Genomic DNA, 461373 nt, shown 5'->3' with positions numbered 1-461373 from the left:
AAACTCAAATTGAAATAAACTGCTTATCATACGTGCTGCCCTCCATGATGATGATCATGGGTTAACACATGAACATTATGACCATAAAACATAGATACATCATGTTCACAAAGCTGTTCGAATTCTTTGGCATTCCCATGAAAGTGTAGAAATTTATTTAAACAAGCAACGTGGGTTACTTTTTCTGAGACAGTGCCAATATCGTGAGTAACAAGCACAAGCGTAATGCCTTTTTCTTTATTTAACTTTTCAAGAAGCTCATAAAAAGTGTACACATTTTGTGCATCCACTCCGACTGTTGGCTCATCTAAAATTAACAGCTCGGGTTCGCTTACCAGCGCGCGCGCAATAAAAATTCGCTGCTGCTGGCCACCGGATAGTTCTCCTATGTTTCGATTTAAAAATTCGCTCATCCCCACTGCTTCTACCGCTTCTTTCACTTTTTGTTTATGAGAAGCATTCATAAAGCGAAACAAACCTAATTTTGAAGTAAGACCCGTGGAAACCACTTCAAAAACGGTAGCAGGAAAGCCGCTGTTGAAACTATTCGCTTTTTGCGATACATATCCAATTTTACTTCGTTCTTTAAACCTTCTCTGATCTTTTCCAAATAAACGAATTGCACCTTGAGATGGTTTTTGCAAACCAAGCAAACATTTGATTAGCGTTGATTTCCCAGAGCCATTTGGACCAACGAGACCCAAAAAAGCTCCTTTTGGAATTGAAAAACTTATATCTTCTAATACATTCACTCCATCATATTGAAATGATAAATGATCAATTTCAATGATATCAGGTGTATTCATATGCGCCTCACCATTCTTTTTTTATATTTCTCCATACAAAAGAGGGCACGGTTTCTATCGTATACTCCGTTACCCATTTACTTTCTCAGAATCATTACGATTTAGTCATTAATGTAGTATACAGGATTGTCTTTTATTTGTAAACTAAGCCGTTTCACTCCTTCGCTTTCTTGCCTCCGTAAGTTCATCCGGCTCGAAATGTTGTTTTATTACACAATATAGTCACATCTTTCTTTTTTATTCATAAACTGTATATGACGAGGAGGTAATCATATGAAAATTGTACAGCAGATTGTCAATAAGAAAGTAAACAACATTACCCCGAAAGAGCTTTTAAAGTATAGCAAACAATACAACATCCCCATTACAGATCAGCAGGCACACACACTTGTATCCGTCATTAGACAGCAGCCCGTAAATATTTATAACCTTGAAGAGCGCCGAAATTTAATCAAACAAATTGCTCAAGTTACAGATCGTGAAACTGCCAGACGAGTGAACGAATTATTTCAGCAGTTGATGTAAAAGAAGAGGTCATGTCTATAGACATGACCTCTTTCAATCACATATGAAATTACATAAGCTTTTGTTTTAGCTCTGAATCAAAGCTTTGTGCACGAATCATATCAATTTCCAACTGATATGGTGCTTTTTTATTCTTCTTATCTTCTCCTACATAAGGAGTTTCTAGAATTTTAGGAACTTCTTTAAACGCTGGGTGATGAACAATATAATTCAGTGCACCAAATCCAATTTCACCAAACCCAATGTTTTCATGGCGGTCTTTTCGAGCACCGCGTACATTTTTACTATCATTGATGTGAAGCACTTTAATTCGCTGTATTCCTACGGTTTTGTCAAATTCATTTAATACACCGTCAAAGTCTTGAACGATATCATAACCAGCGTCATGAACGTGACATGTGTCAAAACAAACAGAGAGCTTTTCATTGTGCGTCACGCCATCAATAATTTGGGCAATTTCTTCAAAGCTTCTTCCACACTCTGTTCCTTTTCCAGCCATTGTCTCAAGCGCAATTTGAACTTCTTGATCAGCTGTCAACACTTCGTTTAGACCTTTGATAATTTGCTGAATACCGGCATCTGCTCCAGCGCCCACGTGAGCTCCTGGGTGAAGAACAATTTGCTTTGCGCCAAGAGCATGGGTGCGCTGAATTTCAGACGTTAAGAAATCTACTCCAAGCTCAAATGTTTCGGGCTTTGTTGTATTTCCTAGATTAATGATATAGGGAGCATGTACAACAATATCTGTCATTCCATGCTCTTTCATATGCAAAAGACCAGCTTCAATATTAAGCTCTTCAATCTTTTTGCGACGAGTATTTTGTGGAGCGCCTGTATAGATCATAAACGTATTTGCTCCGTAAGAAGCTGCCTCTTCACTTGCTCCTAAAAGCATCTTTTTGCCGCTCATTGATACGTGAGAACCAATTTTCAACATTACTTTTTACACCTCTAACCTATTGCGATTAACGATTGTTGCGTCTTTCACTACGCTTTTTCTTTTGCACATACTTTGTAATTTCACGAGCACGTTTTTTCTTGTAGCCAGGCTTTACTTTCTTCGGCTTTTGAATAAAGCGATGTGCCTCTTCTCCCACTTCATCCGCTTTCTTCACACGCTTTTTACGGCGGTTACGGTCATCGATGGAAACCCATTCTTGCTTTTGAAGATCTTTGTTTACAAACTCGATTCCCATTTTCTCTAGCTTATTTACTGCATCTTCATCTTCCACATCGAAGATTGTAGCAGCAATTCCAGAATGACCGGCACGAGCTGTACGTCCTACGCGGTGAATGTAGAAATCTAGATCTGAAGGAAGCTCAAAGTTAATGACGTGTGAAATTCCTTCAATATCAATACCGCGAGCTGCTAAATCTGTCGCTACTACGTATTGAAATTCTAAATTATTAATTTGCTTCATCATTTTCTTACGGTCACGAGGAGATAAGTCTCCGTGAATCCTTCCTACTTTTAATCCTTTAGACAGTAGGTCATCTGCTACTTCGTCCGCCATTTTCTTTGTATTTGTAAAGACGATAGCTAAATAAGGATTATACGAAATAAGCATATCATGCAGCAGCTTAAACTTGTTACGATGACGCAGTGGAACTAATACATGCTCTAATTTAGCTGCTGCTGCTTGCTTCGGCGAAACATGCGTAAATTTTGGATTTTCCATGTATTTTTTTAAGAATGGCTTTAATTTTTCAGGAATAGTTGCTGAAAAAACAAGCATCTGTAATTTTTCAGGCATATTGCTTGCCAAACGGTCCACATCTTCTAAAAATCCCATATCAAGCATTAAATCAGCTTCGTCTACTACTAACGCCTTTGTTGTATACACAACTAACGCTTTTTCATTTACTAAATCAAACAAACGAGCCGGTGTTCCTACAACAACTTGAGGCTGCTTCTTTAATTTGTCGATTGTACGCTGCTTATCTGTACCGCCGATAAAACATTTTGCTGAAATTTCTTCTCCTTCAGCACTGTGTTTTGTTAGCTTTAATACTTCTTGATAAATTTGAGAAGCAAGCTCACGAGTTGGAGCGGTGATTACAACTTGTACTTCTTCTTTTTTAGGGTCTACCTTTTCAAGTAAAGGCAATAAATAAGCGTGTGTTTTGCCGGTCCCTGTTTGCGACTGACCAATTACGCTTTCCCCTTTCAAAACGGAAGGAATTAAGCGCTCCTGAATCTCTGTAGGCTGATAAAAACCTAATTGTTTAATTGCTTCTATTAAAAATGGTTGAAACTCAAAACGTTCAAAGTTTGTTTTTTCCATAATAGTCTCCTTTTTTACATTCACGTTCATCTTTTAAGGCACAATATATGATTATAATCGATTTTTCCTTCTGTGACTACTTATCATTCATATTACTAAAACTTATTACCTGTTTCAAAAACATTTTATCGCGAGTTGCATACGATAGTAAAAGAAAATCTACTTTATTAAAGGAGGTGCGTCCTTTGCTACAGCGAAGACCACCATTTCCACCCGGTATGCAAAGAAGAATGATGCCAGGAATGCCACCACAAAACGGCTTTGGGCAACAACCTGGTAACTTTGGCCAATTTAATCCATTACAGCAGTTTCGTAACTTTGCCCAGCAAACAAATGCTCAACAATCATTTTACCCGAATCAGCAAGGCCTGAACCGTGGAGGAGGTAACTTCTTAACTCGCCTATTCCGAAGAGGCGGAAATAGAAACATACCATTTCAACAAGCGGCTGCAGCTGCTCCTCGAGGTTCTTTGTTTTCTGGCCTTTCAGGAGCCCAAGGTGCTGCAGGAGCGACTAACTCTTCTTCCCTGCTTGGAGGTTTGCAAGGATTAACGAACCCTGCTAACTTGAGCTCCATGATGGGGAATGTTCAGCGAGTACTAAAAGCAGCGGAAACGATGGGACCTATGATTCAACAATACGGACCTCTTGTCAAAAATGCTCCTTCTCTGTGGAAAATCTATCAGGCCTTGCGCTCAAGTGATGACACAGATGAAGTACTCGAAGCAGAAGGAACAGAGGTTTCTGAAACTGATGAAAGCAAAGACAGTAAGGTTTTATCGGCAGGCGCAGAAAGCACGGATTCATCCGATGATGAGCTGGATTTCTTTGAAGAAGAAATTGAACATTCATCCAGAGATCGGGTGTCTAAACCAAAACTTTATATTTGATAAATCTGCTGATTCCTTAAGGAAATACCGTGAGCAAAAAAAGAATATCTTTGTATTCTTCCTTCCTCTTTTATATAATAGAAGCGAGTTGAATTGCTCGTCAGGATTATGATGAGGAGGAAATTGAAATGAAAGTTATTAAAATTGCACCGCGCGGCTATTGTTATGGTGTAGTAGACGCAATGGTCATTGCACGAAACGCCGCTTTAGATAAATCATTGCCTCGACCAATCTATATCTTAGGAATGATTGTTCATAATAAACACGTTACAGATGCGTTTGAAGAGGACGGCATTATCACACTGGACGGTGCTAATCGCCTAGAAATCTTAGACCAAATAAATGAAGGAACCGTTATTTTTACTGCGCACGGAGTATCTCCAGAAGTAAAAGAACGAGCAAAAGAAAAAGGCTTAACAACAATCGATGCTACATGTCCGGATGTTACAAAAACCCATGACCTTATTCGCCAAAAAGAAAAAGAAGGTTATGACGTTATTTATATCGGAAAACGAAATCATCCTGAGCCAGAAGGTGCACTTGGTATCGCGCCAGATATCGTTCATTTAATTGAAAAAGCAGAAGACGTAGCCCATTTAAATATTCAACGTGAGAAAATCATTGTAACAAATCAAACAACAATGAGTCAGTGGGACGTTGCGGAAGTAATGGAAAAGGTAAAAGAAAAATATCCGCACGCTGAAGTTCACAAAGAAATTTGTTTAGCTACACAAGTTCGCCAAGAAGCTGTAGCCGAGCAAGCAGGTGAAGCAGATGTTACAATTGTTGTAGGAGATCCTAAAAGTAACAATTCAAACCGTTTAGCTCAAGTATCAATGGAGATTGCCGGCACTGAGGCATATCGTATCGGTGACATCTCAGAGCTGCAGATTGAATGGTTGATGAATGCGAAAACCGTAGCTGTTACGGCAGGCGCATCTACCCCTACTCCAATCACAAAAGAGGTCATCAATTTTCTAGATCAGTTCGATCCAGAAGATGAAACAACGTGGACACGTGAAAAAAGCGTGCCTCTTTCAAAGATTTTACCAAAAGTTCGAACAAAAAAATCGTCTTAATAGACACAAAAGAAGGTGTTGACATTTTTCAACACCTTCTTTCTTTGTTACATAAACGTAAATGGGTTTGTGTCTACTTTTGAATCAAATACTTCACACTCAAAGTTTTTTGCATCAAAAAGATTGTTTAATACACGCGTTACACCTTGTCTCATGACTTTTTCAACATGATGACCAGGATCTACAACGTTTAATCCCATTGCCATTGCATCATGCGCCACGTGGAAATACAAATCCCCTGTTACATAGGCATCTGCTCCGCTAAATTTTGCGTTTGTAATATATTTGTTTCCATCTCCGCCAAGAACAGCTACTTTTTTCACCGTGGCATCCATAGACCCTACTACTCTAACACCATCCACATCCAATGCTTGTTTAACATGAGCGGCAAACTGTTTTAACGTCATCTCTTCTTTTAACTTACCAATTCGTCCAAGTCCAAGCGTCTCGCCCGTTTGTTCCACTGGATAAATGTCATAGGCTACTTCTTCGTAAGGATGAGCACTGAGCATGGCGCGAATAATTTTATTTTGCTGAACCGCTTCAAAAATAGTTTCAACTTTTGTTTCATTGACACATTCTAACTCTTCTTTTGAACCAATGTATGGATTGGCTTCTGAAGAAGGTTTAAATGTGCCTTCCCCTTCAGTTGAAAACGTACAGTCGCTGTAAAGACCCACATGTCCAGCTCCCGCATCACAAATAGCTGTGCGCACTGCTTCAGCATGATTTGAAGGAACAAATACAGCAAGCTTTTTCAGCTGAATAGACGTTGTTGGAACCAGCACTTTTGTCTCTTGTAGCCCCAATGCTTCGGCCAACAAGTCATTTACTCCGCCTTTAGCTATATCTAAGTTTGTATGAGCAGCATATACAGCAATATCATGTTTGATGCATTTCTCTAAAATACGCCCTTCAGGACGATCTGTAACCACTTGTTTTAGAGGTCTAAAAATAGGAGGATGATGAGCAATAATCAAATCCACTTGTTTTTCAATCGCTTCGTCTACGACCGTTTCAAGAACATCTAACGTTACCATTACTTTTTTTACAGGCTTGTTTAACGTTCCAATCTGTAAACCAATTTTATCTCCTTCAACCGCTAAATGCTTGGGAGAAAATGATTCAAATGCTTCAATTACTTGAAATCCGTTAGGGATTTTACTCATTTTAACGCCTCCTCAATTAATGAGATGTCTTGGGTAAGCTTTTGAAGTTTTGCTTTGCTTTCCTCGGACTGAGCCTGCTCCATTTGGCTGACAATTTGTTTAAGATGATTTAGTTCATGCGTCCACTTTGTTATAAAAGCAAAAGAGCGCTTTTCTTTTAAAATAGGGCCCATTAACACACCGGCTTCCACTTCACCGTTATAAGGAGCTAAGGCGTTTCCAGGTTCAGCGACGATGACTTCATACATACGACCGTCTTCTTCGATGATTTTTTCATCAATGATTTCCCAGTTGTGTTCAATCAGCCAGCTGCGAATATGATGTGAACCAATATTCGGCTGAAGTACAAGCCTTTTTACTCCTTCTAACTTTTCTTTTCCTTCTTCTAAAATCATCGTAATAAGCGTTCCGCCCATTCCGCAGATTGTAATACAGTCTACTTCATTCGGTGATATTACTTCTAGGCCGTTTCCTTTTCGAACGTCAATAACGTCCGTTAAGCTTGTTTTTTTCACCTGCTGAATAGCAGATTGAAGAGGCCCTTCTGTAATTTCTCCTGCTACGGCACCGCTAATATATCCATTTAAATAAGCAAAACACGGCAAGTATGCATGATCTGAGCCAATGTCTGCTATCTTTGCTCCCAAAGGAATCGATTTTACTACTTCTTCAAGTCTTGTTGATAAGTTTAATTCATTCATTTTGTCACCTATTCTCTATGTGATTACTGTTCATTATTTTAACATAGATAGCTGCATGATTCCTATTTCTCTTCATGTTTTCCTTTTAGCTGAATGCTTATAAAAAATCACAAAAAAAAAGCCTGCTTTATAAATGAGCGGCTTTCCAGAAAATCATGTTTCTGAACTCTATTTAATTTCTGATACCCATTTAGCCATTTCCTTCGCTTTTTCCGGAGGAACCAGTCCAGGCGGCATGTTTCCTTTACCGTTTACAACAATATCTGCAATTTCGTCTTGAGAAACTTTTTTCCCAATTCCTTTTAACGAAGGACCTACTCCACCTTGATACTGATCACCGTGACAACCAATACAAGTTTTTTGATAAATTTCTTCTGGTTTAGCTGAAGCCTGCTGTTCCGCGCCACCGCCTTCTTTTTCAGCCGCGATTTCTTTTGCATTATTCAATCCGTTGAACGAAAGCGTTAACATTAAAGCAATCCCAATTACCGCAATTAATAAAAATGGTATTAGCGGATTTCGCTTCACTCACTATACCCCCTTTATGTATTCCCATCCCTAGAAATAACAAAATAGTATAAGCACTTTTATTTTACTTGAAAATGCTCATAAGTGAAAGGGTTTTATTTACATAATTAACTAATTTCTTATTGCGTATCTTAACAGCCAATTTGCCTTGCAATAACCGAGCGCTGAATTTCTGAAGTTCCTTCTCCAATTTCTAAAAGCTTGGCATCTCGTAAATACCGCTCCACGTGATACTCTTTCATGTAGCCATATCCTCCATGAATTTGAACAGCTTGACTGGCTACTTCCATACAAATTTCAGAAGCATACAGTTTACACATAGCAGCTTCTTTCGTAAATGGCTTTCCTTGGTCTTTTAACCACGCTGCTTTATACACCATATTTCTTGCTAACTCAATTTTCATCGCCATATCAGCTAATTTAAACTGAATCGCTTGAAACGATGAAATAGCTTTTCCAAATTGCTTTCTTTCCTGCGCATATGACAGTGCTTTTTCATAAGCCGCTTGAGCGATTCCAACGGCCATTGCGCCAATTCCAATTCTTCCCCCGTCAAGCGTCATTAGAAATTGTTTAAAGCCTTCTCCTCTTACACCGAGTAAATTCTCTTCAGGCACTTCAACATCCTCTAAAACGAGTTCAGTTGTATTTGAAGCATGTAGACCCATTTTCTCGTAATTGTCTATTACAGTAAAACCTCGAGCTTCTGTAGGCACGATAATAGCTGAAATTTCTTTTTTACCTTCTGTACGATTTGTAACAGCTGTTAAAGCTAAAAACTTTGCATAGCTGGCATTCGTAATATAGCATTTACTTCCATTAATCCTAAATGTTCCATCCTTCAACACTGCTTCTGTCTCTGTTCCCCCCGCGTCACTTCCTGCGTTCGGTTCGGTTAAACCAAACGCTCCAAAAGATTCCCCGGAGCATAAAGCAGGTAGGTACTGTTCTTTTTGCTCCTTTGTTCCGAATAAATAAATAGGTGCGCCCCCGAGCGAAACATGAGCTGAGTATGTAATTCCTGTAGAGCCACAAGCTTTACTTAATTCCTCTACGACGATAGCAAAACTAACCGTATCTGCTCCTCCGCCTCCATACTCTTCAGGAAAAGGAAGACCCATTATCCCAAGCTCACTTAACTTTTTAAAAACATCAAGCGGAAATTGCTTACTTCGATCGCGCTCTAATGCATTCGGTGCTACTTCCGCCTCTGAAAACTCTCTCAGCGTCCGTTGAATCATCTTTTGTTCATTGGTTAATTCAAAATTCATTTTTATTCCCCCTAAAAAAATGTATACGCTTACATTATTTAATTATAATTCATTTTTGTAAATTTTCTCAACTTTTAAAACGTTTTAATTTTTTCATGTTATAATAGAGAAGTACCAATCAAAGCAAGAATAAAATGATAGCGATTCCATTTTTCGGATGTTTAAAAGGAATTTGAACAGCTTATGCTCTGTAACAAAAGAATATAAAGGAGCATTTGCAAAACGAAGGACAATTCAGTAAAATATATAAAAGAAGAAAAGTTGGTAAAAAAATCAATATACTTCTTCAAAATGCGTTTTTATGAAATTTATTCCATAAAAAATAGATAGCCCCTTTCCTCTAGGAAAGAAGCTATCTCATAAGCGTTATTTACGCTTTTATCTATTCTAAGAAATCTTTTAAACGTTTGCTTCGGCTAGGGTGACGAAGCTTACGAAGCGCTTTAGCTTCAATTTGACGAATACGCTCACGCGTTACGCCAAATACTTTTCCTACTTCTTCAAGCGTACGCGTACGTCCATCGTCCAGACCAAAGCGGAGTCTAAGAACATTTTCTTCGCGATCTGTTAACGTATCAAGGACGTCTTCTAACTGCTCTTTTAATAATTCATATGCAGCATGTTCAGAAGGTGATGTTGCATCCTGGTCTTCAATAAAGTCACCTAAATGCGAATCATCTTCCTCACCAATTGGTGTTTCAAGGGAAACCGGTTCTTGAGCAATTTTTAAGATTTCACGAACTTTTTCTGGTGTTAAGTCCATATCTTCTGCAATTTCTTCAGGAGATGGTTCGCGACCTAAATCTTGTAAAAGCTGACGTTGAACACGAATTAGCTTGTTAATCGTTTCAACCATATGGACGGGAATACGAATCGTTCTTGCTTGGTCAGCAATTGCACGAGTAATAGCTTGACGAATCCACCATGTCGCATACGTACTGAATTTATAACCTTTGCGATAATCAAATTTTTCTACCGCTTTAATAAGACCCATGTTTCCTTCTTGAATTAAATCAAGAAACAGCATACCGCGCCCGACATAGCGTTTAGCGATACTTACAACAAGACGTAAGTTTGCTTCAGCAAGACGACGTTTCGCTTCTTCATCGCCTTCTTCAATACGTTTTGCTAAATTGATTTCTTCCTCTGCTGACAATAAGTCAACGCGTCCGATTTCTTTTAAGTACATACGAACTGGATCATTAATTTTTACACCAGGAGGTACACTTAAATCATTTAAATCAAACTCTTCTTCTTTTGACAGTTCTTGAATATCGGGATCGGCATCGTCATCATTTGCTTCAGATTCACTCATTACTTCAACACCTTGTTCTCCAAGGTATTCATAATATTCATCCATTTGATCGGATTCAATTTCGAAGTTTGCCATACGCTCTGCAATTTCTTCGTATGTGAGCACACCACGTTTTTTTCCGATTTCGGTCAATTGATCTTTTACTTGTTCAATTGTTAAATCTGAATCAAGTTGTTTTGATTGAGCTGATTTTTCAGCCATCAGATCCCCTCCTTCCAAAATTTTAAGGAAAACCTTCTAAAAGTGGGACTAATACGCAATATCGTTTATTTTAACGTTTTTTTCAACTGTAAAATTTCCATTGCTATTGTCGCAGCTTTTAAATAATCTTTTTGACGCTCTGCTTCTTGCTTTTCTGCTTCTTTTTTTTCTATCGCTAACCTTTGTGGGTAAATCAATATCGTTTGGACATAATCATTCAAAGCTTGCTCCGACAATTCATCATTGATTGACATCATCGCCAATTCTGAAGCTAGACTAGACAACGAAGACTCGGGCAACCGTTCGATAAATCCGCTCGGATTAGGCTCGTGTCCTTCCTCGTAATAAGCATACAAATATAGAACAAGCGCACGATGTTCCTCAACATTGAACTGACCTTGAAGTCGGTCTTGAATTCTAAATGCTACATCCTTATCTTTCAACATATGAGCGATCAAAAAACGTTCTGCATTTTGATAAGCCGGTAATAAGCTTCTCTTTACGACTGGTTGTCTATTTATATTATTTCGATTTGGAGAATCATTATCCTTTTTCTTTTTTTCAGTTCGATACACTTGATACTGCTGTTCTTTAAGCGCATCTAATGAAATGGAAAACTCTTGTGCCAATTGGCGTAAATAATGATCTCGCTCTACAGCTTTCGTAAGGAGGCTTATTTCTTTCAAAACGTCTTCAATGTATTGCATACGTTCAGATTCATTTTGTAGATTTCGTTTTCGGCGGAGATACCTCATTTGAAATGCCATAAAGGTCAAGCTGCTATTAATAACATCATTTTGAAACTTCTCTGCCCCGTATTCTTTAATATAATCATCCGGGTCATAACCATCCGGCATCACAGCAATCTTAACGGTACAACCTACATTTGTTAAGATAGCAGTTGCTTTGTGCGCTGCTTCAATTCCGGCAGAATCTGCATCATAGCAAATGATAACGGACTCTACATTTCGGCGAATAATCTTGGCTTGTTCTTCTGTTAAGGCAGTTCCCATTGTTGCGATTGCGTTCGGGCACCCCGCTTTAACAGCCGAAATAACATCTGCAAATCCTTCAAATAAAATAACCTGCTGATTTTTGCGTATATGTTTTTTAGCGCGGTGAAAGTTGTAGAGTGTGCGACTTTTGTTAAAAATAGAAGTTTCGGGACTATTTAAATATTTAGGCTGCCCTTTTATCTCTTTTAGCAGGCGCCCTGAAAATGCAATTGTTTTGCCTTGCAAGTCAGCAATAGGAAACATAATTCGATCACGAAAACGATCAAAGTACGTTTCATCTTGGTTGCGTTTAATGATTAAACCTGCATGTTCCATCTCTTGCGGATTAAACCCACGTTTTGTTAAGAACTTACTTACAAATTCCCACGAATCTAAAGCAAAACCTATCTCAAATTCATCGATAATTTCTCGTGAAAACCCTCGATTTATTAAATAATCATAAGCATCTTGGCCTTCTTTTGTATTTACCAATAAATGATGGTAAAATTTCTTTAAAAGCTCGTGTGCTTCAATCATTTTATTGCTAGGCTTTTGATTATCTTCTTCATGAGGATGTATCTCATGTTCGAAAGGAATATCCCCTTTTTCAGCAAGCTGCTGAGCTGCTTCCGTGAAGGACAGTCCTTCTAATTCCATTATGAATGAAAATGAATTCCCTCCTGCACCACATCCAAAGCAATGATAAATTTGTTTATCAGGCGATACTGAAAAAGACGGTGTGCTTTCCCCATGAAACGGACAGAGTCCAAAATAATTGCGCCCTTGTTTTTTTAGTTGTACATAATCGCTTATGACGTCGACAATATCTACTGAATGCCGAATACGGTCGATTACTTCATCAGGAATTCGATTTGCCATAGTAACAGCTCCGTATTTCATATAATATTCTTCACTAAGTGCTAAATTCCTGCAAGTTTCGACAACATTTTTTCAAAAGCTTGAATGAAATGCTGGCGATCTTCTTCACTAAATGCCTTTGGGCCTTTAGTATGACGGCCTGACCGTCGCTCTTTTGCAGAAACATAACGAAAGAAAAGCACCGTATTCATTTCGTCGTCATTATAGTACTTTCCACGAGGAGACAGTGCGTAAACCCCTCGACTTACTAACATGCTTGCTAAGCCAGTATCTTGAGTTACTACAATATCCTGCTTGACTGCGTGATTTAAAATATATAAATCTGCGGCTTCCTTTTCTGCATCCACATAGACCCATTTTCCTGGTGTAGGATTTGTTTGCATGTGAGCATAGGAAGCAACAAACACAAGATCGATGTCATATGTATGTGTAAGTTCAACGATTTCTGCTTTAACAGGGCATGCATCAGCATCGACAAAAACTTTACTTTTTCTTTTGCTATAACTCTGTATTCTACATCCCTCCAGAGATTCCTTCTAACAATTTGTTATTTCCTGTAGATGGCATTTGTCGAATACTTTTTTCGATTTTGACTTGACTTTTATATAAATAGTTTATTCGTTCTTAACAAAGTCTAAACCTAAAACTATTCTTTTTTATCACAATTTTTTATTATAATATAAACAACCTATATTTTCTATACCAAAGTCACTTGTTTTTAAAAGTTCTGTCATATTCATCTTTGGGATATTTTCTTAGGCTTACAGCACACAAACATAAGAAAGCAATCTCCTTTATGTCACGCACAGAGGAGATCTATCGTTTATTTATTTCTTTTTGATGGTATTAAGAATGATACCAGCTGTTTCTTCTACGGCTCTGTTGGATACGTCCACCACTTCACAGCCAATCTTATCTACAATCCCTTGGAAAAATTCAAGTTCTTCTTTAATACGGCCAATATTAGCATAAATTGCTTTATCGTTTAGCCCAAGAGACTTTAAACGCTCTTTACGAATATCGTTTAACTTTTCAGGACTAATAGTAAGTCCTATACATTTCTCAGGTGATACGTGAAACAGCTCTTCTGGTGGATCTACCTCAGGTACAATTGGAACATTGGCTACTTTCAAACGCTTGTGTGCTAAAAATTGAGAAAGAGGTGTTTTAGATGTTCTTGATACACCGATTAATACAATATCCGCTCTAAGAATGCCTCTCGGGTCACGCCCATCATCATATTTCACTGCAAATTCAATTGCTTCTACTTTCTTAAAATAATCTTCGTCTAATTTTCTAGCCATTCCAGGCTCATAGCGAGGAGAAAGTTGATAAGAAGATTGAATTTTATCAATTAAAGGTCCAATAATATCAAATACCTCTACCCCGTTCTTGGACGCTTCTTGAATTAAAAATTCTCTCATTTCAGGCTTTACTAGCGTAAAGCCAATAATAGCGTTGTTCATCTTCGCTACTGAAACCACTTCTGAAAGTGTTGCGATGTCCTCTACGTAAGGTACTCTTTTAATTACAAAGTCCGTCATATTGAACTGACTTGATGCAGCCTTTACAACTAGTTCAGCCGTCTCACCTACAGAATCCGAAATGACATAAAGACATGGGTTGTTCATATTTTGTGCATCCCCTTTTTAATCCTTTTTCACTTATAATACTTCATCATTTGCTAATGCTACTAGTAATTTTGTAATATTTGTTTTGGTAATGCGTCCCACCACTTCAAAATTGCCGTCCCCCTCTTTAATAACGGGCATAGCATCAATCTGTTTTTCAATTAAGATCTTAGCAATATCAATTAACAAATCTTCGCGATAGCAATATGTAATGTTGGGCATTCTCGTCATGATAATATGAACAGGAATAGATGTGAGCTCTTGCTTTCCGATACTCGCGCGCAATAAATCTTTACGCGACAGTACTCCCACCAGCTGGGATTTCTCATCCACTACAAAAAGGGTCCCCACGTCTTCTAGAAACATTGTACAAATAGCATCATATACCGACACATTTTCGTTCACAACCACCGGGATAGACTGATATTCTTGCACCTGTATTTTTTTTATTTTATCTGTAAGAAGCTGTGCTCCTGTTTTACCTGTGTAAAAGTAACCTACGCGCGGTCGCGCTTCTAAATAACCAGCCATTGTTAAAATAGCCAAGTCCGGTCTTAGCGTTGCCCGCGTAAGGCTAAGCTGATCTGCAATATGCTCGCCTGTAATAGGGCCTTCGTCTTTGACAATTTGCAAAATTTGTTCTTGTCGTTTGTTCAGTTCGATTGTACTCACCACCTAATCATTAAATGTGACATACTATTTATAAAACATTATATACTTTTTAAGCAAAAGTAAAAGCTATAACTTATTAATTTTAGCATTTTATCTTTTTAGAATGCCGTTTATTTTACCACGGCTTCTCAAAAAAAGCAGGCATTACGCTTATAATAAGTGAAGCTACCTCTTCGCTCCACAGTAAAAAGGGTGTCCTCTACACACTACGAGGCACCCTAGCGACAGCAATTCCTTGCATATCACTGATTATCTTTTCTATTTCTCATCAGAGAGCGATTGTTTTAAAGACTCCATCTGATTCAAAAAACGCTTTGTTTTTAAAAACAATCCTGAATATTCTTCGTAATATTGATCAATTACAAACTTTAATTGTTTTTTTGTTTCAGGCTTAACAGAAATAGAACCTAACCGCTTTAAATCAATATAATAAAATAGCCTTAATAGTTTAACCGTCATCGGACTAATTTTCAAATGATAAGGATCTTTTTCTAAGCATCGATGACAAATAAACCCGCCTTCTCGAATGGAAAAATGAAATGTTCCTTCACCTTGGTGGCAGACTGCACATTCATTTAATGTAGGATGAAGACCTAGAACGTTTAACATTTTCATTTCATAAATAAAAGTTAAGATCTCTGCATCATACTCTTCGTTCATATAATGAATGGTTTGGTGCAGCAGCTCAAAAAGAAATGGATTTGGTTTATTGTTCTCAGTAGCTTTATCCGTTAATTCAAGAATATAAGAAGCATACGCTGTTGTGAAGATATCTTCGCGTATGCTTCTCATAGATGAGATAACTTCTCCTTGATGGAGAGTGCCCATTCCTGAACCTGCTTGTATAAAAAAGTATCCATACGTAAATAATTGTGTGACAGAAGCCAAGCGACTACTAGGCTTTTTTGCCCCTCTTGCCATGAGACCCACTTTTCCGAGTTCACGTGAATAAATGGTGACAATTTTATTTGATTCACCGTAATCATTCGTTCGAATGACAATTCCTTCACACTTTTTAAACAATCATCATCACCGCCATCTTACAGAAGGCTAAGACAAGGGAGAATTGAGACTTTCGCTGTTGTCCTCATATGTTTCGGGTCTTTCTTTCACTTCATTTTCAAGTTCCTTAAAAATGAGATAAGTATCAATGCTACCTGTTTGTGAAAAAATGTTCCAAGTAAAATTCAACATAGAACTCCCACCTTTCTAACCATAAAGATCAGATACATATTTCAATTCCTTATGTTTAGAATAGCCTTCCGACGTAAAATCATGTAACACAATTTTTTACAAATTACCTTCTTTTATGAAGGGATATAAATCAATGCAAACAAGAACTCAAATGATTAATATTCGTCTTCTCTAAATCCAAAGTCACGGAGATGCGACGCTCGGTTTCGCCAATCTTTTTGCACTTTTACCCATAGTTCTAAAAATACTTTTGAACCTAAAAGGGCTTCAATGTCTGCTCTTGCTTTTCTTCCTACCTCTTTTAACATCTTTCCTTGCTTTCCAATTACGATGCCTTTTTGTGAATCTCTTTCGACGATAATTGTAGCGCCCACGTAAACAGCACCATTATCTCGTCTTTGCATAGAATCCATCACAACGGCAATAGAATGAGGTATTTCTTCCCTCGTTGCATGCAGTACTTTTTCACGAATTAATTCCGTAATAATAAAGCGCTCTGGGTGATCAGTTACTTGATCTGCCGGATAATATTGCGGACCTTCCGGCAATCGCTGCTTAATTTGATCAAGCAAACGCTCCACGTTATTTCCTTGTAAAGCTGAAATTGGCACAATTTCAGCAAAAGGATATAAGTCTTTATAATTCGTGATAATTGAAAACAATTCGTCTGGATGAATTTCATCAATTTTATTAATCACAAGGAAAACAGGCGTTTTTGTGTCCTTTAAACGCTCGATAATAAATTCATCGCCTCGACCTAAGCCTTCTGTTGCGTTAATCATAAATAAAATTAAATCTACTTCTTTAAGCGTATTTTGCGCTACCTTCATCATAAAGTCGCCTAATTTATGCTTTGGTTTATGAATTCCTGGTGTATCAATAAACACAATCTGCGCCTGATCTTCCGTGTACACACCCTGAATTTTATTTCTAGTTGTTTGCGGTTTGTCACTCATAATCGCAATCTTTTGACCAATTACTCGGTTCAAAAAAGTTGATTTCCCTACGTTTGGTCTTCCAATAATTGAAACAAAACCTGACTTAAATTCATTATTACTCATGTAAATCCTCCGATGAAAATGCTCCTGGAAGTAATTCTTCCACAGTTAATTCTTGTATGTCATTTTTAAAATTGGTTAATATAACTTTCATTTCTTTTGGACAAAGCTCAGAGATTACTTGTCTGCATGCTCCACACGGAGAAACAGGACGATCAGTATCAGCTACTACAGCAAGTGCTGCATACTCTTTATCACCTTCTGAATAGGCTTTAAATAAAGCCGTACGCTCAGCGCAATTGCACATGCTATAAGCTGCATTTTCAATATTGCAGCCGCGATAAACCTTTCCATCTTTCGTCAATAAAGCTGCACCAACTTTAAATTTTGAATACGGTACATAAGCCATTTCACGAGCTTTTTTCGCCTCATCAATCAGTCCGGTCTTATCCATTTATCCGCTCTCCTTTTGCCCTTCTACATGTCTTTTAACTTGTCCTTTTTTATTATACCACGGGGGTGTAAAGAACCAAAAAGAATCCTTTTTAAAACAAATACTTTAAGAAAATAATTCCTCCTATAAGGACAGCAAAACACGCATAGACCAACACCGCGGCTGCGGCTGCATCTTTTGCGTGTTTTGCTAGTATGTGATATTCAGGAGAAACTAAATCGACAACTTTTTCAACCGCTGTATTCATTAACTCCAAGCTGAACATGCCTGCAATCAGAAGCAGCACAACCACCCATTCACCAGCTGTAATTGACAGCACGGCTCCTAAGAAAAGGACGATGAAAGAAGCTGCTACGTGAATTTGCATATTTCTCTGTGTTTTACAAACATAGATAAACCCTTCTATTGCATAACCAAAGCTACTGACAACTTTAGCTATCCCCTTTTTATCGCGAGAGTCCATATTGTTCTAAAATATCTTTTTGACGTGTAAACATCTCTTTTTCATCTTCTGATGTTTCATGGTCATATCCAAGCAAGTGCAAGAAACCGTGAACTGTTAAGAATCCTAGCTCCCTCATAAACGAGTGATTGTATTCTTCTGCTTGCTCATGAGCTTTTGGAATCGAAATGACAATGTCCCCTAGGACTCTTGGCATCTCATCTCCGATAATTTGCATTTCATCTTCGCCCATTTCTTCTAGCGCAAACGATATTACATCCGTTGGCTGATTTTTATGGCGGTATTGATGATTGATTTCTTGAATTCGATCATTATCCACAAATGTAACGGATACTTCTGCATCCTCTTGCAGATTTTCATATATAGCAGCGGCTTCAAGCAGCTTTTCAAGCTCTTTTTGCTGTTCTTCACTTACTTCGTTTGTTTCATCAATAAAATCAATAACTAAACTCATACCTTCACCTTCTCTTTTTTTATCTCTGGATATTCGATTCGGGAATGAAAAATCCCATTTAAAGTTTCACATAGTGCTTGGCGAATTAACTCTAGCTCTTTGAGCGTTACGTTACACTCGCTAAGCTGCTCGTCCTGCAAGCGATCTTTAATAATATTTCGCACCAAGTTCTCAATTTTTTCCGGAGTCGGATTGGACATTGACCTTACGGCTGCTTCTACACTATCAGCTATGCAAATAACCGCTGCTTCTTTCGACTGAGGCTTTGGTCCAGGATAGCGATATTCTTTTTCATCAATTTTTTCTTCTGTTTGTTCGAGTGCCTTATGATAGAAAAACTTAAGCAGAGTGGTTCCGTGATGCTGCTCTGCAATATCTACAATCTCTTTTGGAAACTTGTGATTCCGCAAAATGGTCGCTCCATCTGTAGCATGTGCGATTATAATATTTTTACTAGTCTTAGGACTTAGTTTATCATGCGGATTAGTAATATTCATTTGATTTTCAATAAAATACTGCGGTCGCTTCGTTTTACCAATATCGTGGTAATAAGCCCCGACTCTCGCTAATAAACCGTTAGCTCCTATCGTTTCGCACGCCGCTTCAGATAAGTTTGCCACCATTACGCTGTGATGGTATGTTCCAGGTGTTTCGGTTAAGATTTTGCGTAATAGCGGATGAGTAGGACTCGATAATTCAATCAGCTTCATCGTAGATAAAATGCCAAATCCACTTTCAAAAAACGGTAGCAAACCTATAGCTAAAACGGAAGCGATAACACCAGATGCAATTGACATCATGCTGTAATAGCCAAGCTCTACAGTGCCGATATGACCATTTTTAATAAAAATAATCGCAAAGCTGATAATTACGTTTACCATAGCCACAAATAGACCTGCCTGCAAAATCCGTGAACGTCTGTGCTGCCTGCTTAAAAATAAAATAGCAGCAATATTGCTAATTAAAAAGTAGATCCCAATGTTCATATTAAACGAGGTTGTTAATTCACCATTAAAAATAATACTTCCACAAATAGCAAATACAATGCTTGATAAAATAGCAATGCGTTCATCCATTAAAATTCGAATCAGCAAACCTCCCACCGCAACAGGAGCTAAGAAACCAATTTCTGATAAATCAATTTGCTGAAACAAGCTTAAGATTTTCATGAGGCCAATCGTAATGGTTGCTACTAATACATACAACAGCAAGGGCTGATATGTCTTGGTGTGAAATTCACGCAAATAGTAAATGAGGCCCGCTATCATCATTACAATCAGCAAAGCTAACCCCGCAAAAGGCTGAATAGATCCTTTATTATTCAACAATCCCGCGAGCTGGAGCTGACGATATATATCAGGATTAATAAGCTGATTTTCTTCTACGATAATCTGGCCTTGTTTGATTCGGACAGGCTCCACTTTTTCCACAGCTGCTTGACGGTTTTCAGCTGTTTTTTGTGGATCATAAATCACGTTTGGAATGATAGCGAATTTAGCAATTGCATTCATTGAATCCTTTAGAGAATTGCTGACATTGGTGTAAACAAGCTGACTTTCTACTTGATCTTTTTTCTCTTCTACATCGCTAATCTTCACTTGATCTTTCATCACATGATGAACGGCCGTGACTACAGCATCTTTCGCAATCGATAAATCACTGTTAGAAGACTGAAGCAGCTGCTTAATGGTATCCTTTGGCAAGTTTTTTTGAATGTCTTCAGGAAGCTTGTCCTCTAGCATTTTTTGTTTGGTTTTTAATACGGCATCGATACTGTCATCTTCATGATCTTCTTTTTCATATTCTGTATTAACTTCCATCATCGCATCAAAAATAGATGCAACAAGATCGACTTGGTTCTGTGCGTATTCTGTTTTTTGTGTATACACATCTTCAACGGCTTGTTCTGCCTCTGCCCGTTTTTTCTCTGTGCTCTCTTTATCTTCAATGGTAACGGGTGAGTAAATGGTTTGCGGAGAAATAGATAGTAATCTGAGATCTAATTCTTGCGGCTTTACATTGCTATACATAGACGCAAACATCATTACACCTAACAAGGCATATAACCCAATTTGAATTAACCGTAATCGCTCGATCTGTGCCATTGTTTGCTTGATTATCCGAAACGTTGACACAAACGTACCCCCTTTTACAAAAAATAGACCCTATTAAGAAAGGGTCTTTTGGTCAGCTTGTTCGTACGCTTGAACGATGCGTCCCACAAGTGGATGGCGCACAACATCTGACTGTTCTAGATGAACAAACGAAATACCTTTAACATTGGTCAGGATTTTCGAGACAGCCGCTAGACCAGACTGAGCTCCTTTTGGTAAATCAATTTGTGAAATATCTCCTGTAATCACCATTTTAGACCCAAATCCTAGTCGTGTTAAAAACATCTTCATTTGCGCCATCGTGGTGTTTTGCGCTTCGTCTAAGATAACAAACGCATCATCTAGTGTACGACCTCGCATATAAGCAAGAGGTGCTATTTCAATAACTCCGCGTTCGATTAGGCGTTGCGTATGTTCTGTTCCTAATACATCATGTAATGCATCATACAGAGGCCGCAAGTACGGATCTACTTTTTCTTTCAAATCTCCTGGCAAGAAGCCAAGACTTTCACCTGCTTCAACAGCAGGACGTGTTAAAATAATACGCTGCACGTGACCATTTTTAAGAGCATTAACGGCCATGACAACGGCTAAATACGTTTTACCAGTACCAGCAGGCCCAATTCCAAATACCAAATCATTTTTCTTAATAGCCGAAATGTATTGACTTTGTCCTAATGTCTTAACACGAATAGTCTTACCTTTTACATTTTTACCAATCTCTTCTTCATATACATCTTCAAAAAACTCGAGAGAATTTTTCTTAGCTAATTGAATCGCATACACAACATCTCGTTCAGATATGGAAATATTTTTCCGGATAATGTTCAGTAACTTTTTAAGCATTTCTTCCACTAGCTGAACATTTTCTGTACTTCCGGAGACTACAACAGTCTCACCTCTTGATATGATAGAGACCTGCATTTCTTCTTCAATTCGCTTTAAATTCGCATCTTGTACGCCAAATAATGAAATGGCTTCATTTGAATCATCAAGTTGTACGTTAATTGTTACTAGCTGTTCTGACATTCATCAATCTCCTTGAATAATTGGTTGAGTGTTCGCAATATTTTCTATAACTTGGTAATGTATTGATAATCTAACTTTACCATTGTCCTGTTCTTGGTGCAAAACTTTTTCACCTTTTATTTTAGCATCCTCACCTAAAGTTGATAGTAATTTTTTTCGACCGATTTCCAAAGCTTTTTCCACCGCCTCTTGTTTAGAATAGACGCGCTGCGAGTTCTGTTCTTCTCGTACAGCAACTTTCTCATACGACAGAGGTAATTTCCATTTAAAAAAATAGAGTGGATGCTCCACTTTTTCTGTCACCTTTGAGGCGTATTTTTCTTTGTTAAAAGCCCAAAGAGGCATTTTAAAAGCTTGAAAATCTAAATAGTGCTTCGTATATCCATTACCCGTTAATACCTGAAAATCAGTTTTTAAAGGCACTTCCACCTCAGACTTATACCATGTTTCACCGTAGACTTTCCCTTTAGCAGCTACTACTTTTTTATTTTTTTCGTTTCCAATAATACCGGAAACTAGGACCTCGCCTTCGTTGACAAAATCATTAACCTTGACTAAAGGTTGTCCTTTTTCGACAAACAAATTCGTAATAATGGCTTTCTTTTTAGCAATTAAATGTTGGTAAGGTGTTTTTTGCTGAGGCTTGGGCTCATTTTTTTCAACCACTTGGAAGTGATAAGAAGTGCCGCGCACTTCTACTCCCACCCAGGTAATATTGTTCATATTATCTGTTAAATAGCGCTGAATTTTTTCAGGACTTTCTAACAGAAATTGAAACTCTCCTCTTTTCACACCTATTTTGGCAAGCTGCTTAGTCATTTGATGTTCCGTTTGTGGTTCTGCACCGCTAATTTCCACTTTCCACACCATGTTGGAAAGCAAACCAAGAATAATAAAAAAAGAAAGAAAACCTAAAGCAAATCCACTATTTTTGATCACTCGTTTTGTTAAAAAAGGAAAACCTCTGCCTCTTATAAAATAAATTTTACAATCTGCGTTGCGAATTAGTATACGAATTTTTTTTACATCTTTCAATAATATCGTTGCTGTCGCTAGCTGACCGTCAACTTTATGGACATTCGAAATCATAATCTGTTGTCTCACACAATTATTTAAAAAACGTTCAATTCCTTTTCCAACAATTCGAATACGTACGGTACCAATAACAAAGTTTGTCCATCCATTCTTCATTTTTTTCCTCCTTGTGTTATTGTTCTAAATAAAGAACTTGATTGATTTTACCTTCTAAAACCAGTTCTTCTGGCAGTATTACTTTAATGACCAGTCCTTCACCTCGAATTAACATTTGTCCCTGTTTTAGTAACACGCGTATTTCAGTATCAGAAAAGGCTAATAAACCTTTATGATTTTCAATATAAATGTGTATTTGTCCAACTAACGTAATACGGGGAAGATCCATTAATACATCAGCGGGTAGTTCCATTGTTTTTGTCATCCATCTTTTCATTTGGTGTCTCCACTTTTTGCTCATAAAAAGAACCCCCTTTCATCTCATGTTTATGAGAAAGGGGGTTAATGTATCACATCTATTTATCGTTTATATTTACGTTGTTTCGATTTTGGCGGCCCTAGAATTTCGGACCATATCACTCCTTGAACAGCTTCTTTACGAGAAATGGGCTTAAAAACGTTTTTCTCACCCGTGATTTTTGGTTTGTCAACTGTGATTTTCTTTTGAATAGATGGTTCATGATACGGACGATTTTTTAGCTCTTCCAATTTTTCTTGCAAAGGATTTGTTTCTGCTGAAGAAACAGTTTCCGGCTCCATACGAGCTGTTTTTGGCTCTTCTTTGACAGGTCGATATCTAGGTCTTTCCCGCCTTGAAGGATTGTTTACAGGAGGCATAGGAGCTCTTTTAGAACGCTGCTGTTCTTCCTCTTTTGACTGAGCCATAAAACGCTGCACAACGTTAAAAATAATTCCTCCAATGATGACAAAAATGAAAGCATTATTAATAATTAGTTTAATAAGCGTTTCAACGATATTCATTAGGAGAAAACCTCCTTGTTAAGCTGATTCATTATTTCTCATCGTCTTCTTTAGACATTTTCCCGATTGAATCACGCATATCCGTATCAGCAGTCAAGTTTTGAATATTCATATAATCCATGACGCCAATATTGCCAGAGCGCAGTGCTTCTGCCATCGCTAACGGTACTTCTGCTTCTGCTTCTACTACTTTTGCACGCATTTCTTCTACTTTTGCACGCATTTCTTGTTCTTGAGCAACGGCCATAGCACGACGTTCTTCGGCTTTTGCTTGTGCAATATTTTTATCTGCTTCCGCTTGGTCTGTTTGAAGAACTGCCCCAATATTTTTACCAATATCGATGTCAGCAATATCAATGGATAAGATTTCAAACGCTGTTCCTGAATCCAGTCCTTTTCCTAACACCGTTTGAGAAATCATATCGGGATTTTCCAATACTTTTTTGTGATCTTTTTGCGAACCGATTGTAGAAACAATCCCCTCGCCAACACGGGCAATAATCGTTTCTTCTCCAGCTCCCCCTACTAGTCGATCAATGTTTGCACGAACAGTAATTCGAGCTTTTGCTTTGACTTCGATTCCATCCATAGCCACCCCTGCAATAAAAGGTGTTTCAATAACTTTTGGATTAACGCTCATTTGTACAGCTTCTAGCACATCACGGCCCGCTAAGTCGATAGCTGCTCCGCGCTCAAATGTTAACTCAATATTTGCTCGGTGCGCTGCAATCAGCGCATTTACCACACGGTCAACGTTACCGCCTGCTAAATAGTGGCTTTCTAATTGATTAATGGTAATACCTAAACCTGCTTTACTTGCTTTAATTAACGGGTTCACAACGCGAGATGGTATCACTCGACGAAGTCTCATTCCGACCAGTGTGAAAATACTAATACGAACACCTGCTGCTAATGCTGAAATCCATAGCATAATCGGTACAAAAGTGAAAAAAACAGCTAAAGCAATAATTGCTAGACCAATAACTACAAAAAACAATACGCTACCTACTTCCATTAATTAAGGTCCTCCTTTTTCAAAGGCTCTGTAAGCTTCCGCACCACAACCCTTGATCCCTCTACTTTTATAATATTTACTAACACATCTTTGTCTAAATATCCGCCTTCAGTGACTACATCCACATACTCTTCATCGATGAGCACGGTACCTGAAGGACGAAGCGGTGTTGTTGTTTTACCTTGTTTTCCTATTAATTCATAACGATTTTGATTCGACACGTAGCCAGATTCAGTATTAAGTGAATCATTAAGCACCATTTTTTTGAAAGGTGTAAGCTTCCTTTTAAAAAATTTCATCATCACCAACGCACCTCCCAGTGCCACCACTATTGCAATTACAAGAGAAATTCCCATTTGGACATTATTATCTGTTGACATAAAAAAACTTAAAATGATAGCTCCAAGTCCTAGTAGTCCTAAAACTCCGCCTGGTACTACAATCTCTAACAGAAGCAATATAATTCCTGCTATAAATAAAACGAGCGCTTCCATGCCAGCTAATCCTGCTACCATATGACCATAGAAAAATAAAAGAAGTGAAGCTATTCCAATAGAGCCCGCAATACCAAATGAAGGCGTAAACAATTCAATTACAATTCCTAAAGCACCAATGGATAATAAAATGGGAACAACAAGCGGATGGGTAAGAAAACGAGCAATTTGTTCACTTACACTCATTTTCGCATACGTCAGTTTAGCATCTTCATAGCCAAGTACGCTTAGGAGACCGTCTAAATTTTTTACAGTCCCTTCTGAATAACCAACTTGCTCGGCTTGCTTAGGAGTGAGCGTCAGCAATTCATTTCCTTTTAAGTTGAGCTCAGGTATTACCATCTTGGTATTTGCCATCGCTTCTGCATATTTAGGGTTTCGGTTATTTTGTTCTGCTGCGCTCTTCATAGCCGATAACCAGTAGGACTGAGCTTTTTTTCCTGCGGCATTTCCCTGTTGGTCAATCACTGCTGCCGATCCCATTGTAGAACCGGGTGTCATATAAATTTGATCGGCGTTAAGTGCAATATACGCTCCGGCTGATAATGCTTTTTTATCGACAAAAGCAGCGGTAGGAATAGGTGTTGAGGTTAAGCTTTTAGCTATTTCAGAAGCTGCATCTACAGCTCCTCCAGGAGTATCTATGTCCAATATAATCAAATCTGCACCGTCATTTTCCGCATCTTTAATGGATCTGTTTAGAAAAGAAAGCAGTCCATTTTCTACCGTTTTATTTACAGGAATAACGTGTACACGCTTCACGTCAGCGGTGCTAATAGTGGGGAATAACCCAGTGGCTAAGATAAGAAAGCACACGAAAGAAAATAAGGTTTTCACCGAATACACTTCCCTCCTTCCATAGATAGTATGAGCATGTATCTGTATATACGAATAACTTTAACAATAGTTTCAAATTTTTTAAAATTTATCTATTTTATTCTTTGCACAAGAAAAATAAAACATACGTTCGATTATTATCCATATAAAAAACACCTTACACAAGGTAAGGTGTTTTTTATGATAAGTGTTGAAGGACAAGCTTATTAACAAGAGAGCCATCCGCTTTGCCTTTTACTTTCGGCATAAGCGCTCCCATAACTTTCCCCATATCAGCTTTAGAGGAAGACTGCGTTTCTTCAATCGTCGTTTTAATAATTTCAGATAACTCTTCTTCAGTTAGCTGTTTAGGAGCGTAAACTTCTAAAACCGCTAATTCAGAATGAATTTTATCAACAAGATCTTGACGACCTGCTTTCTCAAATTCATGGAGGGAGTCTTTACGTTGTTTGAATTCGCGAGAAATAACCGTCAACTCGTCTGCTTCAGTTAGGTCGGTTCCTAACTTAATGGCTTCGTTTTGAAGAGATGCTTTGACCATACGAATGACCCCAAGCTTCTCTTTCTCTTTGTTTTTCATCGCTTGTTTCATATCACTATTTAAACGCTCGAGAAGACTCATAAATCCACCCTCTTATTAGAACTTGCGTTTTCTAGCAGCTTCAGATTTCTTCTTACGCTTTACGCTAGGCTTTTCATAGAATTCGCGCTTTCTTGCTTCTTGTAACGTACCAGTTTTTGAAACTGAACGTTTGAAGCGACGAAGAGCATCTTCAAGCGATTCGTTTTTACGAACAACTGTTCTTGACATTCTAATTCCCTCCCTCCGAACAAAACCACTAACATCATAATGAAATGACATGTTAGACATGTCTTTTGCAATTATAATATAATGATTCCTTAAGGTCAACCGCTTTACATAAAGTAATGCAGTTATTCCCCCTTTATTTTATGAACTTTCTTGATAAAACATTACTCGTTCAGCTTTTTTACACGTATGAAAAAAGCTGCGTATACACGCAGCTTTTCAATAAGTGTTATGAGCTCATTTTCACCTGATCTTGAAGATGAACCTCATCTAGCACGCGAACAAACTCACCTTCATTATAAGGATATCCAGCTTTTGAAATTTTCACTTTTACAAGCTTTCCAACCATTTCTTCAGACGCTTTAAACACAACCTTTAAGTAGTTATCAGTATATCCTACATATAAACCACTTTCAGGATCTTCTTTATATTTTTCTTCCGGAATTACTTCTAGTACTTCTCCTTCAAACGTTGAAGCATATTCTTTTGCCAATTGATTTGAAAGTTCGATTAAACGATGCACACGTTGATTTTTTACTTCTTCATCAATTTGGTCGGTCATACGAGCCGCTGGCGTACCTGTACGTTTAGAATACGGGAATACATGAAGCTCTGAAAAACCGTGCTCTTTAATAAAGTTATACGTCTCCATAAACTCTTCTTCTGTTTCACCTGGGAAGCCAACAATAACATCTGATGTAATCGCTAATCCAGGAAGAGCTTCTTTCAGACGGTTTAAGCGCTCACCAAAGAACTCCATTGTATACTTACGACGCATGCGCTTCAATACCGTATTTGAACCTGATTGAAGAGGAATATGCAAATGACGTACAACCATTTCTGATTGATCTAGTACCTCAATCACTTCGTCCGTAATTTGACTTGCTTCAATTGATGAAATACGAATGCGTTTTAATCCTTTTACTTGAGACTCTAAATCACGAAGAAGCTGGGCAAGATTGTAATCTTTCATGTCTTCTCCGTATCCGCCAGTGTGAATACCTGTTAACACGATTTCTTTATAGCCCGCATCCACTAGCTGCTGTGCTTGTGCTACTACTTCTTTAGGATCACGAGATCGCATTAAACCGCGCGCCCATGGAATAATACAGAATGTACAGAAGTTGTTACAGCCTTCTTGAATCTTTAACGAAGCACGCGTACGGTCTGTAAAAGCCGGTACATCTAGCTCTTCATATACGCGTGTTTTCATAATGTTTCCTACGCCGTTAATCGGCTGACGCTCTTTTTTAAATTGTTCAATATAATCAAGCATCTTAACGCGGTCTTGTGTACCTACTACGATATCAACACCAGGAATGGCCATAATTTCAGCTGGCGAAGTTTGAGCATAACACCCAGTTACACAAATAACCGCATCTGGATTTTTCCGCACAGCTCTACGAATAACTTGACGGCTTTTTTTATCTCCTGTATTTGTTACCGTACATGTATTAATTACATATACATCGGCAGTTTGTTCATATTCAACACGCTCATAGCCTTGGCCTTTGAACAATTGCCAAATTGCTTCTGTTTCATAGTGATTTACTTTACACCCTAGCGTGTGAAAAGCAACTGTTGACATAATCGTCACCTCATTAACTCAGTTTGATAAGATATAGCAGACAGCGCATATAAAGGAGCTGTTTCTGCTCGTAAAATCCGCGGACCAAATCCGCTTATTGTAAATTCATTTTCTTCTAATACTTCTACTTCCTGCTCGGTCAAACCACCCTCGGGGCCTACAACCACAAGCACGGAATGGCCCGGTTTTAAAGCCGAAAGAACAGCGTGCAGATGAGATGTTTCTCCTTGCTTTGCTCTTTCTTCATAGGCTACAACTTTATGAGTATAGTCACCGCTAATTTCTACTAGCTTTTTAAAAGAAATTGGGGCTTCTACTGCTGGTACAATCGTACGATGAGATTGTTCTGCAGCCTCTTTAGCAATCTTGTTCCAGCGATCTACTTTTTTTTGACTCTTTTTATCATCCCATTTAACAACTGAACGAGCCGCAATAAAAGGGATAAACTTATACGCCCCAAGTTCTGTCCCTTTTTGGATAATAAGCTCGAGCTTATCCCCTTTAGGCAGACCGTTCACAATTGTAACATGGACTGGAAGCTCTTTTTCTTCGCTTATCCATTCTATAATAGATGCTTTCACTTCGTTAGCGGAAATATTTTCAATTTCACACAAAGCAGCTTGCCCCTGTTCATTACAGGCAATAAACTGTGACCCTTCATTCATTCTCATGACGCGTGAGATATGATGGGCATCATCCTGTGTCACTATGACACTTTGCTCTTGAAATTGATCATTTGGCAGAAAATAACGTTGCATCTTGACACCTTCTCACTTGTTAAGCTTGTTTTTGCGCAATAATTGCTACCCAGTCTTCCATAAGCGTTACTTCTTGAATAACAAAGCCCGCTCCCGTTAGCGCTTTTTTGACATCTTCTTTTTTCGCACTAATAATACCTGATGTAATGAACATGCCTCCTGGCTTTAATACCTTTGCAGCATCGTCTACAAAACGAACGATTACTTCAGCTAGAATATTCGCCACAACAATGTCAACAGGTCCTTCTATACCTTGCAATAAGTTGTTTTGACCTACTGTTACGACGTTCCCAACTTGATTCAGTTCAATATTTTCGCGAGCAGAACGGACGGCTACTTCATCAAGGTCTAGAGCTTGTACATTACTTGCTCCTAACAGAGCTGCGCCAATGCTTAGCACTCCTGAACCTGTACCCACGTCAATAACAGTATCTCCTGCTTTCACTGTTCTTTCCAATGCTTGAAGAGACATAACCGTTGTTGGATGCGTACCTGTCCCAAAAGCCATTCCGGGATCAAGCTCGATAATCAATTCATCTGTGCTGACTTTTTCATAGTTTTCCCAAGTTGGTACAATCGTAAAACGCTCTGAAATTTTCACGGGATGGTAATATTTTTTCCAAGCAGTGGCCCACTCTTCCTCGTTCACTTCACTGATCGTAACTTTGTTAGCTCCTAAATCAAAGTCGTAAACAAGCAGTCCATTAATTTCTTTTTTGATACCATCCACAGTTTCTGCTAAAAAGCTGTTAACTGGAAGATATGCTTTAATCACTACACCTTCTTCTGGGTAGTCTTCTACGTTTAAATCGTAGATTTCACCAAAAGTTGTATCTCTTTCTTTCACTAAATCAGCAGGATCTTCAATGACTACCCCGCTAGCTCCTGATTCATGTAAAATATGAGAGATGGGTTCAATTGCTTCTTGCGCTGTATGAATACAAATTTCAGACCATTTCATTGCTACCAACTTCATCCTTTCTGCCTTCAGTAATATAGGATTTTAAATATGAACATGACAGATGACAGGTTGGCAAAGTACCTTTACCAACCTGTCTCTGTTTACTATGAAAGACAATTATTCTCCTTTAATTGCTCGTTTTACTTTTGCAAAAAAGGAATCATGCTGCTCATCAACGGCTTCTTGACCGCTCAGTTCAGCGAACTCACGCAATAATTGTTTTTGTTTTTCTGATATTTTTGTGGGAGTTACAACTCGAACGTGAATATGCTGATCTCCTTGACCATATCCTCGTACGTTTGCCACACCTTTTCCTTTTAAACGGAATTTCGTTCCCGTTTGTGTACCAGCAGGAATCTTCAACTTCACCTTGCCGTGTAGAGTTGGTACTTCTACTTCATCACCTAGCGCTGCCTGAGCAAACGTTAAAGGCATTTCGCAGTAGATATCGTCTCCATCACGTTCAAAGAATTCATGAGTGCGCACGTGGAACACTACGTATAAATCTCCCGGAGGACCACCATTTACCCCTGGTTCTCCTTGAGCACTTACGCGCAGCTGTTGACCATCATCTACACCAGCTGGAATTTTAACATTAATTTTACGTCGTTTTGTTACTTTACCGTCACCGTGGCACGTTGCACATTTGTCTTTAATGATTTTTCCTGTACCATTACAATGATGACACGCACGTCGATTTACCACGCGGCCAAACGGCGTGTTTTGTTCAACGTTTAACTGACCTGAACCATTACAGTGCGAACATGTATCGACTTTTGTTCCAGGTTTTGCACCTGAACCGTGACATGTTTCACACGTTTCTTCACGTGGAATTTCAATTGTTGTTTCTTTTCCGAAAACAGCTTCTTCAAAAGAAAGTGTCATCGTGTATTGTAAATCGGCACCTTGTCTCGGAGCATTAGGGTCACGTCTGCGACCACCACCACCAAAGATCGAGCTGAAAATATCTTCAAAGCCGAAGCCGCCAAAGTCTGAGCCGCCTCCACCAAAGCCGCCAAAGCCTTGATTTGGATCAGTATGACCAAATTGATCGTATTGTGCTTTTTTTTGGTCATCACTCAATACTTCATATGCTTCTTTTACTTCTTTAAATTTGTCAGCAGCATCTTCCGCTTTGTTAATATCTGGATGATATTGTTTAGAAAGCTTGCGGTATGCTTTTTTTATTTCATCTTTTGTAGCGCTCTTACTGATACCGAGTACTTCATAGTAATCTCGCTTACTCATCAATACTCACTCCCGAATCGTTTCACATAAACGTAATTGTATCATTATTAATAATTCCATAGCAACATAAAAGTTACTTTCTATTGCTCCCGTGCGCGCAGAGAGCCAAGTGAAAAACTTTCCCTTTCGCTTTTCCACGTTAAAAAAGTCAAAGCCAAGAAATAAGCTTGACTTTGACTTTTTAAAAAGATGTGAATCGCACCATGGCGTCATTCACGTTAGTCGTCAAGATGCATTATTTTTTGTCGTCGTTTACTTCTTCAAACTCTGCATCTACAACATCATCATTTTGAGCGCCTTGTTCACCTGCTTGCTGAGCTTGTTGAGCTTGCTCATACAATTTTACAGTTAACGCTTGAACGATTTCTTGAAGTTCATCTTTTTTCGCTTTGATTTCTTCAAGGTCATTCTTTTCAATCGCTGCTTTTAAAGCATCTTTTGCTTCGTTAGCTTTTGTTACTTCAGCTTCTTCTACTTTTCCTTCAAGATCTTTTAGTGTTTTTTCAGTTGTAAACACTAATTGATCTGCTTCATTGCGTAGTTCCACTTCTTCTTTACGTTGCTTATCAGCATCTGCGTTTTCTTCCGCTTCTTTTACCATGCGGTCGATTTCGTCATCTGATAAACCTGTTGAAGATTTAATTGTAATAGCTTGCTCTTTGTTTGTACCTAAATCTTTTGCACGAACGTTTACGATACCGTTTTTGTCAATATCGAATGATACTTCGATTTGAGGTACTCCGCGTGGTGCAGGTGGAATATCAGTTAACTGGAAACGACCTAGCGTTTTGTTGTCTGCAGACATTGGACGCTCACCTTGAAGAACATGAATATCTACAGCCGTTTGGCTATCTGCAGCCGTTGAGAATACTTGTGATTTACTTGTTGGAATCGTCGTATTACGCTCAATTAGCTTTGTAAATACGCCACCCATTGTTTCGATACCTAGTGATAAAGGCGTTACGTCTAGTAATACAACGTCTTTTACATCACCAGTTAATACGCCACCTTGAATTGCTGCACCAAGTGCAACTACTTCATCAGGGTTTACACCTTTGTGAGGATCTTGACCAGTTTCTTTTTTGATTGCATCTTGTACCGCTGGGATACGAGTTGAACCACCAACTAAGATTACTTTATCAAGTTCGCTTGCAGAAAGGCCTGCATCTTTTAAAGCTTGACGCACAGGAGCCATTGTACGCTCTACAAGGCCTGCTGATAACTCGTCAAATTTAGCACGTGATAAAGATACCTCTAAGTGAAGAGGGCCAGCTTCTCCAGCAGTGATAAATGGTAAAGAAATTTGTGTAGATGTTACGCCTGATAAATCTTTTTTCGCTTTTTCAGCCGCATCTTTTAAACGTTGAAGCGCCATTTTATCTTTGCTTAAATCAACGCCGTTTTCTTTTTTGAATTCAGCGACTAAATAGTCGATGATTACTTGGTCAAAGTCGTCACCACCAAGGCGGTTGTCACCTGCAGTTGCGCGAACTTCAAATACGCCGTCGCCAAGTTCTAGAATAGATACGTCAAACGTACCGCCACCAAGGTCATAAACTAAAACTGTTTGATCTTCATCTGTTTTTTCTAATCCGTATGCAAGTGCTGCTGCAGTAGGCTCGTTAATAATACGCTCTACTTCTAAACCAGCAATTTTACCAGCATCTTTTGTTGCTTGACGCTCAGCATCATTAAAGTAAGCAGGAACTGTGATAACAGCTTTTGTTACAGGCTCACCTAAATACTCTTCAGCATACCCTTTTAAATGTTGAAGAATGATAGCTGACATTTCTTGAGGCGTGTATTGCTTGCCTTCTGCTTCAACCTTATGGTCTGTACCCATATGACGTTTAACTGAAATAATTGTGTTAGGGTTTGTAATAGCTTGACGTTTCGCTACTTCCCCAACTTGACGCTCACCGTTTTTGAATGCCACAACTGATGGCGTTGTACGGTTTCCTTCTGGATTTGGAATTACTTTTGGTTCGCCGCCTTCTAATACAGCGACACAAGAGTTAGTTGTACCTAAATCGATACCAATGATCTTACTCATTGACAATGACCTCCTTCATAATATGTAGTGTTATTGATTCACTTTAACCATCGCAGGGCGGATGATTTTATCTTTTAATTTGTAACCTTTTTGAAGCTCTTCTACTACTGTGTTCGGTTCGTATTCATCGTCTTCTACTTGCATCACTGCTTGATGCTCGTATGGATCGAATGTTTTCCCGACTGATTCAATTGCTTCAACACCTTCTTTTTGAAGTGCCTCTACTAATTGACGGTATACCATTTCTACACCTTGCAGCACGGATTTAGTTTGTTCATCCGCTGTGTTAACTTGTAATGCACGTTCAAAGTTATCAAGTGCTGGTAAAATATCCGAAACTAATGATTGAGCACGGTATTTTTGAGCAGCTTCTGCATCGAGACGTGAACGACGACGGAAATTATCGAAATCAGCTTGTAGACGTAAGTAGCGATTCTCTTCTTCTTCAAGCTGTTGCTTTAATTGATCATTTTCTTGTTGAAGAGGGTTTACTTCCTCAGACACTTCAGCTTCAGTTGCTTCAGCAGAGTCTGTTTGAACTTCTTCAACCACTTCTTCGTTTTGTTCTTCTACTTGCTTTTCGTTTGACAATTCATTCACCTCCCTTAAATGTTTACACACATTTTCACATTTTAAACAACGTTTTTTATTTTATCACAGGGAAAGGATGGAAGTAATATATTCCACCCGATTCCTTTATTCTTTATACAAGTTTGTTAACACTTGAGACATATCTGATGACAGCAGCGTAAGCAAACTAATCACACGCGCATATTCCATGCGGGTCGGTCCCAGTATAGCAATTGTACCAAGCTGTTCGTGACCAAAGGAATAACTAGCTGTAATTAAGCTGCACCCTACCATTTCATTCAATTTATTTTCATGACCGATTTTCACATGTATGCCAGCCTCATTTGGGCTTAACAGCTTATAAAACTGCTGTTCATGTTCAATAATGTTAAACAGCCCGCGAATTTTATTAAGATCATGAAATTCCGGCTGAGCAAACATATTCGTTTTGCCGCCAACTACTAATTTGCCATTCATGTTGAGCTTTAATGCATCATTGAGTATATCCATCGTCTGCTCATATCCTTGAATGTGGCTTTTTAAGAGCGTCGCTACTTCTTTGTACATTTTATCATGTAAATCAGTAATGCGAACGCCGATGAGCTTTTCGTTTAAAATGTTAACCATTTTTTCAATATCGGAAGGTTGAATACTGCTCGGCAGCGTAATCGTCCGACTTTCAACGTGTCCTGTATCGGTCACAATAATGGCAACAGCTGACTGAGCCGTTAAAGGTAAAATCTGCAGCTGTTTTAACTTATGGCTGACCGCTTTTGGTCCTAGCACAATAGACGTTAAACTCGTTAAATCAGATAAAATTTGCGCTGACTTTTGAACGAGCTGCTCCAGTTCTACAATGCGTTCAGCGAATACCGAACGTACCGTGGAAACGTCGCTTGCTTTCAAGTGCTCCGGGGACACTAGATGATCAACATAATAACGATAACCTTTCTCAGACGGAACGCGCCCTGAAGAAGTATGAGTTTTTTCAATAAATCCAAGTTCTTCTAGGTCTGACATCTCATTACGAATCGTAGCCGAACTAAAATTAAACTCTTCTTTCTTAGATAATGTTCGAGAGCCTACCGGCTGCGCAGATCGAATGAAATCATCAATAATGACTTGTAAAATTAATAACTGTCGATCAGTAAGCACGCTTCATCACCTCTGTTAGCACTCTAAAACTCTGAGTGCTAAATCTAATAATAAATTACCAAATCACTATAGCGATGTCAACGATTTGATATTAGATTATCCCAATAAAGGCTTGAAAAACTTCATTCCCCAAAAATCGACCATTGTGTGTTAAAAAGACTGAGCTGTTGTCTTCACCCAAAAGTCCTTTCTCTTTGTATTCTTGAATAGGTTCTCCAAATACATCTTTTAATTCTCGATTGAATTTTTTCTTAAACTCCTCTTTTGAGACTCCCTTCGTTTTACGAAGGCCCAAAAACATTTCTTCTTCCATTTTTTCAGCCTCGGTCACGCTCACTTCATTGAGATATGCATTTCCGTTTTGCTCAACCGAATCAATGTACTTTTTTAATGGTCCAATATTTGCTCGTCTTATTCCGTCTATATAGCTATGTGCGCCTGCGCCAATTCCGTAATAATCGTCGTTGTTCCAATATGTTAAATTATGAATACTCTCGTAGCCTGGCTTTGCGAAATTACTGATTTCATATTGATGAAAACCTTGTTTGTCCATTTCTTTCATGAGCAGCTCATACATAGCTGCTTCTTCTTCTTGAGCAGGCAGAGGCAGCTTCCCTTTGTTCATTAAATTATAAAACACCGTTTTAGGTTCAATAATCAACGAATAGGCAGACATATGCTCCACCTCTAATGAAAAAGCCGTTTGAAGCGTCGAAGAGAAATCAGCTACCGTTTGCTCCGGCAGGCTATAAATTAAGTCTAAGCTTATATTCGACATTCCAATCCTTCTCGCTTGCTCAACACAATCAAATACCTGTCTGTTTGAATGCACACGTCCAATTTTCTCCAATAATCTTTCATTAAACGTTTGTACACCAATGCTTAAACGATTCACACCATAATCATGGAGAAGCTGAAGCTTTTCTTTTGTCAATTCATTCGGATTCGCTTCAAATGTAAACTCACCTTTTTCGTCATAAGGGAGGTACATACGAATCGATTCTAAAAAATACTCCAGCTGCTGTTCATCTAAGGCTGTGGGCGTTCCGCCCCCAACGAATATCGTGTTTAAATTGGTCGTTGGATAACGTTCGACTGTTTGTTTCATTTCTTCTCGCATGCTTTCCAAATACGGCATAACGGGCTGATTTTTGAAAAACACTTTATTAAAGTCACAATAATGACAAATATGATGACAAAACGGGATATGCAGATATGCTGCCTTCACCATGGACTTCCACCTCAATCACATTTATAAATGATAAAAATACCGCAGAGTCTCTCTGCGGTATTTTTATCTATGTTTGTTCACACTTATTTACAGCGCTCAAAACTCTTTACTATCGTATCAGATTAGCTTGATTTTCAAAACTAATTTGACATGTTAAATAATAGAATTTCAGCTATTAATCTTCGTCCATGCGAAGCACAGCCATGAATGCTTCCTGCGGTACTTCAACAGAACCGACCTGCTTCATACGTTTTTTACCTTCTTTTTGTTTTTCAAGAAGTTTACGTTTACGAGAGATATCTCCTCCGTAACATTTTGCTAAAACGTTTTTACGAATGGCTTTAATTGTTGAGCGCGCGACGATTTTTTGACCGATTGCCGCTTGAATAGGCACTTCGAACTGTTGACGTGGAATAAGCTCTTTAAGCTTTTCTACAATGACTTTACCACGATCGTACGCCGAATCTCTGTGTACGATAAAGGACAGTGCATCGACCGTTTCGCCGTTTAAGAGAATATCCATCTTCACAAGCTTCGAAGGCTGATATCCAATAAGCTCGTAATCAAACGAAGCATAGCCTTTTGTATTTGATTTTAATTGATCAAAGAAATCATATACAATTTCAGCCAGTGGAATTTCATATACAATACTCACGCGATTAGCGTCCAAGTACTGCATATCAATAAAGTTGCCTCGCTTCTTCTGACAAAGCTCCATCACAGCACCTACATAATCGTTTGGTACCATCATCGTTGCCTTTACATACGGTTCTTCCACACGTTCAATCTTTTGTGGGTCCGGCATATTAGACGGATTATCTACAGACAGATGAGTCTCGTCTGTTAAATACACGTCATAAATAACGCTTGGAGCTGTTGTAATTAAATCAATTTTAAATTCGCGTTCAATACGCTCTTGGATAATTTCCATGTGAAGCAACCCTAAGAATCCACAGCGGAAACCAAACCCTAAGGCCTGAGACGTCTCTGGTTCAAACTGAAGTGCAGAGTCATTTAGCTCTAACTTTTCTAGTGCTTCACGAAGATCGTTATACTTTGCTGTATCAATTGGATACAGTCCGCAGTATACCATTGGATTCAGACGACGATAACCAGGAAGAGGTTCACTTGCTCCATTTTTAGCAAGTGTAATCGTGTCCCCTACTCGCGTATCTCCAACGTTTTTAATAGCTGCTGTTAAAAACCCTACGTCGCCAACAGAAAGTTCATCTTTAGCAACGGCTTTTGGCGTTAACACACCTAGCTCCGTTACCTCAAACTCTTTTCCTGTTGCCATCATTTTAATTTTGTCGCCTACTTTTACTCGTCCCTGTACGATACGAATAGATGCAACTACACCTCTGTATGCATCATAAAATGAATCAAAGATCAGCGCTTGAAGCGGTGCATCTGGATCCCCTTCAGGAGCAGGAACTTTTTCAACAATTTGTTCTAAAATTTCTTCGATACCAATTCCTGCTTTAGCTGAAGCTAATACAGCTTCCGACGCATCTAATCCAATTACGTCTTCAACTTCTTGACGCACTCGCTCTGGCTCTGCACTCGGCAGGTCAATCTTATTAATAACAGGTAAAATTTCAAGGTTGTTATCAAGTGCTAAATACACGTTTGCTAGTGTTTGAGCTTCAATACCTTGAGCTGCATCTACTACTAGAATTGCACCTTCACACGCGGCTAAACTTCGCGACACTTCATATGTAAAATCGACGTGTCCCGGTGTATCAATTAGATGAAAAGTATACTCTTCTCCATCTTTTGCTTTGTATTGAAGCTGCACAGCATTTAATTTAATGGTAATTCCACGTTCACGTTCCAAATCCATCGAATCTAAAAGCTGAGCTTTCATTTCTCGCTGTGTTAACGCATTTGTTTTTTCTAAAATACGGTCTGCTAATGTTGACTTACCGTGGTCTATATGAGCAATAATCGAAAAGTTTCTGATTTTCGATTGTCGTTTCAATCTTGCTTCTCTATCCATATTTTTTTCACTCCTACTGAAAATCGGCAAAATACACTAAACTAAATTATAACAACACATTCGTCAACATTCAATAAGCATTCCATTGGGGATTTTTCCATACAAAAAAGCAGAAAGAGATTCTGCTTTTAATTAAGAAGATGATGGATAGCCTTAAAAGCTTTTCCTATTGTACTTTTCACGCCTTCCGCTAAACTTTGACCTAGCGAGGAGAAAAAGTTAAAAGCCTTTCGTTTTTCTAGAAACTGCTGTTTTTCGTCAATATTCACGACTTTTTTTGAACCTAAAACAGCCGCTTCCACCTGACCATCTGACGTTTTAGAAACATTAATAACATGTTCAATCGAAGGATCATTATATCCCTTCATTTTAATCAACCCTTGCTGAGCCGTCTGCATCCCTAAAAATACAATGCACAGTAAAAAAATGGTTAGCACTACTGATTTTAAAGTAAATTTAATCATATTATTAGGCCCCTTACTTCTTTATCTTCTGTAGTACTAACCATTATGACTATATTGTGAAGAACTCATTCATCTAAAAGCGTATTAATGAGTATAGGCTCCAAAGTTCTCTTGATCCACTTCATGATGCAAAGCAGCGTTAAGTCCTCCTGCAACTACATTAGCCATATCTTCAATAAACATATCCACTTCTTTTGGCGTAACCATCAAATTATGGCCTAAAGGTGCAAGCACTTCATGAATAAGACGTCTTTTTTCTTCATCGGGAAGGGTGCCAATCATACCGAGATACGTTTGACGCTGCTCTTCATTAGGTAAATCATCCTCCGTGAGCTTCTTTTTTTCTCCAAACGTCATACCAGACGGAAGCAGCGACTTAGACGGCTTTCCCTGCTCTTTCATTTCTCGGCCAAAATGTTTTAAGATAAAGTCAATTGTATCGCTTGTAATGGAAACAGCATCCACCACCGTTGGAATACCTATTGCAATAACTGGAATGCCAAGTGTTTCATAACTGATTTCTTTGCGTTTGTTTCCAACCCCAGACCCCGGATGAATACCTGAATCTGAAATTTGAATGGTCGCATTTACCCGTTCAATCGAACGAGCGGCCAGCGCGTCGATTGCAATGATAAAATTTGGATTCACTTTCTTTACAACGCCAAAGATAATATCACTTGTCTCAATACCCGTCATTCCCATTACTCCCGGGACAATGGCGCTAACGGGTCTAAAGCCATCTTGCACGCTTTCAGGCTGTAGCTCAAACAGATGTCTTGTAATCAACAAATTATCTACTGCCTTTGGTCCAAGCGCATCTGGTGTAACACTTAAGTTTCCAAGACCCACTACAAGACAGCTAGCATCATCTGGAATGTTGAGGCTTTTAATAAAAAAATTCAGCTCTTTAGCAAATACTTCTTCCATGGCCTCTTGCTTTTCAGTATCCTGCTCGCGAATGCCTACCGATTCAAGGGTTACATATCGGCCTTTTTTCTTACCGATTGCTTCTGCGCCTTCTTCCGTAATTTCTACCATTGAAATTTTGACACCTTGTTCTTCTTTTTCTTTTACAATTACGCCTTTGATTTCTGACTGATTATTCGGTTTAGGCTGATTTTCTAACGCTATGTCTTTTGCTTCGACAGCTAAATCCGTGCGCACGCTATATTGACTTAAATCAAGTTCTTTTTCCATTTCTTAACCTCCTAGACAATCTTTGTTGAAATTATTGTCACCGAGGACTGGCAGATTCATGCATTTAAGAAATGAAAAGTGGAAGGAAGGGCGCAATATCAGCTACAAGCTTTTAAAGAGAGCTCTGTCATATAAAATTCCTTGTCAAGGCTATTGCATTCTGTCCTTGTGTTTGATAAAATATCTTTTGTTCTTATTGTGAAGAATGTCGAGTTCTATATAATCTCGATTGTTATCATTTCGGGAGGTGAAACGGATGCCAAACATTAAATCAGCTATCAAACGTGTAAAAACTACTGAAGCTCGCCGTGCTCATAACATTCAAGCTAAATCAGCTATGCGTACTGCAATCAAAAACTTTGAAGCTTTAGTTGAAAACAACGATGTAGATAACGCAAAAGCAGCATTTGCTGTTGCTTCTAAAAAATTAGACAAAGCTGCACAATCTGGTATTATCCACAAAAATGCTGCAGCTCGTCAAAAATCTCGCTTAGCAGTAAAACTTAACGGTTTATCTGCATAATTGAGACAAAAACGATCCCATTAGGATCGTTTTTTTATTGCGCTCTTTTTAATAAAAACAGCTGTAAAATAAGCGCTTTATCCATTTTCCCCGTCTTCATTTCATAATCTGCCTCTGCTAAATCCTTTAAAATTTCTTTAAGCTGCTGTTCCTCAAAACTTCTGCTCTGCTGCAAAGCAATTTTCACACGAAACGGATGAACCTTAATCGTTTGAGCAATTTGCTGCTGACCGTACCCTTGACTAGACAGCTGCTTCGTATGATAAATCAAACGAAACTGCGTCGCTAACAAAGATAAAATTTTAATAGGCTCTTCGTTATTACGCAGTAAATCCTGATACATATTTAAAGCAGTAGAAACCTTTCGCTGAATAACAGCGTCAATAAGTGTAAATACATTTTGTTCAAGCGTTTTTGCCACAAGCTTAAGCACAACTTCTTTTGTAATGACTCCGTCTTGTCCAACGTATAACACCATTTTTTCAATTTCATTTGTCACAAGCGTTACATTAAGACCCACAAGCTGAATAAGCAGCGTCACAGCATCTTCATCCATATTCACTCCATCTTTTGAAAGTAAATTATGAATCCACTGCTTCATTTCTTTTTCACCAAATTCGTTCGCTTCGATGTAAGCTGCTTGTTTTTTTAATAATTTTGTTATTTTTTTTCTTTCATCCAGCTTTTCATAAGGGGCTAGTAGAATTAACGTTGAAAAAGACGGGGGCTGCTCCACATATTGCTGCAGTTTTGCTAGATCATGCTCTACTTTATCTTTCGATTTTTCAGCCGTTAAAAATGCTGCATTTTTCGCAACCACTACACGCTTGTCTCCTAAAAAAGGAAGCGTTTCAGCATCTTCTAGAACTTGATCAATCGATGTTTCTTCTAAATCGTATAGTGACAAGTTAAATTCTTTATCTTCTTCATTTAACGTATAGCCGACGATTTTATCTCTAATCTTTTTACTCATAAATGCATTGACCCCGTGTATTAAGTAAACGGGGGCTATATTATTTTTGGTAATACTTTTTAAGCTATCAACTGCCAACGTATATACGCTCCTCTTTTTTATTCATCTATATTGATTATGTATAGTTACTGATAAACAAAATACAATTTCTATCGTAAAGGTGTTATGAGTTTTTGGCAACAATACAAAAGGAATTGCCTTAAAACGACAATTCCTCAGTTTATGATAAACATTAACAATATAAGCCCTAGGTTACTTATTTGTTAATGATTAAACCCTTATCTCTATTTTCTCCTCATGTCCATAAAGTATAGTTGTTAACTGTTGTCAGTTTGTGAAAACGCTTTTAAATTGTCTAGATTTTTAAAAAAAGTTAGATTATACTGTAAACAGGAGGGGTGTTAATGAACCAATTTGAAGAAAGTGTCCAAAGTAAACGCAACGACGCTGTCGATTCTGCCGTAGGATTTGGTGTTTCATTTGGCTTTTTCACTGCCTTATTTGTTATTGCAACTGTGATTCACTACTTGGGTTCGTAAAATTGCTTCAAGGCTGCTTCTTAGCAGTCTTTTTTAGTTCGTTTTTCTTACTATAGACTATGGAAGTTGCTGCGAAAACGTTCCTGACTTTTTTGTAAATTCATACATTACCCCACCATCTTCATCCGTTCGATAAATATACACTCCGTAGCTTTTCAGAAGCTCTAATATTTCTTGATGAGGATGACCATAACGATTTTTTTGTCCCGCTGAAACAAGCGCTACTTTAGGATTTAAATGTTGAACAAACTCTTCTGAAGTTGAAGTTTTACTGCCATGATGCCCAACTTTTAATACATCTGCTTTAAGGTTTGGAAAGTCTTTCAATATTCTTTGTTCTCCTTCCCTTTCTAAATCTCCGGTGAATAGCCATCTTAAATTTCCTAACTTAGCGTCTATTACAATTGAGCCGTTGTTGCTCGTTTCTTCGAAACCTGTCGGAGAAATAATCTGAAATAACACACCTCCTTCTTGCCAGCTATCTCCTTGTTGAACAATTTGAACAGGCACGCTTTGTTTTTGAGCAGCGATCACCAAGCCAGTCTCTACATCATTTAATTCAGCTTTTTTCCCAAGCACCAGCTCTCCGACAGCCACTTGTGAAAATAAATGCTGTGCCGCCCCTGCGTGATCATAATCGCCGTGTGTAATAATCATTTTATCTACCCTTGTTATTCCTTTTGAATGCAAAAAGGGAACAAGTACATCTTCTCCCACATCAAAAGAAGAACGCCGTTTTTGCCATGGTTCTTTTGGAAATGAAACGGTTCCTCCGGTATCGATCATATACACACCTTTTCGATAAGGAAGCTCAATGATAAAGCAGTCTCCTTGTCCTACATCGACCATTGTGACCGTTCCTTTTGGATTCAAATAAGGATACATACATTGTGCGGCTAACAATGCCACGAGAATAAACATATAGCGAACGAAAAATTCTCCTTCTTCGACCGCCACAAATAAAGCATAAATGCATAAGTACATGCCCAAAAACAGCACAATGTGGGGTTTTCCCGTTACAAAATCAGCGGGAATCCACTCAAAAAAGCCAAGCAATTTTTCACAAAAAAGTAAAAGAATATGAAGAATCTGCTCCAGCAGTTCACTCACTCCCGGCAAGAGGATACGAACAAAAAGAATGAGCAAACAAAGAGGTAATATAACAAGAGAAAACAGCGGTACAAAAACCATATTTAATGGCAAACTGAGAAGAGATACTCCATAAAAATAGTACAACAATAAAGGAAGTGAACTGACTTGTGCAATCGCTGAAACAACCATGAGCTGGCTGAAAGAAGAATGAAAACGAGGTAAAATCGTCTGACTCGATAAAATCAATGCAAAACTAACGGCAAAAGAAAGCTGAAATCCTACATCAAATAAATAGTACGGCTTAAAAAGCAGCATGGCTATAAAAGCAAGGCTGATGCTATCAACCAAAAGAATTTTTCTTTGTATCTTTATCGATATAAGCATCAGCATACTCATAAAAACAGCTCGGACAACTGAAGCGCTGCCACCAGCCAAAACCATGTATACAGGAAGAAGCACAAGTAAAAGCGTAATGGCTCGCTCGCGCGTTATTCCAATCCGAATGAGCAAATAAAAACACATTGCTGTCAGCAGTCCAACATGAAGACCTGATATGGCAAGCAAGTGTATTAAACCAAATTGCTGATAGCGCTTGATACTCTCTTCTTCGATGCCGGTGCGCTCGCCGTAAATTAGTGCCTGCATAAACCCAGCGCCTGGATCCGACATATTTTGTTGAATATAATTAATTCCTTTTTGACGAATAAAGGTAAGGTACGTAAGTGGAGTTAGAGTGGGGAGCTGGCATTTTACCAAATCAAGTCTCTTGACGTTAAGCTGCCAATGAATAGACTGATGGTACAAATATTGCTGATAATCAAATGCATGGAGGTTGCGAGCAGGTGAAGGAGAAGTTAATTGCCCCGCTAGTTGACAAACTTGATGAATCGTTAGCTTTTCGAGCTGCTGTTTCTCTTCCAACGTTTTTAGTTTATAAAAAGCCATGACCTCTTCATTTTGAACCGTAAACTTAAAAGTAAGCTTGTCGCCGTCACTATGCGGCACAGATGAAATTTCGCCTGTAAAAGAAGAAGATTCAGTTAAAAGAACCGTTTTGTTATGCTTATTTGTCTCAGCTAATAGGCAGACGCACAAAACACTCAACAGTGCAGAAGTAATAACCACTTTCCTCGGACATTGTAGCCATTGAAAAATGAAAAGCACGATTAGCAAAAACAGGCTTACAGCGGAATGATTATCATATACATATAAAGCTATCATCATGCTAAAAGCACAGTAAATATAATATCCTTTCACTTTTAGCTCCTTTCTTCTTAAAAGAAAGAGGCTTCTTACTGTTACTAAGTAAAAAACCTCTTTTACCTTTAATTTGCAGTAAACAAAGCGAGAGCTTCACGCTGTAAATTCATCACTTCTGCTTCGTCCGCTCCGCTTTTTTCTAAACGAGCGAGAACATCCGTCACAAATTGAAGCTTCTCTTTACTTTTTAAGTCAATGATTGCTTCATCAAGTTCAACTTTTGCTGTTTTCACTCCCGCCTGTTGAAATAACTCAACAGCATACGGATGATTTTTGTAATCATTAGCGTAATATACTGTTTTAATTCCCGCTTGAATAAGGGCTTTACAGCAGTTTAAACACGGAAAATGCGTGACGTATACTTCCGCATCTTCTGTTTTCACACCAAACTTAGCACACTGCAAAAGTGCATTCACTTCTGCATGAACAGTTCTTACACAGTGTCCATCAATCACATAACAGCCTTCGTCAGCACAATGCACGCCTCCGCTGATCGAGCCGTTGTATCCTCCAGCTATAATACGTTTATCACGCACCACTGTAGCCCCAACAGCCAGACGTTCACAAGTGCTTCTTAAGGCTAGCAAATGGCTTTGTGCCATAAAATATTGATCCCATGAAATCCGGTTCATCTCATTCCCTACCTTTTTATTTAAAACTGAATAATTATAATTATACTTGTCTCTTTCATAGTGTAGCGTTTCTTTTCCTTCTTCGTCAATAAGTCTCTACTGTACCGTAATTTGAGCTTTAATTTTTTCTAGCGACTTCTCGCCAATACCTGATACTTGCCCCAAATCCTCTACTGTTTGAAACAAGCCATTTTCCTCTCGATATGAAACGATGGCACTCGCTTTTGAAGGTCCAATGCCATTTAGTGTTTGCAGTTCATCAGTGTTCGCTGTATTGATATTAACAAGGGGCTGATCATTTGAGGTTCCTGAGGAAGAGATTGAAGAAACTGGAGATGAAGGCGGGATTTCTTCTCCAGCAGCTGGGATGTAAACAGCCATTTCATCTTGTAGCTTGCTAGCTAAGTTGAGCTGTCTTAAGTCCGCTTCTTTTGTAGCGCCTCCGGCTTGTGCTAGAGCATCTTTTACCCTTGCATCTTTCGGAAGCTGGTATACACCGGGCTTCTGAACAGCTCCTTTAATATCCACCATAACAAACGGAGAATCTTGGCTCGAAATTACTTGATCAGACGACTCTCCTTCTTTTTTTACAGCAGAAGATTCTGCCTTTATCATATCTGAGGTTTGAAGAGAACTTTCCGGTTTCTCTCCGCCTGTGCGATAGATATAAAAAGCCAAGCCAACTGCTAAGCAAATACACCCAATTAGCCATTGTTTTTTTGAAAAAGTCAAATTGTACACTCCTTTGAATTTTGAAGTAACGTCATAAATTCCATTACGTCTTCATAGTGTTTAGAAGAAAAGGCTTTTGAAGGAGGGAATGAATCAGTGAACATAGGGTTTATCGGAACAGGAAACATGGGGAAAATATTAATTGATGCGTTTATTGAATCAAAAGCCGTACGTCCTTCTAAAATTACTATTATGAATCGCACAAAAAAAAGAGCCAAAGAGATTCAACAGCAGCATAAAAAAATTCATGTTGCTGATACAGCTGAAGAAGTTGTTCACGCATCCAAAGTCATTTTTATTTGTGTTAAGCCATTGGATATTCACCCCCTTTTAATAAAATTAGAACCACTGCTGACGAAAGATCATTGCATTGTATCCATTACCAGTCCAATTAGCGTAGAACAAATCGAACGCCTCATTCCGAGTCAAGCAGCTAGAATTATCCCCAGCATTACGAATCGGGCATTAGCAGGTGTTTCTCTTTTCACGTTTGGAGAAAGGTGTACGCCTTTTTACCAAAATTATTTGCATGAATTATTTTCATCTATGTCAAAGCCTGTGGCTATTGATCAAACGATTACGCGCGTATCATCCGATATCGTAAGCTGCGGTCCTGCATTCTTCAGCTTTTTGCTTCAACGCTTTATTGATGCAGCAGTTCAAGAAACAAATATTTCTGAAGAAGAAGCTACCGTCATGGCCAGTGATATGATTATTGGAATGGGAAAACTGTTGGAAAAAGAAATATTTACGCTTCCTACCTTGCAGGATAAAGTATGCGTAAAAGGCGGTGTAACCGGAGAAGGTATTAAAGTTTTAGAAGCTGAACTCGGAGAGATGTTTGTGCACGTATTTCAAAAAACACATGAAAAATTTGACGAAGACATTGAGCTTGTTCACAATCAGTTTGATAGTCTTATTCCATAATTTCTGTAGAAATCCTGCTTTGAAACAAAAAAAGAAGCCTCTACTCGGCTTCTTTTTTTTGCGCAGAGAAAAAGATGCGCTCACTGTTTGAAGTAGGCTCACTCATTTTGAAATCTGCACTTACTTCTATATTTATAAAACCAGCTTCGCTCAGCCATGATTGATAATGGTCAATCGACCAAGTGCGCTGAGCATGCACCTCATCAAAGCGATGATATGCATCCATTTCTTCATCATAAGCAAAAAACGTAATATCATGCTCTACGCGCGTGTCTGTATCGTCATAGGTGCAGTTCCAAATGTATGACACGTCTTCATCTACGTAAGAAAAAGATTGATTTCCAAATACGTCTTTCATCTTGTGCACTGAATGAACATCAAATATAAAGAGCCCACCTGGTTTTAAGTGCTTATATACACGTTGAATGGTTTCTTGAACTTCTTTATCACTTTGCAAATAGTTCAAAGAATCACAAAAGATTACTACACAGTCGAACTCTTTCAATAACTCAAGTTCCGCCATGTTTTGCTGAAAAAGAGATAGCGTTAACCCTGCTTCTGCCGCCTTTTCCTGGGCTACCATAAGCATATCATCAGACAAATCAACGCCTACTACGGAGAAACCTTCTTGTGCAAATCGAACGGAGAGTTCTCCCGTGCCGCAGGCAAGGTCTAATATACTGTCAGGCTTTGTTTTCGCTTTTGCCACCTGCTGATTAAAAAATTCAGCCCAATCGTCATACGGAACGTCTGCCATTAGCTGATCATATACGTAGGCAAATTCTCCGTACCTGCTCATAGCTGTAGCTCTTCTGAACTTACAAATGGTGCATCTCCCCATAAGCGTTCTAAGTTATAATATCCGCGCTCATCTTTATGGAAAATGTGAACCACAACATCTCCAAGATCAACAAGAACCCACTTAGCCTGCTCAAATCCTTCTAAACGCTTCACAGAAATGCCTTGTTCGTGTGCTTTTTCTTTAATTTCACGAGCGATTGCCTGCACTTGTTTATCTGAGTTACCGTGACAAATAACAAAATAATCTGCCACAAGTGAGATTCCTTCCATATTTAACGCTACGATATCGATTGCTTTTTTATCGTCTGCTGCTTCTACAACAAGAGATAGCAATTCACGTTCAGTCATGTGTTTGACCTCCTAAGATTAAATCATTATATGTCATCATCGTATCGGGATAAACGGCCTGATGTTTAGTCATTAAAAAAGAAATGGTGTTTTTCAGTGATTGAATAAGTGCTGCATTTAAGTCCGTTTTAGCTAACTCCCGCACTTCATCAACACCTGGAAATCTCCTTCCGGGTTCAATGTAATCAGCAACGTACACAATTTTTTCAAGTAACGTCATGCCAGGTCTTCCAGATGTATGGTAAGCAATCGCATCCAATACTTCCTTATCCGTAATCCCTACTTCATTTCTCACTAAAAACGCGCCTACTGGAGCATGCCATAATTCTGTATTGTATTCCAATAAAGAAGGGCTCATGTTTTGATCAATAATAATTTGCTTCATCTCTTCCTTTGGACGAAACTTGGCGTAGTCATGAAAAATAGCAGCCAATTCTGCTTTTTTTTCGTCTGCTTCAAAACGCTTAGCTAATTCAATTGCTGTTTCCATTACCCCGACAGTATGAATATAACGGCGTTCTGTTAACTGTTTCTTTACGATTTCTAATGCCTCAGTTCGATTCATATAATTGATTCTCCTCGATATATTGTTTAACACCAGCAGGTATAAAATAACGAATGGTTTCTTTCTTTACTACTCGTTCGCGAATAAAGGAAGAGGAGACATCAAACTGCGGAACTTCTACTTCTTTTATCGGGTAAGGGGACGTAATGGTATACCCCGGGCGTTTTACACCTACAAATGTAACCAAATTGACTAATTCATCAATTTCATACCACTTCGGCAAATATTCTACCATATCAGCACCAACGATGAAATAAAACTGACATGTTGGATATTTCTCCGTTAGTATTCTCATCGTATCATATGTATATGAAGGCTCTTTGCGCTCAAATTCGATGGGCTGCAGGGTAAATTGATCATGTTCTTCAATAGCTAGCTTTAGCATGTGTAAACGATGATATGGCTCAATAGGCTCTTTGATTGTTTTATGAGGTGGAATATACGACGGCATGAACCATATCTCATCTAATTTCAAGGCATGCAAAACCTCATTTGCCATCATTAAATGCCCCAAATGAGGCGGATTGAATGTTCCACCTAAAATTCCAATACTCTTCAACAATCCCCGACTCCTTTAATTTACTTCATTTTTAAATAGAGCGGGTTTCCCCGCTCTATTTCATTTCACTTTTGGAAGCATTAACTGCTTATTTTCGCGTGATTCTTTATATAATACAATCGTATTTCCAATCACTTGTACAAGCTCTGCTTTTGCTCCTTTTGTTAATCGAGCAGCAACCGTGTCACGATCTTCGTCACAGTTTTGCAGAATGCTTACTTTTAATAATTCTCTTGCTTCTAATGCATCAGCAATTTGACCAATCATATTTTCATTGACTCCACCTTTTCCTACTTGGAAAATTGGATTTAAATGATGTGCTTTTGAACGTAAAAAACGTTTTTGTTTACCTGTTAACATAAAAACCTCCGTTGTATCTTATCTCTTAGTTAGTGTTGAAAGAACAATGTGTTCCATTGCCTCTTCGTCAGGACGGACGTTCGTCCACTTTTCAAATGCAAGTGCACCTTGCAGTACAAACATACCGACACCGTTATGAGTGCCTGCCCCTTTTGCTTCAGCCTCTTTTAAAAGCTTTGTTTTTAAAGGGTTGTAAATAATATCGCTGACTACGGCTTCTTTTTGCAATAAAGTAAGTGCTAATGGCAGCTCATCCACGTTAGGGTACATTCCCACTGAAGTGGTATTAATAATAATATCGAATGTATCTAATTGTTTTTCTGCATCAGAAATAGACATCGCCGCTGTTTTCGTCGAAAAAGGCAGCTCGTTAGCTAATACAGCTGCTTTTTCGGCGGTACGATTGCATATCGCAATTACCTCAGGAGCATGCTGAGCTGCAATTGTATAAAAAATAGCTTTTGCAGCTCCTCCAGCTCCAATAATTAAAATTCTTTTTTGGGATAAGCTTCCTTCTACTGCTTTGAGCAAAGACGTCACATACCCCTCACCGTCGGTATTGTATCCAATATAACGGCCATCTTGATTAACAACTGTATTTACAGCGCCAATTGCCTTTGCTAATGGATCGACTTCATCCAAATGCTTCATAATATCAACTTTATAAGGAATCGTGACATTAAATCCTTGAATGTTTTTATCTTTTAGCTCTCCAATGGCTGACTCAAAATGAACAGGTTCAATTGGAAAAGCTTCATAATGAGCATCCATATTCAGACGTTTAAAGGCATCATTTTGCATCAATGGCGATAGTGAATGCCCAAGCGGATAACCAACTAGCCCATATAATGTACTCAAGATTTTTTCCCCTTTTTGTTTAAATTAAAGAATCGCGCACAAATACGCCGACTCCTTTTGGTGCATGCGCCACAACTTTTGAACCTGACTCATTAACCGTCACCCAGCCCAGCCCTGAAAAAACAATATCCGTTTTTTCATTTTTTATTGTAAATTCATGTGCAACCAGTTCAGGAAACTCATCCATTTGCTCTGGGCGCGGCGGCTGAAGCAGTTCACCTGCTTGCTTTTCATACAACTCATCTGCTTTTTCAAGCTTCGTACGATGGATATGCAAATCGTTCGATACATAACATGTTAATGACTTGCGGCCCCCCTGTACATAATCTAAGCGCGCCAGTCCTCCGAAGTATAACGTTTGCCCTTCATTTAGCTGATAAACCTTCGGCTTTATTTCTTTTTTAGGAGAAATCAGCTTTAAGTCTCGTTTATCTACATAGTGAGCCATTTGATGGTGATTAATAATACCAGGCGTATCATATAGAGATGCGCCGTTATCAAGCGGGATATCAATCATATCCAGCGTTGTGCCCGGATATTGAGATGTAGTAATAATATCTTTTTCTCCCGTTACTTCTTTAATAATGGCATTAATAAATGTTGATTTACCAACGTTTGTACATCCCACAACATATACATCTTTACCTTCGCGATAATGTTCAATGGCTTCGGCAATTTCTCGAATTCCTTGTCCTTTTTGCGCACTCATGAGGAACACATCCACTGATTTTAGCCCAAGCTCTTTCGCTTCTCGCTTCATCCAATGAATTAGTTTATTTTTCTTTATAGACTTTGGCAGTAAATCTGCCTTATTTCCCACTAAAAGGACCTTGTTATTTCCAACAAATCGATGCAAACCAGGTAACCAGCTGCCGTTAAAGTCAAAGATATCTACAACTTTTACAACTAAACCGTCCGTTTGACCAATTCCATTTAAGATTTTTAAAAAATCATCATCTGTTAAGGAAACATCTTGTACTTCATTATAATGCTTCAAGCGAAAGCATCGCTGGCAAATAATAGCTTCTTTTTCTAGTGCTGATTTTGGAGCATAACCAAGTTCATTTGGTCGTTCTGTTTGAATCTCCACTCCGCATCCTACGCACTGTAATTTTTCTTCACTCACGTTTTAATCCTCCCAGTTAATCATACCTTTTCGTTTCATCCAGCCTAGAATTCTTCGTTCCATTTTACGGTTAAATTTCGTTACAAATCCATCTGTTTGCGCAACTGGTACAACCAAAACCGTATATACGCCGAGACGATTTCCTCCTAATACATCCGTTAAAAGCTGGTCACCAATCACTACAACCTCATCTTTTTGCAGCTCCATATCACGAAGAGCTCTTCTAAATGCTTTACGCATCGGTTTGCGTGCTTTATATACAAATGGAAGTCCAACTGGATCTGAAAACAGCTTGACTCGTTTCTCCACATTATTCGATACAATCGTAATTTTAATTCCACTATCTTTCATTAACTGAAACCACTCAATTAATTCCGGAGTGGCATCAGGGCGATCCCATTCCACCAACGTGTTATCTAAGTCGGTAATAATTCCTTTTATTCCGCGCTCTTTCAAATCGTCTGGCTTAATTTGAAACACGTTTTTCACATGTTCATTTGGTAAAAAAAGTTTCAACACGTATCATGCACCTCGAATATATAGTTACATACTAAAATTAACGCCGTCTATCATTATAACGACTTCTTGTTATTTTCCAACCTAAAATTTTATTCTCTTCAAAAACAGGTCTTTTCTTAGTATAAAGGATATGCCTTGTGAATGCTTTAACTTTATACAGAAAGTTATTGACAAAAGGTAGCAAACCTCTATTTGTTCGTAGGCTTACGATATATTCACCCTCTGCAAACTTAAAATAAAAAATAGTGCAGAAAACGTTTATTACTGATCAAATAGGGTAAGTGGTAAACAAATTCTGTTAAAAGTTTTCGACAAAAAATGATAAGCCTAATTATGTGGATAAGTTTATACACATTATCCTCTGTTATAGTTCAGCAATTAATGGTAATTATAAACAACATACCCACATTTTATCCACCGAAAGCTGTGGATAACAGAACGATTGTTCCTTTATTTGATTCATGTTAGATTATAAATAAGGAATTTATTAGCATTTAAATATAACTTTTTAGGATATTTATTTTAGTAGGAGGTGGCGGCAATCTTATGAGAAAATTATCAGATGAGCTGCTTATTGAATCATACAGCAAAGCAACCGAACTGCAATTAAGCCCTGATTTTATAAAATTAATTGAAGAGGAAATTGAAAGAAGATCATTAAAGATTAGCATACAAATTCCTTCTTAACGAATAAAAGAGCCTTCTTAATAAAAGAAAGCTGCATCTTCATTTATCTATCTACTCTTTTATTATATAGGCTCTATTTTTTCAAATGAGCAATTGGTTCTCCATACTTTACATAAGAACCTGAGTGGACGTTAGAATCAAAAGTGATTGAGTTCTTCTCAAATAATAAAATGACAGTCGAACCAAACGTGAAGTAAGCCATTTCTTCCCCTTTTTCGACTACTTCTTTTTTAGAAACCGCTTCAATGCTGTTGATAAACATGGCTCCTACTTTTACCATCAGCATGTGACCATTTTCAAATGTTAACTCCGTGAGCTTCCGGAAATTTTTCACCAGCGGTTCTTTTCCGTACTTGATTCCTAATGAATTTACTGGATAAGACTTTTGTCCAACGGTCCACGTATTCCCCACTTGGGCTTTAAGAGGACTGTGAATACGATGATAGTCTTTCGGACTAAGATAGAGAATAATAAACTGTCCCTCTATATATTTTTCAAGAATGAGATCATTTGAAACCATTTCCTGTATAGAATAAGGTTTGTTTTTTACAATCATTTCTTTTTGAGGCGTAATGACTCCATATGCTTCTATCTTTGCATCTACAGGACTGACAACGCTGTCTTTCTGCTGGTCGACCGGACGGGCAGAAGGATTCAAACGGCGAATAAATAGCTCGTGTAAGTTTTGATAGTGATGCAGAGGCTTGTCCATTTCTTCTTTATTTACTTTAAAAACTTTTGTATAGGAGGGTATAACAAACCGACTCCATTTAGAAAAAGTGAATTTCCGAATGAGCTTCGATGATCCTTGATGATTCGTAAGCTCAATAAACGTTCGATACAGGTGCTGCAACAATAATTTTACCTCCACATACTGAATAGTTCTTTACTAGAATAAGGTTTGCGTCTACAATGAAATTACCATTATTTTTACCTTTAGTTCATTCCATCCTTTAAAGGAGTGAGGAAATTGTTTTTATTAGACTATCTAGATCATACAATTAAAAAGCTGAGATCCCAAGCGGCAAACTCCTTAACGATTGTTAATTTAAGTTTAGGAAGCTTTGCTATTTTATTTGTCATGAAAAATGAATTGAACTTAAGTTTATTACTGATTTTTTTAGCAGCGTTAGCAGACCGATTCGACGGCATGGTAGCCAGAAAGCTGCAAATTGAATCTGAACTTGGAAAACAACTGGACTCCATGTGCGATATTATATCATTTGGCATCGCTCCAGCTCTACTACTTTATCAAAGTATTTTGTCTCACTTTGGTGCTGCAGGTTCAATTGTTACCATCTGTTACATTGCTTGCGGAGCACTTCGTCTTGCTCGCTTTAACATCACAGAAAATACTGGGTATTTTACAGGGCTCCCTATTACCGCAGCAGGTTGTTTATTAACTCTTAGCTACTTGGGCGTCCCTTATTTGCCTTCACACTTTTATATGTTTTTAATTATCGTACTCGCTTGCTTGATGATTAGTACTTTCAAGCTAAAAAAAGTGTAGAGCTCCATTTACTTTTGCAGAGGAATATTATCGTCTTGCTTCTTTTCTTAATTATAGAATAAATCATCTTCTTTAAGAAACAAAGCGAAAATTCCTTAAGAATTCTTAAGAATGAATGGTTCTATTCGGTAGGATATGTCATCTAAAAAAACTCATGCACATGCATGAGTTTTTTTTAACACCAGCAGCTAAAAAACCAATAGAAGCTTCCGAAAATTAATAACAGGACAAACAGAACAATCAACAATCCAAGTCCCCAGCCGAAGCCTCCTCCACATGGGTAAGCTGGATAATTAGGATAACAGCAGCCTCCGTAACCGTACATATTTTCCCTCCTTACACTATGAACTACTACTAGCGTATGTACATACTTTTTCTCTGTATAGGCTGGTAACTATCTATAAAGAAAAATCTGTGGACTTTTTCAAACTCTCTTGTCCCCGGGGGGAATTTTAAACGTACAGGCAAAGACATCCTTCTTTTTACATATAGTGTAATGTTAGTCTCTCACAAGTTGATATCCCCTTATGGAGGTGAAGAGATGTCTGCATTATTTACCGCACTAGGCTATTTCTTTAAAGAATTGGTTTTCCTTGTTTCCTACGTAAAAAACAATGCCTTTCCTCAACCCTTGTCTGCTGCTGAAGAAAAGAGATATTTATCTTTAATGGAACAAGGAGATCAAGAAGCGCGAAACCTTCTTATCGAACACAATCTCCGGCTCGTTGCGCATATTGTTAAAAAGTTTGAAAACACGGGAGAGGATGCGGAAGATTTAATTTCAATTGGGACAATCGGTTTAATTAAAGCAATCGAAAGTTATTCGCAAGGAAAAGGAACAAAATTAGCTACTTATGCCGCACGATGTATTGAAAATGAAATATTGATGCACTTGCGAGCGCTCAAAAAAACAAAAAAAGATGTGTCTCTGCATGATCCAATTGGCCAGGATAAAGAAGGAAATGAAACCAGTTTGATTGATGTATTAAAATCAGAATCAGACGATGTAATTGATATGATTCAACTAAATATGGAATTAGAAAAAATAAAAGAATACATCGATATTCTCGATGATCGGGAAAAGGAAGTAATTGTTGGTCGCTTCGGTTTGGATCTGCAGGATGAAAAAACCCAGCGAGAAATTGCAAAAGAATTAAATATTTCAAGAAGTTATGTTTCGCGAATTGAAAAGCGAGCGCTGATGAAAATGTTTCACGAATTTTACAGAGCCGAAAAAGAGAAAAAAAAGAGCGGAAAGAAGGAGAATTAATCCTTCTTTCCGCTCTTTTTTTAAAATAATTTCCAAATAATAATCCGTAGCAAACACATCATTACTCCCCCTACTAATCATTTAGGTGGAATCTTTCTCCACAAGCAGCCATACAACGATATATCCTTTTTGATTAATCATCATTCATCCACTCCTTTCCACTGTTCAAATTAGAAATGACGGTAAAACTCATACTTGCGGTCTTTTATTTCTTCTTCTAATTGTCTTACATACTGTTCATGCTTAATTTCTGCCTCAGAGTATTGACGAGACTTTATGGTAATAGTTAAAAAGAAAATGTTCAGTGTCATTACAATCACCTCCTTATACACAAAAAAGCCACAGTAATGCATAAGCATCCTGTGGCTGAAAAATAATAAAAACCACAGGGCTACTATTCGCACCTGTGGTGAATTAACGTGTTTTAATGATCAAAGTAAGAAAGTTACTTGATACAGGAACACGGCCGAATAGTATACGTATATAGACGATTTTTGAACATAGTTGAAACTGGATGACCCATAACTGATAAACGTCTTAACATATGACTCGACCTCCTTTTAATAAAGTATTTTCCTTACAATGGTAATTATATCCACGGACTCATAAAAAGTAAACTGTTTTTTTGAAAAATAGGGAATTTTTTTATTTTTTTCAACCCTCATAAAAAAAAGACGATGTATGATCGTCTTTTTATATCTATTATTCTTTTTCTTTCATTAGTTCTTTTTTCAGTTTTTTAGTTTGATAACTAAAATAAAAGGCAAGGGCGGCAAAAAGAATAACGATGGCTTCCATTATTCCAAGCTGCATATCACTTTTTTCACCTTGGCCAATCATAACACCAATGTACAAGAATGTACTTACGGCTAGAAGGACGTAAATAAAGCGGCTGTAATCTTCAATTTTTGCTTTGATGCTTTGAGCTTTCATACAATCACCTTCTCAGTAGAATGTTATAACTCTACTCTATCATAGATCTATATGTCTATAAAAATCCTATTTTTACCACCCTCATTTCAATGCCTCTTCTAAGTCTTCAATTAAATCTTCTACATCTTCAAGGCCTACAGAAATACGAATTAATCCATCTGTAATTCCTAGCTCTTTACGTCGGTCGCTCGGTATAGAAGCATGAGTCATTTTAGAAGGAATGGAAATAAGGCTTTCAATGGCTCCTAAACTTTCTGCTAATGTAAAATACTTCACTTTGCTCAGTACTTGTTCCGCTTTCTCTTCGCTTCCCACATCAAAAGAAACCATTCCTCCAAAACCTCTTGCCTGCTTTTTAGCAATGAGGTGGTTTGGATGGGTTTTTAATCCTGGATAATATACTTTTGTAACAGCAGGATGAGCAAGTAAAAATTCTACTATTTTCCCAGTGTTGAATTCATGTTCTTCCATTCGTATTCCTAATGTTTTAATCCCCCTCATCAAAAGCCAAGAATCTTGGGGCCCTAAAACGCCTCCAGTCGCATTTTGAATAAAATGAAGGTCTTCTGCCAATTTAGACGAATTCACAACGGCTAGCCCTGCTACAACGTCACTGTGGCCGCCTAGATACTTAGTTGCACTGTGCAGAACGATATCCGCACCTTTTTCGATAGGGTTTTGCCAATACGGGGTACTGAATGTGTTATCAACGATGGTAAGTAAATGATGCTGTTTAGCTACTGAAGAAGCCTGCTGCAAGTCAGTAATTTTTAGGAGAGGATTCGTGGGAGTCTCGATATAAATAGCTTTTGTGTTGGGGCGAATTTCTTTCTTAATATTTTCGATGTCGCTTGTATCAATAAAAGTAGCTTCAATGCCAATACGGCTCAGCACTTTTGTAATCACTCGGTACGTTCCTCCGTAAACGTCATCTGTAATTAGCACATGATCTCCGCTGTTAAACAGCATGAATACAGCAGTAGTAGCTGCCATACCAGATCCAAACGCAAACCCAGCATATCCTCCTTCAATTTCTTTGATAAGTTCTTCTAAGGCGTGTCGTGTAGGGTTACCGGTTCTAGAATATTCGTATCCCGTATGTTTCCCAGCTCCCTCTTGTTTATAAGTGCTCACTTGATAAATAGGAACAGAGACAGCACCCGTCTGTTCATCGCCAACAATTCCACCATGAATTAACTGTGTTTTACGTTTCATCTTATCTTCCTCCACTGTAAATATTTTTACTTAAGTACCGTTCGCTGCTATCGGGAAAAATAGTGACAATATGAGCGCCTTTTTCTGCATTTTTTGCTTCGAGCAGGGCTGCTTCGAAGGCTGCTCCTGAAGAGCTCCCTACTAGTAACCCTTCTTTTAAAGCCAGCTCTTTCACTCTTTGAAAAGCATAAACATCTTCAACAGTATGAATAGCATTAAAATAAGACCGCTCCATATAATCAGGGATGAACTCCATTCCAATTCCTTCAGTTAAGTGAGGGCCGGATTTCCCTCCGTTTAAAATCGAACCTTCTGGCTCAACAATGACTGTTTTTAGAGAAGGATTTTTTTCTTTCAAAAATTTTGCTGTACCCATAAATGTTCCACCTGTACCTGCTCCAGCTACAAACACGTCGATTTTTCCATCAAGCTGTTCATATATTTCTGGCCCTAAGGTTTTGTAATAAGTCATAGGATTAGCCGGATTAGCAAACTGCTGAGGACAATAAGAACCAGGTATTTCACGCAGCAGCTCTTGAGCCTTGTTTATAGCACCTTTCATACCAGCTTCAGTAGGTGTTTGAACCACCGTTGCCCCCAAAGCCTTCATAAGCTGCTGTTTTTCAATACTGAATTTTTCTGGAACACATAGTATAACGTTTATTTCGTGCTGAAGAGCAGCTAAAGCCAGCCCAATCCCCGTATTTCCAGCAGTAGGCTCAACCACCGTTCCGCCTCGATTCAGTCTTCCAGAGCTAAGAGCTTCTTTCAGCAGTTCTTTTCCTAAACGATCTTTTACACTTCCTCCTGGATTAACATATTCCAGTTTAGCAAATATCCTGATTTCTCTGGGTAAATCAAATTGTGTAATCTCAATCATAGGTGTGTTTCCAATCAATTCATGAACGTTTTTGGCTACCTTCATAAGCTTGAACACCTCGCTATCGAATAATATAACTTAACCTATAAATAAAGTCGGAATTAAGGTAAAAATATAGTCTACACCCCATGTTATGATAAACGATGCAGAGTGTAGACGAAAACAAACTCTATATTTTACGAACAGCTTATTTTAATTTTGTAATAAAATTCAATACTAATTTCGTTGAATTAACAGCTGCTTTTTCTAAAAATTGCTCAAAAGAAACATTTGATTCTTTGCCGGCGATGTCAGAAAGAGCACGAAGAATAACAAACGGTACGCCAAATTGATAGCATACTTGAGCAACAGCCGCCGCTTCCATTTCAGCTGCATACAGGTCTGGAAACTTAGAGCGAACAAACTCTACGCGCACAGGATCGTTCATGAACGAATCACCTGTAGCAATTAGCCCTTTTACAATTTTCATATCCGTTACTTCAAGAGCGCTTTCTTCAGCAAGACGAACTAGTTTTTCATCTGCTTTAAAAGCTGCAGGCAAGTTTGGTACTTGACCGTATTCATAGTTGAATACCGTTACATCTACATCATGATGACGAACTTCTGTTGAAATAACCGCATCTCCTACGTTTAACTCCGGATGGAAGCCGCCTGCTGATCCTGTATTAATAACGTAATCAGGTTTGAACTTCTCTAGTAAGATGGCTGTAGATAACGCAGCATTTACTTTTCCAATACCTGATTTTAATAATACAACCTCCACACCGCTGATTGTTCCTGTCGAGTATTCACATCCTGCGATTACTGTTTCTTGACGATTTTCAATTTTATCGCGTAAAATCGTCACTTCTTCTTCCATTGCTCCAATGATTGCTACTTTCATTTTAAAACCTCTTTCTACTATTGTTTCGTTGCCTCCAATACCCACACAAAGTGATTAAATTGTGTAAAGGTTATGTGAAAACCATTGCTTTCAAAGATTTGCTTTAAGACGGGAATCGTTGTATAGTATTCCCTCTCTAGATCTTCTGCTAGTTGCGTATACCCTTTTTGTTTTGCCTGAACAATGGTATCAGCAAATGAATCTGCTGTTTCAAACATTGTATCAGCAAACACTATTTTACCACCGGTTTGAAGTAACTTTCCATAGTTTATCACAGCTTCTTCTTTTTCTTTATCTGTTAAATGATGAAAAGCATACGTACTAACTAAGCTCTCTGCTGGAAACAATGATGTATCAAATTGTAAAAAGTCTCCTGGTGTGACTAAAACATCTGCCCCTAATTTCTGGTGTGCCAATTGTCTCATTGGTACTGAAGGTTCAATTCCTACTACAGTCAGTTCTTTTTCTAACAGTTTTTTTGTTAAGTTTCCAGTCCCTGTTCCAAATTCTATCACATGCCCTATTGAACGGTCTGCTACATACTCTAAGATTTCATTATAATTGCGAAACACTTCTCTATACTGTTCATCTTTCCCGCTTACCGATGCATCATACTCATTCGCCCACTTTTCAAAGATATCTAAAAACTCTAACCCCATAAAAAACGCCTCCTTATAACTAATAATTCTTATGGATATAGTATGTTTTTAGCTATCGTTTGTTCTTCATTTACAAATTATTTTAAGCTTTTAACTTTCTATTTGCTATACTATATGAGGTAAGGAGGTCGTAAGATGAATTTTGAATTTGAAATGATTGAAGATAAAATAGAATTTTTTGAAGCGCCTGATGTTAAAATGCTTGAGAAACAAATTGCGGAAAAAATTGATCAAAATAAAGCGATTTTGCTTGAGGTTCATAGCGTATCTCATCAAATGTCTGTGGACTATGAACAAGGTAAAAAACTGTACTCTGCGGTTGTTCATTTCAAATTAAAAAAGCAGCGCTAGCGCGCTGCTTTTCTTATTGAAGCTTATCCACTACTGCGGGCTTCCAGCCTTCTCCATCTACCCATTCAATTTGAACGCGGTATTTTGTTGATGAGTTGCCTTTAGGACTAACCGTAGCTACCGCTTTACCTACGCCACCGTTATTCCCTAAACGCCATACGGTCATATTGCTTGGGCTAATGCCTGACCCTTCGCCTACAGCTTTTAGCATTTCGTTCCAATCCGTTGATCCTTTTTTATAAGTTGCTGCAGGTGCATCTTGTGACGTACCTACTGAATCCCATGAAGGATCTACCTTGCGTTCTGCCACGCCAGGCTCTGGATTTTTCTCTACTTCAGCCTGTGAATCTGAGTCATTTGATTCTTCATCTGTTGCTTGATCATCTTCAGAGCTTTGGTCATCTTCAGAACTTTGATCGTCCGTTGCTTGATCATCTGTTGCTTGATCATCTTTCGAAGAATCATCGTCTTTTTTAGCCGTCTTGTCCGTTTTTTGGTCATTTGTTTGCGGATTGTTTTGAGTTGTTTCCGCTTGGTTATCCGATTTATCCTTGTTTCCAAGAATCATCGTACCACCGACAAATACAATTAAAACTGCTACGACAGCAATTAACAGATTATATAATCGGTTTACTTTTTTTTCTTTGTTTTCGTGTCTTGAAGAACGATTGTTATTCATTGCTACAATTTCCTCCAACTTTTATAATGCTTTATTCTAACATGTGTTTTCTTATACATGAAGCATCAAAATTTATTTGAAGTATATTTGTAATATTTTTTACAAATTCTTCTTGTTTTAACGTGTATTTAAGTCATACATCCCTTTAACAATATCATAAAATACGCTGTTTGTGGGAGATATCGCACTTTTTGTATTTAAATCCACTACTACCATTGCATATTTTGGATCATCTGCAGGAAAGTAACCCGCAAACCATTTATTGACGATATCTTCTTTCACATTGATTTCAGCAGTTCCTGACTTTCCTGCCACTTCATAAGGAAGCGTTTGAAATCTTCTTCCTGTTCCTTTTTCGCTCTGTACGACACCTTTTAAAAGCTGTTGCATAGAAGCAGCTGTGGCTTTATTAATGGTATCTCCTTTTAGCTCGTGCTCTTTAAACGTATACAATGACGTGTTGTTTTTATACTCTAGTGCATCTACAGCTTTTACCTGTTTCTTTTCTCCTCCGCGTGCAATTGTCGCCATCATATTTGCTACTGCAAGCGGGGTCACTTTTACATCAAGCTGTCCAATTGCCGTTTGAGCTACAGCATTTGGTACTTTCTTTTCTCTTTCATTTGTCCAAACTCTTCCCGATTTTTCTCCTAAAAACTGCTTAAAATGTTCAAAGTGAAACACATCACCCGTCCATCCTACAGGCTGAATAAGCCCTAACTTATCGGCATATTGTTCAAGGATATTCGGATTAGATATTATCATTTCTTTTGCTAGCTGTGCAAACGTTGCATTACAACTTTGCGCGAAGCTTTCTTCAAACGTCAGCTGCCCTTTTTGATGATCTTCTTCTACATTATTGCCATAAATACTTTTATCACAGTTATAGGTAAAAGAAGGCTGAATTTTATTTTGTTCAAGCGCTGCAGCTGCTGTTATGGTTTTAAATATAGATCCAGGAGTTTGTGGCGTCAGCAAACGATTTTCTACGCTGTCTGAACCATTTTGCTTTTTAAATGGATCTTTCTTATTAATCGAAGGCCTGCTGGCCATCGCAATTACTTTATTGTTTTTTATATCAATTAAGACGGCTCCTCCGTCTTTTAACTTATAATGATTTAATGTATTCTCTACTAGCTCCTGAGCAGACAAATCAAGCGTCGTACGCACACTGACTGGATAATACGGGTTAGCTGTGCCCGTGTATTTTACATCGATGCCAAACATAGGCCCACCTAGGCGATCAACATGATAAAGGAGCTTAGACTCCTGTTCCGGCAGCAAAAACTCGTCAAAAGCCCTCTGCATCCCTGAGATACCTACAGGCGTAGTTGATTTAATTGCTCCATTTTTTAATTTGTCACTATACTTCTCTTCAATTATTTGTTTGCTTTGTGCCTCTAGTCCGATTAAATGTTCAGCAAGAGGAACTGGACGCTCATCTTTTAGAGGAATTCCAAATACGCCAGGTACCTTTAATGCATTTATTTTTTCGACTTGTGCATGGGATAATTCTTTTGTAATAACAACCGGTGTTTTAGCATTCGCTAGTCTGTTCGTTAGTTCCTTTGGTTGCATTCCCACGATTTCACTTACTTGCTGAACAGGCCACTTCATTTTTTCTAAAAATGGAAACAGGACTAAGCGATTATGGGTGATAGATGTTAAAGACTGTCCATTTTTATCTTCAAATTTTCCTCGACCGTCATCTACCACCATTTCCTGAGTACGCTGTTTTACGCTTCCTTCAATTAAGTTAATCTTTTTGTCAGTAAAAGATTCTGTGCTGACAAGCTGAAGTTGAACAAGCCGTGCTCCCAGTCCACTAATTAATAATAAAATAAAAATAAGAGTAATATAAATTCGCTTGTGAATTATTTTCATGACTACACCTCACTCTTTACAAGTGTCGACGTTGCCATTACTTTTAAAACCATTATCTTAAGAAATATTCATTCTTTTTTTCGTTTCACAAAAAAACTTGCTGATTCAGCAAGTTTTTATTATTAATTTTCTGTTAAAAATTGTTGAGTTGTTCTTAGCTTTCCTATTTTCGGAAAGATGTAAGAAAGAGTTGCTTCATGCTCTTCTTTTGTAAATGTCGCCATGGCATCCGTGATAAAAATTTGGTTATACCCATACTGAAATGCTTCACGAGCTGTGCTTTCCACACCAATATTTGTTGCAATTCCGCAAAGGACAATTGTATCAATTCCTCTTCGGCGAAGCTGAAGGTCTAAATCTGTCCCAAAAAAGGCTCCCCACTGACGTTTTGTCACAATATAATCATTCTCTTGAACATTAAGTCTTGGATCGAATTCCGCCCAGTCTGCAGGTCTTTCTTGAGGAGCAGATGGCTTTTGATCCGTTTCTGGCGTCAACGCATCTTTTCCATCTTGAAAATCTACTCGTACAAAACTAATAAATCCATTTTGTTCGCGGAAACGATTCACAAGCTGAACAGATTTCTCCACAATTTCGTCTCCTCCAATTGGAACAATCCCTTTTTGTAAATCAATTAAAACAAGCGCTGTTTTAGCAAAATCGATATCTTTCATTTTCATCTTTCCTTTCTTACATATCTTTTCTATTCTCTCCGCTTTTTAAAATCATATAAAAAAAGCTGACGCGTGTCAGCTTTTTTACTTACGAGCATTCAGTAGAACGCTTCCAACCAAATGTTTTACTTAACAGATACAATTTTCACTGACATATCTCCACCAGGAGTTTGAACAGTTACTTGATCTCCAATTTGTTTGCCCATTAGACTTTTAGCAATTGGCGAATCATTTGAAATTTTCCCTTCAAACGGATCTGCTTCTGCACTACCTACAATTGTATACGTTTCTTCGTCACCATCTGGCAGCTCTACAAATGTTACAGATTTACCTAATGATACAATAGAAGAGTTTTCTACATCTTCTTCAATAATTTTCGCATTGCGAATCATATTTTCAAGCGTCGTAATACGGCCTTCTACGAAAGCCTGCTCGTCTTTTGCAGAATCGTACTCAGAGTTCTCCGATAAATCTCCAAAACTGCGGGCGATTTTGATACGCTCTACAACTTCTTTACGTTTTACTGTTTTTAAATATTCTAGCTCTTGCTCTAGCTTTAGCTTTCCTTCTTCTGTCATTGGAAATACTTTTTCTTGTGCCATAATCCCTTCACTCCTTCTTGAACTCAAAATCTCTAGTGTATACAGTCCATTTCTGTATGTACAAAAAATTTTCCACTCTGTGGAAAAATCAGTTAATAGAGAAATGACAGCTTCAAAACAGAAGCTGCTCGTTTCTCTATTCTTTATAATGTTTGTGTTTAGTTAGCAGAATATGTCTGCATTGTCTTCAAAAAAATTCCTGCATCTATGCTATGTTATTATAAAATGGCATTTTGTTCAAGAATTGTTTGAATTTTAGTGACCATCAAGTCAATCGCTACGTGGTTTTGACCGCCTTCAGGAATGATAATATCTGCATAACGTTTTGTTGGTTCAACAAACTGATTATGCATCGGGCGAACGACAGATACGTATTGATCAACAACTGACTCAAGCGTACGCTCTCGTTCTTTAATATCACGAAGCATACGACGAATGATACGAAGATCCGCATCTGTATCTACGTATAGCTTGATATCCATTAAATTACGCAAGCGCTGATCTTCTAGTACAAGAATACCTTCTAAGATAATAACATCTTTTGGTTCTTCTCTAATTACCTTTTCAGAGCGCGTATGAATTGCGTAATCATATACCGGTTTGTCAATGCTCTCATAATTTAATAAGTTTTGCAAGTGTTCAATCAGCAAATCATTATCAAATGCTAAAGGATGATCGTAGTTTGTTTGCAAACGCTGTTCAAACGGTACATCGCTTTGATCTTTATAATAATAGTCTTGCTCAAGAAGCATAATAGAATGCCCTTTAAAATATTCATAAATAGCTTTGGTTACAGTTGTTTTACCAGAACCGGATCCACCAGCGATACCGATTACAACGGGCTTTTTCCCCATTTTATATTTAAATCCCCTTTCGCATCATGTTATATGAAAATAGAGGTTGGTCCACTTTAAATTTCACAATTTGCAGCGGATGACGCGCAGCATCTAGTTCATTGCCATCTTCGTCCCAAATTTTATCTATTTTTTGCGTAAAGTTTTTAATTTCCGGACCGAAAAATTCCACTTCTTCTCCCGGTTTAAAATAGTTACGCTGTTGCAATGTCACGATGCTTGTTTCTTCATCATAATTCAATACTAAACCAGCAAAATCAAATTTTGTTTTCTTGCCGTGTACGCCAAACATTTGCTCATCTACTCCAGGAACTCCTTCAAAAAAGGCAGGAGCCGTATCGCGGTTTGCACATTTGTCTAGCTCATCAAGCCATTCTTTTTGAATCACAAAATTCTCAGGATCTGCACAGTATGCGTCAATCACCTTGCGATACACGCTCACCACTGTTGCGATATAGTGAATCGACTTCATACGTCCTTCAATTTTTAAGCTATCAATACCCAGCTCAATCATTTGAGGGATAGATTGAATTAAATTTAAGTCTTTTGGACTCATTGCAAACGGATCGTCTTGCTCATCAAATAAAGCCGTTTCCGTTTTACCGTCTTCTACTTTAAATAAATCATAGTCCCAACGGCATGATTGACAGCAGCCTCCGCGGTTTGAATCACGCGCTGTCATATGGTTACTTAGCACGCAGCGGCCTGAATAGGCAATACACATCGCTCCGTGAATAAAAGCTTCAATTTCAATATCCACTTTTTCTTTCATTTCGCGCATTTCTTCAGCACCCGTTTCACGAGCAAGTACAACACGTTCTAATCCTTCTTCTTTCCAGAACTGAACGGCTTTCCAGTTTGAAAGTGATTGCTGCGTACTTAAATGTACTTCAAGCTTAGGTGCAACGCGTCGACAGGTTTCGATAATTAACGGATCAGCGACGATGATTCCAGAAACACCAGCGCGCTCTAATCCCATTAAATAATCTTCAAGTCCGTCCATATTTTCATTATGAGCAAAAATGTTTGTTGTAACATAAATACGTGCGCCGTATTTGTTTGCAAACTGAACACCTTCTGCCATTTCTTCAAATGTAAAGTTATCTGCATTTGAACGAAGGCCAAACTCTTTTCCTCCGATAAACACAGCATCTGCTCCATAGTGTACGGCAACTTTTAATTTTTCAAGGTTACCGGCTGGAGCTAACAACTCAGGCTTCTTAGTAATCACTCGTTTACCTTCTACTACAGTATCGATTTGAACAGCCATCGTTTGTACCTCCTTTGTTTATCTTTCTTTGCATGCTTTTTAATATACCGTTTCTTTAAAGAAAAACCCTGTGTCTAACGGACGGTTAATCGGCTGCAAGCTTTCAATTTCTTCTAACAAATCGTCTTTAACGTTTTCGTATTCTTCACGGTCATCTACACATAAATCAATCGCTTGACGATATTTTTTTGTTACTTCTAAAATATATTGCGGTGACTTTAATACGCCGTCAATTTTGAATACATCTACTTCAGCATCAATCATTTCGGAAAGCTCATCGATAATGCACATATCATTTGGACTCATAATGTGCGTTCCATTTTCATCTTCGAAAATTGGATACTTATTGTTTCGCTCATTATCAAGTAAAAACATATCTTTTTCCACTTTACGATTTTCAATTTCCATGACTTTTCCTTGATACTCAAAGTAGTTGCCAAGAAGTGAACGTTTTGATTGGAACATGCACGTCATGCCATGCACCTGAACTTCAATTTCTACTTCGGCTTTTTCTTTGATATCAATGATGCTATCCATGCTTAGCTCACGAGCAAGAACTGCGCGCTTAGCTCCTTTACGCCCCCAGTAGTTACATGAATACCAGTTTGTGCCCGTTGTTTCAGTACTCCAGTGCATCTTCATTTCTGGAGCTGTTTCACGCACTGCCATCAATACAGCAGGATCTCCAAATACAATCGCATCCACGCTTGCTTCTTTTAAGAATAAAATATATTCATTTAGTTCGGCGATTTTATCATTGTGAAATAATCCGTTCATCGCTACGTAGACTTTTGCATTATGCTGATGAGAAATATTTACAGCTTCTACGATATCTTCACGTTTGAATTCACCTGCTAAACGCAAACCGTAGCGCTGTTCACCAACCATAATAGCTGTTGCTCCAGCTTGTAGTAATGATTCGATTTCTGAAACTGCAGTTGGTGTCACTAATAGTTCTGGTTTTTTCATTCTTGGTCACCTCTTTTAATACTAATCGCGATTCCGTCTCCAATAGGGAGAATAGTTGTATAATAATCGGGATGATTCATCAGCCACGTATTGTATGCCTGAATTTTTTTAATTAAGCTGCGGCGTCGACGTGTTTCTACTTCGGCCAAATCGGTCGCTACGTGACCTTTAAATAGTACGTTATCCGAAATAATCATTCCTTTAGAAGACAGCATCGGCTCATAATGTTCAAAAAAACGCTGATACTGACCTTTAGCTGCATCAATAAACACTGCATCATAAGGACCATGACGTTCAATCTCATCTCTAAGCTCTAGTGCATCTCCAAACAACGACACAATTTTATCTTGTTTTCCCGCCCGTTCAATAAATTCTTGCGCTTTTTGGTAACGCTCTTCATTTCGTTCTACCGTAACCACTCGTGCCTCTGGAAGCGCATGGGTCATTCGAATAGACGAATATGCAATCGCTGTTCCAATTTCTAATATATGTTTTGGCTGATGAAGACGAAGAATTTGCAATAGCGTTTCAACACCAATCAATTCCATAATCGGAACGTGATGTTCTTTTGCATAAGCTTCCATTTCTTCAATAAGCTCCTGGCGCTTAGGAATAAGCTTTTCCACATACTGCTCTACGTTTTGTAAAAGCAAAACACTTCCTCCGTTCTCAGAAGTACATTTTACATTATGTTTTCATAACGTTTTATTACTGCAAAATAGTAAGACAACTAGTCTATTATAAGTTTTTTTCGTTTTTACGTAAACCCGATATATTTTAACATAAAAGATGGGGAATGCGAAGTATCGCGATTCCCCAATTTTAAATTTCCACTTATTTTTCGGTATTTTGCTTTTCTTTACCTGTAATATGCTTGGCTTTTTCTTTGTTATGTTCTTCTAACGTTTTGGTAAAAATAACTTTTCCTTCAGGTGTGGCCAAGAAGTATAAATAATCTGTATTGGCTGGATGTAACGCAGCTTTGATTGACATCAAACCAGAGCTGGCAATTGGTCCTGGAGGCAACCCTTTCACTTTATAAGTATTGTAAGGGGAGTCCACTTCTAAATGCTTATAGAACACGCGGTCTTTATGCTCTCCTAAGGCATATAAGACGGTTGGATCCGTTTGAAGAGGCATATTTTTTTCAAGGCGATTATAAAAGACGCTGGCAATTTTTTCTCGGTCGACTTTTGCAGTTGCTTCCTCTTCAATCAGAGAAGACATGGTTAACAATTTATGTGCACTGAATTTTTTCTTCTCCATTTGCCCACTGTACTGACCTAATACATTATTTGTTTTCCCTACCATTTTATCCAATATTTCATCTAACGACACATTTTTATCATAAAAATCATACGTAACGGGATATAAATAACCTTCTAGCGGATGTTTAATATCTTTTTGCATCACTTCATCCGTTACTAAATCTGGATATTTTTCTTTCATTTTATTGACGAATGCCTTATCGTCTAGCTTTTTCATGACTTCGTCTTTTGTAAACTTTGTATTTTTAGCAATGATATCAGCAATTTCGACAAGCTGACGTCCTTCTGGAATGGTGACACGAATATCCGGTTGTTTTGAAACCTCGCCTTTTTCCATTTTTTCAACCATTTCCCCTAAGCTCATGGAAGGAGAAAATAAATACGTTCCAGCTTGAAATCCAGACACATGGGTTAATTTTACGTAATAGCGAAATGCACTTTTACTTTTAATTAAATCTTCTTTTTGCAATACCGTACCAATCGATTGGACGGAAGAACCTTGTGGAATGGTCACATTTACTTTTTTATTGCTGTTTCGATCCACGGGCGTTAAGCGGGATTGAGCATAGAAAAATGCACCGCCAACTAGTAAAAGAAGTACGATAATTGTAATAAAAATAACTCGTTTTTTTCTTGAACGATTAGGTGGTAAAAATGTTTGTTGCGACAAGCAGCTTCCTGGTTAAATCTACTTCTGTAAAAGAAGATACAACCAGTTTCACCTCTTTTCTTCTTGATTTTTTATAAGTATGAACAGAGAGGAGACATGAGATTGCGATTCATTCGTATCGCCTATAGGTGTGAGATGGTATCGCTTCCTTAAACTCTCGCCTCTTCTAAAATTTTTCCATGATTTATGTTATTGTCTGCCCAAAGTCTAGTTTCATCCGTTCAAACAATGAATTCTTTTATTAAAATGCACTCTCACACGCAGGAATTATTATACTACAATTTATCTTATTTTTCGTCATTATCATACAATCTGCCCTAAGAATGCAAGGAAAAACCTTTTTATATCTAAAAAGAACAGCCGCTATGTAAAAAAAAGCTGATAACGATTGTCATCAGCTTTTTCACTATAATTATTCGCCTTCTTCGTCAAGGAATGTATTAACCATTTCCTCAACCATGTCCCACTCTTCTTCTGTTTCAATCGGTTGAAGCTCACCGTCTTGACCATCTTCACTTGGTGTGAAAGCAGATGCATGAATTTCAATTTCCTCTTCATCATCTTGGTCTGCTCCGATTGGATAGTAAATTACATATGATTTGTTATATTGATCAGAATCAAATGTGAATAAAATTTCGCATAGCTGCTCATTTCCATTCTCATCGACGATTGTAATTTTATTTTCTTCTACGCTCATGTTTGCACCTCATTTTATATTGTAAGCTCTTAGCTTAACTTTTTCTTCAGCGAAAAGCAAGCCGTTCAGTTATTTCACTTCCCTTTTACGTACAAAAGAATATGCAAAAGGGAAATTCATAACTTTTCAGCTGAGGCAAAGCCTGCTGCTTTTCTTACTGCTTGCTGTCTAAGTATCCTTGAAGAATCATAACAGCTGCCATTTTATCGATTACTTTTTTGCGTTTCTTGCGGCTTACATCGGCAGACAGCAGTACTCGCTCTGCTGCCATCGTCGACAAGCGCTCGTCCCACATCATCGTTTCAATGTTAAGTTTTTCTTTGACGTTGTCAGCAAACTCAATGCACGCTTCGCCTCGAGGGCCAATCGTACCATTCATATTTTTAGGAAGACCCACTACGATTTTCTCTACGGAATATTCGTCAATTAGTTGCTGTAAACGAGGATATGATTGCTCCATCTGCTCATCTGCAATTTTAATTGTTTCAATTCCTTGCGCTGTCCATCCCATTTCATCACTAACTGCCACACCAATTGTTTTGGTTCCTACATCTAATCCTAATACGCGCATTTATGAATCCTTTCGATGCTGTTGTAAATAAGATTTAACAAGTTCTTCAATGAGCTCGTCTCGCTCTAACTGGCGAATTGTGTTTCTCGCATCGTTATGACGAGGAATGTAAGCAGGGTCTCCTGATAACAAATACCCAACGATTTGGTTGATCGGGTTGTAGCCTTTTTCTTGCAGTGCGTCATAAACCGTAAACAATACTTCATGTACGTTTGTTTCAGCTGGCTCATCTTGAAAATTAAATTGCATGGTTTTATCAAATGAACTCACGGTCCCACCTCACTCTCTTAATTTGTGAACACATTGTGCACTATGCTAAGTCTTATTTATATTGTACACCAAGAAAGAGGAGAATTAAACGGATTTAACCCATTCTTCTACAGTGCCAAGTGCTTTTTCAATTTGGCTAGCGTCTTTTCCTCCAGCTTGCGCCATGTCAGGACGTCCGCCTCCGCCTCCGCCGCAAATCGTCGCTACTTCTTTAACAAGTTTGCCTGCATGATGGCCCTTAGCAATTAAATCTTTTGTTACACCTGCAATAATATTTACCTTTTCACCTTGTGGAGAAGCTAATACGATCACAGCGGATTCTAATTTTTGTTTTAAATCGTCAACCATTGCGCGAAGGTTATTCATATCCGTTGCATTCACTTTCGCTGCTAGTACATTCACACCATTAATGTTTTGCACGCGTTCAACGAGATTGCCAGCTTCAATATTGCCAAGCTTTGTAGATAGTGAATCATTTTCACGCTGAAGGTTACGAATTTCTTCTAGTAATCCTTCAACTCGCCCTACTAAATCACGCGGGTTGGATTTTACTTTTGCCGCAGCTTCTTTTAGTAAGCCTACTTGATCGTTCATTAACTGATAGGCAGCTTTTCCAGTTACAGCTTCAATGCGTCGAGTACCTGCACCGATTCCCGATTCTGATACAATTTTAAATAAACCGATAACAGACGTATTTGGCACGTGACATCCACCACATAATTCTAAGCTGTAGTCGCCTACTTGTACTACGCGCACGATATCTCCGTATTTCTCACCAAATAGCGCCATTGCACCCATCGCTTTTGCTTCGTCAATTGCTTTGTTTTCAATTTGTACAGAGATGCTGTCCCAAATCTTTTCATTAACGATTTGTTCAATTTTCTCGAGCTCTTCTTGTGTCACTTGACCAAAGTGAGAGAAGTCAAAGCGCAAGCGATCCGCTGTTACTAAAGAACCCGCTTGATTAACATGCGTTCCTAACGTATCTTTTAATGCTTGATGCAATAAATGCGTTGCCGTATGGTTTTTCACAATCGCACTGCGGTTTTCTTCATCAAGCGTCGCCGTATATGTTTCACCTTTTACAAGCTCACCGTTTGTTACAGCTACCGTTTGGACATTTTGGCCGTTTGGCGCTTTTTGAACGTCTTTTACTTGCGCTGTTCCTGCAGCACTTTGGATCGTACCTTGGTCCGCAATTTGACCGCCGCTTTCTGCATAGAATGGCGTGTGGCTTAAGATGACTTGCGCTTCTGTTCCAGCTTCAGCGCGGTCAACAAGCTCACCGTCTACAATAATTGCTTCAACAACTGTTTCTACTTCATTTTTATCATAGCCAACAAACTCACTTGCAACGGTTACTTCACCAAGTACGCCGCCTTGAACTTGCATAGAACTAGAATCTTGACGAGCAGCACGCGCACGCTCACGCTGTGCTTCCATTTCACGTTCAAAACCTGCATGATCAATTTTCATGTTCTCATCTTCTGCATATTCTTCCGTTAATTCAACAGGGAATCCATACGTGTCATATAAACGGAAAACATCTTCGCCTTGTACCGTATCACTGTTTTGCCCTTTTTCTTTTTTAATAACGGTTGCCAAAATAGCTAGTCCGTCATTTAACGTTTCGTGAAAACGCTCTTCTTCATTTTTTACTACGCGCTGGATAAAATCCGTTTTTCCCTTTACTTCCGGATAGAAATCAACCATGATTTCACCTACTACCGGCACTAGCTCGTACATGAACGGACGATTAATGTTTAACTTTTTAGCATAGCGAACTGCTCGGCGTAACAAACGGCGCAGCACATACCCACGGCCTTCATTTGAAGGAAGCGCACCATCACCTACAGCAAATGTTACCGTACGAATATGGTCAGCAATGACTTTAAATGCCGTATCTTGCTCATCATTTGTACGATATTTAGCGCCTGAAATGTTTTCTGTTGCTTCAATAATTGGCATAAACAAATCTGTATCAAAGTTTGTTTGCACGTCTTGAATAACAGAAACCATACGCTCTAAGCCCATTCCCGTATCGATGTTTTTCTTTGGAAGCGGCGTGTACGTGCCATCAGGATTGTGATTAAATTGAGAAAATACAAGGTTCCAAATTTCTAAATAGCGCTCATTTTCTCCACCTGGATATAATTCGGGATCAGTTAGGTCATTTCCATATGCTTCTCCGCGATCATAAAAGATCTCTGTATTTGGACCACTCGGACCTTCTCCGATATCCCAGAAATTACCTTCTAAACGAATGATGCGCTCTTTAGGCACGCCCATTTTTTCATTCCAAATCTTAAATGCTTCTTCATCTTCAGGGTGAACTGTTACAGATAGCTTATCTGCGTCGAATCCAATCCATTTATCGCTCGTTAAGAATTCCCATGCCCATTGGATGGCTTCTTCTTTGAAATAATCACCGATAGAGAAATTGCCAAGCATTTCAAAAAACGTATGATGGCGAGCCGTCTTACCTACGTTTTCGATATCGTTTGTACGAATGGATTTTTGTGCGTTACAAATACGCGGATTTTGAGGAATAACACGACCATCAAAATATTTTTTTAATGTAGCTACTCCACTGTTAATCCATAATAAAGATGGATCTTCATGCGGAACTAAAGATGCGCTTGGTTCTACATCATGGCCTTTTTCTTTAAAGAAATCTAAATACATTTGACGAACTTGTGCTGACGTCAGTTTTTTCATGATTGGTCCTCCTTTAATACTCTTCTTATTTATAGACAAAAAAATGATGACATAAAAGCATCTATTTTCTCCGTGTACAAAAGCAATTGCTAGTTATTTGCACACAAAAAAACTCTCATCCCTGTAGCAGGGACGAGAGTTGAACTCGCGGTACCACCCTGATTATAAATGCCAAAAGCATTTATCACCTTCATAGCTTTAACGTTGCTGACACGGCAGGTTTTAGCCTGCACTCTGGACTAGCGTTCAGCTGCTCTTTGTTTAGCGCTTCTTTCAGCCAAGGAAGCCCTTCTCTAAAAACCAGTGTGCAACGTACTCGATCCATCATTGTGTTTAAAATATGTAGCGTTTTCTTATGGCGATATTATGACAAATTAACCGCTCTTTGTCAATGTTTGAGCGTATAAGAGCGGATATGCAAAATAGATATTTTAATGACTGCTAAAATTGGCACAGCCAAAATGAGACCCAATACTCCTCCAAATTCTCCTCCTAAAAGGAGCGCAAGCATGATAAACAAAGGATGAATATGAAGACTCTTTCCTACGATAAGCGGAGACAGCACATTTCCCTCTAGAAACTGCAGCACAAAGATTATAATGACAATGGTAATAACCAACTTTATCGAGATTGTGGCTGCAATAATAGCCGCTGGAACTGCACCAATAATCGGGCCAAAATAAGGAATGATATTCGTTACACCAATAATGAAGCCTAAAAGAAGTGCATAAGGTACATGAAAGAACCACAGTGCTGCCGTGGCAATCACACCAATAATGAGACAAACAAAAAACTGCCCTCTAATATAATTGCCGAGCGATTCATTCACATCCGATAAAAAACGTTCGCCTGGTTTGTGCCACTTTTTAGGCGTGACATAAGCCGTTGCTTTCTTAATAGAGGAAAAATCCTTCAGCATATAAAAAACAATAAATGGAATAATGATTAAAATTAAAAAAGAGGTAATCAATGACTTTAATCCTTCGGCCACTTTTGTAAGCCACACGTTGAGCGTAGCCTCTACATCATCAATGCTGCCTTCAATTTTCTCATGTACACCGTTTGGAAGTGAAGTTGTACGATCATGAATCGATTCTACCCAATGTCTATATGTATTCGTAAAATGAGGCAGCTGTTCGTTTAAATCTTTTACTTGTTCCACAAAAATAGGATACGACTTATAGGCTCCAAACCCAATTCCTCCAAAAAAGATGATGTAGATCAGTAAAATAGCTAGAGGACGAGGCACGCCTTTATCATGCGTTTTTTCAATAAGCGGATGAAGTAAATATGTAATGAATGCTGCAATAAAAAAAGGCAGCAGTGCTTTTAAAAACATGTAAATAACAGGAAGCCATAAAAACTGGACTTTAAAAAAGACTAATATGCACAGCAGCGCTAATAACAGCAGTCCGAATCTATAGAACCATTTGAATGAACTATCTTTCAACGTAAACTCCTCCTCTCTTCTATTTTTTGATAAAGAAAGGAGTTTATACATGCTGTTGTCTCTTCTGCCTGCAAAAAAGCACTATTGCAGCTCAGTGCAATAGTGCTTTTTTTATTAGTGAATAGCTTTCATCATACGTTTACGCATTTTTTTCATATTTCTTTTTGTAAACATCTCTCGATCATCTGCCATTTTAAATGCATAAGCTCCAAGACCGAAAGCGACTACTGACGGAATAATTCTGCCCATTGCTCTTCCTCCCGGTAAAAAAGAATTAGAAATTAATTGTGCGCTCGTCGTCTGAGAACAAATCATCAAGCGAGCTCAATGTTCCATCTTCTTCTACTTGGTGAGTATTAATTTGTCCTTTTGAAATAGTCATTTCAATAAAACAATTCCAACAGTAATACTGATTTACACCAATTTTGCCAACGTCAATACTTTTACAGTTTGGACATTTAAACAAAGTCGACACCTCTTTATACGTTCTACTTATATAAACGCATTATGTCCACTTCTTTCCATGTCCATACTTTATTTTCTGACAATTAGCAAAGAAGGATGGCAACAAAGGAGTTTATTTAACTCTTTGTTAGCATACGAAAGGTTACATGAAATCATACGGCGTAACGTTTTCCATCCCAATATTTGCATCTTTCATAAATGGAATTTCGGGATCTTCTATGTCGTTATCCAAGCTTTCTCGAAGCAACGGCTGTAAATTCGTTTGGCGAACGCTGTCTTCATTTCGGCTAACTCCCAGCTGAAACGCTTCGTCTTCTCCGCATAAAATTAAAAACTGTTTGCTTCGCGTAACGGCGGTATAAAGTAAATTACGTCGCAGCATCCGGTAATAGCTTTTAACAATTGGAAGCACAACAATTGGAAATTCACTTCCCTGTGATTTATGAATGGAACAGCAGTATGCATGAGTTATTTGATTAAAGTCTTGCTTTGTGTAAGTTACTTCATTTCCTTCATATGAAATAACCAGCATATCCTGTTTTTCCGTATTTTCTTTGGCAAAGAAAACCGAGACGATTTCTCCCATATCTCCGTTAAATACGTTGCTATCCGGCTGATTTACAAGCTGCAGCACTTTATCTCCGACTCGGTACGTAATATCTCCGTGCTTAAGCTCTCTTCTTTGTTCAGAAGCCGGGTTGAATAATTCCTGAAGAACTTCATTCAGCTTATCAATACCTGCAGGACCTTTATACATAGGAGCTAAAACTTGAATATCTTTAGCCGTATAGCCTTTTTTTAACGCATTCCCGCAAACTTGTTGCACGACGTTCGTGATGTGCTGTCCTTGACAACGAATAAAAGAACGATCTCCTTGCTGCCTTGATAAGTCTTCCGGAAGCTTTCCTTTTTTTATTTCATGAGCCAAATCAATAATTGACGATCCTTCCGCTTGCCGGTATACATCTGTCAGCCGGACGGTAGGAACTACTTCTGAACTCAGTAAATCTTTTAACACCTGTCCCGGCCCTACTGAAGGAAGCTGGTCTTCGTCTCCAACTAAAATAACCTGTAAATTAGCAGGAAGAGATTTAAACAGCTGATGAGCAAGCCACAAATCTACCATTGATACTTCATCCACAATCAGTAATTTTCCGTCAATTGGATTTTCCTCATTATGATCAAATCCTTCTTGTCCGTTCCATTTTAATAATCTGTGAATGGTAACTGCCGGAAGTCCCGTCGCTTCGCTCATTCGTTTAGCAGCGCGTCCAGTAGGTGCCACAAGTAAAACAGGAAAAGCTTCATCTTTTTTATAATCCCCTGGATTTAACGAACATCCGTGAAGTTCTGCATAGAGTTCGACTATTCCTTTAATAACCGTTGTTTTCCCTGTACCTGGTCCACCTGTTAAGAGAAGCATCGGAGACATTAAAGCGGTTTGTATGCCCTTGCGCTGAGAAGGTGCATATTGCACGTCTAATCGCTCTTCTAGTTCACCCAGTGCCAATAAGAATTCTGATTCTGGAAACTGCTCTTCGTACTGTGTTTGAGCCATAATTTTTTGAATAGCTTTAACCAGCCCTTTTTCAGCATAGAAAAGGGGAGGAAAATAAATTTTTTCGTCTTGAATGATAAGCTTTTTGTCTGCTTTTAATGCGTCCACTTCTCTTGTAAGATCCATTTCAGACAGGTTCTCATGCCTGCTTTTTCGAAGAAGCTCTGCTGTTTTTCCATACAGTTGATCTGCCGTGACGTATACATGTCCCATTTGATTGCATTCTTGCTCAATGACATATAAAATACCTGCACGCAAACGATCAGGATGATTGGTTGCCATACCAAGCCTCTTTCCAAGTTCATCGGCCCTGCTAAAGCCAATACCTTGAATATCTTCTACGAGCTGATAAGGATTATTTTGAACAATTTCAAGCGCTTCTTGTTTGTACGCTTGGAAAATCTTCATCGAAAGCTGCGGTCCAAACCCAAGGTCTGTCAGCTTTACCATTACTTCTTCTAACCCTTGATGTTCACGAAGCTGCGTGACTAAAGCTTCTGCCTTGTCGGCTGAAAGCCTCGGAACCTCTTTTAGCACAGACTCATTTTGCAAAATACGAAAAATAGCGCGTTCTCCTAGAGCGTCCACAATGTTTTCAGCAGTTTTTTTACCGATTCCGTGAAATAAATCGCTAGACAGGTACTGAACAACCCCTTGCCTTGATTGCGGAAGTTCTTTTTTAAACTGTTCAACATGAAACTGCAGACCAAACTTTGGATGCTCTTTGAAGTCTCCGTAAAACGTGTATACTTCATCTTCATTCAGCTTAGGAAAATAGCCTGTAACGACCGTTTCTTTATCTTCAATCTCTAAATTTGTTTTTTTGATCCGTATCCGCGTAACGTTATATAAGTTTTCTTCGTTATGAAAGACCGTTACAATCGACGTGCCGCTTATATAATGACGTTCTGGCTGTGAAGGGTTCACTTGTTCTTCGTTCATGTTATCCTTCCTTTACCCGCTTTCTTAATGTTCTAATGTAGACAGAACTTGTTTGGCATTTGCTGCCATTACGTGATCTGGCTGCACGTTTAAAGCTTCATCTAACATCTCAATCGCCTTGTCTTTGTCATCTTTCATAGCATACGCTACGCCTAAATTATAAAAAGCATCGGCGTGTTCTGGCTCTTGATTGACTACCTTAAGAAATTCAGCAATCGCTTCATCTACCATTTCGAGCTGTGCTAAACAAAGACCGTACTGAAATTTTGCTTCTACATCATGTTCGTTTAGTTCTACCGCCCGCTGAAGATAAGGCATCGCAAAACGAATTTCTTCCATATGAAACAGCGTTAAACCAAGCATAAAGTACGCATCGGATGAATCTAAGCCTTTTTTGATTGCTAAATCAAAGTAGTGCTTTGCCTGCTCAAGCTGCTCTGCATTAAAATAAATATTTCCTGCTCCGTAATACGCTGTTGCCGTTTCTTCATCTAATTCAATCGCACGTTCATAAAATTTCAAAGCACGATCCATCTCACTAACAGCCGCTAACAAATTGCCAAAATTCACATACACAATTGGATCTTTTGGATTATCTTCAATTGCTTCTGAAAATGTTTTAGCAGCCTCTTCAAATTTCCCTTCCTGCATATACTGAATTCCTAGCTGATTTTTATCTGTCATTTTTTCGTTCACTCCACTGTTTTAGTTATGATTTAAGAGATTTTCACATCATGAAAATCTACAATATGTAAGTTATTAGTTTACCCAGTAAGTAAAGTATATCATAGAAAAACCTCAGCTATATACGGCCGAGGTTTTTCGTTCTTGCTTATATGAATTATACGTACCAGATTTGCTCTTCTTCTTGAAATACTTTGTCAATTGTTGCTCCGCCAAGACATTCATCGTCTTTGTAAAACACAACTGCTTGACCTGGCGTAATTGCGCGAACAGGTTCAGCAAAAATAACCTTAATTGTATCATCATCGACTTTTTCAACGGTTACTGCTGAATCAGTTTGACGATAGCGGAATTTTGCTGTGCACGTCATTGGTGACGACCAGTCACGTTCGCTTACCCAGCTGACATTGGTTGCTGTAAGAGATGTAGAATAAAGAAGCTCATTGTGAAAGCCTTGATCGACGTATAAAACATTTTTTTCTAAATCTTTTCCGACTACAAACCAAGGTTCACCGCTGCCTCCAATACCTAAACCGTGGCGTTGACCAATCGTGTAGTACATAAGACCGTCGTGCTTGCCTTTTACTTCGCCGTCAAGCGTTTGCATTACACCTGGCTGAGCAGGAAGATACTGACTTAAAAATTCTTTGAAGTTGCGTTCACCGATAAAGCAAATACCTGTGCTGTCTTTTTTCGTTGCTGTAGCAAGGCCTGCTTCTTTCGCAATTTCACGCACTTTTGATTTCTCAATTTCACCAATCGGGAACATTACTTTTGAAAGCTGATCTTGTCCTAATTGATTTAAGAAATACGTTTGATCTTTATTTCCATCTACGCCTCTAAGCATTTTATACTCCCCGTCGCGGTACGCAACGCGTGCATAATGTCCTGTCGCTAGATAATCTGCTCCTAGCGTCATTGCATGCTCTAAAAAGGCTTTGAATTTAATTTCTTTATTACACATTACATCAGGATTCGGTGTACGACCTGCTTTATATTCCTCTAAAAAGTAGGTAAATACTTTATCCCAATATTGTTTTTCAAAGTTGACTGCATAGTAGGGAATACCAATTTGATTACATACGCGAATAACATCGTTATAATCTTCAGTCGCAGTACAAACGCCGTTTTCATCCGTATCGTCCCAGTTCTTCATAAAGATTCCGATCACATCGTATCCTTGTTGTTTTAATAAAAGAGCTGCTACGGATGAATCAACGCCTCCGCTCATTCCGACTACTACACGTGTATCTTTAGGTGATTTTGTCAACTTCGCCACCTCCGTTTTCTTCATTTTAATTAAATTGTTCGCTAAAAAGCGAAAGAAACGACACAAACCATCAGTGAGGGATGAAGACCCTACTGATGGCTGCTATTTACATCGTTAGTCGCTTAACGATGTTTGCTGTTTGACGTGCGGTTTTTTCAATTTGCTCAGCTGAGTTTCCTAAGCCAAAGCTAAATCGAATAGAAGTTGTTAAACGTTCAGAACCTTTTCCAAACATAGCAACAAGCACATGAGAAGGATCGATTGCTCCCGCTGTGCAAGCTGAACCGCTCGATGCCGCAATTCCTGCTAAGTCTAAATTCACGAGCATCGATTCAACATTTGTTTTTGGAAATGATAAATTTAACACATGTGGCAGAGAATTTTCAAGATGTCCGTTAATTTCAAATGAAATACCTTCTTCTTTCAACACAGCTACCATTATTTCTTTGTATCTTCTATATTCATCTGCACGTGTTTGCAGCGTTTGTTGCGAAATTTTCACAGCTTCTTCAAACCCGACAATACTTGTCATGTTCTCAGTTCCAGCTCGTCGTTTGCGCTCTTGTTCTCCTCCAAATAGCAAAGGAGACAGTGAAACATGAGCAGCTGCATATAAAAAGCCCATCCCTTTTGGTCCGTTAATTTTATGAGCAGAAACGGATAAAAGATCGACACCTAATTGTTGCACATTTAACGGAATTAATCCATAAGCTTGCACTGCATCCGTGTGGAAATATGCTCCATGCTCTTTTAATAGAACTCCAATTTCTCCAATTGGCTGAATAGCACCTACTTCATTATTTCCAAACATCACCGACACAAGAATTGTTTGATCGGTTAGGGCTGATTTTATTTCATCCACAGATACTTGTCCGTACTCATTAACTGGTAAGTAAGTCACTTCAAAGCCCTGTGTTTCTAAATATTCACACGTATGAAGCACAGCGTGGTGTTCAATTTGCGTGGTAATAATATGATTTCCTTTATGGCGGTTTGCAAGAGCTACTCCGATCAGTGCCATATTATCTGCTTCTGTCCCACCACTTGTAAAAATCAGTTCATTTTCGTGTGCTCCAATACTTGCTGCAATCGTTTGGCGAGCTTCGTCTAAATAGCGTCGACTTTCCCGCCCGTAGTGATGAATACTAGACGGATTTCCAAAGTACTCATGCATAAAAGTCGTCATTTTCTCAACGACTGCTGGATGTATTGGAGACGTTGCTGCATGATCAACATAAATACGTTCCAAAATAAACGCCTCCTAGCTCATTATTAAATATAAAACATATAAGACGCTTGATCATCATCAGAATGATTTGCTAAATCTTCAAGCGTTGTACTATCTAGCACTTCTTTAACCGCATCTCGAATACGAATCCACAGCTCGCGTTTTGCAGGCTCTTCATCTTCAATTCCTTCTACAGGACTAATAGGACCTTCTAAAACAGAAATAATATCACCAGAAGTAATGTTAGCAGGTTCATGTGCTAAGATGTAACCTCCATAAGCTCCGCGCACGCTTTTTACAAGCCCAGCGTTACGCAGCGGTGAAATAAGCTGCTCTAAATAATGTTCAGATAAGTCATGCGTTTGAGCAATAGTTTTAAGCGAGATAGGACCTTCGCCAAAGCGCTTCGCAAGCTCAATCATAATCGTTAAACCGTAGCGTCCTTTTGTTGAAATTTTCATACGATACACTCCTTCAATACACTTTTTTTATTTATGAAAAAAATAAGACCCTCACGTTGTCACTGAATGCTGTGATGAGTCGTTTTTTACTAAGCTATATGAACTTCTCTATATGCATTTCTTGCAAATGTAACTGTTGATATTATAACATACTATGCCTATAAGATAAATTTCCACCACCTATTCACCGCTTGTGATACAGTGAAACAAAAGAAAGGAGAAAAACATGGCTACAAAACCTCTCGCATTTCGAATGCGTCCGACTCATTTAGATGACGTTATCGGACAGCAGCATTTAGTTGGCAAAGATAAAATGATTTATCGAATGGTAAAAGCAAATCACTTAAGCTCGATGATTTTATATGGACCTCCAGGCGTTGGAAAAACAACAATTGCCACGGCTATTGCAAAAACAACCAACACGGCGTTTCGTCAGTTGAATGCCGTTGTAAACAATAAAAAGGATATGGAAATTGTCGCCGAAGAAGCCAAAATGTCAGGCAAAGTAATTCTCCTGTTAGATGAAGTTCATCGCCTTGACAAAGCTAAGCAAGACTTTTTGCTTCCTTACTTAGAAAACGGCATGATCATTCTAATCGGAGCGACAACAAGCAATCCTTATCACGCAATTAATCCTGCTATTCGAAGCAGATGCCAAATCTTCGAATTAAAATCTCTTACGCCAGATGATATCAAAATGGCGCTAACAAGGGCGCTCAACGACTCATCAAACGGATTTGGGGATAGAAAAATTATCGTAGAAGATGACGCCATGAACCACTTTGCCAACAGCTGTAACGGTGACGTGCGCTCGGCTTTGAATGCTCTGGAACTGGCTGTTTTATCAACAGGTGACAGCGATGGTAAAATCGTTATTACCTTACAAACGGCAGAAGAATGTCTGCAGCAAAAATATTTTTCACATGATAAAAATGGTGACGCTCACTATGATGTATTATCGGCTTTTCAAAAATCGATTCGCGGCAGCGACGTAAATGCCGCTCTTCATTATTTGGGACGGCTAATTGAAGCAGGAGACTTGATCAGCATCAATCGTCGCCTTTTAGTCATTGCCTATGAAGACATTGGACTAGCTGATCCGGATGCCGGCATGAGAACTCTCGCAGCTATTCAAGCAACTGAGCGATTAGGACTCCCAGAAGCACGTATCCCGCTTGCAAACGCCGTTATTGAGCTTTGTCTATCACCGAAGTCCAACGCTGCTTACAAAGCATTAGATGAAGCGATAAGCGATATTAAAAAAGGGCTTTCCGGCGACGTTCCCCCTCATTTGAAGGATGCTCATTACAAAGGAGCAGAGAACCTTGGCCGAGGCGTTGAATATCAATACCCGCATGATTTTGATAACGGATGGGTCCTTCAACAGTATTTACCGGATCGCATCAAAAACAAACAATATTTTCATCCTAAACAAAATGGACAAGAAAAATACTTTTCAAAAGTTTTCAATCGTTTAGAGACATTAAAAAAAGAAAATGGCTGAAACTGTTGCTCAGTTTCAAAGCCATTTTCTTTTTTGTCTTTATCTATTAAGCTGCACTTTTAACGTCTTTGCGTTTTTTCGTTTTTGTTGAACCTTTAAAGTAGCTGTCTAAAAGTTTAGCGACTAAACGAGCAATTATGTTAAACAACAGAACCATAATGATTAAAATAGCAGCTGACTTTGTTGCAATCAATCTTGCATCAGGTACGATTCCTTCAGAGTTTAATTTCCAAATGTGAACGGCAAGCGTCTCTGCTGGTCGAAAAATATTAAACGGGTTTACAGTACTCGTTAAGTCAGCATTTGAATTTAACATCGGCGTCGTTAAGCCAGCCGTATAAATCAACGCAGCTGCCTCTCCAAAGATTCGGCCCGCTGTTAAAATAACGCCTGTGATAATTTGTTGAATCGCTGATGGAATGACGACTTTGACAATTGTTTGCCATTTAGTCGCACCCAACCCTAAACTCGCTTCTTTTACACTCGCAGGAACAGATGCAATCGCACTTTCACATACGCGTGTTAAACCCGGTAAATTTAAAATTGTAATCACAAGTGCTCCGCCGATAAGCGTATAGCCCCAGCCTGAAAATGTGACAAAAATTAATAATCCAAATAAACCAACTACAATGGACGGTAATGACGCCATTGTTTCGATACATAAGCGGACGAAATTTAAGAAACGACCTTGCTTCGCGTACTCCGCTAAGTAAATTCCGGCTCCTAAACCAAGAGGAATAGAAATGATCAGCGTTAAAACAAGCATGTAGAACGAGTTAAACAGTTGGGGTCCGATACCGCCTCCTGCCATCGTATTGCTTGGCTTTCCAAATAAAAAGTTCGGATCCCAAAATCCCCAACCTTTAGCGATAATTTCAACAACTAAATACACTAATAGCAACACAACTAGAGCGGCAATGCCATAAAAAATACCTGTCCATATATTATTTACTGTGCGTGCATTTTTGTTTCTCATTGATGAGCACCTCGTTTCCCAATTGCTCGGATAATTAAAATGAACACGAAAGAAATAAGCAGTAAAATCATGGCTAACGTCCACAGTGCGTTATTCCATGCCGTTCCGTTTAACGTATTAGACATATCCATTGTTAAAATACCTGTTAATGTTGCCGTTGGGCTATATAAGCTTTCAGGAATCTTAACCGTGTTTCCGATAACCATTTGAACAGCTAGCGCTTCTCCGAATGCGCGGGCAAGCCCTAACACGATACCTGTTAAAATACCTGTTTTAGCAGATGGAATAATGACTCGGCTAATTGCCTGCCATCTTGTTGAACCTAGTCCATAAGAAGCTTCTAAATATTCAGGTGCTACGCTTCGAATTGCATCGTCAGCAATACTTGCAATTGTCGGAAGAATCATGACGCTTAAGACAATAATTCCGGCAATCAAACTAAAGCCCACTCCGCCGAAGTTATCGCGAAGAAGCGGCACTAAAATTGTAACCCCTAAAAGACCGTATACCACTGAAGGAACTCCTACTAAGAGTTCTAAAACGGGTCGTAAAACCGTTGAACCAAATTTAGGCGAAATATAGTTGTTAAAAATGGCGATAGCAATTCCAATTGGAGCACTTATAATAACGGCTCCGATTGATACAAGCATGGAACCTAGAATAAACACAAGTGCACCGTATTCTTTATTGTTTGGACTCCATTTTGTTGAAGTCAACATTTCACCGATTGATATATTACTCTGTAAAAATGACTGTATGCCTTTTTCACAAATAAATACGATAATAGCTAACGTAACAAGTACAATTAAAATACCGCAAAATGTAGAAAGCGTACGGCCAATGTATTCGCTTTTTACATAATTAATGGATTTTTTCCCCTTCATCGCTCTGTCTCCTTACATATTCAGTATATATTCGCTTTTCTTTTTATTCGCTATATACTTTATAAACATTCAAATAGAATAAGACTGACTGTGTTAGTCAGCCCTATTCTTTTTAAAAACACTCTTATTTTTTGAACTCAGTCATTGGGATATATCCCATATCTTTTACTTGCTTAGCAAAGTCTTTACCAGCTACGTAGTCAATGTACTCTTTTGCACCATCTTTTGGCTCACCGTTTGTAATCATGTACTCATAAGACCAAAACGGATATTTTTTAGAAACAATGTTTTCTGTTGTTGGCTCTACACCATCAATATTAAGCATTTTTAAACTTTCTTTTTTATCGCCAATTAAATACGACATAGCAAGGTAACTTACTGCTCCTGGCGTTGAGTTTACTGATTGCTCAACCGCTCCGTTTGAATCTTGAGCTGTACCAACGCTGTCATTTACTTTTGCGTCACCCATTAATGTTTTCTCGAATGTAGCACGTGTACCAGATGATGCTGGACGGTTGATTACGTTAATTTTCTCGTCGTTTCCGCCAACTTCTTTCCAGTTTTTAATTTCACCAGAGAAAATCTTTTGAATTTGCTCTTTTGTTAACGATTCTACTTTTACATCTTTATTTACAACAAGTGCGAACCCAATGCCCGCTACTTTCGTATCGACAAGTTTATCTGCTTTTGATTTATCTTCGATTTTATCGGCTGCTGGAACGTCAGAGTTTCCAATGTCAACTGCTCCTGATGCTACTTGGTTAACACCCGTTCCACTACCTCCACCTTGTACCGTTACTGAAAGGTTTGGATATTTTTCAGTAATTCCATTGGCTGCTTCTTCTGCAAGTGGTTGTAAAGCTGTAGATCCCGCCGCTGTTAACGTACCTGAAACTTCTTCTTTGCTGCCCGAACCACTGTCGTTGCTTGCTCCGTCTTTACCACATGCTGCTAGTGCTCCTACCATTAAAAAAGCTGCTAATGTTACTTTAAAACCCTTTGTTTTCATTACATTACCCTCCAATAAATATATGTGTAATTAGTACTAGTCCTTTGTACTCGAACAACAGGTACAAGACACATTATACGAGTAGATTGTTGTCTTTATATGAAGTGAATTTTAAGTTACTGTAAACTTACTTATTTGGGGTTTATTTTTTCTTATTTCTATCAAAACCCTTGATACATAAGACTTTCTGAATATTGCTGTAGAAGATATAAAAGAAAGAAAGCCAAAACGTAAATTTTATGTAAATAAAGCGTTAAATAAATTTACATAAATCTCTTTTTTTAATACAGTGTAAATTCACCATCAAGCCATATTTTTCAATTTATTAGTACTTTTTATACATATCAAACAGAAGATTCCATCCAAAGCATAAATAGAACAGATATTTCCATAAAAAAAAGAAGGCTGCGATAGCCTTCTTTTTATTCATCACCTACGCGGCGAATCTTAATATCACTTAATAATTCATTGATAACATGGCCGCCCATAATTAATCCTGCTACAGATGGAACAAAAGCATTAGAAGATGGGGGCATTTTCGCTTTGCGAATTTGCGCTTGATCGTTTCCTACTTCTTTGCGAACTTCTTCGCGAATAACGATTGGACGTTCATCAGAAAAAACGACGTTAATTCCTTTGCGAATTCCTTCTTTACGCAGACGAGTACGAACCACTTTTGCAATCGGATCTGTATGTGTCTTTGAAATGTCTGCAATTTTGAAACGTGTTGGATCCATTTTATTCGCAGCACCCATACTTGAAATAATCGGAATATCACGTTTTAAACATTCTTTCATTAAATGAATTTTATACGAAATCGTATCGGATGCATCCACTACGAAGTCCGGTTTGTAACTAAAGAACTCTTCATACGTTTCTTCCGTATAAAACATTTGAAGAGAAACGACGTCACATTCTGGGTTAATATCCAAAATACGCTGTTTCATTAATTCTGTCTTGGGCTGACCTACCGTAGAAAGCAGCGCGTGAATTTGACGATTTACGTTTGTAATATCAACATCGTCTTTATCTACAAGAATTAAACGCCCTACTCCTGACCGAGCCAAAGCCTCAGCAGAAAACGACCCTACTCCTCCTATCCCTAAAATAGCAACTGTGCTGCCTTTTAAAGTAGCTAGCCCTTCTTTTCCTATCGCCAGTTCATTACGCGAAAACTGATGCAACATGTTAAAACACTCCTCTATTAAATACACCAACGTGTATGATTAATTCAAATAAACAACGAAATTGACTATATCATATTTTTAGCAAAACGAACATGAGCATTCGTTATTTATCCATAAAAAAACTCTATGCAAATAATTACATAGAGGATTTTTTATATGTATGCTAGTCCCGATCGTGCCGTCTCGAGTGCCTTCGTTTTGAACCCGCTCTCGGCAGGTGGGTGCTCTGCTTTAACCATTGTAAGTCCTCGAGATGAGGCATGTACGCTCGTTAAAAACTCCGAGCTCCCAAGCAAAAAATTGTTCGGTCAAAACTGGATTAAGGACGAACACATCAGGACTATTTAGTTCTTGAAAGTATCTTATCACAGAAAAAATCACTTTGCAATTAATAAGTAAAACAAAAAAAATCGAGCCTGTCACGTTCCAGTGACAGGCTCGATTTAACAGACGGTTCAATCGATTACGCTTCTGTTTTTTGCTTTTTCACCTGCAAATGCAGCTCGTCTAATTGCGCTTCACTTACTTCACCAGGTGCGTTTGTTAATAGACAGCTTGCACTTGCTGTTTTAGGGAAGGCAATTGTATCACGCAAGTTTGTGCGTCCTGCTAGAAGCATAACCAAACGATCAAGACCTAATGCAATTCCGCCGTGAGGAGGAGTACCGTATTCAAATGCTTCAAGTAAGAAACCGAACTGCTCATATGCTTCTTCTAATGTAAATCCAAGCGTTTTAAACATTTTTTCTTGAATATCACGCTCGTAAATACGTAAAGATCCTCCGCCAAGTTCGTAACCATTCAATACTAAGTCATATGCTTGTGCACGGACTTGTCCAGGATCGCTTTCTAACATTGGTAAATCTTCACGAACTGGCATTGTGAATGGATGATGAGCCGCGTAGTAACGGTTGTCTTCTTCATCATGCTCAAGAAGAGGCCAATCTGTTACCCATAGGAAGTTAAATTTCGTTTCATCAATAATTCCTTGTTCTTTTGCAAGCTTTAGACGAAGAGCGCCAAGTGCATCTGCTACAACTGACTTTTTATCAGCTACAAATAAAAGTAAATCTCCTTCTTCCGTTTGAAGAGCTTCAGCAAATTGCTTTTGCTCATCTTCATTGAAGAATTTTGCGATCGGTCCTTTTAAGCCGTCAGCTTCAACTTTCAGCCATGCTAACCCTTTAGCACCGTAAATTTTCACGAACTCTGTTAGAGCATCGATATCTTTACGTGAATAGCTAGAAGCGCCACCTTTCACGTTAATTGCTTTTACTTCTCCGCCGTTTTCAACTGCTGCGCTAAATACTTTGAACCCGCAGTCTTTCACAAGCTCTGATAAGTTGACTAGCTCCATTTCAAAACGTGTATCCGGCTTATCTGAACCGTAGCGACTCATCGCTTCATCATATGACATGCGCGGGAAAGGCGTCGTTATATCTAAATCTTTTACTCGCTTCATTACTTTAGACATCATTTCTTCCGTCATTGTCATGATGTCCTCTTGAGATAAAAATGATGTTTCAATATCGATTTGAGTAAATTCAGGCTGACGATCTGCACGCAAGTCTTCATCGCGGAAGCAGCGAGCGATTTGATAATAACGCTCAACTCCGCTTACCATTAGCAGCTGCTTAAAGATTTGCGGTGATTGAGGAAGAGCATAAAACTCCCCTTCGTGCACGCGGCTTGGCACAAGATAATCACGTGCGCCTTCTGGCGTACTTTTCGTTAAAATAGGTGTTTCAACATCTAAAAAGTCATTTTGATCCAAGAAGTCACGAATTGTTTTTGTAATGTCATTGCGCATTTTAAGCGTGTTAAACATCTCAGAACGTCGAAGGTCTAAATAACGATATTTTAATCGAACATCTTCTGATACTTCCGTTTGATCTGCAATGGCAAAAGGAGGTGTTTTGGCTTTGTTTAATACCGTAATCTGCTCAGCGTGAACTTCAATTTTACCTGTTTTTAAGTTCGAGTTAACGGTTCCCTCTTCACGAGCTACAACAGTTCCTTGCACTTCCAGTACGAATTCATTACGTACATCTTCAGCAATTTTTAGCGCTTCAGCAGATTTTTCAGGATTAAATACAACCTGTACAACTCCGCCGCGGTCGCGTAAATCAATAAAGATTAATCCCCCTAAATCACGGCGTTTTTGAACCCATCCTTTTAATAGAACTGTTTCGCCAGTTGCTTGTTCTGTTACATCTCCACAGTAGTATGAACGTTTTGTCATCATGGTTCCCCCTTATACTTGTTTTTGCAAATAGCTGACCAATTGATCAATTGATACTTCTTGCTGTTCGCCAGATTCCATATTCTTTACATTTACAACTTGTTTTGCTAGCTCATCTTCACCTAGAACAACAACAAATTTTGCTTGTACACGATCAGCTGCTTTGAACTGAGCTTTCATTTTTTTATCTTGATAATCTTTATCGGCTACAAAGCCTGCGCGTCGAAGCGTATTTACAATTGAAACGGATTTTTCTTTTGCTTCATCGCCCATGGTTACTACATAGCAATCTACGCCTGTTTCTACCGGAAGCTCAATTCCTTCTGCTTCCAATGCAGATAATAAGCGTTCGATACTTAAAGCGAATCCGATACCCGGTGTTTCAGGTCCGCCGATTTCTTGAATCAGCCCATTATAACGGCCTCCGCCACAAAGAGTTGTAATGGCGCCAAATCCTTCTGCTTCACTCATTAGTTCAAATGCTGTGTGATTATAATAATCTAACCCGCGTACCAGCGTCGGATCTACAACATAGTCAATGTCTAAATCGGTTAAGTACTGCTGTACTTTTTCAAAATATTCTTTTGAATAGTCGTTTAAATAATCAAGAATAGACGGCGCTGTAGCCATCAGTTCATGGTCACGATCTTTTTTACAGTCTAAAATACGAAGAGGATTTTTCTCCAATCTGCTTTGGCAGTCGCTGCAAAACTCTCCAATGCGAGGTGCAAAGTGGTCGATAAGCGCTTGACGGTGAGCTTGACGACTTTCTGTATCTCCTAAACTGTTAACAACCAACTTTAATTTTTTTAATCCAAGCGATTGGTAAAAGCTCATTAACAGGGCAAGAACTTCAGCATCAATAGCTGGATCATTTACTCCTAATGCTTCTACGCCAAACTGAACGAATTGACGGAAACGTCCCGCTTGAGGTCGTTCATAGCGAAACATAGGGCCAATATAAAACAGTTTGGTTGGCTGCGTTGGATTTCCAAACATTTTATTTGAAACAAATGATCGTCCAACTGCAGCTGTTCCTTCTGGGCGAAGCGTTAAGCTGCGGTCACCTCGATCTTTAAATGTGTACATTTCTTTTTGCACGATATCTGTTGTTTCTCCCACTCCGCGCAAAAATAATTCAGTGTGTTCAAACATTGGTGTACGAATTTCTTGGTAGTTGAACGCACGGCAGATCTCTCTTGCTCGCTGTTCAACAAACTGCCAATATTCTACTTTGCCCGGTAAAATATCTTGTGTGCCTCTAGGTATTTGAACTGACATAACGTGATATGCCTCCTATTTTTAAAATTTACAATACAAAAAAACTCTCGCCTCTACTATTTTTCCATAGTAGGGACGAGAGTTAATCTCACGTGGTACCACCCTAATTGAAACATATGACATGTTTCCACTCATTTCGTTAACGCACGAACACGTTCATCTCCTACTAAGTTTCCCTTTTCAGAGTGAAGCCTCCTGAGTGTTCTTTCATAAAGTCATCATGTAGAAATGCTTTCAGCCTAAGACATTTCCTCTCTAGCCATGTGTCATCTTTACTACTTTTCTCGATCTTTGGCTTATCAATATAAAAATGTTATACATTCATTTTAATTTAGCAATTGCTTTCTATATTACGAATGAAATGAGCAGTTGTCAAGCACCTTTCATGTTAAGAGCGGTCTAATTGTTTTCTTAGTTTCTGAATATCTCGAAGCGTTAAACCAAATTCAGAAGCCAATTCAAGGGATGAAGCTTCACTTTCTCTGTCAATAAAATCATGAAAATGAATGCCAAATACCGGATTTACCTGCTGAAATGATTGTTCACCTTTTTCACTAAACTTCATCGTTTCTTCCTCCCTGCCTACACTTACTTATCCTTTTATTAGCATTGCCCAAAAAAGATGTTTTTACATAAGAGAAAGGATTTTTTTTATTTTCATCGAATACTCTATTTTGTTATAAAAAGGAGGTCTATCTATTCGCCATCTAAACATGAAGTCTGTATCTGTTTTGGCTGCAAGTATCCTTTTATTACTGTGCTCTTCCTCATTTGAGCGCCCAAATGTACCGGTGCATCAACCCATTATTGTAACAGCTGACTCTCTTCATGTACGGAGCGGTCCAGGACGTTCATTTTCAATTACAAATAAATTGACGAAGAATACAAGACTATCCGTTTCAGACCGTCAAGGAGATTGGTATTATGTAGAAAGTTCGAGTATTCAAGGCTGGGTGTTTAAAAAATTCACGAAAACCGTAGCGCTTCGCAGCGTTCAACCTAGCATGCAGGTAGCACAGCGTCAGCCTGTCTATACGCTGAGTAAAAGCTTGCGGCACCTAAAGGGCAAAACAATTATTATTGATGCAGGCCATGGTGGAAAAGACAAAGGAGCCATCGGCACACAGGGCACATATGAAAAAGACCTCACTCTCCGAACAGCACTTATTTTACAAAACAAACTTCAAAAAGAAGGCGCACACGTCATTTTAACCCGCACCCATGATGAGTACCTTCTACTTTCACAGCGCACGCTGCAATCGACTAAAGCAGATGCTTTTATAAGCATTCACTACAACAGTACGAACAGCTCACAGCTAACTGGCCTTATGACGTATTATTACCATCAGCATCAGGACAGTCCACTCACACATTCTATTCATCAGTCCCTTATTAATCATGCAAAATTGAAAGACAAAGGAGAACGTTTTGGAAACTATTATGTTCTTCGCGAAAATACACGTCCGAGTACATTAATTGAACTGGGCTTTTTAAGCAACGAAAGGGAAGAAACGTATATTAATTCCATCAGTTATCAGCAAATGATTACGTCCGCTATCGCTGAAGGATTAAATCACTACTTTCAAAGCAAAGAAAAAACGCAGGCTCATCTGTGAGTCCGCGTTTTTTCTTTGCTTTCTACAATAAGTGTGACCGGTCCGTCATTTGTAAATGATACGTCCATCATTTCACCAAATGCGCCGGTCTCTACTCGAACATTTTTTTCTGATAATACTTTATTAAAATAGTTGTAAAGCGTTACAGCATGATCTGGCCTAGCAGCTCCCATAAAGTTTGGTCTTCTGCCTTTTCGGCAATCTCCGTACAGCGTAAATTGAGATACCGATAAAATTTCTCCTTCTACATCTAGAAGCGACAAATTCATTTTGCCAGACTCATCATCAAACACTCGCAAATTCACAATTTTATCTGCTACATACTCTGCATCAGCTTCAGTATCGTCATGGGTAATGCCCACTAAAAGCATATATCCGTGCTTAATCTCACCGACCGTCTCTCCTGCAACAGTTACTTTTGCATTCTTTGCTCTTTGTACGACTACTCTCATGTATAACTACCTTTCTTAATGCATAATTCGGCGAACTGAATAAATGTCTCGAAGCTGCTTAATGCGCTCAACCACTTTATGAAGGTGACTGATGTTATGAATAGAAATTGACATATGAATCGTAGCCATTTTGTTTCGGTCCGATTTTCCTGAAACGGCTGAAATATTCGTTTTAGTCTCGTTTACAACCTGCAGAACTTCATTTAGTAAGCCTCTGCGGTCGTATCCGGAAATTTCAATTTCCACGTTAAACTCTTTGCCTTCTTTAATATGTGTTTCCCACTCTACAGGAATAAGGCGGCTTTCAGCATCATCTGTGTGAACGTTTAAACAATCTGCTCTATGAACAGATACTCCTCGCCCCTTTGTAATAAAACCAACAATCTCATCTCCAGGAACTGGATTACAGCATTTAGACAAGCGAATCAGCATGTTCTCTACACCCGGTACGATAACCCCGGAATCTTTTCGTTTATGCTGGCGAACACGCTTGGCTGCAGTGTCGCGTGCAATATCATCAATTTGGATCTCTTGTTCTTGATCACGCTGCTTTCTCCACTTCTCGGTTAAACGATTAGCTACTTGAGCCGCAGTTAATCCGTTATACCCAATAGCTGCATACATATCATCTTCGTTTGAGAAATTAAACTTCTCCGCTACTCGTTTGATATTATCAGCTGTTAATACTTCTTTTAAGTCAAACTCCATTTGACGAATTTCTTTTTCAACCAGCTCTTTGCCTTTTTCAATATTTTCATCGCGGCTTTGCTTTTTAAAGAATTGGCGAATTTTATTTTTGGCTTGAGACGTTTGAGCAAGCTTTAACCAGTCCTTGCTTGGACCATACGAATGCTTAGACGTCAAAATTTCGATAATGTCCCCCGTTTTCAAACGGTAATCAAGTGTAACCATCTTGCCGTTGACTTTTGCTCCAATGGTTTTATTTCCGATTTCAGAATGAATACGATAGGAAAAATCAATTGGAACAGAACCCGAAGGAAGCTCAATGACGTCGCCTTTTGGCGTAAAAATGTAAACCATGTCAGAAAACAAATCAACTTTTAGAGATTCCATAAATTCTTCTGCATCGTTTGCGTCATTTTGAAATTCTAAAATTTCTCTGAACCACGTCAACTTTTCTTCAAATGAAGCATGCTCAGCTGTTTTTCCTTCTTTGTAAGCCCAGTGAGCAGCAATTCCATACTCAGCAATTTGGTGCATGTCAAACGTTCGAATTTGAACTTCTAACGGATCACCTTTTGGTCCGATAACCGTCGTATGAAGAGACTGGTACATATTTTGCTTTGGCATTGCAATATAATCTTTGAAACGTCCCGGCATTGGCTTCCAGCACGTGTGAATAATTCCTAACACCGCATAGCAGTCTTTAATGCTATTTACAATAATGCGCACAGCTAGTAAATCGTAAATTTCATTAAACTGCTTGTTTTGCAGTGCCATTTTACGATAGATGGAATAAATATGTTTTGGACGTCCTGAAATTTCAACTTTAATCGACACTTCATCTACTTGCTCTCGAACTTCATCAATAACTTCAGCCAAATACTGCTCGCGTTCCGCACGCTTTTTCTTCATCAAATTTACAATGCGATAATATTGCTGAGGATTTAAGTAACGTAAAGCTGTATCTTCAAGCTCCCACTTAATTTTTGAAATACCAAGACGATGAGCAAGAGGAGCAAAAATTTCAAGCGTTTCATTTGAAATGCGTCGCTGTTTTTCCTGCGGTAAATGCTTTAGCGTACGCATGTTATGAAGACGATCCGCAAGTTTGATCAGTATGACTCGAATATCTTGAGCCATTGCTACAAACATCTTGCGGTGATTTTCAGCCTGCTGCTCTTCTTTAGACTTATATTTAATTTTTCCCAGTTTTGTTACGCCGTCTACTAACATTGCTACTTCTTCATTAAAAGCTTTTTCTAAATCTTTTAGTGTTATCTCTGTATCTTCAACCACATCATGTAGAAATCCAGCTGCAATTGTTGCTGGATCCATATCTAGATCAACTAAAATTCCTGCGACTTGAATCGGGTGGATAATATATGGTTCACCCGACTTGCGATATTGTTCTTTGTGAGCTTCTTTTGCAAAATCATATGCTTTTTGTACAAAAGCCACATCTTCTTCATTTAAATATCGCTTCGTATTGTCAATGACCTGTTCCGCTGTTAGGACTTGCTCATTTGCCATGAAATCACCTTTTATCAACTAGCATTTTTAATTCATATTGTAACTATTATCTTGAAAAAATCCAAGGATGTAAAGCCTTTGCGTTTAATTTATCAAATTTACATCATTTCCATTTTACGTATTAACGTTTTTTAACGAAAAAAGAGCACCTGTATCAGGTACTCTTCTTTATGTGATCGTTCTTCTTAATACGTCATTAATGTGAATACATCATAACCGTCTAGTTTGTCACGGCCATCAAGGTAAGAAAGTTCAATTAAGAACGCAGCTCCAACAACAATTCCGCCTAATTCTTCGACAAGCTTAATTGTCGCTTCAATTGTACCGCCTGTTGCTAATAAATCATCTGTAATCAACACGCGCTGACCTGGCTTAATTGCATCTTTGTGAATCGTTAATACGTCTTTACCGTATTCTAAACCGTAATCTACTTTGATTACTTCACGCGGTAATTTTCCTTCTTTACGAACAGGTGCAAAACCGATACCTAACGCATATGCTACTGGACAACCAACGATAAATCCGCGAGCTTCCGGTCCTACGATAATATCAACTTGTTTATCATTCGCATATTTTACAATCTCATCCGTTGCGGCACGGTATGCATCACCATTGTCCATTAATGTTGAGATATCTTTAAATGTAATACCTGGTTTTGGCCAGTCAGGTACAATTGTAATATAATCTTTAAAATTCATTCTAATGTTGCCTCCTCATTCCATCGAACGCTTAAAAATATCTTGAAATTGATTTTTAAGCTGTACATATGACGTATAAATAAAGTTTTTTTCTATTTCAATCTGCTGCTGCTTTTGGCGATAAGTCGCAGATTCTATTAAATCACGTTTCGCAGAATTTTTCACTAACGAAATTAAGCCATTGTTTATTGTAACAAATTCTAACTCAAAAAACACCTTTGCCATAAAATCAATCGTTTCTTTTGACCAGCCCTTATGAATCGCTAAATCTTCTTTGTAGCGTTTTAAATCAAATGGACCCTTTTTCGCTAAAAAGCCGTAAAACCATTTAAAATGATCGCGAGTTGGGATTGTATCAAAATAATGGTCTTCTTCCGTTAAGAAAATAGCGTATAGTCTAGAAGGGATACCTTGGACAAACAAACATTCAAGCCATTTCTGTGAAGGAGGCAAATCTAATAAAACGATTTGTTCCCTTGCAAACATACATGCTTTTGCCTGTTCTTCATCTTGAATAAGAACAACATGCTCCATCGGCAGCAACGACTTGTATTTATCAATTGTTGAAGCGTGGAAAGCAACAACTTTCATTTGATCCGTAAATACCTGCTGAAAGAAACGTTTGACATCAACTGCACTGCGATAATCAAACATCTGCCATTCATCTACAGAAATATCTTCCACCATCAGCTGCGGCTTGCGCATATTATTCCACTCATTAATAGATAGTTCACCTACTAATGATACTTTAGCTATAGGAGATACTTCATCTAATATATAGCCTAACCCAAATCCTACTGCATCAACCGATACACCGCTGTCTTCAAACACGAGTTTTAAATGATTTTTATTAGCACCAATTTTCCGCATAGATGTTGTATGAACATCTTTAATGAGAACTTTTGGCTTCGGGTTATGCATACCAAATGGAGCAAGCGCACTCATTTGTTCAATGTTTTCCAGCGTAATTTCCTCTGTTGTGCATACTGTATCAACTGATGTAATTGGAATAAAATCCTGTTCGGTTAACACGTTGCTTGCTTGTTCATTAAGACGTCTGCGCAGCTCTTCTACATCATCGCTGTTTAATGTCATGCCGGCTGCCATTGGGTGCCCTCCAAAATGTGGCAAAATGTCACGGCACTTAGATAAGTTCGCGAATAAGTCAAAACCTTCGATACTTCTTGCTGAACCCTTGGCAATACGGTTTTCAGAGTCAATACTTAGTACAATTGTTGGTCTGTAGAATTTTTCTACGAGCCTAGAAGCGACAATTCCAACAACGCCTGCATTCCATCCTTCTCCCTCTACAATAAGAACGCTGTTTTCACCCGGAGGATACATACTCTCAACAAATTCAACGGCTTCTTCTGTAATATCGTTTACGATTTGCTGCCTTTCCTTGTTTAACGCATCAATTTCTTTAGCTAAACCTTTTGCCTCTTCAGCATTTGTCGTCATAAGCAAATGAACAGCTGGATCCGCATCTTGAAGACGTCCTACTGCATTAATGCGAGGAGCCATCGCAAATCCAATTGTATCCTCATTAATTTCTTCACGTTTTACTCCACATACGCTCAGCAGCGCTTCAATTCCGGTGCGCTTCGTGAGCTTGAGATAATCAAGACCTTTGCGAGCAATTAAGCGGTTTTCGTCGACTAAAGGAACTAAGTCAGCAATTGTCCCAATTACTGCTAGTTCTAACAAATGTTCTGGAAGCTCCCCTAACAGCGCATGAGCGAGTTTAAAAGCCACCCCTACACCTGCCAGTTCTTTAAATGGATATGTACTTCCCGGCAGCTTTGGATGAATAATTGCATAAGCATCCGGTAAAACTGGCCCTGGCTCGTGGTGATCGGTAATAATTAAATCAAAATTTAATTCACGTGCATACGCAGTTTCTTCGACTGCCGAAATACCTGTGTCGACCGTAATCACCAGCTGATAGCCGCCCGCGTTTATTTTATCAAATGCCGCCTTATTCGGCCCATAACCTTCTGTAAAGCGATTAGGAATATAAAAATCAACATCAGCTCCAAGCTGCTGTAAAGCAGATAACATAACAGAAGTGCTGCTGACGCCGTCAGCATCGTAATCTCCATAGATCATAATTTTTTCATTATGATCAATTGCTTGCTGAATACGAGCTACTGCTTTGTCCATATCGTGCAACAAAAACGGATCGTGGAACGTTTGTGCATCAACGTGTAAAAACTCACGCGCCGCTTCTACTGTTGTCATGCCTCTATTAAGTAATAACGAAGCTACTAGAGGTGTAATATTGAGGTTTTCTACAAATTCATTAACAAGTTGTTCATCACATTCTTGAACATTCCAACGTTTTTTTGACTGTAACATGTCTCTTCACCCCTTAACCCACATTATTATACTAGAGTGGATGAAATGGAGCAACGAAAGAAAATAAGCACATTTTTCTGACAGTACGTCTTGAATTTTCACGCACAAAAAAACGTGCGAATACTTCGCACGTTTTTGAATTACTTGCTTTCTACTTCTTTTTGTTCCTCACGCTTCAACTGTTTTCCTTTCCACACAAGCCATAGCTGAGCAGCAATAAACACAGATGAATATGCACCAAGGATTAAACCTACTAACAGAGCAATTGAGAAGTTTTGAATCGATTCACTTCCGAATAGAAGAAGTGCTACAACTGCAATCACAACTGTTAACACGGTATTCATCGAACGAGTAAACGTTTCACGCAAACTTAGATTTACGATAAACGCTAAGTCGTCAAACGTTTTGGATTTAAATTTCTGCATATTTTCACGAATGCGGTCAAACGTAACAATCGTATCGTTAATTGAGTAACCAACAATCGTCAAGACAGCGGCAATAAACGTTAAATCAACCTCTAACTTCGTTAAGCTGAAGACCGTAACGATAAAGAACGCATCATGCAACAGGGCAAGCACAGCTGCAAGTGCCATGTAAAACTCAAACCGTATCGTTACATAGATGATAATTCCAATTGAAGCAATGGCAATTGCCATCATTGCATTTTTCGCCAGTTCTTTTCCAACCGTCGGCGAAACGGTGCTTACATTTGGTTCAGAACCATATTTATCTTTAAAATGATCTTTTAAATTGGCAATTTCTTTTTTATTCAAGACCCCAACTACACGTACGACACCCGTGTCATTACCTTTTCCTGTAATGACTACGTCATCCGTTTTGATATTAAGGGACTTCATTTCACCCTGTATCTCAGACTGTGTAACGGTATGATTTGCTGGAATCTCTATACGAGTTCCGCTCGTAAAGTCAATACCAAGGTTCAATCTGAACACAACAACCGAGATAATACCGATAATAACAAGCACGCTTGAGAACGTGAAGAATGCTTTACGGTATTTAACAAAATCAAGTTTATCCCATGCTGTAGGCAAAACGGTTGTGCCGTCGTCTTTACTTAGGTCGTGAATTTGTTCTTTCTTTACGCCAAAGTAGCCTGGTTTTTTATCAAACCAGCGGCTGTTTACTAAAAGACTCATTAATAACCGCGTACCGTATACGGCCGTAATAAAGCTTAGTACAATCCCGATCATTAACGTTGTAGCAAATCCTTTTACTGAACTTTGACCATAAAAGAACAATACAAGAGCCGCTAGCATCGTTGTAATATTGGCATCAAAAATGGTCGCAAGAGAGCGACGATTTCCTGCCCGGTATGCAGATATAACAGACCTTCCTGTTTTGAGTTCATCTTTAATCCGCTCGTAGGTAATGATATTCGCATCTACTGCCATACCTACGCCGAGAATAAGAGCCGCGATACCTGGAAGCGTCATAACCACGTGCATCAAGTCAAATACAACTAAGTTCAAGTAGATATAGAAACTGAGTGTAATAATAGCAATAAGCCCCGGTAAACGGTAGAAAAACAGCATGTAAAGGAAGATAATTCCGATGCCGATAATACCCGCTAATATAGTCGTGTGAAGAGCTTCTTCTCCAAACTGTGCTCCAACGGATGTAGAGTATAGCTCATCCAATTTAACCGGCAGCGACCCGGCGTTTAGTAATTCCGCCAGCTGTGTTGCACTTTTCACTGTGAAGTTTCCACCTGAAATCTCAACATCTGGCTGTGTTAACACGCTGCTAACAGAGGCTGCAGATAGATACTTCGGATTTTGTTTTGTCGCTTCTTTTTGGTACGAGTCTTTTCCTTCTTCATAGTCCAGCCAAATGACAATTAAATTGTTAGGTGCTGGTTTTTGAGAAAGCTCTCGCGTGATCTTTTCAAATTTTTTCGCATTTTTTAACTTTAGTGAGACGCTAGGCTGATTGCTTTGGTCAAACGATTGCTTTGCTCCGCCTTGCGCTAAGTCTGTACCATCCATCAACACCTTATCGTTCACGTCACGGAACGTTAAGTTTGCTTGAGTTGATAACAGATCCCTGGCTTGCTTTTGATTCGTGACACCAGCTAGCTGAACGCGGATACGGTCATTCCCTTCAATTTGAATGCTAGGCTCACTAACTCCCAGTACATCGACACGTTGACGCAGCGCTTCAACCGTGCTGTTAAGTGCCTTTTTGTCAATGACATCGCCTTTTTTAGCTGGACTGACTTTATATAAAATTTCAAATCCACCTTGAAGGTCGAGGCCAAGTTTAATATCTTTTGTAATTCCAGTCATCGTTGTTCCGATTGTACTAAACACAAGCAGTACTAAGAGGAAAAAGGCAACGATACGTCCTCTTTTAACCATCGACAGAAAATCCTCCTTCTTATGTAAAAAACATGAAATGATAACAATAGATAAATGACCAATCTAATTATCATTCATAACCTAATGTCTGTCAAATAAAGACCTTATCAAATTTTAATACATGTATTTTACAAACTCTACTTTAATAATTCTTTCCAGTCTTCTCCATTATTAACACTTGAGAACATATCAGATTTATAAGATTCAATTGTTACATAGCTCATCACCTGCGTGATCTTAACAGATAAAATATCATTTACCACTTGATGGAGAGATAGCTCCTTTTCTTTTTTCCATTTTTTCATTTCTAAATAACTCAATAAATCGTTCTCCGTTACTTCTTCATATCCAAGCATATGAAATTCTTCCATTTTGCTGGATAAGACAGGCTGTATAAGTTCTTTCGAAGCTGAAATAAATGGATGTGTCATATCGATCCTCCTTTCTGTTTGACATTTCGCGTAAAATTTCTTTCTCGTATGAGGAATACTTGTCATGCTTGGACACCGGGGGCGCATATATTCACTGTATAAACCTCAAGAAAGCAGTGAGTATATGTCTAAATTTTTACAGGGAACTATTATTTTAATAATTGCTGGCTTAATTACACGTGTACTCGGGTTTGTCAATCGAATTGTGGTGGCTCGAATGATTGGAGACGAAGGTGTGGGACTTTATATGATGGCGGTCCCCACGCTGGTATTAGTAATCACCTTAACACAGCTTGGGCTACCGGTTGCCATATCCAAGTTAGTGGCAGAAGCAGAAGCTTTAGGTGACAGGCATAAAATAAAAAAAATACTTGTCGTCTCTTTAAGTATTACGTGTACGCTGAGCGTTTTATTTACGCTCGGACTAATATTATTCGCTCCCGTTGTAGCAAAAACCTTCTTTACAGATTCACGTACGATCTATCCGCTGCTTGCGATTATTCCAGTTATTCCAATCATCGCCGTCTCGTCTGTCATCCGTGGATATTTTCAAGGAAAGCAGCAAATGAAGCCTGCTGCTTATTCTCAAATTATCGAACAAGTGGTGCGCATTACGTTAATTGCCGTATGTACAAAAGCATTTTTGCCCTATGGAATTGAGTACGCTGCGGCTGGTGCTATGCTATCTTCCGTATTTGGAGAACTAGCTTCACTGTTTTATATGATGTTTATGTTCAAGCGAAAGAAGAAAATAACGGTAAGACGAAAATTTTTTGCTTCTTTACATGCGGGCAAAGATACGTTCTTTGACTTAATGCGAATTGCTCTTCCCACGACAGGAAGCCGCATGATTGGGTCAATTTCTTGGTTTTTAGAACCGATTGTAGTAGCTCAAAGTTTAGCAATTGCAGGAGTAGCGACAGCTGTAGCAACTAAGCAGTACGGAGAATTAACAGGCTTTGCACTCCCTCTCCTGATGCTGCCTTCTTTTGTAACGGTGTCTCTATCCACGTCTTTGGTTCCCGCAATCAGTGAATCTCTTGCACAGAATCAAATGAAGCAAATCGAATATCGGCTTCATCAAGCTCTCCGCTTGTCGTTTGTAACAGGTGGGCTAGCCGTTGTTGTTCTTTATGTATTTGCTAATCCGGTAATGGAATTGATGTATGGTTCTGACAAAGCTGCTATTTTTGTCAAAGTCATGGCGCCTTTTTTTATCTTTTATTACTTTCAAGGGCCGCTTCAAGCTGTTCTGCAGGCGCTAGACCTTGCAAAAGCCGCCATGATTAACAGTTTTATAGGAGCAGCGGTCAAAACATCTCTTATCTTCTTACTCGCAACTCAGCCAAACCTAGGCATTATGGGAGCTGGTCTTGCAATTGTTGTGGGAATGATGCTTGTCACTCTTTTACACCTGTCTACCGTCATGAAAAAAATCACGTATAAGATTCATGTGTTTGAGTATCTTCGCAGTTTTTCTGTAATGGGAATATCAGGTTTTACCGGACACTTCGCTTATATGAACCTTTTTATTTCCATCCCTTTGAGCTTACGAACCGTTTTATCGATTGCACTTACAAGCGTTGTATACGTACTGTTTTTGCTGCTTTTTAGACTGATAACAAAAGAAGAATTAAACCGTTTTTCTTTTTTACGCTATTTTAAACGAAAATAAAACGCGGAGCAATCCGCGTTTTATTGTTTCACATCTACCAAATCTATAAAAAATTTTCCGTTGTCGTAGCTGCAATATGAAATCTTATCTAAGTTTGAATACCCTCGCTTTTCCAGCTCTGTCCTTAACCATTCCGTCGTTTTATGTTCATGCAGCAGATGCTCTTCTTGAATAATGCCGTCAATGATAAAAGGCAAATTCAAATTGCCTTTTTCACCTGATTGCTGATCTTTCTCAAATACGGATAGCCTTCCTGAAGATTCTAAAATAGCAAATTCAACATCAGCTACATTTTTTATATTTTTATCACGCAGCTGCACGAGCAAGTCATTGAAGTTATATCGCTGCCTTTTCATTTCATGTTCGTTTATTTTTCCGTTTTCAATGATAATACTAGGTTTGCCATCAATAAAATTTCGCATTCGATTGCTTTTAAGAGACCATATAGCTAAGCCGATTTGAATAATAAGAAGCGTTAACATCGGAAGAATTGAATACAGCAAAGGATCTTTTGGGTTTTCAATAGCCATTACTGCCATTTCAGCAATCATAATAAAGACAACTAAATCCAAAATGCTCAGCTCTCCTATTTCCCTTTTACCCATGACGCGAAAAATAATTAAAACTACTACGTATAAAAGCACGGTTCGCGCAACCATGATCAATAGTTCCACTGCAAAGACCTCCTTTATGTATTCCCTTGTAGTTTGTACCATTTATTTTAAAATAGCCTTACTTTTATGCGTCTATTTTGAAGTCATCCCGAATATGCTCGTACTAAGGGTTCACCTATCTTTTTATTTCATGAGGGGGAAACAAGTTGGGTGCAAAACGAATGAGCAACGCTGTATTTGCAGGAGTAGCAACAATCTTAGTGATGGCTTTAGCGATTAGCATTATCTTTTCGCTTATTTTAAAGTTTACATCGCTTGAAGAACAGTCGGTCCGTTTATTTTTACTTATTCTCTCATTTATTACACTGTTTATCGGAGGATTTATCGCGGGAGGACGAAACGGTTCAAAAGGACTTCTCGTTGGAGGAGCCACTGGTATTTCTTATTCTTTTTTAATGTTTTTACTACAATTTCTCGGCTATAGTCACCTGTTTTCTGCACAGCAGCTTTTATTTCACGCTGGATTTATTGGAGTCGCTATTCTAGGGGGAATTGTTGGCGTAAACATTGCCGGTTCACGAGAAGCATAAAAAAACGTCACGTACATGTACGTGACGTTTTTTTATTAATCTACGCTTCTTACTTCACGAATAGCATTGCGGTCAAACGTTAATTTTGAACCGTCAGTGCTGCGAACCACAACTTGTGACTCATCGATTGCGTCTACCAAACCGTGCATACCGCCAATCGTTACAACTTTATCGCCTTTTTTAAGTGCTGATTGCATTTGCTGTACGTTTTTTTGACGTTTTTGCTGTGGACGGATTAACAAGAAATAGAAAATGACAAACATTAAAAGTAATGGCCAAATATTTTGTAAAACACCCATGAAAACTCCTCCTTTTATTTATATTATCAACAGGTACTCATTCATAAATTTGATGAAAATTCCTGTAGTGACCTAGAAATTCTTTGCGTCTGGACCGTTAAACCCATATTTTTCAAAGAACTCATCACGGAAATCGCCAAGTCGGTCTTCGCGAATGGCTTCACGGACTTGCTCCATTAAGTTTAGCAGAAAATATAAGTTATGGTAAGATGTTAAACGAATTCCAAACGTTTCATTACAACGAATTAAGTGGCGAATATACGCTCTTGAATAATTTTGACACGTGTAGCAGTCACAGTTTGGATCAATCGGACCGAAGTCTTCTGCATATTTTGCATTTTTAACAACAAGACGACCTTCGCTTGTCATAAGCGTTCCGTTACGTGCAATACGCGTTGGTAATACGCAATCAAACATATCGATCCCGCGAATCGCTCCATCAATTAACGAGTCAGGTGATCCTACTCCCATTAAATAACGTGGTTTATCGGTTGGTAAGTATGGCGTCGTAAACTCAAGCACACGATTCATCACATCTTTTGGTTCTCCAACCGACAGCCCTCCCACAGCATAACCTGGGAAGTCCATTGAAACTAAATCAGCTGCACTTTGACGGCGTAAATCTTCAAACTCTCCGCCTTGAACAATTCCAAAAAGACCTTGGTCTTGAGGGCGGCTGTGAGCCTCAAGGCATCGCTCTGCCCAGCGGCTTGTGCGTTCAACTGAACGTTTTAAGTAGTCATATTCTGCTGGATAAGGTGGGCATTCATCAAATGCCATCATAATATCAGACCCAAGCGCATTTTGAATGTCCATCGCTTTTTCTGGAGATAAGAAAAGCTTGTCTCCATTCAAATGGTTGCGGAAATGGACGCCTTCTTCTTCAATACGGCGCAAATCACTTAAGCTAAAAACTTGGAAGCCGCCTGAATCCGTTAAGATGGGACGATCCCAGTTCATAAATTTATGAAGGCCTCCCGCTTTTTTAACAATTTCATGACCAGGACGAAGCCATAAATGATACGTATTACTTAAAATAATGCCTGCTCCCATTGCTTTTAAATCTTCCGGAGACATTGTTTTTACTGTAGCTAATGTGCCTACCGGCATAAAAATAGGTGTTTCAAATGAGCCGTGAGGCGTATGGACAATCCCTAAACGCGCTCCTGTTTGTTTACAAGTTTTTATATGTTCGTAACGAATTGCTGTCATTGATGTATTCCTTTCATGTTAAATTACAAAATTAGCATCGCGTCGCCGAAGCTGAAAAAGCGATACCTCTCTGCTACAGCTTGTTCATAGGCAGAAATGACGTTTTCTCTTCCTGCTAAGGCACTTACAAGCATAATGAGCGTAGATTTTGGAAGGTGGAAATTTGTAATCATTCCATCAATTGCTTTAAATTCATACCCTGGGAAGATAAAAATGTTGGTCCAGCCTGAAGAAGCAACAAATTTGCCGTTATGCTCAGTTGCAATCGTTTCAAGGGTACGGGTAGAAGTTGTGCCTACTGAAATAATGCGACCGCCTTTTTCACGTACGCTGTTTAGTAAAGCAGCGGTTCCTTCACTCACTTGATAAAACTCTGAGTGCATATCGTGCTCTTCTAAGTCGTCAACGCTGACTGGACGGAATGTACCCAATCCGACATGAAGCGTTAAAAATGCAATATGCACACCTTTTTCTTTTAACTGTTCAAGCATCTCTTCTGTAAAGTGAAGACCTGCTGTTGGCGCTGCTGCAGAACCTTGTTCGCGAGCAAAAACCGTTTGGTAGCGCTCTTGATCATCCAAGCGTTCTTTAATATAAGGCGGCAGCGGCATTTCTCCCAGTTGTTCCAGAACCTCATAAAAGATGCCTTCATAGTTGAATTCCAACAAACGTCCGCCTTGGTCGCTCGTTTCTTTACATACAGCTGTCAGACGTCCGTCACCAAACGAAATAACCGTGCCTTCTTTTACTCGCTTAGCCGGTTTTACAAGCGTCTCCCACGTATCGCCTTGTGTTTGTTTTAAAAGCAATACTTCAATATTAGCACCTGTATCTTCTTTTGTCCCAAATAATCGTGCAGGAAGAACACGCGTGTCGTTTAACACTAAACAATCTCCTTCTTGCACATAATCAAGAAGGTCATGAAACATATGATGCTTCACACTTCCTGTTTCCTTGTTTAATACCATGAGTCTTGACGCATCTCGCTGCTCAAGCGGCGTTTGGGCAATCAATTCTTCTGGTAAATGAAAATCAAATAAATCTACTTTCAAAATGTTCACCTGTTTCTACTTAATTATTTAAATTTGCCAATTACATAAAAAATAAGTGATAACACAACGCTTACTAGAATACATGTCACAATCGGGAAATAAAAGGTTGTATTTCCTTTTTTGATAAAAATATCGCCAGGAAGCTTGCCAACGAACTGCCATAACAGCCCAATGACGACTAAAATGCCCCCTAATGTGATAAGCATCTTAGGCATATCATTCACTGATCAGGCACCTCCAGCTGAAAATGATCATAAACCAAAGGCGTCACAATTCGTCCTCGCGGCGTTCGCTGCAAAAAGCCGATTTGTAATAGATACGGCTCGTATACGTCTTCAATTGTGTGAGACTCTTCACCAATAGTAGCCGATATGGTGTCTAACCCTACAGGTCCGCCCCTAAATTTTTCGATAATCCCTCTTAATAATTTATGGTCAATATGATCAAGACCTAAACGGTCCACCTGCAACATTTCTAATGCTTCGTTGGCAAGCCTTTCGGTTATGGCTCCGTCTCCTTTGACCTGAGCAAAATCTCTGACTCTTCGAAGCAAGCGATTCGCAATACGCGGGGTTCCCCTAGCACGCCTAGCCATCTCAAACGTAGCTTTCTCATCAATCTCTACATCTAAAATAGCGGCTGTCCTTTCCACTATCGAAGCAAGATCTTCTTCTTGGTAATATTCTAAACGGCTTAAAACGCCGAATCGATCACGCAAAGGAGAAGATAAAAGCCCTGCTCTTGTCGTTGCACCTACTAGCGTAAACGGAGGCAAATCCAGACGGACGGAACGTGCACTCGGTCCTTTTCCAATAACAATATCTAAACAGAAATCTTCCATTGCTGGGTACAGTACTTCTTCAACCGAACGATTTAATCGATGAATTTCATCAATAAAAAGCACATCTCCAGGCTCTAAGCTGGTTAAAACTGCGGCTAAATCGCCTGGACGCTCAATAGCTGGTCCTGAGGTCGTTCGGATTTGCACGCCCATTTCATTAGCGATAATAGTAGCAAGAGTTGTTTTCCCCAATCCTGGAGGACCATATAAAAGCACGTGATCTAACGTTTCGCTTCGCATTTTGGCAGCTTTAATAAAAATGTCCAGATGGGATTTTACTTTATGCTGACCAATATACTGCTGTAAGGTTTGCGGCCGCAAACTTTGCTCGATGATTTCTTCTTCACCAAGAACATCTCCCGTTACAATACGATCGTCCATTTTACTCCTCCCTTACTTATTGTTTCAATAATCGCTTTAACGCTTCTTTAATATACTGATCCGTTGTCATCGTTTCCTTCATTAAAGCCGGAACAATTTTTTTGATTTCTCTTTCTGCATAACCTAATACTTTAAGTGCTTCAATCGCTTCATCCAGTGCTTCTGAACTTTGAGATTTGACTTCTTGTGCGTCCAAATCTGCGAATAAAGAAGGAACGGCATCTGGTACAATATCATGCAGCTTTCCTTTTAAATCTAGAATCATCTGTCGAGCTGTTTTTTTACCTACTCCTGGAAACTTAACTAAAAACTTCTCATCTTCCTCTTCCACAGCTTGGACAACCTGCGCTGGATTACCTGACGCTAAAATAGCTAAACCGCCTTTTGGGCCAATTCCTGACACGCTAATTAACTTCATAAATAAATCCTTTTGTTCTCGGGAAGCAAACCCGTAAAGTGCAATTACGTCTTCTCTTACATATTGATAGGTGTAAACCGTCTTTGGTTGTTCATCAATTGAAAATACATATGGATTCGGCGTAAAGACTTGATAGCCTATCCCATTGTTTTCGATTACTACATACTCAGGATTTATATATGTAACAGTACCTTTGATATAATCAAACAATAAGCTCTCTCCTTAATCACGTACGCGCGGGCAGTGACCTTCCACTTTGCCTACGAAGAATCCTGCCCGCATCGTTCTCTATTTTCCTTTAAAGCTGCTTTTTAAAAAGACGTTCAAGAGAACGTTTGCCTCTTTTCATCTTTGCCAACCTATTTTTACAATAGCTATAAAAAATAGAACCGCACACTTTTATTGATGAATGACCTTTTAAAATATATACAATACTAGACTGCTGAATACCATTTTAACATATCGCCAAAAGCAAATAGAAGCAATTTAGAATGTTGCATTCAATAATTATTTTACCATACTAAAAAACGGCTGCTTGATTGAAAGCGGCCGCTGCTGGAGCTGATAGATTTTATAGAAATTAATGAGGGAAAGATATTCATCTTTTGATTGAACGCGAATACCTTTCTTTAATTGTTCATGCTGATAGCTCTCAAGCCTTTTGATGTCAATTTGAAAAAACGATTGTATAATGTGCTGCGACGAAGCTGGTTTGCCTTCAAATGCTGAGAGAATACCGTTAACAGAAAGCCCTACATAACCGTTCTCTTTTAAAATAGGTGAAATATCGTCTATGCTTGTTCTAAAAACTAGCTCTTGATCCGTTTCTTTAAGCAGTCGCCAATTTTTATATTTTTTCATTAATTGTTTTTTCGTCATAGAAGGGCTTTTGATCATCTCTTGACTTACAACTCCATCCACATACACGCGCTCAAGAAATAATGTCATCGGCTCCTTTTCATTCGCATCTGCACGGTATGGCATTATACAAAGCACAATACTTACTAGCATTAAAAAAGCTGCTTGATGAATGACTTTCTTCACTCACCTTCACCTCACACGTTAATCATACTCTTTTTAGTATTATCTAAAAAGGTTTTGTGAAAATCTACACTAATAGTTTGACCTACTTATTTTCTTTTATCCTCTTATTTTATGAAGCAAATCCCTTTTACGATATTATGTTAAGAAAACATGGCGTATTTGTTACATTTGCACACTTTTTGTAAAATTTTCTCTTGAACGTTTTAATTAAATTTTCGCAGGGTATGTACATAGTGGAAGTAATTGTAAGGACTTCTATTATCTATTTTCATAAAAAAGGGAGCTGAAGTAATGAGAATGAATAAACGTGTAGTCGGAACTTTTTTTTCAGAGAAAGAAGCTTTAGATGTTATCCATAATTTAAAGCGTCAAGGTTATCGAGAAACAGACATTATGGTTATTTCTAACAGTAAAAGCAATACATTTCAAATAGGTCACGATACAAATGTAATTATTGAAGCTGGTTCACCTGCCGTAAGTTCATTAGCTGGCGTCATGATGGATAACTTTTTTACCATGATGACAGGCGGCATGGGGCTCAAACAAGGAAACGGCTTGAAATCAAAATTAATCCGCATGGGCATACCAGACTTCTCAGCCGTGCAGTGCGAAACAGATGTAGCTGCTGGTAAAATTCTAATCTTGATAGATGCCGTAAGCTCTGAACAAACTCCAGCGTACGGAACCTATACGGAACACAACGAGCATAGAGCCGTCCAACTACGTGAAGAAAAATTAGATGTCTTAAAAGAACGCGTCCAAGTGGGTGAAGTAAAACTCCACAAAAAAGTAATAGAGGAAGAAAGAACTGTACACGTTCCTGTTACGAGAGAAGAGTTTTATATTGAACGTCGCCCTGTAGTTGATGGAGACTATAACGCTGGGCCACTTACAGAAGATGAAATTATTCGTGTTCCAATCATGGAAGAACGAGTGGAAATAACCAAAAGACCAGTTATTGTTGAAGAAGTAATTATAGGAAAAAAACTTATTCAAGAAACAAAAGAATGGACTGAAACAATTAAAAAAGAAGAAGCAAGCGTAGAACCTGATGGACTCGCGAGCCCTGAAGTATACGAAAATATGATGAACTATACAGACCATACTTACGCTCAAGTTTCTGCAGCTCTAGCAAGCGACGTGGAAACTGAATACGAAAATAGTCAGACAACTAACAACGAGAAGCCAAACACACAAGCTAATGAGACAAGCTCTTCTGCAAAAAATGTAAAAAATACAAAGAGTGTCGCTACGGCACCAGCAGATACGAAAAAAAGAGAAGGTCGCCTCAAACAAAATGAAACTAACGCTCAAAAGGAAGAAGCGGAATCCAAAACAACAAACAAATCTGCTTCTAACAAGAAAAATTAATAGTTACATGTTCGAGGAATAGCTGCCTGGCTTCAATGGCAGCTTTTTTATATGTCTTCTCATCAAAAAAAACAGCCGTCCTTCACAGACAGCTGCTTCTTCATTTAACGATGTTTATGATTGACATTCTCATCGACTGATTCAAATAGACCATTGAAATTAGTTTGAATCGTATTTCGGTCTTTTCCATTTCGAATATCGTCATCAAGAGAGCGAGCGTTCATAAATACATCATGATCTACTTTTACTTGAACATTGTAGTCCTTTGCAATAGGCTTTACTTTATCGAGCACGTTTTGTTTTAAACGGCCGTTATTTATGTCTTTGGCCGGATCCACAGCAACTAATAGCTGATCTCCACGGACAACGGCGCGACTATTTTCTACACCTTTAACGCTTGCAGCCCGATCAGCCACTTTTTCCGTAAAGTCTCTTGGATAATCTTCACCATAATACATATTAGCAACGCCATTTGTACGATCATTTGTATTATTGATGTTTCCATAAGGGTTTGTCGGATTGTCAAAACGTCCATCACTTACGTTTAACGGATAATTAGGTGTTCCATTCCCATCTAAAACTTCAGTCATTGGACCTTTCGGATTATCTACGCGATGTTCATTCGCTTTTTCATTTGTATGATACCCAACAGGCTGTGTCGTATCTGTATAGCGCTGTTCCATACCTTGGTCTTTGTTATTGCAAGCGCCAAGTCCCATCATACATGCAAAAGCTAAAGAAGTTGCTACATACCTATTCAACATAATCGCCCCCTATTTTAAGCTCTATTTACTCTGAGCTTACTATTAGGATTAAAAGACGAGCCGTTTCTTATTCGATGAAGTGTTTATAAACTCTTTACATGTCATGTAGGTTTTGTAAGTGCTGGTAAATCACTCGATAAAAATGTGTACGCTGTGACCATTCTTCGACTGATTGTTGCATTAACCTTTGGCGATTTGCCCATGATAAAGCAGAGGCATTTATATTCCAGTTTCTCATCAGCATCGATGGAAATAGTAAAGAAGCAAGAAAAAAACGCTGCTTGCTTAATTCTTTTATTTTCGAGTGTTGAAGTAGTTCTTTCATCGACCACTGGACGTAAGGCAAAAAGCGCTGCACAAGCTGAACATAGTCATAAAGAGCAGGAGCTTTAGCCGATAAGTCAAAATCAATCATAACAATACCCAAGTGGTTTGTTTTCAAGAAATTATGTGAAGCAACGTCACCGTGAATAATGGAACAGTTCAACTCACTATCTTTGAAACGTTCCATTAAGACTAAAGCTTTTTCTCCCCAATTCACAATGTCTTTATATACATGAAATTGATTAAATTCCCTAAATATATGTGAGGTTTCTCGAAAAGAGGAAAGCCGCTTTTTCCATTTTAAAATAAGATCATACTCAGAAAGCTTGGTATACGCGGCTAGTTTCTTTTTATGAACTTCTCCATGATAGCGGATCAATGCTTGTAATACTTCTTCGCGATCCTGAAAACTTTCATACGTTACCTCTTTTACTTGCTTAACAAAAGGCATCATCGCCCAATACAAATGACGGTCCTTTATATAAAGTTCACCTTCTGGGTAAGCTTCGAAATTAACAGCGTACCCTTGTTGAATCTGAGATAAAAAATGATAAACATGTTCAATTTTACTTTTGTCTCTGTATGCTTTTATTACTTTTTTTCCTTTATTCGTATCCGCTATGATGACATGAGGCTTTTTCATACGATAGGTCTCAACGTGAATATCTCTTTTTTTCAAATAGAGAAAGAGACGATTTAAATTAAAATCGTCTCGTGTATAATAATCAATCTTCATCTTCGTCGTACTCATCATATTCTGGAATACTAAATGCATTTGGGTCAAACGCAGGATACGGAGGTACACCAATCATGCCATATGGGGCTGGATAGGGTGCCCTTGGGTCCTGAAAGCCATAAGGTACCTGCTGTTGGTACTGTGGATAAGGCTGCTGTGGTGCATAGTCTTCAGGTCTTGGTTCACCGCAGCCGCAGTCTCCTTGCTGCTGTGGCGCATAGTGCTGCCCATAATGGTAAGGCGCGTTTCCATAACCATCGGAAGAACTTTCATAATGGCCACCTGTCATAGCTCCTTGTACTTGTGGATACATCGGTGCTTGATGATAGGCCGGATAAACGGGCTGCTGATATCCCCATGGAGGCGGACAAGGAGAACATTGTACCGGTCCATAGCAGCTGTGTGGCATCATTGGATACATTGGCATCGGTGCCATGTGAGCGCCCATCGCATGTTCTTCGAACGACTCGTTTTCATAACCGTGATGATACATTGGAGCCTGTTGATACATTGGCATTGGATATGGCTGCGGTGCATACATTGGCGGATGACACGGCATATAATTAAATCCGCAGCCTGGCATTACAGGCGATATCGGCATGATTGGGTAACATGGCATTTGAGGAGGCATTTCTATACTCTCCATCTCTGGACTTTCTGGCGATTCATGCTTAGGTAGTTCTTTTGGTGCTTCTTTTTTTGGAGCCTGCATCGCCATATTAACGGTGTAATAATTGTTAATATCAATCTCAGGTGCAATTGGCTTTAATTTAGGAAGCTTTGGCGCAACTGGCATTTCTTTTTTAGGCTGCGCAATGGGTGCTTCTTTTTTAGGCTGCGCGACCGGCGCTTCTTTCTTTGGCTGCGCAATCGGCGCTTCCTTTTTCGGTTGAGCAATCGGTGCTTCTTTCTTTGGCTGTGCGATTGGTGCTTCTTTTATCGGTTGCATAAACGGTGTTTGAGCAGGCTGATTAGCTGACTTTTTCTCATCCGGACTTTCATCAATTTCCGTTACTGGATAAGCTTTTGTGGATTGGTCACTATAAGGGTGTTGAACTTTAGGCATTTCTTTTATACCAGGTGAAGGAGCTCCTTCTTTTTGAACAGGCACTCCGCTTGTCGGCACTTTAATTTTCATTCCAGGCATGATCATGTCTGGATTGCTTAATTGAGAATTCGCTTTTTTTAACTCTTCAAAATTAACCCCATACTTTTCAGCGATTTTCCAAAGGGTATCCCCTTTTTGAACGATATGGATTTTCAACGTCATTCCCCTCCCGAGTAGAGTCTCTGCCATCTATATGTGCAAAATCAAAGTAAGTTCTGTTTGTTCATCACAAGATATGCCTTGAACCATTTTTTTATTCATTTTGCCCACAGTTTGGTTCAAGTTTTTATGATAAAGAAAAAAAGACTTATCAACACAAACAATATGTCAATAAGTCTTCTTTTAGACCTTCTCTTTTTAATTGTCTTAAAAATCTTTATGCTCGTTCTAACATATTCGTTAGCGCTTTGATCGCCCCTTGTGCTGTATGTTTATCCACCTTGATTTGATTCACTTCTGTTCCTTCTTCGATGCTTTCTAAAGCCCAAAGCAAGTGAGGCAAATCAATTCGGTTCATCGTCAAACAAGGACACATATAGGGATTAAGCGAAACAATTTCTTTATCCGGATGACTGTTGATAATCCGTTTTACTAAGTTCATTTCCGTGCCAATGGCCCATTTAGAGCCTGAAGGGGCTTTTTCAATTGTATCAATAATATATTTTGTAGAACCTGCATAATCTGATTTTTGCACCACTTCATAAGAACATTCAGGATGAACAATAATATTCATCTCAGGCTGCTTCTCGCGTAAATAATCAATATTTTTAACCGTGAAATTTTCGTGCACAGAACAGTGACCTTTCCACAGAATCACCTTGATATTGTTTATATCCCCTTCATATTCAAGCATTTCTTCAATAGGATTCCAAATGGCCATTTCATCTAGTCCAACACCTAAATCATAAGCTGTGTTTCTGCCCAAATGCTGATCTGGTAAAAAGAGAATGCGCTCTTTTTTAGAAAATGCCCACTCCACCATATTTTTTGCATTTGAAGATGTTACAGTTGCCCCATCATGTTCGCCCACAAAAGATTTAATTGCAGCTGTAGAATTCACATACGTAAGCGGAATAATCGTATCTCCGAAAAGATCCTGTAAGACAGGCCATGCCTTTTCTGTTTGCTGAATAGTAGCCATATCAGCCATTGAACAGCCAGCTCGCATATCGGGTAAAATGACTTTTTGATTTTCAGCTGTTAAAATATCAGCTGTTTCTGCCATGAAGTGAACGCCGCAAAACACAATATGCTCAGCTTCTCTATTTTCAGCTGCTATTTGAGCCAGCTGTAAGGAGTCTCCTACCGCATCTGCAAATTCGTACACTTCATCTTTTTGATAATGATGGCCGAGCAGAAACAATTTGCTTCCGAGCTTTTTCTTGATTTCTAGTACTCTTCTTTTCATTTCATTTTCTGTGAGCTCTATATATTTAGCGGGCAGCGTTTGCTGCTGAAGCGTTTGTAATAAACTCATGATTTCCTGTTCCCCTTTCTGTTAATAAGTCCAAGCTGATATCGATAGCCCCTGCTGAATGCGTTAAAGCTCCAAGTGAAATATAGTCCACTCCGCTGTCCCTAAAAGAATGGAGCGTGCCAAGCGTAATTCCACCGGATGCTTCTGTGACAATATGAGCGGGAACCAGTGGTATCCAATCTTTAATGACTTCTGGAGAACAGTTATCGAACATAATGACATCTGCTCCTGCCTCTATTGCTTCTAGCAACTGACTTTTGTTTTCAATTTCTACTTCCACCTTAACCATATGTCCAACCTGCTCTCTTACTTTCACAACAGCGTCTAGAATAGATCCTGCATGTGCAATATGGTTATCTTTTAACATGACGCCATCGTACAATCCAAAACGATGATTATAACCTCCTCCAGCACGAACGGCATACTTCTCTAACATTCGCATACCAGGCGTTGTTTTTCGCGTGTCACATATACGCGTATGTGAGCTGCCAAGCAGCGCTACGGCTTTGTGCGTCATCGTGGCAATGCCACTCATTCTTTGAAGTAAGTTTAAGATTACCCGTTCACCGGTCAAAATAGATCGCACGGGTCCTGAAACGGTAGCTATTTTATCTCCAGGATTAAGAACATCTCCATCTTTTTTCTCCAAATTCACTTTCACGTCAGGGTCTATTAAATGAAATCCTTCTTTAATCAATTCCACACCTGCGATAATACCTGATTGCTTTGCCGTGAACACAGCTTCCCCTTGGTCAGACGGAGAAAAAATAGCTTCACAGGTTATATCTCCATCTCCAATGTCTTCTATAAAAAAAGACTGCAATAGTTTTTGTAATTTCAACGTGTTCATTGTGCTACCTTCACCTTTCTTTTTAGATTTTCTTGCTTATAAAATCAATGATTGTTTTGTTGAAGCAGCAGACTGCTTAATAATTCGCTTATGCTCCCATTCTTGGTTTTCATGCGGAAAGTCACTTCGGTAATGACCTCCTCTACTTTCTTTTCTTGCAAGAGAGGACTCTGCAATAAGCAGACCTGTAGCTAGCATATTGCAGATGGTCGCAGCTTTCCTCGAATATATAACTTCTTGGTCAAGAGGTATTCCATCTAGATAATTTGTGAATTCATGCACAATAGTAGACAATTCGTTTTCATGACGAATGATTCCTACACAATCCATCATTTTATGCTGAATTTGTCTTGTGGCAGGCAGTGTTTTAGGCATGTCTTTATAGACGTAACGGACGGGGGGATAACGAGATATCGTTCTCGCTTTATGTAAAATATGACGCCCTGTCCGTTTTCCAAATACAAGACACTCTAACAATGAATTGCTTGCTAGACGATTTGCTCCATGAACGCCTGTAGAAGAAGCTTCCCCCACGGCATACAATCCTTCAACACTTGTTTGTCCGTAACCATCTACTTCAATTCCACCCATTAAAAAATGTGCGCCGGGAGTAACAGGTATTCGTTTTTTGTCCAGTTGAATTTTATACTTCCGACACAGTGACGTAATCGTAGGAAATTTTTGTTGGAAATGAGCCACTTTTTCAATGTCTAAAAATACGGATCTTCCTTTTTTCATTTCATTAAAAATTGTCCTTGCTACAACATCTCGCGGTGCTAAATCCTTAAAGGGATGAACGCCTTCCATTATGCGTTCATTCCATTCATTTACCAGCACGCCACCTTCGCCTCGAACTGCTTCGGATACTAGACCTTTCGCTTCCTTTTGATACAAAAGCGTCGGATGAAACTGAACAAATTCTAAGTCCGCTAATTTTGCTCCAGCCCTGTACGCAAGCGCTAGCCCATCTCCTGTCGCCAGCGGCTGGTTGGATGTATGCTTGTACAAAGCGCCGATTCCTCCGGTAGCAATAACCGTTTGACGAGCATGATATATAGTAATTTTGTTGTTTTCACCTTGTCCGATAGCACCTCTGCACGTTCCATCTACAGTTATTAAATGCTGAATCATTTCGTTTTCAATGACTGTAATATATGGCAGTACTTCTTTTTTCAAAAAAGCGAACAGCGCTTGTCCTGTTGCATCCCCACCTGCATGGAGAATACGATTCGTACGATGGGCTCCTTCTTTTCCAAAATGCAGCGTACCATCTGGATTTTTATCAAACTTCATTCCTTTATGAATCAATTCATTTACTACAGCCGCACCTTCTTCCACTAAAGTGCGTACCGCTTGTTCATTGCAATGCTTATTGCCCGCAACCAACGTATCATAGAGATGTTCACTCCAGTGATCGCTGCTTCCAATAGCAGCTGCTACTCCGCCTTGAGCAAGAACTGAGTTATTGCGGTCAAGTTTCCCTTTCGTTACCATTACAACTCTGTTATGACGACACAGTTCATAAGCTGCAGAAAACGCTGCTAATCCGCTTCCAATAATTAAAACATCCGCCTCTAACATTTTACACCTCTTTATTTACATGTGTCTTGACACCTATATTTACATATTATTAAATGAAAGACAAGAAGTTTTTTTATCGGAGGGAGAAAATGATTTATCTGGACTATGCAGCAACAACGCCAATGAGACAAGAAGCAATTGAGGTATATACTGAAGCGGCAACAAGCTATTATGGAAACTCCAGCAGTCTTCACACACTTGGAACACAAGCAGAAAATTTACTGACGCTATGCAGAAAAAAATTAAGCCTGTTAGTAAATTGCCGAGAGGATGATCTTTTTTTTACAAGCGGGGGAACAGAAGCTAATTACTTAGCTATTCATTCTCTTTTAAAAGGAAAAAATGATGAAAGAAAACATATAGTGACAACGAAGCTTGAACATTCTTCAGTCCTTCATACGTTGCAGCAGCTTGAAAAAGAAGGATTTTCCCTATCTTATGTACCTGTAGATCAAAGCGGAGTTGTGTCTGTAGACGACTTAAAGAAGACGATTCGACCTGACACTGTGCTAGTAGCCATTCAGCATATCAATCATGAGCTCGGTACAATTCAGCCAGTTGAGGATATTGGCCATTTTTTATCTAAAAAAGAAATTCTCTTTCACTGTGATTGTGTTCAATCTTTTGGTAAGCTTCCTATTGATGTTAAAAAGCTGAAAGCTGATAGCATCTCAGTCTCTAGTCATAAAATTTACGGACCAAAAGGTGTAGGAATGGTATACATGAATTCAAGTTCTTCTTGGAAGCCTATTTACCATAAAGCAACTCATGAAAAAGGCTTTCGCCCTGGGACTGTAAATACAGCGGGCATTGCTGCCTTTACTGCAGCAGCTGAATGCGCATATGCAGAAATGAAGACCGCCCGAAGCCATTATGAACGCTTAAAATCGTACTTACTGGAAAACCTAGAGCCTCTTGCTCCTTTTATAGAAGTAGAAGGCCTTGGGAACTCTCATTTTCCTGGAATTATTGGACTGACGTTTTCAAACATACAGGGTCAATATGTTATGTTACAATGTAATCGTCACGGAATTGCTATATCTACGGGAAGTGCCTGTCATGTAAATCAGCAGGAACCATTAGCTTCTCTGCTTGCGATTGGCAAATCGACTGAGAATGCTAAGAACTTTGTACGTATTTCATTCAGTCAACATTCAACGTTTAAGCATATTGATCGACTCATATCCGTTTTTCATTTATTACAGCAAGAATTTATGACAGTGTAAAAGGAGGGATTAAAGGTGCCAGGAACTCAAAAGAAAATTCTTGGAGAAGAAAGAAGAGAACTTATTCTACAATGGTTACAAACAGAGAATAAACCAATGACAGGCAGTGAGCTTTCGAAACGAACGAACGTTAGCCGCCAAGTCATTGTACAAGATATTTCGCTGCTTAAAGCTAAAAATGAGCCCATTATCGCAACAAGCCAAGGATATATTTACATTCAAAATCCATCTCAAACTACCGTGCATCAGCGAATTATTGCCTGTCAGCATACGCCAGAAGATGCTAAAAAGGAGCTTCTCCTGCTTGTTGACCACGGCGTTCTCGTAAAAGATGTAACCGTTGAACATCCTGTGTATGGTGAATTAACTGCTTCCGTTATGATTCAAACCCGAAAAGAAGTAGAAACGTTTATAGAAAAAATTCAAGAAACAAACGCAACTTATTTATCTCAGCTAACAGATGGGATTCACCTTCATACGATTGAAGCAGATACAATTGAAAAACTGAATGCTGCCTGCTTAGCTCTTGAAGCGGAAGGCTATTTAGTTTCGAATGAATAAAAAGGTGTTATAACAAAAAAATCCCGCTTTAAAGCGGGATTTCTGTTTCAAGTAGTGTATGGGGATAGCTTCCTAAAAGCTCTACGCTACAGCCTAGTGCCTCAAGTTCAGCCATAGCCCCAGGGATTAATACTTCATCCATTTTTTGTTCAATATCAACGATAAAGAAATAGTTTCCAAGCCCTGTTTTCATAGGACGGGATTCTATTTTAGACAGATTTAGCTTACGCCAGGAGAAAGCTGAAAGCACTTGATGAAGTGCTCCTGCCTGATCAGATGGAAGTGTAATCATTAACGTGGTCTTGCACCCATTTCCAGCTAAAAACGGCACCTCTTGCGCTCCATCTTTATGCAAAATAACAAACCTCGTTGTATTATGATCATAATCATGAATGTTCGGGCAGGCAATATGTAATCCATATTCATGTGCTGCTAACCCATTCGCAATAGCTCCAATATTAAGCTCAGGGTGTTCGCTTACATACTTAGCAGCAAACGCCGTTGATGTCATCTCTTCTACTGCAGTTGACGTACATTCTCCGTGTAAAAATTTATGACACTGCGCAATTGCATGAGGATGAGAATAAATCGTTTCAATGTTTTTCCACTGTTCTGCACGAGATGGATGAACCATTAAATGCTGACGAATTGGAAGCACAATTTCTCCAACAATCGGCAGACGACGTTCATGAATAAGATAATCAAGTGTTAAATTTACAGATCCTTCAAGTGCATTTTCTAACGGTACAATTCCATACTCAATTTCTCCGTTATCCACTGCATCAATGCATGCTGGAATTGTTTTGTATGGAATATGGTCGTGCTGTTTAAATACGCCTTGGACGGCTACATGTGTAAATGTTGCCTTTGGTCCTAAATATCCTACTTTCCCCACAATCATGCCTCTCCTTATCTATATCTGTTTGCCATTATGCCCCTGAACCAAGCACGTCCACTTTATCTACAAACTCTAAGCTTTTCAGTCTTCGCAGCATTTCATTTAATTCAACATTCATGCTTGCTGTATCTAATGAAAGAGTTACGTTGGCACGCCCTTGTAAAGGGATGGTTTGGTGAATCGTTAACACATTGCATCCTGATGATGCAACGGTGCTTAATAAATGTGATAAAGTTCCTGATCGATCTTCAATATGAAAAAATAATGAAATAATTCGCTGTTTGACAACCGTCTGAAACGGAAAGACCGTGTCGCGGTACTTATAAAAAGCACTGCGACTCAAGTCTACGGCTTGTACAGCATCTGCTACCGATTCAGCTTTTCCCCGTTCAATTAACAGCTTCGCATCCAATGTTTTTTTCATCGCTTCTGGTAATACATCTTCGCGAACTAAATAAAACTGCTTATCGCTCTTATGCAAGTAAAGCCCCTCCCCTTATCCTATGAACAACAATTAGTCAATAAATTCAAATTCATATTCAAACAGCTTTACAATATCGCCATCTTTTGCTCCTCGTTCACGAAGGGCTTCATCGACGCCCATGCCTCGAAGCTGACGCGCAAATCGACGAACGGATTCTTCACGTGAGAAGTCAGTCATCTTGAATAATTTTTCGATTTTTTCACCGCTTAATACGTATGAGCCATCGCTATCACGCGTAATAACAAATTCCACTTCTTTCTTTTCATGCTTGTACAGTACGCGGTGCATAGATAGATCTTCCTCTTCTTGCATTGGGAATTCCGGCGTAGTTTCTACAAGATCAGCTACTGTAAATAACAGTTCGCGGATTCCATTACGCGTTGCTGCAGAAATTGGAAAGACTTTCACTTCGTCTCCTACTTTTTCTTTGAATGCAGCTAGATTCTCTTCAGCTTGCGGGATATCCATTTTATTTGCTACCACTACTTGCGGACGTTCTGTTAAACGCATATTATATTGACGCAGCTCTTCATTGATGGTTAAGTAATCTTCATATGGATCACGGCCTTCTAAACCTGACATATCGATTACATGGACAATAACGCGGGTACGTTCAATGTGACGTAAAAACTGATGACCTAATCCTACACCTTCATGTGCACCTTCGATTAGCCCTGGTAAATCTGCCATCACAAAACTGCGATTATCTTCTGTTTCAACTACTCCTAAATTCGGATTAATTGTTGTAAAATGATATTCAGCAATTTTTGGCTTTGCAGCAGACGTTACGGATAATAACGTTGACTTTCCAACACTTGGAAAACCAACTAATCCTACATCGGCTAATACTTTTAATTCAAGAATTACATTTCTCTCTTTACCTGGCTCTCCATTTTCTGAAAGCTCCGGTGCTGGATTTGCAGGTGTAGCAAAACGCGTATTCCCACGCCCTCCGCGTCCACCTTTAGCAATCACTGCGCGCTGGCCGTGCTCAACTAAATCAGCAATCGTTTCGTTCGTATCTTCATCTAACACAACCGTACCTGGTGGAACTTTTACAACCATCGGCTCAGCGTTACGTCCGTGCTGTCCTTTTGACATTCCATGTTCACCGCGGCTTGCTTTAAAGTGACGCTTATAGCGGAAATCCATCAGCGTACGCAATCCTTCTTCTACTTCAAAGATGACATCTGCACCGTGACCACCGTCACCACCTGCAGGACCTCCTTTTGGTACGTACTTTTCGCGACGAAAGGCAACCATTCCATTTCCTCCGTCGCCACCTTTTACATATACCTTGACCTGATCTACAAACATTTCTTTTTCACTCCGTTCTATATCTTAGCTCCTGCAATAGCAAAAGCGCTGTTAACTTATTGTGAGCATAAGGCTAAATTCATCTTCAGACATATGCTGTTCAACCAATGCAACTCCTTGAGCGCACTCATAACATTGTAGCTTGTTTTGTAGCTTCTGTATATCTGTTAGTATTCCACTAAAGTCAAAAAAGAAACGAATTCCCTGTTCTTCAATGCATACTGAAATACTCAAATAGTTTTCTGCATGATAATCAACATATTTTTCGAGTGCTTCTGTCAAATAGCAACACCAGTTGTATACGAACTCATCGTATTGTGATAAATCCTTCAATTCTCCGAGCACTTCCACATCTAAGCGAACAGCATGGTTATTCCAATGATAGGTCATAACAAAGCCCGCAAACAGTCGCATATTGATGTTTGTTAACTTGGATTCATGTTTGGATTCATTTACAATTTCTTCAATGATTTCATTCGCTCGATCAAGCCGATTCAACGCTAGATTGCCTTTGATTAATTGCAGCTTATTTAACCAATCATGCCGCGCGTATCTTAATACTTCTACGACATCCCATTCTTTTTCCATCTTAGCACTCCTAACTTTGACTCGAGCATAAGTATTTCACAACGCTGACAAACATCTCGTATCAATCTTCTTAGATATGTTCGATTATAACAAATTCCAATGGGTAATAGGTGAAATATTCTACAAAAAGAAAACTCTAACCTACTTGGGTTAGAGTTTTCTTTTTGTATCTTATGCTTCTTGAGCAACAGGGTATACAGATACTTTTTTACGGTCACGACCGAAACGTTCAAATTTAACGATACCGTCGATTTGAGCGAATAAAGTATCATCTCCACCACGACCTACGTTTGCACCTGGGTAAATTTTAGTACCGCGTTGACGGTATAAAATTGAACCACCAGATACGAATTGGCCATCAGCACGTTTAGCACCAAGACGTTTCGAGATTGAATCACGACCGTTTTTAGTACTACCTACTCCTTTTTTAGAAGCGAAGAATTGAAGGTCTAATCTTACTAACATGACATCCACCTCCTGTTTAGTTGTCGTTAATTTTTATATAATTACTGTAATCTAATTCGATCGTTTTCAGTGAAACAACCATACCTTCTAATAGCAATTGAATCTGTTCCAATGTGAACGAATCCACATCTTTTGGAATCTCACAACGGAGATACCCACCATCTCCACCTTGCTCTAAGTGCGGTTCAACCCCACTTATTGAAAAGATAGCATTAATTGTCCCAAATGAAACTGCAGATGCTCCCGCACAAACAAGATCTTTTCCGTGTTCGGAAAAGTCAGCATGTCCACTCATCGTGAACCCGTCAACTTTCTTATTTGCATCACGAGAAATCGTCACCTTAATCATTTGTTATAATTACGCGTTGATAGCGTCGATTACAACTTTTGTGTAAGGTTGACGGTGACCTTGCTTACGACGATAGTTTTTCTTTGCTTTGTATTTAAATACAGTGATCTTTTTAGCGCGACCTTGTTTTTCAACTTTAGCCGTAACTGTTGCACCTTCTACGAAAGGAACACCAACTTTCACGCTGTCGCCACCTACAAATAATACTTTGTCAAAAGTAACTGTTTCGCCTTGTTCACCAGCAAGTTTTTCAACGTAGATTGCTTGACCAGCCTCTACTTTAATTTGCTTACCACCAGTTTCAATAATTGCGTACATTCTCTGCACCTCCTCTAAAAACTAAGACTCGCCATCACAGGTGTTCAAGTGAACTTAAAACCTGTTCTGAGCGGTTGTAGCACGGGTGCTACAAACCAACATATTAAATCTTACTACAAATCAAAGGTTAGTGTCAATTGGAATTCATGTTTTCTTCTAAAATTTTATATAGAAGCAGAGACCCTTTTTTGGATCTGCTCATCCGACCCCAATTGACGCAAAACAAATGCGTTTGTATAATCATTGCTTGGCGTAAGATATACGGTTTTTTTTACCATTTTCTCTAAAGCGTTGAGAAATCCTTGAGCCTTCATTTCATTTATAACATCACTTCGCGCCTCAATCCAAATAGCCTCTTCTTCCGCGCCGCGATGTTCCCAAATTACACGTTCAATTTGAAAAGCAGCCGTTTTGGAATCAATGATTTTACCGGTTCCTTCACATACTTCACAAGGCATAGTTAATGTTGATCCAATACTATTGCGCACTTTCTTCCGCGTTAATTGCAATATGCCAAGCTCTGTAAAGCCAACTACATTCGTCCGCACTTCATCTTGTTCACATAGCTTTTTCATGTATCTTTCTACTTCTGTCCGATCTTCTTTATGAGGCATATTTATAAAATCAATTAAGATCATGCCGCCTAAGTGACGTAATTGCATCTGTTTGGACAGTTCATACGCAGCTTCCATATTTGTTTGAAGCATTGTCTTTCGAATATTATCTTTTCCTGAAAACTTCCCCGTGTTCACATCCACGACCGTCATCGCTTCCGTTTCGTCAATAACGATATAGCCTCCGCTTTTGAGCCACACGATTCGCTTTAAAAGCTTCTCTATTTGCCGTTCCACATCGTAAAAAGAGAAAATATTTTCATTTCCTTTATAGTACTCTATTGACGAGTTAGGGTAGGTAGTTTGAAGATGCTGATATAGGTCGAAGTCATCTACTACTATCCCATCAATTCCTTGTTGAAGTGCAGCTTCCACTCTTGTTTCGAGAAAATCTTGTCCTTTGCTGACTAGGGCAGGAGCTTTCATTCCCTGTGTCTGTCGTTCAAGGCGCTCATATTTTTTCTGTAGCTCTTTTATTTTATGTTGGACCGCGGCTTCTGATTTTTCTGCAATCGCTGTTCGAAATAAAAAGCCTTCCATCCCTTGTTTTAACCGCTCACCAAGCTGTTTCCACTGTTGTCGTTTTGGCTCAGCTATTTTTTTGGATACAGCGACATAGTTTCCGTGCGGTAAATATACAAGCTCATCAGAAGAAAATTCAATGATACCCGTCAGCTTGGGCCCTTTTGTCCCAATGCCTTCTTTTACAACTTGAACCAATACTTTTTCTCCTTCACGGATAAAAGCAGACATCGGCTGCTGATCTTTGTGAGGATTCTCTGACTGCTGATAGGATACAAGTTCATTTCGATGAATAAATCCGTTCATTGATAAACCGATATCGATAAAGGCTGCTTGCATATGCGGTAGTACTTTTACTACTTTACCCCAATATATATCACCAATAATCTGATTCTCGCTTTGTTCTTGTAAATAGATTTTTTCTAGTGCTTTATCGTTTATCACGGCTATACGTTTTGAAGAAGTAGCCGCGTTAATAATACATGCCTTCACATACATTGCCTCACTTTAATCTAAATTCATAGGAAAAAGTTCGGTCAGTGCACCGAACTTTTTCATTCTATTCTATGTTACTAGAAATCAATAAACTGTTACAAGTTCGTCTAGTTGGCTATTTGTTCTTTTTTCTACAAAGTAAGCGTGTAAAAGTTCATTTTCATCAATTTGTACATGCTCGCCTGTTTGAGATGTAGCAATAATCATATGCTTACAACCTCTTTGGAATTTTTGCAGAACTTGATGGAGCGTCTCACTGGTTGATACACTTAGTGTTTTTAAAGCTCCAATTGGATGCTCTTTGCCATGATATCTCTCCAACAAAAAGCGCATGTAGACAAATTGCCTGCTCTTCCATTCTAAATATCCGGATATAATTAAAAATGAAATAACAATCCATAAGTGCAGCTGAAAAGGATGCATAATGACGGCATAAATAATACCAACAGCTAAAAAAAACGTTGATAACCGGAGCGCAAGCTTATGCGCTTCTAAAAATGGTAAAGACCGACTGCAAATTAAAAAAAGCAGCTTCCCTCCGTCCAATGGCCAAATGGGCAAAAGATTAAACAGTAAAATCACCGTGCATTGAAACATAAATTGCTCATACGTTTCCAAAGACAACACATTTATTTTCATTAATAAGAAAGCAGCTCCAAACATCCAGAGATGCTGAAGAGGTCCACTTATTATCACAATAAACTCTTCTCGAAATGGACGATTCCCATGTTCATCTACTTCTGCTACTCCCCCAAAAGGTAAGAGCATAATTCTGCGAATCCGCCAAGAAAAACACTGAGCCGCTACGGCGTGGCCCAGTTCATGAATAATTACAATAATAAATAACAAAAAAAGCTGCTTTACCGTAGCCGTTAAGATACCAATTACGAAAATCCCCCAAAACAATGGATGAATGTGAATTTTCATCAATAACGAAAAAGCACTATTCAAATTGAATCACCTGACTAGGATCAACAAACTTATCGCCTTTTTTAATAGCAAAATAGAATGTTCCAGCATCGCCTTTTTTACTGTTTTCCACAATTCCTACTTCTTTGCCTTTATTCACAAAATCATACATACTAACATTGATTTTTTTGAGCTGTCCATACCAAGTTTCGGTTCCATCGGCATGTTGAATAATAACGGTATTCCCAGTATCATCACGTTTCCCTACATACCTTACGATACCTTCACTCATTGCTTCTACAACCGAATCCACTCCTGTTTGAACCGTCACGCCTTGCTTACTTTGAGCAAATGTTTCCGTTACTTTCCCTGAAGCTGGAGTAGCATATTCTCCGCTTACACTTTGCTCCGTTTTGCTAGACTGTTTATTCGGCAATAGCGTTAACGGCTTCCCAAACTTATCTTCGTACCAGGAGGAAACAGCTGCAAACTGAAATTCTTTATCCATTGTTTGTTGAACCACCACTCTGGCATGTTCAAAAGTAGGAGAAGCGTTCTTGAACATAATCCCTACAATTAACACTAAGCAGGCTGAAGCTAAAATTTTAAATAAAAAGCGTTCTTTTCGAAATAACGGGTGATATTCCTTTGCTGATGGTGTGTATTCAACCGCAGAATAATCCATCGATCCATATTTTTCTTCTTCACTCATTAAGGACGTATGAAGAGGTTCTTGAGGAAGACGCTTTGTTGTATTTAATTGTTTTCGCTTACGCTCAGCAATTCGTTTACGGATTTCATCAGCACGTCGATTCATGATTCATCATTCTCCTTGTTCTTATCGTATAATCAACTATATGACTTGTCCGTGGAGCTTATGACAGCTTGACTCTACAAAATCAAACAAATAAAAAAAGCTTCCTCTATCGGAAGCTTTTTAAGAACGAACACCAAAGAATCGTTTAATACGTGCAAACATTCCCTTATCTTCTTCATCTAACGATTGAAGAGGAACCGTTTCACCTAGAATACGTCTTGCAATATTACGATATGCAATTGATGCTTTGCTTGATGGGTCCATGACAATTGGTTCACCGTTGTTAGAAGCACGAATAACATTTTCATCGTCAGCAACGATTCCAATTAAATCAACAGCTAGAAGCTGAGAAATTTCTTCCACGTCCAGCATGTCTCCATTTTTCATCATATGACTACGGATTCGGTTAATAACCAGTTTTGGAGACTCGATATCCTCTTGCTCCAATAATCCAATAATACGGTCAGCATCACGAACAGCTGAAACTTCCGGTGTTGTCACAACGAGTGCCTTATCAGCGCCAGCTACGGCGTTCTTATAGCCTTGTTCAATACCAGCTGGGCAATCAATAACCACATAGTCATAGTCTTGCTTTAACTGAAGAACTAACTCTCGCATTTGTTCTGGTTGAACAGCTGTTTTGTCACTCGTTTGAGCAGCAGGAAGTAAGTACAAACATTCAAAACGCTTGTCCTTAATCAAGGCTTTTTGCGGTTGGCATCGACCTTCTACCACGTCTACAAGATCATAAATAATACGATTTTCAAGCCCCATTACAACATCCAAGTTGCGTAAGCCGATATCAGTGTCTACTAGACACACCCGCTTTCCAGCTAATGCTAGAGCAGTACCTAAATTGGCTGATGTCGTTGTTTTTCCAACTCCACCTTTACCAGACGTAACAACAATAGCCTCTCCCACTGTCAAATTCTCCTTTCTACCCTGGTCAAATTCGGTCTTAGATGCGGTAAAGTTTGCACGCGATCTATTACCATTTGATCATTATCATCTAAGTATGCACATTCCATTATATTCTCTTCCTTCTCACTGCGCTCTTCTTCTGATCGGGTAATAATATCAGCAATGCGCAGCTGTGAAGGTTTCATTAACGATGCAGCAATAACGGCGTTTTTATTGCCGCGATATCCTGCATGAGCAATCCCTTTTAAAGCACCTAATACAAATAAATTTCCTCCAGCTACAACGGTTCCTCCGGGATTTACGTCTCCGACTAGAAGCAAATCGCCTTCTACATGGAGAACCTGTCCTGAACGAACTACCTTTGTAACAGATACTAATTCACTTTCTTCTCTTACGCGGACTGCATCTTGCTTTAAAATAACGTTACTATCAATTTGTTTAACTACTAAATACTGATTTTCTTCTATGAGCGCCTTCAATTCGGTTTCCTGCTCTGTAGTTAAATAACGATTTCCGATTTTGACATACACTGTGACGATCTGATCGGCATCGCCATGCTTATTTGTCAAAAGCTTCGTCTTAAGTTCCGTCAAAAGCTCTGCAAATGAACATGTATCATTGAGATGCAACGTTAATCCATCTTTTGTTCCTTTAATTGTCACATTTTGTTGCTTTTGTTTATTCAAGACGCTCACCTCAACGAATATATAATTTCGACAGAGACTTACTCAATTCCTTTTTTTCGTTTCTTCAATCAGCATTTTTATCCTATCATGAACGAGAAGCGTAATGTATGTTCCGATCAGCGTTCATCGATAAATTTAGCAAAATATTGAAAACATCTTTGAAGCGGAAATGCAAAAATGAGTGCAAATATGGCATTTAAAATGATGGTTGCGTAAAATCGCTCTTGCAAGAAGCGACCAATGGTCATATCGGATATATTAATAATGCTATTAATTCCATATACATAAAACTCAATAATGGCTACAGCTAATAGCGACATGCAGATTACGATAAGCGTATTTTGCTGAAAAATCTTCATTAGTTTTGATACGATATAGCATACGGCCGGCAATCCAAGCGCGTATACTCCTAAGACATCCGTAAAGGCAATATCATACATGAATCCAAGGATTACCCCATATAGCATCGCTTGCTTTGGGTGATAATACACTGACATAAAAGCCAGTACCACTACAACAAAGTGAGGCGATAGAATCCAGTCTCGCCATGGTGATGCCATGGCGACAAAATTAACAAAGATACTTTCAAACATAAAAACGACAAGCACGAGAATAGGAAGGACAAACCGCTTCATCAGTTAGCCTCCTCCGCCCCTAAATCGTCTTCAGCAGCGGGGGCACTTCTTTTAGCTACAACTACGTTATCTAAGTCATACAAGTCAGCAGCAGGTTTGATATAAGCTTTTTTCGTTAATCCATATTCATCAGGCTCAATTTTTGTGATAACGCCAATTGGAAGATTGCTAGGGAAAATGCCGTCTTCTTGTCCTAAACCAGACGTTACTACTTTTTGCTTTTCTTTAATATCAGCATCAAATGGAATACGACGCATAACAAGCGCCTGTTCTTTATCATCATAGCCTTCAATTAAACCAAACACTTCTTTTTTAGCCTGAATTTTAGCAGATACACGGTTTGTACGATCTGATGAACTAATTAACTGCACAGTAGATGTGAACTTAGATGCATGCTTCACTTTACCAATCAGCCCTTCAGGAGTCATAACAGCCATATTTTCCTGCACATTATGAACCGTCCCTTTATCAATGGCAATTACCTCATGCCAACGGTCTGGATTACGAGCAATAACTGTTGCTTCGATTGGGTTGTATTGACTTAAATCCGTTTTTTTGTCGAGCTGTGCTCTTAATTTTTTATTTTCTTGCTGCAAAGCGTTGGCTTTCGTTTCTAATTGCATGCGTTCGTCTAAACGGGCTTTTAATACCTCGTTTTCTTCGTATGTACGCTTTAAGTCACCTACATTCTGAAAGAAACCCGCTACAAATTGTGCGGGTTCATTAAAGGTAGCCTGAACAAGACCAACCGTATCTTTGACAAACTGTTCAGGCCACGTTACATTTTTACGACCATTTAACGAAAAACCAATCAATGCCACTAATACAATAATACTGACTAATAAAATAACTAAACGTTTATTTAAGAAAAATTGTGGCACGATCTACACCTCTTAATATTTAGCGATATGAATCGCTTGTACGATTTTTAAATAAATCAATGTGTTCTAACGCTTTACCAGTTCCAATTGCAACACAGTCAAGCGGATCTTCTGCGATGACAACCGGCATATTTGTTTCTTCACTAATAACTTTATCTAAATTACGTAGCAATGCGCCACCGCCTGTTAATACAATACCGCGATCCATAATATCTGCCGCAAGTTCAGGTGGTGTTTTTTCTAATGTACTTTTTACTGAATCTACAATAGAAGCCACTGTATCTTTTAGCGCTTCTGCAATTTCTTCTGCTGAAATTTCGATTGTTTTCGGTAGACCTGTTAGTAAGTCACGTCCGCGAATTTCCATGTTTTCAATACCTTCAGGAATTCCGGCAGAACCGACTTCTACTTTTAATGCTTCTGACGTACGCTCACCGATCATTAAATTGTAATTCTTGCGAATATATTGAATAATCGCTTCATCCATCTCGTCCCCAGCGATACGGATTGACTGACATGTTACGATTCCTCCTAAAGAAATAATCGCAACTTCTGTTGTTCCTCCGCCAATATCTACTACCATACTTCCCGTTGGCTCCCAAACCGGTAGATTGGCGCCGATTGCTGCAGCAAACGGTTCTTCAATTGTATACGCATCACGCGCGCCAGCCTGACGAGTCGCATCAATAACGGCACGTTTCTCAACAGCTGTAATGCCAGAAGGTACACAAACCATTACATACGGCTTACCCGCAAACAAACTTTTTGTTTTTTGAGCTTGATTGATGTAATATTTCATCATCGTCGCAGTTGTTTCGTAATCTGCAATAACTCCATCTTTCATTGGACGAAGGGCTACTACGTTCCCAGGTGTACGACCAATCATATTTTTTGCATCGTTACCTACCGCAACGATTTGTTTTGTATCAGTTTGCAAAGCCACAACAGACGGCTCACGCACAACAATTCCTTTTCCTTTTACATAAACGAGCGTATTTGCAGTACCCAAATCTATTCCAAGGTCTCTAGTACCGATTCCAAACATGTGTCTCTTCCTTTCTCTTACCAAAATGCAAAGGTAAAAATTCCATAATTCAATTTCTTCATTTCATAAGTAACATTTTTTATTTTCTATACTTTTTTCATAGATGTCAACGCCAAATATTGTATGATAAAAAGTCATACTTTGTCTATTAATAACGAATGATTGTAAAGAACTTGTCATTTAAAATCATGACTACTATTATAACCCAAGGATTTTAAAAAGCATAGCCTTACATGTATCCTTTTTCTTTTAAACTAATATATTTTCGATCTCCGATAATTAAATGATCTAACAATTCAATTCCTATGATAAATCCGCACTCTTTTAAGCGCTTCGTTACCTCTATATCTTCTCTGCTGGGAGTAGGGTCGCCGGAGGGATGATTATGAATACAAATAAGGGATGCAGCTGAACGACGAAAGGCTTCTTTAAATACTTCTCTTGGATGGACAATAGATGAATTGAGGCTTCCGATAAAAATGGTTTGCTTGTGGAGAACTTGATTTTTCGTGTTGAGGTATAAACAGACGAAATGCTCTTGAGACAGCACGCGCATTTCTTCCATCACATAATTAGCTCCGTCTTCAGGGCCATGAATGGTATATCGCTGACTAGATTTCCGCTGTACAATCCTCTTACCTATTTCAATAGCCGCTATAATTTGAATTGCTTTTGCAGGTCCGATACCTTTAATATTCATCATTTCATCAAGCGATGCATGCTGCAAAAGTTGAAGACCTTCAAAATGCGTTAATATGCGATTGGACAGCTGAAGAACAGATTCATCTTTGGTTCCAGTACGCAGCAAAATAGCAATAAGCTCGTGGTTAGAAAGACTAGAAGCACCCATTGACACAAGGCGCTCTCGAGGTCTTTCATCTTGAGGAAAATCTTTAATTAACAATGATTGATCCAATTTCGCCACTCCTTTTTAGTAAACGAAACCGTATTTTTTTAGCTCACGTATTGTTCGGGAGAGCGGCAAGCCCACCACGGAGAAATAGTCTCCTTCAATTTTTTTAACTAGCGCAGCACCGAGACCTTGAATTCCATAAGAACCAGCCTTATCCATAGGCTCTCCTGACTCTACGTACTGTACGATTTCATCTTCTTCAATCGGCCAAAACTCTACATCTGTTTGTTCATAAAACGTATGAACTTTTGCATTTGATACGAACGCTACTCCAGTTAACACCTGATGTTTTTGACCTGACAGCATCGTAAGTGTTTCAATCGCTTCTTGGTTCGTTTTTGGCTTTCCTAAAATACGATTGCCATATACGACAACTGTATCGGCACCTAGGACAATATCCTCTTTATGATGCGAAGCGACGTCCACTGCTTTTTGCCTAGCTAAATCCATTACTACCTCGGACGGAGTGTATAATGGATTGATGATTTCTTCAATTGTACTAACGTGAACGGTAAAGGGAATGTGAAGCTGCTGAAGTAATTCTTTTCGACGAGGAGAGCCTGAGGCTAAAATTAATGTTTGTTTCATACATCTCACCTTTGCATTTTGATTTAAAAAAGAAGGACACACCGTTATTTTAGCAATTTCATCCCCAAATGACAATAAACAAGTGAGGCAGCATTACACTACCTCACTTGTTAAGACGTTACAAGGCTTTCATACTGCTGAAGAGCTTTTAACACGTATCGCTGAGCAAGCCAAGCATCTTTACTGCTTTTATTATCTTCATATGAAGAAAGAGAAGCAGCAGCTTTTTGAAGGGTGCTCACCATGGTTTTAATGTCTTCATTTGACGCTTCTTTCTGAACTTTTGTCAGCTCTTTTTTCAGAGATTTGATATCGGCTACCCGCTGTCCTTCAATCGCTTTAACAGATTGATCTAAGAGATTAGCCATAAACGGCTGCGCTGTTGTTATAACCGTTTGATCTTTTTTCCCTAATTCGCTAGTGGGCTTAATTTCATAAGACTTTACATATACATCTTTACCTTGTTGTTTATAAGTTTTACTAAGTGCGTTCGCTTTTTCTTCTCCAGTGGCAGCACCAACGACAAGAGAATAGGTTTTAGGTGAAAAGATCTCGCCTGCTTCGTTCTCTTCTTTCCATTTATCCATTGCTTTATTTGCAGCAGTTTTTGATGAAAAAGCACCTGCTTGAACAATGTAAAAGGAAAAAGGTTCTAAAGTAGAAGCAGCAGCTGATGTCCCCTTCGATTCCTGTTCGCTTTTCTTTTCAGCTTTACCAACACTTTCAGTGGTAGACGCTGTTTGAGAAGTTTTTTCTTCTTTCGTTTGCTCACTTGTTTGTGCTTTGCTTACAGGCTGTTCGCTTCCTGTCATCATTTTCACACCAACCATACCGATGCCGCTGCCTATTCCAACTGCTAGCAGTACAATCACAGCTGTTCGTTTGATCACACCGCCGTTTACCGTTTTAATCGAAACATTTTTAGGATGTAATCGCGGCTTTTTCTTTTTTTCATTTCTTACATCTTCAATAAACACCACTTTATTTTCTTCCACATGAGAATCTGTGGATCCCGGTTCCGGAAGAACCCACGTAAACTCGTCTTTTTCTGGCACTTGTTCTTCCTTGGATTGACCGTTGATTTTAATTGAAATTTTTCGTTCCTGCTTGTCCACTGCCCCACCGCCTTTAGTTAACGTAGTCTTAGTACCGGTTGCAAGCTGAGGTAAACCGACATAAAACATACACTTTTTTCCATGCTATCATAGAAGAAAAAAAAAATAACAAGACATTTGTCGTCTTGTTACAAAAGGTTTTCGCTATTTAGTTACAGAAATTTTAAATTTGTCGAAGAATTCAAGCTCAATAAAAATAGTTGCTAACATACCAATTTATCAATTCGTTTCCATGAAAATAAGCAGCGATTGTGCCTATAAAAATAAATGGAACGAAAGGAATTGGTACACCTACCTTTGCCTTTTTCATTAATAACGCTCCTATACTAACGATTCCGCCTATTAATATAGCTAAAAAAAGCGATAGCAAAACAAGCTTTACTCCAAGCACAATACCAATCAAAGCATACAGTTTAATATCTCCTTCTCCAAGCCCTCCTCTGCTGAGAAATGCGATTAGAAAGAGGAGAAAAAATGCGATTCCTCCTCCCATTAAGGAATCACTCCACGAATTTAATGGAATGAAAAGACGCTCAAGTAGAAAGATAGGCAAAAAGAAAAGCAGCACCTTATTTGGGACAATCATATAGGCTATGTCTGAGACAACTATAATTGTTAAAAAAGAAACAAAGGTTAATATGACAATCAGTTCTAACGTCATATTCAATCTAAAAAAAGCATATACAAATAAACTTCCTGTCGAAAATTCTATGAATGGGTAGATGAAGGAGATTTTTTTGTGACACATACTACATTTTCCTGCATTTTTAATGTAGGAGACTATGGGAATTAATTGTTGTGGAGAAAGAACGTATAAACAGTGTGGACAATGGGATCTTGGAGATAAAATAGATTTTTTCTGAGGTATTCTAAGTCCTGCTACGTTATAAAATGAACCTAACGTGATACCTGAAACAAAGGCATAGAGGTAAATTAAACTCATACTATTTCTTCCATCTCAGGCCTGCTGCTTAATTGTAGGTTTTCTTTTGAGTGAAGGAATGTATCTCGTTCCCTTAAATAGCTGCCAAGAAACGGAATGAGAAAAGCTGCAAGAAGACCTATTACGATAACCAGTACGATCACTTTCATTAGAGAAATTCCTTTATTCCTCGTTGACAGTTTATCCATTTCAATATCTCTCCTTTATTGATTAGTATCAAACAGCTCCTTGGTTAATAAACTGAATCATAATACCCATAAAAGTAATATTCTGTATGCCTCCTTCCTTAAAACACACTTTTTATAGGTAATAAGGATTATACCACTAAAAAACAAAAACAGCATAAAAAAACGTCTGCAAAAGCAGACGTCTTTTAATAGTAAGGAGCCATAAATAAGTAGACAATTACACCTGTAAGACTTACATAAAGCCAGATTGGCATTGTCCATCGCACAATTTTTTTGTGTTTTTCAACTTGCATTGTCCAGCCCCACACAAGTGCAAACAGTGCCAGCGGAACAATAATCGCTGCTAGGAAACTGTGTGTGATCAAAATGAAGAAGTAAATGGGACGAACGATTCCTTCTCCACCGAACGTAGCTGTTTCTGTGGAAATGTAATGGAATGTTAAATATGAAACTAAAAAGAGCAGTGTGGAAGTAAATGCTGCTAAAATAAAACCTTTATGAGCATTAATATTTTTCCTGAAAATTGAAATCAACGCTGCAACTAAAAAAATAAACGTAAAACTATTCAAAATAGCATTTAACCGTGGAAAGATAGTCAAATCAAAACTTACTTTTCCTTGATAGCCAATATTCGAAAAGAATAGCAGTAAAATAATAACATTCGCTATCACTGAAAAGGTAAGAATAATACCGGTAAAGTTTTTATTACTTTTTGGTACAATTTTTTCATTATTCTTACTCATGTTAACAATCTCCTTATTTAGTGATGTACATGTTTATTATATATCACTTACCTAGGGGGTGAAAGTGACAATACTTTGAACTTAGTGCTTCCTTATTATCCGTATCCCTTCCTCACATTATGTTAAAAGCAGCAAGATTTCACTTGCTGCTTTTGCTCATTTTAGAAGAAAAGCCCTTACTTCTGATATAAAATACAGAGACCCTGTAATCACGACCATGTCTTGTTCACCTGTCGCCTTTTCCTTTACGTAAGCAATTGCTTTTTTCCACTCTTCATCCATATGCTTATTATGATGAGTACTCATCTCATAAAGCTCCCCAGCTGCGCGAGCACGAGGAAAGTCAAACGACGTAAATGTAATACTTGCAGCGATTGTTTCAAGTTCTTGAACCATTCGATCAGCACTTTTATCATTTAAGCAGCTGAAAATTAAATGAATGTTTCGATTTTCATAATGAAGGCGTAAAGTAGATAACAAGCTATCAATGCCTTCTGCATTATGAGCCCCATCAATAATCGTTAAAGGATGCTCATTTACTATCTCAAAGCGGCCGTTCCACTTTGTATGCTGAATCCCTTTTATCATTTGCTCATTGGAGATAGAAAGCTTTTTCTTTTCTTTTAAATAACAAACGGCCATGAGAGCCAAAGCTGCATTTTTCACTTGATGATAGCCAAGCATATTTAATTCTAAATGTTCAAATGTGCCATACGGCGTTTTTAACGCAAAGCCTTCTCCATTTGCTAAGGGCTCATAGTTTTTAATGTCAAAATCTTTTCCTAACACAAATAACGAAGCATGCTTTGACTTTGCTTCTTCAGTAATGACATCAAGCGCCTTCACTTGCTCTGCACCGGTAATAATAGGGACTTCTTTTTTAATAATCCCCGCTTTTTCTGCTGCAATTTCTTCTACCGTATCACCTAGTATTGCCATGTGATCAAATCCAATGTTTGTAATAATACTCACCATAGGATTCACAACATTTGTTGAGTCATACCGTCCTCCAAGACCTGTTTCAAACACAGCATAGTCAACTGACTCATGATAGCCGAAATAAAGAAAAGCCATGACTGTAATCACTTCAAATTCCGTTGCCGATCCTAAGCTTGTATGTTCTAGTCGCTCCACAACAGGCTTTATTTCCTGAACAAGAGCGGTCATTGCTTCATTTGAAATAGGCGTTCCATTCACGCTGATCCGTTCATTAAATGTTTCGATATAAGGAGAAGTAAACGTTCCAACTTTATGCCCTGCTTCTTCTAACATGTTTCGCAAATAAGAAACGGTAGAACCTTTACCATTGGTCCCAGCAACATGAATAGCATTTAGATTTTGCTGCGGAAAATCAAGCTGCTCTAGCATCCATTCCATTCGTTCTAACCCCGGCTTGATTCCAAAGCGAAGTCTGTTATGAATCCAATCAAGCGCTTCTTCATATGTCGTTATCATCTTTTATTCACCTTTCTTTTCCATCGCTATTATTATGTAAAGAAAAAGCGTCGCTATACAAGCCACGCTTTTTCTGTTGGTTCATTAACCCATTGATTATCCGCGTAATTCAGCAATACGAGACTGAACAGCTTCGCGTTTTTCAACATAATCCTGCTCTTTTGCACGCTCTTCTTCTACTACTTTAGCAGGCGCTTTTGCAATAAAGCCTTGGTTGTTTAATTTCTTTTGTACACGTTCTACTTCTTTGTTTAACTTGCCGTATTCTTTTTCTAAACGCGCGATTTCTTCTTCGATATTAATTAAACCTTCAAGAGGTAAAATTAATTCTGCGCCTGTTACAACAGCAGTCATCGCTTTTTCATCTAATGAAACATCTGTTGAAATCACAAGCTCACTTGGATTACAGAAACGTTCTACATACGCACGGTTCTTTTCGAGCTGGCTTTGAATATTTTCATCTTTAGCTTTGATAAATAATTTTACTTGTTTGCTCATCGGCGTGTTCACTTCAGCACGAATGTTACGAACAGCGCGGATAATATCTACAAGTAAACGCATATCGTTAGCAGCTTCTTTATCAGAAAGCTCAGGGCGTACTTCCGGCCATTTAGCTACTGTAATTGATTCGCCTTCATGCGGCAAGCTTTGCCAAATTTCTTCGGTAATAAACGGCATGAATGGATGTAAAAGTCGCATTGTGTTATCAAGTACATAAGCTAAAATTGAGCGAGTTGTCTTTTTAGCTGCTTCATCTTCTCCGTAAAGAGGAAGTTTAGCCATTTCAATGTACCAATCGCAGAAATCATCCCAAATAAAGTTATAGAGAATACGTCCAACTTCACCGAATTCATATTTGTCAGCTAATTTTGTTACGTGCTCAATCGTTTCATTTAAGCGCGTTAAAATCCATTTATCAGCAACTGACTTTTCGCCTGATAAATCAAGCTCTTCAAATGTGATGCCGTCCATGTTCATTAATGCAAAACGAGAAGCATTCCAAATTTTATTTGCAAAGTTCCACGTCGCTTCGACTTTTTCAAAGCTGAAGCGTAAATCTTGTCCTGGTGAGCTTCCTGTAGATAAGAAGTAGCGAAGAGAATCTGCACCGTATTTCTCGATTACTTCCATTGGGTCTACACCGTTACCAAGTGATTTACTCATTTTACGACCTTCAGCATCTCGTACAAGACCGTGAATGAGTACATCGTCAAACGGACGTTTACCCGTAAATTCAAGACCTTGGAAAATCATGCGAGATACCCAGAAGAAAATAATATCGTAGCCTGTTACAAGCACGTTTGTTGGGTAGTAGCGTTTGAAATCAGCTGCATCCAAATCGGGCCAGCCCATTGTTGAGAATGGCCATAGCGCTGAACTGAACCATGTATCTAATACATCTGAATCTTGTTCCCAGTTTTCGATATCTGCTGGAGCCTCATGATCTACGTATACTTCTCCAGTTTCTTTATGATACCAAGCTGGAATGCGATGTCCCCACCAAAGCTGACGCGAAATACACCAGTCGCGAATATTTTCCATCCAGTGTAAGTATGTCTTTTCAAAACGATCAGGCACGAAGTTTACTTTTTCTTCTTGCTTTTGAAGATCTACTGCTTTATCTGCTAACGGCTGCATTTTTACAAACCATTGAGTTGATAAATAAGGTTCAACAACGGCACCGCTTCGTTCACTGTGACCTACTGAATGCATGTGGTCTTCAATGTTGAACAATACACCGTCTTCTTGAAGGTCTTTAACAATTTGCTTACGGCAAGCAAAACGATCCATTCCTTCATATTTACCTGCTTTGTCATTCATCGTACCGTCCTGATTCATCACTAAAATACGCTCTAAATTATGGCGGTTTCCAATTTCAAAATCGTTCGGGTCATGAGCAGGCGTAATTTTCACCGCACCAGAACCGAATTCCATATCTACATAATCATCGCCTACGATTGGAATTTCACGACCTACAATCGGAAGGACAACCTTTTTGCCGATTAAGTGCTTATAGCGATCATCTTCAGGGTGAACAGCTACAGCCGTATCTCCTAGCATTGTTTCAGGACGAGTTGTTGCGATTTCAATATGTCCAGAACCATCTGCCAACGGATAGCGCATATGATAAAACGCACCTTGTACATCTTTGTAAATAACCTCGATGTCTGAAAGAGCTGTTTTTGTAGCTGGATCCCAGTTAATAATATATTCTCCGCGATAGATTAACCCTTTTTTGTAAAGCGTTACGAATACTTCGCGCACTGCTTTAGAAAGGCCTTCATCAAGCGTGAAGCGCTCGCGTGAATAGTCTAAGCCAAGTCCTAGCTTCGACCACTGCTGGCGAATAAAGCTTGCATATTCTTCTTTCCATTTCCATGTTTCGGCTACAAAATTTTCGCGGCCTAGATCGTAGCGGCTTTTCCCTTCGCTGCGAAGCTTTTCTTCTACTTTTGCCTGCGTTGCAATCCCCGCATGGTCCATGCCAGGAAGCCATAAAACGTCATAGCCTTGCATGCGCTTCATACGCGTTAAGATGTCTTGTAACGTTGTATCCCAAGCGTGGCCTAAATGTAGCTTGCCCGTTACGTTTGGGGGTGGAATTACAATTGTATATGGCTCTTTTTCAGGGTCATTTGTTGCTTCAAAAAACTTCCCGTCTAACCAATACTGATAACGATTTTCTTCAACGGCTTTTGGATCATACTTCGTTGGAAGAGTCACTTCTTTTTCAGACATAATGTATACCTCCATAATATAAAGTTTCAGTCTTTAGAAACTGTGTAAAGCTTTTATAAACATAAAAAAACTCCTTTCCTAATAAAAGGACGAAAGGAGTTGATTTCGCGGTACCACCTTTTTTTATAGACGTATCCCGTTTGATAAGCCTATACACTTCATTTCATAACGGTTGATTAACCGGCTTTTTCTACTGAGCTATGCAGCTGTTCAAAAAAGCTACTCATAGGCGACATTCCGAGTGCACATTCTTAAGAAATCTCACAGCAGCTGATTTCTCTCTCTGAAAGACGAACATCCCGTACTCTTCCTATTCACTGTATTTATGTATGAATTTCTCTTAATTATACTATATGAAAAAATGTTGAATCGTCAATAATCTTCTCCACTTTTTTACGATTATATTCATAATTTTTTTGTTCTGCTCTTTATTTTTTCATTCACTCGCTAATTTTGGAAATAAAATGAAGAGTCCGCTCAAAAAAATGACACCATTTCTTTCTTTTTTCATATACTTACTTTAACCTGGGCACGTGGATTGAAAGGGGCATGTACAAATGAAGAAACGAATAAATGTAAATTCGTATCAGCTGCAGCGGTGGCTCAAAACAGCAGGAGCGGCTTGTGGACAGTTTATTGTTCCTTTAACAATTTTTCAAGGTATACGTACACTATTTTTCCCTACAACCTTTGATGTACTGTTGTTGGCACTGCTTGCCATACTAGCGGTTGCTTTATATTCGGACTGGATTTAAAAACCCAAGCGCTATTCGTTCGCTTGGGCTTGTGCAGCTGCTTCCGCTGCCATTTTTTTTTGCTGATCTACTTCAAATATTTTAATATTGAGCTGTTCAATGTTTTTCGTCAGCCAGTATGCTCGAATAAATGACTGCATATGTTCAAGCTCTGTTTTACTTTCTTTATGCTGCCTATATTGAACGATACACTGATACAAGGGTTCTGGAAACGCCAAATAACTGTGTAAAAGCAGCCGTTCCTCTTCTCTGAGAGCAAAATGTTTTTCATACGTACTAAACCACTCATAGCTGTCATAGGTAGTTACTGGGTATGTGCGAAGAGTACGGAAATAAAATGAGACCAAATCATAAATCGGTGAAGCATCTTTTGCATGTTCAAAATTAATAAAAAAACCATTTCCCCGTTCATCATAGATAAAATGTTTAGCCGATAGCTTTCCATGAGACGTAACCAGCCGGATCTTTTCTTTTTCTTCCATTTCATCGTTCCACTGATCGAGCTTTCCAAAACCAAATTCAAGCGCTCTTGTCATTTCATAATAAAACGTACAGTAATGCAATTCAAACGGGGACATATAGATTTTTTTCTCGCATTCTGCTACATACTGCTTCAGCTCTTCCTGACGTTTCTCCCACGTTTCTTTCATCGATGTATAATGATTTTCTATATCTTCTTTTTTCACTTCTACTTCCTGCGCCGAAGCGCCGTGAAGCTTAGCAAGCTCTTGAAATAATTTATGATATCGAATATCACGCTCTTCGGTCGGATTATTTGGGAGCCACGGCATTAAGTAATACGAGCCGCTTTCATCTGAAACAATGGGCTGAGAACGCTTTGTTTGATAAATAGGGACAAATCCCATCCATCCTTTTTGATACACGTTCTGCAGCTTTTGAATGAAGTTTTGATTTCGTTCTTGATGATTCGCCATTTCTTTAAGCGCAAATACGCCGGTTTTCGTATAGACTTTTTTTACTTTTCCGTAGTCTTCGATAAAGTCAACATCTAAGTCATATTCTTTTAACAATACTTTGTAGTCTGCTACTGTCCGCTGCATCTATATTCTCCTTCCTCGTAAAAAATAAAGAAAACAGTTAAGACATTATATGCGTCAAAACTGTTTTCTTTCCGACTTTAACGAACGGGAATATTTAAGATGCTTCCTTCTTCCAGCTCATATTCATCTTCTAAATTATTCACTCGTAAAATGTTTTGTACATTCGTATTATAGCGGTTTGCTATCGTATCAAGCGAATCTCCGTCTTGAACAATACAAAGCTTCCACGTTGAAAAAGCTTCTTCTTCCCGCGAAAAGAGCTTTGTTAAATAAAGGGCGTTTTCATTTCGGCCGCTTTCATTTTCTTCTTTCCGAAATTCAACAATAATCTTTTCCTCTTCTTGTTCAGCTTCTTCTTGCTCAGCCTCTTGTTGAACGTCAGCATACGTATTCAATTCACTAGCTTGCGATTCTTCGAAGCTTTCTTGCTCTTGACGAAGCTGAAACAGTTCAATCACATTGTCTTCTCTTTCTTCCTCGATTTGGGCCTCTTTTTTCACTTCGACTTCAAATGGTTCATATGCTTCCTCTTCATATTCCACAACCGGCTCAGCACGAGATTCTTTTTTAAATACAGATGAAAAATAACTAGGGGTCTCTTCTGAATGCTCTTCTGAATGCTCTTCTTCAATAGCCTCTGCCTCTAAAAGTGCGGGAGCTTCACGATAGCTTACGTCAAACTCTTGTTCTTCTTCTTCTTGAGCAACGTTTTCAGTATATACCTCTTCAGCATCGTCCACTTCTTCATAAGAGACGATGTGCTGTTCCTCCGAAAACTCTTCCTCTTCTTCTCGTTCCTCATGCTGTTCTCCGTACAATCCTGTGATGGACAAGTCAGCCATTAGCTGCAGCTGATTTGTGTCTGGCAATTCATAATCAAATAAATCAATAGATACATATACGTCTTCAATACTTTGAATACGATTTTTAGGAATGGTAATATCAACAGGAAATTGATGTGATAATTCAGCCGTTCCGTCTTCACGGACAGAGATAGATTGCACTTGATTCTCATTTGTATATTCGCGTAACGAGTGCTCTCCCTCGTACGTTTCGTATTCACCTGTTAATTGTAATGCTCCTCGAATAGACACGTATTGGTCATATTCTTGAATAGATACTTGAGGCTCTAAGGAGATAGACAAAAGTTGTGAGACTTCCTGTCCTTTTTGAAACCATACTGATTCTTCTACGGAAAAACGCAGACATGATAAATTATCCTGCGACAAATTGTTCTCCCCCTTCCAACACCCGCCAGGTAATAGCGCGGTCATTAAAGATGTATGAACAAATAAATTAAAATATGTCTTTAAAACTAAAAAAGCTTACGGAATACTCCGTAAGCTTTGATATAAAAGTCAATCTTATTTATCTGTTTATCCACGTAACTTCGAAAAGGCTTTTTCAGCTGCTGCAATTGTATGTTCAATGTCTGCATCTGTATGAGAAGTTGATAAAAACATTCCTTCGAATTGAGAAGGAGGTAAAAACACGCCTTCATTAGCCATTTCACGATAGTAAGCTGCAAAATAATCTAAATTCGATGTTTTCGCTGTTTCGTAATTTATTACCTGTTCGTTTGTAAAGAAGAAACCGATCATTGAACCAGCTCGGTTTACCGTAAACGGCACATCATATTTTTCAGCTGCTGCCATCAATCCTTCTTCTAAGCGATCTGCTTTACGAATGAACTCATCGTAGGATTGAGATGTCAGCTGCGTTAACGTCTCGTATCCAGCTGTCATCGCAAGCGGATTACCTGATAATGTACCTGCTTGATAAATCGGGCCGCTTGGTGCAACTCGCTCCATAATTTCAGCTTTACCACCGTAAGCACCCACTGGTAAACCGCCACCGATTACTTTTCCTAAGCAAGTTAAGTCAGGCATAATGTTGTAGTATCCCTGTGCACAGTTGTACGCTACGCGGAACCCTGTCATTACTTCATCAAAAATTAGCAGTGAGCCATATTCTGATGTGATATCACGAAGCCCTTGTAAGAAACCTGGCTGAGGCGGTACCACACCCATATTTCCTGCTACCGGTTCAACGATTACTCCGGCAATGTCATCTCCGAATTCTTTAAAAGCATATTGTACGCTTTCTAGATCATTGTACGGCACTGTAATCGTGTTTTTAGCGATTCCTTCAGGCACTCCCGGGCTATCTGGTAGGCCTAACGTTGCAACGCCTGAGCCAGCTTTAATTAGAAGAGAGTCACCATGTCCATGGTAACAGCCTTCAAATTTTAAAATTTTGTTGCGGCCCGTATAGCCACGTGCTAAACGCAGTGCGCTCATCGTTGCTTCCGTACCTGAACTCACCATACGGACGATTTCAATTGAAGGAACGCGCTCAATAACAACCTTAGCAAGCTCATTTTCAATTAATGTTGGTGCACCAAAGCTTGTACCAGATTCCGTTACTTTTTTTACTGCTTCAACTACTTGATCGTTGGAATGTCCGTGAATTAAAGGTCCCCATGATAAGACGTAGTCAATATATTTGTTGCCGTCAATATCGTAAATCGTAGCGCCTTTTCCTCGTTCCATAAAAATAGGATCCATATCTACTGATTTAAATGCACGAACAGGACTGTTTACTCCACCCGGCATTAATTGCTGCGCTTCTAAAAAAGCTGCTTTTGACTTTTCATAACTTCTCATGTGTAAGCCTCCTTAATTACTTGTCAGATAACCAGCGTGCTGCGTCTTTAGCATGATACGTTACAATTAAATCCGCTCCTGCACGCTTCATGCTAATTAATTTTTCAAGAACAATCTCTTTTTCATTTACCCAGCCGTTTTGAGCTGCCGCTTTAATCATTGAATATTCACCGCTCACATTATAAGCTACTACCGGTAAATTAAACGTATTTTTTACATCGCGCATAATATCTAAATATGATAGAGCCGGTTTTACAATTAAGAAATCTGCTCCTTCTTCGACATCAGATTCCGCTTCTCGAAGTGCTTCTAAGCGATTGGCTGGGTCCATTTGATATGTTTTACGGTCTCCAAATTGAGGAGAAGAATGCGCTGCATCGCGGAATGGTCCGTAAAAAGCAGATGCATATTTAACAGCATAAGACATCACGGGCACATCTTCAAATCCAGCTTCGTCTAGACCGTGGCGAATAGCTGCCACGAAACCGTCCATCATGTTTGAAGGCGCAATAATATCCGCTCCTGCTTTAGCTTGACTGACCGCTGTACGCGCTAATAAGTCAAGGCTAGGATCGTTTAAGATTTTTCCGTCTTCAATTACACCACAGTGGCCATGATCTGTGTATTGACATAAGCATGTATCTGCGATAACAACAAAGTCTGGAAAACTTTCTTTAATTTGACGAATACCTTTTTGGACAATTCCGTGGTCATGGTATGCCTGTGAGCCGACCGCATCTTTTTCAGCGGGAACACCAAATACCATAGCTGACTTGATTCCTAAATCGACTAACTCTTGGATTTCATCATTCAAGTAGTCTAAAGAAATTTGATCCACACCTGGCATTGATTTTACAGCATTTCTTTTTTGTTCACCTTCTACAATAAAAATAGGATATATAAAGTCTTCAGCATGTAAATGTGTTTCACGTACAAGCGCACGCATATTTACAGAATTACGAAGACGACGATGACGTGTAAATTGTAAATCTTTCATGTTAAAATCCTCCTTTATTATTCAAAACAACTAACCAACATATCTATCATACCATTTATTGTGTATGTGTTAGGAACAAGATGCTTAATTCCATATTCGCTCGCTGTCTGACTCGTAATAGGACCGATGCAAACAACTTTGGTTCTATTTATAAGCTCAAGCCAATTAGGAATATCTTTAACTGACTCGACAAAAAATCTCACTGTAGAAGAACTTGTAAAAGTAATGGCATCAATTCCTGTTTCTAAATGTTGCTTAACCAAGCGTTCAGAGTCTTGATTTCGAATGGTCTGATATACAACTAAATCCGTTACCTCACAGTCTTTTAAGCCATCTTTTAAAACAGAGCGGGCTAATTGTCCTCGTACAAGGAGAACTCGCTCGTGATGTGACACATTTGCTTTTAACGACTCAAGAAGTGATTCCGCAACGTATTCTTTTGGAACAAGTTGCACGTTAACATCATGTTTTTCTAGCAATTTTGCGGTTTTTTCTCCAACCGCAGCCACTTTTAATCTTTTTAAAGCACTCCAACTGATATTTAACTCTTGTAGCCATTCAAAGAAAAAAGAAATGCCGTTTTGACTTGTAAAAACAATCCAATCAAAACAGTCAATCGACAGCAGGACATCTTCCACTTCTTTTTCATTGTTAGAACGTGCGAACGTGAGGACTGGTAAGCTTAAAGGTATGCCTCCAAGCTTTTTAATCTGTGCTGCAAATGAATGAGCCTGCTTCGCTTCTCTTGTAATCAAAACTTTTTTTAAAAAAAGAGGAGCCTCATGACTCATTATTTGTCCAGCTCCTCTTTTACACGGTCAATTAAAAGCTTAGCTCCTTGAGATGTTAAGCGCTCAGCAGCTTCTGAACCGATAGCAACGGGGTCTTTTCCCGTAATTTGCTCTTTGTAAATCGTTTTGCCATCAGGAGACGCGACTAGCGACGTTAGCTCAATGTTTCCGCCGTTCAATATACGCCCATAACCCGCAATCGGCACTTGGCATCCGCCTTCCATCTCTTTTAAAAATACGCGTTCAGCTCTAACAGCACGAGCGGTTTCATCATGATTTAGAGCTTGAAGAAGCGATAATAATTCATGGTCATTTTCTCGGCATTCGATAGCTAAAGCTCCTTGTCCTACAGCGGGAACGCTTATTTCCGGCTCTAGGTACTGAGTGACCGTATCTCTCGACCAGCCCATACGAGATAACCCTGCAGCTGCCAAGATAATCGCATCGTAATCTTCATTTTTTAATTTCTCTAGGCGTGTGTCGATATTTCCTCGAATCCATTTAATTTCGATATCTGAACGCATAGATAGAAGCTGTGCCCCTCGACGCAAGCTGCTTGTCCCAATCACAGCACCGCTTGGTAGCTCCTCAAATCGTTCACCATTTTTTGAAATAAGCGCATCACGATGATCTTCTCGTAAAGGAATACATCCAATCGTTAATCCTTCTGGCAAAACAGCTGGCATATCTTTCATACTATGAACGGCCATATCAATTTCTTCATCTAACATGGCTTGTTCAATTTCTTTTACAAAAAGACCTTTACCGCCTACTTTGGACAGCGTTACATTTAAAATTTGGTCCCCTTTTGTAACCATTTCTTTAATTTCAAACTCAAAAGGAAGACCTTGTTTTTTTAACTGTTCAATGACCCACTTGGTCTGTGTTAACGCAAGTTTGCTTCGACGAGAGCCGACAATAATTTTTCGCATGTTGTCCTCCTAATTACGAACCCCAAAAGTGAAAATTCGATAAACTGCCAAATAAAAAGAAATTAATAAGTAAGACTAAGAACAATCCAATATTCCACATTGCGATTGCCTTTCCTTGAATACCTCTACGCAGTCTAGCATACAAGTAAGCGCTGTATGCAACAAACATTAAAAATGAACCTAACACTTTTGTATCGTACCAATGAAAATCTACGTATTTAATATAAGCCCATATGATTCCTAAGATTAACGAAAGCAATAACAGCGGTACACCAATTAAAATTAATACATAGGACATGTAATCTAGCTTTGTTAAATCTTCAATTCTTAGCAAGCGCTTGCCCCACTTCTTCTTTTTCAATAAATTATACTGAACAAGATACAGAGCGGAAAAAACAAAAGAGACTGAAAAAGCGCCGTAAGATAAAATAGCCATGGTAATATGAATGATTAATAATTCTGACACAAGGCGCTCCGACTGGACAGCAGTGTATGTTTCAAGTGGAGCAAACGTATGAATAGCCATAATTAAGAAACCAATCACATTTGTAAAAAACACCATAAAATCAACGCGAAACAGGCGATTAATCACAAGTGAAAGAGTAATTAAGACCCACGCGTAAAAATACAGCCCTTCAGAAACGGTAAGAATAGGAAACCTTCCCGTCTCAAACATTCGTAAAATTAAAAAGGCTGTTTGCAAAACCCACACAATAGAAAGTAACCAGAAGGCTATCGAGTTTGCCTTCCGGTTATTTTGTACAAAATCAATAAAATATAATAAAACGCTCGCCGCGTATAAAATCACAATCAATTCATAGATTCTGGTTAATTCCATATCAACCATTATTCAATCCTCACTTAAGACTGATAAGCTACTGAATGAGACGTAATCGATGTATGAAGCTGCTCTTCTTTTTCTTTTTGCAAAGCAACTTCCTGTTCAATATTAAAAATCTTCATGAACAGCTCTAAAGACTCTTCAGCATGTTTCTCTCCAGCCAATTCTTTCGCGTGTAAAATTGGATCGCGAAGAAGTTGATTAATTATACTTTTTGTATGTTTATTTAAAACTTTGCGCTCACGCTCAGATAAATCTGGGAGCTTACGATCAATGCTTTTCATCGTTTCAGCTTGAATGGTAAGTGCTTTTTGACGAAGTGCAGAAATAACAGGCACAACGCCTAATGTACCAAGCCAAGACTTGAAAGCAACAATTTCAGCTTCAAGCATAATTTCAATTTCATCCGCAGCTTTTTGACGCTCTTGCAAATTGGATTCTACAATCCCGTTTAAATCGTCGATATCATATAAAAAGACCGTCTCTAGCTCATCTAGTTCTGGATCTAAGTCACGCGGAACGGCGATGTCTACCATAAACAATGGACGGCCTTTACGCGTACGCTCGGCTTCACTCATCATTTGTTTCGTTACTACATAGTCATTAGCCCCTGTTGAACTAATTAAGATATCTGCTTCGCTTAAAGCATGTTGAAGATCAGCAAATGGTTTGGCTTCTCCAGAAAAACGGTTTGCTAGCTCTTGTGCCTTTTCAAATGTTCGATTCACTACCGTTACTTTTTTAGCTCCGCTGCCATATAAATTCTGTACGGCAAGCTGACCCATTTTTCCCGCACCAAGAATCAACACATGTTTGGACGATAAGTCTCCAAAAATCTTTTTAGCAAGCTCTACCGCTGCATAGCTGACAGAAACTGCATTTGCACCAATTTCTGTTTCATGATGAGCTTTTTTGGCTAATGTCACAGCTTGTTTAAACAGCTGATTAAAAACCGTTCCAATTGTTTCTTCTTCTTGAGCAAGCAAAAAGCTTGAACGTACTTGTCCAAGAATTTGTGTTTCACCAATCACCATTGAATCTAATCCACATGCTACTCGGTATAAATGTTCGATGGCTCCATCATTTTCATAGATGGTTAAATAAGGCGAGAACTCTTCTTTATCTATTCCGAACCATTCAGCTAAAAATGCTTTTACATAATAACGGCCCGTGTGTAATTGATCAACAACAGCATAAATTTCCGTACGATTGCATGTTGAAACAATGATGTTTTCCAAAATACTTTTTTGGCCGCTTAACGTTTTCATGGCAGATGCTAGTTCTTGCTCATTAAAACTAAGCTTTTCTCTTATTTCAACAGGGGCTGTTCGAAAGTTTAAGCCGACTGCTATAATATGCATTTGTACATACCCCCTATAATTGAAATGTGCTTATTTATCCGAATTTGACGGGCAGTAACCCCTAAATTCCCAAAGAGCTACAGTGAGATAACTGCCCGTAAAATCCGGCGTTCTTCATTCTACTATTCGTAAAAAGCGGCGTACATTACACAGGTGTAAGCTTCGCCTTATCTCTAACTATTATAACATGTTCTATAAGTCATTCGAAAAAAAAATGTGAACAGTCTTTGAAAACATGTGTTAAGATATTAACTGTTATTCCGTAATAAATTGTATCAAAAAAGCAGCGTTTTATCACGTTTTCTGTTTTGAAACACCTGGAGGTTACTATGAAAAAGCAATCAATGTTTTTTGGTGTCTTACTAGTTGGATTTGGAATCTTTTTCTTACTGAATGAACTACATATGAGCATTGCAGCAAAGGTATACACGTGGCCTGTACTGTTAATTTTAATAGGAGCAGCCCTGTTAACTGAGTCTGCTTTATCTCAAGATCATTCAAACTTGCTTGCAAGCTACATATTAATCACTTTAGGTATTCATTTCTATGTAAGTGAACAAATTCCCTTTTGGCCTACGAATATTAGCATGGTCGTTTTTATGGTGGCCATTAGCTTTTTACTCAGTGCTAGAAAAGCCAAATCAGGCTTTTTCCAAGGCGGCACTCTTTTAATTATTGCCATTTTAATGATGTTTTCAGACCGTCTTAAACTATTTTTGCCAAAAGTTGAAGACGGCGTAAATTATTTAACAACCTTCTGGCCTATTTTATTGTTACTAGTTGGGCTATATTTATTATTTTTCAAACGAAAGTAATCTATGTAAACAAGTTAAAAAAATGGAACGTTTGACTCACTTCCTGTTAGAGTGATGATAAACGTTCCATTTTTTTAGATTCTATTCCTTTGTTTAGTGAGTCATGCGATACTGCAAAGATTTCCACGCTTTATCTTTTCCTTCACCTGTTTCAGATGAGAAATGAATTAATTCATCATTTGGATCTAAGTCCAGCGTTTCTCTCACTACTTTTAAGTGCTTTTGCCATTTTCCTTTAGGAATTTTATCAGCTTTCGTTGCAATAACCATAACGGGAAGGTCATGGTGCTTCAAAAACTCATACATCATAACGTCATCCTTTGAAGGAGCATGGCGTAGATCAACAATCATTAACACAGCTTTAAGCTGCTCACGATTTGTTAAATACGTTTCAATCATTTTCCCCCATGCTTCACGCTCTTTTTTAGACACTTTTGCAAACCCGTACCCAGGTACGTCTACAAAGTGAAGGATTTCATTAATTAAAAAGAAATTAAGCGTTTGAGTTTTTCCGGGCTTAGACGACGTACGCGCTAAGCTTTTGCGATTGAGCATCTTGTTAATAAAAGATGATTTTCCTACATTTGAACGGCCTGCTAACGCAAACTCTGGCAGGTTTTCTTTAGGATATTGTTCAGGGCGTACGGCACTGATAACAATATCGGCTTGAGTTACTTTCATTTTACCTCTCCTACTAGCGCATGTTCCAATACTTGGTCCACATGTGACACAAGAACGATGTCTAATTCCTCTTGTACACTGTCAGGGATATCTTCAATATCACGTTCATTATCATGAGGGATTAATATTTTAGTTAATCCGGCACGATGTGCACTAAGTGACTTTTCTTTTAAACCGCCGATTGGTAATACGCGACCTCTTAGTGTAATTTCTCCTGTCATTCCTACTTCTCTACGCACTGGTTTACCCGTTAGTGCTGATACTAGAGCAGTGGCAATGGTAATTCCTGCAGAAGGTCCATCCTTTGGTACAGCTCCTTCTGGAACATGGATATGAATATCATGTTTTTCATAAAACTTTTCATCAATTCCTAGTTTCTCTGCATTTGAACGCACGTAGCTAAATGCTGCCTGAGCTGATTCTTTCATCACGTCTCCAAGTTTTCCAGTTAGCACTAGTCTTCCTTTACCAGGGGACAAGCTTACTTCAATGGCTAGCGTGTCTCCTCCTACAGTTGTGTAAGCAAGACCTGTAGCAACGCCGACTTGATCTTCCGTCTCAGCCTGTCCGTAACGGAACCTAGGCTTGCCAAGGAATTCTTCAAGCGTTTTGGCCGTCACCACCACGCGTTTTTTCTCGCCAGAGACTACGATACGAGCTGCTTTTCGACAAATGGAAGCAATTTCGCGTTCAAGGTTACGAACACCCGCTTCTCTCGTATATAAACGGATGATTGCTGTTAACGCGTCATCGCGAATCTGCAAATTGCCCTTTTGCAATCCGTGATTTTCTAGTTGGCGCAGCAATAGGTGACGCTTCGCGATTTCAAGTTTTTCCAGCTCCGTGTAACCAGCAATTTGAATAATTTCCATTCGATCGCGCAGCGGCCCCGGAATCGTAGCTAAGTTATTGGCTGTAGCCACGAACATCACTTTTGATAAATCATACGTTTCTTCTATATAGTGATCGCTGAAATTATGGTTTTGTTCAGGATCCAATACTTCTAACAAAGCAGAAGACGGGTCTCCACGGAAATCATTTGACATTTTATCGATTTCATCAAGCAGAAATACCGGATTAATCGTTCCTGCTTTTTTCATTCCTTGAATAATGCGTCCAGGCATAGCTCCCACGTACGTGCGACGATGACCGCGGATTTCTGACTCATCTCTCACGCCGCCTAGAGACACTCGTACAAAATGACGATCTAGAGACGTGGCAATTGAACGGGCTAGGGATGTTTTCCCTACGCCAGGAGGTCCTGCTAAACATAAAATAGGGCCTTTAAGAGATTTTGTCAACTGCTGCACAGCTAGATATTCTAATACGCGTTCCTTCACCTTTTCAAGGCCATAGTGCTCATCGTTCAGCACTTGTTCAGCATTATGAATATTGAGCGTATCTTCCGTTTCATTTGTCCAAGGTAGCGCAATCAACCACTCGATATAATTTCGAATGACTGAGCTTTCAGCGGAGGTAGCAGGAATTTTTTCATAGCGATCCAATTCTTTAAACGCCACTTGTTTGACATGGTCCGTCATCCCACTTGCTTCAATTTTTTCGCGAAGTGTTGCTACTTCTCCTGTCTTTCCTTCTTTGTCTCCAAGCTCTTTTTGAATCGCCTTCATTTGCTCACGAAGATAATACTCTTTCTGAGTGCGTTCCATTGATTTCTTTACACGCTGTCCAATTTTTTTCTCCAGCTGCAAAACTTCTTGCTCGTCTTGAATATGAGAAATGATCGTATTTAATCTTTCCTTCACATCAGTTATTTCTAAAATTTCTTGTTTAAGCTGAATTTTTATTGGTAAATGAGAGGCTACAATATCCGCTAATCTTCCTGGTTCTTCAATGTCGCTTACGGTTGAAAGAGTTTCAACGGACACCTTTTTGGAAAGTTTTATGTATTGTTCGAAATAGTCTAAAAGCGTGCGCATCAGCGCTTTATCTTCTACATCAACCTGATGTTCTTCATTTTGCTTTTCCACGTGCACAACAAAATATTCTTCGCTGTCTTCAAATTCTGTAACGGTTACGCGATTTAGTCCTTCTACTAAGACGCGCATCGTTCCATTCGGCAGCTTTAGCATTTGTTTAATTTTTGCTAACGTACCGGTTCTATATAAATCCTCTTTTGTTGGCTCATCGATACCCATATCTTTTTGTGATACTAAACAAACTAAGTGATCATCCATCATTGCTTTTTCTAATGCTTGCACAGATTTATCTCGCCCAACATCTAAATGAAGCACCATTGTCGGATAGACGATCAAACCTCGTAAAGGCAATAGCGGCATTGTCAATTTTTCTTTTTCTGCCATGCAATGAACACCTCCAATGCTCGTCAATTAAAGTATGTAAAGTGTGAATTCTTTTAACAATTTTATCTCATTTGTATACACATGTCTAACAATAGTAATTACTAATTGTACCATGAGAAAGAATTAAAAGGCAAAACATATCTTTTTAAGCTCTTTTCATAAAAAAACGCCTTTTTCGTTGGCTGTGTATAAAGGTTTTATACGCGAAAAAGGCGATGAATATTCATCTGACCATTAATTTTTAATTATCATGATAGAATTAGCTAGATTCTCTATTTGAAATAGCTGGATCTACCGACAAATGTGCAACATGCTCATGTACAGACAATAGCGCTTGTTCAAACACCTCTGTTAAATGATGGACAGGAATAATATCGATACCTTTTACCTTTTCTACCATTGCATTCATATTTTCCTTTGGCACAATCACCGTCTGAACGCCTGCTTGTTTTGCTGCCTTGATTTTTGGAATCACACCGCCAATTGGCTTTACGTTGCCGTGCAGACCAATTTCTCCTGTCATTGCTACCGTATGTTTAATTGGCACTTCATAAATCGCTGAGTAGATCCCTGTTGCCATCGCAATACCAGCAGAAGGTCCATCAATTGGCACGCCTCCCGGAAAGTTTACATGAATATCATACTCATCGGCTGGAACATCCATTGAACGAAGAACCGTTATGACATTTTCAATTGAGCTTTTAGCCATACTTTTACGGCGAATAGACTTCCCTTGAGTCCCTATACTTTCCTCTTCAACGATACCTGTAATAATAATGTTCCCTTTCTCTTTTGCAGGAATCGCTTTGACTTCAATTTCTAAAAGTGCTCCAGAGTTGGGCCCGTACACTGCTAATCCATTAATAAGTCCCACTTTTTCCTCATCTGCAATTTTCGGATCGTGCCTTGGAGATAGTTGACTAGAATGAACAATCCATTCAATATCTTCATTTTTAATGTCCGTTCGTTCCTCTGATATCGCTAATCCAGCCGCAATTTGCATCATATTAACCGTTTCACGTCCATTGCGTGCATATGTAGAAAACAGAGATAAACCTTCTTCTGATATATCCATTCTTACTTTATTTGCTGCTTTTTTTGCAACTGTAATAATTTCGTCGCGATCAAGCTCACGGAAAAATACCTCTACGCATCTGGAACGAATGGCAGGCGGAATTTCATTAGGCGTTCTAGTCGTCGCACCAATCAAACGAAAGTCTGCTGGCAACCCATTTTGAAAAATATCGTGAATATGTGTTGGGATTTGTGTGTTTTCTTCGCTGTAATAGGCGCTTTCCATAAACACTTTTCGATCTTCTAGAACCTTTAACAGCTTATTCATCTGAATAGGATGGAGCTCTCCAATTTCATCAATAAATAAAATCCCCCCGTGTGCATCTGTAACCGCTCCTTGTTTTGGCTGCGGAATTCCAGCTTGGCCCATGGCACCTGCTCCTTGGTAAATAGGATCATGAACAGACCCAATCAAAGGATCAGCAATGCCTCGCTCATCAAAACGCGCCGTAGTTGCATCTAACTCTACAAATACAGCCGATTGTTTGAAAGGTGATTTTTTATTTTTTTTTGCTTCTTCTAACACTAGACGTGCTGCTGCGGTTTTTCCTACTCCAGGCGGCCCATATACAATCACGTGCTGTGGATTAGGGCCGCAAAGGGCCGCCTTTAGTGACCGAATTCCATCCTCTTGTCCGACAATATCGGAGAAGCTAGACGGCCTCACACGTTCGGCAAGCGGCTCAGTTAAAGAGATGGCTCTCATTTTCTGCAATTGCTCCATTTCTTTCTTTGAATCCCGGTCAATTGAGACTTTTTGCGTACGCTGATTGCGTAATAAATTCCAAAAATATAAGCCAATGATGATACCAAAAAAGAGTTGGACCATTAAGGCAATATTCGTCCAGTTCATAGATAAACCTCCTGCGCAGTTTAGTAAGATAATTATCAGTTATTATCTCCCTGCAGCAGTAGGAATAAACAAGATTCTAGTAAAAAGTAAAATTTAGTTGTGCTTCATCAACAGAAAAAAGCCGGGTACTCAAATTGAGTACCCGGCTTTTTTTATGCTGATGTTTTGCTGCCTTCTTGAATAGTAGATCCGTCTTCTAATACGAACTTAGGAGCCGCTTGATCACGAACAGTTTCACCTGTGATAATACATTTTGTAATATCATCACGTGAAGGAAGATCAAACATTACATCTAACATAATACCTTCAATGATTGAACGTAGACCACGAGCACCTGTTTTACGCTCGATTGCTTTTTTAGAAATTTCTACTAAAGCCTCGTCTTCGAACTCAAGTTCAACGTCATCAAGTTCAAGCATTTTTTGATATTGTTTCACTAGTGCATTTTTCGGTTTTGTTAAAATCTCAACTAGCGCTTCTTCATCAAGAGGCACTAAGCTAGCAGTAACCGGTAAACGACCAATAAACTCTGGAATTAAACCAAATTTCAATAAATCTTCCGGTAATACTTTTGCTAGTAACTCTTTTTCTGTAAAGTCTTGTTGTTTTGTTTCTGAACCGAAACCAATTACTTTTTTACCTAGACGACGCTTAATAATAGGTTCGATTCCGTCAAATGCACCACCGCAAATAAATAAGATATTTGTTGTATCAATTTGAATAAATTCTTGATGAGGGTGTTTGCGTCCACCTTGAGGAGGAACGCTTGCTACAGTACCTTCTAAGATTTTAAGAAGAGCCTGCTGCACACCTTCACCTGATACATCACGTGTAATAGATGGATTTTCAGACTTACGCGCTACTTTATCAATTTCATCGATGTAGATGATGCCTTTTTCAGCTTTCTCCACATCGTAATCAGCTGATTGAATTAATTTTAATAAGATGTTTTCAACATCTTCTCCTACATAACCCGCTTCTGTTAGAGATGTTGCATCTGCAATCGCAAACGGTACGTTTAAAATACGAGCCAATGTTTGAGCTAGTAAAGTTTTACCGCTTCCTGTAGGTCCAATTAATGCAATATTACTTTTTGATAACTCAACGTCATCAATTTTACTGTTTGAATTGATTCGTTTGTAATGGTTGTATACCGCAACGGATAACGATTTTTTCGCATCCTCTTGACCAATTACATACTCATCTAAAATGTCACGAATTTCTTTTGGTTTTGGTACATCTTTAAATTCTACTTCTTCTTCTGTACCTAACTCTTCTTCTACGATTTCCGTGCAAAGTTCAATACATTCATCGCATATGTAAACACCTGGACCCGCAACTAACTTGCGTACTTGTTCTTGTGTTTTACCACAAAATGAGCATTTTAACTGCCCTTTTTCATCGTTAAATTTAAACATAATTTTCACCCCTTGTAGTATTTACTAAAGTGCTCGAAGCTGATTTCTATCCGCGCTATAGCCCAACAACATGAACAACTCATCTATTTGTAGGTAAATGCCCCTCTTTATTACATAGTAAAAGCGCTATGAAAAGATTTGTATTGCATTTTACCATACATTTTCTTGAATAGATACTAAAACGTTTTATGTATATGTTGTTGATGAGCATAACAGAATGGAGATCTGCTATTATATAGTGTCCTCTTATTGGGCCTATTTCATAACCACGGATTTCAAACAATGGGTTAAAGCTGCTTCTACGGTGTTGGTTATGATATAAAAAAACTATTGAAGTTTATAAAACAAGGCACGATCAAGTCGCGCCTTGTTTCTTACTTACTATTATGCAACAGCTTTGCTGTTTTCTACAAGAAATTCAACTGCTTTACGTACTTTCATGTCTTCTTTAATGCTATCAAGACTGCCAAGCACTTTCTTAATTTCTTCGACAGGCATGTTGTACATTCCTGCCATGTTTTCTAATTCTTTTTCTACTTCTTCTTCGCTTACTTCAAGATTTTCAGCTTTTGAAATAGCTTCTAGCGTTAAGTTGATTTTCACACGCTTTTCAGCATCCGGACGCATTTGGTCGCGAAGAGCTTTTTCATCTTGACCTGAGAATTGGAAGTAAAGTTCAAGGTTAAGACCTTGCATTTGTAAACGTTGTTCAAACTCTTGCATCATACGATCCATTTCAGTGTTGAACATTGCTTCTGGAATTTCTACTTCAGCATTTTCAGCAGCTTTTTCTACTAAAGTGTCGCGAAGAGCTGATTCCGCTTGATTCTCTTTATCGCTTTGTAATTTTTCTTTTGTTTTTGCTTTTAACGCTTCTAAAGTTTCTACTTCTTCATCTACGTCTTTTGCAAACTCATCGTCTAAAGCTGGAAGCTCTTTAGATTTGATTTCGTGTAATTTCACTTTGAATTTAGCAGCCTTACCAGCTAGCTCTTCAGCGTGATACTCTTCAGGGAATGTTACTTCCACTTCTTTTTCAGCGCCTACTTCAAGACCAACTAGTTGCTCTTCAAAGCCAGGGATGAATGTGTTAGAACCGATTTCTAAAGAATAGTTTTCGCCTTTTCCGCCTTCGAATGCTTCGCCATCAACGAAACCTTCAAAGTCGATTACAGCTGTATCACCTTCAGCTACAGTTCCTTCTTCTTTAACAACTAGTTCAGCGTGACGCTCTTGAAGTGTTTTTAATTCAGCTTCAACGTCTTCGTCTGTTACAGTTGTATCTACTTTTTCTACTTCTAAGTTTTTGTATTCGCCTAATTTAACTTCAGGCTTAACAGTTACTTTAGCAGTGAAAACTAGAGGTTGTCCTTTTTCGATTGTTTCAACATCGATTTCTGGACGATCAACCGGCTCGATACCAGCTTCAACAATTGCATTGCTGTAAGCTTCAGGTAATAAGATATCTAGTGCATCTTGGTATAAAGATTCTACGCCAAAACGTTTTTCGAAAAGTGGACGAGGCATTTTACCTTTACGGAACCCTGGTACGTTTACTTGTTTTACAACTTTTGTGAATGCTTTATCTAAGGCTTTATCAAACTCAGCAGCTTCAACTTCTACTGTTAAAACGCCTTGATTTCCTTCTTGTTTTTCCCATTTTGCAGACATGAATGTTTCCCTCCAAAATCATTTTAAGTAGTGATTTCTAAACTAGATAATGCAGATAGCCTATCAGTTCAACCCTCAATCATTATCTATTTAACTCCCTATTACTTTAAAGTAAGTAGGAATGTAATGTAAAGATGAAATTCTACTATACGTATTTAAGTGCATTTTACAACCATTATATTATAACATACAACAATGACGTTTCAACTAAACACCACATTTTATATAAAAGAAATTTCTTCAATTTCTTTTAGCTCTTTAATTGCCTTTCTTAATTCAGCTGCGGAGAAACTTCCATCTTCCTCTGCTACAGCTACATCTGACTCTTCTCCTTGCATCATCAGACTAACAGCATACACCGCTTCTGTCCAAAGTTTTACATTATCACCCGGTAAAAACGGAAATGTAATAAATAAATGACGCTGCCATATTTCAACGGCAACCTGCAGCAATGTAGGATTTTCATGCTCCAGCTTTTCCGTCAGCTGCGCTTCTACTTGCTCGGCAAACAAATACGGTGTTGTTCGTTGAAGCTGAAGCGCATTTACTTTTTTCGTCTCTCCAAACTTACTAATCATAAAATCAATGTCTACTTCTTCTTCCATGACTGTTTTTAAAGCGACTGTTTTTACGATAGGGTGAACAGCTTCAGATGAAAATAGCTGTTCCAGAAAGAAGCGCTGCTTTTCAATTCTCTTTGTTTTTAATGAATGAACCCATTCAAGCTGATCTTGAATATTGTCTAGAGCTGTGAATGATTTAAACTGCTCTAGCTGTTCTTCTTCTGTTTGTTCTTCTATGACTTGTTCTTGATTCATTCTATTCTTGCAGAACTCCAATAGCTGATAAAGCTGTTCAGCATGTTCAGAAGGGAGTTTGTGTTCTTGAATAACTGCTTGTAGAGTGACATATCCCTCATGATAGTGACCAAGCTGAATTAACACCATGAGGTACATTTGCAAATTATGATAATAATCGCCAATATCTTCTTTCAGCATTTGCTCACACAATTCTTTAGCTATTCCTGCATCACCGAGCTCCACGTGACAAATAACAAGACCAAGTAAAATTTCATGATGCTTATTATCAAGTTCATAGGCCTGCTCAAATAAAGGAAGTGCTTCTTGAAACTGCTTGTGCTGCATATGATCTGTAGCTTTTTCAACCAACCGTTCTTTTAATAGAGGAAAAGCTACAATTTTGTTTTGTTGTTCATTCGACATGTTTTCTCCCCACTTCGCGGTCCATTTGCTTTACAGTTTAGCAATTCGGTTAACGGAACGCAAAAAAATCGAGCAAAATCATCATTTTGCTCGATTTTTGGTTAATATCTTACCGTTTTTGCTTCATAAGCAGAAATGTCGTCTTCAAAAGAAAGCGTATAGCCAATTTCATCATATCCGTTAACAAGCATATATTTCCAATGGCCATTGATATCAAACGTACGTTCAAAGCCTGCTTCATCGGTAATTTTTTGCTGATGAAGATCGATTGTACAGGCGTAAGAAGCACTTTGAGACTCTTTCATTAAATAGGAAACATCTTCTTTTGGTAAAACAATAGGTAAAATACCATTTTTTAGACAGTTTTGTTTAAAAATATCCGCAAATGAAGGTGCGATAATGGCACGAAACCCATAGTCTAAAAGCGCCCATGGCGCGTGTTCACGTGACGAACCACATCCGAAGTTCTCGTCAGCTACAAGAATTGTTGCTCCTTGATTTTGAGGCTGATTTAATTCAAACGTTTCATTTAACGTTTCATCTTCATTATATCGCCAATCAAAAAATAGAAATTGGCCAAACCCAGTACGCTCAATTCTTTTCAAAAATTGCTTTGGGATAATTTGATCAGTATCTACGTTTGCTCGGTCGAGACCTGCTACTTTCCCTGTGTGGATTGTAAAAGCATTCATCTGTGTTCTCCTCCTTATCGCACCGCTTGTTCTTGTAGTTTGCGCACATCAACAAAATGTCCATATACCGCTGCCGCTGCTGCCATTACCGGGCTTACTAAATGCGTTCTGGCGCCTTTTCCTTGACGTCCTTCAAAATTGCGGTTAGAAGTGGACGCACAGTGTTCGCCTTGTGGAACTAAGTCAGAGTTCATACCTAGACACATGCTGCAGCCTGAGTCTCTCCAATCAAAACCTGCTTCAATAAAAATAGCAGATAACCCTTCTTCTTCAGCCACTCGCTTTACTTTTTGAGAACCTGGTACAATGATCGCTCGCACATCTGGTGACACTTTCTTTCCTTTAATAAAGGCTGCCACGTCACGAAGATCAGACAAACGAGCATTCGTACATGAACCGATAAATACATGCTGAACTGGAATCTCTTCTATTGCCATGCCAGGCTGTAAGCCCATATACTCAAGTGCTCGTGACAAAGACTTTCTCTCAGCTTCTGTTTTACACTCTTCTAATGTAGGAACTTGCTTGCTAACATAAGAACTCATCGCCGGGTTTGTTCCCCATGTTACAACAGGTTCAATTGTATCTGCATCAATTTCCAGCGTTTCATCGTACGTTGCACCTTCATCTGTTGCTAAAGCTGCCCAAGCTGCCACTGCTTTTTCAAACTGTTCTCCTTTAGGAGCATACTGACGTCCTTTAATATAAGAGAACGTGACATCGTCTGGACTGATTAAACCAGCTTTTGCACCGGCTTCAATAGACATATTACAAATGGTCATGCGCTCTTCCATTGAAAGATCGCGAATACATTCGCCCGTAAATTCCACGATTGAACCCGTTCCAAAATTCACGCCGAATTTTTGAATTATTGCTAACACAATGTCCTTAGCATAAACGCCAGGCTGCTTTTTGCCATTCACTTTCACTTGTAGCGTTTTTGGTTTCGCTTGCCATAGCGTTTGTGTTGCTAAAACATGCTCTACCTCACTCGTTCCTATCCCAAAAGCAAGCGCTCCAAATGCACCGTGAGTAGATGTATGACTATCTCCGCACACAATGGTTTTTCCAGGCTGAGTTAATCCTAATTCCGGTCCAATGATATGCACAATTCCTTGCTCTTCACTTGTTAAATCTAAAAGCTTCACACCAAACTCATGACAGTTTTCAGATAGTTTGTCTACTTGTTTCTTTGCAATTGGATCTTTAATATTAAAACGGTCAACCGTTGGAATGTTGTGATCCATTGTAGCAAACGTTAAGTCTGGACGCTTCACTTGGCGATTTGCCACGCGAAGACCTTCAAATGCTTGAGGAGACGTTACTTCATGAATAAGATGAAGATCGATATATAATAAGTCCGGCTTCCCCTCTTCTCGACGTACAACATGTTGTTCCCAAAGCTTATCAATAATTGTTTTTGGTTTCATACTGCTCCTCCTTTCTGATTATGAAAAACGTTTCTCACAAAACGTGAGAAACGCATGATTAACTGTAAGCTGTCATAATGCTTGAAATGGCAGAATCATTGGCAATTACCGCAGTTATCGCCTCCACCATTTTATCGGTACCTAAATAATGATTACCGTCTGCTAAGTCAGCTGTTCGATGACCTGCATGTAATACACTTTCAACTGCTTGTTCAATCACTGCTGCTTCTTTTTCTAATCCAAACGAATGTCTAAGCAACATTGCTGCAGATAAAATAGCAGCAATCGGATTAGCTTTGTTTTGACCAGCAATATCTGGTGCAGAACCGTGAACCGGTTCGTATAGAGACGGACCATCAGCCGTTAAGCTCGCAGATGGCAACATTCCTAACGATCCTGTCAGCATAGAAGCCTCATCACTCAAAATATCACCAAACATATTTTCAGTTACCACTACATCAAAATACTTCGGATTACGAATTAACTGCATAGCAGCTGAATCTACAAGCATATGCTCAAGCTCTACATCCGGGTAGTCTTTTGCTACTTCTTCAGCTACTTCACGCCACACTCTACTAGACTCAAGCACATTCGCTTTATCAACAGACGTTACTTTTTTACGTCGATTTACAGCCGTATCAAATGCTTGGCGAATAATTCTTTCTATTTCTGTACGCTTATAAAATAATGTGTCGACAACTGTTTCTTCATTTCCTTCTGTTCGGCGCTCGCTAGGCTTACCAAAATATAAGCCTCCTGTTAGCTCACGGACGATAATGAAGTCAACACCTTCAATGTATTCTTTTTTCAGAGGAGAGGCATCCGCTAAGCTATCATAAAACGTCACCGGACGAAGATTAGCATATAAATCCAGTTCTTTTCGAATAGCTAGCAAACCTTTTTCCGGTCGCAAATGTGAAGGGTTACGATCCCATTTTGGCCCTCCAACCGATCCAAGTAATACAGCATCCGCCTGCTTACAAGTCTCAATTGTACTTTCTGGAAGAGGTGTGCCCGCCTCATCAATTGCAGCTCCGCCAATTAGTCCATACGTAAACTCAAATTGATGATCAAAGCGCTCTCCAATTGCTTTTAAAACAGCAACAGCGCCTTTTGTTACTTCTGTTCCTACGCCGTCACCCGGTAATACAGCGACTTTTTTTGTCATGGTGGTCTCTCCCTTCAGTTCACATTACTTCTTGCTTTGTACGATGCTGCTGAATAGCAATTAAACGATTAATGGCGTTCAGATATGCTTTCGCTGACGATTCTAATACGTCAAATGCTACTCCGCGTCCGCTTGCTTCAGTTCCTTCGCTTTCAACCTTCACAAATACTTCAGCCAGTGCGTCCGGCCCACCGTTAATAGACTGAATACGATAGTCTAATAGTTTTACATCTTGTTCAACACAGCGCTGCAGCGTATTATAGATAGCTTCCACGCTTCCAGATCCCGTAGCTGCTTCTTGAATCTCTTCGCCGTTTTCTTTGCGAAGCGTAATCGTAGCCGTTGGAATATTGTTCGTACCATACTGAACTTGCAGACTTTCAAGCTTATATTCACTGTCTTTGCTAACTTGCTTTTGAATGACTAATGCCAATAAATCATCATCGGTAATGTCTTTTTTCTTATCTGCTAAGTCTTTAAACTTCTCAAAAAGCACGTTTGCTTCTGTATCTTCCAATGTGAATCCAAGCTCTACTAAGCGTGTACGGAACGCATGACGGCCTGAGTGTTTACCAAGCACAATTGGATTTTGTTTAACACCCACAAGTTCTGGGGAAATAATCTCATATGTTAACGGATTTTTTAAGACGCCATCCTGGTGAATACCTGATTCATGAGCAAAAGCATTTTTTCCGACAATTGCTTTATTTGGTGCAATATTCATTCCGGTAAGCTTACTGATAATGTCACTCGTACGCTTAATTTCAGGCAAGATAAGACCTGTGCTCGCTTGATAGAAATCTTGACGGACATGAAGCGCAAGTGCTACTTCTTCAAGTGCTGCGTTACCCGCACGTTCTCCGATTCCGTTAATCGTTCCTTCAATTTGAGTAGCTCCTGCTTCAATCGCAGCCATTGAATTGGCCACAGCTAGCCCTAAGTCATCGTGACAGTGAGCTGACAAATCAACTTTATGAATATTTGACACGTGTTCTTTTAAGTAATTAAATACTGATTGATAGTCACCAGGAGTGATAAATCCTACTGTATCTGGAATATTAACGACTTTTGCACCAGCATCAATAACGGCTTCTACAATTCTAGCTAAAAACGGTAAATCTGTTCGACATGCATCTTCAGCAGACCATTGAACAACCGGGAATTTTTTACTTGCGTACTTCACCATTTCCACTGCTGTTTCAAGTACTTCATCAGGTGTTTTTTTCAATTTATGCTGCATATGAATTTCGGAAGTAGCGATAAAAACATGCAGTCTTGGTTCTGCACTTTCTTTTAACGCTTCCCATGCAATGTCAATATCTTTTGTAACAGACCTTGCAAGGCCTGTTACAGAAGAATTTTTGACAATAGACGCAATTTCTTTTACGGATTGAAAATCACCTTTTGAAGAAGCGGGAAATCCGGCTTCAATGATGTCGATACCTAATCGCTCTAACTGCTTAGCAATTTCAAGCTTTTCTTGTAGGTTCAAATTGACTCCAGGTGACTGTTCACCATCGCGTAGCGTCGTGTCAAATAGTTTAATTTTTTGCACTAGCGATCACCGCTTCTTTCTTTTGTTTTTTAACAAATGGCATCATTTCACGTAATTGAGCGCCAACTTTTTCAATTAAATGTTCGTTTTCACGGTTATTGATAGCTGTAAATTCCGGACGATTTGCTTGGTTTTCTAGGATCCAGCCTTTTGCAAATTTACCTGTTTGGATATCTTCAAGCACTTTTTTCATTTGTTCTTTTGAACGCTCATCTACAACGCGTGGTCCTGAAACGAAGTCACCCCATTGAGCTGTATCAGAGATTGAATAACGCATGCCTTCCATTCCGCCTTCATACATAAGGTCAACAATTAATTTTAATTCGTGTAAACACTCAAAATATGCAACTTCCGGTTGGTAGCCAGCTTCTACAAGCGTTTCAAAACCAGCTTTAACTAATGAAGTTAAACCACCGCAAAGTACTGCTTGCTCACCGAAAAGATCTGTTTCTGTTTCTTCTTTAAATGTTGTTTCTAACACACCCGCACGAGCTGAACCGATTGCTTTAGCATAAGCTAACGCTACGTCCTTTGCTTCTCCAGTTACATCTTGGAATACTGCGAATAACGCCGGTACGCCAGCTCCTTCTTCATACGTTCTTCTTACAAGGTGACCAGGACCTTTTGGAGCTACTAAGAATACGTCAACGAATTCAGGTGCTACGATTTGGTTAAAGTGAATGTTGAAACCGTGAGCAAATACTAAAGATTTTCCTGGTTTTAGTCCTGGAAGAATTTCTTCGTTATAAACTTTTGGCTGATACTCATCTGGAAGTAATACCATTACTACTTCTGCTTGTTGAACTGCATCTTTTACAGATAATACAGTGAAACCGTCTTGCTCTGCTTGGTCCCATGATTTACCTTTACGTAATCCTACTACCACGTTTACTCCGCTGTCGCGTAAGTTTTGTGCATGGGCATGACCTTGTGAACCATAGCCTACGATTGCTACTGTTTTACCTTGTAATAATTGATCCTTTGCATCTCCGTTATAATATACCTTTGTCATAATAAATCTCTCCTCTTAGTTTATATAGTTTTATATAGTTTACTTGGTTAGTAACTAGCTAGAATTAAATGATTGATGAAAGTTTGGCTGCCGCTTTTTGCGTACCGCGCGGAACAGCTACTGTTCCCGTGCGCGTTACTTCTTTTAATCCATAAGGCTGAAGCAGATCAATCATCGCTTCAATCTTGCTGGATTCACCTGTTACTTGAATAATCAAGCTGTCGCGGCTTACATCAATGATGGTTGCACGGAAAGGTTCAATTACTGCATAAAGTTCGTTACGGCTCGCTGGCGTAGAGGCTACTTTCATTAAAGCAAGCTCTCTTGATACCACCGCTTGATCCGTAATATCTTGAACCTTCAACACGTCAATCTGCTTATTTAACTGCTTAATCACTTGTTCAGCAGCGTTATCATGCTCTACGTTCACAACAAATGTCATGCGTGATACATCTTCAGATTCAGTGTGACCTACCGAAATACTCTCAATATTGAAATTTCTTTTTGTAAATAACCCCGTCACGCGATTTAATACGCCCGCACGGTTTAATACAGTTGCTGTAATAATTCGCTTCATGGTTTCACCCCTACCATTTCATGTAATCCTTTTCCAGGTGCAACCATTGGATATACGTTTTCTTTAGGTGCGACAAAGAAATTTAGTAGAACAGGTCCATCTGTTTCCATTGCTTCTTTCAAAGCCGCATGCGCTTCTTCTTCAGTAGAAGCTTGTAAACCTTTGATATCATAAGCTTCTGCAAGCTTCATTAAATTAGGCTGATTCGGAATTAAAGAGTGTGAGTAGCGTTCTTCATAGAAGATTTCTTGCCACTGACGAACCATACCAAGCGACTGATTGTTAAGTACAACCACTTTTACAGGTAAATTTAATTCTCTAATAACTCCTAATTCTTGAAGCGTCATTTGAAATCCACCGTCACCAACGACTGCTACAACTGTTTTATCTTTGTTTGCCAGCTGAGCGCCGATTGCAGAAGGTAATCCAAAGCCCATAGTGCCAAGACCACCTGAAGTTACCCATCGATCTGGATTATTAAATGTGTAGTATTGAGCTACCCACATTTGATGTTGCCCAACGTCCGTTGTAACCACGGCATCTCCATTTGTATACTTGTGAAGCAACTCAACTACTTTTTGTGGTTTTAACACGTCCGCTGAGTTCTGATACCATAATGGATATTCTTGCTTCCACGCCGCTAATTTCTCATGCCATTTCGTATAATCTCCAACTTCTCCTTCTTGCAGAAGCAATTGCTTCAATACTTCTTTTGCATCTCCAACAATTGGAATCTTGGTTGGAACATTCTTTCCAATTTCCGCTGGGTCGATGTCAATGTGCGCAATTTTTGCATTTGGTGCAAAATGCTTTAAGTTACCTGTTACTCGGTCATCAAAGCGTGCACCGATACTAATGAGAAGATCACTCTCATAAATTGCCATGTTTGCTGTGTACGTTCCGTGCATGCCAGCCATTCCTAAATGAAGCGGATGATCTGCAGGAAAACAGCCCAATCCTAAAAGCGTATTAATAACGGGAATATTTTGACGCTCAGCATAATTTTTTAATTCTTCTGAACCTTTACTCAATAGCACTCCCGCACCTGCTAGGATAACAGGTTGTTTTGCAGCTGCTACTGCGTCTGTTAATTTTTTAACCTGCAGCTGATTTGGAAAATAAGTTGGCTGATAGCCAGGTAAATCAATTTCTCCTTCGTAATTAAATGTTCCATCACCCTGTGCCATATCTTTTGGAATGTCGATTAAGACTGGACCAGGTCTTCCTGTTGTCGCAATATGAAATGCCTCTTTGATGATTCTCGGCATATCGCTGATATTGCGTACTTGATAGCTATGTTTTGTAATTGGCATTGTGATCCCTAATACATCTGCTTCTTGGAACGCGTCAGAACCAATTACACTTGAAGCTACTTGACCAGTAAAAACAACTAAAGGAAGTGAGTCAATCATCGCATCTGCCAAACCTGTTACGATATTTGTTGCACCAGGACCACTTGTTGCGATAACTACACCGGGTTTGCCTGAAATTCTTGCGTACCCTTCTGCTGCGTGAATTCCACCTTGTTCGTGACGAGCAAGTACGTGAAACATTCCTGAACCATATAGCTTATCGTAAATCGGTAAAACGGCTCCCCCTGGGTAACCGAAGATGACGTCAACATTTTCTCTTCTTAGAGATTCAATCAACATGTCAGCTCCATTCATTTGTGCCCCAGTGCTTACAGGTTCTTTCGTTTGCATATTGGCTCCCACTTTTCTCATCCTTTCGTTTTCTAGATAAAAGAAAAAAGACTTCTCACCCCTAAATAGACCCTATCAAATGATATAGGTCAAGGGGCGAAAAGTCTTTTGTACTTTACGCGGTACCACCCTCGTTTGTAATCGTAATGATTACCTTATGAATGTATACTGTACATTCTTTTTGATAACGAGTGCTTTGGAAGTACACTCGGTCGCCCTTACTTAATTTCAGGGTGACACTCTGAGGTGAGTTCATTTTGAGTTGGTAACATCGGCTTCCAGCAACCCGACTCTCTGTTGATACCTAAACATCAAAACTACTTATCCTCTTCAACGTTTTAAAACGCTATATGCTTTTTGAACAATGCTTTACACATCATATTTTAAATTAATTACAATTAATTAAAATTTTTAGAAAACTTATATTTGAGGACTATCTTACGCCCATTTCTATGCATAGTCAACCACTTTTCAAGATTTTTTTAGACAATTTAGACTAAACAGAATATTTGAATGCGTTTTCATTATTGATGTAATAAGGGTTTACAGCAGTTCAAAAAGTTTTTCTGAAACGTTCATTTGTACACACTGAATGAACAAACATTCATTTTTAAGATAAATAAAAAACCTGGCTTTTACTTTTTAGTAAAAGCCAGGTTTTTCTGGACGTCCCAGGAGAGATTCGAACTCCCGACCGACGGCTTAGAAGGCCGTTGCTCTATCCTGCTGAGCTACTGGGACATAATGTTAAAGTGTATCAAAGACAATACTTATTATATTCAAATATAATTTAAAAGTCAACGTTTTTTTTGAAATTTTATGAGAAGAGAGGTAAAAAACCTTCTCTTCTCCCTATATTTGGCTATATTATGCTGAAAGTGTACAGGTTAACTGCATGCTAGGAATATGTTTACCGCTTATATCGTAAAACTGCACGGTAGCTTCTGTACCATCCATTACTAGTATAGCATACGTACGTTCTTTTCTCATACGAGGAAGTAACATACTTCCTGGATTGATAAATAAAACTCCGTCCATGAGCTCAGCTCCAGCTATGTGAGAATGCCCAAAACAAACAACGTTTGCCCCGACTTCTCTCGCTTTGTAATGCAGATTCATCATAGACATTTTAACATTATATAAGTGACCGTGTGTAACCAGACACGTAGCTTCTCCAAGCGACTCTACTCGATCATTAACGTAAGATGCATCGTAGTCACAATTTCCTCGAACGCCTAAAAATGCAGACATTTCTTTGCTGTCTTGCGGCAACTCAGAGTCCCCACAATGGATCATCTTATCTACATCAGCATGTCTCTCTCTGATAGTGAGCAGCTCTTCTTGTAACCCGTGGCTATCGCTTACAATTAATAGTTTCACACGTCATCACTCCTTCTAAAATTGCGCATCAATTAGCGGTGCTAGTCTTTTTAACGCATTTGCTCGGTGACTAATCTGATTTTTTTGCTCTTTGGTCAATTCTGCCATGGAGCATCTCCATTTTTCTACAAAGAAAATGGGATCGTACCCAAAACCGTTTTCCCCTCTTTTTCCCTCCAAGATGTGCCCTTCACACGTGCCTTCTACAATTTCGGTTCTCTTTCCGGGCACTGCAATAGCAAGAGCGCAATGAAAGCGTGCGGTGCGCTTTTCAAACGGCACGTCATTTAATTTTTGAAGTACCTTCTCTATATTAGCATTATCATCTTTATTTTCACCAGCATAACGCGCGGAATAAACGCCTGGCTCCCCGTTTAAGGCATCAATAGCAAGCCCCGAATCATCGGCAATGACTGGCTTATTTAATGCGGATGAAATGGCCTCTGCTTTTAGCGTGGCATTCTCTGCAAATGTAACGCCCGTTTCTTCCACGTCTTCAATCTCAGGAAAATCAAGAAGCGATTTTACTTTAAATCCCTTCGGTGAGAAAAGTGTTTCAAAATCTTTTACTTTGCCTGCGTTTTTAGTTGCAATAATGATTTCACGCACGTTAATCCCTTACCTTTCTTTAACCGGAATGTAGGCAGCCAGGTGATCAAGAACTCCCTTTTGCTGTTCAATCAATTGATAAACACCCTTTTCCCCTAAATCTAGAAGATGGTTTAACTGTTCTCTCGAAAACGTCGATTCCTCTCCCGTTCCCTGTAATTCTACAAACTGTCCGCTTCCTGTCATCACAATATTCATGTCAACTTCCGCTGTCGAATCTTCTTCATAATTTAAATCTAAAATCGAATTTTCTCCATGAATACCTACTGAAGTCGCAGCTAAGTAGTCACGAATAGGAATTTCTGTGAGCTTGTTCTCTTCAACCAGCTTTCCAAACGCTAAAACCATAGCCACAAAAGCACCTGTAATCGATGCTGTTCTTGTGCCGCCATCTGCTTGAATAACATCACAATCAATCCAAATTGTCTTTTCTCCGACCTTTTCCAGATCGACTACAGAACGAAGAGCTCGTCCGATTAGACGCTGAATTTCCATTGTTCGTCCTGTGACTTTACCTTTTGATGATTCACGTATATTTCTTTGTGCCGTAGCTCGAGGCAGCATAGAATATTCGGCTGTAATCCATCCTTTTCCTTGCCCACGCATAAAAGGAGGCACTCTGTCGTCTATGCTTGCGGTACAAATAACCTTTGTGTCTCCCACCGAGATTAATACAGATCCTTCTGGATGCTTTAAGTATGAAGTATGAAGAGATACAGATCTCAATTCATTAAATTCCCTACCGTCTAAACGCATTAAGCATGTCCTCCTATTCATTCATTTATATGTAATAGTCTCTTCCATTTTAACTATAAAACAGCGGAAAGAGGTCGCTATTTCAGCAGACCTCTTTCTACTTAGTCCTTTACTAGTATAACAAAAATTTGTTTTTAAAAACTACCTGTGTTCACATTTTTCGGTCTTGAAACTGGTTCCGTTAATTTTTTCCCTTTTTCATCTTTTAGCGTTTTTTTGCCATTCACTTTAATGGCAACGCTGTCTACGGCTTTTTGTTCCGTCAGAGATAACACTAAGGAGTCGAGAACATGCTGAGAAATTTCCGTTCCTTTCAAATTCCCAAAGATGTTTTTATTAAAGTTCAGCGTTAACTCACCGTCCGCATACTTTGGAGCTGCTACGAGCTTCGCATCGGGATTAAAGTCTGTCACTAAACCTGATGCAGGCGCTGGTCCTTCTACAAGCTCGTTCACAATTGCAGTGTACATATCTTTGTCATCAGAAGCAATTCGTTTTGTGACAGGAACATAGTAAGTTTGTTTGCCCTCTTGAGCTAAGTAATAAATCGTAACTGGCTTCGTTTGAGTTACGTCAACTACTCCAGTATTATCAAAGTTAATGCCATCTGCTCTGCTCAACCCTTTACTGATTGGCGTATGATTTACAGGCATCTCATCTTTATCATAGCCGTTAATGCGAATTTTAACTTTATTTACGCCTTCAAACTGCGTCAGCGTCCAAGTGACGGCCTGCAGAATACGGAGTTCATCTTCTTTTTTATACTCAGCAAATTCAGGTGAAAAATCTGCTACCATCGTGCCGTCACTTTCCAGCTTTGTCCCTAAAACTCTTGTATCAGCAGGAAGAACCGCTCGGAAATTATTTGGCAATAAGTTTGTGACCGGTCCACCCTCTACTAAATATTCAAGAGACTGTTTAGCGACACCTTTTGATTTAGGAATTTCAAGCGTCTGGGGAACAACGTACCCGTTTTTATCAATTAAGTAGAGTTCTCTTTTGGTAGGCGCAGATGTTTCTGCGGCTTTACTTTGTTTTTTATTAGCTTCCGTTACTTTCGCTTCAGTCGCTAATGATTTTTCATCTTTCACATAGGTGACATCCTTTGGCGGATCAATTTCCTTTGCTGCGTTATCCCCTCCGAAAAGTCCACAGCCGGATAACAATACAGATGTGGTCACCACGGCGGATATGAGAACAAGTTGGGTCTTTTTGGACATTCCTTTCCCTCCTCAGACTGTTTGTACTACTATGTATACGAGCTTTTTTGCATTTTAGACCAGCTCAAAAAAGTTTTTGTCCACAAGAAAAAACCGAGCATGATATGCACGGTTTTAAAGCTTGATATGTTCAACATTATATACAGGGTGCTCAAACCATTTAGATGCAATAGATTGAAACAGTTCTGTTGATCCTGTTGTAAAGAAGTAGTGTTCAGGCTCCATGTTTCTAGGAGCTAGTAAATTGCTATAAGAAAGAATGGCACTTACCTCTATTGCCGTTTCTTCGCCAGAACTGATTAACTGAACTCTAGGCCCAATTGCTTCTTGAATAACTGGCTTTAATAACGGATAATGCGTACATCCTAAAATAAGGGTATCCATATCTGTATGATAAAAAGGTTTTAATGTTTCTTTTACAATTCGCTGTGCTTCCGGTCCTTCATAATTACCGCTCTCTACAAGAGGTACAAACAAAGGGCATGCTAAATTTTCCACTTCCACTCTCGTATGAAGAGCGCGGAGTGCATGTGTATAGGCTTGACTTTTCACGGTTCCGTTTGTGCCGATTACGCCTATTTTATGATTTTTAGTTACTTTAAGCGCAGCGCGTGATCCTGGTTCAATGACGCCTATAACCGGAATATCGAGCTGTTCTTGAATTTCATCCAGCACAACTGCCGTAGCCGTATTACACGCAATAACAAGCATTTTAATATCTTTATCTACTAAATAATTAGTCATCTCCCACGTGAAAGCTCGTACTTCTTCACTAGGGCGAGGACCGTATGGGCAGCGGGCTGTATCTCCAATGTACATAATTTGTTCTTTCGGAAGCTGTCTCATAATTTCCTTTGCTACCGTTAATCCGCCCACACCTGAATCTATAACACCAATTGGTCTACTCAAAACAATCGCCTCATTTTTCTTTCATTTCATCATGCAATTTTCGTAACGTTACTCGTAAAACTTCCGTTTCACTCGGAGAGAAGTTTGCCAGTACGCCATTTAAATACGTTTGTCGCTTTTCAATTACTTCTTCGATAACACGTGCTCCTTCAGGAAGCAAATGAATACGCACTACGCGGCGGTCTTTTGGATCTTTCACCCGAACCACCAACTTATTTTTTTCCATACGATCTACTAAATCTGTCGTTGTACTACAAGCAAGAAAAATACGATTTGATAAATCACCAATCGTCATATCTCCACGTTCAAACAGCCACTGCAAAGCAATAAACTGAGGTGGCGTAATCGTATAGTCTTCTAAAATTTCTCTTCCTTTTTGTTTCACAATCGCTGCAATATGTCGAAGTGACTTCTCTAATTCTGCCACTGTATCCTCATTATTTTTTGCTGTCATACCGTAATCCTTTCCACCTATAAGTCTTATTTTCTATTATTTCTTTCAGTTAAACCCGTCTCTATTGTTTCTCTTTTCTATTTTATATTGTGCTCTTTTTTCAGTGATTTTTCAAGGTTAACATGAGGATTCTACAACGTTCATCATAAGTCTACATACTCTCATTCAGCATTAAAAAACAGCTGTTCCATAAAAGGAGCAGCTGTTTCTATTAATTATTGATATACAGCTCGAAAACTGAGCTGAAATCTTTTGTTGTGTAGGCTGTTTTTTTATCTAATAACCAAGAAAACGCAGCTTCGTTAATTTCTTTAAATTCACCAGCAACACTTCCACTTGTATTTCTTGTACTGCTTAGCGTAGAAGAAGCTAGCTGAATGCTTTGTTTAGCAAAATCGAGCGCAATTTCATTTTCACGCGTTATTTCAGATATTTTAAACAGCGCTTTATATAAATCTTTTACCTCTTCTATATGCTTTTTGTGTACATCGATAGAAAACGTCTCCGAGCCAATTTTAAATTTAATTTCCACATCTAAATCGACAGTTCCAGCCGTTTCTAGCATCACGTTTGAAATGTGATTTGTGCTGTAGTTATAGCGGCGAAGCATTCGCTTTTTGCTTGTAGCACTTGTTCCATCAAGATGAATGAGCGCTTTATTGGTAAAGCAATATTCATCTGACTTTGATTTGATTAGAAAATAAATTTTTTCTTGTTCTTCATGCATAACGTAATCGTCTGCATCTACCTTGTCATAATCAACTGGCTTAATAACAGAACCAATATCACTTAGCCCTAATACATCAGCAGCCACTTTTCCAAACATTTCCCCATCTCCCTTTTAAAAACAATTGTGTTATTTTCATGTTTTAAGTGTACTGTGCAAATGAGGGGATGTAAATAAAAAAAAGGAGCTTCTTAAAAAGAAGCTCCACATTTATTAAAATAACAAATTTAAAATCATATAGATAAGTGCAGCTAATGAAGCTGAAATTGGCAATGTGATAATCCATGTAATCACCATGCGCTGTGCAGTTCCCCATTTTACACCTTTCACTCGGTGAGCAGAACCTACACCTAAGATAGAAGATGAAATAACATGAGTAGTACTGACAGGTAGATGAACAAACGTTGCTCCAAAGATAATGGCAGCACCTGTTAAGTCCGCAGCTACTCCATTAACAGGACGAATTTTCATAATTTTACCGCCAACGGTTTTAATGATTTTCCATCCACCAATTGACGTTCCAAGTCCCATTGCCACCGCACAAGCCAGCTGTACCCACCACTGAATCTCAGTACCGCTTTGCATATTGTTAGCAATAAGCGCTAGCGTAATGATACCCATTGCTTTTTGCGCATCATTCGTACCGTGTGTGTAAGATTGTAGGGCTGCAGTCAGGATTTGAACGCGTCGAAAACGCTTATTCGTTTTCGTCAAGTTATGGTTTTTAAACGTTAGTTTGATAATCGTATAGACGATATAACCTACTACAAAGGCTAGAACTGGTGAAATTAGAAGGGCTTCAATGATTTTGATGAAACCTTTGTAATTTAAAGCACCAAATCCAGCAGCTGCAATAGCTGCTCCTGCAATCGATCCAATAATTGCATGAGAAGAACTACTAGGGATACCGAAATACCATGTGATTAGATTCCACGCGATAGCAGAAATTAATGCTGCTAAAATAACGACAGAACCATTTTGAAGCGTATAAGGATCAACGATATCCTTTGTAATCGTTTTGGCTACGCCCGTAAACGTCATAGCACCGACAAAGTTCATGGTTGCGGCTAAAAGAATTGCATGTCGCGGTTTTAAAGCTTTGGTTGAAACAGAAGTCGCAATGGCATTAGCTGTATCGTGAAATCCGTTGATAAAGTCAAAACCAAGTGCACCAACTACAATTAGAATGGTTAATATTAGCATCGAATCCATTATAATATAGCCCCGTTACGCATTCTTCATAATAACTGATTCTAAGTTGTTCGCAACCGTTTGACAATAATCCGCGATTTCTTCTAGCGTTTCATAAATTTCTTTATATTGAATAACTTTAATTGGATCTTTACATGTTGCAAATAATTGTTTTAGTGCACGACGATATAATGTATCACAATGTGACTCATACTCTTTAATTTTAATTGCATGTTCACTAATTTGAAGAAGCTTTTTCTCAGACAACAAATTAATAGTAATTAAAATCTCTTCAGCACAGCCTTGAATATTTTTAACAAATTCAGCTACATATTCATCAAATGTCGTAATTGAATGAATTTCCATTAAAGCAGCAAAGCTGTCGATGCCATCAAGTACATCATCCATGCTCATTGCTAGCTGTAAAATATCTTCACGCTCAATTGGAGTAATAAATGCTTTGTTCAACTCAGTAATCACTGTATGCACGTATTTATCACCTTTTGATTCATACGCTTTTAAAACATTGGCAAATTCCTTTAGGTCAGATACATTTTGAAGTTCAAAGCTGCCTAAAAAATCTGCTGAGTCCTTAATATTTTGGGCAATGTCCATTAACATTTCAGAAAACTTGTCTTTTTTTCTTTTGATCACGTTGCAATCCTCCATCCAATTTATCGAAACTTTACCACTCGTTTTTTCTCTCTATCTTTTTATATGTGTTCTAGTTTCTTTTTTCATTTAAAGTAATGGATAAAACTTAGCTGTTCATTACTATAACGAGAGAAACCACCTCTCTTGTGTATCAAAAAATTCTAAAAAAACAAACGTTTACCAGAGCAAAAGTCCCAAAAGGTGGTTCTTTTACTTATAGGTTATGCGATTCATTTTTTTACGCCAAGTCAAAAATTACTCCTATTATTGTTAATTGTCAATAACTTTTCAAACACATTTTTTTAGGTCTCTTTACAATACATTAACAATAATACGTTCATTCCTTTTAAAATAAGGGTTTTCAGAGTTTGTATAAAACTGGGATTTACAAAAACTTAACATTACTCCCCTTGTGTAAATAATAAAAGCCAGCTCCTTTAGAACTGGCTTTTATTATTTACTTATTATATTGCTGAAATACATTTTTTACTTTCGGCACGACGTAATGACTTCCGCCTTTATCTTCTACTCCTTCAACCATCATTGAAACGAGTAGGTTTTTCTGTTTTGTATCCACAGCTAAAAACCAGCCGTTTTCCTGCCCTTTTTCACCTTGAGTTTTCTTTAATTCTGCCGTTCCAGTTTTTCCAGCTAGGGTTAACCCATCTATCTTTGCAGCATGACCCGTACCGTTTTTATCTTCAATGACATCAACTAAATCATTTTGAATTAATTGCGCCGTTTCTTTAGATATTACTTGTTTTTTCCATATTCCACTCTCATTACCGTTCATAAGAATAGGCTTTACTATGTTTCCATCGTTTACAATCGATGTATACATCAATGCCAAGTGGAGAGGATTCACTTGCAGTTTCCCCTGGCCATAGCCAGAGTTTGCTAATACTCCCTCATCTTTAATATCTTGATCACCTGCAATTTTAGACGTTTCAAAAGGATAATTAACAGGCATTTTTTGATTGAACCCAAACTGTTTTAAACCACTGTTAAATTTGTCTAAACCTAGCTTCAAAGCAGTCTGCGCAAAATAAATATTATCAGATGTAACATAAGCATCACGTAAATTAACATTCGGCTTGCTTCCCACTCGTGTTACGTAGAAATTTCCCCAGCTTTTATCTTTTTGCCATTTCTTCCCGCTGATTGATATACTTTCGTTTGGATTTACCGCACCTTCATCAACCGCTAAAGCTCCCGTGACTAACTTAAATGTAGATCCCGGGGAATACGTTTTGGTAAAGCGATTCATTAACGGCTTATCGGGATTCGTTGAAAGGGATTGGTACGTATTAGCATCGATTCCAAAAGAAAAAGAATTCGGATCAAAAGCTGGCGTGCTTACAAGACCTAATATTTCTCCCGTTTTAGGTTGAAGAGCAGTAGCTACTCCTTTTTCAGCTTTTAACTGTTCATAAAGGGATTTTTGAACATTCGTGTCTACCGTAACTTGAATGCTTTCCCCGTCTTTTGGATTCATTTTTGCAATTTCATTCTTTTTATTACCATCTTTATCTACAGTATAAATCGTGACGCCGTCTCGAGCACGAAGCTTATCTTCATATAAAGACTCTAAGCCAATCATTCCAGCTTTAGACTGAGCATTATAGCTTTCATCTTTATGCTCTTTTAAATATTCCGCTGTGACAGGCGCAACGTATCCAACTAAATGGGCACACGCTTCTTCACAAGGATATACGCGCGCATTTACCTTTTTTTGTTGAATGCCTTCTACTTTTTTCAAAGAATTCTCTAAATTAGAGGCGTCTTTTTGACTAACTGTTTTAATAGGAACAAATTGATTCTCTTTCACCCAAGAAGCGCTCAGTGCTTGATTAATACTTTTTTCTGAAAGAGCAAGAGTCTTGCTTAATTGTTGTATCGCTTGCTCGCCGCCTTTAGAAAACTGCTGGGGAACAACTCCAACTTGAATCGCTTCTCCGTTTTGAGCTAAATATTTCCCTGAACGATCCATAATTTCTCCACGCACGGCTGACTGAGTAGCTACTCTTACTTGCTCTCCTTGCTTAAGTCCTTTAAAAATCATATTAGGCTTCCAATTAATATACCAATTCTCTGTATCCCCTTGTTTTTCTTGAACCACAGCAGCATTTTCTTTAAATGAGATTTCACCGGCTACAGAGTTCATGTTTACTTCAAAAGGTAAAACAGCTTTATGGTCTTTTATTTCTAAGTCTTCTATTTTACTTGCCTTCACTTTAAGCTTGTCCGCTTCAATTGCATCATAGATATTTTTATATCGATTCACAAAATCTTTTTCTGAAATCGTCTTTTTAGCATCTTTAGACAAGTATCCATACATGCCTTTAAAATCTTCTTTATTCCACATAGCTACATATTTATCAAATCGATCCTGTGCTTTCTGTTGATCATTTGAGCAACCGGCAGTTATTAATAAGAGAATTGCCATAGTAAAAAATAGCCACCCAATTCGTCTCATGATGATTTTCCCCCTTTTTTCAATACCATTTCTCTATCATATAAAATTTTACATAAACTTTCCATCGGAAAGTTAAGATCAGGAATTAATTGGTATTACAACCCACTAAATTTACATATCGACAAAAAAATCAATAGGTAAATAAGAAAAAAATTGAACATTTTGTGAATATTTTGTGTCTTTTTTGGAAAGTATTTGATATAATAATTGTAAGAAGAAAAAGAATAGGAGGCGACTAAAATGAGAAGATTCTTACAGTTTTACTTTATGTTTAGTTCTCTGTTCTGTTTTGGAAGCGTTTTCGTCCTACTTATGTCTCAAGAATATTATTTTGCACCGTTATTCCTCACACTGGGCTGTTTAAATATTTTTCTCTTTAAAGTATATATTCAAGAAAGTCGAAAAGATAAACAAGCTGCACCTGAAAAACCTAAACCAACAATTTAACGAACTCGTCTCTCGGCTGAGATGAATGTAAAAGAAGAACCGGTGAATTTTTCACCGGTTCTTCTTTTACGACGTTGAAGCTTTTGGAAACCTATCGTTTGCAATAATCTCACCGATGCTTTCACTCTTTCCTTCACCGTCATCAATATTTAAAAGCGGGAACAATAACTCTCCTACGTGATAAGCCTCTTCTAAATGCGGATAGCCTGATAAAATAAAAGATTCAATTCCTAAAGCTTCATATTCTTTTATTCGTTTCGCTACATTTTCAGCACTGCCTACTAGTGCAGTTCCTGCGCCTCCCCGGACGAGCCCTACACCTGCCCATAAGTTAGGGCTAATCGTAAGTTCCTCTCGGGTTCCTCTGTGAAGGCTCGCCATTCGCTGCTGCCCGACTGAGTCATACCTAGCAAAAGTACGCTGTGCAGCTTGAATCGTGTCGTCGTCCAAATGCTGAATTAATCGATCGGCTGCTTGCCAAGCTTCTTCTTCCGTTTCGCGTACAATAATATGCAAACGAATCCCAAACTTAACGGTTCTGCCTTCTGCTTCTGCTTGCTTTCTCACAGCCGTTATTTTTTCTCTTACTTGTTCAGGAGGTTCGCCCCACGTTAAATACACATCAGAATGTTTTGCTGCAACTTTTTGTCCTGCGGGTGAAGATCCGCCAAAATAAATAGGTGGAGAAGGTTTTTGAACAGGTGGATACAACAGCTCGCTGTTCTCTACATGAATATGTTTTCCTTCATAATTAACCGTATCTCCAGCCAATAACCCTTTCCACACATCTAAAAATTCATCCGCAGCTTCATAACGTTCATCATGTGATAAGAAAAGGCCGTCTCCGACTAATTCTGCTGGATCTCCTCCTGCTACTACGTTAACTAGTAAACGACCTTTTGAAATTCGATCAAGAGTCGAGGTCATGCGCGCTGCCACGGAAGGAGCCATAATGCCGGGACGTACCGCTACTAAAAATTTCAAACGCTCTGTTTCAGGTATAAGTGAAGCAGCCAATAGCCACGGGTCTTCGCATGATTTCCCCGTTGGAATCAAAACTCCTTCAAACCCTAACCGGTCAGCTGCTTGAGCAACTTGCCGAAAATATGAATAGTCTGCTGAACGACCTCCTCGATTTGTCCCTAAATATCTTCCATCTCCATGGGAAGGAATAAACCATAACATTTTCATGATTCAACACTCCTTTTCGTTTGTTCTAGATGATATCCCAGCTCTTTTAATGAACGTTTAATTCTCACTTCTGCTTCTTCCGCAATAAACTCAATTTCATTTTCTTTCGTATAGGCCACCTCAGAATCAACAATATAAACTCCATGAATAAGAGCAGTAGCTCCTAAAACGGATAAAGTCGGCTTAAATACATAATCAAGAGCCAGTAGGTGAGCAATGGTTCCACCTGTGGCTATCGGCAGCACGGTTTTATTGTGCAAACCTTTTTCAGGTATTAAATCTAAAAATGTTTTTAAAATTCCTGTGTAGCTAGCTTTATAAATTGGGCTGACAATAATAACGGCATCAGCATCTGCCACTTTCTTTTGAGCTTCTTGAATCGCAGGGCTAGAAAAGTTAGCATATATTAAGTCTTCAGGGGGCAAGTCACGAACATGCACAGTTTTCACTTCATATTTTTCATCTTGTAGATATGCTGCAATATACTTGCTTAAAGCAGCTGACCTTGATTGCTTTGAAGGGCTTCCTGTAATAATTGTAACCTGGCTCATTATCATCTCTCCTTTTAACTTATAAAACTGATAGATTTACAAGGATTAATACGTATATAAATCCTTCTTTTATTTTTCACCTGCGTAGCTGTCTCTCCATTTAAGAAGACGCTTTTCTAATACTCGGACAAATGAATCGGTTAATTTGCCTACAACAGCAAAAATAATAATTCCGACAAAAACTACGTCCGTTTGAGAAAACTGTCTAGCATCCATAATCATGTATCCTACACCTTCACTTGCTCCCATTAATTCAGCAACTACCAGTCCGAGCCATGCAATACCTAAAGACAATCGGACACCAAGTAAAATATTAGGAAGAGCAGCTGGTAAAATGAGTTTTGTGATTTGTTTCCATTTACTAAATTGAAGAACACGAGCAACATCAAATAATTTCGAATCAACGCCGCGAATGCCTAGATACGTATTAACATAGATTGGGAAAAATGCACCGTTTGCAATTAGCAATATCTTTGAAATTTCACCAAAGCCAAACCATAAGATAAATAAAGGCGCCAACGCAAGGTGAGGAACAGTTCTAAGCATTTGAATAGATGGATCCATATAGTGCTCCGTTTTCTTTGAGAAACCGACAATTACACCAAATAGTAACCCTAGTCCAGCTCCAACGGCAAAACCTATGGCAGCACGCAAAATACTGATTTGAAGGTTAGCTCCAAGTTCTCCAGATACGATGAGCTGTTTGAAAGAAAGTATGATATCAACAGGTGTAGGAAGTACAGTTTTGGATACATAGCCCGCAGAACCAATGATTTGCCACACGACAATAAGCAGAAGTGGCACGACAAGAGAACGAAGAAAAATCCCCTGCTTATTTTTCGCTTCTTCCTTTCTTTTTTTCATTTTTTGCAAGTGAGCTGCTGAAGACTGGACGTGTCCTGAAACCACAGATGTTTTACTCATTTTCATCACCTCATTTGTCTTTTAATGCTTTTTCAATAAATGAATTATCAACAACATCTCCAGTATCAATTTTCTTTTTAATAACGCCTAAAGATTGTTGAAAATCAGCTGTCCGCTGTTGTTCTGCAATAATTTCTTTAGAGGTTGGGCGATTATAGGCAGGATTATTTTTTAACACTTGTCTTACTACGTCTTTATCTAGATTTTTTTGTTTTGCTAAAATATCCACAGATTCTTCAAAATGTTCGTTTTGCCATTCAAGCGCTTTTTGATAAACTTGTAAAAACTTAACGACTAACTCTGGATGATCTTTTGCAAAGCCTTCTCTTACAATAGTAAAACCTGGTGAAGCAACCTTTAATGAATCGCCGTCTGCTAAAATGCGAGCTTCATTTTTTAAGTTTTGCAGTGAGATAAACGGTTCCCAGATTGACCATGCATCCACTGATCCATTTTCAAATGCTGGCTGAGCTTCGTCTGGCTGAAGCTGAATAATCTTTACATCACTTGGCTTCAACCCATTTTGGTCAAGAGCTCTGTACAATAAATTAAAACCGCTGCTTCCTTTCGCAACCGCGATCTTTTTACCTTTTAAATCTTTTACGCTTTTAATCTTGCTGTTTTTCCCTACTAAAATGGCATTTCCTTTCAACCCGTCGCTGGAATTAGCAATTTCTAAAAACGGAATGTCTGCGCCTTGACCAGAAATAACCGGTGAATTTCCAACTTGGCCGAAATCCAAATGTCCAGATGCTAAACCTTCAAATTGCGGAGGACCGCTTTGAAACTCTGTCCATTTAACATTTACACCTATTTTTTTAAATTCTTTTTCAAACCATTTTTGGTTTTGTGCCAGCATTAAAGGACCTAAGCTTTGTTGGATACCAATATTAATTGTAACGTTTTTTGAATCTTCTCCGCTCGCTTTTTCTTTCGTCCCGCACCCAGCCAATGCGAGAACAAGTACAATAGCTGCAGTTAAAAGTAGCTTTTTCATCTGTTCTGTCCCCTTCTCTGTCTTATTGAATCTTTAATGTTCTCCTGCTTCTTCAAATTCTTTCAGTACTTGCTGCCTTAGCTGCTGAAACGGTAACTCTGTCTTTTTTCGCGGATGACTAATTTCTACTGGAACGACCCGGCTAATTTCTCCTGGTCTGGCACTCATAATCACAATTTTAGTTCCCAAGTAAATGGATTCATCTAAATCATGGGTAACAAAAATCATGGTTGTTTTTTCTTTTTTCCATATGTCTAGCAGCACATCTTGCAAATGAGTGCGCGTAAAAGCATCTAACGCACCAAACGGTTCATCTAACAATAAAACCTCTGGATTTCTTAAAAGAGCACGCGCAATAGCAACTCGTTGAGACATCCCCCCAGATAGTTCTCGAGGATAAGCTTTTTCAAATCCTTTCAGCCTGACAATATCAATTAACTCATCTACGCGGCGCCGAACGTTCGAATCTTTCAGCGATAAGTCAGCCGCTATATTTTGCTCTACATTAAGCCAAGGGAACAAGCGGTGTTCTTGAAAGATCATTCCTTGTTTAATGCTAGGTCCGGCTATGTACTTCCCGTTGATTTCAATACGCCCTTCATAATCCATATCAAGTCCTGCAATCATTTTAAGCAGTGTACTTTTTCCGCACCCGCTCGGACCAATAACGGTGATAAATTCACCTTTATTAATCGTAAGATTTACATTTCGCAATGCTTGAGTTACTTGTTCTCCTTTTTGAAATGAGCGGTTAACAGATTGAATGACAACACTCAAAGCAGTTCCTCCTCCTTGAATTTTTAAATTAAAAGCTCGTTCATCTAAAAACACAAAAGCTCCTACCTGAAAAAGGTAGGAGCTTTCGGTTGACCGATCAGCCCGTTGCTATATTTAACTGATTTGTTATTGGATTATTTTGAATTTTATCATATTAATCCGATTTGTCAACTGCGTTTTATATATTTTATCACTTTGATTCTTGAGGATTTGGCTTTTTCCATTTAAATACTGAGTTTAAAAATCCGTATATATGCTTAGACTCCTTCGTTAACAAAGGGCCAATAATAGCTAAGATCAATACATAAAGCGCGGCGAATGGCTGAAGAATTGCGGATAATCCTCCTTCAATTCCAATGTTAGCCATAATGATCGAAAACTCGCCTCGTGACATAATCGTTAACCCAATGTTGGTAGAGGCCTTGTGTGACAGCCCGCTTTTTCTTCCTGAAATCATACCGGCTGTAAAGTTACCAATGATCGTAAGCGCAACTGCGCCAAGCGCAAGCCATCCTGCATCCCACAGCGTAAGAGGATCAATACTTAACCCGAAGCTGAAGAAAAAGATAGCTCCAAAGAAATCACGAAACGGTACGACAAGATGTTCAATCCGATCGCGATGTTCCGTTTCAGAAAATACAAGTCCAAGCAATAACGCACCAATTGCTTCTGCCACGTGAATTGTTTCTGAGAAGCCTGCCACAAAAAACAATACCGCAAAAACGACGATTATAAAGATTTCGTTTGATGAAATATTTAAAAGTTTATTTAGCAGCGGCGTGGCTTTTCGAGCAATGATAAAGAACAGCATCATATAGCCAAACGCAATTAAAATAGATGTTAAAGATCCAGCAAGCGATCCGTGGTCTCCAAGCACCAACCCTGAAACGACAGAAAGATAAACGGCTAAGAAAATATCTTCAAACATGATGATCCCTAATATCAGTTCCGTTTCTGGATTCGCTGTTCGTTTTAAATCAACCAATACTTTTGCGACAATTGCGCTGGACGAAATCGTAATAATTCCAGCGATAATCAGCACTTCAAGAAGAGGATTTCCTGTCAGGTATCCATACAATAATCCTAAAGTGAAGTTAATTAAAATATAAATAGATCCTCCCACCGCGATGGACCTACCTGATTTAATTAGCTTTCCAACTGAAAATTCTAATCCTAAATAAAAGAGTAAAAAGAGAACTCCAATTCTCCCCATGAATTCAATAATCTCTTGGCTTTCAATAAACTTTAAACTGAATGAGCCAAACTCAGGAGCATGGGGACCGACCGCCATGCCCAGCAGAATGAGGAATGGAATAATCGTAAATTTAAATTTATGTGCTAGTATAGCCGCTAAAGCTACTAGTAACAAAGCTGTCCCAACTTCAAATACTAAATGATCCAATTATGAACTACCTCCTTGTGAAAGCAATTCTTTAATGAGCGTTTTTAAATTTCCTCGTTCTCCAGAGATAACAAGCGTATCTCCTTCTTCAATTAACGTATCTGGTCCTGGAGTTGATAATTTTTTTTGCGTGTTTTTAATGACGGCGATGATAGTGACATCATAATTGCTGCGAACGTCAATTTCACCAATTGTTTTACTGTGAGCTTTCGCTTGTTTTTCAACTTTGTACCACTCAATAACTAAGTCATTGAATGCCACTTCAATGGTTTCCATTGCTTTTGGCTTGTAAATCATGCCGCCTAAAATTGCAGCTAGCTGTCTTGATTCCGTATCTGTTAACGTAATGTCAAAAATGCTTTCTTCTAAATCTTTTTGATCGAAGTGATAGATTTCACGTCTTCCATCATCATGAATGATAACGACTACGCGGTTTCCTCCGCTTGTCTCAATTTCAAATTTACGGCCGATTCCTGGTAACTCCGTTTCTTTAATCATCATTGAATGATCACTCCTATAAAGTTTTTAAAAAGATTTTTTTAATTTTGCCGCGTTATTTGCCTAGAAAATCCGCATAGCAAATAAGCCTAAGAATAGTGGGTAATTTTAGGTTTGAAGAAAAGGCTGTTGAAATTTCAACCTTTTTTATTTAATTGAGGTAACTTGATTGAAAGATTTTTGGATAAAAAAGTGTTTTCTTGAGGATAAAATACGCAATTTGATGCGTCGGAATGATGAGTTTGGCACTCACCCATACTAAAGCAAAAGTTACTATCACACTTTGTATGAGAGATCCTATTTGTTTAACGCTGTGCTTAGCTCCTGGAGACATGTGCACGATATCCGTGTAATGCTGAACCGAACTTTTTGTGACCTTCACTTTTTCAAAGTCGTTATCAATAAATTTATCTGGCAAACTCGCAAAAGGCAAACAGAATATCATGCATAACAATAAGCTCATCCATATATTTTTCATCATCTCACCTCTCTTTCTTCTGAACTAGTATCTCCTTACTTAAAAGTATACGTACTCTGAAATTCAATTTCAAGCAATAAGTTTTTTTTATAAAGATTTACCTTTTTTATAATTTTTTCTTAATGTTATTCTTTTTAGATATGTATGCGACACTGAAAAAAATATACAAAAAGCTGGCTTTCTAAGAAGAAAGCCAGCTCATGTTATAGTTCAAGTTCTCCCATTCGAAGGAGTTCTACGACTGCTTGAGAACGCCCCTTGACTCCAAGCTTTTGCATCGCATTAGAAATATGATTTCGAACTGTTTTTTCGCTAATGAATAGTTCACTCGCGATTTCTTTTGTTGTTTTGTCCTGTACTAAAAGCTCGAATACTTCTCGTTCACGCTTTGTAAGTAGCGGTTTAGGTTGAAACTCTTTTTCTTTCAATGTAACCCTCCTTGCCTGATCCTGAGTTGAACTATCGGATGGGTGTAAATTTAGTCAACATATCTTATGTGCGGTATGCCTACGCGGTTACTAGTTTTAGAAAAAATATGCAAAAAACTCTTTTTCACCTTTAAAAAAGAAAAAAAGCCTGAAGAAAGAGCCTTCAAGCCATTTTCATATATTTGATAAACACCTTTTCATCTCTTCATTCCACGGGACGCTTTTTCCTGTTTCTTTAGAAATTTGCACCATTGTTCCTCTCCCGGTGAGTACAACCTCTTTTTGCTCATTTTGAATCATATAGTGTAAATCAACCGACGAACGTCCAATTCTATGAGCTTTTACAAAAACAGATAGCATGTTGTCAAAATACACTTGTTTGACATAATCGCACTGCAAATCAGCCACCACCGGTATCGTTCCCTCATGCTCACTCGTCCACTTTTGCATAAAGCCAATATGGTGAAAGAATTCCGTACGTATTTGTTCAAAATAAACAAAAGGAACCGTATTATTTAAATGCCCAAACATATCTGTTTCCGAAAATCTTACCTTGATCTCCTGCTTAAACGAAAATGACTCTTTCCAATGATCCATGTCTTCAATATACGAAATATTATTCATCTGTATTTCCTCCGTTCGTCATAGACAAAATAAAACCTCTCCGCGTGGAGAGGTTTTGAGTGATTATACTTGATCGCTACCAAAGAAACTTCTGAATGCTTGAATTGTTGTATCGCGGTTCAAAGCTGCGATTGAAGTAGTCAATGGAATTCCTTTTGGGCATGATTGAACGCAGTTTTGAGAATTCCCGCAGTTCGCTAGTCCTCCATCACCCATAATCGTCTCTAAACGTTCTCCTTTATTTAACGCACCAGTTGGATGGGCATTAAACAGGCGAACTTGAGAAAGCGGTGCTGGACCGATGAAGTTTGACTTGTCGTTTACATTTGGACAAGCTTCTAAGCAAACGCCACATGTCATACATTTGGATAACTCATACGCCCACTGACGTTTCTTTTCAGGCATACGCGGTCCTGGACCTAAATCGTATGTGCCATCGATTGGAACCCATGCTTTTACTTTTTTTAGTGAATCAAACATACGGCTGCGGTCTACTTGCAAATCACGAACCACAGGAAATGTTTTCATTGGCTGTAAGCGAATTGGTTGTTCTAGTTTATCAACAAGAGCTGTACATGACTGACGAGGTTTACCGTTGATGACCATTGAACAGGCTCCGCATACTTCCTCTAAACAGTTCATTTCCCAGTTTATCGGAGCAACCTCTTTACCTGAAGCATCAACAGGGTTACGTCTGATTTCCATCAGTGCTGAAATAACGTTCATATTCGGACGATACGGAATTTCAAACTCCTGATTGTAAGGAGCAGATTCAGCTGAATCTTGACGTGTAATAATGAAGCGCACTGTCTTTTGGACTGTTTGTTGTTCACTCATTGATTAACGAACCCCCTCTTGTTGTTTTTTTGGTTTTTCATCTTTTTTCTTTGTGTAGTCGCGTTTACGCGGTTTAATTAACGATACGTCTACCTCTTCATAATGGAAAGAAGGAGCCGTTTTCTTATCCACAAAAGATGCCATTGTTGTTTTTAAGAATTCTTCATCGTTACGATCTGGGAAATCTGGCTTATAATGAGCACCGCGACTTTCGTTACGGTTGTAAGCTCCTAGCGTTACAACACGTGAAAGCTGAAGCATGTTTTGCAACTGACGAGTAAATGTTGCCGCTTGATTACTCCATTTAGCTGTATCATTAATGTTAATACGATCATAGCGTTCAATTAATTCTTGAATCTTTTCATCTGTTTTTAACAGTTTGTCATTGTATCGTACGACTGTCACGTTGTCAGTCATCCATTCCCCTAGCTCTTTATGAAGAACGTATGCATTTTCTGTACCTTGAAGATTCATGATATTGTTCCATTTCTCTTCTTCTTCTTTCACATGACGATCATATACGCTTGAAGAAATAGCATCTGCGCTCTTTTCTAAACCATTGATGTATTCAACCGCTTTAGGGCCGGCAACCATACCACCATAAATAGCTGATAATAATGAGTTTGCTCCTAAACGGTTCGCTCCGTGCTGTGAATAATCACACTCACCAGCTGCGAATAAGCCAGGAATATTTGTCATTTGATCGTAATCCACCCATAAACCGCCCATTGAATAGTGTACGGCTGGGAAAATTTTCATTGGTACCTTGCGCGGATCATCGCCCATGAATTTTTCATAGATTTCGATGATACCTCCAAGTTTAATGTCTAGCTCTTTTGGATCTTTATGTGAAAGGTCCAGATAAACCATGTTCTCTCCGTTGATTCCTAATTTCTGCGCTACGCAGACGTCAAAAATTTCACGAGTTGCAATATCACGAGGTACTAAGTTACCGTATGCAGGATATTTTTCCTCTAAGAAATACCAAGGTTTACCGTCTTTATATGTCCAAACGCGTCCGCCTTCTCCACGAGCAGATTCACTCATAAGACGAAGCTTATCATCTCCTGGGATAGCAGTTGGATGAATTTGAATAAACTCTCCGTTTGAATAGTATGCACCTTGCTGATACACGATAGATGCCGCTGAACCTGTATTAATAACTGAGTTCGTCGATTTTCCAAAAACAATTCCAGGTCCACCTGTAGCCATAATAACCGCGTCAGCTGGGAACGTTTTAATTTCCATTGATTTTAAATTCTGTGCAGAAATTCCGCGACAGCTGCGCTCATCGTCAAGAACAGCACCTAAGAATTCCCATCCTTCGTACTTTGTCACAAGTCCGGCAACTTCATAACGACGAACCTGCTCATCTAATGCGTACAATAATTGTTGACCCGTTGTTGCTCCAGCAAAAGCCGTACGGTGATGCTGCGTCCCGCCAAATCGTCTGAAGTCTAACAAACCCTCAGGAGTACGGTTAAACATAACACCCATGCGGTCAAGTAAGTGAATAATACCAGGAGCTGCTTCACACATTGCTTTTACAGGTGGCTGGTTGGCTAAAAAGTCTCCGCCGTACACTGTGTCATCAAAGTGTTCCCATGGTGAATCCCCTTCACCTTTCGTGTTTACGGCTCCGTTGATTCCACCTTGCGCGCAAACTGAGTGAGATCTTTTTACCGGAACTAGTGAAAATAAATCTACTTGCTTGCCAGACTCAGCAATTTTTATTGTTGCCATCAAGCCAGCTAAACCGCCACCGACTACGATGATTTTTCCGTTACTCATCGGAACCCCACTCCTTCAAAACCTTAATTTTATGCAAATGCGAATAATGTACGAACACCTACAAATGTAAGTGCTAAGAAGATTGCTAATGTCACATAAGTTGAAATTCTTTGAGAACGTGGTGTTACAGTTAACCCCCAGCTAACTCCAAATGACCATAGACCGTTTGCAAAGTGGAAGATCGTAGATACAACACCAACTATGTAGAATGCAAGCATTGCCGGGTTGCTTAAAATTCGTTCCATCATTTGAAAATCTACTTCTTTTCCAAGCGCAGCTTGTATTCTGGTTTCCCATACGTGCCATGTGATGAAGATAAGTGTGATTACACCTGAAACACGCTGAAGGATAAACATCCAGTTACGGAAAAAACCGTAGTTGTTAACGTTTGTTTTAGCAGTGAATGCGATGTAAAGACCGTATATTGCGTGAAAAACGATTGGTAAGAAAATAATGAAAATTTCTAGAGCATAGCGGAAAGGTAAGCTCTCCATGAAGTGAGCTGCTTGATTAAATGATTCTTCTCCCTTTGTCGCGAAATGATTCACAACTAAATGCTGTGTTAAGAAAATCCCGATTGGTATTACCCCAAGTAATGAATGGATTCTCCGATATTGAAACTCTCTGTTTGCCGCCATCTGCGTAGACCCCCCTTAGTTAAATGAACATAGTTTGTGAAGAACTTTCTTACTCCCACTAGACAAATAGATTAATCGTGAATACAGGAAATGAAAACCTTTGCATTTCCTAATAAAGTATGTGACAGGTTNGCCGTATGACGGGAAATCTGTCACGTACGGTTCTTAGGGGGGCGGGCGCTCGTGAGAGTGCCTCCCTACCCGACTTAAGTAAATCATAAAGTATTTCATAAAAATCCACAATTTAACTATTTACCTTAATGACGGCAAGTGGCGCCCGATTGTGGAGAACCTTTATAAATAAAGGGATTTTTTATATGACCCATTTTTCCTAGCACGTTAATTAATATGGTAATTATTGTAGGTTTTTGGTTTCATTTTCCTTATAGTGTATTGTGGGAAAATTTTTTTTGTAGTATTCTATCATCGATTTGGATGCCATCGAAGTAATGAATCTAGTTTATTGTCTGCAAAGATAATTCCTCTATATGTTTCTAAGACTACATTTTATTCCAAATCAAAAAATAAGGGAGGGATAGGATGTCCAGGTTTTATAGACGTATCGTTTTATCTGTATTTTTTTTGTTTTTGGTCACAGGAATGATTTCACCGGCACAAGCGCAGTCTGATTCAAATGGCGGAGGTTATTGGCTCCCAAACAACAAGGAGAAGATTGAAAAGGCAACTAAACTTATGAAGCAGGGCAAGTCAGTTGAAGAGATTGGGATTAAGCAAGATCAGATCCAGAAAAAAGAAGGCATCCAGACATTAGATAAATTGCTGGAGGAAGACCGGCAAAGTGACACAACATACAGAGCGAACATGGCGCCTCCGATCAAGACAGCAGCCGGATGGACACCCCCTGACTTCGACTATGATCATATCCTGACTACAGAAGAATGCCAGGGAAGTCCAGACAGCAGTTCAGAAACAGGGTATATTAAAAACCGGTATTCCTTCTGTTGGTCCCACGTCGCAACATATCAAGTCCCAGTAAAATGCATTGGTGGGTTCTGTTTTTACGAAGGCGTTCAATTTCAATTCACTGAAATAGGTTATGGCTCCAACCAAAGTCGAAAAATGAGGGTCTATTATACACTTGATGATATCCTCGTAACTCATCCATCCTTGAATGGAGCCAAGTTGAAAATTGATATGGTATGTGAATCCAAGGTGAACGCAGGTGACTGTAAAGAGGATCCCGACTTTCCATCGACGGAACGAACAATCGCCCAATGGAAAAACACGAACTTCAGTACAGAAATTTTCACATCAGAAGCACCCCCACCAACTGACGCAAACCCTGATCAGTTAGGGTACATGGAATTTTGGCCAAAACTTACCCTTACACATGCACCAAGGAAATTCAAAAAGAGCATTGATGGTATTAAACAGACCGTTCGTTACGATTCTGCAAAATATATGTTTGCTTTCCCTAATCAATATTTCTGGCAAGGAGCCGTATTCAGTAAAGCCACACCAATCTTCAATGTTCCGGTCACAAAGCCAGAATTTTCGATGTTAGCCGAAGCTGGACAGCATTGGAAGTTTGCGATGGATCATCCAGATCAGACGAAGCCTCAAATGGCTGGAAAGAAAATACCGGGAGCTGTGGGAGACAGCACGCTGACACGGATGTATCCGAAACGTCATCAGGATGAATATAATCGCAATAGGAACAAGACAAGAAGGACTTGTGACAGGGAATTCGGAGATGAGGATCGGACCGGCAAGCAGTGTGACGAATATCCGTTTGCTTCCACCTGGGAAGGTTCGGCGACCAATGGATCGGATAATTTTTCAGTAAGAATGATTTCAAGCGAATCGAACGGTGCTGCAGGGACATGGCTCGGTGCCTGGTACGCCTATGATAGGATTCTGGATGGGGATACTTTCAATATGCAGGTCGAAGCCCCTGAGAAAATAGCTACGATCAGATCGGAAGGTCAGCCTCAGGACGGACAGGATAACCGATCAAGTGATAACTTCACGATTGGGAATATCCCTTCTTACGCGACCAAGTTACAATGGAAAATCGTCGACGGCCCTACTAATGCGAAATTCGATGTCATGAAAGACATCAGCTTCGGCATCGACGAAACGATTTTCAATGATCTTACAGACGGATCCGAGACAGAAATCAAAAAGAGCGAAGATTTTTACATTGCCAGACCGGAAGACACCGATGGAGAAAGCTTCACTGTTGAAGTTTATGCAATCCCATAATAATAACTTAGAGGCTGGCCTTTAAGTGTCACATACTTAAAGGCCAGCCTCTTTTAAACCATTAGAGAATCAGATCCAAACCTACTGTTTCAACATTATGTTATTCCTTTAATTCAAGAAATACTAATTTCTTTTTTAATAGTCCTATATTTATAAAAAACGCTAGTAAGGCTTAACATTTCGTAAACAAAACAATATTTAATCACTATTTTTACTCTTCCTGATTATTTAACAATCTGGCCCTTTCACGGAACAACTCTATCGTCGGTGAAGAGAATGTTAGAAAGAATATTATTTTCTACTACCTAAACAGCTACCTAGGGTCGATTAAAGTAAAGAGAATTAACTATTTAGTTATAATATAGTGGTTGGTCACTATAAAACAAGATTTCAAGTTAAAAACAACAGGTAAATGATAAATAATAATTTATGTGGAGAGGTGTTCAATTATGAAGAAGTCTACAGCAGTTCTACCAGAAGAGTGGATGAGGTTAGTTAAAGAAGCAATGAATTTAAATGTGAGCAAAGAAGAATTTAAACAGTTTCTAGAAGAAAAAACTCAAAATAACACTACAGTAAAAAACATTAGATAGCTTCTATATCTAATGTTTTTTGCTATCACTAAATTTGTTTACTACCTAAGAAAGCTTTTTTAACAGGCATTTTTGTGCGCTTGGATAGTAAAAAGCTTTTATATCAACAATGTATAAAAAGCTGCATATTGAAGAATATCTATCATTCCAAGAGGCCTTGTCCTCCAAGGGGTCTTTTTTTGTTTTGTCAATTTTTTAGAATAAGGGATTTTTATTTGGAATATTAGTATTTTAGAGAGGAGAGCAGTTTGATAAGGTATTGGTGGTGAAAGTTATGTGTAGAATCATTATCCTTTTGATGAACTAAAACAGTTTAATTTATAAACCTTAAGGGGTGTTTATTTATGGTTATAAATAGAAATAAAGATGATAGTTTAATTGGAATCCTTCTATACATTGTAACGATAGGGATTTTCCACCTTACTGACTTAGCTGCCGAGATGACCTTATGACAATAAAAAAGATAATTTCTCAATTAATAGAGAAGCGTAGAACTTGGGGTTATGGTGCTGCTATAGCAGTAACGCCTTATCTGTTAATCAAAATTGCTTGGACTTTCGGACTCTTCATGCCGACCCAACAAATGGGTGATATAAGTTGGCGCACTGCAAATGCCATAACGATGGTGCTCGCCGCAGTTGGTATCCTGTTAGCATTCGCGTTCAGCATGCCTTGGGGCGAGAGGCTACCTGCCTGGTTGGTTGCCTTTCCCGTTTGGGTAGGTACTGGTTTACTTATTCCTATGTTGTTGTTGGCACCAGTGCTTGGCCCTGCTGCTATGATACGGGATCAGAAGACAGGAGTCGCCAACATTTGGGTATATGAGCAGATTTTTGTAATAATTTCACTGGTTGGAGCCGGCATCTGCCTACCTCTTGCTTTAGCTGGATATGCCAAGACGCGTTGGCCAGAGGCATTTGTTGGTCCAATCACTACCGATTTACTTCCAGGCAACAGCCAGAAACTGTATATCTCCTTGGCTAGACCTGTCTCAGCTGGCTGTATCCTGCTTGGATTTATTAAGGTATTCTGGGCTGCTGGTGGAACTATTGGCATCGACCCAGCTATGTTAGATAACCGGGATTTATGGTGGCACCTATTGTCATTGAGTACCGGTGTGTGGGCCTTTGCAGGGTCTTGGGGTTTATTGGTACTAACCACCCGCCGCGGGTCGAAGAGTTTTTTTCCACCTATGGCTATAGCATGGATCGCGTCGGGAATGCTGTTCTCATATAACCTCTTCAATCGTTTGTCCGCCACTCGCCCTGATACACAACCTGCACCGGAGTACCCACTTGCACATGTACTGACCACAGAGTTAGGCAGCGTCTTAGGAGTTATGATGATAATGGTCATCCTGATGGTATTGCATGACCGCCGGAGAGCAATGCGCAGCGCGGCATAAAATCAAGAAATTAAGATTTGGGTGGGAAGGAATAATAAAAAGTGATTCCGAAAAAATGTTTTATGTTAACAAGAGATAAATATCATATAAAGCCTAAAATAGAAAAAACTACTGTTGTTGAAGGACAGTAGTTTTTTCTCATACAGACGATTAGAAAATTGTGTGACAAATACCCACGTCGGAAGGTATTCTAATTGCATTTTGCTCCAATTATCTAAGAGATATACTGATACATATAGATGTAAAAGCACATTATATAATCAATTCCATTTAGATAGAAGTCAACTTTTTCATCTAAGTGTCGTTACTCCTCATTAAGCAACTACTAAAGTACTTCATATATTATTATAATTTCCCTACTTACTCTAAACGACTCCATTTCTACACCGATGGTGGAGAGAGCACCTGTATCCTATGAACAAATAGTGAATTCAGTCCTTTAAGTAATAAATTTATTTTAAGAATTCACCTCTATTAGCTGCCCTATGCATAAACAAAGAGCGTAATTCTTGATGTAGAATTACGCCCTTTTGCTGAATAACAATTATGTTTCTTAGGTTACATCTTTTCAATAGGTCTAAGTGTTTGTCAATTTCTACGGTTGAAACGTTTAATTGCTTCTTCGGTCACCGGCTCGAAGAGGTTAACGAGGTTGCCGTCGGGATCGCGAAACAACATAGCACGGTTCCCCCACAGCATTAAAGTAGGTTCCTTTACCCACTCATTGACAAACGGTTTCAGGCGCTCGTATTCAGCATCGACATCGTGGACGTGGAACTCAATGATAACAGTGCGATTGTCCGCCGCCACTGCGGAACCAGCGCCGAACAGTTGCACTGTCTTAGAGTGGCCAATTGCCAAGGTGCATGATGGCACAAAAAGTTCGGCAAAGACAGGGACGGGACGTTCCGCCGAAACACCTAAGACTTTCTCATAGAACTTGACAAGACGATCCACATCGTCGGTAATAATGCGTACAGAAGCAAAATTCATAAAATACCATCCTTCCTATAATAAATGATACGATATCGTATCAGATCATTTTGGGCTAGAACCCGCGAAGCTTCAGTAAGGGAAAAGTGGTTGTGGAAAATAGGTTACAAAAGTTCCAACGACAATTATTTTAGAACCTTTTCCTTTTCTCAAGAATTAAACAGCCTATTTAAAGGTTTACTTTTTCAGTTTCAAGTAATCTACTTTGGGTATTAACTGACGTTCGCTGGTTCTATGATCATCCTTCCATGCCTTGCTGCTCCATTGATCCAAAGTGAAATGAATTAATTTCCGTGGATGTTAATTGGGTGTATTAATCGATTGATGCAAGACATACTCCGCATGTATCTTTCAACCCTTTATGTTTACTTTCTCTAATTATAAAAGAACGCTACTGACAACTGTATGTCAGTAGCGTTCTAACATTTTTTTTGCCTCTTCACGAATTCGATTTTGGAGTGATTCAGGCTCCAACACAACCACACTCGCTCCCCAGCCAAGTACCCATTGCAACAATTCGTCCAGTTGATGAACACGTAAGATCACATGCAATCCATCCTCATGCTCTTCCATACTCTCTATGTAATGATAATTGGATTCCTTCACCTTATCCGCAATGTCATGGTTAAATTGAAGATGAACTAGCAAGTGTCTATTATCCGGAGGGGTATACTCGCTTAAGTTAAAATGCGTCGGTGGTTCGAATCGTTCTTCAAGACTAATAAGTTCCGTCATTCGGGATAAGCGAAAATGACGAATTTCTTGGCGCAGATCACACCGAGCCACGAGCATCCATGATCCTTGAATGAGCACCAATCCATAGGGAGCAACCGTACGAACACTATGACGATTACCTTCGGAATCTTCAAGTTTTTTTGCATAACGAATGCTGATCTTTTGCACGTTTAATATCGCTCCACGAATCTTTTCCAGATATTTCTTTTCTTTTGACTCCCTGACCTGTTTATCAGAAATGAGCAAACGCATTGCCTTGCGTACACGAGATGTTTCTTTAAGAATGTTCTTCGGTAGAATGGCCTCAATTTTCCCGCGGGCAGCTTGAGCCCTGGCACGATAATCATCATCAAATTGTTGTTCAATAAAGTCCGTTCCAATTAGCAAGCTCACGGCTTCTGGTACGGTGAAGCCGATTGGCGGCAGAAAATAACCTTCCATCAAAGAGTATCCTCTCCCGGCGGCTCCTATAATCGGTACGCCCGCCTCACTCAGCGCCTGAATGTCACGGTAGATAGTCCGCACGCTCGTTTCAAATAGAGCCGCCAAATTTTCGGCCCGTATAACTTCTTTACGTTGCAGCTCCAGTACAATGGCTAATAAACGGTCTGTTTTATTCATTGGGTGCCCCCTTTTAATGTTTTCGCAAAATAATAATACCATACCTTGATGGAGATGATGATTTAGTAAATGCAGAGTTGTCGAATAGGTAAGTGTATGGGTATCTATGCGGGAATCTCTACAAAATAAGGGCAATGCCTCATAATTTATAAGAGCCCCTTGCTCCTTTCGTACTGTTATTTGTTAGTAAGCATTAGTTAGAGAAAAAATAATACCTCCTATAATTGCTGTGAGTATTGTTTTTATTAACATCAAATACCCCTTTCTCAGAATTGTAGCAAAAATAAAAATCCCACTGGCATTGGCAAGCGAGATAGCTTTTTATCAGAATTCACAATTATAAAGTACTAAATATAACTACAAGTAAATAATGTGATATATCTCTTAAAACACCATTTTTAGAGGGGGCGCATATGTATAAAAGGTGCGCTTCTTATACATTTTTTTGACTTGCATTCCTAAGCGAAACCTTATGACACCAAGGGTATATAAAAATCTGCATAAAGAAGAAAACATCCTATTTGGAAGTCTTGCCTGCCAAGGGCTCTTTTTTTAGTTCCGGTGGAGACTTTATGTTAACAAAGCTTTTTCTATTCACAGAAAATCTAATAAAAAATCTGCTACAGTGCTTTAAAGAATATGATTTAAATTTTCTAAAAGGTTAAAAGTATGCTCAGCATATAATGTAGTGAACAATTGTCTAGTCTGAGGTAGAACCTCAACAAAAGGCTTAGTCAAGAGTATCTTTTTAAAAGAAAAGTTTATTGAAAAAATCTTTGGGATTCGAACGTAGAACTTTCTATTTCTTGACCATTCCATATCCATCGATTCATTGTGTTTCTACTTTTATTTAAATATACGTTATTGCTAAGCTCATTATATTTATTTGAATAATGAAGATTGGCTAGAAGTAAGTTAGATTTTACTGAAACCATAATGTTATTATTGATGATGTTATAGATCGCATAATATTGCATTAATAACTGGCCGCCATCCATTTTTATTGTATCGTTCCATATAAGATATTTTGCGTAATAGAAGTATTCATTGTCCCCCCACGCTTTTCATCATATCCCCCAATTGAAATTCCTGTAAAACGATTCTCATAAATCATGTTTCGTACGACTTGAATGTTGGTAGTCTGTTTACCGTAGTGTTCACTTGCAATTTCTATTCCTAAATCGTTATGACTTGAAATATTATGTTCAATAACAACATCCTTTCCTCCATCCACATAGATTCCTCCAGCAGAATATTCAGTTCTGTAGGCTGGGTTGGAATAACTGCTTACGTTGTAAATAGAGTTTTCACTGATAACTCCTTCACGAGCTTGATCAAATTTTTTATCAGGAGCTATCTTTTCGAAACCAATTACATCAATACCTATATTATCAACGTTACGAATCGTATTTGCATGGACTACAAACTTTTTAACATTTCCATTTAGAGTCAGCGCTTCACTAAAACCTAAAGTTAAGTTTTCGAGTAAGTTTCCCGATATTTCAATGTTGTTTAATGAACGTGGCGCTTCGGATCCATAAAAAGCTATTCCATGTGCATTTCCGTTTTTATGTGCAGTCTTAATATCAAAAATATGATTGTTAATAATCCGAAGACCTTTGCCTCTTCCCTCTACTAAAATACCACATGGTGTATTTTGTTCTTCCAAAGTAGAAAAATGCCCTATATTTAGACCTTGAATTGTAACATAGCTCTTGTTTTTTATGGTAACTAGCCCTCCATCTGAAGAACCACTCTTTATATTCTTTCCACTAATAATGGGCCTTTCATTTTTATAGTTTCTGAAGATAATGGGATTTTGTTTATTGCCTGAACGACTAATCATTAACTTTTCGTGATAGACACCGCCTCGAATATTAACAGCCGTCCCAGGTTTAGCTACTTTACCTGCCTTTTTCAAAGTTTTAAAGGGACTGTTTTTAGTACCTGCATTTTCATCACTTCCTGCAGGAGAGACGTAGATTTCATGATGTATAGGATCTACTAAAGGTTGAGTAGCAGCCTCAACCCTTTGATTTATACAACACAGGAAAAGAAGAAGGATGCTACCTGCTTTTTTCATAAGATACTCCTTAATGTTCATGAATTTTACTTACAAGATCTTCCAATTATACTATTGCTTCGCTAATAAGTATGTAAAACATCGCACCATGCCTTATTACTTTCTTAAAGTACAATCAATGGAAAGCGCTAAAATAATGCTAGAATAATGTAGTAAATCAGTTAAAACAGGAACATGTAAATTAATAAATTTTAAACGCTGAAAGGATTACTAATGATGGATGAAAAAAAGTGTAGGTGACTTAATCTTTTTCAATAGAAGGAATAAGTCACCTATTTGTGTTTTACCTAAACAGTCATTGTGGTTAAAAGCGAATATTTCTACTCCTTACAACTCACTATTGTATCTTCTTGCCTTTAGATAAATTATTAAAAAGAAAATGATTGGATATAAATTACATAACACTTCTATTTAGTAAGTTTTAGACAAAGTAATTATTGATCGAATTAAATATTAAACTTATATAATTTAAAGGAGTAAATGTACAAATTATGTTATCGAAATTAAAGTTTTAATATTTACACTTAGTGACGACAAATAAAGCCTTTTTCTACAAAGTATATAAAAGATAACTTATTTTTATATAAAGTAAGTTTACACTTTTACTTTTATGTAAGTTAAAATGGTCAAGTAATAACTATAATAAATAAATCTAAATAAGTACTTAATTTTAAGTATACTTACTTTTTGATTAGTATTTTTATTGCTTTTAAACTCGTTATGAACGTTATTGTTACTGTTTAGAGGAGGTTTGTTTTTTACATACATATGAAGACATACGTAATCTTAAATGAATACCTCTCGGTTTTTGATTAGTTCATAATGTAATACTAATGCTCTATTTCATTTTGGAAATAACTACTCCTATAACCATAATGAAAATTCCTAGTAGGGTTTTCCACGTAGGAGCTTCTTTGAAGAAAAGGTAACCCACTAACTCAAAAGCAATAAATATGAATCATAATACCAGGTCTAGTTACTCTAAAGAAGATTATAAGCAGTAATGTTTAGAAAAAATTCTATACACTTTCTCATCCATTCATCTCGTTTTGTATTATGCATATTTTTTTTAATTTGTTTCACAATAAAGAATGGATAAAGAAAGGAAGGGAAATTAATATGCAAAACTTAACGGAGTTAGAAGTAGAGAATTTACGTCATCTTATCGGCGCGCATGGGACACTTATCAACAAATTAGAACAATACGCTCAAGAATGTAATGATTCACAGCTTACAGCAATGCTACAAAAAGATGCACGTGACGCTAGAAATACAAAACAACAGCTGATTTCATTTTTAGGATAGGAGACTGATAAAGATGAATGAAAAGGATATTGTAAATGATTATTTAGCAGGTCTTAACGCAAGCTTAACAGGTTATGCCAGTATTATTAGTCAAACAAATAACCAACAATTATACNAATCATTCTGCATTATTTATTATTATACTATATTATTAAATTTGTCATCTTTTTTTGAAAAAGAAGAGAAAATTGCGGGCTAAGAGATAAAGAGCATTTAATTGATTACTAGATAAAGCAAAAAAATGCTTTTTTTCACTTTGATTTTTACCATTGAGTCTAGAAAGTATTTTACATAAAATGAAAGAAAGTAAAAAAGCTTCGTTTAGGTGATCTACTTGTAATAAATACGAAAATAAATTTTTGAATGCGGTTACATTTTTGTTGGTGTACAAAATTAAGAATGATGGTGAAGGAGATGAAGGAAGTGATTGCTACACCCTATATAAACTTGGAGATAAACAAGGAACCAGGTGTGCATGTCGTATTGGATGAAACAAAAAAAGATGGTGTTTACTTTATTAAATTAACGGTCAAGTCGGTTAAAAAAAGAATTCTTCCAAAAATGAAATTAAAATGGAGCGTTCCATTGTTAGATATCCAACTGTATAAATCTTTACAAACTAGTAAGGGCGATGTGAATGCCTCTTTTGTTCATTGTTTTATGAATAAGAATGGTTCTAACCGCTACACCATTGCATGTTCAGACATACGTCATCCTATTCTGTGTGCTCCTAATTGGAAAGACATGTGTTTAGATGTAGAAATGACCTTATTTAGTGAAAGCACTTGGTCTCTTCATAGCTATGAAACTGAACTGCGAGTAGACACAAGAATAGTTGAAACAGAAGAGTTATTCAAAGGTTTAGCGAAATGGTATGAGAGAAAAGAGATTAATCTAGCATCTGCTTTTGAGCATGCAACGGCAATAGATGAAAAAGGAAATGTCTCGTTAGATATTTGATGGTAAGGAGAGGAATAAAATGGGGATCTTATTTAATGAAGGTACAAAGGAATTTCACCTGCAGGGACGCGATGTAAGTTATATCTTTTCAGTGTTGAGAAACGGGCAGCTCGGTCACTTGTACTATGGAAAAAAGCTTAAGCACCGTTCATCTTTTCAGCATTTTTTACGTGTAGAAACAAGAGGAGCTAGCGCTTCGGTATATGAAGGAGAACTAGCATTTTCTCTTGAAACAATCAAACAAGAGTATCCTTCTTATGGAACAACAGACTTCAGAGAGCCAGCCTATCAACTTCTTCAGCAAAACGGAAGCCGAATCACAAATTTTGAATACGATAACCATAAAATTTACAAAGGCAAGAAGCCATTAAAAGGCTTACCTGCTACATATGTAGAAGAAGAGAGTGAAGCCACAAGTGTAGAAGTTGAACTGATTGATAAATTGCTCAATGCATCACTTATTTTAACGTATACCGTTTACGAAGACCGAAATATTATTACGCGTCACTCACGATTTGAGCATAGAGGAGAAGAACCAGTCGATATTTTGCGTATCATGAGCGGCAGCATTGATTTGCCTACATCAAATTATGAGATGGTTCAGCTTTCCGGTGCGTGGATTCGAGAAAGACACGTGAAAACACGAATGCTTCAGCCTGGTATTCAAAGTATTTCTAGTGCGAGAGGTACAAGCAGCAGTCAGCAAAACCCATTTTTAATTTTAAAAAATCCAGCTGCAACTGAACACAGTGGAGAAGCGTATGGTTTTAGTCTTGTATACAGCGGAAACTTTCTTGGACAAGTGGAAGTAGATCATTATAATGTATCAAGAATAACGATGGGAATTCATCCTTTTGATTTTCAGTGGCGACTAGAGAGTGGAGAAACTTTTCAATCACCAGAACTAGTACTGGCTTATTCAAATAGCGGTCTAAACGGACTTAGCCAAGAGTATCATGAGCTTTATCGCAAGCGTCTAGCTAGAGGAAAATGGCGGGATTTGGAGCGGCCAGTTTTAATTAATAACTGGGAAGCGACGTACTTTGATTTTACCGAAGAGAAAATTGTACATATTGCCAAAGAAGCACAAAAGCTGGGCGTTGAACTTTTCGTATTAGATGACGGCTGGTTTGGCAAGCGTAACGATGATACAACTTCTCTTGGAGACTGGTTTGTAGATAAAAATAAGCTTCCGGGCGGTATGAAGTCATTGGCTCAAAAAGTAACGGATTTAGGTATGGACTTTGGGTTATGGTTTGAACCCGAAATGATTTCAAAGCAAAGCGACTTGTATGAAAAGCATCCAGATTGGTTGATTCATGTGCCAAATCGTCATCAATCTCATGGACGAAATCAATATGTGCTTGATTTTTCAAGAGAAGAAGTAGTGAATTATATCTATGAACGAATGGAAGCTATTTTAAGTGAAGCACCTATCTCTTATATAAAATGGGATATGAATCGAAATATAACAGAGATTGGATCTGTTGGGCTGCCCGCGAACCGTCAGTTTGAAGTAGTACACCGCTATATTTTAGGTGTGTATGATTTGTATGAGCGACTAACAAAGAAGTTCCCGGATATTTTATTTGAATCATGTGCAAGCGGGGGAGCTAGATTTGATCCGGGAATGCTTTATTATGCTCCTCAAGCTTGGACGAGCGATAACACGGACGCGATTGAACGTCTAAAGATTCAGTACGGCACGTCTTTTGCCTATCCAATCAGTTCAATGGGAGCACACGTATCAGCCGTACCAAATCATCAAGTACGCAGAGTAACAAGTCTAGAAACAAGAGGAGACGTTGCGTATTTTGGCGCATTTGGTTATGAGTTAGATGTTACGCTGATGACAGAAGACGAAAAAGAAACGGTAAAAAACCAAATTCAGTATTATAAAAAACACCGATCCCTTATTCAAAATGGCACATTCTATCGATTAAAAAGTCCGTTTGAACAAGATGGAAATGTGACGAGCTGGATGGTTGTTTCATCCAATCAAAAACAGGCAATCATCGGTTATTATCAAGTATTAGCTAGACCAAATCCTTCTTATGAACGCATCGAGCTAAAAGGGCTTCATCCTGATTATGAATATACAGTGATGGAAACAGATCAAACAGCTTATGGAGATGAGCTCATGTACGCAGGAATTACTCTAACTCATGAGTATCCGGGTGTTGAAGCATACGATGAAAAATCTGGAGACTTTGTATCGGTTATTTACACACTGCAAGCGCAATAAGCAAAAAGCCACTTCTATATCATAGAAGTGGCTTTTTTGAGTTAACTATTAATCGTATATTGTTGACATAAAAGGAGAAGTAATGGTAACTTTTAGTTATAATTGTTAACTTTATATTTTTTTAGTTTACTAAAGTGGAGGGGAATCGATGGAAACCACAGGTTTAAGAGATTGGAAAGCACTTGCTCAGTCTATTATTAAAGGGAAAGAAATTACATATAATGAAGCGCTTCAACTTCTTCATGTACCGGATGAAGAAGTGTTAGAGGTCATGAATGCCGCGTACTTAATTCGTCATCATCATTATGGAAAAAAAGTAAAGCTCAATATGATTATTAATACTAAATCGGGTTTATGCCCAGAAGACTGTGGATATTGTTCGCAGTCGATTGTATCAGAAGCACCGATTGATAAGTATGCGTGGTTAACAAAGGAGAAAATTGTAGAAGGTGCTTTTGAAGCTCAAAAAAGAAAAGCAGGTACATATTGTATCGTGGCGTCAGGCCGCCGTCCTACTGATAAAGAAGTAGCGCACGTAGTGGGAGCGGTAAAAGAAATTCGTCAAAAGACAGACTTGAAAATCTGTGCCTGTCTAGGCTTTTTAACAGATGATCAAGCACACGAACTAGTCGAGGCGGGTGTTCATCGCTATAATCATAATTTAAATACTCACGCTGATAACTACGACAGTATTTGTTCTACGCATGGCTATGAAGATCGAGTCGATACGGTTACTACATCTAAAAAAGCAGGTTTGTCACCTTGTTCCGGTGCGATTTTTGGAATGGGCGAGACACATGAACAAGCCGTTGAATTAGCTTTTCAAATTAAAAAGTTAGATGCAGATTCTATTCCATGCAACTTTCTTGTTGCCGTTCCAGGAACGCCTCTAGAAGACAAAAAGGCGTTAAAGCCAATGCAATGCTTAAAGCTGTTAGCGATGATGCGTTTTGTAAATCCAACGAAAGAAATTCGAATTTCAGGAGGCAGAGAAGTCAATCTCAGATCGCTTCAGCCGCTTGGTTTGTTTGCTGCAAATTCAATTTTTGTAGGCGATTATTTAACGACTCAAGGTCAAGAACCTACAGCTGACTGGGGATTAATTGAAGATTTAGGATTTGAAATCGAAGAATGTGCACTGTGAAGTCGTTGAGAAATCAACGGCTTTTTTTATCTTCAGCAGATTTACAGGAACTATACGTTTACTTTACAAAACTCAACAGCTTCTTTATATTGCCTTCACAAATAACCATTATTATAAAACATGTGAACGACAAGTGAATAGTTACTAAGGTTATGAAATTGAGAAACCACAAAAAACAATAGGTCTATATAAACATCCTATGCGTTTTTTGTGGTTTTTTTATAAATGAAAGGAAGGAATCGTTTTGAATAAGGAAGCAGATTTCTTACAACAGCTTGGACAAGATCGTTTAATTGCATCCATTAAAAGTCCGAAAAATTTAGAGCGATTTTTAGAAACAGAGATCCAGGCCGCCTTTTTATTAACGGGCAATATTAGTGTGATTAAACGCTATGTAGATTTACTCAAACAGCATAATCGAATGGTTTTCTTACACATTGAAAAAATTCCGGGAATTAGCTATGACCGGGAAGGGCTTAAATTTCTCGCTAAGTTTGTAAAACCCACAGGGATCGTAACCACTAAAAGTTCACTCATTAATTACGCAAAACAGGAAGGGCTGGTTGCTATTCAGCGACTATTTTTAGTGGATACAGACGCAGTAGCACAAGGGTTAAAAACCGTTCAAAATATTAAACCGGATGCATTAGAACTAATGCCAGGATTGATTCCGGAGATGATAGAGAAAATCGTTAAAAAAATAAGTATCCCTATTATTACAGGTGGACTCATTCAAAATGAAAGCCATATCCAAGCTGCTTTAAAAGCAGGGGCTACGGCAGTTTCTACAGGGAAATCATGGCTATGGAAAAAATATGAATGAGCGAGAAAGGAGCGTTTTTAATGAAAAAAGTAGAGTTAGTTAACGTTGGAAAGTCATACGATCAAAAAACAAATGTCATTCAAGATATTAACGTCACAATTGAACCTGGAGAATTCTTCGTATTAGTAGGTCCTTCAGGATGCGGGAAAAGTACAATGCTGCGAATGATTGCCGGATTAGAAGAAGTCACGCAGGGAGAGTTGCTAATTGGAGATGTAAAAGCAAATAAACTGCTTCCAAGTCAGCGCGATTTGTCCATGGTGTTTCAAAACTATGCTTTATATCCGCATTTGACAGTAGAACAAAATATTCTTTTTGGTCTGCATACAAAGAAGATTTCAAAGCAAGAACAGCAAAAGCGCTGCAGGGAAGCAGCAGAAATGCTTGGTTTAAGTGAATATTTAAAGCGAAAGCCTAGACAGCTTTCGGGAGGACAGCGCCAGCGTGTAGCACTCGCACGTGCTATTGTTACTCATTCGCCTATTTGCCTGATGGATGAGCCGTTATCCAACTTGGATGCAAAGCTGCGAGCAAAAATGAGATCAGAAATTCGCCAGATTCAGCGTAAGTTAGGTATTACGATGATTTATGTCACGCACGATCAAACGGAAGCGATGACGATGGCGGATCGAATGATGATTTTAAATGGAGGTAATATTCAGCAGGTTGGGCGTCCCCTTGATATTTACAATGCACCGGCAAACACGTTCGTAGCGTCGTTTATAGGTTCTCCTCCTATGAACTTATCAAACGTTTCTATAGAAAATAACTTACTCGTTTTTGAAGATAGAAGAGCTATTTCTATGAGTACACCACACAGTAACTTTGGCGGTAAAAAGGAAGTTGTGGTTGGAGTAAGACCTGAGCATGTTCAGCTTGCGACAAACGATAACACCAGCTTTATTGTAGAGATAGATAATGTCGAAATTCTAGGAACAGAAACACTGCTTACATTTCATATGGGTGACAAGCAGTGGATGGCTAAGTGGAACGGTCAATGGAATATAAAAGTGGGAGAGCGCGTCCCTATTTTTATCGATCCAAAACATCTGTTTTTATTTGATAACGATACAGGTTCATGCTTGCACTATGAACCATCAACGGAAGATTTAACTGTAAAGGGGGCATTTGTATGAGTGCTGTTACCAAAACAGCAAACTCGCCTGTTTCTGTTTCATCCAATCCACAAGAAAAGAAGTCAATGCCTAACCTATTGGTAGGATTATCTTACTTGCTGCCATCATTATTATTATTTGGTGTATTTCTTTTCTACCCAATGATTAAGACGTTATATTTAAGTCTTTTTATTACAGATACACAGGGAAATCCCTTGAAATTTGTAGGGCTACAAAATTTCTTTTATCTATTTACAGATCCAAACTTTTTACAAAGTATGAAAGCCACTTTTTTATTTGTACTCTACACGGTGCCTATAGGTTTAATTATTGCCTTATTCCTAGCGCTAATCGCAAATGAAAAGCTCAAAGGAATTGGTTTTTTCAGAACGATGTTTTCATCTACGATGGGAATGAGCGTAGCGGCTTCTTCTGTAATTTGGATGTTTATGTATAACCCGACAATCGGTGTTATCAATAAAGTATTAAATCTTGTAGGAATTCATGATGTGCAGTGGTTATTAGACCCTAAGTATGCGCTGATTGCTGTGTCTATCTCTACGATTTGGATGAACATTGGTTTTACCTTTTTAATCTTACTTGGCGGGTTACAAAATATTGATGAAAAGCTGTATGAAAATGCGCGTATTGCTGGAGTTAGCTATTGGTATCAGCTACGTAAAATTACGCTTCCGATGCTTTCGCCAACGCTGTTTTTTATCATTACCGTTTCGTTTATTAACGCGTTTCAAACGTTTGGACAAATTGACATTTTAACAAAAGGCGGACCTACAGATTCGACAAATGTCATTGTTTATTCAATCTACAAAGATGCATTTGTAAACTATAATGTTGGCTCTGCAAGTGCTCAAGCTACAATTTTGTTTTTCTGTATTCTACTGGTTACGGCTCTTCAATTTAAGCTTGGAGAAAGGAAGGTACATTATCAATGAGCATCACGAGAAAATGGACAACTTACTTGCTACTCATTGCAGCTACTTTAGTATTGATGTTTCCTATCCTATACGCTTTTTCCATTAGTTTTATGAGTGGAGCGGAAGTGTTAGAAGGGAAGATTTGGCCGTCATCTTTTTCATTTGAAAACTATCGGGATGCTTTTGAAAAAGTTCCGCTGCTTCATTATTTAATTAACAGTTTTGCTGTATCTATTTTTGTTATGGCCGGGCAGCTGTTAGTTTCAAGTTTGGCAGCTTTTGCATTTGTATTTATTAAATTTAAAGGAAGAGATACTATCTTCTTTCTCTTTATTTCTACGATGATGATTCCATGGGAAGCAACGATGGTTCCTAACTTTTTAACAGCGCAAAAGCTAGGGTGGATTAATAATTATTTAGGATTAACAATTCCTTTTTTTGCTTTAGCGTTTGGGACATTTTTGTTGCGTCAGCAGTTTAAAACCATTCCGAATGAGTTATATGAAGCTTCTCAAGTTGCAGGGATCAGCCGCTTTCGTTTCTTTTGGAACGTCGTGCTCCCTGTGTCTAAAACAAGTCTAGTTACGCTTGGTGTATATAGCTTTTTAACAACATGGAATATGTATTTATGGCCACTATTAGTGACAAATACAGAGGATGTTCGTACCGTTCAGATTGGTTTAAAACAAATGCAAACGCAGGAGATTTCAACTGATTGGGGAGTGGTTATGGCCGCTGTCGTGGTTGTTATTATACCGACATTATTACTATTATTCCTAGGTCAAAAACGTCTTCAAAAAGGATTAACCCAAGGTGCAATTAAATAGGAGAGTGAATGTGATGAAAAAGATATTGGCTATCGTAACGGCATGCTTGCTAGTTATTCTAGGCGCTTGCTCAAACTCAACTGGTTCTTCGGAAGCGCAAGAAACAAAAAAAACAGCATCAGGTAAAACAGAAGTCGTTTTTTGGCACGCCATGAGCGGTGACCTTGAAAAATCACTCAATAAAATAGTCGATGAGTACAATAAATCTCAGGATAAAGTTGAAGTAAAGCCCGTTTTCCAAGGAACGTATGAGGAAGCACAAACAAAATTTAATACGGTAGCAGGAACTAAAGATGCACCTGCTATCATGCAAACGTTCGAAGTAGGAACGAAATTCATGATAGACAGTGGTAAGGTTCAGCCTGTTCAAAAATTTATTGATGAAGACCACTACGATACTTCACAGTGGGAGAAAAACATTTCAAGCTATTACCAAGTAGATGGAAAGCAATATTCAATGCCGTTCAACTCTTCAACACCGGTTCTTGTTTACAACAAAGATGCCTTTAAAAAAGCAGGGTTAGATCCTGAAAACCCACCAAAAACGTATGATGAATTAAAGGCAGCTGCAAAGAAATTAACAGAGAAACAAGGAAATAAAACATCACAATACGGTTTTTCAATTCTAAATTACGGATGGTTCTTTGAAGAGCTAGTTGCTTCTCAAGGCGGTTTGTATGTAGATCACGAAAACGGTCGTAAAGGGGATGCCGAGAAGGCAGTATTTAATGGAAAAGAAGGACAAAACGCATTTAATTTAATCAATGACATGTACAAAGAAGGTACCTTCTACAATGTAGGGCAAAACTGGGACGATATGCGCGCAGCATTTCAATCTAAAAAAATTGCAATGTTTTTAGATTCATCAGCAGGTATTAAAACATTAGTAGATAATGCTCCATTTCAAGTAGGCGTATCAGATCTTCCTGTGCCAAAGGAAGAGGATCGCCAAGGAGTAGCTATCGGGGGAGCATCTTTATGGATGTCTAAAGGAATTAGTGATGAAACATCTAAAGCGGCGTGGGACTTCATGAAATATTTAGCAACACCAGAAGTTCAGGCAAAATGGCACGTGGAAAGTGGCTATTTTGCGGTTAATCCTAAAGCATATGATCAAGAAATTGTAAAGAAAGAATGGGAAAAATATCCTCAACTAAAAGTGACGGTTGATCAGCTTCATAAAACTAAATCAACTCCGGCAACACAAGGCGCTTTAATTTCGGTATTTCCGGAATCACGCCAAAAGGTAGTAACAGGAATGGAAAGCCTGTACCAGGGAGTAAAGCCGAAACAAGCACTTGATCAAGCAGCAAAAGAAACAAATAGAGCATTAGAAGTAGCCAATCAAAAATAACGTATGATTACGAAGCTCGTCTTTCAAGTTATTTTGAGGACGAGCTTTTTATTTAGTGAATGACTAGTTAGGAGAGACAGAGGACAATGAATAATTCAATTGATCTTTATGCGCATCGCGGCTTTAGCGGACGATATCCTGAAAATACAATGATTGCATTTGAAGAAGCTAGAAAAATGCGAGTTTCAGGTATTGAATTGGATGTACAACTAACCAAAGACGGGGAAATAGTAGTGATTCACGATGAACGAATTGACAGAACGACGAATGGAATGGGATACGTTCAAGAATTTTCGTATAAACAGCTGCGATTATTCGATGCTGGAAGCTGGTATGATTCTCGTTTTTCTAAACAATCGATTCCCACGTTAATAGAAGTGTTTGAGTGGATGATGGACAAAAAGACAGAAATGACCGTGAACATTGAATTAAAAAATGACCAAATTTACTATCCAAAACTTGAGGAAAAAGTTCTTCGTCTAATCGATGAGTTTGATTTAGAAGATCAAGTTATTTTGTCATCTTTTAACTATGATAGCTTGGCTAAAGTGAGATCTCTCCATTCATATATATCAACAGGTTTTTTATTTGAAGGGGTGAGTGAAGATGCGATTGGAAAAGCAAAATCAATAGGAGCGCACCTACACTGTGACATGTCTTTTGCTCTTTCTTCGTACGAGAAAAAAGCAAAGCAAGAAGGATTAGACTTGCGGGTATATACGATTAATGAAATGGATGACTTCTTGAAGCTTCAGCAGGCTTCAGTAGAAGTCGTGATGACAGATTATCCTAATCGCTTTTCCTCTAAGGTGTTCAAAGGATAACATAGAAAGAAGCCGAGACAAAAATATTTGAACCAAAATGAAAAACGAACCATTGATCAAAGTGCTTGATTAGCGGTTCGTTTTTTTTGTTATGGTAAACGTAGGTTTCATGTGTGTAGGTCTTTCTAGCAGTTGATTAAAGGGCAAAGCGAAGACTCCTGCGGGAAAAGCGGAACAGGTGAGACCCCGCAGGAGTCTTCGCCTTGCATGGAAATCAACTGCGGTGTAACAAGCGGTTCAGATCATGTATCCCATTTGTTCGTCTTTAGGTTTTAAGTTCGTTATGTCGCACTCTCTTTTTATACAAAAAAATATTTTTCTATTCTGAATAGTATAAAAGTTATATTGTGAAATTGTTCTATAGATGATATATTGAGAATAGATTATAATGTTCCTTATGAAAGCGAATACATGTTGCGTAGCTCCGCAAACGTTCATTTGCCGGTCCCTAGCATCGTCTGTTATCTCTTTTAGGAGGAATAAAAAATCATGTATGATCAAGATACTATCTATATTATTGGAGATGCCAAAGCTCCTCAAAGCAATCCGATTACTAAAAAGTTCAATCAGTATTTTTTAGGATTGGTAGTTGATAAAACAAATGGAAAAATTATTGATGTGGAATGCTCAGCGACGATTGAGTTAACCGTTCGATTTGTTCAATCAATTTTTATTGGACGCCACATAAGTGATCCCACCCTTATAGACGACATTAACAGCCGCTACTTCGGGTCTTCCCAAAAAGCGCTGGTGGTAGCGTTTCATGATGCACAGAAAAAATATCAGCAAATAACAGCTGCTTTGTCTACATAGACCTAGACGAAATCCAGCCTGACGTTTTCAAACGTTGGGCTGGATTTTGTTTTGTATAAAAACATTTTCGGGGAGATGAAGGGGGAAGAATAAATGATTCAAGATGGATTTATGTATGTGAGTGTATTAACTGCCTTTGCTGCGCTCATGGTAGGGATTGAAAAAAGATTTAAAGCCAATCGATTTTTTAAATTTATTCCGGGTATTGTACTTATTTATATAGGAGCTGCTCTTATGCAAACGGCAGGGGTATTTGGGGATAGCGAATCAAATGTCGCCATGTATACGGGCGTTAAAAATGCACTGCTTCCGGCCATGCTGATGCTTATGCTGTTAAAGTGTGATGTTCGAAGTGTAATTAAACTTGGTCCAAGAATGCTGGGAGGATTCATCGTTGCGGTTTTTAGCATAATGGTAGGTTTTATCCTCGTCTATGCCATCTTTAAGAATTTCTATGTAGAGGACACGTGGAAAGCTTTTGGTGCTTTATCAGGAAGTTGGACCGGAGGATCAGCTAACATGGTTGCTCTCCAAGGGATTTTGGATGTTCCAGAAAATATATTTGGCTACGCTCTTATGATGGATACGATTAACTATGCTGTATGGGTTATGTTTATGTTTTGGCTTGTACCATTTGCATCTAAATTTAATAAATGGACAAAAGCAGACGTCAGCTTTATTGAGAATAGTATAGATGAAGTCGCAGCAACTTCTGAAAGCGAAAAAGAAGGCCCGCAGTTTCAGCATCTTCTTTATTTACTTGGTCTAGGTTTGTTCGTTTCGGCATTTTCTACATTTATCGGAGGGCGTTTGCCTGAAGTGGGAGCGGTTATTAATGCAACGAGCTGGACGATTATGATTGCTTCTGTGGTTGGTCTAGTGCTTGCTGTAACCCCAGCGGCAAAAATTCCAGGTACGCTCGATGTATCAAACGTTATGTTATACATCGTTGTAGCGTTAATTGCTTCTCAATCAGATTTTTCAAATTTAGCTCAGGCTCCTATTTACTTAGTATCTGGTTTTCTTATTATGTTCGTGCACTTAGTGATCATGCTGTTGCTAGCTAAACTATTTAAATATGATTTATTTACGCTCGGAGTAGCAAGTTTAGCTAATATTGGTGGAATGGCGTCTGCTCCAATGCTTGCGGCTGCCTATAACCGTGCACTGATTCCGGTAGGAGTCATTATGGCTCTAATGGGTTCCTTCTTAGGTACTTATTTTGGTATGATGGTCGCCAAAATTTTAGGAGCGATCTAAGAATAAACCAAAAATACGTATGAAAGAATATTTGTGCTGAATCGAAAGGAAGCGATTGAAATGATAATTAAAGACATAACTGTAAAGCATCAAACCGTTCCACTGCTCGTTCCGTTTAAAACAGCGCTTCGAACAGCAACAGAGATAGACAGCATAAGTGTAGAGATTCAATTAGAAAACGGAATAAAAGGAAAAGGAGCGGCTTCGCCAACATATGTTATTACAGGCGATTCTTTAGAAGGCATTCAAGCTGCACTTCAAGGACCTATTAAACTAGCGCTAATAGGAGAGGATATACGTCAGTTTCAAAAACTCTTAAAAAAAATTCAAAGCTGCTGTATTCACAATTCAAGTGCTAAAGCAGCTGCTGATATCGCTTTGCATGATGCTTATACAAAGTTTCTTAACATTCCTTTATATGCTTTCTTGGGCGATAAGCAGCCTATCTCTACATGTATGACGATAAGTGTTGATACACCTGAAAAAATGGCTGAAGACGCACAAAAAAGTGCAGCGGACGGATTTGACATTTTAAAAGTAAAGGTAGGTTCAATTCCTGAGCTAGACCTTGAGCGTATTAAACATATTCGATCTGTCATTCCGGATCATGTAAAACTTCGGTTGGATGCAAATCAAGGATGGACTCCAAAACAAGCAGTGCAATTAATTAATAAAATGGAAACTCTCAACTTTGGTATTGAATTGGTAGAACAACCTGTCCCTGCTCATGATTGGGAAGGGTTAAAGTTTGTGACTGAACGAGTAAACGTACCCATTATGGCAGATGAGAGTCTATTTTCTGCCAAAGATGCATTAAGGCTTGTAAGCGGGCGGTACGTGGATCTTTTGAATATTAAGCTAATGAAGTGCGGAGGAATTAATGAAGCAAGAAAAATCGCAAGTATTGCTGAGGCGAACGGTGTTGCATGTATGATTGGAAGCATGATGGAACCATCACTTTCCGTGGGAGCAGCTGCTCATCTGGCAGCCGCTCATCCGAATATCACGTATTTTGATCTAGATGCTCCTCTTTGGCTTTCAACTGAACTGGATGTGTTAAAGTACAGCGGTCAAGAGGTTTTCTTATCAGATCTTCCTGGAATAGGAGAAATCACCGTTCCTATCTCAAAATAAAAGGATAGTAATATAGTAGAAGGAGAGAGACGATGAATATAAAACGTTGGCTTTTAACGGCAACAACAGTTATTTTAGCTACATTTGGGGTTAGTGCAGTTCCTTCTGTTCATGCTTCTGAAGAAAAAGAAACTGCTTATATAGATGTCGCAGCAGCTACTCTGTGGACAGCACCAGACATCTTGCGGGAAGTGGACGCTCCGTCAGCTACTAATCCTGTAGATATGAGAAAGTGGACCACATCGATGAATTTGAAACAGAAGCAGCAGTTATCTAGCGATGGGATGCTTGAGACACAAGCGTTATATGGAAACAAAGTAACGGTTTTAGACGAACAAGGAGACTGGGTCAAAGTAGCTGTAGACGGACAGCCTACTTCTCGAAATGAATTAGGGTATCCCGGATGGATGCCTACTAAACAATTAACCTATAGCAAAAGGTACGAACAGTATGCAAAGAAGCCTTTTGTAATGGTGACGGCTCCGACTACTTATCTATATCATTCGCCTTCTTTGAAAAAGAAAGGTATTGAAGTTAGCTATAATACGCGCTTACCTCTTTTGGCAAAATCAAAGAGTGCATATAAAGTATTAAAACCAAATGGAAAGACAGCATGGATTTCTACAAAAGCAGGAAAAATCTACGCGTCTCAAAAAGATATTCCTGTACCAACTGGCACGGAGCTTGTTGAAAGTGGAAAGGCATTCTTAAATCTTCCATATTTATGGGCTGGCATGAGTGGTTTTGGATTTGACTGCTCTGGATTTACGTTTACGGTGTACCAATCCCATGGTATTACGATTCCACGTGACTCAGGGCCACAGTCTAGAGCAGGGCAACCAGTAGATATGAACAACCTTCAACCTGGAGACTTATTGTTTTTTGCCTATAACCAAGGAAAAGGAAGCGTCCACCATGTAGCAATGTATGCGGGAGATGGCATGATGATTCATTCGCCGAACTCCGAGCGGACAGTAGAGATTATTCCTTTAAACACGAAGGGATATATTGAAGAGTATGCAGGTGCACGTCGTTATTTACCTTAATCAGTAAGATAAGAAAGAAGCTCTTTTTGTGAAGGGCTTCTTTTTTAATATAGAGTATAGAAAAAAATTAGAAAATTTAGTTTATTTACGTTTAACTACTTCTCAGTAAGGGAAGTAGTTAAACAAGAGAAAAAAATCATTTTTCTTCTTGAAACATATTGACTTTATATGAAAATCGTTATATTATTATAAAGCGTCGTTGAGACATACTTGTAACAACGAAGCTGAAAAAAGAATTTTAAAAAGTTGTTGACATTACGTTGATAACTTGATAAGATAATAAAGTCGCCNGATATTTTCATGAAAAAGAGAGGGGAAATGGTTAAAAACACACTGTTTTATAGAGGAGCTGTAAAAGCGAGTTAAAAGAGAATGAATCGAAAGTTAAAGGAGTGAAAAGCAAGTGGCGATAAATGAAAAAGTTGAAACTCAGCATATGGAACTAATAAAAAAATCAGCACCTAACCCTTCATGGTTGGATAAGCTGTTTCATTTAACCGAACGCAAAACAGATGTAAAAACAGAAATTCTTGCTGGAATTACTACTTTTGTGACGATGAGCTATATTATCTTTGTTAATCCGACGATTTTAGCAGATGCAGGCATTCCAAAAGAAGCGGCAATTGCAGCGACGATTTTTGCCACTGTCTTTGCTACTCTTTTGTTTGCATTATGGGCGAACATGCCTATTGCAGTAGCACCAGGAATGGGGCTGAACGCTTTTTTTACGTATACAGTGGTATTGGGTGAAGGGCTAACGTGGCAAACAGGTTTAGGAGCCGTATTTATTTCAGGGGTTGTATTTTTTATTTTAACGATAACAGGCTTACGCAAGAAGATTATTGAAGGGATACCCGCTATTTTAAAAAGTGCTATTTCTGTTGGAATCGGTCTATTTATTGCTTTTATCGGTTTTAAGCAAGCAGGCATTATTGTAAGCAACAAAGAAAATTTAGTAGCTCTTGGTCAGCTTACAAAACCGGGCCCATTCCTTGCTTTATTAGGTTTTATCGCGGTAACTGTATTAACTGCTCGAAAAATTAAAGGAGCTGCACTGATTAGCATTTTGCTGGTATCAATTGCCGGGATGGTGCTGGGCATAGTAGAAGCACCTAAAAGCATCAGCAGCGTGGTGTCATTTTCAATGCCGAGCATGTCGGAAACTTTTTTACAAATGGATATTAAATCCGCTCTTCATTACGGTCTTTTTTCTATTATTTTTTCATTTACACTTGTGGAGCTGTTTGATAATTTAGGATCGATGATTGGATTATCTAAAAAAGCTGGATTAATGGATGAAAAAGGTGAAATTAAAGGGTTAGATAAAGCGCTTATGGCAGATTCTCTTGCGACAATAGCCAGTGCTGCTATGGGATCTACCGCAATGAACGCGTATGTAGAAAATGCTGCGGGAATTGCAGAAGGAGGCAAGACGGGCCTTAAAGCACTGGTCGTTGCCATGTTGTTTTTAGTGAGTCTTTTATTTACGCCATTAATTAGCATTATTCCTGCTTTTGCTACAGCGCCTATTTTAATTATGGTTGGAGCTCTCATGTTAACGGAAATCAAAAACATCCCTTTAGACGAGATAACAGATGCTGTGCCTGCTTTTTGTACCATTATTTTGATGCCGTTAACGTTTAGTATCGGCGAAGGCTTAGCGCTAGGGTTTTTATCTTATACATTCGTTAAATTGTTAGCCGGCAGGGCGAAGGAAATTCACTGGATTATGTATATGATTAGCGCCGCTTTTATTATCAACTTCGTTTGGGCTGCTTGAGCGCATATATCTAGAGCAAAAAAGACTTCTCAGCTGAGAAGTCTTTTTACTGTTCATGTAAATTTTAATTGCTCTTTTCTTACAGGAATAAAAGGTAGCGAAGAAAGATATATAACGTTGAAATCAAAAGAGATACAAGCATAATTGGAGCTCCAATTTTCAAAAAATCCATAAACGAAAATTTATGTCCTTTTTTTACAGCCATGCCAGCTACAATGACGTTGGCAGATGCTCCAATTAACGTACCGTTTCCTCCCAAACATGCTCCTAGAGCCAATGACCACCATAGTACATTGATTTGAGCAGAATCAGGGCTCATTCCCATTCCATGAGCCATATCTTGAATAAGTGGAATCATTGTAGCAACAAAAGGAATGTTGTCAATAACAGCTGAAGCAATTCCACTAATCCACAAAATGAGATAAGCTGACAGTGCGATGTTGCCGTCTGTAACGTTTAAAGCGCCAGCAGCCAGTTTTTTGATGATGCCTACATCGATTAAGCCTCCGACAAGAACAAACAAACCTGCAAAGAAAATAATGGTTGTCCATTCAACAGAATCAAACGCGCTTTCTACTTCATCATGAGTTCTTAATCCAATTACCAATAGTACAGCAGCACCTGTAATGGCTACCATAGCCGCATCAATATGCAAAACGGAATGCAGGGTAAAACCTAGAATCGTTAAGACGAGTACAGTTAACGATTTTTTCATTAAAACGGAATCTTGAATATAATCTTTTTCATTTAAACTCATCAGCTCTTGCTTTTTGCTATCTTCTACTTTTAATTTTTTGCGATAGATAAGAACAAGAATCCCCAGTGTAACAACACCGATAATTAGCACTGCAGGAGCTAAGTTTAATAAAAAAGCGTTAAAATCAAGATGAGGATTTGCTGCTCCAATCATGATATTAGGTGGGTCGCCTATTAAAGTAGCCGTTCCCCCAATATTTGAAAACAGCACTTCTGATATAAGAAACGGAAAAGGATTAATATTTAAAATAGTAGTAATTGAAAAAGTAACGGGAACAATTAATAAAACCGTCGTTACATTATCTAAAAAAGCAGATCCGACGCCTGTTAAAATTGATAAAATAACTAGAATTCGAACTGGATCACCTTTAGCGATTTTAGCAGACTTGATGGCTGCGTATTGAAACACGCCCGTTTTATTTGTAATGCCGACTAGAATCATCATACCCATAAGAAGGACAATCGTTTCCCACTGAATGTGTTCGGTAATAGCATTATTAAAATCAACAATGCCTAACAAAATCATTAATATAGCACCTAAAAGAGCTGCTGAAGCGCGATTGATCTTTTCAGTCATAATTAAAAAATATGTAATGATAAATATAATAATGGCTGCGTATACATGAAAATTTGTAATGTGTTGAATTGCATTGTGCATAACAGTAACCTGGCGATATGTCATCTAGACATCACGAAGTGTAGATGACAAAAACTTTGGATGTTTTCCAGGTTTTCACCTCATCTTTCATTGTTTAATTTACATCCAACTTTACGGTAAAACTTCTATAAAGCCCGTTTTTCTTTAACCGACCTCCTTTAAAAGCCTTGGTGTTCCTCAAAATTAAGACGATTCCTTCAGCATTATATCATATTTACATAAAAGCTTTCTCGCTAATTATTCAATGTGATTTTCAACCCACACACTTATTATGCACCTTAAATTCAGTTTACATAATTGATTCCTCTAAGATTGGACAAAGTTAGACAAAGTTGGAACAGTGTCCAATTTTGTCTAACTTTATGAGGCCAAATACAATAATAGATTGCTAGTATAAAGGGATTTTACTATTGGCACGGTACTTGCAATAGTAGTTAAGTGAAGTTTGATAATCAAATGAGGAGGCTTACCATAATGAAAACTGCTCAAAACAAAACAGAAAAGCTTACGAAAGAAAAAGCCAGCTGGATGTATCAGAAAATGGTAGAAATTCGAAAGTTTGAAGATGAAGTACATCAAATTTTCGCAAAAGGTGTACTGCCTGGTTTTGTTCATCTGTATGCAGGTGAAGAAGCGGTAGCGGTTGGAATGTGCGCTCATCTTAATGACAGTGACAGTATTACAAGCACTCATCGCGGACACGGCCATTGTATTGCTAAAGGCGGCGATTTAGATGGAATGATGGCTGAGCTTTTTGGAAAGGTAACCGGGTTAGGCAAAGGAAAAGGCGGATCCATGCATATCGCGGATTTAGATAAAGGAATTTTAGGGGCAAATGGAATTGTAGGAGGAGGCTTTCCGCTTGCATGCGGTTCTGCTTTAACTGCTAAGTATAAAAAGACAAAAGATGTAAGCGTTTGCTTTTTTGGAGACGGAGCGGGCAATGAAGGGACGTTTCATGAAGGAATTAACTTAGCAGCCATTTGGAAACTGCCGGTTGTTTTTGTTGCTGAAAATAATGGCTACGGAGAGGCAACTCCATTTTCTTATGCTTCGAGCTGCAGCGCGATTGCAGACCGTGCCGCATCTTATAACATTCCAGGGGTACGAGTGGATGGAAAAGACGTGATAGCAGTTTATGAAGCAGCTGCAGAAGCTATTCAACGAGCCCGCAGAGGGGAAGGGCCAACGTTAATTGAATGTGTAACGTATCGAAATTACGGACATTTTGAAGGCGACGCACAAACGTATAAATCAGGAAATGAAAAGAAAGAACATCTCCAGGAAAAAGATGCTATCGCTCTTTTTGAAAATTACTTGCTTTCAGAACAAGTAATAACAGAACAAGAGCTTAGAGAGATTGAAGGTGAAGTAGAAAAAGCAGTAGAACGCGCAGTTGAGCTAGCAGAAACAAGCGATTATCCTGATGCTTCGGAACTATTAACGGATGTTTATGTATCTTATTAATTAAAGGGGGAAAAGGAAATGACTAGAAAATTAAGCATGTCTGAAGCTATTAATGAAGCTATGAAACTAGCGATGCGAAAAGATGAGAATGTGATTCTTTTGGGAGAAGATGTAGCTGGCGGAGCGGAAATTGACCACTTGCAAGATGATGAGGCGTGGGGCGGGGTTCTTGGAGTGACAAAAGGGCTTGTGCAAGAATTTGGACGTGAACGAATTCTTGATACGCCGATTTCAGAAGCAGCTTATATAGGAGCTGCAATGGGAGCGGCAGCTACAGGGTTAAGACCGGTTGCAGAATTAATGTTTAATGACTTTATTGGCTGCTGTTTAGATCAAGTGCTGAATCAAGGCGCAAAATTTAGATACATGTTTGGAGGAAAAGCTGAAGTGCCCGTCACGATTCGAACGACTCATGGGGCAGGGTTTAGGGCTGCAGCTCAGCATTCTCAGAGCTTGTACGCTTTATTCACTAGCATTCCTGGCATTAAAGTAGTGGTGCCTTCTAACCCTTACGATGCAAAAGGATTATTGTTAGCAGCTATTGAAGACAATGATCCGGTTATCTTTTTTGAAGACAAAACATTGTACAACATGAAAGGAGAGGTTCCTGAAGGCTACTATACAATTCCGTTAGGGAAAGCTGACGTGAAACGCGAAGGAACAGATTTAACCATTGTAGCAATTGGAAAACAAGTAAATACTGCACTTACGGCAGCAGATCAATTGTCTCACAAGGGAATTGATGTAGAAGTAGTCGATCCGCGAAGTCTATCACCTTTTGATGAAGAAACCATTCTTTCTTCTGTAGAAAAAACGAATCGATTAATTGTCATTGACGAAGCCAATCCAAGATGCAGCATCGCAACGGATATTGCCGCGCTAGTTGCTGATAAAGGATTTGACATGCTTGATGCACCTATTAAACGAATTACAGCACCACATACACCTGTGCCGTTTTCGCCTCCATTAGAAGATATTTATCTGCCGACACCACAAAAAGTAATTGAAGTTGTATCGGAGTTACTAGGAGATAAATCGCTTCTAAGCGTGTAATTAAAGAAAAGGAGGAGGAAGCAAATGGCTGCAGAGGTTGTAATGCCAAAACTAGGTATGGCAATGAAAGAAGGAACTGTTTCGACGTGGAACAAAAAAGTTGGAGACTCCGTTTCAAAAGGAGATATGATTGCAAGCATTAATTCTGAAAAAATCGAAATGGATATTGAAGCGCCGCAGGACGGTGTGATTCTTGATATTATTGTACAAGAAGATGTAGGAGTGCCTCCTGGAACGATTATCTGTTATGTTGGAAAGCCAAACGAGCAGCTCACTGAGCAAAACAGTTCAGCAAATGAGCTGCAAGCGCCTAAAAACGAGGTAGCGGCTGCTATCTCGTTAGAAGAGCCACCAGCAGACGCAGCTCCATCAAAAAAGAGGAAAGAAACGGTGCTTATTTCACCAATTGCACGGAAAATAGCAGAATCTGAAAACCTTAATGTTGAAACGATTAAAGGCACAGGACCAAAAGGAAGAATCACCAAAGCAGATGTAGAGAAAGTGCTGGTGGAAAGAGCTTCAGAAGCGAGTCATCCACCAGCAGAAATAGATAAAGCTATAAAAAAAGAAACGCTTCCAGTAGCGGGCATGAGAAAAGTCATTGCAAGTCGAATGCATAGTAGTTTATTAAACAGTGCCCAATTAACAATTAATATGAAAGCTGACGTGACGGATTTGCTGTCTCTTCAACGGGAAATCAAAGATGTGATCCAACAACGCCATAAGGTGAAGATATCTCTAACTGATTTTATTGCTCGCGCTGTTGTTCTTTCACTTCAAGAACATAAACAAATGAACAGTGCCTATATAGATAACGAAATTCATCTCTATAACCATGTTCATCTTGGAATGGCCGTAGCTTTAGAAAATGGGTTAGTTGTCCCTGTTATGCAACATGCTGAAAAGATGTCGTTAGTTGAATTAGCTGCAGAGATCAAAACACGAGCAGCAGATGCTCGGCAAGGTCAGCTGGCCACTGATAGAATGCAAGGTTCTACATTCACTATTACTAATCTCGGTGCTTACGGAGTAGAGTATTTTACACCTGTATTAAACCCGCCTGAAACAGGAATTCTTGGTGTTGGAGCTACTGAAGATGTACCGATGTATAAAGGAGACGAATTACAAAAAAGAAACTTGCTGCCTTTAAGCCTGACGTTTGATCATCGCGTACTGGACGGAGCACCTGCAGCTAATTTCCTTGGAACTATTAAACAATACTTAGAACAGCCTATTTTACTACTCTTATAGAAAGGGGTGCATTCCGTGAAATCTTTAGTTGTGATTGGAGGCGGTCCAGCAGGATATGTGGCGGCAATCACTGCCGCCCGGCAAGGAAAACAAGTTACGTTAATCGAACAAAAAGATTTAGGTGGAACCTGTTTAAATGAGGGCTGTATGCCAACAAAGTCGCTATTAGCAAGCGCGGAAGCCTATGAGAAAATTAAGAAAGCTGAGCAATTCGGCATCAATCTTCCTTTAGAACAAGTGAAAATTAACTGGGATGGCGTTCAGCATCATAAAACAACCATTGTTAAAAACTTGGTCAGGGGAATCGGCTATTTGATGAAAAAGAACAGTATTAAAGTCATAAAAGGAGAAGCTTCTTTTTTGACAAATCATTGTCTAGCCGTGCGAAACGAAAATCACGTAGAAGAGATAGAGGCTGAACAGTTTATTATTGCTGCGGGTTCAGAACCTGCTAGCCTGCCATTTGCTCCTTTTGATGGAAAGTGGATCATTCACAGTAAACAAGCAATGTCGCTGCCTGCTATCCCTTCATCTCTTTTAATAGTAGGAGGAGGTGTAATTGGATGTGAATTTGCAAGCATTTACAGCCAAATGGGAACAAAAGTAACGATTGTGGAAGCAGCAGATCAGCTGCTTCCTGGTGAAGATGCCGACATCGCATTGACGTTACAGGAAGAATTAGAGAAAAAAGGCGTAGGGATTTATACATCCGCTTCGCTAACGGAAATGAAGCCAGAACATAAAACGGCTCTATTTAAACATAAAGAAGAGCTGCATGAACTGCAGGCTGAGTATGCATTAATTTCAATTGGCAGAAAACCTAGAGTGCTAGGTTTGGGTTTAGAACAGGTTGACGTACATTTTTCAAAACAAGGAATTGATGTTAATGAGCATATGCAAACGAATATACCTAATATCTATGCTTGTGGAGATGCAGTTGGCGGAATTCAGCTTGCTCATGTCGCCTTTCATGAAGGCACAGTTGCTGCTTTGCACGCATGCGGAAAAGATAAGAGCGTAAATTATCGAGCTGTACCCCGCTGCATTTATACTCACCCTGAAATTGCAAGTGTCGGTATGACAGAAAAGCAGGCTCGAAGCGAATACGGCGATATTCGCGTCGGAGAATTCTCGTTTACGGCAAATGGTAAAGCAATGATTGCAAATGAGTCCGTTGGAAAAGTGAAAGTAATCGTAGAACCGCAGTTTAATGAAATTATTGGGCTTTCCATTGTAGGTTCACATGCTACAGAATTAATTGGACAAGGAACCATTATGATGCACGGAGAGTTGACCACAGATATAATGGAAGACTTTATCGCTGCCCACCCTACATTATCTGAAGCCATTCACGAAGCTCTTTTGCAGTCGGCGGGTCAGGCCGTTCACTCCTGATTACGCAGGTGCCCAAGTTATTAAACTTTTTGAGGATAAAAAGTAAAAATGAATGATTCAAAAAGATAACTAGAGGATGAAGGAATCACGGAAGCGGTATAGTAGTTTTCCTGCATCCTCGTCTAGTTTCTTTATTAATTTTTACATAACGTGAGTTTAAAAATCTATCATTTGGTAATGATAACGTTTTCTTTGTGATTTATAATAATGGTAACAAGCCTTGATTTACTATATTCAATTAAGTTTATAGGGGAGAGGTAAAAAATGGAATCCACACTTTCTTTAAACACATGGAAACGTTTTGTAAACGAAGGAGCACTTGAACCTTCAAGGTTAAACGACATTATTGTAAAGTCGTGGCATCGTTGTAAAAGCGCAGATGTTAATCCTTACCTAGATAAAGGCAGATCGATTTTAAGAAATGAAGACTTTCATTCTCGAAAACAAATGAACTCTTTATTTCTTGAGACGGCTTTGCCGCACTTAGAAAGAATCAGACAATCAGCGGCGGACTTAGGAATGGTTGCTTTATTAATTGACCCAGAAGGCTATATTTTATCTATTACAGGAAATAGACTTACACTGAATGAAGCAAGGAAAATTAATTTTGTGGAAGGTGCCTGTTGGACAGAAAAAGAAGTAGGCACAAATGCAATCGGTACGGCTCTGCAAACGGAAGAGCCCATTATGATAACGGGTACAGAACATTATTCGATTGCTTCGCATCAATGGAGCTGTTCGGCAGCGCCTGTTCGAAATGACGACGGAAATTTAATTGGGATTATTAATATTTCTTGTCCTGTAAACAGAGCTCACCCTTATACACTTGGAATGGTTACGTCCATTGCGTATACAATTGAGCGGGAGTTAAGCATTCGAATGCACAAAGACGAAATTGAGTTGGTTCACGCTTCTATGAATTTTGTTGATAGCAAACAGCTCTTGCTGCTTTGCAATTACAAAGAAGTGATTGTGGGAGCAAGCAAAACCTTGCGAGAATGTATACCAAAATGGTCAGGTCTGCAGTTAAATACGATTGTACAACAGGGGTTTCCTATAGTGATGGAAGTGCCTGTAATTTCAAAAAGACACGGTCATTCTATTGGAAAGATTATTTATTTATCAGAAGAAGCGCACCACAACCAAACAACTACACAGATCCCTGCTCAATCATTTTCTTTTAAGGGGGAAGCAGGCATAAGCCGTTCCTTTCAGCAAACACTAGAAGAAATAAAGCATGCGGCTCCTACGGATACAACAGTCTATATTTTAGGGGAAACAGGTACCGGAAAAGAAGTAATAGCTCAAACAATTCATGAAAACAGCTCGCGTAAAAACGGGCCTTTTATTGCTCTTAATTGTGGTGCTATTCCGAAAGAACTTATGGAAAGTGAATTATTTGGCTATGTGGAAGGAGCATTTACAGGAGCACGGCGTCAAGGATATCAAGGAAAGTTTGAGCAGGCTAATCACGGTACGATTTTTCTTGATGAAATAGGTGAACTTCCTCATTCTATGCAAGTTTCTTTGTTAAGAGTATTGCAAGAGCGCAAGGTAACGCCTGTTGGAAGCAATCAGGAAATTCCGGTAGACATCCGTATTATTACCGCTACTCATCGAGATCTTCGTCAACTTGTCAGTGAAGGGAAGTTTCGAGAAGATTTATATTACCGGCTTCACGTGTATCCCGTGCATGTTCCGCCTTTGCGAGAAAGGAAAGAAGATATTCCACATCTGATGCGCTACTTTTGTCAAAAGAATGCTTGGAATATGAATTTCCCCAAGGAATTAGTAGATAAACTAATAGATTATCAGTGGCCCGGCAATATTCGAGAATTATTTAATGTACTTGAACGCTTGAAGATCTCGCTTAAAACAGAAGCAGAAAAAGAGAAGATATTGAATTATTTGAGTTCTTTAAGTCTTGGTGGCCAAAAGAACATCTCTAACTCTGATACTTCACAAGAAATAGAAGACAATGATTTTACGTCCCTCCCCGTACTCACATTTCGTGAAAAAGTTCAAAAAGACTTAATGATGGATGCTTTACGTAAAACACAGGGAAATGTGTCACTTGCCGCTAAGCTGTTAGATATACCAAGAAGTACATTTTATAACAGATTAAAAAAATTCAATTTGTAAGCTGAGAGTTCGTAGCTGTTTTAAATTTTTAAATAAGGATAGGAGCTGAGTAGAATGAAAGCATTAAGATGGCATGGCGTTAAAGATGTAAGGTTAGAATATATTGCAGAACCTACTGTCTCTCAAGGAAAAGTGAAAATTAAAGTAGAATGGTGTGGAATTTGCGGAAGTGATTTGCATGAGTACACGGCAGGACCTATTTTTATTCCTACAGAAGAACCCCATCCATTAAGTAAAGATAAAGCGCCGGTTGTGCTGGGACATGAATTTTCTGGACAAGTTGTAGAAATCGGAGAAGGTATTACGAATGTAAAAGTCGGAGACAGAGTAGTGGTAGAACCTATCTATGCATGCGGAGAGTGTGAAAACTGTAAACAAGGAAAGTATAATCTTTGTAATAAAATGGGGTTTTATGGTCTTGCCGGAGGTGGCGGAGGTTTTTCTGAGTATGCCTCTATACCGGTTGAAATGATTCATAAAATACCAGAAGTGGTGTCTTACGAGCAAGGAGCTCTCGTAGAGCCTTCAGCTGTGGCTCTTCATGCTGTGCGTCAAAGCAAACTAAAGGTAGGAGATAAAGCCGCCGTATTTGGGACGGGGCCAATCGGTTTGCTAGTTATTGAAGCGTTAAAAGCATCGGGTGCATCTGAAATTTATGCGATCGAACTATCGGAACAGCGCAGACAGAAAGCTGAAGAACTTGGGGCGATTGTGATTAACCCGCAAGAATACGATCCCGTAGCAGAAGTACATAAGCGCACAGGCGGAGGTGTAGACGTTTCCTATGAAGTGACAAGTGTTCCCTTAGTTTTAACTCAAGCCATTAATTCTACCAAAAGTGGCGGGGAGACAATGATTGTTAGCATATTTGAAAAAGAAGCGTCCATTCATCCTCAAACAATCGTTTTACAAGAGCGTACAGTAACAGGTATTATTGGCTACCGCGATGTATTTCCAGCGGTTATTAGTTTAATGGCAAAAGGCTATTTTTCGGCTGATAAACTGGTGACAAAACGTATCAAGCTAGAGAATGTAATTGAAGAAGGTTTTGAGACATTGTTAAAAGAAAAGGAACAGGTGAAAATTTTGGTGAAAGCTGAATAAAAAAAGAGGCTGGGACAAAAGTATTTTAGACGAAGTAAAAAACGAACCATTGATCAAAATTTTTGATTAGTGGTTCGTTTTTTTGTTAGCGTGAGCGTATGTTCGGTTTGTTTAGGCCCTTCTAGCAGTCGATTGCAGGGCAAGATGAGGAATCCTGCGGGAAAAGCGGAACAGATGAGACCCACAGGAGCGTATGCGACGAGGAGGCTCAGCGCCCATGTAAAGCGAAGTCTTGCACGGAAATCAACTGCCGTGTCATAAGCGGTTCAGCTCATCTATCCTATTTGTTCGTCTTTAGATTGGATTCATTTCGTTATGTCTCAACCTCTTTAAATTGAATAAGGTAAGTATGGTTATTTTATTATCAGATTATTCTGTACTATATACAGTATATTGTATACAATATATAATCTAATCATTATCTAATTAATAAAATCAGAGGTGATGAGTGAATGACAGACAAACAGTTTAAAAATGTACAAGACGGAACCAAAGCGGTATGGGCGGGAGAAAAAGAATCCCTTGCTTACAATGCCACTCAAGTTCCTGTCGTCTTCAGCGTAGCTTACAATTATGATGATGTAGACGAATGGCAAGAAGTTGCGTTAGGAAACAAACCAGGCTATACGTATAATCGCATGAGTAATCCTACAGTTAAAGCTTTTGAAGAAAAAGTAAGGATACTTGAAGAAGCAGAAGAAGCGGTCGCATTTTCCTCCGGCATGGCGGCTATTAGCAGCACTTTATACACGTTTTTAAAACCTGGAGACCGCGTCGTATCGGTAAAAGATACATATGGAGGAACAAATAAAATCTTCACTGAGTTCCTTCCTAACATCGGAGTGGATGTAACCTTATGCAATACGGGGAATCATGAAGAAATTGAAGCGGAAGTAAATAAAGGATGTAAAGTGCTATATTTAGAGTCACCTACAAATCCTACGATGAAAATTATTGATATTGAAAGAATAGCAAAAGCAGGAAAAGCAGTAGGGGCAGTCGTCATTATTGACAATACGTTTGCGACACCTATTAATCAAAACCCTCTTCAATTAGGGGTGGATCTTGTCATTCACAGCGCAACAAAATTTTTAAGCGGACATGCGGATGCCTTAGGAGGAGCAGTATGCGGCTCTAAAGAATTAATGAAGCATGTGTATCACTACCGTGAGATCAATGGCGCGACCATGGATCCCATGTCAGCGTATCTTATTTTAAGAGGAATGAAAACGTTAAAATTACGTATACGTCAACAAGAGCGAAGCGCTTTGGAAATTGCTAAATTTCTTCAAAAGAAAGAAGCGGTTGAAGCCGTCTATTATCCTGGATTGGAAACACACCCTCATCATCATATTGCCAAAAAACAAATGAGAGGCTTTGGCGGGATATTAAGCTTTGTTTTAAAAGGAGAAATGGAAGCTATTAAAATTTTGCTGCCAAAGTTAACGTATGCAAATAAAGCCGGCAATTTAGGAGCGGTTGAAACAATTTATGGACCAGCAAGAACGACTAGCCACGTAGAATGTACGCTTGAAGAACGTAAAGCTCTTGGAATATCCGAAGGACTGGTTCGCATATCTGTAGGAATTGAAGATACGGAAGATTTAATTGCAGACTTAGCACAAGCATTTACTCACTTGGAATCCGCATCATCTATTAGTAATTAAAAAGACGCGTATTACTTTTTTTAATAAAAATAAAGTAAGTACCTCTTTTTAGTTGGTAGACACGTCTTCAGAATTATAGAAATTTTGTGGAATAAAGCTGATAAATTAAACTGTACGTGTATTTTTTCGTCTGATTTTGTAGGTATACTGATAAATTAGATGAAATAAAAATGTTTTTACGCGTTTTAAAAATAAACTAACTTACAACAGCCTACAAATAAGGAATGATAGTATGTCGAAACAAGAACAAGAAAGTGAATACACAATAAAAGATGCATCATTGTTTGGATTAAAATTAATGCAGGTAAGTAAAGCCATCTGGAGAGCTGCGGAAGATGACTGGGAGCAATGGGTGAAACCTTATGGACTAAACGTAAATGAGCATCATATTTTATGTTTAGCTAGTAACACGGGAGAAATCTCTATGTCAGAGTTAGCTAATTTAGGAGCTATGCATATCTCTACAGCGTTTAATTTTTCAAAAAAATTAGAAAATCAGGGATATCTGCATTTGTCCAAAAGAGAAAATGATAAAAGAAACACCTACATCAAATTGACTGAAAATGGCGAACAATTATTGCTTGATACGCTCAAAGGGTATGAACCACATAACAGTAAGATATGTAAAGGCGCACTTCCTTTAAAAACGTTATACGGCAAATTCCCCGCTTTTCCAGAGCTAGTAACCGTTGTTCGCCATGTTTGCGGCGGCGAGCTTGTGACCGTTGCTGATCAACCTTTTGTGAATATAAAAGAAGCGGGAATAGAAGAAAATGAAGATAAGAAAGAAGTCCAGCTAACTAGTAATTGAACGCAGTGAATAATATGCAGACAATAGGGCTTCATGAAAATAAGTGAATAACAGGCGAGCTGTTTTATACGTGAGAAATACGACGTATAAAACAGCTCTTTTTTATTTTTCGAATAATGATTCTCCATTATATTATGAGAAATTTAGGATAAGCTACCAGTAGTAAATTTTCTGAAGAGAAGGAGTGATTACCATGAATAAGTCAGACTCAATTTCTGTTTTTCAATTGATCCTTCTTTCAATGACGTTTATTGGCTTAAAAACTCATGTGATGCTCATATCTCCATTAATTAAAACGGCAGGACGAGATGCTTGGATCACCGTTCTTCTTACTTGTCTTTTAACACTCATATGGGTTCCTTTACTCGTATATGTAAATAAAAAAACAAAAGGCGAACATCTTTTTCGATGGATGAAAAAGCATGTGAATAAGTCATTTACCAATGTCGTTATTTTTCTTACAATCGTTTATTTGACCCTTATGGAGATCGTCACTTTACGAGAGACGATTACGTGGATTAATATTATTTTTCTTCAGCGAACACCTTTAATTATTCTCGTTTTACTATTTGGTTTTACCTGTTGCTTACTTGCCGCTACGAGTCTTAGAACGATTAGTATTGTAAACGTATTTCTTTTATTTTTTATTGTAATATTAGGTTTCTTTGTTTCTTTTACAAACTTTCAATTTAAAGATTATTCTTTATTGCAGCCTGTTTTAGAAAATGGCTATTTTCCTGTTATTAAAAGTATTGTATTTCAAGGATCAGGGATGGTAGAGCTGCTGCTGCTGCTCTTTTTGCAGCACAAAGTGCCGCAGCCTATACGCTATAAGCATTTAGCGGTGGCTGCAATTCTCTTAACAGGCCTTACGATTGGACCTCTCATTGGAGCAATTACTGAATTTGGCCCTGTAGAAGCCTCTAAGCAACGTTTCCCTCCCTATGAAGAATGGGGAATTGCATCGCTTGGAAAGTTTATAGAACATATCGACTTTCTATCTATTTATCAGTGGTTGTCGGGTACCTTTATCCGCATTTCGACCTTTCTTTTTATTATGAAAGAATTAGTTTCGTTTCAAAAAGGCCAAAAAAGGTTTCTTTTACTCATTCTAGTGGTTATTACTGTATGTACGCTGGCTCCTATAACGGACTTTGCTTTTTCAAATCTTTTATTTTTTACAATCATACCGGCTACTTTCTGGTTATTTGTTGCTTTCTCTCTTTTCTTAGTAGTCATAGTCTTTCTATTTTCTCATAAAACAAGGAGGGATAAGAGTGGAATTTTTTAAGAAGAAAAAAGACTACAGCTCTAAAAAACAAGAGGCGGAAAGTCTTTTAAAAGAAAGTTCTTCTCGTGCTCAGATAATCAATGAGTGTACGTTAAGAGATTTATTTGGAAAATGCAGCGATATTAACTTCGAGACCGTTTATTTTTATAACAAACGAGTGCTTATGATTTATTGTACCGGTCTAGTTAGTACGGAAATGCTATATGAAATGATTCCTAAAAAATTAGAGGAATGCTGTGCTAAGTTAGAGGGTGAAGTAGAAGGAGACAAGATCATAAAATTATTAAATCTTCCCTCAGTTTCCATCGTTCAAGATGAAGAACAGGCAGTTTCAGAAATTTTTTCCGGGAAATTATTCATTGATTTTGGATCACCACAATCAGTTGTTTCTATCGATATTTCGGACCGTCCTCAAAGAAGCCCAGAAGAAACGAAAAATGAAGTAACCATATTGGGTCCTAGAGATAATTTTATTGAAGACTTACCTGTCAATATTGCTTTAATTCGCAAGCGTCTTAAATCAGTTTCCTTGTTAACAAACTCTTTAGAGATTGGAAAACGAACAAAAACAAAAGTAAGCATTTTATACATGGAAGATGTAGCTGACAAGAAGATACTTGACGAAATTATGGAAAAGTTAGGAGATATCGATATCGACGGTATTTTCAGCGGAACACAGTTAGAAGAGCTCATTAATAAAAATCCGTATAGCTTTTTTCCTCGACACGCTTATACAGGGAGACCTGATTTTGCGGTTCAATCTCTGTTAAATGGCCGGTTTATTATATTAATTGATGGAACTTCATATGCGTATGTTACACCCATTAACCTTTTTTACTTATTAAAGGGATCTGAAGATAAAGAAAATACATATTTATACAGCTCTTTTGAGCGTATTCTTCGAATCTTCGGGCTTTCTATCGCTGCTTTTTTGCCGGGTTTTTGGGTTGCAATGACGGCTTTTCATCAAAATCAGCTTCCGCTCAGCCTGTTAGCTACGATTGTTGAAGCAAGAAGAGGTGTTCCGTTTCCTACCTCTCTTGAGGCAATATTAATGCTTCTTTTATTTGAATTGTTTCGAGAGGCAGGGTTTAGACTGCCGACTTCTGTCGGGCAGACCCTCAGTGTAATTGGAGGGCTTATTATCGGTGATGCAGCCATTAGAGCCGGTTTAACCAGTCCTGCCATGCTTGTTGTCATTGCAGGTTCTACAATTGCTACGTTTACGCTAGCTAATCAGTCTCTTATAGGAACAATTTCACTAATCCGCTTTTTTTGTATTATCTGTGTCAGCATCTTAGGTTTCTTTGGATTTTTTATTTCCATCTTTTTAGTCATGATCTATATTACAAACATCCGAACGTTTGGTGTGCCATATTTTGAGTTAGCAACCCGTTTAGACGTGAAAAATATTTTAAAATCTCTCTTCCGTCTTCCCGAAAGTAAAAAAGCAACAAGAGCTAGTATGCTTAACCCAAGCGATTCCACACGCGAAAAAGGAGAAAGTTAGTGAAAGGGAATATAAGGAATTTACTTATACTTATTATGAGCTCTTTTTTATTGTTTCTTTCGGGATGCTGGGATACGAATGAACCGGAACAAATGGTATATGCACAAGGAATGGGGGTAGATTTTAAAGATAACCGTTACGTTCTTTACCTGCAGACCATCAATTTAAGTTTATTAGCAAAATCCGAGGCAAGCGGTGCTGGCGCAGGTCAAGTCAAAGTAGAAGTTGGTTATGCAACAGGGAAAACCATTGATGAAGCTATTTTTAGATATTATCAAATTTCTCAGCGCAGAATCTTTTTTGGGCACTTAGCTTTCCTTGTTCTAACGGACGATGCGTTAAAGCATGGCGCTGTCAAATCGGCAGTGGATTTTTTAGATCGTTATCGGGAAACGAGATACAACATCTGGATGTATGCTACGAAAAGTCCTTTGAAAAAAACGTTGTTAGCTACGCCTATGTTCGAAGTATCGAACGCTCTTTCTCGCTTGAGCGATCCTAAAGTGATTTTTAAGCAAAACTCGTTTATTCCACCAATCGATTTAAGAGAGCTCATTATCCATCTTAATGAACCTAGTCACGAAGTAAATATTCCTCTCGTTCAGACTAAAGAACATTTAACAACGGATCAAAAAAAAGAAACAGCTATTCAAGTAAACGGAGCAGTGGCTATTACATCATCTGAATTAAAAGGAGTTTTTTCAGAGAATAAAATCAAAGGACTTAGATGGATAACGGATGAATTTGTACGAGCTGGTTTACGGGTAAGGCTCCCTGATCATTCCGATATTGATCTTGTGGTAGACAAGAAAAAAGTAAAAATTGAACCTGTTATAAACGGTAGTAATTTAACATTTAATATAAAAGTTCGTGCAAAAACAACGATTTTAGTTATGCCGCAGCACGAAAAACTATCGACTATAAAAAAAGAAGCTGAACAGAAAATTAAGAAACAAATTATGGAAACGTACGCGCAAGGCTTAAGTATAAACAGCGATGTTTACAGGCTTTCTCATGTTCTTTATAAAAAAGAACTGCGTAAATGGAAGGCTGTTCAAAGCAACGGGGCAATTCCTTTAACAAAAGACTCAATAAATGTGAAGGTCAACGTACAGGTTAAGCATGGAAACAAACAGCGAATAGGTCCGACTATAGATTAACATACTGAAAATCTGCACACCTCACCTGATAATGTTAACTCATTAAACAAAGGACAAAAGTGGAGGAATAGATAAAATAGAAAAGACCAACCTAAGAACAAATCAAATTAGGAGATTATAGATGGAAACAATCAAACCAATTAAAATATGTTCAAAAAAAACAAGCGTGCAAGAGAAATTAACAGCCCCCGAAATGGGCAAACTTTGGGCAACCTATATGGGCAACAGCATGTCTTCGTATATTTTAAGTTATTTTCTTGAACACGTTGAAGATCCAGATATAAAAAAGCTGTTACAGCATGCAAAAGGTTTAACGGAAGAATTTCAAAGTAACGTAAAAGACATTTTTACAAAAGAGAACGTGCCAATTCCATACGGATTTACGCAAGAAGATGTGAACCTAGGCGCTCCAAAGCTGTTTGAAGATGAATTTTACGTGCATTATTTAAAATATGCTGCTAAAGCTGGATTAAGCATTTACAGTATCGCACTGCCTCTAATGTATAGAGAAGATGTAAAGACATTTTTAACGTATTGTATGAAAGCAACAATGGAACTGATGGAGCAAATAAAGGCAATCTTAATGGATAAAGGATTTATTATTAAGCCGCCACTTATTCCCGTACCAGAAAAAGTGAACATCGCTAATACTCATTATTTAAGCGGTTTTATAGGAGATGTTCGACCTTTGCATGCATTAGAAATTGCTCATCTGTATGATAACATCGAAAATAATGTGACAAGCAAAGCCTTAATTTTGGCATTTAGTCAAGTTGTTAAAAGTGAAAAAATCCGTACGTTATTTGTAAAAGGTGAAGATCTGACAAATAAAGCGGTAGAACGCTATATTGAAAAGCTTCATCGAGATAATTTACCAGCGCCATCCTTTCTTGATCATTTAATTACTACTTCGACTTTTTCACCGTTTTCGGATAAATTGATGCTGTTCCATAAAATGGATATGTTCTCGATGAAAATGAGGGCTTTTGGAAATTCAGTAGCCGTCAATGGAAGACATGATTTGGCGCTGTTATATGGAAAATCAATGACAAATATCTCGAAGTTTGTAAAAGATGCAGCGGATATTATGATGGAAAATGGATGGATGGAAACACCACCGGAAGCGGTAGATAGAAATCATTTAAACTCCAACTAATTAAATAATTTGCCTTTATAGCTCTAATGAATAAAAAACACACAAAATAGATGTCAGATTTTGTGTGTTTTTTTATTTGAAGAGAGAAAAAGCTGTTAATCCTGCCTTTATATTTGATAATCATTAAACTAACCCAACTTATGATTACAATTTGTATAGGAGCTTAATGTCTCCATGTATAAAAAATATTATTTATTTGCTGCTCATTATTTTATAGAAATTACTAGACATTTATAAGACATTAAAAAGAAATTAAAGAAATTATAAACATTGCTAAAACTTATATGGGTAAAAGCCTTCTACTGACTGAGGTTAAAGGGAATAAAGCAATCAAAAAAACTGCAGTTTACTACAAGAATTTTCACGAAAAAATATAGGATTTTTTTATAACGGCTATATTTTCTACGCAGTAGTTCGGAAAATAACGTTTATTTATTGTGTTTTTTGTTCATTTAGTTGATTTTTTTCACGAAAATGAAAATCATTATCATTTAAAGGGATTTATCGTAGCTCACAGACGTGTATGTTTGAGTAAGTTAAAGAGAAAGAAAGAATGGAAGGAAAATAGAGTAGAAATGAGTAAAAAAAGGCATAACAAAAAAGAGTATTATAGAGCGTTAATTTTTGCCTGATAATACCCGTTGGCAATTTTGCGGATATACGTAAAGAAGTTTGACTCCATTTCATGCACAAGAGGTCGAAATGCATCCATACTTTCTTCTATGTAAGTTTGTTGTAAGTGACGCTGAACGGACGTTAATGATTTTTCGATTATATCTAAACCAAACTCATGTACAATGGAATGAATATCCTCTTTTTTAATTGAATAATGGCCAAAAGATTTAAAGAAATTCTTAAACTGAGCAAATGTATGCTCTCCACGAATTTTTTCGATTTCTTTTTGTTTTTTACTATCATGAGCACCAGTTAAATTAAAGCTTAAAATAAAACCATCCTTGATTTTTTCAATAATTGATTTTCTTGGCTGCTTTTCTTCTAATAATGTTTTGACACAATCATCTTTTTCTAGCACATCGATACGGAAAATTGTACTCAATTTACTAGCCATTTCTTTAATAGCAGCTTTATAGCCAATGTATTTTGGAAGAATGTGTTTTACATCAGTGTAAGATAGAAGCGCTTCTGAATCTTTCTTTACGTTTACATCAGATTCGTATACGTACAACGCACGTAAAGCCAGACGCAGCATGTTGATATTTTTAATAGCCAGCAATTGATAAATCACTTCCATCGAAACAGAAGTATAACCACCTTTTGAAGTATATGTATTGTTATCTTCATCAAGCATTTCAGGATTATATGATATGTTTTGAACATCAGCAGCTTCTTTTATATGTAAATCTAAAAAATCCTCTAAATAGTTGTTTAAAGAAACTTGAATATAGTCTCCCCATAAACGATCCCAGCGAATGATGTCATAGTCTTCTAAAAGCTTATTATTATTTTGAACGGTCCGAACGGAACATTGGATTGTATTAGCCAGTTCTTGCTCAGAAATAATTGAAATATGACCCTGGCTGTTACATTTGGCTACGTAAGCTAAAATTTGCTTCATCAGAGAACCCGTCCACTTTATATCTACAAAGTTTTTCGCAAGACCAAATGAATGTTTTTCATAGTAATAGCTATTGCCTCGTTTCGTGTTTCTATTTAAGCCGCTCATGACAATCAGCAGTTTATTTGCTACAAGGGTGTGCCGTTTTAGTACCAGCTTTTGTATACTCATGTAGTGACCTCCTTTCCAAAACTATATACGTCGTCTTTTACAGTATAGACACAGTCATATAGGCTGTAAAATGACATATTTGCACGGGGAAATGGTGCATTTTTTTAAAAGACTAGTGATACCAAGGGACGAGACATCTATTTAAAAGGTGACATATTTGCACGGAGATGTGGAGCAAAAATAGCGTTATATTTCATAAACGTTGATAAAACAGCATTCTTAAGCTAAATGTCGTATTATGACGGATGAAATACACAAAATGCGACAAATTCGAAAAAAATTTTGATGTAAAAATGACATATTTGCACGGAGAATAGGAGCAAAAATGATAAAAGTAAAGGTTCAGGCAAGGAAGTGACACATTTGCACGGAAAATAGGAACAAAAAAAAGAAAAATGCCCTTTTTGAGACACAAAAAGTTCACATTTTCAGAGGGGATAAACAAACATTTGCAGAAAAAATAGTGTTTTTTTAAGAAAGTGGCATGTTTGCACGGAAATCTGGAGCAAAAAACACTTTTGCACGGAGATGTGGAGCAAAAATTGAAGGAAACGGAGAGGGAAAGTCGCTGACACAAGAAAATTTATGTAAAAGTGACATATTTGCACGGAAGATTGGAGCCAAACTTATAGTAAATGCAGTATAGAAAGAAAAACGACACTTTTGTACGGAAATCTGGAGCAAAAAACAATTATAAATACTTTTTTAGACATAAAAAGTTCACAAAATGATAAGGAAGGTGAAGTTTAATAGCTATATTAGCAGGGGAAACAATATGTTTACATGGAGAATTGGAGCAAAAAAACACTTTTGCACGGAAATGTGGAGCAAAAAATGCAGTGGTTAATAGTACATAGATAAAAAGAATGCCCTTATAAAGATTATAAGGGCATTCTTTTTTAGCCTATAGAACTTGTTACGTTTTGATAAATAGAAAGGGGAGCATATTCGTAATCACCAGCTAGTAAGTCTTTTACTTCACTTTCTCCCACAGGAATAAAGGTAATCTGAAACACTTGGCCCACTCTTTTATAGGATTGGACAGCTAGTTTTTGTTCGACTAGCTCATCTAAGGCTGTTTCTATTTCGACAAGGTTTTCTTTTTTTCGTCTTTTTCGAAAGCGGACTCTTGTCGAAAAATATAAATAATCTCTTGTGACATTGTATGAAGATTTTGTTTCATAGCAAATGAGACGCTCTTTTTGCATAACGAATAGCAAATGATAAGCGGCGTCTAAACTTAATTTTTCTACTTTGTTTTTATAAATACGCACCGTTTGGCGTTGAATATAGTCTCTATATATCACTTCATTGACGTGAATTTCAGCAATTCGCGTTCCGTTTGGCATCGTAGTAATATCCACAAAGTCAAAAATACCGTAGGCAATTTTCTTATTATGCTGTACTTTTGTCATGCTGTAGTGCTTCATTTTTGTAATTCTTTCTTCTATCATCTGATAGTTGCGCTTACTGTCTGTTTTATAGAGTGCTTTCACAAGATCACCAATTTTTACGTTAATAATTTTTTGTGTAGCGAACAATTCGTCGCGCTGGCTCATGATCTCTAAAAACACTTTATAATCAAACCGATCTAAATCACTAATTTTATTTCCATTTTCTTCAGCGTATTCTTTTTCTATTAACAATTCGTAATCTGTCCCGTCTTCAGAGTTATAAGTACTTAAGAAATATTCTTTTCCTTCTTTCTCTAATAGGGGTTGCTCGACGAGAAGCTTTGCTCTTGAGTTAGAGAAAAAAGGATTCTCTACAGTTGAAAAAGGGCTCTCAATAATACTATGATTTCCGTTTTGGAAGCTTGGGTCCAGTATAGTAAGCCCAATAATAATAGATATATCCGTATGGATTGCTTTTTCTCGCTGGGTCTTGGTTTTTTGATGAATATAAGGATAATCCGTTAAGAAGAAGCTATCTTCTTGACTCCATTCACGTAGGATACCAATTCGTTTATCAATGACTTCTTCCGGAGATGATACGTTTTCAAACTGTTTGCAAAAGAGTTCTTTTCCATTCGTTTTATAATAAGCTGTTAGCGCTTTGTATTCGCCAATCAGCTCTTTATTCTTCTTAGGCTTTTTTTGCTCATAGTCGCGTATAGCAGCATCTAACCATCTGCGTTTCGTACGATTGAGAAAGTCTTTTTTTAAAATCCTCAACGCTTCGTTTACATCTTTATTTTCAAAGTGCTGCTGATAAAGAGGGAGGATGGTGCTTTCTAAATCACCTTTTATACTTTCATTATAAACAGATAAGAGGCGTAATTTAGATACTCTATCAATGACTTCGCGTATGAGTAAAGATGAATAATCCATACACATCTAACCTCCTTAACCTTAAGTTATTCATTTTAATTCTTAGCTGGATAGTGGCTTTAAATCTATTGTAATGCACGAAAGTTCGATGCTACAAACAAAAAAAGGCTACTATCTATAGTCTATTTTTCATTATACACGTGCAAAGCAGAGGAAGGGGGAGATTTTCTTATTTTCTTTTTTAGTAATCTACATTTAGTCATGTAGCATATATATTTGCCGTGTAGCTTATGTATGGAGGATAACCGTGTCTGCAAGACCGCTAATTCTGCTACCGAGTTTAATGGACTGATAGAAAGTATCTCAAAATAAAAGGATATCAGCGATCAAAAGAGAATACGTTGTAAAACTACTAAACCCATACCGGAGGTCATAAATGAACCCTATATTAAATGAAGTAGGCACGGTTTTTATTCCTGTAAAGGACACAAAAAAAGCACGAGATTGGTATTGTGACATACTAGGTTTGATAGCAGATGGAGACATTTTATATGATCATTTATATGTGATACCTATGAATGGAACAGGGATTGTATTAGATAGCAAAACTTATTCAAAAAATACGCTTTTTAAAACGCCAGCTTTTCATTTGAATACAAACGATATCAAAGAAGCTTATGAATATATGAAGCAGAAAAAAGTAGAGCTAACGACAGGAATTCAACACAATCATTGGTTTACATTTAAAGATCCGGATGGAAATCACCTGATGGTGTGTCAGTGCTGAACCCATGGGAAGATAAAAGACATTAGGACATAAAGAAATTACCCCAATCTAAAGACGAACAAATGAGATAAAGGAGCTGAACCGCTTGTGACACCGCTGTTGAGTTCCGTTGAAGACTTCCGTTTTTCACGCAGAAGTCTTCACCTTGCCCTCCAATCAACAGCTAGAAGCAGCTGCACAAACCCTATGTTCAATATGACAACAAAAAATCCGAACTATTAATCAGATTAATAGTTCGGATTTAACTTCAACTAAAATGCTTTTTTATCAGCTTCTATTGGATTGCCTCGGCATTTTACAATTTGACAGATTTGTTTCTGAATTGAATCATTCTTACAATATTTATCACAATTGTTTTTGTTACAGCATAAGCCGGAATCGCTAAGATCATTCCGAGTATTCCTGCAATATTACCAGCAACAAGCAATAAAATAATAATTGTTAAAGGATGAGTGTTTAATTTCTTTCCAATTACCAGCGGAGAAATAATGTTCCCATCTAGCTGTTGAACGATTACGACGACGATAATTACTAATATCGCTTTTGTAGGAGAGTATAATAAACCTACGATTAAAGCAGGTGCTACGCCAATAAAAGGGCCGACGTACGGGATAATATTAGTAAGGGCTCCTATTAGTGCGAGTATCAATGCATAGGGTAACCCGATGATGAGGTAACCAATGAATGTACTAATACCGACAAATAAACAAACGAGCATTTGGCCTTGAATATAAGTAGCTAGCGTATTTGTTGTTTCTTTCATTGTACGTAACGTTTCTTTTCGGTAAGAAGCAGGAACCATACGCAGCGTATTTTTACGAAGTTTATGGCTGTCTTTAAGCATATAAAAAAGAATGAAAGGAACGGTTACAACCGTAAGTGTAATATTTGTTACGACGCTTAAAACAGATGAAATACTGTTTGTGAGATTCGTAGGTAAAGTAGACGCGTAGTTTAAAAGTGACTCTTCAATATGATCGAGGGACACATATTTTTGTTCAACGAGCCAGTTAAACCATCTTGAGTTAGATAAATCATTTATGTACTCTCTCGTTTCTACAATATAAGACGGAATATTTTTAGCCAAATCAGTTAATTGTTTAGATAAAGTAGGTCCCACACCGCCTACAATAGAAGCAATTACGCCGATAAAAACAACGTATAATAATAAGATGGCCAGTGTTTTTGGCACTTTTTTTCTTGTGAGAAATGACACAATTGGTTCGAATAAAAAGAAAAGAAAACCAGCTACGAGAATAGGGAAAAATAAAGTGGAGATAAACACACCGATTGGTAGAAAAACAAACGAAATATGTTTACAAATGTAAATCAGTAAAGCAATCATTAATAGTTCTAATGTCCAAAAATGCAGTTTCGATTTAAACAAAAAGTTACCCTCTTTCTTTACTATTTTTTACTATCATACATCAAAAAAGAAACCCACTGCACGTGAAAAGTGGGCTTTTTAGTCTGTATAACTTTTATTTACATAAAAATTAGGATTTTTCCTCTTTATTTTCAGTGGTATCCTCTGGAGTTTTTTTGTCGTCATCCTGTATAATTCCTTCCGCTGCATTTTTAAATTCTCGCAGGGAATGTCCAAATGCTCGTCCTATGTCCGGCAATTTACTCGGTCCAAATACAATTAAGGCAGTAATCCCGATTACGACCATGCTTGTGGCTCCTGGCATGATATCCTCTCCTTTAAAAGCAATGAATATATGAAAATTAAAAAGAGATAATAAATAAAGTGTATGTTTATACTATTCACTTTTCTCTTTAAAATTCCTTTATTTTAAATGATACGAAAATAAGGTGCAGCGGCTATGTATGATTTAAATGCTAGTAGTGATGCATACGAAGTTAATTATAGCATTAAAGACAGCTTGTTCGCCTTATTAACCTTGTATAAGCTTTATGTGAAACAACTTGCTTTAATTCTTATGGAAACATGTCATAAATCCTGTTTTTTAAAAAATGAAGAATCAGCATATGAAAATAAAGAGAGAAAAAAATTGAAAAATATAAAGATAAATTGTTGTAAAATTTAGAAAGAAGTAATAGAATTAAATAAAATGTTAACGTTAACATTTATGGTGTTGAAGATTAAATCTTATTAATATAGTTATCTATAAATAAGATTATTCATCAATTTATGTAACTTTGTTAACGTTAACAAAAAATGAAGGAGTGAATAGGAATGAAAAAGTTTATGGATGACAATTTTTTATTAACAAATGAAACAGCCGCACACTTGTATAATACTTACGCAAAAGATATGCCCATTATTGATTATCACTGCCACTTAAACCCACAGGAAATTTATGAGAATAAACAGTTTGAAACGTTAACTAACGTTTGGCTAGATAGAGATCACTATAAATGGAGACTGATGAGAGCCAACGGAATTGAAGAAGAAAAGATAACAGGATCAGCGAGTGACTATGAAAAATTTCTCGCGTGGGCTAAAACAGTTCCGATGACAATTGGGAATCCGCTATATCATTGGACGCATCTAGAGTTAAAGCGTTTCTTTGATATTGATGAAATATTAAATGAACATACGGCACCGTTTATTTGGGAAAAAGCAAATGAGAAATTACGCAGCGGTGAGTTCGGTGCAAGAGATCTTATTACACGTTCTAACGTAAAAGTTATTTGTACAACGGATGATCCAACAGATTCATTAGAGTATCATATGAAACTAAGAGATGTGCAAGAGTTTGAGACCCAAGTACTTCCAAGCTTTCGTCCGGATAAAGGGCTTGAAATCAATCAAGAAGGGTTTAAGAACTGGATTGCAAAGCTGCAAGATTGTTCACATCATTCCATTCACACCTATGATGATTTGTTAAAAGCTCTTGAAAGTCGAGCTCGTTTTTTCCATTCCAGGGGAGGACGTTTATCTGATCACGCACTAAACAAAATGGTATATACGAAGACTTCAAAAGAAGAAGTTTCAGAGATTTTCTTAAAAGCCTTAAAAGGTGAAGGTGTAAGTACTGAAGAAGAAAGTAAATACAAGTCATATACGTTAATCTTTTTAGGGAAGCTGTATAATGAGCTAGGTTGGGCAATGCAATTTCACCTTCATGCTCTTAGAAACAATAACACAAAAATGTTTCACCAGTTAGGGCCGGATACAGGGTATGACTCGATGTATGATGGACAAGTGGCAGAGCCTCTCGTACAGCTTCTCGATCAAATGGACGTACAAAATAGTTTGCCAAAGACGATTTTATATTCGTTAAATCCAAAAGATAATTATGTATTAGCAAGTATAATTGGAAGCTTTCAAGGAGACGGCATCCCTGGCAAACTGCAGCTCGGCACGGCTTGGTGGTTTAATGATCAAAGAGAAGGTATGTTAGAACAAATGAAAGCGTTATCAAATATTGGGTTGTTTAGTCGTTTCATTGGTATGTTAACGGATTCCCGAAGTTTTCTTTCATATACAAGGCATGAATATTTCAGAAGACTAGTATGCAGCTTAATCGGTACGTGGGTAGAAGAAGGAGAAATGCCTAATGACCAACAGCTGCTTGAGCAAATTGTAAAAGGAATATGTTATGAAAATGCTAAAGACTACTTTAGCTTTCCTGCCTATACGCTGCAAAAATAAACACGCAAAATAGTTTAAAGAATTGCAAGGGGAGAAGGGGGATTACCATGAGTGTTGTGGCAACTGAAAGAAAGATTGAAATAAAAGTAGAAGAGAAAAATCTTAGTGTAAAAGAAAAAATATCTTATGGTATGGGTGATTTTGGTAACGGTTTCATGTTTGATTTAGGGCAGTTGTATTTGTTGAAGTTCTTTACAGATGTGGCAGGCATCCCTGCCGCAGCTGCGGGAGGGATTTTTCTAGTAAGTAAGTTATTTGCGGCAGTTTGTGACCCAATTGTTGGTTCGTCTATTGATTACCGAAAAAACATAGGTGCTAAAGGGAAATTCCGACCGTATTTACTATTCGGAAGTATGGTGTTGGCCATTTTAACCGTACTCACTTTTATTTCTCCAAACCTTTCACCGGCGGGTAAATTAATTTATGCGTACGCTTCTTATATGATCTGGGGAATTGGCTATTCATTTGTCAATATTCCATACGGATCGCTAGGCGCATCCATGACTCAAAATACTTCTGATCGCACGTCTCTTGCTGCTTTTCGTCAAACAGGATCATTAGGTGCACTGTTTGTAACCAGCATTGCTGTTGTACCGCTCATTCTGTTATTTCCAAATGAAAAAATCGGTTATCCCGTTGTCATGGGGATTATGTCGGTCATTGGAATAATCGCTTTTTATGTATGTTATCGCAACTGCAAAGAACGCATTGTCGTAAAAGAGAGTCCAAAAGAAAAATTATCAGTCAAGTCTATTTTTAAAACGTTTGTAAGTAACAAGCCTCTTTTAATTTTAGTATTTATGACGGTATTTACCATTTCAGCTTACAATATTAAATCAGCTATGCTTATTTACTTTGCACAATATAATTTAGGAAATGTTAAATTGATGGCTTACATGAACTTTATTATTATTGGTTCATCCTTTCTAGGAGTCATTATGCTGCCAAAGCTTGTTAGCCGATTTGGAAAAAAGCAGGCGGCAATGATTGGCTTAGGAATCAGTATTGCAGCGGACACAGTAAATTTCTTTATGCCTTCTAACGTCGTAATTTTTACGATTTTAGCAAGTATTGCTTTTATAGGTATCAGCATTCCTAACGGGATTACATGGGCATTTGTATCAGATATCATTGATTATGGTGAATGGAAAACAGGCGAAAGAAAAGAAGGCACAACGTATTCACTGTTCAACTTTTCTCGAAAGCTCGCTCAGTCGCTATCCGGCTTCTTATCAGGTATTGGTTTAGGGTTAGTTGGGTATATCCCAAACGTGGCACAAAAGGCAGGTACATTAGTGGGGATTAAAAGTTTACTGTTACTATATCCTGCTATTGCTTTATCCATTGCTGCAGTGATTATTGGTTTTATGTATAAGCTAACGGATAAGAAACACGCGGAGATTGTCCAAGATATTCATGCTAGGTCTTAGTCAAAACTGTCATAACATTCACCATTTGCTTATTATTCCTACTAAGTTGTGATATCCTTATAATAAAAATCGATACTGATTCATTAAAGGAAGGTAAATGAAATGGGTGTTACAATTAAGGATATTGCAAAACTAGCAAACGTATCACATACAACGGTTTCACGTGCATTAAACAATAGTCCGCTTATTAAAGAAAAAACAAAAAAGAAAATTTTAGATATTGCAAATACGCTTAACTATATTCCTGACTACCATGCGAAAAATTTAGTTCTTCAAAAATCTCATACAATTGGACTGTTTTTTACGAGCATGGCAAACGGTACATCACCAAGTTTTTTAGTGGATAGTATTAGAGGGGTAAGTAAAGTAATTGATGTTCAGTATAATTTATTTGTAAGAGGCATTGACGATTACGATGATTATACGTACATCAATAATAAACGCTTTGATGCGATTATTTTAATGAGTCAAAGCGATCGTGATAACACTTTTATATATAACGTAGTAGAGAAAGGCATCCCGTTGATTGTGCTCAATCGCCAAGTTGATGATTCATCAATTATTAATATTTTGTCTAATGACAAAGAAGGAGCTTACAAAGCTGGCGAGTATTTGATTGAATTAGGTCACAGACATATCGCAATCATAGAAGGAATAGAAGGCTTTAAATCAACTCAACAGCGTAAGGAAGGATTTCTTAACTCGTTAATTGACCATAATGTTTCCATTCGCCAAGAGTATATGATTCAAGGAAATTACGATATGCAAAGCGGATATGAAGGAATGAAAGCACTGTTAAGGTTGAAGCAACCGCCTACTGCTGTTTTTTGTTCAAATGATGATATGGCAATCGGTGCTATGAATGCCGCATTCGAGTCTGGGCTAAACGTACCCAATGATATATCAATTATTGGATTTGATGATATTGAATTAGCCAAATACACCACTCCTTCACTAACAACCGTTAAAAGACCAATCGAGAAAATCAGCATGACCGGAGCAGAAGCAGTTTTATCATTAATGAACAAAGATGACAAAAATATGCTGCAAAATAAAGTTTTAATTAATACCGAATTAATGGTTCGCCAGTCTGTGAAGTCACGCTCATCTATGTAGCCGGTTATTTAGTATAACCGGCCCAAAAATGTTAACGTTAACATTTTTGGAGTTAAAATAATATAAAAATCTATAAAAATAACAATGTTAATGTGTGCAAAGAAGGAGATGCTAACATGAAGTTAAACCGCCAGATGCAAGCTAACACACGTATCTACCCAGAAAAAGTTCTGCAGTTTGGAGAAGGCGTATTTCTAAGAGGGTTTGCTGATTGGCAAATTCATCAAATGAACAAACGCACTGCATTTAAAGGCAGTATAGTAGCTGTCAATCCGAGAATCACCGGAAATGCAGGTAAATTGAATAAGCAAGACGGTTTGTTTACGGTTTCTCTTCAAGGAATTCAAGACGGTAAAGCACTCAAAGAACATGAAGTAATTGAATCTATTAGCCGCGGTCTAAATCCATATGAAGATTATGAGGCTTATATGCAATTAGCGGAGAAAGAAGAGCTAAGATTTCTTATTTCTAATACAACAGAAGCAGGCATCGCATTTTTAGAAGAAGACCGCTTGGAACATGCACCGCAAAAGAGTTTTCCAGGTAAAGTCACAGCATTTCTATATAAGCGCTTTAAAGCTTTTCAAGGAGACCCCACAAAGGGGCTTATTATCTTTCCTTGTGAATTAGTAGAGCGAAACGGGGATTTGTTAAAGAAAATGGTATTACGTTATGCCGACAAATGGAATTTAGAAAAGAAGTTTACCGAGTGGATACACGAAGCAAACGCTTTTTGCTGCACGCTTGTTGATCGAATTGTGCCAGGTTATCCAAATGATGAAAATACGCTCAATGAACTGAATTATGAAGATGAGTTTTTTGTGATTGCAGAGCCATTTTACTTATGGGTTATTGAGGGACCAGAGTGGGTAAAAGAGGAGTTTCCCGCGGAAGAAGCTGGTTTACATGTGAAATTTGTGAACGATATTGCACCGTATGCGCTGCAGAAAGTCAGAATTTTAAACGGTATTCATACTGCAACGATGCCTGTTGCGTATTTAGCGCAACTAAATACGGTCAGAGAAGCAGTCGAAGATGAAGTAATTGGAACGTTTATTCGAAAGTGTCTATATGAAGAAATTATTCCTAGTTTACCAGTTTCGGAAGAAGAGTCCTTGTCATTTGCTAAATCTGCATTAGAACGGTTTCAAAATCCGTTTATTCATCACGAATTAATGAGCATCTCTTTGAACAGCATGACAAAGTTTAAAATGCGAAACATCCCAACTCTTAAAGAGTACGTTGAAAAGCACGGAGCGCTGCCTACTTTGCTTACATTTTCTCTCAGTGCCCTCATTTCTTTTTATAAAGGAAAAAGAGAAGGAGAAAAAATTGAACTATCAGATGACCCCGCAGTTCTAGAAATGTATGAATCTCTTTGGAATACGTATAACGGTACTGAAAAAAGCATTTCTTACATTGTAAAAGAAGTGCTGGGATATAAAGAGCATTGGGGAGAGGATTTAAATATGATTCCTAGCTTAACAGAAGCCGTAACAAATGGAGTCTTAGCTATTGAAACTGTCGGAATGAAACAGGCGATGAAAGAAATTCTCTATGTAACCGCAACTAAACAGTAAGAGGTGAAGCATATGAAAGAAGTAATTCGTATTCATCAGGGAGATAATGTAGCAGTAGCTTTACGAGATTTTTTAGCACAAGAGAACCTTATGGTTGATGGAAAAGAAATTTCTCTAAAAGAAGAAGTAAAACGGGGCCATAAAATAGCTCTTACGCCAATTTCAGCGGGCGGCAACATTATAAAATATGGCTTTCCAATCGGGCATGCGACTTATTCTATTTCACCTGGTGAGTGGGTGCATACGCATAACGCAAAAACAAATTTAAACGACGTTAATGAATATAAGTTTCATCAAAAATTAGCAGTTCCTAAACAAAAAAAACAATCGCTAACGTTTAAAGGATATCGCCGCAAAAACGGAGATGTTGGAATTAGAAATGAGCTTTGGATTGTTCCAACGGTAGGGTGCGTCAACGGTATAGCCGAACAAATGATTAAACAGTTTCAAAAAGAAATAGGGGATCTCTCGCCTTTTGAGCATGTAACCGTTCTAAAACACAATTACGGATGTTCTCAGCTCGGTGACGATCACCGTAATACAAGAACCATGCTTACGAGAATGGTACAGCATCCAAACGCTGGAGGAGTTTTAGTGTTAGGACTTGGATGTGAGAATAATAGCTTAACAGAATTTAAACAAGCGCTAGGTACAATTGATGAAAGCAGAGTGAAGTTTTTACAATCTCAAGACGTCGAGGATGAAATTGAGGCAGGAGTCGCTTTGCTAAAAGAAATTTATGATGCTGCTAAAGACGATAAAAGAGAAGACGTTGATATTTCAAGGCTGAAAGTAGGTCTTAAATGCGGTGGCTCAGATGGGTTATCAGGTATTACAGCAAATCCGCTGCTCGGCAAATTCTCCGACTGGCTCATTGCTCAAGGAGGCACAACGGTTTTGACGGAAGTGCCTGAAATGTTTGGAGCAGAAACCTTGCTCATGGAAAGAGCTGTTGATGAAGAAACATTTAACAAAATTGTTGATCTTGTTAACGATTTTAAAACGTACTTTCTCAATCACAATCAGCCGGTGTATGAAAATCCTTCTCCCGGTAATAAAGCAGGCGGTATTACAACATTAGAGGATAAATCACTTGGCTGCACTCAAAAAGCAGGCACGGCCCCAGTCGTAGACGTGTTAAAGTACGGAGGCAGTTTACAAATTAACGGTTTAAATTTACTAAGTGCTCCTGGAAATGATTTAGTTGCCTCAACTGCTTTAGCCGCTTCAGGGTGTCATATTGTACTGTTTACAACGGGAAGAGGAACGCCGTTTGGAACGTTTGTGCCCACTATGAAAATTTCCACAAACACCGCTCTTTATAACAAAAAACCGCACTGGATTGATTTTAACGGAGGAGTGCTGGTTGAAGGTGACACAGAAGAAGATACGTTAGAAAGCTTTATTGAGTACATGATTAGAGTTTCTAGCGGAGAGCTTGTAAATAATGAAAAAAATGATTTTAGAGAAATGGCCATTTTTAAAACAGGCGTTACTTTATAAATAAGTCGGTTACTAGATTGTTAAACGAAAGGAGAAAAGCTAGTGAAAAAATATGTGCTTTGTTTGTTTGTGATGACTCTTATGCTTATTTTACCGTTTTCTGCCCAAGGGAAATCTCTTTCAGCAAGTGAAAAAATAACAGCAGTTAAAGAACAAATTCAGCCTCTTTCATTTCCAAACCGTACGTTTAATGTTAAGCAGTACGGAGCAGCAGGAAATGGAAAGTCTGATTCAACGGCTGCTTTTAAAAAAGCAATCGAAGCGGCTAACAAAGCAGGAGGAGGGCGCGTTGTTGTCCCACCAGGAACTTATGTTACCGGTGCGATTTATTTAAAAAGTAATGTAAATCTTCATATAATGAAAAAAGCTACGATTAAGTTTAGTCAAAATCCTGAAAAATACTTACCTGCTGTTTTAACAAGATGGGAAGGCGTGGAGCTATATAATTATTCACCGCTTATCTATGCGTATAACGAAAAAAATATTGCGATTACAGGAGAAGGTACGTTAGATGGACAGGGGGATAACGAACATTGGTGGCCCTGGAAAGGAAAAAAGGAGTTTGGATGGAAAGAAGGCGAGCCGAGTCAGCAGCAAGATCGCGATTTGCTGTTTAAAATGGCAGAAGAGAAAGTTCCTGTTAAAGAGCGCGTATTTGGTAAAGGGCACTATTTGAGACCTAGTTTTATTCAGCCTTATCACAGTAAAAATATCATGATAAAAGGTGTAACCATTTTAAATTCGCCAATGTGGCAAATCAATCCCGTCTTAAGCGAGAACATTTTAATTGATGATGTAAAAATTATAGGTCACGGTCCTAATAATGATGGAGTAGACCCTGAATCGAGTAAAAATGTGCTTATTAAAGATTCTTATTTTGACAATGGAGATGATTGTATTGCGATTAAGTCGGGGCGTAATGCAGATGGGAGAAGAATCAACGTACCAAGTGAAAATATTGTTATTGAAGGAAACGAAATGAAAGATGGCCACGGGGGCGTTGTGATCGGCAGCGAAATATCAGGAAGCGTCCGGAACGTATTTGCTCAGCATAATGTTATGGACAGTCCCAATCTAGACCGGGCGTTGCGGATTAAAACAAATTCAGTTCGCGGCGGAACGATTGAAGATATCGACTTTAGCAACAATACGGTCAAAAGCGTAGGCAGTGAAGTGATTCAAATAGACATGTACTATGAAGAAGGAGACACAGGGAATTTTACGCCCGTCGTTCGGAATATCAACATAGAAAACTTGCAAAGCAACGGAGGCAAATACGGCTTATGGATTCGAGCCTATGAACGTTCTCCTGTCACAAACCTAACGATTCGTCATTCTAATTTCCAGCATGTTGCAACACCATTATTAATGGAAAATGTAAAGGATCCTGTGTTTGAAGAACTTTTTATAAATGGAAGCTGCATGAACACAAACCGGTAAAAGGTGTGTTTATAATCAGCTGCAAGTAAAAGGCGGAACAAAAAATATTTTAGCCCAAGAAGTATCCGCACAATTAATCGAGCTTATTGATTAATTGTGCGGTCTTTTTTTTGTTGGGATGGTGAACGTAGGTTTAATGTGTTAATAATGGTAAAAACCTGCTCTGTAATTTTTACTATTTTATAGATAGGTCAAATGATTCTTACTAATTGATAGATAACATGGATGAAAGAAATAACTTTTGACGCTTGTTTTCCGAGCAATTTATTACCTAAATGTGGATATGGAAAGTGTGAGGGAAGATATATATAAGAATTATAAAAAACATTTGTCTTTGTAAGCGTTTTATTCTTTATTTTAATAAAGAGCAAAAAAAGGATGTTTTTCTCTAAATTTTTACCATTGAATATTTTGAATAAAGTTCATAAAATAAACTTGTAAGCGTTTTAAAAGATTAGGAAGTATGTATCTTGAAAGTTGAATAGAAATTTATTTATGAAGAAAATAAATATGATTTTTTTGCTTTTGATCACCGTTTCCGAGTAGAGCTTAACAAGTAGCAGCAAATCGTTCATTTAATGAAATAAAGAAATAGATAGGAGTAGAGAAAAATGTACATCGGTGTCGATTATTACCCTGAACATTGGCCAGAGAATATGATAGAAGAAGATATCCAAGGCATTAAAGAGCTAGGATCAAACATGGTAAGAATAGGAGAGTTTGCTTGGCATCTAATGGAGCCTAAAGAAGGTGAATATGACTTTTCCTTTTTTGATAGCGTTATCAATAAGCTTAAAAAACAGAATATTGATGTTATGTTTGGTACGCCTACCGCCACTTTTCCGGCTTGGCTTGCGAAGCAGCATCCTTCTATTTTATCGAAAGATGAAAACGGGGCGGTCAGAGCCTTTGGAGGAAGACGTCAATATTGTTTTAATTCGCCTCTTTATCGGAAGTATAGCGCTCAGATTACAGAACAACTCGTAAAGCACTACTGCTCAGAAGAAGCAATCGTAGCATGGCAAGTTGACAATGAATTCGGCCATGAAGGCAGTGACATGTGTTACTGCGAACAATGTCATAAAGAGTTTCAGCAGTTTTTGGAAAGAAAATATAAAGATATCAATGAGCTAAATGAAAAGTATGGCACTATTTTCTGGGGACAAACATATAACGAGTTTACTGAAGTGCCTATGCCCGTAAAAACAATTACGACACACAGCCCTTCGCTAAAGCTTGACTGGGCGCGCTTTCGTTCTTTTTCGTTAAACAGATACGCTCACGAACAAACGGCGATTGTGAAGAAATATAAAGGTGATCACCAGCTGTTGACAACGAACGTATCAGGGGGCTTTTTTGATAAATGGTTTGATCATGAAGAAAATCTAGAAGTAATGGACTTTGTATCTTATGACAATTATCCGGTATGGGGCGGTCAAACAGAGCCCATTACCCCGGCTCATATTGCACTAGGGCATGATTTTAATAGAGGTTTGCTACATAAAAACTTCTGGATTGTAGAGGAATTAATGGGCGCCCAAGGTCATGATATCATCGGTTATCTTCCGCGACCTAACCAAGCAAAAATGTGGTCTTATCAGGCGTTTGCTCATGGATGTACGAATATGCTGTATTTCCGTTGGCGCGGAATGACAAGAGGAGCCGAGCAGTACTGCTATGGAGTTGTAGGTCACGATAATCATTATGGAAGACGCTACAAAGAAGTTCAGTCGTTATTTAGTGAAATCGTTCATTACGAACATGTACTGAAGTCTGATATTAAATCGGATATTGCCGTTTTATATGACTATGAAAATATATGGTCATGGCGCTTTCAGCAGCAAAGTGAAGGATTTGACTTTACGCAAGAGCTGCTTCGAGGATATACACCGTTTTATAAGTTGAATACACCTATTGATGTTATTCCTGCTTCGAGAGATTTTTCAAGCTATAAAGTACTGGTTGTTCCGGCTTTGCAGATCATTGATGAAGAACTAGGTAAAAGATTTACTGAATTTACTGAAAACGGCGGCGTCATCATTTTTACGTTTAGAACCGGCATTAAAGACAAACAAAATAATATTCACTTTAAACAGACGCTGCCCGGATATGTAAAAGAAATAACGGGAATTGAAATTCAGGAAGTCGAAGCACTGTCTTCTACTCAAAAAGCAGCTATTAAAGGGGTAGGACCGTATGAAGGAGAGCAGTCAAGTGCGTCCGTCTGGAGAGACATTGTCACACCTGTAACAGCTGAAGTGCTGTATGAGTATGATGATCCATTTTATAGTCAAGCCGCTGTAACAAAAAATCAGTTTGGTCGCGGAACGGTTTATTATGTAGGCTGTGGAATTGAAGGGCAAACGTTTGAAAAAATTGCGCTTGATATTGTAAAACAGCAGCATATTGAGCATACGGAAAGTGAAGAGGGGATTGAAGTATATCCTCGCAAGCTTGGAGAGAAAAGTTATTACTTCCTTATGAACCATACGCCAGAAGTAAAAGTATTTAAAGATATTGTTCTGCAGCCTTACGAAAGTCGAGTTGTAGAAAACATGTAGTAGCAACAGGAGACTAAAATCTCATAAAGCAATGAGATTCTAGCCACTTATAATATGATATGAAAGCGTTTTATAGGAGAAGGGAGTTAGGGTATATGAGCATGGGGGTACAGTCAAAAGTTTCTCTGAAAACCGTACTATCATATGGAATGGGAAGCTTTGGAAACAATATTATTTATGCATTAACAAGTACATATTTAATGATTTTTTATACGGACAGCGTAGGATTAAATGCCGCAGCTGTAGGAACTTTATTTCTTATTGCTAGGATATGGGATGGGATTGCAGACATTATTATCGGAATGATTGTTGATAATACAGAAACGAGATTTGGTAAGTTTAGGCCTTATCTTTTAATAGGCGGATTTTTTGCAGCTGTTGCTACAGTCGCGTGTTTTATTAGTCCTGATCTTTCTCATACAGGAAAATTAATTTACGCTTATATCACCTATATCGCATGGGGAACAAGCTTTGCTATTATGGATATTCCCTACTGGTCGCTTTCAGCAACGATTACACAAGATGTAAAAGAACGAAATAAAGTAGTGGCGTTTCCTAGAACCATTGCAGCAGTAGGGTCTTTATTTGCTAGTTTATTAACTCTTCCACTAGCTCATTATTTTGGGAACTGGTTTATGCTGAGTCTTATTTATGCGTGTATCTTAATGATTACAATGATTATTACATTTTCAGGAGTAAAAGAAAACTATACCGTAAAAAGACAGGAAAAGCAGACGCCAAAAGCAGTTTGGAACTTATTTATTCAAAATAAACCGTTGCGTTATCTAATTTTCTCGATGCTTTTAGTTGAAACGATTTTAACAATTCGCACTACGTTTTCTATTTACTATTTTAAATACAATTTAAATGCAGAGAATATCGCGTCTCTTTATTTAACCTTATTTTTCACAGCACAAATTGTAGGAGCGATCGCGTCTCCTTTCATTTCAAATAAATTTGGAAAGAAACGCGCAGCAATAGGGGGAATTGCCCTAAATGCTGTAGCTACTCTTACAATGTTTGCAACCGGTTTTCACGTTATGCCGGTGATGATTTTAAGTTTTTTAGCTTCTTTCGGCGGTGGAGTTAGCAACATTGCTCAAACATCTATGCTCGCTGACTGTGTAGAATACGGCGAATGGAAAACAGGGAACCGAGCGGAAGGAATGGTGTTTTCTACGAATATTTTCAAAACAAAGGTTGCTTCAGCAGTGGGTGGAGCAGTAGGCGGGTACATCCTTTCAGCGGTAGGGTATGTGCCAAATCAAATTCAGTCACACAGCACACTCATTTGGATTGCTTTAATCTTTACGATCATTCCAGGCATCCTTTGCTTGTTATCACTTGTCCCACTCGTAAAATATGAGTTGACGGAAAAGAGATATTTAGAAATTTTACAAGATATGAAAAAGCGCTCAAGCCGCATAAAAGAAAAACCGGCTATGAAAGTGTCTAGCTAATTCAAATCAGCACAAGCATTGTACACAAAAACAACAAGAAAAAAAGACTGCATTTTCTCAGCTCCTCTTGCTATGATGTCAGGTAGACAGATATCAGTGTAAAGAGGAGTTTTGTTTATGTTTATTAATTTTTCAAAAGAAGACAAAGATAAAATGCTGAATGAAATTCAAACGTTTTTTTATAACGAACGAGATGAAGAAATCAGTGAATTTGCAGCGGAAAATGTATTAGAGTTTATTAAAGAACATATCGGTCCCCACTTTTATAACCAAGCAATTAAAGATGCAGAAGATATTATGAACCAAGTCATGCTTTCTGCAGAAGAAAATTTACATGCATTAAAAAAACCGATTGAAAAGTAGTTCAAAAAAGAAAATATGAAGTAGAACAAAAGCGCTTTATGTACAAAAACATACAGCGCTTTTGTTTGTCTATGAAACAAATTATTTGTTCGCATAAGTGATATATGATACATTCGTTTTAAGATAATATTAACGTTAACGTAAAGGTTATATTTGGAGTGTTTTAATTTAACTCGACGAGGGCATAACTTCAGCAAGCAGGGACATAATGAGGTAATTATAAGAGGAAAGAAGGGACTATACGTGAGCAACATTACGAAAGATCAGCTAACAAAATCTATTGTGAAAGCAAATGAAAATCGTTTAACAGATAATAGTGATTTTGATATTTATCAAGAGCTGGAAAATGTGCTTCAAGGAGTCGGCTTATCAGCAAAAGACAGCGGAGGAAACATTACGTTTTACGGAGAAGATCCGATTGTTCCTAGTACGCTGCGCCTTGCCTCAGCAGCAGCCATTGCACTAGTTGCTAAATCAGTAGCAGTCTCAAAAATTTGGAGAATACGCGGAGGAAAAGGTCAAGATATTCATATGGATTTACGAAAAGCGATCCGAAGATTATCACCTTTTTACGATAAAAAATGGGAAAAGCTTAATGGGTACGCACCAAGTAAAGCAAATGATCCATATAACCCATTAGGCTTTCGCTTTTATCAAACAAAAGATGACAAATGGGTGATGCCGCTGAATCCATATCCACGCTCTAAGCATGAAACGCTAAAGTTGTTAAATTGTATAGAAGACCCTGATGCAGTGGCAAAAGCAATTCGCGGTTGGAATGCAGAAGAATTAGAGAAAGCTGCAGCGGAGCGAGGAGTTATCATGCCTGTTGTGCGGACAATTGAAGAGTTTATGAATGAGTCCGTGTATGAAGAAATAGCGCAGCTTCCTTTAATTGAAATTGAAAAGATTGGAGAAAGTGAGCCGATTCCTTTTTCAAAGAATCCTAAAACGCCGCTAGATGGTGTTCGAGCATTAGGCCTTGGTCATGTTATTGCAGGAGCAGGATTTGGTAGAGCGCTCGCTTTACACGGTGCGGACGTGTTAAATATTTGGAAGCCAACGGATTGGGAGCATGATACGATTTACGCTACGTCTAATGTCGGTATGCGCTCTTCAACGCTAGATATTGGTGAAAAAGAAGGAAAAGAAAAAATGGTTGAACTTCTAAAAGAAGCCGATATCTTTTTTGCGAACCGTCGATACGGATTTCTAGAGAGATACGGTCTAACCGCTGAAGAGTGTGCAGAACTAAAACCAGGAATCATCCACTGCACCGTTAACCTGCATGGAACGCAAGGAGAGTGGGCAAAAAGAAATGGATTTGACCAAACAGCGGGAAGCGTAACGGGAGTCATGGCGTTAGAAGGATCGCCAGAAAATCCTAAGCTGCCTCCTATTGTAGTTGTCAATGATTATGCGGTTTCTTGGCTGCTTGAAGTCGGTGCTTTAATGGCACTGGAAAGAAGAGCAAAAGAAGGAGGCAGCTACCGCGTGCGTGTATCATTGGATCACGTATCTTTATGGATTTTATCAATGGGCATTTATGACAAAGCATATGCTCATCAAACAGCTGGTTCATCAGAAAAGCACGAGTACATTGCACCGGATCTCTTTACAGCCCAAACACCTTTAGGATTGTACCAAGGGCTTACAGAACAAATCGAAATGTCCGAAACTCCAGGGGAATATAAGACGGTTCTGGTTCCTCGAGGTTCTTCATGTCCAGAGTGGTTGTGATATCAAGAGGCTGAGACAAAAGTATTTTAGTTGAAGGAAAATCCGAACGATGAATCGAGATTCTTGATAAAGGATCTAACTCGTTCGGGTTTTTTCATGGTGATGGTGAACGTGGATTTTGTATCTTCTGTTGCTTCTAGCTGTTGATTGGAGGGCAAGGCGAAGACGCCCGCGGAAAGCAAAGCCCTGCACGGAAATCAATTCAATTCGCTCGCCTTTGGATTAAAATGATTTAGTTATGTCCAAACCTCATTATGAGAAGCACATTTAAAATGAAAAATAAGAAAAAATATTTGAATAATTATATGATTTCTTATATAATAGCGAAAAGGATGAGGAGTTGACTTGTAATGGAAAACTATACGTCCCGCAAAATGACACAAGAAGAAGTAAAAGTATCAGACGCGACAGCAGCTCAACTAGTGCTAAACAAATCTCTTCGTGACTTTAAAAAAGCACAGCTTTTACTGCAAATTGATCAGTCTTTAGAAAAAAGAGATAAAGAAACTTTTTTACGTTTAACTGAAGAGTTAAAAGAAGTTTGTTAAATAACCTACTAACATAAACGATCAGCCTTTGCTTCTAGTGAGCAAAGGCTTTTTATATGGAAAAAAACGGATAAATGTTTTGTTTTTTCTGAAAGCGGTAAAAGTATAGTATGGGTGATAAAGCAAAAATCAAGAAGTCTCTTACTTTATTATTTTTTGCTTTATCATCTACAGCATCTAGATGGCATCGCATCACGAAAGAACAAAAAGAGAGAGGGTTCTTTATATGTATAACAAAATCTTAGTCGCCTTTGACGGTTCGGCACCTTCTATTCGTGCTATTCAACATGCAAGTAAACTAGCTAAAAGCGTAAATGCTAATAAGCTGACAATTGTACATATTAAGGAAAGAATTCACTTGCAGCAGCCTGTTTTTAGCGTTGACTTAGACGCACTGATAGAAGAAGAAAACCGCGATATTTTATCTGAAGCTCATAATCATTTAACTCAATCAGGTATTCCATATGAGGCATACGGTTTAGAGGGCACCGCTTCAAAGAAAATTATCGAATACGCACATGACAATCAACAAGACGTCATTATAATAGGAAGTCAAGGAAAGGGCTTTGTTAAAGAGACATTTTTAGGAAGTGTAAGTCACGAAGTTGCTCAATCTGCAGAATGTCCTGTTATCATTGTTAAATAAAAAGCATGTTCTCCCTGGAGAACATGCTTTTTATTATGAGTTAATTTGTGTCACCTTTAAATCGTCTAGTGCTTTAGCTGGTTGGGAATTTTTAATACGGTAAAAACGCAGGAGTTCTCTACGCAATACACTACTTTTATTAGAAGCTTTAAGAAAATGAAAAAAATACATGTCTAAATAACTAATAAGACGAGATAAGAACTAGAAAAAGATATAGCTGTAAAGCCTTACACTTCCATAAGTTATCTCTAAATTCGATAAATTAGCATATATACCGCTTGATTTACTTCTGTTATCCTTTTGTTTGCAGAAAAACTTATAGTGTTAGACGCACAGGGGTATAAAAGTTTTCGCTCTTTTGAGTATATGACTTTTTACAAAAACAACGCGATCTCCACTCTTTTTTCTACTAGCAAACTAAAAAGTGTAGAGAAAGTGATAAAAATACGTAGAGGATACAAAAACAGAGGTAGAAACGTTTTTTCCTTTACATCATAGCTAAAAAGGATAGAAAGCAGGTATGCATGTGCAAACAACACGATTCAACAAAAAGAACAGGCGAGGTGAGAAGACGGCTGGTTCGCACACGGACAAAAGTAAGAAAAAATTCATTTTTGAGACTAGTTCTTTAAAACGATGGCATATTATTATAAGTCTATTTATACTCGTAATTATTTTTACTCTTTTTTCAGCTTTCGTTTCAGGCTTAAGCCTTCACTTTAATCCGATCTTGCCAACATGGGGGACTGAAGAAAAGAATGAATTTTCGACTATTTATCCGTCCGATAATGATAGCGGCCAGCTCGCTTCTTTTTCAGAAGATAAGTCTCATAAAAAGTTTTTAGAAAACCGGATTGTGAACAAAAATGATGTTTATGCGTTCTATGTTAATTGGGATAAAAATAGTGAACGTTCATTAAAAAATAATATTGACCAAATTGACGTTCTTGTACCTCAATGGTTTTCATTAAATTCGAACTTGGAATTAAAAAGCAGTGTTCAAAAAGATATCGGAGATTTTGCTAAAAAGCATCATACAAAGGTTTTACCGCTGCTCACAAACGAGTCAAATGGAAAATGGGATGAGCAAACGGTTCACCGCTTGCTGCAATCTCCTCAGGAACAATTCAAACTCATACATAATTTACATCATCAAATTAAAGAGAATGGATATGATGGAGTAAATATAGATTTTGAAAATATCAAAAGCAGCGACAGAGAGTTACTAACAGATTTTATGAAGAAACTTTATACAGCCTTCCATGAAGATGGCTTAATGGTAACTATGGATGTGCCTCCAGCTAATAAAGCATTCGATTATAGGGGTTTAGAACAGTACAATGACCGTATGATTTTAATGATGTACGACGAGCACTTTCAAAGCCCAGGTCCTATTGCTTCATTTTCTTGGTATCAAAACAATTTATCAAAATCGTTAAAAGATAAGATGATTGTTAGTCTTGGAAACTATGGATATGACTGGGATGAAAAAAGCAAGCAAGGAGGAGAGGTTGTATCATTTGAAGACGTCATGCGAATGGCTCAAAAAGCCCACTTGAATGTTGAGTGGGATGATGAAAGCAAAACGCCGTATGTAAATTATAAAGACGGAACGGGTACGCATGAGCTATGGTTTTTGGACAGCGTGACATTTTATAACCAGTGGAAAGCTGCTTCATCAAGCGGTGCCAAAGGAGTTGCTTTATGGAGACTGGGAACGGAAGACCCGTCTGTGTGGGATGTAGTAAAAGGACATAAAGTAAGTGAGATTCAGACTGTTAAAAATGGAGAAATTGCTTACAATTATGGAGAAGGAAGCATACTTCATGCAAAAACAGAGGCTTCTCCAGGAGAAAGACGTTTTGCATTTGATTCGAAAGGATTTATTTCAGGGGAAGAGTACACAGCAATGCCGCAAGCTCCTGAGATTGAGCGGTTAAGCAAAATATTTAACAAAGAAATTGTTTTGACATTTGATGATGGGCCAGATCCTAAATACACAGAGAAAATTTTAAAAATTTTAAAAGCTCACAATGTAAAAGCTACTTTCTTTATGATTGGTGAAAATGCAGTATTTCATCAAGATATTGTTAAACAAGTATATGAAGATGGTCATGAAATTGGAAATCATACGTTTTCACACCCAAATACAATCAATATTTCTAAAAATCAGCTAAAGTATGAAGTAAATGCAACAGAACGAGTCATTCAAGGTATAACTGGTCATTCATCTATTTTATATCGTCCTCCGTATGGAGATAATCAAAGCACTTATAATGGTTACGATGAAACGGTATATGACCCAGCTTCATTTCAAAAAATGGCGGATACGACGAACATGGGATATATAACGGTTAACTACGATATTGATTCGAGTGACTGGAAAGCCAAAAATAGTAAAGAAATTGTAAACCGTGTGATAAAGCAAGCAGAGAACGGTGATATTATCTTACTTCATGATGGAGGAGGAAACCGAGAAGCAACAGTAGAAGCACTGCCTCAAATCATTGAAAAGCTTCAGGCGCAAGGATATACATTTGTAACAGCAGGTAATTTGACTAACAAAAGCAGGGAAAGTACAATGCCAGCTGTTTTAAAAGCAGAGAATCCGATTATTCAAAACATCAAATTGATTCTAGCGAATATTGCTGCACTGCATACTGTTTTTTTCGTTTTGTTTTATGGAACATTAATTGTATTTACACTGCGTTTGCTTATTGTATTTTATCTCGCTCTTAAACATAAAAGAAAAGCGGATAAACTGCAGTTTGATGCTTCATATCAGCCTTTAGTCAGCGTAGTCATCGCCGCCTACAACGAAGAGAATGTCATAAACAGGACAATTAAATCGGTGTTGAAGAGTTCCTATCAAAATCTTGAGATTATTATGGTTGATGATGGTTCAACAGATGGGACGTCAAAGGCTGTTACTGAAGCTTTTAAAAACAATGACAAGTTTCGTCTTCTTCGAAAGAAAAATGGAGGAAAGGCTGAGGCGGTCAATTTGGGTATCCAAAAAGCACAAGGAGATATTATTGTGTCAATTGATGCCGATACCATTATTTCACCTGAAGCTATATCGCTTATGGTAAGACACTTTAACGACGAAAAAGTAGGAGCAGTATCTGGGAACATCAAAGTGGGAAATGTCCGTAATTTATTAACAACATGGCAGCATATTGAATATGTTTCAGGTTTTAATTTAGAGAAACGTGCTTTTTCCATGCTTAATTGCGTGACGGTTGTTCCAGGCGCAATAGGAGCATGGCGAAAAAAACTTGTTCAAGAATTAGGGTATTTTACGGCCGATACATTAGCTGAAGATACAGACATGTCTCTGCGCATATTGCGCAGCGGTTATAAAATTTCAATTGAAGAGAAAGCAAGTGCATATACAGAAGCACCGGAAAAGCGTAAAGATTTTCTCAAACAGCGCCATCGCTGGAACTTTGGGACTTTACAGTGCTTATGGAAGCACAAAAGAGCTTTTGGAGGGCGCAAGCATAAAGCATTAGGTTTTATGGCTCTTCCTAATATGCTGCTGTTTCAATTCATTTTTCCTTTATTTGCACCATTTTTAGACCTTTTATTTGTTTTGAGGCTATGTACTGGAGATCTGAAACATTCGTCTCTTCTATACGGGTGCTACTTTATTGTTGATTTTCTTGTTTGCTTAGTGGCCTTTAGATTAGAGCGAATAAGCAGTAAACCATTGATTGCTCTAGTGATACAAAGAATTGTGTATCGCTACTTATTACTATGGGTAGCTTGGAAGGCAGTTTTAGCTGCATTAAAAGGAACAAAAGTAGGGTGGAACAAATTAAAACGCTCCGGAAACTTGCAGGTAACACGAGACAGTTCAACTGAGAGAACTGGGTGAAATTGCACTATTTAACGAGGTTAATTAGCTTTTGCTGATTAACCTTTTTTATTAGAAAAACAGTAAAGAGTTCGCTTAATAATGATAGTTAAAAGAACCTTCATTTTTACGCGTATCCATAGGGATCATTCACATCCCTTTTTTGTTCATTAAAATGCTGTTCTGCGTACGTACGTATCCGTTCCTTCTACCTATGGTAAAATGTCAGAGAATAACGCTTATTTGACCAATTCAGTACAGTTGTATCAACAGAGGAAGCTTCTTCTTAGAAAACTTTTCATAGTATAAAGATAATTATTTTGTGGCGTATTTGTATTCTGCACAGTTTCTTCAATTATTACTTTTATAATGAAAGCAAAGGATGTGAATAAATGAATCGAATTTCTATTAAGCTCGGACTCTTATTTTTAATGTTCATTTTACTAATTGAAGCGGCTCTCTTTTTTTACTTATATAGCGGTCTTGCCAACACACGAATTTCGGAGGAATTAGAAAGTTTGCGTTTAAGAGGAAACAGTCACCGGGAAGTATTAGAGAAGCATCATGATTCGGCTACGCTTAACCATGTTGCACTGATGGAATCTGAAGCAGAAACTGATGTTGTCATAACAGATAAAACAGGAAAAATTATCAGTTCGTCTAGGCCTTTAATTCAAGGTGCAAGAAAAGCAGTAGAAAAATGGAAAGGAAAGTCTCTTACATACAAAGGTGAAATTATGCAAGGCGACTGGAAAAGCAAACCTTATATCGCCACAGCATCACCTATTGAAAAAGGCCGTCAGCAGTTCGGAACGGTTTATATGTTCAAAAACACAAATGATATTCACGAAATGATTGCGAGACTACAGCATCATTTTTACGTAGCGGGAGCTGTTTCCATTTTATTTTCGATTGTGACTATTTTTGCTCTGTCTAAATTTATAACCGCTCCTTTAATCAAGATGAAAAAAGCAACAGAGAAGCTGAGTCAAGGGGATTTGTCTGTAAAGCTTGGTGCTCATTCAAGAGATGAACTTGGACAATTAGGAATGTCCATTCAGTCGCTAGCAAATGAGCTGCAGCGGTTACGAAAAGAGAGAAATGAATTTTTAAGCAGCATTTCACATGAACTTCAGACTCCTTTGATGTATTTAAAGGGATATGCAGACGTTGCGAGAAGGCCTGCTAATACACCGCAAGAACGTGATAAATATCTTGCTATTGTGGAAGAAGAAGCGGAAAGAATTTCACAGTTAGTCAAAGATTTGTTTCAGCTGGCGCAGCTGGATCAGCATACGTTTTTTATTCAAAAACAAAAAGTAGAACTGGCTACGTATTTGCACACCATATGCGCGCATTTTCATTTAGCTTTAAAAGAAAAAGAGATGGAGCTTGACATAAGCTGCCCTCAAAGTCTTTACATTTCACTAGATCCTGAAAGATTTCAGCAAGTGATTATCAATTTACTTGATAACGCAATGAAATATTCAAAAGAAGGAACTAAAATTGAGGTAATTGTAAAAAAATCAGTTGAATCATTGACAATAACCCTTAAAGATCAAGGAATAGGCATTCCAGAACAAGATCTGCCTTACGTATTTGACAAGCTGTATCGAGTAGAAAAATCTCGCTCGAGAAAAAGCGGAGGATACGGATTAGGCTTATCAATTGTAAAAGAGATTGTAGAAGCTCATGGAGGAGAAATAACAATCATAAGCGAGATGGGAAAAGGAACGGCTGTAGAGATTGCATTAAGAGAGGATGGATAGGATGGCCACTATTTTATTAGTAGATGATGAAGCAAGGATGCTGGATTTACTAGAGCTTTATCTGCTGCCAAACGGATTTACATGTATAAAATTTGAAAAAGGCACAGAAGCGCTGCGCTATCTTTATGAAGGTAACAAAGCAGATTTGATGTTATTAGATATTATGATGCCAAGCGAAGATGGGTGGGAGATTTGTCAAAAAGTAAGAAAAATGTCTGATCTACCGGTCATTATGCTCACAGCCCGCAGCCAAACGTTAGATGTAGTAAAAGGATTAAATATAGGGGCAGACGACTATATTACTAAACCGTTTAGCGAAGAAGAATTGGTTGCACGCATCGGCGCGGTTCTTAGACGTTCTTTAAAAGAAAAGAATGAAATCACCTATAAAGGCTTAGTATGGAGCAAGGAAGGCCACGTATTACAATATAAAAATCAGTACATTCAAGTGACCCCTAAAGAGTTTGAATTAGTGGGATTACTTCTTCAGCATTTAAATCGTGTGTTCAGCCGGGACGACTTGCTTGTGTTAGTGTGGGGATATGAGGCTGAGATTGGAGATCGGACTATTGACTCCCATGTGCGAAATGTTCGGGATAAGCTTAGAAAAGCGGGTTTTCCTGTAGACGAATACCTGCAAACCGTATGGGGAATAGGCTATAAGTGGGTTGATGTTAGTTGAAAATGATATGAGCATAGCTATCGAAATTGGTGGAAAGATAAAGTAAGCGACCTTTTCCCTTTACATAGGGTAGGGGGGTATAGTATGATGAAGTCATGAAGGGAGGATGTTAGATGGTCGAAGCGAATCACATGAACAGTGAAGAAAAATGTTGTACGATAAATAGTGAAAGAAAAAGTCACCATTCTCCAGAAGTGAAAAAAAATCTAACAAGCCGATTAAATCGAATTGAAGGACAAATTCGAGGAATTAAAGGATTAATCGAAAAAGATACGTATTGTGACGACGTGATTACTCAAATCGCAGCTGCGCAGTCTGCTTTAAATAGTGTAAGTAAAATTTTGCTTGAAGGTCACTTGAAGCATTGCATTGTAGAACGTGTGCAAGATGGTGATGAAGAAGTAGTAGATGAATTATTAACAACCATTAAACGATTAATGAAATAAAGGAGATGCTAGAAATGGAAAACGTAACATTATCAGTACAAGGAATGTCTTGCGGTCATTGCGTCAAAGCTGTTGAAGGCGGTGTAGGCGAACTTAATGGCGTTAAAAGCGTAGAAGTAAGCTTAGAAGATGCAAAAGTAACAGTTGCATTTGATCCAAGTCAAGTAACGGTCGAAGATATTAAAGAGGCTATTGATGACCAAGGTTATGACGTAGCATAAACAGCATCGCGTGCGAATACCTTCGCACGCTTGATTTAGGAAAATTATATACCCCTAATAGGTATATAACAGGAGGCGAAACGTGATGAGTGACAAACAAAAAGAAGCCACCTTGCAAATTACGGGTATGACATGTGCAGCGTGTTCTAACCGAATTGAAAAAGGATTAAAAAAAATAGAAGGTGTAAAAGAAGCAAACGTAAATTTGGCTTTGGAAAGATCTACTATCATATTTGATCCGTCTAAAACAAGTCCACAGGCCTTTGAAGAAAAAATTGAAAAGCTTGGGTACGGAGTTGTAAGTGAAAAAGCCGAATTTGCTATTACGGGCATGACGTGCGCCGCTTGTTCGACTCGTATTGAAAAAGGGTTGAACAAATTAGAAGGCGTGACAAAGGCAAGTGTTAACCTTGCTTTAGAAACGGCTTCTGTTGAATACAGCCCTTCTCAAATAGCTCCGCAAGATATAACGAAGCGAGTTGAAAAGCTTGGATACGGAGCAAAGCTAAAGTCGGAAGAAAAAGAAGAAGAGCAAAGCTATAGAGAAAAAGAACTGAGTAAACAAAAAGGAAAGTTTTGGTTTTCATTTATTTTAAGCGTACCGTTATTATGGGCAATGGTTAGCCATTTTACGTTTACGTCGTTTATTCCTTTACCTCATATGCTGATGAATCCATGGGTTCAGCTTGCTTTAGCTACGCCTGTTCAATTCGTGGTAGGGAAGCAATTTTATGTAGGCGCATTTAAAGCTCTGCGTAACAAAAGTGCCAACATGGATGTTTTAGTAGCACTAGGCACAAGTGCAGCTTATTTCTACAGTCTATACTTTTCTCTTAAATCACTTGGGTCATCTGCTCATACGAATCAGCTTTACTATGAAACGAGCGCTATATTGATTACGCTGATTCTTTTAGGGAAATTATTTGAAGCAAACGCCAAAGGCCGTTCTTCAGAGGCAATTAAAAAGATGATGGGCTTACAGGCTAAAACGGCCGTTGTCATAAGAGACGGAGCGGAAGTTGAAATTCCAGTGGAAGAAGTCCAAAAAGGCGAAGTTATTTTTATTAAGCCTGGTGAAAAAGTGCCTGTAGACGGAGAGATTATTGAAGGGCAATCGGCCTTAGATGAGTCCATGCTGACAGGTGAAAGCGTACCGGTAGATAAAAACATTGGAGATAAAGTCATTGGGGCCACACTTAATAAAAATGGTTTTCTAAAAATAAAAGCTACAAACGTTGGCAGGGAGACGGCGCTTGCACAAATTATTAAAGTAGTAGAAGAAGCGCAGGGTTCTAAAGCGCCTATTCAGCGATTAGCTGATTATATCTCAGGTATATTCGTGCCAATTGTAGTCGGAATTGCACTTCTTACTTTCTTTGTTTGGTATATTTGGATTGCGCCTGGCGAATTTGCACCGGCTTTAGAAAAGCTCATTGCCGTACTAGTGATTGCATGTCCATGCGCGTTAGGCTTAGCTACTCCAACTTCCATTATGGCGGGGTCGGGCCGCGCAGCAGAATTTGGTATTTTGTTTAAAGGCGGGGAGCATTTAGAAGCAACGCATAAAATCGATACGATTCTTTTAGATAAAACGGGAACTGTTACAAATGGAACTCCCGAGTTAACCGATGTACGTATTGCACAAGACTACGAAGAAAATGAGCTATTGCAGTTAGTTGCATCGGCTGAGCGTTTGTCGGAGCATCCTCTCGCTCAAGCACTCGTAGCAGGTATAAAAAATAAAGGTATAGAGATTCAAGATCCGTTATCTTTTGAAGCTATTCCAGGGTATGGAGTGAAAGCAACTGTACAAGAGCGAGAGCTGTTAGTGGGAACAAGAAAGCTTATGAACCAACATAAAGTGAATATTGATACAGCCTTAGAAGAAATGACAAATTTAGAACGAGAAGGAAAAACGGTTATGCTCGTTGCTCTTGACGGAAAATATGCCGGCATGCTTGCTGTTGCAGATACCATTAAAGTGACTTCTAAAGAAGCAGTTTCCAGGTTAAAAGAAATGGGTTTAGAAGTGATGATGATTACAGGTGATAATCGTCAAACAGCTCAGGCTATTGCGATGCAAGCGGGTATTGAGCACGTTATAGCAGAAGTGTTGCCAGAAGGCAAAGCAGAAGAAGTAAAAAAGCTTCAGCAGCAAGGTAAAAAAGTCGCAATGGTAGGAGACGGTATTAATGATGCTCCTGCACTTGCGTTAGCTGATATTGGAATGGCCATCGGAACAGGAACGGATGTAGCGATGGAAGCCGCTGATATTACGCTGATGCGAGGAGACTTGATGAGCATTGCAGATGCGATTGAAATGAGTAGAAAAACGATTTCTAATATTAAACAAAATTTATTCTGGGCAATGGGCTACAACACGCTTGGTATTCCAATTGCAGCAGTTGGGCTGTTAGCCCCTTGGGTCGCTGGAGCCGCGATGGCCTTTAGTTCTGTATCGGTTGTATTAAATGCACTGCGATTGCAGAGAGTGAGGCTATAAGATATGAAAAAGTGGATCGTCTCAGCTATTTTGTACGTGCTCGCAGTCATAGCAGTATATGCTATGTGGGCAATATAAACTAAAAAATATTAGAGTCATCGAGTCATTCTCGGTGAAAGTGATCTAAAAGCAAAGCTGCTAAAGAATATTCTTTAGCAGCTTTGTTAGGTGCAAGGAATTTTTTTGATTCAATTCATACCCTTTAAGATGAAGGTCTTCTGGGTGTTTTTGCTGAGCAATTAGCACATCACGTCCATCATCCATAATCCAAATGAAATAATGACGGCTAGAACCATTTCCATAGGTAATGGTCATTTTGCAATCGATGCTCCCAGCAGATTCTTCATCTAAGAGAAGTTTCATATGCTGCGCTTTTTTAATACTGTTAGTGAATGCATTCATATCTTGTTCATCGATAAATGTTTTGAGCGTTTTCATTTTAATGGACGTTACTTCTATTTTTTGTACGCTAGATGAGAGAGTGGAGTGTGCGGAAGCAAAAGGAGCTCCAATCACCAAGCTAAACGCAAGTAACAGTGAGGACAGAGCAAAGCGTATTTTTAGCATGTTTCTTTCCTCCTTTTATTTTTATATTTTTTCCTTATGGTAAGTGATTCATACGAGGGCCTTTTTTAGGCACAGGAATTATTCGTGCCCAATTACCTTCATCTTCACAAAATCTGCACAAATTCTGGCTACAATAAAGAAAAGAAGAAGAGTAGGCAAAGGTAAGTTGTTTCTAATGATTAAATGATTTTTATTTTAAAGTTTATTATGTGGAAAAGAGGGACTGTTATGAAAAAACAGCTATTTATTCTTGGGGCATCTGTCATTATTGGACTAAGCGGATGCGGAAACGATTCTAGTCATGAAAAGCCTTCAGCTGACAAAAACGAATCCATGCACGATCACTCAGAGATGAATCACTCTAGTTCAGGAGAGGTTCCAAAAGGATTAAAAAAAGCAGAGAATCCAACATATAAAGTTGGAGATAAAGCCGTTATAAAAGCAGATCATATGAAAGGCATGAACGGGGCTGAAGCAACGATTGCTGGTGCTTACGACACTACGGCCTATACCGTTTCGTATACGCCAAAGACTGGCGGGAAAAAAGTAAAAAATCATAAGTGGGTTATTCAAGAAGAAATAAAAGGTGCGGGTAACGAGCAGTTAAAGCCAGGTAGCGAAGTAACGCTTGAAGCAGATCATATGAAAGGTATGAAAGGGGCAAAAGCAACGATTGATTCAGCCGAAAAAACAACGGTATACATGGTAGACTACGCACCGACTACAGGCGGAGAGAAAGTAAAAAATCACAAGTGGGTAACCGAAAGTGAACTTTCAGCCAAATAGACTGTTAGCGAAAAAAGAGGCTAGTACAAAAGTATTTTAGGTGAAGGAAGATCCGAACGATGAATCGAGATTCTTGATTGAGAATCTCGATTCATCGTTCGGATTTTTTCGTTGTTATGGTGAATGTAGGTGGTTGCTTCTAGCTGTAGTTTGGATTGATTTAGTTATGACTTAATCTCTTTTTGTTTACTTCTTGTTTTATGTTTTATCATGAGGGATTTCTTGCATGGTGGATGAAAAAAACGTATGTTTCTTTCAAAAGAAGTTGTGGTATTAAGTAGAATGCTACGGTAATAAAACGAACAAACTACTGATGAAAGGAGCTAGCTATGAGTGAACATACAGTAAAGCCAACAGGACGCACACGATGGTTCATTTCATCTTTGTTAAGCAGTATGATTATTTTAAATTATTTTGATCGTGTAGCGGTGTCAGTGGCCGCTCCTGCAATACAAGATGCATTTCACTTAACGGGAACAGAGCTCGGAATTGTCTTTTCTATTTATACGTATTCTTATACGATCATGCAAATACCTGCCGGAAGCTTGCTTGATCGGTTCGGAGTAGCATGGGTAACAAGAGTGGGTATGGTGATTTGGAGTTTATTAACGATGTCGATGGCATTTTTGCAAGGAAAACTTCTTCTCTATATCGTTCGATTTTTAATAGGAATAATGAGTGCTTCAGCTTTTCCAGCAGCGTCAAAAGCTACATCTCTATGGTTTCCTCCAAACGAAAGAAGCTTACCAAATTCTTTGTTTGATTCAGCAGCCAAATTTTCAAATGTACTTGGCGCGCCTCTTGTAGCATTTCTCATCACTAAATTTGATTGGCGCACAGCATTTTTATCCATTGGAATTATAAACGTGCTGTTTACGCTGCTGTTTTGGTTTTATTACGAAAAACCAGAAAAGCATAGACGCATATCAGATGATGAGCTGAAGTATATTCAAGAAAATAATTTAAATGCGAACGATGAACAAACATCAAAATTTTTACATACCTTAAAAGTATTATTTACGAATCGAAAAGTTTGGGGGCTAATGATTGGGTTTACAGGCTATGGATATACGTTTAATTTACTGTTAACGTGGCTGCCAACTTTTTTAAAAGAGAAATACGGTATGGATATCATGTCATCGGGTCTGCTTACGGCAGTCCCTTGGCTAATTGCTACATTTGCTGGCATTTTAGTTGGCGGTTGGCTTGTTGATTACCTCATAAAAAAAGGATATAACAGTCAAAAAGTATATCGCACGATCATTGTTGTAGGATTATGCTTAGGGTTTGTTTTTTTAGGTTCTATTTTCACCAATAGTGTTGTAGTAGCGATGATTTGTATCTCGATTGGACTGGCAGGTATATCTGCAACGGCACCAATCGGCTGGTCAATTTCTGCTGAAATTGCGCCTGCAGGCTCCATTTCTCTTCTCAGTTCTATTGTTAATTTAGCTAATAATTTGTTTGGTGGAATTATAGCTACAGCTTTAACGGGATATCTTTTGGATAAAACCGGTTCTTTTAATCTAAGCTTTATTGTAGCGGGAATTGTATTGTTGCTAGGCTTAATTTTTTATATTTATGTGTTGGGAGATATTAAACAAATTAAAATTCCAAAAAAACAACGTACGAAGTAAAACCCCATGACTCGCTATGGGTTTTTACTTTTGATTATAAATAACGACCTTGCTCATGCACTTAGTGATGTGAAAAGTCTAGTCTTCTGATCTGACGCTATTAAAAGGAGAAACAAGATGAATTTGTTTATTTGAAACATGTGCTAGGGGCTTGTTTTAAAATAGCATTGTTGGTATAGCATGTTCTTAAAAAGGTTAAGATGGTTTTTATGAAGAAATTCTGTGTCTATTTTTGTGATTTCAGCAGAAGTAGATATGAACCGCACTATAAAAAATAGAAAGGCAGAGGAACATGAATCATAAAGAAAGTGAAAACAATACTGAGTTAAATCAAAGTCATTTGTTAAAGGAGCCTCAACGTATAGAATTATCTAAGTATCAAATTTTAAAAGCACTGATACCTGTTATTATACTTGGGATTGTCGTTTTAGTTGCCGTATTACAAAATGATGGTCTTCTTAATTGGATTTAGGCATGCAATAAAAAGAAACTGCATATAGTGTAATTCAAATCGCTTGTACACAGTAGAGGGAAAGAGGGAGATACATGCCAAGAGTAACCGTTTTAGGATACGGAAGTTTTGAAGTGGCAAAAGGAAAAAAGCTTGTCTTGGCACTCGAAGACAACGGTATAAATATTCTTCATCGATGCGGCGGGAAAGCTAAATGCACGACTTGCAGGGTAGAAGTGCTTGAAGGTGAATATTGTGATTTAACACACGCAGAGAAAAATGCATACTCAGAAAGTTCAATTGAAGATCACTTGCGCTTATCATGTCAAATTCGTGTAAATGAAGATATCACCGTTCGGCCCATATTAACGGTAGAGAACTCAGGACGAGAAGCAGGACCTCGACCCGCAGAGTAGTCCTGGAATCGCAAAAAGCAGCGTGTGGAATGTTCAGCATGCTGCTTTTTTCATTTTTATTAAAAAATAACAAGAACAGCTGCGGGGAGAAAAAGCTGTTCTTGTTAAAGTAAAGTACCTACGGAATGATTCCTTTAAATTTTAGCATTCTGTAAGGGAAATAGTAAATCACTCAAAAGAGTGATTATGAAGGCTTTTTTCGAACCGTTATTTGTAAATAGGTTTAATTGGATGCTTCAATCACATCTCCATTTTTGTAAATATGATACCACCCTACGGTACCTGATCCGCCTTGATCCATCCAGTCTTTGTTTTTTGCTACGAATCTGTAGTAAGTTTTATCGTTGTTATCTTTCCGTAAGCGGTCGTCTGTACTGAAGACAATGTTGTCACCGAGTTCTTTTTTACCGAATGTAATAGCTGTGCTGACAGGAAATTGCTTTCTTTCTACCTTGTTCTCATCTAAAGCTGCCCATGTTAAGGGGCCAACAATACCATCTGGAGACAAGCTGTGATCGGTTTGAAATTCTTTTACTGCATTTTGTGTTTGCGTACCGAAAATTCCATCAACTGATGTGTTATACTTCACATCTTTTAAGCTTTGCTGTAAGTCCTTTACGTAGCTAGAGTGAGAACCTTTACGAAGCGTAGGCCTTGTTTCTGCTTTAGTTTCAATTTTTTGTGAGTAGGTATCTTTAGCAGCTGCTTCAGTAGTTGGAGTGCTGAATGCTACGCATGTTGTTACAAGGGTGAGAGTAGAAAGCATGACAAGTGTTTTTTTCGTTAACATGAAATAACCTCCTTGTTTTTAGCAACTATTTGTCGCTTTTCATGAGTTTTATAACTAATCAGTAGCTATAAAGTCAATTTATTATAGCGCAGACAGTTTTCTATTTGTTTTTATATTCCTATGATTATATAAGATAGTCATAAAAAACTAGTGAAGTAGATAAATCGTTCTATGTTTTCACTATAATTTCACTTTTCTCTGATACAGTACGGAATGAAAAATAGCAGGTGGAGTGTCTTGCATGATCATAGTGTGTTTTGCTGTATAGCACCCATAATAAATAAACGAATGAAGAGACTGCAAAGTGTCTTAGATCTCTTTGCAGTCTCTTCATGTTCAAGAGCTCTGCGTTCAAATAATAACTAGAAAGGAATTATGTGATGTCACCTCTGTATTCCCAGCATATAAGGAATCTTTTTTCGAAGCAAAAGTTTAATAAATTATCGCGTAAACAAATCTTTCTCTATATACTAGGAATTTGCTGTTTGTGTATAGCGCTAATAGTAACAAACCACAATTATTCGCTTTATAAAAAACCGATAGCGGAGGTAGTGAAGACGAATGTTGTAGAACAAAATAAATCTACTGATTTAAATCACAACAAAGATACCGTATATTCTCAAAAAATTGTTGCTAAAATCATGAACGGAAAATACAAAGGGAAGCTTATTCATTTAGAGAATACGTACTCATACTCAGGTGCTTATGATCAAAAGTACACTGTCGGAACAGATCTTTTTGTCTCCTTAGAAAAGAATTCACAGCATGCTTTAAGTGGCACGATTGAAGGAGTGAAGCGGGACACGCAGGTTACCGCTGTCGCGGGTTTATTTATATTAATTTTGCTGGCGATTGGAAAAAAACAAGGTTTTTATTCAATCATTAGCTTATTTATTAATATTGTACTTTTAATCGGGGCTCTCAATGTATATTTAGCACTAGGGAATGTGAGCTTGCTAGCTGTATGTATTGTTGCGGTCGTTCTTTTTACAGTTATTTCTTTATTATTAGTAAGCGGTAATCAAGAAAAAACGCATGTAGCAATTATTTCAACTTTAATAGGTACGTTTGTTTCTCTATTAATTGCGTACATCGTCATGCAGCTAACAGATTCGAACGGTCTTCATTATGAAGGAATGGAGTTTGTGACGATTCCTCCTCAAAAAATATTTATGAGTGAGGTACTAATAGGATCATTAGGAGCTGTGATGGATGTAGCTATTACCATTACTTCTTCTGTTTATGAACTATATGAAAAGAATAAAGAGATAGCGCACAAAGACTTACTGAAATCGGGCAAGGAAATTGGCGGAGACATTATGGGAGCCATGACGAATATTTTATTTTTTTCATATATAAGTGGAACAATTCCAATGGTCCTTCTTTATTTAAAAAACGGTTCTCCTTTAGGATACACGTTTTCAATGAATTTCTCGTTAGAGTTAATCCGTGCTCTTACTGGCAGCATTGGCATTGTGCTAACGATTCCAATTACACTCTATCTTTCGATTCTTTTTATTTTTAGGAAGGGGAACAGAAAGTGAACGTTTTACTGTTGCTTGCTCTTATTTTATTTATTTTGATGAGTATGGTGGGCGGAAAAAAAGGAATTAGATCTTTCCTTGCTTTGTTCTTGAATTTTGGCGTTATTTTTCTAACCATTCTCTTTATGCTGTCTATAAAAAATACGATTATTGTTACGTTGATCGCTTGTACAATCATTAGCTGTATTAATTTATTTTATATTAATAAATTCAATCATAAAACGCTTGCTGCGTTTGTTTCAACGATTATTACCTTAGCCGTTTTAGTACTCTTTATTTTTATCATTGAACATCATGCCATGATTCAAGGGTTTGGAGAAGAACAAGAAGAAGAAATTAACGCTTTTTCACTTTACGTTGGAATTGACTTTGCTAAAATAGCCATTTGTACAATTATTATGGGAGCCATAGGAGCGATCATTGATATTTCGCTATCTATTTCATCTTCTATGAATGAATTATTTGTTCATGACCCGTCCGTAACTAAAAAAAATCTCTTCAATTCAGGACTGAAAATTGGAAGAGATATTTTAGGCACTACAACCAATACACTGTATTTTGCATTTGTAGGGGGATATTTGACTTTAATTATATGGTTTAAGAGATTGTCGTATTCGTTTGGAGATATTATCAATTCAAAAACCTTTTGTGCAGAAGTCATTTCTATCTTAAGCGGAGGCATTGGTGTAGCCATTATTATTCCAATTACTTCGTGGATTAGTGCCTCTATTTTTTTACAAAAAAGAGAAAAAGCGAACCATATGTACAAATAAAAAAAGAAAAAATTTAAGAAAATGCCCATCCAACTGGTAGTCAGTAATATTTGGATGGGCATTCACATTATTGGTGGAATGTTGAAAAGAAACTTAATGTAGGCTGGAAGTTATAGTTGAACGAAGGATTATTCTCTATTTTTCTTACTGATAGATAATACGAAAAGGCCAGGAAGCAGAATTTACAGGAGAAGCAGCTTTTACAAGGACGGTCTCACCGTTTGCTGGAAGCAGATTTTTAAACACATAAATTCTACGCTCACCTCTTGGAGATCCAGGTCCTCTGGAGGTTTTTTGGTGTATAATATTTCGTTCATTTTTTGGATCGAGTACCCAATGTGCGTACCAAATCTGCCGTAAAAATTGTCTATTTGTACTTTGCGAACGTTCATCAAATATACAGTGATTCACTTGGCCTGTCCAATATAGATATCGCCCATTTCCTATATGCCATTCATCTCCTATCCGATATCTGATTCCTACACATTCACCAGGATAGATAATATCAGGGATATTATAATGATTCTCTCTTTGACAGCTAGGGTCACTATATTGTGTATAAGGCGTAACTTCTACTTTTTCTAACTGATTTTTTCTAAAATACAAATACTGCTGCGTGACTTGGCCTGTCGTTCGGTTTACGGCTCGGTGGCTAAGAAGAATACCATTATAAGTCTGTAACTTTGTGTTATCGATGCTTCTTGTAACCGTTAAGGTACCAGCATTTGAGCTTATGACGCCGCCTACTAATCTTCCATTATGAACACAGTACCCGTTTCTGCAAGAGGCACCGGCATTAGCTCGATATAGAACTCCTACGCATGTCCCACTATTAATTAAAGTCAATTATATTCACCTCGCATTCCAACTTGTTTTATAGAAACAGCTTTCGAAAGTGCTCTTCGGTTGAAACTCTTTCTATAGATCATCCGGGCCGTATCGATAGGAAGGCTGTGTTTGAATAAAGTAGCCATTTCGTACTTGAGCCACCCAGTTTTGAAATATTTCTCTCCATTCAACACGGTTAAAAAACTCATCAAGCGGTTTTGTAGAATCTCATTCAATAATAAAGAAAGGAACTACTGATGGATTCCAAACGCCTATACTATTGACACCTGATTCTTTGATAAGAAGTAAAGGCAGGCCTCGTTGGTAACCCATGCTTGGCTCTATTTGTAAAAACGGAGCACCTTCCCATGATGGTGGCGGAGGTGTACCGCTGGGAATATTCGTCATGGTATAATTGGCAAAGACTTGCTGCATATTCACCGCGATCAACTCATAGCTAGAGAGTATCATTCGGCGAACGCTTGTTATTGTTTTATTAGGATATTGCTCTGTATCAGGCAGTGTACGAGGGAAAAGAAGAGCACGTTCAATTTCATCAATTAAACGATTAAGAAATCTTGTTTGAGTAGTATTAAGCATAGAAGGGTGGCTGAGGAATACAGGGATTTTAAAAGCTCTGTCGGCTGTATTTTTCAAAGGAATTTTAGGGGAAGCAGAGGGCGATACTTTATTGTCTCTAAGAGAGTAAGGCTTGTCTACATAATATTTACCATCTTGAGGGTTATAATAGGAATAATGTTTTTTTATCATAATCATCTTTTCTTATTTTTCTCTATATTTTATGCGGATCGACAAAATAAGTATGTATGTTTGTCCAAGGACATTAGGAGCATTTTTACGAGAAAATATACCTATAGTATTATGTGCTAGATTTTGTTTAGATTAGTAGGGGAAAAATAACTTCTTTAAATCCTTAGACAACTACTAAATCACTTTTAGTTTACTAAAAAATTGTAAAGCATTTAGAAATCAATTATAGTAATGAGCATTAATACATAAGCACATTATTATCTATCAACTGAAAGGGAGTAGGAGGTATTCATTAATGAGCACAAAATCTATAGATAGTATTGAAAAAGCAGCCCAAATCTTAAAATTATTGGGAGATAAAACAAGGCTTTCGATGGTTAAATTAATAGAGAACAATGAATGCTGTGTTTGTGAGTTCGTAGATATCTATCAAGCTAGCCAACCTTCAATTAGTCAGCATTTACGAAAATTAAGAGATGCTGAACTTGTGAAGGAAAGAAGAAAAGGGCAATGGGTTTTTTATTCTCTTAATAAAGAAAGCCAGTACTATGAGTTTGTTCTGGGCATACTTGAATCTGTACCAAGTCAGGACGAACGTTTAAAAGAGCTGGAAAAACAAGGACTGCGTATTAGTTGTTGTGAATAATTGGAGGTTTAAAAAGTGGCATCAGTTGTACTAGCATCATTGATTTTTTTAGTAACATTAATTTTTGTCATTTGGCAGCCGAAAAATTTATCAATCGGCTGGTCGGCTTGCGGGGGAGCTATGATTGCTTTACTGGCAGGCGTTGTTGATTTTCAAGACGTTCTTGAGGTAACCAGCATTGTGTGGAATGCGACTCTTACGTTTATTGCTATTATTATTATTTCTTTAATTTTAGATGAAATTGGTTTCTTTGAATGGGCAGCGCTTCATATGGCTAGAGCTGCAGGAGGGAACGGCGTGCGTATGTTTGTGTACGTGTCTCTTCTTGGAGCCGTTGTAGCAGCGCTATTTGCTAATGACGGAGCAGCGTTGATTTTAACACCCATTGTACTAGCCATGGTTCGGGCATTAAAGTTCGACGATAAAATGGTTTTTCCGTTTATTATCGCAAGTGGATTTATTGCAGATACAACGTCGCTGCCCCTTGTTGTTAGTAACTTAGTAAATATCGTATCAGCCGACTTCTTCGGTATTAGCTTTTCTGAATTTGCATCACGCATGATTGTTCCAGATTTGGTTTCTCTGTTTGCAAGTATTATGGTCTTATATCTGTATTTCCGCAAAAGAATTCCTAAGAAATACAATGTAGCAGATTTACAGAAGCCAGTGGATGCCATCAAAGATGAAAAGATGTTTCGGTTATCTGGAATTGTCTTAGTTTTGTTAGTGCTAGGCTATTTAATTGGAGAATTCTTTAGCGTCCCTGTTTCGATTATTGCAGGTATTATTGCTATTCTGTTTTTGATGATGGCTAAAAAAAGCCGAGCGGTTCATACAAAAAAAGTGTTACGGGGAGCTCCATGGGCGATTGTCTTTTTCTCTATCGGCATGTATGTTGTTGTATACGGCTTGCGTAATGCTGGTTTAACAGAAATTCTGGCTGACGTGATCCAAGCAACGGCTAGTCATGGACTGTTTGCAGCAACAATTGGCATGGGATTCACTGCGGCTATTCTTTCATCGATTATGAACAATATGCCAACCGTTATGATTGATGCACTAGCAATCGATGCAACACACGCGGCTGGAACAATCAAGGAAGCGTTGATTTATGCAAACGTTATTGGATCGGATTTAGGTCCGAAAATTACCCCGATTGGTTCTTTAGCGACGCTTTTATGGCTTCATGTTCTTTCAACAAAAGGCGTGAAAATTTCATGGGGAACGTATCTTAAAACGGGTATTATCTTAACGATTCCGACATTGTTTATTACGCTTGTTGGTTTGTATGTTTGGTTATTGATTATTTCATAACACGTCCAGATTTGTTTTAGTCGATATGATAATGGCTGTTGCCAGAAAAATTCAGATATGTATCAAAGCTGTAGAAAATGATCTACAGCTTTTTTATTGAAAAGCTATAACGGACAGCGACGCGTTTTTAAAATGAGATAGGTATCTCTCATCTAAACTACTTTTCTCCTCATTCATACTCCAACAGCTCTTTCTATGATAAAATAATAAAACTGACTAAGTTTCACATGGAAATTTGAAATGTAAGGTGATTAGATACATGAAGTTAATTATTGCAGAAAAGCCGGATCAAGGATCGACTCTAGCTTCACAGTTTAAGCCGAAGCGTCACGACGGCTATTTAGAGATTCCACCGAATGAAGTGTTTACAGACGGAGCGTATGTGACGTGGGCAGTGGGGCATTTATGTCAGCTTGTAAGTCCGGAAGATTATAAGCCGGAGTGGAAAAAGTGGTCAATTGACACGCTGCCGATGATTCCAGACCGCTTTCAATATGAAGTGACGCGCTCAAAAGCTAAGCAGTTTCAAGTGGTAAAAAAACTGCTTAAAAAGCCGACGGTCACAGAAATTATTCATGCGGGAGATGCGGGGCGTGAAGGAGAATTGATTGTTCGTAATATCATTCAGCTTTCAGGTGTGCATAAGCCGATGAAGCGATTGTGGATTTCTTCTTTAACGCCAAAGGCCATTTATGATGGGTTTCAACAGTTAAAAGACGAAAGCGATACGCGTAACCTTTATTATGAAGCATATACAAGAGCATGTGCGGATTGGGTCGTTGGGATGAATGCTTCACGGGTGTATAGCATTTTGTTAAAAAAGCATGGTATGTCAGATGTTTTTTCGGCAGGGCGCGTGCAGACGCCAACTCTTGCTTTGATCGTGAAGCGTGAAAAAGAAATTGATAACTTTAAATCAGAGCCTTTTTGGGAAGTGCTTGCTAAGTTTGATATTGAAGGAAAGAAGTATGAAGGCAAATGGCATCAAGACGGAGAATCGCGTCTTAAAGAAAAAGAAATGGCCTATAAAATTGCTCAGTTTTGCGAAGGAAAAGACGCGGAAGTTCATGAACTCGTAACGGAGCGAAAAGAGTTCCAGCCGCCTTTATTATTTAACCTATCATCACTTCAAGCAACCGCCAATAAAGCGTTTAAGTTTTCTCCTAAAAAGACGCTTGATGTGCTGCAAGGGCTGTATCAGAAAGGAATTGTTTCTTATCCAAGATCAGACTCAAACTATGTAACAGAAGGAGAAGCGGAAACGTTTCCTGAGATTTTAGAAAAACTGAGTGCTTTTTCTGAATACGAACATTTATTTCCGCTTCCTTACTCTTCAGTCCTGGGAAATAAACGCTATGTAAATGCAAAAAAAGTGAGCGATCACTATGCGATTATTCCAACGGAACAAGTGAAGGACCCCAGCAAACTGTCAGGAGACGAACAGAAAATTTACGACCTAGTCGTAAGACGTCTAATTGCGGCACACTATGAAAAAGCGATTTTCGACTATACAACGATTACGACACTCGTGGAAAAGCGAGCAGCTTTTATTTCAAAAGGAAAGCAGCAAATTCAAGAAGGCTGGCGCAAAGTAATTTTTCAAAACGAGAAAGACGACGACGTTATTCTTCCGAATGTCCAAGAAGGGGAAGAAGGAAAAGTTGTTAAAGTAGACGTAAAAGAAGGTAAAACACAGCCTCCAAAACGCTACACGGAAGGTCAGTTGATTACGCTGATGAAGACAGCGGGTAAGCATTTGGATAATGATGAGCTGGAGAAAATTTTAGCAAAGTCAGAAGGGTTAGGGACTGAAGCTACGCGTGCGGGAATCATTACAATGCTTAAAGACCGTAAATATATTGATGTGAAAAAAAACCAAGTGTTTGCGACTGATAAAGGAAAGGTATTGATTGACGCGATTGGCGATAAAATTTTAGCTTCACCAGAAATGACGGCTAAGTGGGAGCAGCGTTTAGCTGAAATTGGAGAAGGAGCAGCATCGGCCGCTGCTTTTATGGAACAAACAAAAAAGCTGTCAGCTAAAATTATCGAAGACGCTGTCGAAGCAGAAAGTAAGTGGAACTTCAGCGGATACGACACTGAATCCATTCAGCGAAAAGGAAAAGGTAAAGGTAAAAGCTTCTCTTCTAAATCGTTTGGTTCGTGTAAGCTTTGCGACGGAAAAGTAGTCGATAAAGGTTCATTTTACGGATGCTCAAACTATGCAAAAACCAAATGCACGTTTACCGTATCGAAAAAGATTTTAGGTAAAACAGTCACCCAAGCTAATTTAAAAAAACTGTTAAGTGAAGGACAGACAGATTTGATTGAAGGCTTTAAAAAAGGCGATAAAACCTTTAATGCCAAGTTAGAATGGAAAGAAAATAAAGTGCAGTTTTTGTTTGAAAAATAGAGGGATAAAGAGAGATTAGGACAAAAGCCAGTCAATCAAAAAAAGGTTCCCCACACCAAAGTTGGTTGAGGGGAATCTTTTTCATATTTGCAATCAATAGTAGACTATTATAACCAAAAGCAACATGAACTAGGCAATGATAGTGGATTAAATGAACATTACCTTTTAATTAAAACAGCGGATCAAATATTAGACATGATAACTTTAGATGGAATTGTTGTTCCATATGCGGATATTTTTGAAGGGCGAGATATTAGAATGACATTTAATTGTACATGGGATATGGAAAATGGCTTAGGCATTCGCCTATTAAATGAAAAAGTGGTGGAAGTAGGCTACCAGGATGTTGCAATTTAAATAGAACTATTTCCTAGGAGGTAATGAGGAATGGATAGTAATTTAGTTGCAAAAGAAATTCGTTCGGCTATAAAAAAAGGCGATATTGAAAAGGTAGTTGAATTAATTGGCTCCGATGCTGAACGTTTAAATATGATGACCCCTTTTGGAACGTGGCTTCATGTTGCAGTTTCTAGAGGAGAGTTAGATATTGTTAAGAAACTAATAGAACTGGGTGCAAATGTTAATGTACTTGGAGGAGTGTATGGTGGTGGAGCATTGAACGAAGCAGCTTCTGCAGGTCATATTGATATAGTTAGGTATCTATTATCTCGTGGAGCAGATATGGATGTAAGCGATCCAGAAAGAAATCCATTGTTTGGTGCAATTAGTAATAGCCATGCTACTATTGCAGAACTATTAATTGAAAGTGGTATAGATACGAATGTTACATATAGTGGTGAATCTATGAGAGAGGTAGACGCATTGACTTTTGCAAAGGAACAAGGTCAAAAAGAAATTGTTAAGTTGTTAGAAAGTCAGGGAGAGCTCTCTACGGGTGTAACTACAACAAATCATAATGATCAGGACCGTCATGTTGAGATTTTAAATCATATTACGAAACACTTCGGTCCTATTGAAAATACTATAAGTGAAACTGTTCCAGGTAGTAGAGTATCAGTCACTATTCACATAATCCCTCCCTCAATGAATAAAGATTTCGTCACGCTTGTAACTACCGGCATGAGTGATGAACCTATGGATTATTCAGATGAAGAAAGAACATTTAAGTATGCAGAGCTGTTACTAAAGTTACCTTCAAATTGGGTAGTCGAAAAAGATAATATACAAGACCAAAATCATTCTTGGCCCTTTGGATGGTTAAGGAAAGTGGCTCATATTCCACACCTTTATGATAGGTGGCTTGAGGAAGGAGTTATTCTTCCAAATGGAGAACCTCCTCAGCCATTTGCATCAAATACAAAGTTATCACGCGTAATGATCTGTCGTCCTCAAGAGTCCGGACTGGCTAACGTCCATACTAGAGATAAAGACATAAATATGTATACACTTGTTCCTATCTATGAAGAAGAAAGAAAACTTGCATTGGAAAAAGGGTATGAGTATCTGCTTGAAAGAATGAATGAGAAAGGAATCACCGATGTTTTGGATATAAATCGGATAAATGTTGGTATGCAATAAGACTTGTTAATCCGGGTAGTTTTTTACAATCACCCGTATGGAAAGAAAACAAAGTGCAGTTTTTGTTTGAAAAATAGAGGGATAAAAAGCGTTTGCTAAAGAGCAGGCGCTTTTTGCGTGCGAAGAAACAGGATTTCTCCAGCTTTTCTAGAAGTTCTTACATAGCTTATTTATGTAAAGGATGAGATTGATGAAACGAACGAGTAAAGGGATGATTCCGTTTTGGGATTATATTGGCATTGAAGAAACGCTGCTTGATAAAGGATATGCGGAGTTAAAAATCACGATTCAGCCGCAGCTTCTGCAAGGAAGAGGAACGGTTCATGGAGGCGTTATTGCTACGCTTATCGACGCGGCGGTTGGTTCAGCTGTGCGGTCTTCTCTTTCTGAAGAGGAAAGTGCCAGTACAGTTGAATTAAAAGTAAATTACACAAGGCCGGGTATAGGCGATTATTTAGTTGCTAAATCCACACTGTCTCATCGCGGCAAAACGCTTGCTGTTGGAGAAGTGAAAATTGAAGACAGCAGCGGCAAGCTTGTTGCGCTTGGCAGTGCAACATATATGATTTTTTCAGCAGAAAAAGCTTAGGATTTTAAGCTTTTTCTGCTGAATGCAGCTGCTGGCTAATGAATGAAATAATTGTTTCATAGTAAGCTTTGGGATGAGGAGCAAATTCACTTTTGTGTGCTGTACGGTGAATGGGCTCTTTTTTATTTGTTATCCCTTCAATGATCAGTTCTGTTTGATTTCCAAGCCACAGTTCGCAAAAGTGAGAAAACGGCGCTTTTACAAGCCCTGATACTTCTTCTTGCTGCAACGTAAAAGCAGTGAGCGGATGAGAGCTGTAATATAAAAATATGTGTGCGAATTCTTTGTCAATATAGTGCGGCTGAGATACTTCATATTTAAATACATCTAAAGGAAGCAATTCATCAAATGAAATGTTGACGCCGAGCTCTTCGTGAATTTCTCTTACACCGTCCACAGCGGTTTCTGTATGAAGCAAATGTCCGGCAGCTGTAATATCGAGCGCACCCGGATAATCTTGTTTTTGTTCGCTGCGAATTTGAAAATAAATATAGTCTATATCATTTTCACGGCTGACAAACCAGCAGTGAAACGCTTCGTGCCAATAGCCTTTTTCGTGCACTTCTTTGCGAGACGCTGTTCCTATGCGCTCCTGTTGATCGTTAAATACCATTAACATTTCATCGTTCATGATAAGTTCCCCATTTCTTTCCGACTTCTTTCTACTCTAACCCGTCGTGAAGTTGATGTAAATAATGGAAGGTGAAAAAACGTGTTCATACATAAAAATAAGTACAAGATAAAGGATACATCAATTTTAGTAAAGAAGGTGCATGCGTTGAATCATTGGATGGAAGTAGTACTTCGTTCAGTGCTGATTTTACTTGGCTTGTTTTTTATTACAAAGCTGTTGGGGAAAAAACAGTTATCCAAACTTTCTTTTTTTGAATATATCGTTGGCATTACAATTGGAGATATTGCAGGAACAATTTCAATGGATGTAGATTTACAGGCAAGTCACGGGGGAGTCGCGATTTTAGTGTGGGCATCCTTTCTTATTTTTGTATCAAACGTATCGTTAAAAAGTATAAGCTTTCGAAAAGCGGTGGAAGGGACGACAACGATCCTCATTAAAGAAGGAAAAATTCTTGAGGGAAATGTAAAAAAAGAAAAATATACAGTAGATGAGCTCATGGAGCAGCTTCGGAAAAAAGACATCTTTTACGTGGAAGACGTAGCTTTTGCTATGCTCGAAACCAACGGGGAATTAAGCGTGCTGTTAAAAAAAGAAAAGCAAAACGTTACGAGAGAAGATTTATTAATAAAAGGAGAGGCGACACGATTACCTCAAACGATTATCATGGACGGAAATATAATGAAAGAAGCGGTTCATGAGCTAGGATATAGCGTAGCGTGGGTTAAAGAACAGCTCAAAAAGAAAGATGCTGCAGTCGATAAGGTATTTTTAGGCCAAGCAGACTCAGCAGGTCATCTGTATCTTGATTATTATGAAGACTAAGGCTGAGAGAAAAGTATTTTAGCCCAAGTGAAAAACGAACCATTAATCAACATGTCTGATTAGTGGTTCGTTTTTTTGTGATTGTGAACATAGTATTATCTGTTTCGTTCCTTCTAGCAGTTGATTGGAGGGCAAGCCGAAGACTCCTGCAGAAAGCGAAGCCTTGCACGGAAATCAACTGCGGTGTAATAAGCAGTCCAGCTCATGTATCTCATTGATTTGTCTTTAGGTTGGATTCATTTAGTTATGTCTCAACCTCAGCGAGGATCTACTTCTTGCCCAGATTTTATGTCGATTACTTTAAGGTTATTTTGAGGTGCTTTAATATCTTTACTTGCCGGCGCTGCTTTTTTATTTTCCACCCAGTCTACTAACAAATCAAAAGATTGATGGGCATATGGAAGCAGAGGCTGAAGCTCTTGATTTGGATCCGTTTGTTTATTCCATACTAAGCTGTCAACGTGATTTCCGTTTTTAACGGTATAAAGACGATGAAGGTTTGCCTTGCCAGCTTTTTTAACGAGTTTTTCATAGCCTTCCGCGTGAATAGACGGGAAGATAAGTGAGTCGAGAGAGCCGGCCATACTGATAAGAGGTACATCGATATCACCCGTATTTTCTACTTTTGCTACATTTTCTTTTACGCTTTTTGGACGGGTTTGATAGCGATAATTTTCAAAGATATAATCCCATGAGCGATCACGTAGACCTGCTGAAGTAAAGTTTAAATAGTTGTGCCAGTTTGTTCTTCCTGGAGCAGTTGGATCAAAGTGATCACGGTAAATGTTTAATGTGACCGCCCAGTACACTTGATCATGATAATTCCACAATTTTTCTGATCCTTTCGGAAGACCTGCTTTGTACATTTGTTTCATGGCTTTTTTCTGTTCTTTTCCCGTTCCGTACAGCGCTTCTTCTGCGTTGTTGACAACAGGTGTTAGTGAGCTAATTAAATTTGGCGCTTTTGCACTCCATAATACGCCTTCCCAATCGACGCCTCCATCAAATAAACGAGGCTCTTTTGTTTGTTTTGGATCATCGTGTTCAAGTGCGTATCTGACGACGTATCCACCGTTTGAAATGCCAATTGCATACGTTGGTACTTTATGATCGTTTCGAATCAAATCGCTTGCAGGATTTTTTCGATTGGACGGGTTGATTAGCTTGTCTGAATAATGAGTAGTCAAGTATTGCTGGGCAGCTTTTGTCAGCTGACGATAGCGCATATTCCATTCTGCTACGCTGTCGTCATCGTTAGCGAGTGCATTTTTTACTTTAGCAAAAGGATCGTTAGGATCACTTTCTCCTTGTGTTCCTTTATCGGTGGCTGCAAACGCATAGCCTTTTTTAAGAACGTAATCGCTGAATAATAAATCGGTGGACGTTTCGTTGCGCGTGGCAGGAATGCCGGCTACTACAAGTTTTCCGTTCCAGTTATCAGGAACACGGATGACGAACTGAGCGTCTTCAAAAATGCCATTTACTTGTGTTCCTTTGACCGCAGCGGGCTGATTGATTCGATACCAGCCCGATCCATCTTCAGGTTTCCCCCAGTTATAAGGAGTAAGCCCAATATTGCCATAGAGCGTAGCCTGCTGATATTGAGCGGGGTTTTTAGTGGTGAGCCAATTTCCGTTCGCTCCGTCAAAATAGGTTTCTGCTGACTGATCAGCATTTGGGATTACATCTGTGTTGGTAGAAGCTTCAGCAAGAGATCCTGAAGCTGAAAAACAAAGAGCAGCAGAAAAAGTAAGCGCTATCATTTTTCGTTTCACATTTCTTCCTCCTCATAAAAATACTCATACCTTTTAAGTAAATTCCATAAAAAAGAAAAATGTCCTGTTTTAAAATTAGTTTGGAGGAAAGTTTTTTCATTTGTTTCTAAGCTGTTTTTGTCTAACAAACAGGTAAACTGCATCCAATTCTCTAGTTTCTTTTTAGGCTGCTTATATTATAATGAAACAAGGATTAAAAAAGACAGGGTAAAACAATCGATTAAATAAGTATAAAAGAGGGCAAGGGAGTAGGTCTATGAGCAGCTTTAACAGTCAGTTTTTGTATTCCGTTACAATCATTCTATTAGGATACATACTAAAACGAACAAACCTCCTTCAGCAAAAAGACGGGGAAGCTTTAGCCAGAATTATTTTTAATATTACAATGCCTTGCTTGATTATTGTCACATTCAGCAGTATTAAAATTGATGGATCGCTTATCTTACTATTAGTTATTGGGATTGTCTATGGCTTGCTGTTAGCTGCTGTAGGGGTTTTTGTGTTTCGAAAAGATGAGCGAAAAGTGAAAGGCATGCTGACGATGATGATTCCAGGATTTAATATTGGAATGTTTGCTTATCCACTAGTAGAAGGTATCTGGGGAAAAGAAGGACTTAAATACTTTGGTATGTTTGATGTGGGAAATGCCTTTGTTATTTTTGTTTTATGCTATGTGATTGGCAGCTACTACTCTGGGGATGATATTGACATTGAATTTAAAAAGATTTTATATAAAGTATTAAAATCAATGCCGCTTCTTACCTATGTAATCATTTGTCTTCTTGCGATTATAGGCATTCATTTACCATCATACGTATTAGACGTTTCAGGCATTATCTCGAAAGCGAATATGCCGCTTTCTCTTTTGCTTTTAGGCGTATACTTAAATTTTTCATTCCAAAAAAGCTATTTGAAAAAAATTATCATGTTTTTAAGCATCCGCTACGTGATTGGACTTGGCGTAGGGATTGCGCTGTTTTTCTTACTTCCATTTGAAGATATGTTTCGTTATACAATTTTAGTTTGTTTCATTCTACCAGTAGCGGGGTCAGTTTTACCTTACGCAGTAGAATTCAAATACGATCAAAAATTTGTCGGCACCGTGTCAAATATGACGATTCTGCTGAGCTTTTTACTGCTGTGGGGAATGACAAACATTTTAATGTAAATAACTGAGGACGCTCACACTTGTGAGCGTCCTTTTTGATGAAAAAAGGATATTCCCAAATAAACAGAGGTAAGCTAGGAGAAGAGAAAATCCATCATACATACAACCTGACGGGAGGAAAAAAAGTGGAGTCCTTAACTTTTGTTTTATTTGGCGCAACGGGTGATTTAGCAAAAAGAAAAATCTTTCCTGCTCTTTATAATTTATTTACAGACAAAAAGCTCCCTGATACTATTTCTATTATTGGATCGGGGTACGAGCAGATGTCTCATGAGGATTTTAAAGAGCGCGTAAAGCAATCTATAAACGATTTTTCGAGACGGAAAATGGAAAGTAACGAAGAAGATTTTTTGTCCCTGTTTCATTATCAAGCAGTAGACGCAAGCAAAATAGAAGATTACGAACAGCTGCTGAAACTTGTGAATGAGCAAGAAACAACTTATGGAAGTAAAGGAAATCGTTTGTTTTATTTGTCCGTAGCACCCGAATACTTCGATGTAATTGCTCTGCATATAAAAAAAAGCGGCTTGGATCAAACCAGCGGCTGGAAGCGTCTTATGATTGAAAAGCCGTTTGGACATGATCTTGTTTCAGCAAGAGAGCTTAATGAAAAGCTAAGCAGTACGTTTAAAGAAGAAGAAATTTATCGAATTGATCATTATTTAGGGAAACCGATGGTGCAAAATTTAGAAGCGCTTGAATTTACGAACCCCGTGCTGCAATCGCTGTGGAATAACAAACACATTGCAAATGTCCAAATTACGGCAAGTGAAACAGTCGGTGTTGAAAATCGTGCAGGGTATTATGATCATACGGGGGCCATACGCGACATGATTCAAAATCATATGCTGCAGGTTCTCATGATGACAGCTATGCATCTTCCAAAACGAATTTGCTCAGAAAACATTTTAGAAGAAAAGCAAAAAGTAATGGAGTCACTGAGGAAAATTCAAGCGGAAGAAGTAGCTCGGGATGTTGTACGAGGGCAATACGGAAGCGGAGAAATCGATCATAAATCTGTTAGAGGATACAAAGAAGAGCCTGGCGTAGAAGCAGACTCTAAAAATGATACGTTTGTGGCAGCACGTTTATGGATCGATAATCCATTTTGGAAAGGCGTTCCTTTTTATATTCGAACGGGCAAACGAATGAAAGAAAAATCAACTCGTATCGTCGTAGAATTTAAAGATTCTTTAAAAGGTCTGTATGAAACTCCTTATGACAAAGTAGCACCAAACTTATTTATTATTGAAATTAGTCCAAGCGAAAACGTCGCTTTGCAGCTTAACAGCAAAAATCCATTAAAAAATGGTGTTATTGAGCCGGTTCGTATTACGTTTTCAAGAGAAGAAGGAAATGTACCGGAAGCATATGAACGAATTATTTACGACGCATTAATCGGGGACTCCACATTTTTTGCTCATTGGAAAGAAGTAGAGCTATCTTGGCAATGGGTGCAGCCCGTATTAGATGCATTTGAAGCTGATATGCTGCCGCTTTATGAATATCCATCCGGCTCACAAGGTCCTGAAAAAGCACAAAAATTAGTTGCACAAGAAGGCTTTAAGTGGTGGCTCGATGACGATGAACATGGGGAAGCACCTGGAGTGTTTTTGCCTATTTAAAAAAAGAGGCTAGGACAAAATTTTTTTCGTTGAAGAAAGATCCGAACGATGAATTGAGATTCTTGATGGAGGCTCTCAATTCATCGTTCGGATCTTTTTATTTATGTATCTCATTTGTTCGTCTTTGGATTGAATGAGTTTAGTTATGTCTCAATCGCTTTTGGTGTTTAATCGTTTTTGTAAATGAACAAGATCATGATGTAAATGTTTTTGCATATGTTCAACAGCTTTTAAACTGCGTTTTTTCATAAAGGTGAACACTTGCTGATGCTCATCTAAAATCTCAGCAGCGCGTCCTTTACCTTTAAAATTAAGCACCCGACAAAAATAAATCAATACATTTACGCTATCGAGCTGTTTTTTTAAATGTTTATTATGACTGTATTGAAGAATCAGCTGATGAAAATGTTCATTTAGCTCAATAAGTCGAGAATCCTCGGCTCCTTGCTTTATTTCCTCAGCGGTTCTATCTAACAGCTGCTCAATGAAAAGAAGCTCTTCATCAGAAGCGCGAGTAATACACAGCTCAATGGCTAAAGACTCTAAAGCCGTACGAATTTGATAAATTTCTTCTACGTCTTCAGGAGACAGGGAATAAACAATAAAGCCTGTTTTTTGATCTGCAACTAAAAGGCCGTCTTTTTCTAATAAACGCATTGCTTCTCTTATGGGAGAGCGGCTAACCCCAAATGCTTTAGCTAGCTGGGTTTCATTGATTCGCTGGCCCGGTTTATATTCACCGTTCACAATCATTTGCTTAATTTTTTCATAAAATTGAAGATAGTATGGTAACGGCTTATGTAAATCAAAATTGTTCATTGATATACCTCGTTTATTTATAATCATTTATTTCCTAATTATAATACGCTTGTTCATAAGAGTCATAATAATTTTGAATTTTCGAAGAAAATGAATATATTCAGAATTTTCTTGATGAAAGCGTTCTTTTTACGTATAATCAAATAGATAATATCAGTCGACGGTCGACCGATAGGTTTTTTACATAAAAGACGCAGGGGGATTTTTGATGAAAACGTTAAAAATAGCGAACATACCAGGAGATGGAGTAGGAAAAGAAGTTGTGCCGGAGGCGGTTAGGGTCCTTCATACGATTGCAGATCTTCACGGGGGATTAAAATTTGAATTTACAGAATTTTCTTGGAGCTGTGATTATTATTTGAAATACGGACAGATGATGCCGGAAGATGGGCTAAAGCAGCTTCAACACTTTGACGGAATTTTTTTAGGGGCTGTAGGAAATTTAAATCTTGTGCCAGATCACGTGTCTCTATGGGGTCTGCTCATTAAGATTCGTCGAGAATTTCAGCAGGTAATTAATATTCGTCCAGCCAAGAGGTTAAAAGGCATCGCATCTCCACTAACGAACCCAAAAGATTTTGATTTAATTGTTGTTCGTGAAAATAGTGAAGGAGAATACAGTGAAGTAGGAGGCCGGATTTATCAAGGAGAAGATCAAATTTCTATTCAAAATGCGGTTTTTTCTCGAAAAGGAACAGAACGAGCAATGCGCTACGCCTTTGAATTAGCTTCTAAAAGAAAAGCAAAAGTTACAAGCGCAACGAAGTCAAATGGAATTGTTCATTCCATGCCGTTTTGGGACGAAGTGTTTCAAGATGTTGCCAAGAGTTATTCTCATATTGAAACAGACTCACAGCACATCGATGCGCTGGCGGCTTTTTTCGTTACAAATCCAAGTCGTTTTGATGTAATTGTGGCAAGCAATTTATTTGGAGATATTTTAACAGATATCGGAGCTGCTATTATGGGAAGTATTGGCGTTGCTCCCGCTGCAAATATTAATGTGAACGGAAAATATCCTTCGATGTTTGAACCGGTACACGGGTCTGCTCCTGATATTGTCGGAAAAGGAATTGCAAACCCAATCGGACAGATTTGGACGGCTAAAATGATGTTGGATCATTTTGGTGAACAAGAATTAGGCAGTCATTTATTAGAGGTTATCGAGCAAGTGACAGAATCGGGCATCATTACACCAGATGTTGGAGGCAGCGCAACTACTAGTGAAGTAACGGATCAAATTATTTCTCATTTAAAGAAGTGAAGGTTCTAAAAGAGGCTAGGACAAAAGAATATTAGACGAAGTGAAAAACGAACCATTGATCAAAGTGTTGGATTCATGGTTTGTTTTTTTTGTGGTAAACGTAGGTTTCATGTGTGTAGGTCTTTCTAGCAGTTGGTTGGAGGGCAAGGCGAAGATTCCCGCGAAAAGCGAAGCCTTGGCCGGAAATCAAAATCGATAAATACATGTTGACACTTACATATATGAACCCTATAATAGTTTGAGTTGAGATAATTCGTATACATATTATTTCTAGACTGTGATTTAGTTTGTTTTAATAAATAGATACGAATAAACAAATAAAAGGAGGAAAATCATGCAGAAATCGAAATTATGGACAAAAGATTTTTTAGCGGTCTCATTGACCAGCTTTTTTGTTTTTGTCATTTTTTATATGTTAACTGTCACATTGCCACTGTTTGCAACAGATGAACTTCATGCAAGTAAACAAAGCCTAGGGCTAATTGTGACAATCTTTTTAGTGTCCGGTATTGTGTTCAGACCGCTAGCCGGTAAGTGGATGACAACATTAGGACAAAAGAAAGTACTATTAATAGGTGTCTTTATCTTTTTAATTGGTTCTATTTTATATATGAATATTCACTCATTATCTGCGCTGCTGTTGCTGCGTGTGCTTCATGGTATTGGTTTTGGAATGAGCACAACTGCTACAGGAGCAATTGTTGCAAATGTAATCCCAGAACAGAGAAAAGGCGAAGGGATGGGGTACTATGCGACGTTTATGAACTTAGCAATGGTAGTAGGTCCGTTTGTAGGCTTAACGTTAACAAATACTTTAAGTCATACAGCGGTTTTTACCGTTGCGGTTGTATCTTCTGTTTTAGCAGTATTATCCAGTCTAGTACTTCGTGTACCTGAGGTGCAAGCTTCCTCTGCAACAAATGAAATACAGCCAGCTAAAGGTCTTGCGGCGTTTTTTGAATACCGTTCGCTGCCTATTTCTGTTGCTGGCCTTGTGGTAGCTTTTTCATATGCAAGTGTTATTTCGTTTGTGTCTATTTATGCAAAAGAAATGGGCTTTACGCAAGCTTCAAGCTTTTTCTTTGTTGTATACGCGGTGTGCTTACTAGCTTCTAGACCTTTTACTGGAAAATGGTTTGATCAATACGGAGAAAACAGCGTGGTATATCCGTCCATTTTATCTTTAGCTATCGGTATCTTTTTACTTAGCCAAGCGACAACAAGCTGGGTGTTTTTATTAGCTGGAGCATTTATTGGATTAGGCTTTGGAACGATTACATCAAGTTTTCAATCCATTGCTGTAAAAAAAGCTTCTCCTCATCGCCGAGGTGTCGCCACAGCTACGTTTTTTGTGTTTTTTGACTCTGGAATGGGTTTAGGGTCCTTTTTATTAGGCATTTTATCCACAGCAGCCGGATATAAAGGAATGTATGTATTCTGTTCTGTTGTTGCTCTTTTAGCTATAGCAGTATACCTTGTATTGCACGGTCGAAAAAGTCAGAAACAGCGCATTATTTCTCAAAATGAATCATTAGGAAAATAACATAAATAAAAAAAGGCGTGCTCAAGGGGAGCATGCCTTTTTTATTTATGGAGCTCTAAAGAAAACGAAAACGGCTGTGAGCATATCGATATAGAAGCCTCCTGATTTCTTTAGAGATTTCTTTTATTCCACTTCTTCTTTTGTAATCCACTCACTGGACCATGTCTGAATTTCCTGAATTACCGGCGCTAGTGCTAATCCTTTGTCGGATAATGAATACTCGATTCGAACAGGAGTTTCCGGAATAACCGTACGAATGACGATTCCTTCATGTTCTAATTCTTTTAAGCGCTCGGATAAGAGCCTTCCGCTTACTGGAAGTGCTTCTTGCATTTGAGAAAACCGCTGTGAGCCGGAAAGCAGCTGAAAAATGATCAAACTCGTCCAACGTTTCGTTAGTATAGTAACAGCCTTTTCAAAACGTGGGCAGAGTGCTAAACCGTCCATGTTATTACCTCCATTCTCTTCCTATATTATAAAACAAAGTNGCCATTAATGGTTTTGGGAGAATAGGAAGAATGGTGTTTCGCACAGCGATTACAGAGGAAAATTTGGATATTATTGCAATAAATGCATCTTATCCAGCAGAAACGTTAGCACATTTAATCAAATATGACTCTATACACGGAGCATTTAATGGAGATGTCAAATGTGATGATGATGCGCTGATTGTTAACGGTAAAAGAATTCAGCTATTAAATTCACGTGATCCGCTGAATTTGCCTTGGAAAGAGCTTGGGATTGATCTAGTTGTTGAAGCAACGGGAAAATTTAATTCAAGAGAAAAAGCGCAGTTACATATTGAAGCAGGTGCGAAAAAAGTTGTCTTAACGGCACCGGGTAAACAAGAAGATATCACCATTGTGATGGGCGTAAACGAACGAGAGTTTGATGTGAATCAGCATAACATTATTTCCAATGCCTCTTGTACGACAAATTGTCTAGCTCCAGTTGTCAAGGTACTAGACGAAGCGTTCACAATTGAAAACGGTTTAATGACGACCGTTCATGCATATACAAATGATCAAAAGAATATCGATAATCCGCATAAAGATTTGCGAAGAGCCCGTGCGTGTGCTCAATCAATTATTCCTACAACCACTGGAGCAGCCAAGGCACTTTCATTAGTTCTTCCTCATTTAAAAGGAAAACTTCATGGGATGGCGCTTCGTGTGCCAACGCCGAACGTATCGCTTGTCGATTTAGTTGTGGATGTAAGGAAACCTGTGACGATGGAAGATGTTAATTTAGCGTTTATTAAAGCTGCTGAAGGACCATTAAAGAATATTTTAAATTTAACAATGGAACCACTCGTATCAATTGACTTTAATACAAATCCTCATTCAGCTATTGTAGATGGACTATCCACAATCGTAATGGAAGATCATAAAATTAAAGTGTTAGCTTGGTACGATAACGAGTGGGGCTACTCTCAGCGCGTAGTCGATTTGGTAAGATATATTGCTGCAGAAATGCGTAATGGATCAAAAATAAGAGTAAGCTAAGAAAGCTATTGATTGCTTTTAAAAAAACAGGGAGCTGTCGCCCTGTTTTTTTTGTTTTTATCCAAAAGAATAGGGAAAAGCAATAAGATAAGCATGCAAAGGGGTGTTTATTTTCCTCAATTTTAATAAAAAATTAATAGTCGTTTAGCAGCTTTTACACACTGTCTCACGAGAATACAGGGGTAATTTGTATAGGTCTATCTGCAAGAACAATCTTTAATAAAATCAAAACACGTATTGCAAAATAAATGTAAACAAAGTATACTATGTTTCGTGAACTTCTTGTGTACCTTTCGGTGATGTGGCTACTTAAAGGGTTAGGACCTCTTTGGACTAACTTTCCCCCGTGGTAGTTAACATGCTATATGGCGAAAGAACTTCATGTTTAACGATTAAAAATTGTTAAAGGGGGAAATATCATTATGGAAACAATGGGTCGTCATGTCATCTCAGAATTATGGGGATGCGATTTCGATAAGTTAAATGATATTGATTATATTGAAAAAACGTTTGTTGATGCAGCTTTAAAATCCGGTGCGGAAGTTCGCGAAGTAGCGTTCCATAAATTTGCACCTCAAGGTGTAAGTGGCGTTGTTATTATTTCAGAATCACATTTAACGATTCACAGCTTCCCAGAGCATGGTTATGCAAGTATCGATGTTTATACTTGTGGTCATTTAGATCCTACAATCGCAGCAGATTATATTGCAGATGCTCTAAGTGCACAGACACGTGAAACAATTGAATTGCCACGTGGAATGGGTCCTGTTCAGGTAAAACAAACTAAAGCGAATGCACTTTAATAGTGTCGATTGATTACGTAAGTTAAGAGGTGTATTACACACCTCTTTTTAGTATATAAATTTTTAATACGCAAAAACAAAGGGGATAACAACATGGGGGTAGTACAAGCAGTTAAATCTTTATTTTCTAATCATGTGGAAACAAGCGATTACCATTCAGATCCGACTCTAAAAACGCATTATTACAAAACAACAGCTGGGAATGCATTTAAGCAAGTTCATGAAATGTTGAAGCACATGCAAGGGATAGAGATACTTGCTGCATATGAAGAGCGAGGAGAGATTAGCTTAAACGTTGTAAAAGGAAGAAAAGCTTTTGTTGTGATTACCATTATTAACGTACGTCCTCTTGAAACCGCTATCGATTTTTCTGCTACAACAGAATCAAAAGTGGTGCCGGTTGATTTTGGTTTTAGTAAAGAACTTGTACGTACGCTTTATAAGAGCTTTGATCAAAAACTCATTCCTCTTTCTTCGTAAGTTCCTTATCATTTTTGAATTTCAGGAAATAAAATGGGGAAATTCCTTTTCCTTTACTTGTATTCAAGCCTTGTTTTCTATAAGATGGAATAAAGCAAATCCTTTAATACAGCATCGTGTTTGTTAAAGGAAATGATGATAAAAATCATAATAAATGGCGAATAGCCGGCTAACATAGATGGAAATTAACTTATATAAGAGAAAATAAAAAGAAAAACAAGGTTTATTATTGGAGCTGAGAATATGAAGTGCCCATCCTGTCATTACAATGGAACGAGAGTGCTGGACTCGCGCCCTGTAGAAGAAGGCCGCTCTATTCGTAGAAGACGTGAATGCGAAGAGTGTCACTATCGTTTTACAACTTTTGAGAAAGTAGAAGAACTTCCGTTAATTGTTGTAAAAAAAGATGGAGCGAGAGAAGAGTTCAGCAAAGACAAAATCCTTCGAGGGTTAATTAAGGCGTGTGAAAAACGCCAAGTAAGCTTAAAACAATTAGAAGATACGGTACACGATATTGAAACAGAGCTGCGCAGTCAGGGTACATCAGAGGTGCAGTCAGATGTTGTAGGAGAAATGGTGATGGAGCGATTAGCTGCTATCGATGAAGTCTCTTATGTTCGATTTGCTTCTGTATACCGACAATTTAAAGACATCAATGTATTTATTGATGAATTAAAAGATTTAATTAAGAAGGAACGACTGTAAAAGAGCTATTGAAGTATTCTTTAGGCTCTTTTTTTGTCATTTCTATTACTTTAAAAGTAGGTAGGGAACGACATGAAAGAACAACATTGGAAAGAAATGATACCGGTCGATCGTTATGTTGTTCGTTCGAACGGCATACTGCAGGAATACGACCGAAAGATTTTAACCATGCTCTATCAGCCGTTGGTGGGTACAACGTGCTTTGGTCTGTATATGACGTTATGGAGCGAGCTGGAACAAGATCGTTTATGGGGGAAAGAGTCTACGCATCATCATCTAATGTCAATGATGCAAATTAATTTGAAAGCTATTTACCATGAGCGGTTAAAATTAGAAGGCATTGGTTTGTTAAAAACATATATTAAGGAAGAAGATGATGTTCGTGTGTTCATTTATGAGCTCATTCCTCCTCTGACGCCCCATCAGTTTTTTAACGACGGCGTGTTAAATGTATATTTATATAACCGACTCGGAAAATCTATCTTTCAAAAAGTAAAAAATTATTTTTCAGATTCACTCGTCGATGAGCAATTGTTCAAAGATGTGACGCATTCATTTAACGATGTATTTAAATCAGTTAAAGCAACGGAGCTGGCTCCAAGTTTTCAGTCTGAAAGCAAGGATGTATTTTCTCCTGATGCTCAAACGGACTTTGTGGATTCCTCCAAACGCGCTTCTATTGAGATGAGCCCGGATTCCTTTGATTTTGATTTATTTTTAGCAGGTCTAACAGATTCAATGATTTCGAAAAGGTCTATTACATCTAAAGTAAAACAAGCGATTGAAAAGCTAGCCTTTTTATACGGTATCGATCCTCTTCAAATGAAAAATGTGGTGCTCGATTCGCTAAATGAGAACGATCAAGTTGATATTGAATTGCTTAGAAAAGCAGCACAGTCCTTTTACCAATTTGAAAATGGAGAAGCACTTCCAAATCTAAGCGAACAAATTCAGCCGCCTATGCTTCGTACCATGCAGGAAAAGCAGCCGCAGACAAAGGAAGAGCAGCTCATTCAACAGCTTGAAGTGACTTCTCCTCGACAGCTTTTGATCGAGTTTTCCGGGGGAGCAGAGCCTTCAAAAGCAGATTTGCAAATGATCGAAGAAGTGATGTTTAACCAAAAGCTTTCACCAGGGGTAGTAAATGTTCTAATTTACTACGTGATGCTGAGATCCGATATGAAATTATCTAAGAGCTATGTAGAGAAAATTGCTGGACACTGGGCGCGCAAAAAGGTACAAACTGTTCAAGATGCCATGAATTTAGCTAAAAATGAACAGAAAGAATATCAGAATTGGACCGAAGCAAAGCAAAATAAAAAAACGGCTGGACGAAAAATTGTGCGTAAAGAAATGGTGCCAGAGTGGCTGAGCGATGAAGAAAAAGAAGAGAAAAAGCAGCCTTCAAAAGAAGTGGACGGATTTGAAGAAGAAAAACGAAAGCTACAAGAAGAGCTCAAGCAGTTAGATCAAGAGCTAAAACAAAAGCATAAAGAATAAAAAGCAGGTATGATAGAGATGAGGTGAAAAAGATGAAGCCTATCAATGATTCACTAAATCAGTTAGTGAACAAAAAGGATTTTAAAGCACGCTTAGAAGCATTAAGAAACAGTATCCTGTCTAATCCCGAAGTTAAAACATTTTTGCAAGAGCATCGCCATGAGTTAGATGAGCAAATGGTTGACCGAGGTCTGATGAAGATGCATGAATTTATCGATCAAAGCAAATGCTGTGACAAGTGTCCTTCTCTGCAAAGCTGTGTCAACATGGTGAAAGGATACCACCCTCAGCTGGTTGTAAAAGGCCGTAATATTGATTTACAGTATGAACGCTGTCCTAGAAAAGTACAAGAAGATGAGCGAAAAGAACAAGAATCTTTTATTCAGTGTATGTACGTGCCTAAAGAAATTTTACAGGCAACAATGTCTGATATTGAAATTGAGCAGGGAAGATTTGAAGCCATTAAACTAGTAAGAGATTTTGTGCGAGAATATGAGCCGAATAAGAAAATGAAAGCTTTATATTTACATGGTTCGTTTGGTGTGGGGAAAACGTATTTTCTTGGAGCAATTGCCAATGCGTTAGCTGAAAAGAAAGTGAAATCTACCATTCTGTATGTCCCTGAGTTTTTGCGTGAGTTAAAAGGTTCGTTTCAAGATCAAAGTTTCAATGAGAAAATAGAGTATGTCAAAAAAGTACCGGTTCTTATGCTTGATGATCTCGGAGCAGAATCCGTAACGAGCTGGATGCGAGACGATGTGCTCGGAACCATTTTACAATTCCGTATGCTCGAAAATTTGCCGACATTTTTCAGCTCGAATTTAAATTTTAAAGAGCTACAACATCATTTGACTTATACCCAAAGAGGCGAGCAGGAAGAGCTCAAAGCCGCTCGTGTCATGGAACGAATTAAGTCTCTAGCCATTCCTGTTGAAATGAATGGAGAGAATAAACGAAATAGATGAGCAGGTCGTTTTACATTTCTTGTAACGACTTGCTCATTTTTTTGCATGTTGCCCCATATACATTAATAAAGCGTGTCCAAAGGGGGGCTATGAGGAATGAAAATATTCTTTAAATATGTAGAAGACGCAGTCGTTGTATATGAGTCTTTATGCGCGAAGCGAAGCGCTTTATCATATGGTTCACAGTGCTTGAAGTTGGTGAATAATCAGCTTTTAGTCATTGATGAGACATACAATAGAGAGGCCATTTTACAAGACATGGTGATACCGGTATTAACCCACGTAATTTTAAAAAAGAAAGAAAAAAAGATGATGGTAAACATATTAAAAGAACAATTTTTCTATTCAGAAGAGGAAGAGCAAGATTTGCTGCTTCAAATTATGGGGGGGATTATGGAAGGAGAGAGAGGCGAAATTCCGCAAAAAACATTTTCTCTTCCAAGAGAATTACTTATCCGCCAGGCTCTTCAAGACTTCTTCATTCATAATGTAACATTCACCTTTGAGTCTTTTCTCCAATTCCGTTTAAAAGAATATCAAGAGCGGCTGCGCTATTATGCCGAGCTGGCGATTGATGAATATAAGCTTGAACAAGACTATCAAATTCTTATTCATCAGCTGCGTCAAGCAGCTAATGAAAGACAGTCATCTACAGGTAACGTGTATGTAATGCACTTGAACAAAAACAAGTTTGTACTGTACGACCACAACAGTAGATATGTTCCTGAACGTGAATGTGCAGCTCTAGCAGAGGCCTTTTTATCTGAACAAGAATCATTATACATAGACTCAACTATTATCGCGCCTTTGCTAAGTTTATCTCCAGCTGCTATTCATCTGTATAGCGACCAGCATGATCATGATTTTGTTTATACCATTCAAAATATCTTCCAAGAAAAAGTTATGTTATACGAAAAAAATGAATTTCCGTTTGATCAAAAGCAAAATATAACGTGAAAGGTTGATTTCTATTTTGAAAATGAATATAATAAATGCATATTGAAAAACAGCTATATGTTACAAGTTATGATGAGGACATGAGTGTATATTTACGGTTTGTAGAGAGGGAGATCCAGGCTGAAAATCTCCTAACACGGAATATATTCTTACCACCTCTAAACTTCAGTAGTAAACGAGCAGAGCCTCTAGTAATTACTGACGGAATTTCCGTTATAAAACCTCGAGCCGCTTCGGGTTCTTTGGGTTATCCAGAATACGAAGAGGAAACAAGGGTGGTACCGCGTGTATACACAACTCGTCCCTTTTGATAAGGGACGAGTTTTTTGTTTTTACAAAAAGTTTATTCAGTTATGTTAAAGGAGTGGAAAGTTGTGTCAGAAGTAATCAAGATGACATTCCCTGATGGAGCTGTTAAAGAGTATCCAAAAGGATCATCAACAGAAGATATTGCGGCTTCTATTAGCCCGGGATTAAAGAAAAAAGCATTAGCAGGCAAAGTAAACGGCGAGCTGCTGGATTTACGTACGCCAATCGAAGAAGATGGCAGTCTTGAAATCATTACACAAGATGCTCCTGAAGCGCTTGAAATTATGCGTCACAGTACAGCGCATTTAATGGCTCAAGCAATCAAACGTTTATACAAAGATACAAAAGTACAGCTAGGTGTAGGGCCGGTTATCGAAAACGGTTTTTACTATGACATCGATATGGAAGAATCAATTACTCCTGAAGATTTAGGTAAAATTGAAAAAGAAATGAAAAAAATCGTTAATTCAAATATTGAAATTGAACGAAAAGAAGTTTCTCGTGAAGAAGCCATTCAACTTTTTAAAGAAGTTGGCGATGAACTGAAGCTTGAATTGATCGATGCGATTCCAGCAGGTGAAAAGGTTACGATTTACCAACAAGGCGAATTCTTTGACCTTTGCCGAGGCGTGCACGTGCCGTCAACAGGCAAAATTAAAGAATTTAAACTATTAAGCGTGGCGGGTGCTTATTGGCGCGGAGACAGCGATAATCAAATGCTGCAGCGTATTTACGGTACAGCATTCTTTACAAAAGCAGATTTAGACGAGCATCTTCGTCTTCTTGAAGAAGCAAAAGAACGTGATCACCGTAAACTTGGTAAAGAGCTAAACTTATTTACAAATTCTCAAAAAGTAGGACAAGGTCTGCCTTTATGGCTTCCAAAAGGTGCGACGATCCGCCGTATTATCGAGCGTTATATCGTAGATAAAGAAGTAAGCCTTGGTTATCAGCACGTTTACACTCCAGTGCTCGGAAGTGTAGAACTTTACAAAACGTCTGGTCACTGGGAGCACTACCAAGATGACATGTTCCCTGCAATGGAAATGGATAACGAAGACCTGGTTCTTCGTCCGATGAACTGTCCTCATCACATGATGGTTTACAAACAAGGTATTCACAGCTATCGTGAGCTTCCAATCCGTATTGCTGAGCTTGGAACGATGCACCGCTACGAAATGTCAGGAGCATTATCAGGACTTCAGCGTGTTCGAGGCATGACGCTAAATGATGCGCATATCTTCGTACGTCCCGACCAAATCAAAGAAGAATTTATTCGTGTAGTTCGCTTAGTTGAAGCGGTTTATAAAGATTTTGGATTTGAAAATTATTCATTCCGTCTATCTTACCGCGACCCTGCAGATACAGAAAAATACTTTGATGATGATGCAATGTGGGAAAAAGCACAAAGCATGTTAAAAGACGCAATGGATGAGCTTGACCTTGATTATTATGAAGCTGAAGGCGAAGCGGCATTCTACGGTCCAAAACTAGATGTTCAAGTTAAAACAGCTCTTGGTAAAGAAGAGACGCTATCTACGGTTCAATTGGATTTCTTACTTCCTGAACGATTTGATTTAACGTATGTAGGAGAAGACGGGAAACAACATCGACCGGTTGTTATTCACCGCGGCGTGGTGTCAACAATGGAACGTTTTGTAGCTTTCTTAATCGAAGAATACAAAGGAGCTTTCCCAACGTGGTTAGCACCTGTACAAGTTCAAGTGATTCCGGTATCACCTACCGTTCACCTTGAGTATGCAAAAGAAGTGCAAGAACAGCTGCAGCTGGCGGGTATTCGTGTGGAACTTGATTCTCGCGATGAGAAAATCGGCTATAAAATCCGTGAGGCTCAAATGCAAAAAATTCCTTATATGCTTGTTGTAGGGGATAAAGAAGTAGAAGATAAAGCAGTAAACGTACGTAAATACGGTGAGCAGAATTCAGAAACAGTGGACTTCCAAGCCTTTTTACAAAATGTAAAAGCAGAAGCATCTCGCTAATGAAAAAAGCAGAGAATTGAAATTCTCTGCTTTTTTATCTAACATTTATAAAAAACTGTTGCATAAATGTTTTTCCTTTGATACAATAATTTTTGTTGTGAAAAAAGAACGAAATCATTGACTTTTGTCTTTGTTGATACTATAATAGCTTAAGTAATTGAATACTTGTTTATACAGAAGAAGAAGCACCCGCTTCTCACCTGAGTGACGCATAAAGCAGTTAGCAGGTACATCGTATCTTAATTAAAACGATAGAAGTGTGGGTGCAGTATGTACTCACACTTTTTTGTGTGAGTTAATAATCGGTCTAAGCAAGCGTATTCGCTCATTAAACCTTGGAGGTGGCTACTTATTAGCAAGGACATGATGGTAAACGAGGGCATTCGAGCTCGCGAAGTTCGTCTAATTGATCAAAACGGTGAACAATTAGGAATTAAATCAAAAAATGAAGCATTAGAAATTGCTTCACGAGTAAATCTTGACTTAGTAATGGTTGCTGCAAATGCGAAACCGCCGGTATGTCGTATTATGGACTACGGTAAATTCCGCTATGAGCAACAACGTAAAGAAAGAGAAGCTCGTAAAAACCAAAAAGTTGTAAACTTAAAAGAAGTTCGTTTAAGTCCAACAATTGATGAACATGATTTTAACACTAAACTTCGTAACGCACGCAAGTTCCTTGAAAAAGGTGACAAAGTGAAAGCGTCTATTCGCTTTAAAGGTCGTGCCATTACTCATAAAGGGATTGGCCAAAAAGTACTTGAACGTTTTTCACAAGCTTGCGAAGATGTAAGTTCAGTTGAATCGGCTCCTAAAATGGAAGGCCGCAGCATGTTCTTAGTCTTGGCACCTAAAAACGAAAAGTAATAGAACGAGGAGGAACACCCCATGCCAAAAATGAAAACACATCGTGGCGCTGCAAAGCGTTTCAAAAAGACTGGAAGCGGTAAATTAAAACGTGCTCGTGCTTACACAAGCCATTTATTCGCTAACAAATCTACAAAACAAAAGCGTAAATTACGTAAAGGTTCTTTAGTAAGCAAAGGTGACTTCAAACGTATCCGTCACTTATTAGATAACATTAAGTAATTTGGGTTGAGATAGAAACAATACAGGAGGTAAACAATTATGCCACGCGTAAAAGGCGGTACAGTAACACGCAAACGTCGTAAAAAAGTTTTAAAATTAGCTAAAGGTTTCTTCGGTTCGAAGCATAGATTATATAAAGTTGCTAATCAGCAAGTTATGAAATCTCACATGTATGCTTATCGTGACCGTCGTCAGAAAAAACGTGACTTCCGTAAATTATGGATCACACGTATTAATGCAGCTGCTCGTATGAACGGTCTTTCTTACAGCCGTTTAATGCACGGTTTAAAATTAGCAGGTATTGAAGTTAACCGCAAAATGCTTGCTGACTTAGCTGTAGCTGATGAAAAAGCATTTGCTGAATTAGCAACTGCTGCTAAAAAAGGCTTAGATAAGTAATGAATATAAAGTCTCGTCATCTTTAGATGATGAGGCTTTTTTGCTATCGGAGGACATATCATGAATGAACTGCTGCTTACCTATTTTATTGTTATTAATATAGTAGGGGTAGGAATGATGTATAGAGATAAACAAAAAGCGAAAAGACATGAGTGGAGAATTGCCGAAAGCACACTGTGGACGGTAGCTGCTATCGGAGGAGCTCTTGGAGGACTAATTGGTATGTATTGCTATCGTCATAAAACGAAGCACACATCGTTTACAGTAGGTTTTCCTATTCTTGCTGCTCTTGATTTACTTTTCTTTTTTGTTATCAGCTGAGCACAAATGATGTTGTGCTCAGTGTAAAAATTCTCGAACGGGGCTTTTCCAGCGAATAGGAGCATTTGGATACATGTCGTGTACGTGGCTTTCCAGTAGCTTGAAATCTTGCTTTTGCAGTTCATGTAATCGAGATGGATCTGTTAACACCATTGTAATTGACAAAGATTCTGGTTCATTGGGATTGCTGTATTTTTCTCCTTCAAATAAAATACCTTTATACGTTAGTAGAAAATTTTTGCGGATATTCGTTTTTTCGTCAACGACAAAAAATTGCTGATGTTCCTGAGCTGCTACAAGCTTCCGCTTTGGACTGCGAAAATGCTGAACCAGCTTTAATAGTGTGTAAGCAACAAGCGCGAAAATGAACACGCGAACGATAACAATAACAAACATAACGCTCCCTCCTTTACAAGGCACAGTTTTCTTACTTTACGTTCGAGTTTCTAAAAAGTTTCATGATTTTTGATATAATTTCTTTATTGGTTTAAAAAGAAGAAGATATACATAATTACAGGAGTGATTACATTGAATTTACAACAGCTATTTACCATGCAGCGCCAGCTGGATCAGCATATAGAGGATAAGCATGAGCTTCATAAGGAAGATTTGATTCCGAGAAAGCTTTTAGCACTGCTTGTCGAAATGGGAGAGCTGGCAAACGAAACGCGCTGCTTCAAATTTTGGAGCGTCAAACCTCCGGCTGAAGACGCTGTTATTTTAGAAGAATTTGTGGACGGTGTACATTTTATCCTTTCTTTAGGGATTGAAAAAGGATACGATGATTTAACTGAGTTACCAGATGCAAAAGCAAGTGATTCAAAAACAGCACAATTTTTACAGGTATTTGCACAAGTTGCTGCTTTCGAGCAGGATCAGTCGAAAGAAAACTATGTGGACATGTTTGTATCTTACATGACGCTTGGCGATATGTTTGGTTTTTCCGCTGAACATATTGAAAAGGCGTACATCTCAAAAAATGAAGTGAATTTTAAACGCCAAGAACAAGGATACTAGAAATAAAGGGATGGGAAATTTTACTTCAACCTCTTTTTAGCTATAATAGAGGTATACATATGAAAGGGGTAATCCATATGACAAAGTTAGATGAAACATTGACGATGCTTAAAGCACTAACAGATGCAAAAGGAATTCCTGGCAATGAGCGTGAACCGCGTGAGGTTATGAAGAAATATATTGCACCTTATGCAGATGAAGTAACGACGGATGGGCTAGGCAGTTTGATTGCAAAAAAAGTGGGCAACGAACAAGGGCCTAAAATTATGGTAGCCGGTCACTTAGATGAAGTAGGCTTTATGGTGACTCAAATTGATGAACGCGGCTTTATTCGTTTTCAAACGGTAGGCGGATGGTGGTCTCAAGTGATGCTTGCTCAACGCGTAACCATCGTTACATCTAAAGGAGAGGTAACGGGGATTATTGGCTCAAAGCCTCCTCATATCCTGCCTCCAGAAGTTCGTAAAAAGCCAGTTGACATTAAAGATATGTTCATCGATATTGGTGCCTCTAGCAGAGAAGAAGTAGCGGAGTGGGGAGTGAAACCTGGTGATCAGGTTGTGCCTTATTTCGAATTTACGGTTATGAACAACGAAAAGATGCTGCTAGCGAAAGCCTGGGATAACCGTATCGGCTGTGCAATCGCTATCGATGTATTAAAAGCTTTAAAAAATGAAACACATGAAAATGTTGTGTATGGTGTAGGAACGGTGCAAGAAGAAGTTGGACTTCGAGGTGCAAAAACATCCGCTAACTTTATTGAACCGGATATTGCATTTGCTGTTGATGTCGGCATCGCTGGAGATACACCTGGTGTTTCTGATAAAGAAGCATCTTCTAAAATGGGAGAGGGTCCGCAAATCATTTTATATGATGCTTCCATGGTTTCTCATAAAGGACTTCGAGATACAGTGGTAGATGTGGCAGATGAATTAAATATTCCATATCAATTTGATGCAATCGCTGGAGGCGGTACGGACTCAGGTTCTATCCATATTTCAGCTAACGGGGTGCCAGCACTTTCAATTACGATCGCAACTCGTTATATCCATTCTCATGCAGCGATGCTTCATCGTGATGATTATGAAAATGCAGTTAAATTAATTGCGGAAGTAATTAAACGCTTAGACCGAAATACGGTAAACGCAATTACGTATAATTAAAAAAAGCTCATTCTCCTAGGAGAATGAGCTTTTTGCTGTACATAGGACAAGGCTATTTATTTTAAACCGTTTTCAAGCGTTGTCAGAATTTCTTCTTTTTCTGATTCTGGAGACTTTTCCCAAAGCACCTCAAATAAAACACCAAGTCCAGGGAGCATTTTTTCCTCGCCGCTTTGAATAGCGTCAGAAATTGTAGCTTCAAGCTCTTCTTTTGAGTTTCCTGAAACGTTTGCAATAACAGCATTTCGTAAATTAAGATCCATCATTTTCACCTCAGCTATCGTAAAGTTACCAATAGTTTTTGTTTTCTTTGCGATTTCTATGTACAATAAAGTGAAACTTATCTAATGATTATTGAGCAAAATGTAATCGAACTATTTATTTTTATATAGATAAAGGAGTTATGTTTGTGAAACAAATTGATTCAGTTAAAAATCCGCAGGTAAAAGCGTGGAAAAAGCTGCATAATAAAAAAGACCGTGATAAGCAGGGCCTTTTTATGGTAGAAGGCTTTCATTTAGTCGAAGAAGCTATCAAAAATAAGGATTGCGTAAAGGAACTAATTATACGCGAATCAATCGAAGTGCCAGCACAGTGGAACATAGACGGTATTGAAATAACCGTTGTCAACGAAGCAATAATCAAATTATTATCTGACACCGAAACACCTCAAGGAATTATCGCTGTGTGTTTTCAAACGAAGCATGCAGAAATCATTCATACAGCACAGAAAGTATTGCTTTTAGATGCGGTGCAAGATCCAGGTAACCTAGGTACGATTATTCGAACCGCTGATGCTGCCGGAGTGGACGCTATTATCGTTGGAGAGGGCAGCGTGGATGTGTACAACCCAAAAGTCGTTCGTTCAACGCAAGGAGCTATTTTTCATCTTCCAATTGTAAAAAGCGATTTACTCGAAATGATTTCACTGTTAAAAGAAAGAGGAATAGCAGTTTACGGCACGTCTCTACAAAATGGAAAGGTCTACTCATGCGTAAAACCTTCAAACGAATTTGCGCTGATTGTGGGAAATGAAGGAAACGGCGTAAGCGAGAAAGTGCTGGAACAAACGGATCAGAATCTGTACCTTCCCATCTATGGAAAGAGCGAGTCGCTAAATGTTGCCATCGCTTCTGGAATCTTACTTTATTATTTACGCGGAATGTAGTTGCATCGAGAACGTGTTTTCACTATAATAATACAATAGTTACATATGTAAAAAACGATGAAAGAGAGCAGTAGCTTATGTCCGTTTATGCAGGGAGAAAATGCCGCGACTGAAAGCATTTTTATAAATGTAATAAGTGAATTCACCTCTTGAGTTGACACTTAGACCATCTTACATAGATGTAAAGGTGTTCCGGAGATTCCGTTAACTTGAATGAAGTGAACTGTATACGTCTGTGTATATAGTTAACAAGGGTGGTAACGCGACTAATCCTCGTCCCTTTTTTGGGAGGAGGTTTTTTTATTTGTCATTTTTTACGTTAAAAGGAGGAATAAGTGATGAAAGAACGTTTACAAGAACTTCAACAAGAAGCAATTGCAAAAGTCGAAGCAGCAAGTGCTTTAAAAGAATTAAACGACGTACGCGTAGCTTATTTAGGAAAGAAAGGCCCTATCACAGAAGTGCTTCGCGGTATGGGAAAACTTTCAGCTGAAGAGCGTCCTGTAATGGGAGCACTTGCAAATGAAGTGCGTGAAGCTATTGCATCTAAAATTGAAGAAAAACAAACGGCGTTAGAAGCAGCTGAGGTAGAGCGTAAACTTGCTTCAGAAACAATCGACGTAACGCTTCCAGGACGCCCTGTTAAAGCAGGTACGCATCACCCGCTAACAAGCGTGGTTGAAGAAGTAGAAGATTTATTCTTAGGAATGGGCTATGAAGTAGCAGAAGGACCGGAAGTAGAGCAGGACTACTATAATTTCGAAGCGCTGAACTTGCCAAAAGGTCACCCAGCACGTGATATGCAAGATACGTTTTATATTACGGAAGAAACGCTTCTTCGCACGCATACATCAACTGTTCAAGCTCGTGTTATGAACAAGAATGAAGGCAAAGGACCTGTTAAAATTATTTGCCCGGGTAAAGTGTACCGCCGCGATGACGATGATGCTACGCATTCTCATCAATTCATGCAAATTGAAGGTCTTGTAGTAGACGAAAACATTCGTATGAGCGATTTAAAAGGCACGCTTGAAGTATTTGTGAAAAAGATGTTCGGTGCAGACCGTGAAATTCGTCTTCGTCCAAGTTTCTTCCCGTTCACTGAGCCGTCTGTAGAAGTAGACGTATCGTGTGCAAAATGTGGAGGTAAAGGCTGTAATGTATGTAAACAAACAGGCTGGATTGAAATTTTAGGAGCTGGCATGGTTCATCCAAATGTCCTTGAAATGGCTGGATACGATTCAACTAAATATCGTGGTTTTGCTTTTGGAATCGGTGTAGAGCGTATTGCTATGTTAAAGCACGGCGTGGATGATATTCGTCATTTCTATACAAATGATGTTCGTTTCTTAGATCAATTTAAACAAGTATAAAGGAGGGGCTACGATGTTTGTATCTTATCGTTGGTTACAAGAGTATGTTGACTTATCAGGCGTAACGGCAGAAGAGTTAGCAGATAAAATCACAAAAAGTGGAATTGAAGTTGAAGGTGTAGAAAACTTAAATAAAGGCATCAGCGGAGTGGTAATTGGTCACGTTGTAGAACGTGAACAGCATCCAAATGCTGATAAATTAAGCCGCTGTCAAGTAGATCTTGGCGGAGGAGAAATCGTTCAAATCGTGTGCGGAGCACCAAACGTGGCACAAGGTCAAAAAGTAGCGGTTGCAAAAGTGGGAGCTGTACTTCCAGGTAACTTTAAAATCAAGCGTGCTAAGCTTCGCGGTGAAGAATCGAACGGTATGATTTGTTCTCTTCAAGAGCTTGGCATTGAAAGCAAGCTTGTGGCAAAAGATTATCAAGAAGGCATCTTCGTGTTCCCAAGCGATGCTGAAGTAGGAGCGGATGCACTAGATGCATTAAACTTAAACGATGAAGTATTAGAACTAGGGCTAACACCAAACCGTTCAGACTGCTTAAGTATGTTAGGCGTAGCACATGAAGTGGCTGCTATTTTACGTCGTGAAGTGAAGTATCCGTCAGTAAACGTGCAAACGTCTGATGAGCAAGCAGCTGATTATATTTCCGTTAAAGTAGAGGCAAAAGAAGACAATCCGCTTTATGTAGCGCGCGTTGTGAAAAACGTAAAAATTGCTCCGTCACCATTATGGATGCAAACGCGTTTAATGGCAGCTGGTATTCGACCTCATAACAACGTTGTTGATATTACCAACTATATTTTGCTTGAATACGGCCAGCCGCTGCATGCTTTTGACTATGATCGTCTTGGTTCAAAAGAAATTGTTGTACGTCACGCGTCAGAAGGCGAAAAGTTTGTAACACTTGATGATCAAGAGCGCGTATTAAAAGGCAATCAGCTTGTCATTACAAACGGCAGTGAGCCGGTAGCTCTTGCAGGTGTAATGGGCGGAGCGAACTCCGAAGTAAAAGACGATACGGTAAATGTTCTCATTGAATCAGCTTACTTCAAAGGCTTAACGGTTCGCCAAGCTTCAAAAGACCACGGTCTTCGCAGTGAGGCAAGCGCTCGTTTTGAAAAAGGAATTGATCCTAACCGTACGCGTGTAGCTGCTGACCGCGCAGCAGAATTAATGGCTGAATACGCTTCAGGTGAAGTGGTAAGCGGTACTGTAGAAGTAGATACACTAACTGTGGAACCTGCTGTTGTAGCTGTGTCACTTGGCCGTATTAACGATGTGCTTGGTACAGAGCTATCAATGGAAGAAGTACAAGACATTATGAACCGTCTTCAATTTGAAAACAAAGTGGAAGACGAAACCATTGTTGTAACAGTGCCAACTCGTAGAGGCGATATTACAATTGAAGAAGATATCGTCGAGGAAGTAGCGCGTATGTATGGCTATGACAACCTTCCTACAACGCTTCCTGTAACAGTGGCAACTCCAGGAAAACTAACAGAGTATCAGCTTGGACGCCGTAAAGTTCGCCGTTTCTTAGAAGGTGCGGGACTAGCACAAACAACAACATATTCGCTAACGAGCGCTGAAAAAGCTACTCAGTTTGCACTAAATGCAACAAGTACGATTGGTCTAGCAATGCCGATGAGTGAAGATCGCAGTATCCTTCGTCAAAGCTTAGTGCCTCATTTGCTAGAAGCAGTGAAGCATAATAATGCTCGCCAGTCGGATTCTATTGCGCTATACGAAACAGGCTCAGTGTTCTTATCTAAAGGTGAAGGAGAATTACCGGATGAGCAGGAGCGCGTAGCAGGTGCAATCACGGGTCTATGGCATGCTCACGGCTGGCAAGGTGAAAAGAAAGTCGTTGATTTCTATGTGATTAAAGGTGTACTAGAAGGGTTATTTGCACAGCTTGGTTTGGAGAAACGAATCTCATATGCTCCTGTTAAAAAAGACGGTATGCACCCTGGACGTACAGCGGCTGTATGGTTAGATGAAAAAGAAATTGGATACGTAGGTCAAGTTCATCCTGTTGCTCAGAAACAGTATGGTCTTCGTGAAACATACGTATTTGAATTACACCTTCAAGAGCTATTAGCTGCAGATGTCGAAGAAGTTCGTTATTCAGCTATTCCAAGATTCCCATCTATTACACGTGATATTGCACTTGTGGTAGATAAAAACGTTCTTGCAGGAGAAGTTCAGCGCGTCATCTATACGACGGGCGGAGAACTTTTAAAAGACGTGACGGTATTTGATCTATATGAAGGCGAGCGTATGGAAGAAGGCAAGAAATCTGTAGCTTTCTCTTTACGATACTTAGATCCTGAACGTACATTAACTGATGAAGAAGTAGCAAAAGCACATGGTGCAGTGTTAGAGGCTGTAGAAAAAGAATTTGGTGCAACGCTTCGTTCATAAGAATAAGAAAAGAGATGTGGATTTCCACATCTCTTATTTTTTAGCTAATTTTAAAGCTTTTTCCGTATTAGCAAAATGAATTTTAGCTAAAGAGTTCAGCGCATTCACGCCATGTTTCTTAATGATTTTAGCAGCGGCAATATCAACTTGTGCGCCAGCTCCGCGAGGAATAACCATCCCGGTCTTTTCCGTCAGCAAATCCATTTGTTTTAAAAATGCGTATCTGGCAATAATGGAAGCAGCAGCTACAGATAAATGAACGCTTTCTCCTTTTGTGCTGAAAAAGACATTTTTTTTGATAATTTCTTTTTCCTTTACCACGTGTTTATAATAGGTGTTTTTTTCGACAAACTGGTCAATTAAAATGGCATCGGGTTTTTCAGGATCCAATTTTTTTAACACGTTGGATAAAGCTTTGTTGTGCAACAGAGCTTTCATTTTACCTTGTGACATGCCTTTTTCTTGAAATGCATTATACTTTTCGTTATGTAAAACAAGCAAACTATAGGGAATAAAAGAAACAAGCTGCTTGGCAATTTCAATAATTTTAGCATCTGTTAACTCTTTTGAATCTCGTACTCCTAATTCTTTTAACAAAGGAAGCTGCTCTTTTTGAACATAGGCAGCAACTACGGTCATAGGACCAAAATAATCTCCTGTCCCTACTTCGTCAGAACCGATGACTGATAGTGAGCTGAAGTTTGATGGGAGGTGTGAGACAGGAGCCTTTTTCGCAGCATCTAAAGAGCCTCCCCACTTAGCCGCTTCTGTTTCAGCTTCTTTTCCTTGAAAAAGTACTTTTCCAGAGCGGTACGCAGTGATAGAACAGCCGGGAGTTTTAGCCGAAAAAATACTTCCCTGCGGCAGTTTGGGCTGCAGATAGGATGTGTAATGAAGCTTCATTTTAGCTATTCTATCAGCTGATACCTTAATAACAGCATGTGACATAATGCTTCACTCCTTTCGGGGTATTTTAGTTTACTTTATAAGCACTATCCCTTATGATAGCTTAAATATAGATATGTTTCCATTGAAGTCTTCTTCGTGGTATGATAGGGATTAGGATTTTTCGTGGAACGGAGGATTTTCTCGTGTCAAGACAAGATAAAACACGTGCGACAGTTGACATCTTTGGTCAGCAGTACAGCATCGTCGGTAGCGAAAGTACAAGCCATATTCGACTTGTCGCCTCTATAGTGGATGAAAAAATGCGTGAAATCAGTACTAAAAACCCTTCTTTAGATATCAATAAATTAGCAGTATTAACAGCTGTGAATGCTGTACACGAATATATAAAACTGAAAGAAGACTATGAGAGACTTGAACAAAAACTTTATGGAAAAGAGGAATGACTGAGTCAATGCTTAATATCATTTTAATTATATTGCTTCTTCTAGGCTTTGTAACAGGTCTTAAAAGAGGATTTATTTTGCAGCTCATTCATATTGTCAGTTTTGCGGTTTCGTTTATCGTCGCTTATATGTTTAGTGGAGATTTGGCAAGCCGACTTCGCTTGCTGATTCCGTTTCCGGACAATATTCAGCAGCAAAGTGTCGCATCGTTTGTATTTGATTCTGGAACGATAGAAGACGCTTTTTATCGAATGATTGCATTTGCGATTTTATTTTTTGCTACTCACATTGTACTTCGCCTTGCAGGCTCTGTTTTAACGGCTTTAACCGAATTGCCAATTCTGCGCCAGTTAAATAAATGGGGCGGAGGTGCACTTGGATTCGTTGAAGTGTATATCATCGTTTTTATTTTGTTATACATTGGAGCCGTGATTCCTGTAAGTGAAATTCAAACGCCAATTCAACAGTCTTCAATTGCAATCAATATCGTACAAAATACTCCCTACTTATCGTCTGCGATTCAAGATTTGTGGACTCAGTATGGTGTAATGTAATGAAATTACAATAGCTTGTTGAGAGGGTGTGTCGAAAGTGTCATAATACTTTTGAGATACCCTCTTTTTTTATCGCAGTCTGATCTGCGGTTTTCATGAGGATAAAAGTATGTCTAGATGAAAACTTGAGAGAGTAAATATGTCACTCATCATGTTTTTGAAAGTTTCGTTATTATGATAATAGGCTGGTGAAAAGAGATGAATAAAAAGGATATTATTAAATTGTTAGAAACAATTGCTACATATATGGAATTAAAGGGAGATAACCCTTTTAAAATTTCCGCTTTTCGAAAAGCAGCTGCAGCGCTAGAAACGGACGAAAGAACGCTGACAGAGATTGAGGATTTTACCAAGCTCCAAGGGATTGGAAAAGGAACGGCTGCAGTCATTACAGAGTATATGGAAACAAATGAGTCAAGCGTATTAGAAGAACTAAAGCAAGAAGTTCCTGAAGGACTTATTCCTTTGCTTAAGCTGCCGGGGCTTGGAGGTAAAAAAATCGCTAAATTATATAAAGAGCTAGATATTCGAGATATGGAATCACTGCATCAGGCCTGTATGGAAAATCGAGTGCAGGGACTAAGCGGTTTTGGTAAAAAGACAGAAGAAAAAATTATCGCTGCCATTGAAGAGTTTGGGAAGCGTCCTGATCGTTTGCCTCTTGCTTTTATGCTTCCAATAGCGGAAGAAATTTTAGAAGCCCTTAAACAGATGCATAGCATTGAGCGTTTTTCTCAAGCAGGGAGCATTCGCCGCATGAGGGAAACCGTAAAAGATCTTGATTTTATTATTTCAACAGCTGAGCCTCATGCTGTCCGTGAACAGCTAGTATCGCTGCCAAATGTGAAGGATATCATTGCAAATGGAGATACAAAAGTATCGGTAACGTTAGCCTATGAGTACGATGTGTCTGTGGATTTTCGTCTTGTAGAAGATAAAGCGTTTGCCACAACGCTTCACCATTTTACAGGATCAAAAGATCATAATGTGCGTATGCGTCAATTAGCAAAAGAACGCGGTGAAAAAATTAGCGAGTATGGCGTTGAAAATGCGGAGACAGGCGAAGTTATGACTTTTGAGTCTGAACAAGCATTCTATGAACATTTTGGGCTGTCTTTTATTCCGCCGGAACTTCGTGAAGATGGAACGGAAGTAGATGCATTTGTAAAGCCTCAAACCCTTGTGACCTACGGTGCCGTAAAAGGTGATTTGCATATGCACTCCACGTGGAGCGACGGGGCGTATTCGATTGAAGAAATGGCGGAAGCATGTCGCGCACGAGGCTATGAGTACATGGCGATTACAGACCATTCTCAGTATTTAAAAGTAGCTAACGGTCTAACGCCTGAACGCATTCGTAAACAGCGTGAAGAAATTAATCGTTTAAACGCACAGTTCGATGATTTTACAATACTAGCAGGAATTGAAATGGATATTTTGCCTGATGCAACACTTGATTATGATGATGAACTGCTAGCTGAGCTAGATTTTGTTATTGCGTCCATTCACTCTAGTTTTTCGCAATCACGCGAAGAAATTATGAATCGCTTAAAGCAAGCGTTAAACAATGTTCATGTAGATTTAATCGCTCATCCGACCGGTCGTTTGATTGGTCGCCGCAACGGATATGATGTAGATATTGATATGCTGATTGAATTAGCTAAAGAAACAAAAACGGCTCTTGAACTAAACGCGAATCCAAACCGTTTAGATTTAGCCGCTGAACACATAAAAAAGGCCCAAGAGGCAGGAGTTAAAATTGCTATTAATACAGATGCTCACAATCTAGACATGCTAGAGCATATGGAAATTGGAATATCTACTGGAATTAAAGGCTGGCTTAAACCAGAAACGGTATTAAATACGTATAGTCTCAAAGAATTAACCGCCTTTTTAAATCGACATAAATAAGCAACAGGAGGAATCAGTTTTGCAATCACGTATTTTTCATGTACTAGAGTTTAATAAAGTTAAGGAACAGCTTCAGAAAAAAGTAGCTTCTTCTTTAGGCCGAGAAAAAGTAGCGAATTTGATTCCCTCGACTCAGTATGAAGAAGTAGTCAAATGGCAGGAAGCAACAGATGAAGCTACAACCGTGCTGCGATTGCGTGGCAACGTACCGCTAGGGGGCATTTTTGACGTTCGACCTAGCGTGAAGCGCGCTGAAATTGGGGGAACGCTAAGCTCTAATGAACTTCTTGATGTAGCAAGCACTATTTATGCTGCAAGACAAGTCAAGCAATTTATCGAGCAAGTAGTGGAAGACGAAGATTTACAGCTTCCAATTATAACTGAACATATCGAAAAACTAATGCCTCTTCCTGAGGTAGAACAAACAATTAAAATGAGTATTGATGAGAATGGTACAGTGCTAGACGGTGCAAGCGACCAGCTAAGAGGCATTCGTCAAAAACTTCGCTCAACGGAGTCTCGTATTCGAGAAAAGCTAGAGAGCCTTATTCGCTCCTCGTCTGCTCAAAAAATGTTGTCAGATGCAATTGTTACCATTCGAAACGAACGTTTTGTTATTCCTGTTAAGCAAGAATATCGCAGTGCGTATGGAGGCATTGTGCACGATCAGTCTTCATCCGGAGCAACTTTATTTATTGAGCCTCAGGCGATTGTGACGTTAAACAATGAGCTTCAAGAAGCAAAAGTAAAAGAAAAACAAGAAATTGAGCGTATTCTCATTGCTTTAACCGTTCATGTAGCGGAAGTGGCAAATGAACTCCGTCAAAACGTTTATCTGTTAGGTGAGCTGGACTTCATGTTTGCTAAAGGGCGCTATAGCCATGAGCTAAAAGCTTCAAAACCTAAAATGAACGATCGAGGCTATATTAAGTTAGTGAAGGCAAAACATCCTCTTATTGCACAGGAAGATGTCGTTGCCAATGATATTGAGCTAGGTGATCAATATACGTCTATCGTTATTACAGGGCCAAATACCGGCGGTAAAACCGTAACGTTAAAAACACTTGGATTATTTACGTTAATGGCTCAAGCAGGTTTGCAGATTCCTGCGCTGGATGGATCGGAAATGGCTGTGTTTAAACACGTATTTGCTGATATTGGAGATGAGCAGTCGATTGAACAAAGTTTGAGTACCTTTTCATCTCATATGGTCAACATTGTAGATATTTTACAAAAAGTAGATCACGAAAGTCTGGTCTTGTTCGATGAATTGGGAGCAGGAACGGATCCTCAAGAAGGTGCAGCGCTTGCGATTTCGATTTTAGATCAAGTATATGAAAGAGGCGCTCGCGTAGTTGCGACTACTCACTATCCTGAATTAAAAGCGTACGGCTATAACCGTGAAGGAGTGGTCAATGCTAGCGTAGAGTTCGATATTGAAACATTGAGCCCTACTTACAAGCTGCTGATTGGTGTACCGGGCCGAAGCAATGCTTTTGAGATTTCAAAACGTTTAGGTTTAAGTGCTGAAGTAATTGAACGTGCCAAAGGCTATATTGGCTCAGAAACAAATAAAGTAGAAAATATGATTGCCTCTCTTGAAGATAGCCGTCGTCAATCTGAACACGAGCTAGAAGAAGCTGAAGAGCTAAGAAAAGAGGCTCAGAAGCTTCATAAAGAATTACAGAGTCAGATTATTGAGTTTAATGAAAAACGAGATAAGCTGTACGAAAAAGCTGAAGAAAAAGCTCAAGCCACAGTTAAAGCAGCATCTGAAGAAGCAGAGAAAATCATTAGCGATTTGCGTAAAATGAGTCAAAAAAATCATGCGCTTGTAAAAGAGCATGAATTGATTGAGGCGCGTAAGCGTCTAGAAGATGCAGTTCCAACTCTTGAAAAAAGTAAAAAGAAACCGGCTGTGCCGAAAAAACAAGAGCGCACTCTTCAAGCTGGAGATGAAGTGAAAGTCTTAAGCTGGGGACAAAAAGGAACGCTTGTGGAACGAGTAAGCAATAATGAATGGCAAGTACAAATGGGAATTATGAAAATGAAGGTGAAAGAAAAAGACCTCGAATATATCAGTTCTCCAAAACCTGTAGAAACGAAGCCGCTTGCTACGGTAAAGGGAAAAGATTATCATGTAAATCTAGAACTGGATTTAAGAGGAGAGCGCTATGAAAATGCGCTGATTCGAGTTGAAAAATATATTGATGATGCTTTATTAGCCAACTATCCGCGCGTTTCGATTATCCACGGTAAAGGAACTGGAGCTCTTCGTAAAGGTGTACAGGAATATTTGAAAAATCATCGTTCTGTCAAAAATATTCGTTTCGGAGAAGCTTCTGAAGGAGGTTCTGGCGTTACGGTTGTGGAATTTAAATAAAAGAGTGCTGAAATAAAGGTGTCAGTCGATGCGCTGAACAAGCATATATGAAGATAGAAAATCCGACATGGCTCATGGACTATGCTGGGTTTTCTATCTCTTTTAAGAACGATACAAGTAAAGGAAAGAGACCTGTCAGTTCATTACGTGGAGCGTAATATAAATTAGGAGTGATGCAAAAATGAGGGATTTTTGGAAAGACCCGTATATTGAATCCGCCGCTTATTACAGCGTGGTTGTCTTGAGCATTGTCGTCTTTCTTGTTGTGTTTGAGCTCGTTACTAAGTATAAGAATTGGGAAGAGATTCAAAAAGGAAATATGGCTGTTGCGATGGCAACAGGTGGAAAAATATTTGGATTAGCTAATATTTTTCGCTATTCGATTGAGCATAACGACAACTTGTTAAGAATGCTAGGGTGGGGAATATATGGATTCGTTCTTTTACTAGTCAGCTATTTTATTTTCGAATTTTTGACGCCGAAATTTCGAATCGATGATGAAATTGAACAAGATAACAGAGCCGTTGGGTTTATTTCACTTGTTATTTCAATCGGTATGTCCTATGTAATAGGAGCAGGGATAGGATAGGAGAGAGTCATGGAGAAGTTAGCGAAAATTTTACTCGTTTTATGCGGAGTGTTTATGCTTATTGGTCTTATCTATTTATCTATATAGCTTTTCCTAACATCATGATGACAGCAAAAAAGCTGACCTTAAAGCAGGTCAGCTTTTTTAATGACTACTTCCATACGTCTTCAGCAATTGAAATCACGTGCTTTACTTTATCCCACTGCTGTTCTTCAGTTAGTAAATTTCCTTCTTCTGTAGAAGCAAATCCGCACTGGGGACTTAAACAAATTTGATCAAGAGAAACAAATTCTGCCGCTTCAGCAATTCGTTTTTTCACTGCTTCAGGATCTTCTAAATCTCCAAATTTTGATGTGATAAGACCAAGGACAATCTGAAGATCATCTCGCTTTACATGTCGAAGAGGTTCGAATCCTCCTGAGCGTTCATCATCAAATTCTAAAAATAGTCCATCTACGTTTAACTGACTGAAAATAGCTTTGGACGCATTTTCATATCCGCCGCTTGCTGTATAAGTGGACTGGAAATTCCCTCTGCAAATATGCATTGTAATGACCATATCATCTGGCTTATGCGCAATGGATTCATTGATCGCATCTGTAAAACGTTTCAGTAATTCTTGGGGCGTGAAACCTTTTGACGCGATTTGTTCTTGTCCTTTTTCTGAGAAAAAGACTGCCCACGCAGTATCATCTAACTGTAAATAGCGGCATCCGGCATCATAAAATGCTTGAATGGCTTTTTGATATGTTTTAACTAAATCAGCAAAAAATACATCCGTATCCGAGTAAGAAGACTCTTCAATATGACCTCTGAAAAATAGCATATTAGGACTTGGAATGGTGAACTTAGCTACGTGTTCTTTTCCAGCAGCTTGATGAAGAAATTTATAATCTTCAATCATAGGGTGGTGATTAAAATCTAGTTTTCCAGTCACTTTTATACCGTGAGCTTTTGTTTGGACTCCGTGAAACTGAATTCCGGACTCTGCTTCGTAAAGTTCTACGCCAACAAGCTCTGACAGAAAATCAAAGTGCCACCACGCGCGGCGAAACTCACCGTCTGTGACGGCTTTTAATCCAATTTGTTTTTGCTTTTCTACGAGTTTACGAATTTCTTCATCTTCAATTGCTCGAAGCTGTTTCTTTGTCATTTCCCCGTTTTCCACTTGTAATCGTGCTTGTTTGATACGCTCGGGACGCAAAAAGCTTCCAACGTGATCTGCTTTGAACGGTCCTTTAGTCAATGTTGTTGTCAATTCATACAGCTCCTTAAAAAAATCTAATTTTTATTATATACAAAAAATTCGGATAATGTACAGGGGTAAATCCAATTTTTATTTATTACGCTGCAGGATGAAAGAATGATTAGGTAGAAAAGAGAACATTCAATAACGATTGCATCTAAAAAAAGAATGAACTATAATTTTAATTAGAAAATTCTAATTTTTTATTTTTTTTTGAGGGAGAGGATGCGTGTGGAATCCACCGAAAAGATATGGCTTTCTCAATATCCGGATGAAATACCTGCTAGGCTTCATTATGAACAAAAAAATTTAGCACAGCTTTTTGAAGAAGCAGTTCAAAAGGATCCTAAAAAAAGCGCAATCTATTTTCTAGGGAAAAAAATGACGTTTTCCCAGCTGCATCAAGATTCTCTGAAGCTGTCATCTTACCTTATTGAACTGGGATTAAAAAGAGGGGATAGAGTAGCCATTATGCTTCCAAATTGCCCTCAAGCTGTCATTTCCTTTTATGCGGTTCTGCTTGCCGGAGGAGTAGTCGTTCAAACAAACCCTTTGTATACGGAAAGAGAGTTAGAGTATCAGCTTAATGATTCAGAAGCGACCATGATTATTGCACTCGATTTGCTATATCCGCGTGTAGTAAAAATGAAAGCGTTAACAAAAATAAAGCACGTAGTCATCACCTCTATTCAAGATTATCTCCCATTTCCCAAAAACATAATGTATCCATTTATTCAGCGCAAACAGCAGAAGATAAGCGTGGATGTGAGTCATACGGAGACTACTCATTTATTTAAACGTATTATAGATGAATCCTCTCCCGCAGTATGTAACGCTGAGGGAATTTTAGACGAAGATATCGCGATTTTACAATACACCGGGGGAACAACAGGTTTTCCAAAAGGAGTCATGCTTACTCATAAAAACTTGGTAGCCAATGCAACGATGTGTTCACATTGGTTATACCGCTGCAGGCATGGAAAAGAAAAAGTGCTTGGAATTATCCCATTTTTTCATGTGTATGGTTTAACAACGGTTCTTGTTTTATCGGTTTTGCAAAACTATGAGATGGTTCTTCTGCCTAAATTTGATGCAAAAACGACGCTCAAAACCATTCATAAGCAGCAGCCTACTTTATTTCCAGGTGCGCCGACGATTTACATTGCATTATTAAACCATCCTGATTTAGCAAAATACAACTTATCTTCTATTGATTCATGTATGAGCGGTTCGGCTCCACTTCCTGTGGAAGTGCAGGAGCAGTTTGAAAAGCTCACCGGAGGTAAATTAGTGGAAGGATATGGATTAACGGAAACCTCTCCTGTTACTCATGCTAATTTTCTTTGGAAAGAGAGGATACCAGGAAGCATTGGAGTGCCTTGGCCAGACACAGATGCCAAAATTCTCTCGTTTGAAACAGGTAAAGAAGCTGCTGTAAGCGAAGTAGGAGAAATTGCGGTTAAAGGTCCTCAGGTAATGAAAGGATATTGGAAGCAGCCTGAAGAAACGGAGGCTGTTATGCGAGACGGATGGTTGCTAACAGGTGATGTTGGCTATATGGATGATAAAGGTTATTTTTATGTAGTAGATCGGAAGAAAGATATTATTATTGCCGGGGGATATAATATCTATCCTCGAGAAGTTGAAGAAGTATTATATGAGCATGAAAAAATTCAAGAAGCTGTAGTGGTGGGTGTTCCTGACCCATATAGAGGAGAAACGGTGAAGGCTTACATTGTATTAAAAAATGGTGTAAGATGTACTGAAGAAGAGTTAAATGAGTTTTCTAGAAAGTATTTAGCTGCTTATAAAGTTCCGCGCCTTTATGAATTTCGAAATGAGCTTCCCAAAACAGCGGTCGGTAAGATTCTGCGACGAGCGCTGATTGATGAAGAAAATGAAAAGCATAAAAAGGCGACGTAATCGATCGTCGCCTTTGATTTTTTTCCTGAAACATAATTGACAGATACTTGCGGTTTCTTTATTATAAAGATATGAATGAATAATCATTCATATTTTAAAGGAGCGTATAAGATTGAGAAGAAATAAGCCAAAGTATAAACAGATTATCGATGCAGCTGTAGTAGTAATAGCAGAAAACGGATACCACAATGCTCAGGTTTCTAAAATTGCTAAGCAGGCTGGAGTTGCAGACGGTACGATATATTTATATTTTAAAAACAAAGAAGATGTCTTGATTTCCTTGTTTCAAGAGAAGATGGGACAATTTGTAGAAAAAATTTATGAAGAACTGGCGGGAATTGAAACCGCGGCAGAAAAACTTCATGTGTTAATTGACAAACATTTTTCGTTTCTAGCGGAGGATCATCATTTAGCTACAGTGACCCAGCTCGAACTGCGTCAATCGAACAAAGATTTAAGATTGAAAATTAACGATGTATTAAAAGATTATCTGACTCTCATTGATTCTATTTTGCAGACAGGAATCGAAACGGGTGAGTTTTCTGAAAATATAGATATTCGTCTTGCGCGACAGATGATTTTTGGAACGATTGATGAAACTGTCACAACATGGGTAATGAACGATCATCGATATGGTCTAATAGAATCGGTAGATAAAGTCCATTCCCTGCTGTTAAACGGCTGCAGCGGCTCATAATCGTAAGTGAGCCTGCTGCTCCCCTGCGAGGGGAAAAGCGCAAGGTAATGAAAATAGAAAGAAAGGGTGGCGTAAACAAATGGAAATTATCCAGGTTGAAACTGTTGATGCAATAAGTTTCATTACGTTGAATAGACAACCTGCTAACGCTTTGTCTCAAGACTTATTAAAAGATCTTTCAAGTGTTTTAAAACATTTAGAAGATAGTAAAGAGACAAGGGTTATCGTCATTAAAGGTGAAGGGAAATTCTTTTGTGCCGGTGCTGATATAAAAGAATTCACATCACTTCAGCAGGAAAAAGAATACGAGAAGCTTGCTGTTAACGGTCAAGAGCTCTTTGAGTATATTGAAAATTACCCAAAACCAGTGATTGCAGCTATTCATGGAGCTGCTTTAGGCGGAGGGTTGGAGCTTGCTATGAGCTGCCATATCCGTTTGGTAACAGAAAATGCTAAGCTGGGCTTGCCTGAGCTTCAGTTAGGGATTATACCAGGATTTGGAGGAACTCAGCGATTACCTCGTTATGTAGGAGTTCATAAGGCTTGTGAGATGATGCTGACAAGTGATCCAATATCCGGAAGCGAGGCAGTGGAGTTAGGATTGGCAAATGCAGCTTTTGAAGAAAGTCAGCTTATCAATGAAACATTTTTACTTGCTAGAAAAATTGCCAAAAAAAGCCCAATCTCTGTTAAAGCCACCTTGCAGCTGCTTCAGCATGTAAAAACAGATGCTTATTACAGCGGCATCAAAAAAGAAGCGCAGTTTTTTGGAAGCGTATTCAAAAGCAGGGATGCTCAAGAAGGCGTAGCCGCTTTTATTGAAAAGCGCCAGCCTAAATTTTTAGGAAAATAAGCTTAGGAGGGGAATTGAATGAATATTTACGTGTTAGTAAAAAGAACATTCGATACAGAGGAGAAACTTTCATTAAAAAATGGTCAAATTGTTGAAGATGGGGCTGAATTTATTATTAATCCTTACGATGAGTATGCAGTTGAAGAAGCTATTCAGCTAAAGGAAAAGCATGGCGGGGAGATTACGGTCGTGAGTGTAGGAGGGGAAGAATCAGAAAAAGAACTCCGAACAGCTTTGGCTATGGGAGCAGATAAAGCGGTTTTAATCAATACGGAAGATGACATAGAAGATGGCGATCAGTACACGACTTCTAGGCTGCTGGCACAGTACTTAAAAGAACAATCTCCTGACTTAATTTTGGCAGGAAACGTAGCGATTGACGGAGGTTCGGGCCAAGTGGGACCGCGCGTAGCAGAACAGTTAGAAATCCCTTATATTACGACGATTACAAAATTAGATATCGAAGGTGAAAAAGTGACTGTTGTACGCGATGTGGAAGGTGATTCCGAGGTTATCGAAACGTCGCTTCCTCTTTTAGTAACAGCTCAGCAGGGACTTAACGAACCTCGCTATCCATCTCTTCCAGGGATTATGAAAGCGAAGAAGAAACCGTTGGTTGAAGTGGAATTGGATGATTTAGATTTAGATGAAGATGATGTAGAAGCAAAAACAAAGACAATTGAAATTTATTTGCCTCCGAAAAAAGACGCAGGACGCGTACTACAAGGAGATATAAAAGATCAAGTGACAGAACTGGTCAATTTACTGCATAAAGAAGCAAAAGTCATTTAATAAGTCAAAAGTTAAAACAATGGGGGTATTGCAATGGGACGTAAAGTGTTAGTTCTAGGAGAAGCACGTGATGGGGGATTACGAAACGTATCGTTTGAAGCGATTTCCGCAGCGTCTACTGTAGCTGACGGTGGGGAAATTGTTGCAGCGTTAGTAGGAAAGGACGTAAAAGCTTTAAGTGAAGAGCTTATTGCATACGGAGCGAATAAAGTTGTTGTGACGGAGCATGAAGATTTAGCTGCTTACACATCGGATGGTTATGCTCAGGCGTTATTAGCCATCATTGAAAGTGAACAACCTGAAGCTATCGTATTTGGCCATACGGCTCTTGGCAAAGACCTAGCGCCAAAACTGGCAGCTCGCTTAGACAAAGGACTTATCTCAGATGTGACGGATGTAGAAGTTGGAGGGGATCAAGTAGTCTTCACCCGCCCAATTTATTCTGGTAAAGCATTTGAAAAGAAAATCATGACCGATGCTTTTACGTTTGTCACGATTCGTCCAAATAATATTTCACCGCTTGCAAAAGATGAGGGACGTACAGGCGATGTAGAGGATTTAAATGTTGAAATCAAAAACCTGCGTACAGTTGTAAAAGAAGTTGTACGGAAAGCAACGCAAGGGGTTGATTTATCCGAAGCAAAAGTCGTGATTGCAGGTGGTCGAGGTGTAAAAAGAACGGAAGGTTTTGGACCTCTCCAAGAACTAGCGGACGTGTTAAATGGAGCTGTTGGGGCGTCTCGCGGAGCGTGCGATGCAGATTACTGCGACTATTCTCTTCAGATCGGTCAGACGGGCAAAGTAGTCACACCAGATTTATACATTGCCTGCGGAATCTCGGGAGCCATTCAGCATTTGGCCGGCATGTCAAATTCAAAAATTATTGTTGCCATTAACAAAGATCCTGAGGCGAATATTTTTAAAGTAGCTGATTACGGAATCGTTGGAGATTTATTTGAAGTGGTGCCTCTGCTAACGGAAGAATTCAAAAAGCTGAAAGTACAGTCTGCGTAAGAGGCTGAGACAAAAGGATTTTAGACGAAGTGAAAAATGAACCATTGATCAAGATGTTTGATTAGTGGTTCGTTTTTTTGTTAGGGTAAACGCAGGTTTCATGTGTGTGGGTCTTTCTAGCAGTTGATTGGAGGGCAAGGCGAAGACTCCTGCAGAAAGCAAAGTCTTGCACAGAAATCATCTGCGGTGTCGCAAGCGGTTCAGCCCTTGTATACTATTCGTTCGTCTTTAGATAGGATTCATTTCGTTATGTCTCAGCCTCATGGAAAACGAAATTTTCTACGTATGTTTTTATGTGAATTGTACAAACTAGAGCGGAGAATAAACAGTATAAATGTAAGCAAAAAGTTAGCAAACCTTATTTGAAGGTGATATACTGTGAGTAGAATTTGGATATTGCATATATTTAGGAGGAATTAAAATGGCTATTGCACATGCTACAGATAAAAACTTTACAGATGAAATTAAATCAGGCCTAGTGCTTGTTGACTTTTGGGCACCATGGTGTGGCCCTTGTAAAATGATTGCTCCAGTTCTTGAAGAAATCGATGGCGAACTTAACGATAAAGTTAAAATCGTGAAAGTAGACGTTGATGAAAACCAAGAAACGGCTGGAAAATTTGGTGTTATGAGTATCCCAACTTTAGTATTATTTAAAGATGGAGAGAAAGTTGACCAAGTAGTTGGTTTCCAACCAAAAGAAGCATTAACAGAATTAATTAATAAACACGCGTAAGTCAAAACCTAGCTCAGGCTAGGTTTTTTCTTTTTCTCCACTTTTTCTCTTTTGGGAATACTTTTATTTAGCGAATATGCGTTCGTTTGTTTTATACTAGATGTAAGGAACACCGCCATAAATCCGGCTTATGTGCATGTATTGTAAAGCAGGAAAGAATGTAGGTTACGCTTCATAAGCGAATGTATAGATGGACAGAGTAAGAGAAGAGGAAGGAGAAAAATATGAACGATTATTTAAAAGAAAAGCTGGCTATTTTACCGGATCAGCCCGGCTGTTACTTGATGAAAGATAAATATGGAACGGTCATTTACGTAGGAAAAGCAAAAGTATTAAAAAATCGAGTGCGCTCCTACTTTACCGGATCTCATGACGGAAAGACGCTTCGACTTGTAAACGACATTGTCGATTTTGAATATATCGTCACATCTTCTAATTTAGAAGCACTTATTTTAGAAATGAATTTAATTAAAAAGCATGATCCAAAATACAATATCATGCTTAAAGATGATAAGGGTTATCCCTTTATTAAGATTACAGCTGAAAAGCAGCCCCGACTTGTTATTACAAGAAAAATAAAAAAAGATAAAGGGAAATACTTCGGGCCTTATCCTAACGTTCAAGCTGCAAATGAAACAAAGCGGCTTCTTGATCGCATTTATCCATTAAGAAAGTGCTCTACCATGCCAGACAGACCTTGTTTGTATTACCATATCGGGCAATGCCTAGCTCCTTGCGTAAAAGAAGTAAAAGAAGAGCAAAACAAACAAATTATTGAAAATATCACGCGGTTTTTAAATGGTGGATATGAGCATGTCAAAACAGAATTAACTGAAAAAATGTTAAAAGCTTCAGAAGAACTTGACTTTGAACGGGCTAAAGAATATCGAGATCAAATTGCTCATATCGAAGCGACAATGGAAAAGCAAAAAGTAACGTTTAATGATTTTGTCAATCGAGATGTGTTTGGCTATTCTTATGATAAAGGCTGGATGTGTGTTCAAGTTTTCTTTATTCGCCAAGGGAAGTTAATTGAGCGAGAAGTTTCTATGTTTCCTTTTTATAAAGAGCCAGAAGAAGATTTCTTAACTTTTATCGGTCAGTTTTATGCCAAAAATATTAAGCCAAAAGAAGTAATGGTTCCAGCAACGATTGATGCAGAGTTGGCTGAGAAATTAGTAGAAGCAGAGGTTCAGCATCCAAAGCGAGGCAAAAAGAAAGAATTAGTAGAACTTGCGTGTAAAAATGCAAAAATTGCGCTCGGTGAAAGATTCTATTTAATTGAACGAGATGAAGAGCGCACGGTTGGCGCAGTTGAACGGTTAGGAGAAGAGCTTGGAATTGCCGCTCCTTATCGGATTGAAGCATTTGATAATTCAAATATTCAAGGGACAGATCCCGTTTCTGCGATGATTGTTTTTGTTGATGGGAAACCGGAAAAGAAAGAATATCGCAAATATAAAATTAAGACCGTAAAGGGACCAGATGATTACAGTTCCATGAGAGAAGTCGTTCGCAGACGGTATTCCAGAGCGTTAAAAGAGGGTCTTCCGCTTCCAGATTTAATTGTTGTAGATGGAGGCAAAGGGCATTTAGCTGCAGTACAGGACGTTCTCGAAAATGAATTGGGACTTTTAGTGCCTACAGCAGGTCTTGTCAAAGATGATAAGCACAGAACCTCCAACCTGATGATTGGTGAGCCTCCTCAAATCATACCGCTCGAACGCAATAGTCAAGAATTTTATTTGCTTCAGCGAATTCAAGATGAAGTTCACCGCTTTGCGATTACCTTCCACCGTCAAGTGCGCTCTAAGTCCGCTTTTCAGTCTGTTCTGGACGATATTCCGGGAGTGGGCGAAAAGCGTAAAAAAGCTTTGTTAAAGTATTTTGGTTCGGTGAAAAAATTGAAAGAAGCAACGGTTGATGATATTCGAAATTCAGGTGTTCCTCAAAACATCGCTGAAAAAATTTATGAAACATTGCAAAAATAGTCTTGAAATAATAGAAAATATTTGATAAGCTATTAACTAATTTCATACGACACTTCATCAAATGAAGTGAAGATAGAGGTGCAAATTTAATCAGTACGTATCAGGAAGGGTATGAGCTCTTATGAATGATGCGGAAAGGGAAATTTGCCGAAGTGAACATTACCTCATAGTAATGATTGCTGGTTCTGCGTTGAATAAACGTAGGATTGTCAAGATGTAGATTCTTGGAGAGCTATCTCACGGCAGTGGACGGTTATGTTTTATAATTTTCGTTCGTTAAGCAATGAGAGCTCATCTCATTGCTTTTTTTATTGTCTGAGTAAAAAAATTTAGCTTCTCATCATCCTGCATATGCAAATTTATTGAAAAGGAATGAACAAAATTATGGCATTAATCGTTCAAAAATTTGGTGGAACATCTGTTGGTTCTGTTGAACGTATCCAACATGTAGCAAACCGTGTTATTCAAGAAGCAGAGCGCGGTAACCAAGTAGTTGTTGTTGTATCGGCAATGGGCAAAACTACAGATGCACTGGTGAAATTAGCAAGTGATATTACGGACAGTCCAAGCAAACGCGAAATGGATATGCTTCTTACAACTGGAGAACAAGTAACGATTTCCCTGTTAACAATGGCCCTTCAATATAAAGGGTATGAAGCAACTTCGCTAACAGGTTGGCAAGCTGGTATCCAGACGGAAGCAGTTCACAGCAATGCACGAATCCAGCACATTGACACGACTCGTATTCAAAGCCAATTAGATAGAGGCCGAATCGTAGTAGTAGCTGGATTCCAAGGCTGTTCAGGAGATGGTAGCATTACAACATTAGGTCGAGGCGGCTCTGACACGACGGCAGTAGCTCTTGCCGCAGCATTAAAAGCTGCAAAATGTGATATTTATACAGATGTAACAGGAGTGTTTACGACAGATCCGCGCTATGTAGAAGATGCTCGTAAGCTTCACTCTATTTCATATGACGAAATGTTAGAATTAGCTAATTTGGGAGCAGGGGTGCTGCATCCGCGCGCTGTTGAGTTTGCAAAAAATTATCAGGTACCGCTAGAAGTGCGTTCAAGCTTAGAAAACGAGAATGGAACGATTGTTGAGGAGGAAGTTTCAATGGAACAAAACTTAGTCGTAAGAGGAATTGCGTTTGAAGATAATATTTCACGAGTGACAATTGAAGGGTTAAACAACGAGTTGCAAACTCTTTCTACTATTTTTACAGCATTAGCAAAAGAACAGTTAAATGTGGACATTATTATTCAAAACGTAACGGCTAATAATCGTCTCTCTATCTCATTTTCTATTAAAACCGTAGACGTAGACGCCGCTCTTGCCGTCTTAAAAGAGTATAAATCTACTTTGGGATATACGCGTATTGAACATGAAAGCGGTTTGGCTAAAGTATCAATTGTCGGCTCTGGCATGATTTCTAATCCAGGCGTTGCAGCCGAAATGTTTGAAGTGCTGGCAGGAGAGAAAATTGAAGTGAAGATGGTCAGCACGTCTGAAATTAAAGTATCTACAGTTGTACCGCATGCTGATATGGTAAAAGCTGTTGAGACGCTTCACGTAGCATTTGAATTAGAAGAGCAGCAAGCAGTGCAAGTATAAAGAAGAGAAAAAAGACGTGGTATCTCCACGTCTTTTATATATACGTATTTCCTACTTTTTATAACGCTCCGCGCGTGTTTCGGTAGGTAAGATATCTTTTCGGTCCCACTGCACGGAAATCAGCACTTTTCCGTTCTTTTCTTTATGTGTTAAGTAGGCTTCTGTTAGGCAGTTGTTTTGACGCTGAATCTGTTCAGCCACAAATCCTGACTCAAGATGAAACGAACAAGTTTCCTGCTGAAATCTTTTGCTGACCACATCACCTGATAACTCAAGCTCGAGTGAATATTTATCTTTTTTTGCAAGCGTCAGTGTTCCCCAGGAAGCTGCTTTAAAAAAAGCGACGATTTCATCCATTGTATTTAATGGGTATTTCCGCGCAAGGTGTTTTCCTGCCCAGTATGAAATGGTATTTGTTTCGTCTCCAAGAAGCTCTGGAATTAACACGTCACGCAAAAGGCTGTATCCGAAATATGAAACGTGATCAAGAGTTCTCTCTGTTTCAGCTGTGACATTAGGTTCTGATGTTTCCATTGTCTCTTCAAGTTCTTGCTGTGATTCTGTTTGTAAATTGCTCATGCTTTCCCCTCTTTCTTTACTACTATTATATACAAATCTAAAAAACCTCTCACGCATTTTTTTAATAAAATGTAAGAGGATCTTTATTATGGTAAAAAGAGTTAGATGTAAAGATGAAAAATCCATAATATACCTTTTAAAAGGGTACTTTTACCTGTGTAAATGTTTTGTGAACTTGTTTACAATAAAAGCATAAAGTAAACGCTTACTTATTTGTGGCANGGCCCGTTGGTCAAGCGGTTAAGACACCGCCCTTTCACGGCGGTAACACGGGTTCGAATCCCGTACGGGTCATCAAAAAGCATGTACAACAGTACATGCTTTTTTTCTACTCTTTTTTACATATAAAAAAAGCACCTTTTAGATAAAAGGCACTTTCCAAAAACTCGCTATCTATTTGATATAAGCAGCAAGTTAACCGCGTTTTGCACCGCGTCCACCGCGTTTTGATTCGGTATGGCGTTTTAGGGAAGATAAACGTTCTTCACTGTCTTTTAAGAAACGATTCATTTTTTGTTCGAATGTTTCTTTTGTACGGAAATCATTACCGCCACCACGATTGTTATTACGTTGTGGGCGTGAATCACGTGGACGGTCTGAGCGTGGCGCTCTTGCAGGACGCTCTGGTCTTTCTGGACGTTCTGGTTTGTCTACCGCTTTCTTAATTGAAAGACCAATTTTACCATCTTTCTCAACGTTAATTACTTTGACTTCAACTTCGTCGCCCACTTTTAAATGGTCGTTAATGTCCTTTACGTAATTATCAGCTACTTCACTGATATGAACCAAGCCTGTTGAACCTCCTGGTAACTCAACAAAAGCTCCAAAGTTCGTAATACCTGTTACCTTTCCCTGTAACTTGCTGCCTACTTCGATTGACATAAAAAAAATGCTCCTCCTTAAATGATAAAAGAAATCAATTTATTATATTATACAAAAAGCAAAAATACACTGTCAACGAACCATACGTTTAGTCTTTTTTTACATTAAAGATAATTTCCCCGTCTTCTGATAAAAAATAATCTCTGCGGGCAATCTTTTTAATATAATCATCGTCATTTAACTTGACGATTTCACCTTTTAACTGTTTTTGCTTGCTTTGTAATTTTGTCAGCTGCTGTTCTAATTTCACCTTCTCAGCTTTTTTGTTCTCAATAGCTGAGGTTTGCGTAATTAAAGCTGATACCATCAATCCACCAATGATTAAGGCCAACACTCCGAAAACAGTCAAACGCCTAATTAAACCGATACGCTTTCGATCTGTATTTTGTTTAATTTGCTCTTGTTTATGGCTATAATCAGTATTTAACTTCGCGACCTTTTTTTTTCGTACCGCACTCATTGAATTAGTCGTCCCCCTTGTTTTTTAAAGTGTTCACCCATGCAACGATTCTCATTATCATATTCTTTGCACGATTGTAAATTCCTTCTATATACCGAAAACCCATATGTAAAAATCGTTTTACAGGTTTAGGCATCATTCTCCAAAATACGAAAAGAAGCCACCTGGTCGGTACGTAAATAAGCTTTAGACAGAATACGAGCAGCTTATGAACAGCTCGGTAGATCCCTAAAGCGACTACAACTAAAATATGAATAAAGAAGCGGATAGGCTTGACCAAAAAAATATTACTAAGCGTTAAAACACCTCGATATAAACTTAATACGCTCGAGACAGTAAATGTTAATACTTTTAAATACAGTGATTGAAATAAGCTTTGATACGCGGCAAAGCCGCAAAACAAAGCAAGAAACGCATACAAACGCAGTTCTCCTTCATTCACTAAAAACAACACGTAAAAAATGAGAAGAGCTTGCACCATCCAAAACAATACGTCATTCACAAATACAAACCATGGGCGTGATTTAGAGCGATTAACAAAGTAACGATAAGTATCGAGAGAAGCACCTAAACCGCTTCCCATCGATACCATCGCAAGCATTGTATAGAGCTGAATGTTTAAACTCATCGAAACAACTTACTAAAGAATCCTTTAGCCTTCTCCGATTGGTTCTCATCTAAGTAAACTATATCAAAGATTTTTCCTTTTATCGATACAATTCCTTGATCAACGTCTAAATTTTTCATTTGCAGATTTTGCCCTCTAACTGACAAGAAACCCATCACTGTTTCAAGTAAAAATTCCTCATTGTCAAAGCTCTCTACCTGCTTCACACCCGTGATATCTAAGAGACGCCGACCCTTCATCACTAAATCATGATTTGGAGTATGGTCTTTGTTTGAATTGCTTGTTTCGTAAAATTGGCTCATATCTTCATCCCCACCTCATTCATTAAGAGCATTCGCTCTTGTTATCTGTTGTTTAAAACATATGAATGAGAAAGGTGATTTAGAACAAGCCTTCATCAGTTATACTTCAGATGAAATACGCTCTTCTTTGACAATTGAGTACAAATTAGCTGCTTCTTCTTTTTTAGCTGCTTCTTGAAGAGCCTCTATTTTAACGGTAATTTTCTTCGTGCCAAATGTGATCGCTAACTCATCTCCTACTTTCACATTTGTGCTTGCTTTTGCAACGATACCATTAATGGTAATACGGCCCTTGTCTGATACTTCTTTTGCTAATGTACGGCGCTTAATTAAACGTGATACTTTTAAAAATTTATCTAACCTCATAATTCCCTCACCTTTCTGTTTTACAAACCTGTTTTTTTGGCGTCTTCCCAAAATTCATCTAACTCTTCTAACGAAAAAGATTCAAATGGTTTTTCAGAAGCTCTCACTTTTTCTTCAATATATTGAAATCGATTTAAAAATTTTGTATTCGTTTTAGCTAATGCAGCTTCAGAGTCAATTTTATAAAACCTTGCAATATTCACTAAAGCAAATAAAATATCTCCAAATTCATCGCTCATTTTTTCTTTATCAGCATGCTGTACTTCCTCTTGGAATTCAGCAAGTTCTTCCTGTACTTTCCCCCACATTGGTTCAACTTCTGACCAATCGAAACCAACTTTTGCAGCTTGTTTTTGGTATCCATGCGCTTTCATTAAAGAAGGCATAGCCCCAGGTACAGAAGCTAACAGAGAAGAAGGTTCCTCTCCTTTTTCTTCTTTTTTGATTTCATCCCAATTTTTCAAGACCTCATCTGCATTATTCACGCTCACTTCCCCAAATACATGCGGATGGCGTCTTACCATTTTCTCTGAAACACTGCGAATGACATCATCAATTGAAAACATTCCTTCATCTTCACCGATTTGGGCATGAAGCAATACTTGCAGCAATACATCACCGAGCTCTTCAATCATATTATCGTCATCTTGACGGTCAATTGCATCTAATAACTCATATGACTCTTCTAGCAAATAGCGCTTGAGCGATTCATGCGTTTGTTTTTGATCCCAAGGACATCCGTTTGGCCCTCTGAGCGTGGCAATAATCCTTCTGAACGAGTCAAATTGATGATATAAAATTGTTTCGTCTGCTACTGGAGGCACATAAATAGTCGTTAAGTTATTGAGCGACATTTCTCTATCCAATTCATACAGCTTGACCGGCTGGATTTTTTCTTCACTGCTTCCCGCTGCTGTTACAATATAAACGGGGTAATCATCAGGAACGTGTTCCATCAGTGTTAGCTTTACCTCTGAAGCAACGAACTGATCGTACACTTGAGCAATTAGAACATGACCGGTTAACTCTATTTCGCTTCGCTTTAAATCTGTTCCATCTAGCAGCTGAAATCCTTCGATAGGATCGATCTTTAGCGCACCAAAAATTGGGTCTAAGAAGCTTTGTCCTCCTTTAATTTCAACAGGAATGCCTCGTTCTTTTCCTTTTTGTAAAAGTAATTGAACCGTACGTTCTGCCACTAAAGGGTGCCCAGGAACGGCATACACCACTTCTTCTATTGAAGCTTTATCGATTAAATCATTTGATATATGTTCATATACCTCTTCAAATGCATCATAAGATTCGTATACGTCATCATAGGATACATACGTCAAGCCTTCACTTTCTAATTCTTTGATTACAGGATGTTCTTTTGTGCGCATATAAATATGCTTTTCCTGCTGTAGCAAGCGATAAATACCTACAGGTAGCTGTTCTAAATCGCCTGCTCCTAAACCAATAACTGTTACTTTACCTGTCATTGCTTCACCTTCTTATTTATTTTTTAATACGTATTTAGCTAAAACACTTCCCATTGGAAGTAAACGTAATTCCTCTTCGGTAAAAATGTGTTGTTTCATAATGATAAACAAATAAAACAAACCGCCTATTAAAACACCAGCTCCTGTTTCAACCACTTGTTTGCTTGTATCTAAACCATTAGACCATACAAAGTGATGTAAACAAAATAAATAGCTTTGCAAAAGAACGACCATTGCTATGCCCGTTATAAAAATACCTCCACTCGCCTTTTTCGGAACAAGAGGTACAGCTAACTTTTTATACAGACAAAATAGATTGATTGCTGCAACGATAGCGAATCCAGCTGAGGAAGCAATGGCTGCTCCTATGGTTTGAAAATCTGGTATTAGCCAAAGATTCAATATTAGTTTGACTGCCATGCCAGCGATGACGGCTATTACAGGCGCAAAAACAGCTCCCATCCCCTGCAGCACAGCTCCAGCAGTTGCTGCTACTGTTGTAAATATAACTAACAAGCTCAAAATTTGTAAAACGTCCGTTCCGTGGGAGTCACCGTATAAAAGCATATTAATGGGTTTCATCAGCGCAATCAAGCCAAAAGCTGCTCCAACTCCGACTACAAGCGATAGACGGAGAGACAGCTGAACTTTTTCAACCACAAATGACAAGTTCTTTTTCGCAATGGCTGAAGAAATAACAGGTACAAGCGAAAGCGAAAAAGCTGTACCTACTACTGTACCTAATTGAATCAACGGAAGACCGCGGTCGTAAATACCTTTTAAAATTTGTGCTGCTTCTTCAGCCATGCCGTGCGCCGTTAGACTAGAATATAAAGTAAAGGAGTCAATAAGCTGGATAAACAGCAGACCCATACCGCTAATACAAATTAATAAGCCTTGAATAATAAGGATTTTAAATATTCTCTTGATGTCTGCTTTTTTTATGCGTTGAAATACTCCCTTAGAATTTGTCTTTGTTCTAAAAACAAATAAAAATAAAATAATAAGGGATGTGATACCGCCTGTTATGGAACCAAAAATAGCTCCCGCCCCTGCAGTATATAGATCATAACCATGTTGGATCAAGAAAATAGACAGATACAAAATAGTCCCTACCCGTACAACTTGTTCTGCAATTTGAGACAGCGCTGTAGGAAACATATTATGTAATCCTTGATAATAACCACGAATAACAGCAATAAACGGAATAAGTAAAAAGGAAAATGAAATAATTTGAATGAGAACCGTTAATTTACGATCTCCCATCCACTCGGCAATCGTTTCTGCGAAAATATATTCAAACGCAAATATCGTGCAGCCTACTACAAACAAAAAAGCAAACGAAACTTGAAGTATTCCTCGGATTTCCTTTCTCCGATTTGTTACCGCATACTCAGCTACTAACTTTGAAATAATTACAGGGAAACCATATGTACCTAGCTGTAGCGCAATTCCATATAGCGGATAAACTTGCTGATAGATATAAAACCCTATATCTCCCGCGATATGGTGATATGGAATACGATAAGTGGCACTTAAGATTTTCGTAAATAAACCTGCGAGCGTTAAAATAATGGCGCCGTTAAAAATAGAATAGAGCTTTGATTGTTTCTGCATTCCTACACCTTTCACCTGCAGCTTGTAATGATGTGAACAACTCTTTTTATTAGCCGCTAACCGCAATAGAACAGAGCTTTGTTCTTATAAAACATCCTGCACTTTCCAATAAATAAAATACCGTACCATTATATCATGTTCTCTTTATTTCTAAGGTAAGACAGCATGAAAAAGGCAGCAGAAACTGCTACCTTTTCAGTAAATAATGTAAAATAAAGATAATTACGCTTACTGCTCCATTTGACGAGATAAGAAGCTAGCTGCTGTTTCGGCGGCTTTATGCTCTACTTCACCAAGGGACTTATCTTTTGAGAAAATGACAACAGCTCCAATCGGATCTCCATTTGCAATAATCGGACCGATTGTGTAAGAAGAAATATTTTCTTCGTATCCATCGACAAATTCAAGGTTTTTCCCATCAGTTACTAAAGAAGAACTGCGGCTTTCCATAACAGATTCCACTAACGAACTAATGTTTTTATTTAAGTATTCTTTTTTAGAACTTCCTGCTACCGCAATAAATACATCGCGGTCACAAATAAGTACAGGATGACCCAAGCTATCGTATAGCGCTTCGCCATACTCTTTTGCAAAGTCTCCTAATTCACTAATTGGCGAATATTTCTTTAAAATAACTTCTCCATCGCGATCGACGAAAATCTCTAGGGGATCTCCCTCTCGGATGCGAAGCGTTCTTCTAATTTCTTTTGGAATCACAACGCGACCCAAATCATCAATACGACGAACAATACCTGTTGCTTTCATTCATTGAAGCCTCTCTTTCATATGATGATTAAAATAGTTGGTGAATATCACTGATGGCTATATGATAAAAGGTTCACCTTTGTTGAGGTTAGTATTCTTCACTCTACAACTTCTATTCACCAACCATCTCTTTTTTTGTTAAAAAGTGTGCTTTTATTAAAAAAATGTCCAAAAAACCGCCAAAACATGGGGATTTGGGTATTTTTATTTCGGCTATATAAAAAGAAGGCTCAAAAATGAGCCTTCTTTTTAATTCGTAACTTGTTCTTTTTTAACAGTGGCTACTCCTTTTACTAACTGGTACACAATATTGAGCCATTCTTTTTGAGCAAGTCCTTTTACATTAACCACTAATTTTACTTTCTTGCCTTCCATACCTAAGCTGACCATTCTGCCAAATTGATCACCTAGCATGAATAATTTCTGGCCGTCTACCGTTGAGCTCGCTTCTTCAGACAGCAGAATAGAAATTTCTTGTTTTGACTGAAGAATAGATTCTACTAAGTTCTGCGTTGCATATACTTTTGTTTCCGCTACTTTAAACAAATACTCAACCTCAGCCGGATACTCTCCAAAACGATCAATCATTTCATCCTGCAATTCTTGAATATCCTCTAGTGCTTCAATTCCTCTAAAGCGCTTATACATCTCAATTTTCAAGCGGCCGTCTGTAATGTACTGATCAGGAATATACGCGTCTAAGTCCAGATTCATTTCTACATTAAATTTCACATTTTCTCCGTCAGACCCGCGTCTTTCCTCTATCGCTTCTTTAAGCATTTGCGAGTAGAGATCGAAACCGACAGAATCGATAAATCCATGCTGCTGAGCACCCAGTAAGTTTCCGGCACCACGTATTGAAAGATCACGCATAGCAATTTTAAAACCAGAACCTAATTCGGTGAATTCTTTAATAGCTTGCAGACGCTTTTCAGCTACTTCTGTCAGTACTTTGTCTTTGTGATACGTAAAGTACGCATATGCCACACGGTTTGAACGACCTACACGCCCTCTTAATTGGTACAGTTGTGATAATCCCATCTTATCAGCGTTGTTGACAATAAGCGTATTTACATTTGGAATATCTACTCCCGTTTCGATAATGGTTGTACTCACAATCACGTCATATTCGCCTTCTAAAAAGCTTAAAATAACCGCTTCGAGTTCGGTTTCATTCATTTTTCCGTGGGCATACGTTACCCTAGCATCAGGCACGAGCATCGAAATTTCTTCTGCTTTTCGTTCAATATCTTCTACGCGATTATATAAAAAGTAAACTTGGCCATCACGCGCTAACTCACGCTCAATCGCTTCACGAACTAGAACCGGATTATACTCCACTACATATGTTTGAACCGGAAAACGATTTTCAGGCGGCGTTTCAATAACAGACAAATCCCTTACGCCCAACATAGACATATGTAATGTTCGTGGAATAGGCGTTGCTGTAAGTGTAAGGACATCAACGTTTGCTTTCATTTGCTTGATTTTTTCCTTGTGCGTTACACCAAAACGCTGCTCTTCATCGATAACTAACAATCCTAAATCTTTATAAATCACGTCTTTAGATAGTAAACGATGTGTACCAATCACTACATCTACGGTCCCGTTTTTTAACCCTTTAATTGTTTCTTGCTGCTGTTTACGGCTGCGAAAGCGGCTCAACAGCCCAATGTTGATTGGATAGTCTTGAAAACGCTCACGGATGGTTTCATAATGCTGCTGAGCTAAAATAGTGGTTGGCACTAAAATAGCCACTTGTTTTCCATCTGTCACAGCTTTAAACGCAGCACGAATGGCTACTTCCGTTTTTCCATATCCAACGTCTCCGCAAAGCAGACGATCCATTGGTCTTTCATGTTCCATATCCTTTTTAATTTCTTGTACAGAACGAAGCTGATCTTCGGTTTCTTGATAAGGGAAAGCTGTTTCAAATTCTCTCTGTAAATCGCCATCCGGAGAAAATGCATAACCTTTACTTGCTTCACGCTCTGCATACAGTTTAATTAAGTCATCAGCGATGTCTTGAACAGAAGACTCAACTTTTCGTTTCACTTTCTTCCAGTCATTTCCGCCAAGTTTATATACTTTTGGCTCTTTCCCTTCAGAGCCTACATATTTTTGTACTTGATCAATCTGTTCAACAGGAACGTACAGCTTGTCAGAGCCTTCATATTTGATATGGATATAATCTTTATGATTACCGTTAATCTCTAACGTTTCCATTCCTAAGTAACGGCCAATACCGTGGTTCACGTGTACGACATAGTCACCTACGTTTAACTCTGAATAGCTTTTAATACGCTCTGCATTGGAAAGCTTTTGACGACGCTTTGATTTCTTTACCCGTTTTTTAAACAATTCTTCCTCGGTTAAAACAGCTAATTTTTGCATCGGCAGTTCAAAGCCCATTTGTAAATCGCCTTCAATGATTTGAACAAGACCTGGCACAAGCTGACCATTTCCATCTAAAATAGATGAATCAATATCATAATCTGCCAGCACACCTTCAAGTTTTTTCACGCGCTCTTTATCTGCTCCTAAGAGGACTACCGTATAATTAGCATTTTTCCAACGTTCAATTTCACTTTTTAATAAGTTCATTTGGCCGTAAAACTGCTGCATCTGCTTACATGAAATATTAATAATATTTTGTGGACTAGTATACGATACGTGCTTCAAAAATAACGATAAGTATAAAAACTGATGTTTTGCTCGCTGAATAAGAGATGGGAGCTTATGAGATAATTGAACGTCTCGAACAATTTGCCCCTGTCCTAATAATTCGGTTATCCATTCAGCTTCCTCTGTTTCAAGCTGATCAGACGTTTCTTGAATTCGAGTGGTCTCATCAAAGATGACAAGGCCGCCTTCTGGTAAATAATCTAGTAAACTAGCAGGCGATTCGTAGAAGAATGATAAATACTTGAACATATTTTCAAGAAGTTGACCTTGACGCAGCTGTTCGATTTCACCTTTAATATTTTCTGTTAAGGTAGCTTTTAGCGCTGCGTTTTTTACTTGTTGCAGCGTCGAAGCCAGCTGTGCTTCTAGTTCTTCAATTCCTTGGGCTACTTCATTTTGATTCACAATGATTTCCGTAGCAGGGCCGATTGAAATTTCTTTTAACTGCTCTTGAGAGCGTTGATCCTCGATTGTAAAAGTACGAATGGAATCAATCTCCGTATCAAATAGTTCAATTCGGACAGGTAGCTCTTCTGTTAACGGATAAATGTCAATGATTCCTCCGCGCACACTAAACTCACCCGGAGCTGAAACCATCGATGCCCGCTCATAGCCCAACTCAACTAACCTTTTTAAATAATGATCAACGTCGATGTCAATTCCCATTTGAAACGGCAGCTGTGTTTGCTCCCATCTTGCTTTAGGAGGCAGCAGCTTTCGAATTCCTGCAAGCGGTGTTACAACTACTCCACCTGTATGTTGACTCCAATAATTGAGTACTTCAATTCGCTGAGCCTTTAATTCTGGACTTGCAATCCCCACTTCTGTAGCAACTAAATCGTTAACAGGGTATAAGAAAACGTCTTTTTCCGGTAAAAGATGCAAAAGGTCTTCATACACTTTTTGAGCTTGATATAAATTATGAGTCACTACTAATAAGGGGTATTTTTTATCCTCATTTAAGAGTGCCATTAATACAGATCGAGCTGAACCGGAAATTCCCGTTACTAACTGTTCTTTCAAACCTTCTTCTAAACTGCTGACAACAGCTCCAATTTCTTTATTTTCTTCAAATTGCTGTCTAATCCCTCGCAAAGGAATTCCCTCCTCCCATGATATGTCTAAACTAAACAGAAAAACGCTTTGGTTTGAGACCAAAGCTTTTTATTGTATAAATGTTTCGTACTGATGATAGTCTGGATTTCGTTCTAGCGCTTCTTGACAATCTTCACAAATAATTTTAACCACGATATCTCCACTATTATGGTAGTGAATAAAGTCTTTTCGTTCATCTGCGGTTAGGTGATTAAAACCGAGTGCTTCTGTATTGTGAGCTGTCTTTTCTATCATACCGACTTTTGCGCCACAATGTCTACAGAAATAATGAATAGACATACAAATCCTCCCAAATCTTTTAGTGTTAGTATGGACGATTGAGAGAAATTTTATTCTACTTAATTATAGCGATTCATTACTTCTAAGAACGGTTTACCTAAAAAATCCTCACTCGCGTGTACAGACGTTTTCATCGCTTCTTCCATATGAACCATTTCATCTTCTGTAAAGCGCCCTAGTACGTAATCAACTACTTTCATACCGTTTTTCGGACGATCGATTCCAATACGAATTCGGTTAAACTCTTGGGTTTTTAAATGCTGAATAATTGATTTTATTCCGTTATGGCCGCCCGGACTTCCTTTTGTACGCAATCTTACTTTTCCGCACGGTAAATCTAAGTCATCGTAAATAACAAGCAAGTCTTCGACGTCTATATCAAAATAGTCCATTAACGGGCGAATACTTTCTCCTGATAAATTCATATATGTTAGAGGCTTTAATAATATGACTTTTTCTCCTTTTATTATACCTGTTCCATATATTCCGTTAAACTTTGTTTTATCTAATGAAATCATAAACTGTTCAGCAATTTTATCAATTGCCATAAATCCTATGTTATGACGGGTACGGTCATATTCTTTTCCAGGATTCCCTAAACCAACGATTAATTTCAAAATAGATACTCCTTTCCACTCTATGTAAGTTGTACATAATAGGTAAATGTCTTTAATGTTTTACATTACTATATAGTATCACTTTTATTATAATCAATTCACACAAAAAGACGTAACCTTTTGGTTACGTCTTTTTATATTATTCTTTGTTATCTTTTTCTTTTGTTGCTTCAACATCGCCTTTAGCATCCTGAACTTCGCCGCTGTCCGGCTCTTCTTCCTGTTGAGGAGGTAGCACAGAAGCAACTGTATCTTCTGCATCATGCGTAATTTCTAGCTTTTTATCTACCTTAATATCCGCTACTGTGATTGTATCATTAATTCCTAACTCTGATACATCTACGTCAATAGACGATGGGATATCCTGCGGCAAGCCTTTTAATGAAATTTCATATAGAGACTGCTGTAATACGCCGCCTTCTTTTGTTCCTTTTGCTTCTCCTACTAGAGATAAAGAAACTTCAGTATCAATTTCTTTCTTCATGTCGACCACTTGGAAATCGGCGTGGACAATTTCGTTTTTTAATGGATCAGTTTGAATATCATGTAACATTACGGAATATTTTTGCTTATCCACTTGTAATGTTAACACTCCATTGCGTCCTGCTTCACGAATAGTCTTAATAAAATCAGCACTGTTTAAGTAAATAGGTGTGGATTCTGTTTTATTTCCGTAAACAACCGCTGGGAAGTTTCCTTCGTCGCGAATCTTTCTATTTGTAGAATTTTTGAAATCCGTTCTTTTATTTGCTTGAATTGAAATACTCATTTTATTCACCTTCCAGTATGTTTTCTACTTAAAATGTACCCTTTTTAGAAGGTTGCTAAACATGAAACCCAGTTTGAACAGTAATATATCTTTGTTCTTTCCGTCCAAAGCGCTTTAAAATCAAGGGTTAGCACATTTAAATTTTTTTCAAAAAAACCTCTTTCCAAATGGAAAGAGGTTCTGTTTATCAATCAAATAATGTACTAACTGATTGCTCTTCGTGAACACGAATAATCGCTTCACCGATTAACGGAGCTACTGAAAGTTCTGTTACTTTATCAATTTTCTTATCTTCTGTTAAAGCAATAGAGTTTGTTACAGCTAGCTCTTTGATTGTAGAGTTTTGAATACGCTCAATCGCAGGGCCTGAAAGCACTGGGTGTGTACAACAAGCATATACTTCTTTTGCACCTGCTTCAATTAATGCACTTGCACCAATTGTAATTGTACCAGCTGTATCAATCATATCATCAATCAAGATTGCTGTTTTTCCTTCCACTTGTCCAACAATGTTCATAACTTCTGCTACGTTTGGACGTGGGCGACGTTTGTCAATGATAGCAATCGGCGCTTTTAGACGTTCCGCTAAACGGCGAGCACGCGTTACGCCACCGTGGTCCGGAGATACAACAACAACGTCATCAAGGTTTTTACTTTTGAAGTATTCACCTAAAATTGGAACACCTACTAAATGGTCAATTGGAATATCGAAGAAACCTTGAATTTGAGGAGCATGTAAATCTAATGTGATAATACGAGTAGCTCCCGCTTTTTCAATGATATTTGCTGCTAATTTGGCAGTGATTGGTTCACGTGCACGAGCTTTACGATCCTGACGAGCATAGCCATAGTAAGGCATAACGATGTTAATTGTTTTAGCTGATGCACGTTTTAATGCATCAATCATAATTAATAATTCCATTAAGTGTTCGTTAACTGGAGCACTTGTTGATTGAATGATAAATACATCACAACCACGGATACTTTCTTCAATGTTAATTTGAATTTCACCGTCACTGAAACGATCAACCGAACATTTACCTAATTCCACACCAATTACTTTTGCGATCTCTTCAGCTAAAGCCTTGTTTGAATTTAGCGTAAATAACTTTAAATTTTCATCAGCATATACATTTGACATTTTATTGTGAAACCTCCGTCAGGATTTTTTATTAATATCAAGCTTTTCAGCATAGTTTTCTTTATTTACTTGTTTCGCACGAGCAATTGATAATGCTTTTCCTGGCACATCATCCGTTACGGTTGAACCAGCTGCAACATAGGCGCCTTCACCAATTGTTACAGGTGCAATTAAGTTTGAGTTACATCCTACGAATGCCCCATCTTCAATCTTTGTTAAAAATTTATTTTTCCCATCGTAGTTAACTGTAATAGATCCGCACCCTAAGTTTACACCTTTTCCGACCTCTGCGTCTCCAATATAACTTAAATGAGAAGCTTTGCTACCTTTGCCAAAAGATGCTTTTTTAATTTCTACAAAGTTTCCTACGCGCACTTCATCTCCAATTAATGATTGAGGACGAATATGTGCAAATGGGCCAATTGTGACTTCGTGACCAATTTCACTATCGTGAGCAACAGAATGGCGAATAGAAGTATTATTACCTATTTTGCAGTCTTTAATTTCACTGTTAGGTCCTACTTCACAATTCTCTCCAATTACAACTGTTCCTTGAATAACCGTACCAGGATAAATAACCGTATCTCTGCCAATGACAGCATCTGCTGAAATGTACGTGTTAGAAGGATCCACAATCGTCACTCCATTTAACATATGCTGCTTGTTGATGCGCTTTTTCATTGTTTCTTCTGCTTGAGACAGAGCAAATCGATCATTAACGCCCAATGTTTCAGCAAAATCGGATGTTTGATATGCAGAAATAATTTGACCTTCATTTTTTAGAATTTCGATAACATCAGGTAAATAATACTCTCCCTGTACATTATCATTTGAAACTTTTGAAAGTGTCTCAAATAATTTCTCATTATCAAAACAATACGTACCAGTATTAATTTCCTGTACAAGACGCTCTTGTTCTGTGGCATCTTTATGCTCCACAATCTTTTCAACAGACCCTTGTTCATTTCGAATGATGCGTCCATATCCTGTTGGATCTTCTGCATGAGCTGTTAAAATAGTTGCCATTGCATTTGTTGCTTCATGATGCTTTAATAAAGATTCAATTGTTTCAGCTGTAATAAGCGGAGTATCTCCACATACAACAATTGTCGTACCTTTTTCATGTGCAAGTAAAGATTCTGCTTGCATTACTGCATGAGCTGTTCCTAACTGCTCTTCTTGTAAAGCAAATAAGCTTTTATCTCCAACATGTGATTTCACTTTTTCGGCACCGTGACCTACAACTGTAATTAAATTTGTTAAATCCAAACGTGATAACTGATCAATTACGTGTTGCACCATCGGTTTGCCACACACAGGGTGTAACACTTTATATAAAGATGACTTCATACGTGTACCCTGACCAGCTGCCAATATGACTGCATATCTTTTTGACATAACAGGCCTCCAATTTTACCTTTTTATCCATTAAGAATATTATATCAAAAATGACAGCATTTCAAGGAATCATTTATAAGTCATGAATTTTATTTTTTGGTAATGCTAAAGTTTTACAAAGGTGTGAAATTATATAAGTGGTAATCAAAAAGAAAAGAGCCTACTTTTCAGTAGACTCTTAATGTATCATATGTTTACGAAGCACCCGCTTCTTCGAATTCAACTTCTACCTCACCTAAACGATGATATTCTGCTAAAACAGCATCTTGAATCTTTCCGCGAGTATTTGAATTGATTGGATGTGCAATATCACGGAACTCACCATCCGGTGTACGTTTACTTGGCATGGCTACAAATAAGCCATTATTACCATCAATCACACGAATATCATGAACAACAAATTCACCATCTAATGTGATTGAAGCAATCGCTCTCATACGTCCTTCAGTGTTCACGCGGCGTAATCTTACGTCAGTTACTTCCATCTTGTTCACCACCTTTTTCTATGCGAAGCTTTACATACTTAATTCCACAGAATTTTGTGTTTTCCTGCTATTCAGAAAAAATTTTTAGAAAATTTTCGCAAAAAAAGTGAACAATTGGAAGTTACTTGCTTTTTGTTAGAAATTTGTTAATTTAATTACCCTTTAACAAGCGCAATAACTTCAATTTCAACAAGTACATCTTTAGGTAGTCTCGCAACTTCTACACATGAACGTGCCGGCTTATGGTCCCCGAAGTAGTCGCCATAGACTTCATTTAACGCTGCGAAGTCGTTCATATCTTTAATGAACACGGTTGCCTTTACAACTGTATTTAGAGAAGCTCCAGCTTCTTCAAGAACTGCTTTTAGATTTTCAAATACTTGAGTAGCTTGTACTTGAACATCTCCTTCGACCAACGTACCATCTGGACGAAGTGGAATTTGACCTGAACTGTAAAACAAGTTATTCACAACAATTCCCTGTGAATATGGACCAATAGCTTGCGGTGCATTTTTTGTTTGAACCTGTAACATATGTTCCTCTCCCTTACTTGATCAAATATATTTTAAGTAATTGCCTTCTTGTACACGAATTTGTTTATCTTTGATATTTACATCTGTTAATTGTACAAGGGACACATACTCATCCACTAAACGTTCTTCAATATCTTCTGATTCTACTAAAACTCCAATACCAGCAACAGTTGCATCGAACTCTTCAAGCAAGCTAACCATTCCATTTACAGTACCGCCAGCTTTCATGAAATCATCAATGATGAGTACATTTGACCCGACCGCTAAACTTCTTTTAGCTAACAGCATTGTTTGAATGCGCTTAGATGAACCCGACACGTAGTTAATACTAACGGTCGATCCTTCAGTTACTTTACTGTCTCTGCGCACAATAACAACGGGCACGTCTAAATACTGAGCAACCGCATACGCAATAGGAATACCTTTTGTTGCTACAGTCATCACCACATCGATTTTGCGGTTAGCAAAAAGCGATGCATACAAGCGACCGATTTTATTCACAACGCGAGGGTTCCCTAAAATATCAGTTAAATATAAATATCCACCTGGCAGTAAACGCTCAGGTTTTTCAATCAACCCACATAATTCTTGAACAAGCTGACCGGCTTCTTCATTCGTCATCTTTGGAATGAATTTAACTCCGCCGGCAGCCCCTGGTAGCGTAACCAAAGTTCCGATACCCTGCTGTTCAAAAGTTTGTTTAATAATCGCCATATCTTCGCTAATAGATGATTTTGCGGAATCATATTTATCTGCAAAATACGTAAGAGGGATAAGGCGCTGAGGGTTTTGAATGAAATAGTTGGTCATATCAATTAATCGTCCACTACGTCGAAACTTCATAACATCCTCCTGAAAATCCGAATATTGTAATGTAAATATAACATTAACATACGGATTTATTCAAGCGTTATTCGTTCACCTAGTAGCCTAACTGCATAAACTTTATCACAAAAGCCACGTAATCCATTATAAATGCGATGCATACGTGAATCATGCTGTACAAGTCCAAATACAGTTGGCCCACTGCCGCTCATGAGCACAGCATCGGCGCCAAAACGCTTTATTTGTTCTTTAATGAGAGCTACTTCTGGATGCATTTTCAGCGTTACTGCTTCCAATACATTTCCTACAAGGCTACACATTTGATCATAATTTCCTGATTGTATGGCGTGAACCATCTCATCTACTTTAGGATGATCCATCTCTTCAATTTTTAAGTTTCGATATACATCTGCTGTAGAAACACCTATTTCAGGCTTAGCCAAAATCACCCAGCAGCTTGGAGGTGCCTCAATATGCTCTACAATCTCTCCGCGCCCTGTAGCAAGAGCTGTCCCTCCGTACACGCAAAAAGATACGTCAGAGCCAATCTCAGCCCCTATTTCTGCAAGTGTGTCTAATGATAACCCTAATTCCCATAACGTATTTAAACCGCGTAATGTAGCAGCCGCGTCACTGCTGCCTCCAGCTAATCCAGCAGCTACTGGAATATGTTTATCAATTAATATATTTACACCTTTTGAAATGTTATAACGTCGCTTCAAAATCTGCGCTGCCTGATAAGCGAGATTTCGCTGGTCATCTGGAACAAAGCGATTATGAGAATAGATAACAATTCGTCCATCTTCACGGTCAGAAAGTTCAATTCTGTCCGCTAAATCAATTGTTGTCATAATCATCTTAACTTCATGGTAACCATCTGGACGTTTATGTAACACATCAAGTGACAAATTTATTTTAGCCGGTGCTTTCACCATTAATTTCAACTTACTTCACCTACTTCATCTTATCGAGTTTAACGCTATTTTATCATAAAATGAACAAGATATAGCTGTTCATTTAAACATCTTTGTTTAATCCTCTGTTTTATCTTTCATTTTGGGACAAAAAAACCGAAGCGGTTATACACTTCGGTTTTCCTCATTTCACTTTAAATAGTCGTGTAAGCATTGATTTTCACTATGCTATTGCTTCAGCTGCTGCTGTGCAAGCTCTACAGCTCGCTTCACCATATTGCCTGCGTCTTTTGCCCGGATAGCGCCCCAGCCTTCTGCTTGTACAGTATCGTAAAAACCAAGTTCTTTAGCCAGTTCTTCTTTCAGCTTCGATGACATAATCCCTCTACGCCTTGACATTGCACATGGCTCCTTTACGTATAAAATGAAATTTCAACCTGAATCTCCTCGCTCTTTTACATAAGAAACGCGAGGACGATATGTATAGTATGTATAAAAAATAATGCATATATAATTTGAAAAAAAGACCAATAAAAAAGCAGTAAACCAATGTCCACTGCTCATCACCACTTGCTATATTGCCTATGTCATTCTTAGAAAAATTTCAGTTGCACTGTTTCCGTTAACACATCTGCGTAACTATACGAAACGCGCTCCAAAGAGTTTTCCTCTTGATCTAATTCAACGATAAAAACAGATGGGTACGTTTCTGTTAATACACCTGAACGTTCTACTGTTTTTCTACGACCACCGTTTGCTTTTAAAGTTAATCGTTGGCCTAGGTGCAAATCCAGCGCTTGCTTAATATCAGACAAAGTTTTCGCCATATTGGTCCACCTCACTATGTATAGTGTAACACATGTTAGAAAAATAGTCAAAAACATAAAATTATAACAATCTATCTCTAATTGTGTCAATAAATAATTTTCAACATGAATCTACATTTCGCTGTTAGTATGCTCGTTTTTCAACGAAATATGTATATCTTTAGCAAATATTGAAAATGGTTTTGTGTAATTAAGCGTATACTTTGGCTTCATACGAAAAAACAACTGGTTGCACATCATGCGTGTACATGCTGTAACCAGTTGTTTTTATTTCTACTCATCGCTTTCATAAGGCATGCCCGTGCGAAGCAGCCCTTTTGTTTCTACTCCTCCTAAACCTTTAGCACCCGTTAATGTATTACGTAAGACGTCCCATACATTAATACGATCTGTGAAAGGAGTAAAACTTAGTTTTGCTACTACATACACAGGGTCAAGAGCATGAATATTTACACGTGAAGGTGAACTAGCAAAGTTTGCTCCAGCTTGAATCAATAATTCAAAATGCGATTGACAGGCACCTGCAAAAATCACCAGCTGATCTAAATTACCAACTCTTTTTCTTGCTTCTTGGACTGTTTGAATATAGTGCTTGGAATGTCTATAAGCAAGGAGGTCATCTTTATTTCCTTTTCCTTTGGAATAGGCATCATGACCTGTCAGAACTAGAATATCGGGTCTTACATCCTCAATTAGCTTTCCAACCTTCTCAGGCATTTCTGACTCAACGCAATGAACACCATAAACAGGAACACCAATTTTTTCGTAAACCAACAAACATTTACGTAAATAATTAGGGTCTCCGTCTACGTGCAGGACCTTTCCTGGAATTTGAAATAAGCGATGTGAATGGCTGTATCCATTTGTCATGCTATATTCAGTTTTCTCTCGAACGAGCCGATAATCCTGTTGAATAAGCTCCAAGGATCTTTCTAAAAGTTCTTCTTCTTGTTTCTTTCTTTGATCCTGTTCTTTAGCATCCACAACCTCTAGATCTGTACAAGGAGCGTCCGCAATCAACCGAACGTCTTCTCCTATTAAAGTCGCATATTTCCCCGTTTCGCTGTCATTAATAGCTATAACACGAAAAAGCAAATCTCTTTGATAAGAAGGTCGTGTAACTATATCACCAATTTTGATGTTCATATGCTTCACTCCGTCTTTGCTACTTCAAAAATAAATTCTCTTCATAGCCTATGACTTCATGATAAAAATGTGATAATTTAGCGAAATGATTTTAAAAGTTGATCACTTAGCTTTCCAAATTCTTGAATAGATAACGTTTCGCCTCTTCGTTTCGGATCAATTTCAGCAGTTGAAAGTGCTTGTTCAATGTCCGCTTTTTTCTGCTTTCCATTTGGCAAGTTGTTCACTAGATTGTTTAAAATTGTTTTTCGGCGCTGTCCGAAGCTTGCTCGTACAACTTGGAAGAAGAATGCTTCATCTTGGACTTCTACCGCTGGCTTCGGTCTTCTTAACAATCGAATAACAGCTGAGTCTACATTAGGCTGCGGATTAAACACTGTTTTAGGCACAATCATAACCGTCTCAGCCTCTGTATAGTATTGAATAGCAATAGAAAGTGAACCGTACTCTTTTGTTCCCGGTTTAGCTGCTATACGGTCAGCAACTTCTTTTTGAAGCATAACGACGATTCCACGTACCGGAATTTGCTCTTCTAATAACTTCATCAAAATGGGTGTCGTCACGTAATACGGTAAATTCGCAACGACCATTAAATCTTCTATGTTTTCGAATTCTTGTTCGAGCGTCCCTTTTAAATCCGCTTTTAACACATCTTGATGAATAACTTTTGCATTTGAGTAAGGAGAAAGAGTATCAGCTAAAATCGGAAGCAAACGCTGATCGATTTCAAATGCCAGCACTTTTTTTGCGCGCTTTGCTAGCTGTTCAGTTAAGGCCCCGATACCAGGTCCAATCTCAATAGCTCCCGTTTCTTCTGTTATTTCCGCATGATCAACAATACGATGTAAAATGTTCGTATCAATTAAAAAATTTTGTCCCAAACTCTTTTTAAATGTAAAACCGTATTTCTTTAAAATTTCCTTGGTTCGATTAGGCGTTGCAATATCTTTTAACACGATCCCTTTTCCTCCTTATTTATCTGCTCAACAGCTCTGATAAAGTCCTCTTTTGAAATTTGGAACATGTGTAATCGTTTATGGAGCTGCTTTCCGTTGGCATAACCAATTTTTAATAACTTCCCTATTCTTTCACGTCGAGACTTGGCTTTACTATCTCCTATCAAACGAGCTATGATTAAATCCTCTTGAGAAATCTCCATAGCTGCCCCCATCCACTCTTGTTTCACATCTTTTAGTGCTTTTTGAATAGATGCAATAGAAGCATGTTCAACTCCAATACCTTTGCCATTTTTAGGGCGAGCCTCTTCTTTATCTAAGAATGCATGTTTACATCCGGGAACACGTTCTGAAACAATATTTCGAATTCGCTGTCCTGGATAATCTGGATCTGTAAAAATAATCACGCCTCGTGTTTTTTGAGCTAATTTTACTTTCTCAATGGTTTCTTCATTTACAGCTGATCCATTTGTCTCGATGGTATCCGCATCCACTGCACGTTTAATTGCTACAGTGTCATCTCGGCCTTCTACTACAATAATTTCTTTAATCTTCATTGCTTCCTCCAAAACATTCAGTTTTGTTCATTTGCTTTTCAGTAAAAATGAAATGCTCATTGCGCACATCATTTTTCTTCTATGAAATCAACGTTTTATCTTATTATCAACTAAATTAAAAAACATCTACCTGTTATTTTAACTGAAAAAGGCAGAGGATAACATTCTCCTCTGCGCCTATCTTTACTTTAACACGAAAATGATTGTTATATGAGAAAAAGTTTTAATCATTAATTCCAAATAGCTTTTTAGCGTTAGCTGTTGTAATATCAGCTAATTCTTCATACGTTATCCCTTTTAACTCTGCAATTTGCTCTGCTACGTATGAAACATAACCAGGTTCATTGCGCTTGCCGCGGAATGGATGAGGAGTCAGATAAGGACAGTCTGTTTCAATTAATAGTTTATCTAAAGGAAGCTCTGTAGCAACTTCTTTTGGTTTTTTCGCATTTTTAAAAGTAACAGGTCCACCGAAAGAAATATACATATTCATATCCATACACTGCTTCGCTACTTCAATACTGCCCGTGAAGCAATGCATAATCCCGCCAACTTCTTCTACGTGCTCTTCTTTTAAAATGGTTACCACGTCTTCGGTTGCATCACGATTATGGATAATGATAGGTAAATTCACTTTGCGAGCTAAGCGAATTTGACGGCGAAATACGTCCTTTTGAACCTCTTTAGGTGATTTATCCCAATGGTAGTCTAATCCCATTTCTCCTAAAGCAACAACTTTCGGATGCTGAGCTAACTTTTCAATCCAAGCTAAGTGCTCATCCGTCATATCAACTGCATCTACTGGATGCCATCCTACACTAGCATAGATAAAGTCATATGTTTCAGCTATTTGAATAGCCTTTTTAATGGTAGGTTCATCGAATCCAACAACTACCATGTTTTGAACACCTTTTTCTAACGCACGATTAATTACTTCTTGCAAATCATCTTCATACTGTTCTGCGTTTAAATGAACATGTGTATCAAATAACATCTAATCGATCCTTTCCATGAATAAAAGGGGGTCCTCGCATGTTACACGTGAAACACCCCTTTTACCTATACTTATTTTATCTTCGTGTACTTATTTTATCTTCGTGCCGTTTGCTAAGTTTTGATCTACGCTTGCTAGTGAAAGACCATTCTCATCTTCCCCCGCTAAAATCATTCCTTGTGATAGTTCACCGCGCAGTTTCACAGGTTTTAAGTTGGTTACACAAATTACTTTTCGACCTACTAATTCTTCAGGCTTATAAAACTTGGCAATACCTGAGACAACCTGGCGTTTTTCATAGCCAAGATCAAGCTGCAGCTTTAATAGTTTATCTGCTTTTTTAACTGGTTCTACTTGCGTAACTTGCGCTACACGAAGCTCTACTTTCATGAAATCATCAATCATAATCTCTTCAGAAGGCTCTTCCTTCACAACAGGTTTTTCTTCCTTTGGAGCACTCCCTTGCATCTGCTCTTTAATAAACGCTACCTCTTCTTCTCGATCTAGACGAGGGAACATTGGCTCACCTTTTTCTACTTTTGTGCCTTCTTTAAGCATATTAAAACGCGTTGTGCTTTCCCACGTTTTTAACACATCTTCTTTTACACCAATCTGAGCAAAAATCTTCTCAGGTGTACGCGTTAAGAATGGCTGCAGCAATACCGCAATGTGACGAATTGATTCAGCTAGATGTGTCATAACAGAAGCAAGTTCTGCACGCTTATTCTCATCTTTTGCTAACGCCCAAGGCTGCGTTTCATCAATGTATTTATTCGTGCGGCTTACATATTGCCAGATAGAAGCAAGAGCCACTGAAAACTCCATATCTTCCATCGCTTCTTCATATTTGTTCACTGTATCTTTTTGAGCTTGGACGATAAGTGCATCAAACTCTGTTACATTACCTTCATAAGTTGGAATAACACCATCAAAATACTTATTAATCATCGCCACTGTACGATTAACTAGGTTGCCAAGATCATTTGCTAAGTCAAAGTTAATACGTTCAACAAACGCTTCTGGTGTAAATACGCCGTCTGAACCGAATGGAACTTCACGAAGTAAGTAGTAACGAAGGGCATCCAGTCCATAGCGGTCAATCAATGTCACTGGGTCTACTACATTCCCTTTTGACTTCGACATCTTTCCATCTTTCATTAATAACCAGCCGTGAGCAAATACTTTCTTAGGAAGTGGCAAATCAAGGGCCATCAACATGATTGGCCAATAAATAGTATGGAAACGTACGATTTCTTTTCCTACTAAATGTACGTTAGCCGGCCAATATTTTCGATAGTTTTCATCGTTCTCTGTATCATACCCAAGAGAGGTGATATAGTTAGAGAGCGCATCAATCCATACGTAAATAACGTGTTTTGGGTTACCTGGAACTTTTACCCCCCAATCAAACGTCGTACGCGAAACAGCTAAGTCTTCAAGGCCAGGCTTAATAAAATTATTGATCATTTCGTTTTTACGGGACTCTGGTTGAATAAATGAAGGGTTTTCTTCATAAAAAGCTAGTAAACGATCTACGTATTTCCCCATTTTAAAGAAATAGGACTCTTCTCGAACGAGCTCTACAGGGTGTCCGCTATCCGGGCTTTTTCCGCCTACAACTTTTCCATTTTCAACGATTGGATCTACTAGTTGATGCTCTGTATAGTACGTCTCATCGGGAACTGAATACCAACCTTCATACTCATCAAGATAAATATCACCTTGTTCTAAAAGACGCGCGAAAATCTTTTCCACGATTTCTTTATGTCTTGGTTCTGTTGTACGGATAAAATCATCATACGAAATATCCATCTTATCCCACAGCTCTTTGATTCCAGATACAATATCATCTACGTATTGCTGAGGTGTCACGTTTTTCTCTTCTGCTTTTCGCTGAATTTTTTGACCATGTTCATCTGTACCTGTTAAATAACGTACGTCAAACCCTCTCAAACGTTTATAACGAGCCATTGCATCTCCCGCTACCGTCGTGTATGCATGCCCTATATGTAATTTACCACTCGGATAATAAATCGGCGTAGTAATATAAAATGTATTATTTCCATCTGCCATGTTCATAACCTCCAACATTCCATTTCAACATTTTGATTTATATGTATGTAATCATATAAACCCTGTCTTCTTATTCTACTATCTATCATACTATTTTACATGATAATTTCAAAACATTCTCTTCCTATATACGCGGGAATATGACGGATTCACTTCATTTTTAAATAATCGTTATTTTCCCAAAAAATAATCCTGTTAATTGTATCAGCTTCGCCCTATTTTTATATAAAATATACCCTCATTCAAAAAGTCACTTTGATGAAAACGACAAATAGGTCTAATTTTGTCGTTTTATGTCGAATTATATTTACCCTATCTTCAAAATAGTTAATATCAAGCTATTTAGACGATTAATCTTTTTTCCAATGAAACCCCTTGTCATTCCTTGACTGACGGTCACAATTAGCTTGTAAACAAGTCGAGAAAAAAATTTTTTACCAGCTACATTTTTTTACATATAAAATGATTGACTAGTTTTGGAAACGCTGGTATTATGAAAGTACGTTGAAATTGTCGAATAATGACGAAAGTAATAACATAGAAAAATGATTACTGAGAGGAGAACGATTAATATGAAATCTACAGGTATTGTTCGTAAAGTTGATGAATTAGGACGCGTAGTAATTCCAATTGAATTACGACGTACATTAGGAATTGCAGAGAAAGATGCTCTAGAAATCTATGTAGATGAAGAGCGCATCATCTTAAAAAAATACAAACCAAACATGACTTGCCAAGTAACAGGTGAAGTATCTGATGATAACATTCAACTTGCTAGCGGCAAATTAATTCTAAGCCGTGAAGGTGCAGAACAAATCATGAAAGAACTTCAAGATTCTTTACAAGCTTCTAAATAAAACGAAAAGCTGTCTATGATAGACAGCTTTTTTTAATGTACGTGATATTCACTATAAATGTCTCGCTTTGACACATCTCGGTCTTTTGCCACTTGCTTAATAGCTTCTTTGTTTGAAAGTCCTTCTTCTACATAGTGATCAACATGCTCAATAATGGTGAGCTGTTCCCACCATAGATTACTTTCATCTGGCGCTTCTTCATTTGTCCCTTCAAGAATTAAGCAAAATTCGCCTCTAATATCTGTAGCATTTGTCCATTCCATTGCTTCTAATACACTTCCTCTTAAAAATTCTTCATAACGTTTTGTTAACTCTCTACATAACACAATAGATCGGTTCCCTAAAATTTCTTCTATACTCTTTAGCGTTTCTTTTAATCGATGAGGAGCTTCATAAAATATCATGCTTTCCTTAATATACTGAAGCTCTTGAAGCTGTTCTTTACGCTGTTTTTTATTTCTGTTTAAAAATCCATAAAAGTAAAACTGCCCCGTAGGTAGTCCCGAAGCAATTAAAGCTGTTAATGCTGCGTTAGGCCCCGGCAGCGGAACAACCGTATATCCTTCTTTAACGGCAGCTACCACTAACTCATAACCAGGATCTGAAATACAAGGCATGCCCGCGTCGCTTACTAAAGCAATATTTTTTTCACTGTCTAAGTCGCTTAACAGCTGTTCACTTTTTGTATGTTTATTATGTTCATGATAACTTGTAATAGGTGTATCGATCTCAAAGTGGTTACATAGTTTTTTCGTTTGTCTCGTATCTTCTGCGGCAATATAATCAACTTCTTTTAAAATTCGAATCGCACGAAATGTCATATCCTCTAAGTTTCCAATAGGAGTGGGAACTAAATATAAAACGCCTCGTTCATTCGATACATCATAACTTTTTTGTGATTTCATTCTGCTTTTCTTGCTCCCTTCGAATGTAAGCCTGTTTTTTCACTCTGCTTAACTGTTTGAACCAATATTCTTTTTGCATAGCTTCTGTTTTAGAAGTAAACACCTCATGCCAAATTAATGAAACAGGCCTTCTTGCTCTCGTATATTTTGCCCCTTTTCCTTCATTATGGACAGAAATACGTTTTTGCAAATTATTCGTGTAACCAGCGTAATACGTACAGTCCTTGCATTCAACTACGTAAAAATAATGATTATTTTGTTCCATATAAAATCCTTTTTAATTCGTCCGTGTATTCATCATTATCTTGGTAGACCACCAGCGGAGGAAGAATCTTTAAATCTGGACTTCCATCCTTCGTACCTTCAATTAAAAGTGTATTTGCTTCTTTCCCATCTTTAGGATAGACAAACTGAAGTCTCTTTGGCTCTAAACGGTACTGCCTCATTAACGTAACGATATCTAACAGTCTTCCTGGACGGTGAACTAATGCCACTTTTCCGCCTTGCTTCACTAGTTGACTGCTGGCTCTAATCACATCTTCCAACGAACAATGAATTTCGTGGCGAGCGATTGCAAAGTGTTCGTTTTCATTTATCTCTTCTTTATTGGATGTGGTGAAATAAGGAGGATTACATGTTACAACATCATATTTTCCATAACCCAGTTCTTGAGGCGCATTTTTTAAATCACCATGTATCATTTTAATCTGCCCATCGAGCTGATTATACACAATACTTCTTTGCGCCATACTATGTAGCCGCTCTTGAATTTCTACACCAATAATTTTTCCCTTTGTTCGTTTAGATAAAAACAGGGGGATTACACCGTTCCCTGAACATAAATCAACCAAGTTACCTTTACGAATTGGGACATAAGCAAAGTGAGATAAAAGCACAGCATCCAATGAAAAGGAAAAGACAGACGGACTTTGAATAATGCGCATCTCCTCATCGGCTAATAGATAATCTAAACGTTCATCTCCATATAACTCAACCATAGTCGTTCTTCTCCTTGTACATCTATTATTTACATCTTTTACTCATAAAAAGAACCTCTCCAAAAGGGAGAGGTGGTGTTACTTTTTATTTAAAAATGACAAGCAAAACAAACAGTCTCCATCTTTACGCACACTTCCATAATGAATGTTACAAATATGAAAACCCTCTTGGTAAAGGCGAGCCAAATTGTCATATCCTTCTCCGATATCAATTTGTTTTTGCTCTTTTGTTTGAGCGCTTGCTTTTGAATGTCTATTTTTCAGCTTCGTTTCGAAGTTTGTCTGGTCAAGGCGACGGCGCAAATGATCATTTTCTATTTGCAGGTGATGATTTTCTTCAATTAGCTCAGCAAGATGCTCTTTCAACTCACCTAACTGCTTATATAAATGACCAATTTGTTCCTCCATGTTTGTCACCGAATCAAAAATCTCTTTTTTATCCACCTTTGCCCACCTCGTTAATCTGTGGCTTGAAACGAAACAGCACCTTCATTATTGATCTCATCCAGAGTATACTCTAAAATTTGTTCGTGATCTGACAGTTCCACTTGAATAATTCTTTCCAAAATATTCAAACCCACTACACGTCCTGAACCATCTGAAGTTTTAATTGTTGAGCCTATATCAGGAAGCTGTTCTTTTGCCGTTTCATACTCATCATTTTCATATTTTAAACAACACATCAAACGTCCGCATAAACCAGAAATTTTCGTTGGATTAAGCGATAGGTTTTGGTCTTTGGCCATCTTAATAGAAACCGGCTCAAAATCACCTAAAAACGTTGAGCAACATAGCATACGGCCACAAGGACCTATCCCGCCCAACAGTTTTGCCTCATCTCGTACACCGATTTGACGAAGCTCAATTCGCGTACGGAAAATAGCAGCTAAATCTTTAACTAACTCTCTAAAATCAATACGGCCGTCTGCTGTAAAATAAAAAATGACTTTATTACGATCAAACGTATATTCTACATCTACTAACTTCATATCTAAATCGTGTGATTGAATTTTTTGCACGCATACGTCATACGCTTCTCTAGCAGCTTGTTTATTTTCATCCACAATCAGCCTGTCTTTTTGTTCGGCAATGCGGATTACTTTTTTCAAAGGAAGTACGACATCGTGTTCACTTACTTGCTTTTTATTAATAACCACTCTGCCAAATTCAACACCACGAACTGTTTCTACAATGACAAACTCACCATCTGGAATTGTAAGTTCTCCAGGGTCAAAATAATATATTTTTCCCGCTTTTTTAAAGCGAACGCCTACTACATCATACAAGCTTTTATCCCTCCTGCAAATCCAACACCAGCTGTTCCATTAATAACTGTAGATTCATATTTGAATTTAATTTATTTTTGGCCTTCAAGATAACCTCTAAGCGATAAATCGCTTTTTCCTGCGTTGTCTGAAGAGCTTGCTGTTTTAATTCTTCTATTTTATGACGATAGACGATTTTAGACTCTTGTCCAACTTGCAGCGTCAACAAATCACGATAAAGAAGCATCAATAAAGTTAAACCAATATGTGCTTGTTCTTTTTCTTTAAAATGTGTTACCCACTTTTCATGAATAAAAAGAAGAGCTTGTTGAGGTCTCGTTGTTAACACTTCATATAATTGTATCACTAACTTTATTGCAAGTCCAAACCATTCATCTTTACTTAATTCAATTGCTTCATCAATGCTGTTTGTTAAATTAGACAAGATGGACGCATCTACTGCGGAAAGGCCATTTTCTACTAGTTTTTCAGCTAACTGTTCTGGTGTAAGAGATCGAAATGATATTACTTGGCAACGTGAGATAATCGTATCTAATAAGCGCTGTATATTTTCTGTTAATAAAACTGCATAAGTTCCGTTGCCAGGCTCTTCTAAAAATTTCAGTAAACTATTTGCTGCGCTTACTGTCATTTTATCAACATGATTCACAATATATAACTTTTTATTAGATTCAACACCGGTTTTTGTGAATTCTGATTGCAAAAATTGAATTTGCTCTTTTTTAATCGATAAACCAGCTGGCTCAATCAAGTGAATATCTGGATGATTACCTGAATCAATTCGCCGGCAGTTACTGCACTCATGGCATGGCCTATGATTAACTGGATTTTGGCAAAACAGCGCTTTAGCAAACAAAAAACTAATTTGTTTTTTACCTGTTCCTTTGCTTCCTTCAAATAAATAAGCATGAGCAACTCGCTCTTTAAGTAAGCTGTTTTGCAAAATCTTTAATACGTTCGGCTGAAGAGCTTCAAGCTGTTCCCATGTATTTCCCATTCAATCATCACTTTCTATTTAAAATCTTCTCTCTTAAAATTGATGAAATTGATCTACTGGTAGTACGAATACTGTAGCTCCGCCCACTTCAACTTCAACAGGATACGGAATGTATGAATCTGCATTACCGCCCATCGGTGCCACAGGAGAAATCATCTGTCTGCGGTTTTCACATTGGCCCTTAATAATATCAAGTACTTCATCTACTTTATGATCATCTGTACCAATCATAATTGTTGTATTCCCTGATTTTAAAAATCCGCCCGTACTTGATAATTTGGTTGAACGAAACCCTCTTTCTACAAGTGCATTTAAAAGCTTTGAGCTATCTGAATCTTGAATAACGGTCATTACTAATTTCATGAATAACACCTCATTTTACTTTTTTGTTAAGAATAGTATAGCAAGAATAACAATCATCTGTATTTATTTTAAAATCAATTTTATTTGTTTATAAGCTTCTTCACAGACTTTTTCAACGGATTGATTTGCATCAATTCGTCGAATACGCTCTGGAAATTCACTCAAAAGAGATAAATATCCATCTCGTACTTTATAATGAAAGTCTAAGGATTCTAAATCTAATCGATTAATCTCATCTTTTCGACCTTTATTAATTCTTTCTAATCCTACCTCAGGCTCAATATCAAAATATAAAGTGGCCTGTGGCATCGTTTGCTCAATAGCAAATTGATTGATAGCAAAAATATCTTCTACGCCTATGCCCCGCGCATTTCCTTGATAAGCAAGTGAGCTATCAATAAAACGGTCACATAATACTATATTCCCTTTATTTAGCTCAGGAATCACTTTTTCTACAAGATGTTGTCTTCTAGCCGCAGCATAAAGAAGTGCTTCGGTTCTGGCATCCATTTCCGTATTAGATGGATTTAAGATGATTTCACGAATTTGTTCAGCAATTCGTATGCCTCCAGGTTCTCTTGTTAATACAATGGTATAACCCTCTTGTATTAATTTTTGTTGAACCATATGGATGATCGTCGTCTTACCAGCACCTTCTGGCCCTTCGAATGTAATAAACGTTCCTGACATGTATAAATTCCTTTCTCTATTTAAATACTTCTATCTTTCCTTCTTCCATACAAGATCCGCCCTGAATATGACCATTTAACCTTTGAATATGCAAAATATAGTCAATATGATTGCTTGTAATCGTTTCTCCCTCCATTAAAATGGGGATTCCAGGAGGATATGGAATAACAGATTGTGCGCTTACACACCCAATCGCCTCTTCAAACGAACACATATGCTTTGATCTTAGTTTTCTTTCTTCCATAGGCAGGAGAACCGTTGCTCTTGAAAAACGAAATGGTTTGATTATTGGTTTTTCATATGACTTACGCTGTATATTCTCTACTGCTTGTCTAACCCGCTTAATTGTATCATTAAAATCCCAACTGCTGCTCAAAGGTAGAACAAACAATACATAGTTAACGTCAGCTAGTTCTGTATAAATATCTTGCTTTTCCAGTTCCTTTTGCAAATGATATCCTGTTGCAGCCGAACAAGTCAACGTCATTTTCAAAAGGTCGGTAGCAGTTTGATCTGTTTCCACATCAATAGTTGAAAGTGTATCAATCTCATTAATCTTTTCAACAAACGAATGAATATTATCAGTCATTCTATCAATATCATGCTGAGTAAACTGCTGCAGATAATACCGTGCTAAATCAAGAGAAGCCATAATAGGGTATGAGGGACTGCTTGACTGCAGTACTTGTAGGTAATGCCGAACGCTTTGCTTATTTATCAACGTCCCCTGAATATGTAAATAAGAACCCATAGTCATAGCAGGCAGCGTTTTATGTGCTGACTGAACAACAAGATCCGCTCCATACGTAACAGCTGACGACGGAAAAGGATTACCTAAAATAAAGTGGGCTCCATGAGCTTCATCAATAATTATAGGAATATTGTAGCCATGAATAAAGTCAATGATCTCCTTTAGATCTCGCGCCACCCCATAGTAAGTAGGATTTGTTAATACAAATGCTTTTATATCCTCAGAACCCTCTACAGCTGCTTTAATTGTTTTAATGGATACACCTGTACTAAGATGTGTTTTTGAATCTATTTCAGGAGCTAAAAAAATAGGTGATGCCTTTGATAAAGCAATAGCATTAAAAATAGATTTATGAGAATCTCTTTGAACAGCAATTTTATCTCCTTCTTGACAAAGGGATAAAATCGCGGCGAGATTGCCTACAGTAGAACCATTAACTAAAAAAAAGCTTTCATCTACTCCATACAACTTTGCCGTTAAATCTTGTGCTTCTTTAATAACAGATTCTGCTTCATGTAAATCATCTAATCCGCTAATTTCTGTTAGATCGTATTGCAAAAAGTCTGCGTAAGAAGACTGAATATATGAAGGTAGAATTTGACCATTTTTATGGCCGGGCACGTGATAAGAGAGTGACCTCTTTTCGCTGTGCCTTACTAAACGGTTATATAAAGGTAAATATGTATCCATACATCCATTCCTTACTTTTTGTAAATATAACATTGCTAACTTGATAAAAGAATATGTAAGTATTTTTTCTATCAAAATTGATTTTTCTTTCATTATAACAAACTTAGTTGATTTTTTTGAGCCATATAAAGAAGCCCTTATAAAAAAGGGCTTTTAGTAAGAAAACGCTCCTGATATTCTCTTTAATTGATTTACTAACAATTGATAACGAAAATGAGATGAATCCACCTCTACAATCTCTACCTCGCAGTGTTGGCATATAAAGCTGGAAAACACCTCAATACCCTTTGTATGCTGTTCATGACAAACGGAACATGTTTTAATTTGTTTTTCCATTACTCTCCACCTCCACTAAATAAGTATCGACAAGATGTAACTTCTTTATGCACTTCATTTACCCCATTTTATGTAGATAGCTTATACTCTGTGAATAATANATAGAAGCTTGTAGTTTCTTTTTTTATTAATTTACCGGTAAGGTAATTATATATATTAATATAGTAAAAATATAGACAGATAATTAGAAAGATGGGTGGTTAGAGAGAACTGCCCCATAAAAATGAAAGACAATTCGTATAAAGATATGCGTTAACTAATATAATCTACTGATTAAGCTTATACAAGTACCTTCAGCCTAGCGAACGTATGCTTACATATCGGCAAATGCCAACAAAGCCTTTTATTTTTCTAGCATATTTTATTTGAAGATAGTTCATTTTGATTACAAAAAAGAGATAATTTGTCAACTGTTGACTTTGCTTTAAGGGTAAGAATATAATTTTTAACATATTTTAAATATTTTAAAAATTTAAATATTTATTGTTGTTCGCAGATTAGGAGGGGGAAAATGATTGTTTTTGACGGAGTGAATAAATATTACGGTGATTTTCACGTATTAAAAGATATCAATTTAACAATTGAAAAAGGTGAGGTTGTCGTCGTAATTGGACCTTCGGGTTCAGGTAAAAGCACGATGCTGCGATGCATAAATTATTTAGAAACAATATCTAACGGACAGTTAACGGTAAATAATATATTGGTCGCAGATAAAAAAACAAATATTAATAAACTGCGCCGCAATATAGGTATGGTGTTTCAGCATTTTTATTTATATCCGCATAAAACAGTTTTAGAAAATATCACTTTAGCACCTATGAAAGTATTGGGACAGTCGTCAGAAGAAGCTAAGAAGACAGCCCTATACTATTTAAATAAAGTCGGAATCGGTGAAAAAGCTAACGCCTACCCGTCCCAGCTGTCAGGCGGCCAGCAGCAGCGTGTAGCTATTGCGAGGGGACTTGCGATGAAACCAGAAATTATGCTTTTTGATGAGCCTACCTCTGCTCTTGATCCAGAAATGATTGGAGAAGTGCTGGATGTCATGAAAACATTGGCTAAAGAAGGAATGACCATGGTAGTTGTAACTCATGAAATGGGGTTTGCGAAAGAAGTAGCGGACCGCATTGTATTTATGGATCAAGGAAAAATCTTAGAAGAGGCAACTCCGGCTGAGTTTTACGAAAACCCGCAAGAAGAAAGGGCACGTTTATTTCTTAGCCGTATTTTAAATCATTAATTGTTTAATAGGGGGAGTAATATGAAGAAATCAAAAACGTTTTTAAAGGCAGCTGTGCTTTCATTAGCAGCGGCTATGATGTTAGCAGCTTGTGGAGGGAAAAGTGAAGAAACGAGTGGATCATCAGCTAAAAAAGATGCGCTCACTGAAATCAAAGACCGAGGAAAAATCGTTATTGGAGTTAAAAATGATACGCGTTTGTTTGGCTTAAAGAATCCAAAGACGGGTGAAGTAGAAGGTTTTGATGTTGATATCTCTAAGCAGCTGGCTAAAGAGATTTTAGGCGATGAAAACAAGGTGGAATTTAAAGAAGTTACGTCCAAAACAAGGGTTCCTCTTCTTCAAAAAGGAGATATTGACGCTGTTGTTGCGACAATGACTATTACAGACGAACGTAAAAAAGAAGTAGATTTTACGGATGTATATTTCCAAGCCGGACAGTCTCTTCTTGTGAAAAAAGGCAGTAAAATTAAAAGCGTTGATGATTTGAAGAAAGGTACTAAAGTGTTGGCTGTTAAAGGATCAACTTCAGCTATTAATATTCGTGAAAAAGCACCAGAGACAACGGTATTAGAGTTTGAAAACTATGCAGAAGCATTTACAGCTTTAAAATCTAAGCAAGGAGATGCTTTAACAACTGATGATGCGATTCTTTATGGAATGGCTGATGAAGATCCTTCTTATGAATTGGTAGGAAAGCCGTTCACAGAAGAGCCTTATGGCATTGCTGTGAAAAAAGGAAACAAAGAGCTGGTAGATGCATTAAACGATGCGCTTAAAAAGATAAAAGACTCTGGAAAATATGATGAAATTCACGACAAGTGGATCAAACAATAAGCGTACAGTTTTCTTTTCTCAGGATGAGCAGCATTATGCTCATCCTGCTTGTTTAGTTGAAAGGAGGAAGAAAATTGTTGGATTTTTCAATTCTGACGAACAATATGGATCTTTATTTAGAAGGTTTTAAGTACACCATTATCGCCAGTCTGATTGCTTTAGTGGCCAGTTTTGTACTTGGTACAATCATTGCGGTAATGCGAATAGCCCCTCTCAAAATAGTAAATGTAATTGGTACGGTCTATGTAGAGTTCATTCGAAATATTCCCCTTGTGGTTATCGTCTTTTTTATTTTTATTGTGGCGGGAATCAGCGGTACAGCGGCCGGAGTGCTGGGACTAACTATTTATGCGGCAGCTTTTATAGCCGAAGCCATACGAGCGGGAATTATGGCAGTTCCAAAAGGGCAGCTTGAAGCGGCACGTTCATCTGGCCTTACGTACGGTCAGGCGATGCGGTTCATTGTATTGCCTCAAGCCATTAAAATCGTCATTCCTCCTCTTGGGAATCAATTCATTAATTTAGTCAAAAACTCATCGGTGTTAGGGATTGTTGCTGGTTTTGATTTAATGTATCAGGCAGATCTTGTTTCTTCTCAAACTTACGTAGTGTTTGATGTGTATATTTTTGTGGCTCTGTTCTATTTAGTTCTAACGATTCCGTTAAGCTTAGGAGTTGGTTATCTTGAGAAACGTCTTGGTAAAACAAGCTGAAAGGAGTGAAAGTGATGGATTTTATGGGTGCTTATTCTCCTGATCACCTTTCCTTCTTAATGGAAGGATTTTGGGTCACTTTAAAAGTAGCATTCATTTCGATTGTATTAAGTTTTCTTATTGGAAGTATAGTAGGTATTTTAAGGTATGCCCGTATTCCAGTTCTGTCTCATGTACTTGCTTTTATCGTAGAAATTATCCGGAATTTGCCGCTGCTTTTAATCATCTTTTTTACATACTTTGCTTTACCTGAAATCGGAATTGATATGGAAATTACGTCAGCAGCGATTGTGGCCCTTACTGTATTTGAATCTGCTATGATTTCAGAGATTATCCGAAGCGGATTAAAATCAATTGAAAAAGGACAAATCGAAGCGGCGCGATCATCAGGTTTAAACTATTATCAAACGCTTCGTTTCGTTGTGCTGCCCCAAGCTTTGCGGAGAATGGTGCCTCCTTTAGTTAGTCAATTTATTTCCTTATTAAAAGATACGTCGCTTGCAGTAGTGATCGCACTTCCTGATTTGCTGCATAACGCTCAAATCATTTACGGACAGAAACAAAGCTACGTAGTCCCAATGTTTTTGATCATCGCGATGATGTATTTTATTGTAAACTATGCTTTATCTATCATTGCAAGAAGACTAGAAGTCAAAAGGGTGTAGATACTCTTTTGACTTTATTTTTGGAAAATAAATAACATTGACAATGTATTGATTCAACGCATAAAATGACTAAAGTAACAGTGGTAAAATCAGATCATTTTCATTCATCATAGAGAAGAAAAACAGTGTTGGTTCACCCCCTACTGAATATCCGGTAGGGGTTTTTGCGCAAGAAGTGATTTGGTTAAACTAACACGTAAAATGAACAGAAGGGACGGGCATCATGGAAAAACAAGATCAAAATTTAAAAAAAGGTCTGTTGCCTCGTCATGTGCAGCTCATTGCGCTTGCCGGTATGATTGGGACAGGCATTTTTAAAGGCAGTGCTGATACGCTAGGTATTGCAGGACCAAGTGTTGTACTGGCGTATTTATTTGGCGGTCTTATCTTATTTATTGTAATGACAGCATTGGCGGAGATGGCAATTGTCTATCCGAATATGAACGTACAAAATTTAGTGCATAAGGCATTCGGTACGCAAACCTCTTTTATTGTAGGGTGGCTGTACTGGGTGAACTGGATTGTCGTGACAGTTGTTGAACTGCTTGCGGGAGGAAGCTTTTTGAAGTTTTGGTTCCCTTCTGTACCTCTTTGGCTCTTAAGCTTTCTCTGTGCAGTGCTAATTGTAGGGATGAATTTATTTCAAGTGAAGTATTACGGAGAAATTGAGTTTTGGTTTGCCGGTATTAAAGTAATTGCTCTTACTGCTTTTATCATTTTGGGAGCTTTCATTTTATTCGGTGTGATTCCAAGTGATGTGCAAAACCCCTGGGCAAATTATACGGCTCATGGAGGCTTTTTTCCTCACGGCATGAGCGGTGTGCTGAGTGCCTTTTTAATTGTGATGTTCTCTTACGGCGGAGCTGAATTAATTGGTGTGGCCGTAACGGAAACAAAAGATGTGAAAAACGTGTTACCGAAAGTGATCAAAGGCACAGTATGGCGAGTGATTGGCTTTTACATCTTGCCTATTTTAATTATTTGCGGCCTTATGCCCTGGAATTCTGTATCAGGACAAGACAGTCCATTTGTCCAAGTGTTTAGTATCACCGGACTGCCGGGTGCGGCTCATATTATGAACTTCGTTTTATTAACGGCCGTTTTATCAGCAGCGAATTCAGGGATGTATGCAACTTCGCGTACGCTCTATGCTATGGCTCAAAGCGGAGAAGCATCAAAGCGCTTCTTAAAAGTTTCAAAAAACGGTATTCCGATTAATGGTTTAATGATTACGGCTGTTTGTATTTTAATGGGTGTGTTTTTAGCTTATAAAACACCGGATAATGTAATTAGTTATTTAATGACCATTCCGGGCTTCACGATTATTCTTATTTGGGTAAGCATTTGTTTAGCTCAATTAAAGCTGCGTAAAGGGTATAAAGAAAAGCCGTTTTTCGCATTAAAGTGTTTTCCTTATACAACGCTTTTTGCAACAGCAGCACTGCTTGTTATTTTTGTATCGTTTATGTTTAATAAAAACAATGTGATTGGATCAAGCGTATGTGCGGTTATCTTGGTCGTACTCCTCATTTTTTCATTTATTAATAAAAGTCGAAAAGAAAAAAAGTTTGAAGTATAGCAAAAAGGCAATATACTAGAAAGACGAGGGTAAAAGCTTGTCTTTCTTTTTTTTGTGGAAGTTTCTGTATCACGTTACATATTTCTAGATGAAATGTTTAGTTAAATAAATAAAGGATGAGGACTATAATGGAATCAAATAATGTATTTACAACAAACCCAAAGAAGAAATCAAAGCACTTAGCCGTGATTTCTTTGGCGATTATGGGAGTGGGCTTCGTTGCCACAATGCCTTTTGGTGATTCAATTTGGGGTCGGTTGCTTCAAGGTGGGTTCGAAGCTGGGTTAGTCGGCGGATTAGCGGATTGGTTTGCCGTTACAGCTCTTTTTCGTCACCCTTTAGGCATTCCTATTCCACACACTGCGCTGCTTCCTAAAAACAGACAGCGTATTACAAGAGGGCTAGTCTCAACGCTTGAAAACGACTGGCTGTCAAAAGAAAGTATTCAAGAAAAAGTAAAAAGAATTGCATTTACAAAGCGTTTGCTTCCGATTGTTCGAAAAGGTGTTCATTCGGAAACAATTCAACAAAAAGGAACAGCACTGCTTGTTGATGCGATTAATCGTGTGGATACAGAGAAAGTCGTTCCTATTATTGAAAAAGAGCTCAAATCATCGCTTTTAGCAATAGAGTTAAAGCCTATTGTGCATTCGATTGTTGGAGAAGTGGTAAAAAATCAGTATGATGAAAAAGCGCTTGATGTTCTTTTAAATAAAGGAGAGAGCTGGATTAAAAAAGAAGAAACGCAGTATCAGCTCGGAAGTATTGCTAAAAATGCGCTTGATAATATTGAGCTTGATGGGATTTTACAATTTGCTCTCAAATCATTTCAAAGCATGATTAATGAAGAGAAGCTAGGGTCTATTTTGCAAAATTTATTGCTTTCTATTACAGGACGTCTTCGTAACGAAGATGATGAATACCGCCTTGCTTTGGTCAATGGAATTAGAAAAGAGCTGCAAGGCTTGGAGCAGAATGAAGAACTTCTTGAAAAATTAGAAGCATGGAAACAAAAAACGATTCATGAATTAAATGTAACGAACAAATTAACAGAAATCGTCGATAAAATGAAAGCGAAAGTGACAGCATTCATTGAAAGCCCTGAATTTATGAAAAGCTACGCCGTTCCTTACGTAGAGAGCTGGCTGAATGCTCTTGAAGAGGATGCACAGCGTCAAGAAGCAATTGATACGGCTATTCAAAAGCAAATCATGAGCTTTGTAGAAGAGAATCATTCGAAAATTGGACAGCTTGTTCAAGAAAACTTAGATAAATTAGATGATGAAACACTTGTGGATATGATGGAAAACAATGTCGGAAAAGATTTGCAGTGGATTCGAGTGAACGGAGCTCTATGTGGATTCTTGATTGGTATTGTATTAACGTTTATTAAATTAGCGGTATAAAAAAAGAAGCACGCTCCTTTTGGAGTGTGCTTTTTCTATTAATCATCTAGTTCTACACTGATCACGCCGCCGTTTTTGGCATCTACTGAAACAGTTGCTTCACGTTTATCGGCTGTGTCAATTTCAATTTCATATACTAAACGGTTGTTTTCTTGATCTAGATCCGTTTCATTGACCGTTCCTTTAGCACTCTTTAAAGCTGTTTTTATCGCTTGATCTAATGAAATAGCAGGGGAAACGTTTTGAAGTTTCTCTTCTTTCTCATCTTCATCGTCTTTTTGCTCTTCATCAAATTCAATGATTTTACCGCTGCTGCTGTCAATGTCTACATCGTATTCTTTATTACCTTTTGTGATGTCTATTTCATATTGTTTAACGCCGTCATCTATGGCTAATTGGATATTTGTAATGTCGCCGCCATCTGTTTTTTGAAGGGCAATGTCTTTTGCCTTTGCTTCTTCAATCGTTGTGGTTTGCTTCTTATCATTGCTTTTGGACTGGTCTGTCATTGCATATGCGCTTGCACCTAATCCACCGACTAGTACTGCACTGGCTAAAACGGTTGTAATAACTTTCATATGTTATGGCCTCCTCGATTTGTTGTTAAGACTATCTTAGCCAATGAACTTTAAAGGAAAAGAAGAAGAAGTTTAAAATTTTCTTAGAAATAAATAAAAATGGATAAAAAAAGCACAGCTTTCCGCTGTACTCTTAATCATCGTCATTTTCATAGGTGATGGAATCTACATGTCCGGAGTAAGCATTGATCATCACTTTAGCTTCTCTTGTTTTAGACTGATCAATTTCGACTTCGTAGAAGGTTTGGTCTTCTTCCTCTTCTATTTCAACTGAGGAAAACGTTCCTTTTACTTTTTGTAAAGCAATGTCTCTTGCTTGTTCCATTGAAATGAGAGGCTCGTCGGATGTAGGAGAAACTGGTGGCTGCTCGCTCTTTTTTTGCTCTTCTTCTGTATCATTTTTAGTTTGAGTAGACGTTTGTTTCTCTACTTTTTGTTTGATTAATGACTGGACTTCTCCATTTTCTCCATTTACTGTGATGTGGTATGGAATATCATCTTTAAGCAAAGTGATTCGATAAATCGGTTCATCATTTTTTTGAGAAAAGCTTGCATTTTCAATAGTGCCGCCATATTTTTGCTGAATCATACTGCTGACGTCAGATTCGGATAAAATTGTATCAGGCCGATTCACTGCTTTTGCTATTCCGTAAAAGCAAGCTGAACCAACAGCAAGAAAAATAAGTATAAAAAGCACCGTTTTCTTCATACATTCACCTCCAGTATCTTAAAAAGTAGTATAGCAGGCAATTCTTAAAAATCTCTAAGAAAAGGCGAGAAATCAAAGAGGAAAGCAAACCGTCACTGATGTCCCTTTTCCTTCTTGGCTACTAATCTCAATACGCCCGCTATGAGCTTCTACAATCTTTCGAGCAATGGATAATCCAAGTCCAGAACCACCGGTTTCTCGATTTCTTGCTTTATCTACGCGAAAAAAGCGTTCATACACGTTTGATAAGTCTTCTTTTGGAATACCAATTCCTTGATCTGTGACCGTAATCATAAAGCTTTCGCTTCTTGTTATGGTTACCTCTACCGCTTTTTCACTATATTTAATGGCATTATCTAAGAGGATGTACAGCAGCTGCTTTAAGCGTTTTTCATCCGCTGTTACGACGGGATGATCCGTTTTTATATTTAAATAAATGGTTCGTTCAAAAGCTTGTTCTAGATGCTTGATTGTTTGGTTACAGACGGCCGCCGCATCTACGTGTTCCATGTGAATCTCCCACTGAGACTCATCTTTCGCAAGCACCAGCATTTGAGACGTAAGCTGTTTCATGCGTAAAGACTCAGAGTGAATGGCTTCGATGGCTTCTTCTAAAATATCTGGACGCTTCATTCCCCATCGTTTTAGCATATTGGCATAGCTTTCTACAACGGTCAGGGGTGTTTTTAATTCATGAGAAGCATCGGATACGAACTGCTCTTGCTTTTTATAGTTTTCCTCTAATAAATCCATCATATTATTGAAGGTGTTGGCCATTTGATCTAACTCATCTTTAGAAGGAGCAGAGAGGTCAATTTTTTTGAATGTGCGAGACACTTGAATTTCTTCCATAGTATGAATAAGAGATTTGATAGGCCGCAAAATAATTTTACTTAAAAGCCGTCCAGCAAATATAGTTGGAATTAATATAACAAGAGAGGCAATGAGCAAGATAAATTTTAATGTCTGCAGAGATTGTTCCACATCTGCCAGTTGTTCCGTGACTTCCAAAGAAACAACTTCACCGTTCGTCCAAATGACAGGGGTGTGTGAAATCGCGTATAGATGGCCGTCATCTTCTTTGATGCTTGTTTGTTCATTTGAATAATAGGAATAAGGTAAGTCCTGAAGCTCTTTCGTTTGATCCGTAACGGATACAACTAAAGGACTGCCGGATTTGGGTAAAATACGAATCATTCCGTTAGGAGGCAAATAGGCACGAAGCAAGTTGGCTTGTTTAACCGTCGCACTCGTTTGCTTTAGCCCATTTGTTACATTGCTTGTTTCTGCTTGCAAACGTTCAATTGCATTGTCTTCCATGGTCTTCTTGAAAATGAAGTAAATCGAACTGTTTGCAATCACTAGCAGAATAAAAAGCAGCGCAGTTGATGTAAGAATAATCTTTGTTTGTAGTTTCATAAGCTACTCCTTAAGCATATAGCCAACGCCGCGCACTGTTTGAATGTAAGGAGTTGAAAATGAAGCATCAATCTTTTTACGTAAATAACGAATGTATACGTATACAATATTTGTGTCTCCGTAATAATCAAATCCCCAAACGTTTGTAAGAAGCTGTTCAAAGCTCAGCACTTGATTTTTGTTTTGAAGCATATAGACAAGCAAATCATATTCTTTAGGAGTCAGCTCAATAGCTTCATTTTCACGCGTAACTTCTCGCGTTTTTTCGTTGACGACTAAATTGCCTAGTTGAAGAGTGGCCGTTTCTTGTTCAGCAGGCGATGTTGATGCAGGATGGCGAAGCCATACGCGAATGCGTGCAAAAAGCTCTTCAATTTGAAAAGGCTTTGTAATATAGTCGTTTGCTCCTAAATCTAGTCCGCTTACCTTATCAGGAAGGGCGTCTCGAGCTGTTAATAAGATAACGGGCGTTTGATCATCATTTGCTCGAATGCGACGAAGTACTTCGAGTCCGCTCAGTTCAGGAAGCATCACATCTAAAAGCAGCAAATCCCAATCGTGTTCTTGAAACTCTGCCAATCCTTCTGTTCCCGTGTAAGCCATGCCCGTTTCGTACCCTTCATGTTCAAGCTCGAGCTGAATTAAACGAGCAATTTTGCGCTCATCTTCTACAATTAAAATTCTGCCTTTACTCAACAAAAATTCCCCCTTGTGTCTATGTATAGTTGCGTACATTATAGCACGGAGAGATTGGAGGTGTATAAAAACAGCCGGAGGTTAGTCCGGCTGCTGATCTGCTGAAAGAGGAAGGTGCAAGATAATGGCAGTGCCTTCGTGAAGAGTAGATCTTACTTCGATATGGCCTTTATGAAGTTCACAAATAGCTTTTGCGATGCTCATGCCAAGTCCAGCACCTTCTGTTTTTTCCGTTGTATTTGTGCCGCGGTAATAGCGGTCAAATAAATTTTTCTGCGTTTCTTCATCCATTCCAATTCCATCATCTTGAATCGTAATCAAGACGCGGTCACTTTTTATCGCGGTCGAAATTGTAATGGTAGTGTTCTTAGGGTTATGTTTAATAGCATTAAAAATTAAATTATCAAGCATTCGTTCAAACCAGCGCGGGTCAGCTTGAATAAAAGGTTGAAGATGAGCGGGCACATAAGAGAAGTGAACATTTTCAATGGTTCTATCGTTAACGAATTTTAAAACAATATGCTGAAGTAGTTGATGAACGTCTACTTTTTTTGTTTCTAAAACAACCACGTTATTTTTAAGCTTAAAGGCCAATGAAAAATCCTCTACAAGCTCCACCATGTATTCACTTTTATCACGGAGTGTTTGGCCAATTTCTTTTAACTCTTCTTCGTTCCAATTGTAATGGCCGCTTTCAAGCATATGCCCATATCCTTGAATCGTCGAAAGAGGTGTGCGCAAATCATGTGATATTCCCGTCATCCATTCTTCGCGAGTAGTTTCTAGCTGCTTTCGTTCTTTTTCAGCTAAGCTAAGCTGCTCCGCCATCTCATAAAAAGCGGTGATTACTTCTGAATACAGACGATATTGAAAGCGTACTTTTCCATTCTTCCGAAAGACGCGCTTCCGCTCTTTTTGTGTTAGCACTTCTGAATAGTTTCCGCTTCCCATGCGCCCAAGCCAGCTGGTGAAGAGAAGTAAGGGTCCGCCGTAGCGAAAAGCGTTCCAGATGGAGAAAGCGATGGTGGCTATAAGAACGGAAACAGCCACGATGATGGAGATCATCCAAGCTTTTCGAATAATAGATTCATCGGTTATACTGTGGTAATTATTAGGAGTGTAAAAAACCCATGAAATTTTCTTCTTTGGATCATGGAATACAGTAGCTGTTGAATCATATTTATCTTGTTCAATTTTTCGGGAAATAATTTCTAAAGGATCGTAACGTGTTTTTTCTTTAGACATTCTAATTGAAGCTAAGATATCACCTTTCTCATTTAAAATTTGAAGCGAAGCATCTTTTTCTTTTAACGCCTTTTTGATAAGAGGGATATCGCTTTTGGGAGGCACACTTTGTTTATTGTATTCAGCATACAAAGCATATAGCTGGTCTTTTAAATCACTTTTATAGCCCAAAATATAATAAGTAGGTGTAGTCAAAAAGGTATCAAGTTCTGTTACTACATTATAGCCTTTAAATTTTTTGGTTTTATCCATTTCTAATAACTCTGAAAGACCGTAGTGCTTAGGTAAGTCTTTTGGGGAGTTAATTTCTCCAATTACTTTTCCTTGTTTGTTCAGTACTTGGTACCATAGTCCTTCTTGTTTAAGTTGTTTTGCTAAATCATCTGAAACGGTTGCTTTTCCACCTTCAACTGTTGTATCCCCCGTTAACACGCTAAGTGATCCAGAGGGTAAGTCTCTTTTTATATCTTGCTTTGAAAGGTAATAAGCTAGAAACATTAAAGCGCAAAAAAGAACGCAGCAAACACATGCAATAATCGCAATAAACTGAAATGAAAAATGAAAGGTCAACCTTCTTTTAATGGATTTCATAGCGCTTTTCCGTTCACTAATTTATACCCAAGCCCTCGTACCGTAACTAAATGTTTTGGGTTGCTAGGATTATCTTCAATTCGTTCTCGAATTCTTCGAATATGCACGGTTACTGTATTATCGTCTACAAACTGATTATATCCCCAGACGGCTTCAAGAAGCTGTGATTTAGAAAGAACAATATTCATATTTTTACAAAAGTGAAGAAGCAATAAAAACACTTGTGCGGGGCAAGAAACCGTTTGACCGTCCACAATGAGTTCTCCTGCCGATTCATCTACAGTAAAACGATCAAACTCATAGCGATTTGACGATTGTGGTTCCGTTCTTATAGAAGTTCCTTCAGTCAGCGCTTGCTTTCTGCGCAGTCGTGCTTTAATTCGTGCCGCAATTTCTAAAGGATTAAACGGCTTAGTTACGTAGTCGTCTCCTCCCATGGCGAAACCCGTTAGTACGTCCAGGTCGGATACTTTGGCTGTTATGAATAAAATATACGCGTTTGAGAGCTCACGAATTTTAGGACAGATATCAAATCCGCTTTGATCGGGAAGCATTACGTCCAACAAAATAATATCAATTGTTTGATTATGTAAAACATCCAGCGCTTCTTGAGCGGTGTGAGCTTTATAAATTTGGTTGAATCCTTCTTTTTTTAATACTGTTTCCAGCATTTTGACGATGGCAATTTCATCATCAACTAGCAATATAGACGCATCTTCCAACGTAAATCACCTCTGTTTCATTTCATACGTATTCGATTTTAGCATAAGAACATTACGAAAAGATTAACAAAATTGGAAAATGTTAAGGAAAAGATAATCTCCTGGTTATTTTCTTGAAAACTTCATTTCATATACTAAATGCACAGACACATAGTAAAGGAGTTAAAAGGATGAGTAATGATTTTAGGCGGGTTAAAGTAATTGATAGTATGAGAGGATTCAGCTTGTTTGGTATTTTACTAGCGAATATGCTGATTTTTCAATATGGCATTTACGGAAAGGATATGATTCATCTCTTCTCGCTATCACCAAGTGATTCAGCAGCCTATGTCTTTTTAAAAGTCGCGGTAGAGGAAAGTTTTATGCCGATTTTCACCTTTTTATTTGGCTATTCAATGGTGAAGATGAAAGAAAGCTTAGAAAGAAGGAAGCTAGGGGTAAAAAGGCATTTCTTTCGCCGTTTTCTTCTACTTCTAGGGTTTGGCTTACTGCATGGAGTGTTTTTATGGGAAGGAGATATTCTTACATTTTACGGAATGATGGGAGTATTTTTACTACTTTTCTTTTTAAAGCGTAAAGCCAAAACACTTTTGGTGTGGGCATCGATTTTGCTGGTCCTTACAGGAGCATCCGGATACGGTTCATTAAACGATAATATGTATCTTCTTAGCGATAAACAAACGCTTACGACATATGTAAAAGATACGATTCATGTGTATGGAAGTGGAACTTATGAACAGATTAAAGACCACCGCAACAATGTTGATCCGATGAATATAGCAGGATATAAATTTGCTTTTGCCTTCTTGTTTACGCCATTTATAATGGGCGCTTTGTTTTTATTTGGTATGTATGCAGGAAAGAAAAAGTGGTTTTACGATGTTTCAGCTAATCAAAAACAGTATGGCCGTTGGGCAGCCGCGCTGATTCCGCTTGGCTTGCTGTTAAAAGGGACTATGTACGTATGGCCAGATGCGAATTGGGCTGGTTCTACACATATGTTAGGTGGAAGTCTTCTATCTCTTGGTTATATTGCAGGCTTTGCTTGGTTATATGCGAAATACGAGAAGTCATTTTTGATAAAGGCTTTTGAAAGTGTAGGCAGGATATCGCTTAGTAATTATTTAATGCAAACGGTCATATGCACGACGATTTTTTACGGTTACGGATTAGGTTATTTCGGAAAGCTCGGCATGATTGCAGGGATTTTTGTCTGCATAGGTATTTACGGAATTCAGCTTATCAGCAGCTATATGTACGTGCAAAAATTTCAAACTGGACCGGTGGAAAAGCTACTGCGTATATGGACAAATTTTTCTTGGAGTGGAAAGCCCAAAGAAAAAAAAGCCTTACCGGCGGAAGTAAATCATCCTTTTGTTGGATGATAGCAGTCAAATTTATTTAAAAGGAGATTTTAAAAATGTGGGCTATTAGTGTAAAAGAGTTTCAAAGCTTATTTAAAAGTATTAAATCAATTATCGTTATCTTAATCGTATGCGGTGCTTCCTATGGAATAGCCCATATAGTTAGTCAACTTGGAGGTCAACTGACGAGTGCACAGATTCAAGATGGAGCCAACGGGGGAATTTTGGTGATGCTTCTCGGGTTCGGACCTTTATTTATTTCAAGTCTTTCTCATAATGTTATTAATCAAGAAATTAAAACAAGAACAGCAAGGTTTTTAGTTACCAAAACATCAAGAGAGCGTATTGTACTAGGAAAATTCTTAGGTATTTGCTGTTTCTGGCTTGTTTGTATCTCTATTTCATTTCTACTGATTGTGTTTATTTCGCATCATTTTTCTTTTTATATATTTTTAGAGTGCCTGCTATTCACCGTTTGTATCATTTCATTTGTTTTAATGCTTTCAGCTTTAATGCCAAGCCCAACTCATACTATGTTTTTATCAATTATTTTATCGTTTGTTCTACCGGTACTGAGCGTGTGGAGCATATTTTCATCAAAAGCGTACATTGCATGGTTTAAGTATGTGACACCCTACTACTATTTAAAGCTGGAGAAAGGGTATCTAACAGTTCTTCTTATTTTTGCAGCACTTTGTTTATGTACGGCACTTTGGAGTTTTAAAAGGAGAGAAGTATAATATGTATGCTATTGAAACAAGTAAATTAACTAAAAAATATGGATCTAAAACAGTTGTTAACGGTATTAATTTACAGGTACCACAAGGGGGAATTTACGGATTTTTAGGAAGAAACGGAGCAGGAAAGTCTACATTTATTAATATGCTTACCGGCGTTTCATTTCCTTCAGCAGGAGAATTTACGCTGCTGGGACAGAGTGATATTGATTTAGAGCTTCAGAAGAAAATAGGTGTGCTTCCTGACTATGCTAACTTTTATGATGAGATGACAGCGCTCAATCATTTGCGCTATTTTTTAAAGATAAACGGCCATCGTTTTTCGAAAGAACACTGTAGTATTGTACTGAAGAAAGTAGGATTAGAAGGACATGAGCATCAGAAAGTTGGAAAGTTTTCATTTGGAATGAAAAAGAAGTTAGGAATTGCTCAAGCAATTGTAGCAGACCCAGATCTTATCTTTTTAGATGAACCAACTTCTGGAGTAGATGTTGAATCTGCTCTTCACATTCATGAACTAATAAGAGAACTCCAAAATCAAGGCAAGACAATTTTTATGACGTCTCATAATTTAAATGAAGTTGAGAAGATTTGTACACGTGTAGCGATTATGAAAAATGGGGTCATTTTAATAGAAGGTACAATGGAAGAGCTGCGCTTTCAATATCAAGCGAAAAAAACGGTGATGATTAAACATGATCCCTACCCAAGCAGCCATAAAGAATATATTCAACAGTTTTTCCGTACGTTGAGTCCCGAAGTTGAATACCATCACATGTACACAAAAGTGATGCTTCAAAAAGAAAGAAATATTCCTCTTATTATTCGCGAATTGATTCAATGCGGCATCGACATTTATCAAGTTCACGTCGAAGAACCTTCTTTAGAGGAAATCTTTTTGCAAAAAAATATTGTGGATCACTCACAGGTGAGTTAATGGGCGAAAGTCCGTTGGTTTACTACTCAGTCTGAATACATTATTTATAAATACCAGTTAGGAAGCTTCTGACAAAAACATGTTCATTTTCTCAAGAAACTGATAAGATAGCTAATGACATTTAAAAATAAGAAAGGATTTCGATTATGTTATCAGCTATTAATTCAGTAGATTATACCATCTTCCACGCGGTGAATCAGTATGCCTCACACGTAAAGCCTCTAGATTCGCTGATGGTATTCTTTGCAGATTATGCCCAGTATGTACTTATCGTTTTACTCGGCTTGTTTTTACTTATTAATAAAAACGGCAGCCGTGTTGTAGCATTTCAAGCTTTGTGTGCTTGTGCCACAGGAGTCATTATCAATAAAGTGATTAGTTTATTTGCTTATCGAGATCGTCCGTTTATCTCTCACCACGTGAATCAGCTTGTTGATCACGCCGCAAATTCTTCATTTCCAAGCGATCATGCTACATCTGCATTAGTTATCACTTTTACCATTTGGCTGCATTTCAAACGTTCAGGACGCATGTGGGTTGTCATGGGCGTACTCATTGCCTTTTCACGCGTATGGGTTGGCGTTCATTATCCATTCGATGTGTTAACAGGAGCCGTTTTAGGCTGCGTGCTGGCGCTGTTTATTCATTATGTTATTTTTAATACGAAACTGATGAGGTCCATTACCAACTTGTCTATTTTTCGAAAATCAGCTTATGACGAACAGTCTCAATATTATTAAGAAAAAGTCGCAAATACGCGGCTTTTTTTATTGGGAAATTTTTAACGTATTTAATACTTGTTTTTTAAAATTAAATTGTGTACAATTAAATCATAGAAACGATAAATAAAAAACTTTTAATAAAATTAATGAAAAAGAGGAGAGGTTTATACATGAAAGCTTTATATGAAACAACAGTCGTTAACACAGGTGGAAGAACAGGAGAAGTTCACTCTTTAGATAACATCTTTAACTTAGACGTTGCAACACCTCCAGCGCTTGGTGGAGAAGCAACAACAGCAACAAACCCAGAGCAGCTGTTTGCAGCTGGATACAGTGCTTGTTTCAACAGCGCGTTAGAATTTATGTTGAAAAAACATAACGTAGAAATCAAAAGCAGTGAAGTAAAAGCTACTGTTCAGCTGCTTCCTGATAAAGCTGATCAAGGAGTGAAAATTGAAGTAGCGCTTGAAGCACATATCGAAGGCTTAGATTTAGAAACAGCGAAAAAATATGTAGACCTAGCTCATTCATACTGCCCGTATTCAAAAGCAATCAGCGGCAACGTAGACGTAACGATAGAAGTAGTTTAATTGCTCTAAAAAGCCCTGCTAAGCATGTAAAGCTTAGCAGGGCTTTTTTATTTGAATTTTCTCTATTCATTTGTAAGCGGTACTAGTATAATGAGGAAGAAAATGAATCATTCGCACAGTTTAGGTGCTCTTACATAGCGTAAGAGGTAACAGGGAATCGAGTGCAAATCTCGAGCGGTCCAGCCACTGTAAGCAGGGAGTTTTCTATCTTATCGTCACTCAAAATGGGGAAGGCGGTAGAAAATGATGATCTCAAGCCAGGAGACCTACCTATTCTGTACACTTGACTCTTCTAGGAAAGAGGCGGTGTATCAAGGTACGCAGTGAGCAATTGCTGTTTATTTTCATATGCCGACACGTCCTCAATTTCTATAGAATTGAGGCTTTTTTACGTTTTATTTTAAAAAAAGGAGTGTAGGAAATGGAAGGTTTATCAGTTTTTTTACTTGTCTTTTTATTAGGAATCAGGCACGGATTGGATGCAGATCACTTAGCTTTTATTGATGGCCAGACCCGATATAATTGGAGAATGGGCAGCCGTTTTGCCCCGTGGGTTGGAACGCTGTTTTCACTAGGTCATGGAGGAATGGTGGCCGTCACGGCCGGGGTGCTGGGCGTGGTGATGAAGAATTTTACGTTTCCTTCATATTTCGATCATTTTGCATCTTGGGTATCCATTATCTCTCTCTTTCTGATTGGAACATTAAACACATATCATTTGCTTCGAACTAAAAATAAAGAAGAAGAGTTTCAGCTGAGCGGATTAAAAGGGAAGTTTATTCCGAAAATCGCAAAAGGAACAACGAATCCTTTTTTAATTATTCTTGTAGGGGCATTGTTCGCTTTAGCAGCCGAAACGGTCAGTCAAACGGCCGTGTGGTCTCTAGCTGCAGGGAACGCAGGCAAGTATACGCCGCTTTTGTTGGGACTAGTGTTTATGTTTGGCATGATGCTTACAGATACAATCGATTCGATGATTGTACATAAAATGGTGAATGAATCGAGTAAATTTGGACAATCTGCTTCCCGCTTGATGGGCTGGGTTATTGTTGTCCTCGCGTATGGTGTGTCGTTCTATTTAGCATTCACTTTCTTTAACCCATGGGCCGAAGTAAACTTTGAAATGGTTGGCGTTATTCTGTTTATTTTTTTAGTGTCTATGTTTGTTTTTGTGAGTGTGAAGTCAAAAGGAAAAAATATTAAAATAAATGTCAATTAGTCAAACGAAAGCTTTAATCTGTTGAAGATTGAAGCTTTTTTGTATGAATTTGTTGAAGTTTATGGCTATTTTCGGTCGGTTATGAATAAGTTAAAGTATTATCTGTATTTAAAGGATGGAAAATTGTCTGAAAACCATTATAATTAAGGATAATTTAAGGTCGTTATGTGAAACGTAGAACATAGTTATACGTAAAATAAATAAAAGCATTTAATGCAAGCAGCAGGGGTTGTTTGGAGGAGGAATTGATTTGAGTCAGGTAATGGTAGAACAAAGCGTGTTTAGTTATTTAAAAGAACACGAACAAGATATGCTTGAAGATTTAATTGGATTTGTGAAAAAAGAATCACCGTCCTACAGTAAAGAGTTAGTAGATCAGTGTGGAATGTATTTAACGCAGCTGTTTCAAAAGCGGTTAGGGGTAGGGTACGAAATCATAGAAGAAAAAGAAGTAGGAAACCACTTGAAATTTACGATTGGAGAAGGAGAAAAGCAGCTTTTAATTATCGGTCATTTTGACACGGTATGGGAAAAGGGAAGGCTGAGTCTAAGAACGGAGGGAAACAAGCTGTATGGTCCGGGAATTTTAGACATGAAAGGCGGCATTGTACAATCTATATGGGCGATTAAAGCGATTCAAGAGCTTGGCTTATCGCTCGATAAAAAAATTGTGTTTTTCTGTAATTCGGATGAAGAGATTGGGTCAATTTCTTCTAAAAAATACATTGAAGAAGAAGCACAAAGAAGTGAAGCAGTGCTAGTAGCGGAACCAGCGGTGGCGGGTTCAGGTGCGTTAAAAACGTCGCGCAAAGGAGCGGGGATTTTCACCGTAAAAGTATGGGGACGAGCAGCACACGCGGGTAATCACCACAAAGAAGGAATCAATGCGATTGAAGAGCTGGCGCGCCAAGTGATTTTCTTGCAGGGCTTAACAGATTATGAAAAAGGTACAACGGTGAACGTTGGGACATTTACGGGAGGCAGCGGTACAAATGTAGTGCCGGAATATGCAGAAGCGCACGTGGATTTACGTGTTTCTACAGAAGAAGAAGCAAAACGCATGACGGATATTATTTTGAATTTAACACCCATTTTAAAAGGGATTAAGCTCGAAGTAACGGGAGGCATGAATCGTCCTCCGATGGTCAAGTCTAAACAAACGGAAGAGCTATTTGAATGCGCTCAGTCAATCGCGGCGAAACTGGGTATGAAATTGGAAGAAGCAGCTGTGGGCGGCGGAAGTGATGGCAATTTTACAGCGGCCATTGGTGTTCCCACGCTGGATGGATTAGGAGCATGCGGAAAAGGAATACATGCAGAATATGAACATATTCAAATTGATACGTTGTCCGAGCGTTCTTCTTTATTTGCGAATTTGCTGCTGCAAATATAAAAAAAGCCCGCCTTAAACGGCGGGGACTAATCTTAAAGCTTATATTGGGAGAGTATAAGCTTTCTTTTTTTATTTACTGCTTTCTTCTTGAAGAGAAAAGGCAGTTTCTTTCTTTTTGAATACCACTGCATCAAGAGCAAGGAACTGGCTTCCTGCAAGAAATAAGTGAGCAGACATGGCAATTAAGGCAATATCAAATTCAAACCCGCCAACAAATCCGCTTTTAAGCTTGGCTGTAAAAATGGCGCCAAGCATAACTGCCACAAATAAAGCAGATACGACTCTTGTTGCTAGGCCAAGAATAATAAGAATCCCACCTACAAGTTCAATGGTTGCAACAATATATGCCATGAAACCAGGGATTCCTAAGCTATCGAAGAACCCTACTGTATTTTCAATCCCGCCTTGCCATTTTTGAAAGCCGTGTACTAAAAATGTAAAACCTAATACTAAACGAATAATAAGTGAACCAATTTCGACGTTTTTATTCACTTTACTTCCTCCTTTAAGTGTATTTGAAAAACACTACATTATGTAGTGTGAAAGCCCGAAAAAAGAAATGTAGCAATTAAATCAGAAAGTCTTTCTTATTTGGATAATTTTATAACATTATGAACATCACACTACACATTGTAGTGTGATGTTTGTCCTCAGTCAAGAGGAAATATAAAATTAGACCATTTGGCATACAAAAATTTTCTGAAGAGCACTTGAAAAATCCTTTAATTATGTACAAGTTAGTCCCTTATTTTCAATCTTATTCTCCAACATGCTATACTGATGGCGGAGGTGTTACGATGCGTTTAGAAAATAAAAGAGTTATTGCGCTTGTTAGTGCAGACTTTGAAGATCTAGAACTATGGTATCCAGTGATGCGTCTTCGAGAAGAAGGAGCAGAAGTACATTTAGTTGGAGAAAAAGCAAACGAAACGTACATGGGGAAATACGGTGTTCCAGCCGTATCGGACTACGCGTTTAAAGATGTTGATCCAGCTGAATATGATGCTATTTTAGTACCTGGGGGCTGGGCGCCGGATAAACTGCGCCGCTATCCTGAAGTAATTGAAATGGTTCGTCATATGGATGAACAGCAAAAGCCAATCGGCCAAATCTGCCATGCAGGATGGGTATTAATTTCTGCAAAAATCTTAGATGGCCGAAACGTAACAAGTACGCCAGGAATCAAAGATGATATGGAAAATGCGGGAGCTATTTGGCATGATGAAGCAGTCGTAATCGACGGCCACATTATTTCAAGCCGCCGTCCGCCAGACCTTCCTCCTTATGCAAAAGCATTTGCTGATGTACTAGCAGAGCAATAAGAAAAAAGCCGAAACCACATTGGTTTCGGCTTTTTTATAAGATCTGTTAAAAAAAGAAATGATAAAGTAAATAAAAAGTATCATTAAAAAAGCGAGCAGATGCATCTGCTCGCTTTTGTTCGTGTTTCTTATCAGTAACTTGCTTTTGCAAGTGTAAAAACAAAATGATTACTTTCTTTATAAAATCCATGATTACGGTTTTTGTATGTTTCGTTGTTGTTAGGGCACAATTAGCATTGATTGTGCTTGCATGGATTTCATCCATTGCCGCGGTTTGTTTTTCCACATGATCGATTAACCTAAACGACGCAAGCCCTACCTCTCTTGCATCCTTACGGCTCCGAAGCCGATCCAGTGTGAATAAGTTTTGTTCAAAGACATGTGTCGAATGCCAGTATTTTTACCTTGCATTGTACGATACATCCTTTCAAGTTACTTTCACTATGTCCAGCTCTTAAAGAAAAGCCAGAAATCTAAATATAACACCTCAGTTGATCTATGTCAAATAGAAAATGTGATTTTTTCACGTGAAACAATTGCAGCTAAAACATGGTTAAATAAAGGGATATCTTTTTTATATGGAAGAGTTTTTTGATACGATAAGTTAGAGGAATCCTAGAGGAGGATGAAAAATGAATAAAAATGAACAGTTTCGAAATGATGTATTGAGAAGTGTAGAATCATTAACATATGAACAATTAAATCAACAGCCAGCATCTAATACATGGAGCGTTATGCAAGTATTAGAACATTTATATTTGATGGAGCGCATGATTGTTTCACGTGTAAAGGATCAGTTAGAAAACGGTGTGGATCAGCCAACTGAAGATAAGCCGTTTCATTTAGCGGTAGACCGTTCGCGAAAAGTAGATGCACCGGCTCAAGTTACGCCTTCTAATGAAAAGCAGACATTAGAAGAGATGAAGAGTAAGCTGGCAGAATCAAGAGCGGCTTTAATAGAGCTAGAAGAAACAGCAAGTGAAGACAAGCTAAAGCAAAAATCATTTCCACACCCTGTGTTTGGGTTAATGGATTTAAAGCAGTGGATTGATTTTATTGGCTATCATGAAAAGCGTCATCAAGAACAAATAGAAGAAATCAAAACAGCAATTGGTGCATAAAAAAAACAGGCAGTCCGCCTGTTTTTTTATTTTTGGACCAAAATAGGATAGTCCGACATCATCCAAATACCAACACTGTATGTTTGGGGATTATGATTCCCTACGGTAGAGCCTGTTTGAATCGTAAACGAGAGTTGCAGAGGATCTTGATCGTAATAAATCGTTTGCTTGGTGGAAGGGGAATAAAGGCGCTTCGGAGGGATTTTAGGAACCGTATCCGTCGTGTTAACAAAACAGCGGCTATTTGAAACAAGATTTGTGTATGTTTGAACGAATTGAGGATCACCTACTCGAGGAGCTCCGTAGTTGTACATTGTAACTTCCGGAAAAGATGCGTTTGTGGCGACATCTAAGGCATGAAGAGCAGCGAGTGCACCACCTAGGCTATGCCCCGTTATATAAAGTGGCTTGGGGGTAAGGGACTGATATGTTTCAAAAATTTCATCACGGCATGATTCGTAAACGGCTAAAAAACCTTCGTGAACGAGACCAGCTTGTTGATTGTATGGATAAGGGCGCTGCCTAATGCGAGCATCAGCAATCCAGTCTGCCTCAGATTGAGTTCCTCGAAAGGCAATTACGATAGAGTCATCAGATTCTAAAATAAAACCAAACCATTCTTGCACCCCTACGGCAGAAGCTTTAAACGATTTAATAAGCCGGTAGCCTTCAGGTACATCAAATGTGCCTCCCTGTGCGTATTGCTTATAAGCTAAGACGCACGCATAAAGAAGGTCTAGAGCTAAAGGACGATAAAATAAAGGCTCTATTCTCATCATTGTTTTTCACACCTTCTAATAGAAAATAACTCCTATAGCCTATGTGTTCCTGAGAAGAAAGGTGCAGATACCCTTCTTTTGAAAGCAATAATTACGGAATGTAAACGGTTTATTGTTGGATGTTTTTGAGGATTTTACAAGTTTTTTTGTATATTTTAACTAAAAATTAGTTTTAATTTAGAGTTTTATTGTTAAAATTTATAATTTAACTTATAATTTAAAATAGTCTGAATGTAAAATAAGGGGGTTATCGTTTGGAGCAATTTGTAACGAGTTTGAATAATGTGCTGTGGAGCACGCCTGTTATTTATGGGTGTCTTGCGATTGGCCTGTTTTTCTCAATTTTAACGAGGTTTTTGCAGGTGAGACACTTAAAAGACATGATTATGCTGATGTTTCAAGGTAAAAGTTCAGAAGCAGGAGTTTCTTCCTTCCAAGCCCTGTCTCTAGCGCTGTCGGGACGAGTCGGAACAGGAAACATTGCTGGAGTTGCGACAGCTATCGCGTTTGGAGGTCCAGGGGCTGTATTTTGGATGTGGACAGTTGCTTTTATTGGTGCTTCTAGTGCATTCATCGAATCAACACTTGCTCAAATTTATAAAGTTAAACAAGATGGCCAATATCGAGGTGGTCCAGCGTACTACATTGAAAAAGGAACGGGTATGAAATGGTATGGCATTTTATTTGCTATTGCAGCACTTGTTGCGATGAGTATCTTAATGCCGGGCGTTCAGTCTAACTCCATCGCGCTTGGAATCGACAACGCATTTGGCGTTAGTCCAACGGTTACAGCAGTGGGATTAGTTATTATTCTTGCTTTTATTATCTTTGGAGGCGTTAAGCGTATTGCAGGAGTGGCCCAATTCGTTGTACCTTTTATGGCACTTGGGTATATTATTTTAGCTCTTATTATTATTGCCATGAACATTTCCGAGTTGCCGGGAGTTATCGCTCTTATTTTTAAAAGTGCTTTTGCATTAGATTCTGCTTTTGGAGGAATTGTTGGTTTAGCTGTTTCTTGGGGAGTTAAGCGAGGCATCTATTCAAACGAAGCAGGACAAGGTACAGGACCTCACGCAGCAGCTGCAGCAGAAGTTTCACATCCGGCGAAACAAGGTCTTGTACAAGCTTTTTCGGTTTATATTGATACACTGTTCGTTTGTTCAGCAACAGCGTTTATGATTTTATTCACAGGCATGTACAACACAGAAGGACCAGGCGGTTCATTTATTATTTCAAATTTACCGGGTGTAGAAGCAGGACCTGGATTTACACAAGCTGCTATTGAAACAGTGTTGCCGGGGTTCGGAGCTGGGTTCGTGGCAGTTGCTCTATTTTTCTTCGCGTTTACAACGATTATGGCTTATTATTACATTGCTGAAACAAATATTGCTTATCTAACTCGCGGAAAGAACGGAAAGTGGGCTATGTTTGCATTAAAGCTTGTCCTTCTAGGAGCTACGTTCTACGGGTCAGTTAAACAAGCATCACTAGCTTGGGCGTTAGGTGATGCGGGACTTGGTATCATGGTATGGCTAAATTTAATTGCTATCTTAATTTTAGCTAAGCCTGCGTTAGTTGCATTAAAAGACTATGAAGCTCAGAAAAAACAAGGGGTAGACCCTGTGTTTGATCCCGTTAAACTAGGAATTAAAAATGCAGACTACTGGGAGAAAGAATATAAGAAAGATGAGTCACAAGTTTCGTAAACAAGAAAATCCTCACATATGTGAGGATTTTTTTATGAAGAAAGCGAGACAGAGGAGTTATTTAAGTTATATCGATCCTTCAAACAATGAATACGGTGTAGTTCTTCAAGCAGATGGTGAATTGCAAGCAGTTCGTAAAGCATTGTTGTTTCCGTTGAAAAAGGGTGATCCTCTCTGTTTTCTTCCTGCTTATGTGCCCAAAACCTTTGTTTTAAAGTCAAAACAAGCGTTTGATGATGCAAAGAGCTTTTATATTGTTCATTTTGTAAGACGTTATGAAAGGAAATGAATGTATCCCATATTACTTGATGTCTTGCACTTTGCAGCTGATGAGCAGGCAAGTAAATTAAATTACCAATATGGTAGACAAGCTGCCTCATAAGAGAAAGTTTCTTATATTCATAGTGGAATTTTCTCATAGCTGTACGAGTGAAATGATGAAACTTCCATTCTTTTCGCTGATACTCACAAAGCGTCTCAATTTTTTCAATTTCAGCGGAAAGCTGCTGAAATTGAAGCTTTGTTTGTTTATGACAAGCATGTACTTGGGAAAGTTCGCTTCCTCTTTGCTGTAAAACGCTGCTCATTTGTTTTGAGAGATTTTGAATTTCCCTCGTAATAATCGGTGTATAATTAGGAGGAAGAACGATGATATTCACAAGTGAAGAAGTAAGCAGCCCAATACTGGTGGTCGCTAAACGAATTAAAAACGAGATGAAATAATGATCGTGCACAATCGTCAGCATAGCCACTCCTGTTAGCGTGGCAACGAGTGTTCCTGCATGCAAACGCAATTTAGAACAGGATATAATAGTAGAAACAGCAACAAGCATATAGGTAAGCGGCGTCACTCCTAATAGAAATGTGTAAAGCATGGCAAAAGCAGCTCCGATTGCTGAAGCAGGAAAGCGGATGAACGCTTTTTTAATAGAATCGGCAGCTGTTGGTTCAATCGTAACAATAGCTGTAATAACAGCGAGCATATATGGCCAGCCGATAGACTGGCAAATGAGTGCAGTCAAAAAAACGGCAATGCCTGTTTTAATAATACGACCGCCTAAAAAATTGAATTTTTTTACGTAAATCATTATGCATACCTTCTTTAAAACAGTTAGTAGTTTAATTATAAGGCATATTAAAGTGATAGGAAAACATGTCTTAAAAACTAGCTTTTAAAAAACGAATAAATATACTATAATTTGTTTAAATATTTAAAAGAGGAGTACGACTAATGAAACAATTAATAAATGAAGCAATTAATAACTTACAGGATACATTTTATGATATAAGCAAATATATTGGGCAAAACCCTGAGCTTGGCCACGAAGAATTCAAAGCGTGCAAAGCATTAACGGATGTTTTAAAAGAACAAGGGTTCACAGTTGAAATTGGTACATGTGACTTGCCAACGGCTTTTACTGCTGTTTATGACAGTCAAAAGCCAGGTCCGTCGATTGGGTTTATGGCTGAGTACGATGCTTTGCCGGATCTCGGACATGCATGCGGCCATAACTTAATTGGAACCATGTCGATTGCAGCTGGTATTGGTCTTAGTAAAGCAGTTGCAGAAACAGGCGGTAAAGTATACGTATATGGAACGCCTGCAGAGGAAACACGAGGCGGCAAAGTAACGATGGCCAAGCAAGGCATTTTTAATCATTTAGACGTAGCTATGATGGTACATCCTTATTACTGTCACCAAAAAAGCGGACGTTCTCTTGCAATGGATGCCATTCAGTTTGAGTTCTTCGGAAAATCCGCGCACGCAGCTGCTGCTCCTCATGAAGGAATCAACGCGTTAGACGGCGTATTACAAACGTTCAACAGCATTAATGCGCTTCGCCAGCATGTGAAGCCGGATGTACGCATTCATGGAGTGATTACAGAGGGAGGCAAGGCGGCCAACGTTGTACCGGATTATGCAGTAGCACAATTTTATGTCCGCGCTTCAACCCGTGCATATGTAGATGAAGTGACAGAGAAGGTGAAGGCATGTGCCAACGGCGCTGCTCTAGCCACGGGAACAAAATTAAAAATCTCAAACTATGAGTTTTCTTATGATGATATGCAAACGAATCAAACATTATCCGATGTCTATACAAATAATCTCATCTCATTAGGCGTGAGCGAACAAAGCATTACGGAAGACCAAGGCGATCATGGATCTTTAGATATGGGGAATGTAAGTCAGGTTGTTCCGGCTATTCATCCGTATATTCAAATTTGTGATGATTATTTTGTTTGTCATACGCACGAATTTAGAGAAGCAGCTTTAAGTGAGCAAGGAAGAGAAGCAATGATACTCGGGGCACAAACAATGGCATTAACAGGGTATGACGTATTAACAAATCAAACGCTGCTCCAAAAAATCAAAGAAGAATTTAATGCTACAAAGTAAGAGGTAATGATAAAACCATACCAAATAATACGCTTGCGACTGCAAGCGTATTATTTAGTATGAGAAGCGGGACTGAATGGTTCGGAAAATTTGACCGTGGCGCTGTTCATCGCTCGCAGCTCGAACAATGCGGCTTTGAATTCGAGCATTGGTGATTCTTCTAGCGATTGATTGATAAAATGGAACGGTTTCTACTTCATCTTTAGTGGATTCAGAGACCCCTTCTTGAAAAGTATTTGGCAGTTTTATGTTTAATGAAATTTGTGGGTAGCTGCCTGATAAATCATAATAGGCTTTAGAAAACCAGTCAAAGTGTTTAATTTCATCCTGCCGAATACCTAATATAGCTTGTTGAACCTGATTATTAGGAGCCAGTTCTGCTAAGCGTGTATAGTAGTGAATAGCGGAAAACTCGTCGTTTACAGCTTTGTTTATATCTCTTAGAAGCTGTTCGTCTAGCCTTGTATCATCTTCCCAATATTCTTCGTGCCGGGAGTAAAACTCATACATATGGATATACCTCCTCACCGTTTTGTTCTCTTGTCGTCACCATCATCGTATGTATAGACGAGAAAAGACGTACATTAAAAGAAAAAAGTTTAACAAAATGGTAAAAAGGGTATGTGCAGAGAATAGTATCAAAAAAGACAGAGGTTATCTTATGATTAAAATTGTAGCTAAAACCAAAGAAGGAGCTATTAAAGAAATAGAAATGAATGAGATTCGTTCAAGCCATGAGTTTCAATGGTATTGGGTTGATTTTTACAATCCCACCGAGGAAGAAAAAAAGCAGCTTGAACAATTTAATTTTCATCCTTTAGCAGTTGAGGACTGTTTAAATCAAGGTCAGCGCGCTAAATTTGAGTTGTATGATGAGCATTATTTTTTAGTCTATTATGCCCTTCATAAAGAAGAGCTTGAGCACTTAGAAGTATCTGCGTTTGTAGGGGATAACTTTTTAGTCACTTACCATATGGATAAGCTAACGAGCGTGGCTAGGGTTTGGGAGCTTATCAAAAAAGACCCTGAGGCTACCGAAGATGGAACATGGGATATCATGTATGAACTTTTAGATCATACCGTTGACGAATACTTCCCCGTGCTTTATAAATTTGAAGATCACATAGACGATATTGAAGACAATGCAAAAGACGAACCTATGGATGAATTAATGAGGCAGCTTTATGACATCCGAAGTGATTTGTCACGAATGCGCCGCATTTTAAACCCCATGAGAGATTTAATGTATCGTATTATGTCAACCAATACGTTAAAAGCAAAAGAGCAGGTTCGCTATTTTAATGACATTTATGACCACTTATTAAATATGATTGAAATTATGCAAGCAAGCAGGGATTTGTCAAATGATATTCGAGAAAGCTTTATGTCCATTAACTCGGATCGTATGAATTCAATCATGTTTACGCTAACGCTTATGTCAGCTATTTTCTTACCGTTGACGTTTATTGCTGGCCTCTATGGCATGAACTTTTCATATATGCCGGAACTGACGGGGAAATATAATTATTTTATTGTACTTGGCATTATGATTGGGCTTGTAGGCGTAATGGTCTTTGCCTTTTATAAAATGGGATGGTTTAAATATCGAAAAGGACCGAAACTATAAAGTAGATTGTTAACCTTCCTGTATAAATGTTAATCAACTCAGTAAAAATGAAATTAAATAAGCGAAGATCTTATCTGACTCTAGATAAGATCTTTTTCTTGTGCTATAAACAAGAAAAGCAGGGAAGCGAGGGAAGAATGTGAAACACGGAAGAATGGGTCTGCGAAGCATCACGGTGCTGCTTGTATGCATGGTGGTGATTCTATCGCTATTGTTAACGGATTTATTAGTTAGCAGTTCAATTGGAAAAAATATTCGGGATCAACAGGCTGAAAAAGCTCGGACTATTGCTACGATTATTTCAGAATCAACGAACGTGAAAGAAGGACTAGAGACAAAAACACCTCAGTCAATTCAAGAATTCACTAAACGAATTCGTAAAAAATCAAGCGTCTTGTTTATCGTTGTTATGGATATGAATGGAATTCGGCAATCTCATCCAGATCCTAAAAAGATAGGAAAGAGGTTTGCCGGAGGGGATGAGCAAAAATCATTGCACGGGAAATCTTATGTATCTGTATCAAAAGGAACGCTCGATAAATCTCTGCGCGCTTTTGCACCTATTTATAATGAAAAAAATCAACAAATTGGCGCAGTAGCTGTGGGGATTTCTTTGAATAATGTAAATGAAGCAATTAGAGATGGGCATCGTCGAATTGTTTTAGGTTCATTAATTGGTTTACTTGTAGGCATTCTTGGTGCTATTTTATTAGCGAATTACATAAAGAAAATTTTATTTGGCTTGGAACCTTCTGAAATTGCTAAAATTCTAGAAGAGAGAAGTACCATGCTGCAGTCGGTTCGTGAAGGAGTGATAGCTGTTGATAAAGAAGGTAATATTACACTTGCTAATCGTTCTGCACGCCGCTTATTTGTTAAAGCAGGGTTAGCGCCAGAGCCAATCGGTTTGTCTATTCGAGAATATATGCCCACCTCCAGGCTGGACGACGTTTTGTCTACGGGGGAATCTCATTACGATGAAGAGCAATTCATAAATGGAGTAGCCATTGTGGTTAACAGGGTTCCGCTAGTAGTAAACGAAGAGATTGTAGGGGCACTTTCTACGTTTCGGGATAAAACAGAAGTTAACATCTTAGCAGAACAGCTAACAGGTGTTAAAATGTATGTGGAAGCGCTTCGAGCACAATCGCATGAATTTATGAATAAACTTCATGTGATTTTAGGAATGGTGCAGATGAATTATTATGATGAGCTAAAAACGTATATTCATCAGCTTGTTAATCACCGTGTCGATGAATCTAGTTCAGTGACTAAATCTATTAAAGATCATGCGTTGGCAGGGTTCCTCATGGGCAAAATGAGTTATGCTAGAGAGGAAAGTGTAGAACTGACGTTTTCCGCTGATGAAGTTATTCCAGAACCTTCAGATCCACACGTTACTCATCATCTCATTACCATTATTGGAAATTTAATTGATAATGCAATTGATTCAGTTTGTCATCAAGCCTCTAAAAAAGTGTCCGTTATGCTTGTTTATAAAAACAATAAACTTACGATTCAAGTCACGGATACAGGCTGCGGCATTCCTTCCGATACAATGAATCAGATTTTCAAGAAAGGTTTTTCTACAAAAGGCACGAGCAGAGGGTTTGGACTGCATTTAGTGAAGCAAACGATTGATGAACTAGGTGGCCAAATCGTCATTGACTCATTTATAAATAGCGGTACCACATTCTATATTGATATTCCGTACGAAACAAGGAGAGATCAAGTTGATTAAAGTATTAATTGTTGAAGATGACCCAATGGTTGCTCAGTTTAATCAAAAGTACATTGAAGAGATAGAGGGGTTTACAGTGGTCGCTGTTGCTCATTCGGGTCATGAAGCCTTGGTGAAGGTAAATGAATATCAAGTTGATTTAGTGCTGCTTGATGTCTTTATGCCTGGGCAAAATGGTTTGAAAGTTTTACAAGAGATTCGAACAAAACAAGAGGAAATAGATGTCATTTTTATCACCGCTGCTTCGGATGCCCAAACGATTCAGCAAGCTCTACGCTACGGAGCAATTGATTATTTGATTAAGCCTTTTACATTTGAACGCTTTTATCAAGCACTTTCGGCTTACAAACAAACATTTCGTACGTTAAAACAGCAACCTCAGCTTAACCAACAGGAATTAGACGGGCTGCTGTCTAATAAAAAAATAAAAGAAGCTCGGGTAGAGCCGTTGCCTAAGGGTTTAACGACAGGAACATTAGAAGTTATCGTAGAAGCCATTGAGCATCTTAAAGATCACCCTTTTTCGACTGATGATGTAGCTGAAAAAACGGGAATTTCAAGAGTATCTATTCGGAAATATTTAAAATTTCTAACAGATATAGGTCTTCTTGGGGAAAGAATGACTTACGGCACAATAGGACGACCTGTGTATGCGTACTTATACAATGAACAAAACCGTCACTTGCTGCATCACTACCTCGTTGACTTTGAAAAATAAAGAGATTGACCTGTTAGAGACGTCCGGTGCTATTTTGTCAGTGTGAGAATATTTTACTGTAGAGTGCGGGTGAGTTAAGTGGTATGGTTGATAATAACAAAGGAAAAAACAAGTCGTTTGACTGAAAAAGAGGTGGTTTCTTGATTGAAAGCATAGAACGCTTGACTGAATTACTGTTATCAGGGAATCAAGATGAAGCTTGGAATATTGTGTGGAAAAAAAGACAGCAGGGTTTCGATACATTTTATATTTTTCAGCAATTCATTTCAGTGTCGATGGCTCAAATCGGTATGATGTGGGAAGAAGATGAAATTTCAGTGGCTGATGAACATTTAGCTACTACTACCTGTGACTATGTTTTGTCACGCTATCAATTGTGTATAGAAAAAGAAGTTATTAAAAATGAAAAAAAAGGTCTGTTTTTGTGTATAGAAAATGAACAGCATTTTTTAGGTTTAAAAATGATTTCCATTCTCTTTGAAGAGCACGGCTGGCAGACGAAACTTTTAGGAGCAGATTCTCCGCTTTTACATGCAACGCACACTGTTGAACAATGGAAACCTGATTTAGTAGGAATCTCGTTCAGTTTAACTCATCATATAGAAAAAGCAAACGAATATATAGAAGGATTACAAAAGACAAAACATCAGCCGCTTATTTTAGTTGGAGGTCGAGTAGTTTCAAGCTATAAGTTTCCTCTTGCTCAAACAAATCAAGTTCGGTTTATTGCACAGTTAGAGGAGTTGAAAGAGTTTTTTCATTATCAATCGATTAGGGGGATTAAGGTTGTCGACTATTAAATATGCTCCGCTTCCTGTTTTTATTATGGATGAGGAAATGAATATTCTAGCGCAATCTGATGAAGCAGCCGCTTTATTTGGAGAGGTTCAACATTTTTTAGAAATTGTTGACGAAGATAGTCAGATCAAAGCTAGAAAACGATTAGGGCAGAAGAAAAAAATAAAAACAGAATTAGTCATGCATTCGCACAAAGCTAAGATGTCTCTTTATACCGTGAATTGCAAATGGGAGCAAGATAAGGCGCATGTGATATGTGTAGAGGAAGATTCTCAAATTAGAATTCTTTCAGAAAAAATCCAACAACATACAGCGCGTTTATCTGAAACAGACTTAGAACTGCTGCTGCAAAAAGAACGATTAGAAAAAGCAATGAACCGAGTTATAGAACTGTCGGGACCGTTTATTCATTTATCGAACAACATGGTGCTTATACCTCTGTTTGGCGATTTATTTGAGGAAGTCATCATGAAAAATGAACATCGGCTGCTCAGACAAATAGATGAGGAAACGGTTGATCGAGTTATCATTGACTTTAATGGAATAGGTCAAATTGATGAACGAGGTGTTGCAGCCCTAGAACATTTAATATGGGAATTTCAGCTAATGGGTGTACAGATTTATTTAACAGGTGTGACACCCGATCATAGTCAATGGCTTCACCAGTATCATTTTCAAGCAAATGTAAAATCTATTAGTAACTTAGGTCAGGCCATTCATCAATTTTTTACAACGGCATGAAATGGCTACAAAAAGTGAACACTTCATATAAAGACAATAAGACAGGGGATCAATATTGATAAACAGGTGATTAAAATTTGGTGAAACACGCGCGTAAAGTAGCTTTAAGAATTTCAATTATATATATCATTATTGGCGCTGTATGGATCTTGATATCTGATAATATATCTAGAACATTAGCGCAAGGTCGTTTTGAAGTATATATTTTTTTTCAACAATACAAAGGTTGGCTTTTTATTTTAGCTACGGGGATTATTTTGTATGGGTTGGTATATAGGAGAGCTTATAAACTAGTGGAGTCCCAGCAAGAGCTCGTAGTGAAAGAACACGAACTTCAAACGAGCAATCAGCACTATCAATCTTTATTCAAACATAATCCCGATGGCGTTTTTGAAATAAGTAAAACGGGTGAAGTTCTTCTTGCTAATCCAGAAGGTGAAGGAATCGTTGGATACTCCAGTGAAGAATTACGAAAAATGAAACCTTCAGCTCTTATCGCAGCTGAAGAGTTTGATATGTGTAAAGAGTATTTTAAAGAAGTGCTGAATGGAAAAGGTGCTAAGTTCGAAATGAATGTGATCAATAGAAAGCGAGAAAGACGGCTGCTTAGGTGTTCATTGCTTCCCATCATCGTTCATAAGCAGGTAGTAGGTGTATTTATGATTGCACGTGATATTACTACATACCGTCAAGATGAAGAGCTTATGATAACCTCGGAAAAAATGTCCGTTATTGGACAAATGGCAGGTGCCGTCGCACATGAAATTAGAAACCCGCTTACTTCTTTAAAAGGCTTTGTACAGGTTATGCAAGCCTCTAAGGAAACAAATGACACATATTTAGATATTATGATGTCTGAAATCGACCGCATCAACTTAATCTCCAGTGAAATGCTCATTCTTGGAAAAAAGCAGCATGTATCTTTTGAAAAGACCAATTTATGCGAGATTTTAAAACAAGTTATTACGCTAATGGAAGCGCAGGCCAATTTAAATAATGTTTCTATTTTATTGAAAGAAACAGCCAAAAGGCCTATTTATGTTTCGGCTGATGCAAATCAATTGAAACAAGTGTTCATCAACGTGATCAAAAACGGTGTAGAAGCTATTATGGAGAAAGGTCATATTACAATAACAGTTGAAGAAAAAGGTACACGAGCATTGATTCACTTTGAAGACAATGGAATCGGAATGAGTCAAGAGAGGATTGAACAAGTAGGAACGCCGTTTTATTCTACAAAAGAAGCTGGCACTGGCTTAGGGCTGGCCGTATGTTACAAAATCATGGAGCGTCATCAAGGTACCATGCATTTTAAAAGCGGTAAAGGAAAAGGGACAACGGTTATTATTGATATGCCAATTATAGAACGAAACAGCCGCCTCTCGTAGCTCAGAGAGGCGGCTGTTTTCTTGAAAAAGAGGAAGTAAGCAGCTGAGCCCTTTGCATCTGAATCCATATAGGACATAAAACCTCCTTCTTATACAAGTTTTCGTCCATAATAAAGAGGATCATATTGTTTTCTATAGAAGCAATAGTGTATCATAGTTGAAGCTATGTTTATTGATGTAGAAAAGTTAAGGTAACAACCGATTTTTCTACTGACGGATTGACAGGGTCCCTTGGGATAAGAAAGGTTTATTTATAAATAGAAATTAAGGTCAGTATTAACGCACATGGCCACTGATACATTCGTTTAATTGAAATGAAAAAAATCGTTTATAATATCGAGAAAAGCATGGAAAAGGAGATAGATATGAGTCAGTTTATAGAGACTTTACAGCCTTTTTTACAAGAGGCGTGGAAAAAAGCAGGGTTCAATGAGCCTACTGCCATTCAAACGAAAGCTATTTCAGAGATTTTAGCTAATAAAGATGTAATAGGAGAATCCCCAACGGGAACAGGAAAGACGCTGGCATATCTGTTGCCTGTCTTACATCGCATTCAGCCGGGACCATCTCATATTCAAGCTGTTATTTTAGCATCTTCCCATGAATTGGTTATGCAAATTCACGGTGAAATTCAAACTTGGTCGCAGGGAAGCGGTATTTCAAGCGCTGCGTTTATTGGCGGAGCAAATATGAAACGGCAATTAGAAAAACTTAAAAAACGTCCCAATATCATTGTTGGTACCCCAGGACGTTTGAACGAGCTAATTAAAATGAAGAAATTAAAGATGCACGAAGTCAAAACAATTGTGATTGATGAAGCGGATCAATTGTTTGTACCTGAGCATGTTCAAACGGTTCAACAGATTGTAAAAATGGCGTTAAGTGATCGTCAAATCCTAGTCTTCTCAGCTACTGTATCAGAACGTACCAAATCGCTAGCGAAAGATATGATGAACTACCCTCTTGAAATAGAGGTAGGAAGAGATGAACTTCCGGCTTCGAAGGTAGAGCATGTATACATCAAAAGTGAAGCTAGAGATAAAGTGGACGTGCTTAGAAAACTAGTTCGTCAAGAACAAATGAAAGCTTTAGCCTTTTTTAAAGGAATTGATACTCTAATCGAGTTTGAAGAAAAATTAACATTTAAGCGTGTAGAAGCAGGTTCTTTACACAGTGAAACGAAAAAAGAAGATCGTGCTACGACGATTAAAGGGTTTCGAAAAGGAGATTTCCCTGTCTTATTAGCAACGGATGTCGCAGCTAGAGGATTAGACATTAAGGGATTGACGCATGTAATTCACATCGATGTTCCTCAAGATGCAGATCAATACGTCCATCGCTCAGGTAGAACAGGCAGATCGGGAGCAGAAGGTACAGTCATTTCTCTTGTGACTGAACGTGAAGAGCGAAATTTAAAACAAATCGCACGTGAACTTCAACTTTCATTAGTGAAAAAAGAGCTTTATATGGGTGAAATAGTGGATGAAGGAACAAAAGAGCAGTCCCGTACAGCTAAAAAACCTTCAAAAAAGCCATTTAACAAGAAAAAGAAACAAAAAGGTCGAATGTAAACTAGGTATTCTTCCTTTTATAACAGCAGTGTCACAACCTAAAAAGCAACGTCTACTGCTTTATTACAGCAGCCTGGCGTTGTTTATTTTCTCTATTTCACCTGTATAAATAAGTAAAAAGAGAGAAATGTAGATATTTTTTCCTAGGTATGAAAATAGTTTGAATGATGGATTTTGTTTTTTGTAACCTTATTTTAACATTACTTTAAGAGACTTCTAATAAAAGAGGAAGAAGGACGTGGGGACATTTTATGGATGCAATTGATGATCTCTTTGACGACATAGAGCGAAGAAGAAAAAGTAAAGAATATAGTCGAGATGCAGATCAATTAGAATCATATTTACATGAAGTTCAACGTATCATGGAATTTCTTGAAGAGGGTATCTATCTGTTTCAAAATTCGCACCAACAATATGCGTCAGATTGGTCAGGGCGTTCTAAGAGCTCATATGAGGATATTTATAATGATATTACGCAATCTACTTTTCATCTGTACGACGTAAGGGATGAATTGTTTCAAACTTTACGCTTAGAAATTTCACGATTAAGAGAGTTAGCATCGGCGTAATAAATAACATTATCCACTCACTCCTTTAGAAAGTGAGTCTTTCCGTATAGGCTTAAAAAATGTTTGGATGATGACTGAAGGCTTACAAGAGATAGGGGGACGGACATACATGGAGATAAAAGTAAATCCAGAGGTGCTGCAGACGTTTGCAGAGCGAATTCAGCACTCTCATTCACAGACGGCTGATGCACTTCAAAAACTAAGCTGGGAAGCTACAAATCTACATTTCTTGTCTGTTGCAGATATTGATAAAGTGCTGGACTTGCAGGAAGAGTTACAGCATATGATTCGCAAACTTGATTCGCTAACGGAAAACGCACATTTATTAGTAAAAGACACTGCAGAACAAATGAGAAAAGCAGATGGAGAGCTAGAAGGCTCTTCAGGCTGGACGGAGTTTTGGTCGAGCGTGTGGAGCGATGGGGGCACCCATTCACAAGATACGTGGAATGACATAAAGAACTTAAAAGAATGGAATACGTATGACAATATGCATAGAACGATTGAAAAACCTTTAGGTACTCTTAATGTTATGTGGAATTCGCTTTCTATGTCTTGGGAAGAAAAAGTAGTGAATGGTTCTACATGCAGTCGAACGGAATTTTTTACTTATGGCGTTATTCAAATGGGGTTGGGCATTTTAAGTCAGGAAATGAATCCTTCAAACATTATGTTTAGTGACAGCACAGAGGAAGTGAAGAGAGAATGAATGAAGTATATGATGGCGCTGGAAGTGAAATGGTACAGTTCCTTACAGGGTTGTCTCGGCAATGAAATATACATTTAACTTATTAGAAAAATCGTTAATTGAAGCAATGAAAGATAATAAGAAAATTGCTCAATTTTATAAAACTTTAATGAATAGCAATTTATGGCTAGTTGTTAGTTCAGAGCATGGAGCATCAGATATATTGATTGCAGAGCACTACGTTCAGACGATGAAAAGCGCAGCGTACCGATATTTACCTGTTTTTTCGTCAAAATATCCGATTGAACAGATGCTGAAAGATGAAAAGACCGTATGCGTATCATTTAAGGATATGCTGCCTGTATTAAATGAAGAAATAGCGATATTACTTAACCCTGACACGCCTCTCTCAAAATTATTCATCCCCGAAGAAATAAGGATGTTAAAAGAAGATCAAAATTATTTTAAGCAGTAGCCAAAAAATAAAAAGCGCATGTGCTTTTTCAAAGCATGTCTGAATCTTAAATAAATAGAAGATATATAAAGAGGCAGGGCCTTAAATAGGCTGCTGCTTTTTTATTACTAGTAAAGAGTTTTATAGATAATGAACAAAAATGTAATTTAATAGTCTTATAGTTTTTATTTTCCTTTAAATAGGTACCTATAGATCAAATGGAAAAGGTTTAAATGAGAACAAAATCTTGGTTTTTTAGGTTTTATTTGCATTTTTTAGGGGTATTTGTAGATACATATTCTCATTTTTGGAGGCTTTTGCAAGTAACCTTTGACCTTATCACTAGAGTTTCTTACAATAATAGTAAATATATAAACCGAAGGAGAGATATGTATGTCAGGAATTATTCGCGTAACACCAGCAGAGCTTCGCGACATGGCGGGTCGTTATACTAACGAAAGCGGTCAAGTTCAAGAATTAGTAAGTCGTCTTGATACAATGAAAAATCAACTTCAAGACATGTGGGAAGGTGCTTCAAGCGAAGCGTTTGCTGCTCAATACGAAGAATTAAAGCCTTCTTTCGTTGAAATGTCTAACCTACTTACAAAGATTGCTAAGCAATTAGATGACTCTGCAAACGTTCTTGAAGATACAGATAACCAAATCGCTAGCCAAATCCGCGGTTAACTTCATCTAATAATCTAAGTGAAGTAATAAAAGGAGCGCCCTATTCTCAAAAGATGAAGGCGCTTTTTCTATGTTTTGAGGTGATGAAACCCTATGTATATAGAAGTAACAGTAGACTTAAAGCACTATACAGGTGATCGGTTCGATTTGCGACTATCAAACTATCATTCACTCAAAAAAGTAGTCGAGATCGTTTGGCAAGCTAAAAAGATTACTCAATCACCAAAGGACGGTGCGTGGATACGTGTTTCAAATAAAAATCTTATTTTCTCGGGAAATGAGACGATGATTAACTGCGGAATTACCACAGGTGATTGTATCGAAATTCTCTAAAGGAGTCTATTAGAATGTCAGAGAAGAAACCGACTTACTTAGAAGAACAGCTCGAAGCTGTAATGACACGTCATAATAATGAATATACATTTGTTTTTCAAAAAGAAAAAATTCGACTTAATCGTTCTGTTGAAATTGAAATGTTAAAGGATGTAAACACGAATTTTCAAAAAGAAATCATGATGAGCGATGATGAACTTAAAATAACAATTAAGCCTACCTCTGAATTTCAACCTTTTTCAGCATTAAGAGGAAGAGAAGAACAGCAAAAGTGGCTGTTTGCAGATCAGCTTATCAAACAGGTAAAGCAGCATTCTTTTTCAAGGCTGCATTTGTTGATTTGTCCAGAGAATATCATTTTTGATAAAAGTTTAAGTCCGGCTTTTTTACATTATGGAGTGAAAGAAAGTTTACCTCCTTATGAGTCTAACGGGGAACAAAGTTTTCAAGAGTTAAAGGCTACGATAGCAGCAGCCGTTGACTCATCGCATACATTTGAACAGTATTTTAAGTTATATGAGACCTTGCAATTAAAAGAAGACGCTAAAAAAATAATGCATATCAGCAATGAGGAAGAGTTGAGTCAATTTGTTCAGCATAAGCTAACCCAAATTGAAAAGCATCAAAAGACACTTGTTCAACTTCCTCAAAAACGCTGGACCATTTTTAAGTTTTCATCTGTGGGTATACTTGTCTTATTAATTCCAGCTCTTATTTATACTTTTTACTCTTATTTTTTTGCTCAGCCGAAACAAGAAGCATTTGTAGAAAGCAACGAATACTTTCTTGAAAAAAACTACAGCAAAGTAGTCGATACACTTGAAGATTATGACATTGAAAGCATGCCTAAAATTGTGCAGTACGAAATAGCAACTTCCTATCTTGTTAATGAAAAGTTAGGTGAGGAGCAAAAAGCAAATGCTTTAAAGACTATTACGCTTCAGTCAGATCCTCAGTATTTTGCCTATTGGTTTTACATTGGCCGAGGAGACAACAAAAAAGCGCTAGAAGTCAGCAGGTTGTTAGAAGAACGTTCGTTAATTATCTATGCACTAATGAAATACGAAGGTCAGCTAAAGACAGACAACGATTTAGCGGCTGATAAAAAGCAAGAGGAGCTTGATAAAGTAGCGAACGAACTTGAAGAATTTAAGAAAGAAAATGATCAGCAAGAAGCGGAAGCAGCCAAGCAGCAAGAAGAGAAACAAGCTGAGGAGGCACAGGCGGCCATGCAGCAGGAAGAAGAACAGAAAGCTGCAGAAGCCGAGAAAAAGAAACAAGAAGAGCAGAAAAAACAGCAGGAAGATCAATCGAAGTAGGGAGGTAGTTGTATGAATATGCTTTGGGTAGTTAGTGGGCAAACGTATCAGCAGCTGCCTGTAGATTTTAAAACCTTTCGCCAAGCAACGGTAGGAAACACTCAGCATCAAACTTTTACATTTCCTATCCGTTTGAGAAAGGGCAAATGACGCTGTCATCTGAAAAAAACGGCCGGCTCTTGATTTCCTACGGAGAAAAAAGGATAGCAGAGCTATCTGTTTCTCAGTCGTTTGTATGGCGAGAACAAGGACATGCTTTAACCTTTGTCCTTACAGACACGGCTGTTAAAGAAGCTGTCTATTATATTGATTACGGCTCAGAAGTCTCGTTTTCCACAAGTGATGAAACAGCTGATGTGTATCAGCAGAAAGAAAAGTGTGTAGTAGAGCCAAAAGAAGGATTTTACTTATCAAAGATAAATGGAAAGTGGAAGGTCTTTTATAACCAAGAACCGCTTTATCTTAATGGACACCGACTAGAAGAGAATACGAACCTTCAGCCCGGAGATCTCATTTTATGGTCTTCTATGACGATTCAATTGATCGAAAAAGATTTGCTGCAGATTCAAAGCTGCTATGATTATGCATCTAAGCTTCCAACTACGGCACAGCCTATTTCTGAAATGAAAAAGAAGTACCCGGTTTATAGACGGACACCGCGCATGATATATGATTTGCCTAATGATAAGGTGAGCTTGTCCTTTCCATCTCAAGACAATGATGAAAATAACCGAAGCTTGTGGCTTACTATTTTACCGCCATTAGTCATGCTTTTAGTCATGGGTACGGTCTCGATTATTCAGCCTAGGGGAATTTTTATTATTATATCTGTCATGATGTTTACGACCACGCTGATTGTATCTACCGTTCAATATTTCAAAGATAAAAAACAGCGCAAGAAGCGGCAGGAGCGTCGTCGTCGAATTTATACCAAGTATTTAGAGAACAAGCGCGAGGAATTACAAGAACTAGTATCAGTTCAACGAGATGTATTATCTTATCATTTTCCGACGTTTGAACGCATGAAATATTTAACAGAACAGATTTCTGATCGAATTTGGGAACGAACTGTAGAAAGCAGTGATTTTTTACAGGTGCGCCTTGGAACAGGAACAGTTCCGGGAAGCTACCAAATTTCTTTGAATAGCGGAGATATGGCTAATCGAGAAATTGATGATTTGCTTGAGCAGTCTCAGCACATGGAAAAGGTCTATCGAGAAGTGAAAAATGCCCCTGTTACCGCTCATTTAGGTTTAGGCTCTATCGGTCTGGTAGGAAAGATGAAAACGGTGAAGAATGAACTGCATCAGCTTGTAGGACAGCTGGCATTTTCCCACAGTTATCATGACGTAAGATTCGTATTCATTTTTGATGAAGAAGAATATAAAGAGTGGGAATGGATGAAATGGCTTCCTCATTTTCAGCTTCCGCATTCTTTTGCGAAAGGTTTCATCTATAATGAACAAACGAGAGATCAGCTTTTATCTTCTATTTATGAAATGCTGAGAGAACGCGATTTAGATGAAGCAAAAGGAGAAGGTGTCTTCTTGCCTCACTTTGTTTTTATTATTACGAATCAGCAGTTAATTGCAGATCACGTTATCTTAGAGTATTTAGAAGGATATCACCCTCACCTTGGGTTTTCTGCGATATTTGGGGCAGAGACAAAGGAAAGCTTAACGGAGCATGTTCATACACTCGTCCGTTATATTAACGAATCCGAGGGGGATATATTAATTCAAAAGCAAAAAGCTGTGAATATTCCATTTCAGCTTGATAAACACACGCTTGATTATAATGAAAGATTTGCAAGGATGCTGCGGACATTGGATCACCAAGTTGGTATGACCAACTCAATTCCAAATAGCGTTTCATTCTTAGAATTATTTAAAGCAAGAGAAATTGGTGAGTTGGATATCGTGCAAAGGTGGCAAAGCAATGAATCAGCTAAGTCGCTAGCAGTTCCCATTGGTTTAAAAGGAAAAGAAGATATTGTTGAACTAAATCTTCATGAAAAAGCTCACGGCCCTCATGGATTACTTGCAGGTACGACGGGGTCAGGGAAAAGTGAATTCTTACAAACGTACATTCTTTCTCTAGCGGTGAATTTCCACCCCCATGAAGTCGCGTTTTTATTGATTGACTATAAGGGCGGAGGAATGGCTCAGCCGTTTAAAAACATGCCTCATCTGCTTGGAACCATTACAAACATTGAAGGAAGTAAGAATTTTAGTACAAGAGCCCTAGCTTCTATTAAAAGTGAATTAAAGCGACGCCAGCGCTTGTTTGATAGATATGAAGTCAATCACATTAATGATTATACAGATTTATATAAGCAAGGTATGGCAGAAGAACCTCTGCCTCATTTATTCTTAATCTCGGATGAATTTGCCGAGTTAAAAAGTGAAGAACCAGAGTTCATTCGGGAATTAGTCAGCGCGGCGCGCATTGGACGTAGTCTGGGCGTTCATTTAATTTTAGCGACGCAAAAGCCAGGCGGTGTTATTGACGATCAAATTTGGAGTAATGCACGCTTTAAAGTAGCTTTAAAAGTCCAAGATGCCGCTGACAGTAAAGAAATCTTAAAAAATGCGGACGCTGCTTCTATTACGGTGACGGGTCGAGGCTATCTGCAGGTTGGAAATAATGAAGTGTATGAACTGTTTCAGTCAGCTTGGAGCGGTGCCCCGTACATGGAAGATACGTATGGGGCTGAAGATGAAGTCGCCATTGTCACAGATCTCGGGTTGATTCCTTTATCTGATGTATCTACTCAGCAGACGTCATCTAAACAAGCGGAAGCAGAAATTGATGTTGTGGTGCAAAAAATTGAAAAAACGCAGCAGGAACTAGCTATCAAAAAATTAAATAGTCCATGGCTGCCGCCTCTTAAAGAAAGATTGCTTCGCAGTGAGTACAAAGAGAAGCGAGACGGCGTATTCCCAATTGGCTTGATTGATGAACCGGAAAAGCAAAGCCAAACGGTATATAACTATCAGCTGATGGACGATGGAAACATTGGTATATTTGGTTCGTCAGGATACGGTAAATCGTTTACAGTCATGATGTTGCTTCTTAGTCTAGCTGAAAGAAAGAGCCCGGAGCAGCTTCATTATTACATTTTTGACTTTGGAAACGGCACGCTGCTACCGCTTCGTCAGCTGCCTCATACGGCGGATTATTTCTTAATGGATCAAATGCGTAAAATTGAAAAATTCATGACGATTATCAAACAAGAAATCGCAAGGCGAAAGCAGTTATTTCAACAGTGGGAAGTTAGCAATATCAAAATGTATAATGCTCTAAGTTCAGAAGAGCTTCCTCTAATTTTTATCACGATTGATAATTTTGATCTTGTCAAAGAAGAAATGCAAGATCTAGAAATGCAGTTCACACAGCTCGTGCGTGACGGTCAGTCTTTAGGAATTTATATGATCTTTACCGCGACGCGGGTGAATTCTATTCGTCAGTCGCTTATGAATAATTTGAAAACGAAGGTTGTTCATTATTTAATGGATCATTCAGAAGCGTATTCTATTTTAGGACGTACGCCGTATGCGCTAGAGTCTATTCCAGGCCGGGCTATTATCAAAACGGATCAACCTTATTTTGCGCAGCTGTTTTTACCTGCGGAAGGAAAAGATGATTTTGAAATTTTTGATACAGTTAAGCTGCACATTCAACGATTAAAGAATCAATATGCTGATGCTATTGTTCCAGAGCCTGTACCAATGCTGTCATCAAAACTTGTACTTGCCGAGTTTATAACGGACAGAAGGGTTATTAGGGAAAAAGGAGTCATTCCTCTTGGGTTAGATGAAGAGTTTGTTCGACCGGTGCATATGAACTTTAAGAAAAATAAGCATTGCATCGTCATGGGGCAGACGCAAAAAGGAAAGACAAATGTAGTGAAGGTCATACTGCAAACAGCGCTTGAACAAGGCGTGAAGCAAATCGGACTATTTGATTCGGTTGACCGCGGTTTATCAAGTTATGCAGCTGAAGAGCAAGTTGTTTACATGGAAACAAAAGAACAGATTATCGACTGGCTTGATTTAACTGAAGAACGATTGCAGCGACGTGAAAATAAGTATTTGGAAGCAGTGCAGGAAGGAACGGTACACAGTCTTTCATTTTCCCCGATCATGCTTGTAGTAGATGGATTTGTACGATTCCAGCAAAACTTAGACAGCGTCCTGCAGGATCGTATTACAAAATTGATGAAAAATTACAGTCACCTGGGCTTTAACTTGATTGTTGCAGGGAACAACAATGAGTTTTCAAAAGGATTTGACGCCTTAACAACAGAAGTGAAGCAAATTAGCCAAGCCGTGCTGTTGATGAAGAAAACAGAGCAAAGCTTATTTACACTTCCTTATGACCGAAAAGAAGCTGACGTTAACCCTGGCTTCGGTTATTATATTAAAAGTGGAAAAGAAACAAGAATTCAAATCCCGCTATGTGTAAGTGAAAGGAAGATCTTAACATGACCGAACAGCGTAAGTATACACTTAAAGTCATATTAGCTGTTGTTTTAATTTTGGCTCTTCCTTCTTTCTTTTTCCAGTATATTGGAGACAACCCACTGCAAGTCACAGAAAACTCAACAAGAACGATTGCGGTGGTTAACGAAGATAATGGAGTAAAAGAAAATAGTGAAAAAGCGATAGAGTTTGGAGAAAAAGTGACTCCTCTTTTACAGGAGGGGTCGGATTATCAATGGACCGTGCTTGGACGAAGCGCAGCTACAAGCGGTTTACAGAATGGAAAATATGATGCGGTTATCTATATTCCCTCGACCTTCTCACAAAATATTTTATCGTATCAGGAAAAAAAGCCAGAAAAAGCTACTTTGGAATACAAAGTTCAAAGTCAGCTTAACGCAGTTAATAAGGAAAAAGTAGTAGGGGAATTAGAAGATGCTACTACAAAGGTTAATAATGAAATGTCCTCTTTGTACTGGAGTTATGTATCACAGGAAGTGGATAAGGTACGAGGACAGTTCGATAAAATTCTAAATAAAGAAATCGCCTTTCAAAAAACAATGGTCGCTTTTTATAAACCGAATTCAAAAGATTTAGCAGGTGAATTAAATGATCAAAAGAAAATTCTTCAGCAAATCCAAGATAATGTAAATAAAGCAGAAAAAGGTTCGAGTGACAGACAAGGCGACGTAGAACAGGTTGAAAAGAATTTAAACAGCTTTATTGGATATGTAAATCAATATCAAACATATCAAGAAACACAGAAACAAATGCTTGAAAAAACGCAGGCTCAAAGCGTCACTGCGATTCAAGAAGGGCTGTCTTCCCTTGAATCTAATCAGCCAAGCTCTAAGCAAAATTTTAATGAGCAGGCCAATCAAGTGTTTAGTGGCTTATCTTCCATTCAACAGCAGTTGGATCAAAATCAAAAAGCCGTCGGAGAACTTGGAGACCAACAAGCGGATAACGTCAGTGAACAAGAAAAAGCTCTGCAAGATTTGAACGGCCAAATAGTCAGTTCATATAAACAGCAGTCTGAGCAAACAACCCTAAATCAAATTGAAAGTAAGCTAAAGCCGCTTCGTGCGCAGCTAGAGACAGCTTCATCAAATGAGGGTGGCGGAGGCTCAACGGATCCAGGAGAAGACGGCGAAACTCAGCCAGATCCGAATCAAGGCGGAGAGACGCCAACGGACCCTGGGGAAGGTGACGGAACTCAGCCAGATCCGAATCAAGGTGGAGAGACGCCAACGGATCCTGGAGAAGATGATGGAACTCAGCCAGATTCCGGTCAAGGCGAAGGAACGTCAGAACCAATTAAAGTGGATTTATCTCAGCAAACAGCAAAGCTTGATGATATATCAAAAGGCCTTGAAGACTTAGAACAGCAGCTCCAAAGAATGGTGAACGAAACACCTGAAGCACCTGAAGCACCTGAGACATCTGAGGGAACGGAAACGCCTGAAACGCCTGAAACGCCTGAAACATCGGACACATCGGATGCATCAGGTACATCCAATGCTGTGAAAAGTGCGCTTGAAAAAGTGGCTAATCTGAAAACACAGGTACAAGCAGTCAAAGATGAGCTGCAAAATGTAAAAGTTCAGCCGGAAGCTTCAGGAGAAAATACGGATGAGCTGAAGCGAAAAATTGCTAGTTTGGAAGCAGACGTTAAGTCTTTGACAGCACAGAAAAACAAAGCAGAGAAAGACTTAGAAGAAGCGAACAAGTCGTCGAGCAGTCAAATTGCTAAGCTTCAAGAAGAAAATGAACGATTAAAAAAAGAGAATGAAAAGTTGAAAGAAGACGGCAAAAAGCCTTCTAAAGGTAGTGTGAATGTAGACAATCTCATTACGATGATTACAAACAAAGAAGATAAAATTTTATCTTCTCCAAACCTTTCAGCTTCTCGCAAGGAAAAGTTGAGCAATACATTCTCAGGTAAGATTCAAAGCAGCAGTGCAGAAGATCTGCTAAAGTACTACGGTGATTTATCGCAGTATGATTTGACTTTAGCTCAGGTAGGAAATACAGACATACAGAACAGCGTCCTTAACAATGACTCTATTAAAGGAAGTTTGCAGCAGGCGTTAGCTGGTACCGTCTCTTCTCAAGATGCACGTAAGCAAATCCAACAAAACCTGTCTCTAACAAAAGAAGAGTTAGCACAGTTCCAAAGTTCAGTGCAAGATTTTGCTGATCAATATGGACAAACAGTTGATGCTGAACAAGCATCTATTATGGAAGAGCTATCAGCTATTCAAGAAAAAGCAAATGCAATGAATCAAGAGCTTCAATCTAGCGCAGGTGAAGATCAAGCATTAGAAAAGAAAGAAGCTCCGGACGTAACGGGCTTAATGACGCTGCAGCAAAGCATGGGTCAAGAGTTGAAGGGAATGAACGAACTCATTTCATCTTTAGGTGAAAGACAAGCAAATGTTGTCACATACACAGATGAATTGCAGAAGCGTGTAAATGAAGTCCAGGATAAAGCTGACACGCTTAACAGCAAGTGGGCCCAAAACGTGGATTCAACGAAGTTGGTTCGCGGCCAGGTATACCGTTTGTTAAATAATACATTAGTAGATGGACAGAATAATGATTACGTTTATCATTATTTAGCCAATCCTCTTCAAGTAAGCGGTGAAGTGCCGGCTGAAAAAGTAAAAGAGGTTCCACCAGTTGTCATTTTGGTTATTATCTTAATCAGCAGCTTACTAATTGGCTATTTCAGTCAATACTACCGACATGCACCTATACTTGTGAAAGGTACGCTGTTTGGGTTATTGAATTTGATTGTAGGGTTAATGGTAAGTATCTTTAGCCTTAATATTTATTCGTTATCGGGAGACCGGGCAATGGAATGGTCAATCTTTACGATCGTCTTATTGCTTGCTACATCTACACTCGTACGTATTGCTTTCTTATTAGGAAGCTTCGCTGGATGGGTTACGACAGTAGGGTTGATTTTATTTTATATTACCCCGCTTCTTAACTTATCTATGCCAAACTTTAATTACGAAGATCCAGTATCTAAAGTATATATGTCAATTCAATATGATACGCAGTCTCTGTTTGGACAGGCGCTTATTGTATTACTGGGAATGACTGCCGTTTTAAGTGTTCTGCCATCTATTATTCGTGCTTTAAAGACGACTAAAGAGGTTGAAAATGATGAAACCTATAGTGCTTAATAAGAAGATTGGAAGTATTGTTCTTATTTTTTCACTTCTTTGTTTCCCTATAGCAGCAGCGGCTGAAGCTGATGACGGAAACGTTGAAGAGATTAAACCAAATGTATATAAGGATGATCCGATTAACTTGGACCCCGAATCTTTGCTAGAAAATAAAAAAGAAGTAGGAAATATTCCGGAGGAAATAAAGGATCTTACATTTGAAAAAGAGGAAGATGTAGAGAAAGAGAGCTTAAAAGAAAGTCTTTTTGCGAACGCATCAGCTGAAGATAATACGATTTCTGCGAAAGCAAAAGAATATAACTTGTTTTCTTCTAAAAACACTTCCTACAAGAAAGATCGAACAGAACAAACTGCTTCTGAAAAGTCATCAGACCTACAATGGTTTTATTTATTATTGATTGGTGTGGGGGTTGTTGTATTATTTGCGGTTTTAATACCGCGCATTAGCCCTCAACCTTCTGTGAAAAAATGAAAAAACCTCGCTGTTAATCAACAGCGAGGTTTTTGCGTATAGACGCAAGCTTATAGGCGGCGGAAGCCTTCTTCAAACAAATAATCTTCTGCTTCTTCGTAAGATAGAAATGCTGCCTCTAAATTCAAGCCAGAATAAACATTCCAGAGATCATCTTCATGAACAAGTAAAAGCGTTGCATTGTCTGGGCCGTTCCAGCGCTGTTCATTTCCATTCCCTACAATAGCTTCTTCTCTAGCTGTATCAGGAAGGGTTGACAAAGATTCAATAGAAGCTTCAATAATTGAGCGGAGCTCTTCTTCTGTATAATCACGGATATTTACAAGACCTTTGTCATTTGTTTCATATCCTTTTAAAAACCCTCCATATACAAATCCATTTCCGTTAGGATGCAGATGATGCACAACAACCGTTTTATCGTACACGCTTTCTTCATAATGAAAATTCACGCGTCCTAAAGATACATCTTTTCGATGCAGCTCTGGAAACGATGAAATAATAGCTAATTTTTCGTCAAAACTAAGCATACACAATCCTCATTTCTATTTAAATCATTTCATTTTCTGAAATGGTATAAGCTCTTTTACGATTCGGTTGATTATACCATATATAAAGAAAGACACATAATGCTTTTTCCAATGTGGACTTTTAAAAATATAACCCTTCGCATAAAGTGGCCGTCACTGTAAAGAAGAATACATCTTTTTCACTATAAAACTTAACAAAAAAGAGGCAGGGAATTCACAGTGAAAAAATAATATAAAGAGGTGGAAGAAAACTAGTTTTCAAACCTATCATATAGGAGGATAAAAAAGTGAAATTATACGCTCTGTGTAAAAAAACATGGGCAATATCCCTGCTTGTTTTTGTTCTTTTAGTGAGCTTAACTCCTGTTAGTCAAGCAGCCGCATTTTTATCTGTTGCACAAGCTCTTGAGAATCAAAACAATAGTGTACAAACGGTTAAAGGATATGTAGTAGGTCAACCTACAGGCACATCTACAGTTATTACGAGCAATTACCCAAGCGATTATGCACTTGCTCTTGCTGACAGTTCAAATGAAACCAATACAGACAAGATGGTGTACGTTCAAATTCCTTCAAATTTGCGAAGTACATTTGGACTTCAAAGTCACTCGGAGTTAAGAGGGAAAAATCTTACTGTTACGGGCACACTCACTCCTTATTTTTCACACCCAGGAATAAAATCAGTTACTTCTATCAGTACAGAAACAGGAGGAACTGATCCGGCTCCAGATCCCACAGAGCCAACCGTTCCAGTAGAAGACTACTATCGTACTGCAGCTAAAAAAACAGGAAACAGCTTAAAGACAGAGCTTCATAACATTATTGATCATCACACAGAACTGTCGTATTCAGCCGTATGGGAAGCTTTAAAGAAAACGGATGAAGATCCAGCTAACGCAAATAACGTTATTTTGCTCTACACAGGGCGTTCACAGGCTAAGAGTACAAATGGAGGCGGAGTGGACGATTGGAACCGTGAGCACGTCTGGGCAAAGTCTCACGGGGATTTTGGAACAGCTATGGGACCTGGAACAGATCTTCATCACTTACGTCCAACCGATGTATCTGTAAACAGTACGAGAGGAAACTTAGATTTTGATAACGGAGGGACGGAACATAGCGAAGCACTCGGAAATTATTTTGACAGTGATTCATGGGAACCTCGAGATGAAGTAAAAGGCGACGTGGCTCGTATGTTGTTTTATATGGCCGTGCGCTATGAAGGCGATGTAAGTGATGAGCCTGACTTAGAACTTAATAACACAGTGAATAATGGTACTGCTCCTTATCACGGGAAATTATCTGTGCTTCTTCAATGGAATACCCAAGACCCAGTAGATGATCGAGAACGACGTAGAAATGACATTATTTATTCAGACTATCAGCATAACCGCAATCCTTTTATTGACCATCCTGAATGGGTGAATGAGATTTGGAACTAATGAAGAAGGCGTCCTGGCGGGGCGTCTTTTTTTTTATAAAAGAAAAAGGAAAAAACTAAAATCCGCCGAATACCTATAGGTGATTTTGAAAAAATGGAGGGAAGATATGAAACAGCTATGTAAAAAAGGGTTGGCTTTCGTTTTGATGTTTATTTTTGTTAACGCTTTCATTTTAAGTCCAATTAACGGAGCGGCTGCCGTAGATGGAAAATCAATGAATCCAGGTTACAAAACCTATTTAATGGCGCCTTTAAAAAAGGTAACAGACTATACAACATGGGAAGCGTTTGAGAACGATTTACGCAAAGCGAAACAAAATGGATTTTATGCAGTGACAGTAGACTTCTGGTGGGGAGATATGGAGAAAAACGGCGATCAGCAGTTCGATTTTTCCTATGCGCAGCGCTTTGCTCAAGCAGCTCGTAATGCAGGTATAAAGATCGTTCCTATTATTTCTACTCATCAGTGCGGAGGCAATGTAGGAGATGATTGTAACGTTCCGCTTCCATCTTGGGTATGGAACTTAAAAAGTGATGACAGCCTTTACTTTAAATCTGAAACAGGTACGACAAATAAAGAAACGCTAAGCCCGCTTGCAACGGACGTTATTTCTAAGCAATACGGAGAGCTCTACACGGCATTTGCGCAAGCGTTAGCACCTTATAAAGACGTGATTGCTAAAATCTATTTATCAGGAGGCCCTGCAGGTGAAATTCGTTATCCGTCTTATACAGCAGCAGACGGAACCGGCTATCCGTCTAGAGGGAAATTTCAAGTGTATACATCCTTCGCCAAGAGCAAGTTTCAATCATATGCTTTGACTAAATACGGTTCACTCGCTGGCATTAATCAAGCATGGGGAACCAATTTAACGTCTGCATCGCAAATTTTACCGCCATCAGATGGCTATCAGTTCTTAAAAGATGGTTATTCAACAGCTTATGGAAAAGATTTCTTAGCATGGTATCAAGGAGCTTTGGAAGATCATACAAAACGTATTGGACAGTTAGCTCATCAGGCTTTTGATTCCACCTTTAACGTACCAATCGGTGCAAAAGTGGCAGGAATTCATTGGCAGTATAACAATCCCACGATTCCTCATGCTGCAGAAAAACCTGCTGGATATAATGATTACAACGCGCTTTTAGATGCGTTTAAAACAGCTAAGCTAGATATAACGTTTACGTGCTTAGAAATGACGGACAGCGGAAATTATCCGGAATATTCTATGCCAAAGACGCTTGTACGCCAGGTAGCGGGTATTGCGAATGCAAAAGGAGTTGTTTTAAACGGGGAAAATGCTTTAACTATAGGCAGTGAAGATCAATATAAAAAAGCAGCTGAAATGGCCTTTAACTATAATTTTGCAGGATTTACTTTGCTTCGTTTCTACGATGTTATCAACAATGATACGTTGATGGGGCAATTTAAAAATACGTTGGGCGTTACACCACTTGCGCAAACGGTTGTAGTAAAAAATGCGCCAACTGCATTAGGAGAAACGGTTTATATTGTTGGAGACAGAGCTGAGCTAGGTCAGTGGGATACGTCCATTTATCCAATTAAATTAACATATAATTCATCTACAGCTGATTGGAGAGGCACCGTCTATTTTCCTGCGAGTCAAAATGTTCAATTTAAAGCAATTGTGAAGAGAGCTGATGGATCGTTAAAAGCATGGCAGCCTTCGCAGCAATATTGGAGCGTGCCGTCAACAACAACGACTTATACAGATAATTGGTAAAACAAAACCGCATAGCGTTTGCTATGCGGCTTTATTTTGAACACAAGAATTATTTCCAGTTCGTTTGAATAAATTCATCTCGACCAGACTTAGCGCGGTCTTCTTTATAATGCTTTGGATTTTTCTTGTGAAAATCTTGGTGATACTCTTCGGCTTCATAAAACGTAGAGGCAGGAAGAATGCTTGTTACGATGGGTTTTTTAAAACGTCCGCTTTCTGCGACCTCTAGCTTCGTCTCTTCAGCTGCTTGTTTTTGGTTGTCGTTATGGTAAAAAATTGCTGTTCGATATTGCGAGCCGCGATCTTGAAATTGACCTCCGTCATCTGTTGGATCAATTTGCGGCCAATAAAGATCTAATAAACGTTTATACGGAAACACTTCGGGGTCAAATGTGATTTGAACCACTTCGTAGTAACCGCTTGTTCCAGATTTTACTTGCTCATAAGTAGGGTTATCCACAGTTCCCCCCATATATCCTGATACAATGCCGTGAATACCTTCTAGCTCTTCAAAAGGTGTAACCATACACCAGAAACATCCACCTGCAAATGTAGCTTTTTCCATACGTAATCCCTCACTTAATCCGTTGTTATGAAGGGTATTATAACAAATTTATATTGAAACAGCTAGAAAAGGGTTTGTAGTCTGTGTAAAAGCTGTGGATAAAGGTGAATATCCACAGCTTTTACACAATAAACTCGACTGTTTTGAAGATTGAAAAATGAAGGAGAGAATAAAGAAAAAATGATAGAATAGATAAGATGTATATATCGTTTTAGAAGAAATTGCACAACAGAAGTACAATCTACGGACTGGACTTTGGGGTGCTGATGGCATCTAGATAAATAAAGTTAGTACGTTAGTAACAAGAGGTAAGAAACAGCATATTCGCGCTGTTAAATAAATATACAAAGATAATAGGAGAGTTGAATATGTTACAAGATAATCTCATCCTAGAGCACTATGGATTAAACGAATTAAATTTTGATACGATCAAAAGCTATCGGGATCGGTTTGCTGAAGTAAAACCAGCTCATCCTTGGAATGCGCTTGAAACAAAGGAGTTTTTATACAAAGTAGGAGCTTGGGGAAAGGTTAGAGATACCCATAAAGAAGGAGTCACACTCGCAGGCCTGCTTTTATTCAGTGAAGAACGGATTATCACAGAAGTTTTACCACAATATTTTTTAGAATACCGGGAAAGTAAAGGGAACGAAGAATGGACAGAGCGCTTTACCTCTCAAGACGGGACGTGGTCAGGAAATATTTTTGATTTTTATTTTCATATTCATGAAATTGTTCGTAATAGCGAACCTCAGCCGTCAATCGCTTCCTCTTTAACAGAAGTTTTGATTAATATGCTTATTCATGCAGATTATAATGGCGAGGGCGGCGTTATTTTAGAAAAGCAACCTTCTCATTACGTTTTTTCTAATCCAGGCCTTTTGTTAGTACCTACAGATTCAGTTTTTAGCAATACCGTTAGTCAGCTTCGAAACCCAAATATCGTTAAGCTATTCAGTTTACTAGGGCTATGTGAACGTTCGGGCTCTGGTTTGAAAAAAGTAAAGCAAAATTGGAGCCTGCATCATTATAAAACGCCAGCTATTGATCAAGATGTTTCTATGCATCGTACAGTGGTCACGTTATCTTTGTCCACTCAAGAAAGACAGGTAAGTTCTTCTGAAAAAGACACTTACAATACGTCCATAACCGATTCGGGAAATAATTTTAAGGATGTCGAAAAATATCAAAATACACCTGAAAACAATGTCGAAATCGACTCCTATAATAAAAATAATTACTCCTATAATAAAGGATTAATAGAGGAGTTTAAGTCATATAATAACGATAATAACTCCTTTAATAAGGAAGGTAACTACTATAATAACGAGAGTAACTTATATAATAACGATGATAACTCCTGTAATAATAACCATAACTCCTATAATAATGAGCAAGAAGAGGATTCTTCTAATTTGGTAAATGTAGAGAATATTGATACGAAGCTATGGGATATTGCAGCGTTGGCTCGTGAAAAAAAACGGCTTTCGCCGAATCAGATGGAACATATTATTCTTGAGTTATGTAAAGAAAAACCGCTCATGCTTAAAGAGTTTGCTTATTTACTAGAAAGAACGCCGGATGGAGTACGTAATAATTATTTAACAAAGCTATTACGAAAAGGACAATTACAGTTGAAATATCCAAATCAGCCAAACCATCCAAAACAGGCATATTTATTTAATAAGAAAGATATAGAGAAATAAATCAAGCAACCGATAGAACATATAGAGATTCAGCTGCAAAAAATTGATAAGGAGGAGTTTGCTAAAAGCTACAGATTTAAGGGGGAAATTCACCATAAAGTTGTGCCAAGCTGTCAGACTCTCTTTATATGAGTTCTGGCTCGTATAAAGGAGGAAAAAGAGTGTGAAAAGCAAGTGCGTTCTTATTTTTCTGGTGGTTGTATGGCTGTTTAATATGGGGAAAGGAATAGGATGTGGATCAAAGGTGAATGCAGAGATAAATATACCGCTGTCGACGTGGGTGTGGGATACAAAGAAATGGATGCTGAACCAAGAAGCTATCCTCGAAAAGCTTCAAGAAAAAAAGGTGACAAACGTTTATTTACAAATTGATACTCATCTTTCACCTTCCGTATATCGGCATTTTATCCAACAAGCACAAGCCCAGGGCATAAGTGTTTACGCACTTGACGGCGCTCCTTATTGGATAGGGCCTTCTGGTATAGAAGAGCAGGAAGCATTTTTTAATTGGATAACAGCTTACCAAGCACAAGCAGACGAGCCACAGCAATTTTCAGGGGTTCATTTGGATGTAGAGCCTTATTTGTATAAAAGTTGGGAAAATAATCGAGCGAAAAGTATTCTGCAGTATCAATATGTTATTTCTCAAGCCGCTGTACAGTCTCATGAGTTACACTTGCCGCTTGCTGTAGATATCCCGTTTTGGTTTGACGAAGTTCCATTCAAAAATAGCAATGGTTCCGGTTCGCTGGGGCGGTGGATTATTCAGTACGCTGATGAAGTCACAATTATGGCGTACCGGAACCACGCAGATAAAGAAAACGGTATTGCTGAAATAACAGAAAATGAACGCAAGTGGGGACGTGTACTATCCACTCCGATTGAAATAGGGGTAGAAACGATGGCTTCAGATGAAGGAGAATACATTTCTTTTTCTGCTAAAGGAGAAGAAAAGATGATGCAAGAGCTGGGTATGTTGCTTACAAAGTGTCAAGCTGAAAATCCTCCAAGCAGTATAGCTGTTCATTATTTTGATAGCTGGCTTCAGATGAAGCAATGACAACGAAAAGACCGCTGCATCGCTGCAGCGGCCCTTTTGGGTTTAGGGAGTATAGATACAATATAGCCATTTTCTTAAAGGACTATACATAAAAAAAGTAACCATTTAAAAAATGGCTACTCACACAAAGGGGGGGAACTTAATCTTATCATTCCCACTTTTTCTAAAAGATATGCCTCTTTTAACCCGTTTTTTAAAATAATTTAGTCGTCCAAGATTCACAGTTCCACACGTCTGTGACAACATCTTGATAAAATTCAGGTTCGTGGCAAATAATTAAGATACTTCCTTTGTATTCTTTTAAAGCTCGTTTTAATTCATCTTTCGCATCTACATCTAAGTGGTTTGTAGGCTCATCCAGTACAAGAATGTTGGTTTCATTGTTAATTAGCTTACATAGACGAACTTTTGCTTTTTCTCCACCGCTTAGAACTTCTACTTTACTTTCAATATGTTTTGTTGTTAAGCCGCATTTAGCTAAAGCTGCACGAATCTCGTATTGGGTAAAGTGAGGAAACTCATTCCATACTTCTTCAATACACGTATTGTAATTAGCCGTTTTGATTTCTTGTTCAAAATAGCCAATATGCTGGTAATCTCCTTTTTCTACAGAGCCTGAAATCGGTTTGATTTCTCCTAAAATACTTTTTAAAAGAGTTGTTTTCCCGATTCCATTTGCTCCTACAAGGGCAATCTTTTGACCTCGCTCCATTTTTAAATTCAGTGGCTTAGAAAGCGGCTCTTCGTATCCAATGACTAAATCAGATGTTTCAAAAATTAATTTGCTTGAAGTACGAGCACCCTTAAAGTTAAACTCTGGTTTTGGACGCTCCTGAGCTAGTTCAATTACTTCCATTTTATCGAGCTTTTTTTGACGGGACATGGCCATATTTCTTGTCGACACACGGGCTTTGTTTCTCGCTACGAAATCTTTTAAATCTGCCATTTCTTGCTGTTGTTTTTTATAAGCTGCTTCAAGCTGCTGTTTTTTCATCTCATATACTTTCATAAAATCGTCGTAGTCTCCTACATAGCGATTTAACTCTTGGTTTTCCATATGATAAATTAAATTGATCACGCTATTTAAAAATGGAAGATCGTGAGAAATTAAAATAAAGGCATTTTCATATTCTTGCAAGTAGCGTCGCAACCACTCAATATGCTGTTCATCCAAGTAGTTTGTAGGCTCATCCAGTAAAAGAATTTCTGGTTTTTCAAGCAGCAGTTTGGCTAATAATACTTTCGTACGCTGTCCGCCGCTTAAATCCTGTACATCGCGATCTAAGCCGATATCTTCTAATCCTAATCCGCGTGCAATTTCTTCGACTTTCGCATCGATAACATAAAAGTCATTGTTTGTTAAGAGGTCTTGAAGCGTACCGACTTCTTCTAATAGTTTTTCGAGTTCTTCTGGTGATACCTCCGCCATTTTCTCGTAGAGGCCATTCATTTGAGCTTCTAAATCAAATAAGTATTGAAAAGCACTTTTTAGTACATCACGAATAGAAAGGCCGCGCTCTAATGCTGTGTGCTGATCTAAATAGCCAACGCGCACTTTTTTAGACCATTCTACTTTTCCAGCATCCGGTTCTAGCTTGCCTGTAATGATGTTCATAAATGTTGATTTACCTTCGCCGTTTGCTCCAATTAAGCCGACGTGTTCACCTTTTAACAATCGAAATGATACATCGTTAAAAATCGCACGGTCACCAAAACCATGGCTTAGATTTTTTACGTTTAATACACTCATGCTGACACACCTTTTCTTTTAAAATATCTATCGTACGTTTCGTTATAAACAAATTGATTCATAACGATTATAGCGAACTTATATACATAAATCCATATGAGTTTTCCAGCCTTGAAAGTCATATAAAATTCACTCGCGTCTTCCTTTCACTTCATTCATACTATATATATCAATGTAGAAAATCCTTCATGACGAAGGAACGGTTATATCGAATCATTCAAATAGAGTATACAAAAGAATAAAAAGGCAGGGGGAAAAGAAATGAACATTCATACGATACTAGTGGCAGGAAGAATGCATAAAGAGCTGGAGGAGATAATCAAACAAAAGCAGCTGTCTCAGACGTTTCGATTTATGGAAGAGCAAGACGTTACAATTGAAGATTTAAACTGGGCTGACGCGCTTTTATCCTTCGGTCCAACGAATTGCTTTGAAGATCATAGCCTTAAATGGGTTCATTCTCTCGGCGCAGGAGTCGATCGGTTCTTAGAAAGCGGTAATTGGAAAAAGAGTGTGATGTTAACACGTACGGTTTGTTCATTCGGTCAGCGAATCAGTGAATATTGTCTTAGCTATATGCTAGCTGAACTTCAGCACCACGCACAGTTTCAGCAACAGCAAAAACAAAAGCAGTGGAAAGTGGTAGAGCCTAAGCAGCTTTCTACTCAAACGGTCATAATTTACGGAACAGGTGAAATCGGCGGGCGTCTTGCAGCCGTTTTAAAATCTTTTGGTGTACGAGTAATAGGTGTATCTAAAAGTGGAAATGAAAAGCCGTCATTTGATCAAGTGGTCTCGATTTCGAAGGAAAAAGAATTGCTAAAAGAAGCCGAATGGATTATTAGTACAATGCCGCTAACACATGAAACAAAAAGCTACTTTGATCCCAAATGGATGAATGTAGTTGAAAATGCATACTTTATAAATGTTGGACGAGGAGCAACTGTAGATGAAAATGCGTTAGTAGAGGCTATTGAGCAAAAACGTATTCGAAAAGCATACATAGACGTGTTTGAGCATGAGCCGTTAACGAAAGAATCTTCTTGGTGGGATTATTCAAACATCATCATAACACCTCATATTTCAGCGGTGACTACGGCTGAAGAAGCCATTGAGTGCTTTGTTGAAACGCTGCAAAAAGTTGAGCAAGGCGAATTGCCTTCTAACTTGGTTAATATTGAAAGAGGCTATTAAAGCATTATGATGCGCGTTTCCGCTATGAGAATGGTATACTGAAACTTGCTTTTCTTGAACGAAAAGAATGAAATCTGTTCTTCTAGGGGGGAACAAACGTTGAAGCAAGAAGAACTATTTGAACAAGCACGTGTATTTATAGAGACGTGTTACGCTGAACTTGAAAAAAGCGAAGCGGATAAAAACAAGCGGTTAAAAGAAATCCATCAGCAAATTATGTCACTCGGACATTATGATCATACATTTGAAGAGTTAGAGCACGGAGCTCGTATGGCTTGGAGAAACAGCAATAAATGTATTGGACGATTATTTTGGCAATCGCTCAATGTATTTGATAAGCGAGATGCGAACACAGTTGAAGAGGTAAGAGACGCCCTTTTTCACCATATTGAATATGCAACAAATGACGGGAAAATCCGGCCTACTATTACGGTGTTTAAACCGAAAATGAAAGCAAAAGAGCCGGTTAGAATATGGAATCATCAGCTAATCCGCTATGCGGGATATGAGACGGAATATGGTATGGTAGGAGATCCTGATTCTATTGCGTTTACGGAGGTTTGCCAAAATTTAGGATGGGAAGGTGAGAGAACTCACTTTGATGTTCTTCCTCTTGTACTGCAAGTTAATGAAGAGTCACCTCGATGTTTTGAGATTCCCAAACATTTAGTGAAAGAAGTAGCTATTACGCATCCAGAACTTCCTGAATTTGAAGACTTACAGTTAAAATGGTACGCTGTCCCGATGATTTCAGATATGAAGCTAGAAATTGGAGGGATTGATTACGTCGCGGCACCATTTAATGGATGGTACATGGGGACTGAGATTGGGGCGCGAAATTTAGCGGATACGTATCGCTATAATCAACTTCCAAAAATAGCTTCTATGATGGGATTGAACATGGATTACAACGCGACGCTTTGGAAGGATAAAGCTCTTGTTGAATTAAATGTTGCAGTGCTTTCTTCTTTTAAACGAGAAGGAGTTAGCATTGTAGACCATCACACCGCTGCTCAGCAATTTCACTTGTTTGAAGAAAGAGAGCAAAAAAATGGCCGCGAAGTGACTGGGAACTGGACGTGGTTGATTCCGCCCGTTTCGCCAGCTACCACGCATATTTTTCATAAGCCTTATAAAAATAAAGTATTATCACCAAATTATTTTTATCAAGACGCTCCTTATTAAATGAACAAAAAAGAGAGTACGCATTTGTACTCTCTTATTACACGTTAATTAATTTTTGTGTTTATCAAGCAAGTTAGCAAGTACATATGTTTTGTACTTTTCTACTTTGCGGCCTTCGTGGTTGCGAACTCCTCGTTTCTTAAGTTCCTCAACATACCAACCTTTGCTTCCTACGTGCATACTCAAACACCCTTTCGTCATTTTTTTAGGATGAACAGAATGAGGTTCATTGTCTGCTCGAATGGAGACATCTTGTCTTTCCAATACGTGCCTCATTGTAACATCTTTTATTTTATGATGAAAGGGAAAAAGGTTAAAAAAACGAGAATGATTTCAAATGAATTTTAGTTTAATCATTCCTCGTTTTTTTGAGATAGAAGGAGGAGGTTTAATTCATCTTTATTTTGAATTAGATCTTCTAGCGTATATTGATCCAATACCTTAATGAAGGCTTGCATGGCTTCATGTAAAACACTTTTTAACTTACAGACGGGGCTAATAATGCAGAAGTTTCCTTCACAGTCAAAACATTCCACGATATGAAAATCTTCTTCTGTTTGACGTACCACTTTTCCAATATTAATGTCTTTTGGAAGCTGAGCTAAACGAATACCGCCGTTTCGTCCTCGAATCGTTTCAATTAAGCCAAGTTTTCCAAGCTCGTGAATGATTTTCATAAGATGGTTTTTTGAAATATTATACGCTTCAGCAATTTCTTTTATATTGCTTAGTTTATTATTATCGCGAACGCCTAAATATAATAAAACTCGCAGTGAGTAATCTGTATATTGTGTGAGCCTCATCTTTTTACCTCTTCTCTTATCAGCAGCTGATATATCTATAATAGCATGTCTATATCTAAGAAATACAGAAAGAATGCTCTCATTTTTGACGAGGCGAATTTGTGAACATTTCTTTAAATATGTATATAAAATATATCTTTTTAAGTTGGATATGAGTATCATAAAGATGTATTAAAAATATATCTTTTAAAAATGAATCTTTCGGAGGCGAAAGTTATGAAACAAACAACTATTTCTATTGTAAAAAGTACAGTTCCTGTTTTAGAACAGCATGGTCAAGCAATTACCACTCGTTTTTATGAGATGCTTTTTGAACAGTATCCTTCTTTAAAAAATGTATTCAACCAAACAAATCAAAAAACAGGCCGTCAGCAAATGGCGTTAGCTAATACAGTTTATGCCGCTGCGCAGTATATCGATCGGCTTGAAACGCTGCTTCCAGTTGTAAAGCAAATCGCTCATAAACACCGCAGTATCGGCGTAAAAGCAGAGCACTATCCAATTGTCGGAGAGTTCTTATTAAAAGCAATTAAAGATGTTTTAAAAGAAGCTGCGACCGATGAGATTATGGAAGCTTGGAAAGAAGCATACGGTGCCATTGCGGACGTGTTCATAAGTGTGGAGCAAGAATTATATGAAGAAGCCGAAGAAAAAGGATGGAAAGATTATAAAAAACTAATGGTTCATAAAAAAGTAAAAGAAGCAGAAGACGTGTACTCGTTTTATTTAGTATCACCTGATCAAAAAGCGTTGCCTGCTTTTCTGCCAGGTCAGTATGTGAGTGTACGCATTCCTGGTCAAGAGTATTTATCTATTCGTCAGTACAGCTTATCAGGCTATCCAAGTCAACCATATTATAAAATTACGGTGAAAAAAGAAAAGCAAATGGAAGACGGGGTCGTGTCAACTTATTTACATGACCAATTGAAAGAAGGAGACTTGCTTGAAGTCAGCGTTCCAGCAGGAGATTTTGTCTTAAAAGAAAATAGTAAATCAGTATTTATCAGCGGAGGTGTAGGAATTACTCCAATGATGTCAATGCTGCATCAAGCACTGGAAAACAATCAAGAAGTAACATTTATTCACAGTGCTAAAAATGAGCAGTTTCATGCAATGAAACAAGACCTTCAATCGTTGTCAGAGACATATACGTTTGAACAACACGTTTTCTATAGTCAAGCGCAAACAGACCAGCATGATGAACATATAACGTATGGTCGCTTAACTAAAAAAGAGCTAGCTAAATATGCCGGCGATAAACATGCATATTATTATGTTTGTGGATCTTCTTCATTTACGCAAATGGTGTTAGAAGGCCTAGCTGAAATGGGTATTTCCCAAGAAAATATCATGTATGAATCGTTTGGCCCGAAAATGAGTATGACTCCTTCCGCATAAATGTATGGAAAAAGGGTAAAAAGCTAACAGTAGACAATACTGTTAGCTTTTTTTATGAAAGGGAGTTTAAAGATGACAAATAAGCAGTATGACATGGTGGGAATAGGAATAGGACCTTTTAATTTAGGCTTAGCGGCCCTTGCTGAGCCTCTTGATGAAATTGATGCCGTCTTCTTTGATAAAGAAGAGAAATTTGAATGGCATCCGGGCATGTTAATTGACGGCACGGACTTGCAGATTCCGTTTCTAGCAGACTTAGTTACATTTGCGGATCCAACAAGCCCCTATTCTTTTCTAAATTATATTCACAAGCAAAAACGCTTGTATCCGTTTTTTTTCTTTAATCGTTTTGACATTCCGCGTCAAGAATACAACGAGTACGCAAAATGGGTAGCGGAGCAGCTATCTTCCTGCCACTTTTCTTCAAAAGTTGTGGACGTGATACCGAAAAATGAAGAAGAGTATTATGAAGTAAAGGTAGAAACACCTGATGGAATTCAAACGGTAAATGCTAAACACGTTGTAATGGGAACAGGAAGTATTCCACTTGTACCTCCGGCTTTTGAAGAAAAGCTTAATGAGCATATTTTACACAGCAGCGGCTATTTACATAAAAAAGAAGAGATTCAAAAAGGAAAGCATGTAACGATCGTTGGTTCAGGGCAAAGTGCTGCAGAGATTTTTCTTGATTTACTAGAAGAACAGACTGAACATCATTACCACCTTACATGGTTTACAAGATCCTCTAATTTTTTTCAGCTTGATCAATCCAAGCTTGCTCAAGAGTTATTTTCGCCAGACTATGTAGATTACTTTCATTCGCTGCCTTTTGAGGAACGTACAAGCACGGTAGAAGATTTAAATCCTTTACGTCACGGAATTGAATCTTCTACCTTAACGAAAATCTATGATTTACTTTATCATCGTTCACTTAAAGGAAAAGTACCCGTTACGATTCAAGCTTCGACTGAAGTAAGTGATATTCATAAAAAAGGAAATGGATATGAGCTGGAGTGCAAACAATTAAAGGCTGAACGCTCTTTTCAATACGAAGCGGATCGTTTGATATTGTCCACGGGCTATAAGCCAAAAATTTCGCCGTTCATCGAACGAATAAAAGATGATATCGAATGGGAAGATGACAAGCGTTTTAAAGTCACAAAAGATTACCGGCTTGTCTTTAAACAACCTCGTAACCACCACTTTTTTACGTTAACCAATATTGAACATTCACATGGATCTGGCGCAACAAATCTTGGTTTATCCGTTCAGCGCAATCAGCGTATTCTGAACGTGATTGCAGGGAGAGACGTGTACCCAGTTCCAGAAGAGACGACGTTCCAGACATTTAATTTGTTTTGAATTTCTTCTTTATAAAAATCTTCAATGTGGTTTTTGATTATTGTAGAAAAGTTTTTTACCCATAAACTATGTTTAAAAGAATAGTGTACGGGTATTTTATTTATAGAACATTAGTACACAAATCAATTAAGGAGTTGCTTAGAATGAGTAAGAAAATTGCAGTACTAGTAACAGATTTATTTGAAGATGTGGAATATACAGATCCAGCCAAAGCCTTTGAAGAAGAAGGCCATACGCTAACAAAAATCGATGTTAAAACAGGTGAAGTAACAGGTAAACAAGGCGAAACAACATTAACAATTGATAAAGCAATTGCGGATGTAAAACCAGAAGATTTTGACGCATTGTTTTTACCGGGAGGTTTCTCACCAGATATCTTACGTGCGGACGATCAAGTCGTAGCTTTCACAAAATCATTTATGGATGAAGGCAAACCGGTTATGGCTATCTGTCATGGACCACAGCTGCTAATCAATGCTGAAACATTAAAAGGACGTGACGTAACTGGTTTCAAATCAATTGCTATTGATTTGAAAAATGCAGGTGCAAACTTCCATGACAAAGAAGTGGTGGTATGCGGTAATCAACTAGTTACAAGCCGTACACCAGACGATATGGAAGCATTCGTACGTGAATCAGTAAATGTCTTAAAGTAAGTAAATAATATTAGTAAAACTTTCTGTAAAAGGTGATAACAGGGTGGTTTACCACTCTGCTGTCGCCTTTTTTGTATGTAACGATTTTGACGAGGAATTTACAGTTATATTACTGCATTGGATGAAGCGGTTTCTAAAAAAATATGAAAACCTTTTACTATCAATAGATAGAAGCCACGTAACACAATCGAAATATTTTTTACATAAATGAAAGTATAATTTTGGTAGCTTAAAAGACGTTGCGAGTTTCATAGTTTTCATGCAACAATGAGGGTGCATCACGAGATTGGCTTGCTACAAGCTTAGATGCGTTGCGGTTTTACAAAAAAACTTTATTATCACATAGGAGGATTTCAAACATGAAGAAAAGGTTTCGTATTGCCACTGTCGCAGGTGCCGTATCATTAGGATTACTAACAGCAGGACAAGCAAATGCAGCAGCTCCTGATTGCAACACTCCAAAACAAATTAACATTAAAGATGCTCAAGCAGCACAAAATATAAATGTAGATGAGCTATTAAAGAAATTTAACGCTCAAGGACAATCTGCTCAAGCAGCAGCTCCACAACAAGAAACACAAGCACCAGAGCAAGCTGAAGCAGCTCCACAGGAACAAGCACAAGCACCAGAGCAAAGTGAAGAAGCAAAAGCTCCAGAGCAAACACAGCAAAACACAAAAGCTCAACAATCAGAAAATACTGATAAAGCAGAACAAACAAAAGATGCTAGTCAATTCGAACAAAAGGTCGTAGATTTAGTGAACCAAGAGCGTGAAAAACAAGGTTTAAAACCTCTAACACTTAACAAAAAATTAAGTGACGTTGCACGCACTAAATCAAAAGATATGATGGACAAAGGGTACTTTGACCACAATTCACCAACATATGGTTCACCATTTGATATGATGAAACAATTCGGCATTGAATATACAACTGCAGGTGAAAACATTGCAAAAGGTCAGCAATCTCCTGAAGATGTAATGAATGCTTGGATGAATAGTGACGGTCACCGCAAAAACATTCTAAACCCTGATTTCACTGAAATTGGTGTTGGATACGTAAAAGGTGATACTACGTACTGGACTCAACAATTTATCGGTAAGTAATACAAAAAGAGCAGGATATACCTGCTCTTTTTTGCGTTTTTAGCTGTCCAATTTGGGTATAGTAAAGTAAGAACACGTAAAGGAGTGCCTTAAATTGGGACGTATATTAAAAAAAATTCTAGTCGCTGTTTTTCCTATCCTTTTAAAAGAAGGATATCGTCATTATAAAAATCGTAAAACTCGAACTACGCCGTCTAAAGGATATAAATAAAAAGGACTCGAAAGAGTCCTTTTTATTTTATGCTTGAACGGTGATATGCTTAAATTCTTTTACGTTAAATAATCCTTTGTCGGTTAATTTTAGACATGGGATAACAGGCAAGCTTAAGAAAGATAATGTCAGCAGCGGGTTGAATTTCTGTGAAATATCAAGCTCATGAAGAGCCCCGTGAAGCTGCTTAAGTAAGCTGTTTACTTCATTGTAAGGGTGAGGTGACATTAATCCTCCAATGGAAAGAGGGAGGGAGCCAATCACTTCATTGCCTTTTACAATAACAATACCTCCGCCGATTTCTTCAATTGCCGCAATTGCTTTTGCTAAATCTTCATCATTTGTTCCTACGGCTACGATATTATGTGAATCATGAGCAATCGTGGTAGCAATCGCTCCGTCTTTTAACTGAAAACCTTTTACAATCCCAAGACCAATATTCCCTGTTAGATGATGACGCTCAACAACAGCCATTTTTAGCTGATCGTTTTCTACAGAAGACTGAAATTCGTTTTGCTTCACTTGAACTTCTTCTACAATATGATTTGTAATCAGGCTGTTTGGATTAATTTCAATAATATTAGCGCGATTGTGCTGAAGTGGTATCGTAAGTTTTTTAATGGAAAACTCTTTGAGATGAACAGAATTCATTAGTTCTGTTGGAAGATCAATTTGTTCTTCTTGAACAGAAAGCATCTCTCCATTTTCAGCAATAAGCTCTCCGTTTTGATAGACATGTGCTGCAGATATATCGGTTAAGTCGTCTAATAGAATAAAATCCGCTTTGTAACCAGGAGCAACCGCACCTCTATCTTTTAACCCGTAGCATTCAGCGGCATTTAACGAAGCCATTTGAATCGCAATTAGCGGATCCAGCCCGAGTTCAATAGCAAAACGAACATTGTAATCAATAGAACCTTCCGTTAATAAATCATCTAGGTGTTTGTCATCGGTACAGAATAAAAATCTGCGCGCGTTACGTTCATTTACAGCAGGTAATAGTTGTTTCAAATCTTTAGCAACAGAACCTTGGCGGATCAGAACATACATCCCGCGCTGAATACGCTCAATTGCTTCTTCTGCTGTTACGCATTCATGATCTGTTGAAATATCAGCGGTACGATAAATATTAACGCCCGTAGCATCTAGCCCTGAGCCGTGCCCATCAATTACACCGTTTGCATCGTTAGCTGCTTGTAATTTATCGAGCATATCGTCATCGCCATCTCGCACAGCAGGGAAATCCATCACTTCTGCTAATCCAAGCACGCGAGGGTGAGAGAAAAATGGCGCTAAGTCAGCTGCTTTTAAGACGGCTCCAGAGCTTTCAAAAGGAGTTGCCGGCACGCTTGAAGGTAAGTTCACAAATACGTCTAAAGGAATGGAATCCGAGTTTTGAAGCATAAACTCAATACCAGATTTCCCTGAAACATTCGCAATTTCATGAGGGTCCGTTACGACAGTTGTGACGCCTCTAGGTACAAGAAGTTTTGAGAACTCTTTAGGTGTAACCATTGATGATTCAATGTGAACGTGTCCATCAATGAATGTAGGAGAAATGTATTTTCCTTTTGCATCCACGACGTTATTCCCATCGTATTGACCTATTCCAACAATCACTCCATCAGCAATCGCAATATCGGCTTCAATGATGGAAAGCGTAAAGACATCGATAATTTTCCCGTTTTTCACTACAAGATCTGCAGGTATTTTTTTATTGGCAACAGCAAGCTGTTTTTTTAAGGTTGTTTTTGTATTTGACATGAATGTGACTCCTCTCATTGTATAACTGAATAACAATGAAGGACTATGTAAGGGAGAACATAAAGAAGAATAAAAATGCAGTATGAATGATGTTCAACCCTCGTAGTCCAACTATTTACGGTAGTTCGGTAGAAACTCTTGGACCCTATTTCCAAGACTATACGAGCTTTAGGTATTTCGATACATTCTATAGACAAATAATAAAAACGTCAATTCCTAATAAAAAAGAAAGATTTTTGGGAATATTTCATCTATGTGTATGTAAACGATTTAACTCTTATTTGCTCGCTAAAAGGCGCAGCATTCATGTATAGAAAAAAATGTAGAAAAAACCGTCAATGGCTATTAGTCATTGACGGAGTTGTCATTAAGCTTGTTTACGCAGTGTACCTAATTCTTCCGCGATCGCTTGCATTTCACTTGGGCTAAAAGAATCTTTTCTCATTACCATATCGTATAAGTACTTTAAGTCTTCATACATTTCTTCGTCAAAAGCTTCAGCTTTAATTGCTCCGATATTTAGCATGCGCAGTTTTTCACTAATGCTATCGACCATATGTTTAATATTCTCTGGAGATTTTACTGATAAATCCACTTTGTTCATCCTTCCAGTTGCGTTTTTTTTATTGTAACATGTTTTTATCGTGTGAACACTTTTATGTCAGGTTCTTATCCACAGAAGAGTGGAAACGATATAAATAAAAGAAAACTATTTTTTAGTTTAAAAATGATTGTATATAATGTTTGTAATAAGGGAAAGGAGTCGAGACTATGATTAACGTATTATTCGTTTGTTTGGGAAATATTTGTCGTTCACCCATGGCAGAAGCGGTCTTTAAAGATATGGTGAAGAAAAAAGGGCTAGAAGGACAAATTCACGTAGATTCTGCAGGCACAGGAGGCTGGCACAAAGGCAATCCTCCTCATGAAGGAACGCAATCTATTTTAACGAGAAACAACATTGATTTTAAAGGGCAAACAGCAAGACAAGTGATTCAAGAGGATATAGCTAAATTCCATTATATTATTGGAATGGATGTCGAAAATGTAGGAAACCTGAGAAGGATGGCTGGACATACTAAAACAGGTTATATTGCAAGGCTTTTGGATTTTGTGCCCGATTTACATATTGAAGATGTGCCTGATCCTTATTTTACGGGAAATTTTGACGAAGTATATGACTTAGTTCAAGAAGGATGCAAGGCTCTTTTAGACGAAATTATAGAGAAGCATTTCTCGGAATAAGCGATACTTAAAAAATAAAAGCGGAGGAGAAACGACAAATGGGTAAACGAAATAAGCTAGTAGAAGGTATTGTCATTGGAGCAATTATAGGAGGAGCTGTTTCTTTATTTGATAAAGAAACAAGAAGCTCTGTCATTCAAGGAAGTAAAAAACTGAAAGACAAAACAACAACTCTTATTCAGCACCCTGAACTTGTAACGGATACTGTCAAAGAGAAATATGAAACCATCCGTACGACCATCGAGCAAGTTTCTGAAGATGTATCATTTGTAGCAGGAAAAGTAGAAAAGTTAAAAGAAACAACACCTCAGGTGATGGAAATTGTAAACGATACAAAAGAAGCATTTGTGGAGAAATATGGTGATGAACAAAAATAAATAAGGAGGCACATATGGCTGGAATGTACATAAATAACATCGTAAGGTTTGGCAAAGAACTGATGGGCCGCATTCATCGAGATGAGCTGCCTAGTTTATCAGCTGAATTGGCTTATTATCTGCTGCTCTCGCTATTTCCTTTTTTAATTTTCTTAATTACGCTGATTGGATTTTTGCCATTAGAATCAACAGACCTGCTTGACTTGGTCGAAAATGTAGCGCCACAGCAAACGCTGCACATGATTGAAAGCAACGTTTCCCATATCATTGGTTCTCATAATGAAAAGCTATTATCCTTTGGTATCATTGCCACGATGTGGTCTGCTTCAAATGGAATTAATGCGATCGTAAGAGCATTTAACCGAGCATATCACGTACAAGAAAATCGGCCTTTTTTAGTGGCGAGAGGTATGGCAGTTCTCCTTACTTTTGCGATGATATTTGTTATTATTGTAGCGCTTTTACTTCCTGTTTTCGGTCATATGATTGGCCTTTATTTATCGTCTACGTTTGGGTTTTCAGAAACTTTTCTCGCTTTATGGTCTGCTTCCCGCTGGATTATCAGCGGCCTCATTTTGTTTACTGTTTTTACGGGGTTATATTACTTTGCTCCTAATAAAAAACTGCTGATTCGAAATGTTGTAAAAGGAGCGGCTTTTGCTACGGTCGGATGGACAGTGGTATCGATGCTGTTTGCATATTACGTAAATCATTTCAATAACTATACAGCTACATATGGAAGCTTGGGCGGAATTATTATCCTGCTTATTTGGCTGTACCTATCGGGCATGATTATCGTTATTGGAGGAGAAATCAACGCTATTTTCTACGACCGTCGAGTCAAATCTTCATAGTCACAAATTGGGATGAAATCATTCGCAAGATATGAGCATACTAACAAAGTGAAAGGGAGGTTTTACATCATGACAAAGCATACAAAAAAAGACGGAAGCAATACAAAGCAAAATAAAAAGAGCCAGCCAAAGCATAAAACAAGCAACAGCCAAAATGGACAAAACGGTTACCATTAAGGCAGTGATTTCCATAATAAAAAGCCTAACAAATACGTTAGGCTTTTTTGCGTTAAGATTTTAGCAAGCGAAGGCCGTTTAAGATAACTAAAATGGTGCTGCCTTCGTGACCTATAACACCAAATGGCATATCAAGCACTTGGAAAAAATTCGAACAAATTAATAAAAAGATGACGGCAATAGAAAAAATAACGTTTTGCTTCACAATTGAGTTCATTCGTCTGGAAAGAGCTACTGCATCCGAAATTTTTGATAGATCATTTTTCATTAAAACGATATCGGCTGTTTCAAGTGCCACATCCGTTCCTTCTCCCATGGCTACTCCAACGTTAGCAGTAGCAAGAGCAGGTGCATCGTTAATGCCATCTCCCACCATTGAAACGGTAGGGAATTTTTCTTTTAACGCTTTAATTTTATCTACTTTCGCTTCAGGCAAACATTCTGCAATGTATTCATCGACTGCACACTCTTTTGAAATAGCTTCGGCTGTTTTTTCGCTGTCTCCTGTAATCATGACGGTATGAATGCCCTGCTCTTTAAGAGATTTAACAGCGTCTACAGCTTCTGTTCGTACAACGTCTTTTAGCGCAAGCAATCCCACAATACCATGCTGGTCTTTTGCGTACACAATCGTTTTTCCTTCACTGGCAAGTGTAGATGAAATCCCATTTTCAAATTCAGCTGCATCTTCTTTACCTACAAAATCTGCTTTTCCTATTTTCCACGTATCTCCTTGAAGAGACCCAATGACACCATATCCGGGAACGTCTTCAAGCGAATCTGGCTGAACAAGCGTCAATTCCTGCTTATTTTTCACAAAGTCAACAATAGATTGAGCAAGCGGATGATTGGACTGACGTTCAATTGATGCGATTTTAACAAGAAATTCCTGTTCGTTTATATCAGAACGGACAATGACATTTGTTACTTCTGGCTTTCCTTTTGTTAACGTTCCTGTTTTATCAAAAGCAATTGCGCTTAAATGGCTTAACCTTTCCAAATGCACGCCGCCTTTGAACAAAATTCCTTTTTTTGCTCCGTTTGAAATAGCAGACAGCGAAGCAGGGGTGATAGATGCAACCAGAGCGCAAGGAGACGCTACAACTAAGAGAATCATTGCACGGTAAAATGTCTCGGTCCAGCTCCATCCAAGCACATAGTGTGGGAGAAATAGCATAACTGCCACAACCGATAGAACAATTTTTACGTATGTGCCTTCAAATCGTTCAATAAACAATTGAGAAGGAGACTTTTCACTTTGAGCCGTTTGAACAAGTTGAATGATCTTTTGAAACAGCGTCTCAGCACTTGGCTTTGTCATTTTAATGGTAATGGCGCCTTTCACATTCACCGTGCCCGCGAATACTTCATCATCGAGCTGTTTTAGTACAGGAACAGATTCCCCTGTAATAGCAGCCTGATCAATCGTTGTTTGACCTGAGACAACAATCCCATCGGATGGCACTCGTTCACCCGGCTTAACTAACAGCAAGTCACCGATTTGTAAATCCGAAATGGATACAATTTCTTCTTGATCTCCAATCAGACGTGTTGCTTCTTGCGGCTGTAAATTCATCAAGGCGCTAATTTCTCGGTTGCTTTTATTCATGGTGTACGTTTCTAATGCACCGCTTAATGCAAAAATGAAAATAAGCATAGCACCTTCTGTCCAGTAGCCAATTACAGCCGCTCCAATGGCTGCAATAATCATTAACATTTCGACATTCAATTCTTTATTTTCAATCGTTTCTTCAATGCCTTCTTTTGCTTTAGCAAATCCGCCTATCACGTAAGCTAATACAAAGAGCGTAATAGATACAGCAGTATCCTGCTGTTTTGACAGCAGCCAGCCGGCTAAAATCAGTACGCCGCTTAACAGTGCAGCAATGAGTTCACCATGTGTTTTTAATCCGTTGACAGCAGAAGATGTTTGAGGCGTTTGTTCTTGTTTTTTAGGTAACGCATTTTCCATACAAATCCTCCTTGAACGATAATTGAGAAGAATAATCACAATCATTACCCCTAAAAAAACACGAAAGCTGCCATCTCAGCGATAGCAGCACATTTTTTCAGTTCTTCTCTTTTAAATTGGGATATTTAGTATAGTATAGCACGGAACAAGCAAGGAGGTAACGACTAACGCCTAAAAAATAAAAACAGAATGCAGCTGGACGTCTGCATTCTGTAAAAAACGTACTACATATCTAAATGTTCTTCATAATATTTATAAGCGGAAGTGTAAATGTGCTCGATATCGGCATCCGTCATGTACATTAAGGTTTCACGGTCAATCCCCTTCATCGTTTCAATAAATGTAATCATGTTTTTGCGTTCTTGTCTGCTCATTTATTATTCTCCTCTCCATCTGTTTTAATACAGTTTATTATATTTAATTGTATTATATAACAGAAAAAGTATTTTGTGTGGATTTTTTTTAAAAATAGGCAAAAAAATTTAAAAAGACGTAAATAATTGACTATATAGAAAAAGGTGTTTTATAATTTATATATGAACATATGCTCATATACTTGCATATAATGAACGGAGAGATGTTATGAAAAAAGATGAACATTCGTTTTTATCGCCTCAAACAGTAGAAGAAGCGTCAAGAATACTAAAAGCTATTTCAGATCCTACGAGAATGAAAATTCTTTATTTGCTATTTCAAGAAGAGTGTTCAGTCGGTCATATGGTTGAAGTGCTTGGTGTTTCACAATCAGCTATTTCACATCAGTTAACTCACTTGCGTCATTTACGTTTAGTAAAATATCGCCGTGAAGGGAATACGTATTTCTATACGTACGATGATGAACACGTTGTTGGAATACTGCATCAAGTAATTCAGCACGTAGAATGCTCACATAACGAATAAAAGGAGGGGCTTTGCATGAGTCATGATCATCACCACCATCATGGTCACCATCACCATTTTGATACACAGCGTGAAGGCAACAAAAAAGGTCTGTTAATTGCACTCATTATCACCGCCGGTATTATGGTTCTTGAGTTTGTTGGAGGGCTTTTTACAAATAGTTTAGCGTTATTATCCGATAGCGGACACATGCTTTCTGATACAAGCTCACTTGCTCTTAGCCTTGTAGCGATATGGTTTGCTAACCGAGCTGCATCGGCTAAAAAAACGTACGGTTATTATCGTTTTGAAATATTAGCGGCTCTTTTTAACGGAGTGGCACTGTTTGTAATAGCAGGATTTATCATCTATGAAGCCTATCAGCGCGTATTAGAGCCGCAGTCTGTAGCAAGCGGCAGCATGATGCTGATTGCTACTGTTGGTTTACTCGCTAATTTAATCAGCGCATGGTCACTTATGAGACAAGGCGATGTAAAAGGAAATGTAAATTTACGCAGCGCTTACTTACACGTATTGGGAGATGCTTTAGGATCTATTGGAGCTATTGTAGCTGGACTTCTTATGATGCTGTTTGGATGGTATATTGCTGATCCTATTATTTCTGTAGTTGTGTCTGTATTAATTTTAAAAAGCGCTTGGGCCGTGCTTGCCCATAGCATTCATATTTTGATGGAAGGCTCTCCTGAAGGGGTAGATCACAGTGAAATAAAAAACCTTCTTGAAAACATTGAAGGAGTCAAAGATGTGCATGATTTACACATTTGGACGATTACTTCAGGACTGGACTCATTGAGCTGTCATATGCGCGTAGAAGATGAAAAAGATTGTCAGCAAATTTTGCAAAAAGCCATTGATTTAGTACATGATCACTGCGGCATTGAGCATACCACGATACAAATTGAAAAATCAGCTCTTCAGCATCGAACGCTAAAAGTTTAAAGAACGAGCGAGAACCTATAGGTTCTCGCTCGTTTTTTGTTGCATAGGCATCTTTTGTCCGAATACAAAAAGAATAATAAAAATAAAGCCAAGCATCCCGCTAATAATATTAAAAAAGCTGATATGGTGAAAGAACTGAATAAACGTGCCACCTATGTAAGGGCCGGCAAGGCTTCCGATACTAAAAGCAATGCCGCATAGTAAATTACCTGTAGGCAGTAGACGAGCAGGAATCAAATCCGTCATATAGCTGATTCCTAAACTAAACGTCGAGCCTACAACCATGCCAGCTATAAATAAACAAGCTACTAATGGAATAGCGGTCTCTTCCAAGAGACTTGCTGTAAAAAATGTAACGGCTCCAATGGATAAAATCCATCCTAATACCAATTTCCGTCCAAATTTATCGCTCAATATTCCGAGAGGAAGCTGAAATACAATAGCTCCAACTGCAAAGGAAGTCAGCAGCAGTGAAATAAACTCTACTTGCAAACCAATTCGTAAGCCATATACAGGAAAGCTTCCGTTCAGTGATGATTCTAAAAATCCATATCCAAAAGGCGGCAAAAAAGCAATCCAAGCATACTTAGCCGCCTTATAAAATCGCTTAGCCGTTTCTTTTAACGAATTAACCTCCACTTCCTGTAGGGGAAATTCATTTTTTATCAAAAATAAAAACACCCATGTTATGAGGCAAAGAGCTGAAGAAATCATAAAAGGAAGCGCTTGGTTAATTTCAATTAACGGCGTCATTAAAGGGCCAACAGCAAAACCAATACCGAAAAAAAGCCCGTATAATGAAATGTTGCGACCTCGTTTATCAGCAGGTGAAGACGATGTAATCCACGTTTGAGTACCAAAGTGCAGCGCGTGATCTCCTATTCCAATAAATAAACGGAGCACAAACCAAAAAACAACAGATTTCCACAGGGGAAACAAAGCTAAAGATACAATAACTAAAAGTCCCCCTGCTGCGATAATGGGTTTATATCCGTATCTGCGAAGCGGCCCTTCCATGAAAGGAGAAATAAATAAAATACCTAGATACAATCCAGTTGCGTTTAATCCGTTTATAGTAGAAGAAAGACCATCTTTCTCAAAAATAATAGCGATTAAAGGCAGCAGCATACCTTGGCTGAATCCAGAAATAGCGACAAGGCTAACTAAAATCCAGAAACGTTGTTTATGAGTAGCACTCACAGCATTCAACCTCTTTTTATCTATATTTTGTCAATCCAACTGTTTAATCGTACAAGGAAAACGCTTTATTGACAAGGATGTAGACGTGCTGTGCTATTAATTTGACATCTTTTTATAAGGAAAGTAGAATAAAACATGTAAATAGTTACATGTTTTAATTTACAATTAAAAGGCGATCGCTAGAATACAAACAGTGCTTAAGAAAATAGCGACATTCACAATCAATGTCGGTACAACGAGTGTCATTGGTCATACAGGAAGTGCAAAATATAAACGCTTACACAACTGCGTTTTTCTAGGCACTGCTGTGAGACACTTAGATCGCGTTGTGTCAGACATATACGAAGTGTTATAAATCAAAGGAGCGATATAAAAATGGAAAAATTTATTGGGAATCATATGATTTACACATACGAAAACGGATGGGAATATGAAATTTATATCAAAAACGAAAATACAATCGATTACCGTATTCATAGCGGAATGGTGGCAGGACGATGGGTTCGCGACCAGAAAGTTGATATTGTGAAATTAACAGAAGGTGTATATAAAGTATCGTGGACTGAACCGACTGGAACAGATGTATCTTTGAACTTTATGCCTGATGAAAAACGGATGCACGGCATTATTTTCTTCCCAAAATGGGTACATGAACATCCTGAAATTACCGTGTGCTATCAAAATGATCATCTTGATTTAATGCATGAATCCCGTGAAAAATACGAAACATATCCTAAATACGTTGTACCCGAATTTGCTGACATTACATTTATCAAAAATGTCGGAGCGAATAATGAGGAAGTTATCGCTCAAGCGCCTTACGAAGGAATGACAAATGATATTCGCGCCGGAAAATTAATTTAACACAGAGTCATAAAAAAGACTGAGACAAAAGTATTTTAGCTGAAGGAAGATCCGAACGATGAATCGAGATTCTTGAGGGAGAATCAAATTCGTTCGGATCTTTTTATGGTGATGGTGTAACAAGTATCCGTATTGAGAGTAGTTGGTTATATAAAAAGCGGTTTATAATGAAGTAAAGGAGTGAAGGAAATGGAATTTAACATGAAAAAAGAGGCGGGATTTACAACAAATCTTCCTTATGGAGAGCTACATATCGCCGGAGATGAAGAATATGGCTTTCGTCCGTATCAGCTAATGGTATCGTCCATTGCTGTTTGCAGCGGAGGCGTGTTAAGAAAGATTCTAGAGAAAAAAAGAATTGCTTTTTCTGATTTACGCATCCAAGCTGGCGTGACGCGAAATGATGAAAAAGCGGGGCGAATCGAAAAAATTCATTTGCACTATATCATTACAGGAGAAGAGCTTCCATTAGACAAAATTGAAAAATCAATTGAGCTAGCACGAAAAAATTGTTCAATGCTACAGTCGGTTATTGACAGTATTGAAGTGACAGAAACCTTCGAAATTAAATGAGGTTGGGACAAAAGTATTTTAGCTGAAGAAGTTCCGAACGATGAATCAAACTCGTTCGGATTTTTTAGGGTGTTGTTACAAGCGGTTCAGCTCTTTGCTCCCATTTGTTCGTCTTTAGATGGAATGGACTTAGCTACGTCTCAATCTCATATTTCCTTCGGTTTGCTGCCGGCTTTATCAAAATAGCGCATGCGTTCAGGAGTCAGCTGAAGAAGCAAATAATTTGGGTCATCTGGACTTTTAATCCACTCTTTTAACTTTTTATTCCAAAATTTCTTTTTTAACTCTTCGTTTGTTTCTACATTTACTTTGGCTTCTACCTCTACATACGGATCACTCCAACCTTGCCCATCATAGCCTAACAAAATATGAACGTAAGGGTTTTTTTCTAGTTCTTCGACTTTATGGGTATCTTTATTGGTGGCGGTGTAGAGCACAAGATCTTCATGAAAAAACATCATAAAGCGTGAATACGGTTTTCCATCTTGAATTGTAGCTAACGTTCCAATTGTATAGTCATCCAGTACGGATAAAATTTGATTTTTCACATCATTATTGCTCATTTTTTCACTCCTTATTATATCTTTTTACCCTTGGTAGTTTGGCTGATTTTTAACTATCTTAATCAAAAATCAATTAAGGGTTTATCATTTATAAAAATAGGTTAAAAATACTAACATTGACGGTGAGTCTATACAAATTCCATTAATTTGATATGATTGATTTTGTTGTCAAAAAATGAATAAGGTAGGTGTACATATCGATGATCAATCGGATTTTTCTTATAGCGGTTATTCTTGGGGTGCCGCTATCTGTTATTGGGCACATGATGCACTGGTCAGATGTTCTTATGTTTATTATTTACTGTTTAACAATCATTGCCCTCGCAGCTTTTATGGGGAGAGCAACAGAGAGTTTAGCTGTTGTAGCTGGTCCTCGAATAGGCGGACTATTAAACGCTACGTTTGGTAACGCTGTAGAATTAATTATTTCTATTTTTGCTCTAAAAGAAGGTCTTACAGCGGTGGTGCTTGCATCGTTAACCGGTTCTGTATTAGGAAACCTCCTTCTTGTAGGCGGTCTTTCATTCTTCATTGGGGGATTAAAATTTAAGCGTCAAGAATTTAATGTCTATGATGCAAGACATAATTCTGGATTATTGATCTTTGCCGTTATCGTTGCGTTTGTTATTCCTGAAGTGTTTGCTAGTGAAATGGACGAAGCGAAGACCATGTCCCTGAGTGTCGGAATCTCCATTATTCTCATCATCTTGTACTTAGCGGCGTTATTTTTTAAGCTGGTAACGCACCGAGGGGTGTATCAGCATAAAAGTGAAGAAGTGGAAGAACATGAGGAGCCAGAATGGTCAATGTGGAAAGCGATTACTGTTCTCTTTTTGTCTACGTTAGCTGTAGCTTACGTATCCGAAAGCTTGGTTAGTACAATCGAAATTGTATCGGAAAGTTTTGGGTGGAGTGAGCTGTTCATCGGGGTCATCATTGTAGCGATTGTTGGAAACGCAGCAGAGCACGCTTCGGCTATTATTATGGCCGTTAAAAACCGCATGGGTGTAGCTGTTGAAATTGCTGTTGGATCCACTTTACAAGTCGCGATGTTTGTAGCACCGATATTAGTGTTAGTTTCGCTGATGTTCGAAAACCAAATGTCTCTTGTCTTTACTTGGCCTGAGTTGATTGCGATGGTAACGGCCGTATTTTTAACTATTGCTATTTCTAATGACGGAGATACAAACTGGTTCGAAGGTGCAACTCTTTTAGGTGCTTATATTATTATGGGAATTGGTTTTTATCTTATTTAAAAAAGAAGAGGCTGGAACAAACCTGTTTTAGTTGAAGGAAGAATCCGAACGATTAATCGTTCGGATTCTTTTTGTGTAAGTGAATAGAAGAATTTCCCTTTTGGTATTCAGGATAAAACAGGAGATGTTTGAAAAAACTATGGTTGCATTCATTAACGATGTTGAAAGGAGTTTCTAGATGTTACGTAAATTGCTTTTATTTGTGTTTACCATCATTATTTCATTTTCATGTTCAACGAAGATCGCCATTGCGAAAACAGCTCAGCCTACCATCAACGTGCCTTCTTCAGCTTTAAATATTTCAAAAGAAAATACGTATCCAAATGCTAGTCAAGATACGCCATATTTGCAGCCGAGTGAGTTTACAAAAGAGCTCATTGAAACATCAAATGTAAAAATTGAAAACCCTGATTTAATTCGTATATTAAATGAATCAAACATTTCTAAAACTCCATGGGCAATTGGTTTTAGAGCAACCGTCTTTTTAGGACAGTGGCCATTAAATTACGAATCAACAGAAACAAACGTTAACTGGCAACACCAGCGAATCAATACAAATCATTATGATAACAGAGCAGGAAAAAATCAGTACAAAATGATGTACAGCCAGGAAAATCAAAGTCATGTAAAAGGCGGATTAACAGCAAAAGTGCCTCAGCCTGATCATGTGAAACAAATGATGCTAATTGAAGCAGCTAAAAAAACAAAGCTCACTTTATCATTTCAAACGTTTGTAGGTGCCGGAACGAAAAAAGACCAGGTCTATAACGTAGCTCCTAAAAAAGTAGGTTATCTGTATGCGTATACGCCTGCTGTAAGTGAAAAGGGAAAAGTAACATATGGAGAAGTGTATGTTACAGTAAAAGGCAGCAAGCGCTCAATTGTGGTGAGAAATGTAACGTCTCAAGGAATTGGAGCATGGATTCCAGTACAAGATTATGTTTCCTTAAGCTTTGGGGCTTACGATCAGCCGAGATAATAAAAAAGAGATTCCAGTGGTGGAATCTCTTTTTGTTATTTTGTGATATTCGCTTGGAGTTTGCTAAAATCAGTATCTTGATAATAGCTGTTTTTCACCAAAATATTAGGTCCTAAACAAGACACTGCTGAACAATGACAGCTAAGTTCTTTAGAAATCGTGCTTTGCTGCCACATATCAAAAGCGTCTGTAAGCTTTGTATCTTGAATGTTGCCAAGAGGAGGCGTATCACCAAAATCCGTTACGATAATATCTCCGTCGAAAATATTGACATTTAGGCGAGAGCGCCCGTCTGGATCGTTTCGAACGGTTACATTTTTACTGCTATACAAGCGCTGTAAAAGCGATAAGTCTTCCTCATTATTACTGCATGCATAAAACGGCAGCGTGCCGAATAGCATCCACACATTTTCATCTCGAATATCAAGAAGGTGATGAATAGCTTGACGCATTTCAGGAAGAGATAATGTTTCTAGAGTGCTGGCAAAGTCACTTGGATACATAGGGTGTACTTCGTGACGCTGACAAAGCATTTCATCAACAATTTGACGATGAATCTTTTCCATATGAGGAAGCGTACGTTTATTTAACATCGTTTCAGCTGATACGGTTACACCTGCTTTTACAAGCGCGCGGCTGTTTTCAATCATACGGTCGAAATATTTGGCGCGCTGCTCATAAGTAGGCTTTCGCTCCATCATTGCAAAGCCAGCTTCCACAAAGTCGTCCATCGTTCCCCAGTTGTGAGAAATATGTAAAACATCTAAATAAGGAATGATTTGTTCGTAACGAGCAAGATCTAATGTTAAATTTGAATTAATCTGTGTACGGACACCTCGTTCATGTGCATACTTTAATAAAGGCACCACATAATTTTTCACAGAAGATAGAGACATCATCGGCTCTCCACCCGTAATGCTTAACGCTCGAAGAGTTGGAATTTCATCGAGACGTTTTAAAATTAAATCAAGCGGCAGTGCGTTTGGGTCTTTTGGCTGCAGCGTATATCCAACTGCGCAGTGCTCACATCGCATATTACAAAGCGTCGTTGTGGTAAATTCAACGTTTGTAAGCGTCGGTTTGCCATATTGTTTCATATCTAAATACGCTTCCCACGGATCGAACTCCGGGGTAATTCGTTGTAAAGTGGCCATAAAAAAACTCCTTTTATTTTTCCGTAAAGTGAAATGATGATGAAAACATCTCACGGTCCGTCCTGCTAGACTAAATTATACGTCTCATTCAAAACGGACACCAGTGACTATTATGGATTTTATTGCTTTTAGTTGTCAAATATGAAAGTATTCGTTAGGATATAAAGAAATACGAATGAAAAGCTATATCAGGAGGGTTTAAAATGGGAAACGCCGTTCGAGATAAAGATTCACAAGTACGTTATTTAAAAGATCGTTTAAATATGTTTGTACACGTATTAGACTCCATGGAGCCTGAAAACACAGACCTAGAAGACATTGATCGTTTGATTACAATGATTGATGACCTCGAAGCAAAATGTGAGCAGTTTAAAAAAGATAAAGAATGAACAAAGGAAAAAGCGCTAGAAAAACTAGCGCTTTTTTGCTTGAAGTGGAAATCCTCCTATAAAGGTCTTTCGAAACAATTTTTGAAGGAGTATAATAAATTTTGAAAGTTGTACGACAGATAGATAAATACATACATTAGCGGGATATGGGAGGAATTAAGTGATGATTGAAGCTTTAAAACAAAGCATGTACGATTTAATTGTTGAAACATCTACAAAATTGCCAAAAGACGTTCGACGTGCTATCGCAAAGGCAAAAGCGCGTGAAAATGCAGGAACGCGTGCGGCAATGTCTTTAGCGACCATTACCAATAATATTAAAATGGCGGACGATAACTTGTCGCCAATTTGTCAAGATACAGGTATGCCTACATTTAAAATTAAAACCCCTGTAGGAGTGAATCAGCTTCAAATTAAAGAAGCGATTTATTGGGCAATTGAAGAAGCAACAAAGCACGGAAAGCTTCGCCCTAACTCCGTAGATTCGTTAACGGGAGAAAACAGCGGTAATAATTTAGGCGGCGGCACGCCGGTTATTAAGTTTGAGCAGTGGGAAAATGACTATATTGATGCGCGTCTTATTCTAAAAGGCGGCGGCTGTGAAAATAAAAACATTCAGTACAGCCTGCCTTGTGAAGTAGAAGGTTTAGGTAGAGCTGGCCGTGATTTAGACGGTATTCGTAAATGTGTGATGCACTCTGTGTATCAAGCACAAGGTCAAGGCTGTAGTGCCGGCGTCATTGGTGTTGGAATCGGTGGCGACCGTACAACAGGCTATGAATTAGCAAAAGAGCAGCTGTTCCGAAACTTAGATGACGAAAATCCAAATGCTCAGCTGAAAGAATTAGAAGAGTATGTAATGGAAAATGCTAATAAGTTAGGAATCGGCACGATGGGTTTTGGCGGAGAAACGACATTACTTGGCTGTAAAGTCGGCGTAATCAATCGTATTCCTGCTAGCTTCTATGTGTCAGTTGCGTATAATTGCTGGGCTTACCGCCGCTTAGGTATTAAAATCAACGCCGATACAGGAAGTGTTCAAGAGTGGCTGTATCAAGAAGGCGAAGAAGTAGATTTTAATAAAAATGCAGGCGCCGAAGAGAAGCAAAATGCGGATGAAACAAAAGAAGTTGTATTACAAGCACCTATTACAGAAGAGCAAATTCGTGAATTAAAAGTTGGCGACGTGGTGCGCATCAACGGCATGATGTATACAGGACGCGACGCTATCCATAAACATTTAACAGATCACGATGCACCAATTGATTTAAATGGACAAATCATTTATCACTGTGGTCCGGTTATGTTAAAGGACGAAGACGAAAAATGGCACGTAACCGCTGCAGGACCAACAACAAGTATCCGTGAAGAACCTTACCAAGGGGATATTATGAAGAAATTTGGTATCCGCGCGGTTATCGGTAAAGGCGGTATGGGTCCTAAAACGCTTGCTGCTCTTCAAGAGCATGGCGGTGTATACTTAAATGCGATCGGAGGAGCTGCACAGTACTATGCTGATTGTATCAAGAGCGTAGAAGGCGTTGATTTGATGCAGTTTGGTATTCCTGAAGCAATGTGGCATTTAAAAGTAGAAGGCTTTACAGCTGTAGTGACGATGGATTCACATGGAAACAGCTTGCATGCAGATGTAGATAAGTCTTCATTTGAAAAGCTTGAGCAATTTAAAGAACCGGTATTTAAATAAACATACATCAAAAGCGTATGGTAAAAAGTAACGTTCATGAACGAGAAAATTGAGTGGATACTAAGCGTAAAATGACTTCCGAAAGGAGCTTCTTATGCGCCGGTTCACCTTTTTTCTCGTTTTTTTATTCGTGATGTCAATAGGCATAGCATCTGTTGAAGCACAAATGTATCCAAACAATCCGATCAGCTGGGGATTTCAAAAAAGTAAAAATCACAAGCCTGCATCCGCAGGTACAGCTTATGAACAAATTCTTGCTAAGTATGATGCTTTTTACCTCGGAGATACAAATAAAAAAAATATTTACTTAACGTTTGATAATGGTTATGAAAATGGTTATACACCGCAGGTATTAGACGTGCTCAAAAAAAGAAAGGTTCCTGCCACATTCTTTGTAACAGGACACTATTTAAAAGAAGAGCCTAAGCTTATTAAACGAATGGTAAAAGAAGGGCATATTGTCGGGAATCATTCATGGCATCACCCTGACTTAACTCAAGTGGATGACGCACGTTTTAAAGAGGAATTGCAAAAAGTAAAAGATGAATACAAGAATATTACTGGTCGTGATGAAATGAAATACCTTCGCTCACCTAGAGGGGTATTTAGTGAACGAACGCTAGCTCTTTCAAAGCAAGAGGGCTATACGAATGTATTTTGGTCACTTGCATTCGTTGACTGGAAAGTGAATGAACAAAAAGGCTGGCGCTACTCATACGACAATATGATGGCTCAAATACATCCAGGTGCGATCATGCTTTTGCATACCGTTTCAAAGGATAACGCAGATGCGTTAGATCAAGCGATTGTGGATTTGAAAAAGCAGGGCTATACGTTTAAAAGTATTGATGATTTAATGAACGAACGCAAACAAATGAAGAAAAGTCCTTCTAAAACGAAATAAAGATAAAAACCGATGGGAATGTTTCTCCTGTCGGTTTTTTGCTGTTGAAGTGTTATAATATGCGTTGATGTCTTTTTTAAAGCGATACGGTCTAATAGGTTTTAAGCAGATAAAGACCGTTAATAACTATATAAAGAATTTAAACTAATCGGAGTTGGTCTCATGAATAAACCAAAAACTGAAATGAAAGTTCAAAAAGGACAAACGTTTCCGTTGACGATAAAAAGACTCGGTATTAATGGAGAAGGCGTAGGATATTTTAAGCGCCAAGTCGTCTTCGTGCCGGGAGCATTACCAAATGAAGAAGTGGTTGTAGAAGCAACAAATGTCCAGCATAAGTTTGCGGAAGGGAAAATCAAGCGAATTCGCAAAAAATCTCCTCATCGCGTAGATGCGCCCTGTCCTATTTACGAACAGTGCGGAGGCTGTCAGCTTCAGCACTTATCCTATGAAGGTCAGCTAGAATCGAAGCGTGATATTGTTCTGCAAGCGTTCGAACGTCACAGTTCATTAAAAAAAGTAGAGGAAAAAACACGCCAAACAATTGGCATGGAAAATCCTTGGGGCTATCGTAATAAATCACAATTCCAAGTAGGTGTGGATAAACAAAAAGTCATCGCTGGTTTGTATGGACTGAACTCTCATCGACTGATTGACATTGAAAACTGTCCTATTCAGCATGGAGCCACGAATCACGTGACAAAAGAAATAAAACGAATTTTACAAGATCTTCAAATTCCTATCTACAATGAACGCAAACGCCGTGGTATTGTACGTACCATCGTATCTCGAGTAGGCTTTGAAACGGGTGAAGTGCAAATTGTCTTGATTACGGCTAAAAAAGACATTCCGAAAAAAGAGCTGCTGATTAAAGAAATTCAGCGCCGCCTACCGGAAGTGAAATCACTTGTACAAAACGTAAACGGTCAAAAAACATCGCTTATTTTTGGAGACGAAACGTTTACACTTGCTGGAAAGTCGGTGATTCAAGAAACGTTAGGAGATATCTCGTTCGAACTTTCAGCGCGTGCATTCTTCCAGTTGAATCCTCTTCAAACCGTGAAGCTATACGACGAAGTAAAAAAAGCAGCTGCGCTAACAGGCAGTGAAAAAATTGTAGATGCTTACTGCGGAGTAGGGACAATTGGCTTATGGCTTGCTAAAGATGCCAAAGAAATTCGCGGAATGGATACGATTGAAGAATCGATTGTAGACGCAAGAAAAAATGCCCAAGATCATGGGTTTGAGCATGCTACGTACGTAACGGGTCCAGCTGAAAAATGGATGCCGCAGTGGGTAAAAGAAGGCTGGAAGCCAGACGTTATCGTCGTTGATCCGCCGCGAACAGGCTGTGATGACAAGCTTCTAAAAACGATTTTACAAGTGAAGCCAAAGAAAGTGGTTTACGTTTCTTGTAATCCATCCACATTAGCCAAAGATGTGCAGCAGCTGTCGAAGGCTTATTATGTTGATTACATTCAGCCTGTTGATATGTTCCCTCATACGGCGCACGTGGAGAATGTGGTGAGTTTGACGTTAAAGAAATGAATAGAAAAAGAGTAAAGGGCAGATTTGATTCTGCTCTTTTTTCTTTGAGCTGTACTCTTATTAATGGAGAAAGGTGTTAAAATTCCACATCTGTTCTTTTAGTGTAAAAAATATCTTAGTATAGTTAGATGAAATTCTCATAAAGTCTAGTCTTGGAAAGTGTTACATCGCTAAAGAGAGATTACATAAGAGGGTTAATTCCTTTAATATAAACTATAATGACGTCTTTTATACAAATAATAAACGCAAACTCTATCCCAAAACCCAAACCTTTAACCACCTCGATAATACTATAGTAATAAAACTACTAAAAAGTATGTACAAAGGAGCAGAGGTCAGATGGACTCAATGTTTTTAAAAGGGCTTACGGGAGAAGTGGTAACGCCAAAAGATCCCATTTATGAGGAGGCTCGTCAGGAATGGAATCGCGCTGTTAATAAATTTCCGCTTGTGATTGTGTACTGTGAAAAAAAGCAGGATGTTGTGAATGCGATCCGCTGGGCGCGCAAGCATCGTGTTGAGATTCGTATTCGATCTGGCGGTCATCATTATGAAGGATATTCTACAGGTGACTGTGTAGTAGTCATTGATATTAGTCGATTAAATAGGTTGAAATTAGATAAAAAACGGAACATTTTAAAGATGGAAGCAGGAGCGAAAAATACGGAAGTGTATGATTTCATCGGTTCGAACGGATATGTGTTTCCAGGAGGAACGTGTCCGACTGTTGGCGTGTCGGGCTTTACGCTCGGAGGAGGCTGGGGACTTTCGAGCAGACTTTACGGGTTAGGATGCGACAGCTTGATAGAGCTAGAATTAGTCAATTATGAAGGAAGGCTCATCAAAGCAAACGAATCGTGTAAAGCTGATCTTTTTTGGGCATGCCGCGGTGCCGGTGGCGGTAACTTTGGCGTTGTAGTAAGCATGACGTTTCAGCTTCCAAAGCCAACGAACAACTCTGTGACGCTCGTTCGATTCTTTTATGTAGGTACTACAAAAGAAAAGCAGACACAAGTGATGAATATATGGCAAAACTGGCTGCCCGAACTGGACAAACGTATGACGCTAGTTGCAAGCTTTTATAATGCAGAAGGAGAAGGGTTAGGCATATTTGCAAACGGATTCTTTTACGGCTCCCCAGAAAGAGCTCGGAAGATTTTGCAGCCTTTTGCAGAAGTAGAAGGGTTTCGAGTAGAGCTGAAATCATTATCTTTTCTTGAAGCGGTAAAAAAAATAGAAGCAACCTATCCTCCGTCTGAAAAATTTAAGTCAACGGGAAGATTTGTGCACAGAAGCTATTCACATGGTGAGCTTGAAAATCTTACAGATCTCATACAGCGTCCGGCAGAAGGGTCCGTTTATGCCGCGATTTCTCTTTATGCACTAGGAGGAGAAATCCGCAGTGTTGGTAAAAGAGAAACGGCTTTTTTCTACAGAAACGCCAGATATATTATGGGGTTTCAGTCTGTATGGACAGAAGATGCATTTGCAAGAGCAAACAGAGATTGGCTTCGCAAGCGATTTGAATATATTAAAAGTATTACGATAGGCTCCTATGTGAATTTCCCTATCAGTAACCTTAGAAACTACGAGCATGAGTATTTTGGAGAAAACGCAGAGAGATTAGAAAGAGTGAACAAAAAGTACGATCCGTTTAATGTGTTCAGGTTCGCGCAAGGACTCAGGTAGCGTGAGGAAAAGGATACTAAGTTGACGATTGAAAATGTTCGATTACCTTTTTTCGAAGAAGGTAAATAAATGAAAGTAATCTTTCCTGTTGACAAAGTATCCAACTGGTATTAGAATAAACAACTATTCGACAGTCATTCTATTGATTGAAAAATTTAATACGTAGAAAGCTATGATTGCTATGGATCACACTATAGCAGGAGCAGCTTCTGGAGAGATCGCGATAGTTTCGCGACGCCGAAGGGTTCACAATCTCAGGCAAAAGGACAGAAGAGTACCGGATATTTATTTGGCATGTTACTAATTGGTAGCATGTACTTTAATATTTGTTATTCTTATGACCATGAGATTGGAGCGCATCCAATCTCTTTTTTTATTGGACTTTATTTGTAGTCCGCACGATCGCATCAAAGGTTTTATTGTTAGGAGGAGTTAGAGTTGGAACAACGAGAATTAAAGAGGGATTTATCCAATCGTCATGTTCAGCTAATTGCGATTGGGGGAACCATTGGTACGGGCTTGTTTTTAGGTTCTGGTAAAGCAATACAGCTTGCAGGTCCCTCTATCATCTTTGCTTATTTAATTGTTGGTATTGCGCTTTTTTTTGTGATGAGAGCGCTAGGAGAACTACTGCTGTCTAAAGCAGGTTATCAATCGTTAACTGATATTGCTGAAGAGTATCTTGGACCATGGGCGTCATTTGTAACGGGATGGACCTACTGGTTTTGCTGGATTATGACAGCTATGGCTGATGTGATTGCAGTTGGCGTATATGTGAAATATTGGTTCAATATTCCTCAGTGGATTCCGGCACTTATTTGTGTAATCATTTTATTAGGTCTTAACTTATTAACCGTAAAATTATTTGGAGAATTAGAGTTTTGGTTTGCTTTAATAAAGGTTATTACGATTCTTGCATTAATTATTATTGGCGTTATTTTGCTGGTAATGGGATTTAAAACAGATGCGGGATCTGTTACTGTTCAAAACCTTTGGAATCATGGAGGGCTGTTTCCAAATGGGGTTTCAGGTTTCTTACTTTCATTCCAAATGGTTATATTTGCATACGTCGGGGTTGAATTGGTAGGGGTATCGGCAGCAGAAACATCAAACCCCAAAAAAAATATTCCATCGGCCATTAATAAAATTCCGCTGCGAATCTTATTTTTCTATGTTGGAGCGCTTATCGTTCTGTTGTTTATTAACCCGTGGATGGAATTAAATGCAGCAGAAAGCCCATTTGTTAAAACCTTTAGTTTAGTCGGAATTCCGCTTGCTGCTGGAATTATTAATTTTGTTGTACTAACTTCAGCCGCTTCTGCCTGTAATAGCGGAATGTTTTCAACAAGCCGTATCTTATATAATTTAAGTAAAAATGACCAAGGGCCATCTAAGTTTGCAAAACTGAACAAAAACCACGTACCAAGCAACGGATTGTTCGTATCTACGCTAGTCATCTCAGCGGGAGCTCTTTTAAGCAAGCTTATACCAGACCAAGCTTTCGGCATCGTCACGACCATTAGCGCTATTTGTTTTATTTGGGTGTGGAGTATCATTCTCATTTGCCATCTAAGGTATAAAAAGACGCGTCCGCAGCTGCATGCAGCATCAGCATTCAAAGCACCGTTAACACCATTCATAAACTATGTTGTGTTAGCTTTGTTTGCGGTGATTCTTGTTATTATGCTGTTTTCTGACGCGACGCGCCCAGCCTTATTGTTGACGCCCGTTTGGTTTATTCTCTTATTTATTTTTTACTGGACTAGAAGGAAAAAGAAAATAAATCTTTAAAGGCTAGAAAATCAGCAGGGAACAAACATGATTTTTTATAAAAGAATATAGTAAATTTCTGACCTCATCACTCCGTGATGAGGTCTTTTTAGTGGAGAATAAATAATTGATTTCTCCTGCATGAATAAAATGCAGGAAGCAAAGTTTATAGAAGAAAACTAAAAATTTGTTCTAACAGAAAACACAGCGAGAAAGCTCGTAGTTTTCTGATAGGAATGTAGAACAAATTGCTTTTCTTCTGTGTCTAAAGATGGAATTCCGTCATTTATATGGAAAAGTTTTCATTTTGCAGTACAATGGAGGTAGACTTCATTAGATTAAGGTGAACAAACATGAAATGGTTTAAATCTCATACGTTTTGGAAAATCTTCACGATTAATGTGCTTCTTATTTGTACCGTACTGACGCTAATGTTTATTGTTTCAAGAGTGATGCTGCCTAATATTTCTCAAGATCAATATCGGCAGGTAACTGATAAAACCGTCAAGAGAATGAAAGAGCAAATTAACGTCGTCATTAAAGATATTTGGAGCCTAGGCGACGAGGTACAGCAAGATCCTATTTTTTTATCGGATGATGAACAAGAAATAGACAAAGAATTGCAAAAAATAGTTAATATTTCACCGTATATCGATAGCGGAACCATTTTTAATGTAAAAGGGTATGTTGAGCATTATTACCCGAATGATTTAAAGAATATGAAACATGTGAACTTAAGTAAAAGAAAATATTTTCAAGAAGCGCTGCGAACCAAAAAAATATATTTAAGCGATGTTGTTTCAGCAGATACAAAGCACTACATTGTGGTGATGGCGATTCCTATTTTGGATGGGCAGCAAAATGTAAAAAAGGTCGTAAATTTAGCGCTGCGAATTGAAGAAAATAAAAGTTTTCAATCCATCTTTCAAACGTTCGATATAGGAGAGAACGGCTATACATTTATTGTAGACCGCAATGGTAGAATTATTTCCCACCCAGAGAAACAGAGAATCGGTGAAAATGCTAAGAAAAACGAAATCGTTCAGAAAACGATGAATCATAAATCAGGATATCAGCGCGTGGTGAACACCGAAGGTAAGTATTTCTTTGCGTCTTTCGAATATATTCCTGTTTTAGATTGGGGAATTGTCGCTGAATTACCCGTTGAAGAAATTTACAGGCCTTATGAAATGTTTGAAAAAACGCTTTGGATCGTTTCAGGCGTTACGATTTTACTGCTTTCTTTTTTTACTGCGTTATATGCAAGGCAAATTGTGAATCCAATTCATAAACTATATGAATTGGCGGGACAAGTAGCGCGCGGGAATTTTAATCAAAAAATTCCGGAACGAGAAATTGAGCGGGGCGAAATCGGTATTTTATCTAAACAGTTTAATGAAATGATTAGCTATATACGCCATTCTAAAGCGAATTTACAGCAAAAAGAAAATCAGCTGCAGGAACAAAAAACGTTTTTAAGACAAGTTATTGACATTAATCCAAGCTATATTTATGCTATCAATCAAAAAAGGGAATTCATTCTCGTTAATGAATCTTTTGCAATGCTCTTAGGTGAAAAATCTGATGACTTAATTGGACAATCAATTGATAAATATCAGTTCAACCTTCAATCAGATCTTTTATATAAAGGGGCGTTTTCAAACTGTACCCAAAAAGGAATGGTATTAGAAGAACAGTTTAAAGATTCGAAAGGAAACCGGCGCTGGGTCGAAACAGCAAAACTTCCTATCATGAATGAAAAACAGGAAGTGATTCAAATGCTGTGTGTATCGACGGATATTACGGAGCGTAAAAAGGCAGAAGAGAAGCTTAGAACTTCTGAGAAGCTAGCCGTGGTAGGAGAACTTGCAGCTGGAGTGGCTCATGAAATCAAAAATCCTTTAACTTCTTTAAAAGGTTTTGTTCACTTATTAAAAGAACAACATCCTAAAGATGCTTTGTATATAGATATCATGGAAACTGAATTAGAACGAATGAATGGAATCGTAGAAGAATTTTTGATGTTAGGAAAACCTCAGGTAATGAAGGTTGAATCTTTGAATATGCAAGCGCTTGTTCAAGAAGTGTGCTCACTTCTTGAACCTGAAGCAGTAGAAAAGGAAGTAGCTTTCATATTTGAAAGAGACGACCAGTTACCAAAGGTGTATGGAGATAAAAATCAGTTAAAACAAGTATTCATTAATATTATTAAAAATTCTATCGAAGCAATGCCTGAAGGAGGAGCTATTCATATTACGATTAAAGTAAAAGAAAACCACCTTTGGCTGCAGCTTGCTGATGAAGGACAAGGTATTCCTCCTGAACGGTTAGCGAAGATAGGTGAGCCTTTTTATAGTACAAAAGAAAAAGGTACAGGTTTAGGACTGATGGTCAGCTATCGGATTATTAAAGCTCATCACGCTCAGATGACGTTTTCTAGTCAGTTAGATAAAGGAACAAGTGTGGATATATTGTTTCCAATCATAAAAAAGTAGGGGAAGTTTCCCCTACTTTTTATTATTATACTTATAATATATCGAAAGCCTTGATGGTACTAAAATCAATGAAAGTACTAAAGAAGATATCCACAGGTTAACAAGAAGTTAACTGCTGAATTATATCGGATATTCACAACTTTATCCACACTATTCACATTTTTTCAGAAAATTTACATAAAAATTACCCACTGTTATTTCAAGTTATGAAAGCGGTAATATGCATATTCAGTAAAGTTATACACATTATCCACATAATTGTGGGTAAACTTTGTGGATATAGTAGAGTTGTAAAAAAACTTCAATAACATCTATAAAATCTTCGTATTATTATGTCTACATAATATAAAAACGTCCTTCCGATACAAACTGTACAGAAAGGACGTTGAGATGATCAAGCGTTGGATAGAGATGTTTTGCCTCACTTATTTTTTCGTGTAGCCGCCTGCACGGTCTGCTTTTTTAAACTCGCGGCCGTAATAGATTTCTTGAGCGCTACTTAACGTATTTTTTGCGTTTTCTTTTCGTTTTTTTTCAGACATAAAAAAACCTCCAATTAACGTTTTTCGATCATGCTACTTATTTTTTCCAGAATCTCTCGTTTTTAATCATAAAAAAAAGCTCTCCGTTACACGGAGAGACTCTTACGCTTCTTTAAGCTGGTGATCTTCTTGAACGTCTTGTTCGTGACGCAAGTAGTATAATGTATACAAGTCTTTTGGAATTTCGTATAAATCATATACGTCTTCATGTTGATTAATTTCATCGTATAAAGCTTTGTGTGTTTCATTCGCAAGTACTGCATAAGGCAGTTTTTCTGCAGCCTTAATAGACCTAATATTAATTTTGCGAATTCGCATAAAAATTCGTTCTATATTTAACTCAAAGAACAGTTCATTAAAGAACGCTTCTTTTGCAATTTGATTATATCCTTTTCCATGAAACGGTTTGCCAAGCCAAGTGCCTAAAAAGCCAGCTTGGTCCTGTACATCAAATAAATTAATGGTGCCGATAGGGTTACCCCATTCGTCTAAAATCGTGCGAGAAATAATTTCTCCATGATCTTCTGCTTCCATCGTTTGTTTAGTCACAAATAAAAATTCTTCATAGGAATGGGCTTTATGACGAACAAAAGGGAAGACATCAGGATGTACCATGAGTTCGTATAGAGATTGACAGTCATTTAGGTCACGTTTTTTTAACATAACTTTTCCCTCCTGATCGAGGGTATATACAGACTCCAATCAAGTCCCCACCCTCGAAATTTTTTAATAATTAAAAAAATTTCGGGGTGGGAATCGAACCCACTAGAACCAGTTACCTGGTGGCGCACCATTTGCCTTCCCATTACAAGTCAACAAACATAAAAAGTCAACGTGTGATGTTTATGCTTTTGTGAAATTCACATGCTTCTAAACGTATCATACTAAAAAAAATTAAAAAAGAAAATAGGTAAAATGTTAATTTTTTTTAAATAATATTTTACCATTTATCATGGTGAAAATAGGCTTTGCTAAGTAGTGAAAAGGATGATGGCTCCATAGCACCAAATCAGCGTCTTTTCCTGCTTCGATACTGCCGATTCGCTGATCAATACGAAGATTTCGAGCAGCAGCAATCGTGATGCCTTCTAATGCTTTTTGTTCTTCGAGCCCTTCACGTACGGCAATGGATGCACAAATATTTAAGTACTGAATGGGCGTATAAGGGTGGTCTGTTGTAATGGAAACTTCTACTCCTTCATTGCAGAGAGCTTGATAGGTTTTCCACGTTTTATTCTTCAGTTCAACCTTTGAGCGCCGTGTTAAAGTTGGTCCCACGCTTACTTTTAAGTTTCTTCCACCTAGCTCTTTAGCAATTAAGTGACCTTCTGTACAGTGTTCAATACGAACGTCTAAATTAAATTCATCTGCTAAGCGCAGAGCTGATAGAATATCATCGGCTCGGTGAGCATGAATTCGAACGGGAATCTCTCTATTCAGCGCTTGAATGAGTGGTTTAATTCGCAAATCATCTTTATTGTCACTGCTTTTTGCATGATAAAAGGCTTCTCTCAGCATCCCCATAATACCCATTCGTGTAATGGATTCTTTATTGCCATGGCTGTGGATTCGTTTTGGATTTTCTCCTAGCGCAATCTTAAGTCCAGCTGTCTCTTGAATCAACATTTGAGAAATACTTGTTCCGGCTGTTTTAATAACGGATGTTGTGCCTCCGATCACATTTGCACTTCCAGGCATAATGTGTACAGACGTAATACCCGCTTCAATGGCATCTTTAAACCCAGGATCTAAAGGATGTACGCTGTCAAAAGCTCGGATATGGGGAGTCATAGGCTCGATTGTTTCGTTAGCATCATTTCCGGCCCAGCCGGTTCCTTCATCATATAGTCCTAGATGTGTATGAACATCAATAAATCCAGGGAATAAATAGCGCTGTTTGCAGTCAATGACTTCTACTTGAAGAGGAGGCTGCAAGTTTGACCCAATCAAAACAATTTTTCCATCTTGAATGAGCACATCATTATTATAAATAGGTTTTGACGTAATAGGATAGAGCGTTGCATTTTTCAAGAGAATGGTTTTCATAAAGGATGCTCCTATCTATCGGCAGCTTAGTCACCTGTTTTAGGTAAATATCAGAAAATAACTAGAGTAAATCTCGCAATGCATCTTCTAATACAGTATATGTAAAAATGTAATTCTGTTGAATCAATTTTTCAGGTAAAACACGCTGTCCTTTCAAAATAATCATACTCATTTCTCCCATCAGCAGCTGAAGGCCAAAGCTAGGTACGGGCATCCAGTGAGGACGATTTAACACTTTTCCAATCGTCTTTCCAAACTCTTTCATTTGAACAGGATTTGGGGCAGTTACATTAACAGGTCCTTCTATTTGTTCGGTATGAATACAATAATCAATAATGTTGACGACGTCTTGAAGATGCACCCAAGACATCCACTGCTCTCCCGAACCAACTGTCCCTCCTGCAAATAATTTATAAGGAAGGGCGGTAGAAGGGAGTGCCCCGCCATCTTTGCCTAATATAACGCCGAACCTTGTTAAAACAGTACGAATATTGAGTTCCGTCGCTTTTAGCGCTTCATTTTCCCACTTTTTTACCGTTTCAGCTAAAAAGTCTGTGCCGATGGATGGAGAAGCTTCTGTGAACGTTTCTGTAGTCGATGTCCCGTAATAACCAACCGCACTTGCATTTACATACAGGGACGGTTTTTCGGGTAAGGCAGCCATAATACGAAGGATTTCTTGAGTAGAAGAAAGGCGACTTTCCACAATGGCTTTTTTGCGCTCGTCCGTCCAGCGGCCGCTGTTAAGTGAAACGCCAGCTAAATTGATAAAAACGTCTGCTTCTTCTACATGCTCTTCAGGTTGGCTGTTTTCTTGCATCCACTCTACATATTTAAGTTTCGGATCTCTTGCAGCTTTATCTGCATTGCGTGTTAAAATATATACATAATGTTTTTGTGTTAAAAAATGTTTTGTTAAAGCTTTACCTACGAATCCAGTTCCTCCAGCAATAACAATTTTCATACGAACTTCCTCCTTTGTTGAGATAAATAAAAATGTGTATGATACGTTTGGCGGTTCTTCAGCCATTAATTTAATAAGAAATATGAGGTGAAGGTGTATGCCTGTTGTCACAAAAATCACAACGCAAAAGAATAGCGGTGAACGTTATAATGTGTATTTAGATTATGGTAAAGGTGAAGAGTTTGGCTTTGGTGTTGACGAAAATGTCCTCATCAAATATGACTTGAAAAAAGGTCGTGAGCTTGATGAATTTGAATTAACGGAAATTCAGTACGCAGATGATGAGAAAAAAGCTTATAATTTAGCAATCACTTACTTATCTTATCGAATGCGCTCTGAAAAAGAGGTACATGATTATTTAAAGAAAAAAGAAATTAACTCTACTATTATTCAACAAGTTATTCAGAAATTAGTCAGCCACCGTTATTTAAATGATGAAGAGTTTGCAAAAGCATTCGTGTTAACTCAAATGAACACGACATCAAAAGGACCAAATGTGATTCAAAGAGAATTAAAAGAAAAGGGAATTTCTGATTCCATTATTACCCTTAGTTTATGTGAATACCCCGAAGAACAGCAAATTCAAACTGCTGTGAAATTAATTGAAAAGTTAAAAGGGAAATATAAAAAATTATCTCAAGTAATGATGAAACAAAAAATGGAACAAGCATTGGCAGTGAAGGGCTATTCATTTTCTATTATTCAAGAAGCATTTCAGCGCACCAATACAGAAAAAGAAAGCGATGAGGCATGGGAAGCTCTGCAATACCAAGGAATGAAAGCTCATCGTCGTTTTTCAAAGTATGAAGGCTGGGAATATCAGCAAAAAATGAAGCAGGCTCTTTATAGAAAAGGATTCTCTATTGACCAAATTCAATCATTTCTAGATTCCATTGAAGAGGAATAAAGGCGGGACAAAAGTATGTTAGTTGAAGAGAAATCCGAACGATGAATCGAGATTCTTGATGGAGAATCCAACTCGTTCGGATTTTTTATTGTGATGGTAAACGTAAACTTCATGTATTTAGCTGCTTCTAGCGGTTGATGATTGGAGGGCAAGACGAAGACCCCTGCGGAAAGCGAAGTCCTGCACGGAAATCAACCGCCGTGTCATAAGCAATTCCTATAAGATCATTTATACAATGTGTTTATCTTTAGATTAGATTGATGCAGTTATGTTTCAATCTTTTTAAAACAAAATATCTTCCAAGTCATTCTGCTGTTTATAAATAATCTCAGCAATTTCGGAAGCCGAGCGCAATCGGCTTTTATCTTTAATGTGATTGTTATGATCCCAAAAAGGAGTATTCATGCCTCCCATGTAAGCTGCAATCACATGAAGGTTGGTATCTTGATACTCCACTTTTAAACTTTCTGTAAATCCCCTTACGCCAAACTTACTTGCTACATAGACGCTTTCATTAGCTTTCCCGCGAAGTCCTGCAGTTGAAATGATATTCATAACTTTAGGTTCAGGTCTCGTCAAGAGATGAGGCATAAGCGCTTGTGTTAAAAAAATAGTTCCTTTTACATTTGTATCGATGACTTCATCAATGGCTTGTTTTGTATAATCGGTCAAAGGGCCAAAATGTCCAATGCCTGCATTGTTGATAAGGATATCTACTGAATGGTTCATCAGCAGTTTTTCTACAGATTTTCCTACTTCTTCATATTTTGTAATATCTACAGACATCGTATATACGTTGTCTCCTAGCTCATGCTGCGCCTCTTTTAATTTATGGTGATTGCGTCCAGCCAGAATGACGTTGTAGTCTTTTGCGTAAAATTTAGCGAGTTCTTTTCCAAGACCCGTCGCACCGCCCGTGATTAGCACTGTTTTCATTCCCAAAACTCCCTTTTCATAGTCTCCCTTTAGTTATACCTTTTGTTATAATAAAATGAAAGCAAACAAGGGGGAAAACAGCATGTCTGAAAAACGTTACAGCGATATGACGACGTATGAACTTCAACAAGAAATTGGGTCTCTTCAAGAAAAAGCACGAAAAGCTGAACAGCTTGGCATGGTCAATGAGTATGCAGTATTAGAAAGAAAAGTAACAATGGCTAGGTCATATTTATTGGATCCCGAAACGTTTAAAGCAGGGGAAGTATATGAAATTCAAGGAGATCCGGGTTCATATTTTAAAATTGATTATATGAACGGAGTTTTTGCGTGGGGATTTAGGCTTGGCTCACCGCAAAACGAAGAGGCACTGCCTATTTCTATGTTGAAAAAATAAAGGGATGAACAAGCAGCACGAAGTGTGCTGCTTGTTTGATTTCTATATTCACTCTATTTTTAAACGTAAAGCAAGCGGTTATTCTTCGCGCTCATTAGAAGCATGCATACGTTCTTGAGGATGCGTGTTAATAGTTCCATTTGCACGTTTTGAAGCGTACTCAGCTTTTGCTCGAGGTTCGCCTTCAAGCTTAGTATGATGTTGGTTTGTAAAATCTTTTGCTTTATTGCGCATCGATACCTCTCCTTTTACAACAGAAAGCGTTGCGGTTATGATATAGTACATGAGGGAGTGAATAACTCCACATTTATAGTGTAAGTTAAAAGTGCAAACATACTCATAAAGAATTTTGGTAATCGAGGTGTTCTTATGAACGATATATTTGAAAGATTAACGAATCAGCTCTTAAATAAAAACAGTTCGCTCTCATATGCTCAAGCACGTACGTGGGTCGAGCTTTTCTGGGAAGATTTTGAGTCATCTTACGCAAAAGCCGGATATGATTATAAAGGTAAAGAAGCGACGGAAAAGGTTGTTACGATGTATATCAACAGCTACGGAGACAAACTTCATGAAATCGCGGTTAAAAACCCTAAATATCAGCATTTATTAAATAACGATGACTATTTAAAACATTAAATAAAAACGAACCGTCTTGAGCAGACGGTTCGTTTTTGGGTTTCATATTTGTTCTTGTTATGATTAGTGTGGGAGATAATCAAGCTTTTTACGCAATTTTTTCTCACTGAAAATCCAACCTGTGTACGAACAAATGATATTTAAATCGTAATCAAGCTGAACTACGGCTACAAATGGATAGTAGTCCTTGCTGCGGTAGCGTAAATCAATAAAGCGCACTTCAATGTGGTCGTTATATTCATCCAGTTCCCATCTATAAATAGGTGAAAATGAAAGAAAAGCAGATAAATTTTCATCTTTTTTCGCTACTTCAATTACGGCTGATTCGGGAATAGGAACTTTATCAAACGTATCATAAATAAAAATTTCTTCTCCAATTGCTCTTCCTACATGAAAATACTTTTCGGTCGTCACAGCTAAGTGCCAGTGAGTGAAACGCAGCGTAGGAGAGATATTGAGCTTGATAACATCAGGAAACTGTTTTCGAAGCCTCTTGGCAATTTGGTGGCGCATATAAAAGCGCAATCCATAGTAAAATGCCAATAACACATACAGCGTAATAAATGTTGGTCCTGGTTCTGCTCCAATAAACCAGATTAAAATCGCAAGTACGTGAGCTGAGAAAATCACGTAATCAAACGTGTTGATTACGCCAAGCGCAATCCATTTATTTGTGAAAGGCCGTAAAGCTTGCGTGCCATAAGCGTTAAAGATATCAACAAAAACGTGAATAATGACGCCTGCAAAGGTCCACATCCAGAGATGCAGCAAGTTAGCTCCTGGCAGCAGAAGCGAAAGAATGAGCACGATAAGCAAAGGCCATAAAATAACAGCCGGAATAGAATGTGTAATTCCACGGTGATTGCGGATATACTGTGCATTGTTTCGCAACTTTAAAACAGTGTCTAAATCAGGTGCTAATGACCCGGCCATTACGCCAATCATTACAGCATCCATTGTGGCTGTATTCGCAGATACAGTGGGGTCTAATGTTGCAAGGCCGCCTAAAGCGATTCCCATTGCAATGTGTGTACCAGTATCCAGAGCGAACTCCTCCTTTGTAAAATGACAATCTTAGATTATCCTAATTCAGCATGGAAGCTGGATTTAGGGCGAAAAATCTCGCTTTATTACTAACGCAGCAAATTAGCTGTTTTTATTCATTATTTGAACAATTCATTTTACTATTCATATTTGTAGTTGTTATAAGGTTATCATAAAGTTACTAAGATTCAAAAAGCAACACATTGTATATGTATAGTTAATACCTCGGAGGCTATGACGTGAAACAAAGTAAAGATATTGTACAAAATTTCGATATTCGAGCATTTCAAGATGACTTAATCTCTTGGTTTGAGCAGGAACAGCGCATTCTACCTTGGCGTCAAGATCAGGACCCTTATAAAGTGTGGGTATCTGAAATTATGCTTCAACAAACGAGAGTAGATACGGTCATTCCGTATTTTAATAATTTTATTAGCAAATTTCCCACTATTAAAGATTTAGCTTATGCGAATGAAGATGATGTGTTAAAAGCGTGGGAAGGATTAGGCTATTATTCCCGTGCCCGTAATTTACAAACCGCCGTTCGAGAAGTTCACGAACAATACGGGGGAGAAGTTCCAAATACGCCAGCAGAAATCTCTAAACTAAAAGGAGTAGGCCCTTATACAACAGGAGCCATTTTAAGTATTGCATACGGAGTGCCGCAGCCTGCTGTAGATGGAAATGTCATGCGTGTGCTATCGCGCATTTTATCCGTTTGGGATGATATTGCAAAACCGAAAACAAGAAAGCTGTTTGAAGATATTGTGCATGAAATTATTTCAAAAGATAATCCTTCCTATTTCAATCAAGGCATGATGGAACTTGGTGCCATTGTCTGTACGCCAACTTCTCCTTCCTGTTTGTTATGTCCAGTTCGCGAACACTGCCGCGCGTTTGCAGAAGGAGTGCAGAATGAGCTTCCTGTCAAATCAAAGAAAAAAGCGCCGCGTGCTCTTCAGCTTGCTGCAGCGGTGATTAGAGACGAGGACGGAAATTATCTGATTCATAAACGTCCAAGCAAAGGACTTTTAGCTAACCTATGGGAATTTCCAAATATAGAAGTCGATCTTAGTATAGCGCCAGATCATCAGCAGCTTCAGGCATTTATTCAAAATGAGTACGGAGCCGATATTAAAATTCATGCGCCGTTTACCACAATTCAGCACGTGTTTTCTCATATTGTCTGGAACATCACAGTATATGAAGCAGAGCTTGCAAGTGATATCAGTGCATTAAAAAATTTGAAAGTGGTTTCTGAAAAAGATTTAGAACAATATGCATTTCCTGTTTCCCATCAAAAAATCTTAAAAGAATATTTACTTGTTAAATAAAAGAAGCGTGGATAAACTCCGCGCTTCTTTTTATTCAATCATATGATACATGCGTGCCGTGTGTGTAATCTGCTTCGTGGCGCTGTAGCCCGCCCCGTGCTTCAATTTCTTTAATAATTTGCTGATGAATACCTTGTCCTTCAGCATTTAAATACGGCGTCATTTGCTGTAAAGAGTGATGAAAAAACGCAAGCTCGCTGTCTTTCCACTCGCTTTTAGAAATCATTGAAAGAGCCGTCATGTCTCTACCTACATACATTCTATTCACCTCGTTCATTTCATCAAGTTTTATCTATTTTCCCTATATTACTTGTTTCTTATGCGATAAAATCAGTACAATGTAAAGATAATACGATACATAAGGGAGATGACATCATGTCACAAAAGGTAGCACTAGTTACGGGAAGCAGCAGAGGTATTGGTAAAGAAATTGCCTTACGTCTGGCTAAAGAAGGATACGATATTGTATTAAACTATGCACGAAGCAAAAGTGCAGCGCAGGAAGTAGCAGAAGAAATCAAAGCACTAGGCAGAGAAGCATTAGTTGTTAAAGCAAACGTAGGAAAAGTAGAAAAAATTAAAGAAATGTTTGAGCAAATTGATGAAGTATTCGGTCGCTTAGACGTATTTGTAAGTAATGCAGCGTCAGGAGTTCTACGTCCTATTATGGAATTGGAAGAAACTCACTGGAACTGGACAATGGATATTAACAGCAAAGGATATTTATTCTGTGCACAAGAAGCGGCTAAACGTATGGAAAAAGTAGGCGGAGGAAAGATTGTTACCATCAGTTCGCTTGGGTCTATTCGCTACTTAGAAAATTATACAACAGTAGGCGTGTCAAAAGCTGCTGTAGAAGCGTTGACCCGCTATTTAGCAGTGGAGCTGGCTCCAAAGAATATTGTGGTAAATGCTGTATCTGGAGGGGCTGTGGATACAGAGGCATTAAAACATTTCCCAAATCGCGATGAGCTTCTAGATGATGCACGCAAGCATACTCCAGCTGGTCGTATGGTGGAGCCAAAAGACATGGTAGATGCAGTTATGTTCTTAGTGTCCGATCAAGCAAATATGATTTGCGGTCAAACGCTTATTATTGACGGAGGGCGTTCACTTTTAATGTAAGGTAAATGTGTTTTGTGCTCGCGCCTTAAAATATTGAAAAAAGTTTGCATACCCTATTTACCTCCCGGGCATATTAATTTTCGTGGAGGTGATTACAATGGCAAAACAAACAAACAAAACAGCATCTGGTACAAGCACACAACACGTGAAACAACAAAATGCTCAAGCATCTAAAAACAACTTCGGTACTGAATTTGGTAGCGAAACAAATGTACAAGAAGTGAAACAACAAAATGCTCAAGCAGCGGCAAACAAAAGCCAAAATGCTCAAGCATCTAAAAACAACTTCGGTACTGAATTTGCTAGCGAAACAAGTGCTCAAGAAGTGAGACAACAAAACGCACAAGCTGAAGCAAAGAAAAACCAAAACTCTGGTAAATACCAAGGTTAATACCAAAAGCGAACTTAACGTCTTTCATACGGCGATGTTAAGTTCGCTTTTTCTTATATAAAAAGCAACAAAGTATGACAAAACTTCTTGAAACTTTACACAACTCGTCAAAGGAATCTGTCTCACCTAAACAGAATGTTAACAGAAGTGCCGCGTGTATGGTTAAAGCAAATAGGGAGGAGCTATCGTATGAAAAAATTTGATCAGCTAGTGACTCAACAATTGGAGACCATGGATCAACTTCTGTTTTTGCAGTCTGAGATTGAGCGCTGTCAGGAAATCGAAGGTGAACTAATAAAACTTCATGAAGAAGCAAAACTTCATTCTGTGCAAGATGAAATTAGTGAAATGAAACTAAAATTAAAAGAGATTCAATTGACGTTTGAAGCACAAACCGAAGATATTATTCGTACATATAAAAGTGAAGGGGCTTGCTCTACACTTGCTTAATGAACATTGATGTGTCACTTCCTCTCTTTTTTAAGGCTGCCAAGCAAAGGAAAAGTAGGGGGAGTGACTTTTTTGAACTCAAGAAGGTTAGCACATTTGTGTTAAAATGAGAGAGAAACCGTTATAATAAACATAAGACAAATGGAGACGTTATATGAATTTTTTTAAGTGCTAAAATGAAAGTAGGTATTGGAGATGGGAATTCCGGTGGAAGGAGAAACAATTCAAATACACAGCTACAAGCATAATGGACATATTCATCGCGTATGGGATCGGACAACCGTATTAAAAGCAACCAATAACTTAGTGATTGGAGGAAATGATCGTACGGTCGTTACAGAATCAGATGGACGAACATGGGTCACAAGAGAGCCTGCAATTTGTTATTTTCATGCTCAGCAGTGGTTTAACGTCATTGGTATGATCCGTGAAGATGGAATCTATTATTACTGCAATATCAGTTCGCCGTTCATTTATGATGACAATGAAGCGCTCAAATATATTGATTATGATTTAGATATCAAAGTCTATCCAGATATGACATACTCCCTTCTTGATGAAGATGAATATGAGAAGCATCGAAAAGAAATGAATTATCCAGAAGTGATTGACCGTATTTTACATAATCACGTCGAGGAGTTAAAAGGTTGGATTCGACAGCGAAAAGGCCCGTTTGCTCCAGATTTCATTGACATTTGGTATGAGCGTTTTTTAACATATCGGCATTCTTGATGAATGATTTAGAGAACATTATGTTAGGCCGTCTAAAGCTGACTGTTTGATATAATGTTCTTTTTGGCGTTATGCTCACCATCTTTTAGAAGAGATAAAAGCACTAAAAAATCGACGCGTGTACATATACTAAGAAAGCTTGCCCTCATAGATAGAAAGGGGAGATTTTATGGGAAGTATAAGACGCTACATGAAGTTTGTACAGCCATACAAATGGCAAATTGTCGGCACTGTATTAATTGGTATTATTAAATTTGCTATTCCTTTATTGATTCCGCTGCTTTTAAAATATGTTTTGGACGATATCGTAAATGGACATGGCATGTCCTCCTCTGAAAAAGTTCATAAAATGGTGACGATTATGGGGATTTCGTTTGTTGTATTTTTAGTGTTAAGACCTCCCATTGAATATTACAGGCAGTATTATGCTCAGTGGGTATCGAGCAAAGTACTATATGATATACGGGATCAGCTGTTTAGCCATATTCAAAAGCTTAGCTTACGTTATTATGCAAATACGCGAGCGGGTGAAGTGATTTCACGAGTCATTAATGATGTAGAGCAAACAAAAAACTTTGTTATCACAGGTTTAATGAACGTATGGCTTGATATGATGACGATTGTAATAGCCATTGTGATTATGTTTACGATGAATGTACCTTTAACACTGGTGTCGATTATTTTGCTGCCGGTTTATGCGTTCTCTGTAAAATATTTTTACAGTCGTCTTCGCCATTTAACAAGAGTCCGTTCGCAGGCTTTAGCGGAAGTGCAGGGGCATTTACATGAAAGGGTTCAAGGGATCTCTGTTATTCGCAGCTTTGCTATTGAGCCTCATGAACAGAAGCAATTTGATAAGCAAAATTCAAATTTTCTACAAAAAGCAATCAATCATACGAATTGGAATGCAAAAACATTTGCAGTAGTGAATACCATTACCGATTTGGCACCTTTAATCGTGATTACATTTGCTGGATATCAAGTCATCACAGAAAGTCTTAGCGTAGGAACGATGGTAGCATTTGTGGCCTATATTGACCGCTTGTATAATCCGCTTCGCCGCTTGGTCAATTCATCGACTACGCTCACGCAGTCTGTTGCATCTATGGACCGGGTGTTTGAGTTCATTGATGAAGAATACGATATTACAGACAAGAAAGATGCAAAAGAATGTACTGAGCTTCATGGAAAGGTGCAGTTTGAGCACGTTTCATTTGCTTATGAAGAAGAAGAAAAACCTGTGATTCATGATATTAATTTAGATGTAGAAAAAGGAAAATCCGTTGCGTTTGTTGGAATGAGCGGAGGAGGGAAATCCACGCTTATCAGCTTAATTCCGCGCTTTTATGATGTGACAGAGGGTAAAATTCTCATTGATGACATTGATATCAAAACCTATAAAGTACGCAGCCTGCGAGATAAGATTGGAATCGTCCTGCAGGATACGGTGTTGTTTAGTGACACGGTTAAAAACAATATACTGCTTGGAAAGCCAGGAGCGACAGATGAAGAAGTAATTGCTGCGGCAAAGGCCGCAAATGCCCACGATTTTATTATGAATTTGCCCGAAGGATATGATACAAAAGTGGGAGAGCGGGGAATGAAGCTATCAGGGGGACAGAAGCAGCGTATTTCCATTTCGCGCGTATTTTTAAAAAATCCAGCTATTCTTATTTTTGATGAAGCCACTTCAGCTCTAGATTTGGGAAGTGAGCACTATATTCAAGAAGCATTAGCTGAACTAGCAAAAGACCGTACGACTTTCATTGTAGCCCATCGTTTATCTACAATTACTCATGTTGATGAAATTGTACTTTTAGAAAATGGAAGGGTAGTCGAACGAGGTTCTCATGAGGAGTTAATTAAGAAAAAAGGTCATTACTATCAGCTCTTTAACGTTCAGCAGCTTGATACAATTTAAAAACACCACCTATTGTCTAACAATAGGTGGTGTTTTTAATCTTCTTGTCGCTGATGATTAATATCAAATGAGTTAGCATCCTTGTGATAGTTTTGGAACGTATCAATCAGCTTATCAAGATGCTCTAACTCTTCACTATACTCAATGATGACAGAAATTAAAGGGAAGATATGATAAATAACCTTATTCTCTTCATCATTATCGTATATTTTGTACTGCATAAATTTATCGATTAAAGCTCGTTTTCCAACGCAGGCTTCGTTTGGTACAGTAGTGGTTGGCTGTACGCGTAATTTCCCAATGAATTTTAATAATACTTGCTCATGATACATTAACAGGCACTCAACTTCAGATTTGATTAAATCTTGAAATTGCTGCGGCATGACTTGAAGATCATTTTCCACTCGGTGAAGTAGTTTCAAGGTTGTAAGAGCTCGTGTTGTTACGGTAATCATTTGACGAAATAAAACGAGCTTGCGTGACTTAACAAAACGTTTTTTGGTTGAATAAGTGCGTTCTTCTTTGTAAAAATCAAAGATTTGATTCATTTTAGCCACATTGTCTTTCATTTTTTCAATGTCTTCTTTTAACAATGTGTGCTCAGATGCGTGATAAAGATTCATGCGAATCCATTTAATAATTTCTTCCGTTGTGCTTACAATTTTATAATACAATCTTGTTTCATACTTTGGCGGAATAAAAATAAGATT

At 38.3% G+C, this 461373-nt stretch carries 448 protein-coding genes, 2 tRNA genes, 1 other RNA gene, 3 pseudogenes, 4 riboswitches and 7 other annotated features (2 of these 465 only partly in view); of the genes and pseudogenes, 189 read left to right on the top strand and 265 right to left on the bottom strand.

Annotated features, from left to right (window positions below; translation table 11 throughout):
- Window positions 1-30: the start of a metal ABC transporter permease gene (locus ACFX4W_RS09380; RefSeq protein ID WP_013059208.1), read on the bottom strand. The gene continues 813 nt to the left of window position 1, outside the view; only the first 30 of its 843 coding nucleotides appear in the window; the start codon lies at window positions 28-30; its stop codon lies off the left edge, out of view.
- A complete protein-coding gene (locus ACFX4W_RS09375; RefSeq protein ID WP_013059209.1) occupies window positions 27-806 on the bottom strand; it encodes a metal ABC transporter ATP-binding protein in 780 nt (259 codons plus the stop codon). The genes ACFX4W_RS09380 and ACFX4W_RS09375 overlap by 4 nt, the downstream gene beginning before the upstream one ends.
- Before the next feature lie 273 nt (window positions 807-1079).
- Between ACFX4W_RS09375 and ACFX4W_RS09370 the strand changes: the two genes are divergently transcribed.
- Window positions 1080-1331, top strand: coding sequence for a DUF2624 domain-containing protein (locus ACFX4W_RS09370; protein WP_013059210.1), 252 nt, complete (start codon window positions 1080-1082; stop codon window positions 1329-1331).
- Window positions 1332-1380: 49 nt separating this feature from the next.
- Here ACFX4W_RS09370 and ACFX4W_RS09365 read toward each other — a convergent pair whose 3' ends face one another.
- Both ACFX4W_RS09365 and ACFX4W_RS09360 read right to left on the bottom strand, forming a co-directional pair.
- Window positions 1381-2268 carry a deoxyribonuclease IV gene (locus ACFX4W_RS09365; RefSeq protein ID WP_016765580.1) on the bottom strand — a complete coding sequence of 296 codons (888 nt, stop codon included), beginning with the start codon at window positions 2266-2268 and terminating at the stop codon, window positions 1381-1383.
- A gap of 28 nt (window positions 2269-2296) precedes the next feature.
- On the bottom strand, window positions 2297-3616 hold the full coding sequence (locus ACFX4W_RS09360; RefSeq protein ID WP_013059212.1) for a DEAD/DEAH box helicase: 1320 nt from the start codon (window positions 3614-3616) through the stop codon (window positions 2297-2299).
- Window positions 3617-3801: 185 nt separating this feature from the next.
- Here ACFX4W_RS09360 and ACFX4W_RS09355 point away from each other — a divergent pair, with 185 nt between their 5' ends.
- On the top strand, window positions 3802-4506 hold the full coding sequence (locus tag ACFX4W_RS09355) for a YqfQ family protein (RefSeq protein WP_013059213.1): 705 nt from the start codon (window positions 3802-3804) through the stop codon (window positions 4504-4506).
- 128 nt (window positions 4507-4634) lie between these two features.
- The gene (locus ACFX4W_RS09350) at window positions 4635-5585 is read left to right on the top strand and encodes a 4-hydroxy-3-methylbut-2-enyl diphosphate reductase (RefSeq protein ID WP_013059214.1); all 951 of its coding nucleotides are present in this window, start codon (window positions 4635-4637) and stop codon (window positions 5583-5585) included.
- A gap of 47 nt (window positions 5586-5632) precedes the next feature.
- Here ACFX4W_RS09350 and ACFX4W_RS09345 read toward each other — a convergent pair whose 3' ends face one another.
- The 35 genes from ACFX4W_RS09345 to gpr all read right to left on the bottom strand — a co-directional run bounded on the left by ACFX4W_RS09345 (window position 5633) and on the right by gpr (window position 40044).
- A complete protein-coding gene (locus ACFX4W_RS09345) occupies window positions 5633-6754 on the bottom strand; it encodes a Nif3-like dinuclear metal center hexameric protein (RefSeq protein ID WP_043976203.1) in 1122 nt (373 codons plus the stop codon).
- Window positions 6751-7455, bottom strand: a complete 705-nt coding sequence (locus ACFX4W_RS09340) for a tRNA (adenine(22)-N(1))-methyltransferase (protein ID WP_043976201.1) — start codon at window positions 7453-7455, stop codon at window positions 6751-6753. Before ACFX4W_RS09340 ends, ACFX4W_RS09345 begins: the two co-directional genes overlap by 4 nt.
- 168 nt (window positions 7456-7623) lie before the next feature.
- Complete coding sequence (cccA, locus tag ACFX4W_RS09335; RefSeq protein ID WP_013059217.1) at window positions 7624-7983, bottom strand: cytochrome c550; 360 nt, start codon at window positions 7981-7983, stop codon at window positions 7624-7626.
- A 131-nt stretch (window positions 7984-8114) separates the two neighbouring features.
- Entirely contained in the window at window positions 8115-9254 is a 1140-nt protein-coding gene (locus tag ACFX4W_RS09330; RefSeq protein ID WP_043976200.1) for an acyl-CoA dehydrogenase family protein, read from the bottom strand.
- A 382-nt stretch (window positions 9255-9636) separates the two neighbouring features.
- Window positions 9637-10770, bottom strand: a complete 1134-nt coding sequence (gene rpoD, locus ACFX4W_RS09325) for an RNA polymerase sigma factor RpoD (protein ID WP_013059219.1) — start codon at window positions 10768-10770, stop codon at window positions 9637-9639.
- A gap of 65 nt (window positions 10771-10835) precedes the next feature.
- Window positions 10836-12644 (bottom strand): DNA primase, encoded by a 1809-nt coding sequence (gene dnaG, locus ACFX4W_RS09320; RefSeq protein ID WP_013085046.1) that lies wholly within the window; start codon window positions 12642-12644, stop codon window positions 10836-10838.
- Window positions 12645-12685: 41 nt separating this feature from the next.
- Window positions 12686-13156, bottom strand: coding sequence for a YaiI/YqxD family protein (locus ACFX4W_RS09315; protein WP_026106699.1), 471 nt, complete (start codon window positions 13154-13156; stop codon window positions 12686-12688).
- Window positions 13157-13471: 315 nt separating this feature from the next.
- Window positions 13472-14275 (bottom strand): pyruvate, water dikinase regulatory protein, encoded by an 804-nt coding sequence (locus tag ACFX4W_RS09310; RefSeq protein WP_013059222.1) that lies wholly within the window; start codon window positions 14273-14275, stop codon window positions 13472-13474.
- A gap of 33 nt (window positions 14276-14308) precedes the next feature.
- Entirely contained in the window at window positions 14309-14947 is a 639-nt protein-coding gene (ccpN, locus tag ACFX4W_RS09305; protein WP_025750542.1) for a transcriptional regulator CcpN, read from the bottom strand.
- A gap of 258 nt (window positions 14948-15205) precedes the next feature.
- Window positions 15206-15970: a DNA repair protein RecO gene (gene recO, locus ACFX4W_RS09300; protein ID WP_013059224.1), complete on the bottom strand. Its 765-nt coding sequence runs from the start codon at window positions 15968-15970 to the stop codon at window positions 15206-15208.
- 27 nt (window positions 15971-15997) lie between these two features.
- On the bottom strand, window positions 15998-16141 hold the full coding sequence (locus ACFX4W_RS09295) for a YqzL family protein (protein WP_014458193.1): 144 nt from the start codon (window positions 16139-16141) through the stop codon (window positions 15998-16000).
- A 155-nt stretch (window positions 16142-16296) separates the two neighbouring features.
- Window positions 16297-17202 carry a GTPase Era gene (gene era, locus ACFX4W_RS09290; RefSeq protein WP_013059225.1) on the bottom strand — a complete coding sequence of 302 codons (906 nt, stop codon included), beginning with the start codon at window positions 17200-17202 and terminating at the stop codon, window positions 16297-16299.
- Window positions 17195-17593, bottom strand: coding sequence for a cytidine deaminase (locus ACFX4W_RS09285; protein WP_014458192.1), 399 nt, complete (start codon window positions 17591-17593; stop codon window positions 17195-17197). The genes era and ACFX4W_RS09285 overlap by 8 nt, the downstream gene beginning before the upstream one ends.
- A gap of 91 nt (window positions 17594-17684) precedes the next feature.
- Window positions 17685-18056 (bottom strand): diacylglycerol kinase family protein, encoded by a 372-nt coding sequence (locus ACFX4W_RS09280; RefSeq protein WP_043976196.1) that lies wholly within the window; start codon window positions 18054-18056, stop codon window positions 17685-17687.
- Window positions 18040-18510, bottom strand: a complete 471-nt coding sequence (ybeY, locus tag ACFX4W_RS09275) for an rRNA maturation RNase YbeY (RefSeq protein WP_025750544.1) — start codon at window positions 18508-18510, stop codon at window positions 18040-18042. Before ybeY ends, ACFX4W_RS09280 begins: the two co-directional genes overlap by 17 nt.
- Window positions 18507-20615, bottom strand: coding sequence for an HD family phosphohydrolase (locus tag ACFX4W_RS09270; protein ID WP_043976703.1), 2109 nt, complete (start codon window positions 20613-20615; stop codon window positions 18507-18509). Before ACFX4W_RS09270 ends, ybeY begins: the two co-directional genes overlap by 4 nt.
- Window positions 20616-20678: 63 nt before the next feature.
- Complete coding sequence (locus ACFX4W_RS09265) at window positions 20679-21653, bottom strand: PhoH family protein (RefSeq protein ID WP_043976192.1); 975 nt, start codon at window positions 21651-21653, stop codon at window positions 20679-20681.
- A 3-nt stretch (window positions 21654-21656) separates the two neighbouring features.
- Window positions 21657-22844 (bottom strand): sporulation protein YqfD, encoded by a 1188-nt coding sequence (gene yqfD, locus ACFX4W_RS09260; protein WP_016765592.1) that lies wholly within the window; start codon window positions 22842-22844, stop codon window positions 21657-21659.
- A 16-nt stretch (window positions 22845-22860) separates the two neighbouring features.
- On the bottom strand, window positions 22861-23145 hold the full coding sequence (yqfC, locus tag ACFX4W_RS09255; RefSeq protein ID WP_013059232.1) for a sporulation protein YqfC: 285 nt from the start codon (window positions 23143-23145) through the stop codon (window positions 22861-22863).
- A gap of 59 nt (window positions 23146-23204) precedes the next feature.
- Entirely contained in the window at window positions 23205-23666 is a 462-nt protein-coding gene (locus ACFX4W_RS09250) for a hypothetical protein (RefSeq protein WP_043976190.1), read from the bottom strand.
- A gap of 31 nt (window positions 23667-23697) precedes the next feature.
- Complete coding sequence (gene floA / locus ACFX4W_RS09245) at window positions 23698-24681, bottom strand: flotillin-like protein FloA (protein WP_013059234.1); 984 nt, start codon at window positions 24679-24681, stop codon at window positions 23698-23700.
- Window positions 24681-26012: an NfeD family protein gene (locus ACFX4W_RS09240; RefSeq protein WP_043976189.1), complete on the bottom strand. Its 1332-nt coding sequence runs from the start codon at window positions 26010-26012 to the stop codon at window positions 24681-24683. Before ACFX4W_RS09240 ends, floA begins: the two co-directional genes overlap by 1 nt.
- 178 nt (window positions 26013-26190) lie before the next feature.
- Entirely contained in the window at window positions 26191-26634 is a 444-nt protein-coding gene (locus ACFX4W_RS09235; protein WP_013059236.1) for a GatB/YqeY domain-containing protein, read from the bottom strand.
- A 15-nt stretch (window positions 26635-26649) separates the two neighbouring features.
- Complete coding sequence (gene rpsU, locus ACFX4W_RS09230) at window positions 26650-26823, bottom strand: 30S ribosomal protein S21 (RefSeq protein WP_013059237.1); 174 nt, start codon at window positions 26821-26823, stop codon at window positions 26650-26652.
- 226 nt (window positions 26824-27049) lie between these two features.
- Window positions 27050-28408: a tRNA (N(6)-L-threonylcarbamoyladenosine(37)-C(2))-methylthiotransferase MtaB gene (gene mtaB, locus ACFX4W_RS09225; protein ID WP_025750549.1), complete on the bottom strand. Its 1359-nt coding sequence runs from the start codon at window positions 28406-28408 to the stop codon at window positions 27050-27052.
- A gap of 5 nt (window positions 28409-28413) precedes the next feature.
- A complete protein-coding gene (locus ACFX4W_RS09220; protein ID WP_043976188.1) occupies window positions 28414-29166 on the bottom strand; it encodes a 16S rRNA (uracil(1498)-N(3))-methyltransferase in 753 nt (250 codons plus the stop codon).
- Window positions 29167-29185: 19 nt separating this feature from the next.
- Window positions 29186-30127: a 50S ribosomal protein L11 methyltransferase gene (gene prmA / locus ACFX4W_RS09215; RefSeq protein WP_043976702.1), complete on the bottom strand. Its 942-nt coding sequence runs from the start codon at window positions 30125-30127 to the stop codon at window positions 29186-29188.
- 117 nt (window positions 30128-30244) lie between these two features.
- Complete coding sequence (gene dnaJ / locus ACFX4W_RS09210; protein ID WP_013059241.1) at window positions 30245-31375, bottom strand: molecular chaperone DnaJ; 1131 nt, start codon at window positions 31373-31375, stop codon at window positions 30245-30247.
- 235 nt (window positions 31376-31610) lie between these two features.
- Window positions 31611-33428, bottom strand: coding sequence for a molecular chaperone DnaK (dnaK, locus tag ACFX4W_RS09205; RefSeq protein ID WP_013059242.1), 1818 nt, complete (start codon window positions 33426-33428; stop codon window positions 31611-31613).
- Window positions 33429-33458: 30 nt separating this feature from the next.
- On the bottom strand, window positions 33459-34019 hold the full coding sequence (grpE, locus tag ACFX4W_RS09200) for a nucleotide exchange factor GrpE (RefSeq protein WP_013059243.1): 561 nt from the start codon (window positions 34017-34019) through the stop codon (window positions 33459-33461).
- A gap of 105 nt (window positions 34020-34124) precedes the next feature.
- Entirely contained in the window at window positions 34125-35153 is a 1029-nt protein-coding gene (gene hrcA / locus ACFX4W_RS09195) for a heat-inducible transcriptional repressor HrcA (RefSeq protein ID WP_043976185.1), read from the bottom strand.
- Between the two features lie 91 nt (window positions 35154-35244).
- Window positions 35245-36384, bottom strand: coding sequence for a radical SAM family heme chaperone HemW (hemW, locus tag ACFX4W_RS09190; protein WP_043976183.1), 1140 nt, complete (start codon window positions 36382-36384; stop codon window positions 35245-35247).
- A gap of 175 nt (window positions 36385-36559) precedes the next feature.
- Window positions 36560-38383 (bottom strand): translation elongation factor 4, encoded by a 1824-nt coding sequence (lepA, locus tag ACFX4W_RS09185; protein ID WP_013059246.1) that lies wholly within the window; start codon window positions 38381-38383, stop codon window positions 36560-36562.
- Between the two features lie 128 nt (window positions 38384-38511).
- Complete coding sequence (locus ACFX4W_RS09180; protein ID WP_013085063.1) at window positions 38512-38847, bottom strand: DUF3679 domain-containing protein; 336 nt, start codon at window positions 38845-38847, stop codon at window positions 38512-38514.
- Window positions 38848-38931: 84 nt separating this feature from the next.
- Entirely contained in the window at window positions 38932-40044 is a 1113-nt protein-coding gene (gpr, locus tag ACFX4W_RS09175) for a GPR endopeptidase (protein WP_043976177.1), read from the bottom strand.
- A gap of 256 nt (window positions 40045-40300) precedes the next feature.
- On the opposite strand from gpr, the gene rpsT reads away from it, so the two are divergent.
- The gene (gene rpsT / locus ACFX4W_RS09170; protein ID WP_013059249.1) at window positions 40301-40567 is read left to right on the top strand and encodes a 30S ribosomal protein S20; all 267 of its coding nucleotides are present in this window, start codon (window positions 40301-40303) and stop codon (window positions 40565-40567) included.
- Window positions 40568-40601: 34 nt separating this feature from the next.
- Here rpsT and holA read toward each other — a convergent pair whose 3' ends face one another.
- On the bottom strand, window positions 40602-41618 hold the full coding sequence (gene holA / locus ACFX4W_RS09165; protein ID WP_043976175.1) for a DNA polymerase III subunit delta: 1017 nt from the start codon (window positions 41616-41618) through the stop codon (window positions 40602-40604).
- 326 nt (window positions 41619-41944) lie between these two features.
- Here holA and ACFX4W_RS09160 point away from each other — a divergent pair, with 326 nt between their 5' ends.
- A complete protein-coding gene (locus ACFX4W_RS09160; RefSeq protein WP_013059251.1) occupies window positions 41945-42079 on the top strand; it encodes a YqzM family protein in 135 nt (44 codons plus the stop codon).
- A gap of 57 nt (window positions 42080-42136) precedes the next feature.
- Here ACFX4W_RS09160 and ACFX4W_RS09155 read toward each other — a convergent pair whose 3' ends face one another.
- The 3 genes from ACFX4W_RS09155 to ACFX4W_RS09145 all read right to left on the bottom strand — a co-directional run bounded on the left by ACFX4W_RS09155 (window position 42137) and on the right by ACFX4W_RS09145 (window position 45795).
- A complete protein-coding gene (locus ACFX4W_RS09155; RefSeq protein WP_043976173.1) occupies window positions 42137-44428 on the bottom strand; it encodes a DNA internalization-related competence protein ComEC/Rec2 in 2292 nt (763 codons plus the stop codon).
- 68 nt (window positions 44429-44496) lie between these two features.
- Window positions 44497-45063, bottom strand: a complete 567-nt coding sequence (locus ACFX4W_RS09150) for a ComE operon protein 2 (protein ID WP_025750557.1) — start codon at window positions 45061-45063, stop codon at window positions 44497-44499.
- Between the two features lie 96 nt (window positions 45064-45159).
- A complete protein-coding gene (locus ACFX4W_RS09145) occupies window positions 45160-45795 on the bottom strand; it encodes a helix-hairpin-helix domain-containing protein (protein WP_043976171.1) in 636 nt (211 codons plus the stop codon).
- A 96-nt stretch (window positions 45796-45891) separates the two neighbouring features.
- Between ACFX4W_RS09145 and comER the strand changes: the two genes are divergently transcribed.
- On the top strand, window positions 45892-46722 hold the full coding sequence (gene comER / locus ACFX4W_RS09140; protein WP_025750559.1) for a late competence protein ComER: 831 nt from the start codon (window positions 45892-45894) through the stop codon (window positions 46720-46722).
- A 40-nt stretch (window positions 46723-46762) separates the two neighbouring features.
- On the opposite strand, the gene ACFX4W_RS09135 is transcribed toward comER, so the two are convergent.
- Genes ACFX4W_RS09135 through ACFX4W_RS09100 form a run of 8 tightly spaced genes read right to left on the bottom strand, consistent with a single transcriptional unit; the run spans window position 46763 to window position 51855 of the window.
- Complete coding sequence (locus ACFX4W_RS09135) at window positions 46763-47521, bottom strand: class I SAM-dependent DNA methyltransferase (RefSeq protein ID WP_043976170.1); 759 nt, start codon at window positions 47519-47521, stop codon at window positions 46763-46765.
- On the bottom strand, window positions 47518-47871 hold the full coding sequence (gene rsfS / locus ACFX4W_RS09130; RefSeq protein WP_013085071.1) for a ribosome silencing factor: 354 nt from the start codon (window positions 47869-47871) through the stop codon (window positions 47518-47520). Before rsfS ends, ACFX4W_RS09135 begins: the two co-directional genes overlap by 4 nt.
- Window positions 47864-48436 (bottom strand): bis(5'-nucleosyl)-tetraphosphatase (symmetrical) YqeK, encoded by a 573-nt coding sequence (gene yqeK, locus ACFX4W_RS09125; protein ID WP_034648849.1) that lies wholly within the window; start codon window positions 48434-48436, stop codon window positions 47864-47866. Before yqeK ends, rsfS begins: the two co-directional genes overlap by 8 nt.
- Window positions 48423-48995 carry a nicotinate-nucleotide adenylyltransferase gene (locus tag ACFX4W_RS09120; RefSeq protein WP_043976168.1) on the bottom strand — a complete coding sequence of 191 codons (573 nt, stop codon included), beginning with the start codon at window positions 48993-48995 and terminating at the stop codon, window positions 48423-48425. Before ACFX4W_RS09120 ends, yqeK begins: the two co-directional genes overlap by 14 nt.
- 60 nt (window positions 48996-49055) lie before the next feature.
- On the bottom strand, window positions 49056-49355 hold the full coding sequence (yhbY, locus tag ACFX4W_RS09115) for a ribosome assembly RNA-binding protein YhbY (RefSeq protein WP_043976166.1): 300 nt from the start codon (window positions 49353-49355) through the stop codon (window positions 49056-49058).
- A gap of 18 nt (window positions 49356-49373) precedes the next feature.
- Complete coding sequence (gene aroE / locus ACFX4W_RS09110; protein ID WP_080781554.1) at window positions 49374-50213, bottom strand: shikimate dehydrogenase; 840 nt, start codon at window positions 50211-50213, stop codon at window positions 49374-49376.
- 19 nt (window positions 50214-50232) lie between these two features.
- A complete protein-coding gene (gene yqeH / locus ACFX4W_RS09105; protein ID WP_043976164.1) occupies window positions 50233-51339 on the bottom strand; it encodes a ribosome biogenesis GTPase YqeH in 1107 nt (368 codons plus the stop codon).
- Between the two features lie 3 nt (window positions 51340-51342).
- Window positions 51343-51855 (bottom strand): YqeG family HAD IIIA-type phosphatase, encoded by a 513-nt coding sequence (locus ACFX4W_RS09100; protein ID WP_013059263.1) that lies wholly within the window; start codon window positions 51853-51855, stop codon window positions 51343-51345.
- Between the two features lie 549 nt (window positions 51856-52404).
- Here ACFX4W_RS09100 and ACFX4W_RS09095 point away from each other — a divergent pair.
- On the top strand, window positions 52405-52545 hold the full coding sequence (locus ACFX4W_RS09095) for a sporulation histidine kinase inhibitor Sda (protein WP_013059264.1): 141 nt from the start codon (window positions 52405-52407) through the stop codon (window positions 52543-52545).
- Window positions 52546-52618: 73 nt separating this feature from the next.
- Here the strand turns inward: ACFX4W_RS09095 and ACFX4W_RS09090 are convergent, their stop codons facing one another.
- On the bottom strand, window positions 52619-53401 hold the full coding sequence (locus tag ACFX4W_RS09090; protein ID WP_028410606.1) for a phosphatidylserine decarboxylase: 783 nt from the start codon (window positions 53399-53401) through the stop codon (window positions 52619-52621).
- A 114-nt stretch (window positions 53402-53515) separates the two neighbouring features.
- Between ACFX4W_RS09090 and pssA the strand changes: the two genes are divergently transcribed.
- Complete coding sequence (gene pssA, locus ACFX4W_RS09085) at window positions 53516-54055, top strand: CDP-diacylglycerol--serine O-phosphatidyltransferase (protein ID WP_013059266.1); 540 nt, start codon at window positions 53516-53518, stop codon at window positions 54053-54055.
- Window positions 54056-54230: 175 nt separating this feature from the next.
- On the opposite strand, the gene ACFX4W_RS09080 is transcribed toward pssA, so the two are convergent.
- Window positions 54231-54380 carry a hypothetical protein gene (locus ACFX4W_RS09080; RefSeq protein WP_014458166.1) on the bottom strand — a complete coding sequence of 50 codons (150 nt, stop codon included), beginning with the start codon at window positions 54378-54380 and terminating at the stop codon, window positions 54231-54233.
- Window positions 54381-54596: 216 nt separating this feature from the next.
- Here ACFX4W_RS09080 and sigK point away from each other — a divergent pair, with 216 nt between their 5' ends.
- Entirely contained in the window at window positions 54597-55325 is a 729-nt protein-coding gene (sigK, locus tag ACFX4W_RS09075) for an RNA polymerase sporulation sigma factor SigK (protein WP_377559361.1), read from the top strand.
- Between the two features lie 170 nt (window positions 55326-55495).
- On the opposite strand, the gene ACFX4W_RS09070 is transcribed toward sigK, so the two are convergent.
- The 6 genes from ACFX4W_RS09070 to ACFX4W_RS09045 form a co-directional block, all read right to left on the bottom strand.
- Window positions 55496-55636: a YrzI family small protein gene (locus tag ACFX4W_RS09070; RefSeq protein WP_013059269.1), complete on the bottom strand. Its 141-nt coding sequence runs from the start codon at window positions 55634-55636 to the stop codon at window positions 55496-55498.
- A 391-nt stretch (window positions 55637-56027) separates the two neighbouring features.
- Window positions 56028-56258, bottom strand: coding sequence for a YrhC family protein (locus ACFX4W_RS09065; protein WP_043976163.1), 231 nt, complete (start codon window positions 56256-56258; stop codon window positions 56028-56030).
- An 81-nt stretch (window positions 56259-56339) separates the two neighbouring features.
- Window positions 56340-57473 (bottom strand): bifunctional cystathionine gamma-lyase/homocysteine desulfhydrase, encoded by a 1134-nt coding sequence (locus tag ACFX4W_RS09060; protein ID WP_043976162.1) that lies wholly within the window; start codon window positions 57471-57473, stop codon window positions 56340-56342.
- A gap of 1 nt (window position 57474) precedes the next feature.
- Complete coding sequence (locus ACFX4W_RS09055; protein ID WP_043976161.1) at window positions 57475-58398, bottom strand: PLP-dependent cysteine synthase family protein; 924 nt, start codon at window positions 58396-58398, stop codon at window positions 57475-57477.
- Between the two features lie 142 nt (window positions 58399-58540).
- Entirely contained in the window at window positions 58541-59236 is a 696-nt protein-coding gene (mtnN, locus tag ACFX4W_RS09050; RefSeq protein ID WP_028411671.1) for a 5'-methylthioadenosine/S-adenosylhomocysteine nucleosidase, read from the bottom strand.
- Between the two features lie 17 nt (window positions 59237-59253).
- Window positions 59254-59895: a class I SAM-dependent methyltransferase gene (locus ACFX4W_RS09045; RefSeq protein WP_013059274.1), complete on the bottom strand. Its 642-nt coding sequence runs from the start codon at window positions 59893-59895 to the stop codon at window positions 59254-59256.
- A gap of 135 nt (window positions 59896-60030) precedes the next feature.
- On the opposite strand from ACFX4W_RS09045, the gene ACFX4W_RS09040 reads away from it, so the two are divergent.
- On the top strand, window positions 60031-60246 hold the full coding sequence (locus ACFX4W_RS09040) for a DUF2536 family protein (RefSeq protein ID WP_013085082.1): 216 nt from the start codon (window positions 60031-60033) through the stop codon (window positions 60244-60246).
- Between the two features lie 13 nt (window positions 60247-60259).
- Here ACFX4W_RS09040 and ACFX4W_RS09035 read toward each other — a convergent pair whose 3' ends face one another.
- The 21 genes from ACFX4W_RS09035 to cymR form a co-directional block, all read right to left on the bottom strand.
- On the bottom strand, window positions 60260-60925 hold the full coding sequence (locus tag ACFX4W_RS09035) for a YrrS family protein (RefSeq protein WP_013059276.1): 666 nt from the start codon (window positions 60923-60925) through the stop codon (window positions 60260-60262).
- A 117-nt stretch (window positions 60926-61042) separates the two neighbouring features.
- Window positions 61043-62809: a peptidoglycan D,D-transpeptidase FtsI family protein gene (locus ACFX4W_RS09030; protein WP_043976159.1), complete on the bottom strand. Its 1767-nt coding sequence runs from the start codon at window positions 62807-62809 to the stop codon at window positions 61043-61045.
- A 122-nt stretch (window positions 62810-62931) separates the two neighbouring features.
- The gene (locus ACFX4W_RS09025) at window positions 62932-63489 is read right to left on the bottom strand and encodes an isochorismatase family protein (protein WP_026106703.1); all 558 of its coding nucleotides are present in this window, start codon (window positions 63487-63489) and stop codon (window positions 62932-62934) included.
- Window positions 63490-63608: 119 nt separating this feature from the next.
- Window positions 63609-64085 (bottom strand): transcription elongation factor GreA, encoded by a 477-nt coding sequence (gene greA, locus ACFX4W_RS09020; RefSeq protein WP_013059279.1) that lies wholly within the window; start codon window positions 64083-64085, stop codon window positions 63609-63611.
- Window positions 64086-64303: 218 nt separating this feature from the next.
- The gene (udk, locus tag ACFX4W_RS09015) at window positions 64304-64939 is read right to left on the bottom strand and encodes a uridine kinase (RefSeq protein WP_013059280.1); all 636 of its coding nucleotides are present in this window, start codon (window positions 64937-64939) and stop codon (window positions 64304-64306) included.
- A gap of 7 nt (window positions 64940-64946) precedes the next feature.
- Window positions 64947-66209 (bottom strand): peptidase U32 family protein, encoded by a 1263-nt coding sequence (locus ACFX4W_RS09010; RefSeq protein ID WP_013059281.1) that lies wholly within the window; start codon window positions 66207-66209, stop codon window positions 64947-64949.
- A 39-nt stretch (window positions 66210-66248) separates the two neighbouring features.
- A complete protein-coding gene (locus tag ACFX4W_RS09005) occupies window positions 66249-67178 on the bottom strand; it encodes a peptidase U32 family protein (protein ID WP_028410597.1) in 930 nt (309 codons plus the stop codon).
- Window positions 67175-67831: an O-methyltransferase gene (locus tag ACFX4W_RS09000; protein WP_013059283.1), complete on the bottom strand. Its 657-nt coding sequence runs from the start codon at window positions 67829-67831 to the stop codon at window positions 67175-67177. The genes ACFX4W_RS09005 and ACFX4W_RS09000 overlap by 4 nt, the downstream gene beginning before the upstream one ends.
- A 181-nt stretch (window positions 67832-68012) precedes the next feature.
- Window positions 68013-69116, bottom strand: coding sequence for an endolytic transglycosylase MltG (gene mltG / locus ACFX4W_RS08995; RefSeq protein WP_013085087.1), 1104 nt, complete (start codon window positions 69114-69116; stop codon window positions 68013-68015).
- Window positions 69117-69528: 412 nt separating this feature from the next.
- Complete coding sequence (locus ACFX4W_RS08990) at window positions 69529-69813, bottom strand: DUF1292 domain-containing protein (RefSeq protein WP_013059285.1); 285 nt, start codon at window positions 69811-69813, stop codon at window positions 69529-69531.
- 154 nt (window positions 69814-69967) lie between these two features.
- Window positions 69968-70384 carry a Holliday junction resolvase RuvX gene (gene ruvX, locus ACFX4W_RS08985; protein WP_013059286.1) on the bottom strand — a complete coding sequence of 139 codons (417 nt, stop codon included), beginning with the start codon at window positions 70382-70384 and terminating at the stop codon, window positions 69968-69970.
- Window positions 70385-70654, bottom strand: a complete 270-nt coding sequence (locus ACFX4W_RS08980; protein WP_013059287.1) for an IreB family regulatory phosphoprotein — start codon at window positions 70652-70654, stop codon at window positions 70385-70387.
- Window positions 70655-70738: 84 nt separating this feature from the next.
- On the bottom strand, window positions 70739-73372 hold the full coding sequence (gene alaS, locus ACFX4W_RS08975; protein WP_377559359.1) for an alanine--tRNA ligase: 2634 nt from the start codon (window positions 73370-73372) through the stop codon (window positions 70739-70741).
- Window positions 73373-73760: 388 nt separating this feature from the next.
- Window positions 73761-74822: an AI-2E family transporter gene (locus tag ACFX4W_RS08970; RefSeq protein WP_013059290.1), complete on the bottom strand. Its 1062-nt coding sequence runs from the start codon at window positions 74820-74822 to the stop codon at window positions 73761-73763.
- Window positions 74823-74936: 114 nt separating this feature from the next.
- Window positions 74937-75071, bottom strand: a complete 135-nt coding sequence (locus ACFX4W_RS08965) for a YrzQ family protein (RefSeq protein ID WP_013059291.1) — start codon at window positions 75069-75071, stop codon at window positions 74937-74939.
- Window positions 75072-75096: 25 nt separating this feature from the next.
- Window positions 75097-75288: a hypothetical protein gene (locus ACFX4W_RS08960; protein WP_013059292.1), complete on the bottom strand. Its 192-nt coding sequence runs from the start codon at window positions 75286-75288 to the stop codon at window positions 75097-75099.
- 141 nt (window positions 75289-75429) lie between these two features.
- A complete protein-coding gene (gene recD2, locus ACFX4W_RS08955) occupies window positions 75430-77787 on the bottom strand; it encodes an SF1B family DNA helicase RecD2 (protein ID WP_013059293.1) in 2358 nt (785 codons plus the stop codon).
- Window positions 77788-77811: 24 nt separating this feature from the next.
- Window positions 77812-78471, bottom strand: coding sequence for a tetratricopeptide repeat protein (locus ACFX4W_RS08950; protein ID WP_013085089.1), 660 nt, complete (start codon window positions 78469-78471; stop codon window positions 77812-77814).
- A gap of 157 nt (window positions 78472-78628) precedes the next feature.
- Entirely contained in the window at window positions 78629-79741 is a 1113-nt protein-coding gene (gene mnmA / locus ACFX4W_RS08945; protein ID WP_043976151.1) for a tRNA 2-thiouridine(34) synthase MnmA, read from the bottom strand.
- A gap of 106 nt (window positions 79742-79847) precedes the next feature.
- Window positions 79848-80990, bottom strand: coding sequence for a cysteine desulfurase family protein (locus ACFX4W_RS08940; protein WP_025750574.1), 1143 nt, complete (start codon window positions 80988-80990; stop codon window positions 79848-79850).
- A 23-nt stretch (window positions 80991-81013) separates the two neighbouring features.
- The gene (gene cymR, locus ACFX4W_RS08935; protein ID WP_013059297.1) at window positions 81014-81430 is read right to left on the bottom strand and encodes a cysteine metabolism transcriptional regulator CymR; all 417 of its coding nucleotides are present in this window, start codon (window positions 81428-81430) and stop codon (window positions 81014-81016) included.
- Between the two features lie 226 nt (window positions 81431-81656).
- Between cymR and ACFX4W_RS08930 the strand changes: the two genes are divergently transcribed.
- On the top strand, window positions 81657-82934 hold the full coding sequence (locus tag ACFX4W_RS08930; protein ID WP_377559358.1) for a replication-associated recombination protein A: 1278 nt from the start codon (window positions 81657-81659) through the stop codon (window positions 82932-82934).
- 46 nt (window positions 82935-82980) lie between these two features.
- Here the strand turns inward: ACFX4W_RS08930 and pstA are convergent, their stop codons facing one another.
- The 8 genes from pstA to ACFX4W_RS08890 form a co-directional block, all read right to left on the bottom strand.
- Complete coding sequence (pstA, locus tag ACFX4W_RS08925) at window positions 82981-83910, bottom strand: phosphate ABC transporter permease PstA (protein ID WP_377559356.1); 930 nt, start codon at window positions 83908-83910, stop codon at window positions 82981-82983.
- Window positions 83907-84794 carry a phosphate ABC transporter permease subunit PstC gene (pstC, locus tag ACFX4W_RS08920; RefSeq protein WP_165575793.1) on the bottom strand — a complete coding sequence of 296 codons (888 nt, stop codon included), beginning with the start codon at window positions 84792-84794 and terminating at the stop codon, window positions 83907-83909. The genes pstA and pstC overlap by 4 nt, the downstream gene beginning before the upstream one ends.
- Window positions 84795-84918: 124 nt before the next feature.
- Window positions 84919-85803, bottom strand: coding sequence for a phosphate ABC transporter substrate-binding protein PstS family protein (locus tag ACFX4W_RS08915; protein ID WP_043976147.1), 885 nt, complete (start codon window positions 85801-85803; stop codon window positions 84919-84921).
- A 422-nt stretch (window positions 85804-86225) separates the two neighbouring features.
- On the bottom strand, window positions 86226-86990 hold the full coding sequence (locus tag ACFX4W_RS08910) for a tRNA threonylcarbamoyladenosine dehydratase (RefSeq protein ID WP_043976145.1): 765 nt from the start codon (window positions 86988-86990) through the stop codon (window positions 86226-86228).
- 162 nt (window positions 86991-87152) lie between these two features.
- Window positions 87153-87334, bottom strand: a non-coding RNA gene (gene ssrS / locus ACFX4W_RS08905) — 6S RNA.
- Window positions 87335-87453: 119 nt separating this feature from the next.
- Window positions 87454-89232 (bottom strand): aspartate--tRNA ligase, encoded by a 1779-nt coding sequence (aspS, locus tag ACFX4W_RS08900; RefSeq protein WP_043976143.1) that lies wholly within the window; start codon window positions 89230-89232, stop codon window positions 87454-87456.
- A 12-nt stretch (window positions 89233-89244) separates the two neighbouring features.
- The gene (hisS, locus tag ACFX4W_RS08895) at window positions 89245-90513 is read right to left on the bottom strand and encodes a histidine--tRNA ligase (protein ID WP_016765628.1); all 1269 of its coding nucleotides are present in this window, start codon (window positions 90511-90513) and stop codon (window positions 89245-89247) included.
- A gap of 68 nt (window positions 90514-90581) precedes the next feature.
- Window positions 90582-90814: a binding site (T-box leader), on the bottom strand.
- Between the two features lie 87 nt (window positions 90815-90901).
- Entirely contained in the window at window positions 90902-91078 is a 177-nt protein-coding gene (locus tag ACFX4W_RS08890; protein ID WP_013059305.1) for a hypothetical protein, read from the bottom strand.
- Between the two features lie 166 nt (window positions 91079-91244).
- Between ACFX4W_RS08890 and ACFX4W_RS08885 the strand changes: the two genes are divergently transcribed.
- Window positions 91245-92129, top strand: coding sequence for an N-acetylmuramoyl-L-alanine amidase family protein (locus ACFX4W_RS08885; protein ID WP_377559354.1), 885 nt, complete (start codon window positions 91245-91247; stop codon window positions 92127-92129).
- Here the strand turns inward: ACFX4W_RS08885 and dtd are convergent.
- From dtd to ACFX4W_RS08855, 6 genes are all read right to left on the bottom strand, one after another.
- Window positions 92120-92581, bottom strand: a complete 462-nt coding sequence (dtd, locus tag ACFX4W_RS08880; RefSeq protein ID WP_377559353.1) for a D-aminoacyl-tRNA deacylase — start codon at window positions 92579-92581, stop codon at window positions 92120-92122. The genes ACFX4W_RS08885 and dtd overlap by 10 nt on opposite strands.
- Before the next feature lie 15 nt (window positions 92582-92596).
- Window positions 92597-94795, bottom strand: a complete 2199-nt coding sequence (locus ACFX4W_RS08875) for a RelA/SpoT family protein (RefSeq protein ID WP_013059308.1) — start codon at window positions 94793-94795, stop codon at window positions 92597-92599.
- Between the two features lie 185 nt (window positions 94796-94980).
- Window positions 94981-95493, bottom strand: coding sequence for an adenine phosphoribosyltransferase (locus tag ACFX4W_RS08870; RefSeq protein ID WP_013059309.1), 513 nt, complete (start codon window positions 95491-95493; stop codon window positions 94981-94983).
- Between the two features lie 15 nt (window positions 95494-95508).
- On the bottom strand, window positions 95509-97851 hold the full coding sequence (gene recJ, locus ACFX4W_RS08865; protein WP_237074118.1) for a single-stranded-DNA-specific exonuclease RecJ: 2343 nt from the start codon (window positions 97849-97851) through the stop codon (window positions 95509-95511).
- A gap of 140 nt (window positions 97852-97991) precedes the next feature.
- Complete coding sequence (gene secDF / locus ACFX4W_RS08860; protein ID WP_237074117.1) at window positions 97992-100229, bottom strand: protein translocase subunit SecDF; 2238 nt, start codon at window positions 100227-100229, stop codon at window positions 97992-97994.
- 137 nt (window positions 100230-100366) lie between these two features.
- Window positions 100367-100660 (bottom strand): post-transcriptional regulator, encoded by a 294-nt coding sequence (locus tag ACFX4W_RS08855; RefSeq protein ID WP_025750585.1) that lies wholly within the window; start codon window positions 100658-100660, stop codon window positions 100367-100369.
- Window positions 100661-100784: 124 nt separating this feature from the next.
- On the opposite strand from ACFX4W_RS08855, the gene spoVB reads away from it, so the two are divergent.
- The gene (gene spoVB / locus ACFX4W_RS08850; protein ID WP_322552438.1) at window positions 100785-102335 is read left to right on the top strand and encodes a stage V sporulation protein B; all 1551 of its coding nucleotides are present in this window, start codon (window positions 100785-100787) and stop codon (window positions 102333-102335) included.
- Window positions 102336-102355: 20 nt separating this feature from the next.
- Here the strand turns inward: spoVB and ACFX4W_RS08845 are convergent, their stop codons facing one another.
- A complete protein-coding gene (locus ACFX4W_RS08845) occupies window positions 102356-103009 on the bottom strand; it encodes a DUF421 domain-containing protein (protein ID WP_405105263.1) in 654 nt (217 codons plus the stop codon).
- A 146-nt stretch (window positions 103010-103155) separates the two neighbouring features.
- Here ACFX4W_RS08845 and ACFX4W_RS08840 point away from each other — a divergent pair, with 146 nt between their 5' ends.
- Window positions 103156-103539 carry a TIGR04086 family membrane protein gene (locus ACFX4W_RS08840; RefSeq protein WP_014458132.1) on the top strand — a complete coding sequence of 128 codons (384 nt, stop codon included), beginning with the start codon at window positions 103156-103158 and terminating at the stop codon, window positions 103537-103539.
- A gap of 35 nt (window positions 103540-103574) precedes the next feature.
- On the opposite strand, the gene yajC is transcribed toward ACFX4W_RS08840, so the two are convergent.
- The 7 genes from yajC to ACFX4W_RS08805 form a co-directional block, all read right to left on the bottom strand.
- The gene (yajC, locus tag ACFX4W_RS08835) at window positions 103575-103838 is read right to left on the bottom strand and encodes a preprotein translocase subunit YajC (protein WP_013059316.1); all 264 of its coding nucleotides are present in this window, start codon (window positions 103836-103838) and stop codon (window positions 103575-103577) included.
- A gap of 72 nt (window positions 103839-103910) precedes the next feature.
- On the bottom strand, window positions 103911-105050 hold the full coding sequence (gene tgt / locus ACFX4W_RS08830) for a tRNA guanosine(34) transglycosylase Tgt (protein WP_013059317.1): 1140 nt from the start codon (window positions 105048-105050) through the stop codon (window positions 103911-103913).
- A gap of 23 nt (window positions 105051-105073) precedes the next feature.
- Complete coding sequence (gene queA, locus ACFX4W_RS08825; protein WP_043976128.1) at window positions 105074-106102, bottom strand: tRNA preQ1(34) S-adenosylmethionine ribosyltransferase-isomerase QueA; 1029 nt, start codon at window positions 106100-106102, stop codon at window positions 105074-105076.
- A 23-nt stretch (window positions 106103-106125) separates the two neighbouring features.
- Window positions 106126-106326 carry a DUF2905 domain-containing protein gene (locus ACFX4W_RS08820; protein ID WP_013059319.1) on the bottom strand — a complete coding sequence of 67 codons (201 nt, stop codon included), beginning with the start codon at window positions 106324-106326 and terminating at the stop codon, window positions 106126-106128.
- A complete protein-coding gene (gene ruvB, locus ACFX4W_RS08815; RefSeq protein WP_013059320.1) occupies window positions 106323-107324 on the bottom strand; it encodes a Holliday junction branch migration DNA helicase RuvB in 1002 nt (333 codons plus the stop codon). The genes ACFX4W_RS08820 and ruvB overlap by 4 nt, the downstream gene beginning before the upstream one ends.
- A gap of 16 nt (window positions 107325-107340) precedes the next feature.
- Window positions 107341-107952, bottom strand: coding sequence for a Holliday junction branch migration protein RuvA (ruvA, locus tag ACFX4W_RS08810; RefSeq protein ID WP_013059321.1), 612 nt, complete (start codon window positions 107950-107952; stop codon window positions 107341-107343).
- Between the two features lie 297 nt (window positions 107953-108249).
- Complete coding sequence (locus ACFX4W_RS08805; RefSeq protein ID WP_052500271.1) at window positions 108250-108786, bottom strand: BofC C-terminal domain-containing protein; 537 nt, start codon at window positions 108784-108786, stop codon at window positions 108250-108252.
- Between the two features lie 291 nt (window positions 108787-109077).
- On the opposite strand from ACFX4W_RS08805, the gene ACFX4W_RS08800 reads away from it, so the two are divergent.
- A complete protein-coding gene (locus tag ACFX4W_RS08800; RefSeq protein ID WP_043976126.1) occupies window positions 109078-110157 on the top strand; it encodes a YsnF/AvaK domain-containing protein in 1080 nt (359 codons plus the stop codon).
- A gap of 104 nt (window positions 110158-110261) precedes the next feature.
- On the opposite strand, the gene ACFX4W_RS08795 is transcribed toward ACFX4W_RS08800, so the two are convergent.
- The 6 genes from ACFX4W_RS08795 to nadB form a co-directional block, all read right to left on the bottom strand.
- Window positions 110262-110921, bottom strand: coding sequence for a YhcN/YlaJ family sporulation lipoprotein (locus tag ACFX4W_RS08795; protein ID WP_013059324.1), 660 nt, complete (start codon window positions 110919-110921; stop codon window positions 110262-110264).
- A 94-nt stretch (window positions 110922-111015) separates the two neighbouring features.
- Window positions 111016-111981: a phosphotransferase gene (locus tag ACFX4W_RS08790; RefSeq protein ID WP_241771328.1), complete on the bottom strand. Its 966-nt coding sequence runs from the start codon at window positions 111979-111981 to the stop codon at window positions 111016-111018.
- On the bottom strand, window positions 111971-113251 hold the full coding sequence (safA, locus tag ACFX4W_RS08785) for a SafA/ExsA family spore coat assembly protein (protein ID WP_043976124.1): 1281 nt from the start codon (window positions 113249-113251) through the stop codon (window positions 111971-111973). Before safA ends, ACFX4W_RS08790 begins: the two co-directional genes overlap by 11 nt.
- Window positions 113252-113465: 214 nt before the next feature.
- Window positions 113466-114566 (bottom strand): quinolinate synthase NadA, encoded by a 1101-nt coding sequence (gene nadA / locus ACFX4W_RS08780; RefSeq protein ID WP_043976122.1) that lies wholly within the window; start codon window positions 114564-114566, stop codon window positions 113466-113468.
- A complete protein-coding gene (gene nadC, locus ACFX4W_RS08775; RefSeq protein WP_025750594.1) occupies window positions 114523-115416 on the bottom strand; it encodes a carboxylating nicotinate-nucleotide diphosphorylase in 894 nt (297 codons plus the stop codon). The genes nadA and nadC overlap by 44 nt, the downstream gene beginning before the upstream one ends.
- A 36-nt stretch (window positions 115417-115452) precedes the next feature.
- Window positions 115453-116997: an L-aspartate oxidase gene (gene nadB / locus ACFX4W_RS08770; RefSeq protein WP_043976120.1), complete on the bottom strand. Its 1545-nt coding sequence runs from the start codon at window positions 116995-116997 to the stop codon at window positions 115453-115455.
- A gap of 89 nt (window positions 116998-117086) precedes the next feature.
- On the opposite strand from nadB, the gene ACFX4W_RS08765 reads away from it, so the two are divergent.
- Both ACFX4W_RS08765 and ACFX4W_RS08760 read left to right on the top strand, forming a co-directional pair.
- A complete protein-coding gene (locus ACFX4W_RS08765) occupies window positions 117087-118223 on the top strand; it encodes an IscS subfamily cysteine desulfurase (RefSeq protein WP_043976118.1) in 1137 nt (378 codons plus the stop codon).
- A 15-nt stretch (window positions 118224-118238) separates the two neighbouring features.
- Window positions 118239-118784, top strand: coding sequence for a transcription repressor NadR (locus ACFX4W_RS08760; protein ID WP_043976116.1), 546 nt, complete (start codon window positions 118239-118241; stop codon window positions 118782-118784).
- 28 nt (window positions 118785-118812) lie between these two features.
- Here the strand turns inward: ACFX4W_RS08760 and pheA are convergent, their stop codons facing one another.
- The 23 genes from pheA to ACFX4W_RS08645 all read right to left on the bottom strand — a co-directional run bounded on the left by pheA (window position 118813) and on the right by ACFX4W_RS08645 (window position 139412).
- Window positions 118813-119685 carry a prephenate dehydratase gene (gene pheA / locus ACFX4W_RS08755; protein WP_028410569.1) on the bottom strand — a complete coding sequence of 291 codons (873 nt, stop codon included), beginning with the start codon at window positions 119683-119685 and terminating at the stop codon, window positions 118813-118815.
- Window positions 119686-119713: 28 nt separating this feature from the next.
- A complete protein-coding gene (locus ACFX4W_RS08750) occupies window positions 119714-120163 on the bottom strand; it encodes an ACT domain-containing protein (RefSeq protein WP_013059332.1) in 450 nt (149 codons plus the stop codon).
- Window positions 120164-120196: 33 nt separating this feature from the next.
- Window positions 120197-121483, bottom strand: coding sequence for a GTPase ObgE (gene obgE, locus ACFX4W_RS08745; protein WP_013085117.1), 1287 nt, complete (start codon window positions 121481-121483; stop codon window positions 120197-120199).
- Between the two features lie 51 nt (window positions 121484-121534).
- Window positions 121535-122071 carry a Spo0B C-terminal domain-containing protein gene (locus ACFX4W_RS08740; protein WP_013085118.1) on the bottom strand — a complete coding sequence of 179 codons (537 nt, stop codon included), beginning with the start codon at window positions 122069-122071 and terminating at the stop codon, window positions 121535-121537.
- Window positions 122072-122242: 171 nt separating this feature from the next.
- Window positions 122243-122536: a 50S ribosomal protein L27 gene (rpmA, locus tag ACFX4W_RS08735; RefSeq protein ID WP_013059335.1), complete on the bottom strand. Its 294-nt coding sequence runs from the start codon at window positions 122534-122536 to the stop codon at window positions 122243-122245.
- A 16-nt stretch (window positions 122537-122552) separates the two neighbouring features.
- A complete protein-coding gene (locus ACFX4W_RS08730; RefSeq protein WP_013059336.1) occupies window positions 122553-122885 on the bottom strand; it encodes a ribosomal-processing cysteine protease Prp in 333 nt (110 codons plus the stop codon).
- A gap of 9 nt (window positions 122886-122894) precedes the next feature.
- Window positions 122895-123203: a 50S ribosomal protein L21 gene (gene rplU / locus ACFX4W_RS08725; RefSeq protein WP_013059337.1), complete on the bottom strand. Its 309-nt coding sequence runs from the start codon at window positions 123201-123203 to the stop codon at window positions 122895-122897.
- Window positions 123204-123217: 14 nt separating this feature from the next.
- Window positions 123218-123289, bottom strand: a sequence feature (ribosomal protein L21 leader region).
- Window positions 123290-123367: 78 nt separating this feature from the next.
- Entirely contained in the window at window positions 123368-124837 is a 1470-nt protein-coding gene (locus ACFX4W_RS08720; RefSeq protein WP_043976112.1) for an Rne/Rng family ribonuclease, read from the bottom strand.
- Between the two features lie 81 nt (window positions 124838-124918).
- The gene (locus ACFX4W_RS08715) at window positions 124919-125785 is read right to left on the bottom strand and encodes a M50 family metallopeptidase (RefSeq protein ID WP_052500270.1); all 867 of its coding nucleotides are present in this window, start codon (window positions 125783-125785) and stop codon (window positions 124919-124921) included.
- A complete protein-coding gene (locus ACFX4W_RS08710) occupies window positions 125778-126560 on the bottom strand; it encodes a M23 family metallopeptidase (protein WP_043976110.1) in 783 nt (260 codons plus the stop codon). Before ACFX4W_RS08710 ends, ACFX4W_RS08715 begins: the two co-directional genes overlap by 8 nt.
- A 120-nt stretch (window positions 126561-126680) precedes the next feature.
- The gene (gene minD, locus ACFX4W_RS08705) at window positions 126681-127481 is read right to left on the bottom strand and encodes a septum site-determining protein MinD (protein WP_013059341.1); all 801 of its coding nucleotides are present in this window, start codon (window positions 127479-127481) and stop codon (window positions 126681-126683) included.
- Between the two features lie 2 nt (window positions 127482-127483).
- Complete coding sequence (gene minC, locus ACFX4W_RS08700; RefSeq protein WP_013059342.1) at window positions 127484-128167, bottom strand: septum site-determining protein MinC; 684 nt, start codon at window positions 128165-128167, stop codon at window positions 127484-127486.
- A gap of 116 nt (window positions 128168-128283) precedes the next feature.
- Entirely contained in the window at window positions 128284-128802 is a 519-nt protein-coding gene (mreD, locus tag ACFX4W_RS08695; RefSeq protein WP_013059343.1) for a rod shape-determining protein MreD, read from the bottom strand.
- Window positions 128802-129683, bottom strand: a complete 882-nt coding sequence (gene mreC / locus ACFX4W_RS08690) for a rod shape-determining protein MreC (protein ID WP_013059344.1) — start codon at window positions 129681-129683, stop codon at window positions 128802-128804. Before mreC ends, mreD begins: the two co-directional genes overlap by 1 nt.
- Before the next feature lie 19 nt (window positions 129684-129702).
- Window positions 129703-130728, bottom strand: coding sequence for a rod shape-determining protein (locus ACFX4W_RS08685; RefSeq protein WP_013059345.1), 1026 nt, complete (start codon window positions 130726-130728; stop codon window positions 129703-129705).
- 229 nt (window positions 130729-130957) lie between these two features.
- Complete coding sequence (gene radC / locus ACFX4W_RS08680; RefSeq protein ID WP_013059346.1) at window positions 130958-131644, bottom strand: RadC family protein; 687 nt, start codon at window positions 131642-131644, stop codon at window positions 130958-130960.
- Window positions 131645-131659: 15 nt separating this feature from the next.
- Window positions 131660-132229, bottom strand: a complete 570-nt coding sequence (locus tag ACFX4W_RS08675) for a Maf family protein (RefSeq protein WP_043976108.1) — start codon at window positions 132227-132229, stop codon at window positions 131660-131662.
- A gap of 110 nt (window positions 132230-132339) precedes the next feature.
- Entirely contained in the window at window positions 132340-133413 is a 1074-nt protein-coding gene (locus ACFX4W_RS08670) for an SPOR domain-containing protein (RefSeq protein ID WP_043976106.1), read from the bottom strand.
- 118 nt (window positions 133414-133531) lie between these two features.
- Entirely contained in the window at window positions 133532-134287 is a 756-nt protein-coding gene (locus tag ACFX4W_RS08665) for a prepilin peptidase (protein ID WP_043976104.1), read from the bottom strand.
- Window positions 134284-134475, bottom strand: a complete 192-nt coding sequence (locus ACFX4W_RS08660; RefSeq protein ID WP_097824636.1) for a hypothetical protein — start codon at window positions 134473-134475, stop codon at window positions 134284-134286. The genes ACFX4W_RS08665 and ACFX4W_RS08660 overlap by 4 nt, the downstream gene beginning before the upstream one ends.
- Before the next feature lie 185 nt (window positions 134476-134660).
- Complete coding sequence (locus ACFX4W_RS08655) at window positions 134661-135218, bottom strand: DUF420 domain-containing protein (protein ID WP_013059351.1); 558 nt, start codon at window positions 135216-135218, stop codon at window positions 134661-134663.
- 156 nt (window positions 135219-135374) lie between these two features.
- Window positions 135375-136673 carry a bifunctional folylpolyglutamate synthase/dihydrofolate synthase gene (locus tag ACFX4W_RS08650; RefSeq protein WP_377559350.1) on the bottom strand — a complete coding sequence of 433 codons (1299 nt, stop codon included), beginning with the start codon at window positions 136671-136673 and terminating at the stop codon, window positions 135375-135377.
- 96 nt (window positions 136674-136769) lie between these two features.
- Complete coding sequence (locus tag ACFX4W_RS08645; protein ID WP_377559349.1) at window positions 136770-139412, bottom strand: valine--tRNA ligase; 2643 nt, start codon at window positions 139410-139412, stop codon at window positions 136770-136772.
- 82 nt (window positions 139413-139494) lie between these two features.
- Window positions 139495-139739 (bottom strand) — a binding site (T-box leader).
- Between the two features lie 230 nt (window positions 139740-139969).
- On the opposite strand from ACFX4W_RS08645, the gene ACFX4W_RS08640 reads away from it, so the two are divergent.
- Window positions 139970-140167: a hypothetical protein gene (locus ACFX4W_RS08640; protein ID WP_013059354.1), complete on the top strand. Its 198-nt coding sequence runs from the start codon at window positions 139970-139972 to the stop codon at window positions 140165-140167.
- A gap of 11 nt (window positions 140168-140178) precedes the next feature.
- Here the strand turns inward: ACFX4W_RS08640 and ysxE are convergent, their stop codons facing one another.
- The 8 genes from ysxE to hemA all read right to left on the bottom strand — a co-directional run bounded on the left by ysxE (window position 140179) and on the right by hemA (window position 148816).
- Entirely contained in the window at window positions 140179-141228 is a 1050-nt protein-coding gene (gene ysxE, locus ACFX4W_RS08635; protein WP_025750608.1) for a spore coat protein YsxE, read from the bottom strand.
- Window positions 141229-141305: 77 nt separating this feature from the next.
- Window positions 141306-142457, bottom strand: coding sequence for a stage VI sporulation protein D (gene spoVID, locus ACFX4W_RS08630; RefSeq protein WP_043976094.1), 1152 nt, complete (start codon window positions 142455-142457; stop codon window positions 141306-141308).
- 147 nt (window positions 142458-142604) lie between these two features.
- A complete protein-coding gene (hemL, locus tag ACFX4W_RS08625) occupies window positions 142605-143894 on the bottom strand; it encodes a glutamate-1-semialdehyde 2,1-aminomutase (protein WP_043976084.1) in 1290 nt (429 codons plus the stop codon).
- Window positions 143895-143910: 16 nt separating this feature from the next.
- The gene (gene hemB / locus ACFX4W_RS08620) at window positions 143911-144891 is read right to left on the bottom strand and encodes a porphobilinogen synthase (RefSeq protein WP_043976082.1); all 981 of its coding nucleotides are present in this window, start codon (window positions 144889-144891) and stop codon (window positions 143911-143913) included.
- A gap of 17 nt (window positions 144892-144908) precedes the next feature.
- On the bottom strand, window positions 144909-145682 hold the full coding sequence (locus tag ACFX4W_RS08615) for a uroporphyrinogen-III synthase (protein WP_043976079.1): 774 nt from the start codon (window positions 145680-145682) through the stop codon (window positions 144909-144911).
- The gene (gene hemC, locus ACFX4W_RS08610; protein ID WP_043976077.1) at window positions 145682-146614 is read right to left on the bottom strand and encodes a hydroxymethylbilane synthase; all 933 of its coding nucleotides are present in this window, start codon (window positions 146612-146614) and stop codon (window positions 145682-145684) included. Before hemC ends, ACFX4W_RS08615 begins: the two co-directional genes overlap by 1 nt.
- Before the next feature lie 13 nt (window positions 146615-146627).
- Window positions 146628-147461, bottom strand: a complete 834-nt coding sequence (locus ACFX4W_RS08605) for a cytochrome C assembly family protein (protein WP_025750612.1) — start codon at window positions 147459-147461, stop codon at window positions 146628-146630.
- A gap of 14 nt (window positions 147462-147475) precedes the next feature.
- Complete coding sequence (gene hemA, locus ACFX4W_RS08600) at window positions 147476-148816, bottom strand: glutamyl-tRNA reductase (RefSeq protein WP_013085134.1); 1341 nt, start codon at window positions 148814-148816, stop codon at window positions 147476-147478.
- A 329-nt stretch (window positions 148817-149145) separates the two neighbouring features.
- Between hemA and ACFX4W_RS08595 the strand changes: the two genes are divergently transcribed.
- Complete coding sequence (locus tag ACFX4W_RS08595) at window positions 149146-149631, top strand: LiaF transmembrane domain-containing protein (protein ID WP_013059363.1); 486 nt, start codon at window positions 149146-149148, stop codon at window positions 149629-149631.
- A 93-nt stretch (window positions 149632-149724) separates the two neighbouring features.
- On the opposite strand, the gene yihA is transcribed toward ACFX4W_RS08595, so the two are convergent.
- The 24 genes from yihA to ACFX4W_RS08475 form a co-directional block, all read right to left on the bottom strand.
- Complete coding sequence (yihA, locus tag ACFX4W_RS08590) at window positions 149725-150312, bottom strand: ribosome biogenesis GTP-binding protein YihA/YsxC (protein WP_013059364.1); 588 nt, start codon at window positions 150310-150312, stop codon at window positions 149725-149727.
- Window positions 150309-152633 (bottom strand): endopeptidase La, encoded by a 2325-nt coding sequence (lon, locus tag ACFX4W_RS08585; RefSeq protein WP_016765665.1) that lies wholly within the window; start codon window positions 152631-152633, stop codon window positions 150309-150311. The genes yihA and lon overlap by 4 nt, the downstream gene beginning before the upstream one ends.
- A gap of 259 nt (window positions 152634-152892) precedes the next feature.
- Window positions 152893-154560 carry an ATP-dependent protease LonB gene (lonB, locus tag ACFX4W_RS08580; protein WP_029320070.1) on the bottom strand — a complete coding sequence of 556 codons (1668 nt, stop codon included), beginning with the start codon at window positions 154558-154560 and terminating at the stop codon, window positions 152893-152895.
- Window positions 154561-154712: 152 nt separating this feature from the next.
- The gene (gene clpX / locus ACFX4W_RS08575; RefSeq protein ID WP_013059367.1) at window positions 154713-155978 is read right to left on the bottom strand and encodes an ATP-dependent protease ATP-binding subunit ClpX; all 1266 of its coding nucleotides are present in this window, start codon (window positions 155976-155978) and stop codon (window positions 154713-154715) included.
- Window positions 155979-156362: 384 nt separating this feature from the next.
- On the bottom strand, window positions 156363-157649 hold the full coding sequence (gene tig, locus ACFX4W_RS08570; RefSeq protein ID WP_016765666.1) for a trigger factor: 1287 nt from the start codon (window positions 157647-157649) through the stop codon (window positions 156363-156365).
- A 221-nt stretch (window positions 157650-157870) separates the two neighbouring features.
- Window positions 157871-158872: a tetratricopeptide repeat protein gene (locus tag ACFX4W_RS08565; RefSeq protein ID WP_043976072.1), complete on the bottom strand. Its 1002-nt coding sequence runs from the start codon at window positions 158870-158872 to the stop codon at window positions 157871-157873.
- Window positions 158873-158973: 101 nt separating this feature from the next.
- Entirely contained in the window at window positions 158974-159564 is a 591-nt protein-coding gene (gene leuD / locus ACFX4W_RS08560; RefSeq protein ID WP_013059370.1) for a 3-isopropylmalate dehydratase small subunit, read from the bottom strand.
- Between the two features lie 14 nt (window positions 159565-159578).
- On the bottom strand, window positions 159579-160994 hold the full coding sequence (gene leuC / locus ACFX4W_RS08555) for a 3-isopropylmalate dehydratase large subunit (RefSeq protein WP_043976069.1): 1416 nt from the start codon (window positions 160992-160994) through the stop codon (window positions 159579-159581).
- 58 nt (window positions 160995-161052) lie between these two features.
- Complete coding sequence (gene leuB, locus ACFX4W_RS08550; RefSeq protein WP_013059372.1) at window positions 161053-162162, bottom strand: 3-isopropylmalate dehydrogenase; 1110 nt, start codon at window positions 162160-162162, stop codon at window positions 161053-161055.
- Between the two features lie 19 nt (window positions 162163-162181).
- Window positions 162182-163717: a 2-isopropylmalate synthase gene (locus tag ACFX4W_RS08545; protein WP_025750618.1), complete on the bottom strand. Its 1536-nt coding sequence runs from the start codon at window positions 163715-163717 to the stop codon at window positions 162182-162184.
- Entirely contained in the window at window positions 163704-164729 is a 1026-nt protein-coding gene (gene ilvC, locus ACFX4W_RS08540) for a ketol-acid reductoisomerase (RefSeq protein ID WP_013085141.1), read from the bottom strand. The genes ACFX4W_RS08545 and ilvC overlap by 14 nt, the downstream gene beginning before the upstream one ends.
- 64 nt (window positions 164730-164793) lie before the next feature.
- The gene (gene ilvN, locus ACFX4W_RS08535; protein WP_013059375.1) at window positions 164794-165306 is read right to left on the bottom strand and encodes an acetolactate synthase small subunit; all 513 of its coding nucleotides are present in this window, start codon (window positions 165304-165306) and stop codon (window positions 164794-164796) included.
- Window positions 165303-167030, bottom strand: coding sequence for an acetolactate synthase large subunit (ilvB, locus tag ACFX4W_RS08530; protein ID WP_155660677.1), 1728 nt, complete (start codon window positions 167028-167030; stop codon window positions 165303-165305). Before ilvB ends, ilvN begins: the two co-directional genes overlap by 4 nt.
- Window positions 167031-167098: 68 nt before the next feature.
- Window positions 167099-167352 (bottom strand) — a binding site (T-box leader).
- A gap of 324 nt (window positions 167353-167676) precedes the next feature.
- Window positions 167677-167750, bottom strand: a tRNA-Arg gene (locus tag ACFX4W_RS08525).
- 126 nt (window positions 167751-167876) lie between these two features.
- Window positions 167877-168389 (bottom strand): metallophosphoesterase, encoded by a 513-nt coding sequence (locus ACFX4W_RS08520; protein ID WP_013059377.1) that lies wholly within the window; start codon window positions 168387-168389, stop codon window positions 167877-167879.
- 15 nt (window positions 168390-168404) lie between these two features.
- The gene (locus ACFX4W_RS08515) at window positions 168405-168998 is read right to left on the bottom strand and encodes an XTP/dITP diphosphatase (protein WP_043976067.1); all 594 of its coding nucleotides are present in this window, start codon (window positions 168996-168998) and stop codon (window positions 168405-168407) included.
- 9 nt (window positions 168999-169007) lie between these two features.
- Window positions 169008-169754, bottom strand: coding sequence for a ribonuclease PH (gene rph / locus ACFX4W_RS08510; protein ID WP_043976065.1), 747 nt, complete (start codon window positions 169752-169754; stop codon window positions 169008-169010).
- A gap of 134 nt (window positions 169755-169888) precedes the next feature.
- Window positions 169889-170974: a GerMN domain-containing protein gene (locus tag ACFX4W_RS08505; RefSeq protein ID WP_025601439.1), complete on the bottom strand. Its 1086-nt coding sequence runs from the start codon at window positions 170972-170974 to the stop codon at window positions 169889-169891.
- A gap of 114 nt (window positions 170975-171088) precedes the next feature.
- Window positions 171089-171883, bottom strand: coding sequence for a glutamate racemase (gene racE / locus ACFX4W_RS08500; RefSeq protein ID WP_025601441.1), 795 nt, complete (start codon window positions 171881-171883; stop codon window positions 171089-171091).
- A 10-nt stretch (window positions 171884-171893) separates the two neighbouring features.
- Entirely contained in the window at window positions 171894-172337 is a 444-nt protein-coding gene (locus ACFX4W_RS08495; RefSeq protein ID WP_013059382.1) for a MarR family winged helix-turn-helix transcriptional regulator, read from the bottom strand.
- A gap of 211 nt (window positions 172338-172548) precedes the next feature.
- The gene (locus ACFX4W_RS08490) at window positions 172549-173163 is read right to left on the bottom strand and encodes a PH domain-containing protein (protein ID WP_043976058.1); all 615 of its coding nucleotides are present in this window, start codon (window positions 173161-173163) and stop codon (window positions 172549-172551) included.
- A gap of 114 nt (window positions 173164-173277) precedes the next feature.
- The gene (locus tag ACFX4W_RS08485) at window positions 173278-174276 is read right to left on the bottom strand and encodes an inorganic phosphate transporter (RefSeq protein WP_043976056.1); all 999 of its coding nucleotides are present in this window, start codon (window positions 174274-174276) and stop codon (window positions 173278-173280) included.
- A gap of 15 nt (window positions 174277-174291) precedes the next feature.
- Window positions 174292-174924 carry a DUF47 domain-containing protein gene (locus ACFX4W_RS08480; RefSeq protein WP_218039679.1) on the bottom strand — a complete coding sequence of 211 codons (633 nt, stop codon included), beginning with the start codon at window positions 174922-174924 and terminating at the stop codon, window positions 174292-174294.
- A 442-nt stretch (window positions 174925-175366) separates the two neighbouring features.
- Window positions 175367-177385 carry a penicillin-binding transpeptidase domain-containing protein gene (locus ACFX4W_RS08475; protein ID WP_043976053.1) on the bottom strand — a complete coding sequence of 673 codons (2019 nt, stop codon included), beginning with the start codon at window positions 177383-177385 and terminating at the stop codon, window positions 175367-175369.
- Window positions 177386-177625: 240 nt separating this feature from the next.
- Here ACFX4W_RS08475 and ACFX4W_RS08470 point away from each other — a divergent pair, with 240 nt between their 5' ends.
- Complete coding sequence (locus ACFX4W_RS08470) at window positions 177626-177832, top strand: hypothetical protein (protein ID WP_013059387.1); 207 nt, start codon at window positions 177626-177628, stop codon at window positions 177830-177832.
- Between the two features lie 66 nt (window positions 177833-177898).
- On the opposite strand, the gene ssuD is transcribed toward ACFX4W_RS08470, so the two are convergent.
- The 13 genes from ssuD to ACFX4W_RS08405 form a co-directional block, all read right to left on the bottom strand.
- Window positions 177899-179023, bottom strand: coding sequence for an FMNH2-dependent alkanesulfonate monooxygenase (gene ssuD, locus ACFX4W_RS08465; RefSeq protein WP_043976051.1), 1125 nt, complete (start codon window positions 179021-179023; stop codon window positions 177899-177901).
- Entirely contained in the window at window positions 179020-179574 is a 555-nt protein-coding gene (gene ssuE / locus ACFX4W_RS08460; RefSeq protein ID WP_043976049.1) for an NADPH-dependent FMN reductase, read from the bottom strand. Before ssuE ends, ssuD begins: the two co-directional genes overlap by 4 nt.
- A 69-nt stretch (window positions 179575-179643) precedes the next feature.
- The gene (locus ACFX4W_RS08455; RefSeq protein WP_016765676.1) at window positions 179644-180498 is read right to left on the bottom strand and encodes an ABC transporter permease; all 855 of its coding nucleotides are present in this window, start codon (window positions 180496-180498) and stop codon (window positions 179644-179646) included.
- Window positions 180499-180508: 10 nt separating this feature from the next.
- Window positions 180509-181495 (bottom strand): aliphatic sulfonate ABC transporter substrate-binding protein, encoded by a 987-nt coding sequence (locus ACFX4W_RS08450; protein WP_043976047.1) that lies wholly within the window; start codon window positions 181493-181495, stop codon window positions 180509-180511.
- A 33-nt stretch (window positions 181496-181528) separates the two neighbouring features.
- A complete protein-coding gene (locus ACFX4W_RS08445; protein WP_026106708.1) occupies window positions 181529-182272 on the bottom strand; it encodes an ABC transporter ATP-binding protein in 744 nt (247 codons plus the stop codon).
- 190 nt (window positions 182273-182462) lie between these two features.
- Entirely contained in the window at window positions 182463-183674 is a 1212-nt protein-coding gene (locus ACFX4W_RS08440) for a cation:proton antiporter (RefSeq protein WP_025750630.1), read from the bottom strand.
- The gene (locus tag ACFX4W_RS08435; protein WP_013085158.1) at window positions 183675-184175 is read right to left on the bottom strand and encodes a cation:proton antiporter regulatory subunit; all 501 of its coding nucleotides are present in this window, start codon (window positions 184173-184175) and stop codon (window positions 183675-183677) included. It abuts the gene before it with no gap.
- A gap of 148 nt (window positions 184176-184323) precedes the next feature.
- Window positions 184324-184650, bottom strand: a complete 327-nt coding sequence (locus ACFX4W_RS08430) for a hypothetical protein (RefSeq protein WP_026106709.1) — start codon at window positions 184648-184650, stop codon at window positions 184324-184326.
- Window positions 184651-184853: 203 nt separating this feature from the next.
- Window positions 184854-185078, bottom strand: a complete 225-nt coding sequence (gene gerE / locus ACFX4W_RS08425) for a spore germination transcription factor GerE (RefSeq protein ID WP_013059396.1) — start codon at window positions 185076-185078, stop codon at window positions 184854-184856.
- A 174-nt stretch (window positions 185079-185252) separates the two neighbouring features.
- Window positions 185253-185702 carry an acyl-CoA thioesterase gene (locus ACFX4W_RS08420; protein ID WP_280560395.1) on the bottom strand — a complete coding sequence of 150 codons (450 nt, stop codon included), beginning with the start codon at window positions 185700-185702 and terminating at the stop codon, window positions 185253-185255.
- 63 nt (window positions 185703-185765) lie between these two features.
- Window positions 185766-186539 (bottom strand): succinate dehydrogenase iron-sulfur subunit, encoded by a 774-nt coding sequence (gene sdhB, locus ACFX4W_RS08415; RefSeq protein WP_013059398.1) that lies wholly within the window; start codon window positions 186537-186539, stop codon window positions 185766-185768.
- Between the two features lie 3 nt (window positions 186540-186542).
- Window positions 186543-188330, bottom strand: coding sequence for a succinate dehydrogenase flavoprotein subunit (gene sdhA / locus ACFX4W_RS08410; protein ID WP_013059399.1), 1788 nt, complete (start codon window positions 188328-188330; stop codon window positions 186543-186545).
- 29 nt (window positions 188331-188359) lie between these two features.
- Window positions 188360-188968, bottom strand: coding sequence for a succinate dehydrogenase cytochrome b558 subunit (locus ACFX4W_RS08405; protein ID WP_013059400.1), 609 nt, complete (start codon window positions 188966-188968; stop codon window positions 188360-188362).
- 540 nt (window positions 188969-189508) lie between these two features.
- Here ACFX4W_RS08405 and ACFX4W_RS08400 point away from each other — a divergent pair.
- The 3 genes from ACFX4W_RS08400 (at window position 189509) to ACFX4W_RS08390 (ending at window position 193192) form a co-directional block, all read left to right on the top strand.
- The gene (locus ACFX4W_RS08400; protein ID WP_377559347.1) at window positions 189509-191194 is read left to right on the top strand and encodes a NucA/NucB deoxyribonuclease domain-containing protein; all 1686 of its coding nucleotides are present in this window, start codon (window positions 189509-189511) and stop codon (window positions 191192-191194) included.
- Between the two features lie 449 nt (window positions 191195-191643).
- Window positions 191644-191787, top strand: a complete 144-nt coding sequence (locus tag ACFX4W_RS08395) for an anti-repressor SinI family protein (protein WP_377559346.1) — start codon at window positions 191644-191646, stop codon at window positions 191785-191787.
- Window positions 191788-192235: 448 nt separating this feature from the next.
- A complete protein-coding gene (locus tag ACFX4W_RS08390) occupies window positions 192236-193192 on the top strand; it encodes a hypothetical protein (protein WP_377559345.1) in 957 nt (318 codons plus the stop codon).
- A 588-nt stretch (window positions 193193-193780) separates the two neighbouring features.
- On the opposite strand, the gene ACFX4W_RS08385 is transcribed toward ACFX4W_RS08390, so the two are convergent.
- The 3 genes from ACFX4W_RS08385 to ACFX4W_RS08375 form a co-directional block, all read right to left on the bottom strand.
- Complete coding sequence (locus ACFX4W_RS08385; RefSeq protein WP_377559344.1) at window positions 193781-194185, bottom strand: VOC family protein; 405 nt, start codon at window positions 194183-194185, stop codon at window positions 193781-193783.
- Window positions 194186-194593: 408 nt separating this feature from the next.
- Window positions 194594-195541, bottom strand: a complete 948-nt coding sequence (locus tag ACFX4W_RS08380) for a helix-turn-helix transcriptional regulator (RefSeq protein ID WP_320519850.1) — start codon at window positions 195539-195541, stop codon at window positions 194594-194596.
- 1000 nt (window positions 195542-196541) lie between these two features.
- Window positions 196542-197624, bottom strand: coding sequence for a right-handed parallel beta-helix repeat-containing protein (locus ACFX4W_RS08375; protein ID WP_377559343.1), 1083 nt, complete (start codon window positions 197622-197624; stop codon window positions 196542-196544).
- A 1119-nt stretch (window positions 197625-198743) separates the two neighbouring features.
- Here ACFX4W_RS08375 and ACFX4W_RS08370 point away from each other — a divergent pair.
- The 16 genes and pseudogenes from ACFX4W_RS08370 (at window position 198744) to ACFX4W_RS08295 (ending at window position 215189) form a co-directional block, all read left to right on the top strand.
- Window positions 198744-198929 (top strand): hypothetical protein, encoded by a 186-nt coding sequence (locus ACFX4W_RS08370; RefSeq protein ID WP_097813546.1) that lies wholly within the window; start codon window positions 198744-198746, stop codon window positions 198927-198929.
- Window positions 198930-198942: 13 nt separating this feature from the next.
- Window positions 198943-199044: pseudogene (locus ACFX4W_RS08365) on the top strand (spore coat protein); the annotation flags it as partial.
- Between the two features lie 299 nt (window positions 199045-199343).
- Window positions 199344-199889, top strand: a complete 546-nt coding sequence (locus ACFX4W_RS08360) for a hypothetical protein (protein ID WP_241771343.1) — start codon at window positions 199344-199346, stop codon at window positions 199887-199889.
- 19 nt (window positions 199890-199908) lie between these two features.
- Complete coding sequence (locus ACFX4W_RS08355; protein ID WP_043978104.1) at window positions 199909-202134, top strand: alpha-galactosidase; 2226 nt, start codon at window positions 199909-199911, stop codon at window positions 202132-202134.
- A gap of 148 nt (window positions 202135-202282) precedes the next feature.
- Window positions 202283-203278, top strand: coding sequence for a biotin synthase BioB (gene bioB, locus ACFX4W_RS08350; protein ID WP_043978101.1), 996 nt, complete (start codon window positions 202283-202285; stop codon window positions 203276-203278).
- Between the two features lie 244 nt (window positions 203279-203522).
- Window positions 203523-204101 (top strand): glycerol-3-phosphate responsive antiterminator, encoded by a 579-nt coding sequence (locus tag ACFX4W_RS08345; RefSeq protein WP_043978098.1) that lies wholly within the window; start codon window positions 203523-203525, stop codon window positions 204099-204101.
- A gap of 20 nt (window positions 204102-204121) precedes the next feature.
- Window positions 204122-205237, top strand: a complete 1116-nt coding sequence (locus ACFX4W_RS08340) for an ABC transporter ATP-binding protein (protein ID WP_043978164.1) — start codon at window positions 204122-204124, stop codon at window positions 205235-205237.
- Entirely contained in the window at window positions 205234-206169 is a 936-nt protein-coding gene (locus ACFX4W_RS08335; RefSeq protein ID WP_028412674.1) for a carbohydrate ABC transporter permease, read from the top strand. Before ACFX4W_RS08340 ends, ACFX4W_RS08335 begins: the two co-directional genes overlap by 4 nt.
- A complete protein-coding gene (locus ACFX4W_RS08330; protein ID WP_043978093.1) occupies window positions 206166-206978 on the top strand; it encodes a carbohydrate ABC transporter permease in 813 nt (270 codons plus the stop codon). The genes ACFX4W_RS08335 and ACFX4W_RS08330 overlap by 4 nt, the downstream gene beginning before the upstream one ends.
- A 13-nt stretch (window positions 206979-206991) precedes the next feature.
- On the top strand, window positions 206992-208332 hold the full coding sequence (locus ACFX4W_RS08325) for an ABC transporter substrate-binding protein (RefSeq protein WP_043978090.1): 1341 nt from the start codon (window positions 206992-206994) through the stop codon (window positions 208330-208332).
- Window positions 208333-208418: 86 nt separating this feature from the next.
- A complete protein-coding gene (locus ACFX4W_RS08320) occupies window positions 208419-209156 on the top strand; it encodes a glycerophosphodiester phosphodiesterase (RefSeq protein ID WP_043978087.1) in 738 nt (245 codons plus the stop codon).
- Window positions 209157-209645: 489 nt separating this feature from the next.
- Window positions 209646-209969, top strand: coding sequence for a DUF3870 domain-containing protein (locus ACFX4W_RS08315; protein ID WP_028412670.1), 324 nt, complete (start codon window positions 209646-209648; stop codon window positions 209967-209969).
- A gap of 93 nt (window positions 209970-210062) precedes the next feature.
- Window positions 210063-211229 carry a DUF819 family protein gene (locus ACFX4W_RS08310; RefSeq protein ID WP_043978081.1) on the top strand — a complete coding sequence of 389 codons (1167 nt, stop codon included), beginning with the start codon at window positions 210063-210065 and terminating at the stop codon, window positions 211227-211229.
- A 60-nt stretch (window positions 211230-211289) separates the two neighbouring features.
- Window positions 211290-212363: a dipeptide epimerase gene (locus tag ACFX4W_RS08305; protein ID WP_025753225.1), complete on the top strand. Its 1074-nt coding sequence runs from the start codon at window positions 211290-211292 to the stop codon at window positions 212361-212363.
- A gap of 32 nt (window positions 212364-212395) precedes the next feature.
- Window positions 212396-213409 (top strand): C40 family peptidase, encoded by a 1014-nt coding sequence (locus ACFX4W_RS08300; protein WP_043978076.1) that lies wholly within the window; start codon window positions 212396-212398, stop codon window positions 213407-213409.
- 403 nt (window positions 213410-213812) lie between these two features.
- Complete coding sequence (locus ACFX4W_RS08295; protein WP_377559342.1) at window positions 213813-215189, top strand: NCS2 family permease; 1377 nt, start codon at window positions 213813-213815, stop codon at window positions 215187-215189.
- A 79-nt stretch (window positions 215190-215268) separates the two neighbouring features.
- Here the strand turns inward: ACFX4W_RS08295 and ACFX4W_RS08290 are convergent, their stop codons facing one another.
- A complete protein-coding gene (locus ACFX4W_RS08290; RefSeq protein ID WP_043981930.1) occupies window positions 215269-216603 on the bottom strand; it encodes an ArsB/NhaD family transporter in 1335 nt (444 codons plus the stop codon).
- A 474-nt stretch (window positions 216604-217077) separates the two neighbouring features.
- Here ACFX4W_RS08290 and ACFX4W_RS08285 point away from each other — a divergent pair, with 474 nt between their 5' ends.
- From ACFX4W_RS08285 to ACFX4W_RS08230, 12 genes are all read left to right on the top strand, one after another.
- A complete protein-coding gene (locus tag ACFX4W_RS08285; RefSeq protein ID WP_043981931.1) occupies window positions 217078-218070 on the top strand; it encodes a thiamine pyrophosphate-dependent dehydrogenase E1 component subunit alpha in 993 nt (330 codons plus the stop codon).
- A gap of 18 nt (window positions 218071-218088) precedes the next feature.
- A complete protein-coding gene (locus ACFX4W_RS08280) occupies window positions 218089-219123 on the top strand; it encodes an alpha-ketoacid dehydrogenase subunit beta (RefSeq protein WP_013082775.1) in 1035 nt (344 codons plus the stop codon).
- A 24-nt stretch (window positions 219124-219147) separates the two neighbouring features.
- The gene (locus ACFX4W_RS08275) at window positions 219148-220374 is read left to right on the top strand and encodes a dihydrolipoamide acetyltransferase family protein (RefSeq protein WP_377559340.1); all 1227 of its coding nucleotides are present in this window, start codon (window positions 219148-219150) and stop codon (window positions 220372-220374) included.
- Window positions 220375-220389: 15 nt separating this feature from the next.
- Window positions 220390-221769 carry a dihydrolipoyl dehydrogenase gene (gene lpdA, locus ACFX4W_RS08270; protein ID WP_043981934.1) on the top strand — a complete coding sequence of 460 codons (1380 nt, stop codon included), beginning with the start codon at window positions 220390-220392 and terminating at the stop codon, window positions 221767-221769.
- A 264-nt stretch (window positions 221770-222033) separates the two neighbouring features.
- The gene (locus ACFX4W_RS08265; protein ID WP_377559338.1) at window positions 222034-223911 is read left to right on the top strand and encodes a sigma-54-dependent Fis family transcriptional regulator; all 1878 of its coding nucleotides are present in this window, start codon (window positions 222034-222036) and stop codon (window positions 223909-223911) included.
- 54 nt (window positions 223912-223965) lie between these two features.
- Window positions 223966-225015, top strand: coding sequence for a 2,3-butanediol dehydrogenase (locus tag ACFX4W_RS08260; RefSeq protein WP_043981937.1), 1050 nt, complete (start codon window positions 223966-223968; stop codon window positions 225013-225015).
- A gap of 452 nt (window positions 225016-225467) precedes the next feature.
- Entirely contained in the window at window positions 225468-226682 is a 1215-nt protein-coding gene (locus tag ACFX4W_RS08255) for a cystathionine gamma-synthase family protein (RefSeq protein WP_377559337.1), read from the top strand.
- A 232-nt stretch (window positions 226683-226914) separates the two neighbouring features.
- Window positions 226915-227493: an HTH-type transcriptional regulator Hpr gene (locus tag ACFX4W_RS08250; RefSeq protein WP_043981939.1), complete on the top strand. Its 579-nt coding sequence runs from the start codon at window positions 226915-226917 to the stop codon at window positions 227491-227493.
- 193 nt (window positions 227494-227686) lie between these two features.
- Complete coding sequence (locus tag ACFX4W_RS08245; RefSeq protein WP_043981941.1) at window positions 227687-228784, top strand: GerAB/ArcD/ProY family transporter; 1098 nt, start codon at window positions 227687-227689, stop codon at window positions 228782-228784.
- Window positions 228771-230294 carry a spore germination protein gene (locus tag ACFX4W_RS08240; protein WP_052500347.1) on the top strand — a complete coding sequence of 508 codons (1524 nt, stop codon included), beginning with the start codon at window positions 228771-228773 and terminating at the stop codon, window positions 230292-230294. The genes ACFX4W_RS08245 and ACFX4W_RS08240 overlap by 14 nt, the downstream gene beginning before the upstream one ends.
- Window positions 230294-231454 carry a Ger(x)C family spore germination protein gene (locus tag ACFX4W_RS08235; RefSeq protein WP_230184721.1) on the top strand — a complete coding sequence of 387 codons (1161 nt, stop codon included), beginning with the start codon at window positions 230294-230296 and terminating at the stop codon, window positions 231452-231454. Before ACFX4W_RS08240 ends, ACFX4W_RS08235 begins: the two co-directional genes overlap by 1 nt.
- Window positions 231455-231575: 121 nt before the next feature.
- Window positions 231576-232610, top strand: a complete 1035-nt coding sequence (locus tag ACFX4W_RS08230) for a DUF3231 family protein (protein WP_043981943.1) — start codon at window positions 231576-231578, stop codon at window positions 232608-232610.
- 607 nt (window positions 232611-233217) lie between these two features.
- Here ACFX4W_RS08230 and ACFX4W_RS08225 read toward each other — a convergent pair.
- Both ACFX4W_RS08225 and ACFX4W_RS08220 read right to left on the bottom strand, forming a co-directional pair.
- The gene (locus ACFX4W_RS08225) at window positions 233218-234357 is read right to left on the bottom strand and encodes a hypothetical protein (protein ID WP_043981945.1); all 1140 of its coding nucleotides are present in this window, start codon (window positions 234355-234357) and stop codon (window positions 233218-233220) included.
- Window positions 234358-235256: 899 nt separating this feature from the next.
- Window positions 235257-236687: a hypothetical protein gene (locus ACFX4W_RS08220; RefSeq protein ID WP_013082784.1), complete on the bottom strand. Its 1431-nt coding sequence runs from the start codon at window positions 236685-236687 to the stop codon at window positions 235257-235259.
- A 376-nt stretch (window positions 236688-237063) separates the two neighbouring features.
- On the opposite strand from ACFX4W_RS08220, the gene ACFX4W_RS08215 reads away from it, so the two are divergent.
- Window positions 237064-237414: a VOC family protein gene (locus tag ACFX4W_RS08215; RefSeq protein ID WP_043981946.1), complete on the top strand. Its 351-nt coding sequence runs from the start codon at window positions 237064-237066 to the stop codon at window positions 237412-237414.
- A 295-nt stretch (window positions 237415-237709) separates the two neighbouring features.
- On the opposite strand, the gene ACFX4W_RS08210 is transcribed toward ACFX4W_RS08215, so the two are convergent.
- Complete coding sequence (locus tag ACFX4W_RS08210) at window positions 237710-238801, bottom strand: AI-2E family transporter (RefSeq protein ID WP_016763781.1); 1092 nt, start codon at window positions 238799-238801, stop codon at window positions 237710-237712.
- A 109-nt stretch (window positions 238802-238910) separates the two neighbouring features.
- Entirely contained in the window at window positions 238911-239105 is a 195-nt protein-coding gene (locus tag ACFX4W_RS08205; protein ID WP_043981948.1) for a twin-arginine translocase TatA/TatE family subunit, read from the bottom strand.
- A 135-nt stretch (window positions 239106-239240) separates the two neighbouring features.
- Here ACFX4W_RS08205 and ACFX4W_RS08200 point away from each other — a divergent pair, with 135 nt between their 5' ends.
- The 19 genes from ACFX4W_RS08200 (at window position 239241) to ACFX4W_RS08110 (ending at window position 264903) form a co-directional block, all read left to right on the top strand.
- Window positions 239241-239465 carry a hypothetical protein gene (locus ACFX4W_RS08200; RefSeq protein ID WP_280559483.1) on the top strand — a complete coding sequence of 75 codons (225 nt, stop codon included), beginning with the start codon at window positions 239241-239243 and terminating at the stop codon, window positions 239463-239465.
- Window positions 239466-239614: 149 nt separating this feature from the next.
- On the top strand, window positions 239615-241036 hold the full coding sequence (gene uxaC, locus ACFX4W_RS08195; protein ID WP_280559484.1) for a glucuronate isomerase: 1422 nt from the start codon (window positions 239615-239617) through the stop codon (window positions 241034-241036).
- Window positions 241037-241083: 47 nt separating this feature from the next.
- Entirely contained in the window at window positions 241084-242466 is a 1383-nt protein-coding gene (locus ACFX4W_RS08190) for a glycoside-pentoside-hexuronide (GPH):cation symporter (protein WP_043981954.1), read from the top strand.
- Window positions 242467-242568: 102 nt separating this feature from the next.
- Complete coding sequence (locus ACFX4W_RS08185) at window positions 242569-243582, top strand: LacI family DNA-binding transcriptional regulator (RefSeq protein ID WP_043981955.1); 1014 nt, start codon at window positions 242569-242571, stop codon at window positions 243580-243582.
- Window positions 243583-243698: 116 nt separating this feature from the next.
- On the top strand, window positions 243699-245162 hold the full coding sequence (locus ACFX4W_RS08180; RefSeq protein WP_280559486.1) for a tagaturonate reductase: 1464 nt from the start codon (window positions 243699-243701) through the stop codon (window positions 245160-245162).
- A 12-nt stretch (window positions 245163-245174) separates the two neighbouring features.
- Window positions 245175-246665, top strand: coding sequence for a UxaA family hydrolase (locus ACFX4W_RS08175; RefSeq protein WP_043981957.1), 1491 nt, complete (start codon window positions 245175-245177; stop codon window positions 246663-246665).
- Between the two features lie 42 nt (window positions 246666-246707).
- Entirely contained in the window at window positions 246708-248105 is a 1398-nt protein-coding gene (locus ACFX4W_RS08170; protein WP_241771391.1) for a glycoside hydrolase family 28 protein, read from the top strand.
- A gap of 611 nt (window positions 248106-248716) precedes the next feature.
- Window positions 248717-250666: a beta-galactosidase gene (locus ACFX4W_RS08165; RefSeq protein WP_043981958.1), complete on the top strand. Its 1950-nt coding sequence runs from the start codon at window positions 248717-248719 to the stop codon at window positions 250664-250666.
- 95 nt (window positions 250667-250761) lie between these two features.
- Entirely contained in the window at window positions 250762-252126 is a 1365-nt protein-coding gene (locus ACFX4W_RS08160; protein WP_043981959.1) for a glycoside-pentoside-hexuronide (GPH):cation symporter, read from the top strand.
- Between the two features lie 117 nt (window positions 252127-252243).
- On the top strand, window positions 252244-252489 hold the full coding sequence (locus ACFX4W_RS08155) for a DUF2164 domain-containing protein (RefSeq protein ID WP_013082790.1): 246 nt from the start codon (window positions 252244-252246) through the stop codon (window positions 252487-252489).
- 243 nt (window positions 252490-252732) lie between these two features.
- The gene (locus ACFX4W_RS08150; RefSeq protein ID WP_080781688.1) at window positions 252733-254229 is read left to right on the top strand and encodes a CoA transferase; all 1497 of its coding nucleotides are present in this window, start codon (window positions 252733-252735) and stop codon (window positions 254227-254229) included.
- A 350-nt stretch (window positions 254230-254579) separates the two neighbouring features.
- The gene (locus ACFX4W_RS08145; protein ID WP_013056608.1) at window positions 254580-254777 is read left to right on the top strand and encodes an IDEAL domain-containing protein; all 198 of its coding nucleotides are present in this window, start codon (window positions 254580-254582) and stop codon (window positions 254775-254777) included.
- Between the two features lie 226 nt (window positions 254778-255003).
- On the top strand, window positions 255004-255423 hold the full coding sequence (locus tag ACFX4W_RS08140) for a universal stress protein (RefSeq protein WP_043981960.1): 420 nt from the start codon (window positions 255004-255006) through the stop codon (window positions 255421-255423).
- Window positions 255424-255949: 526 nt separating this feature from the next.
- Entirely contained in the window at window positions 255950-259303 is a 3354-nt protein-coding gene (locus tag ACFX4W_RS08135; RefSeq protein WP_198530651.1) for a trifunctional glycoside hydrolase family 18/polysaccharide deacetylase/glycosyltransferase family 2 protein, read from the top strand.
- Window positions 259304-259674: 371 nt separating this feature from the next.
- A complete protein-coding gene (locus ACFX4W_RS08130) occupies window positions 259675-261051 on the top strand; it encodes a sensor histidine kinase (RefSeq protein ID WP_043981961.1) in 1377 nt (458 codons plus the stop codon).
- A 1-nt stretch (window position 261052) separates the two neighbouring features.
- Window positions 261053-261733 carry a response regulator transcription factor gene (locus ACFX4W_RS08125; protein WP_043981962.1) on the top strand — a complete coding sequence of 227 codons (681 nt, stop codon included), beginning with the start codon at window positions 261053-261055 and terminating at the stop codon, window positions 261731-261733.
- Window positions 261734-261846: 113 nt separating this feature from the next.
- Window positions 261847-262179: a metal-sensitive transcriptional regulator gene (locus ACFX4W_RS08120; RefSeq protein ID WP_013056612.1), complete on the top strand. Its 333-nt coding sequence runs from the start codon at window positions 261847-261849 to the stop codon at window positions 262177-262179.
- Window positions 262180-262193: 14 nt separating this feature from the next.
- Window positions 262194-262400: a copper chaperone CopZ gene (copZ, locus tag ACFX4W_RS08115; RefSeq protein ID WP_013082796.1), complete on the top strand. Its 207-nt coding sequence runs from the start codon at window positions 262194-262196 to the stop codon at window positions 262398-262400.
- Between the two features lie 85 nt (window positions 262401-262485).
- The gene (locus ACFX4W_RS08110; protein WP_043981964.1) at window positions 262486-264903 is read left to right on the top strand and encodes a heavy metal translocating P-type ATPase; all 2418 of its coding nucleotides are present in this window, start codon (window positions 262486-262488) and stop codon (window positions 264901-264903) included.
- A 138-nt stretch (window positions 264904-265041) separates the two neighbouring features.
- Here the strand turns inward: ACFX4W_RS08110 and ACFX4W_RS08105 are convergent, their stop codons facing one another.
- Window positions 265042-265470 (bottom strand): hypothetical protein, encoded by a 429-nt coding sequence (locus ACFX4W_RS08105; RefSeq protein WP_097823663.1) that lies wholly within the window; start codon window positions 265468-265470, stop codon window positions 265042-265044.
- Between the two features lie 228 nt (window positions 265471-265698).
- Between ACFX4W_RS08105 and ACFX4W_RS08100 the strand changes: the two genes are divergently transcribed.
- From ACFX4W_RS08100 to ACFX4W_RS08085, 4 genes are all read left to right on the top strand, one after another.
- Window positions 265699-266256 (top strand): YdhK family protein, encoded by a 558-nt coding sequence (locus ACFX4W_RS08100; RefSeq protein ID WP_016763789.1) that lies wholly within the window; start codon window positions 265699-265701, stop codon window positions 266254-266256.
- 329 nt (window positions 266257-266585) lie between these two features.
- A complete protein-coding gene (locus tag ACFX4W_RS08095; RefSeq protein WP_043981968.1) occupies window positions 266586-267893 on the top strand; it encodes an MFS transporter in 1308 nt (435 codons plus the stop codon).
- Window positions 267894-268185: 292 nt separating this feature from the next.
- On the top strand, window positions 268186-268365 hold the full coding sequence (locus ACFX4W_RS08090; RefSeq protein ID WP_013082801.1) for a hypothetical protein: 180 nt from the start codon (window positions 268186-268188) through the stop codon (window positions 268363-268365).
- Between the two features lie 74 nt (window positions 268366-268439).
- Window positions 268440-268760 carry a 2Fe-2S iron-sulfur cluster-binding protein gene (locus ACFX4W_RS08085; protein WP_013082802.1) on the top strand — a complete coding sequence of 107 codons (321 nt, stop codon included), beginning with the start codon at window positions 268440-268442 and terminating at the stop codon, window positions 268758-268760.
- A gap of 223 nt (window positions 268761-268983) precedes the next feature.
- Here ACFX4W_RS08085 and ACFX4W_RS08080 read toward each other — a convergent pair whose 3' ends face one another.
- The gene (locus tag ACFX4W_RS08080) at window positions 268984-269550 is read right to left on the bottom strand and encodes a peptidoglycan-binding domain-containing protein (RefSeq protein ID WP_043981970.1); all 567 of its coding nucleotides are present in this window, start codon (window positions 269548-269550) and stop codon (window positions 268984-268986) included.
- A 551-nt stretch (window positions 269551-270101) separates the two neighbouring features.
- On the opposite strand from ACFX4W_RS08080, the gene ACFX4W_RS08075 reads away from it, so the two are divergent.
- The gene (locus ACFX4W_RS08075; protein ID WP_043981972.1) at window positions 270102-271094 is read left to right on the top strand and encodes a YibE/F family protein; all 993 of its coding nucleotides are present in this window, start codon (window positions 270102-270104) and stop codon (window positions 271092-271094) included.
- Window positions 271091-271867, top strand: a complete 777-nt coding sequence (locus tag ACFX4W_RS08070) for a YibE/F family protein (RefSeq protein ID WP_043981974.1) — start codon at window positions 271091-271093, stop codon at window positions 271865-271867. The genes ACFX4W_RS08075 and ACFX4W_RS08070 overlap by 4 nt, the downstream gene beginning before the upstream one ends.
- 144 nt (window positions 271868-272011) lie before the next feature.
- Here the strand turns inward: ACFX4W_RS08070 and ACFX4W_RS08065 are convergent, their stop codons facing one another.
- Together ACFX4W_RS08065 and ACFX4W_RS08060 are read right to left on the bottom strand one after the other, a co-directional pair.
- On the bottom strand, window positions 272012-272713 hold the full coding sequence (locus ACFX4W_RS08065) for a hypothetical protein (protein ID WP_043981976.1): 702 nt from the start codon (window positions 272711-272713) through the stop codon (window positions 272012-272014).
- 210 nt (window positions 272714-272923) lie between these two features.
- Entirely contained in the window at window positions 272924-273466 is a 543-nt protein-coding gene (locus ACFX4W_RS08060; protein ID WP_116733233.1) for a hypothetical protein, read from the bottom strand.
- 295 nt (window positions 273467-273761) lie between these two features.
- On the opposite strand from ACFX4W_RS08060, the gene ACFX4W_RS08055 reads away from it, so the two are divergent.
- The 6 genes and pseudogenes from ACFX4W_RS08055 (at window position 273762) to ACFX4W_RS08030 (ending at window position 279967) form a co-directional block, all read left to right on the top strand.
- The gene (locus ACFX4W_RS08055) at window positions 273762-274112 is read left to right on the top strand and encodes an ArsR/SmtB family transcription factor (protein WP_013056623.1); all 351 of its coding nucleotides are present in this window, start codon (window positions 273762-273764) and stop codon (window positions 274110-274112) included.
- Between the two features lie 15 nt (window positions 274113-274127).
- On the top strand, window positions 274128-275426 hold the full coding sequence (locus ACFX4W_RS08050; RefSeq protein ID WP_043981978.1) for an arsenical efflux pump membrane protein ArsB: 1299 nt from the start codon (window positions 274128-274130) through the stop codon (window positions 275424-275426).
- 259 nt (window positions 275427-275685) lie between these two features.
- Window positions 275686-277839, top strand: a complete 2154-nt coding sequence (locus ACFX4W_RS08045; protein ID WP_043981980.1) for a DNA topoisomerase III — start codon at window positions 275686-275688, stop codon at window positions 277837-277839.
- A gap of 81 nt (window positions 277840-277920) precedes the next feature.
- A pseudogene (locus ACFX4W_RS08040) lies at window positions 277921-278196 on the top strand (DUF6985 domain-containing protein); the annotation flags it as partial.
- A gap of 30 nt (window positions 278197-278226) precedes the next feature.
- A complete protein-coding gene (locus ACFX4W_RS08035; protein ID WP_377559335.1) occupies window positions 278227-279378 on the top strand; it encodes a suppressor of fused domain protein in 1152 nt (383 codons plus the stop codon).
- A 190-nt stretch (window positions 279379-279568) separates the two neighbouring features.
- Entirely contained in the window at window positions 279569-279967 is a 399-nt protein-coding gene (locus ACFX4W_RS08030; RefSeq protein ID WP_272801475.1) for a PaaI family thioesterase, read from the top strand.
- A 4-nt stretch (window positions 279968-279971) separates the two neighbouring features.
- Here the strand turns inward: ACFX4W_RS08030 and ACFX4W_RS08025 are convergent, their stop codons facing one another.
- Window positions 279972-280601 carry an NUDIX hydrolase gene (locus ACFX4W_RS08025; RefSeq protein WP_043981984.1) on the bottom strand — a complete coding sequence of 210 codons (630 nt, stop codon included), beginning with the start codon at window positions 280599-280601 and terminating at the stop codon, window positions 279972-279974.
- A gap of 78 nt (window positions 280602-280679) precedes the next feature.
- Between ACFX4W_RS08025 and ACFX4W_RS08020 the strand changes: the two genes are divergently transcribed.
- The gene (locus ACFX4W_RS08020) at window positions 280680-281426 is read left to right on the top strand and encodes a DUF421 domain-containing protein (protein ID WP_280559495.1); all 747 of its coding nucleotides are present in this window, start codon (window positions 280680-280682) and stop codon (window positions 281424-281426) included.
- A 257-nt stretch (window positions 281427-281683) separates the two neighbouring features.
- Here the strand turns inward: ACFX4W_RS08020 and ACFX4W_RS08015 are convergent, their stop codons facing one another.
- Window positions 281684-283201: an alpha/beta hydrolase gene (locus ACFX4W_RS08015; protein WP_162214083.1), complete on the bottom strand. Its 1518-nt coding sequence runs from the start codon at window positions 283199-283201 to the stop codon at window positions 281684-281686.
- Window positions 283202-283457: 256 nt separating this feature from the next.
- Here ACFX4W_RS08015 and ACFX4W_RS08010 point away from each other — a divergent pair, with 256 nt between their 5' ends.
- Together ACFX4W_RS08010 and zwf are read left to right on the top strand one after the other, a co-directional pair.
- Window positions 283458-284369 carry an AEC family transporter gene (locus ACFX4W_RS08010; protein WP_043981988.1) on the top strand — a complete coding sequence of 304 codons (912 nt, stop codon included), beginning with the start codon at window positions 283458-283460 and terminating at the stop codon, window positions 284367-284369.
- A 125-nt stretch (window positions 284370-284494) separates the two neighbouring features.
- On the top strand, window positions 284495-285994 hold the full coding sequence (gene zwf, locus ACFX4W_RS08005) for a glucose-6-phosphate dehydrogenase (protein ID WP_162214084.1): 1500 nt from the start codon (window positions 284495-284497) through the stop codon (window positions 285992-285994).
- A 150-nt stretch (window positions 285995-286144) separates the two neighbouring features.
- Here zwf and ACFX4W_RS08000 read toward each other — a convergent pair whose 3' ends face one another.
- Complete coding sequence (locus tag ACFX4W_RS08000; protein ID WP_043981990.1) at window positions 286145-286813, bottom strand: GntR family transcriptional regulator; 669 nt, start codon at window positions 286811-286813, stop codon at window positions 286145-286147.
- A gap of 208 nt (window positions 286814-287021) precedes the next feature.
- On the opposite strand from ACFX4W_RS08000, the gene ACFX4W_RS07995 reads away from it, so the two are divergent.
- A complete protein-coding gene (locus tag ACFX4W_RS07995; protein WP_280559497.1) occupies window positions 287022-288077 on the top strand; it encodes a tartrate dehydrogenase in 1056 nt (351 codons plus the stop codon).
- 334 nt (window positions 288078-288411) lie between these two features.
- On the top strand, window positions 288412-289620 hold the full coding sequence (locus ACFX4W_RS07990; protein ID WP_162214085.1) for an MFS transporter: 1209 nt from the start codon (window positions 288412-288414) through the stop codon (window positions 289618-289620).
- A 123-nt stretch (window positions 289621-289743) separates the two neighbouring features.
- On the opposite strand, the gene ACFX4W_RS07985 is transcribed toward ACFX4W_RS07990, so the two are convergent.
- Window positions 289744-290067 (bottom strand): winged helix-turn-helix transcriptional regulator, encoded by a 324-nt coding sequence (locus ACFX4W_RS07985; protein WP_014460492.1) that lies wholly within the window; start codon window positions 290065-290067, stop codon window positions 289744-289746.
- Window positions 290068-290111: 44 nt separating this feature from the next.
- Between ACFX4W_RS07985 and ACFX4W_RS07980 the strand changes: the two genes are divergently transcribed.
- From ACFX4W_RS07980 to ACFX4W_RS07925, 12 genes are all read left to right on the top strand, one after another.
- On the top strand, window positions 290112-291125 hold the full coding sequence (locus ACFX4W_RS07980; RefSeq protein WP_377560528.1) for a glyceraldehyde-3-phosphate dehydrogenase: 1014 nt from the start codon (window positions 290112-290114) through the stop codon (window positions 291123-291125).
- A gap of 422 nt (window positions 291126-291547) precedes the next feature.
- A complete protein-coding gene (gene speD, locus ACFX4W_RS07975; protein WP_013059434.1) occupies window positions 291548-291928 on the top strand; it encodes an adenosylmethionine decarboxylase in 381 nt (126 codons plus the stop codon).
- 93 nt (window positions 291929-292021) lie between these two features.
- On the top strand, window positions 292022-292408 hold the full coding sequence (locus ACFX4W_RS07970; protein ID WP_043976018.1) for a hypothetical protein: 387 nt from the start codon (window positions 292022-292024) through the stop codon (window positions 292406-292408).
- Window positions 292409-292651: 243 nt separating this feature from the next.
- Window positions 292652-293113 carry a transcriptional regulator NrdR gene (gene nrdR / locus ACFX4W_RS07965; RefSeq protein ID WP_013059432.1) on the top strand — a complete coding sequence of 154 codons (462 nt, stop codon included), beginning with the start codon at window positions 292652-292654 and terminating at the stop codon, window positions 293111-293113.
- A 72-nt stretch (window positions 293114-293185) separates the two neighbouring features.
- A complete protein-coding gene (locus tag ACFX4W_RS07960; protein ID WP_043976021.1) occupies window positions 293186-294613 on the top strand; it encodes a replication initiation and membrane attachment family protein in 1428 nt (475 codons plus the stop codon).
- 32 nt (window positions 294614-294645) lie between these two features.
- Window positions 294646-295578, top strand: coding sequence for a primosomal protein DnaI (gene dnaI, locus ACFX4W_RS07955; protein WP_013059430.1), 933 nt, complete (start codon window positions 294646-294648; stop codon window positions 295576-295578).
- Between the two features lie 96 nt (window positions 295579-295674).
- Window positions 295675-296535 (top strand): sporulation protein YtxC, encoded by an 861-nt coding sequence (ytxC, locus tag ACFX4W_RS07950; RefSeq protein ID WP_016765699.1) that lies wholly within the window; start codon window positions 295675-295677, stop codon window positions 296533-296535.
- Between the two features lie 60 nt (window positions 296536-296595).
- Window positions 296596-296844: a binding site (T-box leader), on the top strand.
- Window positions 296845-296888: 44 nt separating this feature from the next.
- Window positions 296889-298847, top strand: coding sequence for a threonine--tRNA ligase (thrS, locus tag ACFX4W_RS07945; protein WP_211186090.1), 1959 nt, complete (start codon window positions 296889-296891; stop codon window positions 298845-298847).
- A 171-nt stretch (window positions 298848-299018) separates the two neighbouring features.
- Window positions 299019-299141, top strand: a sequence feature (ribosomal protein L20 leader region).
- 69 nt (window positions 299142-299210) lie between these two features.
- Window positions 299211-299714, top strand: a complete 504-nt coding sequence (infC, locus tag ACFX4W_RS07940) for a translation initiation factor IF-3 (RefSeq protein ID WP_013059427.1) — start codon at window positions 299211-299213, stop codon at window positions 299712-299714.
- Between the two features lie 21 nt (window positions 299715-299735).
- Window positions 299736-299936, top strand: a complete 201-nt coding sequence (rpmI, locus tag ACFX4W_RS07935; protein WP_013059426.1) for a 50S ribosomal protein L35 — start codon at window positions 299736-299738, stop codon at window positions 299934-299936.
- 39 nt (window positions 299937-299975) lie between these two features.
- Window positions 299976-300335 carry a 50S ribosomal protein L20 gene (gene rplT / locus ACFX4W_RS07930; RefSeq protein WP_013059425.1) on the top strand — a complete coding sequence of 120 codons (360 nt, stop codon included), beginning with the start codon at window positions 299976-299978 and terminating at the stop codon, window positions 300333-300335.
- A gap of 60 nt (window positions 300336-300395) precedes the next feature.
- Window positions 300396-300656, top strand: a complete 261-nt coding sequence (locus ACFX4W_RS07925; RefSeq protein WP_013059424.1) for a DUF1294 domain-containing protein — start codon at window positions 300396-300398, stop codon at window positions 300654-300656.
- An 18-nt stretch (window positions 300657-300674) separates the two neighbouring features.
- Here ACFX4W_RS07925 and ACFX4W_RS07920 read toward each other — a convergent pair whose 3' ends face one another.
- On the bottom strand, window positions 300675-301052 hold the full coding sequence (locus ACFX4W_RS07920; protein WP_016765696.1) for a hypothetical protein: 378 nt from the start codon (window positions 301050-301052) through the stop codon (window positions 300675-300677).
- Between the two features lie 132 nt (window positions 301053-301184).
- On the opposite strand from ACFX4W_RS07920, the gene ACFX4W_RS07915 reads away from it, so the two are divergent.
- Complete coding sequence (locus tag ACFX4W_RS07915; protein ID WP_016765695.1) at window positions 301185-301673, top strand: dUTP diphosphatase; 489 nt, start codon at window positions 301185-301187, stop codon at window positions 301671-301673.
- 77 nt (window positions 301674-301750) lie between these two features.
- Window positions 301751-302836: a M42 family metallopeptidase gene (locus ACFX4W_RS07910; protein WP_016765694.1), complete on the top strand. Its 1086-nt coding sequence runs from the start codon at window positions 301751-301753 to the stop codon at window positions 302834-302836.
- Window positions 302837-302892: 56 nt separating this feature from the next.
- Here the strand turns inward: ACFX4W_RS07910 and sspI are convergent, their stop codons facing one another.
- Window positions 302893-303099 (bottom strand): small acid-soluble spore protein SspI, encoded by a 207-nt coding sequence (gene sspI, locus ACFX4W_RS07905; RefSeq protein WP_013059420.1) that lies wholly within the window; start codon window positions 303097-303099, stop codon window positions 302893-302895.
- Window positions 303100-303239: 140 nt separating this feature from the next.
- On the opposite strand from sspI, the gene ACFX4W_RS07900 reads away from it, so the two are divergent.
- The 3 genes from ACFX4W_RS07900 (at window position 303240) to pheT (ending at window position 307805) form a co-directional block, all read left to right on the top strand.
- Window positions 303240-304004, top strand: a complete 765-nt coding sequence (locus tag ACFX4W_RS07900) for a TrmH family RNA methyltransferase (RefSeq protein WP_198530619.1) — start codon at window positions 303240-303242, stop codon at window positions 304002-304004.
- Between the two features lie 48 nt (window positions 304005-304052).
- Window positions 304053-304288, top strand: a binding site (T-box leader).
- A 54-nt stretch (window positions 304289-304342) separates the two neighbouring features.
- Window positions 304343-305377, top strand: coding sequence for a phenylalanine--tRNA ligase subunit alpha (pheS, locus tag ACFX4W_RS07895; protein ID WP_014458064.1), 1035 nt, complete (start codon window positions 304343-304345; stop codon window positions 305375-305377).
- 13 nt (window positions 305378-305390) lie between these two features.
- Window positions 305391-307805, top strand: coding sequence for a phenylalanine--tRNA ligase subunit beta (gene pheT, locus ACFX4W_RS07890; protein WP_043976027.1), 2415 nt, complete (start codon window positions 305391-305393; stop codon window positions 307803-307805).
- A gap of 33 nt (window positions 307806-307838) precedes the next feature.
- Here the strand turns inward: pheT and rnhC are convergent, their stop codons facing one another.
- Window positions 307839-308753 carry a ribonuclease HIII gene (gene rnhC / locus ACFX4W_RS07885; protein ID WP_043976029.1) on the bottom strand — a complete coding sequence of 305 codons (915 nt, stop codon included), beginning with the start codon at window positions 308751-308753 and terminating at the stop codon, window positions 307839-307841.
- A 143-nt stretch (window positions 308754-308896) separates the two neighbouring features.
- On the opposite strand from rnhC, the gene zapA reads away from it, so the two are divergent.
- The 5 genes from zapA (at window position 308897) to ACFX4W_RS07860 (ending at window position 314594) form a co-directional block, all read left to right on the top strand.
- Window positions 308897-309157, top strand: coding sequence for a cell division protein ZapA (gene zapA / locus ACFX4W_RS07880; RefSeq protein ID WP_013059415.1), 261 nt, complete (start codon window positions 308897-308899; stop codon window positions 309155-309157).
- A complete protein-coding gene (locus ACFX4W_RS07875) occupies window positions 309154-309711 on the top strand; it encodes a CvpA family protein (protein ID WP_014458067.1) in 558 nt (185 codons plus the stop codon). The genes zapA and ACFX4W_RS07875 overlap by 4 nt, the downstream gene beginning before the upstream one ends.
- Window positions 309712-309909: 198 nt before the next feature.
- Window positions 309910-311622 (top strand): DNA polymerase/3'-5' exonuclease PolX, encoded by a 1713-nt coding sequence (gene polX, locus ACFX4W_RS07870; RefSeq protein WP_162215015.1) that lies wholly within the window; start codon window positions 309910-309912, stop codon window positions 311620-311622.
- Between the two features lie 19 nt (window positions 311623-311641).
- Window positions 311642-314005 (top strand): endonuclease MutS2, encoded by a 2364-nt coding sequence (locus tag ACFX4W_RS07865; protein WP_280560401.1) that lies wholly within the window; start codon window positions 311642-311644, stop codon window positions 314003-314005.
- Window positions 314006-314186: 181 nt separating this feature from the next.
- Window positions 314187-314594: a DUF350 domain-containing protein gene (locus ACFX4W_RS07860; RefSeq protein ID WP_013059411.1), complete on the top strand. Its 408-nt coding sequence runs from the start codon at window positions 314187-314189 to the stop codon at window positions 314592-314594.
- Window positions 314595-314745: 151 nt separating this feature from the next.
- On the opposite strand, the gene ACFX4W_RS07855 is transcribed toward ACFX4W_RS07860, so the two are convergent.
- Window positions 314746-315852, bottom strand: coding sequence for a 5-methyltetrahydropteroyltriglutamate--homocysteine S-methyltransferase (locus ACFX4W_RS07855; RefSeq protein WP_016765688.1), 1107 nt, complete (start codon window positions 315850-315852; stop codon window positions 314746-314748).
- A 213-nt stretch (window positions 315853-316065) separates the two neighbouring features.
- On the opposite strand from ACFX4W_RS07855, the gene ACFX4W_RS07850 reads away from it, so the two are divergent.
- The 8 genes from ACFX4W_RS07850 to ACFX4W_RS07815 all read left to right on the top strand — a co-directional run bounded on the left by ACFX4W_RS07850 (window position 316066) and on the right by ACFX4W_RS07815 (window position 325463).
- Window positions 316066-317763 carry an AMP-binding protein gene (locus ACFX4W_RS07850; protein WP_043976034.1) on the top strand — a complete coding sequence of 566 codons (1698 nt, stop codon included), beginning with the start codon at window positions 316066-316068 and terminating at the stop codon, window positions 317761-317763.
- Between the two features lie 112 nt (window positions 317764-317875).
- Complete coding sequence (locus ACFX4W_RS07845) at window positions 317876-318460, top strand: fatty acid metabolism transcriptional regulator FadR (protein ID WP_013059408.1); 585 nt, start codon at window positions 317876-317878, stop codon at window positions 318458-318460.
- 79 nt (window positions 318461-318539) lie between these two features.
- A complete protein-coding gene (locus ACFX4W_RS07840) occupies window positions 318540-319313 on the top strand; it encodes an enoyl-CoA hydratase (RefSeq protein WP_013059407.1) in 774 nt (257 codons plus the stop codon).
- Between the two features lie 18 nt (window positions 319314-319331).
- Window positions 319332-320105 (top strand): electron transfer flavoprotein subunit beta/FixA family protein, encoded by a 774-nt coding sequence (locus ACFX4W_RS07835; RefSeq protein WP_016765685.1) that lies wholly within the window; start codon window positions 319332-319334, stop codon window positions 320103-320105.
- 33 nt (window positions 320106-320138) lie between these two features.
- A complete protein-coding gene (locus ACFX4W_RS07830; RefSeq protein ID WP_043976037.1) occupies window positions 320139-321119 on the top strand; it encodes an electron transfer flavoprotein subunit alpha/FixB family protein in 981 nt (326 codons plus the stop codon).
- A gap of 421 nt (window positions 321120-321540) precedes the next feature.
- The gene (trxA, locus tag ACFX4W_RS07825; RefSeq protein WP_013059404.1) at window positions 321541-321855 is read left to right on the top strand and encodes a thioredoxin; all 315 of its coding nucleotides are present in this window, start codon (window positions 321541-321543) and stop codon (window positions 321853-321855) included.
- Between the two features lie 224 nt (window positions 321856-322079).
- Window positions 322080-323846, top strand: coding sequence for an excinuclease ABC subunit UvrC (uvrC, locus tag ACFX4W_RS07820; protein WP_280560398.1), 1767 nt, complete (start codon window positions 322080-322082; stop codon window positions 323844-323846).
- 65 nt (window positions 323847-323911) lie between these two features.
- Window positions 323912-324089: riboswitch (Lysine riboswitch) on the top strand.
- A 141-nt stretch (window positions 324090-324230) separates the two neighbouring features.
- Entirely contained in the window at window positions 324231-325463 is a 1233-nt protein-coding gene (locus ACFX4W_RS07815; protein ID WP_043976041.1) for an aspartate kinase, read from the top strand.
- 51 nt (window positions 325464-325514) lie between these two features.
- Here ACFX4W_RS07815 and ACFX4W_RS07810 read toward each other — a convergent pair whose 3' ends face one another.
- Window positions 325515-326042 (bottom strand): YslB family protein, encoded by a 528-nt coding sequence (locus tag ACFX4W_RS07810; RefSeq protein ID WP_013059401.1) that lies wholly within the window; start codon window positions 326040-326042, stop codon window positions 325515-325517.
- Between the two features lie 222 nt (window positions 326043-326264).
- Between ACFX4W_RS07810 and ACFX4W_RS07805 the strand changes: the two genes are divergently transcribed.
- Window positions 326265-326336, top strand: a tRNA-Glu gene (locus ACFX4W_RS07805).
- 120 nt (window positions 326337-326456) lie between these two features.
- Here the strand turns inward: ACFX4W_RS07805 and ACFX4W_RS07800 are convergent.
- The 25 genes from ACFX4W_RS07800 to metG all read right to left on the bottom strand — a co-directional run bounded on the left by ACFX4W_RS07800 (window position 326457) and on the right by metG (window position 349858).
- Window positions 326457-326924, bottom strand: coding sequence for a S1 domain-containing RNA-binding protein (locus tag ACFX4W_RS07800; RefSeq protein ID WP_013054879.1), 468 nt, complete (start codon window positions 326922-326924; stop codon window positions 326457-326459).
- An 88-nt stretch (window positions 326925-327012) separates the two neighbouring features.
- Window positions 327013-327384: an FtsB family cell division protein gene (locus tag ACFX4W_RS07795; protein ID WP_013054878.1), complete on the bottom strand. Its 372-nt coding sequence runs from the start codon at window positions 327382-327384 to the stop codon at window positions 327013-327015.
- A gap of 4 nt (window positions 327385-327388) precedes the next feature.
- Window positions 327389-328012 (bottom strand): spore cortex biosynthesis protein YabQ, encoded by a 624-nt coding sequence (yabQ, locus tag ACFX4W_RS07790; RefSeq protein WP_025753169.1) that lies wholly within the window; start codon window positions 328010-328012, stop codon window positions 327389-327391.
- A complete protein-coding gene (gene yabP / locus ACFX4W_RS07785) occupies window positions 328009-328314 on the bottom strand; it encodes a sporulation protein YabP (protein WP_013054876.1) in 306 nt (101 codons plus the stop codon). Before yabP ends, yabQ begins: the two co-directional genes overlap by 4 nt.
- A gap of 99 nt (window positions 328315-328413) precedes the next feature.
- Window positions 328414-328680, bottom strand: coding sequence for an RNA-binding S4 domain-containing protein (locus tag ACFX4W_RS07780; protein ID WP_013054875.1), 267 nt, complete (start codon window positions 328678-328680; stop codon window positions 328414-328416).
- Window positions 328681-328700: 20 nt separating this feature from the next.
- Window positions 328701-330161, bottom strand: a complete 1461-nt coding sequence (gene yabN / locus ACFX4W_RS07775; RefSeq protein ID WP_043979011.1) for a bifunctional methyltransferase/pyrophosphohydrolase YabN — start codon at window positions 330159-330161, stop codon at window positions 328701-328703.
- 12 nt (window positions 330162-330173) lie between these two features.
- On the bottom strand, window positions 330174-331778 hold the full coding sequence (locus tag ACFX4W_RS07770; protein ID WP_043979013.1) for a putative polysaccharide biosynthesis protein: 1605 nt from the start codon (window positions 331776-331778) through the stop codon (window positions 330174-330176).
- A 228-nt stretch (window positions 331779-332006) separates the two neighbouring features.
- A complete protein-coding gene (gene spoVT / locus ACFX4W_RS07765; protein ID WP_013054872.1) occupies window positions 332007-332543 on the bottom strand; it encodes a stage V sporulation protein T in 537 nt (178 codons plus the stop codon).
- A gap of 249 nt (window positions 332544-332792) precedes the next feature.
- Window positions 332793-336323, bottom strand: coding sequence for a transcription-repair coupling factor (gene mfd / locus ACFX4W_RS07760; protein WP_043979015.1), 3531 nt, complete (start codon window positions 336321-336323; stop codon window positions 332793-332795).
- A 69-nt stretch (window positions 336324-336392) separates the two neighbouring features.
- On the bottom strand, window positions 336393-336623 hold the full coding sequence (gene fin, locus ACFX4W_RS07755; RefSeq protein WP_013054869.1) for an anti-sigma-F factor Fin: 231 nt from the start codon (window positions 336621-336623) through the stop codon (window positions 336393-336395).
- A 59-nt stretch (window positions 336624-336682) separates the two neighbouring features.
- Entirely contained in the window at window positions 336683-337240 is a 558-nt protein-coding gene (gene pth / locus ACFX4W_RS07750) for an aminoacyl-tRNA hydrolase (protein ID WP_052500310.1), read from the bottom strand.
- 139 nt (window positions 337241-337379) lie between these two features.
- Window positions 337380-338009 (bottom strand): 50S ribosomal protein L25/general stress protein Ctc, encoded by a 630-nt coding sequence (locus ACFX4W_RS07745; RefSeq protein WP_043979020.1) that lies wholly within the window; start codon window positions 338007-338009, stop codon window positions 337380-337382.
- 187 nt (window positions 338010-338196) lie between these two features.
- Window positions 338197-339150, bottom strand: coding sequence for a ribose-phosphate diphosphokinase (locus ACFX4W_RS07740; RefSeq protein WP_013054866.1), 954 nt, complete (start codon window positions 339148-339150; stop codon window positions 338197-338199).
- Between the two features lie 18 nt (window positions 339151-339168).
- The gene (gene glmU / locus ACFX4W_RS07735; RefSeq protein ID WP_014462060.1) at window positions 339169-340548 is read right to left on the bottom strand and encodes a bifunctional UDP-N-acetylglucosamine diphosphorylase/glucosamine-1-phosphate N-acetyltransferase GlmU; all 1380 of its coding nucleotides are present in this window, start codon (window positions 340546-340548) and stop codon (window positions 339169-339171) included.
- A gap of 194 nt (window positions 340549-340742) precedes the next feature.
- A complete protein-coding gene (gene spoVG / locus ACFX4W_RS07730; protein ID WP_013054864.1) occupies window positions 340743-341033 on the bottom strand; it encodes a septation regulator SpoVG in 291 nt (96 codons plus the stop codon).
- A gap of 155 nt (window positions 341034-341188) precedes the next feature.
- Window positions 341189-341566: a RidA family protein gene (locus ACFX4W_RS07725; protein ID WP_013054863.1), complete on the bottom strand. Its 378-nt coding sequence runs from the start codon at window positions 341564-341566 to the stop codon at window positions 341189-341191.
- Between the two features lie 21 nt (window positions 341567-341587).
- Complete coding sequence (gene purR / locus ACFX4W_RS07720; protein WP_013054862.1) at window positions 341588-342409, bottom strand: pur operon repressor; 822 nt, start codon at window positions 342407-342409, stop codon at window positions 341588-341590.
- Between the two features lie 56 nt (window positions 342410-342465).
- A complete protein-coding gene (gene ispE / locus ACFX4W_RS07715) occupies window positions 342466-343335 on the bottom strand; it encodes a 4-(cytidine 5'-diphospho)-2-C-methyl-D-erythritol kinase (RefSeq protein WP_013054861.1) in 870 nt (289 codons plus the stop codon).
- Between the two features lie 198 nt (window positions 343336-343533).
- Window positions 343534-343704, bottom strand: a complete 171-nt coding sequence (locus tag ACFX4W_RS07710) for a small, acid-soluble spore protein, alpha/beta type (RefSeq protein ID WP_013054860.1) — start codon at window positions 343702-343704, stop codon at window positions 343534-343536.
- 194 nt (window positions 343705-343898) lie between these two features.
- Window positions 343899-344132, bottom strand: coding sequence for a biofilm formation stimulator Veg (gene veg, locus ACFX4W_RS07705; protein WP_013054859.1), 234 nt, complete (start codon window positions 344130-344132; stop codon window positions 343899-343901).
- Window positions 344133-344405: 273 nt separating this feature from the next.
- Window positions 344406-345278, bottom strand: a complete 873-nt coding sequence (yabG, locus tag ACFX4W_RS07700; protein ID WP_013081339.1) for a sporulation peptidase YabG — start codon at window positions 345276-345278, stop codon at window positions 344406-344408.
- A gap of 77 nt (window positions 345279-345355) precedes the next feature.
- Window positions 345356-346234 (bottom strand): 16S rRNA (adenine(1518)-N(6)/adenine(1519)-N(6))-dimethyltransferase RsmA, encoded by an 879-nt coding sequence (rsmA, locus tag ACFX4W_RS07695; protein ID WP_013054856.1) that lies wholly within the window; start codon window positions 346232-346234, stop codon window positions 345356-345358.
- Window positions 346228-346791 carry a ribonuclease M5 gene (rnmV, locus tag ACFX4W_RS07690; protein ID WP_043979029.1) on the bottom strand — a complete coding sequence of 188 codons (564 nt, stop codon included), beginning with the start codon at window positions 346789-346791 and terminating at the stop codon, window positions 346228-346230. The genes rsmA and rnmV overlap by 7 nt, the downstream gene beginning before the upstream one ends.
- Before the next feature lie 223 nt (window positions 346792-347014).
- Window positions 347015-347785: a TatD family hydrolase gene (locus ACFX4W_RS07685; protein ID WP_013081336.1), complete on the bottom strand. Its 771-nt coding sequence runs from the start codon at window positions 347783-347785 to the stop codon at window positions 347015-347017.
- A gap of 90 nt (window positions 347786-347875) precedes the next feature.
- Window positions 347876-349858, bottom strand: coding sequence for a methionine--tRNA ligase (metG, locus tag ACFX4W_RS07680; RefSeq protein ID WP_025601514.1), 1983 nt, complete (start codon window positions 349856-349858; stop codon window positions 347876-347878).
- 566 nt (window positions 349859-350424) lie between these two features.
- On the opposite strand from metG, the gene ACFX4W_RS07675 reads away from it, so the two are divergent.
- Window positions 350425-350715: a transition state genes transcriptional regulator AbrB gene (locus ACFX4W_RS07675; protein ID WP_170836841.1), complete on the top strand. Its 291-nt coding sequence runs from the start codon at window positions 350425-350427 to the stop codon at window positions 350713-350715.
- A 32-nt stretch (window positions 350716-350747) separates the two neighbouring features.
- Here ACFX4W_RS07675 and rsmI read toward each other — a convergent pair whose 3' ends face one another.
- The 10 genes from rsmI to ACFX4W_RS07625 all read right to left on the bottom strand — a co-directional run bounded on the left by rsmI (window position 350748) and on the right by ACFX4W_RS07625 (window position 357731).
- Window positions 350748-351620, bottom strand: coding sequence for a 16S rRNA (cytidine(1402)-2'-O)-methyltransferase (gene rsmI, locus ACFX4W_RS07670; protein WP_043979034.1), 873 nt, complete (start codon window positions 351618-351620; stop codon window positions 350748-350750).
- Entirely contained in the window at window positions 351598-351885 is a 288-nt protein-coding gene (locus tag ACFX4W_RS07665) for a GIY-YIG nuclease family protein (protein WP_043979037.1), read from the bottom strand. The genes rsmI and ACFX4W_RS07665 overlap by 23 nt, the downstream gene beginning before the upstream one ends.
- Window positions 351872-352618 (bottom strand): tRNA1(Val) (adenine(37)-N6)-methyltransferase, encoded by a 747-nt coding sequence (locus ACFX4W_RS07660; protein WP_097825382.1) that lies wholly within the window; start codon window positions 352616-352618, stop codon window positions 351872-351874. Before ACFX4W_RS07660 ends, ACFX4W_RS07665 begins: the two co-directional genes overlap by 14 nt.
- Window positions 352619-352696: 78 nt before the next feature.
- Entirely contained in the window at window positions 352697-353062 is a 366-nt protein-coding gene (yabA, locus tag ACFX4W_RS07655; RefSeq protein ID WP_013054848.1) for a DNA replication initiation control protein YabA, read from the bottom strand.
- 14 nt (window positions 353063-353076) lie between these two features.
- Complete coding sequence (locus ACFX4W_RS07650; RefSeq protein ID WP_013054847.1) at window positions 353077-353904, bottom strand: PSP1 domain-containing protein; 828 nt, start codon at window positions 353902-353904, stop codon at window positions 353077-353079.
- A 4-nt stretch (window positions 353905-353908) separates the two neighbouring features.
- The gene (gene holB / locus ACFX4W_RS07645; protein ID WP_025753146.1) at window positions 353909-354901 is read right to left on the bottom strand and encodes a DNA polymerase III subunit delta'; all 993 of its coding nucleotides are present in this window, start codon (window positions 354899-354901) and stop codon (window positions 353909-353911) included.
- Window positions 354902-354934: 33 nt separating this feature from the next.
- A complete protein-coding gene (locus ACFX4W_RS07640; protein WP_043979044.1) occupies window positions 354935-355264 on the bottom strand; it encodes a cyclic-di-AMP receptor in 330 nt (109 codons plus the stop codon).
- Between the two features lie 63 nt (window positions 355265-355327).
- On the bottom strand, window positions 355328-355954 hold the full coding sequence (gene tmk / locus ACFX4W_RS07635; RefSeq protein WP_043979046.1) for a dTMP kinase: 627 nt from the start codon (window positions 355952-355954) through the stop codon (window positions 355328-355330).
- A gap of 16 nt (window positions 355955-355970) precedes the next feature.
- Window positions 355971-357395: an aminotransferase class I/II-fold pyridoxal phosphate-dependent enzyme gene (locus tag ACFX4W_RS07630; RefSeq protein ID WP_043979049.1), complete on the bottom strand. Its 1425-nt coding sequence runs from the start codon at window positions 357393-357395 to the stop codon at window positions 355971-355973.
- Between the two features lie 153 nt (window positions 357396-357548).
- Window positions 357549-357731, bottom strand: a complete 183-nt coding sequence (locus ACFX4W_RS07625) for a sigma factor G inhibitor Gin (protein ID WP_013081329.1) — start codon at window positions 357729-357731, stop codon at window positions 357549-357551.
- 511 nt (window positions 357732-358242) lie between these two features.
- On the opposite strand from ACFX4W_RS07625, the gene ACFX4W_RS07620 reads away from it, so the two are divergent.
- From ACFX4W_RS07620 to ACFX4W_RS07595, 6 genes are all read left to right on the top strand, one after another.
- Window positions 358243-358971 (top strand): amino acid ABC transporter ATP-binding protein, encoded by a 729-nt coding sequence (locus ACFX4W_RS07620; protein WP_043975780.1) that lies wholly within the window; start codon window positions 358243-358245, stop codon window positions 358969-358971.
- A gap of 21 nt (window positions 358972-358992) precedes the next feature.
- Window positions 358993-359808, top strand: a complete 816-nt coding sequence (locus tag ACFX4W_RS07615; protein ID WP_013055073.1) for a transporter substrate-binding domain-containing protein — start codon at window positions 358993-358995, stop codon at window positions 359806-359808.
- Between the two features lie 74 nt (window positions 359809-359882).
- On the top strand, window positions 359883-360521 hold the full coding sequence (locus ACFX4W_RS07610) for an amino acid ABC transporter permease (RefSeq protein ID WP_280558981.1): 639 nt from the start codon (window positions 359883-359885) through the stop codon (window positions 360519-360521).
- A gap of 14 nt (window positions 360522-360535) precedes the next feature.
- Entirely contained in the window at window positions 360536-361186 is a 651-nt protein-coding gene (locus ACFX4W_RS07605; RefSeq protein ID WP_013081471.1) for an amino acid ABC transporter permease, read from the top strand.
- Window positions 361187-361409: 223 nt separating this feature from the next.
- Entirely contained in the window at window positions 361410-362765 is a 1356-nt protein-coding gene (locus ACFX4W_RS07600) for an amino acid permease (protein ID WP_043975776.1), read from the top strand.
- A 128-nt stretch (window positions 362766-362893) separates the two neighbouring features.
- Window positions 362894-364171, top strand: a complete 1278-nt coding sequence (locus tag ACFX4W_RS07595; RefSeq protein ID WP_280558982.1) for a DUF445 domain-containing protein — start codon at window positions 362894-362896, stop codon at window positions 364169-364171.
- Window positions 364172-364209: 38 nt separating this feature from the next.
- Here ACFX4W_RS07595 and ACFX4W_RS07590 read toward each other — a convergent pair whose 3' ends face one another.
- The 6 genes from ACFX4W_RS07590 to ACFX4W_RS07565 all read right to left on the bottom strand — a co-directional run bounded on the left by ACFX4W_RS07590 (window position 364210) and on the right by ACFX4W_RS07565 (window position 370131).
- A complete protein-coding gene (locus tag ACFX4W_RS07590; protein ID WP_043975773.1) occupies window positions 364210-364749 on the bottom strand; it encodes a PepSY domain-containing protein in 540 nt (179 codons plus the stop codon).
- Between the two features lie 133 nt (window positions 364750-364882).
- Window positions 364883-365458, bottom strand: coding sequence for a PepSY domain-containing protein (locus ACFX4W_RS07585; protein ID WP_121946235.1), 576 nt, complete (start codon window positions 365456-365458; stop codon window positions 364883-364885).
- A gap of 72 nt (window positions 365459-365530) precedes the next feature.
- A complete protein-coding gene (locus ACFX4W_RS07580; RefSeq protein ID WP_043975768.1) occupies window positions 365531-366877 on the bottom strand; it encodes a HAMP domain-containing sensor histidine kinase in 1347 nt (448 codons plus the stop codon).
- A gap of 3 nt (window positions 366878-366880) precedes the next feature.
- Window positions 366881-367612 (bottom strand): response regulator transcription factor, encoded by a 732-nt coding sequence (locus ACFX4W_RS07575; RefSeq protein ID WP_272767659.1) that lies wholly within the window; start codon window positions 367610-367612, stop codon window positions 366881-366883.
- A gap of 42 nt (window positions 367613-367654) precedes the next feature.
- On the bottom strand, window positions 367655-369409 hold the full coding sequence (locus ACFX4W_RS07570; RefSeq protein ID WP_043975764.1) for a sensor histidine kinase: 1755 nt from the start codon (window positions 369407-369409) through the stop codon (window positions 367655-367657).
- Window positions 369406-370131, bottom strand: a complete 726-nt coding sequence (locus tag ACFX4W_RS07565) for a response regulator transcription factor (RefSeq protein ID WP_043975761.1) — start codon at window positions 370129-370131, stop codon at window positions 369406-369408. The genes ACFX4W_RS07570 and ACFX4W_RS07565 overlap by 4 nt, the downstream gene beginning before the upstream one ends.
- Window positions 370132-370301: 170 nt before the next feature.
- Here ACFX4W_RS07565 and ACFX4W_RS07560 point away from each other — a divergent pair, with 170 nt between their 5' ends.
- The 7 genes from ACFX4W_RS07560 (at window position 370302) to ACFX4W_RS07530 (ending at window position 377093) form a co-directional block, all read left to right on the top strand.
- Window positions 370302-371516 carry a DUF418 domain-containing protein gene (locus ACFX4W_RS07560; protein WP_043975760.1) on the top strand — a complete coding sequence of 405 codons (1215 nt, stop codon included), beginning with the start codon at window positions 370302-370304 and terminating at the stop codon, window positions 371514-371516.
- 35 nt (window positions 371517-371551) lie between these two features.
- Window positions 371552-372235: an ABC transporter permease gene (locus tag ACFX4W_RS07555; protein WP_043975758.1), complete on the top strand. Its 684-nt coding sequence runs from the start codon at window positions 371552-371554 to the stop codon at window positions 372233-372235.
- A gap of 1 nt (window position 372236) precedes the next feature.
- The gene (locus ACFX4W_RS07550) at window positions 372237-373169 is read left to right on the top strand and encodes an ABC transporter ATP-binding protein (protein WP_280558983.1); all 933 of its coding nucleotides are present in this window, start codon (window positions 372237-372239) and stop codon (window positions 373167-373169) included.
- A 146-nt stretch (window positions 373170-373315) separates the two neighbouring features.
- Window positions 373316-373909 (top strand): undecaprenyl-diphosphatase, encoded by a 594-nt coding sequence (locus tag ACFX4W_RS07545; RefSeq protein WP_043975754.1) that lies wholly within the window; start codon window positions 373316-373318, stop codon window positions 373907-373909.
- A 152-nt stretch (window positions 373910-374061) separates the two neighbouring features.
- The gene (locus tag ACFX4W_RS07540; protein WP_165575634.1) at window positions 374062-374481 is read left to right on the top strand and encodes an organic hydroperoxide resistance protein; all 420 of its coding nucleotides are present in this window, start codon (window positions 374062-374064) and stop codon (window positions 374479-374481) included.
- A gap of 105 nt (window positions 374482-374586) precedes the next feature.
- A riboswitch (cobalamin riboswitch) is annotated at window positions 374587-374769 on the top strand.
- Window positions 374770-374902: 133 nt separating this feature from the next.
- Window positions 374903-375700, top strand: a complete 798-nt coding sequence (locus tag ACFX4W_RS07535) for a HoxN/HupN/NixA family nickel/cobalt transporter (protein ID WP_043975750.1) — start codon at window positions 374903-374905, stop codon at window positions 375698-375700.
- A gap of 229 nt (window positions 375701-375929) precedes the next feature.
- A complete protein-coding gene (locus ACFX4W_RS07530) occupies window positions 375930-377093 on the top strand; it encodes a M20 family metallopeptidase (RefSeq protein ID WP_043975748.1) in 1164 nt (387 codons plus the stop codon).
- Between the two features lie 69 nt (window positions 377094-377162).
- Here the strand turns inward: ACFX4W_RS07530 and ACFX4W_RS07525 are convergent, their stop codons facing one another.
- Window positions 377163-377585: a DoxX family protein gene (locus ACFX4W_RS07525; protein ID WP_016762814.1), complete on the bottom strand. Its 423-nt coding sequence runs from the start codon at window positions 377583-377585 to the stop codon at window positions 377163-377165.
- A 305-nt stretch (window positions 377586-377890) separates the two neighbouring features.
- Between ACFX4W_RS07525 and ACFX4W_RS07520 the strand changes: the two genes are divergently transcribed.
- Entirely contained in the window at window positions 377891-378415 is a 525-nt protein-coding gene (locus ACFX4W_RS07520) for a type 1 glutamine amidotransferase domain-containing protein (protein ID WP_013055087.1), read from the top strand.
- 46 nt (window positions 378416-378461) lie between these two features.
- Here ACFX4W_RS07520 and ACFX4W_RS07515 read toward each other — a convergent pair whose 3' ends face one another.
- Entirely contained in the window at window positions 378462-378701 is a 240-nt protein-coding gene (locus tag ACFX4W_RS07515; protein ID WP_230184681.1) for a hypothetical protein, read from the bottom strand.
- A gap of 346 nt (window positions 378702-379047) precedes the next feature.
- On the opposite strand from ACFX4W_RS07515, the gene ACFX4W_RS07510 reads away from it, so the two are divergent.
- A complete protein-coding gene (locus ACFX4W_RS07510) occupies window positions 379048-379536 on the top strand; it encodes a DinB family protein (RefSeq protein WP_013081487.1) in 489 nt (162 codons plus the stop codon).
- A 26-nt stretch (window positions 379537-379562) separates the two neighbouring features.
- On the opposite strand, the gene ACFX4W_RS07505 is transcribed toward ACFX4W_RS07510, so the two are convergent.
- Window positions 379563-380315 (bottom strand): lipase family protein, encoded by a 753-nt coding sequence (locus ACFX4W_RS07505; protein ID WP_013081488.1) that lies wholly within the window; start codon window positions 380313-380315, stop codon window positions 379563-379565.
- 254 nt (window positions 380316-380569) lie between these two features.
- Between ACFX4W_RS07505 and ACFX4W_RS07500 the strand changes: the two genes are divergently transcribed.
- Entirely contained in the window at window positions 380570-382024 is a 1455-nt protein-coding gene (locus ACFX4W_RS07500) for an alanine/glycine:cation symporter family protein (RefSeq protein WP_043975744.1), read from the top strand.
- Between the two features lie 32 nt (window positions 382025-382056).
- Here the strand turns inward: ACFX4W_RS07500 and ACFX4W_RS07495 are convergent, their stop codons facing one another.
- Entirely contained in the window at window positions 382057-383112 is a 1056-nt protein-coding gene (locus ACFX4W_RS07495; protein ID WP_043975742.1) for an aromatic acid exporter family protein, read from the bottom strand.
- A gap of 143 nt (window positions 383113-383255) precedes the next feature.
- On the opposite strand from ACFX4W_RS07495, the gene ACFX4W_RS07490 reads away from it, so the two are divergent.
- Window positions 383256-384422, top strand: a complete 1167-nt coding sequence (locus tag ACFX4W_RS07490; RefSeq protein ID WP_043975740.1) for a M20 family metallopeptidase — start codon at window positions 383256-383258, stop codon at window positions 384420-384422.
- A gap of 54 nt (window positions 384423-384476) precedes the next feature.
- Here ACFX4W_RS07490 and ACFX4W_RS07485 read toward each other — a convergent pair whose 3' ends face one another.
- On the bottom strand, window positions 384477-384932 hold the full coding sequence (locus tag ACFX4W_RS07485) for a ferritin-like domain-containing protein (protein ID WP_043975738.1): 456 nt from the start codon (window positions 384930-384932) through the stop codon (window positions 384477-384479).
- Window positions 384933-385083: 151 nt separating this feature from the next.
- On the opposite strand from ACFX4W_RS07485, the gene corA reads away from it, so the two are divergent.
- From corA to ACFX4W_RS07470, 3 genes and pseudogenes are all read left to right on the top strand, one after another.
- Window positions 385084-386049, top strand: coding sequence for a magnesium/cobalt transporter CorA (corA, locus tag ACFX4W_RS07480; RefSeq protein ID WP_043975737.1), 966 nt, complete (start codon window positions 385084-385086; stop codon window positions 386047-386049).
- Window positions 386050-386203: 154 nt separating this feature from the next.
- Window positions 386204-387790, top strand: a complete 1587-nt coding sequence (gene dcuS / locus ACFX4W_RS07475) for a DcuS/MalK family sensor histidine kinase (RefSeq protein WP_043975825.1) — start codon at window positions 386204-386206, stop codon at window positions 387788-387790.
- Window positions 387750-388115: pseudogene (locus ACFX4W_RS07470) on the top strand (response regulator); the annotation flags it as partial. The gene dcuS and the pseudogene ACFX4W_RS07470, both read left to right, overlap by 41 nt.
- Before the next feature lie 241 nt (window positions 388116-388356).
- Here ACFX4W_RS07470 and ACFX4W_RS07465 read toward each other — a convergent pair.
- Window positions 388357-388452, bottom strand: a complete 96-nt coding sequence (locus ACFX4W_RS07465; RefSeq protein WP_377560525.1) for a hypothetical protein — start codon at window positions 388450-388452, stop codon at window positions 388357-388359.
- Window positions 388453-388648: 196 nt separating this feature from the next.
- On the opposite strand from ACFX4W_RS07465, the gene ACFX4W_RS07460 reads away from it, so the two are divergent.
- The 14 genes from ACFX4W_RS07460 (at window position 388649) to essA (ending at window position 405209) form a co-directional block, all read left to right on the top strand.
- Entirely contained in the window at window positions 388649-389308 is a 660-nt protein-coding gene (locus tag ACFX4W_RS07460; RefSeq protein WP_043975734.1) for a cobalamin B12-binding domain-containing protein, read from the top strand.
- Window positions 389295-390047 carry an STAS domain-containing protein gene (locus ACFX4W_RS07455; protein WP_043975732.1) on the top strand — a complete coding sequence of 251 codons (753 nt, stop codon included), beginning with the start codon at window positions 389295-389297 and terminating at the stop codon, window positions 390045-390047. Before ACFX4W_RS07460 ends, ACFX4W_RS07455 begins: the two co-directional genes overlap by 14 nt.
- Window positions 390048-390127: 80 nt before the next feature.
- Window positions 390128-391435: an ATP-binding protein gene (locus tag ACFX4W_RS07450; protein WP_230184708.1), complete on the top strand. Its 1308-nt coding sequence runs from the start codon at window positions 390128-390130 to the stop codon at window positions 391433-391435.
- 365 nt (window positions 391436-391800) lie between these two features.
- Window positions 391801-393006, top strand: a complete 1206-nt coding sequence (locus ACFX4W_RS07445; RefSeq protein WP_043975728.1) for a DEAD/DEAH box helicase — start codon at window positions 391801-391803, stop codon at window positions 393004-393006.
- 251 nt (window positions 393007-393257) lie between these two features.
- The gene (locus tag ACFX4W_RS07440; protein WP_013055102.1) at window positions 393258-393575 is read left to right on the top strand and encodes a hypothetical protein; all 318 of its coding nucleotides are present in this window, start codon (window positions 393258-393260) and stop codon (window positions 393573-393575) included.
- Window positions 393576-393684: 109 nt separating this feature from the next.
- Complete coding sequence (locus ACFX4W_RS07435) at window positions 393685-394284, top strand: WXG100 family type VII secretion target (RefSeq protein WP_043975725.1); 600 nt, start codon at window positions 393685-393687, stop codon at window positions 394282-394284.
- A 61-nt stretch (window positions 394285-394345) separates the two neighbouring features.
- Window positions 394346-394738 carry an SseB family protein gene (locus tag ACFX4W_RS07430; protein WP_013055104.1) on the top strand — a complete coding sequence of 131 codons (393 nt, stop codon included), beginning with the start codon at window positions 394346-394348 and terminating at the stop codon, window positions 394736-394738.
- A gap of 372 nt (window positions 394739-395110) precedes the next feature.
- Entirely contained in the window at window positions 395111-395404 is a 294-nt protein-coding gene (locus ACFX4W_RS07425) for a WXG100 family type VII secretion target (protein ID WP_013055105.1), read from the top strand.
- A 93-nt stretch (window positions 395405-395497) separates the two neighbouring features.
- Window positions 395498-395737, top strand: a complete 240-nt coding sequence (yukD, locus tag ACFX4W_RS07420) for an ESX secretion system protein YukD (protein WP_013055106.1) — start codon at window positions 395498-395500, stop codon at window positions 395735-395737.
- 14 nt (window positions 395738-395751) lie between these two features.
- A complete protein-coding gene (gene essB / locus ACFX4W_RS07415) occupies window positions 395752-397056 on the top strand; it encodes a type VII secretion protein EssB (protein WP_043975721.1) in 1305 nt (434 codons plus the stop codon).
- 12 nt (window positions 397057-397068) lie between these two features.
- Window positions 397069-397206, top strand: coding sequence for a hypothetical protein (locus ACFX4W_RS30710; RefSeq protein ID WP_483879987.1), 138 nt, complete (start codon window positions 397069-397071; stop codon window positions 397204-397206).
- A complete protein-coding gene (gene essC, locus ACFX4W_RS07410) occupies window positions 397203-401546 on the top strand; it encodes a type VII secretion protein EssC (RefSeq protein WP_483879986.1) in 4344 nt (1447 codons plus the stop codon). The genes ACFX4W_RS30710 and essC overlap by 4 nt, the downstream gene beginning before the upstream one ends.
- Complete coding sequence (esaA, locus tag ACFX4W_RS07405; protein WP_043975716.1) at window positions 401543-404734, top strand: type VII secretion protein EsaA; 3192 nt, start codon at window positions 401543-401545, stop codon at window positions 404732-404734. Before essC ends, esaA begins: the two co-directional genes overlap by 4 nt.
- A complete protein-coding gene (gene essA, locus ACFX4W_RS07400; protein ID WP_043975714.1) occupies window positions 404712-405209 on the top strand; it encodes a type VII secretion protein EssA in 498 nt (165 codons plus the stop codon). The genes esaA and essA overlap by 23 nt, the downstream gene beginning before the upstream one ends.
- 50 nt (window positions 405210-405259) lie before the next feature.
- Here essA and ACFX4W_RS07395 read toward each other — a convergent pair whose 3' ends face one another.
- A complete protein-coding gene (locus ACFX4W_RS07395; protein WP_013081504.1) occupies window positions 405260-405736 on the bottom strand; it encodes a hypothetical protein in 477 nt (158 codons plus the stop codon).
- Between the two features lie 287 nt (window positions 405737-406023).
- Between ACFX4W_RS07395 and ACFX4W_RS07390 the strand changes: the two genes are divergently transcribed.
- Both ACFX4W_RS07390 and ACFX4W_RS07385 read left to right on the top strand, forming a co-directional pair.
- Window positions 406024-407178, top strand: a complete 1155-nt coding sequence (locus tag ACFX4W_RS07390; RefSeq protein WP_043975712.1) for an endonuclease — start codon at window positions 406024-406026, stop codon at window positions 407176-407178.
- 106 nt (window positions 407179-407284) lie between these two features.
- Complete coding sequence (locus ACFX4W_RS07385) at window positions 407285-408922, top strand: family 14 glycosylhydrolase (RefSeq protein WP_043975710.1); 1638 nt, start codon at window positions 407285-407287, stop codon at window positions 408920-408922.
- A 49-nt stretch (window positions 408923-408971) separates the two neighbouring features.
- Here ACFX4W_RS07385 and msrA read toward each other — a convergent pair whose 3' ends face one another.
- On the bottom strand, window positions 408972-409487 hold the full coding sequence (gene msrA, locus ACFX4W_RS07380; protein WP_043975708.1) for a peptide-methionine (S)-S-oxide reductase MsrA: 516 nt from the start codon (window positions 409485-409487) through the stop codon (window positions 408972-408974).
- A gap of 368 nt (window positions 409488-409855) precedes the next feature.
- On the opposite strand from msrA, the gene ACFX4W_RS07375 reads away from it, so the two are divergent.
- Window positions 409856-411193: an ATP-binding protein gene (locus ACFX4W_RS07375; protein WP_043975706.1), complete on the top strand. Its 1338-nt coding sequence runs from the start codon at window positions 409856-409858 to the stop codon at window positions 411191-411193.
- Window positions 411194-411356: 163 nt separating this feature from the next.
- Window positions 411357-412253, top strand: a complete 897-nt coding sequence (locus ACFX4W_RS07370) for a hypothetical protein (RefSeq protein WP_043975703.1) — start codon at window positions 411357-411359, stop codon at window positions 412251-412253.
- A gap of 193 nt (window positions 412254-412446) precedes the next feature.
- Here the strand turns inward: ACFX4W_RS07370 and ACFX4W_RS07365 are convergent, their stop codons facing one another.
- Window positions 412447-414003 carry an ABC-F family ATP-binding cassette domain-containing protein gene (locus tag ACFX4W_RS07365; protein WP_013055117.1) on the bottom strand — a complete coding sequence of 519 codons (1557 nt, stop codon included), beginning with the start codon at window positions 414001-414003 and terminating at the stop codon, window positions 412447-412449.
- Between the two features lie 261 nt (window positions 414004-414264).
- Between ACFX4W_RS07365 and ACFX4W_RS07360 the strand changes: the two genes are divergently transcribed.
- Both ACFX4W_RS07360 and ACFX4W_RS07355 read left to right on the top strand, forming a co-directional pair.
- Window positions 414265-415197, top strand: coding sequence for a D-2-hydroxyacid dehydrogenase (locus tag ACFX4W_RS07360; RefSeq protein ID WP_043975701.1), 933 nt, complete (start codon window positions 414265-414267; stop codon window positions 415195-415197).
- A gap of 99 nt (window positions 415198-415296) precedes the next feature.
- Complete coding sequence (locus tag ACFX4W_RS07355) at window positions 415297-416382, top strand: nitric oxide synthase oxygenase (protein ID WP_043975699.1); 1086 nt, start codon at window positions 415297-415299, stop codon at window positions 416380-416382.
- Between the two features lie 48 nt (window positions 416383-416430).
- On the opposite strand, the gene ACFX4W_RS07350 is transcribed toward ACFX4W_RS07355, so the two are convergent.
- Both ACFX4W_RS07350 and ACFX4W_RS07345 read right to left on the bottom strand, forming a co-directional pair.
- On the bottom strand, window positions 416431-416562 hold the full coding sequence (locus tag ACFX4W_RS07350) for a YflJ family protein (RefSeq protein ID WP_016762840.1): 132 nt from the start codon (window positions 416560-416562) through the stop codon (window positions 416431-416433).
- Window positions 416563-416735: 173 nt separating this feature from the next.
- The gene (locus tag ACFX4W_RS07345) at window positions 416736-417185 is read right to left on the bottom strand and encodes an Rrf2 family transcriptional regulator (RefSeq protein WP_013055121.1); all 450 of its coding nucleotides are present in this window, start codon (window positions 417183-417185) and stop codon (window positions 416736-416738) included.
- A gap of 216 nt (window positions 417186-417401) precedes the next feature.
- Here ACFX4W_RS07345 and hmpA point away from each other — a divergent pair, with 216 nt between their 5' ends.
- The 4 genes from hmpA to ACFX4W_RS07325 all read left to right on the top strand — a co-directional run bounded on the left by hmpA (window position 417402) and on the right by ACFX4W_RS07325 (window position 421707).
- Window positions 417402-418583, top strand: coding sequence for an NO-inducible flavohemoprotein (gene hmpA, locus ACFX4W_RS07340; protein ID WP_043975696.1), 1182 nt, complete (start codon window positions 417402-417404; stop codon window positions 418581-418583).
- Between the two features lie 72 nt (window positions 418584-418655).
- Window positions 418656-419945, top strand: coding sequence for a lysine N(6)-hydroxylase/L-ornithine N(5)-oxygenase family protein (locus tag ACFX4W_RS07335; protein ID WP_043975694.1), 1290 nt, complete (start codon window positions 418656-418658; stop codon window positions 419943-419945).
- A gap of 143 nt (window positions 419946-420088) precedes the next feature.
- Window positions 420089-420601 carry a type 1 glutamine amidotransferase domain-containing protein gene (locus tag ACFX4W_RS07330; RefSeq protein WP_013081517.1) on the top strand — a complete coding sequence of 171 codons (513 nt, stop codon included), beginning with the start codon at window positions 420089-420091 and terminating at the stop codon, window positions 420599-420601.
- 359 nt (window positions 420602-420960) lie between these two features.
- The gene (locus tag ACFX4W_RS07325; RefSeq protein ID WP_013055125.1) at window positions 420961-421707 is read left to right on the top strand and encodes a CAP domain-containing protein; all 747 of its coding nucleotides are present in this window, start codon (window positions 420961-420963) and stop codon (window positions 421705-421707) included.
- Between the two features lie 238 nt (window positions 421708-421945).
- Here ACFX4W_RS07325 and ade read toward each other — a convergent pair whose 3' ends face one another.
- Both ade and ACFX4W_RS07315 read right to left on the bottom strand, forming a co-directional pair.
- Complete coding sequence (ade, locus tag ACFX4W_RS07320) at window positions 421946-423682, bottom strand: adenine deaminase (RefSeq protein WP_043975688.1); 1737 nt, start codon at window positions 423680-423682, stop codon at window positions 421946-421948.
- A gap of 83 nt (window positions 423683-423765) precedes the next feature.
- Window positions 423766-423867: riboswitch (purine riboswitch) on the bottom strand.
- A gap of 182 nt (window positions 423868-424049) precedes the next feature.
- Entirely contained in the window at window positions 424050-424277 is a 228-nt protein-coding gene (locus tag ACFX4W_RS07315; RefSeq protein ID WP_013055127.1) for a DUF1128 domain-containing protein, read from the bottom strand.
- Window positions 424278-424453: 176 nt separating this feature from the next.
- Between ACFX4W_RS07315 and ACFX4W_RS07310 the strand changes: the two genes are divergently transcribed.
- From ACFX4W_RS07310 to ACFX4W_RS07300, 3 genes are read left to right on the top strand one after another with little or no spacing between them, the layout of a single operon-like run.
- Window positions 424454-424927 (top strand): low molecular weight protein-tyrosine-phosphatase, encoded by a 474-nt coding sequence (locus ACFX4W_RS07310; protein WP_043975685.1) that lies wholly within the window; start codon window positions 424454-424456, stop codon window positions 424925-424927.
- Window positions 424928-424965: 38 nt separating this feature from the next.
- Window positions 424966-425304 carry a hypothetical protein gene (locus ACFX4W_RS07305; RefSeq protein WP_013055129.1) on the top strand — a complete coding sequence of 113 codons (339 nt, stop codon included), beginning with the start codon at window positions 424966-424968 and terminating at the stop codon, window positions 425302-425304.
- A gap of 14 nt (window positions 425305-425318) precedes the next feature.
- Window positions 425319-426158 carry a YihY/virulence factor BrkB family protein gene (locus ACFX4W_RS07300; RefSeq protein ID WP_013081521.1) on the top strand — a complete coding sequence of 280 codons (840 nt, stop codon included), beginning with the start codon at window positions 425319-425321 and terminating at the stop codon, window positions 426156-426158.
- A 229-nt stretch (window positions 426159-426387) separates the two neighbouring features.
- On the opposite strand, the gene ACFX4W_RS07295 is transcribed toward ACFX4W_RS07300, so the two are convergent.
- The gene (locus tag ACFX4W_RS07295) at window positions 426388-428307 is read right to left on the bottom strand and encodes a heavy metal translocating P-type ATPase (RefSeq protein ID WP_043975683.1); all 1920 of its coding nucleotides are present in this window, start codon (window positions 428305-428307) and stop codon (window positions 426388-426390) included.
- A gap of 224 nt (window positions 428308-428531) precedes the next feature.
- Complete coding sequence (locus ACFX4W_RS07290) at window positions 428532-428681, bottom strand: BH0509 family protein (protein WP_013055132.1); 150 nt, start codon at window positions 428679-428681, stop codon at window positions 428532-428534.
- Window positions 428682-428889: 208 nt separating this feature from the next.
- Here ACFX4W_RS07290 and ACFX4W_RS07285 point away from each other — a divergent pair, with 208 nt between their 5' ends.
- Together ACFX4W_RS07285 and ACFX4W_RS07280 are read left to right on the top strand one after the other, a co-directional pair.
- A complete protein-coding gene (locus ACFX4W_RS07285) occupies window positions 428890-429207 on the top strand; it encodes an ArsR/SmtB family transcription factor (RefSeq protein ID WP_097824770.1) in 318 nt (105 codons plus the stop codon).
- 15 nt (window positions 429208-429222) lie between these two features.
- The gene (locus ACFX4W_RS07280) at window positions 429223-430146 is read left to right on the top strand and encodes a cation diffusion facilitator family transporter (protein WP_043975671.1); all 924 of its coding nucleotides are present in this window, start codon (window positions 429223-429225) and stop codon (window positions 430144-430146) included.
- A 15-nt stretch (window positions 430147-430161) separates the two neighbouring features.
- Here the strand turns inward: ACFX4W_RS07280 and ACFX4W_RS07275 are convergent, their stop codons facing one another.
- Window positions 430162-431346, bottom strand: coding sequence for an MFS transporter (locus ACFX4W_RS07275; RefSeq protein ID WP_043975669.1), 1185 nt, complete (start codon window positions 431344-431346; stop codon window positions 430162-430164).
- Window positions 431347-431721: 375 nt separating this feature from the next.
- Here ACFX4W_RS07275 and ACFX4W_RS07270 point away from each other — a divergent pair, with 375 nt between their 5' ends.
- On the top strand, window positions 431722-432210 hold the full coding sequence (locus ACFX4W_RS07270) for a phenolic acid decarboxylase (RefSeq protein WP_043975666.1): 489 nt from the start codon (window positions 431722-431724) through the stop codon (window positions 432208-432210).
- 189 nt (window positions 432211-432399) lie between these two features.
- Window positions 432400-432783: an OsmC family protein gene (locus ACFX4W_RS07265; protein ID WP_016762854.1), complete on the top strand. Its 384-nt coding sequence runs from the start codon at window positions 432400-432402 to the stop codon at window positions 432781-432783.
- A gap of 146 nt (window positions 432784-432929) precedes the next feature.
- Here ACFX4W_RS07265 and ACFX4W_RS07260 read toward each other — a convergent pair whose 3' ends face one another.
- On the bottom strand, window positions 432930-433346 hold the full coding sequence (locus ACFX4W_RS07260) for a pyridoxamine 5'-phosphate oxidase family protein (protein ID WP_043975663.1): 417 nt from the start codon (window positions 433344-433346) through the stop codon (window positions 432930-432932).
- Between the two features lie 200 nt (window positions 433347-433546).
- Between ACFX4W_RS07260 and cax the strand changes: the two genes are divergently transcribed.
- Window positions 433547-434602, top strand: a complete 1056-nt coding sequence (gene cax, locus ACFX4W_RS07255) for a calcium/proton exchanger (RefSeq protein WP_016762856.1) — start codon at window positions 433547-433549, stop codon at window positions 434600-434602.
- Between the two features lie 178 nt (window positions 434603-434780).
- The gene (locus tag ACFX4W_RS07250; RefSeq protein WP_043977853.1) at window positions 434781-435581 is read left to right on the top strand and encodes a YfkD famly protein; all 801 of its coding nucleotides are present in this window, start codon (window positions 434781-434783) and stop codon (window positions 435579-435581) included.
- A 35-nt stretch (window positions 435582-435616) separates the two neighbouring features.
- On the opposite strand, the gene yfkAB is transcribed toward ACFX4W_RS07250, so the two are convergent.
- Window positions 435617-436735 (bottom strand): radical SAM/CxCxxxxC motif protein YfkAB, encoded by a 1119-nt coding sequence (yfkAB, locus tag ACFX4W_RS07245; protein WP_028410133.1) that lies wholly within the window; start codon window positions 436733-436735, stop codon window positions 435617-435619.
- 203 nt (window positions 436736-436938) lie between these two features.
- Here yfkAB and ACFX4W_RS07240 point away from each other — a divergent pair, with 203 nt between their 5' ends.
- The 7 genes from ACFX4W_RS07240 (at window position 436939) to ACFX4W_RS07210 (ending at window position 447235) form a co-directional block, all read left to right on the top strand.
- On the top strand, window positions 436939-437124 hold the full coding sequence (locus ACFX4W_RS07240; protein ID WP_013081532.1) for an SE1561 family protein: 186 nt from the start codon (window positions 436939-436941) through the stop codon (window positions 437122-437124).
- Between the two features lie 163 nt (window positions 437125-437287).
- A complete protein-coding gene (locus ACFX4W_RS07235; RefSeq protein WP_016762857.1) occupies window positions 437288-438829 on the top strand; it encodes a fumarate hydratase in 1542 nt (513 codons plus the stop codon).
- Window positions 438830-438923: 94 nt separating this feature from the next.
- On the top strand, window positions 438924-439733 hold the full coding sequence (gene pdaA / locus ACFX4W_RS07230) for a delta-lactam-biosynthetic de-N-acetylase (protein ID WP_043977856.1): 810 nt from the start codon (window positions 438924-438926) through the stop codon (window positions 439731-439733).
- 162 nt (window positions 439734-439895) lie between these two features.
- Window positions 439896-441281, top strand: coding sequence for a 23S rRNA (uracil(1939)-C(5))-methyltransferase RlmD (rlmD, locus tag ACFX4W_RS07225; RefSeq protein ID WP_043977858.1), 1386 nt, complete (start codon window positions 439896-439898; stop codon window positions 441279-441281).
- A gap of 339 nt (window positions 441282-441620) precedes the next feature.
- Window positions 441621-442970, top strand: a complete 1350-nt coding sequence (locus tag ACFX4W_RS07220; RefSeq protein ID WP_377559332.1) for an FAD-binding oxidoreductase — start codon at window positions 441621-441623, stop codon at window positions 442968-442970.
- A 199-nt stretch (window positions 442971-443169) separates the two neighbouring features.
- Window positions 443170-443250: riboswitch (glycine riboswitch) on the top strand.
- A 158-nt stretch (window positions 443251-443408) separates the two neighbouring features.
- Window positions 443409-444761, top strand: coding sequence for an amino acid permease (locus tag ACFX4W_RS07215; protein WP_043977862.1), 1353 nt, complete (start codon window positions 443409-443411; stop codon window positions 444759-444761).
- Window positions 444762-445093: 332 nt separating this feature from the next.
- On the top strand, window positions 445094-447235 hold the full coding sequence (locus tag ACFX4W_RS07210) for a PAS domain-containing sensor histidine kinase (protein ID WP_043977864.1): 2142 nt from the start codon (window positions 445094-445096) through the stop codon (window positions 447233-447235).
- Window positions 447236-447660: 425 nt separating this feature from the next.
- Here the strand turns inward: ACFX4W_RS07210 and ACFX4W_RS07205 are convergent, their stop codons facing one another.
- The 4 genes from ACFX4W_RS07205 to ACFX4W_RS07190 all read right to left on the bottom strand — a co-directional run bounded on the left by ACFX4W_RS07205 (window position 447661) and on the right by ACFX4W_RS07190 (window position 450787).
- Entirely contained in the window at window positions 447661-447777 is a 117-nt protein-coding gene (locus ACFX4W_RS07205; RefSeq protein ID WP_013055148.1) for a YfhE family protein, read from the bottom strand.
- Between the two features lie 102 nt (window positions 447778-447879).
- A complete protein-coding gene (locus tag ACFX4W_RS07200) occupies window positions 447880-448440 on the bottom strand; it encodes a GNAT family N-acetyltransferase (protein ID WP_013055149.1) in 561 nt (186 codons plus the stop codon).
- Between the two features lie 255 nt (window positions 448441-448695).
- Window positions 448696-449823, bottom strand: a complete 1128-nt coding sequence (locus ACFX4W_RS07195) for an amidohydrolase (protein WP_043977865.1) — start codon at window positions 449821-449823, stop codon at window positions 448696-448698.
- A gap of 61 nt (window positions 449824-449884) precedes the next feature.
- Window positions 449885-450787 carry a TIGR01777 family oxidoreductase gene (locus ACFX4W_RS07190; RefSeq protein ID WP_043977868.1) on the bottom strand — a complete coding sequence of 301 codons (903 nt, stop codon included), beginning with the start codon at window positions 450785-450787 and terminating at the stop codon, window positions 449885-449887.
- 97 nt (window positions 450788-450884) lie between these two features.
- Here ACFX4W_RS07190 and recX point away from each other — a divergent pair, with 97 nt between their 5' ends.
- Window positions 450885-451694 (top strand): recombination regulator RecX, encoded by an 810-nt coding sequence (gene recX / locus ACFX4W_RS07185; protein ID WP_028410123.1) that lies wholly within the window; start codon window positions 450885-450887, stop codon window positions 451692-451694.
- Window positions 451695-451976: 282 nt separating this feature from the next.
- Here the strand turns inward: recX and ACFX4W_RS07180 are convergent, their stop codons facing one another.
- The gene (locus ACFX4W_RS07180) at window positions 451977-452630 is read right to left on the bottom strand and encodes an SDR family NAD(P)-dependent oxidoreductase (protein WP_043977869.1); all 654 of its coding nucleotides are present in this window, start codon (window positions 452628-452630) and stop codon (window positions 451977-451979) included.
- Between the two features lie 82 nt (window positions 452631-452712).
- Here ACFX4W_RS07180 and ACFX4W_RS07175 point away from each other — a divergent pair, with 82 nt between their 5' ends.
- Entirely contained in the window at window positions 452713-453027 is a 315-nt protein-coding gene (locus tag ACFX4W_RS07175) for a YfhH family protein (protein ID WP_013055154.1), read from the top strand.
- A gap of 78 nt (window positions 453028-453105) precedes the next feature.
- On the opposite strand, the gene ACFX4W_RS07170 is transcribed toward ACFX4W_RS07175, so the two are convergent.
- On the bottom strand, window positions 453106-453261 hold the full coding sequence (locus ACFX4W_RS07170; RefSeq protein WP_016762865.1) for a small, acid-soluble spore protein K: 156 nt from the start codon (window positions 453259-453261) through the stop codon (window positions 453106-453108).
- Between the two features lie 135 nt (window positions 453262-453396).
- On the opposite strand from ACFX4W_RS07170, the gene ACFX4W_RS07165 reads away from it, so the two are divergent.
- Window positions 453397-453666 (top strand): YfhJ family protein, encoded by a 270-nt coding sequence (locus tag ACFX4W_RS07165; RefSeq protein ID WP_013055156.1) that lies wholly within the window; start codon window positions 453397-453399, stop codon window positions 453664-453666.
- A 63-nt stretch (window positions 453667-453729) separates the two neighbouring features.
- Here the strand turns inward: ACFX4W_RS07165 and ACFX4W_RS07160 are convergent, their stop codons facing one another.
- Entirely contained in the window at window positions 453730-454710 is a 981-nt protein-coding gene (locus ACFX4W_RS07160; protein WP_080781581.1) for a metal-dependent hydrolase, read from the bottom strand.
- A 239-nt stretch (window positions 454711-454949) separates the two neighbouring features.
- Here ACFX4W_RS07160 and mutY point away from each other — a divergent pair, with 239 nt between their 5' ends.
- A complete protein-coding gene (gene mutY, locus ACFX4W_RS07155) occupies window positions 454950-456044 on the top strand; it encodes an A/G-specific adenine glycosylase (RefSeq protein WP_043977872.1) in 1095 nt (364 codons plus the stop codon).
- Window positions 456045-456078: 34 nt separating this feature from the next.
- On the opposite strand, the gene ACFX4W_RS07150 is transcribed toward mutY, so the two are convergent.
- Window positions 456079-456303, bottom strand: coding sequence for a hypothetical protein (locus ACFX4W_RS07150; protein ID WP_043977874.1), 225 nt, complete (start codon window positions 456301-456303; stop codon window positions 456079-456081).
- Between the two features lie 116 nt (window positions 456304-456419).
- Here ACFX4W_RS07150 and fabL point away from each other — a divergent pair, with 116 nt between their 5' ends.
- From fabL to ACFX4W_RS07125, 5 genes are all read left to right on the top strand, one after another.
- Window positions 456420-457169, top strand: coding sequence for an enoyl-[acyl-carrier-protein] reductase FabL (gene fabL / locus ACFX4W_RS07145; RefSeq protein WP_013055160.1), 750 nt, complete (start codon window positions 456420-456422; stop codon window positions 457167-457169).
- A gap of 97 nt (window positions 457170-457266) precedes the next feature.
- Window positions 457267-457560, top strand: a complete 294-nt coding sequence (locus tag ACFX4W_RS07140; RefSeq protein WP_013081547.1) for a gamma-type small acid-soluble spore protein — start codon at window positions 457267-457269, stop codon at window positions 457558-457560.
- A gap of 189 nt (window positions 457561-457749) precedes the next feature.
- Entirely contained in the window at window positions 457750-458010 is a 261-nt protein-coding gene (locus ACFX4W_RS07135) for a YgaB family protein (protein WP_013081548.1), read from the top strand.
- Between the two features lie 195 nt (window positions 458011-458205).
- A complete protein-coding gene (gene ntdP, locus ACFX4W_RS07130) occupies window positions 458206-458742 on the top strand; it encodes a nucleoside tri-diphosphate phosphatase (protein ID WP_043977877.1) in 537 nt (178 codons plus the stop codon).
- Between the two features lie 169 nt (window positions 458743-458911).
- Window positions 458912-460663, top strand: a complete 1752-nt coding sequence (locus ACFX4W_RS07125; protein ID WP_043977879.1) for an ABC transporter ATP-binding protein — start codon at window positions 458912-458914, stop codon at window positions 460661-460663.
- 35 nt (window positions 460664-460698) lie between these two features.
- On the opposite strand, the gene ACFX4W_RS07120 is transcribed toward ACFX4W_RS07125, so the two are convergent.
- On the bottom strand, window positions 460699-461373 hold the 3' portion of the coding sequence (locus ACFX4W_RS07120; RefSeq protein ID WP_013081550.1) for an FUSC family protein. The gene runs 414 nt beyond the window's last position; only the last 675 of its 1089 coding nucleotides appear in the window; the start codon falls outside the window, past its right edge; its stop codon occupies window positions 460699-460701.

Origin of the sequence: Priestia sp. YIM B13489 (genome assembly GCF_042787645.1) — a bacterium.
GTDB classification, from domain to species: Bacteria; Bacillota; Bacilli; order Bacillales; family Bacillaceae_H; genus Priestia; species Priestia megaterium.
The sequence above is the reverse complement of the archived record's forward strand: the minus strand, read 5'-3'. Positions and strand labels throughout refer to the sequence as shown.

Coding starts and splice junctions, on each gene's coding strand:
- ACFX4W_RS09375 (WP_013059209.1), bottom strand. CDS start 806: ATGAATACACCTGATATCATTGAAATTGATCATTTATCATTTCAATAT.
- ACFX4W_RS09370 (WP_013059210.1), top strand. CDS start 1,080: ATGAAAATTGTACAGCAGATTGTCAATAAGAAAGTAAACAACATTACC.
- ACFX4W_RS09365 (WP_016765580.1), bottom strand. CDS start 2,268: ATGTTGAAAATTGGTTCTCACGTATCAATGAGCGGCAAAAAGATGCTT.
- ACFX4W_RS09360 (WP_013059212.1), bottom strand. CDS start 3,616: ATGGAAAAAACAAACTTTGAACGTTTTGAGTTTCAACCATTTTTAATA.
- ACFX4W_RS09350 (WP_013059214.1), top strand. CDS start 4,635: ATGAAAGTTATTAAAATTGCACCGCGCGGCTATTGTTATGGTGTAGTA.
- ACFX4W_RS09345 (WP_043976203.1), bottom strand. CDS start 6,754: ATGAGTAAAATCCCTAACGGATTTCAAGTAATTGAAGCATTTGAATCA.
- ACFX4W_RS09340 (WP_043976201.1), bottom strand. CDS start 7,455: ATGAATGAATTAAACTTATCAACAAGACTTGAAGAAGTAGTAAAATCG.
- ACFX4W_RS09330 (WP_043976200.1), bottom strand. CDS start 9,254: ATGAATTTTGAATTAACCAATGAACAAAAGATGATTCAACGGACGCTG.
- rpoD (WP_013059219.1), bottom strand. CDS start 10,770: ATGGCTGAAAAATCAGCTCAATCAAAACAACTTGATTCAGATTTAACA.
- dnaG (WP_013085046.1), bottom strand. CDS start 12,644: ATGGCAAATCGAATTCCTGATGAAGTAATCGACCGTATTCGGCATTCA.
- ACFX4W_RS09310 (WP_013059222.1), bottom strand. CDS start 14,275: ATGAACAACCCATGTCTTTATGTCATTTCGGATTCTGTAGGTGAGACG.
- ACFX4W_RS09295 (WP_014458193.1), bottom strand. CDS start 16,141: ATGTTGAATTTTACTTGGAACATTTTTTCACAAACAGGTAGCATTGAT.
- era (WP_013059225.1), bottom strand. CDS start 17,202: ATGAGTAATAATGAATTTAAGTCAGGTTTTGTTTCAATTATTGGAAGA.
- ACFX4W_RS09285 (WP_014458192.1), bottom strand. CDS start 17,593: ATGGATAAGACCGGACTGATTGATGAGGCGAAAAAAGCTCGTGAAATG.
- ACFX4W_RS09280 (WP_043976196.1), bottom strand. CDS start 18,056: ATGGACTCTCGCGATAAAAAGGGGATAGCTAAAGTTGTCAGTAGCTTT.
- ybeY (WP_025750544.1), bottom strand. CDS start 18,510: ATGAGTTTAGTTATTGATTTTATTGATGAAACAAACGAAGTAAGTGAA.
- ACFX4W_RS09270 (WP_043976703.1), bottom strand. CDS start 20,615: ATGGCACAGATCGAGCGATTACGGTTAATTCAAATTGGGTTATATGCC.
- ACFX4W_RS09265 (WP_043976192.1), bottom strand. CDS start 21,653: ATGTCAGAACAGCTAGTAACAATTAACGTACAACTTGATGATTCAAAT.
- yqfD (WP_016765592.1), bottom strand. CDS start 22,844: ATGAAGAATGGATGGACAAACTTTGTTATTGGTACCGTACGTATTCGA.
- yqfC (WP_013059232.1), bottom strand. CDS start 23,145: ATGAGCAAAAAGTGGAGACACCAAATGAAAAGATGGATGACAAAAACA.
- ACFX4W_RS09250 (WP_043976190.1), bottom strand. CDS start 23,666: ATGAATATCGTTGAAACGCTTATTAAACTAATTATTAATAATGCTTTC.
- floA (WP_013059234.1), bottom strand. CDS start 24,681: ATGGAAGTAGGTAGCGTATTGTTTTTTGTAGTTATTGGTCTAGCAATT.
- ACFX4W_RS09235 (WP_013059236.1), bottom strand. CDS start 26,634: ATGAGTCTTCTCGAGCGTTTAAATAGTGATATGAAACAAGCGATGAAA.
- rpsU (WP_013059237.1), bottom strand. CDS start 26,823: ATGTCAAGAACAGTTGTTCGTAAAAACGAATCGCTTGAAGATGCTCTT.
- mtaB (WP_025750549.1), bottom strand. CDS start 28,408: ATGTCAACAGTTGCTTTTCACACGCTAGGGTGTAAAGTAAATCACTAT.
- ACFX4W_RS09220 (WP_043976188.1), bottom strand. CDS start 29,166: ATGCAACGTTATTTTCTGCCAAATGATCAATTTCAAGAGCAAAGTGTC.
- prmA (WP_043976702.1), bottom strand. CDS start 30,127: ATGAAATGGTCTGAAATTTGTATTCATACAGCGCAAGAAGCAATTGAA.
- dnaJ (WP_013059241.1), bottom strand. CDS start 31,375: ATGAGTAAGCGAGATTACTATGAAGTACTCGGTATCAGTAAGAGCGCT.
- dnaK (WP_013059242.1), bottom strand. CDS start 33,428: ATGAGTAAGATCATTGGTATCGATTTAGGTACAACTAACTCTTGTGTC.
- hemW (WP_043976183.1), bottom strand. CDS start 36,384: ATGGTGAAGGCAGCATATCTGCATATCCCGTTTTGTCATCATATTTGT.
- lepA (WP_013059246.1), bottom strand. CDS start 38,383: ATGGATAGAGAAGCAAGATTGAAACGACAATCGAAAATCAGAAACTTT.
- ACFX4W_RS09180 (WP_013085063.1), bottom strand. CDS start 38,847: ATGATTAAATTTACTTTAAAATCAGTAGTGCTAACCATTTTTTTACTG.
- gpr (WP_043976177.1), bottom strand. CDS start 40,044: ATGGAAAAAGAACTTGATTTAAGTCAATATAGCGTGCGCACGGATTTA.
- rpsT (WP_013059249.1), top strand. CDS start 40,301: ATGCCAAACATTAAATCAGCTATCAAACGTGTAAAAACTACTGAAGCT.
- ACFX4W_RS09160 (WP_013059251.1), top strand. CDS start 41,945: ATGAACCAATTTGAAGAAAGTGTCCAAAGTAAACGCAACGACGCTGTC.
- ACFX4W_RS09150 (WP_025750557.1), bottom strand. CDS start 45,063: ATGAACCGGATTTCATGGGATCAATATTTTATGGCACAAAGCCATTTG.
- ACFX4W_RS09135 (WP_043976170.1), bottom strand. CDS start 47,521: ATGAGCAGGTACGGAGAATTTGCCTACGTATATGATCAGCTAATGGCA.
- rsfS (WP_013085071.1), bottom strand. CDS start 47,871: ATGACTGAACGTGAATTGCTATCTCTTGTTGTAGAAGCAGCAGACGAT.
- yqeK (WP_034648849.1), bottom strand. CDS start 48,436: ATGAATCGAACTGAGGCATTAGAAATCGTAAAGAAACAGTTAACAGAA.
- yhbY (WP_043976166.1), bottom strand. CDS start 49,355: ATGTTAACAGGTAAACAAAAACGTTTTTTACGTTCAAAAGCACATCAT.
- ACFX4W_RS09095 (WP_013059264.1), top strand. CDS start 52,405: ATGAGAAAATTATCAGATGAGCTGCTTATTGAATCATACAGCAAAGCA.
- ACFX4W_RS09080 (WP_014458166.1), bottom strand. CDS start 54,380: ATGTACGGTTACGGAGGCTGCTGTTATCCTAATTATCCAGCTTACCCA.
- sigK (WP_377559361.1), top strand. CDS start 54,597: ATGTCTGCATTATTTACCGCACTAGGCTATTTCTTTAAAGAATTGGTT.
- ACFX4W_RS09070 (WP_013059269.1), bottom strand. CDS start 55,636: ATGACACTGAACATTTTCTTTTTAACTATTACCATAAAGTCTCGTCAA.
- ACFX4W_RS09065 (WP_043976163.1), bottom strand. CDS start 56,258: ATGAAAGCTCAAAGCATCAAAGCAAAAATTGAAGATTACAGCCGCTTT.
- ACFX4W_RS09060 (WP_043976162.1), bottom strand. CDS start 57,473: ATGAAACGTAAAACACAGTTAATTCATGGTGGAATTGTTGGCGATGAA.
- ACFX4W_RS09055 (WP_043976161.1), bottom strand. CDS start 58,398: ATGAAGGTAGCCAAAAACGTTCATGAATTGATTGGAAACACACCTATG.
- mtnN (WP_028411671.1), bottom strand. CDS start 59,236: ATGAAAGTAGCAATCATTGGAGCAATGGAAGAAGAAGTGACGATTTTA.
- ACFX4W_RS09045 (WP_013059274.1), bottom strand. CDS start 59,895: ATGGGGTTAGAGTTTTTAGATATCTTTGAAAAGTGGGCGAATGAGTAT.
- ACFX4W_RS09040 (WP_013085082.1), top strand. CDS start 60,031: ATGAATTTTGAATTTGAAATGATTGAAGATAAAATAGAATTTTTTGAA.
- ACFX4W_RS09035 (WP_013059276.1), bottom strand. CDS start 60,925: ATGAATAACAATCGTTCTTCAAGACACGAAAACAAAGAAAAAAAAGTA.
- ACFX4W_RS09030 (WP_043976159.1), bottom strand. CDS start 62,809: ATGAAAATAATTCACAAGCGAATTTATATTACTCTTATTTTTATTTTA.
- ACFX4W_RS09025 (WP_026106703.1), bottom strand. CDS start 63,489: ATGAAAATGAAAGATATCGATTTTGCTAAAACAGCGCTTGTTTTAATT.
- greA (WP_013059279.1), bottom strand. CDS start 64,085: ATGGCACAAGAAAAAGTATTTCCAATGACAGAAGAAGGAAAGCTAAAG.
- udk (WP_013059280.1), bottom strand. CDS start 64,939: ATGGGGAAAAAGCCCGTTGTAATCGGTATCGCTGGTGGATCCGGTTCT.
- ACFX4W_RS09010 (WP_013059281.1), bottom strand. CDS start 66,209: ATGGCTGTTCAAATCGATACTGTAGTAGAAGGTAAACGAGTGATTACT.
- ACFX4W_RS09005 (WP_028410597.1), bottom strand. CDS start 67,178: ATGAAAAAACCAGAACTATTAGTGACACCAACTGCAGTTTCAGAAATC.
- ACFX4W_RS08990 (WP_013059285.1), bottom strand. CDS start 69,813: ATGAGCGTAGAAGAAAATAAAATTACAATCGTCGATGAGAATGGAAAT.
- ruvX (WP_013059286.1), bottom strand. CDS start 70,384: ATGCGCGTATTAGGATTAGATGTAGGAACCAAAACAATTGGTGTGGCA.
- alaS (WP_377559359.1), bottom strand. CDS start 73,372: ATGAAAAAACTGACGTCAGCACAAGTTCGTCAAATGTATTTAGATTTC.
- ACFX4W_RS08965 (WP_013059291.1), bottom strand. CDS start 75,071: ATGGGCAGAATTATTCCGTCAGTAGTCGCTTTCGGTCTTGGAGCTTAT.
- recD2 (WP_013059293.1), bottom strand. CDS start 77,787: ATGAACGAAGAACAAGTGAACCCTTCACAGCCAGAACGTCATTATATA.
- ACFX4W_RS08950 (WP_013085089.1), bottom strand. CDS start 78,471: ATGACAGATAAAAATCAGCTAGGAATTCAGTATATGCAGGAAGGGAAA.
- cymR (WP_013059297.1), bottom strand. CDS start 81,430: ATGAAAATTTCAACAAAAGGACGCTACGGTTTAACGATTATGATTGAG.
- ACFX4W_RS08930 (WP_377559358.1), top strand. CDS start 81,657: ATGGCTACAAAACCTCTCGCATTTCGAATGCGTCCGACTCATTTAGAT.
- pstA (WP_377559356.1), bottom strand. CDS start 83,910: ATGAGAAACAAAAATGCACGCACAGTAAATAATATATGGACAGGTATT.
- pstC (WP_165575793.1), bottom strand. CDS start 84,794: ATGAAGGGGAAAAAATCCATTAATTATGTAAAAAGCGAATACATTGGC.
- ACFX4W_RS08915 (WP_043976147.1), bottom strand. CDS start 85,803: ATGAAAACAAAGGGTTTTAAAGTAACATTAGCAGCTTTTTTAATGGTA.
- ACFX4W_RS08910 (WP_043976145.1), bottom strand. CDS start 86,990: ATGTTGCATCAGTTTTCGCGTAATGAACTGGCGATAGGAAAAGAAGGG.
- aspS (WP_043976143.1), bottom strand. CDS start 89,232: ATGACAAAACGTTCATACTACTGTGGAGATGTAACAGAACAAGCAACT.
- hisS (WP_016765628.1), bottom strand. CDS start 90,513: ATGTCAGTTCAAATACCTAGAGGCACACAAGATATTTTACCGGGCAAA.
- ACFX4W_RS08890 (WP_013059305.1), bottom strand. CDS start 91,078: ATGAAGTTTAGTGAAAAAGGTGAACAATCATTTCAGCAGGTAAATCCG.
- dtd (WP_377559353.1), bottom strand. CDS start 92,581: ATGAGAGTAGTCGTACAAAGAGCAAAGAATGCAAAAGTAACTGTTGCA.
- ACFX4W_RS08875 (WP_013059308.1), bottom strand. CDS start 94,795: ATGGCAAATGAGCAAGTCCTAACAGCGGAACAGGTCATTGACAATACG.
- ACFX4W_RS08870 (WP_013059309.1), bottom strand. CDS start 95,493: ATGAATTTTAAAGATTATATTACAATTGTACCTGACTGGCCAAAACCA.
- recJ (WP_237074118.1), bottom strand. CDS start 97,851: ATGTTACAGTCAAAAAAACGTTGGAATGTTCAAGAATGTGATGAACAA.
- secDF (WP_237074117.1), bottom strand. CDS start 100,229: ATGGTTAAAAGAGGACGTATCGTTGCCTTTTTCCTCTTAGTACTGCTT.
- ACFX4W_RS08855 (WP_025750585.1), bottom strand. CDS start 100,660: ATGACACATCCATTTATTTCAGCTTCGAAAGAACTTATACAGCCTGTC.
- spoVB (WP_322552438.1), top strand. CDS start 100,785: ATGTCTAAATTTTTACAGGGAACTATTATTTTAATAATTGCTGGCTTA.
- yajC (WP_013059316.1), bottom strand. CDS start 103,838: ATGGGTGTTTTACAAAATATTTGGCCATTACTTTTAATGTTTGTCATT.
- tgt (WP_013059317.1), bottom strand. CDS start 105,050: ATGACAGCAATTCGTTACGAACATATAAAAACTTGTAAACAAACAGGA.
- ruvB (WP_013059320.1), bottom strand. CDS start 107,324: ATGGACGATCGTATTGTAACGGGAGATGTTCTTGGTGAAGAAGAAATC.
- ACFX4W_RS08800 (WP_043976126.1), top strand. CDS start 109,078: ATGAGAATGAATAAACGTGTAGTCGGAACTTTTTTTTCAGAGAAAGAA.
- ACFX4W_RS08795 (WP_013059324.1), bottom strand. CDS start 110,921: ATGTTGAATAGGTATGTAGCAACTTCTTTAGCTTTTGCATGTATGATG.
- ACFX4W_RS08790 (WP_241771328.1), bottom strand. CDS start 111,981: ATGAAGATTGATTATTATACACGAGACGATTTTAATTTAAATCGTCTC.
- safA (WP_043976124.1), bottom strand. CDS start 113,251: ATGACGTTGAAAATCCATATCGTTCAAAAAGGGGATACCCTTTGGAAA.
- nadA (WP_043976122.1), bottom strand. CDS start 114,566: ATGAGTTTATTACAAACGCTTCAGCAGCAAACGCTGCCCGCTAAATAT.
- nadC (WP_025750594.1), bottom strand. CDS start 115,416: ATGAACACGTTGAAATTACAAAAACTATTGCAGTCTTTTTTTATAGAA.
- nadB (WP_043976120.1), bottom strand. CDS start 116,997: ATGTTAGAGGCGGATGTTTTAATTATTGGAAGCGGATTAGCAGCGTTT.
- ACFX4W_RS08765 (WP_043976118.1), top strand. CDS start 117,087: ATGATTTATCTGGACTATGCAGCAACAACGCCAATGAGACAAGAAGCA.
- pheA (WP_028410569.1), bottom strand. CDS start 119,685: ATGATTGTGGGGAAAGTAGGATATTTAGGACCAAAGGCAACATTTACA.
- obgE (WP_013085117.1), bottom strand. CDS start 121,483: ATGTTTGTAGATCAGGTCAAGGTATATGTAAAAGGTGGCGACGGAGGA.
- ACFX4W_RS08740 (WP_013085118.1), bottom strand. CDS start 122,071: ATGGAAAAAGAATGGGATGTCGTAGAAGTATTAAGATACGCGCGGCAT.
- rpmA (WP_013059335.1), bottom strand. CDS start 122,536: ATGTTAGTAAGATTAGACCTTCAATTCTTCGCTTCTAAAAAAGGAGTA.
- ACFX4W_RS08730 (WP_013059336.1), bottom strand. CDS start 122,885: ATGATTAAGGTGACGATTTCTCGTGATGCAAATAAGAAAGTTGACGGG.
- rplU (WP_013059337.1), bottom strand. CDS start 123,203: ATGTACGCAATTATTGAAACTGGTGGTAAGCAAATTAAAGTAGAGGCT.
- ACFX4W_RS08720 (WP_043976112.1), bottom strand. CDS start 124,837: ATGTATGTGAAGGCATGTATTATTAACGCGGCTACTTCTTCAAAACGT.
- ACFX4W_RS08710 (WP_043976110.1), bottom strand. CDS start 126,560: ATGAATCGACGTGCTGATGAAATCCGTAAACGAATTGCTGAGCGTAAG.
- mreD (WP_013059343.1), bottom strand. CDS start 128,802: ATGAAGCGGTTTGTCCTTCCTATTCTCGTGCTTGTCGTTTTTATGTTT.
- ACFX4W_RS08685 (WP_013059345.1), bottom strand. CDS start 130,728: ATGTTTGGAATCGGTACTAGAGACCTTGGAATAGATTTGGGTACTGCA.
- ACFX4W_RS08675 (WP_043976108.1), bottom strand. CDS start 132,229: ATGAAACAAACATTAATTTTAGCCTCAGGCTCTCCTCGTCGAAAAGAA.
- ACFX4W_RS08670 (WP_043976106.1), bottom strand. CDS start 133,413: ATGTTTTATGTCGGTTTACCTCAGCTTGCAACCGGTACTAAGACTACG.
- ACFX4W_RS08665 (WP_043976104.1), bottom strand. CDS start 134,287: ATGAGTTTAATTTACCTCTATGCCTTTGTTTCAGGTATCACGTTAGGT.
- ACFX4W_RS08660 (WP_097824636.1), bottom strand. CDS start 134,475: ATGGATAAACTGTCAACGAGGAATAAAGGAATTTCTCTAATGAAAGTG.
- ACFX4W_RS08655 (WP_013059351.1), bottom strand. CDS start 135,218: ATGAGTAAGAATAATGAAAAAATTGTACCAAAAAGTAATAAAAACTTT.
- ACFX4W_RS08650 (WP_377559350.1), bottom strand. CDS start 136,673: ATGATAACGACATATGAAGAAGCGCTTGATTGGATTCATAACAGACTT.
- ACFX4W_RS08645 (WP_377559349.1), bottom strand. CDS start 139,412: ATGTCTGAAAAAGAAGTGACTCTTCCAACGAAGTATGATCCAAAAGCC.
- ACFX4W_RS08640 (WP_013059354.1), top strand. CDS start 139,970: ATGAAGAAACGAATAAATGTAAATTCGTATCAGCTGCAGCGGTGGCTC.
- ysxE (WP_025750608.1), bottom strand. CDS start 141,228: ATGCAGCGGACAGTAGCAGACTACAAAGTATTGTTAAAAGAATATGAC.
- hemL (WP_043976084.1), bottom strand. CDS start 143,894: ATGAGAAGTTATGAAAAGTCAAAAGCAGCTTTTTTAGAAGCGCAGCAA.
- hemB (WP_043976082.1), bottom strand. CDS start 144,891: ATGAAAGATTTACAATTTACACGTCATCGTCGTCTTCGTAATTCTGTA.
- ACFX4W_RS08615 (WP_043976079.1), bottom strand. CDS start 145,682: ATGAGTCATGAGGCTCCTCTTTTTTTAAAAAAAGTTTTGATTACAAGA.
- hemC (WP_043976077.1), bottom strand. CDS start 146,614: ATGCGAAAAATTATTGTCGGCTCTCGTCGAAGCAAACTTGCGTTAACA.
- ACFX4W_RS08605 (WP_025750612.1), bottom strand. CDS start 147,461: ATGGTTGATATGGAATTAACCAGAATCTATGAATTGATTGTGATTTTA.
- hemA (WP_013085134.1), bottom strand. CDS start 148,816: ATGCATATTATAGCAGTCGGCTTAAACTTTCGAACAGCCCCTGTTGAA.
- ACFX4W_RS08595 (WP_013059363.1), top strand. CDS start 149,146: ATGAAAAAGCAATCAATGTTTTTTGGTGTCTTACTAGTTGGATTTGGA.
- yihA (WP_013059364.1), bottom strand. CDS start 150,312: ATGAAAGTAACTCAAGCCGATATTGTTATCAGTGCCGTACGCCCTGAA.
- lon (WP_016765665.1), bottom strand. CDS start 152,633: ATGGCAGAAAAAGAAAAATTGACAATGCCGCTATTGCCTTTACGAGGT.
- lonB (WP_029320070.1), bottom strand. CDS start 154,560: ATGAACTGGACGAATATTGCCTTAATGGTCCAACTCTTTTTTGGTATC.
- clpX (WP_013059367.1), bottom strand. CDS start 155,978: ATGTTTAAATTTAACGATGAAAAAGGGCAGTTAAAATGCTCATTTTGT.
- tig (WP_016765666.1), bottom strand. CDS start 157,649: ATGTCTGCAAAATGGGAAAAACAAGAAGGAAATCAAGGCGTTTTAACA.
- ACFX4W_RS08565 (WP_043976072.1), bottom strand. CDS start 158,872: ATGTCGAATGAACAACAAAACAAAATTGTAGCTTTTCCTCTATTAAAA.
- leuD (WP_013059370.1), bottom strand. CDS start 159,564: ATGAATGCTTTTACAATCCACACAGGGAAAGTAGCAGGTCTCGACCGA.
- leuC (WP_043976069.1), bottom strand. CDS start 160,994: ATGAAACCAAAAACAATTATTGATAAGCTTTGGGAACAACATGTTGTA.
- leuB (WP_013059372.1), bottom strand. CDS start 162,162: ATGACAAAAAAAGTCGCTGTATTACCGGGTGACGGCGTAGGAACAGAA.
- ilvC (WP_013085141.1), bottom strand. CDS start 164,729: ATGACAAAGGTATATTATAACGGAGATGCAAAGGATCAATTATTACAA.
- ilvN (WP_013059375.1), bottom strand. CDS start 165,306: ATGAAGCGAATTATTACAGCAACTGTATTAAACCGTGCGGGCGTATTA.
- ilvB (WP_155660677.1), bottom strand. CDS start 167,030: ATGAGAAAAGTGGGAGCCAATATGCAAACGAAAGAACCTGTAAGCACT.
- rph (WP_043976065.1), bottom strand. CDS start 169,754: ATGCGTTTAGACGGTAGGGAATTTAATGAATTGAGATCTGTATCTCTT.
- ACFX4W_RS08505 (WP_025601439.1), bottom strand. CDS start 170,974: ATGTCCAAAAAGACCCAACTTGTTCTCATATCCGCCGTGGTGACCACA.
- ACFX4W_RS08495 (WP_013059382.1), bottom strand. CDS start 172,337: ATGACAGCAAAAAATAATGAGGATACAGTGGCAGAATTAGAGAAGTCA.
- ACFX4W_RS08490 (WP_043976058.1), bottom strand. CDS start 173,163: ATGTTTGGAAAAGTGGCTGCTGATGTATTAGGGCTAAGTGATATTGGT.
- ACFX4W_RS08485 (WP_043976056.1), bottom strand. CDS start 174,276: ATGGATTCGATGCTAATATTAACCATTCTAATTGTAGTTGGTGCACTT.
- ACFX4W_RS08480 (WP_218039679.1), bottom strand. CDS start 174,924: ATGGAGGATTGCAACGTGATCAAAAGAAAAAAAGACAAGTTTTCTGAA.
- ACFX4W_RS08475 (WP_043976053.1), bottom strand. CDS start 177,385: ATGAGACGAATTGGGTGGCTATTTTTTACTATGGCAATTCTCTTATTA.
- ACFX4W_RS08470 (WP_013059387.1), top strand. CDS start 177,626: ATGAGAAGATTCTTACAGTTTTACTTTATGTTTAGTTCTCTGTTCTGT.
- ssuD (WP_043976051.1), bottom strand. CDS start 179,023: ATGAAAATGTTATGGTTTATTCCTTCCCATGGAGATGGAAGATATTTA.
- ssuE (WP_043976049.1), bottom strand. CDS start 179,574: ATGAGCCAGGTTACAATTATTACAGGAAGCCCTTCAAAGCAATCAAGG.
- ACFX4W_RS08455 (WP_016765676.1), bottom strand. CDS start 180,498: ATGAGTAAAACATCTGTGGTTTCAGGACACGTCCAGTCTTCAGCAGCT.
- ACFX4W_RS08450 (WP_043976047.1), bottom strand. CDS start 181,495: ATGAAAAAGCTACTTTTAACTGCAGCTATTGTACTTGTTCTCGCATTG.
- ACFX4W_RS08435 (WP_013085158.1), bottom strand. CDS start 184,175: ATGATGATTAAAGAAACGGAGTTACCAGGAATCGGCCGTAAATTTGAA.
- ACFX4W_RS08430 (WP_026106709.1), bottom strand. CDS start 184,650: ATGAAAAATATATGGATGAGCTTATTGTTATGCATGATATTCTGTTTG.
- ACFX4W_RS08420 (WP_280560395.1), bottom strand. CDS start 185,702: ATGAATAATATTTCGTATATTGAAGACATGGATCATTGGAAAGAGTCA.
- sdhB (WP_013059398.1), bottom strand. CDS start 186,539: ATGAGTGAACAACAAACAGTCCAAAAGACAGTGCGCTTCATTATTACA.
- sdhA (WP_013059399.1), bottom strand. CDS start 188,330: ATGAGTAACGGAAAAATCATCGTAGTCGGTGGCGGTTTAGCTGGCTTG.
- ACFX4W_RS08405 (WP_013059400.1), bottom strand. CDS start 188,968: ATGGCGGCAAACAGAGAGTTTCAATATCGGAGAATCCATTCATTACTT.
- ACFX4W_RS08400 (WP_377559347.1), top strand. CDS start 189,509: ATGTCCAGGTTTTATAGACGTATCGTTTTATCTGTATTTTTTTTGTTT.
- ACFX4W_RS08395 (WP_377559346.1), top strand. CDS start 191,644: ATGAAGAAGTCTACAGCAGTTCTACCAGAAGAGTGGATGAGGTTAGTT.
- ACFX4W_RS08390 (WP_377559345.1), top strand. CDS start 192,236: ATGACAATAAAAAAGATAATTTCTCAATTAATAGAGAAGCGTAGAACT.
- ACFX4W_RS08385 (WP_377559344.1), bottom strand. CDS start 194,185: ATGAATTTTGCTTCTGTACGCATTATTACCGACGATGTGGATCGTCTT.
- ACFX4W_RS08380 (WP_320519850.1), bottom strand. CDS start 195,541: ATGAATAAAACAGACCGTTTATTAGCCATTGTACTGGAGCTGCAACGT.
- ACFX4W_RS08375 (WP_377559343.1), bottom strand. CDS start 197,624: ATGAAAAAAGCAGGTAGCATCCTTCTTCTTTTCCTGTGTTGTATAAAT.
- ACFX4W_RS08370 (WP_097813546.1), top strand. CDS start 198,744: ATGCAAAACTTAACGGAGTTAGAAGTAGAGAATTTACGTCATCTTATC.
- ACFX4W_RS08360 (WP_241771343.1), top strand. CDS start 199,344: ATGAAGGAAGTGATTGCTACACCCTATATAAACTTGGAGATAAACAAG.
- ACFX4W_RS08355 (WP_043978104.1), top strand. CDS start 199,909: ATGGGGATCTTATTTAATGAAGGTACAAAGGAATTTCACCTGCAGGGA.
- bioB (WP_043978101.1), top strand. CDS start 202,283: ATGGAAACCACAGGTTTAAGAGATTGGAAAGCACTTGCTCAGTCTATT.
- ACFX4W_RS08340 (WP_043978164.1), top strand. CDS start 204,122: ATGAAAAAAGTAGAGTTAGTTAACGTTGGAAAGTCATACGATCAAAAA.
- ACFX4W_RS08335 (WP_028412674.1), top strand. CDS start 205,234: ATGAGTGCTGTTACCAAAACAGCAAACTCGCCTGTTTCTGTTTCATCC.
- ACFX4W_RS08330 (WP_043978093.1), top strand. CDS start 206,166: ATGAGCATCACGAGAAAATGGACAACTTACTTGCTACTCATTGCAGCT.
- ACFX4W_RS08325 (WP_043978090.1), top strand. CDS start 206,992: ATGAAAAAGATATTGGCTATCGTAACGGCATGCTTGCTAGTTATTCTA.
- ACFX4W_RS08320 (WP_043978087.1), top strand. CDS start 208,419: ATGAATAATTCAATTGATCTTTATGCGCATCGCGGCTTTAGCGGACGA.
- ACFX4W_RS08315 (WP_028412670.1), top strand. CDS start 209,646: ATGTATGATCAAGATACTATCTATATTATTGGAGATGCCAAAGCTCCT.
- ACFX4W_RS08310 (WP_043978081.1), top strand. CDS start 210,063: ATGATTCAAGATGGATTTATGTATGTGAGTGTATTAACTGCCTTTGCT.
- ACFX4W_RS08305 (WP_025753225.1), top strand. CDS start 211,290: ATGATAATTAAAGACATAACTGTAAAGCATCAAACCGTTCCACTGCTC.
- ACFX4W_RS08300 (WP_043978076.1), top strand. CDS start 212,396: ATGAATATAAAACGTTGGCTTTTAACGGCAACAACAGTTATTTTAGCT.
- ACFX4W_RS08290 (WP_043981930.1), bottom strand. CDS start 216,603: ATGCACAATGCAATTCAACACATTACAAATTTTCATGTATACGCAGCC.
- ACFX4W_RS08285 (WP_043981931.1), top strand. CDS start 217,078: ATGAAAACTGCTCAAAACAAAACAGAAAAGCTTACGAAAGAAAAAGCC.
- ACFX4W_RS08280 (WP_013082775.1), top strand. CDS start 218,089: ATGACTAGAAAATTAAGCATGTCTGAAGCTATTAATGAAGCTATGAAA.
- ACFX4W_RS08275 (WP_377559340.1), top strand. CDS start 219,148: ATGGCTGCAGAGGTTGTAATGCCAAAACTAGGTATGGCAATGAAAGAA.
- ACFX4W_RS08265 (WP_377559338.1), top strand. CDS start 222,034: ATGGAATCCACACTTTCTTTAAACACATGGAAACGTTTTGTAAACGAA.
- ACFX4W_RS08260 (WP_043981937.1), top strand. CDS start 223,966: ATGAAAGCATTAAGATGGCATGGCGTTAAAGATGTAAGGTTAGAATAT.
- ACFX4W_RS08255 (WP_377559337.1), top strand. CDS start 225,468: ATGACAGACAAACAGTTTAAAAATGTACAAGACGGAACCAAAGCGGTA.
- ACFX4W_RS08250 (WP_043981939.1), top strand. CDS start 226,915: ATGTCGAAACAAGAACAAGAAAGTGAATACACAATAAAAGATGCATCA.
- ACFX4W_RS08245 (WP_043981941.1), top strand. CDS start 227,687: ATGAATAAGTCAGACTCAATTTCTGTTTTTCAATTGATCCTTCTTTCA.
- ACFX4W_RS08230 (WP_043981943.1), top strand. CDS start 231,576: ATGGAAACAATCAAACCAATTAAAATATGTTCAAAAAAAACAAGCGTG.
- ACFX4W_RS08225 (WP_043981945.1), bottom strand. CDS start 234,357: ATGAGTATACAAAAGCTGGTACTAAAACGGCACACCCTTGTAGCAAAT.
- ACFX4W_RS08220 (WP_013082784.1), bottom strand. CDS start 236,687: ATGGATTATTCATCTTTACTCATACGCGAAGTCATTGATAGAGTATCT.
- ACFX4W_RS08215 (WP_043981946.1), top strand. CDS start 237,064: ATGAACCCTATATTAAATGAAGTAGGCACGGTTTTTATTCCTGTAAAG.
- ACFX4W_RS08205 (WP_043981948.1), bottom strand. CDS start 239,105: ATGCCAGGAGCCACAAGCATGGTCGTAATCGGGATTACTGCCTTAATT.
- ACFX4W_RS08200 (WP_280559483.1), top strand. CDS start 239,241: ATGTATGATTTAAATGCTAGTAGTGATGCATACGAAGTTAATTATAGC.
- uxaC (WP_280559484.1), top strand. CDS start 239,615: ATGAAAAAGTTTATGGATGACAATTTTTTATTAACAAATGAAACAGCC.
- ACFX4W_RS08190 (WP_043981954.1), top strand. CDS start 241,084: ATGAGTGTTGTGGCAACTGAAAGAAAGATTGAAATAAAAGTAGAAGAG.
- ACFX4W_RS08185 (WP_043981955.1), top strand. CDS start 242,569: ATGGGTGTTACAATTAAGGATATTGCAAAACTAGCAAACGTATCACAT.
- ACFX4W_RS08180 (WP_280559486.1), top strand. CDS start 243,699: ATGAAGTTAAACCGCCAGATGCAAGCTAACACACGTATCTACCCAGAA.
- ACFX4W_RS08175 (WP_043981957.1), top strand. CDS start 245,175: ATGAAAGAAGTAATTCGTATTCATCAGGGAGATAATGTAGCAGTAGCT.
- ACFX4W_RS08165 (WP_043981958.1), top strand. CDS start 248,717: ATGTACATCGGTGTCGATTATTACCCTGAACATTGGCCAGAGAATATG.
- ACFX4W_RS08160 (WP_043981959.1), top strand. CDS start 250,762: ATGAGCATGGGGGTACAGTCAAAAGTTTCTCTGAAAACCGTACTATCA.
- ACFX4W_RS08155 (WP_013082790.1), top strand. CDS start 252,244: ATGTTTATTAATTTTTCAAAAGAAGACAAAGATAAAATGCTGAATGAA.
- ACFX4W_RS08145 (WP_013056608.1), top strand. CDS start 254,580: ATGGAAAACTATACGTCCCGCAAAATGACACAAGAAGAAGTAAAAGTA.
- ACFX4W_RS08140 (WP_043981960.1), top strand. CDS start 255,004: ATGTATAACAAAATCTTAGTCGCCTTTGACGGTTCGGCACCTTCTATT.
- ACFX4W_RS08130 (WP_043981961.1), top strand. CDS start 259,675: ATGAATCGAATTTCTATTAAGCTCGGACTCTTATTTTTAATGTTCATT.
- ACFX4W_RS08125 (WP_043981962.1), top strand. CDS start 261,053: ATGGCCACTATTTTATTAGTAGATGATGAAGCAAGGATGCTGGATTTA.
- ACFX4W_RS08120 (WP_013056612.1), top strand. CDS start 261,847: ATGGTCGAAGCGAATCACATGAACAGTGAAGAAAAATGTTGTACGATA.
- copZ (WP_013082796.1), top strand. CDS start 262,194: ATGGAAAACGTAACATTATCAGTACAAGGAATGTCTTGCGGTCATTGC.
- ACFX4W_RS08110 (WP_043981964.1), top strand. CDS start 262,486: ATGAGTGACAAACAAAAAGAAGCCACCTTGCAAATTACGGGTATGACA.
- ACFX4W_RS08105 (WP_097823663.1), bottom strand. CDS start 265,470: ATGCTAAAAATACGCTTTGCTCTGTCCTCACTGTTACTTGCGTTTAGC.
- ACFX4W_RS08100 (WP_016763789.1), top strand. CDS start 265,699: ATGAAAAAACAGCTATTTATTCTTGGGGCATCTGTCATTATTGGACTA.
- ACFX4W_RS08095 (WP_043981968.1), top strand. CDS start 266,586: ATGAGTGAACATACAGTAAAGCCAACAGGACGCACACGATGGTTCATT.
- ACFX4W_RS08090 (WP_013082801.1), top strand. CDS start 268,186: ATGAATCATAAAGAAAGTGAAAACAATACTGAGTTAAATCAAAGTCAT.
- ACFX4W_RS08085 (WP_013082802.1), top strand. CDS start 268,440: ATGCCAAGAGTAACCGTTTTAGGATACGGAAGTTTTGAAGTGGCAAAA.
- ACFX4W_RS08080 (WP_043981970.1), bottom strand. CDS start 269,550: ATGTTAACGAAAAAAACACTTGTCATGCTTTCTACTCTCACCCTTGTA.
- ACFX4W_RS08060 (WP_116733233.1), bottom strand. CDS start 273,466: ATGATAAAAAAACATTATTCCTATTATAACCCTCAAGATGGTAAATAT.
- ACFX4W_RS08055 (WP_013056623.1), top strand. CDS start 273,762: ATGAGCACAAAATCTATAGATAGTATTGAAAAAGCAGCCCAAATCTTA.
- ACFX4W_RS08045 (WP_043981980.1), top strand. CDS start 275,686: ATGAAGTTAATTATTGCAGAAAAGCCGGATCAAGGATCGACTCTAGCT.
- ACFX4W_RS08035 (WP_377559335.1), top strand. CDS start 278,227: ATGGATAGTAATTTAGTTGCAAAAGAAATTCGTTCGGCTATAAAAAAA.
- ACFX4W_RS08030 (WP_272801475.1), top strand. CDS start 279,569: ATGAAACGAACGAGTAAAGGGATGATTCCGTTTTGGGATTATATTGGC.
- ACFX4W_RS08010 (WP_043981988.1), top strand. CDS start 283,458: ATGAGCAGCTTTAACAGTCAGTTTTTGTATTCCGTTACAATCATTCTA.
- ACFX4W_RS08000 (WP_043981990.1), bottom strand. CDS start 286,813: ATGAACAATTTTGATTTACATAAGCCGTTACCATACTATCTTCAATTT.
- ACFX4W_RS07995 (WP_280559497.1), top strand. CDS start 287,022: ATGAAAACGTTAAAAATAGCGAACATACCAGGAGATGGAGTAGGAAAA.
- ACFX4W_RS07990 (WP_162214085.1), top strand. CDS start 288,412: ATGCAGAAATCGAAATTATGGACAAAAGATTTTTTAGCGGTCTCATTG.
- ACFX4W_RS07985 (WP_014460492.1), bottom strand. CDS start 290,067: ATGGACGGTTTAGCACTCTGCCCACGTTTTGAAAAGGCTGTTACTATA.
- speD (WP_013059434.1), top strand. CDS start 291,548: ATGGAAACAATGGGTCGTCATGTCATCTCAGAATTATGGGGATGCGAT.
- ACFX4W_RS07970 (WP_043976018.1), top strand. CDS start 292,022: ATGGGGGTAGTACAAGCAGTTAAATCTTTATTTTCTAATCATGTGGAA.
- nrdR (WP_013059432.1), top strand. CDS start 292,652: ATGAAGTGCCCATCCTGTCATTACAATGGAACGAGAGTGCTGGACTCG.
- ACFX4W_RS07960 (WP_043976021.1), top strand. CDS start 293,186: ATGAAAGAACAACATTGGAAAGAAATGATACCGGTCGATCGTTATGTT.
- dnaI (WP_013059430.1), top strand. CDS start 294,646: ATGAAGCCTATCAATGATTCACTAAATCAGTTAGTGAACAAAAAGGAT.
- ytxC (WP_016765699.1), top strand. CDS start 295,675: ATGAAAATATTCTTTAAATATGTAGAAGACGCAGTCGTTGTATATGAG.
- thrS (WP_211186090.1), top strand. CDS start 296,889: ATGTTAAAGGAGTGGAAAGTTGTGTCAGAAGTAATCAAGATGACATTC.
- infC (WP_013059427.1), top strand. CDS start 299,211: ATGATGGTAAACGAGGGCATTCGAGCTCGCGAAGTTCGTCTAATTGAT.
- rpmI (WP_013059426.1), top strand. CDS start 299,736: ATGCCAAAAATGAAAACACATCGTGGCGCTGCAAAGCGTTTCAAAAAG.
- rplT (WP_013059425.1), top strand. CDS start 299,976: ATGCCACGCGTAAAAGGCGGTACAGTAACACGCAAACGTCGTAAAAAA.
- ACFX4W_RS07925 (WP_013059424.1), top strand. CDS start 300,396: ATGAATGAACTGCTGCTTACCTATTTTATTGTTATTAATATAGTAGGG.
- ACFX4W_RS07920 (WP_016765696.1), bottom strand. CDS start 301,052: ATGTTTGTTATTGTTATCGTTCGCGTGTTCATTTTCGCGCTTGTTGCT.
- ACFX4W_RS07910 (WP_016765694.1), top strand. CDS start 301,751: ATGACAAAGTTAGATGAAACATTGACGATGCTTAAAGCACTAACAGAT.
- sspI (WP_013059420.1), bottom strand. CDS start 303,099: ATGGATCTTAATTTACGAAATGCTGTTATTGCAAACGTTTCAGGAAAC.
- ACFX4W_RS07900 (WP_198530619.1), top strand. CDS start 303,240: ATGTTTGTGAAACAAATTGATTCAGTTAAAAATCCGCAGGTAAAAGCG.
- pheS (WP_014458064.1), top strand. CDS start 304,343: ATGAAAGAACGTTTACAAGAACTTCAACAAGAAGCAATTGCAAAAGTC.
- pheT (WP_043976027.1), top strand. CDS start 305,391: ATGTTTGTATCTTATCGTTGGTTACAAGAGTATGTTGACTTATCAGGC.
- rnhC (WP_043976029.1), bottom strand. CDS start 308,753: ATGTCACATGCTGTTATTAAGGTATCAGCTGATAGAATAGCTAAAATG.
- ACFX4W_RS07875 (WP_014458067.1), top strand. CDS start 309,154: ATGACTGAGTCAATGCTTAATATCATTTTAATTATATTGCTTCTTCTA.
- polX (WP_162215015.1), top strand. CDS start 309,910: ATGAATAAAAAGGATATTATTAAATTGTTAGAAACAATTGCTACATAT.
- ACFX4W_RS07860 (WP_013059411.1), top strand. CDS start 314,187: ATGAGGGATTTTTGGAAAGACCCGTATATTGAATCCGCCGCTTATTAC.
- ACFX4W_RS07850 (WP_043976034.1), top strand. CDS start 316,066: ATGCGTGTGGAATCCACCGAAAAGATATGGCTTTCTCAATATCCGGAT.
- ACFX4W_RS07840 (WP_013059407.1), top strand. CDS start 318,540: ATGGAAATTATCCAGGTTGAAACTGTTGATGCAATAAGTTTCATTACG.
- ACFX4W_RS07835 (WP_016765685.1), top strand. CDS start 319,332: ATGAATATTTACGTGTTAGTAAAAAGAACATTCGATACAGAGGAGAAA.
- ACFX4W_RS07830 (WP_043976037.1), top strand. CDS start 320,139: ATGGGACGTAAAGTGTTAGTTCTAGGAGAAGCACGTGATGGGGGATTA.
- trxA (WP_013059404.1), top strand. CDS start 321,541: ATGGCTATTGCACATGCTACAGATAAAAACTTTACAGATGAAATTAAA.
- uvrC (WP_280560398.1), top strand. CDS start 322,080: ATGAACGATTATTTAAAAGAAAAGCTGGCTATTTTACCGGATCAGCCC.
- ACFX4W_RS07815 (WP_043976041.1), top strand. CDS start 324,231: ATGGCATTAATCGTTCAAAAATTTGGTGGAACATCTGTTGGTTCTGTT.
- ACFX4W_RS07810 (WP_013059401.1), bottom strand. CDS start 326,042: ATGAGCAATTTACAAACAGAATCACAGCAAGAACTTGAAGAGACAATG.
- ACFX4W_RS07800 (WP_013054879.1), bottom strand. CDS start 326,924: ATGTCAATCGAAGTAGGCAGCAAGTTACAGGGAAAGGTAACAGGTATT.
- ACFX4W_RS07795 (WP_013054878.1), bottom strand. CDS start 327,384: ATGAGTGCGGTACGAAAAAAAAAGGTCGCGAAGTTAAATACTGATTAT.
- yabQ (WP_025753169.1), bottom strand. CDS start 328,012: ATGAGTTTAAACATTCAGCTCTATACAATGCTTGCGATGGTATCGATG.
- yabP (WP_013054876.1), bottom strand. CDS start 328,314: ATGAGCCAATTTTACGAAACAAGCAATTCAAACAAAGACCATACTCCA.
- ACFX4W_RS07780 (WP_013054875.1), bottom strand. CDS start 328,680: ATGAGGTTAGATAAATTTTTAAAAGTATCACGTTTAATTAAGCGCCGT.
- yabN (WP_043979011.1), bottom strand. CDS start 330,161: ATGACAGGTAAAGTAACAGTTATTGGTTTAGGAGCAGGCGATTTAGAA.
- ACFX4W_RS07770 (WP_043979013.1), bottom strand. CDS start 331,778: ATGCAGAAACAATCAAAGCTCTATTCTATTTTTAACGGCGCCATTATT.
- spoVT (WP_013054872.1), bottom strand. CDS start 332,543: ATGAAAGCAACAGGTATTGTTCGTCGTATTGATGATTTGGGTCGCGTT.
- fin (WP_013054869.1), bottom strand. CDS start 336,623: ATGTCTATTCATTATTTCTGTAGACATTGTGGCGCAAAAGTCGGTATG.
- ACFX4W_RS07745 (WP_043979020.1), bottom strand. CDS start 338,009: ATGAGTATTTCAATTCAAGCAAATAAAAGAACGGATTTCAAAAATTCT.
- ACFX4W_RS07740 (WP_013054866.1), bottom strand. CDS start 339,150: ATGTCAAATGTATATGCTGATGAAAATTTAAAGTTATTTACGCTAAAT.
- glmU (WP_014462060.1), bottom strand. CDS start 340,548: ATGTCAAAAAGATATGCAGTCATATTGGCAGCTGGTCAGGGTACACGT.
- spoVG (WP_013054864.1), bottom strand. CDS start 341,033: ATGGAAGTAACTGACGTAAGATTACGCCGCGTGAACACTGAAGGACGT.
- ACFX4W_RS07725 (WP_013054863.1), bottom strand. CDS start 341,566: ATGTTACAGGTTCAAACAAAAAATGCACCGCAAGCTATTGGTCCATAT.
- purR (WP_013054862.1), bottom strand. CDS start 342,409: ATGAAGTTTCGACGTAGTGGACGATTAATTGATATGACCAACTATTTC.
- ACFX4W_RS07710 (WP_013054860.1), bottom strand. CDS start 343,704: ATGTCAAGGCGTAGAGGGATTATGTCATCGAAGCTGAAAGAAGAACTG.
- veg (WP_013054859.1), bottom strand. CDS start 344,132: ATGGCGAAAACTTTGTCTGATATTAAGCAAGCGCTGGATTTGCACCTA.
- yabG (WP_013081339.1), bottom strand. CDS start 345,278: ATGAACATCAAAATTGGTGATATAGTTACACGACCTTCTTATCAAAGA.
- rnmV (WP_043979029.1), bottom strand. CDS start 346,791: ATGAAGATTAAAGAAATTATTGTAGTAGAAGGCCGAGATGACACTGTA.
- ACFX4W_RS07685 (WP_013081336.1), bottom strand. CDS start 347,785: ATGTTATTTGATACACATGTTCATTTAAACGCAGAACAGTATGAAGAT.
- metG (WP_025601514.1), bottom strand. CDS start 349,858: ATGGCAGATGGAAATAATACATTTTATATTACTACGCCGATTTATTAT.
- rsmI (WP_043979034.1), bottom strand. CDS start 351,620: ATGAAATCACAAAAAAGTTATGATGTATCGAATGAACGAGGCGTTTTA.
- ACFX4W_RS07665 (WP_043979037.1), bottom strand. CDS start 351,885: ATGGAACAAAATAATCATTATTTTTACGTAGTTGAATGCAAGGACTGT.
- ACFX4W_RS07660 (WP_097825382.1), bottom strand. CDS start 352,618: ATGGTTGAGTTATATGGAGATGAACGTTTAGATTATCTATTAGCCGAT.
- holB (WP_025753146.1), bottom strand. CDS start 354,901: ATGGGAAATACATGGGAACAGCTTGAAGCTCTTCAGCCGAACGTATTA.
- ACFX4W_RS07640 (WP_043979044.1), bottom strand. CDS start 355,264: ATGAAATTAGTAATGACCGTTATTCAAGATTCAGATAGCTCAAAGCTT.
- tmk (WP_043979046.1), bottom strand. CDS start 355,954: ATGTCAGGAACGTTTATTACATTCGAAGGGCCAGAAGGTGCTGGTAAG.
- ACFX4W_RS07630 (WP_043979049.1), bottom strand. CDS start 357,395: ATGGATACATATTTACCTTTATATAACCGTTTAGTAAGGCACAGCGAA.
- ACFX4W_RS07625 (WP_013081329.1), bottom strand. CDS start 357,731: ATGGAAAAACAAATTAAAACATGTTCCGTTTGTCATGAACAGCATACA.
- ACFX4W_RS07620 (WP_043975780.1), top strand. CDS start 358,243: ATGATTGTTTTTGACGGAGTGAATAAATATTACGGTGATTTTCACGTA.
- ACFX4W_RS07615 (WP_013055073.1), top strand. CDS start 358,993: ATGAAGAAATCAAAAACGTTTTTAAAGGCAGCTGTGCTTTCATTAGCA.
- ACFX4W_RS07605 (WP_013081471.1), top strand. CDS start 360,536: ATGGATTTTATGGGTGCTTATTCTCCTGATCACCTTTCCTTCTTAATG.
- ACFX4W_RS07600 (WP_043975776.1), top strand. CDS start 361,410: ATGGAAAAACAAGATCAAAATTTAAAAAAAGGTCTGTTGCCTCGTCAT.
- ACFX4W_RS07595 (WP_280558982.1), top strand. CDS start 362,894: ATGGAATCAAATAATGTATTTACAACAAACCCAAAGAAGAAATCAAAG.
- ACFX4W_RS07590 (WP_043975773.1), bottom strand. CDS start 364,749: ATGAAAGTTATTACAACCGTTTTAGCCAGTGCAGTACTAGTCGGTGGA.
- ACFX4W_RS07585 (WP_121946235.1), bottom strand. CDS start 365,458: ATGAAGAAAACGGTGCTTTTTATACTTATTTTTCTTGCTGTTGGTTCA.
- ACFX4W_RS07580 (WP_043975768.1), bottom strand. CDS start 366,877: ATGAAACTACAAACAAAGATTATTCTTACATCAACTGCGCTGCTTTTT.
- ACFX4W_RS07575 (WP_272767659.1), bottom strand. CDS start 367,612: ATGTACGCAACTATACATAGACACAAGGGGGAATTTTTGTTGAGTAAA.
- ACFX4W_RS07570 (WP_043975764.1), bottom strand. CDS start 369,409: ATGAAATCCATTAAAAGAAGGTTGACCTTTCATTTTTCATTTCAGTTT.
- ACFX4W_RS07560 (WP_043975760.1), top strand. CDS start 370,302: ATGAGTAATGATTTTAGGCGGGTTAAAGTAATTGATAGTATGAGAGGA.
- ACFX4W_RS07555 (WP_043975758.1), top strand. CDS start 371,552: ATGTGGGCTATTAGTGTAAAAGAGTTTCAAAGCTTATTTAAAAGTATT.
- ACFX4W_RS07550 (WP_280558983.1), top strand. CDS start 372,237: ATGTATGCTATTGAAACAAGTAAATTAACTAAAAAATATGGATCTAAA.
- ACFX4W_RS07545 (WP_043975754.1), top strand. CDS start 373,316: ATGTTATCAGCTATTAATTCAGTAGATTATACCATCTTCCACGCGGTG.
- ACFX4W_RS07540 (WP_165575634.1), top strand. CDS start 374,062: ATGAAAGCTTTATATGAAACAACAGTCGTTAACACAGGTGGAAGAACA.
- ACFX4W_RS07535 (WP_043975750.1), top strand. CDS start 374,903: ATGGAAGGTTTATCAGTTTTTTTACTTGTCTTTTTATTAGGAATCAGG.
- ACFX4W_RS07520 (WP_013055087.1), top strand. CDS start 377,891: ATGCGTTTAGAAAATAAAAGAGTTATTGCGCTTGTTAGTGCAGACTTT.
- ACFX4W_RS07510 (WP_013081487.1), top strand. CDS start 379,048: ATGAATAAAAATGAACAGTTTCGAAATGATGTATTGAGAAGTGTAGAA.
- ACFX4W_RS07505 (WP_013081488.1), bottom strand. CDS start 380,315: ATGATGAGAATAGAGCCTTTATTTTATCGTCCTTTAGCTCTAGACCTT.
- ACFX4W_RS07495 (WP_043975742.1), bottom strand. CDS start 383,112: ATGATTTACGTAAAAAAATTCAATTTTTTAGGCGGTCGTATTATTAAA.
- ACFX4W_RS07490 (WP_043975740.1), top strand. CDS start 383,256: ATGAAACAATTAATAAATGAAGCAATTAATAACTTACAGGATACATTT.
- ACFX4W_RS07485 (WP_043975738.1), bottom strand. CDS start 384,932: ATGTATGAGTTTTACTCCCGGCACGAAGAATATTGGGAAGATGATACA.
- corA (WP_043975737.1), top strand. CDS start 385,084: ATGATTAAAATTGTAGCTAAAACCAAAGAAGGAGCTATTAAAGAAATA.
- dcuS (WP_043975825.1), top strand. CDS start 386,204: ATGGGTCTGCGAAGCATCACGGTGCTGCTTGTATGCATGGTGGTGATT.
- ACFX4W_RS07445 (WP_043975728.1), top strand. CDS start 391,801: ATGAGTCAGTTTATAGAGACTTTACAGCCTTTTTTACAAGAGGCGTGG.
- ACFX4W_RS07440 (WP_013055102.1), top strand. CDS start 393,258: ATGGATGCAATTGATGATCTCTTTGACGACATAGAGCGAAGAAGAAAA.
- ACFX4W_RS07435 (WP_043975725.1), top strand. CDS start 393,685: ATGGAGATAAAAGTAAATCCAGAGGTGCTGCAGACGTTTGCAGAGCGA.
- ACFX4W_RS07430 (WP_013055104.1), top strand. CDS start 394,346: ATGAAATATACATTTAACTTATTAGAAAAATCGTTAATTGAAGCAATG.
- ACFX4W_RS07425 (WP_013055105.1), top strand. CDS start 395,111: ATGTCAGGAATTATTCGCGTAACACCAGCAGAGCTTCGCGACATGGCG.
- yukD (WP_013055106.1), top strand. CDS start 395,498: ATGTATATAGAAGTAACAGTAGACTTAAAGCACTATACAGGTGATCGG.
- essB (WP_043975721.1), top strand. CDS start 395,752: ATGTCAGAGAAGAAACCGACTTACTTAGAAGAACAGCTCGAAGCTGTA.
- ACFX4W_RS30710 (WP_483879987.1), top strand. CDS start 397,069: ATGAATATGCTTTGGGTAGTTAGTGGGCAAACGTATCAGCAGCTGCCT.
- essC (WP_483879986.1), top strand. CDS start 397,203: ATGACGCTGTCATCTGAAAAAAACGGCCGGCTCTTGATTTCCTACGGA.
- esaA (WP_043975716.1), top strand. CDS start 401,543: ATGACCGAACAGCGTAAGTATACACTTAAAGTCATATTAGCTGTTGTT.
- essA (WP_043975714.1), top strand. CDS start 404,712: ATGATGAAACCTATAGTGCTTAATAAGAAGATTGGAAGTATTGTTCTT.
- ACFX4W_RS07395 (WP_013081504.1), bottom strand. CDS start 405,736: ATGCTTAGTTTTGACGAAAAATTAGCTATTATTTCATCGTTTCCAGAG.
- ACFX4W_RS07385 (WP_043975710.1), top strand. CDS start 407,285: ATGAAACAGCTATGTAAAAAAGGGTTGGCTTTCGTTTTGATGTTTATT.
- msrA (WP_043975708.1), bottom strand. CDS start 409,487: ATGGAAAAAGCTACATTTGCAGGTGGATGTTTCTGGTGTATGGTTACA.
- ACFX4W_RS07375 (WP_043975706.1), top strand. CDS start 409,856: ATGTTACAAGATAATCTCATCCTAGAGCACTATGGATTAAACGAATTA.
- ACFX4W_RS07365 (WP_013055117.1), bottom strand. CDS start 414,003: ATGAGTGTATTAAACGTAAAAAATCTAAGCCATGGTTTTGGTGACCGT.
- ACFX4W_RS07360 (WP_043975701.1), top strand. CDS start 414,265: ATGAACATTCATACGATACTAGTGGCAGGAAGAATGCATAAAGAGCTG.
- ACFX4W_RS07350 (WP_016762840.1), bottom strand. CDS start 416,562: ATGCACGTAGGAAGCAAAGGTTGGTATGTTGAGGAACTTAAGAAACGA.
- ACFX4W_RS07345 (WP_013055121.1), bottom strand. CDS start 417,185: ATGAGGCTCACACAATATACAGATTACTCACTGCGAGTTTTATTATAT.
- hmpA (WP_043975696.1), top strand. CDS start 417,402: ATGAAACAAACAACTATTTCTATTGTAAAAAGTACAGTTCCTGTTTTA.
- ACFX4W_RS07335 (WP_043975694.1), top strand. CDS start 418,656: ATGACAAATAAGCAGTATGACATGGTGGGAATAGGAATAGGACCTTTT.
- ACFX4W_RS07330 (WP_013081517.1), top strand. CDS start 420,089: ATGAGTAAGAAAATTGCAGTACTAGTAACAGATTTATTTGAAGATGTG.
- ACFX4W_RS07325 (WP_013055125.1), top strand. CDS start 420,961: ATGAAGAAAAGGTTTCGTATTGCCACTGTCGCAGGTGCCGTATCATTA.
- ade (WP_043975688.1), bottom strand. CDS start 423,682: ATGTCAAATACAAAAACAACCTTAAAAAAACAGCTTGCTGTTGCCAAT.
- ACFX4W_RS07310 (WP_043975685.1), top strand. CDS start 424,454: ATGATTAACGTATTATTCGTTTGTTTGGGAAATATTTGTCGTTCACCC.
- ACFX4W_RS07305 (WP_013055129.1), top strand. CDS start 424,966: ATGGGTAAACGAAATAAGCTAGTAGAAGGTATTGTCATTGGAGCAATT.
- ACFX4W_RS07300 (WP_013081521.1), top strand. CDS start 425,319: ATGGCTGGAATGTACATAAATAACATCGTAAGGTTTGGCAAAGAACTG.
- ACFX4W_RS07295 (WP_043975683.1), bottom strand. CDS start 428,307: ATGGAAAATGCGTTACCTAAAAAACAAGAACAAACGCCTCAAACATCT.
- ACFX4W_RS07290 (WP_013055132.1), bottom strand. CDS start 428,681: ATGAGCAGACAAGAACGCAAAAACATGATTACATTTATTGAAACGATG.
- ACFX4W_RS07285 (WP_097824770.1), top strand. CDS start 428,890: ATGAAAAAAGATGAACATTCGTTTTTATCGCCTCAAACAGTAGAAGAA.
- ACFX4W_RS07280 (WP_043975671.1), top strand. CDS start 429,223: ATGAGTCATGATCATCACCACCATCATGGTCACCATCACCATTTTGAT.
- ACFX4W_RS07270 (WP_043975666.1), top strand. CDS start 431,722: ATGGAAAAATTTATTGGGAATCATATGATTTACACATACGAAAACGGA.
- ACFX4W_RS07265 (WP_016762854.1), top strand. CDS start 432,400: ATGGAATTTAACATGAAAAAAGAGGCGGGATTTACAACAAATCTTCCT.
- ACFX4W_RS07260 (WP_043975663.1), bottom strand. CDS start 433,346: ATGAGCAATAATGATGTGAAAAATCAAATTTTATCCGTACTGGATGAC.
- cax (WP_016762856.1), top strand. CDS start 433,547: ATGATCAATCGGATTTTTCTTATAGCGGTTATTCTTGGGGTGCCGCTA.
- ACFX4W_RS07250 (WP_043977853.1), top strand. CDS start 434,781: ATGTTACGTAAATTGCTTTTATTTGTGTTTACCATCATTATTTCATTT.
- yfkAB (WP_028410133.1), bottom strand. CDS start 436,735: ATGGCCACTTTACAACGAATTACCCCGGAGTTCGATCCGTGGGAAGCG.
- ACFX4W_RS07240 (WP_013081532.1), top strand. CDS start 436,939: ATGGGAAACGCCGTTCGAGATAAAGATTCACAAGTACGTTATTTAAAA.
- ACFX4W_RS07235 (WP_016762857.1), top strand. CDS start 437,288: ATGATTGAAGCTTTAAAACAAAGCATGTACGATTTAATTGTTGAAACA.
- pdaA (WP_043977856.1), top strand. CDS start 438,924: ATGCGCCGGTTCACCTTTTTTCTCGTTTTTTTATTCGTGATGTCAATA.
- rlmD (WP_043977858.1), top strand. CDS start 439,896: ATGAATAAACCAAAAACTGAAATGAAAGTTCAAAAAGGACAAACGTTT.
- ACFX4W_RS07220 (WP_377559332.1), top strand. CDS start 441,621: ATGGACTCAATGTTTTTAAAAGGGCTTACGGGAGAAGTGGTAACGCCA.
- ACFX4W_RS07210 (WP_043977864.1), top strand. CDS start 445,094: ATGAAATGGTTTAAATCTCATACGTTTTGGAAAATCTTCACGATTAAT.
- ACFX4W_RS07205 (WP_013055148.1), bottom strand. CDS start 447,777: ATGTCTGAAAAAAAACGAAAAGAAAACGCAAAAAATACGTTAAGTAGC.
- ACFX4W_RS07200 (WP_013055149.1), bottom strand. CDS start 448,440: ATGTTAAAAAAACGTGACCTAAATGACTGTCAATCTCTATACGAACTC.
- ACFX4W_RS07195 (WP_043977865.1), bottom strand. CDS start 449,823: ATGAAAACCATTCTCTTGAAAAATGCAACGCTCTATCCTATTACGTCA.
- ACFX4W_RS07190 (WP_043977868.1), bottom strand. CDS start 450,787: ATGAAAATTGTTATTGCTGGAGGAACTGGATTCGTAGGTAAAGCTTTA.
- recX (WP_028410123.1), top strand. CDS start 450,885: ATGCCTGTTGTCACAAAAATCACAACGCAAAAGAATAGCGGTGAACGT.
- ACFX4W_RS07180 (WP_043977869.1), bottom strand. CDS start 452,630: ATGAAAACAGTGCTAATCACGGGCGGTGCGACGGGTCTTGGAAAAGAA.
- ACFX4W_RS07175 (WP_013055154.1), top strand. CDS start 452,713: ATGTCTGAAAAACGTTACAGCGATATGACGACGTATGAACTTCAACAA.
- ACFX4W_RS07170 (WP_016762865.1), bottom strand. CDS start 453,261: ATGCGCAATAAAGCAAAAGATTTTACAAACCAACATCATACTAAGCTT.
- ACFX4W_RS07165 (WP_013055156.1), top strand. CDS start 453,397: ATGAACGATATATTTGAAAGATTAACGAATCAGCTCTTAAATAAAAAC.
- ACFX4W_RS07150 (WP_043977874.1), bottom strand. CDS start 456,303: ATGTATGTAGGTAGAGACATGACGGCTCTTTCAATGATTTCTAAAAGC.
- fabL (WP_013055160.1), top strand. CDS start 456,420: ATGTCACAAAAGGTAGCACTAGTTACGGGAAGCAGCAGAGGTATTGGT.
- ACFX4W_RS07140 (WP_013081547.1), top strand. CDS start 457,267: ATGGCAAAACAAACAAACAAAACAGCATCTGGTACAAGCACACAACAC.
- ACFX4W_RS07135 (WP_013081548.1), top strand. CDS start 457,750: ATGAAAAAATTTGATCAGCTAGTGACTCAACAATTGGAGACCATGGAT.
- ntdP (WP_043977877.1), top strand. CDS start 458,206: ATGGGAATTCCGGTGGAAGGAGAAACAATTCAAATACACAGCTACAAG.
- ACFX4W_RS07125 (WP_043977879.1), top strand. CDS start 458,912: ATGGGAAGTATAAGACGCTACATGAAGTTTGTACAGCCATACAAATGG.